Consider the following 461,373-nt stretch of genomic DNA (forward strand, 5'->3'; position numbering starts at 1 on the left):
GAGTGTCGGTCAGCATGTCAGTCACTCCAGGGCGCCATGGAAGAGCGTGCGCTCCCTGCTCAAGGCCAATCAGGACAAGGGCTTTGACTGCCCAGGCTGCGCCTGGGGCGATCCGGAGCACGGCTCCTCCTTCGAATTCTGCGAGAACGGCGCCAAGGCAGTGGCCTGGGAAGTGACCGCCAAGCGTGTCACGCCATGCTTCTTCGCCCAGCACACCGTCACGGAGCTGCTGGGCTGGGACGACTTCATGCTCGAGGATCAGGGCCGCCTGACCGAACCGATGCGCTATGACGCGGCCAGTGACCGCTATGAACCGATCAGCTGGGAGGCGGCCTTCGCGATCATCGCCGAGCACCTCGATGCGCTGACGTCACCGGATGAGGCGCTGTTCTATACCTCCGGACGCGCCAGCAACGAGGCGGCCTATCTGTATCAGCTGTTCGTGCGTCTGTTCGGCACCAACAACTTCCCCGACTGCTCCAACATGTGTCATGAGGCCAGTGGCGTCGGCATGAAGGCGAGTCTCGGTGTCGGCAAGGGCACGGTACTGCTGGAGGATTTCGAGCACGCGGATGCCATCTTCGTGTTCGGTCAGAACCCCGGCACCAACCATCCCCGCATGCTGGGGGACCTGCGACGTGCCTCTCGACGTGGGGCGCGCATCGTCAGCTTCAATCCGTTGCGTGAACGGGGGCTGGAGCGCTTCGCCGACCCGCAGTCGCCGCTGGAGATGATGACCCTCTCCAGTCAGCCCATCAGCCATCGTTATTACCAGCCGCGGATGGGGGGTGACATGGCGGCGGTGCGTGGCATGGCCAAGGCACTCTTCGCCATGGAGGCGCGCGGCGAATTCACGCGCGCTGCTTCCTTCATCGAGCGCCACACGCGGGGAGCGACGGCCTGGCAGGACGTGGTCGAGGCGACGGACTGGGCCACGCTCGAGGATCAGTCCGGGCTGACCCGTGCGCAGCTCGAGGAGGCCGCGATGATCTTCGCCGGGGCCGACAACGTCATCTGCACCTGGGCGATGGGCATCACGCAACATCTGCACGCCGTGGACAGCGTCCGGGAGATCGTCAATCTGCTGCTGCTCGGGGGCCATTTCGGGCGTCCCGGTGCCGGTGCCTGCCCCGTTCGCGGACATTCCAATGTCCAGGGAGACCGCACCATGGGCATCGACGAGAAGGCGCCGGCCTCGTTGATCGATGCACTCGAAGCCCGCTATGGCGTGAGCATGCCGCGTGGCCAGGGCTTCAACACCGTGGAGAGTCTGGCGGCGCTGGAACAGGGCAGGGCGAAGACCTTCATCGCGCTGGGCGGCAACTTCACGCGCGCCACGCCGGACAGCGAGCGCACCGAGGCGGCCATGCGCAACCTCAAGCTCAACGTCCAGATCAGCACCAAGCTCAACCGCAGTCATCTGGTGATCGGCAAGACGACGCAAGCGCTGATTCTGCCGTGTCTGGGGCGCAGCGAGATCGACCGCTCCGCACAGGTGGCCTCCCAGCACATCAGCGTCGAGGACTCGATGTCGATGGTGCACTCAAGCGCTGGCATCAAGGCGCCGGCCAGTGACGAGCTGCGCTCGGAACCCGGCATCATCGCGGGTATCGCGCGCGCCACGCTTGCCCGGGTGCTGCCATGGCGCGGCGTGAGTGACCCGGTCAACTGGGAGGCGCTGAGCGAGAACTATGACCTCATCCGTGACGAGATCGCGGCGGTGATTCCCGGTTTTGCCGATTTCAACGTCCGTCTGGCCCAAAAGCGCGGTTTCCATCTCGCCAACCCGGTGCGTGAGCTGCGCTTCCCTACCACCAGTGGCCAGGCGCAGTTCTCGGCGGCGGCGCTGCCGAGGTCCGTGCTGCATCAGCAGCTCGCGCGTCGGGAAGGCTGGTTGACCCTGCAGACCATGCGTAGCCATGATCAGTACAACACCACCGTCTATGGCTACAACGACCGCTATCGTGGCGTGTCGGGTCAGCGTCGAGTGGTGTTCATCAATGCGCAGGACCTTGCCCGCCTGGGGCTGGCCGATGGTGACTGGGTCGACATGGTCGGTGAGCCGCGCCCGGATGGCAGTGAGCGGCGTGCGCCTCAGTTCAAGCTGGTGGAATACGACATCCCGCCCGGTTGCATCGGTGCCTATTATCCGGAAACCAATGTGCTGGTCGCATTGGAAAGCCATGGCAGCGATACCGGCACACCTGCCTCCAAGGCGGTCCCCGTGCGGCTGGAGCGCAGTTCACGCATCGCCTGACGGCGCGAGGCGCCAGCAGCAGGATGCAAGCATCACCACATTGCCGCGTGGCGAGGAGACTCGTCGCGCGGCAGTCGTGTGTCTAGAATATTCCCGTACGCCGAGTCCGCTTCGCTCGGCGTACGTCCTTTCCCGTCTTCAGTGCCGGCTCATCCATCGTTCAAGAGAGTGATCCATGCAATATCTGCACACCATGCTGCGTATCCGTGATGTCGACGCTTCACTGCATTTCTTCCGTGACCTGCTCGGCATGGTCGAGATCTCGCGCAAGGATTCCGAGAAGGGCCGCTTCACGCTGATCTTCCTGGCAGCCCCGCAGGATGCCGAACGTGCCCGTGAGATGCAGACGCCGATGCTGGAACTGACCCATAACTGGGACCCGGAAGACTATGAAGGCGGGCGCAACTTCGGCCATCTGGCCTATCGTGTCGAGGATATCTACGCCACCTGTCAGCATCTGATGGACAATGGCGTGACCCTCAATCGCCCACCGCGTGACGGCCACATGGCGTTCGTGAAGAGCCCGGATGGCATCTCGCTGGAGTTGCTGCAGGCCGGCGAACCCCTTGCGCCGCAGGAACCGTGGGTCTCGATGGCCAATACCGGCAGCTGGTAACGCTCACGCCGGGGTCGCGATGCCCGACAGCGCTCAGGCGCGGGCAAGCGTCGCACAATGGTGACGCAATGTCGGTGCGGGGCTGGCGGAACCGGCATTTGGGCTTATGCTGTGATCAGAACGATAATGCTCGCCGCATGAGACATGACACGTCATGCGGTGGCTTTCTGGTGTTGTGCAGGGCTACCCCTGCCGTCCAGACAGGTGCAGGCTCCATGACACTCCCCCTGTCGCGCGCTGGCCGTGTCCGTGTCATGAGAGTTTCGCCCACGTGATGACCGCCGAATGGCAAGGACTGCCTGATGTTGAGTGTTGCTCGTGCCTGGTTGCGTCAAGAACCGCGTCTGCTCGCTGTCGAGCATCGCCGTTTCTATCATGCCTATCTGTGGGTCTATCTGATGGTGCTGGGCCTTTATGTGGCCTGGCTGCCTGTCTTCATGGTGCTCAAGGCACCACGCCTGGCGTTCGCCAGCGGGATCATGGTGCTGGTGGGGCTGCTGGGGGTGCTGTTGCATCGTCAGCATCACATGCTGATGGCTCTGGTGCTGGTACTGGGCAGTCTGACGTTGATGACCTGGCTTGCCTCCTACTGCTTCGGCAATGCCGCCGGCTACGAGTATTACTTCTTCATCGTGATGGCCGGTATCCATCTTGCTCCCCTGTCAGGCAAGGTGCGTGTCATCAGCACGCTGTCTCTCTTCGTCGCTGCAGTGCTGTCGCTGATGGTGGCCTCTCAGCATGTTTCCGATGGCTTCATCCCTGTCTGGATCATGCAGTCATTCAACCTGTTTGCCGTCTTCATGCTGATGGTCACCTTCCTGTGGCGCATGCTGGCACTCACCGAACACTTCGAACGCCAGTACCGCCAGGATGCCAGTCGCGATGAGCTGACCGGGCTGTTCAATCGGCGCCAGACCCTGCGCCAGGCGGAAAAATGGTGGCAGGACGCCGTGCCCTGCTCGGTATTGATGATGGATGTGGATCACTTCAAGCAGATCAATGATCTGCGGGGGCATGCGGCAGGTGATGAGGCCCTGAGACAGATCGGGCGCCTGCTCAATGCCACACTGCGCCAGGGGGATAGAGCAGGGCGTATCGGTGGTGAGGAGTTTCTGGTGCTGTTGCCGCGCAGCGGGCGCGGCGAGGCGATTTCCGTGGCGGGACGGATACGTTCCCTGCTGGCCAGCTCGCCGCCACAGTTTGCGGGAAGCGCCGTGCCGGTCACCGTCTCGATAGGGGTCGCCGTCAGTCATGAGTGTGAATCACTGGATGACCTGCTGCAGCTGGCGGATCGTCGCCTGTACCACGCCAAGCATCAGGGGCGCGACCGGGTGGTAGCGGGGGGTGAGCGGCAGCAGGAAAGGGAAGGCGAGTCGTGCAGCCTCTTGGCTGCCCCTGAGACGGCGCGCCAGGGGGATCAGGGTGAGCCCCCGGCAGAACATGGGCACTTTGCCGACAGGACACTCGTGGGGTGATTCGAGGCTGTCTTGCGCTCTCGAGTCGCTCTTCAGTTCTCGAGCGTGTGCCGGCCGAGGCCTGACAGGCAGCGCTCGATGGCTCTCGCCAGACGGCGCGCCACGGGCGTACACAGCACCCAGGGCAGAATGATCAGTGCAATGCTGAGCGAGCCCAGATAGACATCACTGAACCAATGGGCACCCACCATGATGCGTGGGGCACTCAATATCACCACGAATGCCAGACTCCACAGCGCGATGCGTCGTGGGGCGAAGGCCCACATGTAACCGGCGAAGACCATCAGCATCAAGCCGTGATCCCCCGGGAAGCTGTTCGAGGCCGAGTCCTTGGTCTTGAAGGACACCAGGTCGGAGAGATGCTGTGCGTGCTGGAAGACGCGAGTCGGACTGGCATGGCCGTAGCTGATGGCGCGCAGCACGCACAGCGAGATGATACCGGCGGTCAGCAGCATGGTGATGCCGAGGCTGGTCCAGCGCCGGTAGCGGTCGGGGCGCGAATCCTCAAGCATCGCCCAGCAGAACAGGACACCCATCAGGCCGAAGGCCGCAACATCGAAGAACCGCGTGTTGAGAAGCCCCAGCAGGGTATCCCAGTGCGGATTGAGTGGCGAGATGAGGTGATTGAATGCCCAGAATACCCGGCCGTCCAGATCGGGCCAGAAATCCAGTGCCGGTACCCACCAGCTGATCAGCAAGGCGAATCCTGTGGCATTGAGTGCCAGTAGTCGTCTGGTCAGCATCTCCGTCCCTCCTGGTGCAGATGGTGCGAGGTATCATCAAGCATCAGCAAGCGATCCCTATCGCTGCCTTCACGGCGTATGGTAATTTCAAAGGCTCTTCAAGAAACACTGTTTTCGAATGTTCCAGGAGAGAAGCATCGTTGCGTCAGACGCGATCTGGCGGGCTATCGTCTCGCGAGCCAGTCGGCCTGTCGGGACCGGGATGGCGCAGGGCATCAAGGGGCTTGTGGTTTGCGCGACGGGTCTGCATGCTCGCGCCCGATCGTTTCATCAATGCCTGACATCGAGGCAGGCTCATCACGGGGGATCTCTTCATGAGCGTCATCTTGCGCCGTCTATCACTTGCCACTTCGCTGGCGATCGCGACTTCCCTGCTGGCCGGCTGCGCGGTCAGTCACTCAGGCGCGACGGACGCCGGGCAGGGCGGCGGGAGCGGTGCCGGCAGTGCGAGCCCTGCGCTGGTCGGTACCCCCTGGAGCTTCTCGAAGACCGAGGAGACCGGTGAGGCGCCCAATTTCCTGTTGCAGGCCCCGACACCGGAGCAGCTGGCGGATGAAGAGGATGACCGCCTGCGCCTGGTGGGCAGCAATGGCTGCAATCGTCTGATGGGGCCGGTGGTACTGGATGAGTCTCGCCAGACCCTGGAGATCGGTCCGCTGGCCTCGACCATGAAGATGTGCCCCAATCCCGAGCAGTCCAATGCCTTCAATCGCATGCTGGAGGAGGTGGCTCGCTATCAGATCGTCGGCAGTGGCGAGAGCGCTCGCCTGCGGGTGATGGATGACACCGGCTATCTGCTGGCGACCTTCATGCCTGTCGCGGCCAGCGACGACTGAGCGCCAGCGACGACTGAGCGCCAGCGACGATTGAGCGCCTGCGCCGACTCCCGTGACATGCCCGGAATGAAGAAAGCCCCCGGCACCTTTCGGTGCCGGGGGCTTTTGCCTGCGATCAAGACGAGTGTGGCTTACAGCGCTTCGATCTTGGCGCGCTGACTTTCCAGCAGTGCAAGCTCCGCCTGGGCATCGGCCAGCTTGGCGCGCTCCTTCTCGACCACATCGGCCGGTGCGCGACCGACGAACTTCTCGTTGCCGAGCTTGTTCTCGAGACCGGTGATGACCTTCTGCTGCTTCTCGTGTTCCTTGTCGATGCGCTTGAGCTCGGCATCCTTGTCGATCAGGCCGGCCATCGGCACCAGCACTTCCAGCTCACCGACGCGCTGGATGGCGGACATCGGCGCTTCATCGCCCGCCGCCAGGAAGGTGATGCTTTCCAGACGGGCCAGCTTGGACAGGAACAGACGATTGGCTTCCAGACGCTCGGCATCGCCGTCGGCACCGTTCTGCAGGTAGACCTCCAGCGGCTTGCCTGGGGACAGGTTCAGCTCGTTGCGGATATTGCGCACCGCGATGATGATGCCCTTGAGCCACTCGATGTCACGGATGGCCTGCTCATCGATCCGCTCGGCGTCGGCCTGCGGCCACGCCTGGCTCATGATGCTCTCGCCTTCCACCGGCTTGCCGGCGTGAGGCGCGATGCGCTGCCAGATCTCCTCGGAGATGAACGGCATCATCGGGTGGATCAGGCGCAGGATGGTCTCGAGCGCGCGTACCAGGGTGCGACGCGTGCCGCGCTTGGCTTCCGCGCTGGCGTTCTCGTCCCACAACACCGGCTTGGAGAGCTCCAGATACCAGTCGCAGTACTCGTTCCAGATGAACTCATAGAGCGCCTGGGAGGCGTGGTCGAAGCGGAACTCTTCCAGCGCGCGGGTGACCTGCTGCTCGGTCTGCTGCAGGCGCGCGATGATCCAGCGATCGGCCAGTGACAGCTCGACGGCTTCGCCGTTGACGCCGCAATCCTGGTCCTCGGCATTCATCAGCACGTAGCGCGCCGCATTCCACAGCTTGTTGCAGAAGTTGCGATAGCCATCGAGACGGCCCATGTCGAACTTCACGTCACGCCCGGTGGACGCCAGTGACAGCAGGGTGTAGCGCAGCGCATCGGTACCGTGGGGCTCGATGCCCTCCGGGAACTCGTTGCGCGTGGCCTTGGCGATCGCCTTGGCCTTCTTGGGCTGCATCATGTTGCCGGTACGCTTCTCGACCAGCTCATCCAGGCCGATGCCGTCGATCAGGTCGATGGGATCGAGGACGTTGCCCTTGGACTTGGACATCTTCTGACCGAGGCTGTCACGCACCAGACCATGCACGTAGACCTTGCGGAACGGCACTTCACCCTTGAACTTCAGGGTGAACATGATCATCCGCGCCACCCAGAAGAAGATGATGTCGAAGCCGGTGACCAGCACGTCGGTGGAGTGGAAGGTCTTGAGTTCTTCGGTGTCCGCCGGCCAGCCGAGGGTGCCGAAGGTCCACAGCGCAGAGCTGAACCAGGTGTCGAGGACGTCTTCGTCCTGACGCAGTTCGACGTCGGCACCCAGCTGGTTCTCGGCGCGGACTTCTTCCTCGTTGCGGCCGACATAGACGTTGCCGTCGTTGTCATACCAGGCCGGAATGCGGTGGCCCCACCACAGCTGACGCGAGATGCACCAGTCCTGCAGGTCACGCATCCACGCGAAGTACATGTTCTCGTAGTTCTTGGGCACGAACTCGATGTCGCCGTTCTCGACCGCCTCGATGGCCGGGCGTGCCAGCTCCTCGACGGCCACGAACCACTGGTCCGTCAGCAGCGGCTCGATGACGTCGCCGGAGCGGTCACCGTGGGGCAGGGTGTTGTTGATGGTCTCGACCTGCTCCAGCAGACCCAGCGCGTCCATGTCGGCGACCAGCTTCTCGCGCGCGACGAAGCGATCCAGACCGGCGTAGGCGGCCGGCAGGCTGGCGTCTTCCTGGGGCTGCGGACGTCCCTGCAGGTCGTAGATCTCGGCGAGCTCCAGGATGGTGGCATCCTGGCTCATCACGTTGATCAGCAGATGGCCCTGACGCTTGCCGACTTCGTAGTCATTGAAGTCGTGTGCCGGAGTGATCTTGACGCAACCGGAGCCCTTTTCCATGTCGGCGTGTTCATCGGCGACGATGGGGATGCGACGGCCGACCAGCGGCAGTTCGATGAACTTGCCGACCAGGCTTGCGTAGCGCTCATCCTTGGGATTGACGGCCACGCCGGTGTCACCCAGCAGGGTTTCCGGGCGCGTGGTGGCGACGACGACGTAGTCCTTGCCATCGGCGGTCTTGACGCCATCGGCGAGCGGATAGCGGAAGTGCCAGAAGCTGCCTTGCTGATCACGGTTCTCGACTTCGAGATCGGAGATCGCGGTGTGCAGGGTCGGGTCCCAGTTGACCAGACGCTTGCCACGGTAGATGAGGTCTTCCTTGTGCAGGCGCACGAAGACTTCCTGCACGGCCTTGTAGAAGCCATCGTCCATGGTGAAGCGCTCGCGGCTCCAGTCGATGCTGGTGCCCATGCGACGCAGCTGACGCGTGATGTTGCCGCCGGACTCTTCCTTCCACTCCCAGATCTTGTCGGTGAAGGCTTCGCGACCCAGATCATGACGCGTCTTGCCTTCTTCGGCGGCGACCTTGCGCTCCACCAGCATCTGCGTGGCGATACCGGCGTGGTCGGTGCCTACCTGCCACAGGGTGTTGCGACCCTGCATGCGACGCCAGCGCACCAGGGTGTCCATGATGGAATCCTGGAAGGCATGGCCCATGTGCAGGGAGCCGGTGACGTTGGGCGGCGGGATGACCAGTGAGAAGCTCTCGCCCTGGCCTGACGGCGCAAAGCGATTCTCGGATTCCCAGCGCTCGTACCAGCGCGTCTCGATGGCGTTCGGTTGGTAGGTCTTGTCCATGGGTCTGCAAATGATCCGGTTGGGCGGGACGTCCCGCGCCGGCTCAGTGAGCGGGGCAGCGCAGGCAGAAAATGGGCTCGATTATAGCGCCGCTGATGTCAGGCGTCATTCGGTCTTGGCGTGCAGGCTCTTGTGGCCCTCGCCAAGGGGACGGTTTCACAAAGCAGGCAACATCCACGCAATGATGCCGTATCCTGTCGCAACCTGCTGACGCCGAGGTGCCTCGCCTCGGAGTCTCCCTCCTGTTCCTGCTCGCGGAGCCGCAATGTCCAAGCCTCGCCCCACGGATGGTGCACCTCGTCCGACCCGTCGCTGGGTCTGGCATGAACTGCTGCGTCATGCCCTGGTGCCACTGCTGGTGATGGAGGTGGCGCTGCTGGGTGGTTATCTGGGTTTGCACTGGCTGGTCGCGCAGCAGCAGGAAGCGACCCGTGAAGACCTGATCCGCACCCAGCTTGAGCAGCTGAGCCGTTATGAGGCGGAGCATGCCGGCATGGTGGTGGAGGATTGGCGCAGGGAAGTGCAGCAGCTGGCACACTCGGCACTCCGTGAGATGGATGCTCCCATCGCGCCGGGCGAGCGTGTCCGAGAGATGGCGCGTCATGTCTTCAGTGAGGATGGCACCCTCTACGTGGCCGAGGATGACGGGGAGGCCGGCTCCTATTATTCGTCGCTGGCCCCCAGTTATCTGCAGGACTACGGCAAGGTGGCACGGCTGTCGCGGCTGGATACGGTCATGCAGGACATGCTCGAGATCCGTCCCGAGCTGCGTCAGGCGTGGTTCTCCAGCTACGACGGCTATTTCCGTATCAAGCCGTGGATCGACACCCACGGCATCTTCACCCCCGGGGTGGATCTCACCAGCTACGGCTTCTATTACCTGGCCGATGATCGCAACAATCCCACGCGTGAGCCGGTCGTGACGCCAGCCTATCAGGACCCCGTCGGGGGAGGCTGGCTGATCTCGACCCTGATGCCGGTGCATCGTGGGGACTTCCTTGAGGGGGTCGTCGGTATCGATGTCACGCTCGATGCGCTGGCGAAGCATCTCGAGAGCACGCGACTTCCCTGGAACGCCTATCTGGTGCTGGTGAGTGGCAACAGCGTACTGGCCATGCCCGAGGCCGGTCAGAAGGATTTCGGGGTGCATGTCCCTCCGCGGATCGAGCCGACCCCGTTGACGCATGACCGCTTCCTGGAAACGGCACGTGATCAGAGCAAGTCGCCGGAGATGGTGCGCCTGCTGCATGGTATCGATGATGCTCCCCATGGCATGCGCAAGATACCGCTGCTCGCCGGTGAGCGGCTGGTGGCGTGGTATCCGGTGGCGGGGACGGACTGGCGGCTGCTGGCCGTGGTGGACCCGCAGCAGGTGGAAAGCGGCATCCAGCACTGGAATACGCGCTTCAATCAGTTGGGTTACGTGATGCTGGTCGGCCTGATCGCCTTCTTCCTGGTCCTGCTGGTGGTGATGCGCTGGCGGGCGGAATCCATGGCCACCACGCTTTCCGAAGCCCTGGAACGCTTGAGTGACATGGCGCTGCGCATCGGTCGCGGACAGCCGGTGGTGCGTCAGCGTTTTGCCTTGCAAGAGCTTGACCAGGCGGGGGAAGCCCTGCGGGAAGCCGCATTGCGGCGTGATCAGATCGAGCTCGAACGCGCCGAGGATGCCCGGCATGTCGAGATGGTGATGGCGGCCTCCGGTGATGCGACCTGGCGGTATGACTTCGAGCGTGATGATCTCCACTTCCACGAGAACTTCTTCCTGATGATGGGACTCCCCATCCAGGCCAGCATGCATCTGGCCGATCTCGATGCCATGACTCACCCGGAGGATCTGGCGGGGATGCTGGAATCCCGCTGGCGCGTGTTGCATGGCGACAGCTGGGCCGAGGCGCGTGACGTGCGTTACCGCCATGCCGACGGCAGCTGGGTGTGGATGCAGGTGCGAGGTCAGGTGACCCGCCGCGATGGTGACGGACGACCGCTGCGTGCCACGGGGGTGGTGCTGGACATCCAGCGTCACAAGCAGACGCTGCAGGTGCTGGAAGCGGCACGTGACAGCGCCACCGAGGCAAGTCAGTCCAAGTCGCGGTTCTTCTCGAGCTTCAGTCACGAGATCCGCACGCCTCTCAATGCCATCCTGGGCTTCACTGACCTGCTGGCGGACGAATCGTCCCTGACGCGCGAACAGCGTCGCTATGTGGATGAAGCGGGCCACGCGGCAAGCCAGCTCTCGGCGCTGATCGAGGACGTGCTGCAGATGTCGAGCCTTGAAGCGGGAGAACTGCCCCTCGATTGCCAGCCTCTGTCGATCGGCCAGCACCTGATTCGCCTCGTCAGTCAGTACCAGCCGCGGCTGGACCAGGCGGAACTGACGCTGTCACTGGCGCTGGAAGAGGCGTCGCTGTGGCTGAATGCCGATCGCCGTCGTCTGGACCAGATTCTCGGCAACCTGATGGGGAATGCCATCAAGTACAACCGCGCGGGCGGCTGGATACGTCTCGCTCTCGGACGCGGTATCGACTCCCACGGCCAGGAGATGGCCTGGGTGGATGTCGAGGATGGTGGCTTCGGGTTTGACCCGAATCAGGCGGCTCAGCTGTTCCAGCCTTTCTCGCGTCTGGGTCGCGAGGATTCGGGAATCGAGGGCACGGGCCTCGGGCTTGCGCTGTCGCGTGAGCTGGCGCGGCGGATGCAGGGGGAGATCACCGCGCAGAGCGTACTGGGCGAGGGGGCCTGTTTCCGGGTATGGCTGCCGTTGGCGGATGTCAGTGCCCATGAACGGGTCGTGAAGGCGGCATGGTCGGCAGATCAGGCGCTGCCAGTGGCGTGTCGCTGGCTGGTGATCAGCACGCGCGCGGAGGACAGACTGCGCCTGGAAGTGATCGGCAGCCATGTCGCCAATCTGGACATCATCACTGCCAGCAGCGCGGCTCAGGCCTTGCGCCTGGTGCGTGATGTCAGTCCCTGCATGGTGATCTTCGGAGACGTCGCCGACATGAGCGTGGCGTCGCTGTTCAGCGAGATCCAGCGTCTGCCGCGTGAGGCGCCGTTGTGGGCTGTGCGTATCGGCGAGCGAACGGGTGCGGAAGCCGATGGCCTGCCGCCGGAATTCTTTGCGGTGGGGGAGAGTCCCCCCGGCATGCAGGACGTCGAGTACTGGATCGAGTGGCTGATCGTGCGTTTTCGCGAGTTTCTCGAGGCCCGGGAGCGAGACGAGGAACGCGAGCGCTGAGTCGGCTGACAGCGCCACCGGTACCTGCGGCGTCAGCTCACGCCCTTGAGCTGATGCGAACGCACCGCATAGCCGCGTGACTTGTAGGTACGCCAGCATTCGCGCTTGGTGACCAGCACATCCTGATGCTGGTTGATGATCTCGGCGACGCGCTCGAAACGCGAGAACCACTCGGGGATCTCGGGGTGCAGATTGAGCAGTGCCTCGATGCCCGGTGCCGGCGCGTCCTGCCAACCGATGGTCACGGGCGGACGTGGCACGTCATCGGCGTGTTCTGCCTCGCGCGCCGCGAGATCCAGATCGATATCCAGCGCATGGGGTACGAAGCTCTCGGGGCGGAACTGCCACAGGTGTTCATCGAACTGACGCGCCATCGCCTCATCCTCGACATGCACGTGCAGGCGGAACCCCTTGGCATGGATGGTCTCGGCCAGACGGCAGGCGAATTCCAGCCGGGCTTCCAGCGTGGTATCGGGCAGGATGTAGAAGTCGATCTGGGTCATGGGCACCGCTCGTGGCAAGAGTTCGCGAGCGCTCAGGATACCGCACTCGCCACGTGGCTTCGATGCAGGAGGGACTCGGTACGCATCGGAAAGCGCGATATCTTCGCGTCTGCAAACATGAAGGCCCACCTCTTGCGAGGCGGGCCTTCATGTTGTCGTCTGGCATGGGCCACAGGGCTTACGCCAGGCGGGTCATCCAGCCACGCGTGTCTTCGGCGCGACCGTATTGCAGGTCCAGCAGCTGGCGACGCAGACGCATGGCCACGTCGCCGGCATTGGCGGTCAGATCCAGACGCGCGTCTTCGCTGACCAGCTCGCCCACCGGGGTGATGACGGCGGCGGTACCGCAGGCGAACACCTCGGTGATCTCACCGGAGGCGATACCTTCGCGCCACTCGTCGATGCTGACCGGGCGCTCTTCCGGCGTCAGGCCGAGATCACCCGCCATGGTCAGGATGGAGTCACGGGTGACACCTTCCAGAATGGTGCCGGTCAGACGCGGCGTGACCAGACGACCATCCTTGAAGACGAAGAACAGGTTCATGCCACCCAGTTCCTCGACCCACTTGTTCTCGGCGGCATCCAGGAAGACGACCTGATCGCAGCCATTGGCGGTAGCTTCGCTCTGGGCCGCCAGGGAACCGGCATAGTTGCCGCCACACTTGGCAAAACCGGTGCCACCGGCCGCCGCACGGTTGTAATGCGAGGACAGCCAGATGGAGACGGGCTTGATGCCACCCTTGAAGTAGGCGGCCACCGGCGAGGCGATCACGTAGTAATCGACTTCACGCGACGGACGCACACCGAGGAAGGCTTCGCTGGCGATCATGAACGGGCGCAGGTAGAGGCTGCACTCATCGCTGGCGCTGGCGGGGGTCGGTACCCAGGCGCTGTCCTGGGCGAGCAGGGCCTTGAGCGAGCCGACGAAGTCCTCGTCGGACAGCTCCGGCAGTGCCAGGCGGCGGGCGGAGTTGCGGAAGCGTGCCGCGTTCTTCTCGGGGCGGAAGGTCCACACCGAGCCGTCTTCATGACGATAGGCCTTGATGCCTTCGAAGATTTCCTGGGCGTAGTGCAGTACCGAGGCGGCGGGGTCGAGGCTCAGCGGGCCATAGGGGCGGACTTCATGGCCGTGCCAGCCGCCATCGGCGGTCCAGCGGACGTGTGCCATGTGGTCGCTGAAGTGACGGCCGAAGCCGGGATTGGCCAGGATGGTGTCGCGAATGGCAGCATCCGCCGGTTGCGTGGACGCGCGGACGTCGAAGCCTTTGGTCACGTGGGTGTCTCCGTAGCAGCGAGACCCCCGGCGCGAAACGCCGGGGGTCGAATCATTTTTTATAGGACCTCTGGGGTCAGCGGTGCCGAGTGGCGTGCCGACCCGCGTGTCTCAACGCTAGCACGCCATCGAGAGCATGCGAAGCCTCAGAGCGTCTCTTCCTGGGCGGCATTGAGTTCCGCTTCGCGATCCAGCAGATACTGGGTCAGCAGGCCCACCGGGCGGCCGCTGGCACCTTTCTGCTTGCCGGACTGCCAGGCGGTGCCGGCGATGTCCAGGTGCGCCCACGGGAAGGTGTCCGCGAAGCGGGACAGGAAGCAACCTGCGGTGATCATGCCGGCTTCACGGCCACCGATGTTGGCGATGTCGGCGAAGTTGGAATCCAGCTGTGCCTGATACTCGTCCCACAGCGGCATGTGCCAGGCGCGGTCCCAGGCTTCTTCCCCGGCATCCAGCAGATCCAGCGCCAGGTCATCATCGTTGGAGATCAGGCCGGTGGCGTGATTGCCCAGCGCGATGACGCAGGCGCCGGTCAGGGTGGCGATGTCGACGACGCTGGCCGGCTCGAAGCGCTCGGCGTACGTCAGGGCGTCGCACAGCACCAGGCGGCCTTCGGCGTCGGTGTTGAGGACTTCGACGGTCAGGCCCTTCAGGGTCTTGATGATGTCGCCCGGCTTGGTGGCACGGCCGTCCGGCATGTTCTCGGCGCTGGCCACGATGGCGACCACGTTGAGCTTGGGCTTGAGTGCCAGCACGGTGCGCATGGTGCCGAAGACGCTCGCCGCGCCGCCCATGTCGTACTTCATCTCGTCCATGCCGGCGCCCGGCTTCAGCGAGATGCCACCGGTATCGAAGGTGATGCCCTTGCCGACCAGCACGTGCGGTGCCTCGTTCTCGTCTTCCGCGCCGCGGTATTCCATCACGATCAGACGGCTCGGCTCTTCACTGCCACGGCCGACCGAGAGCAGTGACAGGGCGCCAAGCTTCTCGAGTTCTTCCTCACCCAGCACGGTCACCTTCAGTGCGTCTTCGGAGGTGCTGCCCAGTTGCTCGGCACGCTCGCCCAGATAGGTCGGGGTGCAGATGTTGCCCGGCAGATTGCCCAGGGTGCGGGCTTCGTTGACCCCTTCGCCGATGGCCGCGCCAATACGCAGACCCGCTTCCAGTTCTTCCTGCTGACTCTTGTCGGCACTTACCACACTCAGACGGGTCAGAGAGGCAGGCTCGCCCGGCTGACTCTTCATCTCGGTGAAACGGTAGGCGTTGCGCAGCGCGCTCTCGGCGATCATGCGTGCCTTCCATGCGGCGTCGCGCAGCTCGATATCGAGGCCGACTCCCGCGAAGGCGGCGTCTTCCACCGGCAGCTTGAGCAGTGCCGCCATGGCGGCGTCCAGTCCGCGCTTGTAGCGGCTCTCGTCGAGTTTCTCGGCCTTGCCGAACCCGGCCAGCAGCAGGCGCTGTGCGCCGAGCCCCGGGGCGAAAGGCAGCAGCAGGGTGTTGCCCAGCTCGGCCTTGAAGTCGCCGCGTTCGATCAGCTGGGAAATCAGCTTCTCGCTGGCGTCGTCCAGACGTGCCGCGGCGCCTTCGAGTTCGCCTTCAATGACGGGAACCACCAGGCAGGCGGTCTCTAGCTGGGCCGGATTGACAGTGACAACAGGAAATTCCATGACAACTCCACGCGGGCGAGTAAGGGATACGAAAATGAGGATAGCGTCATACCGAAGCGGGTCGGGCGTGTCGCGATATCCGGGGTCAGGCATCCAGGTCCGGCAGGGGCGGATGTGAAGAGGCTCTGCCGTCCATCGGTGTCTGACCGAGCATGACCTTTGAATGGGGACACTGGCCGCTGATGGCAAGCATCTCCCGGTGCCGTCCATCATGCGGAAGATCATGTGCCTGTCGCAAGGCATGGCCGCGACAAGGCTGCATGCTTTCTGGATAATGCTCGAGCATGTCCTTGCGGGGCTCGGCACGCCCAGTGTCATCGACACTCGATCGCACCGGGCCGAGGCGCAAGCGCAGGCCGGATGCCCAGTGTACGCAAAGGCGGTTCGGCATGCATGAGGGATGGTGCATCTTCATATGTCCCGTATCGTGTCTTCACCGGCTATCATCGTTCTGGTCAACACGCTCGATTGCGAGTGGGAAACAGGAGTTTCATTTGATCATCTTCCGCTACCTGACACGCGAGATTCTCACCACCATGGCCGCGGTGGCCGGGGTGTTGATGCTTGTCATCATGGGCAGCCGATTCATCCGCTATTTCAGTGACGCGGCAGAGGGGGACTTCCCGGCCTCGATTCTCGGCAGCCTGATGCTCTATCACCTGCCGGGGTTCTTCGAGCTGCTGTTGCCGCTGTCCTTCTTCCTGGCCGTGCTGCTGGCCTTCGGTCAGCTATACATGAACAGTGAGATCACCGTGCTGGTGGCCTGCGGTGTCGGCCCGGAGCGCCTGCTGCGCGTCACCTTGCTGCCGGCACTGCTGATCACGGCGCTGGTGGCGGCCTGCAGCCTCTACCTGACGCCGGCTGGCGCGCTGAAGAACGAGATGTTGCTGGAGCTTCAGAAGCAGAAGACCGACTTCTCGGTGCTGGGCGCGGGACGTTTTCAGCAAATCGGCGATCGCACCGTCTATGCCGAGAGCATGAGTGACGACAATAGCGAACTGAAGCACGTCTTCATCGCCGAGCGTGGCAATGACGGGGCCACCCGCCGCGATGACAGCGAACCGAGTCAGTCGGTGGTGCGCGCCGAGCGCGCCTTCCAGGACGTCAGCGAGGAGACCGGCAGTCGCTATCTGGTGCTGGCGGATGGCTCACGCTACGCGGTGGAGCCGGGCAAGTCGGCTTCACAGCGACTGGGCTTCGAGCGTTATGCGGTGCGGGTCAGCGAGGGGCAGAGCGAGGCAAGCCTCAAGGATGACATCGAACTCGTCTCCACCCGAGAGCTGTTGGCCACGCAGACGCCCGAAGCCCAGGCCCAGCTGCAATGGCGTATCTCCCTGCCGTTGATGGTGCCGATCCTGATGCTGATCGGTCTGCCACTGGCACGCGTCAATCCGCGCCAGGGCCGCTTCGCGCGTCTGCTGCCGGCCATCTTCGTGCATATCACCTACCTCAGCTTGCTGATCGCGGCTCAGAATGCCGTCGCGTCCGGCAAATATCCGGCCGCGATCGGCCTGTGGCCCATTCACGGCGTCTATCTGGCGCTTGGCCTCTGGCTGAGCTGGCGCGACAACCGCGGAGGTGGCCGCTGATGCTGCTTGATCGTCTCGACCGTTACATCGCGCGCAACGTGCTGCTGGCCATGCTGGTGGTACAGGTACTGATCCTCGGGCTTGACCTGATGATCACCTATATCAATGACCTGGGCGATGTCGAGGGGGATTACGGTGCCCTTGAGGTCTTGCTCTACCTGTTGATGAGGCTACCGTCACGTTTCTACGAATTCGTGCCGGTAGGGGTGCTGCTGGGGGCCTTGATCGGCCTGGGCAGCATGGCATCCAGCAATGAGCTGACCATTATGCGTGCGGCGGGCCGCTCCTTGACGCGCATCCTGTGGGGCGTGATGAAGCCGCTCGGGCTGGTGATCGCCATTACCATGGCCGTGGGAGAGTACGTGGCGCCTGTCACCGAGATGCAGGCCGATGCCTGGCGCGCCGAGAAGCAGCAGGGGGCGGGTGCCGTCTATGCCGAAGGCGGTGGCTGGCAGCGTGAGGGCAACAACTTCTATCGCTTCGGTTCGATCCGCAGTGATGATGTGGTGCTCAACGTGACCCGCTATCAATTCGATGATGATCAGGAGCTCAAGCAGGCCATGTACGCCCGGCGTGCCGTCTGGGAGGACGACCATTGGACGCTGGAGGCGGTGGAAACCACGGTCTTCGAGCGTGAAGGCGGTGAGGTGGCCTCCACGCGTGTCGAGCAGCAGGACTCACGCCAGTGGGATACCCGATTGACGCCGGACCTGCTCAAGCTGGTGATCACCGAACCCAAGCAGCAATCCGCCTCTGATCTGTGGCGCTACGCCAGCTATCTGAAGGGGCAGGGTCTGTCCGCCAACCAGCCATTGCTGTACTTCTGGCAGAAGATCCTGCAACCGCTGACGCTGGCAGCGCTGGTGCTGGTGGCAGCGTCCTTCGTGTTCGGGCCGTTGCGCACCGTGGCAGCCGGGACGCGCGTGTTCTACGGGATCATCGTCGGTCTGCTGTTCAAATACCTGCAGGACCTGTTGGCGCCGGCCTCGGTGGTCTTCGGGTTCGCGCCCATCTGGGCAGTACTGGCCCCCACGATCGCCTGTTACGTGATCGGCCTGCTGCTGATTCGTCGCAGTGGCTAGGGCACGGTGCCCGGTGGCCCGGCGCTGCTTCGCGCAGCAGGGCGTGCGCCCAGCCGGGCTGATGCGGCGTCTGGGCGGATTGGTGTATGACACCTTTCTGGTAGTGGCGCTGTTGATCGTGCTGGGGTTCGTGGGGGTGGCCGCGAATGGCGGTGAGGCCAATCAGTCGCCATTGTTCCGCTCGCTTCTGCTGGTGGCGATGTTCGCCTTCTTTGCCTACTTCTGGAGTCGAAGTGGCATGACGTTGGGCATGCAGGCCTGGCGGCTCCGGCTGCAGACGCCGGAAGGCTGCGCACCGACACTGCCTCAGTGTCTGCTGCGTTTTCTGGTTGCCGGTCTCTCGCTGGGATGCGGTGGACTGGGGTATCTCTGGCAGCTATGGGACCCTGAACACCGCAGCTGGCACGACATCGCCTCAGGCACGCGCGTGGTGGTGGTGCCGAGGCCCAGCCGAGAGTGACGGCCCGGTAGGCGCCGCCCTTGCGGGTGTCGTGCAAGGGCGGCGTGCAGGAATCGCCGTGAAAGGCATGCCGAATGCCGGAAAACACAACGCCCCGCCAGTCATCGACTGGCGGGGCGTTGTGTCTGTCAGGGGGGCAGGACGTGAATCAGACGCCCAGCAGACCATCGAGACGCGTGATGATGCGGTCGACCGTGGCGCGTGACACGACCAGGCTGTCTTCCTGTGCCGCGGTTTCCGGCAGCTCACGTGGCAGGTCGAGTACCGCGTTGCCCATGCCCTCGAAGCGCACGCCATCACGATAGCGCACGAAGGGCAGCTGGCCGATGGGGCGCTGACCGTCGTGGTCGAGGCGGGCCAGGCGTGTGAAGGCACTGACCGTGTCCAGCACCGGTGCGCTGGTCAGCGGCAGGTGGGTCAGGCGCCATGCCAGCCAGTCGTCCACTTCGACGGCTTCGTCACGCAGGGTGGCGAACCAGTGACGTGCCTGATCCAGGCGATAGCGGGCACGGCCCTGCTTGTCCAGCCACAGGACGTCGGCGCTGGCCTGACGCGGACTTTCCAGCTCGCCGGGCAGGTACAGCCAGGCCTCGGTCAGGCGATGCAGCGCACCCGGCAGTGGCTCATCGAGGGTACGCTCGTTGAGCGAGTCCAGTGCAGCATTCAGGTCGCCCTGTTCGGCACTGCTTTCACTGTTGGCGTAACCGACGTTGTAGCGCCAGACACGATCGGAGATTTCCTGGGTGACGACGTGATCGTGCGGCAGTGCGATGTGACTCATCAACTCACGTGCGTTGCAGCTCTCGTCCACCAGGCCCTCGCGACGCGCCTCGCGATAGAGATTGCGCAGCAGCGGATTGAGCGGCAGGCGGTGATGGTCCCCGAAGCAGCTGCCGGCATCGCGAACGGCGTCGAGATTGAGCGGCAGGTGGGAGGCGGCGTGATGTTCGGCGGTAGCGATGGATGCGGACATTGGGTCAGGACTCCTTGCAGTTTGGCAGTAGGCGAAACGAACGGACAGCAGACGGATTCGGGCCGGTCACGGCATCATCATGTCGCCCATCATCGGCATGCCGATGGGCCGAGTCAGGATGGAGGGCGTCGACGGAATCTCTTGCAGTGTCCTGTTCATGTGCTTTTCCTGATTGCCTGGCAGGTCGTGGCAGTCATTTGCCGTCGCCTTGCTGCGTGTGGGTCATCGTCATGAACGGCAGCGTTCTGGCGAAGTGACGCTAGCAGGAGGCGAGTGACCTGCCTGAACCATTGGATGTCGATGGCTCATTATTTTTTGTTGCGACTTGATTCTTGTCTGCATAATAAAACGTTATACATCTTAGCGTCCCTGTCCCAAATCGCAACCCCTGCCTTAGGCAGGTGACTCCCTTCTTTATACGGTGGGCGCTTTCATCGATGCAACGGATTTGAGAGCAGTGGATTTGAGAGCAATGGTTTGAGAACAGCGGGTTGAGGAAAGCGGGGAGAACGGCGGGTCGAGGAAAGCGAGGAGAACGGCGGGTCGAGAACCGTCACGCGGCTCTGGTCGGACGTTCACATCCCGCAGCAGCAATTCATGGCGCCGATGGTGGAAGACGGGGTAATGCAAGTGGTTGATATGTCATGCAAATGAGAATTTTTTGCAGTCAGGTGTTGCGCATCTTTCTGCGAATCATTTACATTTGTCTCACTTGGAGTGAGAGAGGTGAGCCATGTACGTCTGTCTGTGCAAGGGTGTATCAGACCACAAGATCCGTGAAGTCGTAGAGCAGGGAGCGCGCAGCTTCCGTGAGGTCCGCGAGCAGACCGGGTGTGCGACCCAATGTGGAAAATGTGCCTGCATGGCCAAGACGATCACCCGTGAAGCCGTGGCACGCGAAATGATGCCGGCTGACGATCTCGCCTACGCGGTCTGATATCAGGGGAGCTTGCCCTTCCAGGCCTGGATTGCCCTGTCGATGCAGCACAGCGCCACGAGTCCATGTCATTCAAACGCCAGAGGCCCGATCACATGATCGGGCCTCTGGCGTTTTCGCATGCCGCTCCTTGCCGGGAGAGCTCATCTTTCGAGCTATCCTCTCTCGCACTTTCCTCTCTCGCACTTTCCTTTCTCGTGCTTTCCTCTCCCGGGCTTTCATCGCTTGTACGCTCACCGGTGTCCGTCTGCATATGACAACGCGGATACCAATCTTTCCCATTTGCGCCTAAAAGTCGATAACTTGTTGTCATGTCTCGAAAAATTCATGGTTTTGCGCCATACTTGCCGGACCTGACGAAGCGGGGCGAGTGCCTGAGACGCCTCACCCCCGACGGCCTCTGACACCGGCATGCATGCCGGTCGCCGACGACAACGAGACCGCACCGGACAAGAGAGGAATGGCGACATGAAAGGCGATCCCAAGATCATCGAGCATCTCAACACCATACTGGGCAACGAGCTGGTAGCCATCAATCAGTACTTCCTGCATGCGCGCATGTACAAGGACTGGGGGCTCAAGCGCCTGGCCAAGTGGGAATATGACGAGTCCATCGAAGAGATGCGTCATGCGGACACCCTGATCGAGCGCATCCTGTTCATGGAAGGCCTGCCCAACCTGCAGGACCTCGGCAAGCTGCGTATCGGCGAGAACACCAAGGAAATGCTCGAGTGCGATCTGGCGCTGGAGCACCAGGCACATGGTGATCTGAAAGAAGCGATCGCCTATGCCGAGCAGGTCCGCGATTACACCTCACGTGATCTGTTCCGCAAGATCCTCGACGACGAGGAAGAGCATATCGATCACCTGGAGACCGAGCTGGGTCTGATCGAGAAGGTCGGTATCGAGCTCTACCTGCAGAAGCAGATTCATCACGAGATCGACTGATTCCAGGCGCGGCTTTCCAGGTCGTGACAGGAACGAAAACGCCCCCGCTGCCATCGGCAGCGGGGGCGTTTTGTCTTCAGTGGCGCAGAACCGGCTTACTTGCCCAGGTCATTGACCAGCAGCGCCTCGACGGCTGCGATGCGCGCGTCGAGACTGGCCTGGTCGGCGGCCAGCACCGTGATGTGACCGATCTTGCGGCCGGCTCGCGGTGCCTTGCCGTAGTCATGCAGGCGAGCACCGGGAATGGCCAGCACGGCATCGCGCTCTGGCATGCGCCCGATGATGTTGAGCATCGCGCAGGGGGCCAGCAGGGCTGTCTCGCCCAGCGGCAGGCCGGCGACGGCGCGCAGATGGTTCTCGAACTGGCTGGTGACCGCGCCCTCGATGCTCCAGTGACCGGAGTTGTGCACGCGCGGGGCGATCTCGTTGGCCAGCAGGCGCTCGCTGCCGTCCGCTTCCTTGACCACGAAGAACTCGAAGGCCATCACGCCCACGTAGTCGAGTTCGTGCATCACCTTGAAGGCAGCCGCTTCGGCCTCGGCCTGCAGGTCATGCGCGGCCAGCGGTGTGGCGCAGTGCAGGATGCCGCTGCGGTGCTCATTGCGGGACAGCGGCCAGGCGCGTGTCTCACCGTCACGACCGCGTACCGCGATCACCGAGACCTCGTGATCGAAGGCGATGAAACCTTCGAGAATCAGCGGCACGCTGCCGAGTTCGGCGAAGGTGTCGGCCACGTCCGCCATCTCGCGCAGCACCTTCTGACCCTTGCCGTCGTAGCCCAGCGTACGTGTCTTGAGGACGGCAGGCAGGCCGATGGTGGCCACCGCGCTTTCCAGATCGGCCTGGCTGTCGACCAGCGCCAGCGGCGGCACCTCGATGCCCAGACGCATGAACAGCGACTTCTCGTTCCAGCGATCCCGCGCGGTATCCAGCGCGCCGGCCGGGGGGTAGGTCGGACGCTCTGCCGCCAGGCGCTCGACGGCGTCGGCGGGCACGTTCTCGAACTCGAAGGTGATGGCATCGGAGGCCGCCACCAGCTGTGTCAGAGCGGCGTCATCCTGCCAGTCGGCGCGCAGATGATGGCCATGCACGCGGCCACACGGCGAGTCGGCGGGATCAAGAAAGGTGAAGCGGGCATTGAGGGCGGCGCCAGCCTGAGCCAGCATGCGACCCAGCTGACCACCACCGACGATACCGAAGCGGATCGGCTCGCTCATGATTCACTGGCCTCCATGCGACAGGCTGGGAGCATCGGGACGCGGGTCCGGATTGTCCAGCACGCGGTCGGTCTGCTCGGCGCGGAAGTTGATGAGCGCCGTGCGGATGGCCGGATACTTGTTGGCCAGCTGGCTGGCAGCCAGCAGCGCCGCATTCACGGCACCGGCACGACCGATGGCCAGGGTGCCGGTGGGGATGCCGGCGGGCATCTGCACGATGGAGAGCAGGGAGTCGACGCCAGACAGCATGCTGGACTGCACCGGCACGCCCAGCACCGGCAGCCAGGTCTTGGCGGCACACATGCCCGGCAGGTGGGCGGCGCCACCGGCTCCGGCGATGATGACCTCGAGACCACGCTCCGCGGCGGTGTCGGCATAATCGAACAGCAGGTCAGGCGTGCGATGGGCAGAGACGACCTTGACCTCGTGTTCGATCCCCAGGGCTTCCAGGGTCTCGACCGTATGGCACATGGTCGCCCAATCCGATTTTGATCCCATGATGACACCAACCAGTGCGCTCATGCTTCCTCCGCTCTTGACGTGGTATGAACCAGCTCACAGCCACCGCCAGTGCATGCTGGACGGCCCGCTGTGTGGGCGTGGTCGAGGTGGCCGGGCCGTGATGGCCAGTCCCACCTCAATGCGTATGTCTGGAAAAACAAGCGGCGCAGTATAGCACCGAGCCTGAGAGGCGGCATGCACCTGTCCGGTCGGTCAGCTTATGGGCGCCACCGACCGGCGAGGCTCAGCAGGACCATTGCGTGACCAGCGCGAAACGCGGCACTGGCTCGCCCTGGATCTCGACATTCTCCATGAACATGCTCAATGGGCGCACCCACAGGCCACATTCGCCGTAGAGGGCGCGGTAGACCACCAGCAGCTCTTCCGTCTCGCTATGACGACTGGTGCCGATCACCTCATATTGCGCGCCCTTGTAGTGGCGGTAGAGCCCCGGCACGGGACGATTCTCGGGCAGCGGCGGCATGGGAGGCAGCTCTGACATGATGATTTCCTTGATGGGCAAGACAGTTAGCGCGGTCGCCCGGCGCGATCAGGCGTCGGGTGCGGGCTTGAGAGCGTTGGCCGGCGTGGCCTTGGCACCGCGGCGTGCGATGCGCGCCAGGGCGCGCGCACTGGCGGTGAAGCCGAAGCTTCCGGTGACGAAGGTGGCGGCGCCGAAGCCGCCGGCGCAATCCAGACGCGTGGCGCTGTCGCCGGGTTTGGTGGCGCAGACCTCGCCATCGGCACCGGGGTAGGTCAGCTGCTCGTCGGAGTAGACGCACTCGACATCGAAACGGCGCTTGAGATTGCGACTGAAATGGTAGTCGCGGCGCAGCAGGGAGCGAACGCGCGCCAGCAGCGGGTCCTGCTCGGTACGGGCAAGATCCGCGATCTGGATGCGTGTCGGGTCGAGCTGGCCACCGGCACCGCCCGTCACGGTCAGCCCCAGCTTGCGACGCTTGCACCAGGCGATCAGCGCCGTCTTGGCGGGCACGCTGTCGATGGCATCGATGACGTGATCCAGCTCATCGTGGATCAGCTCGGCCAGGTTGTCCGGGGTGACGAAGGCCGAGATGGCGTGAATCTTCATCTGCGGTGCGATCAGCTGGCAGCGCTCGGCCAGCACCTCGACCTTGGGACGGCCGATCTGGCCATCCAGCGCATGCAGCTGACGATTGACGTTGGAGACGCAGACGTCGTCGAGGTCGATCAGCGTCATCTCGCCGATGCCGGAGCGTGCCAGCGCCTCGGCGCTCCAGCTGCCGACCCCGCCGACACCGACCACCGCGACATGCGCGTGACGGAAGTGGGCGAAGGCGCTGGCGCCGTAGAGGCGACGAATGCCGCCGAAACGGAAGTCGTAATCGTCCGCCGCCGGTGCCTCGGCGTCGGTGGCGAAGAAATCCGCCAGCATGCGTTCGCTGGCAGAGGGCGCGGCGTCCGAGAGAGAGGCCGTGTGGGCCGCTGGCTCATTCAGCGGAATGTCGTCAGGGGTAGTGGTCATGCGCAGCTCATGCTTTCCAGGGACGTTGAATGCAGATGGCGAAGCGTGTTCGCGGGTGCCCGGTCGTCATTCGGGCAAGTCGTCTGTGGGCCGGCCAGCCAGGTCGCTTTCGGGGCGTTCGGCCTGGTGGATGGCATGGCGCTCCGGCAGATGCCCCAGCCAGCCAAAGCGCGCCAGCAGGGCAGCGTAGGCGCCATCCGGTGGGCATGAAAGACGCAACCAGCCACCCTCGGGGTGCGGCAGTTCCAGTCCGACCGCCGCCAGCAGCAGACGCGGACATTCCAGGGTCGAGGCGAAGTAACGATTGTAGTTGCCCTTGCCGTGCCTGGCATCTCCGATGATGGGGTAGCCACGGCGCGACAGGTGCCGACGAATCTGGTGTCGACGGCCGGTCAAGGGACGTGCCTCCACCAGCGAGAAGCGTGACTGAGGGTAGCGGTCGATCGCGACGGGCAGCTCGACCTGCGCCAGTCGGCGGATGTCGGTGATGGCTTCCTGCTCCGGCATCTGGGCCTTGGGCAGGCGACCCTCTTCCTTGCGCAGGCCGTAGTCCAGGCGTTCCTGTTCGGGAGCGACGCCACGCACCACGGCCAGATAGCGTTTGCTGACCTGCTGTTCCTCGAAGGCGGCGCTCAGCTTGCGGGCGGCTTCCGGTGAGAGGCCGAAGACCATCAGCCCGGAGGTCGGGCGATCGAGACGATGCACCGGGAAGACGTGCATGCCGATCTGGTCACGCAGGCGCTGCAGCAGAAATTCCGTCTCATGCTTGTCGATGGGGCTGCGATGCACCAGCAGGCCAGAAGGCTTCTGCACCACCACCAGCACGTCATCCTGAAACAGGATGTCGAGTGGCAAGATGGGCTCGGCCTCGTGAGCCGGGTCAGCATCGAGGGGCGCCGACACGAGTGGTCGAGACGTCACTGACGCGTCGCAGGGCAGGCCATCGGGGGAAGAGGGCAGATCATGGGAAGAAGGGGGCATGGGCATCACGGCAGCAGGAAGACGAAAGCCGATCACCAAGGGGGTGATCGGCGTGTATTGTCCGGCTTTCCTGGCTGGCTGTCATGTCCGGTCTGTTGCAGGAGGGGGCGCCGCCTCAGGCAATACGGTCTGAGGTATGGCGGCTGGCTCGTCCGGTGTCTTCGGGACGTATCAGCATGCCGGCCGGTATCCATTGCACCAGCAGGTTGATGGCGGCGCCCGGCGCTGCCTCGGCGCCGACTTCGGGGGCCAGCAACTCTCCCAGTGAGGCGAAGCTCAGGCCGTCATCACCGGCAGAGAGAATGGCGTCGAGCACCAGCGCTTCCAATGGCTCGAGAGAGCGATAGTGCACCTCGGGTGCGCCCTCGGTGGGCTGACGCCAGACGATCCATGGCGTGGGGATGTCGCTCTCGACCGGCGCACGTGGCGGCTCGTCATTGTCGATGGATTTCCAGATGGCCGGCGTATCGAAATGAAAGGCGAAGTGATGCAGTGACGGATGGGCTGCCAGTCTCAGCGTCGGCCAGTCTTGCGGGGCGAGCCCTTGCAGGGTCTCGACGCTGAGCGGCGCGATCTCCTCGGCATCCAGTGCCAGCCCCAGTGCCCATTCGAAGGCCGCCATCTCGGTGACCAGCGAACGCCGGGGTTCGCGCGCGGCCACGAAGGCCGGAAAGTGCTGGCCTGCCCAGCGGATCGAGTAGTGGCTCGGCGGATGGGCATTGAGGTACTCGCGACACAGCAAGCCGAAGGCATCATCGCCAATCAAGGTGTGCACGGCCTCGAAATCACCGCCGAAGACATCGAACAGGCGCAGGCGGTAAGCCGTGGCATAGATGCCAAGGCGCTCCTCGGCACTGGCCAGCTCATCACTGATGACAGCCTGTGCCGCGATGCTGCGGGTGTCGGGTGACGGCGCGGCCAGATAGGCGGCGGTGGCGTCCTGAAGCTGGGTCAAGGCGCGGCGGTCGAACTGTGATGCTGTCGTCGCTGTGGTCGATGCATGCGTCATGCGTGCAGCCCCCCATTCATTGCCGCCGCGACAGTCCGGGTCGGTTGATCGTCGGCCAGCGGGCGACCACTGCGGCGACGCAGCTCGGCATATTCTTCCATCAGCTCCGACCATGGCGGGAAGTTGTCATCGCGCTCGATCATGGTGGCAACATCGCCGAAGCGCTCGCGTGCGGCGTCATACAATGACCACACGGTATCCGGGACGGGTTGGTCGTGGGTGTCGATGCACAGCTCACCGCCAGACACGTCCTGCCTGATGTGCCCGGCGAGATGGTGCTGCCAGACACGCTCCGCCGGCATGGCATCCAGATAGGCCAGCGGATCGAAGTCATGATTGTGGCTGGAGACGATGACGTTGTTCAGGTCGAGCAGGATCAGGCAATCGGCACGGCGGCTGACCTCGGCCAGAAACTCCCATTCGCTCATCTCGTCGGGCTGCCAGGTCAGGTAGCTGGAGACGTTTTCCAGCAATAGCTGGCGCCCGAGCGCGTTCTGGACCTGGTCGATGCGCTCGGCCAGGTGCGTGATGGTGGCCTCGGTATAGGGCAGAGGCAGCAGGTCATGGAATTGATGCGCGCCGGTGCGGGTCCAGCACAGGTGATCGGAGACCCACATCGGTTCGATGCGCTCACACAGTGCGCGCAGCTCGCGCAGATAGCGGGTGTCGATGGGATTGCTGCCACCGATGGATAGCGAGACGCCATGCAGGGCGATGGGGTAGTGCTCGCGGACTCGCTCAAGGAAGTGCAGCGGCTTGCCGCCGGCACTGACGCCGTCGGAGTCGATGAATCCGGGGCCCATGTAGTTCTCGCTGATGGCCTCGAACCAATCGATATCCGGCAGCGTCGTCAGAATCTCGTGGTAGTACTCAGGACGTAGCCCAAGCCCTTGACCGGCACCCGAGGTGGCAGTGGCAGGCTGGTGACTCCGGAAAGCTGTCGTCATGAGTGACTCCTTTTCCATGGCATGGCAGGCAGTGCCTGCATTGGCAGTGTAGACCTGATGCAACAACGGGAGGACGGCATGCCGTCCTCCCGTTGCGTCCAGGGACTCCTGGCGACACCGTTACCTGGGTGACGGTGCCCTCATCTCGAGTGCTCAGCTCTTGCCGGAGATGACTTCGCCGCCAGCGCCGACACAGGATTCGGCACTTGCGGTGTAGGACCAGCCCTGACCCTTGCAGGCATTGTGGCCCTTGCAGGCGCTGGTGGCGGTGGCGCACTCGGAGGTGCCCTTGCAGGAGTTGATGCCGGAGCACTTCACGGCGTTGTCAGCCGCCTGCACGGACATGGAGGTCAGGGCGGCGGTGGAGAACAGTGCAGCGGCAGCAGCGGCAAAGGTGGCGGCAGTCACGGTCTTCTTCATGGTCATGATGGTTTCCTTTCGGGCGAGCCCGTTTTTTCTGGTTGTTGAGCAAGGTTCGATGCAGATATCCACCCGGCCAGTCAGGTCTCGTTGCCGGGTCATTGAGTCTTACGTCGCCGGCGTGAAGGTGGATGCACCGCGGCTCGAGAATTTGACCGGGAGCGCGAAAACCCTCTGAAAGACGCTATTCTGCTCGTGGCATACTGTGTGCCTGTCATGTCTTCTGTGCTCTGTCGAAGCAGTGTGCAGCGGGCCCCGCCTGCCTCATGGCCGATCCGTCCATCGGTCTCGTACTCTGCTTATGGAGCCTTGCATGCTGAACTCCCTTCGACGCCTGTGGCATACCCCGCGCTGGCGCTGGAGCATCCTCGTCATCCTGTTGCTGGGAGGATGTAGCGCCGTCACCGTGCATCAGCTGGATGCGCGTTTCGGGACGCCCGAGCCACGCGATCGCGTCGTGTCCGGCGATAGTCTGGCGGGGAGGCATTGGGAAGATGAGGTCAAGCCGATCCTCGAGACGCGTTGCGTGGTCTGCCATGGCTGCTATGACGCCCCGTGCCAGCTCAAGATGTCCTCGGCGGCCGGGATCGACCGCGGTATCAATCCCGCCCCTGTCTATGACGGCACCCGCTTGCTGGCGGCCAATCTGACGCGTCTGTTCGAGGATGCCGACAGCACCGCTGAATGGCGTGACATGAACTTCTCGCCGGTGCTCAACGAGCGCAACGACTCGGCGCTCGCCAATCTGGAAGGCAGTGTGCTGTTCCGCTCGCTGAGCCAGAAGCGCAAGCAACCCCTGCCGGTGACGGAGGAAGGCCTGCTGCCGGAAGACCGTTTCGATCTGTCGCTCAATCGCAGTCAGGTGTGCGCGCCCATCGAGCGCTATGATGCCTTCGCGGAAGATCATCCGGACTGGGGCATGCCGTATGCGCTGCCGCAGATCAGTGATGAGGAGCACCGTACGCTGGTCAACTGGTTGGCGCAGGGCTCGCCGATGACCAAGGTGCGCCCGGTGTCTGAGGCCCTGGTGCCACGGATTCAGCAGGTGGAAGCCTTCCTCAATGGTGACAGCCTCAAGCAGCGTCTGATGAGTCGCTACATCTACGAGCACCTCTTCCTGACCCACCTGTATTTCCCGGAAGCGAAGGGGGCCAATGGCCGGCCGATCTTCTTCTCGCTGGTGCGCTCCAGTACGCCGCCCGGCGAGCCCATCCAGCGCATCTCCTCGCGCCGCCCCTATGACGCTCCCTACGCGGCCTATCCCGGAGATGGTCGTGACGTCATGCCGCATGACGAGGCCGGGCGTCCTCGCGTCTATTACCGTCTATGGCAGGAGCGCTCGACGATCCTGGCCAAGAATCATCTGCCCTATTCGCTGAGTGACGCGCGCCTGGAGCGCTGGCAGTCGCTGTTCCTCGCGCCGGACTATACGGTGGATGACCTGCCTGGCTATGACCTCAAGACGGCGTCCAATCCCTTCCTGACGTTCGAGGCGATCCCTGCCGAGTCACGTTACCGCTTCATGCTGGATGAATCGCAGAACACCATCATGGGCTTCATCAAGGGGCCGGTCTGTCGTGGCCAAGTGGCCGTGGACGTCATCAATGACCACTTCTGGGTCAGTTTCACCGATCCATCACTGTTCAGCCTGCCGCAGGTCGAGCGCACCCTGGCACGGGAGGGTGAGAATCTCAGCCTGCCTGCCGAGCAGAGCAGCAATGCATTGCCCATCTCCTCGTGGATCAAGTTCGAGCGCAAGCAGCAGGCCTATCTGCAGGCCAAGCAAAAGCTGATGATGCAGGCCTACGAGGACGGCAATCTGCGTCTCGACATGCAGCTGTTGTGGGACGGCAGCGGCTGGCAAGGCGGCGAGGGTGGCGATCACAACCCCAATGCCGCCCTGACGGTCTATCGTCACTTCGACAACGCTGCCGTGATGAAAGGGCTGGTCGGCAATGTGCCCAAGACGGCCTGGGTGATCGATTACCCGATGCTTGAGCGCATCCATTACCTGCTGGTGGCCGGCTTCGATGTCTATGGCAACCTCGGCCACCAGCTGACCACGCGCCTGTACATGGACTTCCTGCGCATGGAAGGCGAGAACAACCTGCTGGCGCTTCTGCCTGCCGGCGAGCGTCAGGCAGTGCATGACAGCTGGTATCAGGATGTGGATTCTGGGCTGGAAAAGCTGCTGTTCAAGAAGCCGCCCCAGTTTGATGCCCCGAGCGATATCGTCTGGACACCGGGAGAGCTTTCCTCACCGGAGAAGGCGCGCATTGGTCTGATGCGCCGCCTGCGCGAGCGCCTGGCGCCGGAACTTGTCCACGAGCGTAGCCTGGAGACGCTGGAGGATGATGCCGTGCGCCGCGAATTGAAGGCCTTGAGCGAGGTGAGTGGTCTGGCGGCCAGCCTGCTGCCGGAAGTCACCATCATTGCGCTGGAACGGGAGGGAAGCGAGCACCCACAGTTGTTCAGCGTGCTGCGCAACTCGGCTCATGCCAACATCACCAGTCTGTTCGACGAGGAAGCCAATCGGCGTCCTGAGCGCGATACGCTGGATGTGCTGCGCGGCGTGGCCGGGGATTATCCGAATGCCTTCTGGCATCTGACACCCGAGTCGCTGCAGGGATTGGCACGGCGGGTCGCTGTGCTCAAGGATGAGGCGGACTATCGACAGCTGATGGCCGATATCGGAGTGCGGCGCACCGATCCACGCTTCTGGCAGTTCTCGGACAGCGTGCTGCGTGCCAATTATTCGGATCGTCCCGTCGAGGCCGGGTTGCTGGATTACAACCGTCTGCAGAATCGCTGAGCGTCTCCGAGCCGCCTGGCGCTGTCTGGAACACACGAAGGCCCGCCACATGAGGATGTGGCGGGCCTTCGTGGTGAGAGAGATGGCATCACGGGCGTTCAGCGACCGCCCTGACACTCTCCTTCTGCCAGCTCGATCAGGCCATCCAGGTGCAGGATATGGACCTCGCGGGCCTGGATATCCACCAGCCCCTGAGCCTGGAAACGCGTCAGGATACGGCTGATGGTTTCCACGGCCAGTCCCAGGTAATTGCCGATGTCGGCGCGGGACATGGAAAGACGGAAACTGTATGGCGAATAGCCGCGGCGACGGAAGCGCTGAGAGAGGTTGACCAGGAAGCTGGCCAGGCGCTCATCTGCCGTCTTGCGCGACAGCAGCATCATCATCCGACGATCCTCATGCAGCTCCTTGCTCAGGCTCTTGAACAGCTGGGTGCGCAGTTCCGGCAGTTGGGCGGAAAGCGCATCGAGGCGATCGAAGGGAATCTCGCACACGGTCGTGGTCTCGAGTGCCACGGCGCTACCGGGGTAGGCATTGCTGTCGATGGCATCCAGTCCAGCCAGCTCGCTGGGCAGGAAGAAACCGGTGAGCTGCTCCGTGCCACTGTTCTCGGTGTTGATCTGTTTCAGGCTGCCCGAGCGCACCGTGAAGACGCAGTCGAAGGGCTCGCCCTGGGTGAAGAGAACCTCGCCCTTTCTGAGCGGCGCGCGGCGCCGAATGATGGAGTCGAACTGGTCGATGGCTTCCATGTTCAGTGCCAGCGGCAGACACAGTGAGCTGAGCGAGCAGGTCTGACAGCGTGCTTCATGCGCACGCAATCGATGGGATGCCGTTGTCTGGGCCGTCATGGTGACTCTCCTGGGGCATTACGCCGAAACTCGTGGGGAGCGGGTTTCGGGTGGGGGTGTCCGGGTGCGACACCTGGTACAGGGCGATTCCATGGTCCTGTACGGAGAGGCAGCATCCTCATGGACTGAGTCGCTGCTGCCTGTCGGTGCTGTCCGTCAATGATACCTGTCAGGCGCACTTCCCAGAACGGGTTCCCGTCCTGTGGGGCGGGATGTGAAGTGCTCCGTGAATCGCGCGCATTATATTAGATAATTCTGATTGTGTCGTGATGTCCTGCATGACTCTAGACGCAGAACCTCCCGAAGGGGCAGGTTGCGACGCCCTGCCTCATCCGACTCGGGAGAGCCAGGTGACATCATCCACTCAAGGACATGACGATCTGCCCCATGCTGACCAGCAGTGTGAGCAGAAACAGCAGACCCCAGACCAGCGGCAGCGGCCTGTCCGGCTGAGGGGTGCCGTCAATGCGGTGTTCGTCGCCTGGCCCATCTCCCTGCAGGTCATCATCGGGTGAGGTGCTGCGCGAGCGAAGCCCGACAAGCAACAGCGTGCAGAAGGCCAGGCTGCCCAGCGTGAGCATGCTGATCCATGCCTGCCAGAACAGTGGCAGATCGACGTTTGCCAGCAGGTTCATGGTGCAGCTCCTGTCGTCAGTGTCAGTGTGGCGAGTGTCTCCCCTGTCGGGTCGGGTGCTGTCGCGGATGAGTGCCGAAGGGGATCCGTCTGTTGAAGATAGGCCAGCAGAGCGGTCGCCTCGGCCTTGCCGCGTACCCGGGCGGGCGCCGCGAGGATCTCGTCGTCTCGGTAGGGCACGCCAAGCGCCTGCAGGGCCCGCATTCGCTCGGCGACACCCTCGCCGCTCAGGGCGTGCTCGAACAGCCAGGGGTAGGCCGGCATGCTGGAATCCGCCACCTTGTGGCGCGGCGAGTACAGGTGCAGGCGTTGCCAGGCCTCATCATGTTCCGCCGGGAGGCGGCTCAGGTCAGGGCCTTGACGAGCGTTGCCCCACAGGGCCGGTCGCTCCATGAGGTGGCGGGAGGCGGCGTCCCGGCTTGCATGGCGTGCCTGGTCTCCCGGCAGATCCCGCACCATTCGGGTATGGCATTGCTGGCAGCCTTCCCGCAGGTAAAGGCGCTGTCCCTCCAGCGCCAGCGCATCCAGCGGTGTCACTTCTTGCCTTGCCTCCTGAAACCCTAGAGGCAGCAACTGGGCCAGCGCGCCGACACTTGCCGCCATCACGCAGAGCGCGGCCATCAGGCCCGGATGCCGTTCGAGCAGTACGTGTCTCATGCCGGTGTCCTCCCCCGAGCATGTGAATGCCCGATGTGGTGACGAGCGTGCTGGGTAGAGGGGCGCGTGATGGGTCGGCGGGAGGCGCGCAGGAGATACGCTGCCATCAGCAGCAGGCCGAGTGCCCAGCAACTCAGCCCCGCCAGCGTCATCAGCATCGGCGGGCGAGCCACCGCCAGGACGTCGGCGAGGGAGTGCAGCGGTTGTCCCTCTGCGTCTACGGCATGCCACAGGCTGCCCTGCAGCAGGGTGGTGGTCCAGCTGGCAGCGATGCAGAGCAACGTGCCGGCGATGGCCAGCCAGGCGTGGGTCATGATCAGCGCCGAGGGTGCTTCAGGCAGCCGCAGACGGTAGAGCATGAGCACGCTGACCAGACCGATGACGCCCAGTGTGCCGGCCGGCGAGAGGCTGCCGGCGGCGCTGAAGGTCATGTCGTTGAGCGGGGCGATGGACAGTGCCACATGCTCCATCACGCTGATGGCCAGAAAGAGCAGGGCCGCGCCGAGCAGGCAGGTCTGAGGATGATGGCGCAGGGAGGGCCAGTCCGCCTTGAGGGTCAGCAGGCCGTTGAGAGGAATGGCCAGTCCCGGCGCCAGCAGCAGGAGCCCCATCGCCATTCCCAGCGCCTGGCTCCACTGGGGCAGGGCGCTGGCATGCAGCAGCGCCGCGCCGCTCCAGGGCAGCAGCAATACCAGCAGCCAGAAGCTGATGATGGCCAGACGGTGAGAGTGAAGGGGCTGGCGGGTCAGTCCCGAGAGTGCCTGATACGCCATGGCAATGAAGCCCAGTGCCAGCATGCCGCCGGGCAGCATTCCCTTCTGCCAGCTCTGCAGCAGCGCGTCCAGACTGCCTGAGAACATGGGTAACGATGTCAGCGGGCCCAGGGGCACCGCCAGTGACAGCAGGGTATGCTGCATCAGTATCATCACCAGACAGCCAATGAAGCACCAGCCAGCCACGGGCAGGCGCGCTGTCGGTCCTGCCTTCCAGTTGACATGGAAGAGCCACGCGACCGCGATCCACACTGCCAGCATCAACAGGTTGAGTGGCCAAGGATATTCGGATTGGCCATGCCCCGACGCGAAGCCCGCGGCAATCGATATGCTGCCAAGCACGAGAATCGTCTGCCAGGCCTGCAGCGTGAACCGCTGGAGACGCCGCTGGCCTGGCCGAGCTTGCGTGTCATGATTGACCAGTGAATACAGGCTGGCAATCAATGCCGAGCCGCCGAGGCCGAAGAGCAGCAGATGCTGTTGCACAATGGCGAGACGGCCATGGCTCAGCCAGGCGATGGGCGGGGCCAGGGTTGGCCACAACTGCACGGCGGTCAGCCATGCCGCCAGCAATAGACTGACGGCGCCTGAAAGAATGGCCGTCGTGCCAAATTGGCGAATCACCTCGTGAGAGGCGCCTGCTCCATCAGGTGCTGTGCCCATGTCATGACCTCATCATGCAGTGAACAGCGATGTGCTCTCCTGAAGAGAGCACGACTCACGAGACGATTCAGCATTCATTTCAGCTACCAGGGAGGACACTGAGTGTCTCTTGTCACTTCATCATCGGACGAAGATCGGGATGCGTCCAATGTGGCGGCCGTTCCCACCCCCTACGCCGAGGAAGGTTTCAAGGTCGCTTCCTTTGACGCCATCGCCGATGAGCTGGAAAAGCGTCTGGAGCTGTCAGAGGAGGCGTTGGCGGCGCGCGGCCCCTGGCGAGGCTGGGTGGCCTCGTTCGGTCCGCTGGAGATTCATGGCAGCCCTCGGCAGGTGATTCTGCTGCATGCCCATGGGGCGGGCGCCGGACGCGAGACCGATTTCCATCAGCAGTTCGGCAAGGCCTGTGCACACCAGGGGGCGGCATGGCTGGGATTCGACTTCGCCTACCTCGTCAAGATGCGCTGTGAGGCACGCCGTCGTCCGCCGCCGCGGCTGCCCGGGCTGATCGAGGAAATGACGCGCTGGCATGAGGCGCTGGCCGCCAGTCTTGCCGCCAGGGCGTCTCTGGCGACATGCCGGGTATTGCTTGGTGGCAAGTCCATGGGGAGTCGCGTGGCCTCGCATGTGATGCAGGAGCTGGAGGGGCGAGGCATGCCAGCCCCCTCATCAGGCCCACGTCGAATGTCGCCCCTGGGCTGGTATGCGCTGGGCTATCCCTTTCACCCGACCGGCAAGCCGGACACGCTGCGAACCGAGCATCTGGCGGCCATCAATGCCCCGGGCGTGATCTGCCAGGGCACGCGAGATCCCTTTGGTCATCGCGAGGAAGTCGAAGGTTACGGATTGCCATGCACCATCAGCCTGCATTGGCTGGAGGATGGCGAGCATGATTTCAAGCCTCGCAAGGCGAGCGGCAAGACGCGTGAGGGGCTGATCCGCTCAGCGGTGGCAGCGATCCTTGCGCACCCTGCGTTGCGCTGATGGGTGTCAATCCATGAGCGACACGAATTTTCTCCCTCGTGGCATCCTGATGTCAGAATGTTGACACAATGCTGATGGTTGCTGGGCTACAGGTGAGTGGTGCTGGGAAAATCCAGTCTTATCAAGACCCTGTCGAGGAGCATTCTGAAACTGCCTGTAAAAAAAGTATTGACTCATGGGGCGGATTCCGTAGAATGCAGCGCCAACGAGACAGGGGTGGTTAGCTCAGTTGGTAGAGCACCAGCCTTACAAGCTGGGGGTCACTGGTTCGAACCCAGTACCACCCACCATTTGAAAAAAGTTATTGCTTATCAAAGCGTTACTTGATTAAATGGCCTGGTTCGTCAGCAGAAGCAAACGTTGCAGTGGACTGGTAGTTCAGTTGGTTAGAATGCCGGCCTGTCACGCCGGAGGTCGCGGGTTCGAGTCCCGTCCAGTCCGCCACTACCGTTTGTCATGCGCCCGATGTTGAGTTGTTCTGAATGGACTGGTAGTTCAGTTGGTTAGAATGCCGGCCTGTCACGCCGGAGGTCGCGGGTTCGAGTCCCGTCCAGTCCGCCATTCAGAATGACGCGATATCACCGCTGCTTGCAGCAAGGATCGTCTGTGTTGGGTGATTAGCTCAGTTGGTTAGAGCACAAGCTTCACATGCTTGGGGTCACTGGTTCGAATCCAGTATCACCCACCAATGTGGACTGGTAGTTCAGTTGGTTAGAATGCCGGCCTGTCACGCCGGAGGTCGCGGGTTCGAGTCCCGTCCAGTCCGCCACTCGATCTACAGAATTCGTGAAACCCGAGCCCTCGTGCTCGGGTTTTCGCGTTTCTGGCCAGCAAGATGCTCGTTGTTGCCTTCCTCGCTGTTGCCTTCCTTTTGGACGTTCCCTCGTCCCCCGTTCGACGTTTCTTCGTGTTTCAGGTCCGTGAGCTACCCGTTCGGCTGGAGGCGCGGTGCTGTCTGCGCCATGCGCCCGGTGGTTTGGCATGCCAGCGCTTGCAGGCGTGCTGGAAGCTTTCCGGACCGGCAAATCCCAGTACCCAGCTGATTTCCTTCAGGCTCAGATGGGTGTCGCGCAGATAACGCTCGGCCAGCGCGCGGCGTGTGTCATCCAGCAGCCCCTCGTAGTGCCAGCCTTCGGCGGCGAGTCGTCTGGCCAGGGTGCGCGGGTGCAGATTGAGGGCCGCTGCGATCTCGTCGCGTCCGGGTGCGCGCCCCGAAAGCCGCATGGCAATGGCACGTCGTGTGCGTGACAGCGTGTCATGAGGGCCCTGACGGCTCTCCAGTCGCTCCGTGATCTGTTGACGAAGCTGGGCAAAGGCGACCGGTGCTGCCTGCACGGTAGGGGCGTTCAATACCCTGTCTGGCAGCCACAGCCGATTGCGCCCTGTCGCGAAGTGCAACTGGCTCGCAGGCAGGCCCAGGCGTCGGGCATATCGCCAGCGCCAGCGCTTCTCCGTCTGCTCATGCATATCGCCTGGTGAGGGGGTGAGCGGAGAGCTGTCCTCCGGCGAGCGGGGGATCGTGTAATCGATCTCGAGCGATGCATCGCTCAAGGCATCGCCGCTCAGCTGGCGAGCCAGATGCCACCAGCCTCCCAGCACGCTGTCGACCACGAAGCGGTTGTAGGCATTGTAGGGAGCGAGGGAGTAGAAGTTCAGCCAGCCGCCGGTGGCCTGGCGCTCGAAATGGCCATGGCCACGACTGTTGTCGCTGTAAAGTGCCTCAGCCTCGCACAGCAGCGTCAGCCCTGCCGCCAGAGTGGGGGCGCAGGCACACGCAAGTCCGGGGAGCAGAAAGTCTCCCGGGCGAATCTGAGCGGCCATCTCCAGGCCGAACAGTTCATCACCGCTGGCAGTGATGGCGGCGTGGCCCAGACGCATGTAGCGAGCGATGCCGATCCGGGCATCTCCGTCGTCCGGCAGCGGCCAGCCCGTGTAGGGCTGCATGATGGGCTCGGCGTGCACGTTGCGCGCGTCCAGGGCACGTGCGACGAGGTGCGCCAGGCTGACCGAGACTTCTCCTAATTGCATGGGGCTGGCTCGTGTCGAGAGGTCGGGGAGACAAGCGCGAGGCTTGCCGTTGGCCGGATATTGCTCAGGGCATGTCCTGCAAGGATATCAATGTGTCCTCCAGGCGCATTGAGTGCAAGCGATGATGCACTACACTGAGCTTATCGAGATTCATACGACTGTTTGCCTTGGGTGTGCGTCGCCCTGACGTGTCTACCGCCAACGTGCACGAGTAGCGCAAGGCAACAAGATGACAATGACGACCTGATGAGTTCCGCGTGCTGGTGTCCCGGGGTCCGGTTGACGGCCACGCCAGTGCGACGGCAAGGAGCAAGCGCCATGACTGCCTATCCGAATATCTTCTGTCCGCTGAAGGTGGGACACATCACGCTGAGGAATCGCGTGCTGATGGGGTCGATGCATACCGGGCTCGAGGAAGCTCCCAATGGCTTCACGCGCTTGGCGGCCTTCTATCGCGAGCGTGCCCGTCATGGTGTCGCCCTGATCGTCACGGGAGGGATCGCCCCGAACCCGGAGGGCGCGGTCATGCAGGGGGCGGCCAAGCTGACCACCTCGCAGGAGGCGCAGCGTCATCGTGAAGTGACCGATGCCGTGCATGCCGAGGACGGGCGGATATGCCTGCAGATCCTGCATGCCGGTCGCTATGCCTATTCTCCGGATCAGGTCGCGCCTTCTGCCATTCAGGCCCCGATCAACCCCTTCATGCCGCGGGCGCTGAGCACCGAGGAAGTGAAAGGCCAGATCGCGGATTATGTGCGCTGTGCCACCTTGGCACGCGAAGCGGGCTATGACGGTGTCGAGGTGATGGGGTCCGAAGGTTACTTCATCAACCAGTTCATCTGTCGACGGACCAACCAGCGTGAGGATGAATACGGTGGCAGCTTCGAGAATCGCATCCGTCTGGCGGTGGAGATCGTCGCGGGCATCCGCGCGGCGCTGGGCGAGGATTTCCTGATCATCTATCGGCTGTCGATGCTGGATCTTGTCGATGAGGGCAGCACCTGGAGCGAGGTGGTCGCGTTGGGCAAGGCCATCGAGGCGGCCGGTGCCAGCCTCATCAATACCGGGATCGGCTGGCATGAGGCACGAGTGCCCACCATCGTCACCAGTGTGCCGCGTGCCGTCTTCACCGGACTGACCCAGCGCATGAAGGCGGAGCTCAGTCTGCCGCTGATCACCACCAATCGCATCAATATGCCGGACGTGGCCGAGTCGGTACTTGCGGAGGGACATGCCGACATGGTGTCGATGGCGCGTCCGTTCCTCGCTGACCCGGCGTGGGTCAGCAAGGCGCAGGCGGATGATGCCGCGATCATCAACACCTGCATCGCCTGCAACCAGGCGTGTCTTGATCACACCTTCCAAATGAAGCTGACCTCGTGTCTGGTCAACCCGCGAGCCTGCCACGAGACCGAGATGGTGATCGAGCCTGCCCGCCGCGTGCGGCGTGTCGCCGTGGTCGGAGGCGGTCCAGCAGGTCTGTCGGCGGCCGTCACCGCGGCAGAGCGTGGTCATGAGGTGGTGCTGTTCGAGGCGCAGGCGGAAGTCGGCGGGCAGTTCAATTTCGCGCGCCGCATTCCGGGCAAGGAGGAGTTTGACGAGACACTGCGCTACTTCAACGAGGCGCTGGCACGCAATGGTGTCGAGGTTCGGCTCAATACGCGTGCCACCGCGGAGATGCTGTCAGCGTTCGATGCCGTGATCCTGGCCAGTGGCGTGCGTGCGCGTACGCCCGCGATTCCCGGTATCGAGGAGGGTATCTCGCGTGGCCAGGTGCTCAGTTATGGCGAGGCGATTCGTGCTCCGGAGCGAGTGGGGCGACGTGTGGCGCTGGTCGGTGCGGGAGGCATCGGGTTCGATGTGGCGGAGTTGATGACGCATCGTGAGCCGTCACCCTCGCTGGATGGCGAGCTGTGGTGTAAGGAGTGGGGGGTGGATCTCTCGGTCAGCACTGCCGGCGGTCTCAAGACACCGATGCCCGGCGAGAGCCCTCGTGAGGTATGGCTGCTGCAGCGCAAGACCTCCAAGCCGGGCAAGCATCTGGGCAAGACGACCGGCTGGGTGCACCGGGCCACCCTCAAGCAGCGCGGAGTCAAGATGGTGGCGGGCTGCGATTATCAGTCCATCGATGCCGAGGGGATGACCGTCAGCATTGATGGCAAGGTCCAGCATCTGGCGCTCGACAGTATCGTGCTGTGTGCCGGCCAGGAGTCGGTGCTGGAGCTCAGGGCGCCCCTGGAGGCGGCAGGGATCGAGCTGCACATCATCGGTGGCGCCGATGAAGCCGCTGAGCTGGATGCCAAGCGCGCCATCGCGCAGGGCACCATGGCGGCCGCAGCCCTCTAGCCCGCTCCCGGGAGTCTCGGCTGGCCGGGGCGCCTTTCGTGGCGGAGCGAGTGTCGGCGAGATGGGGATATTCAGCGTTGAGTTGAGCCGAAGCTCTGCCTAGACTGAGAGTGGTCATCACGGCCGTCGTGTCTGCGTGACAATGACGGCCGTGATGGCCTTGTCGTCTCTCCGCCTTCTGCCGTTCTCACGGCGCATCACCACGATGGGACTCGCTCATGTCATCGCACGCAGCCGCTTCTCGCCAATCCACCGACGAGACTCTGCCGCCGGATGGCGCCACGGTCCTGTCCGCGCCTCAAGGTGCGCTCTCCTCTCCTGCTGCTGTCGCGTCTTCAGCGACTGTCACGGCCTCGCCGATCGCCTCGCTCGATGCCGACTCCTCATCGGCAGGGGGCGGCCTGGAAGCACTGCTCGAGTTGTTCACCCTGCCACGGGTGGAGCGCCTTGACTGGCGCGTGGCCCGCGAGGCCGGGGTGGTGGTCGAATGCCTGCGGGCCGATACCCTGGATGCCGAGATATCCGGCAACAAGGCATGGAAGCTGCGCCTGCCACTGGCGCGAGCGCTCAGCGAGGGGCGAGGCATCATCAGCTGTGGCGGCGGCTGGTCGAATCACCTGCATGCTCTGGCGGCTGCCGGGGCGCGTCTGGGGGTGGCGACGCATGGCCTGGTGCGTGGGCATCCGGAAGCTCCGCTGACGCCGACGCTGAAGGATGCCATGGCCAACGGCATGCACCTGAACTTCATCTCACGGGCGGAATACAAACAGCGCGACCAGCCCGGGTTCTCCGCCCGCTTCAGTGATGCACTGTGGGTGCCGGAAGGTGGGGGCAGCGTGGAGGGGGTGGCGGGGCTCGAGCCGTTGGCACAGGCGCTGGTGACACCTTGCAACGGAGAGCCAGCGCCCCAGCTGGTACTGATGGCCTGCGGCAGCGGGACCACGCTGGCGGGTGTTCTGAGCGCGCTGGGGGAGCGTGATGGTCTGCGTGTGATTGGCGTCCCGACCATGAATCACGGTGATCAGCTCTATCACCGTGTGCGTCGTCTGCTGGCCCGGAGCGGCGGCAGTGAGCAGAAGACACCGGAGTGGGGGCTGTGGTTGGGAGCGCAGGCGGGCGGCTTCGCCAAGGCACCCGCCTGGTTGATCGACTTCATCCAACGATTCGAGGCCGAGACCGGGTTGCAGGTCGAGCCGGTGTATACCGGCAAGTTGTTTGCCTCACTGGCCCACCACCTCGCCAACGGGATGATCGCCCCCGGGACTCGTGTACGGGTTCTGCATACGGGCGGTCTGCAGGGGCGCAGAGGGTTCCCGGCTCTCGATGCTGCCTGAGGGATTTTCCTGCATGGCCGTCCCGTCGTGATGGTCGCGTCGGATCATGGCTGGCGGCGGCATGCAGCGCTGTTATGATGGGATTTCTACTGTGGTGCCTGCCATCCTGGGTACCGCGTTCGTTTCATCGGGCAAGGTGACCCCTTGCTCTGCTCTGGATACTCCCATGACGACTGACGCCCTCGCCACGACCCGCTCCGCGGCCACTGACATCGATGACACCTGTACATCACGTTTTCTGGCCAGTGACAACACGTCCGGTATCTGCCCCGAGGCGATGGCATACATGATGCGAGCCAATCAGGATGATGATCTCGCCTATGGCAACGACCGCTGGACTCAACAGGTGACGGATAGCTTCCGTCAGCTGTTCGAGACCGAGTGCGAGGTATTCTTCGTCTTCAATGGCACGGCGGCGAATTCCCTGTCGCTGGCGCATCTGTGTCAGTCCTATCACAGCGTCATCTGCCATGAACTGGCCCATATCGAGACTGACGAATGCGGAGGGCCGGAGTTCTTCTCCAATGGCTCCAAGCTGCTCAATGCGCCGGGTCCGAATGGCAAGCTGACGCCTGAAGGCATCGAGCGACTGGTCACCAAGCGCAGTGATATCCATTATCCGCGTCCTCGTGTCATCTCGCTGACCCAGTGCACCGAAGTCGGCACCGTCTATAGCCTGGAAGAGCTTCAGGCGATTCGCGAAGTGGCCGACCGTCATGATCTTCAGATCCACATGGACGGCGCGCGCTTTGCCAATGCTTGTGCCTCGCTGGGTGTCTCTCCGGCCGAGCTTACCTGGAAGGCCGGCGTGGACGTGCTGTGCTTCTCCGGTACCAAGAATGGGCTGGCGATGGGGGAGGCGGTGATATTCTTTGATCGCGAGCAGGCCCGTGACTTCGACTATCGCTGCAAGCAGGCCGGTCAGCTTGCCTCCAAGATGCGTTTCATCGCCGCGCCGTGGATGGGGCTGCTCGAGAATGACGTCTGGCTGGACAACGCACGTCATGCCAACACCATGGCGCAGTATCTGGCCGAGCGACTCGAGGCATTGGACGGCATCGAACTGCTGTTTCCCTGTGAGGCCAACAGCGTCTTTGCCAGCTTCCCCGAGCATGTGCTGACGGCGCTGCGTGAGCGTGGCTGGACCTTCTACACCTTCATCGGCGCAGGTGGCGCACGCTTCGTATGTTCCTGGAATACCAGTACGGATCTTCTGGATGCTCTGCTTTCTGATATCCAGAGTGCCCTGTAAGAAAGGGAGCTGAGAGTGACACTCTCGTAGCGTGTGCTGAAAAGTGAAAAAAGCCCATCGGCCATCCGATGGGCTTTTTTTTCATGAAGATTTTTCAGGACGTTGCGATACGTCCATGCCCTTGCGGGGGTGTGACAAGGTCAGTGATCGCTACGGCCAAGGCTTCTGTCAGCAGTCGCCTCGTGGCCGCCCGCGTCGGCGGTTTCGCATGTCATCGATTCGCCTTCGGGTCGCCATCGAGTCGCTGGCGACACCTCGTGGGGCCGGATATGTGCAAGGACTGGCTGGCGAGACTCGCCGCTCTGTCCCTATTCTGAACGTGTGCTGCAGTGCGACGTGGCAGACATGGTGCCTTTCAGGAGGAGGGGCTTCAACGGCCACGAGGCGAGGCAATTCTTGCGCAACGGTGCGCTCGAGGAGGCGTCACTCCTGCCTCGTTCCAGATCGCGCTTGTCATGCAGGGACGAGGTTGTCCATTCGGGTGGCGAAAGTTCGTTGAATGCGGTGGGTCCATGTATTGGACACTCGCTACCTATATCGATCTATGCTGATAAACACGCCGAGGCAGTCACCTGAGCGCCAGCAGCGCGGGGCATCAAGTGACCTGGTACCACTGTCATCGTACAGGAGTGGCCCCGGCGATGGTCCCAGCGACCCCGAGTCGCGACAAGGAGGCTTCCATGAGCATCTTCGATCACGTGCAGAGCCGCTACGAGCGGGTCCAGCAAGAAGAGATGAGTCTCCAGGAGTACCTGGAGTTATGTCGGCAGGATCGTTCTGCCTACGCCAGCGCTGCCGAGAGAATGCTGGCGGCCATCGGTGAACCGGAGGTCATCGATACCGCCAAGGATCCCAGTCTTTCCCGGATTTTTTCCAACAAGCTGATTCGACGCTACCCCAGCTTCGCCGAGTTCTATGGCATGGAGGAGGCCATCGAGCAGATCGTGTCCTACTTCCGTCATGCGGCTCAGGGGCTTGAGGAGCGCAAGCAGATTCTCTATCTGCTGGGGCCAGTCGGCGGCGGCAAGTCATCGCTGGCCGAACGACTCAAGCTGTTGATGGAGCAGATTCCCTTCTATGCCATCAAGGGGTCACCGGTATACGAGTCGCCGCTGGGGCTGTTCTCGCTGGAAGAGGATGGCGAGGTGCTCGAGAAGGAATATGGCATCCCGCGCCGCTGCATGCGCAGCGCCATGTCGCCCTGGGCGGCCAAGCGTCTCAAGGAATATGGCGGAGATCTCAGTCAGTTCCGTGTCGTCAAGCTCTACCCATCCCGCCTGAACCAGATCGCCATCTCCAAGACGGAGCCGGGCGATGACAACAACCAGGACATTTCCGCGCTGGTCGGCAAGGTCGATATCCGTCAGCTTGAGCTCTATGCCCAGGATGATCCGGATGCCTACAGCTTCTCCGGCGGGCTGTGCAAGGCCAACCAGGGGTTGATGGAATTCGTCGAGATGTTCAAGGCACCGATCAAGGTGCTTCACCCGCTGCTGACCGCGACTCAGGAAGGCAACTACAACCCGACCGAAGGCATGGGGGCGATTCCCTTCGATGGCGTGGTGCTGGCGCACTCCAATGAGAGCGAGTGGCAGGCCTTCCGCAACAATCGCAACAACGAGGCCTTCCTGGACCGCGTGTTCATCGTCAAGGTGCCCTACTGCCTGCGAGCCTCGGAGGAGGTGAAGATCTACGCCAAGCTGCTGGAGCACTCGTCGCTCAATCATGCGCCCTGTGCGCCAGACACCTTGCGCATGCTGTCCCAGTTCATCGTGCTGTCGCGCCTGCAGGAACCTGAGAACTCCAGTATCTATTCCAAGATGCGCATCTACGATGGCGAGAACCTCAAGGATACCGACCCTCGCGCCAAGTCGATCCAGGAGTACCGTGACAGTGCGGGGGTCGATGAGGGCATGGATGGTCTGTCCACGCGCTTTGCCTTCAAGATCCTCTCCAAGGTCTTCAACTTCGATGCCAGCGAGGTGGCTGCCAACCCGGTGCACCTGCTCTATGTGCTGGAGCAGCGCCTCGAGCAGGAGCAGCTGCCCAAGGAGACCCACGAGCGTTACCTGCGCTTCATCAAGGAGTATCTGGCCCCACGTTATGTCGATTTCATCGGCAAGGAGATCCAGACCGCCTATCTCGAGTCCTACTCCGAGTATGGCCAGAACATCTTCGATCGTTACGTGACCTACGCTGATTTCTGGATTCAGGACCAGGAATACCGTGACCCCGAGACTGGCGAGCTGCTCAATCGTCAGTCGCTCAATGAGGAGCTGGAGAAGATCGAGAAGCCGGCAGGCATCTCCAATCCCAAGGACTTCCGTCATGAAGTGGTCAACTTCGTGCTGCGCGCTCGCGCGCAGAACAACGGGATGAATCCGGGCTGGCAGTCCTACGAGAAGCTGCGTGCGGTGATCGAGAAGAAGATGTTCGCCAATACCGAAGAGTTGCTGCCGGTCATCTCCTTCAATGCCAAGGCATCGGCATCGGATCAGCGCAAGCATGAGGATTTCGTGGCGCGCATGGTGGATCGCGGATATACCGAGAAGCAGGTGCGTCTGCTGTCCGAGTGGTATCTGCGAGTGCGCAAGTCGCAGTAAGCCCTGCCGACTGACGACAGGCCTGCCGGCGGGCGTGATTGCCGCCGGCACTTGCCATCCGGTCTTTCGCTGAACGCGAGGCCGGCAAGGAGGGCGAATGAGTTACTTCATTGATCGACGCAGCAATGCGCGCAACAAGAGTGCGGTGAATCGCCAGCGCTTCATCCGGCGCTACCGCAGCCATATCAAACGGGCGGTGGAGGATGCCGTCAATCGGCGCTCCATCACCGACATGGAGCGTGGCGAGGAAGTCTCCATTCCGACTCGCGATATCTCGGAGCCGGTCTTCCAGCATGGCCAGGGCGGCAAGCGGCGTGTCATCAACCCGGGCAACAAGGAGTTCGTGGAAGGTGATCGCATGCGCCGCCCGAGTGGCGGCGGCGGCGGTGGCAGCGGAGAAGGTCAGGCCTCCAACCAGGGCGAGGGCGAGGATGATTTTGCCTTCACCCTGTCGCGCGAGGAGTTTCTCGAATTCGTGTTCGATGGTCTGGAGCTTCCGCATCTGGAGCGCAAGCAGATCGCGGACATGGATGAAGTACGTCCGGTGCGGGCGGGCATCGCTCGCGATGGCACTCCCGCCAGGATCAATATCGTGCGCTCGATGCGTTCAGCCCAGGCGCGGCGTATCGCCATGCGATCCCCCATCAAGCGGGCGCTGAAGGAGGCCACTGACGCGCTGGAGCTTGAGGAGCGCAAGGATCCGGTGCTGCGCAACAAGGTGCGCATTGCCGAGCTCAAGGCGGAAATCGAGCGTCTTGAAGCGCGCCTCAAGGCGGTGCCGTTTCTCGATACCTATGATCTGCGCTACAACCACCTCATCAATCAGCCGATGCCGTCCAACAAGGCAGTGATGTTCTGCGTGATGGATGTCTCGGGGTCGATGACCCAGGCGCACAAGGATATCGGCAAGCGCTTCTTCCTGTTGCTCTATCTGTTTCTGGAGCGCAACTACGAGAAGGTCGAGCTGGTGTTCATTCGCCACCACACCGCCGCCAAGGAAGTGGATGAGGAAGAGTTCTTCTACTCCCGAGAGACCGGCGGCACCATCGTCTCCAGTGCCCTGACGTTGCTGGATGAAGTGATCGAATCCCGCTATCCGGCGGGTGAATGGAATCTCTACGTGGCCCAGGCGTCCGATGGTGACAACTGGGATGACGATTCCACCAATTGTCGCGAGCTGATGATCAAGAAGCTGATGCCGCGTCTGCAATATTACGCCTACGTGGAGATCACCCCGCATGCACACCAGGCATTGTGGGAAGAATATGAGCGAGTCGAAGCCGAATTTCCGGATCGTTTCGCCATGCAGCAGATTGTCGAGGCGGGCGATATCTACCCGGTATTTCGAGAGCTGTTCAAGCGCCGCATCAGCGCCTGATCGCATCATGTGACGCGCCCGGCCATCTGCCGGGCCGGGAGGCCCCATGAGCCAGAGACGTGATAATCGACTGGAAAATCAGCAACCGGCCAGTGGCTCCGATTGGACCTTCGAGCTTCTGGAGCATTTCGAGCACGAGATCGCGCGTATCGCTGCGCAGTATCGGCTGGATATCTACCCCAATCAGATTGAAGTCATCACTTCCGAACAGATGATGGATGCCTATGCCAGCATCGGCATGCCGGTGGGCTATCACCATTGGTCGTTCGGCAAGCAGTTTCTCTCGGTGGAGCAGGCCTATCGGCGCGGACAGATGGGACTGGCCTATGAGCTGGTGATCAATTCCGATCCCTGCATCGCCTATCTCATGGAAGAGAACACCCTGATGATGCAGATTCTGGTCATGGCGCATGCCTGTTATGGCCACAACAGCTTCTTCAAGGGCAATTACCTGTTTCGTGCCTGGACGGATGCCTCGGCGATCATCGATTACCTCGTCTTCGCCCGGAAGTACGTGTCCGAATGCGAGGAGCGCCATGGTGTCGATGCGGTTGAGCAGCTGCTGGACGCCTGTCATGCGCTCCAGAATTATGGCGTCGATCGCTACAAGCGTCCCTCGCCCATCTCGCCGGAAGAGGAGATCCAGCGTCAGCAGGAGCGTGAGGCCTATCTGCAGGCTCAGGTGAATGCGCTGTGGACCACCATTCCGCAGGCCGAGGAGGAGGATGAGTTGATCGATGAGGTCAACGACCCACTGGGTCTGCATCGTCGTGGTCGCTACCCTCCTGAGCCTCAGGAGAACCTGCTCTACTTCATCGAGAAGAATGCACCGTTGCTGGAGCCCTGGCAGCGGGAGCTGGTGCGTATCGTGCGCAAGCTGGCGCAATACTTCTATCCGCAGCGCCAGACCCAGGTGATGAACGAAGGCTGGGCCTGCTTCTGGCACTACACCATCATGAATCAACTCTATGATGAGCAGCTGATCGGCGAGGGGGTGATTCTCGAGTTCCTGCAGTCGCACACCTCGGTGGTGCAGCAGCCGGGCTTCGATCACCCGCATTACAATGGCATCAACCCCTATGCGCTGGGCTTCGCGATGTTCATGGACATCAAGCGCATCTGCGAGAATCCTGACGACGAGGACCGTGAGTGGTTCCCCGACATCGCCGGCAGTGACTGGTTGGAGACGGTGCATTTCGCGATGCGCAACTTCAAGGACGAGTCCTTCATCCAGCAGTTCCTGTCGCCCAAGGTGATCCGTGATCTCAAGCTGTTCTCGCTGGTGGATGACGACAGTGATGAGCATCTTCTCATCGATGCCATTCACGATAGTCGAGGCTACAAGCGCATTCGAGAGGCGCTGTCGGTGCAATATGCGCTCAGCCATCGCGAGCCGAACATCCAGGTGTGGGCCGCGAATATCCGGGGAGATCGCTCGCTGACGCTGCGCCATGTCCAGGATGATCGTCGCCCGCTGTCACGCAGCGTCTATCCCGTGATGCGCTATCTGCATCAGTTGTGGGGGTTCCCGGTGCATCTCGAATCATTGGAGCAGGATGAGATCGCGCGCCGCTACCAATGGCCGTTGCCGGAGGATGCTTCCGGATCCACTGCGAGCTGACGTCTGGTCCCGGTAACACAGCCATGAAAAAGACCGCCTCGGGATTGGCTCCCGAGGCGGTCTTCTCGTATCAGGTCCGAGGCGCCGCCGGTATCATGCCGGGCGCTTGGTCCAGGACTGGCACCAGCCTTCGGGTGCCACGCTATTGCTGGGGAATAGCTGACAGCCCTTGTTCTCCGGCTTGTAGAACATGCAGTTGGTGCAGTCGGAGCCGGGCTTGAAGGCGGGGTGATCACTGGCTTCGCTGGCATCTTCCACATAGTGGAGCGCCTTTGCCTGCGGGTTGTCGGTATCCAGTGGGGGCAGGTCGGCGGCAAGGGCGCGCGGCGAGAGCACGGCAGCGCCCAGTGGCAGGGCGGCAAGCCCCAGCAGGCTGTTGCGCATGAAGTTACGACGGCTTTGATCAGCCATGGTCAGATTCCTTCTCATCGTTGGAGCACAGCCGGTGGGATGTGCTGCGGTCACGGCTCGCCTGTCAGGAGGCGCTTTCATGTCGATCGTTGCAGTGTCACTCGTGCCACGGGCGTCTTGATGAGCGCTCTGTGTGGCGCGGCTGGTCGCAAGCATCCTGGTACGGGAAGATGCAGGTGGCATGCCAGATACTGATCATGCGGTCAGATTCTGCGGTATCCGCCGTCGGGATGATCCCCCTCGTGGATATCTGCTCGCTGATGGTGCATGAAGCAAGTGCTGCCTGCTTATTGTGGCTTGAGTTGGGGCGGCCGTCAGCCTCGCGAACGGAACTCTGGCATGATGGAATGCTACGGTAGAACGTGAATGAAGTTGCTGCGGCTTGCGGGTCGTGACGGAATGACGAGCGCATGCCTTGCCGAGGCAATGGCAACGACAAGAAGGAAATGGCGGGATGCTGGATGTGATGGAGGATATTCGCTCGGCCGGTCGCAAGCTGTGGCGAGGGTTTGGCGTCAGCGTGGCATTCGCGCTGGTGGGAGGTGGGCTGTGGTGGTGGCAGGAGCGTGATTACCAGCAGTTCTACGCCTGGCAGGGAGTGCCAGAGGCACGTGAACTTGACTGGAAGACGCTGGCGCGTGGCTTGCGCAGCGATGCCTACCTGGTGGGGTGGTCGGATCTGCGCGCCAATCCGTTATGGGTGACATGGCGTCTCGAGAATACCCAGGGGTCGCGGCTGGGGGAGCGTCCTGACGAGTTCGAGCGCGACTGGCGCTCGCTATGGCCCGTCACACCGGACAGCTATCGCAACAGTGGCTACGACCGCGGACACCTGGCGCCCAACTACGCCATCGGCAAGATCTACGGGGTCAAGGCCCAGCATCAGACGTTTCGCATGACCAATATCTCGCCACAGACACCGGCGCTCAATCGCAAGCTGTGGCAGCGACTCGAGGCGGCCATCATGGACAGGATTCTGCCGCGGGAAGAGGCGCTGTGGATCACCGCAGGCCCGGTCTTCACGGGAGAGATCGAGCGTCTGCCGAATCTGATCGAGATTCCGGATGGTTTCTACAAGATCATCGTCTCGCCCGGCAATGCTCGGCAGGCGCCTCGCGCCCTGGCGTTTCTCTTTCCTCAGCAGGTAAGAGGGGATGAGCCATTGGATCGCTTTCTGGTCAGCATCGATAGAATCGAATCTCTCACCGGTTTCGATTTCTTCCACGAGTTGCCGGACGATATCGAGCAGCGCCTGGAAGCCTCGGTACGTCGTGATGGATGGCAGGTCGAGAGTTTCAGCCGCATCCCGTCACGCTATTGAGTGTCTGATGACTCTGATGGCGCAGGGGAGGCAATGGGTCGTGCAGAAGGATGCGTCCGGGGATATTCGTCGCGCAGTCGCAGGAAATCCATCCACAGGCCAGGCAGTGGAAGCGGGTGTGGACAAGTCAGCAGGCGTAGGGGGGATCTGTGTTTCTCGGAGCACGTGAAAGACAACGCAGGGCGCTGCAGGTCTGGATAAAGCAATGAAGCTGATAGCAGGGGGGAGAGTATCGCGATGTGAGCAGCGGGCGCTGCGAGAAAGTACATCGGATGACAACTTGATGGTGCCCAGAAGAGGACTTGAACCTCCACGTCCATACGGACACTAGCACCTGAAGCTAGCGCGTCTACCAATTCCGCCATCTGGGCATCAAGTTGTGTGCTGAAGTCTCAAGAGCAGAGCCTTGCAGCGGAACGATCATGACATCCTTGGTAGTGGATACCATGTTCCCTGTTCGAGTGCGCATCGTGGTGCCCAGAAGAGGACTTGAACCTCCACATCCTTACGGATACTAGCACCTGAAGCTAGCGCGTCTACCAATTCCGCCATCTGGGCGAAGCGCGATACAGGGGTCGTTCATCGTGAGTCTGACGTCCGTGGTGCCCAGGAGAGGACTTGAACCTCCACATCCTTACGGATACTAGCACCTGAAGCTAGCGCGTCTACCAATTCCGCCACCTGGGCAGACATCAGAACTCGTTTTGGTCCAAGGACCCGGATCAGCAGTCCAAGTTGTTGAAACTTGAATGCTTTACCCGTTTTCCGGTATCCATCCTAACGTGTGTCACGTCAACATGAAACCTGAAATTGGTGCCCAGAAGAGGACTTGAACCTCCACGTCCATACGGACACTAGCACCTGAAGCTAGCGCGTCTACCAATTCCGCCATCTGGGCAAGTGGTGCCGAATAATACGGATCTTCTGAGGGAATGCAAGAGGTTTCTGTTTTATTTGTGACGTCAGGGGCTGCATGACGCATCTCGGTCGTCTGCCTTGCTGGCCGGAACTTCGAGATGGTGCAAGCTTTGGAAGACCCGATGGAAAAACAAGCGCTTGGCAAAGTCATGGAAGAAAGCCATGAAATGAGGCCTCCTGCATCACTCTGACGAGCTTCCGGGAGTCGGAAGGTTGGGGAATGGTTGGGTCGGCCCAATGGTAGGGGCTATAATGCGCGCATGAGAGACAACCAGTCATTCCGTGCCGCGCCCGCTGCCCGTCTCGAATTCATCGTCAAGGAATCCTGATTAATGACCCAATGGACGCTCAGCGACGACCCGCACGCGGAACGCGAAGCCCATAAGTACGACAAGCCCATCCCCAGTCGCGAGTATCTTCTCGACAAGCTGGAAGAGTATGGCAAGCCCATTACCCACGAGAACATGAGCCGCATGCTCGGTTTCGAGGACGACGAGCAGCAGGAAGCCGTGCGCCGTCGCCTCAATGCCATGGAGCGTGATGGCCAGGTGCTGCGCAATCGTCGTGGTGCCTATGCACTGATCGACAAGCTGGACCTGATCCGTGGCCGTATCGTCGGCCATCGCGATGGTTTCGGTTTCCTGGCGCGCGAAGATGGCGTCAAGCCGGATCTTGCCGTGCCGCCGCGCCAGATGCGTCGCGTCTTCCATGGTGATCAGGTGCTGGCGCGCGTCAGCGGACGTGATCGCCGTGGTCGTGATGAAGTCACCATCGTCGAGGTGCTGGCTCACAATACCCAGACGCTCGTCGGCATCTATCGCCAATCCGAGCCGGACTTCGGGGTACTGATTCCGGAGAATTCGCGCATCGCGCAGGAAGTGATCATCCCCAACCGTGTGGCCAATGGTGCCAAGGACGGTCAGGTGGTGTCCGTGCGCATTACCCAGCAGCCCGCGACACGCGTGCAGCCGGTGGGGGAAGTGGTCGAGGTGCTCGGTGAGCGCATGGACCCGGGCATGGAGATCGACATCGCGATCCGCTCGCATGACATCCCCAGCGAATTCCCGCCGGAAGTCGAGGACCAGATCTCGACCATCTCCGCCGAAGTGCTGGAAGAGGACAAGAAGGGGCGTATCGACCTGCGCGAGACGCCACTGGTCACCATCGATGGCGAAGACGCGAAGGACTTCGATGACGCCGTCTGCGCCTGGCAGGACGACAACGGCAACTGGAAGCTGCTGGTCGCCATCGCCGATGTATCGCATTACGTGCGTGGCGGCAGTCCGCTGGATCAGGAAGGCTACGTGCGCGGCAACTCGGTCTATTTCCCGGGTCAGGTCGTGCCGATGCTGCCGGAGCTGCTCTCCAATGGTCTGTGCTCGCTCAACCCGCATGTCGATCGTCTGACGCTGGTCTGTGAGCTGACCATTTCCGCCGCCGATGGCGAGATGCTCGACTATCGCTTCTTCGAAGCCGTGATCCGTTCCCATGCGCGTCTGACCTACGAGAAGGTCGGCACCATGCTGACGGACCCGGAAAGTGAGGAAGGTCAGGCACTGTGTCAGCAGTACAACGAACTGCTGCCGTCGCTGCACAACCTGCACGCGCTGTACGGTGTGTTGCGCAAGGCGCGCGACAAGCGTGGTGCCATCGACTTCGAGACCACCGAGACGCAGATCCTGTTCAACGATGAGCGCAAGATCGAACAGATCGTGCCGCGTACGCGCAATGACGCGCACAAGCTCATCGAGGAATGCATGCTGGCGGCCAACGTCGCCACGGCGCGCTTCCTGGACCTGCACGATCTGCCGGCCCTCTATCGTGTCCACAAGCAGCCGGCACCTGAGCGTCTCAACAACCTGCGCGCCTTCCTGGGTGAGCTGGGTCTGACGCTGGAAGGTGGCGATGAGCCACAGCCGAAGGACTTCCAGGCACTGCGTGCCTCGATCGCCGAGCGCCCGGACCTCGACATCATCCAGACCGTGATGCTGCGCAGCATGACCCAGGCGGTCTACTCGCCGCAGAACGAAGGTCACTTCGGTCTGGCCTACGATGCCTACGCCCACTTCACCTCGCCGATCCGTCGTTATCCCGATCTGCTGGTGCACCGTGCGATCCGTTCCGTCATCCGTGGTCCGCGCAAGACCGACACCGTGCTGCGCGCCGAAGATGCCGTGACCGAGCGTCCGACCAAATGGTGCCCGTACACCTTCGAGCAGATGCTCGAGCTGGGTGAGCACTGCTCGATGACCGAGCGCCGCGCCGATGAGGCGACGCGTGACGTCAACGACTGGCTCAAGTGCGAGTTCATGAAGGACAAGGTCGGTGAAGTGCTGGAGGGTACCGTCGCGGCGGTCACCCAGTTCGGCCTGTTCGTGCGTCTGGATGCCTACTACGTCGAAGGTCTGCTGCACATCTCCTCGCTGCCGTCCGACTACTACCACTACGAGGCCGAGAAGCATCGTCTCAAGGGTGAGCGTGCCGGCGTCAGCTATGGTCTCGGCGATGGCGTCACCGTCCAGGTGGCTCGCGTCGACATGGATGAGCGCAAGATCGACTTCATGCTCAGTGACCCGACGCCGCGTCCCAAGCGCAAGCCGCGCAAGGCACGCAGCAGCGAGCGTGATGCTGACAAGCCCGCAAGCGGCAAGAGCGGTGCAGCCTCCGGCAAGGAATCTGCCCCTAAGGGTCGTCCCGGCAAGCGTGAGCGCGAGCGCCTCAAATCCCTGACGGAAGAAGTCAGTCAGGAAGGCCAGGGTGGCGGTACGGACGGAGCGTCCGAGACGCCTGCGCAGGAGAGTCCTGCCCGCAAGCCGCGCAGCGAGCGTGATGAGCGTTCCGGTCGCGGCGAGCGCAAGCCCTCCACCGGTAAAGAGCGTCCGTCCGCGCCTGAGTCTCCGGCAGCGGCGCGCCCGGCGGTGCCGAGCGGTCCGGAATCTGCTGACAGTCCGTTCGCGGCAGTCGCGCCGATGGGTGCCGCTGGCAAGGATGATCCGTCGCGCAAGCGCGGCTCCCGTTCTCGCGGGCGTCGCGGCAACGGCCGCAGCTGACCGCCGGCAAGATTCACCGCGCAGCATTCATCAGCCCCGGCCATGGTCGGGGCTGATGCGTTGCACGGCCGTGAGTTCGCAGGATTTCATGGCTGTCGCCATGGCGACAGCTCAGTTTCCGTCCAAGTGACAGGGCCCTGTCAGGGCCATCAGGCAGGAAGGCACTATGAGTCAGGACAAGGGGCGCAAGCCCGGCCGCGGCAAGCCCGCTGGCGAGCGCGGTAGCCATTCTCGAAGTGAGCACTCTCGAGGCGAGCACTCAAGGGGTGAGCGTGGTGGCGCTCAGCGCCAGGAACGTGGCGGGGCCCGCAGAGGTGGCGCTCGCACTGGCGCACCGAAGATCCCCGGTGGCCTGGAAGCCGTCTATGGTGTACACGCCGTGGAAGCCTTGCTGGCACGCGGCCGCGCACCGAGCGAGCTGTGGGTGCAGGCAGGCGAGGCCGAGCTGCGTCTGAACGAGATCATCGAGCAGGCGCGTGCCGCTGGTTCACGCGTCACCTTGAAGGCGCGTGAGGAGCTGGATGCGCTGTCCACCGGCGGTGGTGCCCATCAGGGGCTGGTTGCTCTGTGCGCGCCGCTTGCCACCGAGAACGAGACTGGCCTCAAGCTGCGCCTCGATGGCTGGTCCCATGAGGAAGCCCCGCTGTTTCTGGTGCTGGATTCGGTCACGGATCCGCACAACCTCGGGGCCTGTCTGCGCAGCGCCGATGCCGCCGGTGCCCATGGTGTCATCGTGCCCAAGGACAAGTCCGCCTCCCTGAACGCGACCGTGCGCAAGGTCGCCTGTGGGGCAGCGGAAGTGGTGCCGGTCTATCAGGTCACCAACCTGGCCCGCACGCTGGATGCCATGAAGGAAGCCGGTGTCTGGGTGCTGGGTACGGCTGGCGAAGCCGAGGCCATGGCCTTCGAGGCCGATTTCACCGGGCCGGTGGCCATCGTGATGGGCGCTGAGGGCAAGGGCATGCGTCGTCTGACGCGCGAGCACTGCGACAGCCTGATCAAGCTGCCGATGGCGGGCAGTGTCTCGAGTCTGAATGTCTCGGTCGCGGCCGGTATCTGCCTGTTTGAAGCCGTTCGTCAGCGCCGCAACGGCTGACAGCAAGAATGGGGGTGTCAGGGCATGAGGCGTGCCTCGCGACGTGTCGCTTGCCAAGCCCTTGACACCTCTCTACAATACTGCGGTTCTGTGAAGTGCAGTCTGCAGTGAATGCGCGGCATGGGGGCACCTGTCCTCGCCCGCGCGCGTTGTACGTGGCTTTCGAGCCCGAATGACACAACCGTAGTAATCACTCCACTCCTTGCTTCCCGGCCCGAGACGCGCCGTGGAGGCTGTCAAACCGAAAGGAGCCAAGCCATGCGTCACTACGAGATCGTGTTCATGGTCCACCCGGACCAGAGCGAACAGGTTCCGGCCATGATCGAGCGTTACACCTCCATCGTGACCGAAGCCGGCGGTACTGTGCATCGTCTGGAAGATTGGGGTCGCCGTCACCTGGCCTACCCGATCAACAAGATCCACAAGGCCCACTACGTGCTGATGAACGTCGAAACTACCGGTGAAGTGGTCGAGGAACTCGAGACCATCTTCCGTTTCAACGACGCCGTCATCCGTAACCTGGTTGTGCGTGCAAAGGAAGCGGCCATCGAGCCGTCTCCGATGATGAAGCCGGCTGAAGAGAAGCGTCCGCGTCGCGAAGACAAGCGTGACGAAGCCGAAACTCAAGACGCTAACTGATACCGCACCCCCAGGAGGTCATTGCAATGGCACGTTTTTTCCGTCGTCGCAAGTTCTGCCGCTTCACCGCTGAAGGCGTGAAGCAGATCGACTACAAGGACATCGAAGTCCTGAAGTCTTACATCACCGAGACCGGCAAGATCGTCCCGAGCCGCATCACCGGCACCAAGGCGCGTTATCAGCGTCAGCTGGCGACTGCCATCAAGCGTGCGCGCTACCTGGCACTGCTGCCGTACAGCGACAGCCACCAGTAAGGCGACACCATGATGCTGGCATTGGCACGTTGGGCCATGCGCGGACCGTTGCAGTGCATCGCGATTGCACTGCTGACGGGTCTTCTGCCCTGGTTCTTCTGGTTCAGTGCCTCCATCAGTGCGCTGGTCACGCTTCGGCGTGGCCTTGCGCCAGCCGCACCCGTGTTCATCGCCGCTGCCATTCCGGCAGGCTGGTGGTGGACACAAGGCGATCCGGTGCCATTGGCGACCGTGTTGCTGGTCACGTTGATGGCAACCCTGCTGCGTGCTCGCATGCGATGGGGGGAGGCGCTGATTGGCGCCAGCCTGACAGCGGCAATGATGGTGCAGTCCGGGATATTCCTGCCACCAGGCGGGGCTGGTCCACTGCTTGAGAGCATTCGTCAGAATGCCCCTGAGCTTGATGCACGCTTGAGCGACTTTGCCGCTCAAGGTGTGCCGACTGAACAGCTCGCAGGGTTGGTCATCGGCGGTATTACCGGGTTGGTGGTCCTGCTGGCCGCCACGGCCTGTCTGGCCCTGGCGCGCAGCTGGCAGTCCGGGATCTACAATCCGGGTGGATTTCGTCACGAGTTTCATGCCTTCCGGCTGAGCCCGCGAGAAGTCCTGATACTGGCAGCCTGCGGCATCATCGGGGTCTTCCTCGATGTGCCTGCAGTGCTCCTGCTGATCTGGATACCGTTGTTCGTGGCCGGCATTGCCCTGGTGCATGGCTATATCGGGTTAAAGGGGATGAGCGGGTTATGGTTGGTCGGCGTCTACTTTCTGCTGCTGACGACCTGGCCCACGATTCTGATTTTGCTGCTGCTGGCTCTTGTTGACGTCTTTGCGGATCTTCGCGCACGTCTTGCTGGCAGTCATCGATAAGAGGTTTACGAGATGCAAGTCATTCTGCTCGACAAGATTGGCAAGCTGGGCAACTTGGGTGACCAGGTGTCCGTCAAGGCTGGTTTCGGTCGCAACTATCTGCTGCCGTACGGTCTGGCTGTTCCGGCCACTGCCGAAAACCAGGCGGCTTTCGAAGCTCAGCGCGCTGAGCTGGAAGCACAGGTTGCAGAGCGCAAGGCCGAAGCTGAAGCGCGTGCCGCTCAGCTGAACGAAATCGAACTGTCCCTGGTCGCCAAGGCTGGCGAAGAAGGCAAGCTGTTCGGTTCCATCGGTCCGCGTGATCTGGCCGAAGCCATCGCCCAGTCCGGCATCGACATCGCCAAGAGCGAAGTCCGCATGCCGGAAGGCCCGCTGCGCAACACTGGCGAATACGACATCGTGCTGCAGCTGCACGCTGAAGTGACTGCCACTGTTCGTGTGGTCGTGGTCGGCGAGTAATCGTTGATCCGTGGTGGCTGCCCGGTGATCCGGCGCTGCCGCCACAGGTGGTACTCGAACCGCCCTCGCATCCTGGATGCGGGGGCGGTTTTTTTGTGTCTGGCGTTTCTTTGTCGGGCGTGACAGGGAAAATCCTCTGCACGCGGGCAGGGCGGTGACAGGCAAAATCCGGTAGAATGCCTGCCCCCGTGAGGTAGAGCATCATGTGCGGTCGCGATGGTTGGCAGGCTCGCGGCGATGCACGAAAATGGAGGTTCCCGCGGGCGTGTCAGTCATCAGCAGGAGTCAGCCAGGCATGAGCGAGATGCAGGATCAGGATCGCGAGACGGCGGCGCTCAAGGTGCCCCCCAATTCGCTGGAGGCCGAGCAATCGGTCCTCGGCGGTTTGATGCTGGACAACAGCGCCTGGGACACGGTGTCCGAGCGACTGGTGGCCGACGACTTCTATCGCTACGAGCATCGTCTGGTCTACAACGCCATGTCCCAGCTGGTGGGCAGCAGCCGGCCGCTGGATGTGGTCACGTTGTCCGAGTTGCTGGAAAGCCGTGACCAGCTGGAGTCGGTCGGCGGGCTTGCGACCCTCGCCGAGCTTGCGCGCAATACGCCCTCGGCCAGCAACATCAAGGCCTATGCCGACATCGTTCGCGAGCGCGCGACGCTGCGCAAGCTGATCCAGGCGGCCAACCAGATCGCCGAGAGCTCCTTCAGCCCTCAGGGGCGGGACGCCGACGAGCTGGTCAACGAGGCCGAGCGTCTGGTGTTCCAGATCAGCGAATCACGCCCCAAGAGCGGCGGCCCCAAGGGCATGAGTCAGCTGCTGACCGGCGCGGTGGACCGCATCGATGAGCTGTTCAATCTCAAGGGCCAGATGACCGGCCTCTCGACTGGCTTCCGGGACCTGGATGACATGACCTCCGGTCTGCAGCCATCGGACCTGGTGATCATCGCGGGGCGCCCCTCGATGGGCAAGACCACCTTCGCCATGAACCTGGTCGAGCATGCCGTGGTCTCCGGCGACAAGCCGGTGGCCGTGTTCTCGATGGAGATGCCGGCCGAATCGCTGATGCTGCGCATGATCTCCTCGCTGGGCCGCATCGATCAGACCAAGGTGCGTACCGGTCAGCTGGATGACGAGGATTGGCCGCGGCTGACCTCGGCGGTCAACCTGCTCAAGGACAAGCAGCTGTTCGTCGATGACACGGCGGCCCTGTCGCCCAACGAGATGCGCTCACGCTGTCGCCGCATGGCGCGCGAACACGGCGGCATCGGCCTGATCATGATCGATTACCTGCAATTGATGCAGGTGCCGGGACTGTCCGAGAACCGTACTGCCGAGATCTCCGAGATCTCGCGCTCGCTCAAGGGTCTGGCCAAGGAATTCGCTTGCCCGGTGGTGGCGCTCTCGCAGCTGAACCGCTCGCTTGAGCAGCGTCCCAACAAGCGCCCCGTGATGTCGGATCTGCGTGAATCCGGCGCCATCGAGCAGGACGCCGATGTCATCGCCTTCGTCTACCGTGATGAGGTCTACAACAAGGACAATCCCGACAACAAGGGCTTGGCCGAGCTGATCATCGGCAAGCAGCGTAACGGCCCCATCGGCACCGTTCACATGGCCTTCATCGGCAAGTACACCCGTTTCGAGGACCTGGCGCCAGACAGTTATGGCCAGGCCTTCGCTGAATGACGTGATGCGCATGCGCATCAAACATGTACCCGGGCGGCGGCAGCGACGTCGCCCCGCAAGACCCGCACTGACGGGGAGGAGATAGCATGGCAGGTGGATTTGGGCGCGGACGCGCACGCACTCCCAAGCTTCAGGGACGCGGTACGCTGGAGAGCCTTGAGCGCGAAGGGCCTTTCAAGGAATGGCTGGGCATGCCGGATCTCTATCGCTTCACGCTGGTCGTGGAGGGCGAGAGCTACAGCTATCAGACCGAAGACAGTGAAGTGCCGGTCGTCGCGGGCGACATGGTGGTCTTCCGTTACAAGGAAACCAAGGCCGGCAAGTGGATCGACCGCAATTCCCTCGGCAAGGCCATCGACCCCAACTCGCTGTAAGGCGTCCACTTCCGGCGTGGCATGAGCGTATTGGCCAGCCACGACCGGGCAGGCTCGTCGCAAGGCGTCCTTGCACGGCAGCACCGCGGTGATGTGCCCGACCCTTCGCTGACACATCACCGCCCCGTGTCATTTTCCTGTCATATCAGCATGCTTTGATTCTGGCATGCTGCCATCCCCGCATCCCGCTTTAGCTGAGGCATCCACTCCCGAATCCGGCCAGGCGCTGGAGGCGTTGCTGCGTCTTCGCCAGTTGCGGATGCATTTCCAGCCCATCGTGGCGGCAGATGGCCGTGAGGTCTTCGCCTACGAGGCACTCGCGCGCGCTGCTGCGGGATGCAGCTTGCGCTCACCGATGGCGATGTTCGAGGCGGCTCGCCAGCATCGGCGCCTCGCCGAGCTGGACGGCCTCTGTCGTGAGCTGGCGCTTGAGCAATGGGCCGAGCAGGGCCTGAGTGAGCGCCTGTTCCTGAACGTGTCGCCGGAGGTGCTGCTGGACAGTGCGCATTCTCGGGGACTGACGCGTCATCTCCTGCATCGCCATGGGCTGCATCCGCATCAGGTCGTCATCGAGTTGACTGAGCAGACCCCGGGGCTTGACCCGGCACTGATGCGTGAGGCCGTCTGCCATTACCAGTCGATGGGCTTCGCCATCGCGCTGGATGACCTCGGTGAAGGGTACGCCAGCCTCAAGCTGTGGTCGGCGGTTCAGCCTGACTTCGTCAAGATCGACCGACACTTCATCAGCGGTATTCATCAGGATTCGCTCAAGCGGCGTTTCGTGCGCTCGATCATCGACATCGCCCACGGCAGTGGCAGTCAGGTGATCGCGGAAGGCATCGAGCAGGAAGGCGAGATGGAATGCGTGTCTCAGCTGGGGGCCGAGTATCTGCAAGGCTGGCTGTTTGCGAGCGCCGAGGTGGACCCTGCTGACCAGCGTGCCGGCCTCGAGCAGCGCCTGCATCGTCTGAGTCGCCGCCGGCATGCCGCGCCTCTGGCACTCGGTGCCGGCAGCCTGCTGCGGCAGGTGGCGCCGGTACTGCAGGATACCTGTCTCGAGGAGGTGGCCGAGCGTCTGCATGCCGAGCCGGAATTGATGGCGCTGGCAGTGGTGGACGCGCAGCAGCGGCCGGTCGGCATGATCATCCGCCATCGACTGCTGGGATTGCTGAATCAGCGCTTCGGACCGGAGCTGCACGGACGACGAGCGATCCATGAGGTCATGCAGACCCATTCACTGCGTGTCGAGGAAGATGAGCCGCTCGAGCGTCTGTCGGCCAAGCTGCTCGGGCGCCGGGACATTCATCGTGACGAGGATTTCATCATCATGCGAGGGGGATGCTATCGCGGCCTTGGGCGTCCTCTGGATCTGCTGCGCATCCTCGCGGAACGTCAGCTGGCGGTTCGTGCTCAGTGTCCGTGAGCCTCTCCGGGTCGGCGGCCTTGAACATGACGTCATCCAATCGTCATGGTGGTGCCGTGCAATCGTCATCGTCTCCCCGCAAGCTGGCGTGAAGCCTTGACGCCACCTTCACGATGATGGATACCTCAGACAACAGAGGTCCAGGAGCCGACACCATGTCCAGAATTGCCGCTGCCTTCACACCTGCTGGCCTGCTGGTCAGCAACCTGAATGCGCTGATCGCCGAGTATCCGGCACTGGAGGCGCGCGTGATCAGTCATGCCGCCAGCCGCTTCTATCAGGTCCAGCTGGTACTGGAAGCGGGTGCCGATGAAGACGATGAGCGCAGTGAACTGTTGATGAAGCGTGGCAAGCCGATGCTGTTCCGCTCGCTGGAGGATGTCTACAGCGAGCTCAGGCGCGCCGGTCTGTCACGCGCCTGGCTGGTATCCCAGGTGGCCAACGACGAGATGATCGGCCGACCGCCTCAGTACCATCAACCGTTGAGCTCGCGCATCCCCTTGAGCTTCTGAGTCAGCGTCTCCTCTGGGGTACCCAGCGGCCGATACGCTCACGGTGGCGGGCAAAGACCCGATAGCCGACATCCAGCATCGGACGCAGCCCCGGCAGCAATGACAGCCTCACCAGGCGCCGATAGCCGAGCACCGCATAGAGGGCTCGGCTGGCGTCCATGCCGACATACCACTCCCCGCGCGCATCCTGCACGTGCAGGCGCCCCATCATCGTCTCGAAGCTCAGCCCCAGAGCATCTGGGGAAAAGTCCTTTGCACGAATGTCGACCGTCCTGACCCGTTCCCGCCTCGGGTGTCTCGCCAGCCAAGCGACCTCCCGCTGGCACAGGGGGCACTTGCCATCGTGATAGAGCGTGACCGGTGCACTGGCCTGCCAGATGCGACTCATGAGGATTCCTTGTCGGTCGTGGAACTGGAGGGCGCGGGATGGTAACCCGCGCGATGGGCACCGCTGCCATAGTCAGCGGCGCTGTCGAGTCGGGCGAGAAAGGCCTCGGCCTGTTGCAGCAATGCCTCGCGCTTGTCGTCCTTCATGCGTCGCCAGCTGCCATAGACCAGCGACATGCGCGGGTTGCGTGACAGTGATTCGCGATGGCGTTCGATGAAGTGCCAATAGAGACTGTTGAAGGGGCAGGCATGCGTGCCGGTGACCTTCTTCGGCGAGTACTGGCATCTGTCGCAGTGATTGGACATGCGATCGATGTACTTGCCCGAGGCACAATAGGGCTTGGAGCCCATCAGGCCGCCATCGGCGTGCAGCACCATGCCCAGGGTATTGGGCAGCTCCACCCACTCGCAGGCATCGACGTAGACCGCCAGATACCAGTCGCATAGCGCCTCGGGCTTCACGCCGCACAGCAGGGCGAAATTGCCGGTGACCATCAGGCGGCGGATATGGTGGGCATAGGCATGATCACGCGTACTGAGGATGGCTTGATCCACACAGCGCATGCCGCTGTCGCCGCGCCAGAAGACCTCCGGTAGATCCCGTGTCGCACTCAGGCGATTCTCCTGCTTGTAGCCGGGCATGCGTGTCCAGTAGATCCCACGCACATACTCTCGCCAACCGAGAATCTGCCGGATGAAGCCCTCGGCGGAGTTGACCGGTACCTCGCCACGTCGCCAGGCATCATCGACGGCAGCGCAGACTTCGTGGGGACTCAGAAGCCCGATATTGAGCGCCGCGGAAAGTCGGGAGTGGAACAGGAAGGGGTCACTGTCATCGATGGCATCCTGATGGCGGCCGAAGTCTGCCAGGCAGTGCGCGAGGAAGTGAGCGAGATCGTCGAGCGCCTGGGCGCGGGTCACGGCCCAGTTGAAGTTGTCCAGATTGCCGAAATGACGCAGCTCGCCCTCGGCTCCCTCGCCGAAGCGGGTGTCCACCAGCGTCAGCACTTCGCGCGTCAGCGCATCCTGGCGGTGGTCATGCTGCGGTGGTGGCGGTGACTGGAAGTCGGCGGGAATCGGTTCGCGATTGTCATGATCATGATTGAACTTGCCGCCGGCGGGCTCGCTGCCTTCCATCAACAGATCCGTGTCACGACGCTGTTCACGGTAGAAGTATTCCATGCGCAATTGCTTGCGTCCGTCGGCCCAGGTCGCGAACTGTGCCGGTGTGGTGAAGAAGCGGTGATCTTCCAGCACCACCCAGGGGATCTCGCCTTCCTCGCGGCGTGCGAGGAAGGCCTCCAGCAGTCGCCATTCCCCGGGGCGAGTCACCAGAATGCCGTCACACTGATGGAGCGCGGCCAGCCGCTCGGCTTCCAGGATCAGCGATTGACGATTGTCCGGGTCATCCAGGCGGCTTTCATGCACCTGCCAGCCGCAGTCGCGCAGCTCCTGTGCGTGATGGCGCATCGCGGCCAGCATCATCGCGATCTTGTGCGGATGGTGTGGCACGTAGCGGCCTTCCTCCTCGACCTCGCAGAAGGCGATCAGACTCTCGGCAGGTGCCTGCTTGAGGCTCGCAAGCTCGTGACTGAGCTGGTCACCGAGAATCAGCACCAGCGGGCGCGCGAAGTCGTGACGAGTGGCAAGTTGCAGAGTGGAGGTTTCGGGCACACTGACTCCTGCGGCGGGGCGCAAGCACGGCTTGCGTCGGGTTGTGACAATAATTGTCGTAAAGCTGTACAAATCGTGATGATAGTATAACTTCATCCCTCACGCACAGGGCGAGCTGGTAACATGGCTGCGCTGTCGGTGAGGGTGGCTGGTTGCCGCTTCACCCCTTTTCTTGCCCCTTGTCAGGAGTTCATCGCCCATGAGCACCCCGCGTTTCGGCGTCATGCTGGTCAATCTCGGCACCCCTGAAGCCCCGACACCCAAGGCGGTGCGTCGCTACCTCGCGGAGTTTCTCGGTGATGTACGCGTGATCGACCTGCCGCGCCTGCTCTGGCTGCCGATCCTGCATGGCCTGGTGCTGACGACTCGCCCCAAGAAGGTCGCCGAGGCCTATGCCTCGGTGTGGACGGAAGACGGCTCGCCGCTGATGGCGATCGGCAAGCGTCAGCGTGCCGCGCTGGAGGCGCGTCTGGCCGAATCGCTGGGCGAGGAGATTCCGGTAGAGCTTGCGATGACCTACGGCAAGCCGACCATGGAAGAGGTGGGGCGCAAGCTGGCCAGTCGTGGGGCAGATCGCATCCTGGTGCTGCCGCTCTATCCGCAGTTCTCGCGGACCACGACTGCCGCGGTGTTCGATCGCCTGGCGCGCGCGCTCAAGCCGTGTCCGCACCTGCCGGAACTGCGCTTCGTGCGTGACTACCATGATCATCCTGACTACATCGCCGCGCTGGCCGCCAGTGTCCGTGAACACTGGGAAAAGGCAGGGCATCGCGGCAAGCGTCTGTTGATGAGCTATCACGGCATCCCCAAGCGCTATGCGACGGCGGGCGACCCCTACCCACGCCAGTGCGAGCGCACTAGCCAGCTGCTGGCCGAGGCGTTGGGGCTTGGGGACGATGAGTGGGCGATGACCTACCAGTCCCGCTTCGGCAAGGCCGAGTGGCTCAAGCCGTATACCGATGAGACGCTCAAGGCCTGGGGGGCTGAAGGTCTGGAAAGCGTCGACGTCATCTCGCCGGCCTTCGCGGCCGACTGTCTCGAGACGCTGGAGGAGCTGGAAGAGGAGAATCGCGGCTACTTCACCGAGTCCGGCGGGGGCGAGTTCCGCTACATTCCGGCGCTCAATGACCGTCGTGAGCATATCGATCTGCTAGAGGCACTGTGCCGCCAGCATGCTCAGGGCTGGTGACGAGCAGGGCAGGCATGAGGCCCACCTGAATGATCTGAGCACCGCAGTCCGAGTGACAGATACGCAGTGAAACGCTGGAAAGACAGCGCCCCCACCAGTCTCCTGGCGGGGGCGCTTTGCGTTGGTCTGCCGTCTCGCCTCGCGAGAGGAGTGGGGCCGACCGGGGCAGGTCAGAGCGTCAGGCGAACACGAGCGCTCAGGGCAGGCGCGATTCCGAGGCTTCGGCATTTGCCTCATCCGGTTCGTCTGATACTTCCAGACGTTCCGGCACGTTGCGGGTACGGATGTCCGCCACCAGCTTCTGATGCAGCGCGGCCTTGGACAGCAGGTGTGCGGTCACCGGGGCGGTGATGAACAGGAAGATGGTGATCAGCATCTCCTGGAAGCTGAAGTGACCGGTAGTGGCGCGGAAATAGATCATCGACGCCATCAGTACGCAGCCGACCCCCAGGGTGGTGGTCTTGCTGGGGCCGTGCAGACGCATGTAGAAGTCCTTGAGGTGCGTCAGCCCCAGCGACCCGATGAAGGCGAACAGGCCGCCGGCGATCAGGAAGAAGGCGATGACGCCTTCCAGGACAGGATAGAACCAGGTGGGCATGGAGACTCTCCGCTCAGGTCATTCGATGATGTCGCCGCGCAGCAGATACTTGCAGACTGCCACGGTGCTGACGAAGCCCAGCATGGCGATCAGCAGCGCCGCCTCGAAGTAGGCCTTGCTGTTGAGCTGGATGCTGAACAGCACGATCAGCGCGATGGAGTTCACGTACATGGTGTCCACGGCGAGGATGCGGTCCGGCAGATCCGGGCCGATGGCCAGCCGGAAGACGTTGAGCATCAGGGACGCCGCGAACAGCGCGATGCTGATCCACAGGGCGATGTCTAGCATTCGTAGATCTCCTTCAGCGGGCGCTCGTAGCGCTGGCGGATCTCGTCGATCAATGCCTGTTCATCCTCGACATCCAGTGCATGGATGATCAGATGGCGACCATCCAGCGTGAGATAGGCAGAGACCGTCCCCGGTGTCAGCGTGATGGTGCTCGACAGCAGGGTGATCGGGAACTTCTGCTCGAGCTCCAGCGGATAGCGCACGAAGGCCGGGCGGAATTTCGCACGCGGATTCAGGATGAGTCGCGAGACCTGCAGGTTGGCGATGATGATGTCCAGGATGACGCGCAGCAGGTAGCCGATCAGTCGCCACGGTTTCTGGAGGTCCGGCTGCGGCTCCCAGAAACGATAGGTCAGTGCCGGGATGGCGATGGCCAGCACCGCGCCGAGCAATATCTGCCCGGGCGAGACGCTGTTCTGCAGCATCAGCCACACGACCAGCAGCAGGGTCGAGAGCATCGGGGTGGGCAGAACGCGAGAACGAGACTTGATCATTGAGCGTCTCCCTTGAGCGGCAGAGCGGTTTCCGGTGCGGCGTCCTTGCCCAGAAGGGCATCGAGATAGGGGGCCGGGTCCGACAGTTGCTGTGCAGTGGCCTTGGTCCACTGCGAGACGGGACCGGCGAAGACGACCAGTGCCAGTGCGGCGGAGATCAGGCCGCAGGTCGCTATGCCGCGCGCGACACCGAGTCGTTCACCGCTGGGTTCACTGTTGCCGGTGCGCCAGAACACGCTGGAACCGGCACGCGAACAGGCCACGATCGAGCACAGCCCCGCCAGCAGCAGCACTGGCCACAGCCATACCTGCTGCTCCAGTGAGGCGGACGACAGGATCAGCGCCTTGCCGATGGCGCCCGAGAAGGGCGGCAGGCCCGCCGCGGCCGCCGTGCCGATCAGGAACAGTCCGCCCAGCAGGCCTGCCTGCAGCAGTGGTCGTGAGCGCACGATACGGGCACCGGCCTTGCCGCGCTGGCCTGCCATCACATCCACCAGCAGGAAGAGGCCGCCGGTGACCAGGGTGGAGTGGATCAGGTAGAACAGCAGGGCGCTGTCCGCCGCGACGCTGTTCATGCCCAGCGCCGTCAGCAGCGTACCGACCGAGATCATCACCAGATAGGCCACCAGAGTGCGCAGGTCACGTGCCGAGAGCACGCCGAGCATCGACACGACCAGCGTGGCGAGCCCTGCCCACCACAGCCAGTCGCGACCGAGGTCTGCCAGGGTGCCGGCGTTGTCGGTGAAGATCAGCGAGTAGACGCGCAGGATGGAATAGATGCCGACCTTGGTCATGATCGCGAACAGCGCCGCCACCGGCGCCGAGGCCGCGGCGTAGGCGCGGGGCAGCCAGAAATACAGCGGCAGCATCGCGGCCTTGAGGCCGAATACCACCAGCAGCAGCAGACCGCCGGCTTCCATCAGGCCGGCACGCCCCGGGTCCAGCGTGGTGACGATGACGGCCATGTCGGCCATGTTCAGCGTACCGGTCACGCCGTAGAGGATGCCCAGCGCGATCAGGAAGAACGCCGACCCCATCAGGTTCAGCACCACGTAATGCAGGGCCGACAGCGTGCGTGCCTTGCTGCCGCCGTGCAGCAGCAGAGCGTAGGAGGCGATCAGCAGGACCTCGAAGAACACGAACAGGTTGAAGAGGTCACCGGTCAGGAAGGCACCGTTGATCCCCATCAGCTGCAGCAGGAACAGGCCATGGAAGTTGGAGCCTGTCTCATCGATGCCCGCCGTGGCATACAGGCAGGCCAGCAGGCCCAGTACCGAGCTGAGCAGCACCATGGTCGCCGACAGGCGATCCAGCACCAGCACGATCCCGAAGGGAGGCTGCCAGTCGCCCAGCGCGTAGTAGCGAATGGTGTCGTCGTTGGCCTGAACGACCAGCGCGATGGCGATGGCCACCATGATGGCCTGGGTGATCAGGCTGATGCTGCGGCGCAGTACCGGCGATGAGCCGCGACTCAGCAGCAGGCAGGCGCCCACCAGCAGCGGCAGGACGATCGGAAGGACAATCAGGTGTTGCAGCATCACTTGCCATCCTCTTTCGAGTCGTCCAGACGGTTGCCGTTGACGTGGTCACTGCCCAGGTCACCGCGCGCGCGCATGGCGAGGATGACCACGAAGGCCGTCATGGCGAAGCCGATCACGATGGCGGTCAGCACCAGCGCCTGGGGCAGCGGGTCCGCCGTGGGCGAGCCTGAGCCGACCACGGCGGGGGTGCCGTGCATGGCAAGCCCCCCCATGGAGAACAGGAACAGGTTGACCGCGTAGGACAATAGCGTCAGTCCGACCACGACAGGGAAGGTGCGCCCGCGCAGGGTCAGGTAGACACCGCAGGCGGCCAGCAGGCCGGTGGTAGTGGCGTAGAGGGCTTCCATCAGCTCTTCTCCTTGGTCGGGCGGTGCGGTGTCGTCAGCTTGCCGAGGTTGGCGAGAATCATCAGGGTCGCGCCGACCACGGTCAGATAGACCCCGAGGTCGAACAACAGCGCGGTGGCCAGCTCTATCTCACCGATCACGGGAATCGTGAAGTGGCCGAACGATGACGTCAGGAACGGATAGCCGAAGACCCAGCTGCCCGCGCCCGTCAGGCCGGCGATCAACACCCCGGCCGCCGCGACCGGCTGGTAGGGGAAGCGCAGCCAGCGCTGTGTCCAGTCCACGCCGCGCGCGATGTAGAGCAGGATGATGGCCACGGCGGTCACCAGACCGGCGATGAAACCGCCGCCGGGTTCGTTGTGGCCGCGCAGGAAGATGTAGACCGAGACCAGCAGCGCCAGTGGCAGCAGGGTCTGGGACACGGTGGCCAGAATCATCGGGTGGCGGTCCGGCGACCAGTTGCGGCCATCCAGGTCAGTGGACGGCATGAACAGGCGCAGGCGGTTGAGCAGCTTGAAGATCGCCAGTCCGGCAATCCCGAGTACGGTGATCTCGCCCAGCGTATCGAAGCCACGGAAGTCGACGAGAATCACGTTGACCACGTTGTGGCCTCCACCGCCGGAGACCGCATTGGCCATGAAGAAGTCGGAGATCGATTCGACCGGGCGGGTCAGGATGGCGAAGTTGAGGCTTGCGACCACCACGCCGAAGGCGCTGGCGAGCAGGACGTCACGCATGATGCGTCGCGCGCTGGATTCCTTGGGTGTGCGCTGTGGCAGGAAGAACAGTGCCAGCATCAGCAGGATCATCGTCACCACCTCCACCGCCAGCTGGGTCAGTGCCAGGTCCGGGGCGGCAAAGCGTGCAAACGCCAGCGAGGTCATCAGGCCGACCACTGACAGCATCAGCAGGGAGATCAGGCGCTTGCGGTGAGTGATCGCGGTGCCCAGGCCGGCCAGGCCGGTGATCACGGCACCCGTCAGCAGCATGCCATCGAAGGGCTGCTGCTCAAGCTCTCCACCCAGACGCGGCACGGCCAGCAGGCCGATGCCGACGAAGACCAGCGCGGTCAGCAGCAGCCACAGCATGTAGCGCTGCAGCGAACCGTTCTCGAAGCTGTCCATGAAGCGCTCGGACAGTTTCACGATTCGCTGGACGTTGGCCTCGAAGACCAGCAGGGCGTTGCGCGCCCGGAACTGGCGCTGGAAGGCGTACAGATGGTGGCGCAGGGCGTAGACGGCGACACCGCCACCCAGCGCGATGACGCTCATCAGCAGCGGCAGGTTGAAACCGTGCCAGATGGCGAGACTGAAGTCCGGCACCGGCGCTGCCAGCACGCTGGCGGAGGCGCTCACCAGCAGGTCCTTGATCACCAGTGACGGCAGGATGCCCACCAGCAGGCAGATCAGCACCAGCACCTCGATGGGCAGCTTCATGTAGCGCGGCGGCTCATGCGGGGTCTTGGGCAGGTCCTTCGGCTCGCCATTGAAGAAGACGTCGTGGATGAAGCGCAGCGAGTAGGCCACCGACAGGATGCCACCGAGGGTCGCCAGCGCCGGAATCAGCCAGGAAAGACCGCCCAGCAGCTGGGCATCGAGGCTCTCGGCAAAGAACATTTCCTTGGACAGGAAGCCGTTGAGCAGCGGCACGCCGGCCATCGAGGCCGAGGCGACCATCGCCAGCACCGTGGTATGCGGCATGTAACGGTACAGGCCGTTGAGCTTGCGGATGTCACGCGTGCCACATTCGTGGTCGACGATGCCGGCTGCCATGAACAGCGAGGCCTTGAAGGTCGCGTGATTGATGATGTGCAGCAGGCCCGCGACGGCGGCCATCTGGCTGTTGAAGCCGAACAGCAGCGTGATCAGACCCAGATGACTGATGGTCGAGAAGGCCAGCACGCCCTTGAGGTCCTGCTTCATCAAGGCGAACCAGGCGCCATACAGCAGGGTGGCAAGGCCCGTGAGGCTGACGATGTAGAACCAGAGATCAGTCCCCGAGAGCACCGGGTGCATGCGCGCCAGCAGAAAGACCCCGGCCTTGACCATGGTGGCGGAGTGCAGGAAGGCGGACACCGGTGTCGGAGCCGACATCGCGTGGGGCAGCCAGAACTGGAACGGGAACTGCGCGGACTTGGTGAAGGCGCCCAGCAGCACCAGTACCAGTGCGACAGGATACAGCTCGTGGGAGCGGATCTGGTCTGCCGCCGCGAGGACGTCATCGAACTGGTAGCTGCCGACGATATGACCGATGACCAGGATGCCGGCCAGCAGCGCCAGCCCGCCCGCACCGGTGACGGTCAGCGCCATGCGGGCGCCCTTGCGCGCCTCGCTCAGCTGATACCAGTAACCGATCAGCAGGAAGGAGCTGAGACTGGTCAGCTCCCAGAACACCCACATCAACAGCAGATTGTCCGCCATGACGATGCCGAGCATCGCGGTCATGAACAGCATCAGGAAGCTGTAGAGGCGTGCCAGCGAGTCCTCGCTCGACAGGTAGTAGCGAGAATAGAGGATGATCAGCAGTCCGATACCGAGAATCAGCAGGACGAACAGAGCTGACAGGCCATCGAAGCGTAGCGCCAGATCCAGTCCCAGTTCGGTGATCCACGGCAGGTGGAACTGGGCTATCTGGCCGGCGAAGACATCGCCGAGATGGAAGACGGCGATACCAAGTGCCAGGGCAGGGGCAACCGCCGTCAGCCAGGCAAGGCGGCCGCGGGGCAGGTCTCTGGCCATCAACGGCACCAGGGCACCGAGCAATGGCAGTAGCACGATCAACAGCAGGGTCATGGAAGACTCGCTCCAGTCGTTGTAGGGCGTTGTCCCTCTGTCGTCAGCGGAGCGGACACGGGCTCAGGGCCAGGCCACCAGCTTCGAGGTCGGGACGCGGATTTCGGCCACTGGGTGCCGATAGGATAGGCGAGCGCATTGCAGGCTGCCGAGGTTGCCACCTCTGGATCACGCTTCCGTGTCAGGTCGACGCCTGCTCGGGAGGTGCGTGCCGCCATCAAGTGGCGGGAATGGGTGGCAGTGGCAGCCGATGGCGGCTCAGAGGTTCAGGCGCCCGGCAGGGACGCAGGTACCTCGGGATGAGACGTCACCGCCGCGGGCGGATCAGTCAGAAAGGGGAGGCGCACGGCACGAGGTGCCAGCATCCAGGTGGGGATGAGGTCCGCAGCGCGCCCCCGGCTGCCCGCGATGGGCAGACGGCGAAGATGCCGGGTTGGTGCGGTCATGTCATGTCTTGCGAGCATGGCCGTATTCCTCCTGAAGCCCCTGGATGACAAGTGTGTTTGCGGGTAGAGACACTTGCGCGATCTTGTTGAAAACATTGGTGGATCGTGACCTAACCTCTCGAATGTATCACGCACTTGCACCCCTCGCCAGCGCACGGGCGGCAGGTCGGATGAGGTCCCTGATCGGACAGCGTGTTGTACAGAGCGGGCTATTTATTGTACAAATATTATACGCCGATAACGCTTTGGAGCTCGCATGCGAGAGGCCATCAGCACGAATTCGGGCGGCCCACCGGAGACATCACTTGTCTGGCTGCGTCATGACCTGCGTCTGGAAGACAACCCGGTATTCGCGCTGCCCAGTGTCCGTCGCCCCTATCAACTTCTGGTCATGTACGTGCTGGACCAGCGCTGGTTGACGCCTGTCGAGGGTCTGCCTCGCCTGGGACCTGCCCGCCTTCGCCTCCTCTGGCAGAGCCTGATGAACCTGCGTGGCATGTTGCTGCGCCGCGGCAGCGATCTGCTGGTGCGAGTGGGGGATCCCGTCAGCGAGGTGCTGGCCCAGGTCCGCCAGCATGACGTGGACTGCCTGGAAGTCAGTCATTCCCGAACCCCGGATGATGCCGGCAATCTTCAGCGTCTTGCCGCGCAACTTCCTGCCAGTACCCGGCTGCATTGCCACCCACGTGAAGGGCTCGTGCTGGAGCCGCTGGACGAGCGGGATGCGACGCAGGAGCCCGCGGCCCTGTGGACGCCTCCGCAGGTGATGGAAAGCCCGGCCCATGGTGCGAAGGCGATGTCTCTCGCCGCCCCGGAATTGCCCGCTTCCTCGCGGCTTTCGCCAGCGCTGGCGTCACGCGGGGCGATGTCTCTGCGTCTCGATGATGCCCAATGGTGGACGCGTCATGCCTCGCGAAATCCCTTGCAGGGGCTGCCGTGTTCCTTGCCGCCATGGCCGGAATCGGCATCACGCGGTTTCCCGCCGCTGGAGGCAGTGTGCGCCACGGCCAGCGCCTGGCAACCGGTGGGGGAGATCGCCACGCTTCAAGGCGGAGAGGAGCCGGCGCGCGAGCAGCTGTCTTCCCTCGTCTGGTCGCGTCCGGAATCAGAGGATGCCGAGGTGCAGGCTGCCTGGCGCCTGTCCGCCTGGTTGGCGCAGGGCTGCATCAGTCCGCGGCGCATCCTGCAGGCACTGGCGGAACATCGACGGGAAATGGGGGAGTCTCTCGCGGCGCATCAGCTGATGGCCGTGCTGCTCCAGCGCGAGTACTGGCAGCGGGTCCTGCAAGCGCAGCCCGAGGAATCGCTGATGGGCTGGTATGGCGAGGCGCTGGAGAAGGAGGCGGCCTGCGATGTGGCATTCCAGCGCTGGCGCGAAGGGCGCACGGGCGACGTACGGGTGGACCGGGCCATGCACAGGCTGACCCGGGAAGGCTGGCTGCCGTGGGATGAGCGCCAGCATCTGGCCCGTGCATGGCTTGCCGCCGGGGGAGACTGGCGACTCGGGGCGCGCTGGTTCGAGCACTGTCTGCTGGATTTCGATGCCGCCGTCCACTGGGGGGAGTGGCGGCATCTGGCGGGTCAGCCGGTGTGAGGTCTCAGCCCAGTCGCGCCAGCAACGCCGTGACCGCCGTCTCGACGCGCAGGATGCGCTCGCCGAGGTGTACGCCCTCGAAGCCGGCCTTCATGAACTGCTCTACCTCATAGTCCACGAATCCACCCTCCGGGCCGATGGCCAGGATCACCGGCTCACTCACCGCGCGCGGGCACTCCTGCGGCATGCCCGGGTGCGCGATGATGCCGCGCGGCTTCACGGCGCTCTCCGGGGCCATCAGGCCCGGCAGTCTGTCCTCCACGAATGGCTTGAACAATGTCTCCTGCGTGACCGTCGGCATGATGGTGTCGCGCGCCTGCTCCAGTCCCAGCACCAGATGCTGGTGAATCTTTTCCTCTTTCAGCTCCGGCGACTGCCAGTAGCTCTTCTCCACGCGCCGTGTATGCAGCAGGGTGATGTGCTTCACGCCCAGCGCCGTGACGTGTTCCAGCGAGCGCGCCAGCATGCGCGGGCGTGGCAGCGCCAGCAGCAGATGGACATCGAGTGGTGCCGGCGGCTGACGCTCCAGACGCAGACTGAATTCGGCCACCTCGGTGTCCAGCCGCTCCAGGCGTCCACGACCGATCAGCCCGCCCTCGATTCCCAGGGTCATCTCGTCACCGACAGCGGCACGATGCACCTCGCGCAGATGGCGCAGTCTGCGCGGGTCCGTCACGCGTGCATGGTCGGAGGCGAGCAGGTCATCAGCGCCGAGCAGGATAAGGTTCATGGCGATACCGTAGACAGACAGGAGGAAAAGAGGCGGCATTCTAGCATGGACGTCAGGTGGCTCGACTCCGGCGAAATGACAGCGAAGGGGGCGATTGCCCGGGGCGTGGCGGGAGTGGATCAGGCGCGTGGAAGCGGCTTTCCTTGCAGTGCCCCCCCTTGAGTGCACAATGAAGAAAAATCGACAGGAGCTTGATCCGTGAGAGTCATCCGCAAATACGCCAATCGGCGTCTCTACGATACCGAGCAGAGCCGTTATGTGACCCTCGAGGACCTGCGCAGCCTGGTGCTGGCGGAAGAGGTCTTCAAGGTCGAGGACGCCAAGAGCGGCGAGGACCTCACGCGTACCATCCTGCTGACCATCATCATCGAGCAGGAGCAGGGCGATGGTGAGGCCGAAGTCTTCTCCAACGAGCTGCTGGAGCAGTTCATCCGCATCTATGCGATGGCCAAGCCATTGCCGCTGGCGGGGTATCTGGAGCAGGGCACGCGGCTGATGATGGAGCAACAGCAGCGCATGCAGGAGCAATGGTCCCAGGCCATGCGCCACTCGCCCATGGAGATGATGCGCGAAGTCGCCGAAGAGAATCTGCGCTTCTGGCAGCAGGCCATGGGGGGCGGCATCAACCGGGGCCGGACGAGCTCACGCTCTGCCGATGATGCCCAGGAGGGCGGGACGAACGACGACGGCGAGGCCCACGACCCCGAGGGCACACGCTGAGTGATGCCTGGTCGGCCGGCATGAAAATCACATGAAATCGCGTTGATGTGAAAAGGGGCGTCCCGAGGGGAGCCCCTTTCTGCCATAATGCGCAGCCTGACATTTCCTCGGTCGCCCGTGTCTTGCGGGCAGCCTTGATCCTCACTGGCTCATGAAGGTTGAAAAGATGAAGGTCCTGATCATCGGCGGCGGTGGCCGCGAACATGCGCTGGCCTGGAAAGCCGCCCAGTCCTCCCGTGTCGAGGAGGTCTTCGTGGCCCCCGGCAATGCGGGCACGGCGCGCGAGTCCAAGCTGACCAATCTGGCGATTGCCGCTGACGATCTCGATGCTCTGGTCGCCTTCGCGCGGGACAACGCCATCGAGCTGACCATCGTCGGCCCGGAAGCGCCGCTGGTGATCGGCGTGGTCGATCGCTTCCGCGAGGCGGGGCTCAAGTGCTTCGGCCCGACGGCCGGCGCTGCCCAGCTGGAAGGCTCCAAGGCCTTCACCAAGGACTTCCTGGCGCGTCACGCCATCCCGACCGGCGACTACGCTACCTTCGCCGAGGTCGATGCGGCGCTTGAGTACCTGGCCGCCCACCCGGCACCGATCGTCATCAAGGCCGATGGCCTGGCGGCGGGCAAGGGAGTGGTGGTCGCGATGACCGACGAGGAAGCCCGCGCCGCCGTGCGCGACATGCTCGAGGACAACGCCTTCGGTGATGCCGGTGCACGCGTGGTGATCGAGGAGTTCCTCGACGGCGAGGAAGCCAGCTTCATCGTGATGGTCGATGGCGAGAACGTGCTGCCGATGGCCACCAGTCAGGATCACAAGCGGGTCGGTGAAGGCGATACCGGCCCCAACACCGGTGGCATGGGGGCCTATTCTCCGGCACCGGTGGTCACCGCCGATGTGCACCAGCGCGTGATGGACGAGATCATCCTGCCCACCGTGCGTGGCATGGCGGCAGAGGGACATCCCTACACCGGCTTCCTGTACGCCGGCCTGATGATCGATGCCCAGGGCGCGCCGAAGATCATCGAATACAATTGCCGCTTCGGTGATCCGGAGACCCAGCCGATCATGGTACGTCTGAAGTCCGATCTGGTGGCGCTGTGTCTGGCCGCCGAAGACGGGCGTCTCGATACCCAGACCTGCGAGTGGGATTCCCGCGCGGCGGTCGGCGTGGTGCTGGCGGCAGGCGGCTATCCGGCCAGCTACCGCAAGGGCGATGTCATCACCGGGTTCGATGCTGCCGAGGCGACCGGTTGCAAGGTCTTCCACGCCGGCACCGCCGAAAAGGACGGGCAGGTGGTCACCAGTGGCGGTCGCGTGCTGTGCGTCACCGCGCTGGGCGACAGCGTGGCCGCTGCCACCGAGCGTGCCTACGAGGGTGTGGACGCCATCGACTGGCAGGACGTGCTCGTGCGACGTGACATCGCCTGGCGTGCCATCGCCCGTGAGCGTGGCGACGCCTGAGCCTGTCCGGCATCATCGCATTGTCTGCAAGACCCGGCCTCTGGCCGGGTCTTGTCGTTATCGCACCGTGATTCTCGCGTCGGCCATTCTACGACCATCGTGTCGAGAGTCTGGTCATGTCGGTGTCGGCCGTGCGATAACCTTCATCATCACTTGTTCACGCATGAACGGCGGCCCATGGGTCTCCCCGGCCTTGAGCATGGCATCGGGGAAGCATGGCGACTCCGCCGTCATCGTCCATTTCCGTCTCGCCGACGAGGAGTCCTCATGGAGCGTATTCGGCTCGAGTTCCCAGAGCAGCGCCTGGTGCATCGTCATGCGATGACGATTCGTGTCAGCGATATCAATTATGGCCAGCATCTCGGTCACGATAGCGTGGTCAGCCTGGCGCACGAGGCACGTGGCCAGGCCTGGCAGGCACTCGGCTTCCCGGAATGGGATGTCGATGGCCTCATGAGCATCGTCTCCGATCTGGCCGTGCAGTATCAGGGGGAAGGCAAGCTGGGCGATGCGCTGGTGGTGGAGACCGCCATGGACCCCGTGTCCGGCAAGGGGCTGGGTGTCCATCATCGTCTGGTGCGGGTCGGTGACGGCAGCGTGCTGGCCACCGTCAGGGTCGGGCTGGTGTTTGCCGGCCCCGACGGACTGGCCGTGCCGAGTGCACGTGTCAGTGACGAGATCGAGCGCACGGTCGCGGCGCTGGCCTGCGAGGTGGCGCGCTGATGTCGCGGGAGTATCCGATCATCGCCGTGACGGGCTCCTCCGGTGCGGGGACGACCACGGTCATGCGGACCTTCGAGCGCATGTTCTCGCGTGAGTCGATCCATGCCGCCTATGTGGATGGTGATGCCTTTCACCGCTATACCCGCGATGAACTGGTACGCATGTTCCAGGAGGCGCCGGAGCGCAAGCGTGAGCTGTCTCACTTCGCGGTCGAGGCCAACCAGCTCGATCGACTGGAAGCGCTGTTTCTGGAGTATGGCGAGCAGGGCTCCGGCACGCACCGTCACTACATCCATGCCGAAGACAAGCGCATGATCGAGGCGGGCTACAAGGTCGGGACCTTCACCGAATGGCAGTCGCTGCCGGATTGCACGGACCTGCTGTTCTACGAGGGCCTGCATGGCGGGCTGGTGACGCCCGAGCATGACATCGCGCGTCATGTGGATCTGCTGATCGGCGTGGCACCGACCATGAACCTCGAGTGGATCCAGAAGATCGACCGGGACACCAAGCTGCGCGGGCACTCCCAGGAAGCGGTGGTCGATACCATCCTGAGCCGCATGGATGACTACGTCCGCTATATCCAGCCGCAGTTCTCGCGTACCCATATCAACTTCCAGCGCGTACCGACGGTGGACACCTCCAACCCCTTTGAGCCGCAGGACATTCCCACCGATGCCGAGTCGATGGTCGTCGTGCACTTTCGTGATCCGGGCAGCGTCGATTTCCCCTATCTGCTGGCGATGATCCAGGGCTCCTTCATGTCGCGCCCACACACGCTGGTGGTGCCGGGTGCCCTGATGGCGCTGGCCATCGAGCTGATCATCACGCCGCTGGTCAGGAGTCTGCTGGCCCAGCGCCGTTTCCGCTGAGACGTGAAGTCGGCGAGAGCAGGACGCGTCACCGGCCCTTGAGACGCGGCAGGATGCGTTTCTTCCACAGGCGCAATACCTGATTCAGGCGACCGCTGCGCATCAGCAGGCGAGCCTCGCGTGGCCGCAGCGGCAGCCCCAGCGTACGTTGCTTGAGCTTGAGGGAGTGGCGCAGGTCGAAGCGACGCATCATGCGCATCACACCGGCCGTGCCCGGCAGTCGCGGCAGCCGCACCGCCGAGGTGAAATCGATCAGTACCGGTATGCCATCGCGCAGTATGACGTTGGAGCCGCGGATGTCGTTGTGTGCCATGCGGCGCTGATGCAGCTGCTGCACGACGAGAATCAGCTGCTGGCAGAGTCCTGGATGCGCCGCGGGATCCAGCTGTGCATCGCTCAGCAGAGGGCCGGGAATGTATTCCATGGCCAGTGCCAGCGGGGAGACGCGTGCAATGGCGCGCGGTGCATGCGTCCAGCCGGCCAGGCGGCTCAGCATCTTCAGTTCTCGACGGACCAGCCAGCGCGCGACCAGTGCCGCCGGGGTGCCGGCATAACGACGGTAGTCCTTGCATACCACCGTCTGGCCATCGAGGTGCGTGAGATAGACTTCCGCCTTGAGAAAGCCCTTGGCGCGCTGCAGAAAGTCCTCTGCCGCCGGCTCGCGTGACAGCGTCCCGGCAGTGTCCGCGTCAGGCGTGGCCACTGATGCCTTGGGTGTCACTGTACCCGTGGTTGCCCTGCCGGAGGCGTCCAGCTCGTGAGTCGCCTTGTGCAGGGAGGGGATCAAGGAGGTTTGCAGGCGCATGACGGCAGGCTTCTTGTTAGCGAGGTAACAATGATTATCCTATCATTTAGCGAGTCCGCCCACCGTCGTGAGTGAATCATTCTGTTGCCCATCCAGCGACACTCGTCTCATGCGCAGAAGCCTGTCGGTATCGGGGGCGTCTCGGTGATCACTGTCTCGGTGATCATTGTCTTGGTGATCATTGTCTCGGGGCTTGGCCCATTGCGGTGCTGACGCTACGCTTGCACCTTGCGCTGCCGTTGGCGGCGACGTCATTGTCGAGGGAGAAGGTGTCATGGACTGTCTGTTCTGCAAGATCATCAATCGCGAGATTCCCGCCGATATCATCTATGAGGATGAGGAGGTGCTGGCCTTCAATGACATCAACCCTCAGGCGCCGACCCATGTGCTGATCATTCCCAAGCAGCACATCGCCACGCTCAATGATATCGAGGAAAGCCAGCTGGCCACGGTGGGACGCCTGCAGTACACCGCCGCCAGACTGGCGAAGGAATACGGCTTCGCCGACGATGGCTACCGTGTGGTGATGAACTGCAATGAAGATGGCGGCCAGACGGTCTATCATATTCACATGCACCTGATGGGTGGTCGCCGCTTCACCTGGCCGGCTGGCTGAGCCGGCGTAGAGCAGGCGCCTGTACCGGCGGTTTGCGGGCAGGTAGCGGCTAGCGATATACAAGCGTGCGGCACACGGGCGCATACCGGGCATGACGTGAAAGCGTCATGCCCGGTCTTGTTCTGCAGGCTGCAGGCAGGAGATGTCGGAGCGATGCGAGATTCAGACGTACCGACGACGACAGCGTCACTCTGCCCCTTACCGTGAGTGGGGGCCTTGCGTAAGATGGTGGCATTGCTCACGCCGTGCAGGAGTTCTTACATGACGCACCCCACCGCCAGTCAGGCACAACGTCACCACAGTCGCGCCGACCAGTTGATCCATCAGTTCGATACCGTTCTGCGCACGCTGGTCCCTCATGCGGCTCAGCCGTCACGACCTACCCCGGCAGACGATATCGTGGACAGCGAGATCAGTGATGCGGAGCGTCAGCATGCTGCCGGTCTGATGCGCATCAATCACACCGGTGAAGTCTGCGCCCAGGCGCTGTACCAGGGCCAGGGGTTCACGGCGCGTCTGCCGGAAACGCGCAGCCAGATGGAGCTTGCCGCTCAGGAGGAGATCGACCATCTCGCCTGGTGCGATGCACGTCTCGTCGAGCTGGATGCCAATACCAGCCTGCTCAATCCACTGTTCTACATGACGAGCTTTGCGCTCGGGGCAGCGGCCGGCGCCATCAACGACAAGGTCAGCCTCGGGTTCGTGGCCGCGACCGAGGAGCTGGTAGGCGAGCACCTGTCGAAGCACCAGCAGACACTGCCCGAGGGCGATCAGCGTTCACGCGCGGTGCTGCGGCAGATGGAGATCGATGAAGCCCATCATGAGCAATGGGCGCTGGAGGCCGGAGGACATCGCTTCCCGGGGCCGCTGAAGAGCGCCATGCGGCTGATGTCCAAGGTGATGACCGCCAGCGTCTATCGCGTGTGAGGGTCAGGCACCTGAGCTTGCCTGTGTAGCGTCAGGCCGCTGAAACGAAGAAGGCCGCCCCGTGGGGCGGCCTTCTTGCGTCGTGTGACCCTGAATCGGTCATCGGTCATCGGTCATCGGTGTCGGGGCTTATTCCTTGACCTGGTACTCACCATCCAGTGTCGCGGTACTGCTGCCGTCTTCACGTGTCGCATCCCGCGAATAGTTCTGGCGGCCGTTGGCCTTGTCCTGGGCTTCCTGCATGCGCTGTTGCATCTCGCTCATGCGCTTCTTCATGCGCCGGCGGATGAAGGGCAGCATGATGATGCCCAGTACCATCATGATCAGTGCCGCGAACAGGCTGAAGATCATGACGACACCGCCGATCAGCCAGGCAGCGACCAGCTTGAGGCCGGACAGGCCTTGAGAAGGACGCTGGTTGCCGGCGTTGGCCTGCCATTGGCGAGCCTGGTTCCAGAGAGTGTTGTGCTGTTGGCCTTGCATGTTGATTCTCCGCAATGGTTGCCGGGCCGATGGGCCGGGCAGGGAAGACCCGATGTGTGAAGGTGGATGGTCGGGGGTATCGGGTCTGGAAAGTGGGGTGTCTCATTTGGCTGTCAGCGCCTGAAGCACCTGAGCCAGGGCGGTACTGCAGGCCCCTGCGAGATTCGTCATGCCTTTGGCTGCCTCATGATCTCAGCATCGAGGTTGGCAGCGTTGTCGTCAAGGCGATTGTCGTGTCCGCAGGGGCGCGGTGGAGGCCGTCAGGTCCGAGCGTCATCCGCCCGGCATCGTGCTGGCGAGGGTGGGCAGGCTCAAGGACAGGGTCTGCTGTCGGCCTTGCCCGTCCAGTCCGACGATTCGGATGGCATGCGCCTCCACGTCGACACTGCGTATTCTTTCAATGCCGTCGCTGGCGGCAAAATTCAAGGTCTGACGCAGGCTGTTTCTCCCCATTGCCCCTTCCTCCGTCTGGCGGGTCTGGCGGCGTAGCGCCTCATCGATCAGCTCGCCATCCGCGCGATTGATGGACAGTTCCATCTCCCAGCCGTCTCGCCCCCAGCCGGTGAAACGGACCTGATTCGCCACGATGTCCATGCCACTGAATTGACGCATCCCACTGTGGCTGGCTCGCATCATCAGCTGGGTCAGCAGTTCCGGAGCCAGCCCCGTGGACAGAAGGCGAGAGCTTTCGTGAGAGCCTCCGTGATCGCGCTGCGAGTCCGGTGCCGCTTGCCCTGACGTGGCATCGCCATTGTCATTGCCCATCCCCGCAGCACGCCTGTCAGGGCTGCCAGGACTGCCAGAGCTATCGGGACTGTGCCCGCTCGCCGTGGCGAGCGCGGCCACCTCGCGACGAGTGTCATCCAACCCCGTGCCCAGCGTGGAAGCACTCAGTCGATGCTGGGGAGGGAGATCCTCGATGCCGTTGGCATAGGCGGGCACCGAGCCCAGCATCAGGCCGAGAGCGCCCGCTCCCAGTCGCTGGCGAAGGTTCACGATGGAGCGCCCCGCCAGCCGGATGCTGATGGCCCGAGAGCGAGCCTCCTTCACACTGGGAGAGGCAGGAGATGACGGCATGGACGCCTCCTCAAGGCAGTGGAACATGGCCTCACTGTGAGACATGCGACCTTGCATGACACTGAGAGGGGGATTCATCTGAGGTTCATTGCTGCCTGTCAGTCTTTGCGGCATGCGGTCATCCGTGCGCTTCCGCTGGCGTCCGCGCTGTTCCAACGCAGGTTTGCTTGCACATTCCATTGCCAGGATGCTTGTCGAGCATCAGCGCCCGTCGCGGCGCACCAGACCCGCCGCAATTCAAGAGGTTTTCCGTCATGCCGACTCCCCGCAAGGCCCAGACAGGCGCCAGCGCATCCCGCGTCAGCCAATGGCGGCAACGCTATGGATGGTTGTGCCTGGGGCTGGGCGGCTTGCTGATCGGTGTCCTGGCCATGCCGCCGCATGCGCTGTGTGACAGTGAGCGCTGGCGTAGCCTGCACGATGAGGTGGCTGCCGGCCGTGTCATTTCACTGTCTGAACTGCTGGACAGTCTCGAGCGTGACTGGCTGGGGCAGGTGGTCGAGGTGGAGCTTGAAGACATCCATGGCGAGTTGATCTACGAGGTCGAGATGCTCGGACCGCAGGGCCAGATGGCCAAGTTCACCGTACGGGCCGCGGATGGAGAGCTGCGTGAGGTGCGTGGCGTCAATCTGGACGCGATGCGCCGTCATGCTCTCGAGAGCCCGGCAGGCCCGTCGCCATCCCTGAGCGAGCGTCAGCCAACGGGTGGTCTTGAGGGTGCCGAAGACCCCTGAGGACCGTTATGCTTGCAGCAGTGTCCTCGTGTGATGCCGTGACGCGGTATCCGTCACCGGATAGCGACTGCCCAGGAGTGCCCAGAATTCATGAAGATATTGTTGGTGGAAGATGACATGCCGTTGGCCGAAGCGCTGATGGCACGCCTCAGTGAGGCAGATGTGCTGGTCGAGCATGCCGTCAATGGTGCCGATGCCGATTTTCTGGTGCAGACCGAGCGCTATGATGCGGTGGTGCTGGACCTTGGCCTGCCGGATGGTGATGGCACCCGCTGGCTGGCCCAGTGGCGTGAGGCCGGCATCGAAGTCCCGGTGCTGGTGCTGACGGCGCGTGAGCGCTGGTCGGACAAGGCGGCCGGCTTCTCTGCCGGTGCGGATGATTACGTGACCAAGCCCTTCGAGACGGCCGAGGTCATCTTCCGCCTGCGCGCGCTGGTGCGTCGCTCGCGCGGGCATGCCCATCCGGTGCTCAAGCTGGGGGATCTGGCCTGTGATACGCATGGCGGCACCGTCAGCCTGGCGGGGCGCCCCGTGTCACTGACGGCACAGGAGACGCGGTTGCTGATGCACCTGATGCATGCCGTGCCCGGCGTGGTGAGCCGTTCGGAGCTGGTCGAGCATGTCTATGACCGCGACCACGAACCCGACTCGAATGTCATCGATGTCCAGATCAGCCGCCTGCGTCGCAAGCTGGGGGCTGAGCGTATCGAGACGCTGCGCGGTCGCGGTTATCGCCTGCGCGACCCGGATGCCGAATCGGGTGGCGCAGACGGGGCCGGCGCAGCGGGAGCGGACGGCCGCGACGCATGAAGCCATTGTCCGTCGGCCGGCGACTGCTGGGTGGCTCGCTGGTCATCGCCTTGATCGTCATGCCGTTGACCGGTCTGGGGCTGGCGTGGAGCTTTCGGGATGCGGTGACGACGGCCTTTGACCAGCGGCTGCTGTCGCTGTCGAAGGTGTTGATCGCCGCGATCCAGTTCGATCGCGAGAAGGGCCGTCCGGGGCTTACGCGCTCGTTGGGTGATCCGCGTTTCGATCAGGCCTACTCCGGGTGGTATTGGCAGATTTCCGATCGCCACGGCAATGTGCTGACCTCGCGCTCGCTGTGGGATCAACGCCTGCCGATTCGCGATGAGATCAGTGCCGACGGGTTCCTGAGCCGGGATCTCGACGGGCCGCGTCATCAGTCGTTGCGCGCCATCGAGCGTGATATTCGCCTGCCGGGCCGCAGCCAGCCACTGCATGTGATGGTGGCGGCGAGTCGCAGCGAGGTGGACGCCGAGGTCGCGCGTTTCGAGTGGTTGCTGGCGGGAGCGCTTGTCGCGCTGGCGTCGTTGCTGGTGTGTGGCTCCGCCGCGCAGATCAGCTGGGGGTTGGCACCGCTTCGGCGGTTGCGGGCACGCCTCAAGCGGGTCGCGGAGGGTGAGGCAGACAGGCTGGAGGAAACACGCCTGCCGCCTGAACTGACAGAGCTGACGCGCGCGATCAATGCAGTGCTGGAGCGAGATCAACGCCTGATCGAGCGTGGGCGTGCCGCGGCGGGCAATCTGGCGCATGCGCTCAAGACGCCAGTCAGTGTGCTCAAGGCCCAGTCCGAGCGCTTTGATGGCGAGGACCGCGCCCGCATCGATGCCGAATTGCGACGTATCGATGAGGCCGTGCGTCACCATCTGGCGCGGGCGAGTGCCGCGGGCGGTGCGCATCTCAGTGGGCGAGTCAGTCTGCGCGAGGCCGCCGGGCCGGTGTTTGATGGCCTTGGGCGCCTGGCGAGCCGGCGTGGCATCACCCTCAGTCTCGCGCTGGAGGATGATGCCGGTGTGCGCGTCGACCCGCAGGACCTGCAGGAGATGGTCGGCAATCTGCTCGAGAACGCGCTGCAATGGGCGCAGCAGCAGGTACGTGTGACCAGCGAGTCCCGCGATGGCGGTGTGCTGCTGGTCATCGAGGATGATGGCCCGGGCATGAGCGACGAGCAGAGCGCCGCCGCGCTGGGGCGTGGTGCACGTCTCGATGAGGGGCGCTCCGGTTCAGGACTCGGGCTTGCGATCGTGGACGACCTGATGGCGCTGTATGGCGGCGAGCTGAGGCTGGAGCGCTCCGCTCTGGGCGGCCTGGCGGCGCATGTCTGGCTGCCCAGCTCACCGCTGGTGGGGACCAAGCCCACGGCCTGATGGGAAGAGGGGTGTCCTGCAGTCCTTTGATGCTAGCCTATTGACAGATATCAACTCATAGGGCTTGGCTATCATCTCGATCCCGAGAGATGATTGGGCGTCACGCCAGCCGCACCGTATTCTAAGGGGGTTCGGCTGGCAGCCGGACGGGCTTCGTTTCTGAGTCTCGTCTGCCGCGCCCTGCGGTGATGACGAACTGGCGCTCCTTCGGGGGCGCTTTTTTTATGCCTGATATCTCCCCTGTTCCGGCAGCGGGATGCGCGCGTGACAGTGACCCCGGGAGAGGGTTGACGGGTGTGCAAGGGGGAGATTGAACGCAGGGAGGCTAACGGTCGTCTTCAGGATCGCATAGGCTGTCAGACAGGAGTCGTGTGAATTCTCAGGCGTCAGGAGGTGGGCATGAAGGACATGACGATGTGCGCTCAGCGTGGGGATCTGGAAGGGCTCAGGGAAGCGCTTGCCGAGCCCGGGGCGCGTGAGCGCCTCAATGATGTCGATTATCGCGGACGCTCGCCGTTGATGGTGGCCGTGCAGGCCAATCAGCCCGAAGCGGTGGCGGTGCTGTTGGCCGCGGGAGCTGACAGCGAGCAGACTGACGCTCTGCATGACACGCCATTGCTGGCTGCCGCGGCGCTGGGATATGGCAATTGCCTGACCTGCCTGCTTGAGCACGGTGCCTCGGCCACGGTGCTCAATCGTTTCTCCTCCACGGCCCTGATGTCCGCCAGCGAGCGCGGCCATGCGGATATCTGTCGCGTGTTGCTGGAGCAGACGGACGTGCCGCCTGATCATCAGAATCGCCTTGGCTGGACGGCGCTGATCGAAGCCGTATTGCTGGGGGACGGCGGGGATGCCTATCAACAGGTGGTCAAGCAGCTGCTGGATCACGGCGCTGACGTCAATCTCGCGGATGCCGAGGGAGTGACACCTCTGGCGCACGCCCGCTGGCGCAAGTTCGAGACCTTGAGTGACATGCTGGAAGCGGCTGGTGGTCGGGAGCAGGGCGTGGCGCATGTCGTGTCGGACGAGACGCTTCAGGCAGCCCGCTCGGCGAGTTCCCGCCAGACATGATGGCCAACCTACGCAGGAGGCAGCGCATGGTATTACCCTGGGGACTGTTGATCATCGGCGTAGCGCTGCTGTTACTGGGTGCGCTTCGCTGGCAGTACGCACAATCACTCGCACGGGAAAGCGTCCAGGTGATGGGAGAGGTGATCAGTCATGATCGCGCCCTGAACGTGGAAGGGCGCGGCCGCATCCATCTGCCCAAGGGCGGTGAGTTGAGTGAGGACGAGGCCCTGGCGATGGCAGGCTTGCCGCCGGGGGGGCGCTTCAATGTCGAGTCGATCCAGTACGCGCCCATCGTGCGTTATCAGGACAGGCGTGGCGGTTGGCATGAATATGTATCACCGCTGGCGGTGCAGACGCCGACGCCTGCGGTCGGCGAGACCGTGGCCGTGAACTATCGACGCAGTGCGCCTCACGAGGCCAGTCTGCCTGGCACGCGCGGCTGGTTGATCGGCGTCCCATTGGCGCTGGGGGTCGCGCTGTGTCTGGTGGCGCTGCGTCTGTTGTTGAGAGGGCCGGTAGCATGAATAAGGCCGGTAGCATTAAGAGGGCCGGTGGCATGGAGGGGGACGCATGTTGGCAACCGGCTGTCAGAGGTGAGGGTGAATGAAGGATTCTGAAGGCCAGGGGACAACCCGGCGTTACGGTATCGGCATGCTGGTGCTGTGCTGGGGGCTGATACTTGGCATGCTGGTGTGGTGGTTCCAGGGGCAGCTCGAGGAGCGTACCCGCCCGAATGCCTCGCTGGCCGGTCAGGCATTGTCCCAGGGGGAGCCGCTGACCCTGACGCGCAACCGCTCAGGGCACTTCGTGGCCCCCGGCGAGATCAATGGTGAGCCGGTGACCTTCCTGCTGGATACCGGCGCCACCTATGTCTCGGTGTCCGAATCACTGGCCGAGCGTCTGGCGTTGCCGCGCGGGCGCGATGCCCGCTTCACCACCGCCAATGGGGTGAGCCATGGCGCACTGACCACGCTGGATGTCGTCAGTCTGGCGGGGCTCAACCAGCGCGAGGTGCGCGGGGCCATCGTGCCGGGCATGCATGATGAGGTGGTGCTGCTGGGAATGAGCTTTCTAGGCGAGTTCGATATCAACATGCGGGGGCAGCAGATGACACTCACGCCGGTTGCGGGGCGTGGCGGCTGACGAGACTGCCGGGCAGGAGAGGCCGGCCAGATAGTCAGACTGACAGGTTCTGATGCTCATGCTGTCTTGCCAACGATGGCCTCGCCAACGAAACGCCCCGCTCATGGGAGACCATGAGCGGGGCGTTTCACGTCTGATGCGTCAGCGGAAGATCAGTCCTGCTTGGGCGGCTCGACATGACCACCGAAGCCGAAGCGCATCGCGGACAGCAGACGGTTGGCGTAGGTGTTTTCCTTGCGCGAGCTGAAACGCGAGAACAGCGCGTTTGCCAGCACCGGCACGGCAACGCCCTGCTCGACGGCGGCATCGACGGTCCAGCGGCCTTCGCCACTGTCGGAGACGGCACCGCTGTAGTGATCCAGGCGCGCATCGCCGGCGAGCGCCTGGGCGGTCAGGTCGAGCAGCCAGGAGGAGACGACGCTGCCACGACGCCAGACTTCCGCGATATCGGCCAGGTTGAGGTCGAAGCGCTGGTCTTCCGGAAGGTCCTCGGAGCCCTTGCTCTGCATCAGCTCGAAGCCTTCGGCGTAGGCCTGCATCAGGCCGTACTCGATACCGTTGTGCACCATCTTCACGTAGTGGCCGGCACCGACCGGGCCTGCGTGGATATAGCCACGTTCCGCGCGCTCATCCGGGGCATTGCGACCCTTGGTGCGCTCGAGGTTGCCATAGCCGGGGGCGAGGGTGTCGAACAGCGGCTCGAGATGATCGAACACGGCCTTCTCGGCGCCGATCATCATGCAGTAGCCGCGCTCCAGGCCCCACACGCCACCGGAGGTGCCCACGTCCACGTAGTTCAGACCCTTGTCCTTCAGCGTGGCAGCACGACGGATGTCGTCCTTGTAGAAGGTGTTGCCGCCATCGATGATGGTGTCGCCGGCTTCCATCAGCTCGGCCAGTGCGCTGATGGTCTGCTCGGTGATCTCGCCCGCCGGCAACATGACCCACACGGCACGCGGTGCCTTCAGCTGCTGGACCAGCGCCGCGAGATTGTCGACGTGGGTGGCGCCGTCAGCGACCAGTGACTGGGCAATCGCCTCGTCACGGTCATGGGCGACCACTTCGTGGCCATTGCGCATCAGGCGGCGGGCGATGTTGCCGCCCATGCGGCCGAGTCCGATGATACCGAGTTGCATGTTCGTTCCTTTCACGTGAAGCCGGGGAGAGTCGGGACGGCGCGAAGCCTACCCTGTGCGGACGCTGGACGCAAAAACGGGCCATATCAATGACATGGCCCGTTGGGGTGCTCAGCGGAGACAGGCGTCAGTCGCGTGCCTGTCTCCGGGAGAGGGAGTGATCAGCGATCAATCCCAGCTCAGGGCACCGCCGACCTGATATTCGGTGACGCGCGTCTCGAAGAAGTTCTTCTCCTTGCGCAGGTCGATGATCTCGGACATCCACGGGAACGGGTTCTTGGCGCCCGGGAACTGCTCCTTGAGGCCCAGCTGCGCGAGGCGACGGTTGCAGATGAAGTGGAGGTATTCCTCCATGATGGCCGCGTTCATGCCCAGAACGCCGCGCGGCATGGTGTCACGCGCGTATTCGATCTCGAGCTGGGTGCCTTCCAGAATCATCTGGGTGACTTCGTCCTGGAATTCGGCGGTCCACAGGTGCGGGTTCTCGACCTTGATCTGGTTGATCACGTCGATGCCGAAGTTCAGGTGCATGGACTCGTCACGCAGGATGTACTGGAACTGCTCGGCGACGCCGGTCATCTTGTTGCGACGACCCATGGACAGGATCTGGGAGAAGCCGCAGTAGAAGAAGATGCCTTCGGTGACGGCGTAGAAGCCGATCAGGTTGCGCAGGAATTCCTGGTCCGCTTCCGGGGTGCCGGTGTGGAAGTCGGCACGCGCCAGCGCCTGGGTGTGCTTGAGGCTCCAGGCGGACTTGCGCGCCACGGAGTCCACTTCACGGTACATGTTGAAGACTTCGCCTTCGTCCATGCCCAGGGACTCGATGCAGTACTGGTAGGCGTGGGTGTGGATCGCCTCTTCGAAGGCCTGACGCAGCAGGTACTGACGGCACTCCGGGTTGGTGATGTTCTTGTAGACGGCCAGCACCAGGTTGTTGGCGACCAGCGAGTCGGCAGTGGAGAAGTAACCCAGCGAGCGCATCACGATCAGACGCTCGTCTTCGGTCAGGCCGTCCTGGCTCTTCCAGAGCGCGATGTCCGCGTTCATGTTCACTTCCTGCGGCATCCAGTGGTTCGCGGAGCCGTCGAGGTACTTCTGCCATGCCCAGTCGTACTTGAAGGGCACCAGCTGGTTGACGTCGGCGCGGGCATTGATCATGCGCTTCTCGTCGACCTGAATGCGCTGGGCACCCATTTCCAGTTCTTCCAGACCCTTGGCCACGTCAAGATCGTCCAGCGCCTGCTGGGCGCGGGCGATGCGTTCCGCTTCGCTGACCGCGTAGCCTTCGCTGTTCTCGCTCGCGACGGCAACTTCAGCCGCAGGGGCAGCCGACGGGGCTTCGGCCTGCGGCGCCGGTTTGGCAGCGGCCGGCTTCTCGGCAGCGGGGGCTTCGTCTTCGTGGAAATCGTCCCAGTTCAACATGTTGCGTTCCTCGTGTTCGTAGTGGTCACGCGGGCAATCAGCGTGACAAGAAGGCGTTGGCGGTGCGTCCTGCGACGCTGGCGCCATCGAGAGGCGTGATCTGCCGAGAGGGAAGGTCAGGCCCGGGCCGTGTTTCGAGACAATGTCAGGAGGCAGTGATTGTTGTGTCGGCACAAGACCGAGCCAGGCTCGGTCTTGAGAAAGTGCCGCAGCCCGCCTGCCGGGGATGTCATCGCAGGCGGGGAGTCAGGCAGGGCCTGACTCGAGTCTTGCGCAATCGCTTACTGACAGGCCTCACAGCCCAGCTCATCGATGTTGCTGGCGGAGGGGGCACGCTGACCGCTCTTGCCTTGCAGGAAGTCTTCGATGCCACGCGGTTCCGGCTTGGCTTCCGGTGCCGGGGTCGGCGCGGGAGCAGGAGCCGGAGTCGGTGCGTTGCCGACGGCGTTGTGCTTGCTGCGATCGACGGTGGACTTCTCCACGGCGGTCGCACCTAGAGCACGGAGGTAATAGGTGGTCTTGAGGCCACGGAACCATGCCATGCGGTAGGTCACGTCCAGTTTCTTGCCGGACACGCCCTGGATGTACAGGTTCAGGGACTGCGCCTGGTCGATCCACTTCTGGCGACGCGAGGCGGCTTCGACGATCCACTTCGGCTCGACTTCGAAGGCGTTGGCGTACAGCGCCTTGAGGTCTTCCGGAATGCGCTCGATCGGCTGGACGCTGCCGTCGTAGTACTTGAGGTCGTTGATCATGACCTCGTCCCACAGGCCGCGCGCCTTGAGGTCGTTGACCATGTAGGCGTTGACCACGGTGAACTCGCCAGACAGGTTCGATTTGACGAACAGGTTCTGGTAGGTCGGCTCGATGGACTGCGAGACGCCGCAGATGTTGGAGATCGTTGCGGTCGGCGCGATCGCCATCACGTTGGAGTTGCGCATGCCCTGGGTGCGGACCTTCTCGCGGATGTAGTCCCAGTCCTGAGTCTGGCTTTCGTCCATCTCGATGTAGTCGGCGCCACGCTCGGTCTTGAGCTTCTCGATGGAATCGATCGGCAGGATGCCCTGACTCCATAGAGAGCCGTCGAAGCTCTCGTAACGGCCACGCTCTGCCGCCAGATCACTGGAAGCTTCGATGGCGTGATAGCTGACGAGTTCCATGGATTCGTCGGCGAAGGTCACGGCTTCTTCGGAGGCATAGGCGATGGACTGCGCGTAGAGCGCGTCCTGGAAGCCCATGATGCCGAGGCCGACCGGACGGTGACGCATGTTGGAGCGACGCGCCTGCGGAACGGCGTAGTAGTTGATGTCGATGACGTTGTCGAGCATGCGCACGGCGGTACGTACCGACTTCTTGAGCTTGTCGCCATCCAGCTTGCCGTCGATGACGTGCTGCGCCAGGTTGATCGAGCCCAGGTTGCAGACCGCGATCTCATCCTCGGAGGTGTTGAGGGTGATCTCGGTGCACAGGTTGGACGAGTGCACGACACCGGCGTGCTGCTGCGGGCTGCGCAGGTTGCACGGGTCCTTGAATGTGATCCACGGGTGGCCGGTCTCGAACAGCATGGAGAGCATCTTGCGCCACAGATCACGCGCCTTGACGCGCTTGAACAGCTTCAGCTGGCCCTGACGGGTCATCTCCTCGTACTGCTCGTAACGCGCCTGGAAGGCCGCGCCGTACAGGTCGTGGAGGTCCGGGCAGTCGGACGGCGAGAACAGGGTCCACTCGGTGTCATCGAAGACACGCTTCATGAACAGGTCCGGCACCCAGTTGGCGGTGTTCATGTCGTGGGTACGACGACGGTCATCACCGGTGTTCTTGCGCAGGTCGAGGAATTCCTCGACATCCATGTGCCAGGTTTCCAGATAGGCACAGACGGCGCCCTTGCGCTTGCCACCCTGGTTGACGGCAACGGCGGTGTCGTTAACGACCTTCAGGAAGGGCACGACGCCCTGGGACTTGCCGTTGGTGCCCTTGATGTAGGACCCCAGCGCGCGCACCGGCGTCCAGTCATTGCCGAGACCCCCCGCCCACTTGGAGAGCATGGCGTTGTCGCGGATGGCGCCGTAGATGCCGTCGAGGGCGTCCGGCACGGTGGTCAGGTAGCAGCTGGACAGCTGGCTGCGACGGGTACCGGCATTGAACAGGGTCGGCGTGGAGGCCATGTAGTCGAAGCTGGACAGCAGCTCGTAGAACTCGATGGCGCGACCTTCGCGGTCTTCCTCGTTCAGGGACAGACCCATGGCGACACGCATGAACATGACCTGCGGCAGCTCATAGCGCACGTCGTTCTGGTGCAGGAAGTAGCGGTCGTACAGGGTCTGCAGGCCGAGATAGGTGAACTGGTTGTCACGTGTGTGATCGATGGCCGCGCCGAGGCGATCCAGATCGAAGGTGGCCAGTTGCTCATCCAGCTGCTCGAAGGCGATGCCGCTCTCGATGTAGGCCTTGAAGGCGACCGGGTAGTGCTCCTTCATCTCGCCGAAGGTGGCCTCGTCAGCGACCTTGAGGAAGCTCAGGGCTTCGCGGCGCAGGTTGTCCTGCAGCAGGCGGGCGGTGACGTAGGTGTAGTTCGGGTCCTTCTCGACCAGCGTACGCGCGGTCATCATCAGCGCGGTGGACACGCCATCGACCGGCACGCCGTCGTACAGATTCTTCAGGGAGTCATCGACGATCTTCTGGGCATCGACGTTGGAGAGCTCGGCGCAGGCATCGAAGACGAGGGTCTCGATACGGCCCAGATCCAGCGGACGCACGCTGCCGTCGAGGTGGGTGACATTGATGGTCGGGTGCGGCTTGGCGATGCCTTCGCTCTGGGCGCTGCGGGCACGGGCGTGCTCGTCACGGTAGAGAACGTAGGCGCGGGCCACCTTGTGCTCGCCGGAGCGCATCAGGGCCAGTTCGACCTGGTCCTGGATGTCTTCGATATGCAGAGTGCCACCATCAGGCATGCGACGCTGGAAGGCATCGGTGATCTGGCTGGTCAGCTGCTGGACCAGATCGCGGATGCGCGAGCTGGACTCGACCTGATCGCCTTCCACGGCGATGAACGCCTTGGAGAGTGCGACGGAGATCTTGCTGGCATCGAAGGGCGCAACATCGCCAGTGCGCTTGATGACGCGCAGGCGCTGGGGTGCGGTCACGTCGACTGCCGCCTGATCGGTGCTGAAAGTGGAATCCATGACGCCTTCCTGAATCGTCTGAAGGTGAATCGTTGCCCGGCGAGGGCCCGTGGGCAAAGCGTGTGTCACTGCCGGCGAGGCACCCGGTGGGGCGTGCCATCACGTACGGCTGGCTGACATATCGTCTGATCGCTGTCTCGGCTGGCATGACCCGTCAGGCCACTGAAAGGCGGTCAGACAGGAAATTCGGTACCGATGACAGCTTGGTCGCGGCAGATCATGCGTTGCCGCGCCATCTGCTGAATCATCTCTTTCGGGCTTGACTTGAGGCTTGAAAATTGCCTTTCCGGCTTATGGGTGCGGACGTCGCCAAAACCCTACATATGGGGTGTGAGCTGAATTTGGACACAAGATAGTGTTGTTTTTGGGGTCGTGCAAGTGGATAACTTGTGGGTAAGGTGTGGTTGAAAATCCGTGCCTGCCGCCCGGGGATGTCAAGACATTGCGTGTTAATTTCTTTGCCCCTCGTCAGTGCGCATGTGTGCGGGACAGCTGGCGCGTAAATCCCCAAATTGGCGTATCATTCGTGACAAATCACCCTGAAAAGGTTACGACGTGGCACAGGACGGTAACTCCCTGTGAGCCGCTGGCCACGCCGACCCAACGATGCGGATGGAATGCCCTTGGATACCAATGCGCAAGAACATGTACTGATTGTCGAGGATGACGAGCGTCTGGCGACATTGACGCGTGAGTATCTCGAAGCCAACAACTTCCGCGTCAGCGTCGAACACGATGGCGGCCGGGCAGTGGACCTGATCATCAGCCTGCGCCCCGACATCGTGATCCTCGATCTGATGCTGCCGGGCGAGGATGGCCTGTCCATCTGTCGTCGCGTGCGGCCCCAGTTCTCCGGCCCCATTCTGATGCTGACGGCACGTACTGATGACATGGATCAGGTGCTGGGCCTCGAGATGGGCGCCGATGACTACGTGCCCAAGCCTGTGCAGCCTCGCGTGTTGCTGGCGCGCATGCGTGCCTTGCTCAGGCGGGCCGACGGCCCGGAAGAGGCGGCAGGCGAGACGCGTCTCGTCTTCAATGACCTGGAGATCGACAACGCTACCCGTGAAGCCTGGCTGGCGCGTGAGCGTATCGAGCTGACCAGTGCCGAGTTCGACCTGCTGTGGCTGCTGTCTTCCAATGCCGGGCGCGTGCTGACTCGTGAAGAGATCTTCTCGGCGCTGCGTGGCATCAAGTATGACGGCCAGGATCGCTCCATTGACGTGCGCGTCTCGCGCATCCGGCCCAAGATCGGTGATGATCCCAATCACCCTGAGCGGATAAAGACGGTACGCAGCAAGGGTTACCTGTTCGTCAAGGACCTCTGATTCATGCGGCGTGCGCTGTCTGACAGTATCTTCCTGCGCGTCTACGTGGTGCTGCTGCTGGCGTTGCTCCTGACGCTGGGCGTGGCGTTGGGCGGTTATCAGCTGACCAACGCTGTCCGACTCGAGGCCTACCAGACCCGCCTGGGGGCGGCGCCGATGCTGCTGCTGACCCGGCAGGTGGCCGAGGCGCCTCCTGCCGAAAGGTCGAGCCTGCTGGAGCGCTCCTCGCGCCTGCTGGATGCGCGGCTGATGCTGGCGCCTGTCGAGGTATTCGACCTCAACTGGTGGGAGAAGCGCCGTCTGGCTGCCGGCCGGCCTCTGGTGCATGAGCATCAGGATGCCGGCTGGCAGCTACTGATGCAGGTGCCGGGCGAGGAGCAGGTGCTGGAGCTCAGGCTGCTGCATCTGGCTGAGCGACAGTTGCGGGGATTGATGTCGTTGCTGCGGGAAACCTTGTTGCCCATGGCACCGGAGCAGCGTGTCGCTCTGTTGTCGGAGCTGCAGGATGCCTCCGGGCTGGCCTTCGCTCAATTGCCTGATATGCCCAACGGGCTGGATGCGCAACAGGTCGGGCGGATCAACGACCAGCGAGTGGTGCTCAACATGGCAAGCCATGGGCAGGCGCTGGCGCTCTATACCCGCCTGGAGGGTCACAACCTGATCAAGGTCGGGCCGCTGCAGGTCTTCGAGACGACCCCGGCGGCATTGATCGTTGCCATGATTCTGGCCGTCATCAGCCTGTTGGGAGGTGTCATCTATCTGGTCGTGCGTTCGCTGGAGGCACGGTTGACTCGACTGGAGAAGGCGGCGACCCGGATTGCCGGCGGCTACCTCGATACGCGGGTCAGGATCGAGACCAATGACTTTCTTGGTCGTCTCGGCATGGCCTTCAATGGCATGGCCGAACGCGTGCAGGGATTGCTGGGAGCCCAGCAGGACATGATTCGCGCCGTCTCCCACGAGCTGCGTACCCCGGTGGCACGTATCCGCTTCGCGCTGCAGATGATCGAGGACATGGTGGATGATGACTTCGTGCTCCGGCAGATCAAGGGCGCCGATGGTGACATCGAGGAGCTCGACAAGCTGATCGACGAGATCCTGACCTATGCACGCCTCAATGACGCCGCCGGGGTTCAGCTGGATCTGGGAGCGGTGGACTGTCGGGAAGTGGCGGAACAGGTCTGTGAAACCCTGGCGCCACTGCATCCTGAGCTGCTGCTGAGCATTGAAGGCGGTGCCTTTGACGTGGAGGCCGAGGCACGCTATCTGCAGCGTGCGCTGCAGAATCTGGTCTCGAATGCCTGTCGGCATGCAGATTCACGTGTGCTGGTGCGCATCTCCAGAGACCCGCAGGTGGTACGTATCGATGTCGAGGATGATGGCCCCGGCGTGGGCGAGGAGGACCGCAAGAAGGTCTTCAAGCCATTCGCGCGACTGGATGATTCACGCACGCGATCTTCAGGTGGCTATGGCCTGGGGCTCTCCATCGTGCAGAAGATCATGCACTCTCATGGCGGAAGCGTGGTGGTCGATCGGGGCATCGCCCTGAAAGGGGCACGTTTCAGCCTGCTGCTGCCCTTGTCCAGCAGCAAGCTGGGACGTGAGGCGCCTCCTTCCTTGCCGCCCGTGACCCCCGGGGAGGGGGATGACGGGCAGCGCACCTGAGCGATGCTACTCTATCGTGATACGCAGTGGTGCGAAGCGATGTCATCAGCGAGGAGGGCAAGTGGATGAATCTGCAAGATGCGAGCCGTGACGTCGGGGCTCTGCATGACGCATTGATCGGCTCCTGGGAGCTGCAACGCTTCTGGTATGCCTGGCCGGATGGGCGTGAATGGGAGCCATTGGGGAGGTGTGCGGGTCAGCTGCACTATCTCCCCAATGGCTTCATGAGCGTTCAGCTGGCGGCTCGTGAGCGTGAACCTCTAGGGGTGGCGCCCACTGATGATCAATTGATGGCGGCCTTTCGGCAGGGCTTTGCCTATTGTGGGCGCTGGTGCTGGGATGAGCGGCGTCAGGAGGTCCGTCATCAGGTAGACGTCGCGAGCATCGCGGACTGGAGTGGCGTGACGCTGGCGCGGCGAGTCCAGCTCACCGGAGAGTCACTGCTGCTGGGCACGGACGCGCCCAATCTTCAGCTGCCTGCAGGGGGCTATACCACCTGGCTTGCCTGGCAGCGCCTTCATGATAGATGACATCATTACCGAAAAGGCTTGACGGGATCATGGCTTAAGGTGCAAGGTAACCCCTGTTGGATAGCAAGACGCACCACTCAGTCGCCTGTGCTGCTCGGTAAAACGCCTTGAGCGCCCCGAAATGCCTCGCTGATTTGATGCATGGTTTTGCTTTGCCCACGCTCTTCGGGTAATGCCCGTTATTTCAAACATGCTAATCAGAGAGGAATTTCTCATGGCAACTGGTACAGTTAAGTGGTTCAACGACGCGAAAGGTTTTGGTTTCATTGCTCCGGCTGACGGCGGTGACGATCTGTTCGTTCACTTCTCCGAAGTCCAGGCAGAAGGCTTCAAGACCCTGCAGGACGGCCAGCAGGTCTCCTTCGACGTGACTCAGGGCCAGAAAGGCCTGCAGGCAGCCAACGTCAAGGCTATCGACTGATCATCACTCGCTGCGGAATCCGTTCCGTGTGAGATGATAGATGTCTAGAAGCGCCCCAGCTCATGCTGGGGCGCTTCTGTTTGTGTGCGTGAAAAAAATGCAGTATCGGTGACCTGGTACGCCCCGCAGAGGCATGCCATGAACAAGAGCCCCGTCCCATTGCACGAGAAGCGCAGTGGGACGGGGCTCTTGTCGTTCAAGTGGTTGTCCGGAGATGCCTTGGGGCATTGGCTCAGGCTGGCTTCACGCCGCTGAGCACCTCAAAGGAGGTCTCGCGGGCAGTGCGCAGGAAATCATCCATCCAGGGAGTGCCCAGCAGATCCTCTCGCACCGCGGCATAGAGCGTCGCCCAGATTCCGTCGCCCAGAGGCAGGCCACGAACATAATCGCGGGTCAGGTATTCGGCCAATGCCCAGTTGGGCAGTGCCGTCACGCCGCGACCGCTGGCGACAAGCTGCATCATCATGACCGTCATCTCGGCATGGCGGATCTCGCGAGGGCTGATGTTGGCGGGCTCGAGGAACTGGGTGAACACGTCCAGTCGGTCATGCTCGACAGGGTAGATGATCAGCACTTCTTCCCGCAGGTCTTCCGGTTCCACACGGCCCTTGAGAGCCAGTGCATGCTGGCGTGCCACGGCCAGCATGACTTCGTAGCGGAACAGTGGCAGGTACTGGATACCGGTCATCTCCACCGGATTGGCCGTGATGACCAGGTCCAGCTGCTCGCGACCCAGCGCCTGGAGGGGAGAGAAGCTATGGCCCGAAGGAATGTCGACCTCGATCTCCGGCCAGTGATCCCGGAAGCGATCCACCGTCGGCATCAGCCATTGGAAGCAGCTGTGGCATTCGATGGCCATATGCAGCCGTCCTTGCTCACTGCCTGCCATGCGCGCGATGTCACGCTCTGCCATGCGAAATTGCGGCAGTACCTGTTCTGCCAGTGACAGCAGGCGTTGCCCTGCACGGGTGAACTCGACCGGGCGCGTCTTGCGAATGAACAGCGGCGTGCCCAGGCGCTCTTCCAGGTCCTTCAGTTGATGTGAGAGGGCGGACTGGGTGAGGTGGATGCGCTCGGCAGCCTCGACCAGCGAGCCGGCATCACGCAGTGCCAGCAGCGTGCGGAGATGGCGTAGTTCGAGCATGATGAGTTTTGCTCATTTGGATGAGTGAACAGTTCATTTTCATTCAATTCTTGGGTGAAGTGCAGCGCAGGTCAATCGCTGCTGCGCGAGGAAGCGTCAAGGAGCTCCGTTGGGCATTCCCCCTGAGCCTGATGGATCTCGACATGGCCATCGCAGAGGGAGGCATCTCATGCAGGCAGTGCCAGTGTCTTCACGATGACGGCACCTCATGGGAATTGCCGTGAATCGAGGCCCACAAGGCTGGCTGCGCTTGATAGACTTTCTTCATGCGCCAGGATGGCGTTGCTCTCTACGCCTTGAAATCACGCTGTGTCGCCGCCTCTACCGGAGTGCGGTGCGTTACGTTCTGTCGTCAGGCATGCCCAGGGAGGGCTTTTCATGTTTCCGTTTCATTCGCGCCCGGATCATACGAGGGCTGCTGCCTGTTCGGCGCCAGATGTCTCGCCTTGGCGTGGCGGGCGTCAGGTGGCCACTATCTCGACATGCACTGCGACAGGTATCTCGACAGGCGCCTCGGCCAATCTCCTGTGCGTGTCGATGATGGCGCTGCTGAGTGGCTGCTCCATGCTGTCGGATGAATCGCGTGATGCGCCGAGTGCGCAGGTGATGCCGGCACCGCTGAAGATTCCTGAAGTGCGTCCTGCCACGAAACCAGTCAAGCCCAGGGTACCCAGTGCCGAGTCGCTGGGTCAGGCGCCGGCGGTGACATTGCCCGCGACCTTCCTGCCGCCTCGGGGGGCCAGCGAGTATCAGGTCTGGCGCTGTACGCCGGCGCAGGATCTGTTGATGGCCTTCAGTGATGAACAGGACGCGAGGGGCAGGCCTCCCGTCTCTGTGGCGACGGACACCCCTCAGGAGGCGACTGCTGAAGGCTGGCTGCGGCTATGGTCGCGTCAGCACGCCTACGCCCTGGGGCATGTGGTGAGTGCTTCCGGCGCCCGTTATCGGGCCAATGACGCCCCGGTCTCCGAGCGGCAGCGTCAACAGGCCGAGGGGGGAGCCCGTGAACTGGAAGTCTGGTTCAAGGGGCGGGAAGCCACGCTGCACAATGCGCGCGGCAATCTTGAGTGCGTTCAGGATGATCAGCGCACCATCCAGATCCCCGATGACCAGCCGCTGCTGGTGGCACAGGGTCACGAGCCTGAGTGGCGTATCAGTCTGGATCGAGCGCATAACCGGATGACGGTGACGGCATCGCCCGACCTGTTGGGTGCCGTGCAAGGCAAGGCGCGGGCGTCGCAGGACGCTACAGGCACCGATGACGGTAGCTCTGGCGTTGCCGGGAACGAGAGCGGCAAGCAGGAGCAGGAGTCATCGTCGCTCAGTCAGTTGACGTTACCCTATCGGGTCAATGACGACGGCAAGCATGGCAAGGTGCTGTCGGCGCGCTTGCCGCGCGCTTCAGCCGGCAGGGGGTGGCTGAAACTGAGCCTGACGCCGGGTGCCTGCTTCGACACCATGCAAGGTACCCCGTATCCGCTGACCTCCGAGCTGACTCTGACGCGAAAAGGGGGAGAGTCTCGAGATCTGAGTGGCTGTGGAGAGGCATACCTCCCCTGACATGACGTCTTTTCGTCGATTTTTTCGAATGGTTGGTGCGATCTTTATCGCTTTTTGTGCCACGGAGTTCATCTATCATGGCGGGCAGCTCTCCATCACGGGCAACGGATGCCAAGCCTGGCTCGTGATGGGAAATCGTCCTTTCTGTCTGCGGAGAACCTGCCATGTCTGCCACACCGCTCAATGTTCTGCTGGTCTCATCTTCCCTGTTCGGAGAAAAAGGCAACTCTCGTGAACTGGCTTCCGCGTTCGTGGATGCCTTGCAGGCGTCCGGTCACGAGCATCAGTTGACGCATCATGATCTGGTCGAGCGCGACCTTCCGCACCTGGGCGCCGCCGAGATGCAGGCATGGATGACGCCGGCGGATGAGCGAAGCGCTGAGCAACGCAAGCTCGCCGAGCTGTCCGATGGTTTCCTGGCCGAGCTGAGAGCGGCAGACCTGCTGGTCATCGCGGCACCGCTCTACAATCTGGGCCTGCCGACGCAGATGAAGGCGTGGTTTGACCGGGTGCTGCGTGCCGGCGAGACCTTCCGCTACACCGAGAAGGGGCCGGTAGGTCTGCTGGAAGGCAAGCAGGCACTGGTGCTGGCAGCACGTGGCGGGATGTATGCAGGCAGTGACCTGGATTCCCAGACGCCGCATCTCACATCCATGCTCGGGCTGATGGGCATCACGGATCAGCACTTCGTATACGCTGAAGGCCTCAACATGGGCGATGAGCCAAAGGTGGGAGCTCTGTCAGAGGCCAGGACAGGCATCGCCAACTACGTAGATTCTCTCTGACCCGGTGTATCTGCCGTAGCTGAGTCACATTGGTTGAGCATGATGAATGAAAACGCCACCGCCGCTCTGAGAGGAGCGGCGGTGGCGTTTGTGCTATCGGGAAGCAGAGGTTACTGGGGGAGGAGCCAGTGGCCGGAAACGCTCAGCCTTGGTCTTCGAGCACTTCCAGTGCGCCCTTGAGGCGCGCATGCAGCTCTTCCAGCGGCGGCTGAGCGCCGCCTTGCGGCCAGCCCGCCGTCAACACCACGCCATCGGCGGCATAGTCGCTGGCATCCACCGGTACATCGTAGCCGCTCAGCCAGTGACGCACGTCGGCCTCATGAGCGAATCCGACCTTGAGGCGTCTGGGTGTACGCGGCGTGAAGGTGGTGGTGGGCAGTCGCTCGAGGGCGTCGAGCACGGCACGACTGTATGCACGAGCCAGACCACCGGTGCCCAGCTTGATGCCGCCGAAGTAGCGGATCACCACGCAGGCGATCTGCCCCACGCCGCTGCCTTCCAGTACCTGATACATCGGCCTGCCGGCGGTACCACCCGGCTCTCCGTCATCGGAGAAGCCGATGGCATTCTGCTCATTCGGCGCACCCGCGATGAATGCCGTGCAGTGATGACGTGCATTGGGATGGGCGAGATGCGCCTGTTCCAGCAGCCGCGTCATGGCGTCTGGTGTCGGAGCGTGGGCCAGCCAGGCGATGAAGCGGCTCTTCTCGATCTCGATGCTGTGCTCGTGATGCGCCTCTGGCGCCAGTGCAGGTATCTGATAGCTCATCGTGCCATCTTAGCAAAGCGTCGCCCTCAATGAGTGACGGCGTTGCCGCGTACGACACCCATCACCATGCCCAGCACTTCGATATCGGCATTCTTGAGGTAGATGGGGGCCATGCTGTCGTTGGCCGGTTGCAGGCGTACACCGCTCTTCTCGATATACAGCTTCTTCAGCGTCACTTCCTGCTGGTTGATCATCACCACGGCGGTCTCACCGTTCTCGGCACTTTCACTGCGCTCGATGATGATGATGTCGCCATCATGAATGTTGCAGTTGATCATCGAGTGGCCGCGAACGCGCAGGGCGTAGGTGTTGCGTCGCACCATGCGCGTCGGCACGGCGATCGTGCCGCAGTCGGCGATGGCTTCGATGGGCATGCCGGCGGTGATGTTGCCGAGCAACGGGATATCCATCATGTCGCTGGCAGTGATTTCCTGCCAGGCCTCGTCATTGAGCGGCAGATTGTGAAGGCGCTGAAGGTAGTGTGGAGCGTGAAGACGTGACATGAGCTATCCCCTGATGCTGTGCGGTCGGCAGAGGGAGCCGACCTGCGATGCAGCGTGAAAGGTCGTCAGGCTGAGTTCATCTGCGGCCTGATAGGCTCTGCGAACATGATGACAACGCGATGAGAGCCGACCCGTTCGGTCTGCTGCCCGGGCAATGCCAGGCATGCGATGACGATACTGTATGAGTACTGTTTTTGTATACAGTGTCTGCATCATAGCAAGCCAGCGCGAGGTGGCAAGGGGTGAGTCGGGCGTCGATGCCAATCAGGCGATGGGTGTGTCGTATGAATGTGCACCATGCTTTGCTGATGGAGCGCGCGAGAACTTGACTCCCGTGCAAGGCTCGAAGCGTGCGGGTCGCGTCATTCGGGCGACCGGTGGTCAGTGCCGGCTTCAGCTCGTAGAATGACGCGATTGGATCCCTCGGGACCAGCCTCTGATGTCGCGCTCCGCGACTGACCAGCCGCGAGATGTCGGGATGTCGATCCAGCCAGTCAGCGATGAAGCCCGTTGCGTGCCGCCCTTGCTGGCGGTGCGGGCGCTTGGGTGTGAGCGCGATGAGCGCTGGCTGTTCCAGGCGCTCGACTTCAGCCTCGCGGCGGGCGAGATCCTGCAGATCGAAGGCCCCAATGGCAGTGGCAAGACCACCCTGCTCAAGATTCTGTCCGGGCAGTTCCATGATCACGAAGGCGAAGTGCTCTGGCAGGGGCAGCCTGCCTCGCGGGTGCGCGACGATTTTCTGGGATCACTGCTCTATCTGGGTCACCAGCCCGGCATCAAGGGCACGCTGACGGCATTGGAAAATCTTGCCTGGTATCAGGCGCTCGGTGACGCTGCATCTTCTCGAAACGCCGCGGAGCGACGCTCGCTCGCCTGGGCAGCGCTGGACGCCGTGGGGCTTGCCGGCTTCGAGGATGTCCCGGCCCAGCAGCTGTCGGCTGGTCAGCAGCGGCGCATCGCCCTGGCGCGATTGCATCTGACACCGCGTCGACTGTGGGTGCTCGACGAGCCCTTCACCGCCATCGACATCGATGGCGTCCAGGCGCTGGAGGCGCTGCTGCTGGCGCATGCCGAACGGGGTGGCAGCGTGGTGATGACGACCCACCATCGCTTCTCGGATGTCTCGCGATTGCGCCGAATAGGCCTTGGGCAACGCGCTGGCGCGGAGTCGAGGGAGGGCGCCTGGGCATGAGACATGATCCTCTGACACCATTGTCCGAGTCTCCCGTTGCCTGCTCGTTGGGTGGAGCACTCAAGGCGACACTTCGACGCGACCTGCGTCAGGCGTTGCGCCGGCGCAGTGAGCTGATCAACCCGCTGGTATTCTTCGCCCTGGTGATCACGCTGTTTCCGCTGGGGATCTCGCCGGACAAGGCGCTGCTGGCGACACTGGCGCCGGGGCTGCTGTGGGTGGCGGCCTTGCTGGCCACGTTGCTGTCACTTGAGGGGCTGTTCCGGCAGGACCTCGACGACGGTAGCCTTGAGCAACTGCTGCTGACCCCCCAGCCGTTGCCATTGCTGGTGCTGGCCAAGGTGGCGGGGCACTGGCTATTGACCGGTCTGCCGTTGGCGCTGATGGCACCGCTGCTGGGCGTGATGCTGGGGCTGCCGAGCGGCGCCTTCGGGGTGCTGATCGCCTCGCTGGCGCTGGGCAGTCTGAGCCTGTCGCTGATCGGCGCGATCGGCGCGGCGCTGACGGTCGGGCTGCGGCGCGGCGGCGTGCTGCTCTCGCTGATCATCCTGCCGCTGTACATTCCCGTGCTGATCTTCGGCGCCGGCGCGGTGCAGAGCGCCGTCACCGGCATGCCCAGCGCCGCCCACCTGGCCATGCTGGGTGCGATGCTGGCGCTGGCACTGTTGCTGGCGCCGCTTGCCATCGCCGCCGGTCTGAGGTTGAGCATCAATGGCTAGTCCCTGCTCCCTGCCGGCTGGCAGAGGGTGGCCTGAGTGCCGCCAGCACTTCGCCAGATATCCTTTCGCCCCTGACAAGAGGCTCGTGTGAACGCCGATTCCGACTCTCATCAAGCGCCTGCTCGCAAGGTTCGCCCGCGCAAGGGCGGGCTGTGGCCATGGCTGCATCGCTTGGGCACACCGGCGACCTTCTTCGCGGCCAGCCAGCGCTGGCTGCCGTGGCTATGGGCCGTGGCGATCCTCGCGCTGGTGGCCGGCAGTGCCTGGGGACTGGCCTTCGCGCCGGCGGATTACCAGCAGGGCAACAGCTTCCGCATCATCTATGTGCATGTGCCGGCGGCGATTCTCGCCCAGTCCTGCTTCATGCTGCTGGCGGCATGCGCACTCATCTTCCTTGTCTGGAAGATCAAGCTGGCGGACATGGTCGCCACGGCCGCCGCCCCCGTCGGCGCCTTGATGACGGCGCTGGCGCTGTTTTCCGGCTCGGTATGGGGCATTCCCACCTGGGGCACCTGGTGGATCTGGGATGCCCGGCTGACGTCGATGCTGATCCAGCTGTTCCTATATCTGGGCGTGATCGTGCTGCGTGGTTCCTTCGCCAGTCGTGACAGCGGCTCGCGTGCCGCCTCGATTCTGGCGCTGGTCGGCATGGTCAATATCCCGATCATCAAGTATTCGGTGGATTGGTGGAGCACACTGCATCAACCTGCCACCTTCACGCTGAGTGAAGCACCGCCGATGCCGGCCAGCATGTGGATTCCGCTGCTGCTGATGGTCATCGGCTTCTACGCCCTGTTCGGTGCGCTGGTACTGATGCGCACGCGGGTCGAGGTGCTGAGGCGTGAGAGTCGCAAGCAATGGGTGCGTGACCTGCTGAGCCCGCACTCGGACCCACGACCCGGCCAGAATTCGCCTGCAGGCCCCGTTTCCACAGAGGGTGATCACTGATGAGCTTGCCCGATGTCGCCTTCTCGAGTGTCAGCGAGTTCTTCGCCATGGGAGGACACGCCCTCTACGTGTGGTCCGCCTGGGGGCTGACGGCGGCGTGCCTCGCGGGGCTGGTGATCGCCACGCGGCTGTCCCGTCGCGCGGTGGAGGCCGATATTCGCCGTCGCCTGCGTCGGGAATCCGCCCGTTCCTGAATCCATTCTCGACCTCCCGTGCCAGTCGTCCCGCTGGTCGCGAGAGGCATGATCGTCCCTTGCCCTGATCGAGCCCTGACCATGACCCCCAAACGCAAGCAGCGCCTGTATCTCGTCACGGCCATCGTGCTGCTGGCCGCCCTCGCGGTGGGCCTCACGCTCTATGCCCTGCGCGCCAACATCAATGCCTTCTACACCCCGACCCAGATCGCCAGTGGCGAGGCGCCCCAGGGGCGTCAGATTCGCGCAGGCGGCATGGTGCGCGATGGCAGTGTCAGGCGTGACAACGAGACGCTGGATGCCATCTTCACCGTCACCGATTTCGATCATGACGTGACGGTGCATTATCAGGGCATCCTGCCGGACCTGTTTCGTGAAGGGCAGGGCGTGGTGGTGATGGGCACCTTCGATGGTGAGCATCTCGAGGCCAGCGAAGTGCTCGCCAAGCATGACGAGAAGTACATGCCGCCGGAGGTATCCGAGGCTCTCAAGGCGTCCGGACGTGATGTCTCTGGCAACAGGACGGATGACAGGATAGACACCGGGATGACAGAGAAAACACCTCAGGAGGCGCAGTGATGGTGACGCAACTGTTGCCGGAAATCGGCCATTTCGCGCTGATTCTGGGGGCCTGTCTGGCCTGCGTGCAGGCGGTGGTGCCGCTGGCGGGAGCCGCCACGCGTCGCCCGCTGTGGATGAGTTTCGCCCAGCCGATGGCCTGGGGGCAGTTCCTGTTCGTGCTGATCGCCTATGCCTGTCTGACCGCGAGCTTCCTGCTGGATGACTTCAGCGTCGCCTACATCGCCAACAACTCCAACAGCCAGCTGCCGTGGTACTTCAAGTTCAGTGCCGTGTGGGGCAGTCACGAGGGTTCGGTGCTGCTGTGGAGCCTGATACTGGCGGGCTGGGGCTTTGCCGTCTCGCTGGGTGCGCGCGATCTGCCGCGCGACATGCTGGCGCGGGTACTGGGCATCATGGGATTGATCTCCACCGGCTTCATGGCCTTCGTGCTGCTGACCTCCAATCCCTTCGCACGTCTGCTGCCGGACATGCCGGCAGATGGCGCGGATCTCAATCCGCTGTTGCAGGACATCGGGCTGATCATCCATCCGCCGATGCTCTACATGGGCTATGTCGGTTTCTCGGTGGCATTCTCGTTCGCGATGGCGGCTCTGCTGGGCGGGCGCCTCGATGCGGCATGGGCACGCTGGGCGCGCCCCTGGACCAACATCGCCTGGGCGTTCCTGACCGTCGGCATCGCGCTGGGCAGCTGGTGGGCCTACTACGAGCTCGGCTGGGGCGGCTGGTGGTTCTGGGACCCGGTGGAGAACGCCTCCCTGATGCCGTGGCTGGCCGGTACCGCCCTGATCCACTCACTGGCGGTCACCGAGAAGCGCGGTGCCTTCAAGAGCTGGACGGTGCTGCTGTCGATCTTCGCCTTCTCGCTGTCACTGCTGGGGACCTTCCTGGTGCGCTCCGGCGTGCTGACCTCGGTGCACGCCTTCGCCAGTGATCCGGACCGCGGGCTGTTCATCCTCGTGCTGCTCGGTATCACCGTCGGTGGTTCACTGTTGCTGTTCGCGCTGCGCGCACCGCGCGTGCGCTCGACGCTCGGCTTCCACTGGCTGTCGCGGGATGCCTTCCTGCTGGTCAACAACCTCGTGCTGCTGGTGATGATGGTCACCGTGCTGCTGGGCACTCTCTATCCGCTGGTGCTGGATTCGCTGGGGCTGGGCAAGATCTCGGTGGGCCCGCCGTACTTCAATGCGCTGTTCGTGCCGCTGACCACGCTGCTGTGTGCCTTCATGGGGCTCGGGCCGGCCTCGCGCTGGAAGCAGATGCCGGGGCGCGAGCTCGTGCGCCGTCTGGCACTTTCCGGCGGCGCGGCACTCATCATCGGCGGGCTGCTGCCGCTGTTGCTGGATATCGAGTGGAGTCTCTCGGTGGCGCTGGGGCTGGTCATCGCGCTGTGGGTGGTGCTGCCGCTGCTGCGCGACCTGTGGGACAAGAGTGCCTCGAAGGCAGGGCGCTGGGCGGGCCTCAAGCGCCTCACGCCCAGCTACTGGGGCATGCAGCTGGCGCATCTGGGCCTGGCCGTGACCATCGTCGGCGTGACGCTGGTCTCCAATACCGAGGTCGCCGAGAACGTGCGCATGGTGCAGGGCAAGGAAGTCAGCGTGGGCGGCTATCAATTCCGCATGACCGAACTTGGCGAGTATCGCGGCCCCAACTACCTGTCCGACCGCGCCACGGTGGAGGTCAGCCGTGATGGCGAGGCGGTGACGACGCTGCATCCCGAGAAGCGCCTGTTCCTGGCCAGCGGCATGCCGATGACCGAAACCGCGCTGGATGCCGGCTTCACGCGTGACCTCTACGTCGCCATGGGCGAGAAGCTCGATGACGATAGCTGGGCAGTGCGGATTCAGGTCAAACCCTTCGTGCGCTGGCTGTGGCTGGGCGCCTTGCTGATGGGCGCGGGCGGTGTGATCGCCGTGCTGGATCGCCGTTATCGCCGGCGTGTCGAGGCCAGGGCGGTGACCGACAATCCCTCACTCACCACGCAGGAGGCTCACCCATGAATCTTCGTCGTCTGGTGCTGTTCTTGCCGTTGGTGGTCGTGGTGGGGCTGGGCGCTTTTCTCTATCAGCGCCTCGATGATGACCCTTACGCACGGGACTCCGCGCTGCTGTCGCGCCCCTTCCCCGCATTCTCGCTCAGCACCCTGGGTGACCCGCAGGCGAGCCTCGATGCCTCGCTGCTCAAGGGCCAGGTCAGCCTCGTCAACGTCTGGGGCGAGTGGTGCCCGACCTGCAAGCACGAGATGCCGCAGCTGCTGGATCTCGCGAATCGCGGTGTGCACATGGTCGGGGTCGACTACAAGGACACGCGTGCCAAGGGCCGCCAGTTCCTCGAGGAATTCGGTGACCCGTTCAGCGTCAATCTCTTCGACCCGGATGGCACCCTGGGGTTTGATCTCGGCGTCTATGGGGCGCCGGAAACCTTCCTGGTCGATGCCGAGGGCGTGATCCGCTATCACCACACCGGCTATATCCGTCCGGAAGATGTTCGCGATGTGATCCTGCCGACACTGGAGCGGATCGCGAAACCTGCGACTGGTGCCGCCGGCGAGGAGGCCAGCTCATGAAGTCCGTGCTCAAGAGTGTCGCCATCCCGCTGGTGCAGGCGCTGGTCGTGCTGCTGTTTCTCTCGTGGCTGGCGGCTGGCAAGGCGCAGGCTGCCATCGAGGTGCATCAGTTCGACAATCCTGTGCTGCAGAAGCGCTACGACAGCCTGACGGCCGCGCTGCGCTGCCCCAAGTGTCAGAACCAGGCGATCGGTGACTCGGATTCCCCCATCGCCGGTGACATGCGCCAGAACGTGGCGGATCTGCTCAATGACGGTCGCAGTGACAGCGAGATCCAGAATTTCATGGTCGCGCGTTTCGGCGAGTACGTGCTCTACAACCCGCGCCTCGATGGGCGTACCTGGCTGTTGTGGGGCGGTCCGGCGGCCCTGATCGCGCTCGGACTGCTCATCGTGGCCTTGATCGTGCGGGCCCGGCGACGGGCACGGGTGCGTGCGCTGGACGATGATGAGCAGGCACGCCTTTCAGCGCTGCTCGACAGGCATCGCGATGCCGGCAATGCACCGCAAGACGCCAAGGAGCGCTCATGATTCTGTTATGGCTGGCGATCGCCGTGCTGCTGCTTCCCGCCGGTTGGCTGCTGTTGCTGCCGCTGCGCCGCGCGCGCCGTGTGCATGCCGCCCAGCAGGCCTTCGAGGACAACGACAGCCTCGGTGCCGAGAATGTGCGTGTCTATCGACGTCGACTGGCCTCGCTGGAGCGCGGCCATGCGCGCGGCGAGCTGGATGACACGGCGCTGGCGGAAGGGCGTGTCGAGCTGGAACGCAGTTTGCTGGAGGATGCCGAGGCTTTGAGGCGCTCCCCGCTCAAGGCGGCCGGCAGTGGTCGTGTGCTGGTGCCCGTGTTGCTGGTGGCGCTGGTGGCGGGCTCGCTCTACTGGTATCAGCGCGAAGGGGCGAGCGGTGACCTGGCGCTGGCGCAGGCGATTGCCGCCACGCCGATCCATGATGCCGCCAGCTTCAATGCGCGCATCGCGCGTCTGCGCGCCGAGGCCGAGGCACAGCCGGACAACGCCAAGGTGTGGATGGCACTGTTTCCGCTCTATCGTGATGCCGGACGCCTCGATGAGGCGATGCAGTCTCTCGAGGCGTTGATCGCGCTCGAAGGTCGGGTGCCCGCGCTGGTCGCGCAGCTGGCGCAGCTCAAGTTCTTCGCCGCGCAGCGCACGCTGACCGATGAGGTGCAGGGGCTGGTCGACGAGGTGCTGGCAGCCGACCCGCGTCAGCCCACCGTGCTCGGCCTGTTGGGGATCGAGGCGTTCGAGCAAGCCCGCTATCCCGAGGCCATCGACTACTGGCGCAAGGCGATTGCCGGTTTCGAGAACCCCGATGCCGCCAAGGCCCTGCGTGAAGGCATCGCGGCCGCGCGTCAGCGCATGGCGAGTGCCGGTGAAGTCGATGCCTCGGTGGCGCTGGACAGCCCGGCAACGGCCGCTGCTCAGGACAGTCAGGCAGGCACTGCACGTCTGACGCTCAAGGTGTCGCTGGACCCCGCACTCGAGGCGCAGTTGGTGGCGATGCCGGTGAGTGCTGACGAGGCGACGCTGTTCATCGTGGCGCGTGATGCCGAAGGCAAGTTGCCGCCGCTGGCGGTGGTGCGTACCACCGCAGACAGGCTGCCGTTGACGGTCACGCTCTCGGATGACGACGCCATGGCCCCGATGGCGCGGCTCTCGATGGCGGAGCGCGTCACTCTCGTCGCGCGCATCTCCGCTTCCGGTCAGCCGGTGGCGCAGTCGGGGGACCTTGAAGGCAAGCTCGAGAATGTCATCGTTACTCGCAGCACCGAGGCCGATGCTGATGTCAGTCACGAGGCTGCGGACGCGCCACTGATGCTGCGTATCGATCACCGCGTCGCACGGTGAGTCGCGATGTGCCCCGACTCGACGATCTGATCACGTGGATCATCATTGCGCCGGTTGGGGCCATCGCCGCTTTTGGGTAGACTGCGCGCTGGTTTTTCGAAATGCCCTCGATGAGCGGCTGCTTCGTCGTTAGGACATGTTTACCCTGCGGCGGCGCGGGCTCTCCACCGGGAGACCTGAGAGACCGCGGCGGTTCAGGTTTTCCTGCTCCAGCTCTTCTTCCTCCAGACTCAAGGACGCGCCAGGCGCAATGCGGCTCAAATCGATCAAGCTGGTCGGCTTCAAATCCTTCGTCGATCCGGTCACCGTGCCCTTCGACAGCAACATGACGGCGATTCTCGGCCCCAACGGCTGCGGGAAATCCAACGTCATCGATGCTGTGCGCTGGGTCATGGGCGAGTCCAGCGCCAAGAACCTGCGCGGCGAGTCGATGACGGACGTCATCTTCAATGGCTCCACCGGTCGCAAGCCGGTGGGGCAGGCCTCCATCGAGCTGACCTTCGACAATGCCGACGGCAGCCTCGGTGGCGCCTGGTCCGAGTACGCCGAGATCGCCGTCAAGCGTCTGGTGACGCGTGACGGCCAGTCCGGCTACTTCCTCAATGGCCAGAAATGTCGCCGACGTGACATCTCCGATGTCTTCCTCGGCACCGGGCTCGGCCCGCGTTCCTACTCCATCATCGGTCAGGGCATGATCTCGCAGCTGATCGAGGCGCGCCCGGATGATCTGCGCAGCACCCTCGAGGAAGCCGCCGGCATCTCCAAGTACAAGGAGCGCCGCCGCGAGACCGAGAACCGCATGAAGCGCACCCAGGAGAACATGGAGCGCCTGGATGATCTGCGCGAGGAACTCGACAAGCAGCTCGAGCGCCTCAAGCGTCAGGCCGAAGCCGCCAAGCGCTACCAGACCCTCAAGCAGGACGAATACCGCCTCAAGGGCGAGCTGGCCGTGCTGCGTCGGCGTGGCCTGCGCGCGCAGCAGCGTGAGCAGCAGTCACGTGTCGCGGAGCTGGAAACCGGCGTCGAGCGCGAGATTCTCGGTCAGCGTCAGTGCGAGAGCCAGCTGGAAGAGCAGCGCTATCAGCACGACGAGCTGGCCGGTGAGCTGGAAACGCATCAGGCCGCCTTCTATGAGACCGGTGCCCAGATCGCCCGTCTCGAGCAGAGTCTCGAGCACGCCCGCACTCGTGAGCAGCAGCTGGCGGCGGATCTCGAGATCGCGCGGCGAGAGCTGAGCGACATCCAGCGCGTCGAGGGCGAGGACGGTGAGCGTCTCGAGATGATCGAGGCACGTCTGGAAGATATCGCGCCGGAACTGGAGCTGGCGCGTGAGACCCTCGAAGGGCTCGAGCTGTCATTGGAGGAGGCCGAAGAGCGCCGCCAGGACAGCCAGAGCGAGTGGGAGCGCTTCAGTCAGGCCGACAACGAATCCCAGCGCGGGGCCGAGCGTGCCCAGAGCGAGATCCAGCGCATCGAGAATGCCATTCGTGACGCCGAGACTCAGCGCGAGCGCCGTCGTCAGCAGCTGGCGGAGTTGCCGGATGTCGCCGAACTGCGCGAAAGCCGTGAGGAACTGCGCGAGCAGCTCGACGAGCTGACGCTCGGCAGCGAATCGCTGGAGTCGCGCCGCGAGCAGGCCAGTGAATCCCGTGAGCAGGCACAGACGGATCGTCTGGCGCTGGACGGTGAGCGTGACCAACTGCGCCAGCGTCGCAACGTGTTGCAGGGCGAGCAGGCCTCGCTTCAGGCGCTGATCGATGCCGCGCTGCGGGATGACGATGACAGCCTGGCGACGCATCTGGACCGACATGGTCTCGCGCAGGCCCCGGCGCTGGCCGAGGGGCTCGAGGTCGCCGAGGGCTGGGAGTCCGTCAGTGCCTGGGTGCTGGGGCCCTTCCTCAAGGCACGCATGTCCCGTGCAGAGTCGGATGCGACGGCTGCCCTGATGAGTGAGTTGCCCGGAGGCGAGTTGTTGCTGGTCGATGCTGCCGGGGAGACGAATGCCACGGCCCCTGAAGGCACGCTGGCGGCGCGGATCACCGGTGCTCCGGCGCTGACGGGCTGGCTATCCAGCATTCACTGCGTCGAGTCACAGGCCGCCGCCTGGGGCCGGCGCGATTCGCTGGCCGCCCATGAAAGTGTGCTGACACCGGACGGCCTGTGGTTGGGACGTGGCTGGAGCCGGCGTCAGATAGCGGGCGAGCGTGCCGACAGCGTGATCGGCCAGCGCGCGCGTCTCGAGCAGGTCGTGCTGGAACTGGAAGCGCTGGAGTCGCGACTCGACGATATCGAGGCGCGGCTGGCTGCCGCTGATGAACAGATTGCCGGCGCCGAGCAACAGCTCGAGCATCTGCGGGTCGAAGAGCGGGAGCTTGGCGAGCGTCAGCGTGAGCTGAGCCTCAAGGAGGCGGGGCTCGCCAGCCGACTCGAGCACGTCGATGGTCGCGCCCGCGAGCTTGAGGAAGAGCTCGAGCAGCTGGCGGAGACCCGCGAGAATCATGCCCTGACGCTTGAGGAGGCGCGCGAGCGCTGGCAGCAGGCGCTGGAGGCAGTGGAGAACAATGCCCAGTCGCGTGAGTCGCTGGAGCGCTCACGGCGCGAGCATCAGGAGGCGCTGGCCGGGCTGCGTGCCCAGCTGGCGCCCGCGCGGGAGCAGGTCAGCCGTCTCGACATGGAGCGTCAGCGCCTGGTGACAGAGCGCGATGGCATGCAGGGCCAGCGCATGCGAGCCGTCGAGCAGCGCGAGAAGCTCGCCGAGCGCATCGAGCTGCTCGAGGCCAGCCGTGAAGAAGCCTCGCTGCCGCAGGAAGAAGAGCGCGAACAGCTCGAGATGTTGCTCGAGACACGCCTCTATCAGGAAACCAAGCTGAATGCCTGTCGTGACAAGACTCATGAATTGGTCGAACAGATGCGTCAGGCCGAGCAGTCGCGCCAGACCCATGAACGCAATCTCGAGGGCATTCGTCAGCGCCTCGAGGAAGGGCGCATGCAGGTGCAGGCCTTGACCTTGAAAGCGGATGCGCAGGATGAGCAGCTGCTGGAGCTGGGCTATGACGAGGCGGCGATCACGCTGCTGGAGGACGAGCTGGACCCGAACGCCACCGAATCGGCCTGGAGCCACAATCTGGAGCAGGTCGGTGAGCGCATCAAGCGGCTGGGGGCCATCAACCTGGCCGCCATCGAGGAGTACGACCAGCAGGCCGAGCGTCGCAACTACCTGGAAGCCCAGCATGCGGAGCTGGCCGAGGCGCTGGAGACCCTTGAGCGTGCGATACGCAAGATAGATCAGGAAACGCGGGTGCGTTTCAAGGACACCTTCGACAAGGTCAACGCCGGAATCCAGACGCTTTTCCCGAAGATCTTCGGTGGCGGAACCGCGTGGTTGACACTGACAGGCGATGATTTGCTCGAGACGGGCGTGGCGATCATGGCACGCCCGCCGGGCAAGAAAAACTCGACCATTCATCTTCTGTCAGGTGGGGAGAAGGCTCTGACGGCGCTGGCGCTGGTCTTCGCCATCTTCCAGCTCAATCCGGCCCCGTTCTGCATGCTCGATGAGGTGGATGCGCCGCTGGATGATGCCAACGTCGGGCGTTATGCAAGGCTGGTGAAAGAGATGTCGGAAAGCGTACAGTTCATCTATATCACCCATAACAAGATCGCCATGGAGGCGGCGGATCGGTTGATGGGCGTCACCATGCAGGAACCGGGCGTCTCGCGTCTTGTCTCTGTAGGGATCGAAGAAGCGGCGGTACTGGCTGAAGCGTGAGTGAAAAGCCGTGCAGGAGGCCAAGGTCATCCTTGTGCGCGGTAGCCAGCGGCCGTCTTTGCGGCCAAGTTGGCAAAATCGTGTTGCACATAGAGATCGAAAGCACTACGAGTTTGCGTCATAGTGTCAGTCAGGGATAATTGAAGGGCGATTGCGCAGGTCACCACCACAGGATTGACATTCGAAAAATGTCCCCTTTTTCTGCAATCGCGCTATGCTGTTCACGTGCATGGTGCCCAAGCAAACAGGCTAATGACCCATGGAATTGAGAGAGTGGCTCATCTTGTTGGGGTTGGTGCTGGTCGCAATCATCGTCGTTGACGGTGTGCGCAGGCTCCAACGTCAACGTCGAGTACCCCGACTGGATCGAGCGGGTACGGAAGATTCCACCGAAGAGGCGGGTGTTTCCGCGGTGGAAGAAGAGGAAGAACGTGACAACTGGGAGCTGCCGAATGGCGGCTACCGGGTGGTTGGCGATGCCGAAGCGCAGGCCGAGGCGGAGCAGGATGCCGTGCTCGACAATGCCCATGGCATCAAGGCCTCACGGGTGACGCAACCGAGTCGTCCGGCACAGCCCATGGAGCGCCGTGAAGCGCCGGAGCGCAAGGGCTTCGGCGAGCGTGCGGCGGCCTTCGGGGCGCGTGCCAGCCAGTCGATGCGCGACGTGACCGCCAGTCTGGGTGCGCGACGTGACGACGAGCATGACGAGGCGCATCGCGAGCCTGTGCTCGGCACCGCCTCCAGCGAGCAGTCAGAGACGGCGCGCGAAGAGGACTTCCATGAGAAGCCGGTGATCACCGCCGAGGACGACAGCATCAGCGTCTCCTCCACCCAGGCCGATGATCTCGAGCCAATGGCCGAGATCGAGGAAGGTCAGGATGTGAAGGCCGAAGCGTTCTCCGCTGGCCAGCAGGCCGATGACGAGCACGCGGCTTCCGAGCGCAAGGAGCCTTCGCTGGAAGCGGCCGCCGTGCCTGCAGCCGACACGACAGTCTCCGAGGATGATCGCCATCCGTTGGTGCTGCGTGCCGAGCGCAATCAGGTCGATGACCAGCTCGCACGTGACACCCTGGCTGATGCCAGTGAAGTCATCATCATCTCGGTGATGGCGCGTGGCGAGGAAGGCTTCAGCGGTGAAGACGTGCTGGGCATCTCGCTGGCCTGTGGTCTGCGCCATTCCGAGATGGGGCTGTTCCTGCGCCATGAGGAAGATGATGACGACAGTCCCTTGCAGTTCGCGATGGCCAACGTGGTCAAGCCGGGGATCTTCACGCCGGCCGAGATGGTGGACAGTCAGCTGGATGGCGTCACCTTCCTGATGCCGCTGCCGGGCGCGGATGACACCTCTGCGGCCTTCGAGACCATGGTCGAGATCGCCATGCTGCTGGTGCGTCGCCTGGGCGGTGAGCTCAAGGACGAGAACCACAGCGTGATGACGGCCCAGACCATCGAGTTCAAGCGCCAGCAGGTGCACGAGTTCGAGCGTCGCAATCGTCTGCATCGCTACCAGGCCAACTGATCGACTCGCGAGCCATTCTCAGAGTGGGTCCGTCATGCCACAAACGCCAACGGCGACCTTCGGGTCGCCGTTGGCGTTTGTGTTTCATGCGATTCTCCGTCCTCGTTCTGAAGCGCCTGACGCCATGTGTCATCTGCGATCTTTCCTCTCAGCCGGGAGTGGGGTCCATCGCGCGCTTTGAGTACAATGACGGCATCATGGCGACCCCCCGGCCCTGCGATTCAGGCCGGAGGACCTGTCGCCACCCGCTTTCCGGTCGATCAGCGCAGCCCTTTGGGCACTGCTGATGAGGCCACCGTTTCGAGTGAGTGTCATGTCAGCCCAGGATGATCTGTTTTCGGCCCCTGCCGATGATTCCAGCGCCTCGAGCGTTCCTCAGTCCGCTGCCCCAGCTGCGGTGGAAGGTGTGCCTGCCAAGGTGATGGAGGAGGTCGCGCAGCTGCATCGCGAGCTGCTCGAGGCCAGCCACCGCTATTACGTGCTGGATGACCCGACGCTGACCGATGCCGACTACGACACGCGCCTGCGCCGTCTCGAGGCACTGGAAGCCGACTACCCCCAGCTGATCACGTCGGAGTCCCCCACCCAGCGTGTCGGGGCCGCACCGGCCAGCGGTTTCGAGGAAGTGCAGCATGCGGTACCGATGCTGTCGCTCAACAATGCCTTCGATGACGATGAGCTGCGTGCCTTCGTGCAGCGTGCGGCGAAAACCCTGGAGTTGGGCGATGCGGAAGACGCAGGCGAGGCATTGAGCTTCTGCTGTGAACCCAAGCTCGATGGCCTGGCCGTGTCGCTCATCTACGAGAATGGCGTGCTGGTGCAGGGCGTGACGCGCGGCGATGGACGTACCGGGGAAGGCATCACCACCAATCTGCGCACCATCCGCTCGATCCCGCTCAGGCTGCGGGGGGATGATCTGCCGGCGCTGCTTGAAGTGCGCGGCGAGGTCTACATGAGTCACGCCGGCTTCGAGGTGCTGAACGCGCGAGGCCGCGACGAGGATGGCAAGGTGTTCGCCAATCCGCGCAATGCCGCCGCCGGCAGTCTGCGTCAGCTGGATTCCAGTATCGCTGCCTCGCGCCCGCTGGAGTTCTGTGCCTATCAGGTCGCGCGCCTCGATGAGGCGCTGCTGGCCACGGAGGTCGGTCAGAATCATTCCAGCCTGATGGCGCTGCTCAATGACTATGGCTTTCGCACCAGCCCGCAGCTTGAGGTGGTGCGCGGTGCTCAGGGCATCATCGACTACACCCGCCGTCTCGGCGAGCAGCGCGAAGGGCTTGATCACGACATCGATGGCGCGGTCATCAAGCTGGATGCGTTGCGTCTGCAGCGCGAGCTGGGCTTCGTGGCGCGCGCACCGCGTTGGGCCATCGCCTTCAAGTATCCCGCGCAGGAGCAGGAAACCACTCTGGAAGGCGTCGATTTCCAGGTCGGACGGACTGGCGCGCTGACACCGGTCGCCCGGCTGGCACCGGTGCAGGTCGCCGGGGTGGTGGTCTCCAATGCCACGCTGCACAACATGGATGAGGTGGAACGTCTCGGCGTGCAGATCGGCGACAGCGTGATCATCCGGCGGGCCGGCGATGTCATCCCGCAGGTGGTGCGGGTCGCCAGCGAAGGTGCCAGCCGTGAAGCCATCGTGCTGCCGGACGGCTGCCCGGTGTGCGGCTCCGAGATCGAACGTCTCGAAGGCGAGGTGGTGGCACGCTGCGCGGGCGGACTGATCTGCGCCGCGCAGCGCAAGGAAGCTCTCAAGCACTTCTCCAGCCGCAAGGCGCTGGATGTCGATGGCCTCGGCGAGAAGCTGATCGAGCAGCTGATCGAACGTGAGCTGGTCAAGACGCCGGCGGATCTGTTCCATCTCGACGCTGCCACGCTGGCCGAGCTGCCGCGCATGGGCGAGAAGTCCGCCGCCAATCTGGTTGCCTCGCTGGACAAGAGCCGCCATACCACCCTGGCGCGCTTCATCTATGCCCTCGGTATCCGGGAAGTCGGCGAAGCCACCGCGGCGAATCTGGCCACGCACTTCGGCACGCTTGAAGCGCTGCGCGCGGCGGATCAACCCGCGCTGGAAGCCGTGGAAGATGTCGGCCCCATCGTCGCCGCGCATATCCATACCTTCTTCCAGCAAGCGACCAACAACGAGACGCTGGAAGCGTTGCTCGCCTGCGGCCTGAGCTGGGAAGAGGTCGAGATCGGTGAGCGCCTCCAGCCGCTGGCAGGCCAGACCTGGGTGCTGACGGGGAGTCTCGACAGCATGACGCGTGATGAAGGCAAGGCGCGCCTGCAGGCGCTGGGCGCCAAGGTGGCGGGCAGTGTCTCGAAGAAGACCGCTGGTGTCGTCGCCGGGGAGGCGGCGGGCAGCAAGCTCGAGAAAGCCATGCAGCTGGGGCTCACGGTGCTGGATGAAGCGGCCTTCGTGGCGCGTCTGGCCGAGTGGGAAGCCGGCACCGACTCAGTTTCAGGCTCAGATTCGGACGCGCAGAAAGCCGATGCACAAGACAGCGCAGGAGAGGATGCATGAGTACGGACACGCTGAATGATGCACCGCAGGCGCCAATGGCTGCGTCACGTTCCACGGATGAACAGGAGCTACCCATGAGTCAGATGCCGCTTGATCAGATGGACCCGAAGGATCGCTTCATCGAGGTGCCGCAGACCATGCTGCCCGCCGACACGCGTCGCGCCCTGCTGGAGACCTTCGTCACCCGTCAGGGCTATGACACCACCGATGTCGGCGAAGGCATGGCCGGCTGGGTCGCGGAGCTGGAAGGCCAGCTGTCACGCGGCAAGCTGTTGATCGTCCATGACATCGGCACCGAATCCACCGAGGTGATGACGCTGGAGCAATGGCAGTCCTTCGGTCGCCAGCTGGCAGACGATGAGGAAGAGGGCGACTGAGCCCGGCCAGCGGTCATGATCCGTTGGCGAAGCCCTGACCTTGCTTCTGCCCCTGGAAACGACGACGCCCCCGGCACAGGCCGGGGGCGTCGTCGTTCCTGCCGCGTCTGTCGAGGCACCTGGCGTCGGTGCTCCTATCGAGGGCGGATCATGCGAATCGAGGCCGGATCATGCGAACCACATCGGCACGACCAGACTCGAGATCAGCAGGATCAAGGCCCCGCCCAGGCGCGAGGAAATCTGCGCGAAGGGCATCAGCTGCATGCGATTGGCCGCCGAGAGGACCGCGACGTCACCCGTGCCGCCCATGTTGGCCATGCACAGGCCAGCGGTGATGGCGGACTCGATGGGATAGAAGCCGACCAGCTTGCCCACCAGCCCTGCACCGAAGGCGGCACCGGCGACGACACCGAAGACGATCACCACGTAGGTGATGGTGATGGCGTCGATCACCTGGCCCAGGTCAGTGTAGGCCACGCCGATGCCGAACAGCAGCGCGAAGGTCCAGTTGCCCGCGACGAAACGGAACCATTGAGCGGCAGCCTGGTTGATGCTTTCCGGCACCAGGTTAGCGCACTTGAGTACGGCAACCGCGATGATCATCAGCGCGTAGGGGTGCAGCGGGATGACCTTGCCGAGAATCTGGCTGGCGACGAAGAAGCTCAGGGCGATGACCATGCCGATGCCCAGCTGGGAGAGATCAGGCGCGCTCTTCTCTTCACGGACATCGACGCCCGGCATCATCTGGCCGCCGCCGGTCAGTGACGGGAAGCGCTTGCCAAGCCCGTTGAGCAGCCCGGCGATGATGATGGCGAAGACATTGCCCAGCGCCAGCGCCGGTACCAGGATCGAGATGTAATAGCTGGCCGGCTGTCCCAGCAGTTGCTCGTAGATCTGGCTCATCGGCACGGCGCCTGCCCCCATGCCACCGCCCATGATGGGCAGGGCGATGACCATGACGGCATCCTTGGGCGAGAAGCCCATGATCCAGCCGACCAGCATCGCGAAGAGTGCCGCGAACAGCACCGAGCACAGCAGCGGCAGCGCGAAGCGTGCCCCGACCTTGACCAGCACGCGGGAGTCCATGCCGAGAATGCTGCCGGTGATCAGTGCCGCGATGTAGAAATTCAGAAAGCCGCCGGCCTTCATGAACTCGCTGACGCTGGCCGTGACATCCTGTGGCAGCCAGTCGCTGTAGACCAGGGTCGCCGCGCCGAAGATGGCGAGAATCGCTCCGCCTCCCAGGTAGCTGTTGATGATCGGCAGGCGATCACCCAGAAAGCCCAGCAGCTCACCGAGGACCATCATGACCATCAGGGCGCCGATCATGCCGGCCGGCAGGGTATCGGTGGCGATGGCGGCGATCAGGACCAGAAACGACAGGGCGAAGATCGGCAGGGACATGCCGAAGATGCGTGTCTTCAGGTAAGGCGACTCGTCGGCAGGCGTGGCCGTGGCGGTCTGCGAGGAATGTGTCATGCAGGCTCCTTGTCCTGCACTCTGTCGTTGCAGGACCTGTTGTCATGTCCGGATGCGCTGGCGTGGCATCGCGGGATCGGTTGGGACAAGGTGGGACATCATGTCCGCGCAGTGGATGCGCGTCACAGGGAGCTTACGATGTGGCTTTCGAGGGCCAAGTTTTGCGAATTAAAGAAAGCCTTTTGAAACTTATGAAACCGCATGGCGCGGCTCGCTCACGTGCTGGGCGAATTGGCCATGCCACCAAGGGGGCACGTGGACTGTCTGGCGTGTTGCATTCTTCTCAACCCGGACTGAGCGCGCTGACCTCGCTGCTGGCTGCCGGCATGGTGATCGTCAGTCTGCTGGTCGCGGCCTGGCTCTTCAGTGCGCAACTGGAGCGGACCCAGCATGAGATACAGGGGCAGCGCATCGCCGCCCTCGCGCAACGCATCGCGCGGCTGCCTGAGGTGCGCGCCACCTTGAGCGAAGCCAACGCCTCGCAGGCAGCGCCTCCCGCCGCGAATAGCCGCCTGGCGGCACGCATCGAGCGGCTGCGCCGCGAGAATGCCGTCGACTTCATCGTGGTGATGCGTCCGGACGGCATGCGACTCAGTCACCCGGAGCCCGCGCGGATCGGCCAGCCGTTTCAGGGGGGAGACGAGCAACGTGCGCTCGGAGGCGCGGCCTATCTCTCCGAGTCCCGCGGTACGCTCGGCGAAAGCCTGCGCAGCTTTGCCCCGGTGATGGCTTCTGCATCCGATGGCGAAGCGCGTTCCGTCATCGGCGCCGTTGCCATCGGCATCACGCTGGATTCGCTGGGGCGGCGGCTGGCCGATGAGAAGCGTCAGCTGCTGATCGGGCTGGGCATCCTGATGCTGTTCGGCACGCTGGGGGCGCTGGGGCTGGCACGCTATCTGCGCAGACAGCTCAAGGGGCTGGAGCCGGCGGCCATCGCGCGTCTGGTGGAAGAGCATCAGGCGGTGCTGGCCAGCCTGGAAGAGGGCATCATCGTGGTCGACCCCGAGGGGCATGTCACCCTGGTGAATGCCGCGGCGCGCGAGCTGCTGGGGACGGCCCCCGAACCGGGAGAATGCCTTGAGGCGTGGTTGCCCGATACCGGCATGCACGAGTGTCTAGCCGCGCACTCGCCGGTGGCGGAGCAGGACGCGGCTCGCCTGCGTCAGGTCACCCATGACGGGCGGCGATTGTGGGTGCGTTGCCAGCGGGTGCATGATGGCGAGCATCTCATGGGCGGCGTGCTGGTATTGCGTGAGCACGACCGCATGCAGCGCCTTGCCGAGGAGCTGACCGGCGTCCGCCGACAGGCAGAGTCACTGCGCGCCGCGCGCCATGAGTTTCGCAATCGGTTGCATGTGTTGTCAGGGCTGACGCAGATGCAGGACCTCGACGGCCTGCGAGATTACCTGGCATTGCTGGTGGAGCGGGAGCTGCCAGCGGATGCCGCGGCCGCTGAGCGCATCGCGGACCCTCTGCTGGCAGGATTGCTGATCGGCAAGCACAGTGAGTCTCGCGAGCGGGGCATCGCGCTCAATGTCGAGCTGGACGTCGAGTGGCATCATGCACGGCCGGAGCACAGGGAGATGCCCGGCGCAGCGCTGTCTCAGGCCGAGCTGTCTCAGGCCGTGCTGCCGGTGCTGGAGCGCAGCTTGAGCCATGATCTGGTCAGCGTGATCGGCAATCTGCTCGACAATGCCTTCGAAGCGCTGGAGGAGATGGACGGTGCCACACACGCCCCGGCCGTCACTCTGAGCCTGATGCTGGAATCCGTGGGTGAGGCGTCAGAGGCCCAGTTGTCGATCAGCGTGGCAGACAACGGCCCCGGCATGTCGGCGGAGCTCATGGAGACGGCGCGCGCGGCGGGGGTAAGCAGTCGTGGTGAAGGTCGCGGGCTGGGGCTGTCGCTGGTACAGGAGATCGTGACCGCGCGCGCGGGAGACTGGCACTTCTACTCGCCCCCGGGCGGCGGCACCCTGGTCGAGCTGACCTTGCCCTGCCAGCGGTCGCCCACTGCGGCGCCCTGAGAGCATTTCACGTCGTTGGACGGCTGCCGTCCAAGACCCCGCATGATCAAGGAGCCTGAGCGCATGCGTGTGCTGATAGTCGAAGACGACCCCATGGTCATGCGTCTCAATGTCGAATACCTCAATCGTATCGATGGCATGCGCCTGGTCGCCCAGTGCGAGGATGTCGCCGCGGCGCTGGAGGTGCTGGCGCAGGAGGCGGTGGACCTGGTGCTGCTGGATGTCTATCTGCGCAGCCGCAGCGGTCTGGAGGTATTGCGCTGGTTGAGACGCCATGCCGCCCCTGACATCCAGGTGATCCTGATCACCGCCGCCAGTGAGGCGGATACGGTGCGCAGCGCGCATGCGCTCGGGGTATGCGATTATCTGGTCAAACCCTTCAGCTTCGCCCGCTTCCAGCAGGCACTGGCACTGGCACGGCGTGGTCGCCAGCAGCTGGAGAGTCTCGAGGGGGAGGTCAGTCAGCAGCAGCTGGACCAGCTGTTCGGCTCGCACATGGCGGTCAGTGGCGCGGCGGGGACGGTGTCTGATGGCCGCCTGCCCAAGGGTGTGACGGCAGCGTCCCTGGCGCTGGTCGCCGGTGCCATCCAGGCGCTGCCACGCGATGAAGACAGTTTCACCAGCGAGGCGTTGCTGAGCGCCACGGGCATGTCGCGCGTGACCATCCGCAAGTACCTGCGCCATCTGGCGGCCTGCGGCATGCTCAGCGAGGCCTTCCACTACGGCCAGATAGGCCGCCCCTCCTTCACCTATCAGGTCATCGATCGTCAGGCGCTTGCCAGGCAGTGCCGGCTCCCCTGAAGGACGTCATCGGAGGGCGAGCCCTGTGTCTCTGCCAGTGTCCACCCATGTCTGCCAATGTCCGCCAATGCCTCAGCGCCGCTGCACGATGTCGCGGATCAGGCGGCGTCCCGGGTGCAGGTGCTCGGCCAGTTCGCGCTCCAGCGGCAGCGGCTCGCCGCACAGCTGTGAGGCGATCAGCTCCGCACACAGCGGTGCGGTGGTGAAGCCGCGTGAGCCATGCGCGGTGGAGAGCCACAGGCCGGGCAAATGGGCGCCGCTCAGTGACGGCACGCGCTTTTTCGCATCGAAGGCCATGGCGGCGTAATCCTCACGCCATTGCGCGGCGTCCGGTGCCGGACCGGCCAGCGGGCTCTTGTCGGGGCTGGCGGCGCGCCAGGCGACACGCCCCTGCCAGGCATCGTCTTCCAGCCTGACGCCACGCGCCCGCTCCCAGGCAGCGACGAAGGCGGGCAGCGCACTGCGCAGCTCGGCGACATTGGCGATGTGGTCTGCTTCACGTACCGAGTCATCCTCATCGCGCGGGGCGAAGGTCGCGCCGAAGCTGAGCGTCACGCTGCCGTCGGCGTGACGCTGACAGGGCGAGACATAGCCACCGGCACACACCACGCTGTCGAGCATGGGCAGCCCTGCTGCCTGTTCGGGCGGCACCGTGATCTCGCTGACCTGACCACGAATCGGCTGCAGCGGCAGATGCGCGAGCGGCTCGGGCAGGTGAGTCTTCTCCCCCAGCGCGACGATCAGCTGATCCACTTCCAGACAGCTGCCGTCGCTGGCTTGCAGCTGCCAACGCGGCGTTGGTGCGTTGTTGCCTGTCTTTCCGCCTTCCTCTCTGCCTTCCTCGGCCTCCAGCGACTGAATGGCCTCGATGCGCGCCTGCCGAAAGCTGATGCCCGGCGTGGCGGCGAGGTGCTGACACAGCGCCTTCGGACGCACCCAGCCCGCGACGGGATAGAAGAGGCCATCGAAGGTGATCTCGCTGCCGGCGATCTGGCTGGCCTGGTCGGCAGTGACCGGCCTGAGCAGCGCCTCGGGCAGCGGGTGATTGTCCGCGAAGCGCTGTTGGCGCTTGCGCTCACGCTCGCTGGTGGCCAGCTGCAGCACGCCGCTGGTGGACCACAGGGTCTGCTCGGGGTCGAGGCTTGCCAGCCAGCGCCGGCTGTATTGCAACGCGGCCAGCTGGAAGCGGCTGGCAGGGTTGGTCTCGGCGGCCAGCTTCACGTAGAGCGCCCCCTGGGTATTGCCGGAGGCCCGCGCACCGGGGGCTTCGGCGTCGATCAGCGTGACCTTCACGCCACGCCGCGCCAGCGCCTCGGCGCAGCTGGTGCCGGCGATGCCAGCGCCAAGTACCGCGACGTGTGTCTCGCGGGAGATGGGTGCCGGCTGGGGCGGCTGCGTCCAGGGCTGTTCCCGGCGCAGCGGATGAAGCACCCCGCGCTGTGCGGGCGATGTCAGCGAGGGCCGGGGCTGGTCATGCTGTTCATGCCTTTCGGCAAGCCCCATCAGCTCGGCGCGCGCCGCCGAGGTGGCAGCGTCCAGCTCGCCGCAGATCATCTCGCGCTTCATGCCATGGCCGGGCACCTTTCGCCAGGCGAAGCCTGCCGCCCGCAGGCCGCGCCGCACGAAGCCCGCGGCGGTGAAGGTGGCGAAGGTCGCCTCGGGATGCGAGATGCCGGCCATGGCCGCGAACAGCGCCGGTGACCACATTTCCGGATTCTTCGACGGCGAGAAGCCATCGAGGAACCAGGCATCCACGCCTCCTTCGAGGCGTGATAGGCGCTCGACGGCATCGCCGAAGTGCAGATCCAGCGTGATGCGCTCATCCAGCCACAGACGATGCACGCCGAGTACCGCAGCCGGCCATTGTGCCACCAGCGGTTTCGCCAATGAGGCGAGATCCGGCCAGGCGGACAGCGCGCGTTCGAGATCCGCGGCACGCATCGGATGCTTTTCCACCGAGACGACATGCAGGCGTGCCTCGGCGGGTGCCGTGGCCAGAAAGCGCTGGGCGGCGCACAGGATATTGAGGCCGGTGCCGAAGCCGGTCTCGCCGATCACGAAGGGGCGCGCTTCCCGCCAGTCACGGAAGCGCTCGCTCAGCCGGTTGCTGTCGAGGAAGACGTGTACGGTCTCGGCGCGGCCATCGTGGATCGAGAAGTACACATCCCCGTAATCCATGGCCTGTGGGGCCGCGTCATCCCATTCAAGGCGTGCCTCTTCCAGCGCGGCCAGCGGTGCCAGCGGGACCTCCGGCACCACGCCGGGGGCCGTGACAGGGTCGATCGCGCTCGGTGGCGTCGTCGCAGGCTTGCGTGTCATGGCGTCCGGCCTATCCTTCGGCGCCGCGTCGGACACTGACGATGCGGACGGCTCAGGCGTGGCGGAAGCGGGCTGGCGGGGGGAGGAGGGACGATCGTTCACGGGCATTCCTGGCAGGAGGTCGAGCGGGAGAGCAGGGCATCAGGGCAGTGGCCGGGCAACGTCTCCAACGCAGACGACGGACAGCCAGGCTGTCCGTCGTCAGGGGGCGAAGCCGCCGGTCAGCGGCCGAGCGGCAGTCAGGACTAGGGCAGTGTCTGCTTGAACGGCTTCACTTCGGCGCTTGCATAGACACCGGCGATGACGAAGGGATCGGCATCGGCCCACTTCTGGGCCTCTTCGAGGGAATCGAACTCGGCGATGATGACGCTGCCGCTGAAGCCGGCGTCTCCCGGTGCTTCGCTGTCGATGGCCGGGTTGGGGCCGGCGATGACCAGACGGCCTGCGGCATTCAGGGCCTCAAGACGTGCCAGATGTGGCGGTCGTGCTGCCATGCGCGCTTCGAGACTACCTTCGACATCCTGACAGACAATGGAATACAGCATCACGAATCATCCTTATGTGAAGAGGTGGAAGAGGAAGACTCTTCCTGAGGGGCCTGCACCATGTGACGGGACAGATAGACGCCCTGAACGATGACGAACAGCAGTGTCAGGCCAAGCATGCCGAACAGCTTGAAATCGACCCAGATGTCTTCCGAATAGTGGCTGAAGACATAGATGTTGAGGCCGCCCATGGCGAGGAAGAATACCACCCACGCCAGGTTGAGGCGGTGCCAGATGGCACGCGGCAGCTGGATCGCCTTCTCCATCATGCGCTCCACCAGCGGCTTGCCGCCGAACAGCGGCGAGAGCAGGAAGGCGACGGCAAACAGCCAGTTGACCACGGTCGGCTTCCACTGGATGAAGGCGCTGTTGCCGAACAGCACGGTCGCGCCACCCAGCACGACGACCAGCGCCAGCGTGACCAGCTGCATCTTCTCGACACGCTTGTGACGCCAGTAGATATAGAGCACCTGGGCGAGGGTGGCAGGGATCAGTACGGCCGTGGCCATGATCATGTCGCCAGTCGTCTTGTAGACGGCGAAGAAGATCACGATCGGCAGAAAGTCGAGCAACATCTTCATGAGAAACACACACTCCTGGACACGACGGCGGTGCCGTCGGGAAGGCAAGGGCTTGTGCGAGTGGTATCCTTTGGCAACCAGCGGCGCACCCTTGCCTGCATGCGTTCATTCTGCCGCCATTGCTGCCTGCTGACAAAGCCCATGTGGCTTCCAGACATATACGGCAGTCAACACTGCCCCTGACGTCCCTGCCGAGGGCTTGCCAGCATGATCGGCAACTCGAGGCTCTGGACGTTCATCCCGAGAGGTTTTCCCGTGTCCGACGTCCTGTCCGACCATCCGCCGACATCCGAGTCGCCCGCTCACCAGCCATCATCGCCACCGCCTGCCCGTCCGGTCCCCCGCGCGCTGCCCCAGCGTTTCGAGACGGACATCGAGGTGCCGGACATCGACCTGCACATGCACTCGACCGCCTCCGATGGCGGCATGGCGCCGGCAGAGCTGGTCGCGCTGGTCGCGCGGCGCGGCGTCTCGCGCATGTCACTGACCGATCACGACAGCATGGAAGGCATCTTCGAGGCTCAGCAGGCGGCGATTGCCCATGGCGTCACCCTGCTGCCGGGCTGCGAGCTGTCCGTGCGCTGGCGCAATCAGACCATCCACCTGGTGGCGCTGATGCCCGAGGGCGCCGGAGACGCGTTGAGCGCCGGCCTCAGGCAGCAACATGATGCACGTGAGCGGCGCAGTCACGAGATCGCCGCGCGCATGGAGAAGCTGGGACTGAGTGATGCCATGCAGCGTGCCCGTGAGCAGGCCACGCTCAGCGGGTCGGGAGACCGCCCCCTGTCGCGGCCGGACTTCGCGCGCGCGCTGGTGGAGGCGGGGCTGGCCCGTGATCTTCAGGATGCCTTCAAGCGTCACCTGGGCTCCGGCCAGAAGGGCGACGTCAAGGCACACTGGCCCGAGATGGAAGAGGCGGTGGGATGGATACGTGCCGATGGCGGTGTCGCGGTGATGGCGCACCCGATGCGCTACAAGCTCACCCGCACCAAGCGCGGTGAGCTGCTGCGGGACTTCATCTCTGCCGGCGGTGAGGCCGCCGAGCTGGTCAGCGGCTTCCAGAACATCGACCGTGCGCGTGACCTGGCGCGTCAGCTGGATGAACTGGGCCTCTATGCTTCCGTCGGCAGTGATTTCCACTTCCCGGGGGGGCCGCTGGCACCCGGCAGCATGAGTCCGCCACCGCGCACCAGGGTGCCGCCCGTCTGGTGTCATCCGCGCCTCGCACCCTTTTTTGCGGCCGCCACCGCCACCATGTGATAGAGATGGCCGGACCGGCCTGGCTGACGAGTCGCGTCGTGTCAGGCCGGTCTTGTCGAGAGTTCGCCGAGAATTTGCCGAGAGTTCGCCGAGAATTTGTCGAGAGTTCGCCGAGATCAGTGCGCCAGTGTCCGGCGCACTGTGCTGACGCAAGGAGCGCCGCATGGGACAGTTTTTCCAGATACACCCTGAAAACCCGCAGAAACGTCTTATTGATCAAGCGGTTGCCATCATTCGGCAGGGGGGCGTGATCGCCTACCCGACCGATTCCGGCTATGCACTGGGTTGCCACCTGGGCGAGAAGAAAGCCATCGAGCGCATCAAGCGTCTGCGTGAACTCGATGACAAGCACAACTTCACCCTGATGTGCTCGGATCTGTCGGAAATCGGCACCTACGCCAAGGTGGACAATGCCGTCTTCCGGCTGCTCAAGAGCCACACGCCCGGAGCCTTCACCTTCATCCTCCACGCGACCACCGAAGTGCCACGCCTGCTGTTGCATCCCAAGCGTCGCTCCATCGGCGTGCGCGTACCGGACCATGCCATCACGCATGCCCTGCTGGAGGCACATCACGAGCCGCTGATGAGCGTGACGCTGATTCCGCCGGGCGAGGAGCTGCCGATGACGGACCCGGAAGAGATCCGCCAGCGCTTCGGGCATGCGCTGGATCTGATCATCGATGGTGGGGCCTGCCGCCTGGAGGCCACCAGCGTGGTGGACCTGCGCGACCTGCCGCCCGTCATCGTGCGTGAAGGACGAGGCGACATCTCGAACTTCGTCGAGTGAGGCACGCCGCATGACGCGCGTGGCGAGATGCTCATGACGCGTTGCTCATGATGACGAGAAGCGGATGGTGACATGGCAGGCGAGGTCGTTGAACAGGAATTCAATAACGCTGAGTGTTAATATTCGGCTGTCTTGATAATTCAACGACATACCTATCATGCACAGAGGATCATCGATGCCGATCACGTCTTCATCTCAAGCGCGTGTCTCATTGCTGGCGAGAGCCACCAGGGTCGCGACACTGGCAGGAATCATGGGCCTGGGAGTCGCTCCCGTCAGTCAGGCGGCCGAGACACCCGAGGCAGCGCAGTGTCCGCCGGCAGCATATGCCATGGCACTGCGCTATCAGCAGCAATCGGCGGAAGTCGCGGCCCTGCAGCGTCAGAGCTATGCGCTGGCGACACGTCAGCTGGAGACACTGCTGGCATCTCGTGATGACGAGAAACCTGCCGCGATCATGACCGACCTTGATGAAACCGTGATCGACAACTCCGCGCTGCTGGTGCGTGATCTGAAGGCCTGTCATGACTTCACGGGCTGGGACACCTGGAAGGCGTGGGAGCGAGAGGGCAAGCCGACCCTGATTCCGGGTGCCAGGGAGTTCCTCGAACTTGCCGCATCGCGTGGCGTGGCGATCTACTACGTGTCGGATCGCTACGAGGAGAACAAGGACGCCACGGTCGCCACGCTGAAAGCCCTGGGTCTGCCCGGTGTCGATGACGCCCATGTGCGCCTGCTGGGGCCGAGCAAGTCAGTGCGTCGCCAGGCGATCGCGAAGGATCACGACATCGTGATGCAGCTGGGCGACAGCCTGCATGATTTCGCGGATGACTTCTCCGACAAGACGCCCGAGCAGCAGAAGGCGCTCGTCGCGGAGCAGGCGCAGCATTTCGGCAAGGATTGGATCATGTTGCCGAATGCCTCCTACGGCAGCTGGAGCGAGGCCACGCTGACCGCCTGGGACAAGCCCTTCTCTGACCGCTAGCCCTTGCCGGCTTCCGGCTGAATGACAACGCCCCCGGACCTTGCGGTCTCGGGGGCGTTGTCATTTCCGAGGCGTTGTCGTGTGCCGAGTGACACTCGGCCTCGTCAGCTGCGATCGCGGTCGGGGGAGTCGTCGCCTGGGGAGGCGGTTTCCTCCTTCGCTGGCGGCTCGGCGTCGGGCTCAGGTTCGGGTTCCGGGTCTGTCTCAGGCTCAGGCTCTGGTTCAGGCTCTGGCTCGCGTGGGTCACGCGTGTCTTTATCCAGCCAGGTGCCGCAGAACTTGCAGTACTTGGCATTGCGATCATGGCCCTCACGGCCACAGCCGGGGCAGGCTTCATCGCTGGTCTGCTGCATGCGCAGGCCGTTGAGCACCTCGGCCGAGAACACGCCGGTGGGCACGGCGAGAATCGAATAGCCCAGTATCATCATCATCGCCGAGATGAACTGGCCCAAGGGCGTGATGGGGGCGATATCGCCGTAGCCCACCGTGGTCAGTGTCACCACCGCCCAGTAGAGCGCCTTGGGGATGGAGGTGAAGCCGGCTTCCGGGGGTTCGATCAGATAGATCAGGGCGCCGAACACCGTGATGATGCTGAGTACGGTGATGAAGAACAGCAGGATCTTGCGACGACTGCGCGCGAGAGCCTCGACCAGCATGCGACCTTCGCCGACGAAGGCCATCAGGCGCAGCACGCGGAACAGCCGCAGCACACGCAGCACGCGCACCACCAGCAGTGCCTGCGCCCCCGGAATCAGCAGCGAGAGCCAGGTCGGGGCGATCGACAGCAGGTCGAGCACGCCGTAGAAGCCCTTCGCCCAGGTGCCGGGGTGTTTGAGGCAATAGAGGCGTACTGCGTATTCCAGCGTGAACAGCAGGGTGAAGGTCCATTCCAGGATGCGGAACAGCTCCCCATGGCGGGCATTCAGCGATGGCACGCTATCGAGCATCACCACGGCGACGCTGGCGAGAATCATCGCGACCAGCGCGATATCGAAGGCCTTGGCCGCCTTGGTGTCGGACTCGAAGATCCAGTGGAACAGCCGGGCACGCAGCCTGCCGCTGGCCGGCTCGAAATCGCTGGAGCGAGGGGGGGCGGTGGCGGATTGTGACGTACTGCCGTATTCGTTGGCCGGCCCTTGGCGTTCAGGCATGCGGGCTTCCTTGACTGGCGTCGCAGCGCCGGGGCGGGCTGCGACGCGATGGTGGGGGCAGGGCAGGTGAGGGCGCGATGGCCAGGCGCTCAGCGAGCGATTTCACCGGGGTCTCTCAATGAGCTTTCTCAACGAGCTTTCTCGATGAGCTGTCTCACTGAGCTTTTAATGAGCTGCCTCACTGGCCTCGGCTGCGCAATGCCGCCAGCAGCGACAGGCTGTGCTGACCGAAGACCGCTGTCATCCAGCTGTCTGGCGTGCCCTGCTCACGGGATTCGCTCAGCGCCTCCGTCAGCGCCACCGCATGGACATGACCGGGATGCTGACTGGCGGCCAGGCGCGAGGCCAGGGCCGAGAAGGCGGCCAGGGCGTGATCGTGCCAGCGCATGTCATCTTGCTGCTGGCGGTCGGCATGTGCATCCAGGGCATCGATGGCCGCGGCGAGCAGGGCATTCGTGTCGGTGGTATCCAGCGTCTTCTCGTGCCATTCGCCATCTCTGAGTGCGGCACCGCGGCGTGCCTTGCTGGCATCTGCCGGGCGCAGGGCCAGTCGGCTGGCCAGGGATTCCGCCAGCGTCCACAGCACCCCTTCGCGCTGCTCGGCGCTCAGGTCGTCACCGCCAGTGAGTTCCAGTTCGATCTCGCGGATGTGCGTCTCCCGACCTGCTGCCTTCACGTGGCCGAGATCCAGCGCCATCTCGACGCCGACACCCGCCGTCTGGCCATCCTGCGTCACCGTCAGTTCCAGCTGCCAGGCATGACGTTCGAAATCCGTGCTGAAGGTAGGGGCGAGGGCGCCGAGCAGGTGCTCACGCGCACCTTCCTCAAGCGCCTGCAGAGGGGGAAGGCCGCGCAGGCCATCGAGATCGAGGCCTGTCTGGCCGTCGGGCAGCGCCCATTCCCACTCGCCGCGCGAATGCAGGCCGCCATGGCTTTCGCCACTGGTCTTGAGGGTCTGGCGCAAAGGGCCCGGACTGTCGGCATCCTCTCCACTGCGGCGCAGGCGCAATGCCATCTTGGCGCGTTCCAGTGCATGCTCAGGCGTGTCGAAATAGGTATTGGCCAGCCAGCGACGACGGGGCGTGGTGCCATCCAGTTCCGCGATATCCGCAAGACGTTCCAGAATCGCCGTGCGTCCGAGGCCGCTGTGGGTCAGCGCCAGCTTGAGTTCGATTTCCTGCGCCATGACGACGGCACTCCCTGTACGAGAAGATGAAAAATGAAGATGGCCGGGCATGGATGATGACAGCGATACGAGGACGCTGGCGGCCTGTCCGAGATCCCGGGACAGGCAGCCCCCGGCGGCTTCATGCTCGCGCCTGTCCCTTGCCAAGGCAAGCGCAGAGCGTGTCGCCAGCCTTCCCACGGCAGGTGATCCGTCAGCAGAATCACAGTGATATGACAGTATCGTGACATTTGTGTGACATGAATTGCCTGCCGCCAACTCCTTGGTTATATTATGAACAATGTAATCAGTCAGCGACCCCGCGTCCTGTCGCTACATGACAATCTCTCCTCTGGAATCCTTCGAGTTCCCCCCCGACTGCCGCTGATGTTGCGTGAAGTACAACAGCATGGCGGTATCGTGTCGTTACGATGAAAGTTATGTGATCGTCACAAAGGCTTTGCTACACTCCGCGCGTCAATCCTTAACGCCGACGGCCACTATGGTAACGACCAACCCTTTCTCTTCGATGTTCGGGCGCTCGCCTTTCAAGGCGCTGCACACCCACATCATCAAGACAGACGACTGTGCCCAGCACTTGCTGACCTTCTTCGACGCCTGCGAACAGGGTGATTGGGATCAGGCGGCCAGCATTCGTCAGACCATCAGCAAGCTGGAGCGTGAAGCGGACGAACTGAAGACGCAGCTGCGTCTCAATCTGCCCAATTCGCTGTTCCTGCCGGTATCCCGTTCCGACCTTCTCGAGCTGATCCATGTCCAGGATTCCATCGCGAACGTCACCAAGGATATCGCCGGCATCATGCTGGGTCGCCACATGCAGATACCCACCGCGCTGGTGCCCGCCATGCGTGAGTATCTGAAGACTGCGGTCGAATCGGTCTGCCAGGCGCGCCGTGCGCTGGGCGAGCTGGAAGATCTTGTCGAGTCCGGCTTCGGGCGCAACATGAGCGAGCTGGTCGACAAGCTGATCAATGAGCTGCATGAGCTCGAGAAGCAGTCCGACGAACAGCAGATCGCGATCCGCCAGACCCTGTTCTCGCTGGAAGCCGCTCTGCCACCGGTCGACGTGATCTTCCTCTACAAGATTATCGACTGGGTCGGCGATGTCGCCGATCAAGCTGAAAAGGTCGGTACCCGACTGCAGATCCTGATGGCGCGCTAAGCGCTGTCAGGACGTCCTGCCATCTGCTCAAGAGTTCCCTAATGTCCATCATTGCTCAATACGGCGATGTGCTCGTCATCCTTGCCTGCGTATTCGGTTTCTTCATGGCGTGGGGTGTAGGCGCGAACGATGTCGCCAATGCCATGGGTACCTCGGTTGGTTCCAAGGCCATTACCATCAAGCAGGCGATCGTCATCGCCGTGATCTTCGAATTCCTCGGTGCCTGGCTGGCTGGTGGTGAAGTCACCGATACCATCCGCAAGGGCATCATCGACCCGTCACTGCTGATCCAGAATCCGCAGTTCCTGGTCTACGGCATGCTGGCATCACTGCTGGCCGCCGGTATCTGGCTGCTGATCGCGTCCATGAAGGGCTGGCCGGTCTCCACGACCCACTCCATCGTCGGTGCCATCGTCGGCTTCGCGGCGGCGGGTCTCGGCGTGGATGCGGTCGAGTGGCCCAAGGTCGGTCAGATCGCGGCCTCCTGGCTGGTCTCGCCGCTGCTGGCGGGCTCCATCGCCTTCGTGCTGTTCAAGTCCGTGCAGACGCTGATCTTCGACAATGAAGACCCGTTCGCGGCCGCCAAGCGCTATGTCCCGATGTACATGTTCCTGGTCGGCTTCATCATCTCGATGGTGACCATGGTCAAGGGCCTCAAGCATGTCGGGCTGCACCTGAGCTTCGAGTCCAGCCTGCTGCTGGCCGTCGTCATCGGTGCCATCGTGATGGGGATCGGTGTGCTGATGGAGCGCAAGGTCGCGCGTTCTCGCCTCAAGGAGAAGAATCGCGCCACCGGTGATGATTTCGACTTCAGCGGCGTCGAGAAGGTCTTCGGCCTGCTGATGATGTTCACCGCCTGTGCCATGGCCTTCGCCCACGGCTCCAACGACGTGGCCAACGCGGTCGGTCCGCTGGCAGCCATCATCAGTGTCGTCGATTCCGCCGGTCAGATCGGCGCCAAGGCCAGCATGCCCTGGTGGGTGCTGGTGCTGGGTGGCGGCGGTATCGTCGTCGGCCTGGTCACCTATGGTCGCCGCGTCATCGCCACCGTCGGTACCGGCATCACCGAGCTGACCCCGTCTCGTGGTTTCGCGGCCACCCTGGCGGCGGCCTCCACCGTGGTGCTGGCCTCCGGCACCGGCCTGCCGATCTCCACCACCCACACCCTCGTCGGTGCGGTGCTGGGGGTAGGTCTGGCACGCGGCATGGCAGCGCTCAACCTGCGCGTGATCGGTACCATCGTGATGTCCTGGCTGATCACTCTGCCGGCCGGCGCGATCCTGTCGATCCTGTTCTTCTTCATGTTCAAGGGCATGTTCGGCTAAGCCGACATCTGCCACAGCGCCCGGGCTTGCGACGGGGTTTGCGACAGGGCGCTGCATGAGAGAAACACGCAAGATGCATCGGCAAGACGCATCGGCAAGACGCATCGGCAAGATGCATAGGCAAGACGCATCGGCAAGATGTATTGGCAAGACGCACTTGAAAAACGTTTTTGAAAAAACGTTTTTCAAAAAAAGAGAGAGGCGACCTTCGGGTCGCCTTTCTCGTTTAGGCCGCATGGATGTCAGGGGCGTCGCTCGCCGTGCAGGCTGCGGCGCTGATATGATGATTCATGGGCATGCCTGACATGTCATTTTCCTCCCTCCTGCACGGAGCTGGCTCTTGAACACGCGTTTTCCCTTCGCGGACTGGTTTCGCAACTCCTCTCCCTACATCAACGCTCACCGTGGGCGCACCTTCGTCATTCTGATCGAAGGCGATGCGCTGTCTTCCTCACGACGAACGCAGTTGATTCAGGATCTGGCGTTGCTGCACACCCTCGGCGTGCGACTGGTGGTGGTGTTCGGCGTGCGTCCGCAGGTCAGGGAAGCACTGGAGGGAGTGGGAATCGAGGCCGAGCGTCATCAGGGGCGTTGGGTCGTCACCCGTGACATCCTCGCGCATCTGGAGCAGCAGGTCGCCACGCTGCGCCTGCGCCTGGAGGCCAGCCTGTCGCTGGGGCTGCCCAATACCCCGCTGCATGGTGTCGAGCTCTCCGCCGTGTCGGGCAATCTGGTGATGGCCAAGCCGCTGGGCGTGCGAGAGGGCGTCGACTTCCTGCACGGTGGCGAGGTGCGTCGGGTGCGCAGCGAGGCTATCCAGGGGCTGCTTTCCCAGCAGGCCATCGTGGTGCTGCCGCCGCTGGGCTTCTCCAGCACTGGCGAAGTCTTCGACCTCGATGCGGCCGAGGTGGCCGAGCACGCGGCCGTGGCGCTGGCCGCCGACAAGCTGATCCTGCTGGGAGAAGGGGAGGGGCTGTTCGATGAGCATGGCGTACTGTTGCGTCAGCTCAACCCTGAGCAGGCCGCCGCCCTGGCACCGCCACGTGAGGATGACAGCGAACTGTCTCGTCATCTGGCCGCGGCCTGTGGTGCGGCGCGGCGCGGCGTCGGTCGCACTCACCTGCTCAGCTGGCGGGATCGCGATGCGTTGCTGGGCGAGCTGTTCACCCGCGACGGGATCGGCACCATGATCACCCGCCAGGGCTACGAACAGCTGCGCAAGGCACGCCTGGAGGATGTCGGAGGATTGCTGGCATTGCTGGGGCCGCTGGAGCAGCGCGGTATCCTCGTCGCTCGCTCGCGTGAGCGCCTCGAGCACGAGATCGACGACTATGTCGTGCTCGAGCGTGACGGCATGATCATCGGCTGTGCAGCCCTGCATGTCAGTCGTGACGCTGCCATGGGCGAGCTGGCCTGCGTGGCCGTGCATGATGACTACCGGCGTGGCCAGCGGGGTGAGCAGCTGCTGGCCGAGATCGAGGTGCGTGCACGGCGTGGTGGCCTCACGCATCTGTTCGCGCTGACCACGCATACCCTGCACTGGTTCATCGAGCACGGCTTCGTGTCGGCCGGCCTGGATGACCTCCCGCCGATGCGCCGAGAGATCTACAACTCCGCGCGCAATTCCAAGGTGCTGATCAAGGCGCTCTAGTCACGACCCAAGCACGTGGCGCTCAAGACGCTTGCCGTCGCCCTCAAGACTCTCGACCCCCGTCAGCCGCCTGAACTTTCAGGTGACTGACGGGGGTCTTGTGCATGATGGGCGGGAAATTCCGGCAAGATGCCGCGCTTCTGGCTCGATGTCGCAATTCTTGATCGATGCCGCGCTTCTGGATCAATGCCGCGCTTCTGGATCGATGTCGCACTTCTGGATCAGTGAGTGGCGCGATGTCTTGCAAAGGAGACGTTTCAATTGATTGATATGGAAGGAGAAAATCGTATACCAACGATAACTGTTGGCATTTTGCGACGAAAAGGACATGTATTTCATCGTTTCACGCCTCGTGCGTGGGAATCCACGCCGATGCCGGTTTTTGTATCTTTACAAGTCATTGTTTTTGAATGTGTTTTGCGGTTATTGGCACGGCGTTGGCAATAGTCATGTTGAGCACGAGGGAGTGCCCATGAAAATGGACATTTTCTCCGGCCTTCCAGCGATGACGGTACTCACTACCCTGTGCGCTCCGTGATCGCTGACAGGCCAAGCGTCTGCTCCACGCGATGTGTGACTTCAGGTTGCGATGAGACAGGTACGGCCCCCAGAGGGCATGGAAAGTATCTTTAGGGCAAGGATGCCCGGGCATGGATGCCCGATACTGGATGCGGTGATGCTTGATCCGTCACCGCCATCCCCGGAATTCAGGTGAGCGCCGGGAAGTGCCCGGCGAGCGCCGCAAGCATTGCGATGCATCGCCCCCCTGTGATGTATCCGATAGGGAGCTCGGACCCTGTCCGAGGCGAGTGTCAACTGACCTGGAACGACCACCAGGTGGCACTGGCGACTCCCGGGCCAGCGACAGGCAGACCACCTGTCAGGCCCAGCAATCACGATGGAGGTCTGCTCTCCAGGTAACAGGCATTCGTCGTGATGACTGACCCTTCAGTTCCCTGCGTACTTGGGCCGGCTCTTGCCGGCCCTCTTTTTGTGCGTTTCACGAGGATGGGTCAAGTGAATCATCCACGACACCTGCCCGGGCGCGGTTTCTGTCGTCGAGCGGGGATGAATTAAATCAGAATCATATTGATTAACGAACTGGCAACCGCGATGGGCGCTGGCGAACTCTGGTATCCTTGGAAGACGTGATTCGATGATGACCACCCCTTTCCTGCATAGAGTTCTTTCAATGGCCTCCAAGGTGACACGGCACTGGCGCCCCCGCTCTCTGCTTCAATTGGTATTGATGGCATTCATGGTGGTGATGCTGCCGATTGCAGTGCTGATGTTCCAGGCGGGTCAGGCACTCTCCGAGCTCTCGGAGCTGGCCGATGTCAGCGCTCGCCAGGCGGTTGACCAGACTCGCCGAGCCCGCACCCTGACCAATCTCGCCGTCGAGATGGAGCGCAGCGCACGCCAGTACGCGGTGCTGGAAAATCCGGATCTGATGAAGATCTACGCTGACAAGGCCAGTGCCTTCCGCGAGCTGCTGGACGAGCAGGCGCGCCTGCTGGGCGAGGGAGACCCGCGCGTCAGCGAACTCAAGGGCTCGCTGTCGCAACTCGAGCGCATGCCCGAGATGAGCGTGGCGCAGGTCAGCAGTCATCTCGAGGACTTCGGTCCCTTCTCCATCCAGGCCAGCGGCCTTCTGAACTCCACCCGTGAACTCGTCGATGCCCGCATCGAGGGCATTCGTGCGCGCGCCTCCCAGGTGAAGACTCAACTGTGGTGGCAGACGGCCGCGCTCGTCTCCATCAGCCTGTTGCTGATGCTGTTCTTCACCTGGCTGATCATTCGTCCCATCCGTCAGCTGGAGCGGCGCATCAATGGTCTCGGCAGCGGCACCGACCGAGAGGGTCCGCTCATCAAGGGGCCCGCCGAGTTGGTCCAGCTGGGTGAGCGTCTCGACTGGCTGGCGGCACGCCTGGATGAGCTGGAAGAGCAGAAGCAGCAGTTCCTGCGTCACATGTCGCATGAGCTCAAGACACCGCTGGCCAGCATCCGTGAAGGCACCGGGTTGTTGATCGATGAGGTCGCCGGCCCGCTCAGCCCGCATCAGATGGAAATTCTTGGTCTGCTGGATGACTCCAGCAAGGAATTGCAGAAGCTGATCGAGCAGCTCCTGGACTACAATCTGCTGCAACACAATCAGGGGCTCGAACGTAGCCGCTTCGATGTGCACGAAGTCTTCAAGGAAGTGCTGTCAAAGCACCGCCTGGCACTGGAGAAGAAGGGCATGCGCGTGCACCTGCCACCCGCCAGCCTCAGCTGGGAGGCGGATCGTCCGCGTACCGGCCGGATTCTCGACAACCTGATCTCCAACGCCATCGCCTATGGGGAAGATGGCGGCGATCTATGGCTGAGGGCGCGCAAGGAGCGTCGCCAGCTGGTGATCGAGGTCGCCAACAGCGGCGAACCGATCGCCCCGAAGGACCGCGATCACCTGTTCCAGCCCTTCTATCAGGGCGCGGTGAAGCGCAAGGGGCCGCTCAAGGGCTCCGGTATCGGTCTTTCGGTGGCCGCCGACAGTGCTCGCGCCCAGTTTGGTCAACTGGCGCTGGTGGAGGACGCCAAGGCCGACGTCTGTTTCCGCCTGACCTTGCCGACCCCCAGCCGCTCACCCTCCTCTGGTCAGGAAGGTGAGCAGGTCCTGCTGGGGGGTGACAGTGCACCCCATACCACATGAAATGGCACCCGAGAGTGCCATCAGACACGCAAGGAAGAGAAGTGATGAAGGGTCAACGACTGTTGACGGGAATCACCACCGGCATGCTGGTCAGCTTGCTCAGTGCCTGTGGCGCCCTGTCGAATATCACCTTGCCGGGCAACGAACACGTCGCCGATACTCCCAGCGTTCAGGACAGCTGTCATGGGGCGGGCGATCTGCCCGATTTCAAGGAAGGAAACTGCCTGCTGGATGAGTGGGTCGCCTTTGCGCTGCAGGCTCAACGCGGCAACGATCAGTGGCGCGACAGCACCCTGATGCAGCTGGAAGGCAACCGCCATGACCGTCGTCTGGCGCGTGCCATCGTGCTCAGCTGGGGAGACGAGTCCGATTGGGAACTGGCCTCTGACCTCTACAAGGCGGACCTGCCCACCGCGCCGAGTCGTCTGCAGCCGCTGCTGCGCCAGTGGCTCAACGGGCTGGAGGAGCGTCGCGGCCTGATCGCGGATCGCGACAAGAGCGAAGGCGTCCGCCGCAAGCTGAGTGCCGAGAACGCCCAGCTCAGCAAGAAGCTCGAGGCACTGACCGCCATCGAGGAAGCCATCAATTCTCGCCGTCAGACCACGCCCTGAATCCGATGCCGGGCGTGTCTGGCCACGAACTGTCATTGGCCCAACCGGCTGCATGACGCAAGACTGTGCGGGACTGACGTCGGAGGGATTTCCGAGCGACAGGCCCGCAAGGAGAGTTAGTGTGAAATACGCTCAAGCGCATATTCTGCTCGTGGATGACGATGCAAGTCTGCTCAAGCTGCTCGGCATGCGTCTCGAAAGCCGTGGCTTCAAGGTCACCACCGCCAGTAGCGGCCGTGAGGCGCTCAGCCGTCTGGAGGCGGCGCGTCCTGACCTGGTGCTGTCTGACCTGCGCATGGACGAGATGGATGGCATGGCGCTGTTCGGCGAGCTGCAGAAGCGTCAGCCGGGCATGCCGGTCATCCTGCTCACGGCGCATGGCTCGATCCCGGATGCCGTCAGTGCCACTCGTCAGGGTGTGTTCAGCTTCCTGACCAAGCCCGTCGACAAGGATGAGCTGTTCGCGGCCATCGACGAGGCGCTGGCCCAGGCGCCGCCCGTAAAGGAGGGTGACGATGCCTGGCGTGCCGGCATCATCACGCGTTCCCCGCAGATGGAGCAGATTCTCGAGCAGGCACGCATGGTCGCGGCTTCCGATGTCAGCGTACTGGTCACCGGCCCGTCCGGCTCCGGCAAGGAGCTGATGGCCAAGGCCATCCACAACGCCAGTCCGCGTGCCTCGCGTCCCTTCGTCGCCATCAACTGTGGCGCGCTGCCGGAGCAACTGCTGGAAAGCGAGCTGTTCGGTCACGCCAAGGGCTCCTTCACCGGTGCAGTCAGCGCGCACCAGGGCCTGTTCCAGGCGGCGGATGGCGGTACCCTGTTCCTCGATGAGATCGGCGACATGCCGCTGGCGTTGCAGGTCAAGCTGCTGCGTGCGCTGCAGGAGCGTCAGATCCGCCCGCTGGGCTCCACGACGTCAGTGCCCATCGATGTGCGCATCATCTCCGCCACGCACCGCAACCTCGACAAGGCGATGCATGACGGCGACTTCCGCGAAGATCTCTACTACCGCCTCAACGTGGTCAATCTGAAGCTGCCCGCCCTGCGCGAGCGTGCCGAGGATGTGCCGCTGCTGGCCAAGTACCTGATCAGCCAGGCGGCTGCCCGCCACAAGCCGTTCGTGAAGGGCTTCTCGCCGGAAGCGCTCAATCTGCTGGCCTCCAGTGCCTGGCCGGGCAACGTGCGTCAGCTGGTCAACGTGGTCGAGCAGTGTGTCGCGCTCACCAGCTCCTCGATGATTCCGGAAGCGCTGGTCTCCCAGGCGCTGGCCGCGGAAGAGAACGCCTTGCCGTCCTTCTCCGAGGCGCGTGCCGGTTTCGAGCGCAGCTATCTGATCAAGGTACTGAAGATCACCGAAGGCAACGTGACCCAGGCCGCGCGGATCGCCGGGCGCAACCGCACCGACTTCTACAAGCTGCTGGGACGTCATGACCTGGAGCCGGGCGCCTTCAAGCCGGGCGCCGAGCAGGGTCCGCCTGACTTTTGATCCAGCGCGCCCGAAGCTGCGCGAAAGGCGTAAGGTCAAACGCGATCCAACGCGCCCGAAGCTGCGCGAAAGGCGTAAGGTCAAACGCGATCCAGCGCGTCCGGAGCTGCGCGAAAGACCAGGGTCAAGACCTGCGTAGCCGTTCACGCGTGTCAGTGTGAGTGGTGCGCAAGGCGAGTGATCAAGAGCGGCCTGGTGTGCCTGACGTAAAGCGTCCATGAAAAAGCCCCGTTACCGGTTTCGGTAGTGGGGTTTTTTTCGGTCTGGCGGCGCATCAGTGCCGATCAGGTGCTCAGGGCCTGGGCTTGTAGCGGCGCTTGACCTCGACGGCCAGACGACCCTCGCCGAGGCGGATCGAGAGCATCTCGCCGGGCTGGGTCTGATGGGCGGCGCGGATCACCTTGCTGTCGTCCGCTGCCGGCGTCTGGCTGCCGCCGACGCGCTCGACGATGGCATAGCCGCGGTTGAGCACGTTGAGCGGGCTGACCGCATTCAGTGCACGCATCGCGCCTTCCAGTCGCTCACGATCCGCTGCCAGCCGGCGCGGCAGGGCATTGTCGAGGCGTGGTGTCAGCATCGCCAGCTGCTGGCGATGGCGCTGGATGTCACGTGCGGGGCTGGCCTGCTGCAGGCGGCGGGTCAGCTGGTCGGCCTTCTGCTGCTCACGGGTCATGCGCATGCGCACTGCGGCGTGCAGGCGGCGCTCCAGTTCAAGGGCTTGCTGGCGCTGGGCCTGCAGCTCGCGCGCCGGATGGCGCAGGCGCGAGCGGGCGTGATCCAGTCGCTGTGCCGCCTGATCGAGCCGTCCGCGCTGAGCACGCCATAGGCGCTGCGTGAGGGCAGCCAGCTGCTGCACCTGGGCACGTTGATCCGGATACAGCGCCTCGGCGGCGGCGGATGGCGTGGGCGCGCGCAGGTCGGCGGCCAGTTCCGCCAGTGTGGTGTCAGTCTCGTGGCCGATGGCCGCCACCACCGGCAGGCGCGAGTGGAAGATCGCGCGCGCCAGATGCTGGTCATTGAAGGCCCACAGGTCCTCGAGACTGCCGCCGCCCCGCGTGATCAGCAGCGCATCGCAATCGCTGTCGCGATTGGCCATCGCCACCGCACGAATCAGCTGGGGTACCGCCTGTGGCCCCTGCACCGCCACCGGCAGCACGCTCAGGCGTGCCTGCGGCCAGCGCTTGCGGGTCACCGCGATCACGTCCTGCAGCGCCGCGCCGGTCGCGGAGGTGATCACCCCCAGATGGCGCGGCGGGTGGGGCAGGGCGCGCTGATTGGCGAACACGCCCTCGGCTGCCAGCTGCTCCTTGAGGCGCGCCAGGCGCGCCAGCCACTCCCCCAGCCCCGCCTGCTGCAGCGCCTCGACGATCAGCTGATAGTCGCCACGCGCCTCGAACAGCGACACCTTGGCGCGCACCCGCACCCGGTCACCATCCTTGGGCTTCTCACGCAGAAACTGGGCGCGGCTCTTGAACAGCGCACAACGCACCTGGGCGTTGTCATCCTTGAGCGTGAAGTAGCAATGGCCGGAACGCGGCTGCGAGAAGCCCGAGATTTCCCCCTCGATCCAGAGCTCCCCCAAGCCTCGCTCCAGCAGGCGCTTGGACTCACGATTCAGCTGGGTGACGCTGATGGCATCGGCGGCAGACGATGTTTCGAACACGCGGCAATCCTTGTGTGAGGGCTTGTGGGGGAATCCGTAGCGGAGCTTGTCTGGTAGATGGAGAGGGCCATGATGCCACAGGCGGGGAGCCTGCCACCAAGAAGCCCCCGGACTCCTGAGGGAGAACGGGGGCTTGGGGGTTGCCACACGGGGGCCTTGATCAGGCTGTACGCGTCTTGCGCTTGCCGAGTCGTGACAGCAGGAAAGGCCCGAGCAGCAGCAACAGCGAGGCCAGCCACAGGCCCTGCGAGATGCTCGATTGCCACAGGATACTGCTGTCGCCACCGCTGATGGCCAGGGCACGACGCAGATTCTCTTCCATCAGTCCGCCGAGCACGAAGCCCAGCACGATGGTGGCCAGCGAGAAGTTCAGCTTGCGCAGCAGGTAGCCCAGCACGCCGATGCCCAGCATCAGGTAGATGGCCCCCATGTCGGAATGCAGCTGATAGACCCCGACGAAGGACAGGATGACGATGCCCGGTACCAGTGCCCAGCGCGGGATGGTCAGCACGCGCGCGAAGAAGCCGGCCAGCGGCAGGTTGAGCAGCAACAGCACGATGTTGCCGATGTACAGCGAGGCGATCAGCCCGCCCGCGACCTTGGGATGCTCGCTGAACATCATCGGGCCGGGCGTGATGTTGTAGAGCATCAGCGCGCCCAGCAGCACGGCGGTGGTGCCGGAGCCCGGAATGCCCAGGGTCAGCATCGGCACGAAGGAGCCCGCTGCGGACGCGTTGTTGGCGGCTTCCGGCGCGGCCAGGCCACGCATGTCGCCGGTACCGAAGGTATTGTTCTTGTCGCTGACACGTTTCTCGGTGGTGTAGGAGACGGCCCCCGCCACCGAGGCGCCGGTACCCGGCAGCACACCGATCAAAAAGCCGAGCAGGCCGGAGCGCAGCATGGCGCCCTTGCAGTAGAGGATTTCCTTCATCGTCACGAAGACGCGGCCGATGACAGGCAGGGCGCCGGTCTTGCCATGCTGCAGGCGGCTTTCCAGCATCAGCAGGATTTCACTGATCGCGAACATGCCGATGATCAGCACCACGAAGTCGATGCCGTCGTAGAGGTCGGGGATATCGAAGGTGAAGCGCTGGATACCGGTGCCGGAATCGACGCCGACGGTCCCGATCAGCACGCCGAGAATGGCGCCCAGCGCCGTCTTGACCGGGTCCTTGCCCATCATCACCGACATGGACGCGAAGGCGAACACCATCATGGTGAACAGTTCCGCCGGACCGAACTGCACGGCCACCTTGGCCAGCAGCGGGGCGAACAGGGTCAGACCCAGGATCGCGATGCTGGCACCGACGAAGGAGCTGATCGCCGAGATGCCCAGTGCCGGTCCCGCCAGGCCCTGCTTGGCCAGCGGATAGCCGTCGAGGGTGGTCATCACGGCGCCGGCATCCCCCGGCACGTTGAGCAGGATGCTCGACATCCGGCCGCCGTATTCGGCGCCGGTATAGATGCCTGCGAGCAGAATCAGTGCCGATTCCGCCGGCAGGCCGAGGGTATAGGCCAGCGGCATCAGAATGGCGATGCCGTTGATGGGGCCGATGCCCGGCAAGGCACCGAACAAGGTGCCCAGCAGTGCGCCACTGAAGGCCAGGCCAAGGTTGAGTGGCGTCAGTGCGACGCCAAAGCCCTGGAGGATGAAATCAAACATGAGAAAGCCCTCTCGGAATCAGGAAAACCACAGCCCGGTCGGCAGCGAGATTTCCAGCACGGCGGTGAACAGCACGTAGCTTGCGCCGGCCATCAGCACCCCGGTCACGCAGGCAGCGCGCCAGCGGGCACCGAACAGGCGGGCGATGGCGGTGATGGCGGCGACGGCCGTGATGGGGTAGCCGAGGCGCACGAAGAAGAAGGCGAAGGCGATCAGGATCACCATCACCAGCCCCAGTTGCAGCATCACGCTGGCGGATGGCCAGTCACCTTCCGGGCCGGGGCGCAGGATCAGCACCAGCGAGAAGATGGCCATCAGGATCGAGAGGCCGATGGGAAAGGCCTTGGGGCCTACCGGGTCGTAGGCGAAGGGCACTTCGATACTCAGGGACTGGGCGACGATGAACGCCGCCAGTCCCATCAGGGCGAAGCCCAGGATGCGATCGGCGGCGAGTCTCATTTTGTCAGTCCCACTTCCTTGGCGAGGGTCTTGAAGTCGGCGACCTGGCCTTTCACGTAATCGTCAAAATCCGCGCCGAACTTCTGGATCGGGAACAGACCGCGCGCTTCACGGATCTCGGCGAATTCCGGTTTTTCGCTCAACTGCTTGAGGCGTTCGACCCAGGCGTCGTAGTCGGCATCGCTGACGTCCTTGCCCATGTAGTAACCACGCCAGATCGGCCAGGTCACGTCATAGCCCTGTTCGGCAGCCGTGGGAATGTCAGAGAAGGCGCCGTCCATGCGTTCTTCGGACAGCGCGGCCAGTACGCGAATCTTGCCGCTGGAAAGCTGGGACTTGAGCTCGGACAGATCACCGGTATAGACCTTGATGTGATTGCCCAGCAGTGCCGCCAGCGCTTCACCGCCGCCCTCGAAGGACACGTAACGCAGCTTGCGCGGCGAGACATCGATGGACTTGGCGATCAGCGCGGCCTTCATCCAGTCCTGGCTGCCGATGGTGCCGCCGGCGCCGAAGGGAATCTCGCTGGGATGTGCCTTGAGGTCCTGCATCAGTTCATCGAGGGTCTGCCACGGGGCGTCTGCATTGACGACCACCGCGCCATAGTCGACCCCCAGTGCGCCAACCCAGCGGACGTCATCGGCGCTGAACTTGCCGAACTTGCCCAGCGCCAGATTGACGGCAGCACCGGTGCTGGCGGCCACGACCAGATTGGGGTCATCACTGCGTACCCCGATGACGTGGTTGTAGGCGACCGCGCCGATGCCACCCGGCATGTAGGTGACCATCATCGGCGAGTCGATGATGCCGGTTTCCAGCAGGCCGTTGGCGGCCAGGCGGCAGGTGAGGTCGTAGCCACCGCCGGGCTTGGCCGGGGCGATGCATTCGCTCTTGTCGGCCGCGGCGGCGGGCATGGCGACCAGGCTTGCCGCGGCTAGCGCGAGCGGCGCTGCCATGGCGGCGGCGAGGCGCAACGGCGTGATGTCGCGAAGGGAAGAGGGCAGGCGTCGGGACTGGCGCATGGTGTGCTCCTGATGGCTGTTGTTTTTGTCTTCACAGCGCCTTTTGCTTTATGTTCATGGCGACAGGGTGGCGCTGTCTGATCGGTATATCGCAGCGGTAATTGCGATACCGGCATGGTAGGAGCGCGACCTTTCATCAACCTGTCACTTTCCCTTCCCCTTACTGAGACTTTGGATGCATGCGCCTGCTCGTCGTCGAGGATGATCCCCTCATTTCCCGCACCCTGCAGCGCAGTCTGTCGACGCTGGGCTATGCCATCGATGTCTTCGATACTCTGGCACCTGCACGGGACGCGGCGCGCCAGGGCGGCTTTGATCTGATCCTGCTCGATCTCGGCCTGCCGGATGGGCAGGGCATGGACCTGCTGTCGGAGTTGCGTCAGCGCAATGACCTGACGCCGGTGCTGATCATCACGGCGCGGGATGGGGTGGACGACCGGGTGCGTGGACTGGATCTTGGTGCCGATGATTACCTGGCCAAGCCGTTCTCGCTGGTGGAGATGGAAGCCCGTGTGCGGGCCTTGCTGCGGCGCAGTCAGGGGCGCAGTGACAACACGCTTCGCTTCGGTCCGCTTGCCATGTCGACCCGCAGCGGCACTTTCACGCTGGTGGGCGCGACGCTGGATCTGCCACCACGGGAGCGTCTGCTGCTGGAAAGCCTGATGCTGCACGCCGGCAAGGTGGTGTCGCGGGAGGTGATCGAAGGCAAGGTATTCGGCTATGGCGAGGTGGGCTCGAATGCGTTGGAGGTCTACATCAGTCGGCTGCGCAAGCGCCTGGCAGGCAGTGAGATACAGATCCGTACCCTGCGTGGGCTGGGCTATCGTCTCGAGATGACAGACGCTGGATGATCATCCACGGCAAGCTGCGCAATCGCCTGCTGGGGTGGATGCTGAGCATGATGCTCATCGTCGGCGGGCTCGTGTTGATCGATGCCTGGGTCACCAGTCAGCGCTCGGCCCAGCGCGCCTTCGACAATCAGCTCGAGGATGCGCTGCTGGCCATGTCAGAAGCCATCCAGTGGCAGGATGACAAGCCGCGCATCATGATGCCGCCGGCTGCCCTCAAGATTCTCTCCACACGACATCAGGAACGTGTCTTCTACCGCCTGCTGGATGATCAGGGGCAAGTACTGGCCAGCAACCTCGAGATCCCGCTAACCCCGCAGATGCTGCGCGAGGCTGGAGAAAGGGATGTCTGGCAGGACATCCGTTATCAGGGCGTCACGTGGCGGCTGCACGCGCGCAGCGTGCGTTCCGCAGGCTGGGAGCGGCAATTTCGTGTGCAGCTCTGGGTCGGACATACCACCGAAGGGCGCCGGCAGCTGGCGCGCGAGCTGATGATTCGGGCCACGGGCCGCATGCTCATCATGGGGGTGCTGGCGGTGGTGATGATCCTGATCACGCTGAGGTTGGCGCTGACACCGCTCAAGCGTCTGCGGCATCAGTTGCGTCGGCGTCAGCCGCAGGATGCCACGCCGCTGGAGGGCACCATGCCGGAAGAGATGCGCGAGCTGGTCGAGACGCTGGAGCAGCTTTTCCACCGCCAGGGAGAATCCCGCGATGCGTTGCTGCGTTTTACCGCCGATGCCAGCCACCAGCTGCGCACGCCGCTGGCGGGAGTGCAGAACCTGGCGGAGTTCGCGCTGACGAGCTCATCACCTGACGAATGGCGCGCAGCGCTCGGGGATATCCACGCCAGCGCTGCACGCACCAGTCGCCTGGCGGGGCAGTTGTTGAACCTGACGCGGCTGCGTCACCTGGCATTGCCCACCGAGCAGGATGCGCTGGATCTCGGTGAACTGCTTCGCGGCGTGGTGCTGGAATGGGTTGATCACGATATCGCGCGCCTGCATGACCTGGGGCTGGCCGAACTGCCTGCACAGCCGCTCTGCGTGATTGGCGAGTCGTGGGCGCTGCGCGAACTGATCGGCAATCTGATCGAGAATGCGTTGCGCTACACCCCGCCCGGCAGCGAGATCACCCTGCGCCTTGCCGCCCATGACGATAGCGTGCTGCTCAGCATCGAGGACAACGGCCCCGGTGTGCCGCAGGAGATGCTGGAGCGACTCTGTCAGCCCTTCGAGCGCGCAGGGCGTCAGGACACCGACGGTTCGGGACTTGGGCTGGCGATCGTCGAGACGATTGCCCTGCGCCATCAGGCTGACTTGCAGGTCACCAATCGCGATGTGGGAGGGCTGTGCATTCGCATCCGCTTTCCGAGGTGGCCGTCATGAACCTCATGTCTGACAGGCTGAGCGCCACCCCAGGGGCCCGCCGAGACACGAGTTGCCTGGTGCTGGCCCTGTGGGCAGGTCTCGCCATCCTCCTGGCTGCCAGGCCAGTCATGGCGGCACAGGACCGTCTGGTCATTGAAGCGGCAATGGATCGCCAGGTCGCGGCGCCCTTGCTGGCGGCCTTCTCGCGCCAGTATCCCGCCTTCGAGATCGTCTATCACGATCGCACGACGATGACGCTCAATGCACTGGCCGTTCAGGACGATGCGGGGGCCGATATCATCATCAGCTCGGCGATGCCCTGGCAGGTGGCGCTGGTCAATCAAGGACTGGCCCAGCGACTGGACAGTGAGGCTGCAAGGCAATGGCCCGAGTGGGCCAAGTGGCGCGATGAAATCTTCGCCTTCACCTTCGAGCCCATCGTGATGGCCTACCGGCTGGATCTCGCGACCAGAATGATGCCGCCATCCTCGCATGCCGACGTACTGAACCTGCTGACGGAGCATGCCGAGACACTGACGGGGCGAGTCGTGGCCTATTCGCCCTCGAAGAGCGCACTGGGATACGCGCTCCATCTTCAGGATTCCTACTATTCAGGACGCTTCTGGAAACTGGTCGCGGCGCTCGGACAGGTCGACACCACTCTCGAGACCAGCACGCAGCGCATGCTGGAAGGCCTGAGCGATGGCCGCTACTGGCTGGGGTACAACCTGCTGGGGTCCTACGCCATCCGCTGGGCACAGTCCCACCCTGAGGTCATCGTGCAGATGCCCACTGACTATGCGTTGATCTCCATGCGCACCGCCTTCATCCACCGCGATGCTCCGCATCCGGAGGCTGCGCGAACCTTCATGGATTTCCTCATCGGACGGCAAGGGCAGCATGTGCTGGCGGGCGAGACACCGCTCTACAGCATCCGCACGGATATCACCGGCCCCTACACCGCCCAGTCGCTGCGGGATCAGGTCGGCCAGCGGCTCTACCCGCAGCCTCTGGACGCCTCGATTCTGAGCATGCTGGACACGGCGCGTCGTCACGATTTTCTCGACCGCTGGTTCGATGCCTACTCCGGCGGTACGCCGACCCCCTGACGCCAGCGCATCCGCCGGCGCATCCCGCCGCAGGCCGCGCCATCCGTGGCTCTAGTTGACCAGATGGTTAGTGTTAGGGGGGTACGAAATCGCGAGATTGATAGCCTGCGACGTTTGTCTCGAGTGGGGCGAATGGGTTATCATGGGTGATTACCTCGCAGCAACCGCTAGAACCGTAGTCATGGCGCCCGTCCATCGGGCCCTGCACTGCGGCTTTCGCGCATCCCTCATAAACTGCTACTGGGCGTTCGACATGCTACGTATAGCGCAAGAAGCTCTGACGTTTGATGACGTTCTTCTCGTCCCCGGCTACTCCGAGGTCCTCCCCAAGGACGTCAGCCTGAGATCACGTCTCACACGCGACATCAGCGTCAATATCCCGCTCATCTCCTCTGCGATGGATACCGTCACCGAAGCTCGCCTGGCCATCGCCATGGCGCAGGAAGGTGGTGTCGGCATCATCCACAAGAGCATGAGCATTGCCCAGCAGGCCGCGGAAGTCCGCAAGGTCAAGAAGCACGAGAGCGTCATCGTGCGTGACCCGGTCACTGTCAGCCCGAAGGCCAAGATCCAGGATCTGCTGGCGATGTCCGAGGAGCATGGCTACTCCGGCTTCCCGGTGGTCGAGGGTGAATACCTGGTCGGCATCGTGACCGGTCGCGACATGCGCTTCCAGCCTGACTTCAGCGATACCGTCGCCGGCATCATGACCGGCCGCGACAAGCTGGTCACCGTGCTGGAAGGCACGCCGCTGGAACAGATCAAGGCCAAGCTGCAGGAAAGCCGCATCGAGAAGATGCCGATCGTCGATGACGAATTCCGCCTGCGCGGTCTCGTCACTGTTCGCGACATCGAGAAGGTCAAGACCTACCCGAACGCGGCGAAGGACAGCAACGGCAGCCTGCTGGTCGGTGCCGCCGTCGGCACCGGCCCGGAAACCCCGGACCGCGTCGCGGCTCTCGCCGAAGCCGGCGTTGACGTCATCGTCGTCGACACCGCTCACGGTCACTCCAAGGGCGTGATCGACCGCGTCGCCTGGGTGAAGGAGCATCATCCGAAGATTCAGGTCATCGGTGGCAACATCGCGACCGCCGAAGCCGCCATCGCCCTGGCAGAAGCCGGCGCGGACGGCGTCAAGGTCGGCATCGGCCCGGGTTCCATCTGCACCACGCGCATCGTCGCCGGTGTCGGCGTGCCGCAGATGAGCGCCGTCGCCAACGTCGCGGCCGCCATGGCCAAGTACGACGTGCCGGTCATCGCCGATGGCGGTATCCGCTTCTCCGGTGACATCGCCAAGGCCATCGCCGCAGGCGCCAGCATCGTCATGATCGGCGGCCTGCTCGCCGGTACCGAGGAAGCGCCGGGTGAAGTCGAGCTGTTCCAGGGCCGTACCTACAAGGCGTATCGCGGCATGGGCTCCATGGGCGCCATGTCCCAGACCCAGGGTTCCAGCGATCGTTACTTCCAGGACAAGAACGCCGGCGTCGAGAAGCTGGTACCGGAAGGCATCGAAGGCCGCGTGCCCTACAAGGGCATGATGAGCGCCATCGTGCACCAGCTGATGGGCGGCCTGCGTGCCTCCATGGGCTACACCGGCAGCCAGACCATCGAAGAGATGCGCACCAAGCCGCAATTCGTGCAGATCACCGGTGCCGGCTTCGCCGAATCCCACGTCCACGACGTGCAGATCACCAAGGAAGCGCCCAACTATCGGCGCGACTGAGACATAGCGAAGCGCGAAGCAAAGCGGGAGCCCTACACGGGTTCCCGCTTTGCTTAGGTCGAAGAAACTTCTGGTCTCGGCTATTCTCGGCGCCAGATTGTGTCGACCCCGCGCTCCCTCGCAGCTCCGAAGCGGGTCACATGACTCCCCAATGAGAGACTGAAGATGCAAGACATCCATTCCCACAAGATCCTGATCCTCGATTTCGGCTCCCAGTACACTCAGCTGATTGCACGTCGCGTGCGTGAGCTGGGCGTGTTCTCCGAGGTGCGTGCCTTTGACATCACCGAGGAAGAGATCCGCGAGTACAACCCCAACGGCATCATCCTGGCCGGTGGCCCGGAATCCGTGACCGAGCTGGACTCGCCGCGTGCGCCGCAGTGCGTGTTCGAGATGGGTCTGCCGGTGTTCGGCATCTGTTACGGCATGCAGACCATGGCCGAGCAGCTCGGCGGCAAGGTCGAAGGCTCCAACGTGCGCGAATTCGGCTATGCCCAGATTCGTGTCGATGGTGAGTCCGCGCTGTTCAAGGACATCAAGGACCACCTGGACGACGAAGGCCGCCCGCTGCTCGACGTCTGGATGAGCCACGGTGACAAGGTCGCGAAGGTCCCGGAGACCTTCACCGTCACCGCCTCCACCCCGAGCTGCCCGATCGCCGCCATGGCGTGGGAAGAGAAGCAGTTCTACGGCGTGCAATTCCACCCGGAAGTCACCCACACCCTGCAGGGCCAGCGCATCCTCGAGCACTTCGTGATCGAGATCTGCCAGTCCGAGCGTCTGTGGACCCCGGCCAAGATCATCGAAGACCTGACCGATCGCGTTCGCGCCCAGGTCGGTGACCGCAAGGTGCTGCTCGGCCTCTCCGGCGGCGTCGACTCCTCCGTGGTCGCGGCGCTGCTGCACAAGGCCATCGGTGACCAGCTGACCTGTGTCTTCGTCGACAACGGCCTGCTGCGCAAGAACGAAGGCGACCAGGTCATGGAAACCTTCTCTCGCCACATGGGCGTCAAGGTCATCCGTGTGGACGCCGAAGACCTCTTCCTCGGCAAGCTCAAGGGTGTCAGTGACCCGGAAGCCAAGCGCAAGGCCATCGGCAACACCTTCATCGAAGTGTTCGATGCCGAAGCCGCCAAGCTCAAGGACGTCGACTTCCTCGCCCAGGGCACCATCTACCCGGACGTGATCGAATCCGCTGCCAGCAAGACCGGCAAGTCCCACGTCATCAAGTCCCACCACAATGTCGGCGGCCTGCCGGACGACATGAAGATGGAACTGGTCGAGCCGCTGCGCGAACTGTTCAAGGACGAAGTCCGCAAGGTCGGTCTCGAACTCGGCCTGCCGTACGACATGGTCTACCGTCACCCCTTCCCGGGGCCGGGTCTGGGCGTGCGTATCCTCGGTGAAGTGAAGAAGGAATACGCGGATATCCTGCGTGAAGCCGACGCCATCTTCATCGAAGAACTGCACAACTTCGACTGGTACCACAAGACCAGCCAGGCGTTCGCCGTCTTCCTGCCGGTCAAGTCCGTCGGCGTCGTTGGCGATGGCCGTCGTTACGAGTGGGTCATCGGTATCCGTGCCGTCGAGACCGTCGACTTCATGACGGCCCGCTGGGCGCACCTGCCGTATGAGCTGCTGGAGAAGGTCTCCAACCGCATCATCAACGAGCTGGAGCACGTCTCGCGCGTCACCTATGACGTCAGCAGCAAGCCGCCGGCCACCATCGAGTGGGAGTGATCGCCTGACGATCCCCCCTCGCTGAGCTGAGGTAGCGTTCTGTCGAGACGGTCTCTTGAGCTGATCGAGACGAGAACGCAGCAAGCAAAAAGCCCTTCTGGCCATTGGCCGGAAGGGCTTTTTTGTGGGCGCGATTCAGGAAACGCTTACCGCTTTGTTTACTGCAGTTCGAATCACTCCTGCTCGACTCACTCCTGTTTGACTGGCGCCTGCCTGGCTTTGCTTAGATCGAGCCGGACGCCGTGGGCGGAGTGGAAGAAGCCGAAGCCGGCCAGTGGGCGGGTGTCGCCGTCGGGCGTTTGCCAGTAGACATCGGCGCGATGATTGCGGACTTCGTGCATCACGGCGTCGTATTTCAGCAGCAGTGAGTCTGGTTCGGCCTTTTCGGTCTTCACGTTCCATTGCGTGATGACCAGCACGTAGTCGCCGAGTTGTGGCTGATAGGTGGATGCGAGGCGCGCTCCCGCAAGTTGCAGCGTCAGTGGCGTGTGATTCGCTGACAAGGCGAGGTGGTGACGGAGGTAGTCGCCGAGTTGATCCACCAGTGGCTGCGGCAGGGGCTGGCCTGGTGTCTGCTCACCAAGGGCTGCCAGTGCCGGCGCGGCGATCAGCAGGTCTTCACGCGGGAATTGGAGCGTGAGGTGCAGCGTGTTCTGCGGTTGCTGCTCGAATGTCAGCACGCTGCCGGGCAGAGCGTGGGCGTGAGCCGTCTCGATGAGGCCGCCTCCCGCCCCGCTGGCCCCATGGCCGAGGGAGATCACGGCAAGGGCGAGCAGGGCGGTGCGCCAGGAAGCGCGCCGGCTCATTCGGTCTGGCCGCCGTAGTCGTCGGTGCGATCCCGCCATACCGAGTGGGGATGGTTGCCGACCTTGTCGGTGGACTTGTTGGACTGCAACGAGAATTCGATCCACAGCGAGGGGCCGTGGATACGCACGTAATCGTTCTCGGCGCTGACCTGCGGCGTGCCGGAGAAGCCGAGGTAGGTATCCGCAAGCTCTGCGGTGTACTTCTCCATATAGGCCGCGGCTTCGGGGGCGGAGATATCGTCTACGTAGGTCTCGATGGCGGTGAGTAGCAACGCTTGCTGGTCATCATCCAGCTCGGAGACGGGGATGCCTTCATAGCTATCGGGGATGGCATCGTCGGCCTGGGGGCCAGCAAGGATGTCACGGTAGGTGCCTTCCAGTGTCGCCTCGGCCTTTTGATCCTCGGAGAGCGAGCTGAGCAGGGTGGCGAAGGCATCGCGTTCCTGGGTCAGCGGCTCGTTGACGCGCCCGTTCATCTCGAAATACGGGAAGGGTTCCACGCCACGGAAGGATGGCGTGGCACCGGCCAGCTTGCCGTCGGTGTAGGTGTTGGCGAAGGCCATGTGGTGGCCGCCGTAGTACAGCTCCCAGGTGCCGCTCTCACCCGGTGTGCCGAGGAAGGCAAACTTGGTGTTGTAGGAGGAGTAACCGGCCTTGTAGTCGGTGCTGACGGTGTTGATGTAGTCGTCGGCATTGAGCGTCTGAATCATCTCGTCGAAGCCTTCATCCGGCGCGTGGCCGGTGGCCTCCAGCATGATCGCCTTGACGAGGCCGCGCTGCTTGATGTTCAGCTCGCCCAGCAGCACGCCGGGGCGTTTCGGGAAGGCGCCAGCGGGCAGGTTGCTCCAGTTCTCGGCCTCTGCGAGGGAGTAGTCATGCTGAAGGTTCTTGAGGATGTCATCGTCGGAGATATCGGCCTTTAGCAGACCGATCAGGCACAGCATGCGCTCATAACCTGGCGTGTCGCCGCACTCGGCGGCGCTCTCGGGGATGGGCACGCTCTGCATCAGGGTGCTGGTATCGCCCATGCGCGCGCGCAGCGCCTCGCTCAGGGCCTGGTCTTCCGCTGACATCGGCGGTGGGCCATCGTGATCGGGCGGCGGCCCGTCGTGCCCTTGTTGTGCAAGGACGGGGAAGGACAGGAGCGCGGCCAGCGCGGCTCCTCCGGTCACTGCGAGACGTCGGGACATCGATGGGCCTATTTCCCGGGGATAGGAAGAAAACCTTAGCCCGCCTGACGTCGAGCAGGAAGCCTTCGCCAGATGAATTCTTTGTGCACATGCCGTGGGCTGCGCGTCGGCTGGCGACGACAGCCACTGGCTATCTCGCGCCTCACGCCAGCGTCAGATCACCGTCGTATTCGAAGCACCTTTCCTCGCCGCTGACGGGATCAATGAACTCGAATCCCTTGGAGAGCAGCTGCAAGGGGCGCGCGTAGTCATCCGGCGAGAGCGGTTGCAGCTCGGGGTAATAGCGGTCATTCAGGATCGGCCAGCCCAGTGACTGCATGTGCACCCGCAGTTGATGGCGACGCCCGGTGATGGGGTGCAGCTCGAACAGCGCCCGGCTACCGCGTTGCGCGACACAGCGGATCAACGAGTGGCTGTTGGGCTCGCCCTCGGAGACCTGAAAGCGGAAGCGTTGCTCGGCCTGTTCAAGGCGGTTCTTCACCTCCCACTGCTGGCCCACCAGGGACTCATCGCTGTGTGTCTCGGCAATGGCCTGATAGGTCTTGTGGATATTCCGCGACTTGAACAGCTCATGATAGCGGTGACGCGATTCGGGATTCAGTGAGCACAGCACCAGCCCGGCGGTGGCCCTGTCCAGGCGATGCACCGCCTGCAGCGCCTCTATTCCGGTACTGTCGCGCAGGCGCTGCTGCAGGCACTCGTTCACGTACAGGCCACCGGGCGTCACCGGCAGAAAATGTGGCTTGTAGGCCACCAGGATGTGCTCATCCTGATGGAGAATCCGCTCCGCGAAGGGGATGCTCGGCTCACGCGCCACCTCACGGTAATAGAAGACGCGCAGATGTGGCTGGTAGGGCGTCTGCGGGGTGATCAATGCGCCATCCTCGCGATGCACCTTGCCGGTGGCCATGCGCTCGCGCCAAGTGGCCTCATCGATGGATGGAAACTTCTGCAGCAGATATTCCAGTACCGTCGCCACGCCGGGATTGATCTGCGGCAGGCTCAGCTTGGAGGGGCGGGCGGAAATGGACATGGAAGGCATCACGGTGGCGAGAAGAAAGGGCGAGCGTGGGGCGAGCAAGCCTCACCCTCATGGCGATGGCCCAGTGTAACCGAGCGACGCATGGCTGTCGGGGCAGATGGCCTTGCGAGAGGTTGGTGCGGGAGTGGAGCGATGCGGGCGAGAGGCTTGCCGAGGCGACCAGCGCGGCCTGTGTGTGGCTGTGGATATGCGGGTTATCTTTAGAAGAAAATAGCCAAATAAGCCTTGTCGTCTTACGCTGAAAGCCACGCATGACGAGGCTTTCATCCCCACCCCCCACGACTGGAGCGAAGACGCGATGCAAGATGCCAACAGCCACCTGCCGATTGCCATCATCGGGGCAGGCCCGATAGGGCTGAGCGCTGCGGTCAATCTGCTGGCTTCGGGCCTGGAGCCCATCATCTTCGAATCAGGCGAGCAGGTCGGGGAGCATCTGGCTCGCTGGGGGCATGTGCGCATGTTCTCGCCGTGGTCCTACAACGTGGACCCCGTGGCAGCCGAATGGCTCACGCCCACCGGCTGGCAGGCGCCACGAGCGGATGCCTTCCCCACCGGCACGGAGCTGCTCGCCGACTACCTCCAGCCGCTGGCCGCGCTGCCGGAGATTGCCTCCCGCCTGCATACCGCGACACGGGTCACGCATGTCAGTCGCCTGCAGCATGATGTGCTGCGCTCCAATGGGCGAGAGGAGGCACCCTTCGTGCTGCGTGTCTCGGGGCCGGATGGCGAGCGCGACGTGCTGGCACGGGCGGTGATCGATGCCTCCGGCACCTTCCAGTGCCCCAATGGCATCGGGGCGCATGGCATTCCCGCACTGGGGGAACTCGCGGCGGCAGAGCGGATCGCCTACGGCGTGCCGGATATCACCGGCAAGGCGCGGGAAGACTATGCCGGCAAGACGGTGCTGGTGGTCGGGGGCGGGCATTCGGCCTTCAACGCGCTGCAGGATCTGGTCAGCCTGGCCGAGCAGAACCCGGACACACGCATCCTGTGGGGCGTGCGCTCCGCCACGCTGGACAACGTCATCCGCTCACCGAAGGACGATGAGCTGCAGGAGCGCCGGGCGCTGGAAGTGCGTATCCAGCAATGGCTGGAAGACGGCAGGTTCGAGGTCGTGACCAATCTTGCCATCGAGGCGATTCATCCACAGGGAGAGCAGGGTGCTCGCCTCGTGGTGGAAAGCGGTGGCCAGCGCCTGCCGGCGGTGGACCGCATCATCGCCGCCACCGGCTTCCGCCCGGATCTCGCGCTGCTCTCGGAGCTGCGTGTCTCGCTCGACCCCGCCACCCAGAGCCCGGCGCGCCTCGCGCCGCTGATCGACCCCAACCAGCACAGCTGTGGCTCCGTGCCGGAACACGGCGCCGCCGAACTGACCCACGCGGAACCCGGCCTCTATATCCTCGGCATCAAGAGCTACGGTCGCGCACCCACCTTCCTGATGCGCACCGGCTACCGCCAGGTAAAATCTGTTGTCGCCGCACTGCTGGACCCCGACGCCGTCACCCCCGCCCCGGTGTGTGGCGCCACCCGCAGCACTGCCAATCAGGCATCACGCCAGTGTGAGCCAAGCTGTGGGTAAGAGCAGGTAAGGACTGACAATGAAAAAGCCCTCCCGGCATCGCCGGGAGGGCTTTTTCATGTGTCTTGCGGACTACGTTCTCCGATGGATGATCTGCATGTCCTCATCGCTATGCTTGCCCTCGGCCATGCGCTCGCGCCAGCGTGACTCGGCAATCGCCGGAAACTTGAGCAGCAGATACTCCAGCACCGTCGTCACACCGGAATTGAGCTGAGGCAGGCTCAGCTTTGAAGGGCGGGCGGAAATGGACATCGTGGGCCTGAGAGCATGGAGTTGTAGTAAAAAGAGTGAGTCCAGCAAGCTTTATTTTTCAATGATAACGATAGTGTAACCGACTAGGTCAAAAATTTTGGATCACTTTGATGGTACCAGTCCATTAATAGTTGAACTGAGAGTTGAAAGAAATGTTTTGTTAATGTCGGGGAATCTATCCTTGATCGCATATTATATAAAGCATGTATCATTACTAAAAACTAGATTTAATGTTAGGCTAACTACTATACGTAAATTGTTTGTAGGTGTGGTATGTTGTGATGATTTTTGATAAACATATCAACGTTGAGAATGTTCAATATGGAAAGCTATTGTATTTAAGGAGTGCGCTGTGAAGACATTTAGTTTTGATGATATTGGTATCGCAAAAATTTTCTCTGATTATTCTTTGAATATACCTGCGCATCAGAGAGATTATGCTTGGACAGATGAAGAAGTAGAACAACTCTTTTCAGATTTAGAGGCAGCATATAGAAATAGTTCTGAGTATTTTCTAGGTACTATTGTAGCTATTGAAAAGACATCCTCCAGTGATCTTAATGTTGTAGATGGCCAACAAAGACTTACTACCACTTATTTGCTTTTAACGGCAATTCGTGATCATTTAGAAGCTTACAATATAGGAAGCGATATATCTACATCATTACAAAATAGCTATTTATTTAAAAGCGATCGTAGAGAAGGCTTTAAGCAGAGGCTGTCACTAAACACAGATGATCGAGATTACTTTAAGGAATTAACGGCTCAAAAGCGAGGTGATAAATGGCCACCTGAGCCAAATAGAACATCGCATAGGCTATTAAAGAATGCATATTTTAAAGCCAAAGAGAGAGTAGAGGGTATAGCTAAATCTATAGCAGGGGTGGATGCACAAGATACATTTAACTCTTGGATAGATTATTTGGAAAACCAGGCTCAAGTTATACTTCTGAGAGCTCATGATGAGGGACGGGCTTTTAAAATGTTTGAAACTCTTAACGATAGAGGGTTGCGCACATCACAGGCAGACTTAGTTAAAAGTTATCTTTTTGGCCAATCAAAAACACAAATAGATATAGCACAAACTAAATGGTCAAATATGCTGGAGAATCTTCAAGAACTTGGAGACGATGATCCACAAGTTTCTTTTTTAAGACATCATCTTATTGCATTTTCAGGATTTGTAAGGATGGATGGTGTATATGAGTCAATACAAAGTAAGTATAAAAATGAAAATTCTTCTATCACTTTTCTAGGTTCACTTTCAAATAATTCTAGAGCTTATGTTGCCACTTTTAATTCAGACAATGACTATTGGGATAGCTATAGTAAAGTATCTAGAAAGTATTTGTCAGATTTTAATATGTTCGATTTAAAACCAATGCGGCCTTTGCTTTTGGCAATTGCTGTTAATTTTAATAAAAAAGAATTTGAGCTTGCCATTAAGTTTTTAACTTCACTTAGTGTTCGGTTAGTGCTTACGGCTAGAACTCGTAGTGGAGTAAACGAGCAAGCATTTGCAGATTCAGCTATCAATATCTCTAATAAAGTTATATTAACAAGTGGTGATTTAATCGAAGCTCTGCAAAAGATAGTGGTTTCCGATAAAGAGTTTGAAGAAGTGTTTAGTGTTTGTAGGGTCTCGAAAACCTATTTGGCCAGATATTACCTGAGAGAACTCGAGCATACTTCCAATACTCAAAGAGAAGAGCTTGAATGGGTTAATGATGATGTCGATGACATTACTTTGGAGCACATATTGCCAAAATCAAAGAAAAAGGATTGCTGGGTAAACTTTAGTGAAGAAGAACATTTAGAAAATAAAAATAGACTTGGGAATCAATGCTTGTTAAAGAAAAGCAGAAATAATTCAATGTCTAATGATAGTTTTGAAATAAAAAGAAAGGTCTTTAGTGAGAGCAGTATATCCACAACTTCTGCGATAGCTCAATATGAAAGCTGGAGTCCTGAAACAATCAACAATCGACAGCTAGAGATGGCTAAAATAGCCTTGGCTGCGTGGCCAATTAATAAAACCTGCTATACAAGAAAGTAAGTGATTTCATAAGAAGTTTAAAAAGCCCTCCCGGCATCGCCGGGAGGGCTTTTTCATGCGTCTTGCGGACTACGTTCACCGATGGATGATCTGCGGGTTTCTACTGAGATCATCGTCTTACATCGGGTGTTGCTCTTCTTCGTAGAGCTCGGCCTTGGCGTCGCGGAGGACATCTTCGCAGGCGCTGTGGTTGGCCAGTTGCAGCATCAGATTCTGGCTGAGGGCGAAGCCCTTGCCCAGACAGGTGTCGACCTCTTCGCGACTGAGCGCCGGGGTGACATTGCAGTCAATCTTCATCGTACGACTACCGCCATCAAAGCGGTCGGCGAGGGCGCGCAGGCGCCAGGCAAGCCGTGTTTTCCAGCGGGCGGTGGGGTCGGGGCCTTCCGTCACGTCGAGCGTGCAGCGCCATTCAGGTTTGTAGACCTTCATGTGAACCTCCTCGGCTGGTCGTTTCAATGATCGATCGTGATGTTCTGCTCCGCTTGCTGTGCTTGATATCTTGCGTTGTTTCTCGTACCGGAAGTCCGTTCCAGACGTGCTCCTGGTCGTCGTGCGCGTGCATCTGCCACGAGGGCGGCGGCGAGACATGGACTGTCGTCAACCGGGCCCGTCACTTCACCATACGAGTTTTGGGCCCGGGTTACATCAGTTCGAGTGTAAACGTTGGTTATCCTCATGTGTTTTCAGCAGGCATTCCAGTGCCAGATGCAGCCAGTCAAAGGTGTCACGCGGGGCTACCGCTGGCGAATCATCAGGGCTGAGGGCTCTGGTGTGCTCGCCCAGCAGCTCCGTAAGCGTCTCGATCTGCATGGCGTGATGTAATGCGAATGTCTCAAGCTCCCCACTGGTAGACCAGATCTCCTGCATCACGGTCGGCACGGCGCTCATGGCGCAGGCGGCGTCCAGTATCTCGCCGCGTGCACGCTCGGCCTGTATGCGCGCAGCATGCTCCAGCAGCCTTGCGCTCAGGGCGGGAAAGCGTGCCTGGACAATCGCGGGAGGCAGGTGGGAGGGAGATGTGAACGGCGGGTGGGCAGAAGCGTCGCGGGGTGCCTGCCAGCGGCGCAGCGGTGCGCCGGATGTCGGCGTGTCTGGTTGAGAGGCCATGTGGATAACTCCAGTGTGCAAGCGCCAGTGCTACAGGTGTCTTGAGGATGGACAGGCATTCAAGCGTTGTCAGTCGCGGCCGGAGAGCAGAGATGAGGCGCCATCACCGCTGTCGCAGCAGTGACTTGCGCCGAAGAGCGCAATCGCGTGATGGACTGCCAAGTGGTTCATTTCGCGAGAAAAAAGTCGATCTGGATGCAACCAGACCTCAATGGTGTGCGTACACAGGAAGACGTGCCCGGCACGAGGCGGCGCTGACTGCCTGACAGGCCCATTTCCTCTGGAGAGAATTGACATGACGAAGTACGCCGATCGAATCCGCATTTCCCTGCTGCTGTTGCGCCTCGGGGTCTTCCTCGTGATGACAATGTGGACGTTGGACAAGTTCTTCAATCCCGGTCACGCCGCGGCCATCTTCGAGAAGTTCTATTCCATCGGCGGTGTCGGCGAAGGCATCGTCATCGTGATCGCCGCCATCGAGATGGTGCTGTTGCTGATGTTCCTGGCAGGCGTGAAGAAGACCCTCACCTATGGGCTGGTGCTGGTGCTGCATGCCGGCTCCACGCTGTCTGCCTTCAATCAGTATCTCGCGCCGTGGGAGCACCTGCTGTTCTTCGCCGCCTGGCCGATGCTGGCCGCCTGTGTGGCGCTGTTCCTGCTGCGGGAAATCGATACCTGCTTCACCCTCGGCGGCAAGCAGGCACGTCTCGCGCAAGCACAGACCCAGGCCGGCTGAATCGCGGGTTCGTGGATGCGCTCGCCTGAGGGCAGTTGCGCTCAGGCGAATCGTGAGTCACTCGTTGCCCGTGCGCTGACAGCAAGCGCCAGTAGCCAAAAGGCCCGGTCATGCGATGCATGGCCGGGCCTTTCATGTGCTTGCTGCAGGGTGTCGTGTGTGTCTTTCGTCTAGTGTGTCAGAGTGTCATTTTTCTTTATTGTTATCTTTGTGATAATCATGATGGCGGTTGTTGAGGTTGTCAGCGCCTTGTTGACGTATTCATAACGACGCCAGGTCATTACGTAAGATCTGATGCAAGGCGTGGCATGAGGGCTCATGCCTTGTCGATGCTTGCCTTATCGATGCATGCCTTGTCGATGCATGTCAGGCGATGCTGGAGCGCAGTGGCGAGGACAGAGTCTCGCTCAGCGTGTTCAGCGCTGTGGTCAGCTCGCGTTCGGCCTCCTTCACGCGTTGTGCGCCAGAGGATGGCGCTGCCTGCTCGGCCAGCTGGGTGGCGGCGGACAGCGGGTCCGTCACCGGTGCTGCCACATGCTGCGTTTCCAGGCGTGCGAGGATGGTCTCCAGCGCTGGCAGGCTTGCGTTGTTGTGGAATTGCCAGACGCCGTAGATGCGGCCATCGAAGGCGGCTTCACTGCCCAGGGTGGGGTCTGCCGCCAGTCCGGCGCCGAGTCCGAACAGGTAGAGGCCCTCAAGGAGGTTGCCTGAGAGGTCTCGGGGATTGCCGGTGGCATCGGAATCCAGTCCGCCCTTCACCTGGCTGAGCGGTAGCGGCTGACGCGTCGCATCCAGCAGGCGCGGCAGAATCGGCTGATAGCCGTTGCACTGCACCACTACCGGCGCGTCGGCCAGTGCTTCGCTGGCCGCGAGCAGGCGTTGCTGAGGGCCGGGGCCGGTCTGGATGAGCCTGACCTGCATATCGCAGTCTGCTATCCGACCGCTGGAGAGCACTTGCTGGCCGATGCTCAGGGCACGGTAGCGCAACCCGCCGGAGCGATTGATGCGTCCGCTGATGGGGCAGACATCGCGCTCGGCATCATAGGAATAGCCCGCGGCCTTGGCCTCTTCGGCGTTCTCGAAGAACAGCCGGACAGGCGAGCGGTGGAGCAGGGTGATCTCGTCGATGCGCGTCTTGTGGAATGCGCTGGCGAGCAGATCCAGCATCGAGAAGGCGCTGTGGGAGCCACCCACCACGCAGACACGCCCACCACGCCGCAGGCGCGGCAGCAAGAGGCTGCGCAGCTGACCTTCCGGCATGCGCAGCAGTTCATCACCGCTGTAGATGCGCGCACGCGGTGACAGGGACAGTCCCTGACGCGAGAGGTCCTGGGTCAGGTGTTCCGGGCATTGATAGCCGCCGAGATTGAGCACCAGGTTGGAGGTGCGGATCCGTGTCGGACGAGACGCGTGTTCCGGTGTGTGAGTCAGCGTCAGCAGATTGTCATCCTCGATGCGCTCAACCTCATCGAGACTCGTGCCGCACCACAGCTCCACGCCGGCAAGGCGGGTGGCGTGATCCAGTACCAGCCGGGACGCCGCTTCCAGCAGGGTGCCCACTTCACTGAGCGCCGGGGCGGTGAAGGCCTGGGCGCGGATGTTCTCCAGGCACGGATCGCCTTCCAGCGGAGCGAAGACCTCCGCGAGGGCCGGGTCTCTCAGGCAATCGAGAAAGACATCCCCCACCGAGTTGGCCGTGATGCGATATTCGCCCAGCCGTCCGGCCCCCAGAGGCGCATCCCGATGAATGCCTCCGGCATCCAGTATCAGCAGACCATGGCGTGCGAGTTGCGCCAGTTTTCCGGTTTTCAAGGCATTGAATAGAAACCCCATGCCCGCTGGGCCAACACCGGCCACGACACATCCGTAGGCGGTGATTCGTGAAATATCCTTCATCAGGTTCTGCTCCCTTTGTGGTTCGCTGCGTCCTGAAACTGTCTTGATGACGGGGTGTTTCTCCTGACCAGTGGAGCCCCTGTTCCTCAAGAAGATCGTGGCCATTCAGCGCCAGTCTGTGCTGGCTCGTGAAGGCGTCATTGGCGTCCTCGGCCCTGGCCCACGCGGAGGGTACGAGCGTGTTCGGGCTGTCATGCCTTCATGAAAAGGCATTGATATTTCTCATTGATATCAATTTAATCAACAAGATAGCGGAGTAATGGGCGTGATGATGCGGTGATGCTCTCATGACGGGACATGGGTGTTGCACAGATGATGCAGACGATGATCAGTGACGAGACTCGATACCGGTGCGTGCCTTTTTCGTTGAGGTCCACAACCGTGATGCAACGCTTGAGGCATGGCGATAGGTATCGATGACAATCAATTCTCACACGCGCACGATCACTCGTGGCGTGGCGCAAGACGTGGGAAATGACAGGAACGTCAACGGGTATTCTGGTGAATCGGGCAGGATTAATAAATGACCTGAATCAGGATTGAAAACGGCTGATGACGAAAATCATTCATTGCCATTAATGCGATATCGTTTGCCTCATGCGAGGGGATTATCGACTGGTGCGAGGAAGGGACTGACAACCAGCAGTCGATCAGCTGTCGTGTCGTTGGAAAGGATGGCAAACGTGAACGCAGCCGGCGCGCTGGCAGGAACCCGCAGACATGTGAATTCGCAGGTAGAGGTGTGCAGGCGAGCGAGCGCTGGCTCTGTTATGCTCTGCGCCCGCACGCATGCCTGTTCGGCTCGTGCCTGTTCATCGACTGAAGGAATGTCCTCGTGACTGACGCCACCGCCACCCCTGCCTTTGCCTCTCTGGCGCTGGCGCCCGAGCTGCTCACCAATCTGGAGACGCTCGACTATCACACCATGACGCCGATTCAGGCACAGAGCCTGCCGCCGATGCTGGAAGGGCGCGATGTCATCGCCCAGGGCCAGACGGGCTCCGGCAAGACCGCCGCCTTCGGCCTCGGCCTGTTGTCGCGCCTCAAGGTCTCGCGCTTTCGTGTCCAGTCGCTGGTGCTGTGCCCCACGCGTGAGCTGGCCGATCAGGTCGCCGGCGAGATTCGCCGTCTGGCGCGCGGTCTGCACAACGTCAAGGTGCTGACGCTGTGTGGCGGTGCGCCCTTCGGCCCGCAGCTGGGCTCGCTGGAACACGGCGCGCATATCATCGTCGGCACGCCGGGCCGTGTGGACGAGCACCTGCGCAAGGGCAGCCTGAGCCTTGCCGAGCTCAATACCCTGGTGCTGGACGAGGCCGACCGCATGCTCGACATGGGCTTCGCCGAGGTGCTGGATGCCATCATCGCCGAGACCCCGGAAGCGCGTCAGACGCTGCTGTTCAGCGCGACCTTCGCCGATGGCGTGCGCCCGATCGCCGAGCGCATCCTGCGGGAGCCGGTCAGCATCGAGGTCGCCTCCACCCACGATGACAGCAGCATCCGTCAGCTGTTTCACCGGGTAGCGGATGAAGAGGCGCGTTTCGAGGCGCTGCGTATTCTGCTGCTCAAGTATCGTCCTGACACCAGCGTGGTGTTCTGCAACACCAAGCGTGAGGCACAGGAGGTCAGCGATGCCCTCAATGAGCACGGTTTCAGTGCCATGGCCCTGCACGGTGATCTGGAGCAGCGCGAGCGTGATCAGACGCTGGTGATGTTCGCCAACAAGAGCACCTCGATTCTGGTGGCCACGGACGTCGCGGCACGCGGGCTGGATATCGACGCGCTGGATGCGGTCTTCAATTACCAGATCGCTCGGGACCTCGATGCCCACGTCCACCGTGTCGGGCGTACCGGTCGCGCGGGCAGCTCCGGTATCGCCTGTACGCTGTATACCGAGAAGGAAGACTATCGCCTGGCCAAGCTGGGAGATTTCCTCGAGCAGACGCTGGAAGCCGAGCCGCTGCCGGCGAAGAGCATGCTGACCCGTGAACCCTTCCGCGCGCGCATGGCGACGCTGCAGATCGATGGCGGCAAGAAGGACAAGCTGCGTCCCGGCGACATCCTCGGTGCCCTGACGGGCGATGGCGGCCTGCCGGGCAGCCAGATCGGCAAGATCAAGGTACTGGCCCGCACCACCTACGTGGCGGTGGAGCGCGATGTCGCCAAGGCCGCGCTGACCCAGTTGATGAACGGCAAGCTCAAGGGCCGTTCCTTCCGCGCGCGTCGCCTCAAGAGCTGACAGGGGCGCCCGCCTGATGGCGTGGAAATCAGCAGAGGAGTGACATGGCAGGTCCCACGTCTCTCATCTGGATCACGACCTTGTCATCACGTCATTCGATGCCCGCCACTTCGGCGGGCATCGTGCTTTTTGAGCAGTAGATTGACTCTCGCGGGCCATGACGGCGGTGGCTAAGCTTGGGGGTGACGGCCCTGATCGACAGGGCGCTGAACCGGTAACTCGTGATGACTGACAATCCCGCCGATAATCTTCGCATCCGTGAAGAACGTCTCATCGATCATGAGCGCATCTACCGCATCCATGAATCCGTGTTTGCCGGCCACCGGGAGGCTCGCCTGGGCGACAGACTGCGTCGCAGTGATCTGGCGCAGATCTCGCTGGTGGCCGAGCGCTTCTCTGACCCGGAAAGCGGGCGTCACCTCAGTGAAGGCGAAGGAGGGCTGCTGGGGCATGTGATGGCCTCGCGCGTGGAACTCTCCGGCTGTCCGGGGCGCGTGCTGATGGCATTGGCGCCTCTGGCGGTGTTGCCCCAGCACCAGCGTCATGGCATCGGCAAGCGGCTGGTGATCTCGGCGGTCAAGCGTTGTCGTCTGCTGGGAGCGGGCGCCGTGGTGGCGGCGGGTCATGCCGAGTTCTATGCCCATCTGGGCTTTCACCCGGCGCGCCATTACGGCCTTTATTGCCATCACGAGGATGTGCCGGGCGCCTTCGTGGCCATCGAGCTGGTGCCGGACTATCTGGCGGGGCTGGGAGGCGAGGTGCTGTTCGATCATGGTTTCTCTGACCTGGGCCTCTGACCTGGGCCCCTGGCTCGAGCGCAGATTCGCGCTCTGATCCGGGCTCCTCGGAGGGGTTTGCCCTGTGGTGTGCCTCGTCACTCGGTCATCCTCTTGCAACTCGGCGTTGCGCCACCCTTGAAACCGTGCGACACCCGCTCCATGTCCTGTGTATCCCCGCGCTGTTGTCTGTACTGGTGTGCAGGCCGGGGCGTTATCCCGACCGATGATTCAAGGAGAGACATCATGAAGCTCAAGACTCTGGGTAGTTCGCTGATGATTGCCATGCTGGGTCTCGGTGGCCTGTCACTCGCCGGTTGCGAGGACGAGGGCCCGATGGAGAAGGCTGGCGAGAAGATGGACAACGCCGTGGAAGACGCCGGTGACAGCGTCGAGAACGCTACCGACAGCTGATGGCTGGCCGTGACTCGCCCGCGAGCACGGCGAACCGCAAGGTGTGAATGCACAAAGGCCCCGCCTCTCATGAGGCGGGGCCTTTGCATGTCAGGGCTCCGTGTATCAGGGCTCCGTATATCAGTTCTCTGTATATCAGGGCTGCATGTGTCAGAGGTTTGAGAAAGTCTCAGGAAGAGACAGGCTCAGACAGACACGGGCTGCTGGTCGCTCTGCTGCTTGCGTTCCGCGACGGCGGCTTCATAAGCGCGGCCTTCCTCGGCCTCGGTGGCGGCGCTGAAGCGCACCAGCAGGGCGAACAGCGAGATCACGATCACGCCCATGCCCAGATACATCAGGCCTTCCTGGTAGGTCAGTTCTTCACTGCGGAACAGGAAGCCCGCGGCGACAGCCCCCGCGTTGCCGCCCGCGCCGACGATACCGGCCACCGCGCCCAGTGCCTTGCGATTGACGAAGGGCACGATTCCGAAGGTGGCGCCTTCCGCCATCTGCACGAACAGGCTGAACACCAGCATGATGCCGATGGCTACCGCGAGGGTTTCCATCTGGGCGAAGCCGACCAGCGCCACGCCTTCACACAGCAGCGCGATGAACAGCCAGCGCACGCGACCCTTGAGGCCGGACTGACGGGCGAACAGGTCGGAGAACACGCCGCCCAGGGTGCGCGCGAACAGGTTCATCAGGCCGAACAGGCCCGCGATGAGGCCGGCGGTGGCGAGATCGAGGTCGAAGTGATCGAAGAAGTAGATGGCGGCGACGTTGTTGATGGTCAGCTCGACCCCGAAGCAGGCGCCGTAGACGAGGAACAGGGCCCAGACACGGATGTCGCGAGCCGCCGCGCCGAAGGTGGCGCGCATGCTGTATTCCTTCTCGGCCTTGGGCAGCTCACCACGCTCACGCAGCTCGCTGAAGTTGCCGTCCGGCGCATCCTGGGTGAAGAAGTAGTAGGCGATCCCGGTGAGGAACAGCACGATGCCCGGCACGACCATCGCCAGACGCCAGCCCAGGGTCTGCTCGACGCCCAGCATCAGAAGGCCGGCCATCACCAGCGGCATCAGCATCTGGGTGGTGCCGCCGCCCAGGTTGCCCCAGCCGGCGGTGGTGGCATTGGCGGTGCCGACCACGTTAGGACCGAACATCACGGAGGTGTGGTACTGGGTGATGACGAAGGACGCGCCGATGGCACCGATGGCCAGACGGGCGAGGAAGAAGGATTCGAAGCTGTCGGCGAAGCCGATGCACATCACCGGCAGAGAGCCGAGGCACAGCAGCCAGGTGTAGGCCTTGCGTGGCCCGATGCGATCACACAGCACGCCGATGGCAAGTCGCACGATCACCGTGATGGCGACGGAGGCGATGATGGTGTTGCCGATCTGGGTCTTGGTCAGGCCGAGGTCATCGCGCACCACGGCCATCAAGGGCGCGATGCCAAACCAGCCGAAGAAGCAGACGTGGAAGGCGAACCACGACATGTGGAAGGCGCGCATCTGCGGGGTATTGAAGCTGAACAGCCGGATACGGCTGGCCTTGTTGCGAATATCCATGAGTGGGCTCCTGGTACAGCGTCGGTGCCGGACGCCAGGGTCTCGGCGCACGACGGGTGGTCGAACAGCTGTGAACGACAGCGGGGCGCCTCGTCATTGAGGGGCCTGGTTCGACGCACTCGTACTCCCGGGAGCCTGGTCCACGTCATGGATGATGCATGGCACGCTTGTCTGCCATTGCCTGACTCAAAGCAAGTAGCGCGCCACTTGCGGGGGTGTTGTGCATCCAACCCCCGTCATATCAAGGGCTTGGAATCATCATGTCGGGCAAGACAGCAGTGGAGGGTAAGCAGGGCGATGCCCAGTGGCGGTGCGCGGCGGGGTGAGGATGATCCAGTCTGGCGCACGTGGCGGGCGAGAGATCGCCAGATCACGCCATGCATCATTGCTGTGCAGCCGGGCGCGCCCTTGCGCACTGCGGAAGGCCTTTCTGGCCAGCGCTGCACCAGTTTGTGGCATGAATCCTGCAGTGTCAGAGGCGTGACGCCATCCTGACTCCCGCTTGCGAAGACGCCGTCGTCCTTGATCTCGGACGTCGGTGCCTGATCGCTCGAGGCGTCGCCTGACACCCCGGCACCACCGCCTGACACACTGCCAAGGAAGCCTGATATGCCCGTGACCGTGTTGATCGTCGATGTGCGCAGCGAGCGTTCCGCCGCTCTGGAGCAGGCGCTGTTGAGCGCCGGCTTCGAGGTGGCGCTGCGGGTCGATGAACACGAGGACCTGCATGCGCTGGTGCAGCACCATCAGCCGGATGCCGTGATCATCGACGCCGACCTGCCCAGCCGTGACACCCTCGAGCACCTCGGCCAGCTGGGGCGTCACTATCCCAAGCCGATGATCATGCTGGCCAGTGAGGACGCGCCGGACCTGGTGCGCCAGGCGGCTGGCGCCGGCGTGTCCGCCTACGTGGTGGATCACGTCATGCCGGCGATGGTGCGCAGCATGGTCGAGGTGGCCATCACCAGCTTCGAGGCTCACCGTGCCCTCAAGGGCGAACTCAATCGCACCCAGACCACTCTGATACAGCGGCGCAGCGTGGATCGCGCCAAGGCGCTGGTGATGGAGAGTCGCGGACTGGGGGAGGATGCGGCCTACCAATATCTGCGCAAGACCGCGATGAATCGGCGTCTGGCATTGCACGAGCTGGCCGATGAGCTGCTCAAGGCGTCGCGTCGGCACTGAGCCGAGTCTCGTGATGTCCTTCTCTTTCGATCGTTCAAAAGGTGGATGTGATGCTCAGTGATTCTCTTCTCAATGGCCATCAGTTGACGCTGGGGTTGATGCCGCTCAATGACGCGGCACCTCTGGTGGTGGCGGAGCGTCAGGGGTTCTTCCGTGAGGAGGGGCTGGCCGTGACGCTCAAGTGGCAGCCGTCGTGGGCGGCACTGCGCGATGACCTGCAGACCGGCGTGTTGCAGGGCGCGCAGATGCTGGCGCTGATGCCGCTGACCTCGACCCTGGGGCTGGATGGCCGCGCCACACCGGTGATCAGCGCGATGACGCTCAATCTGGGCGGCAACTCCATCACCCTGTCGCGGGCCCTGATGGCGGCGCTGGCCGAGGAGGGGCATGACCTGGGCTCTCCGCTGGCGGTGTCTCGGGCGCTGGCGGCGCACGTGCAGAAGCGCCGCGAGCGTGGGGAGGCGGCGCTCAAGCTTGCCAGCGTGCATCCCTTCTCCTCGCACCGCTATCTGCTGCGTTACTGGCTGGCGGCCGGCGGAATCGACCCGAATCGCGACATCGAGATGCGTGCGGTGGCCCCGCCGTTGATGGCCGCCCAGCTGGCAAGTGGCGCGCTGGACGGCTTCTGTGTCGGAGAACCCTGGAACAGTCTGGCCGCCGTGCAGGGCATGGGGCAGGTGGTGGCGGGCAGTCATGATATCTGGCGCTTCGGACAGGAAAAGGTGCTGGGCGTGCGCGAGGACTGGGCGGAGCAGCACCCGCTGGCGCATCAGGCGCTGATTCGCGCGCTGCTCAAGGCCTGTGCCTGGCTGGACCGCCCGGGCAACCGTGAGCAGGCCGCGCAGTGGCTGCATGATGAAGGTATGCAGGAAGTGCCGCTTTCAGTGGTGGCGCGTGGACTGCGCGACGTGGATGTCGAGCAGTCGGTGGAGGCGTTCCAGCGGGAAAATCCCGGCTGGACCATCTTCCATCGCTATGCGGCCAACTTCCCGTGGCGCTCGCAGACCCGCTGGTATGCCGCCCAGATGCAGCGCTGGGGGCATCTCGAGGGAGTCAGCGACAATGACCTCGAAGCGACCCTGGCACGCTGCGTACGCCCGGACCTCTACCGCAGCGCAGCCCGCAAGCTGGGCATGGTGGTGCCGGTGGCGGATGAGCGCAGCGAAGGCACGCATCCGGCGCCCTGGTGGCTGAGCGGCGAGGCAGGGCAGGTGCCGATGCCGGCGGATGGCTTCATCGATGGGGCGGTCTTCGAATGACACCGCTGGCGCGCGCTGAAGCGTGAGGCGACAAGCCGAGGGGTGAGCAGTGGGAAGCGAGTCAAGAGGCGAGAGGCGAGGGGGCAGAGAAGAGACGCCCGCGAGCGCGAAACCTGTCGGCTCAGGCATGTTGGCAGTGCGGTTATGATATTCTCATCCCACTGCCAGCACCGCGTCAGGGGATCGCATGACCACTCGCAAGTCTCAGATTCGCAAGGATAATGTCGGCCGCATCCTGCTTGCCGCCGAAAAGATCTTCGCTCTCAAGGGCTATGTCGGCGCCAGCATGGTCGATATTGCCGCCGAGGTAGAGCTGCCCAAGTCCAATCTGCATTACTACTTCAGCACCAAGGAAGCGCTGTATCGCGCGGTGCTCGATGGTCTGCTGGCGCTGTGGAAGGAAGATGCGCTGTGCTTCGAGGCCTATGACGACCCGCAGCTGGTGCTCTCCACCTACATTCGCGCCAAGATGATGCACTCGCGCCAGCGTCCGTATGGCTCCAAGGTATGGGCCAGCGAGATCATGCAGGGCGCGCCGGTGCTGGGCGAGGAGCTGACGGTGTGGCTCGACGAGTGGGCCGAGATGAAGAAGTCACGCCTGCGCCAGTGGATCAGTGAGGGGCGCATCGACAACGTCGATGCTTCCGCCTACCTGTACATGATCTGGGCCAGCACCCAGCACTACGCCGACTTCGACCACCAGATCGCGGTACTCAATCAGGGCAAGGCGCTGAGTGATCGCGAATTCGAGCAGGCGGTGCAGAACGTCACGCGGGTGCTGCTGAAGGGCGTTGGCCTGTCTGCCTGATTCAGCAGATGATGTCATGATAAAATTATCTTGAGGCTAACAATGATCATCATTGATGGATCATTAAGCCATTGAAAAGGGGCTGCCATTGCTGGCAGCCCCTTTCTGTTTTCACGCCACTGAACGTGGTGTCATGCGCTGGAATCTGTGCGGATCATCCGGATCTTGTCCGCAACGTCAGGGTCACGCCGCGCGATGCGGGTTGCGCGGGTCCTCCATCCAGTTCATGTACGGTTTGCCGGTGTCCTGCACTTCCATGGTGATGCAGTCCTCGACCGGGCAGGTGATCTCGCACAGGTTGCAGCCCACACAGTCGGCGTCCTTCACCTCATAGCGGGCGGTGCCGTTGTCCCTGGCCAGATGCAGGATGGCCTGGTGCGAGGTGTCCTCGCAGGCGATGTAGCAGCGTCCGCAGCCGATGCACTTGTCCTGGTCGATCCGCGCGATCACCTGGTAGTTCATGTCCAGCTGCTTCCAGTCGGTGGTATTGGGCACCGCCGCGCGGGAGAACTCCTCGATACGCTGATAGCCCTTGCTGTCCATCCAGCGCCCCAGGCCGTCCTTCATCTCCTCGACGATACGGAAGCCGTGCAGCATCGCCGCGGTGCACACCTGCACGCTGCCCGCGCCGAGGGCGATGAATTCCGCGGCATCTTCCCAGTTGGAGATGCCGCCGATACCCGAGATCGGCAGGTTGGCGGTTTCCGGCGTGCGCGCGATCTCGGCCACCATGTTCAGCGCGATGGGCTTCACGGCGCTGCCGCAGTAGCCGCCATGGGTGCTGCGGTCGCCGACGATGGGATGCGCGACCATGCGGTCGAGATCCAGATGGGTGATGGAGTTGATGGTGTTGATCAGCGAGACGGCATCCGCGCCGCCGCGCCAGGCCGCCTTGGCCGGTTCGCGCACGTCGGTGATGTTGGGGGTCAGCTTGACGATCACCGGCAGCGAGCTGTAGGTCTTGCACCAGCGCGTGACCTGCTCGACATACTCCGGCACCTGGCCCACCGCGGCGCCCATGCCGCGTTCCGGCATGCCATGGGGGCAGCCGAAGTTGAGCTCGATGCCATCACAGCCGGTAGCCTCGACCTGCGGCAGGATGGTCTTCCAGGCCTCTTCCTCGCACGGCACCATCAGCGAGACGATCAGTGCGCGGTCCGGCCAGTCCTTCTTGACCTGGGTGATCTCGCGCAGGTTGATCTCCAGCGAGCGGTCGGTGATCAGCTCGATGTTGTTGAAGCCGCTGACCTCGCCATTCGGGCCATAGTGCGCCGAATAGCGCGAGGAGACGTTCACTGCCGCCGGGTCTTCCCCCAGCGTCTTCCAGACCACGCCACCCCAGCCGGCCTCGAAGGCGCGTACCACGTTGTAGGCCTTGTCGGTGGGCGGGGCGCTGGCCAGCCAGAAGGGGTTGGGGGCGCGGATGCCGGCGAAGTTGACCGACAGATCGGCCTTGTAGCTGGCGACGTGATCGTCAGCCGCTGCAGAACTTGAACCAGAGCCTGCCGGACGCGCGTTGTCATCATTGAGCGGGGTATGAATGGTCATCAGGCGGCCTCCACCTTGAGCATCAGATCGTGATGGATGGCCTCGGCGGCCAGCTTGCCGTGGGCGACGGCTTGAACGGTGAGATCCTGTCCGCGAGCGATGCAGTCACCGCCGGCATAGACGCCCGGCAGACTGGTGCGCAGCATCTCGTCCACCTCTATCTTCGCCCCCTCGCGGGCCAGCCCTGCGGCATGCGCATCGCTCAGGCTCGCGTCATCGAAGCCCTGGCCGATGGCGGTGAAGACCCCATCGCAGGCCAGGGTGAAGGTCTCGCCGGTATCGACGAGTCGGCCATCCTCGACCCGTGTGCGCGCGAACTGCATCGCATTGAGCGCGGCGGCATCATTACCCTCACTGTCGCTTGCCACATCGATGGCCAGCGGACGCGCCCAGGTGTGGATCATCACGCCATTGGCACGCGCGATTTCCTGCTCGTGATGGGTGGCGGACATCTGCTCCTCGCCACGCCGATAGACCAGATCCACCGTCTGTGCGCCGAGGCGCCTGGCCTGCACGGCGATGTCGATGGCGGTGTTGCCCGCGCCGATCACCACCGCGTGCCTCGGCACTGCCAGCGCGTTCAGTTCGCCGCTCTGACGCAGCACCTTGATGAAGTCGGTGGCCGCCATCAGGCCGCTGGCATCCTCGCCGGTCAGGCCGAGGGCATGGCTGGTGCCAAGGCCCAGGCCCAGGAAGACGCTGTCGAACTCGCGTGTCAGGGAGGCCAGCGCCAGGTTGTCGCCGAGGCGCTGGCCGTGGCGGATCTCGATGCCGCCGATCTCGAGCAGGAATTCGACTTCGCGGGCGGCGAAGTCATCGGTCAGCTTGTAGCGAGCGATGCCGTATTCATTCAGGCCACCGGCTTTCTCCTCGGCCTCGAAGATCACCACGTCGTGGCCGAAACGCGCCAGGCGGTGGGCGCAGGAAAGCCCGGCAGGCCCGGCACCGACCACGGCGATGCGCCGGCCGGTGCTGGCTGCCCGCGTGAACGGGTGGGCCTCGAACTGGGCGTTGTCCAGCGCATGGCGCTGCAGCAGGCCGATCAGCACCGGCTGGCACTCATCGCCCTGATTGCGCACGCAGGACTGCTCACAGAGGATCTCGGTGGGGCAGACGCGGGCGCAGCTGCCACCGAGGATATTGGCATCGAGAATCTCGCCGGCGGCGCCGTCGAGATTGTCATCGTGGATACGGCGGATGAAGGTCGGGATATCGATGCTGGTCGGGCAGGCCTTGATGCAGGGCGCGTCATAGCAATACAGGCAACGCGAACTCTCGATGAAGGCCTGGCGCTTGGTGAGCGCCGGATGCAGATCAGTGAAGCGCGCACTCAGCGCCTCTTCCGCGAGCCCGGACGGGGCCCAGTGGGAAGGAGTGGAGGATGTCGTCACGGTGTGGCTCCTGCCCGCGCTCAGGCGCGGGGTCGTTGTTGTTGGTCTTGCAGGCGAGTCAGATCGTCTTGCGCTAGCAGCGTCTTGTTTGGCAACGCCTTGATTGGCAGCGCTTCGGGACCGGCAGCGCGTCAGGTGCGCTGCCAGGCCGTCGTTCAGTCGTGTCGTTCAGTCGTGTCGGTCTTGTCTTGTTCGAGTCGTTCGTCGGCCGTCAGCTGCGATCCACGGCGGTGACGACATTGCTCTCGGCGCGGGCCTTGAGCTGGTCGAAGACACTGGGGTAGGGCGGGCGTTCGACGTACTGGCCGTGACCGCGCTTGGCATGCAGCTCGCCATCGCGCCATGCCCAGTCGCCGCGGCTGATGGTGTGACGCGGGATACCCTTGACGGTGCGGCCTTCGAAGATGTTGAAGTCGATGTTCTGGTGGTGAGTCTTCGCCGAGATGGTGCGTTCGGCGTTGGGGTCCCAGACCACGATGTCGGCGTCGCTGCCGACCCGGATCGCGCCCTTGCGCGGGTACAGATTGAAGATCTTGGCGGCGTTGGTGGAGGTCAGGCCGACGAAGTCCTCGGCGGAGAAGCGCCCGGTGTTGACGCCCTCGTGCCACAGCATCGCCATGCGATCCTCGACCCCGGCGGTGCCGTTGGGAATCTTCGAGAAGTCGTCCTTGCCCATCTCCTTCTGCTCGGCGCAGAAGCAGCAGTGATCGGTGGCGGTGGTCTGCAGGTCACCGGACTGGATGCCGCCCCACAGTGCCTGGCGGTGCTCCAGCGAGCGGAACGGCGGGCTCATCACGTGGCCTGCCGCGAATTCCCAGCTCTTGTTCTGATAGACCGCTTCATCGATCAGCAGATGGCCTGCCAGCACCTCGCCGTAGACCGGCTGACCGTGCTCGCGGGCGTAGCGGATTTCCTCCAGCGCATCGGCGGTGGAGACGTGCACCAGATACACCGGCGTGCCCAGAGTGCCGGCGATGCGGATGGCGCGGCTGGCGGCCTCGCCCTCGACCTGCGGCGGACGCGACAGCGGATGTGCCTCGGGCCCGGTAATGCCATCGGCCAGCAGCTTCTGCTGCAGGTGGTAGACCAGCTCGCCGTTCTCGGCATGCACGGTGGGAATCGCGCCCAGCTCCAGACAGCGCGCGAAGCTCGAGACGAGGGTGTCGTCCGGCGCCATGATGGCGTTCTTGTAGGCCATGAAGTGCTTGAAGCTGTTGACCCCGTAATCGGAGACCAGCGTCTGCATGTCCTGGCTGACGCTCTCGTCCCACCAGGTGACGGCGACGTGGAAGCTGTAGTCGCAGCACGACTTCTCGGCCCACTCGCGCCAGGTGTGATAGGCCTCCATCAGCGGTTGCTGGGGGGAGGGAATCACGAAATCGATGATCATGGTGGTACCGCCGGCCAGCGCCGCGGCGGTGCCGCTCTGGAAATCCTCGCTGGCCACGGTGCCCATGAAGGGCAGCTGCATGTGGGTGTGCGGGTCGATGCCGCCGGGCATCACCAGACAGCCGCTGGCGTCGATCACCTCGCAGTCGTCCGGTACCTCGAGGTCGGTGCCGATGGCGGTGATGGTCTCGCCGTCACACAGCACATCGGCGGTGTAGCGCTCTTCGTGGGTCTGGATGCTGCCGCCCTTGATCAGGATTGCCATGAATCTCTCCCGGCCGCATCGCGCGGCCTTGTCCGGCATTGAGTGTCAGGTCGTGTTGTCGTTGTCGTTATCGTGCTGGCCGTCATTCACCATCGGTGAGGCGGGTATAGGCGTCCGGACGGCGGTCACGGAAGAACTGCCAGTTGTTGCGCACCTCGCGCACCATCGCCATGTCGAGATCGTGGATCAACAGCTCGTCCTCGGTGGCGCTGGCCTGGGCTTCGATCTGGCCGCGTGGATTCACGAAGTAGGAGGAGCCGTAGAACTCGCCGATATCCCAGGGCTGTTCATGGCCGACACGGTTGATGGCGGCGATGTAGCAGCCATTGGCGGCGGCGGAGGCGGGTTGTTCCAGCTCCCACAGATACTGGGAGAGGCCGGCGACGGTGGCGGAGGGATTGAAGATGATCTCGGCGCCGTTGAGCGCCAGCGCGCGCCAGCCTTCCGGGAAGTGGCGGTCGTAGCAGATGTAGACGCCGATGCGCCCGTAGGCGGTGTCGAAGACCGGCCAGTCGGACTTGCCGGGCTTGAAGAAGAATTTCTCCCAGAAGCCCGCCACCTGCGGGATGTGGGTCTTGTGATACTTGCCCAGATAGCTGCCGTCGGCATCGATGACGGCGGCGGTGTTGTAGTACACCCCCGGCTGCACTTCCTCGTAGAGGGGCACGATGATCACCATCTGATGCTTCTTCGCGTACTGCTGCATCAGGGTGACGGTGGGGCCGTCCGGCACGCGCTCGGCGGCGGCATACCACTTGGCATCCTGGCTCGGGCAGAAATAGGGCTGATTGAAGACTTCCTGGAAGCACAGGATCTTGACGCCTGCCTCACCGGCCTGGTCGATCAGCGGCAGGTGGGCCTCGTTCATGGCATCGCGGATCTGTGCGGGCTCGAGGTCGGTGGAGACGTTGAGTCCCATCTGGATGACGGCGCAGCGCAGCTTGCCGGCATCCTCGCGGTAGGAGATGCGGGAGTCGTTCGACATGTCATCCTCATCGGGCGGCTTGGTGCCGGTTGTTGTTGTCTTCAATGAGTGCTGGTGGGCAGAGCGGGTGAGCCGGGATGGCGCGAAATGGGTCCTGGAAAATCACTCCGCCTGTCCGGAAAGTCTGCATGCCCGCGGCAGGTATCGTGGGTCAGGGAAGGTCCGATGCAGATCCTGTCTCACCAGTCAGCTTAATGAACATTAGACAGTGTTCCCGCGTTCGGCAAGACGAAGTGTCAAATAAAGTCTTGTAGATTTATCTTGTTGTTATAAAAGGATTTTCGGTCAAGATTTCGCATGAATTCACCATTGTGGTGCCAGGAGAATCAGCGTGGTTCACGCGATTTTCAAAGGAAAACTCAATGCACATCAGTGGCTTGTGATCGTCTGTATGGGCCCTGTGCAAGACCGCCTTGCACCAGCTTGGAACCTGACCATACTGACAATTGGCGCGAACACGGCGTGTCGCCACCTGACGGACATCAGACGGTAAAACCCGCGCCATTGCCTCTCAAGTTGTCTTGCGGGACAGGTTTGATTTGACGGCAATAATGCCGCCATCGGCATGCGATTTGCCCATGAAAGGTACCGCTTCATGTGGATGGGTAATTCGAGCATCCCTTGGCTGAAACAGGGTGAAAAGTGAATCAGGAGGGTGAAGGAAGGGACGGATCTTCAAAGACGGCAAGACGCGCCACAGAGCGCAAAGCCAGGACAAGCGACGTGCATCACCCTCAACAATAACAACAGCTGAACAGGTGAGGACTCATGGCCCCGACACAGACTCGCTCGCACATGGTGCGCAGCAATGAGGAAATGATCGAGCTGGTGGTGGCGCAGGACGTCGCCCGCAGCCCGCGCTACAACGAGGATATCGCGCCGACCAGGAGCGCTGAGCGCACCTGGTCGCGCTGGAACATCGCCGCGCTGTGGGTCGGCATGTCGATCTGCGTACCCACCTATACCCTGGGCGGCGTGCTCACTGCCTACTTCGGATTGAGTGTCGGCGAGGCGCTGATCACGATTCTGGTCGCCAATCTGGTGGTACTGATTCCGCTGACGCTGAACGCCTTCCCCGGCACGCGTTTCGGGATTCCCTTTCCGGTAGTGCTGCGTTCATCGTTCGGGATCATCGGCTCCAACGTGCCGTGCATGATTCGGGCGGTGGTCGCCTGTGGCTGGTTCGGTATCCAGACGATGTTCGGCGGCCTGGCGATTCACCTGCTGCTCTCGAGCCTCTCGGCGGACTGGAAGGCGCTGGGCGGGGTGGGCGAGGTCATCGGCTTCTTCATCTTCTGGGCGCTCAACCTGTTCGTGGTGATTCGCGGCGCGGAATCCATCAAGTGGCTGGAGACGCTCTCCGCGCCCTTGCTGCTGGCGGTGGGGGTCGGCCTGATGGTGTGGGCGCTGCCGCATACCTCGATCAGCGAACTGCTGGCCCAGCCACCGAATCGTCCCGAAGGCGATGGCGTGGCCAGCTACTTCATGGCGGGCCTGACCGCGATGGTCGGCTTCTGGGCGACGCTGTCGCTGAACATCCCGGACTTCAGCCGTTACGCGAAGAGCCAGAAGGACCAGATCGTCGGTCAGATCATCGGCCTGCCGCTGACGATGTTCTTCTTCGCGGCGCTCGGCGTGGTGCTGACGGCCGCTTCCAGCTCGCTGGTGGGGGAGACCATCTCCGACCCGGTCAACCTGATCGGTCGCATCGACAGCCCCGGCTGGGTCGCCATCGCCATGGTGCTGATCATCATCGCGACGCTCTCCACCAACACCGCCGCCAACATCGTCTCGCCGACCAATGATTTCCAGAACATCGCGCCGAAATTCATCAACCAGACGCGCGGCGTGCTGCTCACCGGGCTGGTCGGGGTGCTGCTGATGGGCTTCGAGCTGATCAAGAAGATGGGCTGGATCGTCTCCGACGTGAGCCTCGAGAGCCTCTATTCCAACTGGCTGTTGGGCTATTCGAGTCTGCTGGGGCCGATCGCGGGAATCATGATCGTCGACTACTTCGTGATCCGTCGCCAGTCCTTCGATCTGCCGGCGCTCTATCTGGATGGCAGCACCTACCCGGCCTTCAATCCAGCGGGCTTCATCGCCTTCTTCGTGCCGGTGGGGCTGACGGTGATCAGCTTCTCGCAGCCCGGGCTTTCCTGGTTCTACGACTACGGCTGGTTCACCGGCTCGCTGCTGGGGGCGCTGGTCTACTTCGTGGCCAGCAAGCTGCTGGTCAAGGCACCGCCGGTGCATCTGCCGGAGGCGATACCGGGTGGCGGCGCGCAGCGTGCCTGACGCCGCTGGTGGATAGCTCGCAACGCAACGTCACGTGCAACGACAGACGGGCTGCCCATCGGCAGCCCGTCTGTCGTCGTGACAAGGGGAAGTGACGGCCGGTTGAGGCCTTCGCGCCCTGGGTGTCAGCCCACCAGGCCGGGGATGCCGTCCTCGAAGCGCTCGACCATGAAGTCGACGAACTGGCGCACCTTGGGCGAGAGATGGCGGTGGCGGGGATAGACGATCCACACCCCGGTATCGCGCACCTGATACTCATCCAGCACCGAGATCAGCTTGCCACTGGCTAGGTGAGGCGCGACGTAATAGTCGGGAATCTGGGCAAGCCCGAGGCCCTTGAGCGTGGCGTCCAGCAGTGCCGGCCCGGAATTGGCCTGCCAGCTGCCGGAGATGCGCACTTCGCGGCGCTGGCCCTCGACCTCGAACAGCCATTCACGCTTGGAGCCCGCCAGACAGCGGTGGCTGGAGAGCTCCGCCAGGGTGTGCGGACGCGGCGCACGCTGAAAGTAGTCGTGCGAGGCGACGACATACTCCTGGCGGTCCACCAGTCGCCGCGCGATCAGCGAGGAGTCCTTGAGCACGCCCATGCGAATGGCGACATCGAAGCCCTCGTCGATCAATTCCACCGGACGATTGGTGAAGTGCATCTGCACCTCCAGCTGCGGGTGCATCAGCTGGAAGTCGTTGACCAGTGGCGCGACGTAGCGCTCACCGAAGGTGGTGGCGCTGGTCAGCTTGAGCACGCCGCTGGGACGGGCATGGAAGTCGCCGATGGCCTGTTCGGCGGCGCGGAAGCCATCGAAGAGGTGATGGCAGTGCTCGTAATACACCTGTCCGGCATCGGTGAGACGCGTCTGACGGGTCGTGCGATAGAGCAACTGGGTATCAAGCTGGGCTTCCAGCTGGCTGATCAGGCGACTGACATGTGAGCTGGAGACCCCGAGATGACGGGCGGCACCGGAAAACGAGCCGATTCTGACGACTTCCACAAAGGCTTCGATGCGGTCCCAACGCTGCATGCCCGCTCCTCATCATTGTTGTTGAGTGACAATAATCATCTGAGTGCTGACGGCTTAATCCCGCCAAGGTCACTGCGTAGACTGTGTTGCATACTGATGGCACCGCACGCGTTGCGGCAATGCATTGCTCCTTGCCTGTCCCCCTGCGTGAGCCCCTTGTGAGCAAGGGGGCACCGGCAGGCTCGCCGGGAGAATGCCACGGATCAGTCTACCGCCATTGTTGCTCCGAGGAGATATTAATGAAATCACGTGCTGCGATTGCGCTGGAAGCCGGCAAGCCGCTGGAGCTGGTCGAGATCGATGTCGAAGGACCGAAGGCCGGCGAGGTGCTGGTACGCATCGTCAATACCGCCGTCTGCCACACCGATGCCTACACCCTGTCCGGCGCAGACCCCGAAGGCCTGTTCCCGTCCGTGCTGGGCCATGAAGGCGCGGGTATCGTCGAGGAAGTGGGCGAGGGTGTCACCGGTCTGGTGCCGGGCGACCACGTTATCCCGCTCTATACCGCCGAATGCGGCAAGTGCAAGTTCTGCCTCTCCGGCAAGACCAACCTGTGCAGCGCCGTGCGTGCCACCCAGGGCCGTGGCCTGATGCCGGATGGCACCTCGCGCTTCTCGCTGGACGGCAAGATGCTGCACCACTACATGGGCACATCTACCTTCTCCGAGTACACCGTGGTGCCGGAAGTCTCGCTGGCCAAGGTGTCCAAGGAAGCGCCGCTGGACAAGATCTGCCTGCTGGGCTGTGGCGTCACCACCGGTATCGGCGCGGTGATGAATACCGCCAAGGTCGAGCCGGGTGCCACCGTGGCCATCTTCGGTCTCGGCGCCATCGGTCTGGCCGCCATCCAGGGCGCGGTGATGGCCAAGGCGTCGCGCATCATCGCCATCGACATCAATGAGGACAAGTTCGATCTGGCCCGCAAGTTCGGCGCCACCGACTTCGTCAACCCGAGCAAGCTGTCCGTGCCGGTCCAGGAAGCCATCGTCGACATGACCGACGGCGGCGTCGACTACTCCTTCGAGTGCATCGGCAACGTCAAGGTCATGCGTGCCGCGCTCGAGTGCGCGCACAAGGGCTGGGGCGAATCCATCATCATCGGCGTCGCCGGTGCCGGTGAAGAGATCGCCACCCGCCCCTTCCAGCTGGTGACCGGGCGTGTCTGGAAAGGCTCCGCCTTCGGTGGCGTCAAGGGCCGTACCGAGCTTCCGGGCTACGTCGAGCGCTACATGGATGGCGCGATCAACCTCGACGACTTCGTCACCCACCAGATGCCCTTCGAGAAGATCAACGAGGCCTTCGACCTGCTGCATGAAGGCAAGTCGATCCGTACCGTGCTGAGCTTCTGATCCGCGAGCGATCTTTGGCTGAAACGCCTCCGGGCCGGGCAGGCAAGCGTGATGCCTGGGCGGGCTCGGAGCGTGAAACGGCGTCGGCTTGCCGACGCCGTCTTCATGAGGCGATATCACAAGGGAGAGCATGATGACCGCGACCGAACAACTCGAGCTGGTCAGCGCCAACAAGGTGCATGGTGGCTGGCTCAAGCGTTACCGTCACCGCAGCGGCAGTCTGGATTGCGACATGGTGTTCGCCATCTATCTGCCGCCGCAGGCCGAACAGGGCCCGGTGCCGATGCTGTGGTGGCTGTCGGGGCTGACCTGCACCGACGAGAACTTCATGCAGAAGGCCGGCGCGCAGCGCAAGGCAGCCGAGCTGGGCATCGCCCTGATCTGCCCGGACACCAGCCCGCGTGGCGTGGACCTGCCCGGCGAAGATGACAGCTATGACTTCGGCAGCGGTGCCGGCTTCTACGTCAATGCCACCCGCGAGCCGCGGGCGCGCCATTACCGCATGTACGACTACGTCACCGAGGAGCTGCCGGCGCTCGTCAAGCGTCACTTCCCGGTGGATGGCGAACGCGAGTCCATCTCCGGCCACTCCATGGGCGGCCATGGTGCGCTGATCTGCGCGCTGAAGAATCCGGGCCGCTATCGCTCGGTCTCCGCCTTCGCTCCGATCGCCAATCCGATGGCCTGCCCGTGGGGCGAGAAGGCCTTCAGCGGCTATCTCGGCGATGACCGCACCCAGTGGGCGCAGTGGGATACCTGCGAGCTGGTCAAGCAGGCGGGCAACAGCGGTGCCGCGCGTCAGGAGCTGTTCGTCGAGCAGGGCGAGAATGACCAGTTCCTGGAAGAGCAGCTCAAGCCGGAGCGTCTGGAGGCGGTCTGCGCCGAGCAGGACCACCCGCTGATCCTGCGTCGCCAGCCCGGCTATGATCACAGCTACTTCTTCATGGCCAGCTTCATCGATGAGCATCTGACCTACCATGCGAAACACCTCCTTTGAGGTGTGAGGATGGTAGCCAATGAAGATAAAAAGGCATGCGAAACACCTCCTTTGAGGTGTGAGGATGGTAGCCAATGAAGATAAAAAGGCATGCGAAACACCTCCTTTGAGGTGTGAGGATGGTAGCCAATGAAGATGAAAAGGCATGCGAAACACCTCCTTTGAGGTGTGAGTGTGGTGGCCGGTAGAGATGAAAAGGCATGCGAAACACCTTCTTTCTTGAGGTGAGCCTGAAGCCTCGAGCTGTGATGTGACATTGCCAGCCACAGGGGATCGCTCCCCGAGCAGAGAACCTGCGTGAAAGACAGAAACGACAGCCCCGGCATCCATCACAGGATGTCGGGGCTGTCGTTTTTCCGTCATGAGCGACACCGCCTTTCAGAACCTTTCGCTATGAAGGGCGGTTTTCGTGGCTCGCGGTTATATCGCGTCGATGTCAGCCAATCACGGCGTTATTCTGTGCCGTACAGCAACGATGATTTGCCGTGCAGCGGCGATTTAATCGCTGCGCGGTATCAGGGCGATGGTTTACTGTCGAGAGGTGGACAACGCACGACGTCCAAGCAGTGATTCACGACACCCCTGACGTTATCGGACTCCTTCGGGTCGCATCCCGAGTCGCTCAAGCGAGAGATCACGATGATGGCTGTCATCACTGCTGGAATCGCCAGCCTTCCGGTCGATTCCCTGCTGAGTGCCAACAACGACAATATCGCGGACCCCCTGATCGCCGACTGATCCGGGTGAGGGCATTCATGCTCCGGTCTGCAACTCAGGCAGATAGCAAGAAGGAGTTCCCCATGGCACTGACCAGTGGCCGCATTGATCGCCCGCACGATCGCTCTCACATGACATCCGGCTTTTCCTCCGATTCCCGCCGGGCGGGGGCTCGCTCGCTGGGCCCTCAGGCCGGCGAGACACGCCAGCCGCAGACCATCGGCTTCCTGTTGCTCGACAGCTTCACGCTCATCTCGCTGGCCTCGGCGGTGGAACCGCTGCGCATGGCCAATCAGCTGGCTGGACGTGAGCTGTATCGCTGGTACACCGTGACCCTGGAAGGCATGCCCGTGCGTGCCAGCGATGGTCTGCAGGTCACGCCGGATGTGTCGGCCGAGACCTGCCCGGCGCTGGACATGGCCATCGTCTGTGGCGGCGTCGGTATCCAGCGGGCGGTGCAGCGCCCGCATGTCAGCTGGCTGCAGGCCCAGGCGCGCGCTGGCCGTCAGCTGGGCGCCGTGTGTACCGGCAGCTGGGCGCTGGCGCAGGCCGGGCTGCTGGAAGGTCACGAGACCAGCATTCACTGGGAGTGTCTGGCGGCCATGCAGGAGGCCTTCCCGCGCGTACCGCTGACCACGCGGCTATTCTCCATCGACCAGCAGCGTGCCACCGCCTCGGGCGGCACCGCGCCGATGGACATGGTATTGACCATGATCGCCCGCGAGCATGGCCGCGAGCTGGCGGCGGGCATCTCCGAGATGTTCATCTGTGACCGCGTGCGCGGCGAGCAGGACCAGCAGCGTGTACCGCTCAAGCACGTGCTGGGCACCACCCAGCCCAAGCTTCTGGAAATCGTCGCGCTGATGGAGGCCAATCTGGAGGAGCCCATCGGTCTGGACGAGCTGGCCCACTACGTGGATGTCTCGCGCCGTCAGCTGGAGCGCCTGTTCCAGCGCTATCTGCACTGCTCACCGTCGCGCTACTACCTCAAGCTGCGCCTGACGCGGGCGCGTCAGCTGCTCAAGCAGACGGCGCTGTCGATCATCGAGGTGGCCTCGGCCTGTGGCTTCGTCTCCACGCCGCACTTCTCCAAGTGCTACCGCGAGTACTTCGGCATGCCGCCGCGCGATGAGCGTATCGGTGGTGAGCGTCAGCCCGGCGTGTCGGACGTGCCGTGTCGTGCCGATGTCGATCATCAGCTGCACGGCGTGGCCAGTCTGGAAGGCGTACTGCATGGTGCCATCCATCAGTCGCTGAGCCAGACGACTGCCTCCTCGCCGCTGCATACCGCCGCCGAATCGCCGGTGTCCTCGGCGATCCTGGCGCTGGCCAATGCGCGTGGCGAGCCAACCTACGCAAGCGTCAGGCTCTGATCGCCATACACCTGCGTGACGGGATGACCCCTCGATGCCCCTGCCCTTCGGCCGGGGCATCTTGGTTTTCACAGGAGCCATCGGCGGGCTCTGGTACACTCGAGCGCTGCATGAGGCAGTAGCTGACAACAAGGGCTGGGAGACGGGATGACCCGTCGTGATCAGCCACGACACGCGCGACAGGGGACGGCGAGGGATGGCACGAACACAGGGGCAGAAGACCCGCGATGGGCAATCGGCACGCCGCGGCGCGACACGCAGGCCGGCGGGGTCCGTGAAGATGCGCCCGATGGAGCGTCTGCGCTGGCTGGCGGTGTGGGCATTCAAGATCGTCGCCTGCTGGATGGTGGCCTGTGTCGGCCTGGTGGTGTTGCTGCGCTTCGTGCCATTGCCGGTGTCGATGGTGATGCTGGAGAAGTGGGGCTACAGCCTGGTCTCGGGGGCGCCGATGGCGCTCCAGCATGACTGGGTGCCGATGGAGGAGATTTCCCGCAATGCCCGGCTGGCGGTGATCGCCTCGGAAGACCAGAAATTTCCCGATCACTACGGCTTCGATGTCGATCAGATCGTCAAGGCCATCGATGCGCGCCTGGCCGGTGAACGGCTGCGCGGGGCCAGCACCATCAGCCAGCAGACCGCCAAGAATGTCTTCCTGTGGAACGGGCGCAGCTGGGTGCGCAAGGGGCTGGAGGTCTGGTTCACCATCCTGATCGAGGTGATCTGGCCCAAGGAGCGCATTCTCGAGGTCTATCTGAACGTCGCCGAGTGGGGCCCGGGGGTGTTCGGTGTCGAGGCTGCGGCCGAACATCACTTCAATACCGATGCCGCCAGCCTGTCCGCCTACCAGGCCAGCCTGCTGGCGGCGGTACTGCCCAATCCGATTCGCTTCAATGCCGGCAAGCCCTCGGCCTATATCCAGCGGCGTGCCAGCTGGACGCGGCGCCAGATGAACAATCTCGGCATGGGCTATCTCAAGCGGCTGGAACAGCCGCGTGGCTGGTTGAGCTGGGACCTGCTGCCTTCGCTGAAGGAGCTGTCCCCCGCGCACTGACCGGCGTGACGGTACACCATCGGCTGTCCCACGACGCCCCGGCTCTCTCGAGTCGGGGCGTCGTCGTTTCAGAAACGACAGTCCTGACGCGATTCGGTAGCCACGCGTCGCATCTGGCGTCAGAGGGGGAAGAGGGCAGGACTATGCTGGCACAGCCTGCTGGAGATCGTGTTCCGGCAGACCCTGTCCGCCGGGTACGGGCAGTGACCTGACTTCCAGAGCCGCCTGCCCAGCGCCGGAGCGACATGATGTCCGAATTCTCCTCCTCCTTCGGTGGGTCCGATGCGGCCCGCGCCCTGCACGATGACAGCATCGTCATCGATGGTCTGGTGATCGCCAAGTGGCAGCGCGAGCTGTTCGAGGACATGCGCAAGGGCGGTCTGAGTGCGGCCAACTGCACCGTCTCGGTCTGGGAAGGCTTCCAGGCGACCGTCAACAACATCGTCAAGAGCAACCAGCTGATCGCCGAGAGCAGTGACCTGGTCTGCGTGGCGCGCACCGCCGCCGACATCCGCGCCGCCAAGGCCGCGGGCAAGACCGGCATCATCTACGGCTTCCAGAATGCCAACGCCTATGAAGACCAGATCGGCTATGTCGATGTCTTCAAGCAGCTCGGCGTGGGCATCGTGCAGATGTGCTACAACACCCAGAATCTGGTCGGTACCGGCTGCTACGAGCGCGATGGCGGCCTGTCCGGCTTCGGGCGCGAGATGGTCGCCGAGATGAACCGCGTCGGCGTGATGTGTGATCTCTCCCACGTCGGCTCGAAGACCTCCGAGGAAGTCATCCTCGAATCGAAAGTCCCTGTCTGCTACTCCCACTGCGCGCCGGCCGGTCTCAAGGACCACCCGCGCAACAAGTCCGATGCCGAGCTGCGCTTCATCGCCGAACACGGCGGCTTCGTCGGCGTCACCATGTTCACCCCCTTCCTCCGGGCTGGCGTCAACGCCACCGTCGATGACTACGTTGAGGCCATCGAATACGTGATGAACCTGGTCGGCGAGGATGCCATCGGCATCGGCACCGATTTCACCCAGGGTCACGGTCAGGACTTCTTCGAGTGGCTGACCCACGACAAGGGCTACGCCCGTCGTCTCACCAACTTCGGCAAGATCGTCAATCCGGAAGGCATCCGCACCATCGGCGAGTTCCCCAATCTGACCGAGGCGCTGCTGCGTCGCGGCATGAGCGAGCACCAGGTGCGCAAGATCATGGGCGAGAACTGGCTGCGCACGCTGGAAAACGTCTGGGGCGGCTGAGTCTGCCTGCCTGGGCCTTTTCTGGTTCGCTCTTTCTTGATCGCACTTTCGTGATCTCTCTCCTGATCTCTTTCTTGAACTCTCTTTTGCATCTCCCTTTCAGCCCCTTTTGAGGACACCGACATGAGCAAGATGGCCCCTGAACTGCCGATCGAGGTGGATAGCGAGACCGGCGTCTGGACATCGGACGCACTGCCGATGCTGTACGTGCCGCGTCACTTCTTCATCAACAACCATGTCGCGGTGGAAGAGGCGCTGGGCGTGGAGAAGTACGCCGAGATTCTCTACCACGCCGGCTACAAGAGCGCCTGGCACTGGTGCGAGAAAGAAGCCGAGCTGCACGGCCTGGTCGGGGTGGAGGTCTTCGAGCATTACATGAAGCGTCTGTCACAGCGCGGCTGGGGTCTGTTCATCACCGAGGAGATCGATCTGGAGCGCGGCACCTGCAAGGTACGCCTGGAGCACTCCTGCTTCGTCTATCAGCAGGGCAAGACCGGCACAAAGCTTGAGTACATGTTCACCGGCTGGTTCGCCGGCGCGATGGACCAGATTCTGGCCGCGCGTGGCAGCGAGCTGCGCACCGTCGCCGTCCAGACCCAGAGCGGTGGTGAGGAAGGCTGTGATGTGGGGTATTTCGAGGTCGCTCCCGGAACAGTGTGACGTTTTCAGATCCGCCACTCTCTATTCCATGGCTCGGGTCAAGGCCCAGGCCCGGCCCAGGCAAAAGGCAAAAGCCGGCTGCCCGATCCTCTCTCTGTCACGACACTCACCACACACACAACAACGACAACGCAACGCCTGAGCGCCGCCTTTCCTGACATGCAAGACGCCTGACGCCGCCCGCCGCCACGAGCCCCGACTCGAGGCGGCGGGCAGGCCAGGCCGGCGTGACAAGGCGGCGCTCTCCCCGGCGAGGAGCTTTCACCATGGCATTCGACGCACTCTTCCAGCCGATCGAGATCGGCAAGCTGACCATCCGCAACCGCGTCGTCAGTACCGCCCATGCCGAGGTGTATGCCACCGATGGCGGCATGACCACCGAGCGCTACGTGCGCTACTACGAAGAGAAGGCCAAGGGCGGGTGTGGCCTGTGCATCTGTGGTGGCTCCTCGGTGGTGTCCATCGATAGCCCGCAGGGCTGGTGGAGCTCCGTCAACCTGTCGACTGATCGCATCATTCCGCATTTCCAGAATCTGGCCGATGCCGTGCACAAGCATGGCGGCAAGATCATGATCCAGATTACCCACATGGGCCGTCGCTCACGCTGGGACGGTTTCGACTGGACCTCGCTGATGTCGCCGTCCGGTATCCGCGAGCCGGTGCACCGCTCCACCTGCAAGACCATCGAGGTGGAAGAGATCCAGCGCATCATCGCCGACTTCGCCCAGGCGGCGCGGCGTGCCAAGGAAGGCGGCCTGGATGGCGTCGAGCTGTCCGCCGTGCACCAGCACCTGATCGACCAGTTCTGGAGCCCGCGTGTCAACAAGCGCACCGATGAGTGGGGCGGCAGCTTCGAGGGCCGCATGAAGTTCGGTATCGAGGTGCTCAAGGCGGTGCGTGCCGAGGTCGGTGATGACTTCGTGGTCGGCATGCGCATCTGTGGTGATGAATTCCATCCCGATGGCCTGTCGCATGACGACATGAAGCAGATCGCGGCCTATTACGACGCCACCGGCCTGCTCGATTTCTTCGGCGTGATCGGCTCCGGCTGTGATACCCACAACAGCCTCGCCAACGTCATTCCCAACATGTCCTACCCGCCGGAACCCTTCCTGCATCTGGCCTCCGGCATCAAGGAAGTGGTCAAGATTCCGGTGATCCACGCCCAGAACATCAAGGACCCCAATCAGGCCGAGCGCATCCTGGAAGGCGGCTATGTCGACATGGTCGGCATGACCCGCGCGCACATCGCCGACCCGCACATCATCGCCAAGATCAAGATGGGCCAGCTCGACCAGATCAAGCAGTGCGTCGGTGCCAACTACTGCATCGACCGCCAGTACCAGGGGCTGGACGTGCTGTGCATCCAGAATGCCGCGACGTCACGCGAATACATGGGCCTGCCACACGAGATCGAGAAGACCAGCGGCCCGGTGCGCAAGGTCGTCATCGTCGGTGGCGGTCCGGCCGGCATGGAAGCGGCCCGCGTGTGTGCCGAGCGTGGCCATGCCGTGACGCTCTTCGAGGCGAAGGAAGAGCTGGGTGGCCAGATCACCACGGCTTCCAAGGCACCGCAGCGTGACCAGATCGCCGGTATCACCCGCTGGTATCAGCTGGAGCTGGCGCGTCTGAAGGTCGATCTGCGCCTGGGTACCCGCGCCGATGAGGCCACCATCCGTGACCTGCGCGCTGACGTGGTGATCCTGGCGGTGGGCGGCCGTCCGTTCATGGAGCAGTTCGAATCCTGGGGCTACGACGAGGACCCGGCCAAGAGCCTGATCGTCTCTTCCTGGGACGTGCTGGACGGGCGTGTCGCGCCGGGCAGCAACGTGTTGATCTACGACAGCATCTGCGAATTCTCCGGTGTCTCGGTGGCCGATTATCTGGCCACCAAGGGCGCCAGGGTCGAGATCGTCACCGATGACATCAAGCCGGGGGCGGCGGTCGGCGGCACCACCTTCCCGACCTATTACCGCAGCCTGTATGCCAAGGAAGTCGTGATGACCTCCGACATGGTGCTGCATGAGGTCTACCGCGAAGGCGAGGGGCTGGTGGCGGTGCTCGAGAATGAATACACCGGCACGCTGGAAGAACGCGTCGTCGACCAGATCGTGGTCGAGAACGGCGTGCGCCCCGATGAAGCGCTCTACTACGCCTTCAAGGACGGCTCGCTCAACAAGGGCCAGATCGACGTCGAGTCGCTCTACGCCATCAAGCCGCAGCCGTGCCTGAGTCAGGCCACCGACGGGGATGATTACCTGCTGTTCCGTCTCGGCGACTGCAATGCACCGCGCAACACCCACGCCGCCATCTATGACGCCCTGCGCCTGTGCAAGGATTTCTGATCGCGTCTGACACATCGGTGGGAGGTTTGGCTATGAACGAAACAGTGTTGTCGGTGTTGATCTTCGCCGCCTTGGCGCTGGCCGCCATCGGTGCGGTCAAGCGCATCGGCCTGTGGCGCCAGGGGCGGGCGGATGCCACGTCCATGAGCGTGGGAGAGCTGATCGCGAGCCTGGCCAAGGTGCCGCGCCGCTACGGGGTGGACCTGCACCACGTGGTCGCGCGGGACCGCTACATGGCCAATACCCACGTCGCCACCGGCGGTGGCTTCGTGGCCGCGGCGCTGCTGATGGTGGTGGTCTACGGCTTCGGCATCGACTCCGCCTGGCTGGGCGTCTTGCTGCTGCTGGCCAGTGGCGCGATGTTCGCTGGTGCGCTGTTCGTGCGTCGTCGTCGTCTCGACCCGCCGGCGCGCCTGTCGCGTGGTCCGTGGATGCGTCTGCCAAAAAGCCTGCTGGTGTTCTCTGCCAGCCTGTTCGTGATGAGTCTGTCACTGGTGCTGCCGGAAGGCGTCGGCGGCATGATCTCCGGCGGTATCCTCGGGCTGGTGCTGGTGGCGGGGATCGCCTGGGGGCTGCTCGAGATGATCGTCGGCATGACCGGTGGCGGCTCGCGCATCACCGGGCCGATGAAGCATGCCTTCGCGGGCGCGCTGCATCTGGCCTTCCATCGGCGTCCGGGGCGTTTCAGCACCCGTGACAGTGCCGGCATCCGCGATAGCGCGCTGCTGCCGCTGGATCTTTCCAATCCCGAGGCACCGCTGGGCGTCGGCAAGCCTGCCGACTTCAACTGGCGTCAGCTGCTGGGCTTCGATGCCTGCGTGCAATGCGGGCGCTGTGAAGCGGTGTGTCCGGCCTTCGCGGCCGGTCAGCCGCTCAATCCCAAGAAGCTGATCCAGGACATGGTGGTGGGCATGGCGGGGGGCAGCGATGCCGCCTACGCTGGTTCGCCCTATCCGGGCGATGAGCCGAAGCGCGCGCCCGGCCAGCATGGCGGCGGCCCGCAGCAGGCCATCGTCGGGGCATCGCCGCATGCTCGCCCGGCAGGTCAGGCAGCGTCTTCCGGACCGATCCAGATCAAGGCGGCTCCGGGCGCTGCGGGCAAGCCGGCAGACGCCGACAAGCTGATCCACGAATTCACGGTACTGGTCGAGCCGGAAACCCTGTGGGCCTGCACCACCTGTCGCGCCTGCGTCGAGGAGTGCCCGATGATGATCGAGCACGTCGATGCCATCGTCGACATGCGGCGCCACATGACGCTGGAGCAGGGCGCGACCCCGGGCAAGGGCGTCGAGGTGCTCGACAATCTGATCGCCACCGACAACCCGGGCGGCTTTGCGCTCGAGGCGCGCCTGCACTGGGCGGCGGATCTCGACCTGCCGCGCATCGCCGAGGTTCAGGCCGCCCGCGAGGCGGCGCGTGATCCGCGTCCTGTGGAAGCGCTGCTGTGGCTGGGCGACGGTGCCTTCGACATGCGCAACCAGCGCACGCTGCGCGCCTTCGTGCAGGTGCTGCGCGCGGCCAGGGTCGATTTCGCCATCCTCGGTGCCGAGGAGCGTGACAGTGGCGACGTGGCACGCCGTCTGGGTGACGAGGCGACCTTCCAGTCGCTGGCCACCCGCAATATCGCCACCCTGTCGAAGTACCGCTTCGCGCGCATCATCACCTGCGATCCGCACAGCTTCCATGTGCTGGGACGTGAATATGCCGCCTTCGGTGGCGACTACCTCGTCAATCACCACACCAGCTACATGAATGAGTTGCTGGCGGCGGGACGTCTGAGTCTCGATGCCACCAGACTGGCCACGCTCGGCTCGGTCACCTGGCATGACCCCTGCTATCTGGGCCGCTACAACGGGGAATTCGAGGCGCCGCGTACCCTGCTGGCGGCACTGGGACTGGAAGTGCGCGAGATGCAGCGCTCCGGCTTCCGCTCACGCTGCTGTGGTGGCGGCGGTGGCGCGCCGGTGACGGACATTCCCGGCAAGCAGCGTATCCCCGACATGCGCATGGGCGACGTGCGCGAGACCGGCGCCGAGGTAGTGGCGGTGGGCTGCCCGCAGTGCACCGCGATGCTGGAAGGCGTGGTGGCGCCGGCGGGTGAAGCCGAACCCCAGGTGCTGGATCTGGCGGAGCTGATGGCGCGGGCGCTGGTAGCGGATGCGTCCACTCAGGGCTTGTCCACGCAGGGCTTGGCGACGTCGACCACGCAGCCCACTGACGCGGAGGTGGTGGCATGACGATCCCCGTCGATCCACAAGCAACCGAGCATCCACACCCATCTGAGCGCGAGCCACTGCCACGCCGTGACCCGCGCCTGGAGCAGCAGGCACGCAATCGTCTGCACCCGGAGCATCTCAGCGCGCTGCAGGCGCTGGGCCGAGGCGCGGCCACTCCTCAGGAACGCTGGATGGGCCCGAAGGGCGTGATGCGTCGCAATCCCCATGTCGGCCACTTTATCGCTGCCAATGGTCGCAAGCGCATCGACCGCAGTGGCCGCTCCGGGCCTGCCGCGGCAGGTGCCGGTCAGGCCTCCGTCGTTGCCAAGGCGCGCGTGCTGCCGCTGGTCGAGATCGCATCACCTGCCTTCCTGATCGCGGTGGTGCCGGACATGACCGGCGGGCGACTCTCGAGTCACGACCGCGATGTGCTGGGGCTGGCGCGTCAGATCGCCGATGCCGACCCCGCCCATCTGGGGGCGGTGTTGGCCGTCACCTTCGGCACCTTGCGCGAGGAGGGTGACGCCGCCGACAGTGTCGGACTCGGTGCGGCAGGTGCCGATCGCTGGCTGCACTTTGCCGACAGTGTCCACGATGGTTACGCGCCGCTGGCCCAGCTGGCGGAGCTTGAGGCCATTGATACACGCCTGGCACCACGGCTGTGGTTGCTGCCGGAATCCCGCACTGGCGGCGGTGAGCGTGGCCGACGTCTCGGGGCGCGCCTGCTGTGCACGGGCGATGCGCTGGCGCGGCCCAGCGGCAATGTCTATCAACTCGAGGGCGAGCTTGCGGCCATCGGGCGTGGCGAGCTTGCCGAGGTGAACGTCACCGGGCGCAGCGGCAATGGTCAGCAGGACCTGACCCGCGCGCTGACCCGTATCCTGCTGTGCGAGGCGGAATGCGCCGAGCCGGTGGAAGATGTGCGCCACGCCGCGCTGCCGCTTGAGTGGGAGGCAGCCAGCACCGCGCACGCCGTGCCAGACGTGATCGAGGATCTTGGCCCGGTGGCGGTCGATCCCTCCGCGATCGCGCTGGGCGAGGCCGAATTCATTCTCTCGGCGGGCAACGGCATTCGCGACTGGGATGGCTTCCACCGTGCCGCCAGCCTGCTGGGGGCCACCGAAGGCGCCTCGCGGGTGGCGGTGGATGACGGCTTCATGCCGCGTGCCCGTCAGGTCGGCGCCACCGGTACCTGGGTGACGGCGCGGGTGTACGTGGCGGTGGGCATCTCGGGGGCCATCCAGCATCTGCAGGGCATCCAGCGCTGCGACAAGGTGGTGGCGATCAATCTCGATGGCGGCTGTGACATGGTCAAGCGCGCGGATCTGTCGGTGATCGGCGATGCCGGGGCGATCCTCGCCAGTCTCTGTCAGCAGCTCGAGGCCGAACGCGGTGCCGGTGGTGACGCCCAGGCGGCAGGTGGTGCCTCGGCGGCGGGTCAGTCGTCTACTGCGCCCGCCATGTCCTCCAACCCGTCCTCCAACCCGTCATCCAGCCCGTCATCCGCCACGCTTGCCGCCGACGCGGCCTGAACTCGCGCCTGCGACAGGAGAAAGGAGAAGGACATGAAGGCAGATCATTCGTCCATTGCGCAGCAGGCCTCGGAACCGCTTGAGGTCGTGAGTCTGGTATCGCTGGGGCAGCACCCGGTCTCGGGGCGTCTGCGGCGCGCAGAGCAGGATGCCCGCGCCCTGGAACTGTGTCTGGCGCTGGAGCGTCAGTCGGCACCCGGTGCCGTCAGCCTCAGCGCCTGGCACGCCAGTGGCAGCAAGATCGCGCCCGGTAGCGAGCAGGACCAGGCGCTGCGTGGCTATCTGGGCATGGGCCTGGAGTCGTTGACGCTGGTGACGCCTGACTCTCTTCAAGCTGAACCGCTCAAGGCTGTCGATTCGTCGCTCACGGCTGTCGATCCGCAGGCGGCGGCTGCCGATCAACCGGTCATCGATGTCTGGCCGCTGCTGGTGACGCGCCTCAAGCAGGCGGCACCGCAGCTGGTGGTGTGCGGTGGCCAGAGTGAGACCGGCGAGGGCAGTGGCCTGCTGCCGCATCTGCTGGCGGAGAGCCTCGGCTGGCCGCTGGTGGAGGGTATCGTCGCGATCGAGAGCTGCGATGGCGCGCATCTCACCGCCTTGCAGGCCCTGCCGCGTGGCCAGCGGCGGCGACTGCGGGTGAAGCTGCCGGCACTTGTCAGCGTCGATGCCGCCGCGCCGGCGGCACGTCAGTCGGCCTTCGCGCAGGCGCGGCGCGGTGAACTTGCCTCACTGGCCAGCGGTGAGCTTGCCCATGACGCGGTGGCCGAGGCCTTCGGCGTGGCGCCGGCTCGCAAGCGACCCAAGCGCTTGAAGCGCATCAAGGCGACCAGCGCGCGGGACCGCTTCAAGGCCGCGGCCGCCAAGGCCGAAGGGGGTAGCGGCAAGCGTCTGGAAGGCGTGAGTGCCGAGGAGGGCGCGGCGGAAATCCTCAAGCTGCTGCGCGAGGAAGGCGTGCTGCGCTGAAGCTGCGCAGACATGAAAACGCCCCTGTCAGCTCGGCTGGCAGGGGCGTTTCGTCGTTCAGGCGTGTCATTCATCCCACTGCCAATCCTCGTCATCCAACGGCGCGGGCGAGGTATGTTCCTCGCTGCCCGAGGAGGTCTGACGGGTGGCCTCGCCGGCTTCGCGCTGGCGCATCGGCATGCTGTCGATCACCTGATAGATCTGGTCCGGTGCGACGAACCCCTCCAGCTGCATCTTCTTGCCGCCGTCCTTGCCGATCAGGATGACGGTGAAGGGCGCGCCCTCGCGCAGCTGCATGGCATCACGCAGGGCACGAACCTCCTCGAAGCTCATCGGCACGCCATCATGGATGCCGCGCGTGCCCATCAGCGTATAGAGCGTGACATCGCGCTGCTGCATCTCGCCACGCGTGGCGCGCAGCTCATCGCGCTGGCGCTCCAGCTCACGGTCCTGTTCATCCGGCGCGACCAGCACCAGCGAGCGACGGTTCCAGGTCTCGCCCAGCAGCGGGTTGGCGGCGGGGTCGACGTTGGCGGCGGTCATGGTGGTGTCTACCGTGTCTGGTGGAGAGGGCGGTGGCGGCGCACCTGCGGAAGTCTCGGCGGGCGCATTCAGCTCCGGATTCTCATCCAGCAGGCTGAGGGCCTGGGCGGGGAGACTCGTGAACAGTCCGGCCAGCAGGCACAGACTCACTCCTCGGGCGAATGCTGCCCGGACAGCGATGTGGTGCGGCAACGAGCGGCGCGAGGGCGAAGACGGCGTATATCGGGACATGACAGTCCTCCGGCGGCGTGGGGCAAGAATGCAGGACAGTCCGGCATGGGACCGCAACGCAGGGGCCTGATGTCAGGTTATGTCAGTCTGCACCAGTTTGCCGACCTTGTGCAGGCGGTTTGTGTGGTACTGCACGGGGCGATATATCAGCGGTAACTGCACGGACATGACGCCTGCTGTCTGACAGGATGGCTGCCAGATGAGGGAAAGTGTCTGCATGATCTTTCTCGGGCAACTCGGTGCTTGTATGGGTGTCCAGCTCGCAGGAGGCCTGCCATGCGGGGCTTGGTGGTCTTTGCGTTGCTCGTTTGCGACAGTTGTATCCAGAGTTATCCGAATGTTTTTCAAACAGTTACACGAAAGATTGAACATCCGGCCGTGGTGTCCGTCTGAGTTGGTGTAATCACTTTTTGATGATCAATGAATGACTGGAGGTTGCAATGAAACGGATGACTGCATACATGACGGCTGCCCTGATCTCTGCGGGCATGATGTCTGCGCCGGCGTTCGCTGCTGACGCACCGGCCCAGGGTCAGGCTCCTGCTCAGGCGACACAGGCTCAGGCCGGTGACTTCAGCGATGCGCAGTTGGAACAGTTCGCTGCTGCCTCCCAGGAGATCGCACGCATTTCCCAGGATTTCGCCGGCAAGCTGCAGGAAGCTGACGACGAGACCGAAAAGCAGAGCGTCCGTCAGGAAGCCAATGACGAGATGGTCAGCGCGGTCGAGGACTCCGGTCTGGAAGTCGCGACCTTCAACTCCATCGGTCAAGCGGTGCAGAACAACCCGGACCTGATGAAGAAGGTTCAGAAGCTGGCTCAGGAAAACTCCTGATCTTGCCTGGATGACGTTCGGGTCATCCAATGAAAACGCCGCCCCCGGTTGCCGGGGGCGGCGTTTTTTTGTGCTCATGATCCGTCAGCGCCGCATGTCAGGCGCCGGTGACCGGTCGGGCGAGCGCGTCCTGCGCCTTCCTTTCCTGCATCAGACCACGGAACAGCGAATAGCACATCACCAGCAGTACCAGCGTGAACGGCAAGCCTGTCGCGATGGCACCGGCTTGCAATGAGCCGAGTGCGGCACTTCCCCCGCCGTACAGCAGGGCACCGGCAATCAGTCCCTCCATCGCCGCCCAGAAGACTCGCTGGCTGACCGGCGCATCCACCTTGCCGCCGGCAGTGATCGAGTCGATCACCAGTGAGCCGGAATCCGAGGACGTGACGAAGAACACCAGCACCAGCAGGATAGCGATGAAGGACGCCACGCCGGATAGCGGCAGGTTGTCGAGCATCTGGAACATGGCCAGTGACACGGAATCGATGCCGTTGGCCAGCGCGCCGACCCCATTGATGGCCTGTTCCAGCGCCGTGCCCCCGAAGACGGACATCCACACGATGGTGACGAGTGTCGGTACCAGCAGCACGGCGGTGACGAATTCGCGCACCGTGCGGCCGCGCGAGACGCGTGCGATGAACATGCCGACGAACGGCGACCAGGAAATCCACCACGCCCAGTAGAAGACGGTCCAGCCGTGGAACCAGCTCTCGTCCGGGCGATCGATCCAGTTGGACAGCGGCAGCAGGTATTGCACATAGCTGAGTGTCGTGGTGCCAAGTCCCGTGAGGATGGCCAGCGTTGGCCCGAAGATGAGGATGAAGATGATCAGTACGGCGGCGATGATCATGTTGATGTTGGAGAGCAGCTTCACCCCGCCATCCAGGCCGCGACTGACCGAGTAGATGGCGACCAGGGTCACCAGGATGATGATCGCGATCTGGGTCGGCAGGCCATCGCCGATGCCGAACAGGTAATCCAGCCCCGATGCCGCCTGGGCGGAGCCCAGCCCCAGCGACGTCGCCAGCCCGAAGATGGTCGCCAGCACGGCCAGAATGTCGACGACATGCCCCATCCAGCCCCAGGTGCGCTCACCGAGTATCGGGTAGAACGCCGAGCGGATGGTCAGCGGCAGGCCCTTGTTGTAGGTGAAGAAGGCCAGCGACAGGCCCACCACGGCGTAGATGGCCCAGGGATGCAGGCCCCAGTGATACATGGTGGCACCCAGCGCGGCGCGTGCGCCCTCCGGCGTGCCGGCAGGCGCATTCAGCGGCGTGCCGTACCAGTCGGTGTAATAGGCCACCGGCTCGGCGACGCTCCAGAACATCAGACCGATGCCCATGCCGGCGGCGAACAGCATCGCGAACCACGAATGCGTCGAGAACTCGGGAGTCGCCTTCTGGCCGCCCAGGCGCAGCTTGCCCACCGGATGCACGATCAGCAGCAGGCAGAACAGCACGAAGAGGTTGCCGGCCAGCATGAACAGCCAGTCGCCATGTGCGATGGACCAGGCCTTGGCGCCGCCCAGGGCACTTTCCGCGCCCGCGGGGAAGACGATGGCAAACAGGATGAAGCTGACGATCAGCACGGCGCTGATCGCGAAGACGGGGTTATGCACATCGAGACCCATGACCTGGACATTGTCCTGGCCGATCTCGTAGTCCGTGTCATACGGATTCGATGACATGTGGTGACCTCATGTTGTTATTGGTGTCGCCATCCGAGCAGGGCGGGTGGGGCGAGTCGAGGCGTTGTCGCGGGTGTCTCCCGTGGCTGCGATGAGGGAAGGGGGTGGAGTGGCAATCCGGAGCGCGGTGGCGAGTCTGACTGCGGGACAGGTCGCCGTCGGGCCTCGGTGATTGTGTGAGGGCTGGGCGAGGGTGAGTTAGCTGGATACGACGCCGACATGTGCGTGACTGACATGCGAGGCGATTCGGTGGGGGTGGCGGTTGTCGCGGCTCTGCCCGCTTTGTAGATTGCGATCTACAGTGAAGGAACCTGCCCGGCGTGACGGACCTGCCGGACAGCGCCCACCTTCACACAGGCGCGTCCACGGTCCAGCCAGGCCGTTGTCTCGACCGCACGCTCCGCCAGTTCATAACGATAACAATGTGGTGCCGCCATGACGCCTGAGACCCTGACCGAGCCGACCCCCGTCGCTCGTCGCCGTTCGCGCAGCCAGTTGCGCGGCCGCCCGCTGGATGCCGAGGCCTGGGCCGAGGTGCAGCGCCTGCTGGGCGATGCCCCGGCGCAGCGTGACCTTCTGCTCGAATATCTGCATGTGCTCAATGATGAGGTCGGCTATCTGACGCTGGCCCATCTGCGCGCGCTGGCCGAGTGGATGCGCCTGCCGATGGCCGAGGTCTACGAGACGGCCACCTTCTATGCCCATTTCACCGTGATTCGCGATGGCGAGACGCCGCCTGCGGCACTGACCGTGCGCGTCTGTGATTCGCTGTCCTGTCAGCTGGCCGGCTCCGCGGCCCTGCGCGCCGGTCTCGCCTCGGGTCTGGACCCCGAACAGGTGCGCGTGCTGCGGGCACCCTGCATGGGGCGCTGCGACAGTGCGCCGGTGGCGGAGGTCGGGCATTGCCATCTCGGCCATGCCAGCGTGGAAGGTGTCACGGCGGCGATCGCCGAGGGCCATGTGCATGCCGCGCCGGCCGCGAGTCTCGACTATCCGCGGCTGGCGGAATATCGCGCCAGTGGCGGCTATGGGCTGCTCGCCGCGCTGGAGGGCGGTGAGGTCAGCATCGATGACCTGGCGCAGATGATCGAACAGGCCGGTCTGCGTGGCCTGGGCGGAGCGGGCTTCCCGACGTTTCGCAAGTGGGGCTTCGTGCGTGCCGAGGCAGGGCCGCGCTATTGCGTGATCAATGCCGATGAGGGCGAGCCCGGCACCTTCAAGGACCGTTGCTACCTGGAGCGTGAGCCGCATACCTTTCTCGAGGGCGCGCTGGCCAGTGCGCATGCCATCGAGGCCGAGGCGCTCTACCTTTACCTGCGCGACGAGTACCCGACCCTGAATGACGTGCTGCGCGAGTGCATCGCGGAGCTGGAAGCCGCAGGCCTCGTCGCGCCCGGCTTCATACAGCTGCGGCGTGGCGCCGGTGCCTATATCTGCGGCGAGGAATCGGCACTGATCGAGTCGCTGGAAGGCAAGCCCGGCAAGCCGCGCCAGCGTCCGCCCTTCGTGGCCCAGTGCGGGCTGTTCGGACGCCCGACCCTGGTCAACAACGTCGAGACGGTCTACTGGATCGCGCGGCTCCATCGCGAAGGGCACGCGCCATACGTGGCAGCCGGACGCCAGGGGCGTCAGGGGCTGCGCAGCTTCTCGCTCTCCGGGCGCGTCAGACGCCCGGGCATGTACCTGGCACCGGCCGGCATCACGCTCAATGAGCTGGTCGAGGAATACGGCGGCGGCATGGCCGAGGGCCATCGCCTGCGGGCCTATCTGCCCGGTGGGGCCTCCGGCGGCATTCTGCCGGCCAGCAAGGCGGACCTGCCGCTGGACTTCGACACCCTGCAGGCCCATGGCTGCTTCATCGGCTCGGCCGCGGTGGTGGTGCTGTCGGACCAGGATGACCTGGCGGCGGTGGCACGCAATCTGATGAGCTTCTTCATGGACGAGTCCTGCGGCCAGTGCACGCCGTGTCGCGTCGGCACGCGCCAGATGCTGGCGGCGCTGAGCGGCGATGAATGGGACGAGGCGCTGCTGACGCGCTTGTCGCAGGTGATGATGGACGCCTCGATCTGCGGGCTGGGGCAGGCCGCGCCCAATCCGGTGCTCGGCCTGCTCAAGGATTTCCGGGAGACCCTCGCCAGCAGCGGGGTGCGCTTGATCGCCACGAGCCATGCGGCTGACGCCACGGGAGGTGAGGCATGAACGCGCTGACAGGGTTGGGCAACTCATCCTCGGATGATCAGCCGCTGCGCGAGGATGGCTTCACCATCACGCTGGATGGTGCCGAGGTGACGGCCTATCCCGGCGAGACGCTGTGGACGATCGCCAGGCGTGCCGGTGAGACGATTCCCCACCTCTGCTACAGCGAAGCGCCGGAGTATCGCGGCGATGGCAACTGTCGCGCCTGCATGGTCGAGATCGATGGCGAGCGCACCCTCGCCGCCAGCTGCATTCGCGAGGCGCGCGCGGGCATGGTGGTGCGCAGTACCAGCTCTGAGCGGGCGGGTGCGGCGCGCGCGATGGTGGTGGAGCTGCTCGCCGCCGACATGCCAGCCGAGGCCCATAACCCCGATGTCAGCAGCCACTTCATGGCGATGGCCGGGCTGCTGGCGGTGGATGTCGGGCACGCTCGCGAGACGCTGGGCGGTGCCCGCGAGACGGTCCGTGAGTGGCTGGGGGATACGGTTGAAGAGTGGCTGCCGACGCCGGCCAGCGCTCTCGATCACTCCCATGCCGCGATGGCGGTCAATCATGACGCCTGCATCAGCTGCGGCCTGTGCGTACGCGCCTGTCGCGAGGTGCAGGTCAATGACGTGATCGGGCTGGCGGGGCGTGGCAGCAATACGCGCATCGTGTTCGATCTCGAGGACCCGATGGGCGACAGCACCTGCGTCGCCTGCGGCGAGTGCGTGCAGGCCTGCCCGACCGGTGCCCTGATGCCCGCCGCCCAGGTGGATGAGCAGGGTCATGGCGACAGCGCCGCCGTCGATGCCCGCGTCGCCTCCGTCTGCCCGTACTGCGGCGTGGGCTGTCAGCTGGAGTATCAGGTCAGTCGTGGCAGCGGCGAGGCGTTGGTCGGCGAAGGCCAGCAGGCCGCAACGCTGGCGGATGTCCGACAGCTCAGTGCGCCCTCAGACGCGATCACTCGCGAAGCGACCAGCCACCGTCAGCCGGTCGCGGATGCGCGGCTCGACAACATCATCGCGGTCAGTGGTCGTGATGGCCCCTCCAATCACGGACGCCTGTGCGTGAAGGGACGCTTCGGCTTCGATTATCCGCGTCATCCGGAGCGCCTGATTCGCCCTCTGATCCGCCGTGACGGCGTGGCCAAGGGGCTGGACGCGAACTTTGACCCCGCCCACCCGCTGACCCACTTCCGTGAGGCCAGCTGGGACGAGGCCCTCGAGGTCGCGGCCGAGGGGCTCATGCGCCTCAAGCGCGCGCATGGCCCCGACAGCCTGGCGGGCTTCGGCAGCGCCAAGTGCACCAACGAGGAGGCGTGGCTGTTCCAGAAGCTGGTGCGCACCGGCTTCGGCTCCAATCATGTCGATCACTGCACGCGGCTGTGTCATGCAAGTTCAGTGGCGGCGCTGATGGAAGGTGTCGGCTCGGGCGGCGTGAGCGCCTCCTTCATGCAGGCCGAGCAGTCCGATCTCATCGTGCTGACCGGCTGCAATCCGGGCGTCAATCATCCGGTGGCCGCCACCTTCTTCAAGCGCGCCGCCAGGCGAGGCACGCGCATCGTGGTGATCGACCCGCGCGCGCTGGCGCTGCGGCGTCATGCGCATCGCTCGATCCAGTTCACGCCGGGGGCGGACGTGGCGCTGTTCAATGCCATGCTCAACGTCATCATCACCGAAGGGCTGGCCAATCAGGCCTATATCGAGGCGCATACCGAGGACTTCGCCGCGCTGGCGGAGCACATCACGGCATTGACGCCGGAGGCGATGTCGCCACTGTGCGGCGTGGCGGCCGAGGAGATTCGTGCCGTGGCCCGTGAGTACGCGACGGCCGAGCGCGCGATGATCTTCTGGGGCATGGGCATCTCGCAGCACACCCACGGCACCGACAATGCCCGCTGTCTGATCGCGCTGGCGCTGGTGTGTGGCCATGTCGGGCGTGAAGGCACCGGCCTGCACCCGCTGCGCGGGCAGAACAATGTCCAGGGCGCCTCGGATGCCGGGATGATTCCGATGGTCTTCCCGGATTATCAGCCGGTGGGTGACACGGCGGCGCGCGCGCGACTGGAAGCGCTGTGGGATACGCCGCTCTCGGCCACACCGGGCCTGACGGTGGTGGAGATCATGCACGCCATCCATGCCGATCAGATTCGCGGCATGTACATCCTCGGCGAGAATCCGGCGATGTCGGACCCGGATCTCGATCACGCGCGCAGCGCGCTGGCGCATCTCGAGCATCTGGTGGTGCAGGACATCTTCGTCACCGAGACGGCACAGTTCGCCGATGTGGTGCTGCCCTCATACGCCTGGCCGGAGAAGGACGGCAGCGTCACCAACACCAATCGTCAGGTGCAGCGCGGGCGGGCGGCACTGCGTGCCCCGGGCGAGGCCAAGCCGGACTGGTGGATCACCCAGCAGCTGGCGCGGCGCATGGGGCTTGCCTGGGATTACGCCGGGCCGCAGGAGATCTACGCCGAGATGCAGCAGGGCATGGATTCCCTCGACAACATCGACTGGGCGCGGCTGTCCGAGGAGAACTCGGTGACCTACCCGTGCCTGACGCCGGGAGGCGAGGGTGAGGATGTGGTGTTCGGCGAAGGCTTCCCGCGCGCCAGCGGTCGGGCCCGCTTCGTGCCGACCTGGCCCACGCCGCCGGATGAGACGCTGGATGACGACTATCCGACGGTACTGACCACCGGCCGTCAGCTGGAGCACTGGCATACCGGCTCGATGACGCGCCGCGCGTACGTGCTCGACAGTCTGGAACCTGCCGCCGTGGCCACACTCAACCCCGTCGAGCTGGAGCGACTGGGCATCACGGCGGGGGAGGCGCTCTCGATCACCACGCGGCGCGGTCAAATCACGCTGGCCACCCGCGCGGACCCGCTGACGCCGGCCGGCATGGTCTTCGTGCCATTCTGCTACGCCGAGGCCGCTGCCAACCTGCTGACCAATCCGGCGCTGGACCCGGTGGGCAAGATCCCCGAGTTCAAGTACGCCGCCTGCCGCCTGGCCAGAGCCGAATCTGCTTCGGCCAGTCTGGACACCTGAACGCGAGGGGAGGTGAGAGGAGGAGAGGGAAAGGAAAGGGCACGTCTGGCGCAAATGCCTATGGCAGTGGCGCTGGCGGATACGCAGGGCGTGCCTCGGTCTGACCAGAATGTCGGAGACGGCTCGCCGCACGTTTCGGCTATCCTCAGAAGGGCCATGCTCAGAACAGAGTGGGTCAATACCAATGACAATGCCCGCCGTCAGCGAGCAAGGAGAATGACGATGATGATCGTGGAGCTGATTGATCACGAAGACTTTCGTGAGCGGCTGGTGGCACTGGGCGTGCAGATTTCCGAACATGCCTGCGCGGACACCTGTGCGCGCATGGCGTTGAGAAAGCATGTGGAAGTCGGGGTGCCCGGCTTGCAGGAGCTGGTGCGCGAGCTGGTGATGCACTCCGATATCCTGCTGCCTTCGGTGCGTCAGGCACTCGACAAGTACCTGCTGCCGGGGTTGCGCTGAAGCTTCCCCGCCACCGTCAATCCTCTGGGGCAATGATGCGGGATAGGTGAGTCACCAGAGTCACCAGAGTCACCAGAGTCACCAGAGTCACGAGAGCATCTTGAGCGGGCCTGTCATCAGACAGGCCCGCTCTGCGTTTCGGCCCGCTCAAGGCTGATCAGGCAGGTCGCTCAAGGCTGAAGAGACTGTCGGTGCGCGCATAATCGCTGCCGGCCATGCGCCCGATGGCGCGCAGCACCTCATTGTCGACATGGCGGCCATCCCAGACCTCGGGGTCTGCATGGACCACCACGACCTCGGCGAGCACCAGTGAGCCGGACAGGGGCTGGTCTCCCAGATGGATGATGTCGCGGAGTCGGCAACCGAAGGCGATCGGCGCGCCGTCCACGCGGGGGACCTGCAGCGGCGGCATGGCTAGCTTGTTCAAGCCGGCGTGGGCGAATTCATCCTCGCTGGCCGCGAGGCTGGCACTGGTGAGATTGAGTGCCTCGCTCATGGCCTCGCCCCCGATATGGATGACACATTCCGCCACCTGTCCGAGGTTGTCGAGAGTGTCCTTGGTACGCCCTTCGCCGTTGCGCAACGGGCTGAAGGCCAGCACCGGTGGATTGACGCTTGCTACGGTGAAGAACGAGAACGGCGCCAGATTGGCATTGCCGGCGGCATCGATCGTCGAGACCCAGGCAATGGGTCGCGGCGCGATGCTGCCCGAGAACAGCCGATAGAGAATGCTGGCGGGCAGCTGGTCGGCGTCGAGCAGGCCATGGCTGGCGGAGGGGGGCTGGTCAGTCGTCATCGGGCGCTGCTCCATCGGGTAGACAGGTGAACCTGGCAGGGGAGGGCGATGCGCAAGCGAGGTTCGACGTCGAGAAGCGGCGTCGAGAAGGCAGGGCTCGTGATCGCCCAGCGGCGCTGCATCAGGGTCTCGAATCTCGTCTCGACATGCCGCCTGCTCCCTTGCGGCAAGGGGGTGAACAGCAGGATAGCGCGTGTCCCTGCAGGAACAAACCTCCAAGTCTCGTTGCGCCGCGACATGCGTATCAATGATTCGGGAGGATAGTCTGTATGGGAAAAGGAAAGTGAAAAATCAGAAAGATCATTGGTGACATTTCTGATGTGGTCAATTGTCGCATCCCTTGACCTGATGCTGAAACATGGTTCTTGAGATGCCATCACGGTCTTCAGGCCTGGTGGCTCCGCAGGACTTTTCAGAGACTTGGCTGGCACTTGTGTGGTGTTTTTGTATCCAATTGGTGTCTATTTGGTATTTATTTGTAAATTTTTTATGAAATGGCGCGAGGCGTCATCTGATGAAAAAAGACTGAATATGAACAAATGATGAGGATGAAGTCGCTGGATTGTGACAACGATTTCATCCATTCGTGCGGGAATGAAAAATGTCATGGTGAATCAATATAAGGAGAATTACGTCACGATTTCCAGAGCAGGATGGGAAATTATAATGGAACGAAGTGCGGCATTTTTTGCAATTGAGAGTGTGAAAAAGACGTCGGCGATCTCGGTCCGTCGGTAGGCAGGCAGTCAGGCGTCTCGATGTGACGAGGTGTTTCTGCCAGGCGGCACTCCTTGCGCGGGTGTCATTGCACGCACTTTTTTGGATGAATATTGCTGTATTTATTGTTTTGTTGAAATTTTATACTCCTTTCGTGCTTGGGGTTGGCGTTTCCCGTGGGGCCTCGGCGGGCGCTCGTGGACCTGGGAAGGCACGTGAGTCGGGAAATGGTCATCGCGCAATGCGGGGGTGGCCAGAGCCTTGTCGGCGGGAGGAGTCAGGGCACCTCGAAGGGAGGAAATTCCGGATTGGCGTCTGGTCGCCCAAGTGACGCCGTGTTGCCTGTCAACATGATTGACGCCTTCGTCAGGTTCCTCGTTCAGTGGTCAGGGCATAACCCGAACGCGTGAGGGAGGGCATCGTCCTCTCCCGATGGCGATTGGCTGCGCGCGCGAGGGGAAATTGATCGGCAGGTGCGACTACCTGCGTCAGTGTGCCCCGTAGTCAGCCCCCCTGATTTTTCTCTATCCTGTGCCCCGCCTGCGGGAAATCCTCTGATTTCGTTCGAACGATCGACGGCTTCCTGTTGGTCATTTCTTCGAACGCTGTGTTCCACATGTGGGCTCGTCATGACGTCATGGCGTGTTCCAACGAGGTCGTGAGATGAGAAAAAGCCTAATGCGGGGGGCTCTGCGGGGACTCCCCATCCTCGCGGGATTGTTGATGCTGTCCGGCTGTGATGCCGTGCTCTTCGATCCCAAGGGACCCATCGGTGAATCCGAGAAGTCGCTGATTCTGACTGCTACCTACCTGATGCTCGTGGTCGTTGTCCCGGTCATCTTCATGACGCTGTGGTTTGCTTGGCGCTATCGCGATACCAAGCAGAGCAAGGCGACCTATACGCCCAACTGGGCGCATTCCACCAAGATCGAGATCGTGGTCTGGGGCATTCCGTGCCTGATCATCCTCGCGCTGGGCATCCTGACCTGGAAGAGCACGCATGAGCTGGACCCGCGTGCCGAGATCCAGGATGGCGGCGAGCCGATCGAGGTTCAGGTCGTGTCGATGGACTGGAAGTGGCTGTTCATCTATCCGGAGCAGGGCATCGCGACAGTCAATGAGCTGGCCATGCCGGTGGATCGCCAGGTGCGCTTCCACATCACCTCCGAGACCGTGATGAACTCGTTCTTCGTCCCGCAGCTCGGCAGCCAGATCTACGCGATGGCAGGCATGGAAAACCGCCTGCACCTGATCGGCAACGAAGTGGGTACCTATGACGGTATCTCTGCCAGCTACAGCGGCGCCGGCTTCGCTGACATGCACTTCAAGGCGCATGTGATGAGCGAAGGCGACTTCGACGCCTGGATCGAGAAAGCGCGTGGCAGCAGCAAGGTGCTGGATGACGCCGGCTACGAGGCACTCAAGGAGCCGAGCGAAGACGTGGCACCCACCTTCTATGGTCAGGTCAAGCCGAATCTGTACGAACAGATCATGGCGCCCTACATGGATGGCATGGAGCTGGGCATGGGTGACATGAAGATGGGGGGCAAGCATCACGGCGAGTCCGCCCACGACATGTCAGGCCATGACGCTGCCGGTCACGCTGAATCTGCGATGGCAACCGAGGAATAAGCAATGCTTGGAAAACTCACAATAGAGGCTGTTCCGTATCACGAGCCGATCGTCATGATCGTGCTTGCGGCGGTAATCCTCGGTGGTGCAGCCCTGTTCGGCTTCATCACGGTAAAGAAAAAGTGGGCCTACCTGTGGAATGAGTGGTTCACCTCTGTCGATCACAAGAAGATCGGCATGATGTACATCATCGTCGCGCTGGTGATGCTGATCCGTGGTTTCTCCGATGCGATCATGATGCGTTCCCAGCAGATGCTGGCGTCCACCGGCGGTCACGGCTATCTGCCCCCGGATCACTACGACCAGATCTTCACTGCCCACGGCGTGATCATGATCTTCTTCGTGGCGATGCCGCTGGTCATCGGTCTGATCAACGTCGTCGTGCCGCTGCAGATCGGCGCACGTGACGTGGCCTTCCCGTTCCTGAACTCGCTGAGCTTCTGGCTGTTCGTGGTCGGCGCGCTGCTGGTCAACATCTCGCTGGGTCTGGGCGAGTTCGCCAAGACCGGCTGGCTGGCCTATCCGCCGTTGTCGGGGGCCAATTACAGTCCCGGGGTCGGGGTGGATTACTGGATCTGGTCATTGCAGATTTCCGGTGTCGGTACCCTGCTGACAGGTGTCAACTTCGTCGCCACCATCCTCAAGATGCGTGCGCCGGGCATGACCCTGATGAAAATGCCGGTCTTCACCTGGACCGCACTGTGCGCCAACGTCCTGATCATCGCGGCCTTCCCGATCCTGACCGCGACCATCGCGATGCTGACGCTCGACCGTTATCTTGATTTCCACTTCTTCACCAATGACCTTGGTGGAAACATGATGATGTACGTCAACCTCATCTGGGCCTGGGGCCATCCTGAGGTGTACATCCTGGTGTTGCCGGTCTTCGGTGTGTTCTCCGAAGTCATCTCCACCTTCTCCAAGAAGAAGCTGTTCGGTTACACCTCTCTGGTGTGGGCGACCATCGTCATCACGATCCTGTCGTTCATCGTCTGGCTGCACCACTTCTTCACCATGGGTGCCGGCGCTGACGTGAATGCCTTCTTCGGTATCGCGACGATGATCATCTCGATCCCGACGGGCGTGAAGATATTCAACTGGCTGTTCACCATGTACCGCGGTCGTGTCGAGATGACCTCTCCGGTGCTGTGGACCCTCGGCTTCATGGTCACCTTCACCATCGGTGGCATGACCGGTGTCCTGCTGGCCGTGCCGGGCGCCAACTACGTCCTGCACAACTCGCTGTTCCTGATCGCCCACTTCCACAACGTCATCATCGGCGGCGTGGTCTTCGGTGCGATGGCCGGTATCACTTACTGGTTCCCGAAAGCGACCGGCTTCATGCTGTGCGAGAAGTGGGGCAAGCGTTCCTTCTGGTTCTGGATCACTGGCTTCTACCTCGCCTTCATGCCGCTGTACATTCTCGGCTTCATGGGCATGACCCGTCGTCTGCAGCACGTCGACAACCCGCTGTGGGTGCCGTACCTGGTCGTCGCCTTCATCGGTGCCTGCCTGATCATGATCGGTATCGCGTGCACCGTGATCCAGATCGCGGTCAGCATCAAGGACCGCAAGAAGCTGCAGGACACCACTGGCGATATCTGGGGCGCGCGTACGCTGGAGTGGAGCACCACTTCACCGGCACCGTTCTACAACTTCGCTCACGAGCCGCAGGTCTCTGAACTCGACGAGTTCTGGGAAATGAAGGAACGCGGTATCGAGCAGGAGGCCAAGAAGCCTTATGCGCCGATCCACATGCCGCGCAACGCAGCGGCCGGTGTCATCATCTCCGCCTTCAGCCTGGTGTTCGGTTTCGCGCTGATCTGGCATATCTGGTGGATGGCCGTGGTCGGGCTGGTCGGCATGGCCGTCAGCTTCATCGTGCGCACCTTCAACTATGACATCGACTACTACGTGTCCGTCGAGGAAGTGGAGCGTGTCGAGCGCGAAGGTCGCGAGCGTCGTGCCCTGCCCAGCGCCCGCACACCTAACGACACAGTGGTTCAGGGGTAATCATGGCGAACAATGCAATGACATCTCATGATGGGGCGCACGACGCCCATGACGATCACGAGCATCACGATACCAATGGCCTGAAGGTCTTCGGTTTCTGGCTCTATCTGCTGAGCGACTGCATCCTGTTCGCGATGCTGTTCGCAGGCTATGTGGTACTCAGCCAGGCGTATGCCGGTGGCCCGACGGGCGCCGAGATCTTCGAGCTTGACTTCGTGCTGGTCGAGACCGCGCTGCTGCTGGCCTCGAGCTTCACCTACGGCCTGGCGATGCTGGGCATGAACCGCGGAGACAGCTCCGCGGTGATCAAGTGGCTGATGATCACCTTCGCCTGTGGTGCGGGCTTCATCGCGATGGAAATCTATGAGTTCCATCACCTGATCGTGAATGGCCATGGCCCGGACAAGTCCGCGTTCCTGTCAGCCTTCTTCACGCTGGTCGGTACCCACGGTCTGCACGTGACCGTCGGTCTGGTCTGGATGGCGCTGCTGATCATCCAGGTCAAGCAGAAAGGCCTGACGGAAATGCATCGTGGTCGTCTGATGATGCTCAGCCTGTTCTGGCACTTCCTGGACGTCATCTGGATCTGCGTCTTCACCGTCGTCTATCTCACAGGAGTGATGCTATGAGCCATTCCAACAACGACCACAACGACAATCACGGCAGCGTCAAGCAGTACGTGACCGGTCTGATCCTCTCCATCATCCTGACCATCATCCCGTTCGGGATGGTGATGATGATGGACGATCCGGGTGTCGGCGTGATCTGGGCCATCTACGGCTTCGCCATCGCTCAGGTCTTCGTGCAGCTGTACTTCTTCCTGCACCTGGACGGCTCCAAGGAGCAGAGCTGGAATGTCATGGCCATGCTGTTCACCCTGGTGATCGTGGCAATCGTCGTTGGTGGTTCCATGTGGATCATGATCGAGCTGAATCAGAACATGATGCCCATCTGATAGCGTGAGCCTGATGATCAAGGACTACCTGCGTACCACCAAGCCGGGCATTATCTTCGGCAACCTGATCACCGTCAGCGGCGGCTTCTTTCTCGCTTCCGGTGGTGAGGTGGATTGGGCGCTGTTCATCGCCACCCTGGTCGGGGTGGCGTTGATCGTGGCCTCAGGCTGTGTGTTCAACAACTGCATCGATCGCGACATCGATCGTCACATGGCGCGTACCCAGGGCCGTGCTCTGGTGCAGGGCGACATCTCGCTGACGGGGGCCTTCGTCTTCGGCAGCGTGCTGGGCCTTGCGGGCTTCTGGCTTCTGGCCGCGATGACCAATCTCATGGCGATGATCGCCGTGGGTCTGGGCTTCGTGATCTACGTCGGGGCCTACAGCATGTGGCTCAAGCGTGCCTCGGTGTATGGCACCCTCATCGGTTCACTGTCCGGCGCCGCGCCGCCAGTGGTCGGTTACCTGGCTGTCACCGGCCAGGCGGACATGGGGGCGCTGCTGCTGTTGATCATCTTCAGCATGTGGCAGATGCCGCATTCCTATGCGATTGCCATGTTCCGTGTCGATGACTATCGGGCCGCCAATATTCCGGTACTCCCGGTAGCGCGAGGCATGGAGCATGCCAAGCGTGTAGTGACGGGGTACATTGCCGGCTTCATCCCGGTGTCGCTGTTGCTGACACTGTGGGGATATACCGGCATCTGGTATCTGGTAGTCGCGACCGTCACGGGTGGCTGGTGGCTGTATCTGGCCGCCTGGCGCCTCAAGGATCAGCCTGATGCCTCCTGGGCACGCAAGCTGTTCGGCTTCTCCATCATCATCGTCATGGCGCTCAGCCTGATGATGAGTCTGGACACGCAGCTGTAATCCAGCCGTAGTATCTCTCGGGTGACCGCCTTCGGCGTGTTGCCCGGGTGAAAGCCAAAAAAACCCGCCACCGGCTTGCCGGTGGCGGGTTTTTTCTTGCCTGTCCTTTGGAGTCCAGGTTTCGAGGACTCAAGGACTCAAGGACTCAGGCCAGCTGCAGATGCGGCTCCTGCTGTTCCTTGAGCGCTTCCTGCATGCGCTCGGCATACCAGTCGACGAAGTCGACGACGCCGAACTCGAAGGTCGCCGAGTAGGGGCCGGGCTGATAGGCGCTGGAGTTGACGCCGCGCTGGTTCTCTTCCACCAGCTGACGGTCCTGATCATTGGTGGCGTCCCACACCTTGCGCAGCTTCGCCAGGTCGTAGTCGACACCTTCCACCGCGTCCTTGTGCACCAGCCACTTGGTGGTCACGCGGGTCTTGAGGGGGCCGATCGGGTCGACCTGGAAAACCACGGCGTGATCGCCCATGAAGTGGTTCCAGGAGTTGGGCAGGTTGAGGATGCGCAGCGAGCCCATGTCGGGGCTCTGCAGGCGACCCAGCAGCTTCTTGCACGCCGGCGTGCCGTCCGTGGTCATCGAGACGGTGCCTTCCAGCAGCGGCGTGCGCGTCATGCGATTGCGGCGACCGAAGCGCACCAGCTGATAGGGCACCTTCTCGGCATCCCAGTCGGCCTGCTTCTTCGCGACCAGCGCCTTGTAGGCTTCGGTGGCACGCGGGTCATCGGTGTCATCGAATTCCTGCAGGGTGTTGAGCAGCTCCGGGTGGGAGCCATCGCAGTGATAGCACTCGCGATTGTTCTCGATCACCAGCTTCCAGTTGCCTTCCTCGATGATGGAGGAGCTGGCCGCGACCTTGACGTTCTCCATGTCGTAGGGCTTGAGGTAGAACTCCAGCGTCTTGAAGAACGGCTCACAGTTCTCGGGCTGCTCGGCGAGGTTGATGAACAGCATGCCGCCGGCTGAACGCACGTGGACGGGGTGCAGGCCGTAGTCACTGGTATCGAAGGTGGTGCCCATGTCGGAACCGGCGAACAGCAGACGGCCATCCAGTTCATAGGTCCACTTGTGATAGCCGCACACCAGCTTGGCGACCTTGCCGCGCTCGGTGCTGCACAGGCGAGACCCGCGATGGCGACAGACGTTATGGAAGGCATGGATGGCCCCGTTGTCACCGCGCACGATGATGATCGGGCTGTTGCCCACGTCCATGGTCATGAAGTTGCCCTTGAGCGGGATCTCGCTGCCGAGACCGGCAAACAGCCACTCGCGCTCGAAGATCTCCTTCATGTCGAGATCGAACAGGCGCTGATCATTGTAGAAGGGCTGGGGCAGGGTATAGCCGGGACTGCGGGCCTGTAGAAGCCGCGCGGCGGCCTCGCGTACCGCCTGACGCTGCTGGTCCTGAGCGTGTTCCAATAGATCGCTCATCGCGATGTCCTCGCACGGTCGGTAGGCGCCGGGAGCAGGGTCGCCTTGGGTTGAGTGAATGTGCTGATCATTGTTGTTGTGAAGCCGGGACAGAGGAAACGAGTGAACAGACCATTGCCGGGCAGCACCGCGGCAGACATCAGCGCACCTAATAAGTCAGCGCACCTAGGAGTCAGCGCACCTATGAGTCAGCGCACCTATGAGTCAGTGCCGATGCATCGCGCGGTGCGTCGTCCTGTCCTGGTCGGTCCGGGTGTCGAGGGCGGCGCAGGCAGAGGGGCCGCTCGCTCAACAGAATAGTCAGCGTGGAAGTTCAGGCAGCCCGCATGATATCCGAGTGGCTTTGCCACGCATGGATCGCAGTGTGGCTGAGGTCAAGTCGCGACTTGTGTCTGATGGCGACGCTCAATGATGTATTTCCGACGCCGGTCGTTTGCGCAGGGCCTTCGAGGCACAGGCAGGTGCAGCGGTGAGGCGGGGGCAGGGCGCTGCGGGGTCGTGATTGGAGGGATCGGGCATGTTTCTGTCGTGCACGGATAAATGCTTGCCGAACGCTGACTCGACAATCCAGAGCATGCCCCACCGTTGGTCGCGCACGCAGCGCAGGGTGGCCTGACACTGTCTCTTCAAGAACTGACACTGCCCCTTCAAGAACATGTCTCCAAGAACAACATGCCCAGCGAGGCCTTCATGAGCACCACACTCAGCAACTTCAATCCGGTTACGACGCAGACCTGGACCAACGGTCGACATAGCGTGCGCTGCGTGAAGGTCATTCAGGAAACCTGGGATGTGCGCACCTTCTGTTTCATGGCCGAACAGCCGGTGATGTTCTTCTTCAAGCCGGGGCAGTTCGTGACCCTGGAGCTGGAGATCGATGCCCAGCAGATCATGCGCTCCTACACCATCTCCAGCTCGCCGTCGGTGCCTTACAGCTTCTCGATCACCGTCAAGCGCGTGCCGGGTGGACTGGTCTCCAACTGGCTGCATGACAATCTGAACGAAGGTGACGAGCTGGCCGTGCACGGCCCGGTGGGCAACTTCAACTGCATCGACTATCCGGCGGAACGTATCCTGATGCTGTCAGGCGGGGTTGGCATCACGCCGCTGATGTCGATGGCCCGCTGGTACTTCGACACCAATGCCAACGTGGACATCGCCTTCTTGCACAGCGCCCGCAGCCCGCGCGACATCATCTTCTGGCGTCAGCTCGAGTTCATGGATTCGCGGGTGCCGGAATTCAACATGCACATCATCTGCGAGCGCTTCGAGACCGGTCAGACCTGGTCGGGCTATCGCGGCTATCTGACCGACGCGATGCTCGAGATGATCGCGCCGGACTTCATGGAGCGCGAGATCTTCTGCTGCGGCCCGACCCCCTACATGAATGCGATCAAGCATCTGCTTCGCAGCCATGGCTTCGACATGAGTCGCTACCACGAGGAGTCCTTCGGGGCCACGCCGGTGGAGGTCGAGGAGGAGGCCATCGAGCAGGCCGAGCAGGCGGAAGTGCTGGCCGATGAGCTGGACCGCGCCGACCTGACGCGCGTCGAGTTCGCCACGACCGGCAAGTCGGTGCAGATCGCCCCGGGCGAGACCGTCCACGCCGCCGCCGCCAAGCTCGGCCTGCATATTCCGAAGGCCTGCGGCATGGGCATCTGCGGCACCTGCCGCGTGCAGAAGGTCTCCGGGGAGGTCGCGATGGAGCACAACGGCGGCATCACCGATGAAGACGTCGCGGATGGCTTCATCCTGTCCTGCTGCAGCGTGCCCAACGGGGATGTGGTGATCGATTACTGATCCACAACCTGGCCTCTCGCCCTGCTGGCTTTCGCGAGCGATATTCACGGGCGGGAGCAGGCGCTGGATAAATGCGCTGAATAAATGAGACGACATGTCGCATTCGCGCGGTTGGATGACGCAGTCAGTCAGCCGCGACTTCTCGGGTCCCATTAGCGTTAGGGGTACAAAAAGTACAACTAACTAATGGAGCAAGACATGACTCGGGACGTGAAGACCCCACTACGGCCATCGCTCAAGATGGCCTGCCTGCCTATCGTGGCCACTCTGGCCGTTCTTGCATTGCAACTGTTCGTGTTCGGCGAGTTCACCCCGCACGTGCCGCTGGTATGCGGTGTCGCCATCACGGCGCTGATCGGCTGGAAGCTGGGCCACGGCTGGTCGGCGATGGAAGAGGGCATGATGCGCATCGTGCGTGTCGGCCTGCCTTCCATCGCGATCCTGATTCTGGTCGGCATGACGGTCGGGGTGTGGATCGCTTCCGGCAGCGTGCCGATGATCATCTACTACGGGCTCAAGCTGGTCTCGCCGGAATACTTCCTGGCGGCGGCCATGCTGCTGTGCGCGGTGGTCTCGGTGGCGCTGGGTACCAGCTGGGGCACGGTGGGCACGGTGGGGCTTGCGCTGATGGGCATCGGGGCCGGCTTCGGCATTCCGCCGTGGTGGACCGCCGGTGCGGTGGTGTCCGGCGCCTTCTTCGGTGACAAGGTCTCGCCGCTGTCGGATACCACCAATCTGGCACCGGCGGTGACGGGCGTGAATCTGTTCGCGCACATCCGTAACATGATGCCGACCACCATTCCCGCCATGCTGATCGCGCTGGTGATCTACCTGATCGCCGGCAATTTTCTGGCCGCCGGTCAGGTGCTGGATCTCGAGCGCATCACCGCCATCACCGAAGGGTTGTCCGGACACTTCACCTTCAATCTTTGGGTACTGATGCCGCCGCTGCTGGTGATGACGCTGGCCGTTGCGCGCATGCCGGCACTACCGGCGCTGTTCGTCGGGGTGCTGGCCGGGGCGGTCGTGGCATTCGGCGTACAGGGCGAGGCGGTCAAGGCACTGTTCGGCTATATGCAGGGCGGCTACGCCTTGAGCACTGGCGTGAGCGAGATCGACAGCCTGCTCAATCGCGGCGGCATCATGTCGATGGCCTGGGTCATTCTGCTGGTGATGATCGCACTGGCCTTCGGGGGATTGCTGGAAATCATCGGCTGTCTGGAAGCGCTATGTGCCGCGGTGCTGGTCAAGGTGCGCGGTATCTTCGGTCTTCAGGTTGCGGCCAGCTCCACGGCGGCGCTGACCAATGTCATCGCGGGCGACCCCTACCTCTCGATTGCCCTGCCGGGCCGCATGTACGCGCCAATCTATCGGGGTGAGGGATATTCGACGCTCAATCTGTCGCGCTCACTGGAAGAGGGCGGCACCCTGATCTCGCCGCTGATTCCCTGGAATGCCGGCGGTGCGGTGGTGGTCAGTTCGCTGGGGCTGATGGCCGGTGGTGCGGGCCTGGAGGGGCTGCTTTATATTCCGCTGGCATTCGCCTGCTGGTTGTCACCGTTGCTGGGGCTGCTCTACACCCTGCTTGGACGCTTCATCATCCGGGCCGATGATGATGAGCGTGCCGAATGGCAAGCCAGGGGACATGCCGTGACAACGCTGGCCCAGCTGCGTCAGCAGCAGGCCGAGTGCCTGGCGGGACTGCAAGCCGCCACGCCCGAGGTGCGCTGACAGTCTGCTGGGTATGAGTGCTCTAAGACTTCATGCTCAGGTTCATGAGCAAGTCGACTCGCGCAGGAAGACGGCACAAACCATCTGGAGGTGCAGACGACTTCGGGGCTACCCTTCAGATGTTGCCACGTGAATGAGCGCATGCAGTGCAGGGGGCTCTGCGGGAAGTCCCGCCAGGCCACGCCAGGGTTCGCCTTGGTGCCATAAGCACAAGGCCCCGTTGGGCTGCATGCCCTCTTCAGCTGCGGGTCGAGAGCGGAGAGCGTTCACGTCAGGTCCACGACTGCCACTCCAGTCACGGGTTTGGTCAAAAGGGCAATGATGACACAGGGGAACGGTGCGCCACCTCCAGGCCGGGAGCGGGTGCCAGCAGGACTACAAGGCTGATCGTCGCAACAGGAAGCGCCGTGCTGCTCAATATCGGGATGGTGCAATACCGTCTTCTTCACGGCACGGCAGTTTCCGCAGGAAGGTGTCACACGACCACGCAAGCTCAGGCTCGCGTGGTTTTTTTTTGTGCCTGTCATTCACTGCGGGAAGGCTCGGGCGGCTTCCATCGGGTCAGCCCAGTGTCGCCCCCATCGCCGCCAGCAGCATGGGCAGATAGAGGAAGGCGGCGAGCGTCGAGCAGAACACCAGCGTGGCCACGTACTCCGGCTCACGCCCGGCCTTCTGGGCGAACATGTAATTGTAGACAGCCACCGGCATGGCCATCTGCATGGTCAACACGTGCAGTGCCAGCGGGGGCAGGTCCAGCAGGGTACCGATCCCCCAGGCACACAGGGCGGCAAAGGGAATGCGCAGGACACTGAAGCCCACGCCCGCCGCCAGATTCTTGACGCGAATGCTGGCCAGCGACACACCAAGGGTGATCAGCATCAGCGGCACGGTGAAGCCGGAGATCAGCTCCAGGCTGTTGGCGACGAAGCGCGGCATGTGCACATCACAGAGCAGCATGAGGGTGGCGACGATGCTGGCCCAGATGGTCGGCGAGCGCACCACGCTGCGCAGCGGGTTGCCGCTGGTGCTGGCAAGCCAGGCACCGAGGGTGAACTGCAAAAGCGACATGGTGACCATGATGGTGATGGCGTAGGCGAAGCCGGCCTGACCGAAGGCGTAGAGCGAGACGGGCAGGCCCATGTTGCCGACGTTGGAGAACAGCAACGGCGCCACCGCGACCTTCCAGGGCTTGCCGATCAGGCGCGCGAAGGGCCAGCTCAGCGCCAGCAGCAGGGCCATCACGGACAGCGTCGCCAGGCCCGTGCGTAAAAAGCTCGAGTTGTCGATCTCGGCGCTGCCCAGCGCATTGAGGATCAGCGCCGGCGTGCCGATGTAGAGCACCAGCCGGGTGACGAAGGCCATCGGGTAGTCGTTGCCCAGCCTGACCCAGAAGAAGCCGATGGCGGCGCCACACAGTACCGGTGCCATCACCGCCAGCAATTCCATCAGCATATTCTCAACTCCCTTCCTCAGGCGCGCGCTTGCATGGATCAGTCGTCATCCGGCGCCTGATCGCACGATATCGGTGTCTAGCATACCTGCCCGCAGGGGCTTCGGTGTAGCGCCAGTGGCGGGCAGCCACTATTCGCAGCAGCTCTGTGCGGGCCGTCGAGATGTCGCTTTTGCCTGCCGATGTCGCATTCGCGCTGCGGGGTGACGCTGACAAGCAGTTTGCCGCAGGGGGGCAGGGCTAGTATCGGGTCAAGACAGCCACTCAAGGCCTTGGCGCCGGCTGACTCGACAGGATTTGAGCGAACAGACGATCACTGATCACCCTTCATCGAACCATTCCAACAACAACGATCCGCTTACCGGAGGCGCGCAATGTCTCAGCAACATGGCTACACCCGTGATGACCGACTGGCCAGACTCGATCCCGCTCTGGCCGAGGCCATCCTCGAAGAGACAGCGCGTCAGGAAGCGCATATCGAGCTGATCGCTTCCGAGAACTATGCAAGCCCGCTGGTGATGGAAGCCCAGGGCAGCCAGCTGACCAACAAGTACGCCGAAGGGTATCCGGGCAAGCGCTACTACGGTGGCTGCGAATTCGTCGACAAGGTCGAGACACTGGCCATCGAACGTGCCTGTGCGCTGTTCGGCTGTGACTACGCCAACGTGCAGCCGCACTCCGGTGCCCAGGCCAATGCCGCCGTGTTCATGGCGCTGGTCTCGCCGGGCGACACCATTCTCGGCATGAGCCTGGCGCATGGCGGTCACCTGACCCACGGCGCCGCCCCCAACTTCTCCGGCAAGCACTACAACGCCATCCAGTACGGCCTGACCGAAAGCGGCGAGCTGGACTACGAGGAGATGGAGCGTCTGGCGCGCGAGCACAAGCCGAAGATGATCATCGCCGGCTTCTCCGCCTACTCCCGCGTGGTCAACTGGCGTCGCTTCCGCGACATCGCCGACGAGATCGGTGCCTGGCTGATGGTCGACATGGCCCACGTGGCCGGTCTGGTCGCGGCGGGTCACTACCCGAGCCCGATCCCCCACGCCCATGTCGTCACCACCACCACGCACAAGACCCTGCGCGGCCCGCGTGGCGGCCTGATTCTCTCCGCCACCGGCGACGAGGCACTGTACAAGAAGCTCAATGGTGCCGTCTTCCCGGGCCAGCAGGGTGGCCCGCTGATGCATGTCATCGCTGCCAAGGCCGCGGCCTTCAAGGAGGCGATGAGCCAGGATTTCGTCAGCTATCAGGCGCGCGTGATCGCCAATGCTCGCGTGATGGCTCACGTCTTCATGGAACGCGGCTATGACGTCGTCTCCGGCGGCACCGATGACCACCTGTTCCTCGTCTCGCTGATCCGTCAGGGCGTGACCGGCAAGGACGCGGATGCCTCTCTGGGTCGCGCCCACATCACCGTCAACAAGAACAGCGTGCCGAATGATCCGCAGAGTCCCTTCGTGACCTCCGGTCTGCGCATCGGCACACCGGCCGCCACCACGCGCGGCTTCGGCGAAGCGGAATGCGAGGCGCTGGCTGGCTGGATCTGCGACCTGCTCGACGCGCTGTCCAGCGGCGAGAGCGACAAGGTCGAGGCTGAAGTGCGCGGCAAGGTCGAGGAAGTCTGTGCACGCTTCCCGGTCTACGCCTCCGCCAGCATCACTGATACCGCCGAGATTGCCTGAACAGGGCGCTGGCGAGAGACAACGATAACCACGACACATGCCGCAAGCGCAGAGACATCACTCGGGTGACAACAACAGACATCACTCGGGCGAGAGCACCGGACAGCGCTTGCGGTGGCAAAGATGTGAGGAGGGTGGCAAATGCAGCGTTACTCGGGATTCGGGCTGGTCAAGCATGCGCTCAGCCACCATGAGAACTGGCAGAAGGTCTGGCGTAGCCCAGAACCCAAGAAGGAATACGACGTCATCATCGTCGGTGGCGGCGGGCATGGACTGGCCACGGCCTACTACCTGGCCAAGGAACACGGCATCACCAATGTCGCGGTGATCGAGAAGGGCTGGCTGGGCGGTGGCAACACCGCGCGCAACACCACCCTGGTGCGCTCCAACTATCTGTGGGACGAGGCGGCGGCGCTCTACGAGCACTCCATGAAGCTGTGGGAAGGTCTGTCCCAGGACCTGAACTACAACGTGATGTTCTCCCAGCGTGGCGTGCTCAACCTGGGCCACACCCTGCAGGACATGCGTGACATCCAGCGCCGCGTGAACGCCAACCGTCTGCAGGGCATCGACGGTGAGGTGCTGGACACCCAGCAGGTGCAGGAACTGGTACCGGCGATGGACTGCTCCAGCCGCGCACGCTATCCGATTCTCGGTGCCTCCTGGCAGCCGCGCGGTGGCGTGGCGCGTCACGACGCCGTGGCCTGGGGCTTCGCGCGCGGTGCCGATAGCCTCGGCGTCGACCTGATCCAGCAGACCGAGGTCACCGGGTTCCGCAAGCAGGATGGCGCCATCGTCGGGGTGGAAACCTCGCGCGGCTTCATCGGTGCCAAGCGTGTCGGCGTGGTCACCGCCGGCAACTCCGGGGTGATGGCCGAGAAGGCCGGCTTCCGTCTGCCGCTGGAATCCCACCCGCTGCAGGCACTGGTCTCCGAGCCGCTCAAGCCGATTCTCGACACCGTGGTGATGTCCAACCACGTCCACGGCTATGTCAGCCAGTCCGACAAGGGTGACCTGGTCATCGGGGCCGGCATCGACGGCTACGTGGGCTACGGCCAGCGTGGCAGCTACCCGACCATCGAGCACACCCTGCAGGCCATCGTCGAGATGTTCCCGATCTTCTCGCGGGTGCGCATGAACCGTCAGTGGGGCGGCATCGTCGACACCTGTCCGGACGCCTGCCCGATCATTTCCAAGACGCCCGTGAAGGGGCTCTATTTCAACTGCGGTTGGGGCACCGGTGGCTTCAAGGCCACGCCGGGTTCCGGCAACGTCTTTGCCTGGACGCTGGCCAAGGGGCGCACCCATCCGCTGGCAGAACCCTTCTCCTATGACCGTTTCAACACGGGCAAGCTGATCGACGAACATGGCGCCGCCGGCGTCGCGCACTGAACCTGCCGTCAGGAGACGACCGACCATGATGCATATCTTCTGTCCCTACTGCGGCGAGCTGCGCGAGGAAGAGGAATTCCACGTCAAGGGCCAGGCGCATATCGAGCGCCCGAAGGACCCCGAAGCCTGCTCCGATGCCGAGTGGGGGGATTATCTGTTCTTCCGCAACAACCCGCGTGGCGTTCATCACGAGCTGTGGATCCACGCCGTGGGCTGTCGCAAGTATTTCAACATCACCCGCCACACCGTGACCTACGAGATTCTCGAGACCTATCGCATGGGCGAGCAGCCCACCATCACCGGTGAGACGAAAGCCGATCCGACCACGCAAGCCAAGGGGGTGAGCGCATGAGCCAGCAAGACCACCAGACCGCCGCTGCCCCGCGCCGTCTCGCCTCGGGTGGACGCATCGATCGCGCCACGCCGCTGACCTTCACCTTCAATGGCAAGCGCTATCAGGGCCTGGCAGGCGATACCCTCGCCTCGGCGCTGATGGCCAACGGCCTCGATGTGCTCAACGCCAGCTTCAAGTATGCGCGTCCGCGGGGCCTGGTCGCCGCCGGTGCCGAAGAGCCCAACGCCATCCTGCAGCTGGGCAGCACCGAAGCGGGCCAGGTGCCCAACGTGCGTGCCACCCAGCAGGCGCTTTACGACGGCCTGGAAGCCCACGCCGTCAGCGGCTGGGTCAAGGCCCAGAAGGACCTGATGAGCCGTTTCCTGCCGCAGGTCGGCAAGCTGGGCGGCAAGTTCATGCCGCCGGGCTTCTACTACAAGACCTTCATGGCGCCGGCCTCGCTGTGGATGACGTATGAGAAGTACATCCGCAAGGCCGCCGGTCTCGGGCGTTCTCCGCTCGAGGAGGACCCGGACATCTATGATCACCTGCATCAGCACACCGATGTGCTGGTGATCGGCTCCGGCCCGTCGGGCCTGATGGCGGCGCTGGTCGCGGCCCGCAGTGGCGCGCGCGTCATCCTGTGTGACGAGCAGGAAGAGCTGGGTGGCTCGCTGCTCTCCATGTCGGCGGACTGTCTCGATCAGACCCTGGACGGCAAGCCCGCCATCGAATGGCGTGACAGCGTGCTGGCGGAGCTTGCGGCCTGTGAGGATGTGCAGTTGCTGCCGCGCACCACCGCCAACGGCTATCACGATCACAACTTCGTGACGCTGCACGAGCGCCGCACCGAGCATAAGGCCGATCTCGCACCGCGCAATGCCCGTGGCGCCCAGCAGGCACGTTCACGCCTGCATCGTGTGCGCGCCCACCGCGTCATCATGGCCACCGGTGCCCACGAGCGGCCGCTGGTCTACAGCCACAACGATGTGCCGGGCAACCTGCTGGCCGGTGCCGTCACCACCTATCTGACCCGTTACGGCGTCGCCGCCGGCAACAAGCTGGTGCTGTCGGTCAACAACGACCATGCCTATCGCGCGGCGCTGGCATGGAAGGCGGCCGGTCGTGAGGTGGTCGCGATCGCCGATGCGCGTCCGGCCCCTGCCGGCGTGATGGTCGAGGCGGCGCGTGCCGCCGGCATCCGCATCATCGCCGGCTCCGCCGTGATCGAGGCCAAGGGTGAGCGCCGCGTGACAGGCGCGCGCATCGCGGCCATCGATATCGATGGATTTACTGTCACCGGTGAAGTGGAAGAGCTCGCCTGCGACACCATCGCCAGCTCCGGCGGCTACAGCCCGGTGGTTCACCTGGCGGCGCACACCGGCGCGCGTCCGGTATGGAGTGATGAGATCCACGGCTTCCTGCCGGCGCTGGGCGCACCGATGCTCAAGGGCTTCGATGCCTGCGGCGCCGCCAATGGCAGCTTCGCGCTGGAAGATGCGCTGGTCGCGGCCTATGCCAGCGGTGTCGCCGCGGTGGAAGCCTGCGAGTTCGAGATCGCCCAGGCCGAGGTGCCAGCGGTGTCCGAGCTTGCGGAATCCCCGATGCTGCCGCTCTATCAGGTGCCGCATGACAAGCCCACCGCACGCGCACCCAAGCAGTTCGTCGATCTGCAGAACGACGTCACTGCCGCCGGGATCGAGCTAGCCACCCGCGAAGGCTTCGAGTCCATCGAGCACGTCAAGCGCTACACCGCGATGGGCTTCGGCACCGACCAGGGCAAGCTGGGCAACATCAACGGCATGGCGGTCGCCGCGCGCTGTCTGGGGCAGACCATCCCCGACACCGGCACCACCGTGTTCCGCCCCAACTACACACCGGTGACCTTCGGCGCCATCGTCGGCCGTCACTGCGGCGAGCTGTTCGACCCGATCCGCTACACCGCGATGCACGAATGGCACGTGGCGCAAGGCGCCAAGTTCGAGGATGTCGGCCAGTGGAAGCGCCCCTGGTACTACCCGCAGGGCAGTGAGGACATGCATGCCGCCGTCGAGCGCGAGTGTCTGGCGGTGCGCGAGAAGGTCGGCGTGCTGGATGCCTCGACCCTGGGCAAGATCGACATCACCGGTCGCGATGCGCGCGAATTCCTCAACCGCATCTACACCAACGCCTGGGCCAAGCTGGGCGTCGGCAAGGCGCGCTACGGCCTGATGTGTCACGACGACGGCATGGTGATGGACGACGGTGTCACCACCTGTCTGGCCGAAGACCACTTCCTGATGACCACTACCACCGGTGGCGCGGCCTCGATCCTTGAGTGGCTGGAACTGTGGCACCAGACCGAATGGCCGGAGCTGGACGTGCAGATGACCAGCGTCACCGATCACTGGGCGACCCTGACCGTCACCGGCCCCGAGGCGCGTGCGCTGGTCGGCGAGCTGACCGATATCGACCTCGACCGTGACAGCTTCAAGTTCATGGAAGTGCGTGAAGGGCTGATCGCCGACATTCCCGGGCGCATCTTCCGCATCTCCTTCACCGGCGAGCTGTCCTACGAGCTCAACGTGCCGGCCAACTACGGGCTGCATGTCTGGAAGCGTCTGTTCGAGTGCGGCAAGAAGTACGGCCTCACGCCCTACGGCACCGAGACCATGCACGTGCTGCGCGCCGAGAAGGGCTTCATCATCGTCGGTCAGGACACCGATGGCTCGATCACCCCGGAAGACCTCGGCATGCAGTGGTGTGTCGGCTATAACAAGCCGTATTCCTGGATCGGCAAGCGTGCGCTGTCGCGTCCGGATACCCGCCGCGACGACCGCAAGCAGATGGTCGGCCTGATTCCGACGCGCAAGAAGGCCGGCGATGAGCGCATCGTGCTGCCGGAAGGCTCGCAGATCGTCTTCGACCCGGAGCACGCCATCCCGATGCCGATGGTCGGCCACGTGACCTCCAGCTACTACAGCCCGACGCTGGGACATGGCTTCGCGCTGGCGGTGGTCAAGGGCGGTGCCAAGCGCATCGGCGAGACGGTATTCCTGCCGCAGGCCGATGGCACGACGCTGGAAGCCGAAATCACCTCACCGGTGTTCTACGACAAGAAAGGGGAGCGCCAGCATGTCTGATGCCACCACACTCGACCCGCAAGCGGGTGCCACCGTCGATGCGCAGCCGCAGGACATGACAAGTTCTCAGACGTCGGTGATCGACCAGCGCCCGACGCCTGAAGTTCACGCCCAGAGCGCCCGTTCGCCGCTGGCGCATCTGTTCACGGCCCGCGATGACGGTGATGCCGGCGTCGTGCTGCAGGAGAAGGCGTTTCTCGGTCATCTGACGCTGCGCGGTGATCCCGCGCAGCCGGGCTTCGCCGAGGGTGTCGAGGCGGCGGTGGGTCTGGCGCTGCCGTTGACCCCGGCGACCCTCCACCAGAATGAGGGCGGTCGCTCGATCCAGTGGCTGTCACCGGATGAGTGGCTGATCCTGGTGCCCGGCGAGGAAGCCTTCGCTGTCGAGAAGGCGCTGCATGAGCGGCTTTCGGGGCGCTATCAGGTGGTCAACGTCAGCGGTGGCCAGACTGTCATCTCGCTGAGTGGCGACCAGGCGCGTCAGGTGCTGATGAAGTCGACGCCTACCGATGTGCACCCGCGAGCCTTCCCGGTCGGGCGGGGCGTACCGGCGGTGTTCGCCAAGGCGACGCTGGTGCTGCGCCGCGTCAGCGAGAGCGAATTCGAGCTGGTGGTGCGCAGAAGCTTCGCCGATTACCTCGGCCGCTGGCTGCTGGATGCCAGCGAGGAATTCGGGGTCTGCATCAAGGCCTGAGATCTGCGTCTGGAGAGAGGTCTGCGTCTGGAGAGAGCTCTGTCGCAGGCGCACGCCATGATCTGAATCAACTGCCAGGGGCCTTGCCCGAGCCAGGAGGCGGGCTTCAGAAATACTGAAGCCCGCCTCAATAATATTGGTTTGTCGCGCAGGGCCCCGGATGCAACCCTGACGTTGCAGCTTCCAACAATGAATAATCCTTACATGACAGGCACCTATGTATGCGTGATACCTGGATTCTGACCGCCCAATGTCCCAGCCGTATCGGCACGGTGGACGTCGTGACACGCTACCTGCGCGAGCAGGGCTGCTATATCACCGAGCTCAATTCCTTCGATGACCGCCTGTCGGGACGCTTCTTCATCCGGGCCGAATTCCGTCCGCAGACCGAGACCGGCGCACTCAGTGACAGCTTTGACGCCGCCGGTTTCGAGCAGGGCCTGGGCACGCGTGCCGCCGACTTCGAGATGGACGTCAGCCTGAGTGCGCCGGAGGAGCGCATGAAGGTGGTCATCATGGTCTCGCGCTCGGACCACTGCCTGAACGACCTGCTCTATCGGCATCGCATCGGCCAGCTGCCGATGGACATCACCGCCGTCATCTCCAACCACCCGGACATGGCGCCGCTGGCCGAGTGGCATGGCCTGCCCTATCACCACCTGCCGATCACCGCCGAGACCAAGGCCGAGCAGGAAGCGCAGGTGTGGCAGATCGTGCAGGACACCGATGCCGAGCTGGTGATTCTGGCGCGCTACATGCAGGTGCTGTCGAGTGACATGTGCGAGAAGCTCTCGGGGCGGGCGATCAATATCCACCACTCGCTGCTGCCGGGCTTCAAGGGCGCGCGCCCCTATCACCAGGCCTACGAGAAGGGCGTCAAGCTGGTCGGTGCCACCGCGCACTACATCAACGATGATCTCGATGAAGGCCCGATCATCACCCAGGGCGTCGAGACGGTGGATCACGCCCATTATCCGGAAGACCTGATCGCCAAGGGCCGTGATATCGAGTGCCTGACCCTGTCGCGTGGCGTGCGTTATCACCTCGAGCGCCGCGTCTTCCTGCATGACAGGCGCACGGTGGTGTTCGGCAACTGAGTGCAGATTGCGAAAAGAGAAACGCTGAAACACGAAGCCCGCGATCAGGAGGTCGCGGGCTTCGTGTCTTCTGGCGTCGTGTCTTCTGGCGTCGTGTCTTCTGGCGGTGAGGCCTCTCAACGAGAGCGACTCAGCCCGACTTGCGCAGGCTCCACAGGAAGTAGCTGCCGCCGATCAGCGAGGCCATCAGGCCGGCGGGGATCTCGTAGGGCGAGAGCAGCTGGCGGCCCAGCCAGTCCGCCAGCACCATCAGCAGCGCCCCGCACAGCACCGCGCCGAGCATGTGATCTCGCGCGCGGCTCAGCCCCAGCAGACGCGCCAGATGCGGGGCCAGCAGGCCGACGAAGGACAGCGGGCCGACGATCAGGGTCGCCAGCGCGGTGAGCACCGCCACCGCACCCAGCAGCACCGGGCGGGCACGGGTCACGCCGATGCCCAGCGCACTGGCGCTCGCCGTGCCCAGCGGCAGGATATCCAGCCAGCGCGCCAGCGGACGCACCAGCAGCACCGCGATGATCGCCAGCGCGAGCACGCCGACCGCCGCGGAGAGGCCCACGTAGTAGGTGGAGCCGGACAGCCAGGCCAGGATCTGCTGACCGCGCGGGTCCCCATCGGCGAGGATGATGCCGCGCACCGCATCGTAGAGCGCCGTGATCGCCACCCCGCACAGCAGCACGCGTTCGGGGATGAAACCGCTGCGATGATTGAGCGCCACCAGCAGCGCCAGACAGGCCAGTGCCCCGCAGACGCCCGCGCCCAGCAGGGTCAGCTGGCCCGGTTCCGGCACCAGCAGCAGTGTCAGCATCAACGCGATGGCGGTGCCGCCGCTGATGCCGAGAATCTCGGGGCTGGCCATCGGGTTGCTGGTCAGGCGCTGCAACAGGGTCCCGGCGAGGGCCAGCAGCACGCCGGCACCTGCCGCCGCCAGCACGCGTGGCAGACGGAAGTCCAGTACGCTGGTCTGGCCTGACAGCAACTGTTGGAGCATGTCACCGCCAAGCGTCCAGCCATCGACGCCATTGCCGACGAGAAGCGCCAGCAGCAGGGCGATGATGACCCCGGCCAGCAGCCAGCCCAGCAGGCGGTCGGGACGGGGATGACGATGCGTCAGTGACATGCCGTGATGACTGGCGGGGCCTGCTCCCTGCGCCATCTTCAGGCGCGGAATCAGCCACAGCAGCAGCGGCGCGCCGAGGGCCGCCGTCATCGCGCCGGTGGGAATCAGGTTGGGCAGCAGGCCATCGAGACTGGCGACCACCAGGTCCGTCACCGCCAGCAGCAGTGCCCCGAACAGCGGTGCCCACAGCAGGCGCTGACCCAGGCGGCGTGCGCCCATCAGACGCACGCAGGCCGGCGCGGCCAGGCCGATGAAGCCGATGATGCCCAGCACGCTGACCACGCAGGCGCTCAGGAATACCGCCAGCCCCAGGCTCATCAGACGCAGCTTGCGCAGCGAGACGCCCAGGCTTCTGGCATTGGCCTCGTCGAGATCCAGCACCGCCAGCGGGCGCATCAGCACCAGTGCCAGCAGCATGCCCGGCAGCAGACGGGTGATCAGCGTGGTCACGCCGTCCCAGCCGTTCTGCGCCAGCGAGCCTGCGCCCCATACCAGGGTGCCGTGCAGGGCTTCCTGATGGAACAGCAACAGCACCATGCCCAGCGCGCCGATGTAGAGGTTGACCACCAGACCCGCCAGCACCACCACGGTCGGCGACATGCCACGCGCCCAGGCCAGCGCGAATACCAGCCCCATGGCGGCCAGGCCACCGGCCAGCGCGACCCATTCTCGGCCGAGCTGGAAGCCGTCACCTCCAAGACCCGTGCCGGCCATCAGCGCCGGGGCGAACAGCGTCGCCAGCATCATCGCCAGACTCGCGCCACTGGCGACCCCGAGGGTAGTGGGCGCGGCCAGCGGGTTGCGCAGCACCTGCTGCATCAGCACCCCCGCCATGCCCAGCGCAGCCCCGGCCAGCAGCGCGCAGATCAGCCGTGGCCACCAGCTGACATGGGCCACCAGCTGCGCGGAGAGCAGGGCACTGTCTGCCTGGCCGAGACTGGCGGCATTCGTGACATCGGGGGATGCCCACAGTGCGGTCAGGCCCTGCATCAGGCTCAGGCCGTCACGGTTGAGGGCGAGGCTGCCCAGCACCAGCAGGGCCAGCGTGAGCAGACTGCAGGCTCTGCCGGGAGTGAGCCGAAGGGGACTGGGGGCGGAAGAGGAACGCTCTCTCATGACCTGCTCAGGGGTGGCCATCGGTGATCTCTCTCTCAGGTGCCGGCTCGCCGTCGAGCGCCGTGTCCGTGTGGTCGTTGAACAGATGCTCGTCAAGCAGATCCTCGTCAAGCAGATCCTCGTCAAGCAGGTGCCTGGCGAGCAGGTCGGCGAAACGATTGGCCGAGGGCAGGGCGCCGAAGCTCCATACCGGCGGCAGGAACAGCGGCGCCGAGGCAGCGCTGTTCTCGCGCACGCCGGGCATGGCCTGCCACAGACCATTGCGCGCCAGGGCCTCGCGTCCGCCGGGTGGCAGGGGGTCCACCACCACCATGCGGCCCTTGAGGGTCACCAGCTTCTCGAGACTGACGGTGGCGAAGCCCCAGGCATTGGTATCGCCTTGCCAGGCATTGTCGATGCCCATGCGCTCGATCACCGCCTGGAACAGGCTGTTGTCACCGAAGATGCGCACATGGCGGTCATCCATGAACTGCACCATCAGCAGGGGGCGCAGCGCCTGGCCAGTGCGAGCGCTCTGCTGGCGCAAGGCGGCAGCGTAGCCGGCCAGTCGGGCCGTGCTCTGGCGAATCAGTTGCTCGGCCTGTGGCTCGCGCTGCGTCAGCTTGCCCAGCTGGCGGGTCGCCGCGACCAGCGTCTGCCAGGTGTCGGCATCCGGGGTATAGATGGCGACACTGGTGACCGGCGCGATGGTCGACAGGCGTGGCGTGAGGCTGGCGAGCATCGGGCTGATCAGGATGTCATCGGGGGCGAGGGCGGCCAGCTGCTCCAGATTCGGTTGGGTGCGCAGACCGAGATCCCGCGTGCCTTGAGGCAGCGCCGGTTGAGCCACCCAGCTGGCGTAGGTCTCCACCTGGCCCACGCCCATAGCGCGCACCCCGAGTCCGGTCAGGGTCTCGGCCAGGGTCCAGTCCAGCGCCACGACGGGGCGATCGACGAAGCCCGCTGGTGCCTCATGGGCGTCACCCGTCGTGGCGGCGCTGGCGGACCCCGCGGCCAGCAGGCTCAGGCCGATCAGTGCCATCAGCCACTTCATACCGGCACCGCGATCTGCTGCTGGCCATGCGCCGGGGTGATCACCTGCATCTCGACGCCATAGATATCCTTGAGCGTGGCGGGATTCATCATCTCATCGGGCGCGCCTTCGGCCAGCACCTTGCCACTGTGGAGCGCTACCAGACGGTCGCAATATCGCGCCGCCAGATTGATGTCGTGCAGCACGATGATGATGCCCAGTCCCAGGGTGTGGCTGAGATGCGAGACCAGCTCCATCACCTCGATCTGGTGGGCGATATCCAGCGCCGCCAGCGGTTCATCCAGCAGCAGATAGCGGCTGCCCTGGGCTAGCAGCATCGCCAGCCACACGCGCTGACGCTCGCCGCCGGAGAGCGTATCGACCTGCTGGTCGGCGAAGGCCTCGGTGTGGGTCAGTGCGATGGCGCGCTCGATGGCGGCCTCATCCTCGGCGCCGGGACGCCCCAGCAGGCCGTGCCACGGATAGCGCCCGAAGGCGACCAGCTCTCGTCCGGTCAGCGCTTCGGCGGCCGGCAGGTGCTGGGGGAGATAGGCCACGGCGCGGGCGAATTCACGGTTGCCGAATTCCGAGAGCGCACGCGCATCCAGCGACAGTCGGCCGCTGGTGGGCTGCATCTGTCGTGCCAGCAACTTGAGCAGCGTCGACTTGCCGGACCCGTTGTGACCGATCAGGCCATGCACCTTGCCCGGCGCGAAATCCAGCGCGGAGGCTTGCAGCAGACAGCGCTGACCGAGGGTGAAGCGCAGTTGGTCGAGAGTGAACATTGAGGCGTCCGTCAGCCGCATTCGAGGCGGTGCTTGAAGGTGGAAATCATGATGAAGACCCGGGGATGTCGCCAGCGCGCGTCCTGTTGTCGGCCCGCTCACCGCGAAAGCAGCCGGCGGCCGTCAGTCGATCCGCACAATGGCGTTGCGCCTGCTGGACATAGCGGCCTGCCATACGCTCCGAGACCCCCAGACGCTCGCCGATCTCACGCTTGGTCACGCCTTCCAGTCGATACCAGAGGAGTGACTGACGAAGATGGTGGGGCTGCTCGGCGAGCGCCTGCTGGATCACCTGAAGCTTCTGGCGCCGCGCGAGACAGCGCTCGGGGTCCAGGCGTGTCGCCGAGAGACGCTCGTCGTCGTCCTCCATTTCCTCGAAGACCGGGGCGCGCGACTGGTGGCGGTGATGATCGATGATCAGATTGCGTGCGATCCGATACAGCCAGGCGCGCGGATTGCGCGGCGGCTCCCCTGTCATCCTGAGGCGCAGATAGACGTCATGGCACATGTCTTCCGCCAGATCATGCGAGGCCAGCTGACGGGTCAGGAATCCGATCAGCTCCTGGTGATAGCGGGCAAACAGTGCGTCCAGCGACGCCAGCTCATCCTCGGCCACCGCGCTGGTGTCCGTCCGGGCGTCAGCCACCGGGCAGGCAGCCCGTGCCGGCGAATCGCAGGGGGGCCGTTGCGTCTGCAGGTCAGCGCCCTCATCTGAGCGGGCTTCTGTCAGTGCTTGGAATGCGCAGAAGAAAGAGGACATCCACGGCTCGCAATGAGGATTGGCGTGATGGGGCGCTCAATCATATTGGTGTTGCGAATCATTATCAATGTCTGTCTGGCAGGCACGCGTCTGACCGCCTGCGAAGCATTCGGAGGCGGTCAGACGCGCAAGGCGGGACTTGCGCGGAGGGGGCCGGCCTCCCGGATCACGTTCAGCCACATGATCCGGGAGGCGCGACGCCGTCAGTGGCGGGCGAAGGCGGCGATGGGGTTGTCCAGCTCTCCCTTGAGTTGCAAGGCACCGGAGGGGTCGGTGAGGTCGACCATCTGCTGGTTGTTGCGCAGCTGCAGTCGGTTGAGGCACGACAGCGTGAAGCGTGGCGCGAACAGGTCGTGACGCGCGAACTTGTCGGCCATCTCCGGGTGCGCATCCTGGTAGTCATGGATGCAGGCCGCGACGCGTGACCAGAAGGCGTCTTCCGTCATCACCTGCTCGCGCACCAGCAGCGGTACCGCGAAGCGGAAGATGCAGTCGAAGATATCGGTGAGCAGCGACAGGATGCGGATCGGTTCCGGCACCTCGACCACCAGACGCTCGACTCCTTCCGGCAGCTCCAGGGCGCGGGTCTCGTCGGTGGCGAACAGCGCGGCCTCTTCGGCGATGTCCTTCATCAGTGCACCACACGGCACGCCATCGCGCAGGCGCATGATCAGGTTCTCGCCGTGGGGCATGAACACCAGATCATGCTTGAAGTAGCAGTGCAGCAGCGGCGTCATGTAGGCCGTCAGCCACTTGTCGATCCACGCTTCGGCGCCGATGCCGGAGCGCTCGATCAGCGCAGGCAGCAGTGCCTTCTCGTCGTTGTCGACGTGCAGCAGCGCGGCCATGGTCATCAGGCGCTCGCCCTCGTCCTTGACGTCTTCCGGGCTCTCGCGCCACAGGCTGGCCAGCATCTTGCGATAGCCGACGGCCGCCGGGTCGGCATCTTCCAGCACGTCATCGCGATAGCCGATGGCAGCGACTTCACGCAGCAGGCGGAAGCCCCATGTCTCGAAGGACGGGTCGGAGTCGATCAGCCCCTGCAGCCACTGGTTGATGGCCGGCGTGGCGCGCATGTAATAGGGCGACAGACCGCGCATGAAGCCCATGTTGAGGATCGACAGCGCGACCTTCACGTAGCGGCGGCCCGGCTGGTTGCGGTTGTAGAGCGTGCGGATCGACTGCTGGGCCTGGTAGCGGTCCTCGCCAAGGCCCAGGCACACGATGCGCTGGCTTGAGATCTCGGCGGCGAAGGTGATCGCCAGCTTGTGATTCCACTGCCACGGGTGCACCGGCATCATCAGGTAATCGGCGGCATCGAGGCCCTTGGCCGTCAGCTGATGCTCCAGGCGGGCCAGTTCGGCGTGACCCAGTTCCTCTTCCAGCAGACGGCGCGGATCGAGACCATCCACGCCGGAGTAATGCGCGTTGTCGCGATGCACGGCGATCCACACCAGCGCGAAGGGCTGGGCGGCCTCCGGCGCGTAGGCGCGGTAGTCCAGTGCATCGAAGCCCATGCGGCCATTGTTGGCGACAAAGCACGGGTGACCTTCACTCATCGCCGATTCCAGGGTCTGGAAGGAGGCACCGGCCAGCACGCGGGCGGATTGATTCTCGCGCACGGCGCGCTGCATCTTCCAGGCGCTGGAAGCGAGCGTGGCGCTGACTTCCTCGAGATAGACCGGCAGCAGGCGCGGCGGAATCTCCAGCACGTCGTTGAGCTCCAGAATCAGCTCGCGGGCATCCAGCGGCAGGGCCTCGCCATTGGCATCCAGACGCTGGAGGGAGGCCGCGTCGATCAACCAGTGATCGAGCTGGAAGCGGCGCGCCACGAAGCGATATTCCACCGCACGACGACTGACGGGGGCCTTGTCGCTCGCCGGGGCAGACAGCGACAGGCGGTAATGATGCCAGCCATCCGTGATGCGGGCGTTGGTCTCGTCGGCACACTGCGGGTGGATCAGGCGCTCATGGCTGAATTCGGCCAGTGCCTTGCGCACCAGCAGGCGATTGGCCTGCTGCCAGTCCGGCCCGGTGAGATGCTGGCCGGCCGCCGCCGGATTGGCGGTGATGGCGGTATCCAGTCGCGGGCTGCGGCTCGCCAGGGCGGCGCGGAAGTCCTGCGGGGTGCAGAAGCACAGACGCGCGGGCTTGCCGTCGAGATCCAGCGGGCCGTGATCGACGAAGCCGACGGCGGCATTGAGCGGATGGATGCGCTCGTTGCGGCTGTCCGGTTCGACCACCACGCGGCTGACGGGACGTACGGCATCTTTCCCTTCAGCGGCATGCTCGTCACGGAACTGGCCGGCGAAGATCATCGCCATGATCGATTCGATCACTGCCCGCGAGAAGCCGCTGATGGGGGCCTGGTCATCGCTGCGCGGCGCGACCAGGAAATGCATGCCGAAGTCGCCTGGCTGCACGGCGTAGTGCTTGCCGAGCGGGTCGTGTGCCGGATCGTAGAGCTCGACCAGAAACGCCGGCTGGTCGTTGTAGAGACCGACCCAGCCCTGGGCGTGCTTGCTCTCTTCCAGGCCCTGGTAGAAGTCGTACTTGGTGGTGATGAGGTCATCACTCATGCCCCAGAAGCTGGCGCGCTCGCCGCTGGTCCACTCATCCACCATCGCCATGTCGGCGGCGAGATCCAGCGGGCGCAGCGCGAATTCGGCGCGCTCCGGCGTGCTGTCATCCTGCGGCTTGCGCAGGCGCGCCTGGGCTTGCTCCAGCTCCACCGCGCGGCGGGTGAAGCGCGTTCCCGGTGCCGGGCTGAGCAGATTGAGCGGTGCCGGCGCGGCGAGCGATGTCGTTCCGAACACCTGCTGTGACGGTGTCGCTGCACTGTGAGAACTTGCCGCGCTGCTGGACTGTTCGGCGCTTGCGGCGCTGGTGATGTCGACAGGCATGTTCATGCGGTGGTCTCCCGGTGTTGCGGTGCAACAGTTTGCTCGGTGTGTTCAGTGGCGTTGCTGACTCGTGCACTGTCAGCTTTGTCTTTCCGGTCGGTCTCGCCATAGGCCAGGTGTGCGGCTGGCAACGGCGTGAAGCCATTGCCGCTGCCGGGGGCACCGAAGCTCTGGAAGGCGATGCGACGCTCGATCGTGTAGACCTCACGGCCGGTGATGGCGCGCAGGATGCAGCTGTTGCGATAGCAGGCCATGCCCAGATCCGGCGCGGCCAGCGAGTGGGTATGCAGCTCGGCATTCTGGACGAAGATCTCGCCGGCGAAGGGCGATTGATCGCCCTCATTGCCTTCGGCATCTGCCGTGCTCTGCGCGTCGACGGCATAGAAGCGTCCGACGGCGTAGCGGCCTTCGGCATCACGACGGATGCGTGACTCGATGCTCTTCAAGAAGGCCGGGGCCGCGTAGTGGTAACCGGTGGCCAGCACCACGGCGCTGGTCTCGTGACGCCAGGCCTGCTGCTGTTCACGCTGATAGAGCCCCAGCGTGAACTCGCCGTCGGCCTCTTGCCTGTTCAGCGAGTTCAGTTCGGTATTGGTCATCAGGGTGGTAGGCACCACGCCTTGCAGTTGCTTGGCGTAGAGGGTGTCGTAGATCTCGTCGATCAGCTCGAGATTGATGCCCTTGTAGAGGCCCTTCTGGGTCGCCAGCAGGGTGTTGCGCTGCTCACGCGGCAGGGCGTGGAAGTAATCGATGTAATCCGGCGAGGTCATCTCCAGCGTCAGCTTGCCGTACTCCAGCGGGAAGAAGCGCGGCGAGCGCGTGATCCAGTTGAGCTGGTAGCTGTGCTGGTCGATCTCGCGCAGAAGGTCGAGATAGATCTCGGCGGCGCTCTGGCCGGAGCCGATGATGGTGATGGCCGGCTGGGACGTCAGTTCGTCCTTGCGCGCCAGGTAGTGGGCGTTGTGGCACACGCGGCTGCCCGCCACCGGCACCTCGCCGCGTACCGCATCGGCAGCGCCGGGCAGATATGGCTGGGTGCCGGTGCCCAGCACCAGCTTGCGTGCGCGATAGACGAAGGCCTCGCCGGTGCTGAGGCGAGTGCCGCGCACCACATAGATGTCGCCGACATGCTGGATGTCCTGGACCTCGTGATCGAAACGCAGGCTGGTCAGCTCGCGCGCCGCCCACTGGCAGTACTGGTTGTACTCGCGGCGCAGCAGGAAGAAGTCTTCGCGGATGTAGAAGTTGTAGAGCTTGTCATGCAGCTTCAGGTAATTGAGGAAGCTGAAGTGGCTGGTCGGGTCGGCCAGCGAGACCATGTCCGCCATGAAGGGCGTCTGCATGCTGGCGTCTTCCAGCAGCATGCCCGGGTGCCAGTCGAACTCGGCCTTGCGCTCCAGGAAGACGCCGTTCACGTCCTCCAGCGGCTCGCTCAGACAGGCGAGGCTCAGGTTGAAGGGGCCGATGCCGATGGCGACGAAGTCGAGCACCTCATTGCGCGTTTCAGCTGTGTCGGTGACGTGAGGAGTCGAGGTGTCATGCATGACGGCTTTCCTTTGCTTCTGTGGTGTGGCTGCGACGGCTGGCGGCGGGGGCATCGGCCAGTGCTGCGGCGTGGCTTGCCTGGGCCGTGGTGCTGACGGCGAGGTGATGCGCCTTGACCAGCGCCTGACCATGCTGGCGGATCAGCTCGACCACCGCGGCGATGTCGTCGCGGGTGGTGTCCGGGTTGAGCAGCGTGAACTTCAGATACTGACGGCCGGAGACCTTGGTGGCGGCGACGATGGCTTCCCCGCTGCGCGACAGGCGCTTGCGGATCTCGCGATTCAGGGCGTCCCACTGTGCATCGCTGAGGGTGTCTTCGTTGGCGTCATGGAAGCGGAACACCAGGGTGCTGAGCTCCGGGGCCTGGACGACATCGATGTCCGGTGCCGCCGCGAGCAGCTGATGGCCCTCGCGAGTGAGGTCGATCACGCAATCGAGCATGTCGCCGAGGGCATCGGCGCCCATCAGGCGCAGCGTCAGCCACAGCTTGAGCGCATCGAAGCGGCGCGTGGTCTGCAGGCTCTTGTTGACCTGATCCGGCGTGCCCTCGCGGGCCTGGAGTTCCGGGTTGAGGTAGTCGGCGTGATAGGTGACGTGGCGCAGCTGGGTGCGATCACGCACCACGCAGGCGCTGCAGCTGACCGGCTGGAAGAAGGTCTTGTGGTAATCGATGGTGACGGAGTCCGCCATCTCGACGCCCTTGAGCCAGTGACCGTGACGACGCGAGGTGATCAGACCGCCGCCGTAGGCGCCATCGACGTGGAACCAGATGCCACGTGCATGACATTCACGGCCGATGGCCTGCAGCGGGTCGATGCTGCCGAAGTCGGTGGTACCGGCGGTCCCGACCACGGCCATCGGAATCAGGCCTTCTGCGCGCGCCTTGTCCAGCGCCTCACGCAGGGCTATCGGGTCCATGCGGCGACGCTCATCCACGGCGACGGGGATGACGGCGTTGTGGCCGAGGCCGAGCAGGGCACAGGCCTTCTGCAGGCTGAAATGGCTGATGCCGGAGGCGAAGACGCGCAGGCGCCCGGCTTCCGGCGGCAGGCCGTGGGTCTGGTTGCCGGGGTGGTTGGGCAGCTTCTCGCAGACCGCGTCACGCGCCAGCAGCAGCGCCATCAGGTTGGATTGGGTGCCGCCGCTGGTGAAGATGCCGTCCGCGGTCGGACCCAGGCCCAGTCGTTCGGTGGTCCAGTCGATCAGGCGCTGCTCGATCAGGGTGCCGCCGGCGCTCTGATCCCAGGTGTCGAGTGAGGAATTGATCGCGCCGAGCAGGCTTTCCGCCCAGACACCCGGCAGCACGACCGGGCAGTTGAGGTGTGCGATGTAGCGCGGGTGATGGAAATAGACGGCATCCTTCAGGTAGAGCGACTGGAGCTCCTCCAGGCCCGCTTCCAGATTCTCGAGGGGCGTCTCGAGATCCAGCTCGGCAAAGGCCGGGCGCAGGGCTTCCGGGGTGATACCGCTGAAGGGTTGCTGAACGTTCTCGAGCTGTTCGGCGACCAGACTGCTGATGCGTTGCATGCCGGCCTGCCAGGCATCCATGTTGGCAGGTGAGAACAGGGCGGCGCTGGGCGAGCGGGACAGGGAGCTCGCGGCGGCAGCGGCCTGGGGAGCAGACGCGGGGGATCCTGCAGCCGCGCCATAGGTGGCGGCGGAATCATGAAGGCTGTGCATTACATAACCTTATGCGAATGTTCGCAGATAAAGACTTGGAAGAGACTCGCAGCCAGCCAGGGCAGGTGGCACAGGTGCGAGGACCAGTCAGGACATTCATCAAGTGCCGCGTGATGCGGTCGTTGTTGTTGGTGGAGTTGTTGGTGAAGCTGTTGGCAAAGCGGTTGGCGCGGTCAGTCACGCCTGCCGTGGGCATCGGCAGAGAGTGAGTCGTCACCGAGCGCCCCTGTGTCGGGCAATCTCGATGTCATGTGCGGCACACGCCAGAGGTATCAGATGATGAGTGGTTCAGGGCGATGGTGCCGGCGACATCCTTGCCGCCGGCGGGTCATGCGGGTCGATTCAGAATCGACGGACGGCGGACGTGTCGGAATCAGAAATCATAGGTCAGTGTCGCGGTCACGCTGCGCTCGGCACCGTAGTAGCAGAAGCTGGTGCTGTAGCAGGACGCGATGTATTCCTTGTCGAACAGGTTGCTGACGTTGAGCTGCACGCTGGTGCCGCTCCAGCCGACCTGGCTCAGGTCGTAGCCGACCAGGGCATCGACGAGTGCGTAGTTCGGGACCTTCTCGGTGTTCTCGGAATCCGCCCACATGTCGGCGTAGTAACGCACGCCGAGGCCGGCATTCAGGCCGGTCAGAGGGCCCTCGTTGAAGGCGTAGTCACCCCAGACGCTGACCTGGTGCTTCGGCACCTGATTGGCATCGTTGCCTTCGGTGCCATCTTCCGCCTTGGCATAGGTCACGTCGGTGTAGCTGTAACCGGCCTGCAGCGCGAAGTCGCGGGTCAGCTGGGTGCGGGCTTCCAGCTCCAGGCCCTGGGACTCGATCTCGCCGTAGGACGTGTAGTAGCTGTCTTCCGGGTCCTTGGAGGCGACGTTTTCCTGATTGATGCGGAACAGCGATACGCTGTACTGATCACGCGTGCCGTTGGGCTGGTACTTCATGCCGACTTCCACCTGCTTGCCGGTGGTCGGGTCGAGCAGGTCGCCATCCTCGTCGGTGTAGGAGTTCGGCGAGAAGGACGTGGAGTAGCTGACGTAGGGCGAGATGCCGTTGTCGAAGCCGTAGATCAGGCCGATACGGCCGCTCATCTCGTTGTCGTTCAGCTCACTGGTGGTGTTGTAGTCGCGATCAGTATTCTTGATGTTGACCCAGTCCTGGCGCAGGCCGGCGGCCAGGTTCCAGCGGCCCCAGCTGAGCTGATCCTGCAGGTAGACACCGGTCTGATCCAGTTCACGCTTCTGGTTCTCGGTGGCATAGATGGAGACATCGGCATCGCTGCTGCTGGTGACGTCCAGCGAGCTGGCGGTCCCGTATTCCCAGTCCACGTCGTTGGTGCGGGTCTGATAATCGGCGCCGAACAGCAGGGTGTGATCGATGTCGCCGGTGGAGAAGCGGGTCTCCAGCTGGTTGTCGACCGTCCAGGCACGCAGGCTTTCCTCGCCACCGGAGTAGTAGCGGGTCAGCTCGGTATCCGAGGCCCAGCCATAGGCGTAGACCTGCTCGAGATCCACGTCGGAACGCAGGTAGCGGAATTTCTGGCGCGCGGTGACATCGTCATTGAAGCGATGCTCGAAGTCATAGCCGAGCATGCGTTCGGTGCGATCGAATTCCTCGTAGTCCTCGTCGCCTTCGTAGAAGTCGTTGCCGAGCTTGATGCCGTCGTGGCTCACCACCGTGCCCTCGTAGGGGAGGCCTGAGTGGTAGCCGCCTTCCGGGTCCTTCTGGAAGTAGCCCATCAGGGTGACGGTGGTGTCGTCGGTGACATCCATGGTGATCTGCGGCGAGAAGGCATAACGCTCTTCGCTGACGGAATCGACCTGGGTGTCTTCGGCGCTGGCAAGGCCGGTCAGGCGATAGGCGATGCGCTTCTCGTCATCCAGCGGGCCGGTGAGATCGAAGGCCGCGCTGCGCTCGTTGTCGTCACCGACGGTGAAGCGCACCTGGCCGGAGTCCTGGAACTCGGGGCGCTTGGACTGCATCGCGACCAGACCGCCCGGCGAGGAGCGGCCGTAGAGGACGGAGGACGGCCCCTTGACGACTTCGATGCTGTCGAGGAAGTAGGGGTCGATGGTCATCGAGCTGTAGGAGCCCGAGTCACCCATCAGCTTCAGACCATCCAGGAAGGTGTTGCTGACACTGCCATCGGAGAAGCCGCGCAGGACCAGATAGTCATAGCGGTTGGAAGCACCGATCTGATTGGTGAACACGCCCGGCGTGTAGTCCGCGGCACGCTGTACCGTCTCGGCGGCGCGCTTGTCGATGTCATCACGGGTGATGGTAGAGACAGCCTGGGGAGTTTCCAGGTAACCGGTCTGCGTCTTGGTAGCCGCCGTGGTGGTGACCGTCATGGTATCCAGCTGCTCGTCCTGAGCATCCCGATGGTCGGCCGCCACGGCCTGCCCGGTGAAGGGTAGGCTCAGGGCAATCGCCAGTGCCAGCGGGTGCCGTGGCAGTGAAAGCAATGGGGATTGATGCGGGTGTCGCGTGGCGGAGTCTTTCATGAGTGACGATGTTCCATCCTGAATGATGTTTTTGCGAATGCTTCTTGTTTGTCGTTCTCTCCTGAGGGAAGACGTACAGGGTTGGCATTTCTGAACCATGAATGAGAATTATTTTTGTTATCTGATGTCAGTGGGCCGTGCACGTAGCCTGGCGGGGCTTCCGGTGGCGCTCAGACATGCAAAGACCGCCCCGAAGGGCGGTCTTTGTCAGAGGGCGGGCTTTGTCAGAGTGCGGTCCTTGGCAGAGGGGCGTCTCGACGGAGGATGGCGCCGGCGGGGGATCAGCGGTCCTGCATCTCGCCCTGCAGCGTGATGGGAATATCGCCGACCAGATTGCCATAGCCCAGCAGGCCAAGCAGGGTACTGCCGACCTGGTTCTTGGCGACTTCCGCGCTGTCCAGCGCCATGGGCTCGGCGTTGGCGAAGCTCAGGCGGTCGGCACTCTCGCGGGTCACGTTCAGGGGCAGGGTATCGCGGTGAGTGCGGTTGCCATCGGTGGCCGTGAAGGGCACCTGCATGCGTGTCGTCCTGCCTGTCTCCAGCGCTGCCAGAGCCACGGGGTCCAGATTCAGCGTCAGGGTGGCGAGACGCATCTGACTGACGCCTGACAGCCACGGCGGCAGCTCGCCGACCTTGTCCAGCGGGTCGGTCTGACCGACACTGAGCGGAATGCTCATCTTGCCGTCATCACCGACGGTGCCGCTCAACCCACGCAGGTGGTGGACGTGCTCGACATTACCCTGCGCCTTCTGTTCGGTCAGCGTGGCGGTGGCGCCACTGGCATCCGGGATCAGCTGCCAGGCTGCCTGGCTGGGCACGCTGATGCCGATACCACTCATGGCAACGGCCAGGGCGAGGGCCTTGATAGGGGCGCGAAGGCGCTTGTGGAAGGAAGAGGTCCAGCGAAGAAAGGGAAATGACATGGTGACTCCTGATGGCTGGGCGCTACGAAAGGTGAGCTCTGTGCGGCGCATTGAGGCATTGGACACGCCAGTGGCGCAAGGGTTCGTGACAGGGTGGCAGGCGGGATGGGGCTGATCGGAGGCGGTGACGGCGGCTCGTGTCCAGCGAGGTCTATGTTGTTGAGTTTTCGGGCTTTCCTGACGCTTTGGCTTTCGCTATCATAGCGGCGCTGTCCGGGCCCATAGCTCAGTTGGTTAGAGCACTCGACTCATAATCGATTGGTCGCAGGTTCAAGTCCTGCTGGGCCCACCATCCCGAGGCGCTTTTCTGTAGCGCCTGCCAGGTCGCCATCGGCGGCTTTTTTTGTGCCTGCCCGTTTCGCCAGATCGATGGTTTTCCGCTTTCGGCTCTCCTCCGTGGCTCTTCGCCTTTCGCTGGCGGGGATCTCGGTTGCATGGGCTTGCATCAGCACGTCAGTCGTTCCGGCTCGCCTTCGCACCGCCAGATACCAGAACGCCCCGTGCCAGGTGGCGACGGGGCGTCGGCTCGAACGTCATAAAGGACTGCTCTGATGTCACTGCCTTGCGGGCGGCGACGAATCCTTCATGTCACTGCCACGAGAATGGCGCAAGATGCTTCGGTGTCAGTGGTGATCACTGAGTTTCGTCTGCCATCTCATCCTGGGCGTCATTGGCGGCACCGCTGATCGCGTTGCCTGCCGAGGTCAGGGCATTGGCGGTTGCCTGACGAGTGTCCTGCCAGGCGCTGGCAGCAGTGTCCTTGGTCTCATCCCAGGCAGCGGCCGCGCTCTTGCGAGTGTCCTGCCACCAGTCGGTGGTGTACTGCGGCTGTTCCTTGAGCTGAGCCTCATCCATGTTCACATGAATGCGATATTCGAGATTGTCGATGTCGTCACCCTGACGGGTTTCCAGCGTGAACTTGCCGGTCTCGACCACGTACTGCTGATCATCAAGGCCCAGCACTTCATCACTCTCGACCACCAGCGCGGCGACCTGCATGTTGTCGTCGAGCAGCACATCTTCCACTTCACCCACGACTTGCTGGTCGTCGTTCTGCAGATAGACGTCAGCATCCATCAGTTCATCAGCGGAGTAGAGTCCCTGCGGATTGGCCATGGCCAGGCCGGAGGTGGTCAGCAGAGTGGTCGCGGTGATCGCACCCAGAATCTGTTTGCGGTTCATCTTGCTCATGCCGTACTCCTTGCGTGTCGATTCTTCATTGCCGTCTGCCCTGATGTAATTCGCCGGCGACTGCGTGGCGTGCTGCAGTGGTGGGCCAATCAGGACATGGACGATGTCGGGCTGCCATCTCGTGCAGCCATGCTTCCTAAGATTCAGATGACGCGATCAAGTTTCAAGGGGGGGAGCGGAAAAACTTGTACGGTAGTTCATGCGCTCGTCACGAATCAGGTGCACTTTTCGGCCAGCGAGATGCCGGCATCTGGCGGGGCTACGGCGGTCTGCCGGCAGAACAGGAGGGCAAGGCATGGAGGTGTCCATCAGTGAATATCGACGGCCAACCGCGCTGTCATCCGTGCTGGCGGAGGAGAATGCCGCACTGTACCTGCAGTTTTCATTGCACGATCACTGAATTTGTAGCGAAGTGTTACGGTCGGGGCGTGACGATCGTCAGTGGTGAGATCGACATCTGCAGGGGGATCAACGCTGCGTAATCGCAGTTCAAGAGGGGAAGTTCAGGGTGTACGTTAGCTATACAGATACGTTTTGATACTCAGAAAAACTTGTACAGCAGTTTTCAAGTGTCTAACTTTGAGGGTGTCAGAGCGCAGCGAGGCCAACGATGAACGCCTCGCCAAGAGAGGGAATGGAGATCCGCAGCGTGCTTTTCAAGCCCTCGTCCTTTCCTTGCTCGAGATCTGGCAGGTCACGGTCGAATCTATTGAGGAAGGCCGTGAGAGTTTTCATCAAGGATCCAGCGGAGGGCATCGAGATGAACGCAGTGCGCAAGGTTCCCATGGAGTGTTCACGTTGTGGCAGCAATCGCGTCAATCTGGGAGAAAGCCCGGCAGATGACGATATCGTGAGCTGCGCCGAGTGCGACGAGTTTCTCGGGGTGTGGTTCATGCTGCGCGACCGGCTTGAAGCCAGCGCTCGCAAGCGTGCCACCATCGACCCTGCCTTGATGGCCAACCAGGTGATCAAGCAGCTTGATGCACAGGCTTGAGATGTTCTACCCACTGACAGCCAGCAGGTGATACGGCATTCATCAGTCGTCCAGCATGCTGGTCAGTGAGATGTGAGAGTCAGGCTTCGGCAATCGTCATCCTTTCGGTCAATCGTCCATTGCCGGAGCCCCGAGCAAGTGCCTTGTCAGAGGCGACATGAATTCGTGATACCGCTGGCGACTGTCCAGCGTCCTGGTCGACCCCCTCGGTGAGCGTTGGCTCCCGATTCAGGTCCTGTTCTGCCTGAGAGTGTTTTCCCGGCCATTGGCCGGGATTTTTTTTGTGTCATCCGACAAGGCAATCAGCGTGTTTCGAGACAGCCTTGATCTGCATCATCCGTGGGAGTGTTATTCGTTTGTAAGATTGTCCTGCCAGAATGAGGCGCGTCTGATGCCCTGTCGCGGATGAGACATGCTGGAGATGCCTCGAGCTATCCGGGACATCAGCAAGGAATCTGATATTTCTAACATAAAGTGCAATGGAGTCTGCGGCCTCGTGTCTCCATCATGCGCACGCATGCTGAGCCATGTCTGCATGATCCCCTTATCGAGAGCCTGGTCATGACAACGTCACCTCTTGCGCCGAAAAGGAGTTCGCGCATGTTTTCTACTTCAATCCCGACCAGTAATGGTCCTCGCTGCCCCGAGTGCAATGAATCATTGCATTGGCCAGCCTGTGATCTCCCCGATGAGCACCTGTTGAAATGCCCGAATGGTCATGTCCTGTGTTCCATGGGGGACTTCCGATTGGCAGCGCGTGAGATGGCACTCCAGGAAGAGTTTCGTCTGACGCGAGATGGTGCCCGCTCCCATGCGCAACGACGCCCACTGGAGCACTCCGCGAGAAATCGTCAGGATGCCATCGTCAGCGGTGAACGCATCAGCGCGGCTTGAGAGTTCGCGCATCCTGAGGTCTCCAGCTCAATGCAAAGCCCCCGCCCGCGCCGGGGGCTTTGCGTTCCTGGCACACGACGCGAGCGGGAAGGAAGTCGTGTGCAGGAGACAGGCAGCCGCCTAACAGCTGCTCTTCTCGACCTTCGGTGGCAAGCACGCCATGGGGTTGCAAGCAGGATGCCTGCCCCCATGTCTTTCACAACCGCATGGATCCTGCGCACTTCCCGTTCCCCGGGCTTGCGTCGCGGATGCATGCCTTCCAGAGACTGCACAGGAGGCTGTTACATGTCCGATCTATCCGAGGAACTGCGTATCCCCAAGCCGTGCCCCGACTGTGGTAGCAAGCGGATGCGCGTCTCTCAGGTGCACAATCCGGAAGACAAGGTCTTCTGCGCCTCGTGCGGCACTTACGTCTGCCTGTATGCGGATGTGGCCAGGATGCGCGAGGAGGGGGCGTCCAGTGAAGCCGAAGAGCTGCTGGAGCAGGCCGCCAACAAGGGTATCAAGAAGTAACGACATCACCGGGGTATCCGGAGATGCCACGCCCTGAAACGCAAGAGGCCCTCACGTCGGTGAGGGCCTCTTGCGTTTCAGGGCATGGCGCGAATCAGCTTTCGTCAGAGCCTGTCGGCGTCGATGCCTTGGCGATGGCGCCGGTGTTGTCGGCGGCTTCCAGCTTGGCCAGCATGTTCTGTGACTCACGCTTGAAGGCGGCCAGCGCCTTGCCGGACAGTGACTTGTTGTTCGGCAGCTGGACGCGCATGGCATCGACCTGACGATTGTTGACCATCACCTCATAGTGAAGGTGCGGGCCGGTGGAGCGGCCGGTATTGCCGGACAGGGCGATCTTCTCACCCATCTTCACGCGCTCGCCTTTCTTGACCAAGGGTCTGGAGAGGTGCAGGTAGCGGGTCTTGTAGCCGTTGTCCATGCGCAGCACGAGGTAGCGGCCCGCCAGCGGGTGGTTGCCGACCAGTTCGACCACGCCATCAGCCGTGGACAGGACCGGTGTACCGACGCGAACGGCAAAGTCGGTGCCCTTGTGCGGGCTGATGCGACCAGTGACCGGATGGCGACGGCTCAGGTTGAAGGGCGAGCTGATGCGCGCCTTGTGAGCCAGCGGGTAGCGATTGAAGGCCGGGTCGAGCCCCTTGCCGTCCGGAGTGTAGTAGCGGCCATCGGCGGCATTGCGCACCACGGTCAATGACTTGCGGGTACCCTCGTAGCGGGCGGCCAGAATGCGCGAGTCGGTGCTGGTGCCATCGATCATGTCGGACTCGACCAGCACCTGGAACTTGTCGCCCTTGCGGGTATCGCGACGGAAATCGATCTTCTTGCCCAGTACCTGGGTCAGCTGGGTGACATCCGCCACGCCAAGACCGGTGGCCTCCGCCGAGAGCGAGAAGCTGCCGCTGACGGTACCGGCGAACAGACGCTGGGTTGCTTGAGTGGCCTTCTCTATCTTGGCGACGCTGAAGGAATCCTGCTGAGGGTCACGCTTGACCATGAAGCCGCGACGCGCATCCTTCATGATGCGCAGCGCCAGCAGGTTGCCGTCCTCGTCGAGCTTGTAGTCGAGGCTGTCACCGATACGCCAGTGGGTCAGCACACGCTTGTCCGGCAGCGACTTGATGATGCGGGTGGTCTCGCGATAGCCGAGCCCCAGAGAACGCTCCGCCATCACGGCAAAGGTGTCGCCCGCCTGCACGGTGTAGGTCTGCCATTCCGGGACATAGACTTCCTTGGCTGCCAGTTCGGTCTGCAGCGTCGGACTCTCGCCCAGCTCGACCGGATCGACGGACAGGTCATCGTAGGAGGTCCCGCCGGCCTGCTCATCGGTCGCGGTGGCGATCACCGCCTCGGCCGTCTTCACGGCAGAAGGTGCCAGTGCCACGATCGGGCCGGGCTCAGCCTCACCGGCAGGGTAGTTGGCGTCGGTCAACATCACCGGCATGTCGAAGTCGACATCGATGACCTCACTCGGCGTCAGCGCGGAGAGTGGCACCTCGCCAGCTGCGCTCAGTGCCTGATGCCCCGCATCAAGACTGGCCGTGGCCAGCGGAGCAGGCGTCTGTTGCGCGTGCGCGATGGCAACCGGCAATGCGTTCGTCACCTCCGAGCTGGCATTGGCCAGGTCGATGGCGAGGTGGCGAGAGGCAGGTGAGATCTCTTGAGAGTCCAGAGTTTCAAGAAGCTTGTGAGCGCCCAGCACGGTGACCATTGTGGCAACAGGTAAAAGAAGATACTTGTGCACGCGTGGGAGCGAATGAAGGATTCGCAGCATAGTTGACCGATGATGTGATGAAGTGAACAGAACAGAAGACGACAGATTCGCATCCGAACCTTAACCAAGCTTTTGCGCATTCGATAGGCTGGACACATGTCCAGTATTAGGAATTCAACCCTGTTTTGATCATCAGGGGTCGTGCTAGCGGTGTCTGTTTTATGAGGACAGTCGAAAATCCCGCCATTTTTGCTTAAGAAACGCTGTTCTCACAGTAATATCTGCTTGCTGTTAAATTTTGTAACTTCGTCGAAATATTCTGCAAGTCAGTGCGTACATCACGAGGATAGCGTCCTGTTGTCAGAGGATTGTGACGCAGAGTGGCGAACGTGTTGGCACATGATGCTCTGGCGTCGCAACATGAGATCTCTGAAGGGGGCGAAGATTGTCCAGAGGGACAGCAGGGTGGCGTCGCTCATGTCGCCCTGTCTCGCCTTCGTGCGCCCGCGTGGCAACAAGAAATCAGTGGAGAATGTCCGATGTCGTCTCGAGTGACTCTGGCCCAATGGCAGATGCTGGCCGCCGTGGTCGATCATGGCAGTTTTGCCCGAGCCGCCGAGGCCGTGCACAAGAGCCCCTCCACGCTCAATCATGCGGTGCATCGCCTGGAGGCGTTGCTGGGAGTGCCGTTGCTGGAGCCGGTGGGGCGCAACGTGCGCCTGACCGAGGCCGGCGAGATGCTCCTGCGTCGCGCACGCCAGTTGATCGAGAGTGCCAGCGCGCTGGAGGATGTGGCCCAGGCGCTGTCACAAGGCATGGAGAGCGAGATAAGCCTGGCCGTGGATCAGCTGTTTCCCTCGGACCTACTGGCCCGTGCGTTGGAGGGGTTCTCCGCGGCCTATCCCCAGGTTCGGATACAGCTGCACGAAACCACCTTGACGGGTGGCAGTGAGCTCTGGGATGCCGGCCAGGTCGATCTGCTGGTCAGCGCGCTGCCACAGGAAGGGCAGCTTGGTAGCCTGCTGGTGCGGGAAACCTTCGTGGCGGTAGCGGCGCCAAGGCATCCCCTGCATGCGCTGGGACGGCCGCTGGATCTGCGTGACCTCGAACAGCATCGGCAGCTGGTGGTGCGCGACAGCAGTCGCTCGACAGGCATGGATGCCGGCTGGCTGAAGGCAGAGGAGCGCTGGACGGTGAGTCATCTGGCGACGTCCGTCGATCTCGCCGAGCGTGGCCTGGGCTTTGCCTGGCTGCCGCGTTCACGAATCTCGCAGGCGCTGACCCAGGGGGCACTCGTGCCCTTGCCCTTGCTCAACGGCGGCGAGCGTGAGATCGACATTCATCTCTACCTGCCCGATGCCGACAGCGCCGGCCCTGGCGTGCGTGCGATGGTCGAGCAGCTGCATCACAGCGTTCAAGGGGGGTGAAGCACTCCTGAGCCACATGAGAAAGCGGCTGGGGATTGGAAAAGCCTCTGGGCGCTACCACCTGTCAAAGAGGCGTCATTCGTTGCGTGCGGGGACCATGGCTCCTCTGCGATCCCTTGAATGGCTATCCTCACCTTGCATGACGGGACATTTCCTCATGGGCTTACTGGTCGATGGCACCTGGCAGAATCGTGGTTACGATACCGACAGCAATGGCGGGGAATTCAAGCGCGAGAGTGCCAGCCTGCGTGACTGGGTCGTACCCCCCGGTGCGGCCGAGCAGGGCCCTGACGGCCAGTCTGCCGTGCCCGCCGAAGTCGGGCGCTATCATCTCTATGTCTCGCTGGCCTGTCCGTGGGCCCACCGTGCGCTGGTGATGCGCTCTCTCAAGGGACTGACGTCGGTCGTGGGCATGTCCTTCACCAGCCCCTACATGCTGGAACATGGCTGGAGCTATCTCGAGGAAGAGGGCTCCAGTGGCGATCCGATCAACGGCGTGCGCTACCACCATCAGCTCTACACCATGACCGACCCGCACTACACCGGCCGTGTCACCGTACCGGCGCTGTGGGATCGCAAGGCGGGGCGCATCGTCAACAACGAATCCGCTGACCTGGTGCGCATCTTCAACGACGCCTTCGATCCGCTGACCGGCAATGACCTGGATTTCTCTCCCGAGGACCTGCGCGGCGAGATCGATGCTCTCAATGCCGAGATCTACGACAAGGTCAACAATGGCGTCTACAAGACCGGTTTTGCCACCAGCCAGCAGGCCTATGAGCGTCACTTCACCGCGCTGTTCGCCTGCCTGGATTCACTGGAACGCCGTCTGGTCGACTCGCGCTATCTGGTCGGTGAGTGGTTGACCGAAGCGGACATCCGCCTCTTCACCACGCTGCTGCGCTTCGATGTCGTCTATCACGGCCACTTCAAGTGCAATCAGCGCCGCATCAGTGACTATCCCAATCTCTCGAATTACCTGCGCGAGCTGTACCAGTGGCCGGGCGTCGCCGAGACCTGCGATCTCGCGCAGATCAAGACCCACTACTACGGCAGTCAGCTGGCGGTGAATCCGACCGGTATCGTGCCCCTCGGCCCGATGCTGGATCTCGAGGCACCGCATGATCGTGAGCGCCTGACAGGGCAGGGCATTCGCCGCCACCACTGAAGCCATCGCGGCCGGGACGAGGCGTTCGGCCTCACGGCCTGGTTCGTCTGGCCTTGGCCAGCCAGCGGTCCAGCGCATTGCCGAAGTCGCGCTGCTCGCGCTGGCCATAGGCGGAGGGGCCGCCGGTGTGTTCGCCGCTGGAACGCATGCTCTCCATGAAATCGCGCATCTGAACCTTGGCGCGGATGTTGTTGGCATCCAGTGTCTCGCCGCGGCTCGTCATCACCAGCGCGCCTTTCTCGATCGCCTCCAGCGCCAGCGGCAGGTCGGACGTGATCACCATGTCGCCGGGCCGGGCGCGCTCGACGATCAACTGGTCCGCCGCATCGGCACCGGCAGGGACGGACAGCGCCTTGACATGCACCGAGCGTGGTAGCGGCACCTGATGATTGGCCACGAACCAGGTGGGGGTAGCGGTCCGCTCCGCGGCGCGGACCAGGATGTCGCGCGCCGCGCGCGGGCAGGCGTCAGCATCGACCCATAGCGTGGTGATGGGCTCGGCGGGTGAGGGGGTGGTGGGGTCTTGCACGTCAGTCATGCCGTCTCCTGTCAGAGGGAATTGGCGAGTGTGGCCTGCGCCGGTAGACGCCTGGCCTGCGACCAAGGTCAAAAGAAAGGATGCAGAATGCGCGAGGGACTGCTAGAATGCCAGCTCCTCGCATGTAGTGACCCACCATCCTGAGTAGCCGAAGCCGGTGATCGCCTTTCTTGACAGGCCTTCAGACGGTAATTTCGCGCCTCCCGGACCGAGTGGCGTAGCTTGCCCCGAGCCCTCCGTGACCCCTCGATCCTTCGATGTCCGGCCGCCGCGACGCAAGACCCGTCCCAGTCCACAGTGTGCATGATGGAGCGCCCCGAGACTCTCAAGTGGAGAGCCTCTGGTTGCTGTACGGTCGCCGCAGCGTTGTGCCTGATAGCGGAAATGCGTCTGCCATCAGAGCAACCCGGGCCCGTCCATGCCAAGACGTCCAAGCACTCGTACGTTTTTTCTGATGATGCCAGCGCCTCGTGCCTGACGGCATCGCCAGACGGAGCCCTTACGCTTCGTGTCGGTTCAAGCCGACCCATTCTTCAGCTACAAGCTTCACTTGTAGCCATTTAGGTGTGAGATATACATGACCACGACTTCCGTCGTCGATCGCTTCAGCGATCTTGCCCTGCTGCCTGCCGTCCTGACCTCTCTCGAGAAGCTGGGCTACGAAACACCGTCCCCCATCCAGGCCCAGACCATCCCGAGCCTGCTCGATGGCCGTGACATGATCGGTCAGGCCCAGACCGGTACCGGCAAGACTGCGGCCTTCGCTCTGCCGCTGCTGACCCGTCTGGACCTCGACCGCCGCGAGCCGCAGGTTCTCGTGCTGGCTCCGACCCGTGAGCTGGCTCAGCAGGTCGCTGTCAACTTCACTCGTTACGGCCAGTTCATGCGTGGCCTGGAAGTTGCCACTCTGTGTGGTGGTCAGGACTACCGCGAGCAGATGCGCAGCCTGAAGAGCGGCGCCCAGATCGTCGTCGGGACTCCGGGTCGTGTCATCGACCACCTGGATCGCAAGAGCCTGAAGCTCGACGGCCTGTCCGCCCTGGTGCTGGACGAAGCCGACGAGATGCTGCGCATGGGCTTCATCGATGACGTCAAGCGCGTCGTCGCCGATACCCCGAAGGAAGCACAGCGCGTGTTCTTCTCCGCGACGCTTCCGACCGAGATCGAGCGTATCGTCAACCGCTATCTGGTTGACCCGATCAAGGTGGCCATCAAGTCCGAATCCAAGACCGCTTCCACCATCGAGCAGATGATGGTGCGTGTCGAAGGCGGCGCCAAGCTGGAAGCGCTGTCCCGCCTGCTGGAAGTCGAGACCGTCGATGCCGCCATCGTCTTCGTGCGGACTCGTGCCGCCTGTACCACCGTCGTCGAGCAGCTGATGGCTCGCGGTATCTCCGCTGCGGCACTGTCCGGTGATCTGGACCAGTCCCTGCGTGAGCGTACCGTGACGCGTCTGAAGCGTGGCAAGGTCGACGTGCTGGTCGCGACCGACGTCGCCGCTCGTGGTCTGGACGTGGCGCGTATCACCCACGTCTTCAACTACGACCTGCCGGGTGACAGCGAATCCTTCGTCCACCGTACTGGCCGTACCGGTCGTGCCGGTCGTGAAGGTCGCGCCATCACCTTCGTCAGCGGTCGCGAGATGCGCAAGGTTCGCTGGATGGAGCAGGCCCTGGGCCAGCGCATCACCGAACGCCAGCTGCCGAGCGAAGAAGAGATCCGTGCTCACCGTGACGCGGCCTTCCGTGCTCGCGTCGTCGAAGCCCTGGGCAGCAGCTCCAATGGCCACCGCGCCCTGGTGCAGAGCCTGATCGAGGAAGGTCATGATCCAGTCGAGCTGGCCGCGGTCTTCGTCAAGATGGCTCGCGCCGAAGAGACACCGATCCAGTCCCTGCCGAAGCCGGGTGCGCGTCGCAACGAGCGTCCTGAGCGCGGCGAGCGTCCGGAACGTGGTGAGCGTCGCAGCTCTGCGCCGGTCGCACGTGAAGGCATGAAGCTCTACCGTGTGGCCGTCGGCCATCGTGACGGCGTCAAGCCGGGCCAGCTGGTTGGCGCTCTCGCCAACGAAGGTGGCATCGAAGGTTCGCGCATCGGTCGCATCGACATCCGCAACACGCACAGTGTCGTGGAGCTGCCGAGCGGTCTGCCGACCAGCATCGTGTCCAAGATGGCGCGTGCTCGCGTCGCTGGCCGTCCGCTGGAACTGGCAGAAGACGGTGCGGGCGCTCGTCCGCAGCGCCGTGAAGGTGGCAACGACGACCGTCGTCGCGCCTGATCAGGCCTGAGTCTGGCCGGCGCTGAACACAGTGCTGGCCACGGCTTCTGAAAAGACCGGTACCTCTCACGAGGTGCCGGTTTTTTTGTGCCTGGACGAAAGGCGTCACAGGGGCTGGTATCCTGTTCTGGCATAGCGGTGGAGCGTCCACCGTCCATCATTTCCCGAGGATGCCCACATGATCTCTTCACTCGATGCCCTGCACCGTGGCCTGAAGGCCGCGCCCGCCCGCCAGCTGATACTGTGCGCTCTGCTGGCGACACCCTGGTTGTCGCTCAGCGCGGCCCACGCCGAGTCCGGCATGCCCGCCAGCAGCGCCACGCCGGAGATTCGCGTCCCGCTGGTCTCGCTGGAGGCCCTGCGGCTGTCACCGGTGGTCACGCCGCAGGGCGAGGTGCTGGGTCGGGTCGAGGATGTGCTCAGTGATACGCGTGGCCAGATCCATCGTCTGTTGATCCGTCCGGAAGGCGGTGACAAGGCGGCCAGCATCGACTTCACGCGCTTCACTCGTGAAGCCGTCAGTGATCCGCTCGCCGCCACGGCCCCCGGCGACATCCGCTACCGCCTGGTGCTCGACATGACGCCGGAGCAGCTGGCGGCACGCGCGGATCAACCGCTTTCCAATCGGCTCTCGCGTCAGCTGGAACGCGGCATGGGGGAGGTCGGCAACGGGCTGGACAGCTTCCGCAACCAGGCGGCGGAGGTGCTGCGTTCACTGGGCAAGCAACTTGAAGGTGAGGGCGATCGATAGCATCTGAGAGGGAGAGACCCGCAACCGCCGTGAGGGAATGCATGAGTAAGTGCATGAGTGAGTGGACGACAGCACTGCACGATTGGAATCTCGACCCTGCCGACGCCGTCGCCAAGCAACGCGAAATGGCGACGCGACTGACGCTGACGCCGCCCTGGGGAGCAAGTCCCGAGGCCTGGCCGGCGACCATCACGGGGGTCGATATCGGCTTCGAGGATGCAGGCGAGGTGACACGCGCGGCGGTGGTGACGCTGGATCTGGCGACGCTGGAACCCCTCGAGCAGCAGCTGATCCGTCAGCCGACCCGCATGCCCTACATTCCGGGCCTGCTGTCGTTTCGGGAGCTGCCCGCTGCCATCGCCGCCATTGAGGCACTCGAGCAGCCGCCCGAATGCCTGATGGTGGACGGTCATGGCATCGCCCATCCGCGCCGCCTGGGCGTGGCGGCGCATCTTGGCCTGTGGTGTGACCTGCCGTCCTTCGGAGTGGCCAAGAAGCGTCTGTGCGGCAAGCATGGCGAGCCGGGCGATGCGCGTGGTGACTGGGTCGCGTTGACGGATCGCGTACGCGAGGCGGATGCCGAGCTCGGCATCATCGAGGACACCGAGCTGCCCAGACGCGAACAGCGCAGCCAGCTGGGCGCCGTGCTGCGCTCACGCGCGAAGGTCAAGCCGGTGTTCGTCTCGCCGGGCCAGCGCATGAATCTGGAGACGGCGCTTTCGATGACCCTGCACTGTCTGGGCAAGACCAAGCTGCCCGAGCCGACCCGACTGGCGGATCAGCTTGCCAGCCGGCGTCTCAAGCGGCTCCGTGATGCCTAGCGTCGCATTACCTGTCTTCGCGTTATCTGTCTTTGCGAGGCCTGGCGACGCTTAGCCTTCGATTTCCAGACGGCTCTGACCGTTGCCCGAGGGGCGCACCGCGATACGCACCGGAATGCGTTCATGCATCTCGGCCACATGCGAGATGACCCCGACGCGACGGCCGCTGGCCTGCAGGCCATCCAATGCCTCCATCGCCAGCGCCAGCGAATCCGGGTCGAGACTGCCGAAGCCCTCATCGATGAACAGCGATTCGATGCGCAGCTCGCCGGAAGCCATGCCCGCCAGGCCCAGCGCCAGTGCCAGCGAGACAAGGAAGGTCTCGCCGCCGGACAGCGAGTGAACGCTGCGCAGTTCATCACCCATCTCGGTATCCACCACCACCAGTCCCAGCGGGCTGGCGCCGCGGGCCAGACGATAGCGACGTGCCAGATTGGTCAGGTGCAGATTGGCATGCTCGATCAGGCGCTCGAGATTGAAGGCCTGGGCGATGGTGCGGAACCTGGCGCCGCTGGCGCTGCCGATCAGCTCCGACAGCGCCCCCCAGCGCTGATGTTCGGCACGCGCGGCTGCGAGACGCTCGGCAAGCGCGGCGCTGCCACTGCGGCGCTGATCATCATTGAGTATCGCCGCCTGTGCCGTCTGATGGGCCTCGCGCACGGCATCGAGCGGTGCCTTGAGTGCCGTGATCAGACTGGCCAGCGCCTCGCCAAGCTCGCGGGTGTCATCCTCGGGCCCTGGCGGCGCATCCGTCAGTGTGCCAGCGGCTCCTTCTTCCGGGGCCTCCTGCAAGCGGGCCTGCAGACCAGCATGCACCGCCAATGCCTGCTCGGCCTGGCCGCGAATGACGCCGAGCTCTTCAGCCCCTGATGCACCGTCTGCCTGCGTATCGTCTCCAGTCGTGTCCTCGGCGGGCGCTGCCAGCTGTTCGAGCGCTGCCTGCCAGTCGGAGGTCCGAGCGGCCTGCCAGTGTTTGAGCTGACGCGCATTGCGCTCCTCACACAGGGCATCCGCGCGTGCGACTCGCTCGTGGGCGCTACGCAGTTGCTGGCGCAGTGCCTGCAGGTCGTGATCCTCGACGGCCAGCAACTCCTCGATCCGCGCGTCATCCAGGCCAGGGTTCTCGGCCTGCCAATGCGCGCGTTCACTGTCGAGCGCGCGCTGCTCCTCTTGCAGCTCCGTCTGGCGTTGCTGCAGGTTGGCCTGCTGCTGCGTCAGCTGCTGTTGCTGGTCGCTCAGCTCTTGCAGCGCCTGACGCGCATCCTCCTGCTCATTGCGCATGCGGGTGGTCAGCGATTCGACCCAGTCGGACCAGTCGCTCACGCTGGCATGCTGTCGCCTGGGGTCTGCGCTCAGCTGCTGGGCAAGCGTGCCGCTCAGCTGCTCGATCTCGCTCGCCAGCGCCGCGATGCGTGCCTCACACTGCTGAAGCTGCGCTTCGCCATGCTGGCATTGCGTCGTCAGCGTGGCGTGGCGTGTCGCCAGTGCCTGGCGTTGCTCCCGCAGCGGCGTCAGCTGACGCAGCGTCGTCACCAGCGTGTTCTGGCGGGCGTCCAGTTCGCCAAGGCGCTGCTCGAGCAGTTCCAGTGCTCGTGCGGCAGGCAGCTGGGGCAGGGACTCAAGCAGCGGCTGCTCTGACAGCGAATGCCGAGCCAGAATGTCGGTCAGATTCGACTGACAGGTCTGCGCCTGCTGCTGCAGACGTTGCCGCTCCGTGTGCAGCTGCGCCTGTTCCTGCTGCAGGTAGCCGAGCTGCTGCTCGAGACGTGCGTGCTCGTGACTGGCCGCCTCCATGGCGTGCTGCGCGGTGGCCGTGGCCTGTCGGCGCTGTTCAAGACGCTCGCGGGCCTGCTGTTCCAGCTGAGCGATCAGCGCCTCGGCCGGCGCGGCCTGAGCGGCGGCGGGGTGCTCGTGGCTGCCGCACACCGGACATTCCTCGCCATGGACCAGCCCACGGCGCAGCGCCATCACGTTGTCGCTGCGTGCCAGACGCTCCTGCTCCTGCTGGCGGCGCTCGGCGTCTTCCTCGTGGCGCGCCTGATCGCGGGCCTGCAATGCCTGGGCCTGCCGGGCAGCCACCTCGTGCAACGCCTGTTGCTGCCGGGGCAGCAGCTGCTCCAGCTCGACAAGGCGCTGCTGGACCTCATCACGGCGGGCCAGGCCATTGATCTGCTCGCTGAGCACAGGTTTCAGCTGCAGCAATGCATCGCGCTGACGTTGCAGCTGGTCCCGATGGTCTTCGGCATCGCTCAGCGGCTGACCGGACTCGTCGACCAGCGTCGCCTGCAGCTGCTGGAGTTGCTGATCCAGCTGCTGGCGCTGTCGATCCTGTGTCTCCAGCTCCTGCTGATGGTGGCCGAGCGTGTCGCGCAGGCGTTGCTGTTCATTCTGCTGGCTGACATGTGTCTCGCGCTGTTGCGCCAGACGCGAGGCCACCTGACGGGCCTCTTCCAGCTTGGGCAGTTGCTCGCCACGCCAGGTCTCGCAGCGCTGCATGCGTTCATCGGCGGCCTGCTTGTCGGCCCGGGCCTGCTCGGTGCGTGGTGACAGAGTGCCGAGCTGTTGCTGTACCCGGGTGAGCTGCGTGGCCAGCTGGGCATGCTGCGGCGAGATCGCCTTGAGGCGCAGCAGGGCAGGGCGAATCGGCGCGAGGGCTTCCAGGGCGCTGAGTTGCTCGCGCTGACGGGATAGCGCAGCACTGGCGGCGTGAGCCTCCTTCTGTTCAAGCTGCGCCTGACCCAGGGCCTGTTCGAGCTCGCCCGCCGTGGTGGTCCACTGGTGATAGGCCGTCAGCGCATCATGCTGTTCGCTGAGGCGGGTCATGGCCGTCTGGCGTAGACGGACCTCATCCTCGAGTGCCTGGCGCTCGTCCGGGCTTGCCGGCAGCTGGCCATCCAGCTGGCGTTCGAGCTCGTTGACGGCCTCGCGGGCGCTGCGCTCACGCTCGTGGGCGGCGATCGAGATATCGGAGTAGTGGCCGGTATCGGTCAGTTTCTCCAGCAGCTCCGAGCGCTCGTTGTCGTTGGCGCGCAGGAAGGCGCTGAACTCGCTCTGGGCCAGCAGTACGGCGCGGGTGAACTGCTCGAAGTTCAGTCCCAGTCTGTCGATGATCAACGCCTTGGCGTCATTGCTGGTGGTATTGAGGGTCTGAGCTGACTGGGTGTCATCGGCCGTGGGCAGCAGCTGGAGATGTTGCTTGGCGTTCTGCAGGCGTCCGCCGGGCTTGCCGCGCGCGCGGCTGACCGTCCAGCCGGCGCGATAGCGCAGGCCATCGCGGCCGATGAAGTCCACCTCGGCCTTGCCTTCGCCGCAGCCGCGCCGGAGCAGGCTGCGCGGGTCCTTGAGGGTCAGCTGATGCTCGCCGACATCCTCCAGCTGACCGCCGCTCGGGGTCTGGCGCAGGCGTGGCGTGGTGCCGTAGAGCGCCAGACACAGGGCATCGAGCAGCGTGCTCTTGCCGGCCCCGGTGGGGCCGGTGATGGCGAACAGGCCCGCATCGGACAGCGGCGCCTTCTCGAAGTCGACTTCATGCGCGCCGGCCAGCGAGGCCAGGTTGTCGAGGCGCAGGGCGAGGATCTTCATGACTGACCTCCCTTGGCCTTGTCTGCCGAGGCTGTCTTGTCGGCCTGGCGACTGGGCTTGGTGGTCTTGCTCGGTTCCCCTGACAGGCGTGCCTCACGCGCGATCTCGACCTCCTCGAGCAGCTGGGCGAAATCCTCGATCAGTGACGGGGCCGGCTCGCTGTCATAGGTGGCGCGATAGTGGCGCTCGAACAGCCCCATCGGCCCCAGTTCATCGAGCTTCACGCCCTTGGGCGCGCGATTCTCGGCGCTGGGCGCCGGATAGCGGGTGACCAGCTTGATCAGCCGCAGCGGCGCGTCTTCCAGCAGTGCCTCGATGCGCGCGCGCAGGTCGATCACGGGCGCCTCCAGCTGCACGCTCACCTCAAGCCACGGCCAGCGTGCCGGCTCGAGTTCACGGTCTGCCTCGGCGACCAGCGCCGTGAGCTGGGCGGTGATCTCGGTCAGCGGTGCCGGTCCGATGCGCGTGAGCGCGACATGGCAGGGCACGCGATGCTCCTCGACGCCCGCGAGTGTCTCGTCTTCGAGAGTGATCTCCAGCACGCGGTGACCGTAATCGACCTCGGAGAAGTCCATCGCCAGCGGCGTGCCGCAATAGCGGATACGCTCCTGGCCGCCCACGCGTTGCGGACGATGCAGGTGGCCAAGCGCCACATAGGCGATGTCGTCGGGGAACAGGCTGGTCGAGAGCGCCTCTTCGCCTCCCATCAGGATCGGACGCTCGCTGTTCTCGGAGACCTCGCCGTCTCGCATGTGCGCGTGGCCCATGGCGATCAGCGCCTCGCCGGGCTGGCGGGCGGCACGCGCCGCACTGACCAGCTGCTCGTGCACACGGGCCACTCCCGCGCGATAGGCCTCGCTGCGGGTGCGCTCAGGCTTGTTCACGTCCTGCGACTCATCCTCGCCAGCTCCCAGGCCGGTGACCTCGGCCGGGCGCAGAAAGGGCACCGCCAGACACAGGGCGCGGCGCTTGCCGTCACGATCATGCAACGGCACCAGCAGATGCTGACAGTCGAGATGGTGGGCATCCCCTCCGTCGGCAGAATCATCGACCCAGCGCACACGGCCCAACGCATGGGTCTTGAGGCGGGCCAGCAGGGCAGCCGGCAGCTCGATGCGTGAGCCGGAGTCATGATTGCCGGCGATCATCACGATCTCGAGCGCCGCGTCCTGCTCGTGGGCGCGCACGATGAAGTCGTAGAGCAGCTCCTGGGCGGCGAGGCTCGGATTGACCACATCGAACAGATCACCGGCGATCAGCAGGGCGTCCGGGGTCAGACACTTGAGCCGTGCCAGCAGCCAGTCGAGAAAGGCGGCATGTTCGACATGGCGACTCTGGCCATGGAAGCTCTGGCCGAGATGCCAGTCCGAGGTATGCAGAAAGCGGAAGCTCACGATGCGTTCCTTGCGGTGTCAGAAGGAGAATCACGAACCCGGTCGAGCTGACGTCCGAGTCTGGATGTGCTCAGTGTACGGATTGCGTCTGGTCGGGCGAAGGGGAGGGCATCATGTGTCGTGCATCTGGAGCGCATTTTCAGGCAGTTGATCTGGATCAATCCCGTTCACGGGCAAAATCGACAAAAGTCGCTACGCTGAAAGTCGAGGCCTGTGTCGAAATCCGACAAGCCCCGGCGATGGCAGCGTCAGGGTGGCTTCAGAAAAGCAGGAATCGATGGACGACCAATGAACAACAATCAGGCCGGCAACATGGGAAGCCGTTGCCGATGCCCAGAGATGACAGGAAGGAATCGCAATGCGCCACGGTCTTTTTGCCTCACCTCGCCCCGATAACCTCGGCCTGCATGATGGGCTGCTGGCACCAGCCCCGAGTACCCCCAACGGGGTCAGCTCCCAGGCCTCCGACAGCAAGCATTACGTAGCGCCGCTCCCGATGCCGACGGACTGTTGCCTGAGCGCGATGGAGAAGATGCACAGCATCATCGAATCCATGGGGCATGCGGAAATCATCAGTACGGATGACGGTTATCTGCATGCGGAATTCCACACGCCCCTGCTGGGCTTCGTCGATGACGTGGAAATCGTCTGCAATGAACAGGAAGGCGTCTGTCATGTACGCAGCGTGTCACGCATGGGACATTCCGACCTCGGCAAGAATCGTCAGCGGGTCGAGGATATCCGTCATCGCCTCGAAGGCTGGGGTTACTGCAGCTGAAGCTGCCCCGAGAAGGGCATCGCTCACGTCGATGCGCCACTTTCACCTCGCCAATGCACCTGTGTGTCTCCCGACGACTTCCCATCACCCCGGTCGGCCTGTTCAGGCGCCGGGGTGTTTCGTCTGCGTCTTTCGTGCCTGATCTGCCTGGCCGGGCTTTCATGTCCCTTCGTGCGCTTGCGACATTTCGTGCCCCTCGCTGCAGAAACCGCCCGTAATCCGTGAGCGGGCGCTACCCAGCCACGGACGTGTTTGCTACTCTGGGTGCGTTACATGAGACGCATGACTGCATCGAGCAATATTGTGTTTTTCGCAATACAGTGATGCAGCGTACGCTGGCAGGATTCCGCACCATCGCCACGCCCGGGGCAACCCCGGTGCTTTCCGCCATTGCGCTCGCTAGGACGCCTGACCGTGGCGTCTGCGAGGCTTGTGCTGAAAGACGACACGACAACAAGATGCGCGACGCGTGAATCACTCTTGACCATCGCTGGACACCAGCCCCCGCTAACACAGAGATCCATGAACGATTCCGTCCCCGCAGCGGGCTCAGCCACCGCTGCCCACGATTTGCCCAACGAAAATTCGCTCAAGCGTGGTGACATCAAGGTACTTGGCCTGTCCGCACTCGGCGGCGCCCTCGAGTTCTATGACTTCGTCATCTTCGTGTTCTTCGCCACCGTCGTCGGTCAGCTGTTCTTCCCGCCCGACATTCCCGAATGGCTACGTCAGGTGCAGACCTTCGGTATCTTCGCCGCCGGTTATCTGGCGCGCCCGCTGGGCGGCATCATCATGGCCCACTTCGGCGATACGCTGGGTCGCAAGAAGATGTTCACGCTGTCCATCTTCATGATGTCGTTGCCGACCCTGCTGATGGGCATGCTGCCGACCTATGCCGTCATCGGCATGTGGGCGCCGCTGCTGCTGATCATCCTGCGCATCTTCCAGGGTGCGGCAGTCGGCGGTGAGGTGCCGGGGGCCTGGGTGTTCGTCAGCGAACACGTCGCACCGCGTCACAATGGTCTGGCCTGCGGCACCCTGTCGATGGGGCTGGTGGGCGGCATCCTGCTGGGCTCGCTGATGGCCAGTGCCATCAACAGTGTCTATACCCCCGAAGAGGTGAGTGATTTCGCCTGGCGGATTCCATTCATCATCGGTGGCGTGTTCGGGCTGTTCTCGGTCTACCTGCGTCGCTGGTTGCACGAGACCCCGGTCTTCGCCGAGATGCAGCAGAAGAAGGCGCTGGCCGCCGAGCTGCCATTGAAGATGATCCTGCGTGAACAGCGTCCGGCGATTGCCGTGGCGATGGCCGTCACCTGGGTGCTGACCGCCGCCATCGTGGTGGTGATCCTGATGACACCGAGCCTGATCGCGGAGCTTGAGGGGCTGACTCGTGCCGCCGCCTTCTCCGCCAACAGTCTGGCGATCGTGGCGGTGTGCATCGGCTGCATCGTGTCCGGTTACATGGTCGATCGCATCGGTGCCGGGGTGACTCTGGTGCTGTGGAGCGCTCTGCTGGGCATCACCTACTGGATCTTCCTGGCCACCATGCACTCGGACCCCAGCCTGCTGGTGCCGCTCTACTGCCTGACCGGCTTCAGCGTCGGCATCGTCGGCGCGGTGCCGAGCATCGCGATCCGCGGCTTCCCGCCGGCAGTACGCTTCACCGGGCTGTCGTTCTCCTACAATGTCGCCTATGCCATCTTCGGTGGCTTCACGCCGATTCTGGTCTCGCTGATGATGACCGTCTCGCCGCTGTCGCCCACCTGGTACGTGGCGGCGCTGTCGCTGATGGGCGTGGTGCTGGGTCTGTGGCTGGCGCTCAGTCCGCGCGGCCGCGAGCTGATGGAAATCACGCGCTGAGCAGAGCACTGACTCGGCGCCAGGGCGACTGTTCCCGACCAGTCAGGCATTCATCTGCCTGAAAACGCGCATCACCCTCCGGGGTGGTGCGCGTTTTCGTTTGGGCCAGCGCCGAGGCGACGCTAGGATGGAGGCACTCGTCACGCCTCGCTCTCGACTCGTCTCGCCTCGGCCATGAGGGCTCGGGGGCTTTGCCAGCAGGATGCCCGCATGTTTACCGTTCTTCACGCCAATCACCTCGAGGATCTGCGCGATCTGGCGCTCAAGGTGATCAAGGCCGCTCCCCAGCCTCCGCTGGTGCCGGAAACCTTTCTCGTCCAGTCCAACGGCATGGCCCAGTGGCTGAGGTTGTCATTGGCCGAGGCCGATGGCATCGCTGCCTCGGTCGATTTTCCACTGCCCTCAAGCTTCGTGTGGCGTGCCTATCGCGGGGTCCTGGGTGGCGTGCTGGGCGACGAGATTCCGGAGCTGTCACCCTTCGACAAGGGCCCGCTTGCCTGGCGTCTGCTGCGCCTTTTGCCGGGCCTGCTGGCCGATGAATCCCAGGCGGAATGCTATGCGCCGCTCAGGGATTACCTGTGTCGCGATGAGCGTGGCCAGCTGATCGAGGCAGTCGATGAGGGTGCCCTGCCTGCACTGCCCGAGGGGCCGGAGGCAGAGCGTCAGCAGTGGCAGCTGGCCTGCCAGCTGGCGGATCTCTTCGATCAGTACCTCAACTATCGCCCCGAGTGGGTGCGCAGCTGGGAGAGCGGGCTGGAGGATGACAACTTCCGCGATGCCTTCGCGCGTCAGCAGGCCGCAGGCGAGCTGCCCGCCAATCTGCTGCCGGACAACCTGCCCGCCAGCCAGAAATGGCAGCCGGCCCTGTGGCGCGCGGTACTGGCGGATGCGCCGCCCAGCAGCCGACAACATCACCGTGCCGCTCTGCATGGTCGCTTCGTCGCGGCCGCGCGCGCGCTGGAATCACTGCCCTCATCACGCCGCCACCCGTTGCCGCCACGCCTGTTCGTGTTCGGCATCTCGGCACTGCCGGGGCAGACGCTGGATGCGCTGCATGCGCTGTCCGGGGTGATGGACATCTACCTGATGATCACCAATCCCTGCCGTCATTACTGGGGCGATATCGTCTCCGACCGCGAAGCCGTGCGGCGCAGTATGAGAGCCGACAGCCTGCGCATGGACAGCGAGCGCGTCGCGCGACAGCGTGCCCGTCACCCCGAGGCACCGGCGCTGACCGGGCTGGCGGAGGAGGAGCTGCACCTCAAGGCCAATCCGCTGCTGGCCGGGCTGGGTGCCCAGGGGCGTGACTTCATCGTCAATCTGTATGAATTCGAGAGCGCGCTGTCCGGGCGCGACAGCGGTTTCGATCTCGAACTGGACGTCTTCGTGCCGAGCATCAGCGAGGATACGCCGCCCGAGCAGGCACCGCTGCTGCATCAGATCCAGGATGAGATTCTCGAGCTGGTGCATCCCGGCGAGCGCGCCCTGGCCGAGGGAAGACCTCGCAGGCTGGAGGCGCAAGATGATTCCATCAGTCTGGTCAGCGCCCACTCGGCGCTGCGTGAAGTCGAGATTCTGCATGACCGCCTGCTGGCGGCCTTCGAACGTGCCCACGAGGCGGCCAGGCAGGGGGAGGGCGAACCGCTGCGGCCGCGCGACATCCTGGTGATGGTGCCGGACATCGACCGATATGCCCCCTATATCGAGGCGGTCTTCGGTCAGCTGCCGCCGGGCAATCCGCGCCATATTCCCTTCACCATCGCCGACCGGGTGGCCAGTCAGGCCAATCCGCTGCTCGGACTGGTCTTGATGCTGCTGGAGTTGCCGGAGCGCCGCCTCGGCGTCAGCGAGGTGCTGGATGCACTGGATGTCGCCGCCTTCCGGCGTCGCTTCGCCATCGAGGAGGGCGAGCTCGAGCGCCTGCGGCGCTGGCTAGCCGACAGCGGCGTGCGCTGGGGACTCTCCGGTGAGCACCGTGAGCAGCTCGGCTTCATGCCCCTCGACGAGAACAGCTGGCGCTTCGGGCTCGAGCGCATGCTGCTGGGCTACGCCACCGGGGCCCCGGCGGCCGGCTCCCCAATACAAGGTGAGCAGAGCGCCGACCTGATGGACGGCCTGATGGATGGCCTTGTCGACATGAACGGCCTGAGCTTCGATGGCGTGGTGCCCTTCGATGAAGTGGCCGGTCTCGAGGCCGAACTGGCAGGCAAGGTCGGCGAGCTGATCGAGAGCCTGGATCGCTGGCGCCGCTGGCTGGACACCTCGCGTACGCCAGCGGACTGGGCGACTACGCTGCAGCGATTGTGGGAGGAGAGCCTCAGCCCGGACAGTGCCGAGGAATTCGACATTCTGGCGCGTCTGCAGGCGGCGCTTTCCCGCCTCGACAAGGGCTGGCAGCAGGCCGGTTTCGATGGCTGTCTGTCGCTCAAGGTGGTGCGCGAGGCGCTGCGTGGCGAGCTTGACAGCGGCGGTCTCGCCCAGCGCTTCCTTGCCGGTCGGGTCAACTTCGCCACCCTGATGCCGATGCGTGCGATTCCCTTCCGCGAAGTGCACCTGCTGGGCATGAACGATGGTGACTACCCGCGCGTGCGCATGCCGCAGGATTTCGATCTGATGGCCAGCCGCCCCCAACCGGGAGACCGCTCACGGCGTGACGATGATCGCTACCTGTTCCTGGAGGCGCTGCTGGCGGCGCGGGATCGCCTGTCGATCTCGTGGGTCGGGCGTGACCAGCGCGACAACGGCGAACGGCCGCCCTCGGTACTGGTCGGTGAACTGCTCGACTACATCGAGCTGGGCTGGGAGCCCGAGCAGCCGCACTCCGCCAAGCGTTCGCGGGAGGCGGCGCTGCGCGAGCGCCTGATCACCGAGCACCCGCTGCAGCCGTTCTCGCGGCGTTATTTCCATGCCTCCCAGGCAGCGGCCGTCGATCTGTTCAGCTATGACGCCAGCTGGTCGAGCCTGTATCGCGCGGCGGATCAGGCTCCAACCTCAGGGGCGTCCCCGGCGAATCAACGCGAGGCCAGTCAGGCGAGCGCGGCGGGGGCCGCCGCCTTGAAGCAGCTGGTGGAGCAGGCGCCGGAGTCCCATCTGCGTCTCGGCGCGGACTCGCTGGCGCGCTTCCTGCGTCGCCCCTGGCAGCTGGGGCTGGACCGCGTCGGCGTGCGCTTCCGCGATGCCGAGGTGCCGGATGAGGACAACGAACCCTTCGCCCCCGACGGGCTGGAGAACTTCACCCTGACCCGCGAGCTGCTGGACGCCGCGCTCACCGGACAATCCTTGCCGCTGGCCGCCGAACGTCTGCGCCGGGCCGGGCGCCTGCCGGCGCTGGGCTTTGCCGATGCGCTGATCGAACCGCGCCTCAAGCGTCTCGATCAGCAGCTGGCCAGCTGGCGCGATCAGCTCAGCGATGCCACCTCGCTGCCGCCGCGCACCCTCGAGGTACCGCTGATCATGCAGGATGAGGACGGCAGGCCCTTGCGGGTGACGCTCACCACGCGTCTGATCAGCCGTCGGCAACTGCGCGATGACGCCGAGGGCGAGAGCCGCCTGCTGGCCACGTTGGAGGCGACCCACTTCGGCACCCTCAAGCCCGGCAAGGAGGGCCGCTACAAGAAGCTCGGCAAGCCGCATCGTCTGCTGGCCGGCTATCTCGACTGGCTGATGGCCAACGCGCGCCCCGGCCTCGGGGAGGTGGCGGGTGATCAGGGCACGCGCCGTGAAGGCTATCAGTGGCTGGCGGTGTTCGAGGACCGCTGGCTGCTGTTCCCCGCGCTGCGCATCGAGCAGGCCGAAGCTGCGCTGCGCCATCTCGTCAAGGCGTATGCCCAGGGCTGGCAGGCGCCGCTGGCCGCCGCGCTGGAACTGGCGACCACCCTCTGGGAGGTAGTGGGCGAGGAGGATCGCAGTGCCTTGTTCGGCGCACTCAAGGCGCAGGCCGCTGACGGCACGCCAACGCTTGAGACGGCGCTGGCCGCCATCCACAAGCCCTGGCTTGCCGACAGCCTGTCGCGCGCCATGGAAACCCGCTTCACGGAAGACATCTTCAAGGGCCCCCAGGCGCTCAGGCGTCAGGAAGGCGCGCTGGGCGAGCTGTGGCCGGAGTTCGATGCCTTCGCCCGTGCGGGCGGCGTGCTCAACAGCGTGCAGCTCTATCAGCCGTTGATCGAGAGCATGATCGGCGTGCGTCAGGGCATTCTCGGCGAGCGCGCGGTGGAGCTTGCCACCGGGAAGGCGCAGCCATGAGCGATATCAGAGGGGAAGACATGCGCGGTGTGGAGAGTGGCGTAAGGAGTGGCATCGCTCAGGACAAGGAAGCGGCAATGAGTGACGAGATGGATCAGAGCCAGCAGGGCCAAGCCCTCGATATTCCGACGCTGCCGCTGCTCGGTCAGCATCTGATCGAGGCGAGTGCCGGCACCGGCAAGACCTTCACCCTCGCCGCGCTCTACGTGCGGCTGGTGCTCGGGCCCTTGCCCGGGCAGGCGGCCAGCGTGAGCTATCCGCGTCCGCTGACGCCGCCGGAGATTCTGGTGGTGACCTTCACCGAAGCCGCCACCGCAGAGCTGCGTGACCGCATTCGCGCGCGCCTCAAGCAGGCGCGTGAGGCGCTGCTGGGGCGTGCCAGTCCTGATCCGATCCTGGCTGAATTGCTCGCGTCGCTGCTGACATCCTCACCTGCCGAGGACGCATCGCGCCTCAAGGCCGCGGCGGCGCGGCGCCTCGATCAGGCCGCGCGCCTGATGGATGACGCCGCCATCTTCACCATCCACGGCTTCTGTCAGCGCATGCTCAGTCGGCATGCCTTCGATGCCGGCGGACGCTTCGGCGCCGAGTTGCTGCAGGATGGTCAGTCGCTGCTGACACGTTGCGTCGAGGATTACTGGCGCTGCGAATTCTACCCGTTGGCTCGCGAGTGGCAGGCCTTGATCCGTGGGCGCTGGGCCGGCCCGGAAGCACTGGGAGAGGAACTGCGCGGCCTGTTGCGTGACGGCATGCCACGCCCGCTGTATCGCGACGGTGAATGTCTTGAGGCCCCGCAAGACCTGAGCGAGCTGCTCGGCAATGCCGAACAGTGGCGTCAGCAACAACAGGCCGCGCGGCGCGGCGTCGAGGATAGCTTCGATGAGCCGGCCATCCGCGCGGTGATGGGCGAGGCCTTCGCCAGCAAGGCGCTCAACGGCAACAGCTACAAAGAGGCCGAGCTGGAGCCGCGCCTGGCGGCGACAGCCGCCTGGCTGGCCAGCGGCGAGCACGATTTCGCCGCCGACATGCTCGACAGCAAGAAGCTGTGCTGGCTGAGCCAGGCCAAGCTCGAGAAGGGCACCAAGAAGAACTGCCAGACGCCGCGTCACCCCTTCTTCGCGGCGCTGGACCTGCTGGCCGAGGTGCCGGCACCGGACGCCGTGCTGCTGGATCAGGTCGCCGTGCACGCGCGTGACAGCGTCGCCCGCGCCCTGATCTGCGAGAAGCGCCGTCTGGGACTCTGGGAATTCTCGGACCTGCTCAATGACCTCGACCACGCGCTGGACCCTTCGCTCAATGGCGAGGCCAGCCAGCGTCTGGCGCGTCAGATCCGTCAGGAACTGCCGGTGGCGATGATCGATGAATTCCAGGATACCGACCCGGTCCAGTACCGCATCTTCCGGCGCATCTATCCACAGACGGCGGGCGATGGCTCGCGCGATGGGCCGCTCGATGAGCAGCACGTTGACGCTACTGACAGCGACGATGCTGACGAGACACCCAGCACGCTGTTGATGATCGGTGACCCCAAGCAGGCCATCTACGCCTTCCGCGGCGCCGATATCGACACCTATCTGGCGGCGCGCCAGGTCACCCCCTCGCGCTTCACCCTGCCGCGCAACTTCCGCTCCAGCGCCGCGATGGTGGCGGCGGTGAATGCGCTGTTCGCCCAGCATGCCGCGCCCTTCGGCAGTGAGGACATTCCCTTCCAGCCAGTCGAGGCCCAGGGCACGCGCACCCGGCTGGTGCTGCGGCATCCGGATGGCCGCGAAGAGGCCGCCTGTGCACTGAATCTGTGGTGGGCCAACGGTGAGCGCCTGAGCGCCGATGCGCATCGCCGCGACATGAGTCGCGCCTGCCGCACCCAGATCCAGACACTGCTCGAGGGTCAACAACGCCTGGCGGCGGGCGAGCCGGGGCTGGTGTTCATGGACGCGGGAGATGCGACGCCGCGTGGCGTGGCCGCCAGCGATATCGCGGTGCTGGTACGTAACGGGCGCGAGGCCGCAGCGGTGCGTGGGGCGCTTGCCGAAGGCGGTATCCGCAGCGTCTATCTGAGCGAGAAGAGCTCGGTGTTCGACACGCCGGAGGCCTTCGAGCTGCTGCAGCTGTACGAGGCTGTCGCCCATCCGCGGGATGACCGTCGTCTGCGCGCCGCGCTGGCGACACGCCTGCTGGCGGATGACCTCTCGCTGGTCGAGCGCCTCGCGGTGGATGAGCTGGCCTGGGAGCGTGAAGTCGAGCGCTTCGATGGCTACCACCGCGACTGGCAGCGGCGCGGTGTGCTGCCGATGCTGCGCGGCGTGATGCGCGACTTCCGGGTCGGTGAGCGGTTGGCGGCGCGCGCCGGGGGCGAGCGCGCCTTGACCGACGTGCTGCACCTTGGCGAGCTGGCCCAGAATGCCGCCCAGCGCCTCGATGGCGAGCAGGCGCTGCTGCGCTGGTGGCATCAGGCGCTGGAGTCGGGCCATGAAGCGCTGGACAGCGACAGCCTCAGTCAGCGACTGGAAAGTGATGAGGGGCTGGTGCGCGTCGTCACCATCCACAAGTCCAAGGGGCTTGAGTATCCCATCGTGCTGCTGCCGTTCATGGCCAGCTTCCGCGCCGCCGAGCCGGACAGGAATTTCGGCCTGCTGACCCTCAAGCAGCGCTGGCTGGCTTCGGCTGACGTGGGAGGTGATGACCAAGGAGGCGCTGACGAGGAAGACGATAACGAGGAAGTGTCTGCTCGGAGAGTCGATCAGGAGAATGACGCGCTCGATGACAGCATCCTGGTCAAGAAGCCCTCCAAGGAGGCCATCGCGGCGGCCGACCATGCACGGCTGATGGAAGACGTGCGTCTGCTCTACGTGGCGCTGACGCGTCCCAAGTTCGCCTGCTGGCTGGGGCTGGCGCCCATCGGCAAGGGCGGTTTCAGCAAGCAGCTGAGCCTGCCGTCCACCGCCGTCGGCTACCTGCTCGGCCTGAGTGATACCCCGGACATCGAGGCCAGCGCCATCGAGGCCGCGCTGCATGGCTGGTGTGATCAGCAGTCTGCCGGCCTGGCGCGCGTTTCCGGCCTGCCCGCACCAGCAGGCCACGAATATCAGCCACCGGCGGAGCGCGATCAGCACTTCCACGGCGCGCGCCACTTCGCGGGCGGCATCGAGGATGACTGGTGGATCGCCTCCTACACCGCCTTGCTTACCGATGCCCGTCAGGTGACGGCGGCGCTGGAAGACACCGCCGATGCCGCGGATGATCGCGTGCCCGAGGGCGCCACCGAGATCGCGCTGGAAGAGGGCGAGCAGGGCCTGACGCGCCCGGACCGCGAGGTGGCAGGACAGTCCGGCCCGCTGCTGGCCGGCGGACTGCCGATGACGGTGGGCGAGATCCATCTGCATGACTTCCCGCGCGGACCGCGCCCGGGGACCTTCCTGCACGGCCTGCTGGAGGCGGTGGATCTCGATCGTCTCGGCGCGGATGACTATCGCGGCGAGCTTGAGCGGCTGGTGGGCTCGCGGCTGCATTTCGGTGGCTTCGATGCCAGCTGGCAACCGCGCCTCACCGACTGGCTGGAGCAGGCGCTGACCCGCCCGCTGCAGGGCTTCGAGGGCGAGCCTATCCTGCTCAACCGGCTGGAGGCCTGGCTGCCGGAGCTGGAATTCTGGCTGCCCGCTGTCCATGCGCGCAGTCTGCCGCTGGATGCCGTGGTCACCGCGCTGGAGCCGTTGCCGCGCTCGCGGCCCAGGCTCGCGCCACGCCGCATGCACGGTATGCTCAAGGGCTTCATCGATCTGACCTTCCAGTCCGGCGGCCGCTGGTATGTGCTGGACTGGAAATCCAACTATCTGGGCGAGCGCCCCGAGGATTATCTTGGCGAGTCGCTGGCCCGCGCGATGGTCGAGCACCGCTACGACCTGCAATACGTGCTCTACACCCTCGCGCTGCATCGTCTGCTCAAGGCGCGCCTCGGCGACGACTACGATTACGAGCGCTGCATGGGCGGGGTGCTGTATGTCTTCCTGCGCGGCCTGGATGCCGGCGGTGACTCACCCGCGCTTGCGGTGGATGAAGCCACGGCGACGCTCGGCCAGCCCTTTGAAGAGACAGCGACGTCCGGCCGGCCCCTTGAAGGGACAGCGACGCCCGGCGTCTTTCAGCGCAGGCCATCACAGGCGCTGATCGAGGCGCTGGATCTCTGGCTGGGCGGCGACAGCTCCGCATTGGATAGCCTGCTCCTCAACACCACCGACACCTCGCCACTTACGCAAAGCGGCCAGCAGGGGGCCTTCGATGTCTGACGCCACGCCTTTGGAAACGCAGCAGCTCAGCGCTGCCCCTGACGCCCCGACTGCCGACACCCTGCTCGCCACGCTCGGCCTATGGGTGGAGCTGGGCTGGCTCAGGCGTGTCGATGCCCATCTGGTGCGCTTCATGGCGCGTCATGTGCCTGAGGCCCCGGCCAGCGTGCTGCTGGCGGCCGCGCTGGCCAGCCACCAGCTGGGGCGCGGACATGTGTGCCTGTCGCTGTCGCGGGCGCTGGCCGAGCCACGCGCGACCCTGTCGCTGCCACCGCTGGAGCAGTCCGAGGCGCATCTGGCCGAGGTCAGCGTGGCCCTGCCGGAGGCCTTCCTGGCGGATCTCGATGCCGGCCGCTGGGCCGAGCAGCTGGCGGCATCGCGGCTGGTCAGCGTGCTGGCGCAGGCCGATTCCCCGGCGGGGCATCTGCCGCTGCGCCCACTGGTGCTGGTGGGCGAGCGCCTCTATCTGCGCCGTTACTGGCAGGCCGAGCGTGAAGTCGCGGCGGGGCTGCGTGCGCGGATGGGACCGAGCGAGGAGGGCGAGACGCGGGTCAGCGATGCCCTGGGCGAGCGCCTGCGTGAGCTGTTCGCCAGCAATCAGCCGGACCCCCACGGCGACCCGGACTGGCAGAAGCTGGCCTGCGCCCTGGCGTTGCGTCAGCGCCTGACGGTGATCTCCGGCGGCCCCGGCACCGGCAAGACCACCACCGTCACGCGCCTCTTGGCGTTGTTGCAGGCTCAGGCGCTGGCGGGTGGCGCTGACGGTGTAGAGGGCGAGCTGGAGAGCGCTGAGACAGCCCAACCGCATGAGCGGCGGGCGCTGGATATCCGCCTGGTCGCCCCGACCGGCAAGGCGGCGGCGCGGCTGTCGGAGTCGATCCGCGGCGCGGTGGCGAAGCTCGAGGTGCCAGACGCGGTGCGCGCGGCCATCCCGCGTGAGGCAAGTACCGTACACCGCCTGCTGGGCGCGCGTCCGGATTCGCGCCACTTCCGCCATCACGCTGGCAACCCGCTGGCGCTGGATCTGCTGGTGGTGGATGAAGCCTCGATGGTCGATCTCGACCTGATGGCGGCACTGCTCGGCGCGCTGCCTGCCCACGCCCGCCTGATTCTGCTTGGCGACAAGGACCAGCTGGCCTCGGTGGAAGCCGGCGCCGTGCTGGGCGATCTCTGCGAGCATGCGCTGCCGCCGCGTTACTCACCGGCAGTGTGTGCAGACCTCGCCCGCCTGACTGGCGAAACGCTGGATGAGGCCATCGCCACGCCGGATGTCTCGGAGACGCAGGACACGGCAGACCGCGGCCGACTCGCCGATCACGTGGTAGTGCTGCAGAAGAGCTACCGCTTCTCCGCCGACAGCGGTATCGGTGCCCTGGCGCGTGCCTGCAATGCCGGAGACCGCCAGGCGCTGCGCGACGCCTGGAAGACAGGCTACAGCGATATCGCCTGGCTGAAGCTCAGCGGCCCGGAGGACCGCGATCTGGAGACGCTGGTGGTCAATGGCTATCGCCCGGCGCTGGAGGCCGTGCGTGAGCGGCGCCCGGCACGAGAGGTGATCGATCTGCTGCTCGAGTTTCAGCTGCTGTGCGCGCTGCGCCGTGGCCCCTATGGGGTCGATGGCCTCAACCAGCGGGTGGCGCGGGTGCTGATGCGCCGTGGGCTGATCGCCGAGGAACGCGGCTGGTACGCCGGGCGTCCGGTGATGGTGACGCGCAATGATCGCGCGCTGGGGCTCTACAACGGCGATGTCGGCATCACCCTGTCGGACCCCGCCGCCGGGGGACGCCTGCGCGTGTTCTTCCCGGTCGAGGAGGAGGTGTCGTCAGACGCCGAGCGTGATGGGCAGGACACCGAGATCCAGCGCTTCCACCGTGGCGTGCGCGCGGTATTGCCGTCACGTCTCGAGGCGGTGGAGACGGTCTTTGCGATGACGGTCCACAAGTCGCAGGGTTCCGAGTTCCGCCATGTGGTATTCGTGTTGCCTGAGGGTGCCAATCCGATTCTGACTCGCGAGCTGGTCTACACCGGCATCACGCGGGCCAAGTCGCGGGTCACGCTGGCGGGCACCCGCCGCGAGACGCTGGAAGGCGCCATTGAACGACGCGTGGTGAGAGCCAGCGGGCTGGTGCTCTAGACCGGACGCCGGCGGATGATCGTCAGGTCAGGCCCCGCTGCGCTCGACAGGAGGAGGGGACATGACGGATGTCAGCAGTCGCGTGAAGGGAAGGCCGCAGCCACAGAGCGAGATGATAGCCGTACCGCTGGCCACGGCGGCCAGCCAGCTCAAGGACCCGCAGGCGGCGGTGGCCGAGCTGGCCCGAAAGCTTGATGACTCGCTCGGTGGCCGCCAGCGGCTCGGCGGGGTGCTGTTCTTCTGCTCGGCGGATTATCCCCTCCCGGCACTGGGTCAGGCGCTGGCCGATGCCTTCGGTGAGGTAGCGGTGAGTGGCTGCACCACCGCCGGCGAGATCACGCCCGAGGGCTATGCGCGCGGCTCCATCACCGCCATCGGCCTGGCGCGCAGCGACTTCGCGCTGGCGCAGGTGTTGATCGATGATCTGAGCGGTTTCGACCTTCCGCGTGCCCAGACGTTGAGTGATGAGCTGCTGGCGCGCTGTCGCGAGCAGGCCGTGGCGCCGGTGATGGGCAACAGCTTCGCGCTGACGCTGCTCGACGGCCTCTCGAGCAGCGAGGAGCAGGTACTGGCGACGCTGGATGCAGCGCTGGGCAGCATTCCCGCCTTCGGTGGCTCCGCCGGGGACGACAACCGGTTGGCGCATACCTATGTCTACGCCGACGGGGTCTTCCATGATCAGGCGGCGGTCGTGGTAGTGATCAATACGCGGCTTCCGTTCGAGGTCATCAGTACGCACCACCTCACACCGCTGGCCGACAAGCTGGTGGTGACGGCGGTGGACCGCGATTCACGCCGCGTGCTGGAGCTGAATGCCGAGCCCGCCGCCGAGGAGTATGCGCGGCTGGCCGGTGTCGCGCCCGAGGCGCTGGAGGAGGCGGTCTTCGCGCGCTGCCCGCTGGCGGTGCGCATCGGTGAGGCGCATTACGTGCGCTCCATCCAGCGCGTGAATGCCGATGCCAGCCTGAGCTTCTACTGCGCGGTGGAGACCGGCATCGTGCTCACTGCCATGCAGGCCACGCCGATTCTCGCGCAGCTCGAGCAGCGGCTGGCCGAGGTGGAGGCGCGCCTGGGGCCGCCCGCGCTGACCATCGGCTGTGACTGCTTCCTGCGGCGCATGGAGATCGAGGCGCTGGGGCTGGAGGCAGAGGCCTCGCGTCTGCTCAGGCATCACCGGGTGATCGGCTTCAATACCTACGGTGAGCAGCATCACGGCATGCACATCAACCAGACCTTCACCGGCGTGGTGATCGGCCAGCGCCGTCTCGCGGCCGATGGCACGGGAGGACAGGATGGCGCCTGATACGCCGCTGACAGATTCCCGAAAGGACGGCCTGAGCGCTGAACTCGCCGCCCTCAAGGCGCGCAATCGCCAGCTGGAGAAGATCAACGCCGCCCTGATCGAGCGGGTCGAATCCAGCAGCCCTTCACCGAGCGCGCCCTACGCCGCCTTCGAGCACGCCGTCCTGCTGGCGGATCAGGTGCGCGAGCGTACCGACACCCTGCACCGCACCCTCGATGAACTGGGGGCACTCAATCGACGTCTGACCGCCGCCAAGGCCGCCGCCGAGGCGGCCAACCACTCCAAGACGCGCTTTCTCGCCGCCATCAGTCATGATCTGCTGCAACCCCTGAATGCCGCCCGATTGTTCGCAAGCGCCCTGGAAGAGCAACTGGCGAGGCTGGCACTTGATGACCCCACGCCGGGCGACGCTTCGCCGAGCGAGCTGGTGGCGCGGCTGGGGCGCTCGCTGGCCGATGTCGAGAGCCTGCTGGGCACGCTGGTGGACATCTCGCGGCTGGATGCCGGCGTGCTGACGGCAGATGTCGCCACCTTCCCGGTGCGTGAGCTGCTGGATGTGCTCGCCGAGGAATATCGTCAACTGGGCGCTGCCCGTGGGCTGGAGCTGCACTACGTGGCCAGTCAACTGAGCGTCGAGTCAGATCTGCAGCTACTGGCGCGCGTGATACGCAATTTCCTGAGCAATGCCCTGCGCCATGTCCCGGATGGCTCGACGCGCGGACGCGTGCTGCTGGGGTGTCGCCGGCGCGGTGACTGGCTGGAGATCACGGTGGCCGACAACGGCCCCGGCATCGCCGAGCATCAGCGTGAGGTGGTCTTCCAGGAATTCCGGCGTCTCGCACCGCGCCAGGACAACGAGCAGCGCGGCCTCGGGCTGGGACTGGCGATCGTCAAGCGCATCACCGGCCTGCTGGAGCACCCCCTGTCGTTGGCCAGCACCCCGGGGCGCGGTGCCGCCTTCGCGGTGCGCGTGCCGATTCGACAGCCTGCCAATGTGGTGGGCCCGGCGGCTGACACGCCTTCTCCCGGCCAGCCTTGTCCGCCACCGCTCGCGCAGCCGCTGCTCGATACCGTTATCTGGGTGGTCGAGGATGATCGGGAGGTATGTGCCGGCATGCAGTCATTGCTCGAGGGCTGGGGCGCGAGTGTCCACTGCGCCGATACCGCCGAGGTGCTGTTGCAGCAGGCGCTGGCCGCGCCGGAGGTCTTGATCGTCGATCATCAGCTGGGTGACGGGCAGCCCGATGGTCTGGCGCAGGCACAACGCCTGCGCAAGCGTTGGCCAGACTTGCCGGTGGTGGTGATCAGCGCAGACCATTCGGCGCCGCTCAAGGCCAGGGCACGCGCGCTCGGCTTCGGGTTCCTGCTCAAGCCGGTCAAGCCGCTGCGCCTGCGCCAGCTGTTGATCCATTGTCGTTAGCCTTCGCGGGGAAGGAAGAGGCAGGAGGGATTGAAGAAGACTATCAGCTACCGCGCTGAATTTTAATGAGAACTAATCGTATTTAGCATGTATGCTCGTGTCATGACATCCCGCATCTCCTTTCTCTGTTCGCGGGCCATTGATCTGGCAGGTTTCCCCCCCATGCTGAATATCATGTCCGATAAATCCGTACGTCATGCCGCCAGCATGTCGCTGGGCAGTGAAGGTGAAGCCTCTGCTGCCGGCGGTGTGCGCACCGCATCCCCTCTGTCCCTTGCGGGGCGCCTGCGTCGCGCGCTGCCGTTTCTCGGCCCGGCGATGATCGCCGCCGTCGCCTACATCGACCCCGGCAACTTCGCGACCAACATCGAGGCCGGCTCCCGCTATGGCTATACCCTGCTGTGGGTGGTGCTGTGGGCCAACCTGATGGCGATGTTGATCCAGACCCTGTCCGCCCGGCTGGGGCTGGCCACCGGCAAGAATCTGGCGGAAGTCATCCGTGAGCGCTTCCCGCGCCCGGTGGTCTGGGCCTTCTGGGTGCAGGCGGAGATCGTGGCCATCGCCACCGATCTGGCCGAGTTTCTCGGCGCGGCGCTGGCCTTCAATCTGCTGTTCGGGCTCAGCATGCTGGAAGGGGCGCTGTTGACCGGTGCCATCACCTACGCGGTGCTGGTGATGCAGCGCTACGGCTTCCGCATGATGGAGATGATCATCGGGGCGATGATTCTGGCGGTGTCGGCGGGCTTCCTGCTCGAGATCATCCTCAGTCGTCCGCCGGTGGAACCGATCATCTACGGCCTGCTGACACCAGGTTTCCCGGATAGCCATGCCATCTTCCTGGCGGCGGGTATCCTGGGTGCCACCGTGATGCCGCATGTCATCTACCTGCATTCCGCGCTGTCCCAGAACCGCATCCGGGTGCGTGACAGCGGTCAGCGTCGTCGCGTGATGGGTTACTACCGTCTCGATGTGATCATTGGCATGGCGCTGGCGGGGCTGATCAACATGGCGATGCTGGTGCTGGCCGCCAAGGTCTTCCATGGCAATGGTGAGACCGGCGTGGCTTCCATCACCGAGAGCTACAAGCTGCTGTCGCCGCTGATGGGCCAGAATGCCGCGAGCCTGATCTTCGGCTTCACGCTGCTGCTGGCGGGGCTGTCCTCGTCCATCGTCGGCACCCTGTCCGGGCAGGTGGTGATGCAGGGCTTCGTCAACTTCCGCATTCCGCTGTGGCTGCGCCGCGTGATCACCATGGCACCGGCCATCGCCATCATCCTGATGGGGCTGCCGGAGCAGCAGGTGCTGGTCGCAAGCCAGGTGGTACTCAGCTTCGGGATTCCCTTCGCGCTGGTGCCGCTGCTGATGTTCACCGCCAATCGCCGCCTGATGGGGGACCTGGTCAATCGGCACTGGGTGACGGCCATCGGCATGCTGGTGGCGGCGATCATCATCCTGCTCAATGGCTATGTGCTGGTCGGGGAGCTGATGTAGGGCGAGTCACTCTGTCCCGACACCTGATGGGCAACGCCCCGGTTCGCGCCTCATTCGTGAGCGTTGGACCGGGGCGTTTCGCGTCGTGGGGCGGCAGAGGCCTCACTCGGGCCTGACACGGCAGGCAGGGCGTGGCTGGCCAGCAGGATCGCCTGTACCCGGCTGGCGACCCCCAGCTTGTGCAGGATGGCGGAGACATGCGACTTGATGGTGGTCTCCGCCACGCCCAGCTGCCAGGCGATCATCTTGTTGGACTCGCCCAGCACCATGCGTTCCAGCACGCCGCGCTGCTTGGTGGTGAGGGTCTGCCAGCGCCGCGCGAATTCAGCATCGCTGAGGCTCGGCGCCAGTTGGGGCGCTGGCGGTGGCACTGGTACCGATGATGCTGGTGCCGATGATGCAGATGCAGATGATGCTGAGAGCGGCGCTGGACGCGGCGCAGCGCGCATCAACTGGGCAGGCACGTAGACCTCCCCGGCCAGCATGCGTGCGAGGGCATCGCGCAGGGTCTGCGCCGAACTCGACTTGGACAGATACCCCACCGCACCGAGCGCCAATGCCTCGAGTACCGTCTCGCGCGCCTCGTGGGCGGAGAGAATCGCCACCGGCAGCCAGTCTGCCTCCTCGCGCAGGCGCGCCAGGCCTTCCAGGCCGTGGCTGTCGGGCAGGTCGAGATCCAGCAGCAGCAGGTCGAGGCTGTCAGCATGATGAGCGATCACGCTGAGCGCTTCCTCGAGGCTGGCGGCCTGCAGCAGCTCGTATTCTGGCGTAGAGCCGTCAGCGACGGCCAGATTCAGGGTACGACTGATGGCATCACGGAACAGCGGATGGTCATCCGCGATCAGCAGACGGTACATGAAGGCTCCTGGCCGGTCGTTGGCGGGCGATGTTCTGGTCATGACGTTCCAGGCCATGGCTTTCCTGATCATGACCTTGCTGACAATAGCTACCCTGAGCATAACGTCATGGCGTGGTGTCGTGCCTTGCGGCCTTCGCGGTATGGCCTGCCTTTCCTTTCTTCCTCTGTCTTCCTGTCCCATCTTTCTTGCCTGCCGGGTCTCTCCCTTTTCTCCTCCCAAGGGATGAGACGGTTTCCGCCCATGGGCGCATGTCGCGAATGCCACAAGTGAACAAGACTGTGAGGGTCGCCTGATCAAGCAGTTCTTGATGCAGTCATTGATGCAGTCGTTGACGGTCAGGCGAGGGACAGGAGCGCCATCTCCTGTCCACGTGACTTACAACAACAGGTCGTCGATCACGAGCGCCACTCGTGAATCCGACCCACAGGAGTTCGCCATGATCTACGCCTCCCCGGGCAGCGCCGACGCGCTGGTCACGTTCAAGGACACCTACGGCAATTACATCGGCGGGCGTTTCGTCGAGCCGGTCAAGGGGGAATATTTCGACAATGTCAGCCCGGTGACGGGCGAGGTGTTCTGCCGTATCCCGCGCTCGAGTGCGGAAGATATCGATCTCGCGCTGGACGCCGCCCACAAGGCAGCTCCCGCCTGGGGCAAGACCTCGGTGCAGGAGCGCTCCAACATCCTGCTCAGGATCGCGGATCGCATCGAGCAGAATCTCGAGATGCTGGCGGTCGCCGAGACCTGGGACAACGGCAAGGCGGTGCGCGAGACGCTGAACGCTGATATCCCGCTGGCAGCGGATCATTTCCGCTACTTCGCCGGTTGCCTGCGCTCCCAGGAGGGCACCGCGGCGGACATCGATGCCAATACCGTCTCCTATCACTTCCACGAGCCGCTGGGGGTGGTGGGGCAGATCATCCCGTGGAACTTCCCGATCCTGATGGCGGCCTGGAAGCTGGGCCCGGCGCTGGCGGCGGGCAACTGCGTGGTGCTCAAGCCGGCGGAACAGACCCCGGCCTCGATCCTGGTGCTGGCGGAGCTGATCAATGACCTGCTGCCGGCAGGGGTGCTCAACATCGTCAACGGCTACGGCGCCGAGGCCGGACAGGCACTGGCGACCAGCAAGCGCATCGCCAAGATCGCCTTCACCGGTTCCACCCCCGTGGGCTCGCACATCCTCAAGTGCGCCGCGGAGACCATCATTCCCTCCACGGTGGAGCTGGGCGGCAAGTCCCCCAACATCTACTTTGCCGACATCATGAATGCCGAGCCCGAGTTCATCGACAAGGCCGCCGAAGGGCTGGTGCTGGCGTTCTTCAATCAGGGCGAGGTGTGCACCTGCCCGTCACGCGCCCTGATCCAGGAAAGCATCTACGACGACTTCATGGCCCGGGTGATGGAGCGCGTGAAGACCATCAAGCGCGGCAATCCGCTGGATACCGACGTGCAGGTCGGCGCCCAGGCCTCCCGCGAGCAGTTCGACAAGATCATGTCCTACATGGACATTGCCCGCGAGGAAGGTGCCGAGGTGCTCACCGGCGGCAGCAGCGAGCAGCTGGAGAACGAGCTGGCCAATGGCTATTACATCCAGCCGACCCTGCTCAAGGGCAACAACGCCATGCGTGTCTTCCAGGAGGAGATCTTCGGGCCGGTGGTCGCCGTCACCACCTTCCATGACGAGGCCGAGGCGCTGGCCATCGCCAATGACACCGAATTCGGTCTCGGCGCCGGTGTCTGGAGTCGCGACATGAATGTCGCCTTCCGCATGGGCCGCGGTATCCAGGCCGGTCGCGTGTGGACCAACTGCTACCACCAGTATCCCGCCCATGCCGCCTTCGGTGGCTACAAGAAATCCGGTGTCGGTCGCGAGACCCACAAGATGGCACTGGAACACTACCAGCAGACCAAGAACCTGCTGGTCAGCTACGACATCAATCCACTCGGCTTCTTCTAGGCCTGACCGTCAGCGCCACCGAGGCTAGTGGCGCTGAATCCACCTCCCGCGATGCCTCCTCGAGGAATTCCTCTCGATGCCCGCGCCAGATCCGACTTGCTTGATCTGGCGCAGGGCAGGGAGCACCGCGTCTGGTTTCAATGAAGAGGCAGGTCCGGGGCGTGCGCGAACACTGGCCCTCGCTCACGACCGGACGGGATCGCACTCTCCGCCTGATCTCTGGCTCGCCTTTCCAAGGTTCGTCTTTCGACAATGAATGAGGAGTCCATCATGGATAACAGCATGAAAGCCGCCGTGGTACGTGAATTCGGTGCACCGCTGGTGATCGAGGAAGTCGCGGTACCGCGACCGGGGCGTGGCGAGATTCTGGTCGAGGTCGCCGCCTCCGGGGTCTGTCACACCGACCTGCACGCCGCGCATGGCGACTGGCCGGTGAAGCCCAACCCACCGTTCATCCCGGGACATGAGGGAGTGGGGACCATCGCGGCGGTGGGCGAGGGTGTGACCCACGTCAAGGAAGGCGACCGGGTCGGGGTGCCCTGGCTCTACTCGGCCTGTGGCCATTGCGAGCATTGTCTGGGCGGTTGGGAGACGCTGTGCGAGAGCCAGCAGAACACCGGCTATTCGGTGAATGGCGGCTTTGCCCAGTACACGCTGGCGGATGCCGGCTACGTGGGGCGTCTGCCGGACAGCGTGGGCTTCGTGGAGATCGCGCCGGTGCTGTGTGCCGGGGTCACGGTCTACAAGGGGCTCAAGATGACCGACACTCGCCCCGGTCAGTGGGTGGTGATCTCGGGGATCGGCGGGTTGGGTCACATGGCGGTGCAGTACGCCCGCGCCATGGGCCTGAACGTGGCGGCGGTGGATGTCGATGATGCCAAGCTGGATCTGGCCCGCCGTCTGGGGGCCACCGTGACCGTGAATGCCATGAAGGAAGATCCGGCAGCCGTCATCAAGCGCGAGATCGGCGGCGCGCACGGCGCACTGGTGACGGCGGTGTCGCCCAAGGCCTTCGATCAGGCCCAGAACATGCTGCGCCGTGGCGGTACCCTGGTGCTCAACGGCCTGCCGCCGGGTGACTTCCCGCTGCCGATCTTCTCCACGGTGCTCAACGGCATCACGGTGCGTGGCTCCATCGTCGGTACGCGTCAGGACCTGCAGGAGGCGCTGGACTTCGCCGCGGAAGGCAAGGTCGCGGCCACCGTTCAGACCGGCAGGCTCGAGGACATCAATGACATCTTCGGGCGCATGATCGACGGCAAGATCGAGGGGCGCATCGTGCTCGACATGAAGTCTTGAGGCGTTCAGTGTCCTGAACTTGAATCCTCTCCACCGACGACAGGTCTGCAGGATTCGGCAGGCGGCAGGAGACCAGACACGACAACGCCAGCCCCGGGGCTGGCGTTGTCGTGTCTGGCATGGCCGTGTGCGTCAACTCTCACGCGGGCACTTCAAGGAGCTCTCCATGACGAGCTCGGGCTTCTGCTCATACCGTGCCGAATTTCTCGTTCTCGCCCATGTCCGGGGTGTGGTCCTTGTCGAGGTTGGCGCGCGCAATCTCATAGAGTTGATACGCCTTGCTCTCCTTGGCCTTCCAGTGCTCACCGGATTGCACATTGACCTCCAGCAGAGTGACATCGGGGTCATCCTTGCCTTCCGGGAACCAGGCGGCCACGAACGGATTCCAGAACTTGTCGATCAGGCCCTGATCGCGGTGCAGATTGGCATGACCGCTCAGCGACACATAGACGCCATCATCCTGATCGGAAAAGCTCAGGCAGACCTCGCTGTCCTTCTTTGCTTCAAACACCTTCTCGGCACTGGCTCGCGTGAAGAACCACAGGGTGCCGTCGTAGTCATCCTGCACCAGGTGCATCGGGCGGGCATGTGGCATGCCGTCACCCTGCGTCACCAACATGCCGACCTTCACATCCTTGATCAGCTTCCAGATCTTCTGCTTGTGCTCCGGGCTCGACATCGTGTGTCACTCCTTTGCCTCATGCGAATGAAAATCCGGCTGGCTAGCCGTTGAACAAGACCTTGGAGCGACACCCCACAACTTCAAGGGATGATGGTGAAGCTTTCGCTTGATGAGTCAGCACTTGATGAATCAGCGCTTGATCAATCGGGGCTTGATTCAGGCGCCCGGGCGGCTCACTGCGCTGCCGGTGCCTGCCAGGCCTCGCTGCCCCATAGCGGCACGCTGCTCAGCGCATGCTTGAAGCTGCCGCTGGTTTCCTTGGTGCTGTAGGCGATGTAGAGCAGGCTCTGGGAGTCACGGTCCAGAATACGGCGGATCTTGAGGCTCTTGAGCAGCACGCTCTTGGACTTGCGATAGACCTCCTCGCCACTCTTGGAGGTGTCGATGTCGGCGAGCATCGCCGGGGTGATCGGGCCGGTCTGGCGGCAGGCGATGCTCATGTCGGAGGGGTCGGAGAAATCGAGATTCGCCTCGATGTTGCTCAGGTGACAGGTCACGCCCGGCACCTTGGGGTCGATCAGGCTCTCGATCTTGATGTCCTTGGTGGTGAACAGGCCCAGCGAGACATCCCCGACCTCATTGTCGTCACAGCCGGCCAGCAGCAGGCCAGAGGCGATCACGCCCAGCAGGGCGGCACGAGGGGATAGGCGGCGCAGTCGAGTCATGGGGTCATCCTTGAGTCAGTGGGTAAGGCGAAGTCGGCAAGGCGATGATAGCGTGTCGGGCGACGTCCGGGCCTCACTCATCGCCGAAGACGTGCAGATTCAGCGGGTGGGAGCTGCCCAGCCACATCACGCCCTGGGTGTGATCGAAGAGATCATCACCGGTGCCGGCATGCACTAAGATGTCCAGCGTGCCGCGATTGAGCGCCAGCCACGGGATGATGCGCCCGAAGTCTTCGGGAGCGAAGGACAGCTGACAGCTCCACAGCGGGTGCGGGCCTACCGGTTGCTCATGGAAGCGACCGACGCGCAGCGGAAAGTGCTGCTCGGCCTGGGCCGCCAGCTCGCGAGCGGCGGCCAGACTCTGCTCATCGGTGTAGTAGAGATGTGCGTGGTAGTAGTGGATCTGCGGTGTCATGGCGTTGCCCCGATCATTCTCGAATGTCTGTCTGAAAGCGTGGCCCAGAAGGTCATGTTGGCTGGCGGCAGAGGTCGCCAGGCGTGATGGCGCGGGGAGATCAACCCCAGGCCTTGTAGATCAGCTGCACGCCGACCAGTGCCATCGCGAGGATGATCAGGCGGAAGAACAGCCTCTCGTTGACGCGGGATTGCAGCCACAGGCCGCTCCTGACACCTGCCCAGGCCACCGGCACCAGCAGCAGCGAGGTGGACAGACTGGTGAGGTTGACCTCGCCCAGCGCCACGTAGGGGCCCAGCTTCATCAGATTCATGCCTGCGAAGATGATCACCGTGGTGGCGATGAAGGTCTCCTTGGGATGCTGACGCGGAATCATGTACAGGTTGTAGGGCGGGGCACCGGCGTGGGCGAAGAAACTGGTGAAGCCGGCCGTGGCACCGGCAGGAATGGCCAGCCAGCGCGGCAGCGGGTTCCTCGCGGTGGGCTTGAACAGCATGTAGGCGGCGAACAGCAGCGAGATGACGCCCAGCAAGCCACGAATCATGTTCTCGTTCAGCTCATCGAACAGCACCACGCCCACCGCGATGCCGATGGCGGCGCTGGGCAGGATGATGCGCACCTCCGACCACAGCTGCTTGCCCCACCAGGCGCGAGCGCTGAGAAAGTCCATCACGATCAACAGCGGCAGCAGGATGCCGGCCGCTTCCAGCGGACCGATGGCGAGTGCCATCAGCGGCACGGAAAGCGAGCCGAACCCGCCGGCGAAGCCGCCCTTGGAGATGCCGGTCAGGTAGGTCGAGAAGACGATCACGCTCCAGGCCAGGGCGGAGTAATCGGGCAGGGTCAGCAGAGAGTCGAGAAGATCGGTCACGGGCAGCTCTTGTCAGTGGCAGTCAGGACGAGGCCGGGGCGTATCATTCTCGCCATGTCGCTCCCGTCATATCGTGCTCGCCATGTCGTGGTCAGGTGTCGTCACGCCGTCGGCGTCATGCCATTGTTGAACAATTCCGTCCGGTCTTCATCCCGACACGCTGCAATGAAGTCTTTCCCTTGACGCACCAATGCGCTAAAAGGCGCATGTCGCACAGTGTTTTCTTTCGAGACACTGGGCGAGCAGCCTGATCTGGCAGGAGCTGTCACGACGCCTGTCGCTCGTTGGTCGAACAATCTCTGAGGTGGCGATGTCACGCGCTCCATTTGAAATCAGCGGTACCCGCATCGCGCCGGGAACGCGGGCCCAGGTCGATGTGCCTGTCGCCAAGCTCTACACCCACGCGCCGTTGCATATCCCCGTCGAGGTGGTGCATGGCCGTCAGCCCGGCCCGGTGCTGCTGGTGTGCGGTGCCATCCATGGCGACGAGATCAACGGTGTCGAGATCGTGCGTCGCCTGCTCAAGAGTTCCAGCCTCGCGCGGCTGCGCGGCACCTTGATCGCGGTGCCCATCGTCAACGTCTTCGGCTTCGTGCAGCACACGCGCTACCTGCCGGACCGCCGTGACCTCAACCGCTGCTTCCCGGGCAGCGAGAGCGGTTCGCTGGGCTCGCGGGTGGCGGCGCTGTTCCGTGAGCAGATTGCCGATCAGGCCACCCACATCATCGACCTGCACACCGGCGCGATCCACCGCACCAACCTGCCGCAGATTCGCGCCACCATGAGTGGCAGCGACGCCACGCGTCAGATGGCGGATGCCTTCGGTGCACCGGTACTGCTGAACGCCGAGCTGCGTGAAGGCAGCCTGCGCGCCTATGCCAGTGGCCGTGGCGTGCCGGTCATCACCTATGAGGCCGGCGAGGCGCTGCGCTTCGATGAGTGGGCGATTCGTCCGGGGGTCAGCGGCGTGAAGCGCGTGATGCGCTCCATCGGCATGCTGGCCAAGGACCGCGACCGCAAGCCCAGCTCCCGCGCGGTGGAGATGTCCAACGGCTCCAGCTGGGCGCGCGCCTCCATCGATGGCATCGTCCAGAGCCGCGTGGGTCTGGGAGACCGCGTCGAGAAGCATCAGGTGCTGGGCATCGTCGCCGACCCCTTCGGCAACAGCGAAAGCGAGGTGTTGTCGCCCGCGGATGGCATCATCATCGGCATGGCCAATCTGCCGCTGGCCAACGAGGGCGAGGCGCTCTATCACGTGGCGCGCTTCCATGCGATCGATGATGCCGAGAGCGCCGTCGACAACTTCCAGCAGCTGTTCGTGCCGGACTCCATCTAGGCGGTTTGTTTCACTTCAGGCCACTTAATGGCCCTGTTGCTGGCAGTGACAACGCAAACGCCCCGCTCAATGAGCGGGGCGTTTGCGTTGTTGCAGCAGCCTGTCGTGTCGTCGTCGACAGTGAAGATGACGACGACTGCGAGATCAGCCGTGGCTGGTCTGGGTCTCGAGCGGGCCGTCATGACGCGCTTCCGCGCCGTGCATCCAGTCGACCAGCTTGCCGGCGAACACCAGCAACAGCAGGCCGCCGAGCACGCCCGTGATGGCGATGCCACCGAACACGCTCATGGCGCCGGCTTCGCCGACCAGCGAGCCGATCATCCCGGCCAGGTAGTTGGCCAGTGCCACGAAGGCGAACCAGGCGCCCATCATCAGCGCGCCCATGCGAACCGGCGACAGCTTGGTGACCATCGACAGGCCCACCGGTGACAGGCACAGCTCCCCCAGGGTGTGGAAGAAGAAGGCACCGACCAGCCACATCATCGAGGCGCTGCCCGCGGCTTTCTGCTCCAGCACCGCGCCGATCATGCACACGAAGCCGATGCCGAGGGCGATCAGGCCGAAGGCGAACTTGACCGGCGAGCTGGGCTCGCGATCATTCATGCGTGTCCACAGTCCCGCCAGCAGTGGCGAGAGCAGGATGATGAACAGCGGGTTGAGCGACTGGAACCAGGCCGCCGGGACTTCAAAGCCCATCAGCATGCGGTCGGTGTAGTCCTGCGCGTACAGTGCCATCAGGCCGCCGCCCTGCTCGAAACCGGCCCAGAACAGGATGGTGAACAGACCCAGCACCAGGATGACCTTGATGCGATCGCGCTCCTCGCGGCTCAGCGGTGTCCTGGTGGTGCTCCTCTTGCTCAGGCGAGCCTCGCGTCTGGCGCTGGGCTCCACGCCGAGCTCGCCCAGATGGCGTGGCGCGAAGATCAGCTGGATGGCGACCGCCAGCAGCATGCCGATACCCGCCACCAGGAAGCCGGCGTTCCAGCCATAGCCTTCCGCCATGGAGCCCGCGACGATACCCGACAGCAGCGCACCGAGGTTGATGCCCATGTAGAAGATGGTGAAGGCACCATCACGACGGTGATCGCCCTGTGGATAGAGATCGCCGACCATCGTCGAGATATTGGGCTTGAACAGGCCGTTGCCGACGATCAGCAGGCCGAGACCGACGTACAGCAGCATCTCGGCATCCAGACCACTCATGTCCGGTGGCACGGCCAGCACGAACTGGCCGGCCGCCATGATCAGACCCCCGATCAGAATCGCGCGGCGTGCGCCCAGCCAGTTGTCCGCCAGTGCGCCGCCGAACATCGGCGTGATGTACACCAGCCCCGTGAAGATGCCATACAGCTGCAGGGCATCGCCCTGATTCCAGCCCAGCCCGCCGCTGGTGACGGCATCGGTGAGATAGAGCACCAGCAGGGCGCGCATGGCGTAGTAGGAGAAGCGTTCCCACAGTTCCGTGGAGAACAGCAGATAGAGTCCGGCCGGGTGCCCGAACAGCTCACGGCTGTTGGCTCCGGAGGGGGAGGATGTGGACATGGAACCTCGAAGGATGTGTCAGCATGAGCAGCGCAGTCCGTCATGGGGGACTGCATGGACCGGTCCACAGGTCTGTGGGGGAAGCCGGTGACGGAGCCGTTGTATGGCCGTCAACACGTCAGCACGACGTGACGATGACGTGACCTGTTGTTGTCCGCATGGTCAGTCATTCTGCGCGAGACGCCCTTGTCAGACAATCAAACGAAAGTCATGCATGTCATTGGTATTAAAGGAGTTATCAGCTTATACAGCGACGCAGGGTTGCGTGTTTCGGCATCTGTGAATGTTCTGTCATCGCGCCTTTCCCGATAGGGGCTGCCGGTCGCTGGATCGACGGATCGACGGCTCGTTGGGGACGTTGAGAACATGGGAATGCCAGAACGACGACACCCGGCACATGGGCCGGGTGTCAGTGGACGGTCTTCTGGAAATGCTGCGTTCCTGAGGAAAGGGGCAGAGGCTGCCGGATCAGGCCTGTTCGGCCTGAGTCTCGGGCCGGTGCTCCGGCACGCGGGCCATGGCGTCATCGATCACCTCGATGCCCGCACCCGGCTTGTGGGCGTTCTCGGAGACATGGCGGCGGAACTGGCGGCCGCCCGGCTGTCCCTGGAACAGCCCCAGCAGATGGCGGCTGATGTGATTGAGGCGCACGCCCTCGGCGAGACGCTTCTCGATGTAGGGGCGGAAGGCACGCAGCGCATCGTGGCGGCTGGTGTGCGGATTCTCGGCCTCGCCGTACAGCTCGCTGTCCACCGTCGCCAGCAACCAGGGGTTGTGGTACGCCTCACGGCCGACCATCACGCTGTCGACATGCTCCAGCTGCTCGTGCAGCTCATCCATCTGCTTGAGGCCGCCGTTGATGCCGATATGCAAGGACGGGTGCGCCTGCTTGAGACGGTGCACGCGGCCGTAGTTCAGCGGCGGCACATCGCGGTTCTCCTTCGGCGACAGGCCCTGCAGCCACGCCTTGCGCGCATGCACGCTGAAGGTCTTGCAGCCGGCGTCGGCCACGGTGGTGATGAAGCGCTCGAGATCGGCGTCCTCATCCTGATCATCGATCCCGATGCGGCACTTCACCGTCACCGGAATCTTCACCTGCGCCTGCATCGCCGCCACGCATTTGGCCACCAGCTCCGGATGGCCCATCAGGCAGGCACCGATCATGTTGTTCTGCACGCGATCGCTCGGGCAGCCGACATTCAGGTTCACCTCGTCATAGCCCCAGCTCTCGGCGATCGCCGCACACTCGGCCAGCGCCTGCGGGTCACTTCCGCCCAGCTGCAAGGCCAGCGGATGCTCCGTCTCGTCGTGGCCGAGGAAACGCTCGCGGTCCGGATTGAACAGCAATGCCCCGGTGGTCACCATCTCCGTGTACAGCAGCGTACGACGGCTCAACACGCGCGCGAAGGCGCGGTAGTCACGGGTCGTCCATTCCATCATCGGCGCGACGGAGAAGGTGCGGTCAATCGGTGTCATCGGCATGGCAGTCATATCGGCTGGTGTGGGAGCAGGGGACGGAGCATCAGGTGCAGGCGCTGTCGAGACAAGCGGGCGGTGATTCTAGCAGCATGTGAGGCGAAGCGCCGAGTCAGAGGGAGCCGTGAGCCAATGCTCCGCTCATGGCTCAATGCATGTTGTTGACCTTCAGCGCTTCGATATCCTGGGCGATGTCTTCGGCGAGCTGACGGACGGCTTCGCTTTCGCCTTCACGCTGGGCGTAGGCGCGCAGGCCCATGACTTCGGCCTGCAGGCGGCGACCGAGGCGTTCCGGCTGGTGAGCGGGGCGCTCGGGGTCGACGAGTTCACCGGCGTCGCGGGCGTCCGCGAAGGCCTGGCGGAAGCGGGCTTCCATGCCGGCGAGCAGTGTCTCGACCTTGTCGCGGGCGGCCTGTTCGCGCTCACCGAGTTCCAGCAGGCTCTTGGCCAGCATGCAGGCGCGTGACGGGACTTCGCTGTCACGCAGTCCGCCGAGCTTGCGGATGTAGGCGGCGAGGGCGGTCAAGGGCGAGTCGTGGCTGGCCATCAGACTTTCCATCTCGCGCAGGCTGCGCGCGGAGTAGCACTCCAGCGCTTCCTGGAAGAGGCCGTCCTTGCTGCCGAAGGTGGCGTAGATGCTGCCGGGACGCATGTCGAGCGCGCGCTCGATGTCCTTCAGCGAAGTGGCATGAAAGCCCTTCTGCCAGAAGAGATTCAGCGCCCGGTCGAGGGAGTCCTGGCGGTTGTGCAAGGTCGCGCGTGGCATGGCTGTCCTGACGATGGGGCTCGCGAGTGTCGCCTGACTCCACACAGTGTGGAGGGGAGGCTGATCCCGAGGAGCAAGGTATTGAGTGAGTACTCAATTTTAACTTGAATGACCGCTCAAATCCAGCTAGTGTGTCCCACGACAACGTAGTGAAGCGCATGAGCAGGTCTTTTTTTGAGCAATTGCTCATCATCATGGGTAGCGACGACGTTCACGACGCCTCCCCAGCCCTGCCATTGCGCTCATCTCGTCCATCATATTGAAGGAGTCATCATGACCGATTTCACGCTGCACACTGCCGATACCGCCCCGCAGGACAGCAAGCCGCTGCTCGACAAGTCCGTCAAGGCCTTCGGCATGGTGCCGGGTCTGCACGCCGTGATGGCAGAGGCGCCGGGCCTGCTGGAAGGCTATCAGGTACTGCACCAGCTGTTCCTCGACAGCAGCTTCAATGATGAAGAGACCACCGTGGTGTGGCAGACCATCAATGTCGAGCACAACTGTCACTATTGCGTGCCGGCACACACCGGTATCGCCAAGGCGATGAAGGTGGATGACGCCATCACCGAGGCGCTGCGCAACGAGACGCCGCTGCCGACCGAGCGCCTGGAAGCCCTGCGCACCTTCACGCTGGCCGTGGTGCGTGAGCGTGGTTTCGTCGATGACGCCACCGTGCAGACCTTCCTCGATGCCGGCTACACCAAGCGCAACGTGCTGGAAGTGGTTCTTGGCCTGTCCCAGAAGGTGATGAGCAACTACACCAATCACCTGGCCGAGACGCCGATCGACGAGCCGTTCAAGAAGTTCGAGTGGCACAAGCAGGGCTGAAGCCGCAGAACGGATGATGCATGACCTGCGAGGGGGGTGAAGCGCGCCGTCATTTAATCTTAATGAAAATATTTCTCATTAGTGTTGACGGACGCGTGCTCGCGACCTAATCTGGGGCCATCGCTTCCCCGCCATGGGCAGCGGTGCCCCGGTCAGTGGAGTCAGGCCCCTTTCCGGGAGGCTTCTCATCAGACGTTTTACGGTCCTTGCCAGCGGCTCCCCTCACGGGTGAGCCGCTTTTTTCATGCGCAAAAAAAGACGCCTCCTTCGCTTGCACGAGGGAGGCGTCCGGAAGCGCTTCTCGAGTCATTCGCTTTCCCTCTGCCAATGACAGGGAGGAAGGCTTGCGAGTCGAGCGGTGCTTCGTGCCCGCCAGAGTGTGGATGTCAGGTCCGAGGCGGGCGTCTCATCAGGCCAGTCACGACCTTGATATTCTGGCGGCATGATACGTCAGCTCATCGATGGAGGCCAGCTGTGATGGTGAGATAAACGCTGTCTCAATGATTAATGAAAATAATTCTCATTGGTATTGACGGGCGATCCGTCAGGGCATAATCTTGGGTCATCGCTTCCCGCCATGGAACGCGATGGCCAGAACAGCGGAGTCAGGCCCCTGTTCAGGTTTCTCCTCATCAAGCTAGTCACGGTCTTCGGGCGACTCTTCGAGTCGCCCTTTTTCTTGGCGGTGTCACGGCTGTCAGCGTCTGTCGCGCCTTTCTCCTGCCTCTGTCAGGCCCCGCACTCCCGGTATCTCGTCTAGAATGGCCCTTCCTTCAGGTCATTCACACGGGACCGTGCATGATTACCCTCTATCGCCTTCATGAAGACGGGCGCCTGCGTGGCGAGCAGATCGTGCTGCCCGACATGTCCGACAGCGAGGCGCCGCAGCTCGCCGACAGCCATGAGCAGGCCAGCGCCCTGCATGCCGAGCGGCTGGCCAGTGATGAGCTGGCACCTCCGGTACTGGTGCGTGGCGATGTGCTGTGGATCGACCTCTGCCAGCCCGATGAGGCCGAGCAGCGCTGGGTGAGCGAGCAGTTCAGCGTGGAGCTGCCGCAGATCGAGGAGCTCGAGGAGATCGAGTCGTCCTCGCGATTCTATCTGGCCGGCGATGGCATCCATGTCGTCTCGCTGTTTCCCCATCGCAGGGGGCGCGAACCGCAGACCGCCAACGTCGCCTTCCATCTGCATGGGCGGCAGCTGATCAGCATGCGTCACGAGGAGATCGGGCTGTTGCGGCTGTTCCGCAATCATCTGCGTCGCCAGCGCCTGAGTCCCCAGGATGGCTGGGACGTGCTGCTGGCATTGCTGGCGATGAAGGTCGATTACCTGGCCGATGAGATCGAGGACATCTATCGCGCGCTGGAGGTACTGGGCAAGCAGGCGGTGCACCCTGAATCGCTGGAGGACACCCTGCATGGCATCCTGCTGCAGGAGCGCTACAACGACAAGGTGCGCCAGGCCCTGCTGGACAGTCAGCGGCTGTTGCGTCAGCTGACGCGCCATCTGCCCGCCGAGCCGCATCACAAGGCTCGGCGTCAGGAAATTCGCGACATGCTGCGCGATGTGGATTCGCTCAATCCGCACACCACCTTCATCTTCGAGAAGGTCAACTTCCTGCTGGATGCCTCGATCGGTTTCACCAACCTCGACCAGAGCCGCATCATCAAGATCTTCTCGGTCGCGGCAGTGGTGTTCATGCCGCCGACCCTGATCGCCAGCATCTACGGCATGAACTTCCACTGGATGCCGGAGCTGGACAAGGACTGGGGCTATCCCTTCGCGCTGTGCCTGATGGGGGCATCGGCTCTCTCGACCTACCTGTTCTTCAAGTGGAAGAAGTGGTTGTAAGTCGCTGATCAAAGGCAAAAAAAAGCGCCTGGCGTCGTGAGACGGCCAGGCGCGCAAATAGCTTGCATTACTACACTGAAGATCGCCACCGAGGCCCGGGATGGGCCGACGGCGAAACCGCGCGTGCGGGTGTCGCCATGCAGACCAGTCACCGGGACCCGGTGGGATGAGCAGTGCAACTACCTGAGCGCGAACCTGAATCGCCTGACTGCGCCACGCAGGCCAGACGCTTCACGGTCTAGTCCGGAAGCAGACGGTCGATGCCGCGACGCGTCTGCTCCCGCATGTTCGAGGTGCCCAGTATAGGGCGACGCGCTTTGGAGAATAAGCGCGTACAATCGAAAACTAGGGTTTCCAATATGGAAACATGTTCGCGTGGTCACGCAGGACGCTCGTCAATGGGCGTCTGGAGCTGAATCAACTCTGGAGTATGGGATGGCGACGCTTGATGCCCTGCGGGTCTTCGTCGAGGTGGTACGAGCGGCGAGCTTCACGGCCGCCGCGAGACGCCTGGGAATTTCCAAGTCGCTGGCGTCCAAGCGCGTGGCGGCACTGGAGGAGCAGCTGGGGGTGAGTCTGATCAATCGCTCGACCCGCAAGCTGCACCTCACCGAGGCGGGGCGCATCTATTACGAGCACGGGCTGCGCATCCGCGAGGAGCTGGAATCCGCCGAGGCGCGGGTGCAGTCCGTCACCTCCCAGCCGATGGGCCAGCTCAAGGTCTCGGCGCAGGTGTCGTTCGGCTTCATGTATCTGGCCGCCCCGACCACCGCCTTCATGCGCCGTTATCCGGATGTCAGCGTCGAGATCCTGCTGGAGGATCAGCGCTTCGAGCCCATCGATGAGTCGGTGGATCTGGCGATTCGCATGGGGCCGTTGCCGGATTCCTCGATGGTCTCGCGGCCTCTGTGCAAGGTGGTCTATGGCCTGTATGCGGCACCGGATTATCTGGCGCGCGTCAATGCCCCGCCGGTGCAGCCGCAGGACATCCGCGCCTTCGATACCATCTTCTACGGCAATTACGATCTGGGTGCCCACTGGCGCTTCACGCTCAACGGGCAGCCCTTCGATGTGGAGCCGGAGTCGCGGCTGGTGATCAACAATCTGCTCGGCGTGGTGGAGGCGGCCAAGGCCGGTTTCGGTCTCGCCTATCTGCCGACCTTTTCCGCGCGTGCAGCAGTGGAAAGCGGTGAGCTGGTGCCGTTGCTGCAGCCCTACTGGAATGAGCACGGCTCGATGGTGGTGCTGTTCCGCTCGCGCAAGTACCTGCCCGACAAGACGCGTGCCTATCTGGACTTCATCACCGAATGGTTTCAGGAGCATCTGCAGCTCTGATCGCCCCCGCAGCCTCTCTCGCCCCCGCAGCTTCCGTCACCAGTCGATCGGCTCGCCGGCCCAGTCACGGAAGCCGCCGCTGTCCTCTGGCGACAGCTCACCCGCCACCCGCAGCAGGCGACGCGCCACGTAGCCTGGCGTGAACAGCTTGTGCTCGGGGACCCGCGCCTGAAAGGGGGCCGAAAGCTCGGTATCGGTGGTGCCCGGATGCAGCGCGACCAGCACAGCCTCGGGATTGCGGCGCGCGATCTCGATGGCGGCGGTCTTCAGCAGCATGTTGTGACTGGCCTTGCTGGCACGGTAGGCATACCAGCCGCCACTGCGGTTGTCGCTGATCGAGCCGACCCGCGCCGAGAGCGAGGCGAAGATCAGCGGCGTGCGCCGGCGCAGGCGTGGCGCGAGCATCCCCAGCAACAGGGCCGGGACGAAGGCATTGACCTGATGCAGGCGCGTCAGCGCGGCCATGTCGAGATCCTCGAGACGTTTCTCGGGCCACAGTGCCGCGTGCTGCTCAAAGGCTTCCTCATGCAGCAGCCCCATGGTGTTGAGGATCAGTGCCGGTGGCTGGCCTGGCCTGGGCTCGTTCTCCTCGTGCTTCTCCTTCTCCTTGTTCTCCTTCTCCTTGTTCTCTTCCTGCCCCGTGTCATCCAGTTGCTCGCGGAGCCAGTCTGCCAGCCGCGCCATGCCCTCGTCGGTGGTCAGGTCAGCCTGCAGTGAGGCAAGTGCGGGATGTGCCGGCAGACGCGAGACGTCACGGCTGACCGCCAGCACCCGGCCGCAGCGTTCGTGGGCGAGCAGCTCTTCGAGCATCGCGCGTCCGATACCGCCCCCGGCACCCGTCACCAGAGCGGTGAAGCCCTGTGGGAGGCGTGCAAAGGTGTCAGCGGCCAGTGGTTGATCCTTGAGTGTGGATTCCGTCATCGTCCCTCCCGCGATAGCGTTCAAGTCAGGCCTGATTCGTGGTGCGCGCCATCAGGCGTGCCAGCCGCGAGTCGGCCTGCAGTGTGGTCGGCGTGGCATCTTCCTTGAGTCTCCCTTCTTCCAGCAGTGCCAGACGCGCAAAGCGCTCAAGCCCCAGCGGCTGATGGGTGATCATGATCAGGCTGCGTCCCCGGCAGGCCGTGAGAATCGCGCTGATCACCCGCTCGGCACTCTCGCGATCCAGACCTTCACAGGGCTCGTCGAGCAGCACGATCGGGGCGGGCGAGAGCAGCGCCCGTGCCACGCCGAAGCGACGCAGCTGGCCTCCGGACAGCGAACGGCCCCCCTCATCCGGGAAACCGGCCAACCCCTGCGGCTGTCGGGCCAGCCACTCGCCAAGCCCCAGGCTTTCCAGCATGTGGATGAGTGTCTCATCACTGGCCTCAGGCGCGGCCAGGCGCAGATTGTCAGCGTAGCTTGCGCAGAACAGATGCGTGTCCTGCGGACAGACGGCGAAGCTTGCGCGCAGTGTGGCCTCGTCGAGCGACTCAAGCGCCACACCGCCCAGATGAATGCTGCCGGAATTCGGGGCATGGAAGCGGCTGAGCACTTCCAGCAGGGTGCTCTTGCCGCTGCCGGAGGGGCCAAGCAAGGCCAGATGCTCGCCCGCTGCCAGGCTCAGCGACAGCTGCTCAAGCACCTGAGTGTCGCCATGCGCGACATTCAGGTCATGGATCACCAGTTCATGCCCGACAGGCGTGGCGGCGGCGGAGTCCTCCGGAAACTGTGGCGCCGGGGTATCGGCCTGTACCTGGTTGAGGCGCGCGGCCGCCGACAGGCAGCGGCCCAGCCCCTGCCAGGCCAGCGGCAGGGGGGCGAGGGCTTCGAAGGCACCGAGGATCGCCAGCAGAAACAGCGCCAGCAGGCGGCCGTCGAGCAGCTCGCCGGCATGGGCGGTCACGTCACCGACAGCCGTCTGCGTCTGGGGCGCCATCTGCATGACGCCGAGTAGGGCGACCCCTGCCAGCGTCAGCCCCAGCAGGGTATGGCTCAGCCAGGTGGCCAGCGCCTGACGACGCGCCTGGGAGCGCTCGATGCGATCACGCTCGGCCTGTTGCTCCGCCAGGCTGGCAAGTTCTGCCTGCCAGCGTCCGTAGATGACCAGCTCGCCCAGGCCCTGCAGTCGCTCCAGCAGACGGGCACGCAGGTGACTGGCGGAGGCCTGATGGCGCATGGCATCGCGGCTGCCAAGATGCCAGGCCAGCCACGGCACCAGCCCCCCGGTCAGCGCCAGCCCCAGCACGGTGATCAGCGCCAATGTCGGCGCGAAGACACCGATCAGCGTACCGGCGGCGAGGATGGCACACACCGCCACCAGTGACGGAATCAGCACGCGCACATAGAGGCTGTCGAGGGCATCGACATCCGCGCCCAGACGCGTCATCAGCTCGCCCTGCCCGGCACGCTGCAGAGCGGCGGGGGAGAGGGGTTCGATGGCGTCGAACAGACGACGACGCAGGCTGGCCAGCAGGCGCAGCGTGCCTTCGTGGGTGGTGACGCGCTCGCCATAGCGTCCGGCGGTGCGCGCCAGTGCCAGTCCGCGCACGCCAGCTGCGGGAGTGAAGAAGTTGAAGGCCTGGGTCGCCGCGACGCTCACGCCGGCCACGGCAGTCGCGGAAAGAAACCATCCCGACAGCGCCAGCAGCCCGGTGGCTGCCAGCAGGGTGATCAGCGCCAGCAGGGCACCGACACCCAGCCAGCCCCGGTGCTCGCGCATCAACGCCAGATAGGGACTCAGTTCGCCAAGCGATGGTGGCCGGGCGGTCGGGGGGACGACAGGGGGTGTCATGCATCACCTCGCGGGCTGGAGGCCTGCAGGTGCCGATCTTCCACCAGGCGGCCGCCTTCGAGACGGATCAGCCGCTGGCAGAGTGGCAGCAGTTCGGGACGATGCGTGAGCAGCAGCAGGGTGCGGTCTTCGCCGAGGCGTTGCAGTGCCCGGATCACGCGTGCCTCGCTCTCGGCATCCAGACTGGCGGTGGGTTCGTCCAGCAGCACCAGCGGCGCATCATGCAGGAAGGCGCGCGCCAGCGACAGGCGGCGTGCCTGCCCACCGGACAGTGGCTGACCGCCCTCGCCAAGCGGTGTCGCGAGTCCGTGGGGCAGGCTGGCGTGCCATGTGGACAGGTCGGCCTTGGCCAGCGCGGCCTCGAGTTCGTCGTCGCTGGCCTGAGGCTTCGCCAGTCGCAGGTTGTCGGCCAGCGTGCCGGACAGGACCACCGTTTCCTGGCCCACCCAGGTGGCCGTGCCGGCCGGGAGGCCCTGGGTCAAGGGATGTCCATTCAGAGACAGCATGCCGTCGGCGACCTCGACGAAGCCCAGCAGCAGGTTGAGCAGTGTCGACTTGCCTGCCCCCGAAGAGCCGGTGATGGCGATTCGTTCACCGGCGGCGATCTGCAGTGACAGCGGGCCCAGCGCGGGGGGCGTGTCCGGGAGCTGGCCGGCATGGCGCACGCTCACGTCCTGCAATCTCAGGGCGCTGAAGGTGATGGGGCGGGTCGCGCTCCGGGGTGGCGCGGTGTTCACGTCGTCAGGCGTCTGCTGACGGGAGAAGGGGGTGGCACCGACGATCGGCACCAGGTCGAGCGCGGCCGCTTCGGCCTCGGCCTTGGCGTGATAGTGCACGCCCAGCTCGCGCAGCGGCTGATAGAACTCGGGCGCCAGCACCAGAATGAACAGGGCGGTCTGCAGCGTCAGCGGTGCCTCGTCCCAGGTGCCGAACTGCAGATGACCGAGGAAGTGAAAGCCGAGATAGACCGCCAGCAGCGCGATGGACACGGCGGTAAAGAATTCCAGCACCGTGGAGGACAGGAAGGCGAGGCGCAGCACGCGCATGGTGCGCTTGCGAAAGGCGTGGCTGACGGCCTCGACCTGGGCGCCGCGTCTGGCGCTGCCGAACAGCTTGAGCGTCTTCAGGCCGGTGAGCAGGTCCATGAAGTGGCGTCCCATGCGGTCCATCTCCTGGAATTGCTCGCGGGAGCGCTTGCGCGCCGCGATCCCGACCAGAATCATGAAGATGGGCACCAGCGGGGCGGTGATCGCCAGAATCAGGCCCGCCGCCCAGTTGAGCGGAAAGACGACCGCCAGCAGCAGCAACGGGATGAGCCCGGCCAGGCGAGTCTGGGGGCGAAAATCGGCGTAATAGCCATGCAGCGACTCGACCTGGTCCCAGACACGGTTGGCGAGGCTGGCGCGGTGCTGGCGATGCACCCACAGCGGGCCGAGTTCGGCGAAGCGCTGCAATAGACGCTCTCGCAGGCGGCGACGGATCTGCTGACTGGCACGGGTGCCAGCGTAGCTGCGCAGCCCGCCAAGCGCGCCTCGCAGCGAGAGGCTGGCGGCGAGTACCGCGATGGCCGGCCACAGTGTCATGAGCGACTCGCGCTCGATCGCCACGCCCTGGGCGAGGCGCGCGATGCTCCACGCCTGTGCCAGCAGCACCAGGGTCGAGAGCAGGGCGCAGCCGATGGCGATGTTCGGCCAGTGGCCGCCAGCTCGGGCCAGGGTCTCCAGCCAGCGGCGTGGCACGAACTCAGGCGACGAGGCGTCAGCGTCAAGGGGGGAGGCAACATCAGACGAGGCGGTGGTTCGGGACATGCTGGCTCCTGCCGGTGGTGGCAGAGGGGATGGTGAGAAGGCGCGGGCGCCAGGCGTCACGGCGGACGATCATCGGGCGTCAGCTTACCGCCGTGGAGGCGTTGGCACACGGTGACGCACTGTCGCACATCTTCACCTTGCGTATAATATGCCCCCAGTACAGGCTGCCGAATTGAAGCGTGTTGGCCGGGCACCACTTGCCAGGCTGGTTCGAGATCTTGTCGCGCCTCGCGCCCGGCCGTCATCTCGAGACGCTTTTCGACACCCTTCTTGACACTCCCCCTGAAATACTGGACTCCACATGACCGTTCGTACGCGTATCGCACCGTCGCCGACTGGTGATCCCCACGTCGGCACTGCCTATATCGCCCTGTTCAATCAGTGCTTCGCTCGTCAGCACGGTGGCGAGTTCATTCTGCGTATCGAGGATACCGATCAGACCCGCTCCACCGGTGAGTCCGAGCAGATGATTCTCGACTCGCTGCGCTGGCTGGGCATCGAATGGTCGGAAGGTCCGGATGTCGGCGGCCCCCATGGTCCGTATCGCCAGAGCGAGCGTGGCGACATCTATGCCGCGCATTGCCAGCAACTGATCGATGCCGGCCACGCCTTCAAGTGCTTCCGCACCAGCGAGGAGCTGGATGAGCTGCGTGACTCCCGCAAGGCCGAGGGTCTGCACATGGCGCTCAAGCCGTCCGATCTCGCCCTGCCGGCCGAGGAAGTGGCACGTCGTGAAGCGGCGGGTGCGCCCTTCGTCATCCGCATGAACGTACCGGAAAGCGGTACCTGTGTGGTCAAGGACATGCTGCGCGGCGAGATCGAGGTCGACTGGGCCCAGGTCGATGCGCAGATCCTGCTCAAGTCCGATGGCATGCCGACCTACCATCTGGCCAATGTGGTGGATGATCACCTGATGGAGATCACCCACGTGATGCGCGGTGAGGAGTGGATCAACTCGGCGCCCAAGCATCAGCTGCTGTATGAGTACTTCGGCTGGCAGATGCCGGAGCTTTGCCACATGCCGCTGCTGCGCAATCCGGACAAGACCAAGCTGTCCAAGCGCAAGAACCCGACGTCCATCCTGTATTACCGCCGCATGGGCTATCTGCCGGCAGCCGTGATCAACTATCTCGGGCGTCTCGGCTGGTCCATGCCGGACGAGCGCGAGAAGTTCACGTTGAGCGAGATGCAGGAGCACTTCGACATCCAGCGCGTCTCCCTTGGCGGCCCGGTGTTTGATGTCGAGAAGCTCAGCTGGCTGAACGGTCTCTACATCCGTGACCTGTCCGAGGACGAGCTGCTGAGCGAGCTGCGTCAATGGGCCTTCAACGAGTCCTACGTCAAGCAGATCCTGCCGGAAGTGAAGCCGCGCATCGAGACGCTGTCCGAGGCGATTCCGCTGGCGGGGCACTTCTTCTCCGGACTGCCGGCCATCACGCCGGACGACTTCGCCAAGGCCAAGCTTCAGGGCGAAGATCTGGTGCGTCAGATGCAGTTCCTGACCTGGAAGCTCGAGGCCGTGAGCACCTGGGACAAGGAGCACCTGCTGGCGGAAGTGAAGCTGCTGTCCGAGCACTTCGAACTCAAGATGAAGGACTTCCTGGCGCCGGTGTTCGTGGCAGTGACTGGCTCGGCGACCTCCACCTCGGTGATGGATGCGATGGTCATTCTCGGTTCCGACATGACTCGTGCACGTCTGCGTCATGCCGTGGCAGTGCTGGGCGGCGTCTCCAAGAAGGCTGCCAAGCGCTTCGAGAAGGAATATCGCGAGCTGTAAGGGTGTCAGTGATGCCTGAAGGGCCCCCATGGCGAACGTGTGTCATGGGGGCATGCGCTGCAGCAGGGCGCTGAGCCTTCTCAAGGCGCTGTCGGACTGCCCTGGTGGCCCTGATGAGGCGCGCGACGGAATTGTGTGAAAAAGAAGTTGACGACTACGAGGCGGGTCAGTAATATACGCCTCGTTCTTGAGAGACGGGGCCTTAGCTCAGCTGGGAGAGCGCAACACTGGCAGTGTTGAGGTCAGCGGTTCGATCCCGCTAGGCTCCACCAAGTTTCTCAAGCGACTGCGTCCCATTCGTCTAGTGGTCCAGGACACCGCCCTTTCACGGCGGTAACAGGGGTTCGAACCCCCTATGGGACGCCACTCTTCTGACATCTCGAGTCGCCTGTGATGGCCTCGGGAAGTCAACAAAAAGCACACCTTGCGGGGTGTGTTTTTTTTGTCTCTGATTTCGGCTTATGCACAGCCGGTGTGTCGCCCGAAACGCATGTTATCCCCAAGTCGCCCTTGACATCGCTGTTGTGTTGTCCACTGCGCGGCCAGGACGTGAACTTTCCTCATACTCCCCCTCGAAGTGCGGCCATCCGGTCTGCGCTTGCTCCTGCATGCCAAAATTTTCTTTTATATCAATGGCTTATAAGCTGGTTAAAAATTGTGCAATCTGTTGGTAAGCCCGCTGTCATGCAGGTTGGAAGCGCTTGTCTAAGGGTTATCAACGAGGTTATCCACAGATAGTGTGGAAAAAGGCAGCGCAGCGTGACGGTGACAGGGTTGTTGCAATGCGGCATCAAGAAAGCGCCGATTCCAACGTCTCGCTGACGCTGGAATCGGCGCTTTTCATCGGGCGGCTTGCACGGCTAGCAGGACGTCATTCGTTCAGTGCCTGATTCGCTGCGCGATGACGCGGGCGAGGCCGCTTCGAGAGGGGAGGGCTCGCCTCATCTGGCCAGGCGCTTGAGCAGCGAGGAGGTGTCCCAGCGGCCGCCCCCCATGCTCTGGACGTCGGCATAGAACTGATCGACCAGCGCCGTCACCGGCAGGCTTGCCTCGATGCGGCGTGCCTCCGCCAGACAGATGTCGAGGTCCTTGCGCATCCAGTCGACGGCGAAGCCGTGCTCGTACTCATCGCGGATCATGGTGGCGTGTCGGTTCTCCATCTGCCACGAGCCCGCTGCGCCCTTGGAGATCACCTCGATCACCGCCTCACGATCCAGTCCCGCCTGCTCGGCGAAGTGCAGTCCCTCGGAGAGCGCCTGAACCAGTCCGGCGATGCAGATCTGGTTGACCATCTTGGTGGTCTGGCCGGCGCCGGTCTCCCCGATACGCTTCACCATGCGCCCGTAATGCGCCAGTACCGGTGCTGCGCGCTCGTAATCTTGCGGGTCACCGCCGCACATGATGGTCAGCGCGCCATTGATGGCCCCCTGCTGGCCGCCAGACACGGGGGCGTCCACGAAGCCGACCGAATGCTCGCGCGCCGCCACGGACAGCTCTCGCGCCAGATCAGCGCTGGCCGTGGTGTGATCCACCAGCAGTCCTCCCTCCGACAGTCCGGCCAGTACGCCATCGGCGCCGTAGGTGACGCTGCGCACGTCATCATCATTGCCGACGCACATCAGCACGATCTCGGCGCCTTCCGCGGCTTCTCGCGGCGTGGCGTGATGGGTGCCGCCGTACTCCTCGCACCACTGTTCGGCGCGCGAGCGGGTCCGGTTGTAGACGCGCACTTCCCATCCTGCGCGTGTCAGGTGGCCGGCCATGGGGTGACCCATGACGCCGAGTCCGATGAAGGCGGCAATGCGTGGCGTTGCGTGTGTCTCTGACATACGAAGGGCTCCTGGCCATCTATCAGCGAAAGGCGGACTTGCTGGGCATGACGGCGGTGTCGGTACCGCGTGACATTACGCTAGCACGTCTGGCGTGGGGCGAGGGACTGTATATGACTGATGGCTTGTGCAGGAGGGGTGGCAGGGGCGTGAGGCAGGCGAGCAGGGTAGGGGCGTCAGCAACGAAAAAACCGCCTCCTGAGAGGCGGTTTCGGTCGGCTGCCGGGGTGCGACGTGGCTTACTTGGCCGGGTAGTCGCGCTGCGGGTGGCCGGTGTAGAGCTGGCGCGGGCGGCCGATACGATGGCCGCCAGCGATCATCTCGTTCCAGTGGGAGATCCAGCCGATGGTGCGTGACATGGCGAAGATGACCGTGAACATGTTGGTCGGGATGCCGATCGCCTTGAGGATGATGCCGGAGTAGAAGTCGACATTCGGGTACAGCTTGCGCTCGATGAAGTACTCGTCTTCCAGTGCGATCTGCTCCAGACGCTTGGCGATCTTGAGTTGCGGATCGTCGGCCATGCCCAGCTGCTCCAGCACCTCGTCACAGGTCTCCTTCATGACCTTGGCGCGCGGATCGAAGTTGCGATAGACGCGGTGACCGAAGCCCATCAGCTTGAACGGGTCATCCTTGTCCTTGGCCTTGTCGATGAAGCGCTGGATGTTCTCCTCGGAATCCTCACCGATCTCATCGAGCATGTTGAGCACGGCCTCGTTGGCGCCGCCGTGTGCCGGGCCCCAGAGTGCCGCGATGCCGGCGCTGATGCAGGCGAACGGATTGGCACCGGTGGAGCCTGCCAGACGCACGGTGGAGGTCGAGGCATTCTGCTCGTGGTCGGCGTGGAGCATGAAGATGGTGTCCATCGCCTTGGCGAACACCGGGTTGATCTTGTACTCCTCACACGGATTGCCGAACATCATGTACAGGAAGTTCTCGCCGTAGGAGAGGTCATTGCGCGGGTACATGAACGGCTGGCCAATGTTGTACTTGTGGCACATGGCCGCAAGGGTCGGCATCTTGGCGATCAGGCGCACCGCACTGACGTAGCGTTCCTTCTCGTTGTTGATGTTCAGATTGTCGTGATAGAAGGCGGCCAGGCCACCGACGACGCCACACAGGATCGCCATCGGGTGGGCATCACGACGGAAGCCCTTGAAGAAGTTGACGATCTGCTCGTGCACCATGGTGTGGTTGCCGATCAGTTGCGCGAACTTGTCGTACTCTTCCTTGTTCGGCAGCTCTCCGAACAGCAGCAGGTAGCACAGCTCTATATAGTTGGAGCTCTTGGCCAGCTGGTCGATGGGGTAGCCGCGATGCAGCAGGACGCCTTTCTGGCCATCGATGAAGGTGATGGAAGATTCGCAGGCGGCGGTGGAGACGAAGCCCGGGTCGTAGGTGAACATGCCTTCGGCGGTCAGGCCGCGGACATCGATGACGTCCTGGCCGAGCGTGCCGGAATAGACCGGAAATTCGATGGTCTTGTCGATACCGTCTACCGTCAGTGTCGCTTTCTTGTCAGTCATGCCGACCTCCTCATTATTCGCGTAACTCTTTGACTTGCTTGCCATGCCGGGCTTGCATCAATCCCGCCCACTATAGAAGCCCGCCAAAGATTGTCAATTCGCCACTCGGCGTAGAGACGTGCGATGCTGCGCTGTGCGTCAGTTTCCCGACGTTTGTCGTTCCATGCCCTTCAGGTTGCGTCCTGATCGCCGCATTTTGTGCAATTCGTGGTTGCGGCTATGCGACGTCGTGTCATTTGTCATGCCAATGGCCAACCCCTATAATCCTCCGTCGCGCGACTGGCGGGAAATTCGGCTCGGTACCGTGGATGGCCTGCGCCCGAGACCCTTCCTCAAACCACCGCCCCTGCGGGCTTGCGTCCGTGTTGGGCCAAGAGAGTGTGTAAGAGCCGTGAATAGCAAACGACCCGTAAATCTCGATCTGACGACGATCAAATTCCCTCTCCCTGCCCTTACTTCAATCACTCACCGTATTACCGGCGTGATTCTGTTCGTGGGCCTGGTGTTCGCGTTGTGGGCACTCGATGCCTCGCTGTCCTCCCCGGAAGGGTTCGAGGCAGTGCGTGACACCCTGGCAACCAATTTCCTTGCCAAGATCGTGGCCTGGGGCCTGCTGTCTGCCCTCGGTTTCCATTTCGTGGCAGGTATCAAACACCTGCTGATGGACATGGATATTGGTGTCGAACTTGAAAGTGCGAATCGCAAGGCGCAGGTCACTGTCGTGATCAGTGCCGTTCTCGTGGTCCTGGCGGGAGTCTGGGTATGGTAAACAACATCACCAATTTCAGTCGCAGTGGTCTGTCTGACTGGGTACTGCAGCGTGTGTCTGCCGTGGTTCTGGCAGCCTATTCCGTGTTCATGGTCGGCTATCTCCTGCTGCACCCGAACCTCGATTACGCCACCTGGAGTGGTCTGTTCGAGAACACGGCAATGCGCATCTTCTCTCTGATGGCATTCATCGCGATTGCCGCACACGCCTGGATCGGTCTGTGGACCGTGGCGACCGATTACATGAAGCCGACCGCGCTGCGCTTCGGTTTCCAGGTCTTCGTCATCCTTGCGTTGTTCATCTTCTTGGTCTGGGGCGTTCAAGTCCTGTGGGGAGCCTGATACATGTCCACCATGCGTAGCCTGACATTCGACGCGATCATCATCGGCGGCGGCGGCGCTGGCCTGCGTGCCGGTCTCGAACTGTCCCAGTCCGGCAAGAAGACTGCCGTGCTGTCCAAGGTCTTCCCGACCCGCTCGCACACTGTCTCTGCCCAGGGCGGTATCACCTGTGCCATCGCCTCTGCTGATCCGAACGACGATTGGCGCTGGCACATGTATGACACCGTCAAGGGCGGCGATTACATCGCTGACCAGGACGCGGCTGAATACATGTGTACCGAAGGCCCGAAGGCGGTCTTCGAGCTGGAGCACATGGGTCTGCCGTTCTCTCGCTTCGACAATGGCCGCATCTATCAGCGTCCGTTCGGTGGCCAGTCCAAGGACTTCGGCAAGGGTGGCCAGGCAGCACGTACGTGCGCCGCGGCTGACCGTACCGGCCACGCGCTGCTGCACACGCTGTATCAGGCCAACCTGAAAAACGGCACCGTCTTCCTCGACGAGTGGTACGCCATCGATCTGGTCAAGAATGCCAACGGCGACATCGTCGGCGTGATTGCCCTGTGCATCGAGACTGGCGAGACCGTCGTCGTCAAGTCCAAGGCCACCGTTCTGGCCACCGGTGGTGCGGGCCGTATCTACGCCTCCACCACCAATGCCCTGATCAACACCGGTGACGGTATCGGCATGGCACTGCGTGCCGGCCTGCCGGTCCAGGACATGGAAATGTGGCAGTTCCACCCGACCGGTATCCACGGTGCGGGCGTGCTGGTCACGGAAGGCTGCCGTGGTGAAGGTGGCTACCTGGTCAACAAGGACGGCGAGCGCTTCATGGAGCGTTACGCGCCGAATGCCAAGGACCTCGCGGGTCGTGACGTCGTCGCGCGCTCCATGGTCATGGAGATCCTCGAAGGTCGTGGTTGTGGCGAGAATGGCGATCACGTCTTCCTGAAGCTGGATCACCTCGGTGAGGAAGTGCTCAACAAGCGCCTGCCGGGTATCTCCGAGCTGTCCAAGACCTTCGCGCACGTCGATCCGACCAACGCGCCGATCCCGGTCGTGCCGACCTGTCACTACATGATGGGCGGTATCGCCACCAACGTGCACGGTCAGGCCATCGCGCAGAACGAAGACGGCACCGACCGCATCGTCAACGGCCTCTATGCCGTGGGTGAAGTGGCCTGCGTCTCCGTTCACGGTGCCAACCGTCTGGGCGGCAACTCGCTGCTGGATCTGGTTGTCTTCGGCCGCGCGGCAGGCAAGTACATCGAGAGCGCGCTCAACGAAGGCATCGAGTACCTCGAGCCGACCCAGAGCGACATCGATTCTGCCCTGGTGCGTCTGAATCGCTGGAACGAGTCCGAAAGCGGCGAGTCCGTGCCGGAACTCAAGCGCGAACTGCAGCAGATCATGCAGAACTCCTTCGGCGTCTTCCGTCAGGAAGACAAGATGGAAGAAGGCGTCAAGCAGCTGTCCGAGCTGCGTGAGCGTATCGCCAAGGCGGGTCTGGCTGACAAGTCCCAGGTCTTCAATACCGCGCGTATCGAAGCCCTTGAGCTGGACAACCTGATGGAAGTGGCGGAAGCCACCGCCATTGCGGCCCTGACCCGCAAGGAAAGCCGTGGTGCCCACTCCCGTTACGACTTCCCGGATCGTGATGACGAGAACTGGCTCAAGCACTCTCTGTTCTTCCCGAACGAGAAGCGTGTCGGCAAGCGTGACGTGAACTTCGCGCCGAAGACCGTCGAGCGTTTCGAGCCGAAGATTCGTACCTACTGAGTCTGACAAGCACCAGTTCGCACTCGCTCGAGTTCACGCTCGCTTGAGTTCGCCGTGATCCAGGTGCGTGCAGGGCATCGCACGCACCTGACCCGTTTGCCCGGAGGGGAAACCATGCTTCAGGTATCCATATACCGCTACAACCCTGAAACCGATACTGCGCCGTACATGCAGGAGTTTCAGGTCGACACCCAGGGCCGTGACCTGATGGTGTTGAACGTGATGGAAATGCTCAAGGAACAGGACAGCTCGCTGGCCTATCGTCGCAGCTGCCGCGAAGGTGTCTGTGGTTCCGACGGCATGAACATGAACGGCAAGAACGGCCTGACCTGTGTCACCGCGCTGTCCGAAGTCGTCAAGGACAACAAGCTGGTGCTGCGTCCGTTGCCGGGCCTGCCGGTCGTGCGTGACCTGGTCGTCGACATGAGCCTGTTCTACAAGCAGTACGAGCGCATCCAGCCGTACCTGCTCAACGACACGCCGGCCCCGGCCATCGAGCGTCTGCAGTCGCCGGAAGACCGCGACAAGCTCGACGGTCTCTATGAATGCATCCTGTGTGCCTGCTGCTCGACGGCCTGCCCGTCCTTCTGGTGGAACCCGGACAAGTTCGTCGGTCCGAGTGGTCTGCTGCAGGCCTATCGCTTCCTGGCCGACTCGCGTGACACGGCCACCAAGGAGCGTCTGAGCGAACTGGACGACCCGTTCTCCGTATTCCGCTGTCGCGGAATCATGAATTGTGTCGCGGTTTGCCCGAAAGGTCTGAACCCGACACGTGCCATCGGCAAGATTCGTGAGCTTTTGCTGGCAAACGCCACTTAAAAGCCGAGCGCTAGCTTGTTATGATTGCACGTCAGCTGCGGCAGGGTGTCACACCTTGTCGCAGCGCACAGCTTGCTGGAGCCGGTGCCTTGTGCACCGGCTTTTGACGATAAAAGAAGACTCAGATGGTGAAGACCTCCATGGTTTCGCCATACAGGGCATAATCGAGTGACGCCGACAGCGCTTGTCCGGCGCCTACCCCACCCCATCAGTCAGGGTGACCGAGAGATGCAAGAAGGCACAATGGAGTTGATGTGGCGCACTTCCCATATGAGCGGCGGGAATGTCCACTACGTAGAAGATCTCTACGAGCGTTATCTTGTCGACCCGAACGAGGTTCCCGACGAGTGGCGCAACTACTTTGATACTCTGCCGCGTCATGACGGCAGCCCCTCCCAGGATGTTCCGCTGACCCCGATCCGTGAGCAGTTCTACGAGATGGGTCGCAACAGTCGCCGCTCGGTGGCTGTCTCGGCGGGCGAGAGCAGCGAGAACAAGAAGCAGGTTCGTGTTCTTCAGCTGATCAACGCCTATCGCTTCCGTGGCCACCAGAAGGCGGACATCGATCCCCTTGGTCTGCGCAAGCCGGCACCGATTCCTGATCTTGAGCTTTCCTTCCACCAGCTGTCCTCCGCTGACATGGACGTCGAGTTCCAGACCGGCTCGCTGTTCCTCGGCAAGGACGTTGCACCGCTGAAGGAAATTCACGCCGCGCTGGAGCAGACCTACTGCCGCAGCATCGGCGCCGAGTTCATGCACATCGTCAATACGGAAGAGAAGCGCTGGCTGCAGCAGCGTTTCGAGTCCGTGCGTTCCAAGCCGAACTTCTCACGCGATGTCCGCCATCACGTGCTGGAACGTCTGACCGCCGCCGAAGGTCTCGAGAGCTACCTCGCCAGCAAGTACCCGGGGACCAAGCGCTTTGGTCTGGAAGGCGGCGAATCCTTCATCCCGATGATGGATGAGCTGATCCAGCGCAGCGGCAAGTACGGTACCAAGGAAGTCGTGATCGGCATGGCCCACCGTGGCCGCCTCAACCTGCTGGTCAATCTGCTGGGCAAGAGCCCGTCCGAGCTGATCGAGGAATTCGACGGCAAGAAGCAGATCGCCAAGGGCTCCGGTGACGTGAAGTACCACCAGGGCTTCAGCTCGAATGTCATGACACCGGGCGGCGAAGTCCACCTGGCACTGGCGTTCAACCCGTCGCACCTGGAGATCGTCTCTCCGGTGGTCGAGGGCTCGGTGCGTGCCCGTCAGGATCGTCGTGAAGACGCCGAGGGTGACAGCGTACTGCCGATTTCCATCCACGGTGACGCGGCATTCGCCGGTCAGGGCGTGGTGATGGAAACCTTCCAGATGTCGCAGACCCGTGCCTACAAGACGGGTGGTACCGTTCACGTCGTCATCAACAACCAGGTGGGCTTCACCACCTCGCGTGCCGATGACGCGCGTTCCACCGAATACTGCACCGACATCGCCAAGATGGTTCAGGCGCCGATCATCCACGTCAATGGTGACGACCCGGACGCCGTGCTGCACGCCGCCCAGGTCGCCATCGACTATCGCCAGCAGTTCAAGCGTGACGTGGTGATCGACCTCGTGTGCTACCGCAAGCGCGGTCACAACGAGGCGGACGAGCCGTCCGGCACCCAGCCGCTGATGTACGCCAAGATCAAGTCCCAGAAGACCGCTCGCGAGAAGTATGCGCAGCGTCTGGTCGAGGAAGGCGTGCTCAGCGAGGAAGAGACCCGGCAGCTGGTGGATCAGTACCGCGCGGATCTCGATGCCGGCAATCACGTCGCCAATGCCCTCGTGAAGCAGCCGAATACCGGTCTGTTCGTCGATTGGACGCCGTACCTGGGCCACGAGTGGACCGGCGATGCCGATACCTCGATGGACATGAAGCAGCTGCAGGCGCTCGCCAACAAGATGTGCGAAGTGCCGGACGGCGTCTCGGTCCAGCGTCAGGTCAACAAGATCTACGAAGACCGTCGCAAGATGGCCGCCGGCGGCATGCCGCTGAACTGGGGCTTCGCCGAGACGCTGGCCTACGCCACCCTGGTGGATGCCGACCATCCGGTACGCATCACTGGCCAGGACGTGGGTCGTGGCACCTTCTCCCACCGTCACGCGGTGGTGCACAACCAGAATGATGGCAATACCTACGTGCCGCTGCAGCACATCAAGGATGGTCAGGCAACCTTCACCATCCATGACTCCTACCTCTCCGAGGAAGCGGTGCTGGCCTTCGAATACGGCTACGCCACGACCATGCCGACGGCATTGGTGGTGTGGGAAGCCCAGTTCGGTGACTTCGCCAACGGTGCCCAGGTGGTGATGGACCAGTTCATCTCCTCCGGCGAGAGCAAGTGGGGCCGCCTGTGCGGTCTGACCATGCTGCTGCCGCACGGTTACGAAGGTCAGGGGCCGGAGCACAGCTCCGCGCGCCTCGAGCGCTATCTCCAGCTGTGTGCCGAGCACAACATGCAGGTGTGCATGCCGACCACGCCGGCGCAGATCTATCATCTGCTGCGTCGTCAGGTCATCCGCTCGCTGCGCAAGCCGCTGGTCGTGTTGTCGCCCAAGTCACTGCTGCGTCACAAGGAAGCGACTTCCACCCTCGACGAGCTGGCCGATGGCCGCTTCGAGATGGTGCTGGCCGACAAGGGCAATCTTGAAGCTTCCAAGGTCAAGCGCGTCGTGCTGTGTGCCGGCAAGGTCTATTACGACCTGGCAGGCTATCGCGCCGAGCAGGGCCGTGAAGACGTTGCCATCATCCGTGTCGAGCAGCTCTATCCCTTCCCGAAGGAAGAGCTCCAGGCCGCCATCGCCGACTACGAGAATCTCGAGCAGGTGATGTGGTGCCAGGAAGAGCCGCTCAACCAGGGTGCCTGGTATCAGAGTCAGCACCACATGCGTCAGGTCGCTGATCAGCATCGTCAGGGCCTCGGCATGAGCCTGGCCTTCGCCGGACGCCCGGCCTCTGCGGCGCCTGCCGCGGGCTACATGTCCGTTCATAACGAACAGCAGCGCCAGCTGGTCGACGACGCCTTCAACAAGTAAAGGCCCGCGACCCGCAAGGGCACCGAGAGAGAATCGAGTTAAGGAACTCCAATGGCTATCGATATCAAAGCGCCGTCTTTTCCGGAATCCGTCGCCGAAGGCACAGTGGCGACCTGGCACAAGCAGCCCGGTGACAGCGTCGAGCGCGACGAGCTGATCGTCGAGATCGAGACTGACAAGGTGGTGCTGGAAGTGGTGGCACCGCAGAACGGCACCCTGGGCGAGATCAAGGTCCAGGAAGGCGAGACCTGCGAGTCCGAGCAGGTACTGGGTACCATCGGTGACGCAGACGCCGCATCTTCCGACGAGAAGAAGCAGGCGCCCGCTGAAGGCAAGGACGACGCCAAGGCCGAGAGCAAGCCGGCCGCCGGTGGCGAAGGCGAGACGCTGGAAGTCAAGGCGCCGAGCTTCCCGGAATCCGTCGCGGAAGGCACTGTCGCCACCTGGCACAAGAAGGTCGGTGACGCCTGTGAGCGCGATGAGCTGATCGTCGAGATCGAGACTGACAAGGTCGTGCTGGAAGTCGTGGCTCCGGCAGATGGCGCCCTGAGCGAGATCAAGGTTCAGGAAGGCGAGACCTGCGAGACCGAAGCCGTGCTGGCACTGTTCAGCGCTGGTGCTTCCGGTGCCGCTGCTCCGGCCGCTGAGGAAAGCGACAGCAAGTCCGACGAAGGTCAGGACGAGAAGGTCGGTGACAAGATTCTCGCGCCAGCCGCTCGCAAGATGGTCGCCGAGCACGATCTGGACGTCAGCAAGCTGGTCGGTACCGGCAAGGGCGGTCGCGTGCTGAAGGAAGACGTGGCCAAGGCCGTCAAGGAAGGCACCGCAGCCAAGTCCGCTGCCAAGCCTGCTGCCGCACCGAAGGCCGCTGCACCGAAGGCCGCTCCGGCCTTCGAGGGCGAGCGTCCCGAGAAGCGCGTGCCGATGAGCCGCATGCGTCAGACCATCGCCAAGCGCCTGGTCAATGCCCAGCAGACCGCCGCCATGCTCACCACGTACAACGAAGTGGACATGAGTGCGGTGATGGAGCTGCGCAAGCAGTACAAGGACACCTTCCAGAAGGTGCACGACACCAAGCTCGGCTTCATGGGCTTCTTCGTCAAGGCGGCCACCGAAGCGCTCAAGCGCTTCCCGGACGTCAATGCCTCCATCGACGGCACCGACATCGTCTACCACGGTTACCAGGACATCGGCGTTGCCGTGTCGTCCGATCGTGGTCTGGTCGTGCCGGTCCTGCGTGATACCGACAGCATGAAGCTTGCCGATGTCGAAAAGACCATCGTCGACTTCGGTCAGCGCGCGCGCGCCGGCAAGCTGGGCATCGATGAGATGCAGGGCGGCACCTTCACCATCACCAACGGCGGCATCTTCGGTTCCCTGATGTCCACGCCGATCCTGAATCCGCCGCAGACCGCCATCCTGGGCATGCACAAGATCCAGGAGCGCCCGATGGCCGTGAACGGTCAGGTCGTCATCCGTCCGATGATGTATCTGGCGCTGTCCTACGACCACCGCATGATCGACGGCAAGGATGCAGTCCAGTTCCTCGTCGCCATCAAGGACCTGCTGGAAGATCCGGCTCGTTTCCTGCTCGACGTCTGAGACTGCAACGCCTCACGCCCGGGGCTTCCCCGGGCGTGTGCGGCCCCGATGGGTGACAGGTTGCCCATCGGGATGCCAATCCGAATCGAACTGCACCAACAGGAAGAGACATGGCCGATAAATTTGATGTAATCGTCATTGGCGCGGGCCCCGGTGGCTATGTGGCTGCCATCCGCGCGGCTCAGCTGGGTCTGAAGACTGCCTGCGTCGAGAAGTGGGTCAACAAGGAAGGCAAGACCGTCCACGGCGGCACCTGCCTGAACGTCGGCTGCATCCCGTCCAAGGCGCTGCTGGAAACCTCTCACAAGTTCGTCGAGGCACGTGACGAGTTCGCCGAGCTGGGCATCAAGGCCGATGGCGTCGAGATCGACGTGGCCAAGATGATCGAGCGCAAGGCGCAGATCGTGAAGAACCTGACCGGCGGCATTTCCGGTCTGTTCAAGGCCAATGGCGTGACCGCCCTGGAAGGTACCGGCAAGGTACTGCCCAACAAGCAGGTCGAAGTCACCGGTCACGACGGCGAGAAGGCGACCTACGACGCCGAGAACATCGTCATCGCGTCCGGTTCCGTGCCGGTCGAGATTCCGCCGACGCCGCTGACCGAAGGTTTGATCGTCGATTCCACCGGCGCCCTCGAATTCACCGAGACGCCGAAGCGTCTGGGCGTCATCGGTGCCGGTGTCATCGGTCTCGAGCTGGGTAGCGTGTGGAGCCGTTGCGGTTCTGAAGTCACCGTGCTGGAAGCGGTCGACAGCTTCCTGCCGATGGTCGATGCCGCTGTCGCCAAGGAAGCCCAGAAGCTGCTCAAGAAGCAGGGTCTGGACATCAAGCTCGGCGCCCGCGTGACCGGTTCCGACATCAAGGACAGCGAAGTCGTCGTCAAGTACACCGACGCCAACGGCGAGCAGGAACAGACCTTCGACAAGGTCATCGTCGCGGTCGGCCGTCGTCCGTACACCCAGAGCCTGCTCGACAGCGATGTCGGCATCAATCTGGACGAGCGTGGCTTCATCCACGTCGATGACCAGTGCGCGACCAGCGTGCCGGGTGTCTACGCCATCGGTGACGTGGTACGTGGCCCGATGCTGGCCCACAAGGCCTCCGAAGAGGGCGTGATGGTTGCCGACATCATCGCCGGCCACAAGGCCGAGATGAACTACGACGCCATCCCGAGCATCATCTACACCTTCCCGGAAGTTGCTTGGGTCGGCAAGACCGAGCAGCAGGCCAAGGCCGAAGGCATTGAAGTCAAGACCGGCAGCTTCCCGTTCGCGGCAAGCGGTCGTGCCATGGCCAACAATGCCACTGAAGGTCTGGCCAAGATCATTGCCGACGCTGAGACTGATCGCGTCCTGGGTGTTCACATCATCGGCCAGCATGCCGGTGAGCTGATCGCTCAAGGCGTGACGGCCCTCGAGTTCGGCGCCAGCGCCGAAGACCTCGCGCTGATCTGCACGGCTCACCCGACACTGTCGGAAGCCGTACACGAAGCCGCGCTGGCCGTTGACGGGCATGCGATTCACATCGCAAACCGCAAGAAGCGCAAGTAAGCGTCCTTCCGAACAAGAGGCGCGTCGCCCCGGCCAGGCCGGGGCGAACGGTGGCAGCCGCATCTCGCGACTGCCGTTCGAGTCTAATGCAACCAATGGCATGACACGATGAACCTTCACGAGTATCAGGCAAAACAACTGTTTGCCGACTATGGCCTGCCGGTGTCCAAGGGCTTCGCCGTTGACACCCCGGAAGACGCTGCTGAAGCGTGCAAGAAGATTGGCGGCGACAAGTGGGTCGTCAAGGCACAGGTCCACGCAGGTGGCCGCGGCAAGGCCGGCGGCGTCAAGCTGGTCGAGAGCGCACAAGCCGCTTCCGACTTCGCTTCCCAGTGGCTGGGCAAGAACCTGGTGACCTACCAGACTGACGCGAATGGTCAGCCGGTCACCAAGATTCTCGTCGAGAACTGCACCGACATCGCCGAAGAACTGTACCTGGGTGCCGTCGTCGACCGTACCACTCGTCGCATCGTCTTCATGGCTTCCACCGAAGGCGGCGTGGAAATCGAGAAGGTTGCCGAAGAGACACCGGAAAAGATCCTGAAAGCCGAGATCGATCCGCTGGTCGGCGCTCAGCCGTACCAGGCGCGTGAACTGGCCTTCAAGCTGGGTCTGAACCCGACCCAGATCAAGCAGTTCACCAAGATCTTCCTGGGTCTGGCGAAGATGTTCGCCGACAAGGATTTCGCGCTGCTGGAAATCAACCCGCTGGTCATCACCGACGAAGGCAACCTCCACTGCCTCGACGGCAAGATCAACATCGATGCCAACGCCGTCTACCGTCACCCGGACCTGCAGGCGATGCACGATCCGTCTCAGGAAGACGAGCGTGAAGCGCATGCTGCCAAGTTCGAACTGAACTACGTTGCCCTCGACGGCAACATCGGCTGCATGGTCAACGGCGCAGGCCTGGCGATGGGCACCATGGACATCGTCAACCTGTCTGGCGGCAAGCCGGCCAACTTCCTCGACGTGGGTGGCGGTGCTACAAAGGAACGCGTTGCAGAAGCGTTCAAGATCATCCTGTCCGACGACAACGTCAAGGCTGTTCTGGTGAACATCTTCGGCGGCATCGTGCGTTGCGACATGATCGCCGAAGGCATCATCGGTGCCGTCGAGCAGGTCGGTGTCAACGTACCGGTCGTGGTGCGTCTGGAAGGCAACAACGCTGAACTCGGCGCCAAGAAGCTGGCCGAAAGCGGTCTGAACATCATCGCTGCTACCAGCCTGACTGACGCGGCGCAGCAGGTTGTCAAAGCTGCGGAGGGCAAGTAATGAGCATTTTGATCGACAAGAACACCAAGGTGATCTGCCAGGGCTTCACTGGCGGCCAGGGTACCTTCCACTCTGAACAAGCCATCGCCTACGGCACCAAGATGGTCGGTGGCGTGACGCCGGGCAAGGGTGGTCAGACTCACCTGGGCCTGCCGGTGTTCAACACCGTCGCGGAAGCCGTTGCCGAGACTGGCGCTGAAGCGTCCGTCATCTACGTGCCGGCACCGTTCTGCAAGGATTCCATCCTTGAAGCGGCCAATGCAGGCATCAAGCTGATCGTCTGCATCACCGAAGGCGTGCCGACTCTCGACATGCTGGAAGTCAAGGTCAAGTGCGACGAGCTGGGCGCGCGTCTGATCGGTCCGAACTGCCCGGGTGTCATCACTCCGGGTGAGTGCAAGATCGGCATCATGCCGGGTCACATCCACCAGCCGGGCAAGGTCGGTATCGTGTCTCGTTCAGGCACCCTGACCTATGAAGCCGTCAAGCAGACCACTGACCACGGTTTCGGTCAGTCCAGCTGTGTCGGTATCGGTGGCGACCCGATCCCGGGTTCCAACTTCATCGACATCCTCGAGCTGTTCGAGAAGGACCCGAAGACCGAAGCCATCGTCATGATCGGCGAGATCGGCGGTTCCGCTGAAGAAGAAGCGGCTGCCTACATCAAGGCGAACGTCACCAAGCCGGTCGTCTCCTACATCGCTGGTGTGACTGCGCCTCCGGGCAAGCGCATGGGCCATGCAGGCGCCATCATCTCCGGCGGCAAGGGTACTGCCGACGAGAAGTTCGCGGCTCTGGAAGAAGCTGGCGTCAAGACTGTGCGTTCACTCGCAGAGATCGGCGATGCCATCAAGGAAGTCACTGGCTGGTAAGCCTGTGATCTCCTGACAGCGCTCGGCGGCAACGCTGATTGCATGTCACCGAAAGGGCAGACCCACCGGGTCTGCCCTTTTTTCATGTCTGTCATTCGGTGAGGGAGTCATTGTCGGGAGCGATAGCTCATGCAAATGCGCATCACATCGCCTTCGCCACCCCAGACGGCAGGTGCGTTTGGATCAAGCAATTGCTAATCTGATGAGGTTCATTGGCACCTGACCAAGCGACACGTGCAGATGCCCCACGGCGAAACACGACTCACTGATAAGGATGTTCCATGCTCAAGACCTTCCCCGCTGTCACGCGTTCCGCCCGCCTGCTGGCGCTGCTGTCTCTGCCGTTGGTTACCGGCATTCCGCTGATGGCCAGTGCAGATTCCGGCGCCGCGGCAGCGTCCGCTCCTGAAGCCTCGGCGAGCATGCAGGTGCCTGCCAAGGGCATCGAGTCCGTGACCAGTCGTGAGGATGTCGCCACCGTCCAGGCGCGTCTGGAGAAGGCGCTCGAGGCCAAGGGGCTGACGCTGTTCAGCGTCATCGAGCATGAGGCGGGTGCCGAGAAGGTGGGGATGGAGCTTCCTGCCACGCATACCGTCATCTTCGGCAACCCCAAGGTCGGTACCCTGTTGATGCAGTGCAATGGTTCGGCTGCGCTGGATCTCCCGCAGAAGATGCTGATCCGTGCCGTGGAAGGGGGCAGCGTGATCGAGTGGAATGATCCGCAGTATCTGGCCAATCGTCATGACCTGGGTGACTGCAAGCTGCCGCTGGACAAGATCGGTGGACTGCTCAAGGGTCTGGCGGCCGAGGCAGCGGGGCAATGAGACGTGAAGACGCCATGTTTCAGCGCTGATCCTCCCAGTCTGGACGACACTGACACGAGCGCTGACATCAGACACTGACATCCGTTTCTGACATTGCGCAGGACGAAAAAAGCCGGACTCCCTGAGGAGTCCGGCTTTTTCATGTGTCACCGCTCGCTTTTCTGCAAGCCGTCCTGCCGTGAGTTCTACAGGGCTTCGCCGTTGTGCTTGAGCCACTGTACCGCGCGGTCCGGGTAGTCCGTGAAGACGCCATCGACATCGGCGTCGACGAAGAACACGCGCAGCATGTCATCATAATCGCTGGCCCAGTCAGGGATGCGACCCTCATCAAGCCGGAAGGTATAGGGCATCACGATCAGGCCTGCTGCATGCGCTTCCTTGACCAGCGGCGTGACCTTGATGTCGTCCCGGGTCGAGCTGTCCTCGATCACCATCGGCTTCCACGGCCCGATGCCATCGGCATAGCCGGCAATCCGCTGCATGGCCCCATCCTGGTACATCCAGTCATAGCTGTAGGGCTCGAGCTTGCCATCCGAGCCCGGCTGGAAGGTCATGTCCCAACTGGTCTCGCCCATCAGCTGCACCAGTCGCAGGTCCATGCCCAGCTCGGGCTGCAGCGTGTCGTGGATGCGTTCGAGTCCATTGGGATCAAAGACCTGCACGATGGCATTGTCGTCATGGTCCAAATAGCCGTACTGCTTGAGCGTCTCGAGGACGGCTCTGGAGATTTCCTTGCCCTCGGACTGATGGAACCAGGGGGCCTTGATCTCGACATACAGGCCGACATCACGGCCCGTGGAGTGATTCAGGCCCTGGATCATCTCGATCTCCTCGCTCAGCGTATGCAGACCGAAGTGGGACTTGCCCAGCGGGAAGCGCTCGGGGTAGTCCGTGACACGCTTGCCATCCTTGACGGTGAAGCCCTCGCTGAAGGCCAGCTTGCGCAGCTCATCCAGGGTGAAGTCGATGGCATAGTAGCGGCCATCCTCACGAGCGCGGTCCGGGAAGACATCGGCGACATTGGTCACGCGATCCAGAAAGCGATCATGCAGCACCACCAGCTGATCATCCTTGCTCATCACCACGTCCTGCTCAAGGAAGTCGGCACCCTGGGCATAGGCCATCGACTTGGCGGCCAGCGTGTGCTCGGGCAGGTAGCCCGAGGCACCACGGTGAGCCACGACGACCTTGTCGGTGCCATGGCCGGGGTCGATGCTGCGCAGCGTCGCGTCATCGGCGAGGGCAGTGGAGGCCGTGGTCACAAGCAATGCGCCCATCACGCCAAGACGCGTGAGTGAGCGGTGAGTCAGGAAATGAGGGGAGCCGGACATGTGGGATCACCTTGGATGTGGTTATTGTATGGACGTTCAACATCGAATCATTACCATAACAAACACTTATCCAAATGGCGATGAGCAATGGAAATGAATGATGATGCGCTGGAGCTGTCCGGCAGAGGTGGGTCGCTGGGGGTCAGGCCGAGGGCGAGCGACGATTGAGCAGGCGGGCCAGCATGCCGCGTCCCGCCATCACGAAGAACACCGGGGCACCGGCGATCAGGTAGAAATAGAAGGTGACGGCGCGCCAGATGACGACGGCGGCAGCGGCGGTGGAGGCACCGATGACAGGCCCCAGCAGTGCCGTGGACGAGAGTTCGGCACCGCCTGCACCACCGGGCAGCAGCGTCAGTTGCCCGGCGGCGAGCGAGAGCATCTGCACGATGAAGGTCCAGCTCCAGTCGATGTCGCGCCCAAGTCCCGCGACGGCCAGATAGAGGATGGAATAGCGCAAGAGCCAATGGGCGCAGCACAGCAGAAAGATCAGGCTCAACGTCAGGCGAGGCAGGGCGAGCGTCTCGATCAGTGCATGACGGAAATGGATCAAGGCACGCGCCAGTCTGAGGCGCGAACGATGGCGTACCTTGAGCCAGCGCAGCAGGCGGCCACTGGCCTTGATCAATCGTCGATGATGCTTGCCGAGCGCCGCCAGCAGGCCGAAGCCGATGATCAGCAGCAGCGCCGGCACGGCCAGCATCCAGCCCAGGCGTAGATCGATGGTATGCGACAGTGCGTAGAGCCCGATGCTGGCGAGCGCCGAGAGAAAGAACAGCATGTCGGTCATCTGGTCGACGGCAAACACCGCCGAGGCGTGTGCCGGGCGTACCCCCTGACGTGCCAGCAGCCCCATCAGGGTGAGCGGGCCGCCACTGCCACCCGGCGTGGCGCTGATGGCGAACTCGGTGGCCATCACCATGCCCAGTGCACGCCGCTGTCCGAGGTGGCCGCCACGCCCGGCCAGCAGCAGGCGCAGGCGTCCGGCATTCAGGTTCCAGCACATCACGATCATGCCCAGCATCAGCGCGAAGGTCTCGAGGGGGAACTGGCGCAGCTGGCTCCCCAGCCCACTGCCGCCCAGCACCAGCGGCACGGCGATGACCAGCACCAGGCCGGCTCCCAGCATCCACAGGGCGCGATTCATGGTGGATTCTCGTGTTCAGGCGATGGGTGGAAGGGCATGGTGCCCAGGGCATGCTGCGGGAACTCAGGCAGCACTGTCGGCATTCCGTCGATCGGCGGTGAGCAGCCCCTTGTGTGTCAGCCAATCGAGCTTGGTCATCGGCAGGTAGCCATCATCCAGCAACCGTGTGACAAGTCGTGCCCAGTAGTCTCGCGAGCCCGTGTGGCGCATGTCGACCGGATGCAGTCCGAGGCGCAGGACATCGGCGTCACGCTCACGCGCCATCTTGCGTTCCGTGACCCAGCGGGACATGGCGCGCCGCGGCGCGGAGCGCGCGCTCCACACCAGTCCCGGAGCATCGATGGGGGTGAAGTCCGGCAGGCGATAGAGGTGCTGAGGGTCGCTGGTGTATTGGAAGTCCAGTGCCTGCAGGGCGCGCCGTGTGCCGTCACTCATCAACCAGGCCGGTGCCACGAAGCCCGACAGCGGCCAGCCGAGCCGCTTGAACAGGGCAGCGCCTTCCTGAAGACGCCGTCTGGCTTCGCTCTCATCGAGGGGGTAGAACTCGCCTTCCCAGGTCAGTACGCGGCGCATCACGTAATCGCGTGGCGTGCGGGGCGGCGGCGCATCATCGCAATGATGAAAACCATGCAGCGCCAGTTCATCGCCCTGCTGTCTGCGGGCCTCCAGCAGGGCGATGAACTCGGGAGCGTTCTCGAGAGGGTTGCGATGGTGGAAGTCCGGCACCACCAGCCAGGTGATCGGGCAGGGATGGCCAAGTCGCTCCTGACACAGCTCATCCATCTGATCGACGAAATCGCGATAGTCCTGCCAGGTCTCGGGAGCGATGTCGTGGAGGACCAGCAGGAAATGCTTTCTGGCGGCTGGAGACTCACCCATGTGTCACCTCTTCCAGTATCGGTTGCAGCTGAGTGCCGGTGACGGCGCGATAGTGATCGAGCAGTCCATCCACCACGCGGTCCCAGTCATGGTGCTTCTCCACATGACGACGCGCCTGGCGACCCAGGGCCGCCGGGTCATTGGCGAAGATGTCCTGAACGGCACGCGCCATGGCATGCGGTGCATGAGGATCACACAGTTGGCCACAGCCCAGCGGAACATTTTCCGCCAGCGCACCGGCGCGAGCGGCCACCACTGGCGTGCCGCAGGCCATGGCTTCCAGCACGACCAGACCGAAGGTCTCCTGTGTGCCGGCATGCAACAGCACATCGACGGAGGCGACCAGTCGTGCCACCTCCGCGCTGCTGCAGAAATGGCCGGTGACACTGACATTGTCCGGCAGGTGGCGAGGCATCCCGGAGCCGATCAACAGCAGATGGTAATTCGGGCCAAGCAGACGGGCGACTTCCAGCAGCTCGTCGAGATTCTTCTCGCGTGAACCGCGGCCGGCGAAGGCCAGCAGTCGCACGTGATCCGCCAGGCCAAGTTCACGTCGCAGGTCCTGATCCCGGCAATCGGGGTGGAAGGTGTTCAGATCGACGCCCAGTGGCTGGATGTGGACATTGCGTACCCCGAGTCGATCCAGTCGCCTCGCCATCACGTCACTGGGTGCCAGCACGCGATCGAAATGGCGATAGAGGCGCTGCACATAGCGATCGACATTGGCCCCCGACCACTCGCCGAGACGGTTGGTGATCAGACGTGGCAGATCCGAGTGATAGAAGCCGATCACCGGGACATCCAGCTTGCGGCCTGCATCCAATGCCGCCCAGGCGGTGACGTAGGGGTCACCCGCCTCGATCACGTCCGGCTGCAGTGCCAGCAGGGTGCTGACCCAGCCTCCACGCCTCAGCGGGAAGCGGTAGCCATTGCCGAAGGGTATCGGGGGGGCCGGGACGTGATAGAGGTCATCGCTGACACTGGAGGACTCTCCGGGAACCAGCAGGCTGTGACGAATGCCTGGTCGGCTTCGTAGGCGTCGTCGCTTGGCTTCCAGATAGGTTCTCACGCCGCCGCTGGACGGCGCATGAAACATCGTCATGTCTGCAACGTGGAGCATCTATTTGATTCCGTTGTGTTTTCTGGCAGACAGCGCCGAAAGGTCAATTCTTGTGCCCAGTCTGAGTCTGCTATTGATCTGGGGGGGAGAGGGGTGGGCTTCAAGTAGGCTTTTGGGAACGCGGAAGTCATGTTGCGCAACTGGCTCTGCTTTCCGGTCGCTGGCTACCCCCTGCACTCAAGAGTGAGACGCCAACCCTACGCCACGGATGGCGTGACCCATGTGACAGCGGCCGGAGGATTTTGTGCGATGCCAGCCGAGGAGGCGTCATGCTGGCCCAGCAGCGAATGCGCTCGCGGGCACAACACGGTTGCGGCGTTGGTGAGCCGCGGTGCAGACAGAACGTGATGCGGGGGGAGTGATTCAGGGGAGTGATGCGGGAAGGACGTGATACTGGAAGAAAGTGATCAAGGGAGAGAGTGAAAAAGGGAGAAGCGACGGGACACCTGGCCATGCCATGGCAAAAAAAATCCCACCCGGGCAGTCGGATGGGAAAGTTGCGTGCACTACAGGAATTCAGGGGGATACGCGGATGGATTCCCGAGGCCTTCTCAGACGCGGACTACGCCTGGGAATGCCTCAGGACTCATGAGAATGATTGAGCGGACAGGAAGGACATCGTCTGGCCCAGCTCTTGGGAGAAGGCGGCTTCGGGCTCGGCGGGACGTTGACTGGCGAGCAACACGAGGCTCAGCAGCATGCCGGCTGCGAGCAGCAGGCGATTGCGTGTCCGGCGGCGGTCCCGCTCCAGCAGCATGGCCACATGCTCCATCGCCTCCTGCTGGATCTCACGCTGTCGCTGTGGCGTGACCGCGTCACGCGAGTGGCCATCTGACGGCTGATCGGTAACACGTGCCAGGACCATGGCCGGCTGGCGCACGATGGCGGCGTGTTCTGCAGCATGACGCTGTGAGGCAGCAGGCGAGCGATGGAATTTCATGGGAGGTCCTCTCACGGCAAGTGGCAGCATGGACAGATGGCAATGACTGACTCGGTACTTGACTCAATCAACGTTGGCGCGAGGAGTGTGGATGCCTCGTGTCTCGATGAAATGAGTGTAACGTGATTTTCTGTTTCATAAAATTACAATTTATCACGATGCGATCACGCTTTGAATACGTTGCGTTGCAGCAACGAAAACGCCCCGGGCGCAGAGCGCTCCGGGGCGTGGGGTACCGCCATCCTGTCAGACGGCGGTGAGCAGGTCGCGGCTTATTCGGCCGGACGACCCACCAGTGAACGACGTTCTTCACGGGCTTCGGTCAAGGAGACCTTGATGATGTCGCCCAATGAGTAACGCAGCTCGTCTTCGATGCGCACACGGCCTTCCTTGTCATCGATCGCGACCTTCTTGCGATCAGTGTGGATCAGCGGTGCCGGAATGAAGACGCTGGCGCCATTCTCTTCCAGGCGCACACGCATGCCACCGCGGCGGATATCGATGATCTCGCCAGTGAAGATCTGCTGCTCTTCGGCGGCCTTGGTCAGGTAACGCACGTAGAGCCAGTCCTTGACGTCGCGCTCAGCCATGCGGTTGAGACGACGACGTTCACTGAGGTGTTCGGTCAGCTGCTCGGTGGCTTCGGCCGGAGCATCCTGACCCAGAATCACGCGCTTGATCAGGCGATGGTTGACCATGTCGCCGTACTTGCGGATCGGCGAAGTCCAGGTGGCATAGGCCTCGAGACCCAGACCGAAATGCGGGCCCGGCTGGGCAGACATCACGGTGTAGCCCTGGAAGCGACGCATGCGCACGTCCAGCCAGGTATCCTCGCGGCTGTCCAGCTCCTGGCGCAGCAGGCGATAGCCTTCCAGGCTGCCCAGCTGTTCCGGCGTCGCGGTGATCTCCTGGGTGGCCAGGAATTCGATGGTGTCGTCGTACTTCTCCGGTGCAAAGCCCTGGTGCACGTTGAAGATGCCGTGACCGATGTGCTTGGAGAGCAGACGGGCGCAGCTCAGGTTCGCGGTGATCATGGATTCTTCGATCATGCGATTGCTGATGCGGCGATGGTCGGCACGCACGTTGAGCACGTTGCCTTCCTCATCCAGCTCGAATTCGAAGTCCGGACGCTCGCGGAAGATCTGGGAGTTGCGTGCACGCCAGGCGATACGCGCCTGAGTGAAGGCTTCCAGCTGACGCAGGCCTTCGGCCAGCTCCTCGGTTTCCGGCTTCCAGCTGCCTTCCTGGCCTTCGATCCAGTCAGAGACGTTGTCGTAGGTCAGGCGGTGATGCGAGCGCATGGTGGCTGCGAAGAACTTCGGCTCACCGATCACGCCGTCGGTGTCGATGTCGACGATGCACATCAGCGTCGGACGGTCTTCACCTTCCTTCAGCGAGCACAGGTCATCGGCCAGGATTTCCGGCAGCATGGTGACGTTCTGGCTCGGCAGGTAGACGGTGAAGGAGCGCGTGCGCGCCTCTTCGTCCACGCGGCTGCCTTCCGGCACATAGGCGGTCGGGTCAGCGATGGCGATGCTCAGGGTCCAGCCGCCTTCCGGGCGCTCGACGATGTGCAGGGCGTCATCCATGTCACGAGTCTTCTCACCATCGATGGTGAAGAAGGGTACGTGAGTCATGTCTTCGCGGGTCAGACCTTCCTCCAGCAGCGGCCAGTCGTTGCCGCCCTCCGGAGAGGCCTGTTCCAGCGCGTGACGCGCCAGGGTGACACGCCACGGCACGCGCGGGTTGTCCACCTCGGCGATGACTTCCTCGATCTGGGCGAAGAAGCTGCGGTCATCCTTGCGCATCGGGTGACGCAGCAGACGAGCCACGACCCAGTCGCCATCATTGAGGCTTTCCTCATTGATGCCGCGCTTCACGCGCGCTTTCATGCGCGTGTTGATGGACGGGTGATCCGGCATCACGTTGAGGCGACCGTCACGCTTGCCGACACGAGCGACGAAGCGGTCGACACCCGTCTCGATCAGCACTTCCGGCTGTACGGATTTCTTCTCGCCTTCGACCTTGACGGTCGCTTCGACGGTATCACCGTGCAGCACCTGCTTCATGGCGGGCGGCGGCACGAAATACGACTCGCCATCCTCGCACTCGAGGAAGCCGAAGCCCTTGTCGGTGCCTTTGATCACCCCCGTGACACGGGGAATTTCCTGGCGGATTTGATCTTTCAGCTGCGCCAGCAGCGAATTGTTCTGCAGCATTTCGGAAGTTCTGTTGGCGGGGTCAGTGGCTCACTATACGGACATGACGCATGGGGGGAAAGCGGCCAGAGACTCCGACGCCCGCACGGGCTGCGTGCGGGCGTCGGCAGCTGGCCGAACGAGTGGCGATGACGCCGCCGGTGGCGGTGCGTCGCTTGCGCCAGATGCGGCTTCAGACCGTGGCAGCAGCGTCCTGCAGCAGGCTGGAGACCGATTGATCACCATCGAACAGCGTGAAGACCGGTGCCTTGCGATGGCGACCTCCGATCTCGCGCGCCTGCATCACGCCCAGCAGGAATTCCGCCACGTTGGCGCGTGAGACCTGCATCTCGTCGGACTTCTCCGCGTCCTGGGTCAGCTTGCCGTTGCCGGCTTCCTCGGTGAGGCGGCCCGGTTTGACGATGACGTGGCGCAGTCCGCTCTCGGCCAGGCAGAGATCCGCCGCCTTCTTGGCCGCGAAGTAGGGACGCATGGCCGCCGGGCCTGCCAGCGGGGTCTCGGAGCGGATCGAGCTGACCTGGATCACCCGCGAGAGGCCGAATTCCGCGGCCAGTTCCGCAGTGCGCATGGCACCGTGCAGGTCGATGGTCAATGTCTTGTCAGGGCCGGTATGCGGGCCGGACCCCGCGACGAACACTGCCTGGTCACAGCCATAGAACGCCTGGCGCATCTCGCCTTCCAGGTCTCCCATGACGGTCGGAATGCCGCGTTCATGGAACCAGCCCTGCTGGTCCGTCGAGCGGATCATGGCGACGATGGGTTCGCCGGCGGCCTGGGCCTTCTCGCAGAGTTGACGACCGATCTTGCCATTGGCACCGATGATGAGCGTCTTGCGCATGTTGGCGACTCCTTGTTCGGGGGAACGAATGCAGCAGGCCGAGCCATCATCTCGAGAGAGCGATCCTCAAGCGATGACTCGGCGGGATACCGTCTTTCCTGCGGTCGGCCGGAGTGAACTTCAAGTGGTCCTGCCGTCGGGAGCCTGACAGGAGGTCAGGTCATGAGAGATGTGATGGGGGGAGTGGACAGAGCCGATCACACGCATGCGAGGCCGGCACTCGCAAGCCGCGCATGACTGATGTGAGCGCCGACACACCTACATGAGTCTTAGCTTATAAATACTGCGGTATTAAAGGCGCATGCCGGGGCTATGCCGTGACGTGCAGCCTGCTAGGATGGCGCTACAACACCCGAGAGCCCACGGCTCTCGGTCTCCACGACAGCATGAAAGACAAGGACGTCCGATGAGCGCCACGATGAATTCCGATGCCGCGCCCTCCCAGACACAAGGCAACGCCATTCGCGTCGGCCTGATCGGTTATGGCATGGCGGTACGTACCTTCCATGCGCCACTGATCGAGGCGACGCAAGGCCTGGCGCTGGTCGCGCTCTCGACCTCGCGTCCCGAGGTGGTCAAGGCCGAACGTCCCGAGCTCGAGGTGGAAGCCACTCCCGAGGCACTGCTGGCGCGTCAGGACATCGATCTCGTCATCATCGCCACGCCCAACGAGACCCACTACCCCCTGGCGAGTGCGGCGCTGGCGGCCGGCAAGCATGTGGTAGTCGACAAGCCCTTCACCGTCACGCTGGCCGAGGGTGAGGCGCTGGCCCGAGAGGCGGAGCAGGCAGAGCGGGTGCTGGCGGTGTTCCACAATCGTCGCTTCGATGCCGATTTTCTGACGCTGGTCGAGCTGATCGAGGGCGGTACCCTGGGGCGCATCGCCCACATGGAGTCCCATTTCGACCGCTTCCGCCCCAGCGTGCCGGACCGCTGGCGTGAGCAGGCCCTGCCCGGCAGCGGCCTGTGGTACGACCTCGGGCCACACCTTCTGGATCAGGCGCTGTGCCTGTTCGGCGAGCCTGCCAGCATCCAGCTGACACGTCGCACCCAGCGCGAGGGAGCCGTCACCGATGATTTCTTCCATGCCGTATTGAGCTATGCCTCACATGCCATCTATCCCTCGCTGGTGGTCGAGCTGCACGCCAGTGCCTTGGCGGCCGCACCGACGGCACGTTTCGCCGTCCACGGCACGCGCGGCAGTTACGTGACGTTCGGTCTCGATCCTCAGGAGGCATGTCTCAAGGCCGGCAGCTTCCCGGCCCGTGACGAGGCCGAGCGGCTCGCGCAGCAATGGGGGCGCGACCCGCGCCCGGGCATGCTCACGGTGCTGGAGACGGCAAGGGAGGCCGGCGATGGGGAGCAGGTGCTGGTCGCCGGTATCCACCAGGGCCGCGATGGCGACTACCCGGCCTGGTATGCGCGGCTGCGCGACTGCATCCGTTCCGGCAGTGCCAACCCGACGCCCGCCGACGAGGCACTGCGCGTGATGAAATGGCTGGAAGCGGGGATCGCCAGCGAAGGCTGAGGCTGTTGGCGGTGAGATGACTCACGAAAACGCGCGCCCCGATGACTCGGGGCGCGCGTTCTGCTTTCAAGAGAGTGACAAGGATCAGCCTGCGATGCGCTCAGGCGTTGGCGTCGTCCTCGCCCTTGTCGGCCTTGCGCATGCGCGAGAACAGCTCCGCGCGCAGCTCGCCGATGCGCGGTACCTCCTCGGCATGGAAGGGGATGGGGCGCAGCAGGCGCATGGCACGCAGGCCCAGGCGTGCGTTCATCAGGCCACTGCCCAGCCCCTGTCCGGCCTTGGTGGAGAGGCGGCCGGCCAGATTCATCGACAGCAGATCCATGCTGGCCTCGGCGGCCAGTTCACTGGCGCCGGCGAAGGCCATCGACGCCAGCACCTCCTTGAACAGGCGCAGACGGCTGGCGTAGCCCAGCTCCAGTCCGTAGAGGCGCGACAGGCGCTCCATCATGCGCAGTCCGCGCCAGGCCACCAGGCTCATGTCGACCCAGGTCAATGGCGAGACCGCCACCATCACCGCCGTCTCGCCGCTCATGCGCGAGATCAGACGCCGCGCCTCACGGTCCCGCGGCCCCAGCACATGGAAGGCGAACAGCTCGCGGCGCTCCGACGGGGAGTGATGCGCTTCGCAGGCAGCGCGCCAGGCGCGCACGCCGGCATCATCCTCGCCCAGCTTCATCTGACGGCGCAGCTGCTCAAGCAGGTCTTCCTGCTGGCTGTCGGCCTTGCCGCCTGCCTTGTTCGAGCCCTCGTCAGGCGTGGACGGCGCATCACCGCGCTGGCCAAAGCTTTTCTGGCCAAAGCCTCCTTGACCAAAGCTCTCCTGGCCAAAATCATCCTGCTGATGTTCTTCCAGCTCGGCACGCAGCGCGACGTGCTTGCGCAGATGACGCAGTCGGAAGAGCTCCTTGCCCAGTGCGCGGGCGCCGAGCCCGATGGCACCAAGCCCCAGCAGGCCCCAGGCCCCGGCGATCAGGTCACCGCCCATGGCCGCCTGATACAGCGCATGGCCGGCCTCGACACCACCGAGTGTCAGGGTGCCGAGCAGCAGCCATTTGAGGCCACGATGGCGTGGCCTGGCGCTCAGCGTTGCATCGAGTCCCGGCGTGGCGGGCTCCGGTTCGGCCGCGGCCAGTGGCTGGCTTTCCATCTCCGGCGAGAAGTGGCGCGCGCCGCGCAGGGCCTCTGCCGCGCTCTCGGTGGGGCGCTCGGCGTAAGCCGTCGAGGCGGCATCGGCCTGCGCCGAGTCGGCAGAACCGGGACTCGTGAAGCGTTTGCCCGGGCGCGGGTGGCGGGATTCGGTGGTCATTTCAGGTGGTCTCCCAGCAGCCAGTCGAGCACCGCGTCCATGCGAATGTGAGGTGGTGCCTTGCCGTCGACCTGCGGCGGCGCGAAGTGGGGGAAGTCGAAGCGGCTCTCGGCCCAGAAATTCGGGTCGGGCAGCCGTGAGGGCACCTCGCCCGGGAACAGCAGCACGGACTCGCGGCCAGCGCCCTGCGTGCCTGAGTCGCTCGACCCTTCGTGCTCACCGAGCAGGTGTCCCGCCAGCGCCGGATGACGCTGACCATTCTCGACCACTTCACGCGCCTCGCTGGCGCGGATGGCGGCGATGGTGAAGGCCTTGAGCGGCACGTCGCGATAGCGCAGGCGTTTGAGCGGGCCCGCCAGCAGCTGCTCTAGCAGGTCGCGCATCGCGCCATGCTGCTCGGGGGTGACGTGGTCGGCCTTGGTGGCGGCGATGGCCAGGCGGTCGATGCGACGGTCCATCAGGCGCGCCAGCAGGTGACGGCGGCCATAGGCGAAGCTGTCGAACAGCTTGTCCAGCGCGCGGCTCAGGTCGCGGAAGGGTGCCGGGCCGGCATTCAGCGCACCCAGCACGTCGATCAGCACGATCTGGCGGTCAAAGCGCCGGAAGTGGTCGTGATAGAAGGGACGTACCACGCGGCGGCGATAGTGATCGAAGCGCCGCGCCAGGATGCGGTACAGGCTGGTTTCCGGCAAGGCTGCCAGCGCATCGGCTGTCCAGTCGCCAAGCCCCGGCAGCGGGAAGAATTGCAGCACCGGTGCCTCATCCAGCTCGCCCGGCAGCAGGAAACGGCCCGGTGTCAGGTCGACGAAGCCCCCCTTGCGGCGTGCGGCGTGCAGATAGTCGGTATACAGGCTCGCGATCTCGGCGAGGCGGTCTTCATCCACTTCGCTGTCCGGCGTCAGGCCCGCGATGGCGCCCATCCAGTCATGCGCCCAGTCGCCGCGCCCATCGGCCAGCTGCGTCTCGCATTCGCTGCTCCAGGCGGTGAAGTCCTGCTCCAGCATCGGCAGGTCCAGCAGCCATTCGCCGGGATAATCGATCAGGTCCAGTGTCAGGGTGGCGCGCTGGCTGTCGAGCATGCGCGCGGCGCGTGAGGTGGGGCGAAAGCCGATCTTGAGACGCAGCTCGCTGATGCTGCGGGTCGGCGTCGGCCATTCGGGGCCATGGGGCGAATGCTGGCCGGAAAGCGAGCGCAAGCCGGCTTCCAGCGGAAAGCGCGGGATGGAAAGATCCGGCTGACTGACACGCTCTGCCCCGAGCAGACGGCCATCGCGGGCGGCAGGCAACAGCTCCAGACGCGCGCCGAGTCCTGCGTGGCGCAGCTGCTCGATCAGCGAGACGAGAAAGGCCGTCTTGCCGGCACCGGACAGACCGGTGACGGCAAGACGCAGCTGACGATCGAGGCCGCGCTCCAGCAGGTCATGGGCTTCGCGGCCCACCTCGCGGGCAAGCTGGCGGGCGTTGCGGGTCATGGTGTTGAACATCAGGCATTCCCTGTCAGTGGGGGCGAGGCGGCGGCGCGACGTGATGGCGTCCTGGCAGCTGATGATGAGCTGGGTGATGGCCGGGACTTGTCAGTGTGCGCCGCACGGCTCGCCATCATCCCTCTATCTGCGGGCGATCGGCGCGCAAGGCAAGCTGACGCCACGCCAGAAGGGCGATGGGCAGCAGGCAGGCGGGGATCAGCAGCAGGTTGAGTAGCGCCCAGCCCAGCGTGCTGACCAGTGGTCCGGCCAGCAGTGCCGTCACCGCGCCTGTGGTGAAGACGAGGAACTCGTTGGCGGCCTGGGTGCGGGCCTTCTCGTTGGGGCGATGACAGCGGGTCAGCAGCGTGGTGGCGGGCAGGAAGGTGAAGTTCCAGCCGATGCCGAGCAGGATGAGGCCGAGGAAGAAGCCCTGGGTGCCGGTCAGATAGCCGGCGGCCAGCAGCTGCGCGGTGCCAAGGCTCGCCAGCAGGAAGGCGCAGCCGGTGATGATCATGGTGCCGGTGCCGAAACGTGCGGTCAGGCGTCCGGTGAAGAAGGAGGGCAGGAACATCGCGACCACATGCCACTGGATGGTGGTGGCGACGTGATCGAAGCCGTGTCCGGCATGCGCCATGGCCAGTGGCGTGGCCGTCATCGCCAGGTTCATCACCCCATAGCCGACCATCGCGCTGAGCACGGCCAGCAGGAAGGTCGGTTGGCGCAGGATCACGCCCAACGGGCGCGCGGGTTCGGGTTCATCATCGCCGTCCGACTGGGCGCTGCCTTCGCTGGGCAGCCGAATGAAGGCCAACAGCAGCAACGCCACCAGATACAGCGCCCCCAGCCCGAGAAAGCTGCCCAGGAAGGGCGTGTCGGCCAGTGCATGACTGGTGCGGGCAAGCCAGGGGCCGAAGAAGGCTGCCAGCACGCCACCACCCATCACCAGCCCGATGGCGCGCTCCCGCTGCTCCGGGGGCGCGGCTTCCATGGCGGCGAAGCGATACAGCTGGCCGAAGCCGATCCCGATGCCCACCAGCCAGGTGGAGAACAGGAACAGCCCGAAATGCTGCAGGTGCAGCGCCAGCACGGCCAGCCCCGCGCCTGCCAGCCCGCACAGATTGCCGAGCACGAAGCCGCGGCGTCGTCCGAGGCGTGCGGTGATCAGCGAGGCAGGGATGGTGGCGCACATCAGGCCCAGCCATTGGGTCGCGACCGGCGCGGTCGACCAGCTGCTCGAGGCAAGCTGGGCACCGATCAGCGGCGAGACCGCGATCAACAGGATGTTGCCGCTGACCAGCAAGGCCTGGCACAGCGACAACAGCGTGACGGCCAGCGGCAGGCGGGCCCGACCGGCAGTGGAGGATGAGGATGACATGATGACGCAGCTCCGACGGATTGCGGCGCCTGGTGCGCCTGTCCTGATTATGCCTGTGCTCCGCTCAGGCGTTCCAATTCTCCGTCAGGCGTCGAGGAGTCCGGGGCGGGGCGCGTGATGACTTGCATGCCTACTCTCCCGCCCATTCCCGCAGGCTACCCTTGCGCACCCGACGGACAGCGTGTGACAGCTCGCCCTGCTCGGCAAGTCGCTGGATGACCGCAGGCAGCGCGGCGCGGACCTCATCGGCTGACATGCCGGGGGAGAGCTCAGGGGCATAGAGCATCTTGAGCAGCACGTAATCCAGCGGACTCAGCCAATGATCCACCGTGACGTCGCTGAAGATGGAGGGAAACACCGCGTCCGAATCATTGGGCAATCCCATCAGCTGGGCGCTTTCCTCGACGACGCAGTCCACCAGGCGTGCCTTCTGGCGGGCGTAGTCGACCGGAATCAGGATCAGCCCACTGGCGATGGCCTGGTCGGCCCCGGTCTTGAACAGTGTCAGGCACACGCCTTCCCGCAGTGCCTTGCGCATGCCCGGGGTGGCGGCCTGCTGCTTGCCGACGTAGGCGGCGGCCTCGCGAGTCATGTGGCCCCGAGTGATGAAGGCGATGCGCAGGTTGGCCTCTCTGGCGGAGGACACGAAACTCAGCGGCTGGCCGGTGATGGCGGAGAGATGACGAAACTGGACCTGGCTCAATTGGCGTTGCAGGCGGGCGTCACCCAGCTGCGAATCGAGCCAGACCGTGATCGGCACCTGCCAGCGGGTGAGCGAGGCGCTGCTGCCGGGCTGGTATTCACGCTTGAGCGCCACTTCCATGAAACTGTCCGTCAGCACATCGGCGCGCTGCCAGCGCTCGGCGGCCTGGCTGACAGGCACCGACATCAGTGAGGCGAGCAGGGAGATCGACAGTGACAGCACCTTGAGGCGCGGACGACGGCTACGCAGGCGACAGCGGGACATGGGAGACCTCGGTGATGAGCGACTCGTCCAGCATGCCTGAAAGCGGTGCAGCAAATGCACAAATGCACGAATGCCCCGGCTGTCCGGGGAGACAGGGCGGGGCATTCGTGTCATGGCGGATGTGCTGCTCGCGGGGCGAGTCAGCAAACGGCGCGGGTCAGATGAAGGCCAGATAGATGGCGATCACCAGCACGACCAGCAGCAGCGCACAGACCTTGGCACCTTTCCAGGGGGTCATGTCGATGGCGCCGACATCCTGCTGGATCCATGGCTCGTTGCGCGGTGCCAGCTTGCCGATGATCAGCATCATCGCGATCAGCAGCACGAACACCAGGCCGACGAAGTGGAACTCGTGGATCACGTCCAGCACGCCGGAGAAGGCCGGCACGAAGTAGACCACGCCGATCACGCTGCAGCCGATCAACAGCGCCAGGTTGGCGGCGATGGTCGGCACGCGACGCGTCAGCAGGCCCATCAGTACCACGGCGAAGATCGGGATGAAGTAGATGGCATTCATCTTCTGCAGGTAACCGAACAGGCTTTCCTGACCGGCCAGCAGCGGCGCGAGGGTCATGGAAGCGATCGCCAGCACCCAGCCGAAGCCCTTGGAGACCTTGACCACTTCCTCGTCGCTGGCATCACGGCGCAGGTGCGCCTTGTAGATGCCGGTGGAGAACAGCGTGGTGGTGGCGTTCAGCGCCGAGTTGAAGGACGACAGGATCGCCCCGACCATCGCGGCGGCGAAGAAGCCGGTCAGCGGTGCGGGGAGCACGTCGAACACCAGCTGGCCGTAGGCGCTGTCGGCCTTGACGCCGGAAGAAGCGTAGAGGTGATAGGCGATGATGCCGGGAATCACCAGATACAGCGGGCCCAGCAGCTTGAGCGCGCCGGTCAGCAGCACGCCTTTCTGGCCCTCGGCGAGGGTCTTGGCGGCGAAGGTGCGCTGGATGATCTGCTGATTGGTACACCAGTAGAAGAAGTTGATGATCATCACGCCGGTGAACAGGGTCGAGAAGGGCACCGACTGGTCTTCACTGCCCATGGAATTGAATTTCTCGGGATTGGCGGCGGTCAGCGTGTCCCAGCCAGCCATCACGCCCTGGCCGTCGCTCACGGCATCGAGACCGAACCAGACGATCAGCATGCCGCCGATCAACAGTCCCACGCCGTTCAGGGTGTCGGAGATGGCGATGGAGCGCATGCCACCGAACAGCGCATAGATGGCGCCGATGATGCCGACCACCCAGATGGTCATCCACAGCAGTGCATTGGGTGAGCTGATGCCGGTAAGAGAGGGCAGATCCAGCATGCCCTGCAGGCCGATGGCACCGGAGTAGAGGATGATCGGCAGCAGGATCACCGCATAGGCGAACAGGAAGATGAGGTTGGTGATCAGCTCGGTGCTGCGCCCGTAACGCAGCGCCAGCAGTTCCGGCAGGGTGGTGATGCCGCTCTTGAGGAAGCGTGGCAGGAAGAACAGCGCCATCACCACCATCGCCAGCACCGCCATGACCTCCCAGGCCATCACCGACAGACCATCGGTGAAGGCGGCGCCATTCAGACCGACCATCTGTTCGGTGGACAGGTTGGTCATCAGCAGCGAGCCCGCGATCAGCGGGAAGGTCAGACTGCGTCCGGCGAGAAAATAGCCGGTGGAATGCGAGGTGTCATCGCGATGTGTCCACCACCAGGTCAAGGCGGCGACCAGGCCGGTAAAGAACACGAAAGAAACAAGGGTAAGGGCGTGCATGGGAGGAGGGTTCCTTGATGCTGGCTGGCGCGACGTCTGGCTCACGGGCACTCGGTCCGCGCGGCGATTCGGCGATCAGTCCAGCAGTATCGATGCAATGCACACAGCGAGCTGTGTCATCGTCCGTGACGAGACTCACCGGTAACATTCGCGGCAAGTCTGGCGACAGTGTAGGTATCTCCCGAGTTCCTGCTATCCGCCATTTGTAGAACATACGTTGGTTTCGGGGCTTGGCTCGCCCCTGTCGGCGTGATGGCGGGCAGAGGAAACGTGTGTCAGGCCCGCCTTGTAAGGCCGCCTTGTAAGACCCGTGACGCGAGACCCGCCGCGCCGCGCAACGAAAGCGCCCCGTCTCGGCGAGGAGAACGGGGCGCAGGCGGCCAGGGGGACACCGTCAGGTCATGCAGTGCTCAGCCGGCGAAGGCCAGATAGATGATCATCACCAGTATGAGAAGAATGATGCTGGCGATGCGCGTGCCAGCCCAGGGCGTCATGTCGATGGCACCGACATCCTGCTGGATCCAGGGTTCGGCACGCGGTGCCAGCTTGCCGATCACCAGCATCAGGGCGATCAACAGCACCAGCACGATGGCGATGAAGTGGAAGTTGTGCACCTTGTCGACCAGCTCGGAAAGCACCGGCACGAAGTAGAACAGGCCGATGACCGCACAGCCCAGCACCAGCGCCAGATTGGCGGCGATGGCTGGCACGCGCCTGGAGAGAAGTCCGACCACGATCACCGCCAGCAGCGGGATGTAGTAGATGGAGTTCACCTTCTGGATATAGACGAACAGGCTTTCCTGGGTCGCCAGCAGCGGCGCGATGGTCATCGCGGCGGCCGCCATGATCCAGCCCGCCCATTTGGACGCCTTGACCACCTCTTCATCGCTGGCATCCGGCTTGAGGCGTGCCTTGTAGACATCGAGACTGAACAGCGTGGCGGTGGAGTTGAGCGCCGAGTTGAAGGACGACAGGATCGCGCCGACCATCGCCGCGGCGAAGAAGCCGGTCAGCGGGGCAGGCAATACATCGAAGACCAGGCGACCGTAGGCGGCGTCAGCCTTGATGCCATCACCGGCGTAGAGCTGGAAGGCGATGATGCCCGGCAGTACCAGGTACAGCGGGCCCAGCAGCTTGAGCGCGCCGGTCAGCAGCACCCCCTTCTGGCCCTCGGCCAATGTCTTGGCGGCGAAGGTACGCTGGATGATCTGCTGGTTGGTACACCAGTAGAACATGTTGAGCAGCAGCACCCCGGTGAACAGGGTCGAGACCGGTACTGACTGGTCATCACCGCCCAGCGAATTGAGCTTCTCCGGGTGGGTCTCCTTGAGTGTTTCCCACCCGGCGAGAATGCCGTTGCCATCACTGATCCGATCCAGCCCGTAGTAGACGATGATCATGCCGCCGATCAGCAGCCCGATACCGTTCAGGGTGTCGGAGATGGCGATGGAGCGCAGACCGCCGAAGAGGGCATAGATGGCCCCTGCGATGCCGACGGCGATCACGGTACCGGTCAACAGCACCATCTGGGAATCGATGCCGGTCAGGGCGTGCAAATCCAGCACGCCCATCAGGCCGAGGGCGCCGGAATAGAGGATGCTGGGCAGCAGGATGATGGCGTAGGCCAGCATGAAGATCAGGTTGGCCAGCAGCTGGGTGGTGCGATCGAAACGCAGTGCCAGCAGCTCCGGCAGGGTAGTGATGCCGCTCTTGAGGAAGCGTGGCAGAAAGAACATGGCCATCGCGACCAGCGAGACCACGGCCACCACCTCCCAGGCCATCACGGAGAGGCCATCGGTGAAGGCGGCCCCGTTCAGGCCCACCATCTGCTCGGTGGAGAGATTGGTCATCAGCAGGGAGCCGGCGATGATCGGGAAGGTCAGACTGCGGCCGGCAAGAAAGTAGCCGGTGGAATGGCGATGGTCGTCACGACGGGTCAGCCACCAGGTGATCACGGCGACCAGCCCCGTGAAGAACACGAAGGAGCTCAGGGTGAGGGCATTCATGGCGTTATCCTTGTTGAACAACAGGGCTCGGAGGCCTGCCTGCTCAGCTGCCCATCGTCTGCAGAACATGTCTCACCGTTGGCGCGCGGTACCACGAGACACGCTGTCAGCGACCGACATCTAGCGTGCCGATCAGTGTCAAAGAAATGCCGGACTCTCACCATTGACAATTTGTCTGACATTTTTCTGCAATTGTCTGATTCGTGCAGACATAGCCCGCCAGCGGCTGTCGACCTGTCGCCATGACCAGAACGCCCCGCCTCTTGCGTGTCGATCGACAGCAGGAGGCGGGGCGTTGTCGTTGTCAGAAGCTGGTATCGGAAGCCGATAGTCAGCAGCGAGTTTCAGAAGCCGATAGTCAGCAGCGAGTGCCACATGCCGACATCAGAAGCGAGTGCCAGAAACCGACACCGCTGTCAGGCGCTGGCGGCGGCGGGGGTCAGCACCTGCTGGTAGAGCGAGGCGCCGTGGATATCCTTGAGCGTGACGGTCAGTGCTTCGCTCTCGGGATCGAGATCCACCTGACCGAAGAACTGGAACCCTTCGCTGGGCGACATGTTGGCACGGCCTTTCGGCGGTGCCTTCACGAATTCCAGTCTTGGCCCGAAGGTATTGTCCAGCTCGCCAGGGCCGTAGGTACCGGCATGGATCGGCCCGCTGACGAATTCCCAGAACGGCGTGAACTCCTTGAAGACGGCGCGCTCGGGCGAGTAGTGGTGCGCGGCGGTGTAATGGACATCCGCCGTCAGCCACACCAGGTTCTGGATGTCGTGATCGCGCACGAACTTCAGCAGCTCCGCGACTTCCTGTTCGCGTCCCAGCGCCTCACCATCGCCATTGGCACCGTTCTCGAAATTGTCGCCGTCACGCACCAGCAGGCCGATGGGCATGTCGGAGGCGATGATCTTCCAGGTGGCGGTGCTGGCCTTGAGCGACTGCTTGAGCCATGCCAGCTGATCGCGCCCCAGGAAGTCGGTCTCGGGGCCACGCCCGGACTGGCGATTGGCGGAATTGGGGCCGCGGAAGCTGCGCATGTCGAGCATGAACATCTCGAGCCCCGGGCCGAAGCTGAAGTTGCGGTGGATGCGTTCCGGCGCGGCTGGGCCGGTCCGCAGCGGCATGTTCTCGAGGAAGGCACGACGCGCATTGGCGGACAGCACGTCGAGATTCTTCTCGGTGTAACGGTCATCCTCGAGAATCTCGCCCGGATACCAGTTGTTGGTGGTCTCGTGGTCATCCCACTGGGCGAACATCGGCACTTCGGCATTGAAGCGACGCAGGTTCTCGTCCATCAGGTTGTAGGCGTACTGACCACGATACTCGTCCAGGGTCTCGGCGACCTTGGACTTGGCCGGCGTGACGATATTGCGCCACAGGCTGCCGTCGTGCTGAGTGACGCTCTCCTCGAGCGGGCCATCGGCGTAGATGGTGTCGCCGGAATGCAGGAAGAAGTCCGGCTTGACCTGGCGCATCGTCTCGTAGAGGCGCAGGCCACCGAAATCCGGGTTGATCCCCCAGCCCTGGCCGACGGTGTCACCGGACCACACGAAGCGCAGCGCGCGCGGTGTCTGAACGCCGGGCGGCAATACCAGACGCCCGGTGGTCGCCTCACTGATGGCGCGGTGGTCATCCAGTGCCGCATAGCGTACCCGGTAGAAGACTTCGCCGCTGGCGTTGGCGCGGGTGTTGATGCGGGTCAGATCCAGCTTGCTGGTCAGGCCGTCGGCCGGCAAGGCCACGGGGCCGCGCATCTGGAAGGCGCCACGCATCTCGATGTTGTCGGCCAGCTCGATCAGCATGCGGGCCGGCTTGTCGGTCTGACTCCACAGCATGGCGCGGCTGGCGGTCACGTCGCCGCTCATCACGCCAGAGGGCATGCCCGGGCGACGGCCCTCGGCCATCACGATGGCCGGGGCGCCCAGCAGGCCTGAGCTTGCCAGCAGGCCCACGCCGGCACCCTGAAGGCCACGGCTCAGCAGGCGTCGGCGGTCCATTCGCGAAGGTGCGCCGGCGCGTGCGGCATGCGAGTCACCGGGGTTCGCGTTCGCGTCGTCCTGCGAGGTGGGCGAGGCAGGTGTCGTGCGCGAGGAGCGGGAAGGTAGCAGATCAGACAGACGGCGGGACATGAAGGGCTTCCTTGTTACGGTCTGGCATCAGGATGGCAGCGGCGGCAAAGGTGCCGCGGTGGCTGACAGGGCTCACGGGAGAGGCTACTTTCCATGCTCAAGATGACGATCAGGTGTCAGAACCATGATCGCCATGCAGTCCCGTGAACCGGCAGCGCGACGTCCGGCCGTCAGAGCCCCCTTGCGGTGTTGCGGTGTTGCGGTGTTGCGGTGTTGCGGGCTCTCTTTGCCTTGTGGCCGCTCTCTCTCTTTCTCGCTCGCTTTCTCGCTCTCTTTCTCTGTTTACCTCTTCCCTTTGCGACTTGCTGTCACTTCATGCCACTCCCGGATCAGGACACCTTTCATGAGTCCCTCACGCCCCTCCAACCCGACACCTTCATCGTCCACCCCCGCGCCATCGGATGCCGACAGGCTGATCGCGGATAGCCATCCCCAGGCACGGCCGGTGCTCGAACATTGGTTCACTCGACTGACGCCCAAGGACTGGTTTCGCAAGAGCGAGGCCCTCGATGCTCAGCTGCGTGAACGGTTCGCGGAGCTTCTCGAGCAGGCACTGGTCTGTGAACTGTGGGAGTGGCGCACCACTCCCGGTGGTCGGCTGGCGGAAATCCTGGTGCTGGACCAGTTCGCGCGCAATATCCATCGCGATACCCCGCGTGCCTTCAGTGGCGACAGCCTGGCACTCGCGCTCTCCCAGCAGGCCGTGGCGCTGGGGGATCTCGAACGCCTCCCGCTGGCCTGGCAACCCTTCGTCATCATGCCGTGGATGCACAGCGAGTCGTTGCGTGTCCATGAACACGCTGAAGCGCTGTTTGCACGCCCAGGGCTCGAGGACACGCTGCGCTTCGAGCGACGGCATGCGGACATCGTGCGTAGATTCGGCCGTTACCCGCACCGCAACGCGATTCTCGGCCGTGTTTCCACGCCACAGGAGGAGGCATTTCTTCGCCAGCCCGGCTCCTCGTTCTGACAATCGGGAAATCTGACCCTTTTAATTTCGCGAGATCGTCTCCAAGACATGTTCATCGGGCGTACAGCGCCACTTCATCCGCAAGAAAGGAGACAGCAGATGGGTATCATTCTTGGATTGATCATCGGTGGTCTGGCTGGCTGGATCGCAGGCAACATCATGCGTGGCAGCAGCTTCGGCATTCTCGGCAACATTGTCGTCGGTGTGGTCGGTGGCCTGCTGGGCAGCGTCATCTTCAAGCTGCTGGGGCTGGCCTCCACCGGCATCATCGGCTCGCTGGTCGTCTCGATCGTGGGGGCGGTGGTATTGCTGTGGATCGTCTCGAAGGTCAAGTCCAAGGCCTGACGATGCGGCGCCGGCGAACATCGTCAGGCGTTCCACAGCAGTTCAGGTCGCAGGTGCATCAAGTCCCACGTGGGTGTCCTAAGGGATTCATTCGAGACACCCGCCGCATGGAAGTCGCCTGTCATCGGTTGCCCCTGACAGCCAGACGGTCCTCGTGACCGTGACAAGGCAGCCTGACAGGACATCGCAAGGCCGAATCAACTTCGACGCCATCCCGGATGGCGCGTTGCAGATCTAGCGAAAACAGGAGCGTTTGAGCATGGCGAGCAATGAGCACGATTCAGCATCCTCCCCCCAGTCAAATGCCGACAGCGCCAAGTGCCCGTACCACGAGGGCCAGAACCGCTCGGCAGACGCGGAGAACCCCTATACCCATCCCAATCGCAACGGGCCACATGACACCCAGCCCAATGCCGGGGATGGCAAGGCCAAGGACGAGGCGCTGGAGACCTATCGCGCGGATGCCGAGGGGCATGACCTGCGTACCAACCAGGGATTGCGCATCGCGGACAACCACAACTCGCTGAAGGCGGGGGAACGCGGTCCGACCCTGATGGAAGATTTCATCTTCCGCGAGAAGATGAACCACTTCGACAACGAGCGTATTCCGGAGCGTATCGTCCACGCGCGTGGCGCAGCCGCGCACGGGTATTTTCAGGCGTACGACAATGCCGCCAGGTACTCCAAGGCCGGCGTGTTCCGTGATCCGTCCAAGAAGACACCGGTGTTCGTGCGTTTTTCCACCGTACAGGGCTCGCGCGGCTCCAATGACACCGTCCGTGACGTGCGCGGCTTCGCGACCAAGTTCTATACCGATGAAGGCAACTGGGATCTGGTCGGCAACGACATCCCGGTGTTCTTCATCCAGGATGCCATGAAGTTTCCGGACTTCGTGCACGCGGTGAAACCGGAGCCGCACAACGAGATTCCCCAGGGGCAGTCGGCCCACGACACCTTCTGGGATTTCGTGTCGCTGATGCCGGAAACCACCCACACCGTGCTGTGGACCATGTCGGATCGTGCCTTCCCGCGCCATTACCGCAACATGGAAGGCTTCGGCGTGCATACCTTCCGTCTGATCGACCGTGAAGGCGTGTCGCGCTTCGTCAAGTTCCACTGGAAGCCGGTGGCGGGTACCTGCTCGCTGATCTGGGATGAAGCCCAGAAGCTGTGGGGACGTGACCCGGACTTCAATCGCCGCATGATGTGGGACGACATCAAGAACGGTGCGCCGCTGGAGTGGGAACTGGGCATCCAGGTGGTGGAAGAGAAGGATGAACACAGTTTCGATTTCGACATCCTCGACCCGACCAAGCTGATCCCCGAATCGCTGGTGCCGGTGGTGCCGATCGGCAAGATGGTGCTGGATCGCAATCCGGACAACTACTTCGCCGAGACCGAGCAGGTGGCCTTCAATCCGGCCAACATCGTGCCGGGTATCGACTTCTCCAATGACCCGCTGCTGCAGGGGCGTCTGTTCTCCTATCTGGATACCCAGATGCTGCGTCTTGGTGGACCGAACTTCCACGAGATCCCCATCAATCAGCCGGTGTGTCCGTTCCACAACAACCAGCGCGATGCCCAGCATCGTCAGACCATCAACACCGGGCAGGCGTCCTACGAGCCGAACTCCATCGATGGTGGCTGGCCCTCCGAGACGCCGCCTGCGGATGAACATGGCGGCTACGAGCCACATCATGAGCGCATCGAGGCGCACAAGGTGCGTGCGCGCAGTGCCTCCTTCGGGGATCACTACTCCCAGGCCACCCTGTTCTGGAACAGCCAGACCGAGGTGGAGAAGGAGCACATCATCGCGGCCTACACCTTCGAGCTCTCCAAGGTCGAACGCCCGTGGATCCGTGAGCGGGTGATCACCGAGATCCTGCCCAACATCGATCTGGAGCTGGCGCGTCGTGTCGGTGAGAACCACGGTATCGAGGCGCCCACCACCCAGCCGGCGCCGAAAGGGGAGCTGGGCACCAGTCAGGTCGAGAGCGACCCGGCGCTGAGCCTGATGGCGCGCATGCCCGACAGCATCGCGACCCGCAAGGTGGCGATTCTGGCGGCCGATGGCGTGACGATGGAAGATGTGCGCTCCATCCAGAAGCAGCTCAGCGATGAAGGCGCCGAAGGGCTGCTGATCGCGCCGAGCATGGCACCGATCAAGGCCAGTGATGGCAGCATGCTGGCGCCGGACGCGATGCTCAATGGTCTGCCGTCCGTGGCGGTGGATGCCGTCGTCGTGGCCGGTGGCGAGGGCAGCGTCAAGGCGCTGGCCGCATCAGGGCTCGGCCTCTACTACGTGCAGGAGGCTTACAAGCACCTCAAGCCCATCGTGGCGATCAGTGAAGGCAAGGAATTGCTGGCCGCCGCGCGCGTGCCGGTCGAGGAGGGCGTCATCCTGGTGGATGATGTGCTCGCCGCCAGCCTGCCACTGCGTGATGCCCTGTTGGCTCACCGTGTGTGGTCGCGTGATGCGCGTGCCAATCAGATGCCAGCATGAGGCGCTGACGCCCCAAAAGGCATGATGTGAGCCACCAAGCCCCCTGACCTTTGAAGGTCAGGGGGCTTTTTCATGGTCATGATGCGGTCATTTGTGGGCGTGAAGATGGGGTGGCGGTGAAAGGTGTAAACAAGGTTGGTGATGCCGTTGGGTTGAGTGCCGTCCTGCGGTTCACGCCGCTGAGAGTGGCTGATAGGCTCGGTGATAGGGGCTGATTATCGAAGGCATGCTGGTAATTGATTATCGCTAGAAGCACCAGGTGCGTAAGGTAAGCAGGCATCAAGGGGCCACAAGCCAGCACATGCCGGGCAGGCATTGGCCCCGACCCGATTCGACAATGGGCTGCAGGCTTTCACATCAAGCAGCGCATGAAAATGTGACATCAGCAGCATCTGGCCTTGCCAGTCGAGTTTGATAGCGCTTTTTTCTACCTGACAGGAGAACGTCAACATGTCCCAGACTCCACGCTATACCACTGGTAACGGCGCCCCGGTGCCTCACGATGACATCAGCCAGACAGCGGGCCCGAATGGCTCACTGACCTTCGACAACTGGCGTCTTTTCGAGAAGCTGGCGCACTTCAACCGTGAGCGCATTCCGGAGCGTGTCGTCCACGCCCGCGGCGTTGCCGCCTACGGCACCTTCACCCTGACCCGTGACCTGTCTGACCTGACCATTGCCCGCTTCCTGCAGGGCGTCGGCAAGCAGACCCCGATGCTGGCACGTTTCTCCACCGTGGCCGGTGGTCAGGACAGCGGCGACAACACTCGTGACGTGCGCGGCTTCTCCCTGAAGTTCTACACCGAGGAAGGCAACTGGGACATGGTCGGCAACAACACGCCGGTGTTCTTCATCCGCGAGCCATCCAAGTTCCCTGACTTCATCCACACCCAGAAGAAAGACCCGCGCACCAACATGGTCGACTGGCAGAACCGCTGGGAGTTCTGGGCCAACCATCCGCAGGCGCTGCATCAGGTCACCATCCTGATGTCCGACCGCGGTATCCCGAAGTCGTTGACCACCATGAACGGCTACAGCTCGCATACGCTGAGCCTGTGGAACGACAAGGGCGAGCGTGTCTGGGTCAAGTGGCACTTCAAGACCGACCAAGGCCACGAGACACTGACCGATGACGAAGCGGCACAGGTCGCACCGGACTTCCACCAGCACGACATGTTCACCCGCCTCGAGCGTGGCGAGCGTCCGAGCTGGACCGTCAACCTCCAGGTGATGACTGAGCAGCAGGCGCGCGACTACCACATCAACCCCTTCGATCTGACCAAGGTGTGGCCGCACGGTGACTTCCCGCTGATGGAAGTCGGCAAGATGGAACTCAATCGCAACCCGGAGAACTACTTCGCGGAAGTCGAGCAGTCCGTGTTCTCACCGTCCAACTTCGTGCCGGGTATCGGCGCCTCCCCGGACCGCGTGCTGCAGGCACGTCTGTGGGCCTACGCCGATGCACACCGCTATCGCGTCGGTGCCAACGCCGAGCAGCTGCCGGTCAACCGTCCGGTCTGCCCGGTCAACCACTACCAGCGTGATGGCGTGATGGCGGGCATGTGCCCGGTCACCGGTCACGGTGGCGGTCCGCTGGGCGGTCAGGTCGGCCAGGGCGTGCCGGGAGAGACGAAGGAAGGTGGCCAGTACTCGCGCACCAACTTCTACCCCAACGAGCGTGCCGATCACGGCGCCCCGGTGCCGGACGCCACTGTCGCCGAGCCGCCGATGCCGCTGGAGCAGAACGCCTGGATGGGCTATCACGACAACAGCGATGAGGACAACTACAGCCAGGCCGGCAATCTCTACTGCCTGTTCGATGAAGGTCAGAAGTCGCGCATCACGGACGTCATCGCCGGCACCATGGTGGGTGTCAGCCACGTCGTGCAGGACAAGATGATCGCGCACTTCCGCCAGGCGGATGCCGACTACGGCGAGCGTGTCGCGACCAAGCTGGCCAGACTCGATCCGCGCTGAGTCAGTCATGTTGCACCCTTCGTCAGGTCAGTCATGACCCTTTAAACTGACGAAAACCTCAAGGCCCCCGCCGGTTACCCGGCGGGGGCCTTGTCGTAGGCGAGTCGCAGAGCGCCGTGCGAGCGTCAGCCGTTGCTGCGGGCGGTCGTTTCGCTGCCTGCTTTCTCACACACGCCCAGTGCCCACAGCAGGAAGGCATCCTGCCGGGCGTTGTCACGCCAGGCCTTGAAGCGACCCGAGGCACCGCCATGACCGGAACTCATGTCGGTGCGCAGCAGCACCGGATGCGGCGTGCAGTCCATCTGGCGCAGGCGGGCATACAGCTTGGCCGGTTCCCAGTAGGGCACGCGGGTATCGTGCCAGCTGCCCTGCAGGAACAGCGGCGGGTAGGGGGCGGCGCTCAGGTTGTCCAGCGGGGAATAGGCGCGGATGCGACGCCGCGCCTCGCTCTCGTGCGGGTTGCCCCATTCGGTGTATTCCGCGGTGGTCAGCGGCAGCTCCGGATTTTCCATGGTGCGCAGCACGTCCACGAAGGGCACATCGAGCACCGCGGCGCAGAAGGCCTCGGGGCGCTTGTTGAGGCTGGCCCCGACCAGCAGACCACCGGCGCTGGCACCGTAGGCGGCAATGCGCTCCGCGGCCCCGACGCCTTGCTCGACCAGCGCATCCCGCGCGGCGAGGAAGTCATTGAAGCTGTTTTCCTTGTGCTCCAGCTTGCCGGCCAGATACCAGGGCTCGCCACGATCCCCACCGCCGCGCACGTGGGCGACGGCAAAGGCGACGCCACGGCTGAGAAGCTCCAGCCGCGCAATGGAGAACCAGGGGTCCAGTGTTTCGCCGTAGGCACCATAGCCATAGAGCAGTACCGGCAGCGGGGCGTGGGGGATACCCTCGCCATCACACAGGTCACGGCGCATCACCACCGAGACGGGCACCTGCTCGCCATCGTCGGAGGTGGCCCACAGACGACGGCTGATCAACTGCTCTGGCGCGAGATCGCCATGCACGGTCTGGCGCTTGAGCAAGGTGCGCTCACCTGTGTCAAGATCCAGCTCGATCCAGCTCGGCGGCGTGGTGAAGCTTTCCTCACGGATGCGCAGGCGGCGAGCGTCGAAGTGCGGGCAGTCGCCCTGCCCCTGGCTCAGCGGTTGCTCCGGCATCGCCAGGCGTTCGTCGCGGCAGATCGTTTGCGTAGGCGCCGTGCCCTCGAATTCGATCACGCGCAGCCAGGCCTGGGCCTGACGGTGATCGCGTTCATCGACCATCAGGCCCCAGGAAAACGCCTCCACGCCTTCCAGCGTCACGTCGTCGCGAGTGGTGATCAGCGGCTGCCAGTCGCCGGGGGCATGCTCTGCGGCGATATCCAGCTGGAAATGCGGCGCCTCCTTGTTGTGCAGCACATAGAAGTGGCCGGGGCGATGATCGATGCCATATTCGACGCCGGTCTCGCGTGCGCGCACCAGCGTCATCTCGCCCAGTGGTGTCGCGGCCGGCAGCAGCCAGGATTCACTGGTGTCCTTGGACGCGGTTTCCAGTACCAGCCAGTCCCGTGAGCGGGTCTTGCCCATGCCGACCCAGAATTCGCTGTCTTCCTCACGGTAGAGCAGCGTCTCGGCACGGCTCTCGATGTCCAGACACCAGATTTCGAAGGGGCGCTGGGTGCTGTCATAGCGCGTGAACAGCAGGTGCTGACCGTCCTCGGCCCACACCAGGTCCGGCCCGATATCCTCCAGCAGACATTCATCGTCCTGCCCTGCAGGCCGGGCCTCTCCACGCACTGGCGTGCGCGCGTCGCGGTCAACCGCGCTCAGTGTTGCAAGCCGCAGGCTGAACACCTCGTCGCCGCTGGTGTCCAGAGTCCATGCCAGTCGTTGCTCATCGGGCGAAATGGCCATGTCGCCCAGTTCGACGAAATCGTGATGGCGCGACAGGGCCTGCAGGTCCAGCAGACATTCATGGCGCGAGCGATCCGTGGGGTCCGCCTCCAGCGGATGGCGCCACCAGACGGGATACTCCGCGTCAGCGGCGGTCTCGCTCCAGTAGACGTGATGGTCGAGGGCTTCCGGCAGACTGGAAACGGCGAGTTCGCGACGGGCCAGATGTCCGGTGTAGAGGGCGTCAGTCAGTGACTCGAGTGGCGTGAACCAGGTATCGCTCTCGGCATTGGCGGCCTCGAGAAAGGCCTTTACCTCTGGTGTGTCGCGCGCTTCAAGCCAGTGCCAGTGGGGGTCTTCGGCACGATAATGACGCTGGACGGGGCTGTCGGACATGGCTACCTCTTGAATGTCGTGTGCCCGAGTGTGTCGGGCGGGCTTGGAGTGTAACATTGAGCCTGTCCCACAGCGTTCGCAAGCCCTTGCCGCGAGCGGCATGTCGCGTCCCTGGTTGGCGATGAGCCGTGTCTGACGTCATGCGGTGAGCGGCCCCCTGAGTGGGGAGGATGTGATGGCTGGCCTTATATCGAAGACCTGACACAGGTCTTGCCAGGAAGTTCTGACAGGAGTGAAGGGCATGTTGATTTCGGATTCTCTGCCGCAGATGTGGCTGATCTATCTTGGCCTGGCGGCAGTGGTCTTGGTGACCGGTTATCTGGCGGTTCGCGCCTTGCCGCGCTTCATACGCTGGATCGTGGTGGGAGCGGTGGCCGGCATGATCGCGGTGCCGACCGGTTTCCACGTGACGGCCAGCGTGCCGGAAGATTCCTATGGTGGTACGGCGCCAGCCATCGTGGCCTTCGCGGTGAGCCTGATCCAGAAGGATGGCAGCGGCATGGCCTCGGCCTTTGCCATGCTGGTACTGGGCATCGGAGCGGGCGTCGCGGTCGGTCTCGGCATCTGGTGGCTGGGACGTGGCCGTGAGCAGCGACAGCGTGAAATGGCCCGCTCGCGTCAGCGTCGCGCGTCAAGTGCCGACGAAGAAGAGAACGACGACCTGCACGGAGAGGGCCTGCGTGCCGAGCGTCGTGACACGTCCGCCGGTGGCGCCACACGCTCGCGCGCCGCGCGGGATCGTCAGGAACCTTCTCTCTGATCAACGCTGCCCGGGCTTGCCCATGGGTGGAACAAGGATCTGCAATGGCTCGTGATGTGAATGCCTCGTCTCTCGCTCGTCCCGTCGTTTGGCGCGCCCGCCGGCACCTGTCAGATCCCCGCGCGTGGCGCCGGGGGCTGGCCGGTCTGACCATCTCGCTGCTGAGCGCTTTCTCAGGGCTGGGGGCCACCGCGGCATGGGCCGAAGAGTCAACCTCTGCCCCCAAGGTCGCGGCTTCAGCGAGCGGGAGACAGGAAGGCGCAGAGGTGTCGCCCAGCGAGGCGACAGCGCCGGGCAAGACACCGGATCTGCGCCTGGCCATCGATGTCTCGGGCAGCATGAAGCACAACGACCCGGCCAATCTGCGCGCCAGTGCGCTGGATCTGCTGGTGACGCTGTTGCCTGAGCGCTCGCATGCCGGGGTATGGGGCTTCGGTGAGCAGGTGCAGTCACTGCTGGCGCTGGGGGCGGTGGATGCCGGCTGGAAGCGGTCTGCCCGCGGACTCGAGAGCCGTCTCGACGACTATGAGCAGTACACGGATCTGGAGGCGGGCCTGCGCGCCGCTGCTCGGGGGAATGATGCTGGCGTGGGTGGTGATGCACCGCGTCAGATCATCCTGCTCTCCGATGGCATGGTCGATCTGCGTGAGCCGAGCACCCGCAAGGCCGCCGCGGACAGCGCCTCGCGTCAGCGCATCACGGATGAGCTGACGCCGCAGCTTGCCGCCCACGACATCACGGTGCATACGGTGGCGCTGTCGCGCAATGCCGATGTGGATCTGCTTCAGCAGATCGCGGACGGTACCGGCGGCCTGGCGACGGTCGCCGAGAGCCCGGAAGACCTGTTGCGTGCCTTCCTCGCGGCGCTGGATCGCATCGTGCCCGGTGAGCAGGTACCGCTGAACGACAAGCGCTTCGTGATCGATGACAGCGTGCAGGAATTCACCGCCCTGGTCTTCCACGGCCCCGATGATCGCTCGCCGGTGCTGATTTCGCCGCAGGGGCAGCGTTACCGTCTCGCCGACCAGGCGTCACTGCCGGAAGGGGTGCGCTGGGAGCACCAGCCGCGTTATGACCTGATCACCGTGACGGACCCCCAGACCGGCAAGTGGCAGCTCGAGGGTGAGGTGGGGGCCGATAGCCGCATCACGATCGTCTCGGAACTGGCATTGGTCTCACGGCCCCTGCCTGCCACGCTCTATCGGGGTTTCGACTACTCGCTGACCGCATCGCTGGTCGATGGCGCGCGCGCCGTCAATGATGAGGACTTCCTGGCGACGCTGGATGGCAATGCACGTCTGGTGCCGGAGCAGGGCGTGCAGGAGGGAGAAGGCGCGGCGGAGGATGTCACCACCGCGCAGCAGCGAGGCCTTGAGCGTGACGGCGCCGACTTCCATGTCGACATGCCGGCCCCCGACCAGCTCGGTGGCGCCCGCCTGACCCTGACCGTGATGGGCTATCGCGACAATGCCTCCTTCGCGCGCCAGCTCAGTCAGCGTACCAGCGTGGTGGACCCGCTGCTGGTCGAGCCCGTCGGCGCTGACCCGCGTACCGGCAAGTCGCCTGACGCGCTGGAAGTCAGTGCGCGTCATCCGCTGCTCAATACCGCCAACACGCGTCTGGTCGCGACGCTGCATGGGGAGGCCCTGAGCGTGGCGGAGGATGGCGAGCGGCAATGGCGCATCGACCTGCCGCCCCTGGACTCGGACGTCCAGGCGGATGTGCAGATCAGCGCGCGTCTCGCGCTCGACGGAGCTCCGCCGGTGCTGGACCTCGCGCCCTATACCCTCAATGCGGACGCGTCGCGTCGGGCGGCCAATCTGGATCGCACGCCCATCGAAGGAGAGCGCTTCGGTGAGATCGAGGGGCTGGATCAGGCCGAGGAAGACGCGCCGGAAGACCTCAACGCCCTGTTGATGAAGGGCCGTCTGCCCATCGACAAGGTACCGGCGTTGATCGGCCAGTGGTTCGAGGGCGCTTCCGACTTCGCGCGCCAGGAAGCCGGCTCTGCCCGGAGCCGCATGATCGCCTATGCCGTGGCCGGCGCATTCGTCCTGCTGATGCTGATCCTGCTGGTGCGCCGCATGACACGCAAACCGACCCGACGGGAGGAACCCCATGTGTGAGCTGCTTGGCATGAGTGCCAATGTTCCGACCGATATCTGCTTCAGCTTCGCGGGCTTTCTGCAACGCGGGGGTGGCACCGGCCCGCACCGCGATGGCTGGGGTATCGCCTTCTATGAAGAGGGTGGCTATCGCGAATTCCGTGACCCGCACCCTTCAGTGGATTCGCCCATCGCGCGGATGATTCTCGACTATCCCATCAAGTCACAGATGGTGATCAGTCATATCCGCCAGGCCAATGTCGGCCAGGTGACGTTGGCCAATACCCACCCGTTCACGCGGGAGCTGTGGGGGCGCCAGTGGTGCTATGCCCACAATGGGCAGCTGGCGGACTGGCAGACGCTTCCCTTGCCGTACTATCGCCCCGTGGGCAGCACGGACAGCGAGCACGCCGCCTGTTTCCTGCTCGGCGAGATTCGCCGTGCCTTCCCGGAACCGCCCTCTCGCTGTGAGGACCTGTGGCGTCACCTGCATGCCCAGTGCGAGCGTCTGCGTGCGCTGGGGGTCTTCAATCTGCTGCTCTCCGATGGCGTGCATCTCTACGCCTACTGCTCCACCAAGCTTGCGCACATCACGCGCCGAGCGCCCTTCGGGCAGGCGAGCCTCACCGATTTCGAGATGAGCGTCGACTTCCAGCAGCACACCACCGATGCGGATGTGGTGTCGGTGATCGCCACCGACCCGCTGACCGACAACGAGCAATGGCAGCGGCTGCTGCCCGGGCAGCTGGTCGTGTTTCGGGAAGGTGAGCTGGTCGCCAGTCTTGGCGGTGAGTTGCCGCTGAGTCAGGAAGAGCAGGGGCAGGCCGAGAGCGGGGCGGTAGATCGCACCGCCACCGCGCGTCGCAAGCCGGACTGGCTGGCCTCGGACCTGAGTTGCTGATGCCTGAGCGCTAGAAAAGTCGTTCGATCGCCAGACACACGAAGGGCCGCAATCGCGGCCCTTCGTGTGTCTGGCTTCCCGGTCTTCACTGACGTTTGCGGTCAGCGGCAGGCATCAGATTCAGCCTTCGACATCATCGAACATGCCGGCGAACATCGGCGAGGACAGGTAGCGTTCGCCACTGTCCGGCAGGATGACGACGATGGACTTGTCGGCGTAGGCCGGGTCTTCGGCCAGGCGCAGTGCCGCAGTCATCGCCGCACCACAGGAGATGCCGCACATGATGCCTTCTTCCTGCATGATACGGCGTGCCATGGCCATGGCGTCTTCGCTGACCACCGACTCGACGCGGTCGATCAGCGTCAGATCCAGATTGTCGGGGATGAAGTTGGCACCGATCCCCTGGATCTTGTGCGGTGCCGGGGTGATGGGCTCGCCCTTGAGGCGCTGGGCAATGATGGCCGATTCCGCCGGCTCTACCGCCACGGCTTCCAGCGTCTGGCCACGCACCGTCTTGAAGTAGCGTGCGATACCGCTGATGGTACCGCCGGTGCCGACCCCCGCGACCAGCACGTCCATGTCGCCGTCCAGCGCATCCCAGAGCTCAGGGCCGGTGGTTTCCTCATGGATGCGCGGGTTGGCCGGATTGGAGAACTGCTGCGGCAGGAAGTAGCGCTCCGGCTCGGCCTTCTTGAGTTCGCAGGCCTTGTCGATGGCGCCCTGCATGCCCTTGGCGGGGTCGGTCAGCACCAGATTGGCACCCAGTGACTTCAGCACCTTGCGGCGCTCCATGCTCATGGAGGACGGCATGGTCAGGGTGACGGGGTAGCCACGCGCCGCACCGACGAAGGCCAGCGCGATACCGGTATTGCCGGAGGTCGGCTCGACGATCTCCATGCCCGGCTTGAGCTCACCGCGCGCTTCCGCATCCCACACCATGCTGGCACCGATCCGGCATTTGACGGAGAAAGCCGGGTTGCGGGCTTCCACCTTGGCGTACAGGCGCGGGTGGCGGCTGAGGCGGTTGATCTTGACCAGCGGTGTATTGCCGATGGCCTGTGAGTTGTCCTGGTAGATCTTTGCCATGGGGAAATCTCTCTGATCGATGAACAGTGACATGAGTGACGAGAAACAGACGCCGGGCATGCGGCTGCCACTGGCGTTCTGTGTGGATGGGCTTCAGAGTAAGAGGTAGCGCGTCGCGATTCAAAGGCCTTGAGAGCATAACGACATGTCAGCGTCGTCAGGGCCCCATGTGATGCATGCCGTCATGGCCGACAGCAGTCGATTCCCGTAATGTGAACGATAGTTTCAATCGATCGTTTTACAATCTCGAGACGGCTGGTTAAGGTAGCCTGACAGCATGAGAGGGTGGGGTGGAGTGCCATCTCGGCATCCCCCGTCATTTCCTGCGTGTCCGTCCAGCTGCGGACACTACGTCCCGATAACAACAAGTGTTGCGATCACTCGCGAGGGCTGTCGTCAAGCAGCCGCCAGCGGTCTCCACCGCCTCTCGGGGAATGCACCAGACGAACGATGCCATGGAGCCAAGTGCCATGCGTGATGCCAATCCTGCCGCCCCTGCGGCAGCCCATGATCCGCACCAGTCAGGCTCGGCAGAGGCCGCCGATTCCCTGATTCTCAGCGGTGAGCCGTTGTCCGGTCTCGAGGAGTACCCCTCGATTCTGGAGGTCTTCGAGGCCAGCTGCGCCAATTATGCCGAGCGTCCGGCCTTCAGCTGCATGGACAAGACGCTGAGCTACGCCGATGTGGATCGCCTGTCGCGCGACTTCGCCGCCTGGCTTGAGCATGAGACCGGCCTTGAGCCCGGGGATCGCATCGCCATCCAGCTGCCGAACCTGCTGCAGTTCCCGGTGGCCGTGTTCGGGGCGCTACGCGCCGGTCTGGTGGTGGTCAACACCAACCCGCTCTACACCGAGCGTGAGATGCAGCACCAGTTCCATGACTCCGGCGCACGCGCCATCGTGATTCTGGCCAACATGGCGGACAAGCTCGAGAAGGTGCTCAAGCGCACGTCCATCGAGGAGGTCATCATCACCGAGATCGGTGACCTGCATGATTTCCCCAAGCGCCCGTTGATCAACCTGGCCGTACGCTACGTCAAGAAGATGGTGCCGAAGTACCATCTGCCCGACGCCCACTCGCTGCGCAGCGTGCTCAAGCGCGGCGCGGGGCTCTCGCACACGCGTGTCACGCGAGAGGCTGACGACATCGCGGCACTCCAGTACACCGGCGGGACCACCGGGGTCGCCAAGGGCACCATGCTGACCCACCGCAATCTGGTGGCCAACATGCTGCAGGCGCGCGGTGTGATCAGTGATGTGCTCAATGAAGGCCAGGAGGTGCTGATCGCGCCGCTGCCGGTCTATCACATCTATACCTTCACGGTGAATTGCCTCTACAGCATGGAGAGCGGCAACCACAGCGTGCTGATCACCAATCCCCGTGACATCGATGGCTTCATCAAGACGCTGGCCAGGACACCGTTTACCGCCTTCGTCGGCCTCAATACGCTGTTCTCGGCGCTGTGCCAGCGCGATGATTTCAAGGCGCTGGACTTCTCGAGCCTCAAGCTGACCATCTCCGGCGGCATGGCCCTGACGCGCAGCGCGGCTGAACGCTGGGAAGCCGTCACCGGCTGCCCGATCGCCGAGGGCTACGGCATGACCGAGACCTCGCCCATCGTCAGCTTCAACCCCCCGCGTGAGCTGCAGCTGGGGACCATCGGCAAGCCGGTGCCCGGCACCGAACTCAAGGTGGTGGATGCCGAGGGCGTGACGCTGGGGCGTGACGCGCCGGGTGAGCTGTGCGTGCGCGGTCCCCAGGTGATGAAGGGCTATTGGCAGCGTGATGACGCCACGCGTGAGGCGATGGATGACGAGGGCTTCATCCGCACCGGCGATATCGCGGTCATCCAGCCGGATGGCTTCGTGCGCATCGTCGATCGCAAGAAGGACATGATCATCGTCTCCGGCTTCAATGTGTTCCCCAACGAGATCGAGGACGTGGTCAGCGGGCATCCGGATATCGTCGAGGCCGCGGCGGTCGGTGTGCCGGACGAGCAGAGCGGTGAGGCGATCAAGCTGTTCGTCGTGTCCAGCAACCCGGATCTCGACCGCGACAGCCTGCGCAGCTGGTGCAAGGAGCAGCTGACCGGCTACAAGGTGCCGCGTTTCGTCGAATTCCGCGATGAGCTGCCCAAGACCAACGTGGGCAAGGTGCTGCGCCGTGAACTGCGTGACAGCGACGACGAAGGAGGCAATACCCCGGTGCGCGAGACCTGAATCCCGGCGTTGAGACGGGCCGCCGGCATGAGCGGGCGGCCACCAAGGTTGGGCGTGGCTACGCGCGGGGCTACAATGGACGGCCCGTCACTCGTTGGCGGGCCGTTTCGTCATTCAGGTCTCGTGGCTCGCTGCCCTGTGCAGTCGGGCGAGAGGCTGAGTTCCCGAGAGTATCCGGCTGCGCGCGTGGCGTGTGGTCGCTGGTTGAGAAGAGGCAGTCCTTGAGCGACACCGCTACCGCACCGTCCGAACATGCGCGTCTTGAAGCCCTTGCGGCTCGCCTCGAACGCGCCCTGAGCCGTGATCAGCGCGAGCTGGGCAAGCGCCTGGCTGGCCTGCGTCGGCGTCTCAAGGAAGGCAAGCCGGTCGATCGTGCCATCAACGATATCGAGAGCCGCCTCGAGGCGAGCATCGCCCAGCGTGCCGCGCGCGAGACGGCGCTGGCGCGCTGGCAGACACCGGCCGCACTCAACTATCCGCCGGAACTGCCGGTGGTGGAGCGTCGCGAGGACATCCTCGCCGCGCTCGCCGAGCATCAGATCGTCGTGGTAGCCGGTGAGACCGGCTCGGGCAAGACCACCCAGCTGCCCAAGCTGTGTCTGGAGATGGGGCTGGGGCGCAATGGTCTGATCGGCCACACCCAGCCACGCCGTCTGGCGGCGCGCTCGGTGGCGGCGCGTCTGGCCGAGGAACTCGAGACGACCCTCGGCGAGACAGTCGGCTATCAGGTGCGCTTCAACGACACCACCGGCCCCTCGACGCTGATCAAGCTGATGACCGACGGTATCCTGCTGGCGGAAACCCAGCATGATCCGGACCTGAGCCGCTACGAGGCGATCATCATCGATGAGGCCCACGAGCGCAGTCTGAACATCGACTTCCTGCTCGGCTATCTCAAGCGCCTCACCGCGCGTCGTCCGGACCTCAAGATCATCATCACCTCGGCGACCATCGACGTGGAGCGCTTCAGTCAGCACTTCGCGGCCCAGGATGGCACGCCGGCGCCCATCGTCTCGGTCAGCGGGCGCAACTTCCCGGTCGAGACCCAGTACCTGCCGCTGGTGCGCGATGCCGAGGATGAGGAAGACCTCAGCCTGCAGGAAGGTATCCTGCGCGCGGTGGAGGAGCTGTCGCTGATCGAACGCGAGAAGGGCTGGATGCAGGGCCCGCGTGACGTGTTGATCTTCCTGCCCGGCGAGCGCGAGATCCGCGCCACCGCGGATACCCTGCGTCGCGCCCAGCTGCGCGATACCGAGGTATTGCCGCTGTACGCGCGGCTCTCGAACGAAGAGCAGAATCGTGTCTTCCAGCCGCATCGTGGCCGTCGCATCGTGCTGGCCACCAATGTCGCCGAGACCTCGCTGACCGTGCCGGGCATCCGCTACGTGATCGACCCAGGGCTGGTGCGCATCAGTCGTTACAGCTATCGCTCCAAGATCCAGCGACTGCCGGTGGAACCGATCAGTCAGGCCAGCGCCAATCAGCGCAAGGGCCGCTGCGGGCGTATCGCCGAAGGCCTGTGCATCCGTCTCTACAGCGAGGAGGATTTCCTCGCGCGCCCGGAATACACCGAGCCGGAAATCCAGCGCACCAATCTGGCCTCGGTCATTCTGTCGATGCTGTCGCTCAAGCTGGGCGACATCGAGAAGTTCCCCTTCGTCGATGCGCCGGATTCGCGCTTCGTCACCGATGGTTTCCGCCTGCTGCGCGAACTGGGCGCGGTGGATGAGCACAACCGTCTGAGCCGTGATGGTCGCACCCTGGCACGTCTGCCCATCGACCCGCGTCTGGCGCGCATGGTGCTGGAAGGCGCCTCGCGCGGCTGTCTGCGTGAAGTGCTGATCATCGTCAGTGCACTGTCGATCCAGGACCCGCGCGAGCGTCCCGCCGACAAGCGCCAGCAGGCGGATCAGATTCACCACGAGTGGGACGATGACAGCTCCGATTTCGTCAGCTGGCTGAATCTGTGGGAAGGCTTCGAGCTGGCGCGTGACGCCTTGGGTGCCAACCCGCTGCGTCGCTGGTGCAAGGCGCGCTTCCTCAACTATCTGCGTCTGCGCGAGTGGCATGACACCTTCCGTCAGCTCAAGCAGCTGACGCGGGATCTCGGGCTGGAGATGACCAGCAGCCAGCATGCGCGTGACGCCGAGGCACAGGCCGAGGTCACCGCGCGAGTACTGGCGTCTCCGGGCCAGGGCCGTCGTCCGTCGGTGGCCATTGATCATGAAGCCCTGCATCGTGCGCTGTTGACCGGGCTGCTCTCCAATCTCGGCCTCAAGCAGGAAAATCGCGAGTATCTCGGGGCGCGCAACCGACGCTTCTTCGTGCACCCGGGCTCCGGTGTGGCCAAGAAGTCGCCCAAGTGGGTGATGGCGGCCGAGATGGTCGAGACCACCAGGCTCTACGCGCGACAGGTCGCGGCGATCAAGCCCGAGTGGGTCGAGCCGCTGGCCGAGCATCTGGTCAAGCGCAGCTACAGCGAGCCGCACTGGGAGATGAAGCGTGCCCAGGTGGTCGCCAGTGAGCAGGTCACGCTGTTCGGCCTGCCCATCGTCACCGCGCGCAAGGTGCATTACGGCCCGCTGGCGCCACAGGAATCCCGCGAGCTGTTCATCCGCCGGGCGCTGGTCGAGGGTGAATTCCAGACCCGCGCGCCATTCTTCGCCCACAATCGTGGCCTGATGGAGGAAGTCGGGGAGCTTGAGGATCGTGCGCGCCGGCGTGACATTCTCGTCGATGAGGAGACGCTGTTCGCCTTCTATGCCGAGCGGATTCCGGAAGGCATCTACAACGGGCGCGGCTTCGACAAGTGGCGCAAGGATGCCGAGCGCGACAATCCGAATGTCCTGCATCTGGATCTCGATGACCTGATGGCGCGCGATGCCGAGGAAGTCACCGCTGCACGCTATCCCGAGCAGCTGCATCACAATGGCGTCGCCTACCCGCTGAGCTATCACTTCGCGCCCGGCGCGGTGGATGACGGCGTGACCATGACGGTCCCGGCGGCGATGCTCTCCCAGCTGCCGCGCTATCGCATCGAGTGGCTGGTGCCGGGGCTGCTGCGGGACAAGGCCATCGGCCTGATGAAATCGCTGCCCAAGCAGTATCGCAAGCAGGTGGTGCCGATTCCCAACTGGGTCGATGCCGCGCTTGAGGCGTTGACCCCGGACGACGTGCCGCTGACCGACGCGCTGGCCGAGTTCATGCGCGTCAAGACTGGCCTGCGCCTGCCGTCGGATGCCTGGGCGCCGGAGACGCTGGAGCCGCACCTGAACATGAACCTGCGCATCGTCGATCAGGACGGCAAGGTGCTGGGGGAGGGGCGTGATCTTGAAGTGCTCGAGGCGCGTTTCAAGGACTCGGCGGCCGCCGCGGCACGCGCCATGGCCAGTCGCAGCCGCGATGCCGACAGTGAAGTGCTGGAAGACCTGCCGGAGGCGCCGATCGCGACCTCCCACAGCACCACCCAGGCAGGCATTCGGGTCGAGGCCTATCCGGCGCTGGTGGTGAAGCCGTCGGTGCCCGCCGAGGGCGGCATGAGTGCCAAGGAACGCAAGCTGGCACGCAAGACCGGCAGAAACAGTGCACCGTCAAGTCACTCGCCCGCGAATGCTGCCGCCTCAAGCGAGCAGCAGCTGAGCGTGGAGCTGTTCGATCATCCGGCCAAGGCCGTCGCCGCGCATCGTGATGGCATCACGCGTCTGGCGATGGCGCGCCTGCCGGACCAGGTGCGCTATCTGGACCGGGAGTTCAAGGCACTGGAGCGCTGCGCGCTGCTGTTCGCCAAGGTCGGCACGCGTCGCCAGCTGGCGGATGACTTCCTCTACAGCGTCTTCGAGCAGGTGATGGCCGTCGAGCCGCTGCCGCGTTCGCGCGGTGAGTTGCAGGCGCGTCTGGATGACAAGCGGGCCGAGCTGGTGCCCCACGCCGAAGCACTGATCAAGCCGTTGGAGGCTGCGCTCACGCAGCACCTTGAGCTTTCCAAGCGCCTCAAGGGCAAGATCGACTTCTCGATGGCGCTGGTGGTGGCAGACCTCAAGGCCCAGCAGGCCCGCCTGGTGCACCCGGGCTTCATTCAGGAGGCGGGTGCCTGGCTGCATCAGCTGCCACGCTATGTGGAGGCGATGCTGATCCGCCTCGACAAGGCCCCGCGTGAGCGCATGCGTGATCAACGTGACATGGAGGCGGTCAAGAGCTTCGAGACACGCCTTGATGCCCGCCTGAGCAAGGCCCGCGAGCAGGGCCTGCCCGATGCGGAGCTGGAGGAGTTCGGCTGGTGGTTGCAGGAGCTGCGCGTCTCATTGTTCGCCCAGCAGCTCGGTACGCTGGAGACCGTCTCCCCCAAGCGGCTGGAGAAGCGCTGGCAGGAATTGATGGCGCGGCGCTGAGTCGAGCCGCCATCCGCTTGCGTGACTGCTGCGTGGAGGCGTGATGCTCGCGTATGGCTCAAGCTGCATACAGAGAAAGCTGTTTAAGAGACGGCTGTTATCACGGGACGGATGCCAGGTTCAGGCGTCCGCCTGGCGCGAGACAGCGTACACTGAAGACAAGGGGGTGACGCTGTCTCGCTGCCGGCGCGGACCCGGAGGCTCGGCATCCGCCGCATGGGATGTCAGCCGCGACGTCACCCGATCAATCGGTGGTCTCCGACGAGAGGCCACTGTCAGGAGTGGATGCATGCCCAACAACGACAATCAGCACGCTGCCGACCCTCGCGCCACCACGGCGGAGCGCCAGCTGGACGCCACTGGCAATCACCGCGTGCTGATCACCGGCACCGGCCTCTACACGCCGGAACATGCCGTCAGCAACGAGGCGCTGGTCGCCTCCTTCAATGCCTGGGTGGCGGCGGACAACGCCGCCAATGCCGAGGCCATCGCTCGGGGCGAGCGCGAGCCGCGTACCGAGTCCAGCGCTGAATTCATCGTCAAGGCCTCGGGTATCCACAGCCGCTACGTGCTGGATGCCGAGGGCATTCTCGACCCTGAGCGCATGCGCCCGCGGCTGCCCGCGCGCGACAATGATCAACCCTCGGTGCAGTGCGAGATGGGCGTGGCGGCCGCGCGTGAGGCGCTGGCCGCGGCGGGCGTGAAGGCCGAGGACCTGGATCTGGTCATCGTGGCCTGTTCCAACCTCGAGCGCCCCTATCCGGCAGTGGCGGTGGAACTGCAGGCCGCGCTTGAGGCCGGTGGCTATGCCTTCGACATGAACGTGGCGTGCAGCTCCGCCACCTTCGGCATCGAGACCGCCGCCAACGCCATCCGCAGCGGCAGTGCCAGGCGTGTGCTGATGGTCAATCCGGAGATCTGCAGTGCGCATCTCAACTTCCGCGACCGTGACAGCCACTTCATCTTCGGGGATGCTTGCACGGCCGTGGTGCTGGAAGCGGCGGATGTCGCCACGCGCACCGATGGCTTCGAGGTGCTCGGTACGCGACTGGTGACCCGTTTCTCCAACGCGATACGCAACAATTTCGGCTTCCTCAATCGCACTGCGGTGCTTGAGGATGATGTGGCATCTGCCACGACGCTGGAGAGCGCCACGCACCGTGAACAGGCCGATGACAAGCTGTTCATCCAGGAAGGTCGGCGCGTCTTCCGCGAAGTCTGCCCGATGGTGGCCGAGCTGATCACCACGCATCTGGGCGAGCTCGAGGCCGATGGCGGTGATCTTGATCGCATGTGGCTGCACCAGGCCAATCGCCACATGAACGACATGATCGCTCGTCGTGTGCTGGGACGTGACCCGTCGAGCGAGGAAGCGCCGATCATTCTCGACCGCTACGCCAATACCAGCTCGGCGGGGTCGGTGATCGCCTTCCATCTGCATCATGCGGATCTGCCCGCTGGCAGCCTGGGTGTGCTTTGCTCCTTCGGGGCCGGCTACAGTGCGGGAAGCGTGCTGCTGAAACGTTGTGGATGATACGCGCTGATGGCGTGCTTGAGCGGATGGCGCACTGGCTCCTGGCGTGAGCGGAACGTATAAAGAAGACCGGACCTGACAGCCATGGATGTGGCAAGGACCGCTGCAGGATTCCAACAGACTTACAGGTGATGCGATGCACATGATCAAGACTTCCCTGCCGGCACTGCTGGCCATGTCTCTGCTGGCCGGTTGTGCCAGTACAGGTGACAGCGAGCCGAATCCCCAGGACCCGTGGGAGGGCTTCAACCGCAACGTCTACACCTTCAATGACACCCTGGATCGCTATGCGCTCAAGCCGGTGGCTCAGGGCTACGATTACGTGACGCCGGAGCTGGTTCAGGATGGCGTGGGCAACTTCTTCTCCAACCTCGGGGAAGTGCGCACCATGTTCAACTCGGTGCTGCAGTGGAAGTGGGCGAATGCCGGGATTTCCACGGGGCGCCTGCTGCTCAATTCCACCGTCGGTATCGGCGGGCTGTTCGATCCGGCCAGCGAGCTTGGCTGGACGGTCGACGAGGAAGATTTCGGTCAGACACTTGCCGTGTGGGGCGCCGGCCAGGGGCCTTACCTCATGTTGCCGCTGTTCGGTCCGAGCACGCTGCGTGACACTGCCGGCATGCCGGTGGATTACTTCAATGATCCGATCAACTACCTCGAGGAAGACAAGGTGCGCTATGGCCTGAAAGCACTGGATCTCGTCGATACCCGTGCCGGTCTGCTCGAGCAGGAGAAGTTGATTCAGGGAGATCGCTACAGCTTCATCCGCGATGCCTATCTGCAGCGTCGCAACTTCGAGATCAACGATGGCAAGCTCGGGGATGATCCCTTCGCCAGCGACAGTTTCGATGATGCGGATCTCGATGGTGCCTTTGCACCGGAAGATGACAGCCAGTAAGGGCTGCCGAGTGTCCTGGCGGCACGTCGAGGCACGCGGATAGCGCGATGGCGAGGCGCCAGGGTCTGGCAGTGGATTGCGGCACGGGACGGGCATGAGAGGTTGGCATGGCGGATGAGCAAGGCAAGCGTCTGTTGATCGGTCTGATCGATCTGGTCGGTTCGCGGCGTGATGCGCTGGCGACGCTGTTGACGGATGAGCGTTGTGCAGTGGCGGCCTGTGACAGCATTGCAACGCTGCCCAGTGGGGTCGCGGTGGTGGTGGCGCATGTCGAGGCCGTGGCCAGTCAGGAGTGGGCGCGTCTCGCCGAGTGCCTGCCCACGGTGGTCGTGGCCGAGAGTCGCGGCGATGAATGCCTGTTGCCCGCGGTGGAGGCGGGGCTGGTGGATTATCTGATCGCCCCGCGTGAGCATGGCTCGGTGTTGCGCAGTCTGCTCAAGCGGGCGGCGGAGCATCACCAGCTCGCGCATGAACACGCCAAGGCCCGCGCGCGCCTCGAGGAGCTCAATGAGCATCTCGAGACGCATCTGGCGATGCTGCGTCAGGACCAGCTGGCCGGTGGGCAGATCCAGCAACGCTTGTTGCCGGAAAGTGGGCAGAGAATCAATGGCATCCACTATGACTATTGCCTGTCGCCCTCGTTGTATCTGTCGGGAGATTTTCTCGAGTATCAGGCGATCGATGAGCGTTTCAGTCTGTTCTATTTCGCCGATGTCTCCGGGCATGGGGCGTCTTCGGCCTTCGTGACGGTGCTGCTCAAGCTATTGTTCGCGCGTGCGATTCGCCACTGGGAGGAACATACGCCGGAAACCTTCGGTCCTGAATGGCTGGCGTTGCTCAACCGTGAGCTGCTGGACAGTGGCATCGGCAAGCACGCGACCGTGCTGTGCGGCGTGATTGACCGTGAAGCGGCCACGCTGCATTACACCCTGGGGGCCCAGCTGCCGATGCCGGTCCTGGTGACTCCGGAGGGTGGGATTCAGGTACTGGAAGGCAGCGGGCGCCCGGTAGGCCTCTTCCCAGGCACCCGCTATCCGGCGTATCGTGTGGCGCTTCCCGCGCGTTTCCGCCTGTGGCTGGCCAGTGATGGTGTGCTGGAGTGCCTGCCGGGCGAGGCGCTGGAGGAACGAACTCAAGCACTGCATCAACGGATACTGAGCAGTGAGGATGTGCAGGGATTGCGCCGCGGTCTGGCACTGGATGGTGAGCTGCCGGATGACCTTACCCTGATGACGCTGACAGGATTCCATGATGGATGAAGGACGTATCCAGGCCGTGTTCGATGACGGCCTGTTCGTGCTCAAGCTGTCGGGTGACGTACGCCTGACACTGTGTGCCACGCTGGACCAGCAGGTTCAACGCGTGGCAGCGGTCGATGGTCTGGAAAGCGTGATCATCGATCTGCGCGAAGCCACCAACATTGACTCCACTGCACTGGGCTTTCTGGCCAAGCTGGCACTGGCCGTGCGGGATCGTCTGATCCTTCCGGCCCAGGTGGTAGCGGCTCACCCTGATGTGATGACCATGCTCAAGGTCATGGGGTTCGATGAGGTGGCCAGTGTCGTGGATGCCAGTCAGCTGGCGGAGGCGGAGCAGGCCGAGCTGGACAGCTCGGGCTGTGATGACGCCACGGCGGAGGTGCCGGTCGAGGGTGGGGCAGAGGCCTCGGCGAGTCAGGAGCAGGTACTGCGCGGCCGTATTCTCGAGGCGCATCGTCTGTTGATGTGTCTCAATGGCCACAATCGCCTGCAGTTCCAGCCCTTGATCGAGCTTCTGGAAAGCGAGGAGCAGCGCCAGCCGCATTGACGATGCGGGGTGTCGCCTGCACGCAAGAGCGCCTGCCGTGATTCACGGCAGGCGCTCTTCGTTGCTGCGCCAGAAACACGCCCTTGCTCGACAAGGGCGTGTTCTCGACGTCATGCTCAGTGGCTGCGCAGTTCGGCCAGCAGTGACTCGAGCTTGCGCTGATCCGCCATGAACTTGCGGATGCCTTCGCCCAGCTTCTCGGTGGCCATGGCATCTTCGTTCATGTCCCAGCGGAAGTTGGACTCGGTCAGCACTTCCGGCACGTTGCGCTCGGCATCGGCGGCCTGCAGGCGACGCGCCAGCGGGCCCGTGCTTTCGGCCAGCTCACCCAGCAGCGCCGGAGAGATGGTCAGGCGGTCGCAACCGGCCAGGGCTTCGATTTCCCCGGTGTTGCGGAAGCTGGCGCCCATCACGATGGTCTTGTAGCCGTGACCCTTGTAGTGCTCGTAGATGGCCTTGACGGACTTCACGCCCGGGTCGTTGTCGCCGCTGAAATCGGCATCCGGCTGGTTGGCCTTGTGCCAGTCGAGGATACGGCCGACGAAGGGCGAGATCAGCGTCACGCCGGCATCGGCGCAGGCCTGGGCCTGGGCGAAGCTGAACAGCAGCGTCAGGTTGGTACGGATGCCTTCACGCTCGAGCTTCTCGGCGGCACGAATGCCTTCCCAGGTGGAGGCGGTCTTGATCAGGATGCGCTCCTGACCGACGCCATTGGCGGCGTAGCGCTCGATGATGCGATGCGCGCGACGGATGGTCTCGTCGGCATCGAAGGACAGGCGGGCGCTGACTTCGGTGGAGACATAGCCCGGTACCAGACCGGCGATCTCGGTGCCGATATCCACGGCCACGGCGTCCACGGCATCGTCGATGTCGGTGGCCTTGCGCGCGACCTCGGTCAGGCGCTCGCGACGCGACGGGTCCTGGGCGGCCTGCAGGATCAGCGACGGGTTGGTGGTAGCATCTGTGGGCGCGAAGCGACGAATCGCCTCGAGGTCACCGGTGTCGGCGACAACGGTGGTCATGTCCTTGAGTTGGGAGAGCTTGTCCTGTGCCATGCAAGAGTTTCCTGTACTGAGCGCGGGTCGTCCGATGACGACCTTCATGAAAAGGGAAGACGTGAAGGTCTGGGCTACGAAGCGGGAACGACATGGCCAGAGCCTCGACGATGATACTCCATCGGCCGTACCGCGGGGATGTCGTCGCTGTCGGTGTGAACATGATCACATGGATGTGACAACTTCTTCACGTTCGTTACCTCAACTGTATCAATTGTATGGCGGCGCGCCCACTGTCGCGGTCTACCGGCAGACGTGTCCGCTCATGCCTGCGACAGGCTGGCACCGAGGTGTCGGGGACCCAAGGACGGTGAGGGAGCCGGTGAGCGGGCCGATGCCGGCTCCTGGGTCCATGACGTGCCGCATCGTGAAGGATTCTTCAGCAGGCGCATGATCGCGCCGTTATCGTGAAACTCTCGGGAGGGGATGTGGACAAGCGTCAAACCCGTCAGCTGGCCTTGCTGGTCGCTGCCAACACCGCACTGGCCCCCTTGGCCATCGATGCCTATCTGCCGGCATTGCCGGCCATGGCGGAAGCGCTCGACACCAGCGTCCATCATACGGAGCTGTCGCTGTCGATCTTCCTGCTCGGTTTCTCGCTGGGGCAGTTGATCTTCGGGCCGCTGTCGGACCGCATCGGCCGCAAGCCGGTGTTGCTCTCCGGGATCTTCGTCTTCCTGCTGGCGAGTCTGGCGATCACCCAGGTCGACAGTCTCGAAGGCCTCTATGCGTTGCGATTCGTGCAGGCGCTGGGCGGCGGGGCCTCGGTGGTGAATTCCTCGGCGATCGTGCGTGACTGCTTCAGCGGGCGCGAGGCGGCCAAGGTGCTCTCGACCGTCGCGGTGATCATGATGCTGGCACCGCTGATCGCCCCGGCGATCGGCAGTCTGCTGCTGGGCTTGGCGGGCTGGTGGCTGATCTTCGCCTTCCTGGCCGCCTATGCCGCCTTCCTGCTGGTCGTGCTGCCTTTCCGGCTGCCGGAGACACGCCGCCATCGCGAAGCGGATGAGCCTCCGGCCAGCATCGCGCAGGTCGCTCGCGATTACGTCAGCGTGATGCGCCATGGCCCGGCGATGGGCTATGCCATTACCCAGGCGATGGGCTTCGGTGGCATGTTCGCCTTCATCACCGCCTCCCCGTATGTCTACATGGAGCACTTCGGTGTCACCGCCTCCTGGTACCCGGCGCTGTTCGGGGCCAACATCCTGTTCATGTTCACCGCCAATCGCCTCAACGTGCGCCTGCTGTCACGCATGTCGCCTCCACGGCTGCTGCGCATCGGGATCGGTATCCAGCTGCTCGCGGCCTGTCTGCTGGTGCTGGCATTGGCGCTGGGGCTGGATCATCTGGCGCTGATGGCACCCTTGTTGATGCTCTTCGTCGGGGCCAACGGCATGGTCGCTCCCAATGCGATTTCTTCCGCGCTCGAGTACTTCCCCCGTATCAGCGCCACCGCCAACGCCCTGATCGGCAGCCTGCAATTCGCCAGTGGTGCCTTGATCGGCATGCTGATCGCAGGGCTGGCGCTGGACAGCCTGTGGCCGATGATCCTCGGCATGCTGGGCACGGCGCTGGTCAGCAATATCCTGCTGCGCGTGCTGGCGGGGCGTCGCGCCCTGGCGCGTCATGCCGCCCCCTCGGACTGAGGGTCATTGATCACACGGCGACTCGCGATGACTGTCACACGGTTGTCATGAATGCTTGGCAAAGTGCTCCTCGTAGACAAGAAGCCAACCTCAAGGCTCATTCTTTTCGCAAGGAGTTTCAGGCATGAAGGCGTTCCTCAAGTCAGGTCTCGCAGTCGCTGTTCTCGCCGCATCCGTCGGTGCAGCAGAAGCCCGTGAACAGCTGCGCATCGTCGGCTCTTCCACGGTCTATCCGTTCTCCAGCTATGTGGCGGAAGAGCTGGGTGCCACCAGCGACTTCCCGACGCCGGTCATCGAGTCCACCGGTTCCGGTGGCGGCATGAAGCTGTTCTGTGAAGGGGTCGGGGACAGCACGCCGGACATCACCAACGCTTCCCGCCGCATGAAGACGTCCGAGTTCGAGCGCTGTGAAGAGAATGGCGTGACCGACATCACCGAAGCGATGATCGGCTTCGATGGCATCGCCTTCGCTCAGGCGGTCGGTGATGGCGACATCAACCTGACGCGTGAGCAGATCACCCTGGCGGTCGCCGCTCAGGTGCCGGTCGATGGCAAGCTGGTCGACAACCCCTACACCAAGTGGTCCGAGATCGATTCCTCCCTGCCGGATCGCAAGATCACCGTCTATGGTCCGCCTTCCACGTCCGGTACGCGTGATGCCTTCGAAGAGCTGGTGATGGAAGTCTCCACCGAAGAGATGGAAGGCTACGGCGGTGAGGGTTACACCAACATCCGTCAGGACGGCCACTACATCGCGGCGGGTGAGAACGACAACCTGATCATCCAGAAACTGGTCGAGAATACCGATGCCTTCGGTATCTTCGGCTACTCCTTCCTGGAAGAGAACGCCGACAAGGTCGTCGGTGCCTCCATCGATGGCGTCCTGCCGGAAGCCGATGCCATCTCCTCCGGTGAGTACCCGGTGTCCCGCTCGCTGTTCTACTACGTGAAGAACCAGCACAAGGATGACGTGCCGGCGCAGCAGGCCTACAACGACCTGTTCATGAGCGAGAAGATGATCGGTGAGCTGGGCTACCTGAAGGGCATCGGCCTGATTCCCTTGCCCAAGGATGAGCGTGAAGCCCTGCGTGAGCAGGTGAAGAACCGCACCAAGCTGACCCTGGCTGACCTCAAGAAGTAACTGACGCAGCTGACCCACGACGCGGCCGGTTGCCATTGGCAGCCGGCCCGTTTGCATGACGGTCCGCAGGGATATCGGACAGGCAAGTTGCCTTCACTTTGCGGATAACGCGACTCCGGGACTCGAAAGATGCAGACTCAGCAGATCTTTCTCTTCTTCATTGGCATCGTGGCGCTGTCTGGCCTGATTGCCTTCTTCGTCGGCCGAGGCAAGGCGCAGAAGGTGCGTGCCAGCGGGGCAGAGATGTACGCCCAGCCGGATCAATACGGTTGGTTCACCGCCATCTCCTGTGCCGGCCCGGCACTGCTGGTCGGACTGGCCGCCGTACTGGCGATCGCCACGGCCGGGGTATCCATCGAGGGCGCCGAGCTGCTGGCTGCCAGCCTCGTCGTCGCAGGTGTCGGCATGCTCATCGGTCTGGCGCTGGTGAAGCCTGATTTTCACGCGCGCAATGCGATCGAGACATTGATTCGTTATGTGCTGATCGGGGCGGCGATGATCTCCATCGTCACGACGTTCGGCATTCTGGCTTCCATCATCTTCGAAGCCATCCGCTTCTTCCAGATGGAAAGCTTCTGGACCTTCATCACCGGCACCACCTGGGACCCGGGCAACAGCTTCCAGCTGGCAGCCGGCCGTGGCGAGGGCGTCGAGAGCACCGCCAACTTCGGGGCGGTTCCGCTGTTCGCCGGTACCTTCATGATCACCCTGATCGCCATGCTGGTGGCCATTCCCATCGGCCTGCTGGCAGCGGTCTACATGTCGGAATTCGCCCCGGAGCGCGTGCGTACCGTGGCCAAGCCGGTGCTGGAAGTGCTCGCCGGCATCCCGACCGTCGTCTATGGCTTCTTCGCCGCCATCACCGTGGCACCGCTGATCGTCGACATCTTCTCGCCGCTGGGTATCGAGGCGTCCTACAACAATGCTCTGGCGCCGGGACTGGTCATGGGCATCATGATCATTCCCTTCATCTCCTCACTGTCGGATGACGTCATCACCTCCGTGCCGGACACCATGCGTCAGGGGTCTCTGGCGCTGGGCATGACCCAGGGCGAGACCATCCGCAATGTCATCCTGCCGGCCGCGCTGCCGGGCATCATCTCGGCGTCACTGCTGGCCATGTCGCGTGCGCTGGGCGAGACGATGATCGTGGTGATGGCGGCGGGCATGCGTCCGAATCTGACCGCCAACCCGCTGGAAGACATGACCACCGTGACGGTGCGTATCGTTGCCGCGCTGACGGGAGACCAGGAATTCGCGAGTGCCGAGACATTGTCCGCCTTCGCGCTGGGTCTGGTGCTGTTCGTCGTCACCTTGCTGCTGAACATGGTCTCGGTGGTTCTCATCCGCCGCTTCCGTGAGAAGTACAGCGCCAACAATCTGTGAGGCCGAGACAAGACATGAGCCATTCCTTCGACGATATCTCGGCCCAGCTCAAGGGCCGTCATCGCCGCACTCAGCGCCTGAAGTACATGTCCATGGCGGCGCTGGCCCTGGCGGCAACCTTCCTGGTGGTGTTCATCGGCGACATGCTGATGCGCGGCTATCCGGCCTTCCAGCAGGCGGAGCTCAAGGTACCGGTCACCTACAGCGAGCAGTCACGCGAGATTCCGCTCGCGGCGGTGGAAGAGGATGTGCGTGAGCTGGTCAGCCGCGGCTGGCTGCGTCAGCTGCCACGCGAGATGAAGGCCAACCCGGAGCTGCTGGGCCAGACCCTCGAGACCTGGGTGATCGCGGACGACCGGGTGGATCAGTACCTCAAGGGCCACAAGGCGCATCTCAAGCCCAAGCAGATCGCCGTACTGGATCGCATGGTCGAGAACGGCACGGCCGAGCTCAAGTTCAACATCAACTTCTTCACCACCGGTGATTCCAAGATGCCGGAATATGCCGGTATCTGGTCGGCGGCGATGGGCACGATCCTGACGTTGCTGGTCACTCTGGCCTTCGCCTTCCCGGTCGGCGTGCTGACCGCGGTCTACCTGGAGGAGTTCGCGCCGGACAATCGCCTCACCCAGGCGATCGAGATCAACATCAACAATCTGGCGGCGGTGCCGTCGATCCTGTTCGGTCTGCTGGGCCTGGCGATCTTCATCAACTTCTTCGGCATGCCGCGCTCGTCCCCGCTGGTCGGTGGTCTGACGCTGGGGCTGATGACGCTGCCGGTGATCATCATCACCACCCGCTCCGCGTTGCGCAGCGTGCCGGACACCATTCGTCAGGCAGCCTTCGGCGTTGGCTGCTCGCGCTGGCAGGTCGTGCGGGATCACGTTCTGCCGCTGTCATTGCCGGGTATCCTGACGGGGTCCATCATCGGTCTGGCGCAGGCGATGGGGGAAACCGCTCCCTTGATCATCGTCGGCATGGTGGCCTTCATTCCGGATGCACCGACCTCCATCACCCAGGCGGCCACCGTGCTGCCGGCCCAGATCTTCACCTGGGCAGGTGAGCCGGAACAGGCCTACGTCGAGCGGACTGCGGCGGGCATCCTGGTGCTGCTGTCAGTGCTGATCTTCCTCAACGCCGCAGCCGTCATGCTGCGCAAGAAATTCGAGCGTCGCTGGTAGGTCGATGGATCACGTCCCGCCGAGGCGGGACGCACGACATGACCAGACCCACGACTGAACAAGGAATACGAGACATGAACAGCACCGTCGCCACCCCCGCCAAGCCTGTCGCCATGGCACGCCCCGGCACACCGATCGTGACCAACGAAGAGGCCAATCATGAGCTGGCCATCCGTGTGGAAGACCTCAACCTGTGGTACGGCGAGAAGCAGGCGCTGAAGAACATCAACATCGACATCTTCCAGAAGAATGTCACCGCGTTGATCGGGCCGTCCGGGTGCGGCAAGTCGACCTTCCTGCGCTGCCTGAATCGCATGAATGACCTGATCCGCAGCGTGCGCATCGAGGGTCTGGTCGAGATGGACGGGCGTGACGTCAATGCCCGCAACATGGATGAAGTGGCACTGCGTCGCCGTGTCGGCATGGTGTTCCAGAAGCCGAACCCGTTCCCCAAGTCCATCTATGACAACATCGCCTATGCGCCGACCATGCATGATCTGGTCAGCCGTCGTGCCGACAAGGACGATCTGGTCGAGAGCGCGCTGCGTGATGCCGGCCTGTGGGAAGAGGTGAAGGACATTCTGGATCAGCCGGGCACCTCGCTGTCCGGTGGTCAGCAGCAGCGCCTGTGCATCGCGCGTGCGATCGCGGTCAAGCCGGACGTCATCCTGATGGATGAGCCGACCTCGGCGCTGGACCCGATTTCCACCGCGACCATCGAAGACCTGATGGACAAGCTGAAGACCCAGTTCTCCATCGTGACCGTGACCCACAACATGCAGCAGGCGGCGCGTGTCGCCGATTACACCGCCTTCTTCCACATGGGCGAGCTGATCGAGTACAACGACACCAAGACGATGTTCTCCAATCCGCACACCAAGAAGGCCGAGGACTACATCACCGGTCGCTATGGCTGAGGACTGGCGCCGTCTCGGCGCGAATGATTCCCGAAGATGACAGAAGGCCCGGATCATGGATCCGGGCCTTCTGTCGTGTCTGGCGCTTGTCATGTCAGACGTGCTGGAACGCGAGGTTGGCTCAGCCCCCGTTCCCGGCTCAGCCTTCCAGCTCGACGGCGATCGCGGTGGCCTCACCGCCGCCGATGCACAGTGCCGCGATGCCGCGCTTCTTGCCGCGGCGTTCCAGCGCATTGATCAGGGTGACGATGATGCGTGATCCGGTGGAGCCCACCGGGTGACCCTGGGCGCAGGCTCCCCCGAAGACATTGACCTTGTCGTGCGGGATGTCGTGGGCATCCATCGCCAGCAGTGTCACCACGGCGAAGGCCTCGTTGATCTCGAACAGATCGACATCCTCGGTGGTCCACTCCAGTCGCTTCATCAGCGAATCGATGGCCCCGATGGGGGCCAGCGTGAATTCGCTGGGGTGCTGGGAGTGGGTGCTGTGACCGAGGATACGGGCCTTGACGGCCAGGCCACGACGCTCGGCCTCATCACGTCGGGTCAGCACCAGGGCCGAGGCACCGTCAGAGATGGAGCTGGCATTGGCGGCAGTGATGGTGCCGTCCTTGGCAAATACCGGACGCAGCGTGGGAATCTTGTCGAGGTTGGCCTGGAAGGGTTGTTCATCCTGCTCGACGAGACTCTCGCCCTTGCGGCTCTTGACCGTCACCGGCGCGATTTCCGGGGCGATGTCGCCGGCCTCGGTGGCGGCCATGGCGCGCTTGAGTGATTCGATGGCGAAGTCATCCATGCGCTGACGATCGTAGCCACGCGCATCGGCCACTTCCTGGGCGAACACGCCCATCAGCTTGCCGGTCTCGGCGTCTTCCAGGCCATCGAAGAACATGTGGTCCTTCAGTTCTCCATGCCCGAGGCGATAGCCGCCGCGTGCCCGGGTGAGCAGGTGTGGGGCATTGGACATCGATTCCATGCCACCCGCCAGCATGATGCGGTTGGTGCCGGCACGGATCAGGTCGTGCGCGAGCATGGTGGCTTTCATGCCGGAACCGCACAGCTTGTTGATGGTGGTCGCGCCGATGCTGTCCGGGACTCCGGCCTGGCGCATGGCCTGACGTGCCGGGCCTTGCTTGACGCCTGCCGGCAGTACGCAGCCGAAGATGCCCTCATCGATATCGGCGGGTGTCAGGCCTGAGCGTTCGATGGCAGCCTTGATGGCCACGGCGGCGAGCTGCGGTGCGCTGAGGCTGGAAAGCGAGCCCTGCAATCCGCCCATCGGCGTGCGCGCCCCGGACAGGATCACGATGTCGTCAGCGGCGGTGGTGGGGCTTGGCGTGGTGCGGGAAGCGGTCGTCATGACGGTCTCCAGTGTCTTGTTATTGGAAGATCACCTGTGGCGTTCGGCGTTGTGATCACTGCGTGGCTGTGCTTTGATCCATTCAATCCCATAAACCAAGCAAGCGCTAGTTATACGATGAATGTAGCCACCGCCTCACCCCGTCGCAAGGAGCTGGTACGCATCGCCGCCCGTCTGTTCGTGGAGGAGGGCTTCGATCGCACCACCGTTCGCATGTTGGCCCAGGAAATGGGCATCAAGTCCGGCAGCCTGTTCCATCACTTCGCTGACAAGCAGGAAATCCTGTGCGCGGTGATCGAGGAGGGCATGTTCAGCGCACTGGCCATCGCGCGTGAGCATCTCGCGCGGCTGGAAGCCAGCTCAGCCCCCGCATCACGGCATCAGCAGGCGCGAGAGCGCTTGCTGGCATTGGCGCGGGCGCATCTGGAAACCCTGCTGACGGACCGCAATGCGCATGTCGTGGCGCTCTACGAATGGCGTCGCCTCGAGCAAGCCTCGCGGGAGCATCTCGTGCATCTGCGTGACGAGTATGAAGCCCTGTGGCGCGACGCCATCGAGGTGGCCGTCGCCGCGGGACTGCTCAAGGGAGACGCTCTGCTTCTGCGCCAGTTCATGCTGGGGGCGCTCAACTGGAGCGTACGCTGGTACCGTCCCGAGGGTGAGCGTTCCCCGGATGAGCTGGCCGAGGCGCTGGTCGACAGCCTGTGTCGTCTTCCCTGAGCGAGCGTCCGTTACACGGCGTCTGCTACACAGCGTCTGCAACTTTCGGCCAGTCGAGCGCCACAATGCTTGCCGCACGACAGGCTTGTCGCTAACTTGACGTTTACGTTAACTGTAGATGGCTGGCGCCCAGCCATCTCGATCCGCCCCGGAGCGCCACTCAGGAGCCAGTCACGCCATGACGCCAAGCGATACAACAACAAACCGCACGTCACGCGCCGCCTCTGCTGCATATGTCGCTACATCTGCCGCTACATCTGACGAACCTGCGAATTCATCCGCCATGCAACCCGCTGCCAGCCAGACGCTGAGCGAGTATCTGGAACATTTCGACATCGACGCGTTGCGCGATGAACTCCTGACGTCCTCCGGGCAAGGGCACATGGGCAATGCCTTTGACGCCTGCATCGGTCGGCACCTGCGCGCCGGGCAGGGCGAGCGCATCGCTCTGGTCCACGAGGACGAGCATGGCAAGGTACGCACGCTCAGCTACGCCGAACTGGATCTCGAGAGTGCTCGGATGGCCACGGCGCTGGCTGCGCAGGGCGTCGGACCCGGCGAGCGCGTGGCCTGCATGCTGTCGCGTACGCCTGAGCTTCTGATCGCGCTGGCCGCCACCTGGCGATTGGGCGCCATCTATCAGCCGCTGTTCACGGCCTTCGGAACGGATGCGCTCGCCTACCGTCTGTCGCGCGCCGAGACCAGTGTCGTGATCACCGAGTCCGGTCAGCGTGCCAAGTTCAGGGCGCTTGCGAGCCATCCACCGATCATCTGCGTGCGCGGGGAGGGGGAGGCACTGGATGAGGGGGATCTGGACTGGCAGGCCCTGATGCAAAGCGAGCCCCTGGCGCAACCGCCCGTACAATTGCCGAGTGATGCGCCCTTCCTGCAGATGTTCACCTCCGGCACGGTCGGCAAGCCCAAGGGGGTGGCGGTGGCACTGAATGCGCTGCCGGCCTTCTGGCTCTATCAGCGGCTGGCAGTGGATGTGCGACCCGGCGAGCGCTTCTGGAACATGGCCGACCCCGGTTGGGCCTACGGGCTTTACTACGGGATCACGGCACCTCTGTTGCTGGGTGCCACCACCTACTTCATGCAAGCTCCCTTCAGCGCGCAGGGCGGGCTGGACTTCCTGCAGCGCCACGCCATCGACAACTTCGCGGCGGCGCCCACGGCCTATCGGATGCTCAAGGCCTCCGGGCTCGGGGAGGGGGCCTTCGAGCGCCTGACGCTGCGCGTGGCGAGCTCGGCCGGCGAGCCGCTCAATACCGAGGTGGTGGGCTGGGTCGCCCGTGAGCTTGGCTGCACGGTGATGGATCACTACGGTCAGACCGAAGTCGGCATGGTCTGCTGCAATCATCATGCTCTGGCGCATGAGGTAGTCATCGGCAGCGTCGGCTTCCCCTTGCCCGGCTATCGCCTGGCCGTGCTGGACGCCGAATATCGGGAGCTTGCGCCCGGTGAACCGGGCGTGCTGGCGGTGGATATCGCCAATTCCCCTGCCTATTTCTTCTCCGGCTATACCTGGCAGGAGAAACAGCCCTGTGTCGAAGGCTATTACCTGACCGGGGATGTGGTCGTCGCGGAGCCTGATGGTCGCTTCACCTTCGCCGGCCGTGACGACGACATCATCACCACCTCGGGTTATCGGGTCGGCCCGGCGGATGTCGAGAACGCCATCCTTGCCCATCCCGCCGTCGCGGAATCCGCGGCGGTCGGCAAGCCGGATGACCTGCGCGGCGAGATCATCAAGGCCTACGTGGTGCTGCGCGACGGACATGTCGGGGATGAAGCCCTCGCCGAGGCAATACGCAGCGAAGTACGCCAGCGGCTATCAGGCCACAGCTATCCCCGCGAGATCAGCTTCGTGGACCACCTGCCCAAGACACCCTCGGGCAAGATCCAGCGATTCCTGCTGCGCGCCGAAGCTCGCGAGGAGTGAGACCCGCAGCTGCCGCTACGCCCCTTGCGGGCTGTCGCAGGATGATCGTCATTGAACGACCCGGCAGCGGATGCGCCGGGTGCCATCTGGAGAGTCATGCATGAAGATTGCCGAGCACTGCTTCCTGATCACGGGTGCCGCCTCCGGCCTGGGGGCTGCCACAGCGGACCGTCTGGTGGCCGCCGGTGGACGCGTCGTACTGGCTGACATCTCCGAGGCCGCACGCGAGCATGCCGCGGCACTCGGTGCGTCGGCACGCTTCTGTCATTGCGATATCACCGATTCCGAGAGCGTGAGCGCGGCGCTGGATGTCGCCGAGCAGAGCTTCGGAGCCCTTCATGGCGTGATCCACTGCGCGGGCGTGGTGAGCGTCGCCAAGCTGGTGGATCGCGAGGGGGAACCGGCGCCGCTGGAAGGGTTCGAGAAGACCCTGGCCATCAATCTGAGCGGTACCTTCAACGTGGCGCGTCTCGCGGCGGCCCGCATGGCGCGCAATGTGGCCGAGGGGGAAGACGGAGAGCGCGGCATCATTCTCAATACCGCTTCGGTCGCGGCCTTCGATGGCCAGATAGGGCAATGTGCCTACAGTGCTTCCAAGGCCGGGGTGGCAGGCATGACCCTGCCGATGGCACGCGAACTGGCGCGTCACGGCATTCGTGTGATGGCGATTGCCCCTGGCGTGTTCGAGACACCGATGATGGCAGGCATTCCGGAGCCTGCTCGCGAGGCGCTGTGCGAGGCCGTTCCGTTTCCCAAGCGCCTGGGGCGGCCCGATGAATTCGCTCGCCTGGCCGAACACATCATCACCAACGGCATGCTCAATGGGGAAGTGATCCGTCTCGACGGCAGCATCCGCATGGCCTGAGCCTGCCGTCTCGCGATCACGCACGACGACCTGAAAGCAAGGAATCTCTGGGGGAGATATTGCTCGACCACATGAGTGGTCGGGCTTTTTTGTGTCCGCGTGCCACCAATGTCTCACGGCCACGATCAAACGATCGCTTGACTGACGATCGGGGTGGCGCTAATTTCAAACGAATGTTTGATAGTGGTCGGGTCGATCCCGCGAAAGGATCCCGCTGCCACGCCCCCATTCATGTGCATAGCCACCATTTCCCGCTTTCAGATGCTCGGAAGTGGCTGTGTCAGGTCATCGCCGCCGCGTCGCGACGGCACAAGGAGTACAGCATGCCCGACTATCAGGCGCCCTTGCGCGATATTCGCTTCGTGATGAATGAGCTGCTCGACTACCCCGCGCATTACGCCCGCCTGCCGGGTGGCGAAGATGCCAGTGATGACATCGTCAGCGCGATTCTCGAGGAAGGGGCACGCTTTGCCAACGAGGTGCTGACGCCGCTCAACCAGTCGGGCGATCTCGAGGGCTGTACCTTCGAGGGGGGAGAGGTGAAGGCGCCGCGTGGCTTCAAGGCCGCCTATCAGCAGTATGTCGAGGGCGGTTGGCCGAGTCTGGCAGCCTCACCGGAGCATGGTGGCCAGGGCCTGCCGCCGTCTCTGGCGATGGTGCTCTCGGAAATGGTCGCCTCCGCCAACCTCTCGTGGGGCATGTATCCGGGGTTGTCACATGGCGCGATGAACGCCCTTGAGCACCATGGCAGCGAGGTGCTCAAGCAGACCTATCTGACCAAGCTGGTCGAAGGCCGCTGGACCGGCACCATGTGCCTGACCGAACCGCACTGTGGCACGGATCTGGGGCTGATCAAGACCCGCGCCGTGCCACTGGATGACGCCGATGGCAGCAAGGGGTACGCCATCAGCGGTACCAAGATCTTCATCTCCGCCGGCGAACACGATCTCTCGGAGAACATCGTGCATCTGGTGCTGGCCAAGTTGCCGGACGCGCCGGAAGGCTCACGCGGCATCTCGCTGTTCGTGGTGCCGAAGTTCCTGCCGGATGCCAGTGGCGAGGCCGGAGAGCGCAACGGTGTCAGCTGTGGCTCCATCGAGCACAAGATGGGCATTCACGGCAACGCGACCTGCGTGATGAACTTCGACTCCGCGATCGGTTATCTGGTCGGCCCGCCGCACAAGGGGCTGGCCTGCATGTTCACCATGATGAATGCCGCGCGGCTTGGCGTGGGCATCCAGGGCGTGGCGCTGGCCGAGGCCAGCTTCCAGAATGCGCTGAGCTATGCGCGGGACCGTCTGCAGATGCGAGCTCTCTCGGGGGCCAAGGCGCCGGAGAAGGCAGCCGACCCGATCATCGTGCACCCGGACGTACGGCGCATGCTGCTGACCCAGAAGGCCATCGCCGAGGGCGGACGCATGCTGGTGATGTACGCCGCCCAGCTCAATGATCTTGTCGAGAATGCGTCGGACAGCGAAGAGAAGACTCGTGCCGACACGCTGTTGGGCCTGCTGACGCCCATCGTCAAGGCCTTCCTGACCGAGACCGGCTTCGAGGCGACCAACCATGGGGTGCAGGTGTTCGGTGGCCACGGCTTCATCCAGGAGTGGGGCATGGAGCAGTTCGTGCGCGATGCGCGCATCACGCTGCTCTATGAAGGCACCACCGGTATCCAGGCGCTGGACCTGCTGGGACGCAAGATCCTGATGAGCCAGGGCGAGTCGCTCAAGGTCTTCACCAAGGAGATCCACAAGTTCTGTCAGGCCAGCGATGGCAGCGAATTTTCCTCGCCACTTGCGGAGCTCAACCGCGAATGGGGTGAGCTGACCATGGCGGTGGGCATGGGGGCGATGCAGGACCGCGAGGCGGTCGGTGCTGCCAGTGTCGATTATCTGATGTATGCCGGTTACGTCACGCTGGGCTACCTGTGGGCGCGTGCCGGTGAGACCGCCAGGGCAGCGCTGGCATCTGGCACGGGAGACGCGACCTTCTACCAGGCCAAGCTGGATACCGCACGCTTCTACTTCCAGCGCATCCTGCCGCGTACCCAGGGGCATGCCGCGATGATTCGTGCCGGCGGCGAGACGCTGATGGCACCTGCGGTGGAGGGCTTCGGCAGCGGGTTCGAGATCTGATCTCACGTCCACACGCTGAATTCGGTCTGTTTGTCAGGCAATCATGTGCCTCCAGTCAGTGCGCTCTGACTCGGATTTCTCGGGGAGACTTCGGTCTCCCCTTTTTTGTGGCGGGTCATTCATGCACGGGGTCGCGCCGGTCTGCAGAACATTCTCTTCTCTTTGTGTCCCGCGCTTGGCTTGTGACGGTCAGACGCCCAAGATAGTCGCAGTGACAGCCTGTCCCGCCCAGTGCGCGGGAGATGACATGCGGGACTCAATTTGCAGTAACTGACAGGATAGGTGGCGCAGGATGCAGGCTAACGATACCCCTGAAGAGGCCGCGCAGGAGTCAGGGCGGTCCTCCCGCTCTGAGCAGGCCTCATCGAGGCCCGAAGTGCCGAGCAGTGAGGGCGGCGACGACGCGCATGACATGATGGTGGGTGAGCCGAGCAGTGTCAGCGAAGGCACTTCCGCCGAGGAGGCCGTGGCACGCATGCAGGTGCCGCGAGACGAGCGTCAGCAGGAAGCGCTGGAGCTTTCCGGGCGTTCTCGCCATGTCCCCAAGGTCCGCAAGGCGCTGGAGATCCATCCGCTGCTGGTCGGCATGGCCGCGCTGGTGGTGATCATCGGTGGCCTCAAGATGGCGGCAGACCTGGTGGTCCCCCTGCTGATGGCGGTGTTTGTCGCGGCGGTCTGTGATGCGCCGGTGCGCTGGCTGGCCCGACACGGCATCGGCCAGCGTTTCGGGGTGCCCATCGTCATCCTGACGGTCTGCATCCTGTTTTCCTCGCTGGCGGCCTTGCTGGTCTCACGCTTCACCCTGTTCAGCGATGAGATGCCCAAGCTGGAGGAAAGTCTGCGGGAGCAGTATCAGAGCATGCTGGAATGGCTGGCAGGCCACGGCGTCTCCATCGCGCCGGCGCGCTTCAGTGAGCTGGTGGATCCGGCATCGCTGACACAATGGGTGCCCAACCTGCTCACCGGGCTGGGCGGCCTGCTGTCTTCCAGTGTCATCATCGTGCTGACGGCCACCTTCCTGTTGTACGAAGCCCTGTCGCTGCGCGACAAGCTGATCACCACTCTGCGTAGCCCGCATGTCAGTCTGCGTCGCTTTACGCTGTTCTCGTTGACGCTGCGACGTTATCTGGCGGTCAAGACGTTGATCAGTCTGGTGACCGGTGCGCTGGTCGGCATCAGCTGTCTGGCACTGGATGTGGAGTTCGCCTTCCTGTGGGCCACGCTGGCCTTCTGCCTCAACTACATTCCCAATATCGGGTCGGCGCTGGCCGCGGTGCCGGCAGTATTGCTGACGCTGGTGATGCCGGAGGGTGGGGCAGTCAAGGCGTTGATGCTGGGCGGCTGCTACCTGGCGATCAATTTCATTCTCGGCAACATGATCGAGCCGCGCGTGATGGGGCGGACGCTGGGGCTGTCGACACTGGCCGCCTTCCTGTCACTGGTGGTGTGGGGCTGGGTGTTCGGCCCGGTGGGGATGCTGTTGTCGGTGCCGATCACCATGACGCTCAAGATCGCCTTCGACTCGCACCCGGGCACGCGCTGGGCGGCACGCCTGCTGGGACCCTCCGCCAGACGCATTCGACGTCGCCGACGCATGGCGGAGGAATAGCGCGTCGGCAAGGCGTTTAGCCCGCGCCCCCTGAATGCAGAAGGGAATGCAGAAGGCCCCGTCACGTTGAGCGTGACGGGGCCTTCTGGTGTTCATCTCGTGCCTGGTGACTGCCGGGGCAGCCAACTTCGAGCGGACCGGTTTAGAGGTTCTGCTCGATGAACTGGCTCAGTTGTCCCTTGGACTGGGCACCGACCAGCGAGGCGACCTTGGCGCCGGACTTGAACAGGATCACGGTCGGCACGCCACGCACGCCTTGCTCGGCGGCGATTTCCGGTGCGTCATCGACATTGACGTTGACGATCTTCAGGCCTTCGCCCTTCTCGTTGGCGACTTCTTCGACGACCGGCGCCATCATCTTGCACGGGCCACACCAGGGCGCCCAGAACTTCAGCAGTACCGGGGCTTCAGCGTTGAGAACTTCCTGTTCGAAGTTGGCGCCGGTGACATCGACGTGATTGGACATCTTGTTTCTCCAGGGGATTCGTTTCGCTGTCTGCGGCATTGCCGGACATGCAGGCTGCGTCCGATGGTAGCGCCACTTTCCATCACTGACAAATGGGCATTGTCCATCGACTCAATAGCACGGGGTTATGATCGTTGGTATTTTTATAGCTGTTTTATTGGTTGGAGGGAATAGCCACGCAGCAGGCAATCACGATTGCCTGCTGCGACATTGGTCTGGATTACGCGTGCAGCAGCAGAGGAAGGGCGGGATCAGAAGAAGGCGTAGCGGATGCCAAGCCCCAGCAGCAGGGTGGTGAGCAGCCCCTGCAACAGGCTGCCGGGCATGTGGCGCGTCAGGCGTGCGCCAAGGCTGATGGCAGGCAGGGAGCCGACCAGCAATGCGCCGAGCAGCAGGAAATCGACATTGCCCAGCCATAGATGCCCCAGGCCTGCGACCAGTGTCAGTGGCACGGCGTGGGCGATATCGGTGCCGACGATGCGTGCGGTACTCAGAAGCGGGAACAGCATGATCAGCACGGCCGCCCCGAAGGCACCGGCGCCGACGGAGGACAGGGTGACGCATACGCCCAGCACGATGCCCGACAGCACGGTCAGCGGTGCCGCATGCCGCACGATGAAGCTTTCCGGACTGATCAGGCCCAACAGGCGTTTCTTGAACAGCAGCACGCCGGCGGTGAGGATCAACATCACGCCCAGCATGCCCTTGATCAGGCCTGCGTAGGCGGTGGGGTCCGTGAAGAAGGCATGCAGCACGCCGATGGTCACCAGCGCGGCGGGGATGGAGCCCAGGGCCAGACGACGGGTGATGGTCCAGTCCACATGCCCCTGGCGATGGTGCGCGAAGGCACCGCCGGCCTTGGTGATGGCGGCGTAAAGCAGATCGGTACCGACCGCGACATGCGGCGGAAAGCCGAACATCAATAGCAGCGGTGTCATCAGTGAGCCACCGCCCACGCCGGTGACACCGACCGCAAAGCCCACTCCGGCGCCTGCCAGTACGTATAGCAGCAGCTGTGTGACATCCATCCCTTGTCTACCCCTTGTCAGGTTACTGCCGTCAATCTACTCTTGACTGTATATTCCCGAAAGGAATCATTGTTCATGATTTTATCGCCCGATCATCTTAGCAGGGTGAACGGCCATGTCCGGGCCACTGTCGCGCTCTCCCGCGTCGACGGGGCTTCTCAGGAGAGTGAAGTCGCATGAAACTCCAGCAGTTGCGTTACATCTGGGAAGTGACCCGACACAATCTGAACGTGTCAGCGACCGCTCAGAGCCTCTATACCTCACAGCCGGGGATCTCCAAGCAGATTCGTCTGCTGGAGGATGAGCTGGGCGTCGAGATCTTCGCGCGCAGTGGCAAGCATCTGACGCGCGTGACGCCGGCGGGTGAGTCGATCGTCGAGCTGGCAAGCCAGGTGCTGCGCACGGTGGAGAACATCAAGCATGTCGCGCAGGAGCACAGCGATGATCGCCGTGGCAGTCTGGCGATCGCCACCACCCACACCCAGGCACGCTATGCCCTGCCGCCGGTGATCGCCGATTTCACGCGCAAGTACCCGGATGTCGCGTTGCACATGCAGCAGGGCACCCCGAAGCAGATCGCCAACATGGTCAGTGAGGGGCAGGCCGATTTCGCCATCTGCACCGAGTCGCTGGAGCTGTTCAACGACCTCATCCTGCTGCCGTGCTACCGCTGGAATCGCTGCGTGCTGGTGCCGAAGGATCATCCGCTGGCCAATGGCGAGGAGCTGACCCTCGAGACACTGGCCAGCTATGCGCTGGTCACCTACACCTATGGCTTCACCGGGCGCAGCCAGCTGGATGATGCTTTCAAGTCACATGGCCTGGCACCCAATGTCGTGCTGACCGCCTCGGATGCCGATGTCATCAAGACCTATGTGCGCCTGGGCATGGGTATCGGCATCGTCGCGCACATGGCGGTGGACGAGGTGGCGGACGAGGACCTGGTGGCGCTGGATGCGACGCATCTCTTCGACAGCTCGACGACCAAGATCGGCATTCGTCGCGGCACCTTCATGCGCAGCTACATGTTCGAATTCGTCGAACGCTTCGCGCCGCACCTGACACGCGATCGTGTCGAGGCGGCACTGGCCGCCGGCCCGCGTCATGAGCACGAGATCTTCCACGATATCGAGCTGCCGGTGCGCTGAGTGCCGGTGGGCTGAGTGCCGCTCGCCTGACCTGCCATTGCGCAAATGAAAACGCCCGCCTCCTGAGAGGCGGGCGTTTTGCGTGTGGCCGACAGTATCAGTGCGCCAGGTGCAGGCCACACTCACGGTTGTCTTCCGCCTTGGTCGGGTCGACGTAGTCGAACTCGTTGGGCAGGTCGTGGGCGACCAGATACTCGTGCATCTGCTTGGAGGACCAGTGGAGCACCGGTGCGACCTTGATCAGGCCATCGCCGTTCAGCGAGACCGGCTGCATGCCGGCACGGAAGGCGGTGTCACTGGCGCGCACGGCGGTGAACCACATCTCGGGGTTCAGCTCACGCAGGGCACGCTCGAAGGGCTCGAGCTTCACTTCACGGGTGAAGGCCTCGTGGCGCGGGTCATCGATATGCGGCGTGAGGCCATCGACGGCTTCACGGTGCGCGCGGGTACGCTGCGGCAGATAGATGATGCGATTCAGGTTCAGCTTGCGCGTCACCTCATCGGCGAAACGATAGGTGGCATCGGTGTTGTAGCCGTTGTCCATCCACACGATGGGGATGTCAGGACGGAAGCGCGTCACCATGTGCAGGATCACCGCCTCGAAGGGGCGGAAGTTGGTGGTGCAGATGGCGTGCTTGTCCAGCGACAGAGCCCAGCGAGTCAGGGCTTCGGGGTCGTTGCCGAATTCGGCATTGATGCGGGCGAGATCGAAGGTATCGGACATGAGGAGTCTCCAGAACGAGGGCACGTCCGATGGAGCGGGGCGCAGGGCTGATCAATGGCCAAAAAAGGCCATCAGCAGAGGCGGGTAGCGCTCAAGGAGACGTGCAGGAATGCGCCTACCCTATCAAAGGCGGGCACTGCTTCCCCAATACGAATTCGTTCGATCGTTATATGCCATCGAGTTATGGCGCTCATGACGCCTTATAACGCAGTCTGTCAGCCGAGTGCTTCCATCAGTCGCTGGATCTTGGCCAGGCTTTCGCGGTATTCGGCCTCTTCCTCGGAATCGGCGACCAGGCCGCCGCCGCCCCACAGGTGTACCTGGCCCTCGGCGATCACCGCCGTGCGGATCGCGATGGAGGTATCCATGTGCCCGCGGATGTCCAGGTAGCCGAGGCTGCCGCAATAGGCGCTGCGGCGAACCGGCTCCAGCTCCTCGATGATCTGCATGGCTCGTATCTTGGGCGCGCCGGTGATGGAGCCACCGGGGAAGGCGGCGCCGAGCAGATCCAGCGCATCGCGCCCTTCCTCCAACGTGCTGGTGATGGTGCTGACGGAATGGTGCACGTTGGCGTAGCTCTCCAACGCGCACAGCGATGGCACCTTGACGCTGCCGGGCGCGGAGACACGCCCCAGATCATTGCGCAGCAGGTCGACGATCATCACGTTCTCGGCGCGGTCCTTGGGACTGGCCAGCAGCTCGGCGGCCAGTCGGGCGTCCTCTTCCGGTGTCGCGCCACGTGCGCGGGTGCCCTTGATCGGCTTGGTCTCGACCGCGCGGTGATTGACCTCGACGAAGCGCTCCGGCGAGACGGAGACGATGGCCATCTCCTCGCCCTTGGCGTCCTGCCAGCTCAGATAACCCGCATAGGGCGTCGGCGTGGCCTGACGCAGGCGCAGGTAGGCATCCCAGCTGTCGCCACTGCAGTCGGCGGAGAAGCGCTGGGTCAGGTTGATCTGGTAGCAGTCACCAGCGTGCAGATACTCCATCACCTGACGGAAGCGTTCGCCGTAGCCCGCGCGATCCAGCAGCGGCGAGAAGGGGGTGTCGAGGGCGAAGTCGGCGCGGCTCGGCGCCGGTTGCTCCAGCCACTCAAGCACCTGCCTGCGCCGTTGGGGCGAGGCGATCAGCCAGCTCTGCTGACGCTGATGATCACTGATCAATGCCCAGTCGTAGAGACCGAGGCGTGACCAGGGCAGGGCGATGTCGTCCTCGGCCGTGGCGGGCAACGTCTCGAGTGCGCGCCCGAAGTCATAGCTCCAGTAGCCCAGCAGGCCGGCGATGAACGGCAGGTCCTCGGCGCTCAGGTCATGCTGGGCGAGCTCTTCGCCTGCCAGCGTCTGCGGCAGCAGGGTCAACAGCTGGCGCTGGGCCTCGATCACCGGCAGGCGGGCGAGGCGCTCCAATGCTTCACTGAACTGGCTCAGGTCACGCATCGACTCCGGCAGTGGGCCGGTGAGCTTGCCGCCATGCGCGCCTTGCTCCAGCACGGCCAGCGGGTCGCTGCTGATGATGTCGAAGCGACCGCCGGCCAGTGAAGGCTGGCCGCTGTCGAGCAGCACGGCGTCGGGGCGCGTACGCAGGCGTGCGAAGCGCGACAGTGTGGAGGCCTCGTCCTCGGCGGAGAGGGCGTAGGGCAGGGCAGTGATTTCGAGCGAGATGGTCATGACAGCTTCCGTTGGCGGACAGGGCATTCTAGGCATCCAGACGCGTTTTGTCCGCCCATGCGTGCGGATTCCGATGAGGGGCTGTCCTTGTTGGCTTGCCGTTCTCCCGTGCGCTGATTAAGGTGCCTGCCTCTGAACGCCCTGCGCCGTCATCGACGACTGCCCCGACGCGTGTGCTGACGTTTGCCCAGTCGCTTGCCCAGCCCCTGGCACCCTACCGGAGCCCTGCATGCATCCCGAGTTCGAACATGGCCAACATCTGCTGTCACGTCCTGACCAGACCCTCTTCTGGCAGCGTCTGACGCGTCGTGAATCAAATGGTGGGCGTCGCTTGCTGATGCTGCACGGCGCCGGGGTGGCCGGCACGCTGACCTGGGCGCCGCTGGTCGGGCATCTCACGGCCCATGACGAGCTGATCATTCCTGACCTGCGCGGCATGGGGCAGACGGTGTCACCCGATGGCGGTGAACCTCCCTTCACCCTCGAGCAGGTGGTCGAGGATGTGATGGCCTTGATCGAGACGCAGCGCATCACGCATTTCGACCTGATCGGCTACAGCTTTGGCGGGCTGGTCGCCATGCGTCTTGTCCAGCGTCTGCGCGCCGAGCGCCCGGAGGTGAAGGTCGGCGACATCAGCCTGCTGGAACCGGCGCTGCTGGAGCGCGAATGCCACGCCACCATGATCCAGGTGCGCGATGGCTACGCCGAGGCTGCGCATGCGATGCGCGAGGCGGCAAGCCCCGAGGCGGGGATCACCGCGTTCCTCGACCTCATTTCCCCGCATCGCACGCGCAACCCGCGTGCCGAGCGCATGATGGTGGCGCGCCTGGCGCATCGTCATCTGGGCTTCGCCAATGCCCTGGACTGTGTCACGCATGCCGTGCGCGAGATTGACCGCGAGGCTCTGCTGGCTGACGTGCTGGCGGCAGGCGGCGAGGTACGCAGCATGGTCGGTGGCAAGAGCCCCACGATCCTGCGTGACTATCATGCGCTGCTGGCCGAACGTCATCCGGGTTGGCAATCGCTGGAAATCCCCGGCACCGATCATTCGCTGCCCTTCCAGAAACCCCGCCGTATCGGCGCGGAGCTCAGCTTCGGCTAAATCTGAAGGATTGTCGACAAGCCTGCCGATGAAAGGGCGAGTCCCCGAGAGTCGAACGCCCCGTCAGCTTGCGCTGGCGGGGCGTTTTTCGTGCCGTTCATCGTGCCTTGTCGTCCCGCCCGACGGTGCTGGCGGGTTGGCTTGCATGGCGAGGTTCAGGGCAGTTCAGCCTTGTTCTGACAGCAGTTTGTTCAGCAGGGGAGCCGTGTCTAACGCCAAAGGTGTAGAGGATTTGGCGGATTGCATCTTGACCCACACAGGCGCGCTGGCTAGTCTGGCATTCAGTGAATGATTGTCGACAATGGTGCTGAAAGTCCCTCGCCGCCATTGCCTTGCCTCTGTCCCTTGCCAGCCGGATTGCCTGACCGCCATGACCACCGATGCCTTTCACAATGCCACCACCGCTCGAAGCCTTGCGCGCGGCGCGACTGCCGAGCAGGCAGGTCACACCGCTTCCGCGACGGCAGCGACCCCCGAGGTGCGCACCCTGGCCGAGCGTGTCTTCCATCAATTGCAGGACGCCATCGTGCGTGGCGAGCTGGCACCGGGCAGCAAGATCACCGAGCCCGGCCTGGCGCAGGCCTACGGGATCTCGCGCGGACCGCTGCGCGAGGCCATGCGCCGCCTCGAGGTCCATCGTCTGATCGAGCGCGTGCCCCACGTCGGCGCGCGGGTGGTCAAGCTCTCGATGACCGAGCTGCTGGAGCTGTTCGATGTGCGTGAGGCACTGGAAAGCATGGCCGCCCGTCTGGCCGCACGCCACATGACACCGGAAGAGGTCGCGCGGCTGCGCAGCGTGCTCAAGACCCACGAACAGCAGTCGGACCTCAAGACCGGTACCGCCTACTTCCAGAAGGAAGGCGACCTCGATTTCCACTATCAGATCGTGCTCGGCAGCCACAACCACATGCTGATGACGATTCTCTGTGATGACCTCTATTACCTGGTACGAATGTACCGCACCCAGTTCAGCGCCAGTGGATCACGCCCGCAGAAGGCCTTCGTCGAGCATCATCGCATCGTCGATGCCATCGAGTCAGGCGATGAGGAACTGGCGGAGTTGCTGATGCGCCGCCATGTCAGCGCCTCGCGGGAGAACGTCGCCCGCCGCTATGCCGCCACGCTCAAGCAGGAGCAGGGCGAAGAGTGAGCTGACGCACCGCTCACGACTTGAACCGACCGAACAATTCCAACCCCGTCATGGGCCCAGCCCGGGAGATGTCATGTCACGCCATCTGAGTTCCACCGCCCTGCCAAGCCCCGGTGCCCGCTTCCGCGCGGCGCTGGAGGCCAATCGTCCGCTGCCCATCGTCGGCACCATCAATGCCTACACCGCCATCATGGCCGAGCGCGTCGGGCATCAGGCGATCTACCTGTCCGGTGGTGGCGTGGCCAATGCCTCCTACGGTCTGCCGGATCTGGGCATGACCAGCATGAATGACGTGCTGGAAGATGCGCGTCGCATCACCGCCGCCAGCGAGCTTCCGCTGCTGGTGGACATCGATACCGGCTGGGGTGGCGCCTTCAACATCGCGCGCACCATTCAGGAGATGGAGCGTGCCGGCGTGGCTGCCGTGCACCTGGAGGACCAGGTCGCCCAGAAGCGTTGTGGACACCGCCCCAACAAGGCGATCGTCTCCAGCCAGGAGATGGTCGATCGCATCAAGGCCGCTGCCGATGCGCGTCGTGATGACAGCTTCTATCTGATCGCGCGCACCGATGCCTTCCAGAAGGAAGGGCTCGAAGCCGCCGTCGCACGTGCCAACGCCTGTGTCGAAGCCGGTGCCGACGCCATCTTCGCCGAGGCGGTGCATACCCTCGAGGACTACCGTGCCTTCTGTGAGGGCGTCGACGCGCCGATCCTGGCCAACATCACCGAATTCGGCGCCACGCCGCTGTTCAACCAGCGCGAGCTGGGCGATGTCGGCTGCCGGATGGTGCTCTATCCGCTGTCTGCCTTCCGCGCCATGAACGCCGCCGCCCTCAAGGTCTACCAGAACATCCACGACAAGGGTGATCAGAAGGATGTCGTCGACGACATGCAGACCCGCATGGAGCTCTACGACTTCCTCGATTACCACACCTTCGAGCAGAAGCTGGACACCCTGTTCGAGGCCGAAAGCCGCAAGGATTGATGCCAGACGCTCGAGACGGACGCCATGTCTCGCCTCTGGAGGTCATCGGCTTCACGGGCCGGCACTCTCGGCCCGACCGTTTCTCCCTCGCTGGCAGACGCCTGGCCGGCGAGGGGCTTGACGCTTTATGCCCTACAAGAAAAAGAACAACTCAATGACGTCACTGCCAAGGAGATCACGCCATGTCAGATACCATCGCCAACCCGACCACCGCTACTTCGAGCACCAGCGCCCCCAGTGGTCTACGCGGCCAGAGTGCCGGTGAGACGGCGCTGTGCACCGTCGGCAAGTCCGGTTCCGGTCTGCGCTATCGCGGTTACGACTTGGAAGACCTCGCCAGTCACGCAGCCTTCGAGGAAGTTGCCTATCTGCTTCTCAAGGGCAAGTTGCCCAATCAGGCGGAGCTGGATGCCTACATTGCGCGCCTCAAGGGGTTGCGGGGTCTGCCGGACGCCTTGAAGGCGGTGCTTGAGCAGATTCCGGCCAGCGCTCACCCGATGGACGTGATGCGTACCGGGTGTTCGATGCTCGGCAATCTGGAGACCGAAGAGAGCTTCGAGGAGCAGTCCGATCAGGCCGACCGCATGCTGGCCGTGTTCCCGTCGATCATCAATTACTGGTATCGCTTCAGCCATGATGGCGTGCGCATCGACACCGAGACCGATGACGACTCCATCGGCGCGCACTTCCTGCACCTATTGCACGGCGAGGCCCCCAGCGAGTTGCATGCTGCGGTGATGAATACCTCGCTGATCCTCTATGCCGAACACGAATTCAATGCCTCGACTTTCACCGCACGTGTCTGCGCCTCGACGCTGTCTGATCTGCACTCCTGCGTGACGGCAGCCATCGGCTCGCTGCGCGGACCGCTGCATGGCGGTGCCAACGAGGCGGCGATGGCGATGATCGAGCACTGGCGCTCACCGGAGGAGGCCGAGCGCGAGATTCTCGGCATGCTGGAACGCCGCGAGAAGATCATGGGCTTCGGCCACGCCATCTACCGTGAGCGTGATCCGCGCAATGCCATCATCAAGGAGTGGTCTCGCAAGCTGGCGGACGATGTGGGCGATACGCAGCTCTACGCCGTCTCCGAGCGCGTCGAAGCCGTGATGTGGCGCGAGAAGAAGCTGTTCTGCAACGCCGACTTCTTCCACGCCAGCGCCTATCACTTCATGGGCATTCCCACCAAGCTGTTCACGCCGATCTTCGTCTGTTCACGCCTGACCGGCTGGGCGGCACATGTCTTCGAGCAACGCGCCAACAATCGCATCATCCGCCCGAGCGCCGATTACACTGGCCCGGAGCACTGCGACTGGCTGCCCATCGAGCAGCGCGACTGACCCTTTCCTCGGCCAGTCAGCGTGCTGGCCGATCGTTTTCCTGATCGCCTGATGAGTCCGGATGCCCATGAATACCGAGTATCGCAAACCCCTGCCTGGCACGGCGTCACCGGGTACCCCGGTCGACTACTTCGATGCGCGTGCCGCCGTGGAAGACATCGCCCCCGGCGCCTACGCCGGTCTGCCCTATACCTCACGCGTACTGGCCGAGAACCTGGTGCGCCGCTGCCCGCCGGATCAGCTGCGTGACAGCCTCGTGCAATTGATCGAGCGTCGGCGTGATCTCGATTTCCCGTGGTACCCCGCGCGCGTCGTGTGTCATGACATCCTCGGTCAGACCGCGCTGGTCGATCTGGCTGGCCTGCGTGATGCCATCGCCGAGCGCGGCGGAGACCCGGCCAAGGTCAATCCGGTGGTGCCGACCCAGTTGATCGTCGACCACTCGCTGGCGGTGGAGCACGCCGGCTTCGACAAGGACGCCTTCGCCAAGAACCGCGCCATCGAGGAGCGTCGCAACGAGGACCGCTTCCACTTCATCGACTGGACCCGTCAGGCCTTCGAGAACATCGACGTGATCCCACCGGGCAACGGCATCATGCACCAGATCAATCTGGAGCGGATGTCGCCGGTGATCGAGTCGCGCGCCGATGAAAAGGGCCATCAGGTCGCCTTCCCGGATACCCTGGTGGGCACCGACAGCCACACGCCACATGTCGATGCGCTGGGCGTGATCGCCGTCGGCGTCGGTGGGCTGGAGGCCGAGAGCGTGATGCTGGGGCGTGCCTCCTACATGCGCCTGCCCGACATCATCGGCGTGCGCCTCACCGGGCGCCCGCAGCCGGGCATCACCGCCACCGATATCGTGCTGGCGTTGACCGAATTCCTGCGCGCCGAGAAGGTCGTCTCCTCCTATCTGGAATTCTTCGGCGAAGGCGCGGCCAGCCTGACGCTGGGTGATCGCGCCACCATCTCCAACATGACGCCGGAGTACGGCGCCACGGCGGCGATGTTCTACATCGACCAGCAGACGCTGGACTACCTGACCCTGACCGGACGCGAGCCGGAGAACATCGCGCTGGTCGAGCGTTACGCACGCGAGACTGGCCTGTGGGCAGATGAGAGCGGCCATATCGAGGGCGCGGTGGAATATGAGCGCGAGCTGACCTTCGATCTGTCCTCGGTGGTGCGCACCCTGGCGGGGCCCTCCAATCCGCACAGTCGCGTGCCGACCAGCGAGCTGGCCGCGCGCGGCATCTCCGGCGTGGTCGAGCATGAGCAGGACGAGGACGGGCGTGATCTGATGCCGGATGGCGCGGTGATCATCGCCGCCATCACCAGCTGCACCAATACTTCCAACCCGCGCAACGTCATCGCCGCAGGGTTGCTGGCTCGGCGCGCCAATGCGCTGGGACTGACGCGCAAGCCGTGGGTCAAGACCTCGCTGGCGCCGGGCTCCAAGGCGGTGCAGCTGTATCTGGAAGAAGCGGAACTGCTGCCGGAACTCGAGCAGCTCGGCTTCGGCATCGTCGGCTTCGCCTGCACCACCTGCAACGGCATGAGCGGTGCCCTGGACCCGGCGATCCAGCAGGAAATCATCGAGCGCGATCTCTATTCCACCGCGGTGCTATCCGGCAATCGCAACTTCGATGGCCGTATCCATCCCTACGCCAAGCAGGCTTTCCTGGCCTCGCCGCCGCTGGTGGTCGCCTACGCCATCGCCGGCACCATCCGCTTCGATATCGAGAAGGACGTGCTGGGGCATGCGCCGGACGGCTCGCCGATCATGCTCAAGGACCTGTGGCCGAGCGACGAGGAGATCGACGCCATCGTCGGCTCCAGCGTCAAGCCGGACCACTTCCGTCAGGTCTATATCCCGATGTTCGAGGCCAGAGACGACCGCGATGCCTCCACCAGCCCGCTGTATGACTGGCGCGAGATGAGCACCTACATCCGTCGTCCGCCGTACTGGGAAGGCGGCCTGGCCAGCGCGCCGACGCTCACCGGCATGCGGGCACTGGCGGTGCTGGGGGACAACATCACCACCGATCACCTGTCGCCCTCCAATGCCATCATGGCCAGCAGTGCGGCGGGCGAGTATCTGGCCGCGATGGGCCTGCCGGAAGAGGACTTCAATTCCTACGCCACTCACCGTGGGGACCACCTCACCGCGCAGCGCGCCACCTTTGCCAATCCCAAGCTGATCAACGAGATGGCGGTGGTGGAAGGGGCGGACGGCAAGCGCGAGGTCAAGCAGGGCTCGCTCACGCGTCTGGAGCCGGAAGGCAAGGTAGTGCGCATGTGGGAGGCCATCGAGACCTACATGCAGCGCAAGCAACCGCTGATCATCATCGCGGGTGCGGATTACGGCCAGGGATCTTCACGTGACTGGGCGGCCAAGGGCGTGCGGCTGGCGGGCGTCGAGGCCATCGTCGCGGAAGGCTTCGAGCGTATCCACCGCACCAATCTGGTCGGCATGGGCGTGATGCCGTTGCAGTTCGCCGCCGGTACCACGCGCAAGACGCTGGCGCTGGATGGCAGCGAGATCTACGCCGTCGAGGGCGAACCGGCCCCGGGGGCAGCGCTCACGCTGGTGATCGAGCGCACCGCCGGCGACAAGGCAGGCCAGGTCGAACGCGTGCCGGTCACCTGTCGCCTCGATACCCGTGAGGAGGTCTCCATCTACTCCGCGGGCGGTGTGCTGCAGCGCTTCGCTGAAGACTTCCTCAGCTCACAGGCACCGGGCGAGACGGCGGCGGAGGTATCGGCATGAGCCAGCAGGCACAGCTCAGGATTCCCGCCACCTATCTGCGTGGCGGCACCAGCAAGGGCGTGTTCTTCCTGCGCGATGAACTGCCGGAAGCGGCGCAGGTGCCGGGTCCGATGCGTGACGCCCTGTTGCTGCGCGTGATCGGCAGCCCCGACCCCTACGCCAAGCAGATCGACGGCATGGGGGGCGCGACCTCCAGCACCAGCAAGACGGTGATCATCAGTCGCAGCGAACAGCCGGATCATGACGTCGACTACCTGTTCGGCCAGGTCTCCATCGACTCGCCCTTCGTCGACTGGAGCGGCAACTGCGGCAACCTCTCGGCGGCGGTCGGGCCCTTCGCCATCGAGAAGGGCCTGGTGCCGGCCGAGCGCCTGCCGCGTGATGGTATCGCCGAGGTGCGCATCTGGCAGGCCAACATCGCCAAGACCATCATCGCGCGGGTGCCGATGTGCGAAGGGCGCGTCCAGGAAACCGGCGACTTCGCCCTGGATGGCGTGACCTTCCCGGCCGCCGAAGTGGCGGTCGCCTTCCGCGACCCTGCCGCGGGTGAGGGCAGCATGTTCCCCACCGGCAATGTGGTCGATGCGCTGGAGGTGCCGGAATCGGTGGTCGCTGGCGGGCAGATCCAGGCGACCCTGATCAACGCAGGCATTCCGACCATCTTCGTCAATGCCCGCGACCTCGGCTATCAGGGCACCGAGCTGCAGGAGGCGATCAACTCGGACGGCGAGGCGCTCGCACGCCTCGAGACATTGCGCGCCCACGGCGCACTGCGCATGGGGCTGATCAATGATCTCGCTGAGGCGGCCACGCGCCAGCACACCCCCAAGGTCGCCTTCGTGGCGCCGCCGGTGGATCACGTCGTCTCCAGCGGTCGCGAGATCAAGGCCGACGAGATCGATGTGCTGATTCGCGCCGTGTCGATGGGCAAGCTGCACCACGCCATGATGGGTACCGCGGCGGTGGCCATCGCCGCGGCGGCTGCGGTACCCGGCACGCTGGTCAATCTTGCCGCCGCTGGCGGAGCCGATGCTGAGTCTGGGGCTGGGCAGACTGACGCGGCGCGTGACTCGGTGTGCTTCGGGCATCCCTCCGGCACACTCAGGGTCGGCGCGAGTGCCCATCGGCAGACAGAGGCAGGCCAAGTCAGTGATGGCCAGCAAGGCGAGGGCGAGTGGACCGTCAGTGAAGCCGTGATGAGTCGCAGCGCGCGTATCCTGATGGAAGGCTGGGTGCGGGTGCCGGCGGAGACCTTGATGCGCTAGCGCCGGCATTGGCAGGTGATGGTCTACTGTCAATATATCCCTCTTGATATCCCTCCTGCGGCATCTCGATGAAAGCCGGCCTGGCATGCATATGCAGAGGGCCGGCTTTCGCGTCTCTGTGGTATGTGTGCAGGTAGTGGGGGGAAGTACAGGTGTGACGGGAGTCGCATGCGGGCAAAGACGATCCACGACAGGAGGTCATGTATGAACACGCCATCCTCTGAACAGACGGATGAAAGCCGTCTCAGCGCCACTCAAGCCAGTACAAGTCAGGCCAGCGCCAATCAGCGCCCGGACTATGACCCGGAGCTTCAGCAGATCGCCGACTATGTGCTGGGGTATTGCGACGCCCCCCCTGTCGCGAATGCGGATGCGGATTCGAATGTGGACGGTCTGGCTGGCAAGCACGAGCGCTCAGGTCCCTCGGCAGAGGCGATGGACACCGCTCGTCTGTGTCTGATGGATACTCTCGGCTGCGGCATCCTGGCGCTGCGCTTCCCGGAATGCACCAAGCATCTCGGGCCGCTGGTGGCCGAGACGCTGGTGCCGCATGGCGCGCGCGTGCCCGGCACCTCCTTCAGTCTCGATCCCGTCAAGGCGGCATGGGACATCGGCTGCACCATCCGCTGGCTGGATTACAACGACACCTGGCTGGCGGCGGAGTGGGGGCATCCCTCGGACAATCTCGGCGGCATTCTGGCGGTGGCGGACCATCTCTCGCGCCAGCGTGTCGCGCTGGGCAAGCCGCCCCTGGTGATGCGCGATGTGCTGGAGAGCATGGTGATGGCGCACGAGATCCAGGGTGTGCTGGCGCTGGACAACAGCTTCAACCGCGTCGGTCTCGACCATGTCATGCTGGTCAAGGTGGCGACCACCGCGGTGACGGCGCGCTTGATGGGGGCGAATCGTGAGCAGTTGCTGTCGGCGCTGTCGCACGCCTTCGTCGATGGCCAGAGCCTGCGCACCTATCGGCATGCGCCCAACGCGGGCTCGCGCAAGAGCTGGGCGGCGGGAGACGCCACCTCACGCGGCGTGCGGCTGGCGGACATCGCCCTGCGTGGCGAGATGGGCGTCCCCGGCGCCCTCAGCGCGCCGCAGTGGGGCTTCAATGATGTCTCTTTCAGTCACGGCAACCGCGATCTCGCCCTCAAGCCTGAAGGCGAGCGACGTCTGACGCTGGCGCGCCCTCTGGGCAGCTATGTGATGGAGAACGTGCTCTTCAAGGTCTCCTTCCCGGCCGAATTCCATGCCCAGACCGCCGCCGAGGCAGCCATCCAGCTCCATCCCGAGGTGCGCGGCCGGCTCGAGGAGATCGAGCGCATCGAGATCACCACCCACGAATCGGCGATCCGCATCATCTCCAAGCAGGGCGCGCTCGCCAATGCGGCGGACCGCGATCACTGCCTGCAATACATGGTCGCGGTGCCGCTGATCTTCGGGGAGTTGAACGCGGATCACTATGAAGATGGCTTCCATGCCGCTCACCCGGAGATCGACCGGCTGCGTGACAGGATGATCGTCAAGGAAGAGGCGCGCTTCACCCGCGAGTATCTGGAAGCCGACAAGCGCTCGATCGCCAATGCACTGCGGGTGGTCTTTTGCGATGGCAGTGCCACCGAGCAGGTGACGGTGGAATACCCGCTGGGACATCGCCGGCGGCGTGAAGCGTCGCTCGTTCCGCTCGAGGACAAGTGTCGGGCCAATCTGGCCACCTGCTTCCCGCCCTCGCGTTGCGACACCCTGATGGCGTTGCTGGCCGATCGCGAACGACTCGACGCACTGCCCGTGCACGAGTTCATGGCGCATTGGGTGCCGTGAGGCTGCCAGCCGCATGATGTCCCGTTGGCAATCAGTCATCCAATTGACTGGTGCCGTCATCCGGTATGGGTAAACTGGAAGCGGATTGCACAGGGCGATCGACTGGGGCGCTTGCAAAGACTCGCCGAAGAGCGGGGCAACGCCTGCCGAGTCTTCATTGCAAAGGCTTCATTACAAGGGGACGCATTCATGAAAACATTTCTGCTGCTGGGCGGAATCGCGCTGATCGTCATCTACGTGATCTCGATCTACAACAAGCTGGTCAGCCTCAAGGCGCGCTTCGAGAATGCCTTCGCGCAGATAGAGGTACAGCTCAAGCGGCGCTACGACCTGATTCCCAATCTGGTCGAGACGGCCAAGGGCTATCTGAGCCATGAGCGTGGCACTCTGGAAGAAGTGATCAATGCCCGCAACAAGGCAATGGCGGCCTTGAATGCCGCAGCGGCGCACCCCGGCAGCATGGACAAGCTGGCCAGTCTGGCCGGCGCCGAGCAGGGACTGGCGGCGAGTCTGGGCAAGCTGGATGTGGTGGTCGAGGCCTATCCGGAGCTCAAGGCCGACCAGACCATGAGCGACCTGATGGAAGAGCTGACCGCCACCGAGAACCGCGTCGCCTTCGCGCGTCAGGCCTACAACGATGCCGTCACCGACTACAACGTCTACCGCCAGAGCTTCCCGCAGGTGATGTTCGCACCGACCTTCGGTCACCGCAGTGATGCAGGCCTGTTGGCCTTCGATGACAGCGTGAAGATTCGTCAGGCCCCCGATGTCAGCTTCTCATGAGCCGACCGACGGATGCTTTCTCCTCAGCGGCTTTCCGGCTGTGATTCTGGTTCGGTAGATGGCGGGCGCGAATGAATTTCTATCACGAGCAGGACAGCGCGCGTCGTCGAACGCGGCTATTGCTGCTGGCCTTCACGGCCATGTCGCTGGTGGTGTCTCTTGCCGCCGGCGCCGTGGTGCATGTCGCGATCAGCAGTTTCCTGGGGCGCCCGGCCACCACGACGTTTGAGTATGTCTGGCCGGTGGCGAGCATCATCTTCCTGTGCAATGCACTGGTCGCCGCGCGTGAGCTGCGGCGTCTGCAGCAGGGCGGTGCGATGGTGGCCGCACGCCTGGGTGGCAAGCTGGTGGATGTCGAGACGCAGGACTCGAGCGAGCGACGGGCACTGAATGTGGTGGAAGAGATGGCGATTGCCGCCAACCTGCCCACGCCGCAGCTGTTCCTGCTGCCGCATGAGGCGATGATCAATGCCTTCGCGGCGGGCTATCGGCCACAGGATGCGGTGATCGCGCTGAGTCGCGGGGCGTTGGAGCAGCTGGATCGCAACGAGCTGCAGGGCGTGGTCGCTCACGAGTTCGCCCATATCGCCAATGGCGATATTCGTCTCAACCTGCGTCTGGCGAGTGCAGTCCACGGCCTGGTGTTTCTCTCCGAGGCGGGGCGCTTCCTGATGGGGGCAGGGCGCATCGGCTTCGTGTTGGGCAGGGGGCGCTCCTCCGGTTCCGACAGGAAAGGCGGCATGCCACAGCTGATGCTGGTGGGTGTGGCGCTGTGGTTGCTCGGCAGTCTCGGCGGGCTGGGAGGGCGACTATTGCAGCGCGGGGTCGCGCGCTCACGCGAATATCTCGCCGATGCCAGTGCGGTGCGCCTGACCCGCTTCCCGGATGGCATCGCCTCGGCCCTCAAGCGTATCGGTGGCATGGGTTGGCAGGGGCGTATCCAGCATCCGCGCGCCATGACCTACAACCATCTCTTCTTCGTCGAAGCGCGCCCGCCATGGCTGACAGGCTGGTTCGACTCGCATCCTCCGCTGGATGAACGCATCAAGCGCCTGGAACCTCGCTGGGACCGGCAGTATCTGAGTGCGCGCCAGCAGCCGGTGCATACCTTCGAGCAGCAGGGCCCCATCGGGGCAGACGTGCTTGGCGGGGTCATGGCGGGTATCGCCGGCGCGGCGGTCATAGGGGAGCTCTCGCGCTCACGAGGAGAACTCGAGAGCCTGACGCTGTCGAGGTTTCTCTGTCCGCAGCTGGTGGTGGCGATGATCGCCCCCTCGGAGCTGACCACACGCGGTGTCTGGCTCACCGAGCTTGAGCGTCAGCATGACTGGCTGGACGGCAAGCGGGCGCGTGAGGCACGGCGCAGGCTCGAGTCCTTGCCGCGGGTCGAGTGGATCCCCTTGCTCAACCGGTTGATACCGCGCTGGCGGGAAGCGGATGAGCGCGCGCATCGCATGCTCAAGGCGCAGACACCTCCGCAGGACATGTTCGTCTGGTGTCTATGGCAACTGCTGCTGGAATCACTGGACCCGCGGATCGATCGCAAGAGCGACTCGCTGGCCCTGCAGCAATGCCAGCCGGCCTGTCAGCACTGGCTCGTGCTGATGGTTGGACTCATCGACGATGAAGCACTGCGCAAGGACATCTTCCTGGACGCCAGTGCGGAACTTGGTCTGGCGCTGGAGTATCCGCAGTCGCAGCCGGGTGGGGATAACCCTGCGCTGCGCTGCCGTCATCTCACGCAGCTGGCGCACCTGCGCCCCATGGACAAGCAACGCTGGTTCGCGGCGCTTGCTCAGGTAGTGCATGCCGATCAGACACTGGCCGATGAAGAGGTGGCCTTGCTGACACTCTTGGCGCGCGTCATGCAGCTGCCGGAAGCACGCCTGGAAGCCGCTCTCGAGATGCAGTCGCAGTCTCGTGGCGGATGGCGGGCGCAGCCGGTATCCCGGCCGGCGGAAGGATGACGCCTTGAGTGGCCACGTCCGTGACAGCGTGATGACAATCTCTTGAAAAAGCCCTTGTGCTCAGCCCGGATCGTGCGTAAAGTACGCATCCGCTGCCGGGGACGCATGGCGTTACCAGCGGTGAAAGAGGTTTGCAGGTGGTTGTTTTGTTTGATGTTTTTGAAGTCCGCTTCCAAATCATCGATTGACAATCCCGGGCGATTCGCTAGAATACGCCGCACTCCTTACGGAACAGGTGATCGAGCAACGCTCCTCACCGCTGGATGATGCTTAGAGGCAGTCGATTGACTCATCATCAAGTGCTTGACTTCTCAAGCGTTCCGGATAGAATATGCCTCCTCGCTTAACAGCGACGCTCTTTAAAAATTTGATCAGGTAATTCGTGTGAGCGCTTGCCGATGAGTGGTGACAAGGTCACCAAATATCGGAGCAAGCCTCTCACGAGAAGTTTGACTCTGAACCAAGTTTGGTCTGCTTAACAGACTATCAAGCTTTCAACTGAAGAGTTTGATCATGGCTCAGATTGAACGCTGGCGGCAGGCTTAACACATGCAAGTCGAGCGGAAACGATTCTAGCTTGCTAGAAGGCGTCGAGCGGCGGACGGGTGAGTAATGCATGGGAATCTGCCCGATAGTGGGGGACAACCTGGGGAAACTCAGGCTAATACCGCATACGTCCTACGGGAGAAAGCAGGGGATCTTCGGACCTTGCGCTATCGGATGAGCCCATGTCGGATTAGCTTGTTGGTGAGGTAACGGCTCACCAAGGCGACGATCCGTAGCTGGTCTGAGAGGATGATCAGCCACACTGGGACTGAGACACGGCCCAGACTCCTACGGGAGGCAGCAGTGGGGAATATTGGACAATGGGCGAAAGCCTGATCCAGCCATGCCGCGTGTGTGAAGAAGGCCTTCGGGTTGTAAAGCACTTTCAGCGAGGAAGAACGCTTCGGGATTAATACTCCCGAGGAAAGACATCACTCGCAGAAGAAGCACCGGCTAACTCCGTGCCAGCAGCCGCGGTAATACGGAGGGTGCAAGCGTTAATCGGAATTACTGGGCGTAAAGCGCGCGTAGGTGGCTAAGTCAGCCAGGTGTGAAAGCCCCGGGCTCAACCTGGGAACGGCATCTGGAACTGCTTGGCTAGAGTGCAGGAGAGGAAGGTAGAATTCCCGGTGTAGCGGTGAAATGCGTAGAGATCGGGAGGAATACCAGTGGCGAAGGCGGCCTTCTGGACTGACACTGACACTGAGGTGCGAAAGCGTGGGTAGCAAACAGGATTAGATACCCTGGTAGTCCACGCCGTAAACGATGTCAACTAGCCGTTGGGTCCCTTGAGGACTTAGTGGCGCAGCTAACGCAATAAGTTGACCGCCTGGGGAGTACGGCCGCAAGGTTAAAACTCAAATGAATTGACGGGGGCCCGCACAAGCGGTGGAGCATGTGGTTTAATTCGATGCAACGCGAAGAACCTTACCTACCCTTGACATCCAGAGGACTTTCCAGAGATGGATTGGTGCCTTCGGGAACTCTGAGACAGGTGCTGCATGGCTGTCGTCAGCTCGTGTTGTGAAATGTTGGGTTAAGTCCCGTAACGAGCGCAACCCCTATCCTTATTTGCCAGCGAGTAATGTCGGGAACTCTAAGGAGACTGCCGGTGACAAACCGGAGGAAGGTGGGGACGACGTCAAGTCATCATGGCCCTTACGGGTAGGGCTACACACGTGCTACAATGGCAAGTACAAAGGGTTGCAATACGGCGACGTGGAGCCAATCCCATAAAGCTTGCCTCAGTCCGGATTGGAGTCTGCAACTCGACTCCATGAAGTCGGAATCGCTAGTAATCGTGGATCAGAATGCCACGGTGAATACGTTCCCGGGCCTTGTACACACCGCCCGTCACACCATGGGAGTGGACTGCACCAGAAGTGGTTAGCCTAACCTTCGGGAGGGCGATCACCACGGTGTGGTTCATGACTGGGGTGAAGTCGTAACAAGGTAGCCCTAGGGGAACCTGGGGCTGGATCACCTCCTTATCGACACTGTCTACCGCTCGCGGCAAGTGCTCACAACGAATTACCTGATCTTATTGCTGGCTTAGCCGGCAGTGGCAAGCGTGCTCAACAGAGCGCGCTTCTCACTGTTCTCTGAACAGCCGCTCTTTAACAATGTGAATCATGCTGACGATGGAATGTGCGCCAAGCACATCTCCATCAAACGATATGTCGGAGAGGTCCGACAGATTCGTAATCCTTGACAGACCCCTTGGGGTTATATGGTCAAGCGATTAAGCGCATACGGTGGATGCCTTGGCAGCCAGAGGCGATGAAGGACGTGATAGCCTGCGATAAGCGTTGGCGAGGTGGCAAATACCCTGCGACCCAACGATTTCCGAATGGGGAAACCCACTCACCATCAGGTGAGTATCTATAGGCCAATACATAACCTATAGAGGCAAACCCGGGGAACTGAAACATCTAAGTACCCGGAGGAAAAGAAATCAACCGAGATTCCCCAAGTAGCGGCGAGCGAACGGGGACCAGCCCTTAAGCGATACAACTGACAGACGAACAAGCTGGGAAGCTTGACGATACAGGGTGATAGTCCCGTAGTCGAAGTCTGAGTATCGTGAAATCGAGTAGGTCGGGGCACGAGAAACCTTGACTGAACATGGGGGGACCATCCTCCAAGGCTAAATACTCCTGGCTGACCGATAGTGAACCAGTACCGTGAGGGAAAGGCGAAAAGAACCCCGGCGAGGGGAGTGAAATAGATCCTGAAACCGTATGCGTACAAGCAGTGGGAGCACCTTCATGGTGTGACCGCGTACCTTTTGTATAATGGGTCAGCGACTTATATTCTGTGGCGAGCTTAACCGTATAGGGGAGGCGTAGCGAAAGCGAGTCTTAACTGGGCGACCAGTCGCAGGGTATAGACCCGAAACCGGGCGATCTATCCATGGCCAGGGTGAAGATTGAGTAACATCAATTGGAGGCCCGAACCCAAGTATGTTGAAAAATGCTGGGATGAGCTGTGGATCGGAGTGAAAGGCTAATCAAGCCCGGAGATAGCTGGTTCTCCTCGAAAGCTATTTAGGTAGCGCCTCACGTATCACCGCTGGGGGTAGAGCACTGTTTCGGCTAGGGGGTCATCCCGACTTACCAACCCGAGGCAAACTCCGAATACCAGTGAGTGCAGCGTGGGAGACACACAGCGGGTGCTAACGTCCGTTGTGAAAAGGGAAACAACCCAGACCGTCAGCTAAGGTCCCAAAATCCTGATTAAGTGGGAAACGATGTGGGAAGGCTCAGACAGCTAGGAGGTTGGCTTAGAAGCAGCCATCCTTTAAAGAAAGCGTAATAGCTCACTAGTCGAGTCGGCCTGCGCGGAAGATATAACGGGGCTAAATCAGGTACCGAAGCTACGGGTTCATCCTTATGGATGAGCGGTAGAGGAGCGTCGTGTAAGCCAATGAAGGTGGATTGAGAAGTCTGCTGGAGGTATCACGAGTGCGAATGCTGACATGAGTAACGATAAGGGGAGTGAAAAACTCCCCCGCCGGAAGACCAAGGTTTTCTGTTCTACGTTAATCGGAGCAGAGTGAGTCGGCCCCTAAGGCGAGGCGGAAACGCGTAGTCGATGGGAAACGGGTTAATATTCCCGTACCGGATGTGGTTGCGATGGGGGGACGAAGAAGGCTAGGTGAGCCAGGCGTTGGTTGTCCTGGTGAAAGCATGTAGGCCGAGGAATCAGGCAAATCCGGTTCCTCTGAGGTCGAGATGCGAGACGAACTGACTACGGTCAGGAAGTCATCGATGCCACGCTTCCAGGAAAAGCCTCTAAGCTTCAGATCACATGCGACCGTACCCCAAACCGACACAGGTGGTCAGGTAGAGAATACCAAGGCGCTTGAGAGAACTCGGGTGAAGGAACTAGGCAAAATGGCACCGTAACTTCGGGAGAAGGTGCACCGGTTCGAGTGAAGGACTTGCTCCGTAAGCTCTTACCGGTCGAAGATACCAGGTGGCTGCAACTGTTTATTAAAAACACAGCACTCTGCAAACGCGCAAGCGGACGTATAGGGTGTGACGCCTGCCCGGTGCCGGAAGGTTAATTGATGGGGTTAGGATTCGTCCGAAGCTCTTGATCGAAGCCCCGGTAAACGGCGGCCGTAACTATAACGGTCCTAAGGTAGCGAAATTCCTTGTCGGGTAAGTTCCGACCTGCACGAATGGCGTAATGATGGCCACGCTGTCTCCACCCGAGACTCAGTGAAATTGAAATCGCAGTGAAGATGCTGTGTACCCGCGGCTAGACGGAAAGACCCCGTGAACCTTTACTATAGCTTTACACTGGATGCTGATGTTGTCTGTGTAGGATAGCTGGGAGGCTTTGAAACCACGTCGCCAGATGCGGTGGAGCCAACCTTGAAATACCAGCCTGACATCATTGGCGTTCTAACTCAGGTCCGTTATCCGGATCGAGGACAGTGTATGGTGGGTAGTTTGACTGGGGCGGTCTCCTCCTAAAGAGTAACGGAGGAGCACGAAGGTACCCTCAGCACGGTTGGAAATCGTGCATTGAGTGCAAGAGCATAAGGGTGCTTGACTGCGAGACAGACACGTCGAGCAGGTACGAAAGTAGGTTCTAGTGATCCGGTGGTTCTGTATGGAAGGGCCATCGCTCAACGGATAAAAGGTACTCCGGGGATAACAGGCTGATACCGCCCAAGAGTTCACATCGACGGCGGTGTTTGGCACCTCGATGTCGGCTCATCACATCCTGGGGCTGAAGTCGGTCCCAAGGGTATGGCTGTTCGCCATTTAAAGTGGTACGCGAGCTGGGTTTAGAACGTCGTGAGACAGTTCGGTCCCTATCTGCCGTGGGCGTCGGAAGTTTGAGAAGAGCTGCTCCTAGTACGAGAGGACCGGAGTGGACGAACCTCTGGTGTTCGGGTTGTCATGCCAATGGCATTGCCCGGTAGCTACGTTCGGACGGGATAACCGCTGAAAGCATCTAAGCGGGAAGCCCCCTTCAAGATGAGACTTCCCTGAGGCCTTGCGCCTCCTGAAGGGCCCTTGAAGACTACAAGGTTGATAGGCTGGGTGTGGAAGCACAGCAATGTGTTGAGCTAACCAGTACTAATTGCCCGTGAGGCTTGACCATATAACACCCAAGGGGTTTGCTGCGGCAAACGCCGGGATTGCGACAGGATCGACGACATATCGGTCAGCATGATTCATATTGCGAGTCGCGAGGCCACAAGCCTCGAGACTCAGGCATCGCAAGATGCCACCGTTTCGCCTGACGACCATAGCGAGCGTGAACCACCCGATCCCATGCCGAACTCGGAAGTGAAACCGCTTAGCGCCGATGGTAGTGTGGAGTTTCTCCATGTGAGAGTAGGTCATCGTCAGGCACTTATACTGAACCGCCCCTGCAGCCCAGCTGCAGGGGCGGTTCTCTTTGCGGGTCAAAAACCGGAAAGCCGGTACCCGTCAGCTGGCAGGCCCGGTGGGCCTGAGTAGCGGCTTCCTCGCTGAGTCAGTCATTGTCGCCATGCTTGTCGTGGACAGGAGCGAGGCGGTAGACTCCCCAGCCTTCCGTTATGGAGATGATGATGCAACCTCAAGAACTGTTGCTGTATTGCCGCCCGGGCTTCGAGGCCGACCTGGCCGCAGAAGTCTGTGAAAAGGCCGCTTATCTGGGCGCCCCGGGTTATCCGATTGCGGCACGCGACAGTGGCTTCGTGCGTTATGTGGTGACAGGTGATGAGCCCGCCAATAGCCTGCATCGTGACATGCCGCTTCAGGCGTTGGTCTTCGCTCGCCAGACACTGGTGGCATTGGAGCCATTGGTCGGCATGTCGCGGGAAAATCGCGTCTCGCCGATTCTGCAGCAGGTGGTCGACGCTGGCTGGAGCTTCGAGGAGATCCGCCACGAGATGCCGGACACCAATGATGGCAAGGCGCTGTCGGGCCTTGGCAAGGCCGTCGGCCGCCCGTTGGAGTCTGCGCTCAAGAAGCGTGGTGCACTGCGTCGCAAGGCCGGTGGGCGGGCGCTGCACGTCTTCTGGACGGATGGTGACGAAGTGCAGCTGGGCATGAGCTTTCCTGGCAACCGCAGCGAATATGCCAACGGCATCCGTCATCTGCGTTCGCCGAGCCGTGCCCCCAGTCGCTCCACACTCAAGCTGGAAGAGGCCTGGCATGAGTTCGTGCCGCGCGACCAGTGGGAGCGTCGCATCGCGGTTGGCATGCAGGCAGCGGATCTTGGGGCAGCGCCGGGTGGCTGGACCTTCCAGCTGGTCGAGAAGGGCATGTTCGTGTTTGCCATCGACAATGGCCCCATGAACAAGGATCTGATGGCGACAGGACAGGTAGAGCATCTCAAGGAAGATGGTTTTACCTGGGAGCCACCGCTGCGACTGGACTGGCTGGTCTGTGACATCGTCGACAAGCCCATCCGCGTGACGGAGATGGTCGAGCGCTGGCTGAAGAAGCGCTGGTGCAATGAGGCGGTCTTCAATCTCAAGCTGCCGATGAAGCAACGCTGGAAGGAAGTCTCCCGCTGTCTCGATTATCTGGCGGCCAGCCTTGAGCGTTCCAATGTCGGTGCCGAGATCCGGTGTCGTCACTTGTACCATGACCGCGAAGAAGTCACCGTGCATGTGCGTATCACGCACTGAGCCACCGGGTTGTCTGGTGCAACCACAAGCCCCCACGGACCGAGCGGTCCGTGGGGGCTTGTCTGTGCGGTGCTGTCAGGTCGATGGACGGAGCCTCGCTGAGGGATGCTGCATTCGCGAGGCTTGAATCTCTCGCAGGTCAGGTGTGCTCAAGCAACACGATGCGTTCCGGTTGAGAAAGCATCGGCCCCAGACGCGCCATCATGCGTTCGCGCGCGTGACTGCTCGACCACTCCTGCCAGGCTCTTGCGTCTCGCCATGAAGTGATCAATATTCGGTGGCCGGGACGTCCGCTTTCCACCAGATTCTCGCCCGAGATGAAGCCCTGTGCATGCATGGCTTCACGCACGACCTCGCGTGAGGCCTGCTCGTAATCCTGTTCGAGTCCCGGCATGATATGCCGCTCGATCATTACCTTGATCATGCCCGTCTCCCGTCTTCATACATTCTGCCTTGTCAGTGGCAGGACCTCAGGAGTCATTGATGACCGATACCCCCTTGCCCGTTGCCGATGCAGAGCTGGATACCAGCGGTCTGTATTGCCCCGAACCCATCATGATGCTGCACAACAAGGTGCGTGAGCTCGCGAGCGGAGACCTGCTGCGTGTCGTGGCGACCGATCCGGCGACGACACGTGATGTGCCCAAGTTCTGTGCATTTCTTGGGCACACACTGGAGCGCAGTGACGAAACGCCGGATCACTTCCTTTATGACATTCGCATCAGTTGACGTCAGTCGTCTCAGGCTTCGCGGTCGTGCACTTCCACACTGACCTGATCACTTTCGCCGGTCATCATCAGCGCGAGAGCTTCCAGGGTGGCCGGGTCCTGCTCACGAATCTGGTTGGCGACGGCGCGCTGGAAGAAATAGACCACGTCATGACGACTGCGACCGGGGTAGAGGCAGTCATCTCCAGCCAGCACCGGTGTCTGGGTGACGCGTGTCTCATCGACCAGCAGTGCCTCGATGTTGCCATCGCTGTATAGACGCCAGCCGAACACCTGCTTGAGCTGCCACGCAGACTCGCCATTGGTCATGCACAGGGCATGAGTCCCGAGCGTATCCGGTAGCTGCTGCAGCAAGGTGGTCTTCTCCGACACCTCATAGTCGTAATAGGCCGCGGCATGCTCGAGCTCATAGACCTTGTGGTCCGGAGCCAGCATGAAGACCTCGTCGGTTTCCGGGTCTCGGTAGCCGACGAAGTGGCCCTGCTGCGGATCTTCCAGCTCATGGCAGGGCATCAGCCCCTCCATCCATGGCACCAGGCCGACCACCTCACCATCCTCGCGCAGACCCCAGGCCAACACGGGAAGGCTGTAGTAGCTCTCCGGGTCGCTTTCGAGCTGATAGAGCATTTCCAACCCATCGTGTTCCGGCGCAAGCCGGAGAATACGACGTCGTGCACGCATCCTGTCACGCATGACATTCAGGTCGATGACCTTGGCGGAGCGGGGGGAAGAAACTGGTACGCCCATGACGAACCCTCCTCAGCAGCTTGTCGATCGTCCTCGGCGTGTGCGGGTGTGCAAACAGCCGCCGCTTGCAAGATGGCGCACTGCATATGAATGCACTGCCTTGAATAACCATTAGCACAGCCTGAGCCCTGACGGTAACCCCTCCTTGGACGAAATGACCGTCCATGCGCAGATGAAGGATTAAACGCAAACGCCCCGCGACCGGGGAAAAGGCCGGTGGCGGGGCGTCTGAGGCGAGTGCTTGAGCGAGTGGGAAAAGGGATGGAACACTGGCCGCCGTCGGTATCACGAGCTCGCGGCCAGCGTTGGCAGGGGGCTTCGCTCAGCCGGGCAGGCTGCCCTCCTGAATGGCGCGGCGCGCGATGACCCACAGACGCCAGCCAAGCAGCAGAGCCGCCACGGTCAGGCCGGCCACCATGCCAATCCAGTAGCCATAGACACCCATGCTCTCGACAGCCCAGGGCCAGACGGGGAACTGCTCACTGCCCACCCCCAGCAGATGCCCGCCACCAAGACCGATGATCCAGTAGGCGAACATGGTGATCAACATGATGATGCGAGTGTCCTTGAAGCCGCGCAGAGCCCCCGCCATGGCAACCTGCAAGGAGTCGGAGACCTGATAGAGCATCGCCAGCGTGATCAGGGAAAGCGCCAGCGCCTGCACCTTGAGGTTGCTGGTGTAGAGCGCCACGGCAGGCTCTGCCAGTACCCAGATCACCAGATCATTGATCAGAGCGACCACCAGTGAGAAGGCCACGCCATTCCACGCCACGAAGCGCGCCTCGTTCATGTCACCACGGCCGATGGTATGCCCCACTCGTACGGTGAGTGCCATGGCCAGTGACAGAGGGAGCATGAACAGCAATGAGGTGAAGTTGAGCGCGACCTGGTGGGCTGCCACCTTGATCTCACCGAAGCTTGCCACGAACAGCGCGATGACGGTGAACAGCGTGACCTCGAAGAAGATGGCGATGCCGATCGGCAGGCCGACCTTGAGCAGTTCCGAGATCTTCTTGAGCTGAGGCGCGCTGGGTTGGCACCAGAGGGCGACTGCCTGGTAGGCGCTGCTGCGACGGGTGTAGAGAAACATGCTCAGACACATGATCCACATGGCAAGCCCTGTCGCGATACCGCAGCCTGCAGCGCCCATGGCCGGGATATCGCCCAGCAGTCCCGGCAACGTGATCCCCAGCAAGTCATCCACGCCTGCAGAGCCATAGATCAGCAGGTAGTTGAGCGGAATGTTCGACAACAGGCCGATCAAGCTGATGATCAGCGCCGGACGAGTATGATTCATGCCATCGGAATACGCGCGTAGCACTTGATAGAAGGCGGCGCCCGGCATGCCCCAGGCAATGGCCATCAGATAAAGCGTGGCCTGTTCTGCCACCGCGCCGGGCACCTCCATCAGCGTGAAGATTGGCGCCGCCAGGAACCACAGTGCCAATCCTGACAGACTGCCGAGCACCAATGAGATCCACAGTGACTGGTGAACGTTGTCACGTACCTCACCGCTGCGGTTACCCCCCATCAGCTGTGCCACGACGGGTGTCAGCCCCATCAAGGTGCCAGCCATCAACAGCAGCAGAGGCACCCAGAGGCTGGACCCCACCGAGACGGCTGCCAGGTCCGTCGCGCTGGAGCGACCGGTCATCAGGACATCCACGGCGCTCATGCCTGCCTGAGCCAGCTGAGCACCGCAGATTGGCAGTGCCAGCGTGACCAGGCGTGAGGTCTCGGCGCGTACCCGGCTGGCGAATGGCGCCTGAGAAGAGGCTGCAGGCGTGGAGGCGGATGAATGGGAGGGTTCGGCGGGGGGCACGGCAGGCTCCTGCTGGTAATCGAGAATCATTCTTGCTTGGCGCGCCATCCTAGCAGATAAGGCCTGCCTGCGGGGCGCAAGAGAGTGAATTATCAGCGCTTGGTACTCACCTGTCAGGTGGAATGACGTGATACGAACGAGCCACGTACAATGCTCGACATCGTCATGCAGTACCGTCCCTATCTCCGGGTACTGATATCGCTGCTGATTCACACGATCGTCGAGACTTGCCTGTGTTGCTTTCTTCAGAACTTTCCCGCGTGCCTCGCACCCTGTCATCACGTCATGAGGCGTGCAGCGCAGACGGCGATGCCATGCCTGATCATGCCCTGGCGGGGGGGCAGGCCCTGACGGATCAAGAGTCGATGGACCCTGAGCTGACGGCGTTGACTTCCCTCTTCGATGGACTGTTTGCCACGTCTTACAACACCTTGTTGCGGCGCGCCCCCCACGAACCTCTCTATCTGCCCGCCGGCATGACGACGGATGAGGTGCAGGATGGGGTCGCCAGCGGCGACTCTCCAGGCGATGAGCTCGGCTTTCATCGTCTCTATCTGGCGCGCGGCTTCTTCTCCAGCGCTCTGCACGAAGTCAGTCACTGGTGCATCGCGGGCCCTGAGCGACGCCTCAAGGAGGATTACGGTTACTGGTATGCACCGGACGGACGTGATGCACACCAGCAGAAGGCCTTTGAAAGTGTCGAGGTAGCCCCGCAGGCGCTGGAGCAATTGTTCCACCGTGCAGTCGCCAAGCCGTTTCATGTCAGCGTCGATAATCTGGAGCTTGAGGTGGATCGCGATGCCTTCGCACAGCGTGTCGACGAGCGGGCCGCTGAATACGAAAGGTGCGGCCTGCCAGCACGCGCCAATGCCTTCCGACATGCGCTGCACGCTGTCTGGCAGCGCAAGCTTTCACACACGCAAGCCATCCAGGAGGCGATGACGCTATTGCCCGCCGTCGGGGAGGATGGCCGCGTGGCCTGATGCGCCCGCCATGCCGACGCAGGACATTGTCTGTTCCGCGCGCCTCGAGATATCCCGCCGTGGAATCGCCGGATTTTCAGGCATGAACTGCTAGCACGGATTGCGAAAACTGCAAGTCAGCGTTGCACGAGCGTTGCGATCGGAAACCCTTTGTGATTAGAATGATTCGCATTGCTACGATCATTCTGCTTCCCCTGCACCAGCAGGCCAGAAGCGGGGACCTTCGAACAGGGGTATTCGATGACAGCTTCCACCAAGATTTCTGCATCCTCCGTCCGCAAGCTGCTGCTGGGCGCACTGGCTGGCGTTACCGCCGCCACGGCGCTGCCGGCTCAAGCCCAGGAAGAGGTCAACGTCTATTCCTATCGTCAGGCCTATCTGATCGAGCCGTTCCTCAAGGAGTTCACCGAGGAGACCGGCGTCAAGGTCAATGTGGTCTTCGCCAAGCAGGGCCTGGCCGAGCGTCTCAAGCGGGAAGGGCGCAACACCCCGGCTGACGTGCTGCTGACCGTGGATGTGGGACGTCTGCAGGAGCTGGTCGACGAGGAGCTGGTCAAGAGCGTCAATGACGAGGTCATCGAGGCCAATCTGCCCGAGCAGTACCACGGCCCCGACAATCAGTGGTTCGGCATCACCACGCGCGCACGGGTGCTCTACACCAGTGTCGAGCGTCTCGAGGCCGGTCAGGTGGCAAGCTATGACGACCTGGCGGATCCGAGCCTGAAGGGGCGCGTCTGCTCACGCGCCGGTGATCACCCCTACAACGTCGCGCTGATCGCCTCACGCATCGCGCACAACGGTGAAGAGGCCACGCGTGAGTGGCTGGAAGGCTTCAAGGCCAATCTGGCGCGCAAGCCTCAGGGTGGCGATCGTGATCAGATCAAGGCGATCCGCGACAACGTCTGTGATGTGGCCATCGGCAACAGCTATTACTACGGCAAGATGCTCGACAATGACGAGCAGCGCCCGTGGGCCGAGAAGGCACGTATCGAGTTCCCGGATCAGAACGGCGTCGGCACGCACATGAACATCTCCGGCATGGCGATGACCAAGTATGCGCCGCACGAAGAGAATGCCCTCAAGTTGATGCGCTTCCTCACCGAGAAGACCGCCCAGCACATGTATGCCGAGGTCAACTTCGAGTATCCGGCCAACCCGGAAGCCGAGAGCTCCGAGCTGCTGACCTCATGGGGCGAGTTCAAGCAGGATGACCTGCCGCTGACCGAAGTCGCCAAGCTTCGCAAGCGCGCCGCGCAGATGGTCAATGAAGTCGGCTTCAACCAGTAAGGGCACTCGCCGGAGCCAGAGGCTACCGAGCGAGCTGTCATGAACGAAGAGGGGCTGTCGCGATGCGACAGCCCCTCTTCGTTTGCGCAAAGCATGTAAAATAGACGCAATTGCAGTTGCGGGATAACGAGGACGTCAGATGACCCAGGGCAAGCGGCTGTTGGCTGAGCAAGGTGCGAGCTTTGAAGGAGAGGCGGTGGCCGCCATGAGCGGCACCGGGCGATCGCCGGCCGCCCAAGAAATGGCGCACTACGATGCAGCGGCCATCCGGCGTCGTCAGCGGCGTCTCGGAACCCACATGGGCTGGTTCGTCAGCGCCTGGGGCGTGGCCGCACTGGTGGTCATGCCGGTGCTGGCCGTCGTCTGGCTGGCTGTCTTCGGTGACGATGGCAGTGATCAGGCCGGGGAGGGCATCTGGCCGCATCTCGTCTCCACCGTGCTTCCCGATTACGTCATGACCAGTCTGGCGCTGGTGGCGGGAGTGGCGGTCCTCAGTGGCAGCATGGGGGTCGTCTCGGCCTGGTTGACCACCATGTATCAGTTTCCGCTGCGACGCACCTTCGAGTGGTCGCTGCTGTTGCCGTTCGCGATTCCCGCCAACGTCATCGCCTATATCTATACCGACGTCTTTGAGTATGCCGGCCCCTTCCAGGGCGCGCTGCGTGCCCTGTTTGGCTGGGATTCGCCCCAGGATTACTACTTCCCGGAGATCCGCAGCCTGGGGGGCGCCATCCTGATGCTGTCCCTGGTGCTGTTTCCCTATGTCTTCATGCTGGCACGCTCGGCATTTCTCGATCAGTCGCCCTCACTGCGCGATGCCAGCAGAACGCTGGGCTGCAACGGGTGGCAAAGCTTCTGGCGCGTGGCACTGCCCAGCGCCCGACCGGCGATTGCCGTCGGCCTTGCACTGGCGATGATGGAGGCGCTCAACGACTTCGGAACTGTGGACTACTTCGCGGTACGCTCGCTGACCGCCGGCATCTTCAATGTCTGGCTCAACATGGGCAGCCTGCGCGGTGCGGCGCAGATCGCGCTGTGCCTGATGATCTTCGTGGTCACGCTGATCTGGCTCGAGCGGCATGCTCGGCGTCGTCAGCGCCAGTTCGGCAAGGGCGATCGCTACCGTCGCTATCAACGTCCGACCCTGACGGGATGGCGGGCATCAGTGGCGTCACTGGCCTGTTTCCTGCCGCTGTTCTTCGGTTTCCTGCTGCCGGTGGGCTTGCTCACGCGGCACGCCATCCTGTATTTCGAGGAATCCTGGACACCGGACTTCGCAGGCTATGCCGTGAACAGCCTGATACTGGCGGTGAGCGCTGCGGTACTGACCCTGATCATCGGGGTGCTGCTGGCCTATGCCAAGCGGCTGGATCGCACCGCCAGCGTACAGCAGGCACTCAAGCTTTCGAGTCTGGGCTACGCCATGCCGGGTGCCGTGCTGGGGTTGGGCGTTCTGGTACCGCTATCCGGCTTCGACAATGCACTGGACAGCTTCCTGCGGGCCAATTTCGGCATCTCCAGCGGATTGCTGCTGACGGGAACGATGGGCGCGATCATCATCGCCTATGTGGTGCGCTTCTTGGCGATTGCCGCGGGCTCCATCGAGTCGAGCCTCGACAAGGTCACGCCCTCGATGGACATGGCGGCACGCTCGCTGGGCGAGAACACCTTCTCGACCCTGCGTCGTGTGCATCTGCCGCTGATTCGTCCGGGGCTTCTGACCGCGGCGCTGGTGGTGTTCGTGGATGCCATGAAGGAGCTGCCGGCCACCTTGCTGCTGCGCCCCTTCAACTTCGATACGCTCGCCACTCACGTCTATCAGTACGCCTCCGATGAAATGCTCGAGCAGGCGGCGCTGCCGGCACTGGTGATCGTGCTGGTCGGTATCCTGCCGGTGATCGTGATCTCGCGCACCATCGTCGCCTCACGCAGCGAAGCGTGAACGAGCAAGAGAGACGAGAGCCGGCGTGCGTGACGGGAGTGACCGGTGCCGAGCGGGCATCAGCTTATTGCCATACGGTAGTTGTCCCTGCCCTTGAGATCGCCTAGGGTGCAGCGCTTGATGACGCAAGGACACTCCCGGAGACGACTCGCACGATGATCAAGCCTTATCTGACCAAGATGCGCGGAGGCCCGCTCAAGCGTGGCAAGCCGCATGTTGCCGATGCCCTGTGGTCCTGGCTGGGGGCCTTTCTCGGCATGGCGTTGATCGGCTGGATGTCATCACATTATCTGGCGGTCAGCACCTTGCTGCTGGTCGGCTCCTTCGGGGCGACCTCGGTACTGCTCTACGGTGCGCCGCATAGTCCGCTGGCGCAGCCGCGCAACGTACTGGGCGGCAACCTGTTGTCGGCGCTGGTCGGCGTGGCCTGCTATCACTGGCTGGGCGACGGCTGGCTGGCAGCCGCCATGGCAGTCTCGGTGGCACTGCTGGTGATGCAGCTGACGCATACCCTGCACCCGCCGGGCGGTGCCACGGCCTTGATCGCGGTGATCGGCGGTGAGCCCCTGCATGCGCTCGGCTACTGGTATGCCTTGCTTCCCGTCGGTCTGGGGTGCCTGGCCATGCTGGTGCTGGCGGTATTGATCAACAACCTGGCGCGTCATCGTCGCTATCCGCTGCACTGGCATTGAGTCATCAGGTGCCACCACCGGGCGCGTGCTTCTGCAGTCGCCGGCGGAAGGTGATAGACTGGGTCATCGCCTGACGCGAGCGACTGGCAGCAGTCCGCCGAGGTCCCCCAGACCAACGCCTTCTTCACTGTGCCTGATACGCCTCGCTCTCTCTCCCGGCACGTGCCCGGCCAGGCGCCATTCCTTAATGATCGACCAGCACGTGGCCGGTCAGCCGAAGAGATATTGATGACTGAGACTACTGCCAACTCCATCCCGGCTTTTGCCGCCCTGGGGCTGTCCGCTCCTGTTCTGAAAGCGATTGCCGAGATGGGCTATTCCACGCCGTCCCCGGTGCAGGCGGGTGCGATTCCTGCCGTGCTGGAAGGTCGTGACGTGATGGCTGCCGCGCGCACCGGTACCGGCAAGACTGCCGGTTTCGCCTTGCCGCTGGTCGAGCGCCTCTCAAACGGCGCCCCTGCAGGCGCCCGCAAGATCAAGGCCCTGATCGTCACGCCGACGCGTGAACTGGCCGCGCAGATCGACGAGAACGTCACTGCCTACTCCCGTCACCTGAAGCTGCGCAATGCCGTGGTGTTCGGTGGCGTGAAGATCAATCCGCAGATCAGCCGCCTGTCTTCCGGCGTCGAGATCCTGACCGCCACACCGGGTCGCCTGCTGGACCTGCACTCCCAGAAGGCCATCGATTTCTCGGATCTCGAGACGCTGGTGCTGGACGAAGCGGACCGCATGCTGGACATGGGCTTCATCCACGACATCCGCCGCCTGCTCAAGCTGCTGCCGACCAAGCGGCAGACGCTGCTGTTCTCCGCGACCTTCTCGGACGAGATTCGCGGCATGGCCAACAAGCTGCTCAATGATCCGGTCGCCGTGGAAGCCAGCCCGCGCAACACCACGGCCGAGAAGGTCGAGCAGCATATCCATACCGTGGAGAAGAGCCACAAGCCTTCGCTGCTCAAGCATCTGATCCTCAAGGAAAACTGGCATCAGGTGCTGGTCTTCACGCGTACCAAGCATGGGGCCAACCGTCTGGCGACCAAGCTCGAGAAGTCCGGCATCAGCGCCGCGGCGATTCATGGCAACAAGAGCCAGAATGCCCGTACCAAGGCATTGGCCGGTTTCAAGAACGGCGAAGTGCGCGTGCTGGTTGCCACCGATATCGCGGCACGTGGCCTGGATATCGAGCAGCTGCCGCAGGTCGTGAACTACGAACTGCCCAATGTCCCGGAAGACTACGTTCACCGGATCGGACGTACCGGTCGCGCCGGTGCCAGCGGGCGTGCCATCTCGCTGGTTTCCAGCGATGAGCGCAAGGAGCTCGGCGGTATCGAACGTCTGCTCAAGGGCAAGCTCAAGCGTGTCGAAGTGGAAGGTTTCGTGCCGGAAGTCGACGTCGAACCGGAACGTGAGCCGCGTCAGCCGCGGGGCGGCCAGCGCACTGGCGGCAAGCCTGCCGGTGAAGGTCGTGGCAATGGTGGCCAGCGCACCGGTGGCGCTCGTTCGGATGGTCAGCGCACTGGTGGCAAGCCTGCCGGTGAAGGCCGTGGCAATGGCGGTCAGCGCTCTGACGGCCAGCGCACTGGCGGCGCTCGTTCGGGCGGTCAGCGCACTGGCGGCGCTCGTTCGGATGGTCAGCGCACTGGTGGCAAGCCTGCCGGTGAGGGCCGTGGCAATGGCGGTCAGCGCTCTGACGGCCAGCGCACTGGCGGCCAGCGCCAGCAAGGTGGCGGTGCCAATCACGACGACGACAATCGCGGCAATCGTGCTCCCGCTCCGCGTGAGGTGGATGGCAACCGCGTCGCGCCGCGCCCGGAAGTGAACGGCAATCGCGCGCCGGAGGCACCGTCCAGTGAAGAGCGTCCGCGTCGTCGTTCGCGTGGTGGCCGCAATCGCTCCAGCGGTGGCAATGGCGGTGGTGGCCGCTCCAACGGCTGAGCCTTGCGGGACAGACTGAAGTCGTGAACCAGAACGCCCCGACAACTACCGGTTGTCGGGGCGTTCTGCGTTTCAGAGATGGCGGAAGGAAATCAGACGTCTTCTTCCCAGTCGATCTCATAGTCCGGGCCTGTGCCCCGGATGTCTTCATCGCCACGCACACCGTCACCGCGCAGGCGGGTGTGGATGGCCAGCATCACCATCACCTCGTTGTCCGGTCGGAAGGGCTGCAGCCCCTGCTCGAACAGCATGTTGTTGCGCTCGCGTGCCCAGTCGCCGGGGGATAGTTCCGGATAGAGGCCCTCGGCAGGAGCAAACTCGATGAAGGGGTCCATGTTGTAGGCATCGAACAGACGCGCCAGCGCCTGTTCGTCATCCATGACGCCGGTGGTATAGAGCGTGGTCTGGTAGTAGTCCTGCTCCAGCTCCTTGAGCACGTCGAGAGGGCTGACGCCGAAACTTCTCAGGTCATCCAGGCTGTAGTCGCCCAGTTCCAGCATTTCCCCATCCAGCCATTCATCGTCAGGCTGAATCAGGACATGCTTCATCTGCCCATCGGGCAGGGCCCAGGCGATGGCCAGGGGCAGGCTTGAGTCCTCGCCTGTCTCGACGGCGATGAAGGCGGGGAAGTCGCCTGTTTCAGGTTCGTATTCGTGCATTGTCGTGTCCAGAGCAGGGAAGCGTGCAAAGAAGGGCGTGCAAGGGAAGGCGTGCCGTGTCAGGCCGCGGGCAGGCGGAAGAAGCGGGTGGCAGTCGCCGTGGTGGCCTGCGCCAGCGCTTCCATCTCCATGCCGCGCAGGGCAGCGACCTCGGCCAGAATCCAGACCAGCAGCGAGGGTTCGTGGCGGCGTCCCTTGAGCTTGGCGGGCAGATTGCGTGGCACCAGATAGGGGCAGTCGGTTTCCAGCATCAGGCGTTCCAGCGGAATCTCGCGACACAGGCTGCGCAGGTGCTCGCCGCGGCGTTCATCGCACAGCCAGCCGGTCAGCCCGATATGCAGGTCGAGATCCAGATAGCCATATAGTGTCTCACGCTCGCCGGTGAAGCAGTGCACGACCGCGTGGCTGATGTCATCCCGCCAGTGCTTGAGCATCTCGAGCATCCGTCGGCCGGCGTCACGTTCATGCAGAAACAGTGGCAATCCTGTCTCGGCGGCAAGGGTCAGCTGGGCCTCGAAGGCGCGAGCCTGCTCGGCGGGCGTGGAAAAGTTGCGATTGAAATCCAGGCCGCATTCGCCCACCGCGACCACTTCCTGCTGGGCCAGCAGCTCCCGGATACCGCGCTCGACACCATCGTTCCACTGGCTGGCATCATGCGGATGCACACCGGCGGTGGCAGAAAGGCCACGATAGCGCGCCGCCAGCGCCTGAGCCTCACGCGAGCCGTCCAGGCTGGTGCCGGTCAGGATCTGCTGGCTGACGCCCGCCGCGCGAGCTCGCAGCAAGGTGCCCTCGATGTCCTGAGCATAGCTTTCATGGGTCAGGTTGACGCCGATGTCGATCAGCGGCGTCGGGCTTGCGAAGCGCAGCGCCGGCGCCAGCCGAGTCAGGGCCGTCTGGCGATCGCTGTCATCGAGGGACAGGTCGGCGCACAGGTCGGCAAGCGAGGTCTCGCTCAGTTGCTCCGGGTCATAGCAGGGCAGCGCTGAGGGATCAGCATGGGGAGGAAGCGCGGACATCGAACACCCTTGAGTCACGGGGGAGGGAGAAGGAACACGGCAGTGAAAGGCGTACCAGGTCGTCTGCTGGCCTGGCACTCGAGAGTCCGGCACCGGGCGATCGGCTCGTTGGCAATGCCAGGCGCACGACGTGCTTTCAAGTGGTCGGCCATTCTACCCAAGCCGCCGATGTCTTTCAGCCCTTGCGGTGTCTTCCATCGCCTGTACGCTGCGCCTCGGGTAGAATGGCGTCATTCTCCGGCGCGCGTCGCTGGCGGCGGCCTGTCCGCCTGACTCCCACTTCCTCCGCGGCCTTCCCGGCCCCGGACCCGTCACGAGTTGCTGCTGCACATGGCATTGTTACGACTGGAAAATCTACAGCTGGCCTATGGCCATCACGTTCTGCTCAATGGGGCGGATCTTGTCGTCGAGCGCGGCGAGCGCCTGGCGCTCGTCGGCCGCAATGGTACCGGCAAGTCGACCCTGCTCAAGCTGATCACCGGCGAGTTCCAGGCCGATGCCGGTGAGCTGTGGAAGGCGCCGGGCCTCAAGATCGGCGTGCTCTCTCAGGACCTGCCGGCGGCGGAAGGTCGCACGATCTTCGATATCGTTGCCGAAGGCCTGCCGCAGGCAGGTGCGCTGCTGGCGGAATACCATCACCTGATCAGTGATCCGGAACCGGACCTCAAGCGTCTCGAGCACGTGCAGGTCGCGCTGGAAAGCGTCGATGGCTGGCAGTTCCAGCAGCGTATCGATACCGTGCTGACCCGCCTGGGCCTGCCGGAAGACACCATGATGGAAGATCTCTCCGGTGGCTGGCGTCGGCGTGTCGCGCTGGCGCGTGCGCTGGTATCCGACCCGGACCTGCTGCTGCTCGATGAGCCGACCAACCATCTGGATCTCGATACCATCGCCTGGCTGGAAGAGCAGGTCGCGGCCTTCTCCGGCGCCGTGCTGTTCATCACCCACGACAGGGCCTTCCTCAAGCGCCTGGCGACCCAGATTCTGGAGCTGGATCGTGGCCGCCTCGGCCGTTATCCGGGCGATTACGCGGCCTATCAGGCCCAGAAGCAGCACGAGATGGATGTCGAGGCCAAGGAAAACGCCGAATTCGACAAGAAACTGGCCCAGGAAGAGACCTGGATCCGCCAGGGCATCAAGGCGCGCCGCACCCGTAACGAAGGTCGCGTGCGCGCGCTGGAGAAGATGCGTGATGAGCGTGGACAGCGTCGTGAGGTGCAGGGCCGTGCGCGTATCGCCGTCGATTCTGCCGAGCGCAGCGGCAAGCGCGTCGTGGAGCTGGAAAATGTCAGCTATCGCTACGACGAGGCGCAGGACAAGTGGGTCATCCGTGACCTGAGCGTCGAGATCCAGCGCGGCGACAAGGTCGGCCTGCTGGGGCGCAACGGCGCGGGCAAGACGACGCTGCTGCATATCCTGCTGGGTCAGCTCGAGGCCAGTGAAGGCAAGCGCATCGAAGGCACCAAGCTTCAGATCGCCTACTTCGATCAGCTGCGCAAGGGCCTGGACATGGAAGCCACCGTCTACGACAACGTGGCGCGCGGCAGCGACCGTGTCACGGTCGGCGGGCGTGACATGCACGTGATGAGCTACCTGCAGAACTTCCTGTTCACGCCGGACCGCGCGCGTCAGCCGGTGCGTTCGCTGTCAGGGGGCGAGTCCAATCGCCTGCTGCTGGCGCGTCTGTTCACCATGCCGGCCAACGTGCTGGTGCTCGATGAGCCGACCAACGACCTGGATGTCGAGACGCTGGAGCTGCTCGAGGAGCTGCTGCTCGACTTCGACGGTACCGTGCTGCTGGTCTCCCACGACCGTGCCTTCATGGACAACGTGGTCACCAATATCCTGGCCTTTGAGGGCGACGGGATCGTCAAGCCGTATGTCGGGGGCTACAGCGATTGGATACGTCAGGGCGGGCATCTGCCGCCGGCACCGTGGGAAGTCGAGCGTGAGCGCGAGGAAAAGCACCGTCGTGAGGCGCAGGCCGAGGATGAGCGTCGCAAGCGTGAGGCCGCCCAGGCGCAGCAGGCCCCCAAGAAGGTCAAGCTGCCCTACAAGTTCCAGCGCGAGCTGGATCTGATTCCGGCGACCATCGAGACGCTGGAAGCGGAGATCGCGACGCTGGAAGCCGAGATCGCGGCGCCCGAGTTCTACACGGGGGATGCCAAGGCCGTGAAGAATACGCTCGAGAAGCTCAGCCACAAGCAGCAGGTGCTGGAAGAGACGATGGAGCGCTGGATGGAGCTTGAGGCCATGCAGGAAGGCTGAGTCTCTTTTCTCGTCTCCCCGGGTGCGGAATGACACGAGGGCAGCCATTGGCTGCCCTCGTGTCATCTCGGCTCACTGACCGCCGGCGTCATTCTTCGCTGTCATCTGCCCCCACTCGGACGGCCAGCACATCACACTGGGCACCATGCAGGACACCAGTGGAAGTGGAGCCCAGCAGCAGGGCGAAGCCATGGCGACCATGTGAGCCGACCACGATCAGATCCACGTCATGTTCTGCGGCAAAGCGATGAATCTCGCTGTCCGGCATGCCGACCACGACATGCTGATCTTCAGGCGCGATACCGTGTGGCGTGGCGATATCCCCCAGTCGCTCACGGGCATGGGAATCCAGCTGATCCTGAATGCTGGTCAGATCCATCGGGATGTCCCCGCCATAGGCAAAGCCCAGTGGCTCGAGGGTATGCATGATGGACACCTTGGCACCATTGCGCTTGGCGATGGGCAGTGCGCGTTCCAGTACCAGGTGGGAATCCTTGGTCAGATCGACAGCGACCAGTACATGCTTGTATTCGTTGCTCATCCTGAATTCCTCCCGTAGAGGTGGGCCATTCGAGTGGCGTCGTGCACCTGCTTCCATGCTAGGCTTGCCGCCCCTCGGAAGACAATGACTTGCATCAACGTATTGCCAGTGCGCCAGGCGCAACCCCCGTACGCGGTTGGATGGCTCGGGCTCTGGGCACGTTTCTGGTTGTCCGCACGGCGGCGTTTTCCGCAGTCGTTCGATGATGACGCGAATTTCTTACTGACACTTCCTGGCAGGACATTTCATGACGACAGCTCTGATCATCATTTTCGTGGTGCTGGCGATGTTGTCGCCGCTGACATGGTTACGCCCCAGCAAGCGTGAGACACGCACGTCACTGGTGCGCAAGGCCGTGATCGCGGACGGCATGCGGGTTGACCTGAAGGCAGCACCGCTTTCGGATGCCCCCAAGGGGATCGTCGGCTATCGTCGTCCCTGGCCCACCGAGCGCGATGTCACCCCCTTCATCCTCGTCCACGACGAGTGGGCCAGCGATGCACTGCGTGAGGCCGTGCCCGGATATCGTTGGCGTGAAGAGAGTCGCCTGGCGGAGGACCCCGACTTCGCGGCCGCTCTGGAACATCTCACGCGGGCGTTGCCGGAGGATGCCCTGATGCTGGAGTCCTCACTGTCCGGCTTGACGCTGTGGTGGGGGGAGAGCCTGGCACTGGAAGACTGCGAGGCGTGGCGCCGGGAGTTCGAGGTATTGCATGCCCTGTTGATCGCCAAGGCCCCCATTGCCCATCGCCGCCGTCCGTTGGTGGGGACAGAGCCCAGAATGCCGGGCGGGTGAGCGTGATATTTCGGGCCGCCCTCGGCCGCGAGCAGGGCCGGCGCGTGACCTGAGCTTGCCTTGAACGTCTTGCAAAAAAGCCCCCGTCGAGTCACTCGATGGGGGCTTTTTCCTTTCCCGCTGGCGTATCCGGACACGCTCGCTCAGGCGCTTTCCGGCACCTTCTCGGAGATTTCCAGGCCATTGCGTTCCATGACGCGCAGGCATTCGCAGAATTGGTCGACCTGCTCCGGCGTGAGCCCCTCGAGCATCTCGATGCGGGTCTGCTCGGCGATGGCATCGATCTTCTCGATCAGCGGCAGTGCCTTGTGTGTCAGGAAGATGCGCTTGGTGCGGCGGTCTTCCTCACAGGCGCGGCGTTCCACCAGCCCCTGCTCGCTGAGCTGATCCAGCGTGCGTACCAGAGACGGTGCCTCGATGCCGATGGAGCGTGCCAGATCACATTGTGGCTGGCCGTCTCCGAGTCGCCACAGGTGTACCAGCGTCATCCAGCGGGTTTGTGTCAGCCCAAGCGGGGACAGTCGCTGGTCCAGGATGGCGCGCCATAGGCGCGGCAGGCGGGAAAGCTTTAGCCCGATATCTTCATGCATGGGTATGTCGTCCACAGAGTGCAAAGGATGAGTGGGCTTTTATCCTGGCACCCCTCGGTGCCGCCCTTGTCTTCAGCATGCTAGGCAGCCTGGATAATTACAAGCCTGCGAACGAATTTTACGCCCAAGGTCGAGTAACCGAGGGTTCACGCTTCAGGGTCACTCACGTCGCGAAGCGTCACAGGCCCGGAATCAGGTTGGTGATCCGCCAGCCGGGGATGCCCGCCGGCCGTGCCAGGCTGCTGTCCGCGAAGGTGGCCACCTGCGGATCATCACTGACGAGGAAGCGCAGACTGCCGATGCGCTGCCCGTTCATGGTCTCGACATCGATTTCCCATTCCCCCTCGCTGCCCTTGGGGAAGGCCGTCTTGTGTGTCCATGCCCGATAACCTTCCTTGCGACCGCCGTTGATGTTCAAGGCGATGCGATCCACCACTTCTCCGTCATGTCGCCAGACGTGATAGACCTTCTCCGACAACCCGCGTGGGGCGCGAATGGCCGTGTAGGCGTAGAGGCCTCTGGCGGAGAGTTGCGCTGGGGTCAGATGCATCTCGCCCCGCGGTGTCCGCGCCGCGGTGTCGAAGTCCGGCGAGAGGCTGCTGGCGTTGATCCAGAGCGTGGCAGGCGGAATCCAGGCGCGTGCCCCCCATGCGCCCACCCCCAGCATCACGCTGATGCCGATCATCGCCAGGCCACCGACCAGCCCGCGGGCAATCCGCAGGTTGGCGACACTGGGCAGCGCGAACAGGCTCATCGCGGCACACGCAGCCAACAGACTCTCGCCGGTGGTCAGTTCCAGCAACAGGGGCAGGGTGACCAGTACCACGACGAATACGCACAGGGCGTGGAAGCCGAAGTACAGCCAGCGATGGCGCTCGGCCAGTCGGTAGTAGAAGGGGTCGAGTATCGACAGCAGAGTCGCGCCGCACAGCAGCAAGGTGAAGCCTGCCTGGCCACTGGCCCAGTCGGTCGTCGCCAGAAAGAACGGCAACGTGAAGCACAGGGTCTCCTGCTGGATCAGCTGTGCCACGAAGGTGGCCAGCTTGCGGGGCAGGGCATTCTGGCCGCGATGACGGCGCAGACGGCTCCACAGGCCTTCGGCGATCAGGATCAACCAGGCCAGCATCATGCCCAGCGCCAGCATGCCACCCAGCCATTGCTGACGATTGACGAGGAAGAAACTGCAGATGCCCGCAGCGAAGCCGATGGGAGGCCATAGCCAGTGCCAACGCTTGGTGCGTTCGACGATGCCGGTCAGGCGCAGATACAGGGCGGTGAGAGTGCTGCTCATGAAAGCATGATATCGGTGTGGCCTTTGAGAACCTGCTGGAGGGCAAGGATATGCCGCTGCCAGCCTGCGTGACGGGAAAGCGCCAAGAGTAACGCGACTGCCTTTCCGGGTGTAGCGTCGATCTTTGCCCACACCCGCTGTCGAAGTCAGGCGCCAGAGACAGGAACCGGCATGGGGACAGCCCCGGACCCCCGACCTTTCGCTAATGTCCGCAGGCTTGATCTTTGCCCGTCTCTGGCCCAAGCTGGCTGTATTCAAACGCTTGTATGAAGTGCTGTGGCGAGAGATGACTCTCCTGCGGCGCCTCTGGAAGCTTCGAGTCCGGCGAGGCCGGTTGCCAGCGCACCCATGGCAGAGACCATCCTGCGCCTGACAGCCCCTTCACCCCTTTCTCTTGTGGAGATCCGTGGATGATCTATTCAGGCAAAACGCTATCCGTCGAGGCCAATCAGGACGCCATCGCCCTGTTGACGCTCGACCTTGAAGGCGAATCGGTCAACAAGCTGGCCAGCTACGTACTCAAGGAGCTGGGGGAGGCGGTCGAGGCCATCAAGGCGACGGCCGACCTGAAGGGGCTGGTCATCCGCTCCGCCAAGGAAGCGTTCGTGGTCGGTGCCGATATCACCGAGTTCCATCAGATGTTCGAGAAGGATGAAGCCTTCCTCATCGACATGAACATGACCGTCCATGGCATCTTCAATGCCATCGAGGACCTGCCGTTCCCCACCGTCACCGCCATCAATGGGCTGGCGCTGGGCGGCGGCTGCGAGATCACCCTGACCACCGACTTCCGCGTCATGGCGGACAGCGCGAAGATCGGCCTGCCGGAGACCAAGCTCGGCATCATTCCGGGCTGGGCGGGCTGCGTGCGTCTGCCGCGCCTGATCGGCGCGGACAACGCCATCGAATGGATCTGTGGTGGCACCGAGAATCGCGCCGACAAGGCCCTGGCAGTCGGCGCCGTCGATGCCGTGCTGCCGGTGGCCGAGCTGGACGCGGCGGCACTCGACATTCTGGCGCGCGCCAATGCGGGTGAGCTGGACTACATGGCACGGCGTCTCGAGAAGACCTCGCCGCTCAAGCTCAATGCCATCGAGCAGATGATGGCCTTCGAGACCGCCAAGGGCTTCGTGGCAGGCAAGGCCGGCCCGCACTATCCGGCGCCGGTGGAGGCCATCAAGGTCATCCAGAAGGGCGCGGGCGAATCGCGTGAGCGTGCCCAGGCCATCGAGGCCAAGACCTTCGCCCGGATGGCGCTGACCGACGTGGCCTTCAATCTGGTCGGCCTGTTCATGAACGATCAGGTGGTCAAGAAGAAAGCCAAGGGATATGAAAAACAGGCGAGCAAGATCCAGCAGGCTGCCGTACTGGGTGCCGGCATCATGGGCGGTGGCATCGCCTATCAGAGCGCCAGCAAGGGCACGCCGATCCTGATGAAGGATATCAATGGCGAGGCCATCGAGCTTGGCCTGAAGGAAGCGCGCAAGCTGTTCGGCAAGGGCGTCGAGCGGGGCAAGCTGACCACCGAGAAGATGGCGCAGGGGCTGTCCAACATTCGCCCGACGCTGTCCTATGGCGATTTCGGCAACGTGGATCTGGTCGTCGAGGCGGTGGTCGAGAACCCCAAGGTCAAGGCGTCGGTGCTGGCCGAGCTCGAGGACAACGTGGCGGATACCACCATCCTGACGTCCAACACCTCGACCATTTCCATCACGCGTCTGGCCGAATCGCTCAAGCGTCCCGAGAACTTCTGCGGCATGCACTTCTTCAACCCGGTGCATCGCATGCCGCTGGTGGAAGTCATCCGTGGCGAGAAATCCAGCGACGCGGCGATCGCCGCGACCGTCGCCTACGCCCGTCAGATGGGCAAGACACCGATCGTCGTCAACGACTGCCCGGGGTTCCTGGTCAACCGCGTGCTGTTCCCCTACTTCGGTGGCTTCAGCCTGCTGGTCGAGAAGGGCGCCGACTATCAGCGCGTCGACAAGGTGATGGAGAAGTTCGGCTGGCCGATGGGCCCGGCCTACCTGCTGGATGTGGTCGGCATGGACACTGCGGTCCACGCCAATGCGGTGATGGCCGAAGGCTTCCCGGATCGCATGGCGCGTGAGGGCAAGACCGCCATTCAGGTGATGTACGACAACAAGCGACTGGGGCAGAAGAATGACCTGGGCTTCTATCGCTATGAGGAAGACCGCAAGGGCAAGCCGAAGAAGCTGCCTGATGAAGCGGCGCAGGCACTGGTCAGTGAAGTGGTCAGCGAGACGCGCGAATTCTCCGATGACGACATCATCGCGCGCATGATGGTGCCGCTGTGCATGGAAACCATCCGGTGTCTGGAAGATGACATTGTCGGTACGCCGGCCGAGGCGGACATGGCCTTGATCTACGGCATCGGTTTCCCGCCGTTCCGTGGTGGCGCACTGCGCTACGTCGATGCCATGGGCGTGGCAGAGTTCGTCGCGCTGGCCGACAGCCTGGCCGATGAGCTGGGGCCGCTGTATCGCCCGACCGAGGCACTGCGTGAGCGTGCCAAGCGCGGCGACGCCTTCTACGCCTGAGCCTTTGATTGCTGAGCACACCCAAGTGGGGCCAGCACTATCCGACCAGAATTTTCGGCTCTCGCGACAGCGAGGGCCATGAGGGAGCCAGACAATGAATCTGAATCCGAGAGATGTGGTAATCGTCGATGGCGTGCGCACTGCCATGGCCAAGGCCAAGAATGGGGCCTTCCGCCACGTGCGCGCCGAGAACCTGTCCGCCGCGGTGATGCAGGCGCTGTTCGATCGCAACCCCGGCCTGGTGCCGGCAGAGGTCGATGACGTCATCTGGGGCTGCGTCAACCAGACCCTGGAACAGGCCATGAACATCGCGCGCAATGCCGCCATCATGACCGGCATCCCGCGCAGCGTGCCGGCGCAGACGGTCAACCGGCTGTGTGGCTCCTCGATGAGCGCGCTGCATATCGCCACCGCCAACATCAAGGCCGGCATGGGCGACTTCTACATCATCGGGGGTGTCGAGCACATGGAGCACGTGCCGATGGCGCATGGGGTCGACGTCAACCCGGCGGCCAGCAAGCACGCGGCCAAGGCCGCGATGATGATGGGCCTGACCGCGGAACTGCTCGGCAAGATGCACGGCGTGAGTCGTGAGCAGCAGGATGAGTTCGGCGTGCGCTCTCACCAGCGTGCCCAGGCCGCCGCCGATGAAGGTCGTTTCGATGACGAGATCATCGGCGTCGAGGGCCATGATACCGAGGGGCGTCGCGTGATGGTGACCCGTGATGAGGTCATCCGTGGCGATGCCAGCATGGAATCCATGGGCAACCTCAAGCCGGTGTTCGATCCCAAGGGCGGCACCGTGACGGCGGGCACCTCTTCCGCGCTGTCCGTGGGTGCCTCGGGCATGGCGGTGATGAGCGCCGAGCGCGCCGAAGCGCTGGGTCTCAAGCCCATCGCCCGCGTACTGTCCACCGGTGTGGCCGGGTGCGATGCCTCCATCATGGGCTACGGCCCGGTGCCGGCCTCCAAGCAGGCACTCAAGGCAGCGGGGCTGACCATCGACGATATCCAGACCGTCGAGCTCAATGAGGCCTTCGCGGCGCAATCGATTCCCGTGCTCAAGGACCTCGGCCTGCTGGAGCGCGCCGACACGGCGGTCAACCTCAACGGCGGCGCCATCGCGCTGGGGCACCCGCTGGGCTGTTCCGGCTCGCGTATCTGCACCACCTTGCTCAACGTCATGAAGCAGCAGAACACGCGCCTGGGTCTGGCGACCATGTGCATCGGCATGGGGCAGGGCGTCGCGACGGTCTTCGAGCGTCTCGACTGACTGTGCTTCGCCTGAGATGGCGATCACGCACCGGCAGAGTATCTTCAAGCGGCATGTCTTCGGACATGCCGCTTTTTCGTATGCGTGCTTTTGTCTGGAAACGAGAGAGGGGGCGCAGTATCGTGACACAGGGCACTGAAACGCGAAGTCGCCCCGGGCTTGATGATCGAGGTTACGCGAGGGAGTCGCATCGATGGATTGGAACCATGTCGAGCAGGATCTGCCGTGTGCGGCACCGCCACGCCCCCTGCCGCATCCCCTGACGTTCCGGCTGCCTCCGGGCAGCATTGATTGCCACCTTCATGTGTTCGGCGATCCGGTGCGTTATCCGCTGGCGGAAGACAGGACCTACAACCCTGCCGAATTCGGGCTCAAGGACGCGCTGGAAATGCACCACGCGCTTGGCGCCCGTCATGGCGTCCTGATCCAGCCAAGTGTCTATGGCTATGACAATCGCCTGCTGTGCGACAGCCTCGAGAACTGTCGTGAGCGCGGGCTGGATTATCGTGGCATCGCCGTGGTCTCGCCCGAGATCAGTGATGCAGAGCTTGAGCGGCTCTCCAGGCTGGGCGTCTGCGGGGTGCGCCTCAATCTGATCTTCTCCGGCGGGCTGCGCTGGCGTGATGTCGTGCTGCTGGCGGACCGTCTGGCCCGCTTCGACTGGCATCTGGAATGCCTGATCGATGTCTCGACCTTCCGTGACATGGAGGCACGGCTCGGCAGTCTGCCGGTGCCGGTGGTGATCGACCACATGGGCCACCTCGCGGCTTCACGGGGGCCGGAATGTCCCGGTTTCACCGCGCTGTGTCGGATGCTCAAGCAGGGACGTACCTGGGCCAAGCTGTCGGCGCCATATCGACTCACCACCCGGGGACGCCTGCCGTATTCCGATGTCACGGCACTGGCGCGGGCACTGGTTTCCGCCAATCCCGAACGCGTGGTGTGGGGCAGTGACTGGCCGCATCCGCATATCGGGGTCGAGATGCCGGAGGAGGACACGCTGGCGGAATTGATGCAGCGCTGGCTGCCGGAGCGCGAGATGCGCGAGAAGATCTTCCGCGACAATCCACGCAAGCTCTATGGGTATCCCGCCTTCGTGAAGTCGAAGGTCGAGGAGGCGCACTGAGCGCAGATCGAGCGCCCACCTGAGTCTCAGGGGCGTGCCGCAATGACAGAAGCCCCCGTCAGTGAACTGGCGGGGGCTTCTGTCATGGCTACAGCGTCTTGAACGCCACACGCGTGCCATGGGCCAGCAGGCTGGCATTGTCGACCGGAGTCGTGGGGAGGCCGATCATCTCATCCTGCACTTCCGCCCAGGTTTGCACGCCATGCGTCAGCCCCAGCGGCAGCAACAGGCGACTGACCCACTGCGTGCCGGTGAAGCGCAGGGACTGGCCGTCTTCATCGACCAGACGACTGATGCCGTCGGCATGATGCAGGCGCACCAGATATAGCCCCTGATCCAGCGTCTGGATCTCCACGGTCAGCGTGTTGCCTTCGGCGAGCCATCGACGCAGGGTCTCGACACTGACGCCTTCGCCAAGCAACGGGGGGGTCATCTGCATGGGATCTCCCTCGTGTCAGAGGCACGTCGGACCGTGCCAGGATCACCCCACCTTGTAGGCGTGAGGCAGTTCGGCCAGCGGGCCGCGTCCACCGGCGAGCGTCAGGGCGAGATCCACCATCCCGTCCCAGATAGGCAGCGTCATTCCGCCCTTGATCGCCATGTCGAGTCGCTGCGAGAACAGCAGCAGCTTGTGCAGACGCTTGTGGGGCAGACGATTGAGCGCCTGCTGATAGAAGGGACGCCGCTTGTCGAAGATCATCGGTTTCTGCGCCTTGCAGGCATGCTCGAAACTCTGGCCTTGATCGAGGTGCTGACGCAGCGAGAGCAGGGTGCGCAGCTCGCGCGTCAAGGCCCACAGGATCACCGGCGGCTCGACCCCTTCTCCCCGCAGACCCAGCACGATACGCCCGCTGCGCTCGATCTCGCCCTTCAGGCAGGCATCCGCCAGCGTGAAGACATCATAGCGGGCATTGTCCTCGACCCCCTGGGCGATGGCATTGCCATCCAGGCGTGCGCCCGGCGGGTGCAGCAGCGCCAGCTTCTGCAGCTCCTGGTCCGCGGCCAGCAGATTGCCTTCGATGCGCTCGGCCAGCAGCCGGGCGGCGTCCTGATTCAGTTCCAGGCCATGCAGGCGGGCGCGATCACGAATCCAGAAGCCGAGGCGGGAATGATCCACCGGCCAGACCGCGATGAACACTCCCACCTTCTCGAGCGCCTTGAACCACGCCGTCTGCTGCACCTTGCGGTCGAGGCGTGCGGCGGTGATCAGCAGGATGTCGCCATCCTTCTCGATGCGCTCGGCATAGGCCTTGAGCACCTTGCTGCCTTCCTGGCCGGCGCTCTGGGTGCCCAGGCGCAGCTCGATCAGCTTGCGCGAGGCGAACAGTGACATGCTGGCGGCGGATTCGGTCAGACGACCCCACTGGAAACCGTTCTCGACGTGAAGGACTTCCCGCTCCTCGACGCCGGCCGCACGCGCCGCGCGCCGGATGGCGTCGCAGCTTTCCTGATGGATCAGAGGCTCGTCGCCCGCCACGATATAGACCGGAGACAGGCGCTTGTTGAGTTGCTCTTCCAGCTTGTCGGGATAGACCTTCATGAGTGTCCTTCGATCCTGCACGGGAGAGGGCGGTGACGCTGGATGGCGGCAGACGCACACGGCTCCGCGGTGGTCGGTTGCCCGATAGCGCGGAGCCGTGATGGTGGTGCGGTCTACTGGTGAGCGTCTCGCCAGGTCAGAGAGTTCAGGGGGTGATGGCGCGCAGGCGGTCCATCAGCTGACGACTCAGCTCACGATCATTCTGCTCACCGGCACGTTCACGCACGTCATCGGTGTTGAGCAGGTTGTCGTCGTTGGTGTAGTAGTCGCTGCTGGCTTCCAGCTCCTGCTGGTTGGCCAGGTAGGCGCCGTCCGACTTGCGTTGCAGCGAGTAGACGACACGATAGGTCAGCTCGCGCTTGATGCTGCCTGCATCACCAAAGGTGATCTGATGGACGTCTTCATTCAGCTTGCCCAGATTCAGGCGCAGTGGTGCATCATCGCTCAGGCGGATGTCGGCCTGCTTGAGCGCTTCGCGCAGCGCGTCGTGGGTATCGGTGTTCGGTGCATGGACATCGAGTTCGGTGATGGCCATCGGCGTGGCGTCGTAATCGCGCAGCTGGAAGCCACAGCCGCTCAACGTCAGCGCGACGCCGACGCCAATGGCCGCCATCAGGCGGCGAGGAGCCGACCGGCGCGGGGCAGCTGACGCTGCGGTCTCGCCGGGGCTGCGTGATGCGTCCACTGATGCACTGTTGGAATTCGCCTGCGTCACCGTGACCTCCTGTCATGAACGAGTGTCATGAATGTCCTGCGAGAGCGCTGCATGCTCCGGAGATTCCCGCAAGTCATGCCGCGCACGAAATTTGGCTGCCAGCCATCCGCAAGAGGATGCGGATGGCTGGCAGGAGCCCGACGCGCCAAGGCGCCGGGTGCGGGGCGTGCCCCGGTATCGCCTCAGTTGGCGACGATGTTGACCAGCTTGCCCGGTACCACGATGACCTTGCGCACCGTCTTGCCATCGGTGTGCTTGGTGACGTTGGCATCTGCCAGGGCAGCAGCCTCGATGGCATCACGGTCGGCATCGGCGGCGAAGGACAGACGCGCCCGCAGCTTGCCGTTGACCTGCACGACCAGCTCGATGCTGTCCTTCTTCATCGCATCCCTGTCCGCGACCGGCCAGCTGGCGTCGATCACGGCTTCCTCGTGGCCCAGTGTCGCCCACAGCGAGTGGCTGGCATGCGGGATGATCGGTGACAGCAGCAGCACGCAGGCCTCGACGGCTTCACGGCTGACGGCCAGGCCCTGCTCGGAGGCGTCCTCGAAGCGGCTGATGGCGTTGACCAGCTCCATCACGGCCGCGATGGCGGTGTTGAAGGTGGTACGGCGGCCGATGTCATCGCTGCACTTGGCGATGGTCTCGTGCGTCTTGCGACGCAGCGCCTTCTGGTCATCGTTCAGGCCTGCCACGTCCAACGCGGCCGGGGTGCCGGCAGCGACGTGCTCGTGAACCAGGCGCCAGACGCGCTTGACGAAGCGATGCGCGCCCTCGACACCGGAATCGGACCACTCCAGCGACTGCTCGGGCGGTGCGGCAAACATCATGAACAGACGTACGGTGTCGGCGCCGAAGCGGTCGATCATTGACTGCGGGTCCACGCCGTTGTTCTTGGACTTGGACATCTTCTCGGTGCCACCGATCTCCACCGGCAGGCCATCGGACTTCAGCACGGCCTTGATGGCACGGCCCTTGTCGTCGGTCTCGACGTCCACGTCCAGCGGGTTGAACCAGTCGCGGCCGCCTTTCTCGTTGATGCGGTAGTAGGTATCCGCGACCACCATGCCCTGGGTCAGCAGCTGCTTGAACGGCTCATCGCTGTCGACCAGGCCGAAGTCCCGCATCAGCTTGTGGAAGAAGCGCGAGTAGAGCAGGTGCAGGATGGCGTGCTCGATGCCGCCGATGTAGTAGTCGACCGGCAGCCAGTAGTTGGCGCGCTCGTCCAGCATGGCCTCGGCATTGTCCGCGCAGCAGAAGCGCGCGTAGTACCAGGAGGACTCCATGAAGGTGTCGAAGGTGTCGGTCTCGCGCTGCCAGCCATCGCCCAGGTCACTGAAGGACGGCATCTTCTTGATCGGCGAACCGCCGGAGGCGTCGAATTCGACTTCCAGTGGCAGCTCGACCGGCAGCTCGTCGTCGGTCAGCGGGATGGATTCGCCATTCGGACCATTCTTGACCGGAATCGGCGCGCCCCAGTAGCGCTGACGCGAGACGCCCCAGTCGCGCAGGCGGAAGTTGGTCTTGACCTCACCACGGCCCTGCTCGACCAGACGTGCGGCGATGGCATCGAAGGCGCTCTCGAAGTCGAGCCCATTGAAGTCGCCGGAGTTGATCAGCACGCCGTGCTCGGTGAAGGCGGCGTCGCTGACGTCAGGCGCGTTGCCGTCGGCATCGGCGATCACGGCTTCGATGGGCAGGCCGTACTTGGTGGCGAATTCGTGGTCGCGCTCGTCGTGGGCCGGCACGGCCATCACGGCACCGGTGCCGTATTCCATCAGCACGAAGTTGGCGACGTAGACCGGCACTTCACGGCCCGTCAGCGGATGGATGGCCTTGAAGCCGGTATCCATGCCGCGTTTTTCCATGGTTGCCATGTCGGCTTCGCTGGTGCCGCCACGCGCGCATTCGGCGTTGAACTCGGCAAGCTCGGCATTGTGCTCTGCCGCGGCCTTGGCCAGCGGGTGAGCGGCGGCGACACCGACGTAGGTCACGCCCATCAGGGTATCCGGACGCGTGGTGAAGACGGTCAGGGATTCCTGCACCTGGCTTGCCTTGGCATCGAGGCCGAAGCTCAGCTCGACACCGCGCGACTTGCCGATCCAGTTGCGCTGCATGGTCTTGACCTGTTCCGGCCACTCGACCTTGTCGAGGTCGGCCAGCAGCTCTTCGGCATAGTCGGTGATGCGCAGGAACCACTGCGGGATTTCCTTGCGCTCGATCAGCGCGCCGGAGCGCCAGCCACGGCCGTCGATGACCTGCTCATTGGCGAGCACGGTCTGGTCCGCCGGGTCCCAGTTGACGATGGAGCTCTTCTTGTAGACGACTCCCTTCTCGACCAGCTTGGCGAAGAACCATTGTTCCCAGCGGTAGTATTCGAGATCACAGGTCGCGAACTCACGGCTCCAGTCGTAGGCGAAGCCCAGCGCCTTGAGCTGATCGCGCATGTAGGCGATGTTCTCGTGGGTCCACTTGCCCGGCGCGACGTTGTTCTTCATCGCGGCATTTTCCGCCGGCAGGCCGAAGGCATCCCAGCCCATCGGCTGCATCACGTTCTTGCCCTGCATGCGCTGGAAGCGCGAGATCACGTCACCGATGGTGTAGTTACGCACGTGCCCCATGTGCAGCTTGCCGCTGGGGTAGGGGAACATCGACAGGCAGTAGAACTTCTCGCGGTTGGCATCTTCCACCGCCTTGAAGCACTGATTTTTCTCCCAGTACTGCTGGGCAGCCTGTTCGATCTGGTCGGGAGCGTACTGTTGAGACGTATCCTGTGAGTCCATCGGGTCCGTTGCTACCTTGGCGTTGGCCTGTACCTGTCCAAGCGGGCAGGCAGGGCGTGAAGAGATGGGCGGTCCGCTTGGCAAGGCCGCCACTGTCAGCGATGGGGTCAAGTCTACCCCAGACGCCAGGCCTCAGGTAGGGGAGGCGACTGCCATGGCCCGCCGTGAGACCGGTCTTGACAGGGTGACGCGATATCCTGACCTGCGTCACGTCCTGCAGGCGGCCACGAGTGGGTGTGGCTTGTGAAGCAACGCCAACACCACCATGCTTGAGAGAGCGCCCCATGCCTCCCGCAGACCGGGAGACGCTGATGATACAAGGAGAGTCCATGAGCCAACCACGTGAACCCCGTGATCCGCACGATCCCGCCAGTGCCACTACGTCCTCGCATGACAGCGGCTTTGAAGATACCCCGATGCCCTCCCGCCAGCCGCAGGGCGAAGGGGAAGGACGTCTCGGCGATGCCTATGGGCGAATCCTGACGCGTCTGGAAGACAGCAGCGGCGAGTTGTCCTGGGAAGGGCTCAAGGCCGAGCTGGATGAAGCGGTGAAGTTCGAGGCCGAGGTCGAGGAGTTCACCCGTGACGAGCTGGCGCTGCTGCGTGCCTGGGTCGAGCGGGACATGCAGGAATTCCGTCGCCACCTGGCGGCCGGTGGCGAAGGGGTCGCCAGCTGGCTGGGGATTGATCTCGACGTGCTGTCGCGCAGCGTCAGTTCCGCGCTGATGTCCATCGCGGATCGCACCGTGGTGGACCGCGCGCACTTCGAGGAAGACCTCGAGGCCGCTCGCGCCGACTACACCAGTGGAGAAGTCATCGCGCCGGGGCTGCTGCACTGCGTGCATTGCGAGGCCATCACGACCTTGACGCGCCCCAGCGTACTGGAGCCCTGCCATGCCTGTGGGCACCGTTTCTTCGCACGCGGGGCGCCGCAACCCGCGTCATCAACCGATGCGGACCCCCGGGACTGATGGCGACACCGCACGACTGGTTCCTGCCAGCGCATCAGGAGTGGACGGCAGGGCATCGCGCCCGAGCCGTCCAGTGCATGATCGCGCATTTCAATCAACAGGCTCGCCCGCGTGCCGCGGGCCTCTTCAAGCAGGTGTCCTACTACCTGTTCCTGCTGGGGGATTATCGCGCTGCCGGTCAGATACTCGGCCAGGGTTGTGATGAATGCCCCGAGGATGAAGAAATCGCCCTCAATCGGGTGGTATGCCTGTCGCGGGCGGGTGATGCGTCAGGGGCCATCGCCGCTGGGCAGAGGCTGGTCGATGGAGGAAGCCGCAATCCGGTACTGTTCGATGCATTGGCCTCCTGCTGTGCACGCCTGGGGCGCCATGCTCAGGCACGTGGCTTCGGCAGTCGCGCATTGGAGCTCAAGGATGTCGCGTACGGAGACCAGCCGCTTGCCAAGGACTGGGCATTGCCCTCCAGTGCCCCATCGGCGGTGGCAGCCGGCAAGCGGCGAGTGCTGTCCTATGGTCTCTGGGGCCAGGGGCCGCGTTATCTGAATGGCATGTTGCATAACCTGTTGCTGGCACCGGTGCTCTACCCGGGCTGGCAGGTGCGGCTGTATCACGACGACAGTGTGCCAGAGGATTTTCTGGACATCGCCCGGCAGCTGGACGCCGAGCTGGTGGAACGTCCGAAGACCGACTCACTCAGACAGCGGCTGTGCTGGCGATTTGCGGTCGCGGATGATCCCGGCGTTGGCTATTTCCTGGTGCGGGACTGCGACAGTGTCATCAGTCTTCGCGAGGTACGAGCCGTGCAGATGTGGCTGACTTCCGGGCGCTTCTTCCATGTGATGCGCGATTGGTGGACGCATACCGATCTCGTGCTGGCGGGACTCTGGGGAGGTGTCGCCGGGGTGCTGCCCTCGATGGAGGGGATGCTGGCGGACTGGAGTCCCCGGCAGGTGGAAACCCCGAACATCGATCAATGGTTTCTCAAGGAGCGCGTCTGGCGCTATCTGCGTACCAGCCTCATGAGCCATGACCGCTGTTATTCGCTGAAGGTGAACTCGCGCGCCAGCCTGGCGTTTCCCGATGATGTGCTGGGTGAGCTTCCCGCGGGCAATGCCCATGTCGGATGCGATGAATGGACGCGGGACCCGGCTTTCCAGCGTCGCCAGCTGGGGCCCTGGCTCAGGCAGGCCAGCTGGATGCAGGAGGTCACCTGAGAGCGTGAGCGTGGCAGGGTGGCATTGATGACCAGAGACACGACGGGCTGCCCATGGGCAGCCCGTCGTGTCTCTGGTCGGTGGCCTCGATGCGTCTAGCGACCCACCAGCCAGCCGATCCACTCGTGCAGTGCCCAGCGTGACTGGGTCAGCGCGGAGCTGTTGGGAATCCAGGCATCGATTCCCAGCCCGGAGACGGTGGTGTATCCCACCGGGGCCGGAATGATGGTGCGGAAGCCCTGATTCTGGAAGTTGCGCATCGCGCGCGGCATGTGCCAGGCACTGGTGACCAGCACGATCTTGTTGATGTCGTCTTCCTTGAGCATCTCGCGAGTGTAGCGCGCATTCTGCTGGGTATTCTCGCTGCGGTTCTCAAGCCAGCGCGCCGGGTAATCGAATTCATCGATCAGCGAGCGCTGCATCAGTTCCGCCAGGGTGCCATCGTCCGATGACGAGACCTTGCCGCCGGTCAGCAGGATCGGCAGCTCGGCATTGCGCGCGACCCGCACGCCTTCGTCCAGCCGGCTGAGCGTCTCGCCGTTGATCCGGTCCCGTCCCTGCAGCTCCGGCGCATTGTAGTAACGGCCACCGGACAGCACGACCACCGCCTGAGCCTGAATCCATTCCGCCGGTGCACTGGGCTGAATGCGCTCAAGCCCGGCCATCAGGCGTGTGGAGACGACCGGCGACGCCAGGAGCCACATGCCCAGAATGGCCAGTGCCATCAACGCCCGCGCCAGAGTCGGCCAGCGCTTGAGGATCAGCATGGTCAGGATCAGCAGCAGCAGCGGGCCGCCGGGTGGCAGTATCAGGTCCTTGATGATGCCGAGAAACTCGGTGAAGCCCATGATGGTCTCGCTTGTTCAGAGGCGCTGCCGGGCATCTCCCGGCAGCGGATAGGGGGAGCAGCGTATCAGCTGGACGCCTTCATGCCACGGCGTGCCGCCAGACGTTCACCGATGCCCAGCATCAGGCTCGGTGCCAGCAGCAGGCCCACCAGAATCCATATCGGCAGCAGTCCGAAGCGCATCCAGGGCGTCATGCCCAGCTGCAGGCGGATGTCGCCGGTGACGGTCGCCTCCTCGAACTGCGGGGCGCGGGCAATGATCTCCCCCTGTGGCGAGATGATCGCCGTCACCCCGTTGCTGGTCGCGCGCAGCAGGAAACGTCCGTTTTCCAGTGCGCGAATCTGTGCCATCTGCAGGTGCTGGAGTGGCCCGATGGAGTGACCGAACCAGGTGTCATTGGACACGGTCAGCAGCACGGTCGAGCTCAGCGCCCGCTGGCGAACCAGCTCCGGATAGACGATCTCGTAGCAGATGGCGACCCCGATACGCAGCCCGCTCACGAACAGCGGTTCCTGCTGACTGTCGCCTGATTGCATGCTCGACATCGGCAGGTCTAAGAAGCCGATGATGCCACGCAACCAGCTCTCCAGCGGCACATATTCTCCGAAGGGCACCAGATGTTCCTTGCGATACTGGGCCGAAGGGTCATCGATGGGAATCACGCTGTTGTAGAAGCGGTTGTCGGCGTCGCGCTCGACGATGCCGGTGATCAGCCCGGTCTTGGGAGGCAGCGTCGCCTGGATGCGTTCCAGGAAGGGCTCGGCCTGATCGCGCAGCATCGGCAGTGCGGTTTCCGGCCACACGATCAGGTCGGCATCGTCCTGCACGGCACGGGTCATCGCGGCATAGGTATTGGCCGCGCGTCGCTGGCCCTCGGCGCTCCACTTGATCAGCTGCGGCAGGTTGCCCTGCAGCAGCGCGACGCGTGCCGGCTCTCCGCCGGGATGCGTCCAGCTGGTCGGCAGCAGCAGACCCGCCCCCCACAGCACCACCAATGGCACGAGGGTCAGCCAGCGCCGCCTGAGCGCCAGGTTCCACAGCAACGCACCGGACAGCGCGATGATCAGCGAGACGCCGTAGACCCCGAGTATCGGCACCCAATTGGCCAGCGGCGACCCCACCGCACTGTTGCCCAGCAGCAGCCACGGGAAGCCGGTGAAGGCCCAGGTGCGAAACAGCTCACTGATGACGAAGACGGCAGCGAACGACAGCACGTCCAGCTGGCGTGAGCAGAAGCGTTGCCACAGCCCCATCCACAGCATCGGGAACAGCGCCATGGTGGCGACGAACAGCATCGTCAGCAGCACGGCCAGCGGCATGCCGGTATAGCCGTAGTCATGGATCGAGACATAGACCCAGCTGGCGCCACTGCCGAACAGACCGACGCCATACCACCAGGCGCGCAGGAAGCCACCGCTCGGCATGCGCAGGGCGCCGTAGAGCAGCCCCGCACCCACCGGGCCCAGCCACCATTGCTCGAAGGGGGCGAAACTCAGGGTGATCAAGACACCGGCGATCAGAGCCAGCAGGTGGCCCAGCGCATTGCTCAACGACGACGTGCCCCTGAAGGCCGCCGGGTGAGGTGATTCGGACATGCCGCTCTCCTTGTAAAATGCCAGACACACCGTCGGGCATGTCTGGCATTGTCCTCTATCGATTCAGCCTGGCATCAGCGCCATGCGTCACTCACCGCTGATGTGCGCGCGATGCTCAGCGGAGGGCGGGGCATCACCGGTGGCATCTTCCAGGCGGCAGACCTGCACCTGGCGAATGCGACGGTTGTCGGCATTGAGCACGGTGAAGCGCCAGCCGGCGAAGTCGGTCGACTCCTGGCGACGTGGCATGTGACCGAAGCGCTGGATCATCAGACCGCCGATGGTATCGAACTCTTCATCCGGGAAGTCGGTGGCGAAGTGCTCGTTGAAGTCCTCGATGGTGGTCAGGGCGCTGACGGCGAACTGGCCATCGCCCAGCTCACGGATATCCTCATCCTCATCGGTGTCGTGCTCATCCTCGATGTCGCCGACGATCTGCTCGAGAATGTCCTCGATGGTGATCAGGCCTGCGGTGCCGCCGTATTCATCGATGACCACCGCCATGTGATTGCGGGTCTCGCGGAATTCCTTGAGCAAGCTGTTGAGGCGCTTGGACTCCGGGATGAACATGGCCGGACGGATGGCTTCGCGTAGATCGAAGCGCTTGCGCTCGCTGTCGTTCTGCAGGATCAGCGGCAGCAGGTCCTTGGCCAGCAGGATGCCGAGCACCTCGTCGAGGTTCTCGTCGATGACGGGATAGCGGGAATGCGCCGATTCGAGGATCAGCGGCAGGTACTCCTCAGGACGCTGATCGACCTGGATAGCCTGCATCTGGGAGCGGGGGATCATCACCTCGCGGACTTGCTGGTCACTGATTTCCAGCGCGCCCTCGATGATGGCAATCGCGTCCTGATCGAGATTGAGGCGTGGGCCTACCTCGGTCAGGAACTGAAGCAGCTCACTGCGGGAGCTGGGTTCGTCGGTGTCGCTTGAGAAGGCGCCGAACAGCTTATCGAGCCAGGATTTCGAATGGCTTCCCGATCGGTCTTCGCTCATGCGTTAGTTTCTCTTTTCCTCGGTGGCGATACCCCATCGTCGTGGGGGTATCGGGGCTGCCGGGTGACGCCTGGACGAACCAGGCATTACCCGACGGCGGGTGCTGCCGATGCGAAAGGGCATCGGCATCATTGATTCTCTTCCCGGTAGGGGTCGGCAATGCCCAGCCCTGCCAGCACGTCACGCTCGAGGGCTTCCATATGCTCGGCGTCATCGTCCTCGATATGGTCATAACCTAGCAAGTGCAAGGTGCCATGCACGAGCATATGGGCAAAATGGTCCTCGAGGGACTTGCCCTGAGCGGCCGCTTCCCGCGCCACGACGTGTACGCTGATGACGAGGTCGCCGAGAAAGCGCGAGGCGTCGTCCGCCTCATCCGCGGCCTCATCCTCAGCCGTCATCAGTTCCGGGGTCTGCGGCGCCTCAGCATCCCCCACGCCACCTGACTCCAGCATGACATCGTCGTCAGCGGCGTCGCCCTGAGGCTGGCCGTCGAGGCCGACGTCTTCACCGTCATCGAATCTCGGAGCTTCCTCGGCGAAACGCTCCGCCAGTTCGGCTGGCAGGGCGAAGTCGTCGAGATCCAGTGGCTCATGCGGGAAGGACAGCACATTGGTGGAGGAGTCCTTGCCGCGATAGTCGCGGTTGAGCCCGCGGCTTTCTTCCTCTTCCACCAGGCGCACGGTCAGCTCGTAGGGGGTGTCATCCACCTCGCCGTCACTCTGCAGGGCGTCATCAGCCATGGCCCCTGCCAGCGCCGCGGCCACCCAGGCCTCGAGCTGATGGCTCGCCGGCAACGGCTGGCCATCGATCTCGCTCTCGGTGACAGCGAGTTGCAGGTCCACGACCACGGCAGGTGCCTGGCTCACTGAGCACCCCCATTGCCGGAGGGTCTGTCACTGGACGAGCTGTTCTCGAAGGGCGGCGTGCTGCCCTGGGCATTGAGTGCCGCCATGCGCGCCTCGCGCTCGGCCTGGCGCTTCTCGCGACGCTCGCCTTCCTGCTTCTCTTCCTCGGCCTCGAAGCTGTCGTAGGCTTCGACGATGCGCTGCACCAGCGGGTGACGCACCACGTCCTTGGCGAGGAAGCGGGTGATGCTGATCCCGGGAGTGTCCTTGAGCACTTCCAGCACGTGCGCAAGGCCCGACTGGGTACCACGCGGCAGGTCGACCTGCGAGACATCCCCGGTGATGACGGCGGTGGAGCCGAAACCGATGCGCGTCAGGAACATCTTCATCTGTTCGCGCGTGGTGTTCTGGGACTCATCGAGAATGATGTAGGCATTGTTGAGCGTCCGGCCACGCATGTAGGCCAGCGGGGCGATCTCGATGATCTGGCGCTCGATCATCTTGTTGACGTGCTCGAAGCCGAGCATCTCGTAGAGGGCGTCATAGAGCGGGCGCAGGTAGGGGTCGATCTTCTGGGCCAGATCACCGGGCAGGAAGCCGAGCTTCTCGCCGGCCTCGACCGCCGGGCGCACCAGCAGGATGCGGCGCACTTCCTGATTGTTGAGCGCTTCCACCGCAGCGGCGACGGCCAGATAGGTCTTGCCGGTACCGGCCGGGCCGATGCCGAAGTTGATGTCGTGGTTGCGCATCTCGGTGACGTAACCCTGCTGGTTGAAGCCGCGCGGGCGGACCAGCACCTTGGGAGTACGAATCACCACGTCGCCGTAGCTGACGTCCTGGTCTTCCGCGGCTTCCACCAGTGCCTCGACACCGGATTCCTGCAGGAAGAGATGGACGGTCTCGGCATCGACTTCCCCGGCACCGGTCTCGCGATAGAGGTGCTCCAGCACGTTGGCTGCGGCCTTGACGGCAGCCGAGGGACCGGCGATCTGGAAGTCGTTGCCGCGGTTGCGCAGGGTGACACCGAGTCGGGATTCGATCAGCTTGAGATGCTCGTCGCGCTGACCGGTCAGGCTGGCCAGACGCTGTGGGTCTGCCGGCTCGAGCGTCATGTTGAGAATGCGATTGGCTTGCTGGGGCTGGTGGCTCAAGGCGTCGAATGTCCTGATGCAGGTGAATGCGTGAGTCGCGGTGGGCAAGGAATTCACCTGAGTGAAACCCGGCTGCCACGTCGTTGAGAAGAGCTTAATGCGCGATGGCCGTACAGGGCAATTGTCCTGTACGGCCAACGTGGCTATCCGCTTGATAGTGGGGGCTGATGGCGCCTCGTCAATCCCTGGGGCGACGAGTGATCAATAGCGATAGGGAGAGGCGAGCTCGCCACGCAGCGAATTGGGATAGGCCTCCGTGATCTCGACATCCACCAGGTAGCCGATCAGCTCGGTCGGGTTGGCGGCGCGGAAGTTGACCACGCGATTGTTCTCGGTACGCCCGGACAGCAGGCCCGGATCGCGCGGCGAGAACCCGGAGACCAGAATGCGCTGGGTGGTGCCGACCATCTTGCGCCCGATCTGCATCGCCTGCTGATTGATGCGCTCCTGCAGGATCATCAGGCGCTCCTTCTTCACCTCCTCGGGCGTATCATCCTCGAGGCTGGCCGCCGGGGTGCCGGGGCGTGCCGAGTAGATGAAGCTGAAGGAGTGATCGAAGCCGATCTGGCCGATCAGGTCCATGGTGTCCATGAAGTCCTGATCCGTCTCGCCCGGGAAGCCGACGATGAAGTCGGAAGAGAAGCTGATGTCCGGACGCAGCGCACGGATGCGCTCGAGCTTGTCGATGTAGAGATCACGCTCGTGGCCACGCTTCATCGCCGCCAGAATGCGGTTGGAGCCTGACTGCACCGGCAGGTGCAGGTGGCTGACCAGCTCGGGGATCTCGCCGAAGGCCTCGATCAGCGAGTCCTTGAACTCCAGCGGATGCGAGGTGGTGAAGCGGATGCGGTCGATCCCCTCGACCTGCGCCACGCAGCTGATCAGCTCGGCCAGGTCGATCTCCTCGCCCAGCAGGTTGAGGCCGGCGTAGGCATTGACGTTCTGGCCCAGCAGATTGATTTCGCGCACACCTTGGTCGGCCAGATGGATGACTTCATCCATCACCTTCTCGAAGGGACGGGAGACTTCCTCACCACGGGTGTAGGGCACCACGCAGAAGGTGCAGTACTTGGAGCAGCCTTCCATCACCGAGACGAAGGCGCTGGCGCCGTCGCTCTTGGGTGCGGGCAGGTTGTCGAACTTCTCGATCTCCGGGAAGGTCACGTCGACCACGGAGATCTGCTTGAGGCTCTCGCGACGCGTATTGAGCATCTTCGGCACGCGGTGCAGGGTCTGCGGGCCGAAGACCATGTCCACATGTGGCGCGCGCTTGCGCAGGTTGTCGCCTTCCTGACTGGCCACGCAGCCGCCGACACCGATCACCAGGTCCGGATTCTTCTCCTTGAGCTTCTTCCAGCGTCCCAGCTGATGGAACACCTTCTCCTGCGCCTTCTCGCGGATGGAGCAGGTGTTGAGCAGGATGACGTCTGCCTCGGATTCGTCGCTGGTGACTTCCATCTGGTGCGATTCGCCGAGCAGATCCGCCATGCGCGCGGAGTCATACTCGTTCATCTGGCAGCCGTGGGTCTTGATGAAGAGTTTCTTCGCCATTGCCTTGTGTGAACGCTCTGAGCTGCGCGCCGAACCTTCGTTCACTCCCGGCTCTCGACACCTTGGGTGGCGGAGGGCTTGAGAAGCGGTCAGGAGAAGGGGCGCGACTTGTGATGAATGAGCCCCGAGGCCTGAGCCTGGCGGGAATCGAGGGCGTGGCAGCCTTGAGACGTGATGCTCAATGCGTGCCTGAGCCGAAATCAGGACGGCATAGTATAGGAGTCTGACGGGCATGCGGCCAGCCCTCAGACCATGGCGGCCCCTGCAAGCTCTGGGGTTTCTCATGGAAATGTCGGGGGCGGGACGGGAGTGGCGAGAGGCTTGCACGCATGGCTTCAGGCTGAGGGTGGCTGTGGTATCCTCACGGGCAGATTGGCGACGTCCGCGTGTGATATCCGTCTCAAGCCCGTGTTGCAGGGCAAACAGGCAGCTGTCAATAGCTTGATTTATTGAGGTTTTCATGCCGACAGTGGCGGCACTGGTGCTGGTCAAAAAATAAACGATTTGTTGGCGAGGCAGGCATTTCGCCGTGCGCGGACCTTCCATCGTCACGTTGTCCCAAGACTTATCCACAGAAAGTGTGGATGTCTGATGACAGCGAAATATCTACTACGTCCCAGCGGTATAGTGATGTCAGGCAGGAAGCCTCGCGTCACGCAACCTGTCAGACAGCGCATGGGCAGATCAAGGCATGCCACGGCATGCCGACAAGCGGTCGACGGTGTTCGGCAGATGCGTTCGGAAGCCTCGATTCCGATGCCTGCTCGTCAGCGGCGACCACCGCCCTCAGACACCCATGAAGAACGCGACATGATGCGATCACTCACTCTCAGCACCTTTTCCCTTCGTTCACTCGGCAGCGTGAGCCTGCGCTCATTGCGCCGTGCCTTGCTTGGGCTTGGCGTCACCGGCAGCCTGATGCTGGGACTGTCTGCACCGCTGGCCAATGCCGCGAGCGAGCGTTGGGTCTCTGACAATCTCACCACCTTCGTGCGCAGCGGCCCCACCGATGGTTACCGTATCGTGGGCACGGTGGAGGCCGGGCAGCCGGTCGAGCTGCTCGACGTCCAGAATGACTACAGCAAGATCCGCACCGCCAGCGGTGACGTGGTCTGGCTGCCTTCCGCCGACCTTCAGGACACGCGCAGCGTCAATGCGCGAGTGCCGGCCCTCAGCAGCAAGGTCAAGGAGCTTACGGCCAGGCTCGATGGCATCAATGACGAGTGGGAAACCCGGGTCTCGGACATGAAGGCTGGCCTCGAGACGCGTCAGGCGCGCATCGAGGAGCTGGAAGCCTCCAGCAACAGCCAGTCCGCGGAGCTTGAGCAGGCCCGCAGCAAGATGCGCAAGATGCAGGCGCTGCTGGACACCCAGAAGCAGGACCTGCTGATGCGTTACTTCATGTATGGCGGTGGTGTGGCCGGTGCCGGACTGCTGGTCGGCCTGATCGTGCCGCACCTGCCGCGCCGCAAGAAGAAGCGTCACGGTTTCCTGTAATTCGTGAAGGTCTCCACTCGCCCGAGTGTCGCCGCACTCGGGCATCTCCAGATTCCAGGAGGGCTCTCCCATGTCAGCAGATGACCCCGTGTCAGCGTTGGTGTCAGGCAATGCCCCGGCCAGTGACCCCTGGCTTGCGCGTTGGGCCGAAGGCCGGATCGGGTTTCATCTGCCGGCGCCCCATCCGGCGCTGGAGCGCTGGTGGCCGCGTCTCGACGTCGCGCCCCAGGCCAAGGTGCTGGTGCCGCTGTGTGGCAAGAGTCTGGACATGCGCTGGCTGGCGACTCAGGGGCATCCGGTGCTGGGGATCGAGCTTGCGCGTCAGGCCTGTGAGGCCTTCGTGGCCGAGGGAGTCGGGGATGTCTCGCGCTATCGACTGGATCACTTCGAATGCTTCCGTCAGGGGCCGGTCGAGCTGTGGTGCGGAGACTTCTTCCACTTCCACATCGATCATGTCGATCATCTCGATGCCTTCTATGACCGTGCGGCGTTGATTGCACTGCCCGAGGCGACTCGCCAGCGTTATGCCTTCCATCTGGCTCAGCTGTTGCCGCCCGGCGCTCGCGGCCTGTTGATCAGTCTCGAGCGTGACACGGAACGTGAACAAGGGCCGCCGTTTCATGTCTCGGAGGCGGAGATTCGGCGGCTGTTGGGCGCCAATTTCACGCTGGAGGTGCTGGAGCGCCGTGCGCCGGATGATCGTGGTTTGCGCGAGACGGTCTGGGCGCTGGTGCGCAAGGGGCCCAGAGAGTGATTGACTGATCCACCTCGCCGCGATGCCTGGCGGGTCTGCCTCATCTCGTGAAACGCCACCGCCGCCCATTGGGCGGCGGTGGCGTTTTCGTTGGACGAGCAGGTGGTGCGGGGCTGCTGGACGCGTCTCCCGAGTGGACTTACTGGTCCAGCTGGCGGATCAGGGTGGTGTCCTGGAAGGCGCGTGTCAGGGCATCCCCGATCACCAGAGAGACCAGTTCGGTATTCTTCTCCTGGCTGGGCTTGAGGGCGTAGCCCTGATCACGCGTGGCGGTATAGCTGCCGGTGTAGCGCTGCTTGCCGGAGACCGCGACCGCCTGGATCACTCCGTTGAGTGCCGCGGTGTCGGTGAGCAGACCGCCGCGCTTCACGCCATAGGCCAGCTCGGTCAGCGAGAGGGTCAGTTCGGTGGCACCGGCATTGGCCTGCTCGGCGGTCACCGGCACGAAGCCCATACGGCGCAGGGCGCTGATGGCCTGTGCCTCCAGCTTGGGCGTCAGATCGCCGGTCGGGACCACCAGATAGCTGGAGGCGTTGGTGGCACCATCACGGGTGCCGATGCGCTCAGAGGGTCGCTCGTCGCGCACTTCCACCACCACCTGCTGGCCATGGCCGACCACCCCCATCTCGCCAACCTGCGGGTTGACGTACAGGCGTTGCGGGCTGGTGCCGCAGGCGCTGAGTAGCGCGGTCGTGGCCATCAAGGCCACGCTCATGCAGGTAATACGCAGGTGTCGCATCATCGTTCGGGCTCCCGGGCCGGTGGCCGGTCAACAGTGGAAGGATCACGAGAGCCGGCTGAATGGCAGGCTCCCGGATTGATGGGCGCGAGTATAGGGTCAGATCGCGCCGGGTGAGTAGTGGAAATTCTGGCTCATGGCTGTTCCCGTTCGGCGACGCTCACTGGCCGGGCGGCACCCGGCGCGTCAATGCCAGCAGCCCCAGCAAGGGGCCGGGCAGAATGCTCAGCAGCAACAGGCTGCCCTGTGCGGCGATTAGCGGGGTCAGCAGGGCGATCGAGACCAGTGACAGGCTGAAACCGATGGCATTCATCAAGGCCAGCGCACTGGCCTGCAGCTCGACGGGCGTGCCGCCGGCCGCCAGCGCGGAGAATTGCGGGGAATCGATCACGGCCATCAGACTCCAGAGCGCCAGCAGGCCCAGCAGCAGGCCATAGCCGGCCTCGAGTTGCATGGCACCGACGAACAGCAGGGTGAGGATCATCGAGCCCGCCAATCCCAGGCGCGCGACCCACAGACTCCCGCGGGTGCGCGACAGCCAGCCTCCGACCACGCAACCGGGCCCGCCCACCGCGATCACCATGAAGCTGTGCAGCGCCAGTTGCGTGGCCGAGAGCGAGAGGCCGTTGAGTCTGGCCATGGTCGTCAGCAATAGCGGCACCAATGCCCACAGCGTATAGAGCTCCCACATGTGGCCGAAGTAGCCCAGCGCGCCGCGCACGAAACCGGGATGACGCCAGGCGGCCAGCCCTCGTGTCGCGCGGGCAAGCAAGGATGTCTGCGTCGAGGCAGGCGCTGGTGCGGGCGGGGCGACAGCGGGCAGCAAGGCCACCAGTCCGGCCCCGGCCACGGCCAGCAGCGAGGCCATGCCGATCGCCGCCCCCCAGGGGAGCGAGAAACTGCCACTGAGTTGCAGGGCAGCCAGGCCATGTGGCAGCGAGGTGCCCAGCACCAGCATGCCGACCAGCCAGGCCAGTGCAGCTCCGGCGCGGTCCGGGGCCGTCTGTACCATCAGCTTGAGTCCGATGGGATAGATGCCGGCCAGCGCCAGGCCGGTCAGCACGCGCAGCGCCGAGGCACTCAACAGCCCCGGCGCGAGGATGAGCGCCAGGTTGGTCAGCGCCCCCAGCAGGCACGAAGCCATGAACAGGTGGCGTGCCGCGAAGCGGTCTGCCAGTCCCGCCAGCCCCAGGGTCAGGGTGCCGACGATGAAGCCGCCCTGTACCGAGGAGGTCAGTTGCCCCAGAGCGCCAGCGCTCTCGCCGGCAAAGTTCCAGCTCGCCAGCATTGGCGTCAGCACGGCATTGGGCGTGAACCACAGGCTGGTGCCGAACAGCTGAGCCAGCGCGATGAGGGCGACGGGGTAACGGCTGGCCAGTTGCCGCCAACGGGCATCGGCCGAGGAAAGAGACTTTGAGGAGGACAAGAGAGCACCTGGTTGAGCGCGAGCGACATGAAAACGGGCGACACCGTGGAGTGTCGCCCGTATCGCAGGTCCTGACCAGTCAGGCAGATGACGCATCGCTCAGAGCGTCAGGCGCAGCGCGAGTGGCCTCGCTCAAAGCCCCATGGCCGAGGAGGTGGAGCGGCGCGGGTCGGCACCGCCATAGAAGGTGCCGTCCTGGATCATCACGGACTGGATGGCCCCCATGGCGTCCTTGGTGACGACCTTGTGGCCCATCGCCTCGAGCAGGCGGATGGTGTCCTGACTGATGCCCGCCTCGATGCGGATCTCATCCGGCAGCCACTGGTGGTGGATGCGCGGAGCGCTGACCGCCGACTGGATGTTCATGCCGTGATCGATCACGTTCATCAGCACCTGAAGCGTGGTGGTGATGATGCGCGAGCCGCCGGGGCTGCCGGTGACGAGGAAGTTCTTGCCATCCTTCATCACGATGGTCGGGCTCATGGAGGACAGCATGCGCTTGCCCGGCTCGATCTTGTTGGCGACGCCACCGATCAGACCATAGGCATTCGGCACGCCCGGCTTGGCGGAGAAGTCATCCATCTCGTTGTTGAGCAAAAAGCCTGCGCCATCCACCACGATGCCGGAGCCATAGCTGAAATTGATGGTGTAGGTATTGGAGACGGCCAGGCCATTGCCATCGGCGATCGAGAAGTGGGTGGTCTGATTGGATTCATAGGGCTGCGGCTTGCCGGGCTTGATCTCGCTGGACGGCGTGGCCTGGTTCATGTCGAACTGGCCGCGCAGCTCCTTGGCGTAGTCCTTGGAGGTGATGCCGGCCAGCGGCACATCGACGAAGTCGGTGTCGCCCAGATACTCGGAGCGATCGGCGTAGGCGCGGCGCATCGCCTCGGCCATCACGTGGATGGTGGCGGCGGAATTGAAGCCCATCGCCTGGATGTCGTCACCCTCGAGCATGTTGAGAATCTGGACGATGTGCGCACCGCCGGAGGAGGGCGGGCTCATCGAGAAGATGTCATACCCACGATAGGTGCCATGGACCGGCTCACGGATTTCCGGCTCGTAGGCCTTCAGGTCATCCATCGTCATGATGCCGTCATGGCGATCCATCTCGGCGACGATCAGCCTGGCGGTCTCACCCTCGTAGAACTCGCGCGGGCCATTGGCGGCGATACGCTTGAGCGTCGCGGCCAGTTCCGGCTGCTTGAACAGCTCACCCGCCTCGTAATTGCTGCCGTCTGCCTTGTAGAACACCTTGGCGGTGCTGTCCCACTTGGCGAGGCGGTCCTTGGCATCGCTCAGCCCCTTGGCGAAGCGGGTCGGGATGACGAAACCGTCTTCTGCCAGCTTGATGGCCGGAGCCAGTGCTTGCTCGAGCGTCAGGGTGCCGTAGTCCTCCAATGCCTTGGCAAGACCGGCCACGGTGCCGGGGACGCCCGCAGCGCGATGCGTGAAGCGAGACCACTCGGCCACGGCTTCGCCATTCTCGTCCTGGAACATCGTCTCGCTGGCCGCGGCCGGAGCTTTCTCACGGTAATCGATGGCGACCACCTTGCCGGTCTTCTCATCGGACACCAGCATGAAACCGCCGCCCCCGATGTTGCCGGAGCGGGGTTGGGTCACGGCCAGCGCGAAGCCGGCCACCACGGCGGCATCGACGGCATTGCCGCCTTCCGCCAGAACATCACGTGCGACCTGTGAGGCCAGGTAATGGCTGGTGGCGACCATGCCATGCTTGCCTTCCACCGGATGGAAACGCTCGCCTTCCAGAATCGCGCTGCTGTCCGCGAAGGCGGCCGGCATCGCGGCGGGCAGCAGACCTGCCAGAGGCAGTAGTGCCGCCGCGGCGAAGGTCTTCAGACGCTTGCGTGCTGCACAAGGGGTGTCGAACATGAGTGGTAGTCCCTTTATCGTTATTGGAGTCGCTGCATGGCGTCGGTGACGCGTGCGCCACGTGCTGTCGTGAGTCGCATCGGGAGTGGCTACCCAGACGAACCGTTTTACTATCAGATGCTAATGCACCAATTTCAACCTCGATGACGACGGCGTCCGTCGCGCAGAGGGGAACGCAAGCGCTGGTGCCGGGACAGCCTGACGCTTCACACAGTGCCTGTCTTTTGTGAGAGGGTGACGTAAAATGCCTCTTCCACTTGCTGATGGCGCCTGATGACATGTCTGATCTACTGCCGAATGATTTCAAGATTGCCCCGTCGATCCTGTCTGCCGACTTCGCCCGCCTGGGGCAGGAAGTCGAGGATGTGCTGGCGTCCGGTGCGGATATCGTGCACTTCGACGTGATGGACAATCATTACGTGCCCAACCTCACCATCGGTCCGATGGTGTGCAAGGCGCTGCGCGACTATGGCATCACGGCAGAGATCGATGCGCACCTGATGGTCACCCCGGTGGATCGCATGATCGGCGACTTCGCCGAGGCAGGCGCCAGCTTCATCACCTTCCATCCGGAAGCCTCCGATCACGTCGATCGCTCGCTGCAACTGATCCGTGACGCGGGCTGCAAGTCCGGCCTGGTGTTCAATCCGGCCACGCCGCTGTCCTATCTCGATTACGTGATGGACAAGGTCGACATGATCCTTCTGATGAGCGTCAATCCGGGCTTCGGCGGGCAGTCCTTCATCCCCGGAACGCTGGACAAGCTGCGTGAAGCGCGCCGGCGCATCGATGCCTCCGGCTACAACATCCGTCTCGAGATCGATGGTGGCGTGAAGGTCGACAACATCGCCGAGATCGCGCGTGCCGGGGCTGACACCTTCGTCGCGGGTTCCGCCATCTTCAATGCGCGCAGCGACAGCGATGCCAACCGCTATGACAGCGTGCTGGCGAAACTGCGTGCCGAGCTTGCCAGCGTGCGTGGCTGATCCGGCCATGCCGGAAGCGACTGTGCCGGAAGCGACTGTGCCGGGAGAACCGCGTGTCGCGGACGCGGCGGCGCAGACGGGCGAGACGTCATCCGAGTGGTGGCTGTATGTCCTCGAGACGGCCCAGGGGCGCCTCTATACCGGCATCAGTACCGATGTGACGCGTCGCCTGAGCGAGCATGCCGGCGGCAAGCGGGGCGCGCGTGCCCTGCGTGGCAAGGGGCCCTTGACGTTGTGTTATCAACAGGCGGTCGGGGATCGCTCGCGGGCGCTCAAGCTCGAGTACCGCGTCAAGCAGCTGAGTGTCTCCGCCAAGCGGCGCCTGATTGCCGGCGAACTGACGCTTGAGAGCCTGCTCGGGTAAGTGCCTGAACGCACAAGTGCCTGAATGAAAACGCCCCCGACGGAGACCGTCGGGGGCGTTTTTCGTTCTGAACAGGTGATCAGTGCAGCTTCATCTTCGGACGCAGGTAGCGATTCAGGCCATCCACGATCACGGTCATGCCGGTCTTGATCACGCCGTGGATCGCCATCTGGTGCATGCGATACAGCGAGGCGTAGAAGAACTTGGCCAGGCGGCCTTCGATGAACAGCGAGCGCGCGGAGGCGCCGCGCATCAGCGAGCCGACGGCATCGAAGTGCGCCAGCGAGATCAGCGAGCCGTGATCCTTGAACACGAATTCCTTCAGCGGCTTGTTGTCCATTGCCGCACGCAGGTTCTTGACCATCAGACTGGCCTGCTGGTGAGCGGCCTGGGCGCGTGGCGGCACGCGCTTGTCATCCGGCTGCGGGCAGCTGGCGCAATCGCCGAGCGCGAAGATGGCGTCATCGTCGATGCTCTGCATGGTCTGGTGGACCTTGACCTGGTGGTTGCGCTCGGTGGACAGGCCCAGCTCCGACAGGAAGGACGGCGCCCGGATACCGGCGGCCCATACGCTCAGATCCGCCTCGATCAGAGTGCCATCGGCCGTGGTGATGCCGCGTTCGTCGGCACAGGTCACGCGGGTGTCAGTGTGGATGTCCACACCGAGCCGGGTCAGCTCCTTGGCGACCGGCTTGCCGATGCGCTCCGGCAGGGCCGGCAGGATGCGGGGAGCGGCCTCGATCAGATGCACCTTGACCTGACGATCCTCCAGCGAGGAGAAGCCATAGCTGTGCAGCATCTTTGAGGCATCGAACAGCTCGGCGGACAGTTCGACCCCGGTCGCGCCGGCGCCGATGATGGCGACGTTGAGCTGCTGTCGCTCACACTTGTCGCCATTGGCGCTGAAGCGCAGGAAGGTGTCGAGCATGTCGCGACGGAACTTCTCGGCCTGCTGCGGGCTGTCCAGGAAGTGACAGTGCTCGGCGACGCCCTGGGTACCGAAGTCGTTGGACACGCTGCCCAGCGACAGCACCAGATAGTCATAGCTCAGGGTGCGCGAGGGCAGCAGTACGGTGCCGTTGGCATCGTGGATGGCCGCCAGTGTCAGCTGCTTCTCTTCGCGCTCCAGGCTTTCGAGAGTCCCGCGTTGGAACTTGTAGCCGTGGGCCTTGGAATGGCCCTGGTAGGACACCTCATCAAGACCGGAATCCAGCACGCCGGTGGCCACTTCGTGCAGCAGAGGCTTCCAGATATGCGTGGAATTGCGATCGATGAGGATGATTTCGGCTTTCTTCTTGCGACCCAGCTTGTGGCCAAGCTTGGTGACAAGTTCCAGACCGCCGGCGCCACCGCCGACAACCACGATGCGGGGAATAGCCATGGAGAGCTCCTGAGAGTGACAAGATCGAAAAGGACAAGCAGAAACTGGCTGTCGCCGGAGCGTCGGGTTGCGCGTTTTTTCGTTGTCACTGGCGCCACACCCGGAGGGACGGTCGACTGAATGGCGCTATGGTAACGTGACCGCTGGCGTGCTAATAGTGGCAGGGTGAAGGAATGTAATTTTTTTACGGATTTTTCCAACAAAACAGATGAAACCATGCGTTGCGTGGATGAATGGCGGACGATTCTCGTCCCGTGACAGCCGGATTCAGCGAGTGATCTCAGGAGGCCAGGTGAGCGAAAAGACGGTAATGCAGACTTCCGACGAGGCGTCTGTCCAGACCGCGTCTCATTCCACTTCCACGCCCTGCGATACCGCGCGTGGCGGGGACGCTCTCGGGCCCCGACCCGAGCAGGTACAGAGCCTCGATCACGGGCTGGCGCATCCGGCATTGCGGGGCATCAAGATGGTGGCCTTCGATCTGGATGGCACCTTGATCGACTCGGTGCCGGATCTTGCCAACGCGATCGACAGGATGCTGGTCGATGAAGGCTTGTCGGCACTCGGGGAAGACCGCGTGCGCGACTTCGTCGGCAATGGCGCGCGGGTGCTGGTGGAGCGAGCGCTTGAGGCGCATGGTCTGGCGACGGATGATCTGACGCGGGTCGAGCGCGCGCATCAGTGCTTCCTGGCGCATTACGCCGCGGACCCCAGCTCGCGTACACGGCTATATCCGGGTGCGCGTGACTGTCTGGAGGGGTTGCACCAGGCCGGTGTGGTCGTGGTGCTGATCACCAACAAGCCGGAAACCTTCATCGAACCGCTGCTCTCGCATTTCTCGCTGGCGGAACACTTCGCGCTGGCGTTGGGCGGCGACAGCCTGCCGACGCGCAAGCCGGACCCCGCGCCGTTGCTGTTCGCGGCCGAGCGCCTGGGGGTCGCGCCGCGGGAGGCGTTGATGGTCGGGGATTCACGTCACGATATCGCGGCAGGTCGCGCCGCCGGTTTCCGGACGCTGGCGGTGCCCTACGGCTACAACCACGGTGAGCCGATCGCGCGCAGTCATCCGGATCACATCGTCGAGTCCCTGGCCGAGCTGGTCGTCGCAGGCTGAGCCTGCCAGACAGCGCTGCCGCCACCGGCACGCGATGATAGACTGACGCCAGACAAGCCGGTCGCGTACCGGCAACGCCCCCTCCGTGGAAGGAACTGCAGGTCATGATGACCCCACAACACTTCGCTGAACTGGCCGAGGCAGGCTACAACCGCATTCCCGTTACTCGTGACGTGCTGGCGGACCTCGACACACCGCTGTCCACCTATCTCAAGCTGGCTGACATGCCGTGGACCTTCCTGCTGGAGTCCGTGCAGGGCGGCGAGAAGTGGGGGCGCTATTCGATCATCGGCTTGCCGTGCCGTGAGCGCATCGAGGTGCGTGGTCAGGTCGTGGCGCATCTGGTCAATGGCGAGCAGACCGGCATGACCGAGGTGGAAGATCCGCTCGAGTGGATCGAGCAGTTCCAGACGCGCTTCCGGGTGCCGGTCATCGAGGGCGCACCGCGCTTCAATGGCGGGCTGGTCGGCTACTTCGGCTATGACACCGTGCGCTACATCGAACCGCGCCTGCGGGGCGTCGAGAAGCCGGACCCGCTGGGCGTGCCGGATATCCTGTTGATGGTGGCCGACGAGCTGGTGATCTTCGACAATCTCTCTGGCCGCCTGACGTTGCTGACCCATGCCGACCCCGAGACACCCAATGCCTTCGAGGCAGCCTGCGAGCGTCTCGAGCGCCTCGAGATCCAGCTGCGCAGCGCCACGCTGAATACCGTCAGCCCCGGCACCGGCGGTGATCCGGTCCAGGAGACCGATTTCACTTCCGGCTTCACCGAGGAAGGCTTCAAGGGCGCGGTCGAGAAAATCAAGGAATACGTGCTGGCCGGTGATGTCATGCAGTGCGTGCCGTCCCAGCGCATGTCGATTCCCTACCGTGCCGCGCCGTTGGATCTCTATCGTGCGCTGCGCAGTCTGAATCCCTCGCCGTACATGTTCTTCTTCAATCTGGATGACCATCACGTCATCGGCTCGTCGCCCGAGATTCTCTCGCGTCTCGAGGATGGTGAAGTCGCGGTGCGTCCCATTGCCGGGACGCGCGTACGCGGTGCCACCGAAGAGGAGGATCTGGCGCTCGAGAAGGATCTGCTCTCGGACCCCAAGGAAATCGCCGAGCACCTGATGCTGATCGACCTGGGCCGCAACGATGCCGGGCGCATCAGTCAGACCGGTAGCGTCAAGGTGACGGACCAGATGGTGGTGGAACGCTACTCCCACGTCATGCACATCGTCTCCAACGTCACCGGCAAGCTGAAGGAAGGGCTGGGGCCGATGGACGTGCTGCGTGCCACCTTCCCGGCGGGCACGCTGTCCGGCGCGCCGAAGATTCGCGCCATGGAGATCATCGACGAGCTGGAGCCGGTCAAGCGTGGCATCTACTCGGGTGCGGTGGGCTATCTCTCCTGGCACGGCAACATGGATACCGCGATCGCGATCCGTACCGCCGTGCTCAAGGATCAGGTGCTTCACGTCCAGGCCGGTGCCGGGGTGGTCGCGGATTCCGTCCCGCAGTCCGAGTGGGACGAGACCCTCAACAAGGGGCGTGCGCTGTTCCGTGCCGTGGCGATGGCGGAGCGTGGCCTGGACAACCTGGACTGAATGCCGCGCCATGCACGACAGGGAGTGGCCCGGCGGCCTTGCGGGGCCGCTCCCTGCAATGTCGCATGTGATTGACACTCCCAACGGCTCAACGCACTATTGACCCATGACGCTACGTAACCCGCACGACCTCAGCCAGCAGTGGTGGCGCTCCTGAAAACGGGGCGGCTTTCGCATGTCTGAAGTTCGAGGACGTACGACCAGAAGAATGCCGCCGACCAGGGCGGCATTTTTGTTGCTGGACGGCGGGAACGACACCAAAGGAGGGCGGGCAGGCCGGTGAATCACGGCACGGATCCGCTCCCGAGAATGGACACTGACCATGCAGGCATTCACTTCGCAGGACGCCAGCGCGCCACGCGTGCTGATGATCGACAACTTTGACAGCTTCACCTACAACATCGTCCAGTATCTGAGCGAGCTTGGGGCCGAAGTGCTGACCGTGCGCAATGACGCCATCACGCTCGAGCAGATCGAGGCGCTCGGTGCCACGCATCTGGTGCTGGGGCCGGGGCCGTGCACGCCCAATGAGGCCGGGATTACCCTGGACGTCATCCGTCACTTTGCCGGCAAGCTGCCGATCCTGGGGGTCTGTCTCGGCCATCAGGCCATCGGTCAGGTCTACGGTGGCAAGGTGGTGCGTGCCCCTCAGGTGATGCATGGCAAGACCTCCGCCGTCCATCACGACAACAGTGGCGTCTTCGCCGCGTTGGCCGAGCCGCTGGAAGTCACGCGTTATCACTCGCTGGTCGTCGAGCGCGACAGCCTGCCTGAGTGTCTTGTCGTCACCAGCTGGACGGGAGATGACGATGTCACCCCGCAGCTGATCATGGGGCTGCGCCACCGCGAGCTGGATGTCGAGGGTGTGCAGTTCCACCCCGAGTCGATCCTCACATTGCAGGGTCATGAGCTTCTGGCTAACTTCCTGCGTCGCGGCGAGGTCGAGAAAGCCGCTTGAGCGGATGCAGATCGCAAGAGTCATATTTCATTTTCATGCGTCAGCCGCCGAGGCTGGCGTCTGCGGAGACACAACATGCAGATGCGTGAGGCGATTGGCGCCGTGATGCGCCGCCAGCACCTGAGCTACGACGACACTCATGCGGTCATGACGGCCATCATGACCGGCGAGGCAACCCAGGCGCAGATAGGGGCACTGTTGATGGCCCTGTCGATGAAAGGCGAGACGGTCGATGAGCTGGCCGCTGCCGCGCAGGTGATGCGTGAATTGATGGCGCGAGTCACGGTGCGCGCCACCGATGCGGTGGACATCGTGGGTACCGGCGGAGATGGGGCCAATCTGTTCAATGTCTCCACTGCCGCAAGTTTCGTCGTGGCAGCGGCCGGTGGGCATGTGGCCAAGCATGGCAACCGCAGTGTCTCCTCGTCGTCCGGCAGTGCGGATCTGCTCGAATCGGCTGGCATCCATCTGGCACTGAATGCCGAACAGGTCGCGCGCTGCATCGATGATATCGGGGTCGGCTTCATGTTCGCGCCCAATCATCATGCTGCCATGAAGCATGTGATCGGTCCGCGTCGCGAGATGGGGGTGCGCACCATGTTCAACATCCTGGGTCCGCTGACCAATCCGGCTGGCGCTACCCGTCAGGTGCTCGGCGTGTATGACCCCGCGCTGGTGCCGCTGATGGCCGAGGTGCTCAAGCGTCTCGGGGCCGAGCATGTGCTGGTGGTGCACAGCGATGACGGTCTGGACGAGATCTCGCTGGCGGCGCCGACCCTGGTCAATGAGCTCAAGGATGGCGAGATCCGCGAATACCGCATCGCGCCGGAAGACTTCGGTATCGCGCGCCAGTCGCTGGATTCGCTGGCAGTCGCGACGTCTGCCGACAGCTTGAAGCTGGTGCAGCAGGCGCTGCGCGGAGACGAGGGGCCGGCCAGCGATATCGTGGCGCTCAATGCCGGCGCGGCCCTGTACGTGGCCGGTATCGCAGACAGTCTCAAGGAAGGCGTCAATATTGCCGAGGACGTGCAGGCCAGCAAGCTGCCCTTCGAGAAGATGAAGGAGCTTGCCGATTTCACCCGTGTCTACGCCCAGGTCAATGATGAAGGAGCGACCCGCTGATGAGTACCGAGCAACAGACGACTGACAAGGCGCTGCCGACCATCCTGGCCAGAATTCTGGCGCGCAAGGAAGAGGAGATCGCCGAGCGCAGTGCGGCGGTGGGCGAGGCGGATCTTCAGGCGCTGATCGAGAAGCAGAGCGCGCCGCGTGGTTTCATCAAGGCGCTGACATCTCGGATCGATCGCGGTGAGCCGGCCATCATCGCCGAGGTGAAGAAGGCCTCTCCCTCCAAGGGCGTGATTCGTGAAGACTTCGCGCCGGCCGAGATCGCCGTGGCATATGAGCAGGCCGGCGCTGCCTGCCTGTCGGTGCTGACCGATGCCGACTTCTTCCAGGGGCATGAGGACTTCATGATCGAGGCGCGCGACGCCGTCTCGATCCCGGTGATCCGCAAGGACTTCATCATTCATCCCTATCAGGTGCTCGAGGCGCGTGCCATCGGTGCCGACTGTATTCTGCTGATCGTCGCGGCACTGGACGATGCACGCCTGAGTGCTCTGCATGATCAGGCACGAGAGCTGGGCATGGATGTGCTGGTCGAGGTGCATGATGGCGATGAGCTCAAGCGTGCGCTGGCGCTGGGGATCGAGCTGGTCGGAATCAACAACCGTGATCTGCGTAGCTTCGAGACCTCACTGGAGACGACGCTGGACCTGTTGACCGACATGCCATCGGGAGTGCGCGTCGTGACCGAATCAGGTATCCACACCCGTGAAAATGTGGCGAAGATGCGTGACCGTGGTGTCCACGGCTTCCTGGTGGGCGAGGCCTTCATGCGCTTCGAAGACCCAGGTGAAGGCTTGCGTGGGCTGTTCTTTCCACAGTAGGCAGTCTGTTCTTTGTTGACATTGTTATCTTGAAGATAACAAAAGCCCGTCTCGGTATGCCGAGGCGGGCTTTTTTATGTCACCAGGTCAAGCTTGGTGAGCTCAGTCCGACGGGCACAGTTCGACGGGCTCAGCTCGAAGGACTCGGTCTGACAGGCTCAGTACGACCAGTGCAGCCGCTCGGCAGTCTCAGTGTCCGCTGTCGATGGCCGCATGTGACCCGAGCAGGGCATCGGCGATTTCCTCGACCCCGGCGCCATGACCGTGGCGGGTCAGCCAGGCGGGCTCCCAGCCCAGCGCTGCACGATGCTTGAGGATATTGGCGACGCCCACGGTATGCCGGAAGGTAGCGAACATCGGCGCGTCATTGGGAGCATCGCCGACGTACATCACCTCCTGTTCCAGTTGCATGCGGTCCAGTCCGAAGGTCTCGGTCAGGACACGCACGGCCATGCGTGCCTTATCGAAGTCACCCTGCCAGGCATTGATATGGATGGAGCTGGCACGCGCCTGAATGCCGGCGGCCGTGAAGCCGGCGATGATGGCGTGGATCTGTGCCTGCGACAGCGGGCTGACGGCCTGACAGTGGTCCACCGCGACATCCGCGTAGCGGAAGGGCTGGTCCTGGGCCAGCGCGGCCTGGGGGTGATTGAGCAGCAGCTGGCGCGCCACCGTCATCACATGGCGTTGACGCGCGCGCAGGCGTGCTTCGTCCTCCCACCAGGTCGTGAGTATCCGCTGCCCCTGGCGCTGAAAGGCGAAGGCGCCGTTCTCCCCGATCACGGCGGCCACTGGCCAGGCCCTGGCGATATGATCGCACCAGCCGGCACAGCCGCCCGTGACCGGAATGACCTTGATGCCGGCTGCTTCCAGACGCTCGAGTGCCGCCAATGTCGAGGCATTGAGTCGCCCTTCCCGGGTGAGGGTGTCATCGATGTCGGTCAGCAGGTAGCGAATGCCGGACAGGGTGGTGGCTGGGCAGTGAGCGAAGGCTTGCATGGTGATTCCGATCATCCTCGTGAGCGGTGGGCCACAGGGGCGGGGGCTGGGTGATTCATTGGCGGTACATCACCTGCAGTGAGTGAGCCTCCGCCTCGGTCAACGCCATCTGGTGCTCGCTGGCGTGTGGGGGGCTGTCGGTGATCAGCAGATCGATATCGGTGAGCGGGCCGATCCGGCACATGGCGGCACGCCCCCACTTGCTGGCATCGGTGACCAGGATGCGGCGTCTGGCATGCCTGAGCAGGGCGCGACTGACGGCGGCCTCTTCAGGGTCGAAATCCAGCAGCCCCTCGGCATCCAGCCCGCCACATCCCAGCACGGCGATGTCCACCTGATGTCGGGTGAAGAAGGCCACGGTGGCGCTGCCGACCACATCGAGATCCCGAGAGCGAAGCTGGCCCTCGGCAAGCTGCACGCTGACATCCGGGTGGCTGGAAAGCGCTTGTGCCACCTGCAGGTTGTTGGTGATCACGCGCAGGCCGCGCCGGGCGATCAGTGCCTCGGCGACAGCCACCACGCTGGTGCCGATTCCCAGTGCCAGCGAGGCGCCATCGGGTATCTCGGCGACGACCTGGGCCGCCATGGCCTGCTTGGCCGGTCTTGCCAGCATGCTGCGCTGGGTGTGGCCCAGATTGTGTCCACCCAGCGGACGTTCGATGCCGCCATGACGCCGTCGCGCCAGTCCGAGATCACACAGCACGCCGAGATCGCGGCGTATGGTCTGCGGTGTGACCTCGAAGTCCACGGCCAGCGGCTCGACGCTCAATTGGCCGTCCCGCGCCAGGCGCTCGAGAATGCGCAGTTGGCGCGGGCTCAATGTCTCCAGTGACTGGCTCATGGCGATCTCACGACAAGGTGCGTTCGGTACAGGGAGATTGCGCAAGGTCCTGCTCGGAGAAGATACCGGGGTCATCGCTGATGACGGCACTGACCCCCCAGGCCCAGCGAGGGGAGAAGGCCGCGGCATCGTTGGGCGTGTAGCAGAGCAGCTTGCGCTGGGTGGCCGTGACGCGACTTGCCGCGACACGTGTCAGTGCACGCCAGTCCGCATGTACGGTGACTGCCTGCACGTCCTCGGCCAATGCCTCCCAGTCATCGGGAATGGCGTCGTAGAGCAGCCCGATCATCACCTTGCCGTCACGTTCCCGGCTCATGCGCAGGGCTTGCGGGTCGAATGACGAGAGAATCAGTCGCCCGACGGGCAGCGCCTCGACCGCCAGGGGCACGACTTTCTCGACCAGTGCTCGAGTGTCGTGCCCCGGACTCAGCTTGAGCTCGAGATTGAGCCCCATGCCCAGCGAGGCGATCAATGCCAGGGCTTCCTCGAGTGTCGCCATGCGTTCCCCGGCAAAGCGGGCACTGAACCAGCTGCCCACATCCAGCGCCCGGGCCGCTGCCAGATCCAGGTTTCTCAGCCGCCCACGCCCATCGGAGCAACGATTGACGCTGGCATCGTGCCAGATGACAGGAGTGCCATCCTTGAGCAGCTGGACATCCAGCTCCACCCATTGGTGGCCGGCCTCGTGGGCGGCGCGAATGGCGCTGAGCGTGTTTTCCGGCGCATAGGCGGACAACCCGCGGTGAGCGATGGTCATTGGCAATGCAAGTGATGTGCCGTGGGAGAAAGATGATGACATCGATGAACCTCGTTGGTGGATGGTGTCAGGCTCGACGCGTCAGGACGAGCACCCGGCGTGTCCTTGTTACCATCCGATGATGACGCTACGGGGGCAATCACTTTTGTGTGCATGTGCCTTTCGCGACAGGTTCCGCTCCAGGTCCTGCTGCAGGTTTCGCTGTGGCGACTCGTGCGCAGGCCAGGTGCTCCATCACTCGTGAGTTGTCAGGCGCTTGCCATCCGCACCGAACAGATGCGCGCGTGCAGGCGGAATGGCCAGGCGCAGGCATTGCTCCTCGGCGACGGCATGCTCGCCGTCCAGTCTCACCACCAGCGGCTCCGCCTGGCCGTCCAGTCGGCAGTACGCCAGGGTGTCCGCGCCCAGTGGCTCGACCAGCTCGATGCGGGCCACAAGCTCCGCGGCACCCGGTGGCAGCGGGCTGTCCGGCTGCAGAACCTCGAGATGTTCCGGGCGGATGCCCAACGTCAGTGCGGCGTCCATGGGAGTCGCCTCGTGTTCTCTGGCCGCCGGTCGCAATGCCAGGCGCGCGCCGCAGGGCAGCGAGAGGCCTGCCTCCGTACGGGTGGCGCTCAGGAAGTTCATGGCAGGCGAGCCGATGAAGCCGGCGACGAACTGGCTGGCGGGTCGGTCATAGAGCGCCATCGGCGTGCCGAACTGTTCGACGTGGCCGCCATTCATCACCACCAGGCGGTCTGCCAGGGTCATGGCCTCGGTCTGGTCATGGGTGACATAGACGGAGGTGACCTTGAGGCGTTTTTGCAGGCGGCGGATCTCGAGGCGCATCTGCACGCGCAGCTTGGCATCGAGATTCGAGAGTGGCTCATCGAACAGGAATACCTGCGGCTTGCGCACGATGGCGCGCCCCATGGCGACACGCTGACGCTGACCGCCGGAGAGCTGCTTGGGACGACGGTCGAGCAGTTCGGTCAGACCCAGCAGTTCGGCGGCCTCGCTGACGCGACGCTGGATCTCGTCCTTGGGCGTGCGACGGTTCCTGAGGCCGTAGGCCATGTTGTCGAACACGCTCATGTGCGGGTAGAGCGCATAGTTCTGGAACACCATCGCGATATCGCGCTCGGCGGGCTCCAGGTCATTGACGCGCTTGCCGTTGATCTCCAGATCGCCTTCGGAGATATCCTCGAGCCCCGCCAGGGTGCGCAGCAGGGTGGACTTGCCGCACCCGGAAGGGCCGACGATGACGATCAGCTCGCCCTCACCGAACTCCAGGTCGATGCCGTGCAGGGCCTGGTAGCCATTGGGGTACTGCTTCTTGAGCTGCTTGAGTGTCAGTGTTGCCATGAGATGAATATCCAAAGCGGTGCCGTGACAGGCGTGAGAGCGGCCCATCACGGCGGAACGGAATCAGGTGGCCGGGCGCAAGGCGTCAGGTAAAATGGGCGCGAATCACGAGGTGCCGGGGCGAGAGGAGGTCACTTCTCGCTGTCCACCAGCCCCTTGATGAAGTAGCGCTGCATGAACAGGATCACCAGCACCGGCGGCCCCATGGCCAGCAGCGTGGTGGCGGTGACGTCCTGCCACGGCACCAGGCCGTCGCCGGTGGTCAGCATGCGCTTGAGGCTGACGACGATGGTCAGGTAGTCGGCATCCGTGGTGATCAGCAGCGGCCACAGGTACTGATTCCAGCCGTAGATGAACATGATCACGAACAGTGCCGCGATGTTGGTCTTCGACAGCGGCAGCAGGATGTCCTTGAGGAAGCGCCACGGCCCGGCGCCATCGATGCGTGCCGCCTCGACCAGTTCGGCCGGGATGGTCAGATAAAACTGGCGCAGCAGGAAGGTCGCGGTAGCGCTGGCGATCAGCGGCAGGATCAGGCCTGCATAGCTGTCCAGCATGTTGAGGTCGGCCACCACCTTGAAGGTCGGCAGGATGCGCACCTCCACCGGCAACATCAGGGTGATGAAGATCAGCCAGAAGCACAGCTTGCGGAAGCGGAACTCGAAGAACACGATCGCATAGGCCGCCAGTACCGAGATGATGATCTTGCCGATGGCGATGCCCAGTGCCATCAGCATCGAATTGAACAGCAGGGTCATCACGTCGGCGCCGAGACTGCTGACGGGGTCTTCCAGCAGGTGGCGGTAGTTGTCGAATCCTGCCTCGCCTATCCAGATGGGGGCGACGTTGGAGTAGAGGTCGCCCATCTCGTGGGTGCTGGCGCTGAAGGCGATCCACACCGGCAGGAAGAACAGCGCGCAGCCGACGATCAAGAGCGCATGGCTTGCGATATCAAGCCCGGGACGGTTGTAGCGCATCAGTACTGCACCTTCTTCTCGACATACTTGAACTGGATCAGCGTCAGCACGCCGACGATGACCATCAACAACACCGACTGGGCGGCACTCGACCCCAGATCCTGACCGACGAAACCGTCTTCATACACCTTGTAGACCAGGGTGCGCGTCGAGCCGCCCGGACCACCCGAGGTGGTGGCATCGATGGTGCCGAAGGTCTCGAAGAAGGCGTAGACCACGTTCATCACCAGCAGAAAGAAACTGGTCGGGGAGAGCAGCGGGAAGGTGATGGTCCAGAAACGTCGCCAGGGGCCGGCGCGATCCATGGCGGCCGCTTCCAGCAGGCTCTTGGGGATCGCCTGGAGACCTGCGAGGAAGAACACGAAGTTGTAGCTCATCTGTTTCCAGATCGAGGCCAGTACCACCAGCAGCATGGCCTGATTGCCGTTGAGGTTGTGATTCCAGTCGATGCCGATGGCGGACAGCAGTTCCGGCAGGATGCCGAGCGTCGGGTCGAACAGGAACAGCCACAGGACGCCGGCCACGGCAGGCGCGACGGCATAGGGCCAGATGAGGAAGGTCTTGTAGGTGCTGGCGCCACGCAGCACGCGGTCTGCCAGCACGGCCAGCCCAAGGGCGAGTGCCATGGCGCCGAAGGCGACGGCAAACGAGAAGTAGACCGTCGTCCACAGGGTCTCCAGATATTCCGCTTCGCCGAGGACCGCGAGGAAGTTGGCAAGTCCGGCAAATTCACGTGAAAGCCCGAAGGCATCCTCGATATAGAAAGCCTGTTCGATGGCCTGGAGGGCCGGCCAGAAGAAGAACACGCCGACGATGATCAGCTGGGGGGCCAGCAGGATCCACGGCGTGAAGGGATGTCGATTGAAATGGGCCATGCAGCTGAGGTCTCGCAAGGAAGAGGGACTGATCACGTCAGTCGTGTGCGCATGGTCGGCGCGGATTCGGCCAACCATGCGCCATCAAGCCGGGAGAGAAGGGAAAGGGCACCGGTATCGGGTGCGCTTTCCGCTCTCTGGCATCCAGGCATGGTGGGCCGCCCAGGCGGCCCACCATGGTGTGGCGGTGTTCAGCCGTTGGCGCGCTCGAACTTCTCCAGCAGCTTGTTGCCGCGCTCGACAGCCTGATCGAGACCGTCCTGCACGCTTTCCTTGCCAGCGAAGATCTTCTCGAGCTCTTCGTTGATCACGTCACGTATCTGCACCATGTTGCCCAGACGCAGGCCCTTGGAGTTCTCGGTCGGGGTCACGGAGGTCATCTGGGTGATGGCGACGTCAGTGCCCGGATTCTCGGCGTAGAAGCCCTGCTCACGTGTCAGCTCCGCCGCGGCGGTGGTGATCGGCAGGTAGCCGGTGAACTGGTGCCAGTCGGCCTGGACTTCGGGCCTGGAGAGGTACTGGAAGAACTTGGCGACGCCCTGGTATTCCTCATCGCTGTGGCCGGACAGCACCCACAGTGACGCGCCGCCGATGATGGAATTCTGCGGCGTCTCGATCGCGTCGCTGTCGTAGGGCAGCGGTGCCACGCCGAACTCGAAGCCCTTGGCGCTTTCCTTGACGCCGGCATAGCTGGCGGAGGAGCCCATCATCATCGCGCACTCACCGGAGTAGAACTTCGGCGCCGCGTCATCGAAGCGACCGCCGAACACGAAGCGCTTGTCGGCCTGCCAGTCGTCGAGGCGCTGGATGTGGTCGACCACGGCGGTCTTGTTGAATTCAAGGCGGGTATCGGTGCCGGCGAAGCCATTGGCCTGGCTGGCGAAGGGCACGTCATTGCGTGCCGAGAAGTTCTCCAGCATCACCCAGGACGGCCAGGTGGTCGTCAGGCCACAGCTGCCCGCGCCGGAATCGACGACCTTCTTGAGGGCATCACCCAGCTCCTGCCAGGTGGCCGGCACGGATTCGACACCGGCCTTGGCCAGCATGTCCTTGTTGTAATAGGTGACCGGGGTGGAGGAGTTGAACGGCATCGACAGCATCTTGCCTTCGGTGTCGGTGTAGTAGCCGGTGACGGAAGACAGGTAGGCCTTCGGATCGAAACTCGCGCCTTCTGACGGTGCATAGTCCGCCATCAGCTGATGGACCGGCATGATGGCACCCTTGGCGCTCATCATGGTGGCGGTGCCGACCTCGAAGATCTGCACGATGTCCGGGCCCTTGCCGGCCCGGAAGGCGGCAATGGCGGACGTCATGGTCTCGGAGTAGTTGCCCTTGAAGACCGGCTTGACGACGAATTCATCCTGACTTGCATTGAAGTCGGCCGCGATCTCGTCGACTTTCTTGCCAAGTCCGCCCCCCATGGCGTGCCACCACTCGACTTCGGTGGCGGCCAAGGCACTGGCGGAAGCGGTCGCGAAACCGACTGCCAGCGCGAGGCTGGCAAGATGACGGGTGCCACGGGTGTTGAGCATTGCGTGATGGGTAGGGCGGCGCATGGTCGAGCTCCTGAGAGGGTCCCTGGTCAGCCTTGTGGGAGTCGCGCAGGCTGACTGCTGTCGATCGATGGCGAACGATCAAGCGAACATTTTTTTGTTCTTATGATGATCGTCCGAAAAGCGTAGACGACTCTAGAAGGCTTTCCTTACAACTTTATGACGGTTGGATGTTCATGTGCGGGTAACTACCGTCGGCCCTGCACGGGGCGCGGTGGATCAGGCGATCATCCGGCGAGTGTGCTAGTCTTGCGCGCTGAAAATGCCTGTGGCGGAGAATGCGATGAAAGTGGTGGAAGTGAGTGCCGGTGCCCGGCGCGATGCGTGTCTGGCGATGCTGTGTGCCGAAGTGCATGGCCGCGAGGGGGGACTGGATGCGCTGGTGAGCTATGCCGGTGTCCGAGGTGTCTGGTTCGAGAACGAGACCGCTCGCCTGTTCGCGCTGGTGGACGATGCCGAGCGCATCCACTCCGCCGCCCTGTTGGTGCTCGACGAGAATGCGCGCGGGCTGAATCTTGCCCTGTGGGCGACGCCGCCGGTCCATCGTGGCCATGACCACGGCATCGCGCTGGTGTCACAGCTGGCGGATCATGGTCGTCTGCAGGTGCGTCTCACCGACGGCTCGCTGGTCAGCGTGCTGCGTCGCGCCGGGATCAACGACTGGCTGGAGGCCGAGGCCGAAGGCGATCGCCCGCGTGAGCTGGTCGGCATGAATCCGGCGGCGCGTGTCGGCACTCTCGCGGCGCTGGACGAGCCGCTGCGTCTGGATCGCGAGCGCATCAAGCGCACCTTCAAGGCGCGCCCGAAGGACTTCGAGACCTACAAGAACGCCTTCGTGCGTGATCTTGAGCACTTCGCGCGTCATATCTGAGATCGAGATGACGCGAAGCATGGCGCCTCCTGCCAATAAAAAGGCCCCGCTCACTGAGCGGGGCCTTTTTGGTTCTGCGATCAGCGATCAGGTCTTGCATCGCTCACGCGGGCGTCGGCCGGTGATCAGGCGGCGTCCTGCTGTGGGTTGGAGGCTGTGCCGTCACTCGCCATCGGCTTGCGCACGAAGGCATCGAAATCGAAGTGGTCGACGGTCAGCATGTCGAGTACCTCGGCTTCGAAGACGCGCATGAAGTCGCCATCCTCAGCGGACAGGATACCGGCCTCGACCGCCGCTTCGATGCGCGCTTCCGGTGACAGGGCATCGGCCGGGATCTCGCCCTTGTGATAGGCCTTGGCCAGCGTCTTGTAGATCGGCTCCGCACGCGGGTAATCCTTGAGCAGCGCGTTGTAGCGGGCGAGGGCATTGTCCTTCTGGCCTTCGTCCTGAGCGTCCCAGGTGTTGTCGGTCAGCTTGGTACGCAGTGCACTGTCGGTGGAGACGGCACGTGCGATCTCGCGGGTCAGGCTGTCCCTGGGCATGGCGAACTGACGACCACGCGGCAGCGTGACGACGCGCAATGTCGTGGCCAGGGCACGGTTGGGCAGGTTGGCGAGCAGTTCGTCGAGTGCCTTCTCGGTGCGATGCAGCAACCATTGCATGCTGTAGTGGAACAGCGCTTCCTCGTGCTCACAGGCGTCCGATTCGTGCCACTGCTTGAGCGTCAGGGACGCCAGGTAGAGGTTGGAGAGCACGTCACCCAGACGAGCCGACAGCATCTCGCGTGCCTTGAGGCTGGAGCCGAGGCTGGCCATGGCCGCATCGGCGGACAGCGAGAAGGCGGCGCTGAAGCGGTTGATGTGGTTGGCATAAGGCGTGGCGACGGCGTCGAAGCCGGTGGTCTTGCCGCCGATGCCGAAGCTCTGGCTGAAGGCGCGGGCCGCGTTGCCGAAGATGAGGCCTGCATGGCGGAAGAAGGCCTTGTCGAAGGCGTTCAGGTCATCGGCATCCTTGGCGGCCAGCTCTTCCAGCACGTACGGATGGCAGCGGATGGCCCCCTGACCGAAGATCATCAGGTTGCGGGTCATGATGTTGGCGCCTTCCACCGTGATCGAGACCGGGGTGCCGGCATATGCCACGCCGATGTAGTTGCGCGGGCCGAGCGTCACGCCGCGTCCGCCGTGGATATCCATGCCATCAGTCAGCAGCGTGCGGGCCATCTCGGTCAGCTGACTCTTGAGGATGGCGGAGGGCACGGCCGGCTTGTGGCCGTTGTCGATCATGTTGGCGGTATGCAGTACGGCGGCCTGGCTGATGTAGTTCATCGCGGCCATGCGAGCCAGCGGCTCCTGCACGCCTTCCATCTCGGCCACCGGCAGGTTGAACTGGCGGCGAATGCGCGCGAAACCGGCGCTCCAGCCCAGTGCGTAGCGAGAGATGCCCGCGGAGCCGGACGGCAGGGTGATGCAGCGACCCACCGACAGACACTCGACCAGCATCTTCCAGCCCTGGCCGGCCATCTGCTCGCCACCGATCAGGTAGCTGAGCGGGATGAAGACGTCCTTGCCGAAGATCGGACCATTCATGAACGGTGCGCCGATCGGGTGATGGCGACGGCCGATGTCCATGCCGTCGGTCTCACGCGGAATCAGGGCGCAGGTGATGCCGATGTCTTCCACGTCACCCAGCAGGTGCTCGGGGTCGAACATGCGGAAGGCCAGGCCGACCACGGTGGCGACCGGCGCCAGGGTGATCCAGCGCTTCTCGAAGTTGAGGCGGATACCGACGACTTCCTCGCCGTCATGCATGCCGCGGCACACGATACCGGTGTCCGGAATGGAGGTCGCGTCACTGCCGGCACGCGGGCCGGTCAGGCCGAAGCAGGGGATCTCGCGGCCATCCGCCAGGCGCGGCAGGTAATAATCCTTCTGTTCCTCGCTGCCGTACTTGAGCAGCAGCTCACCCGGGCCGAGGGAGTTGGGCACGCCGACGGTGACCATCAGCGTCTCGTTGACCGCCAACTTCTGCAGTACCAGTGACTGCGCCTTGGCCGAGAAGCCGAGGCCGCCGTACTGCTTGGGAATGATCATGCCGAAGAACTTCTCGCGCTTGAGAAATTCCCACAGTTCCTCGGGAAGATCCGCACGCTCGCGAGCGATTTCCCAGCTGTTGGTCATGCCACAGGCGATGGAGCACTGCGTATCGATGAAGGCCTGCTCCTCGCTGGAGATGCCCTCATTGCGCTGTGCGGTCAGGGTGTCCCATTGCGGCTTGCCGGAGAACAATTCGGCGTCCCAGAACACGGTACCGGCTTCCAGGGCTACCTTCTCGGTCGCCGAGACCTTGGGCGACACCTTCTTGAACATCGCGAACAGCCGCGGGCTGAGCCACTTGGTGCGCAGCGCCGGCAGGCCGCAGACGGCGACCAGTGCCGCGCCGATCAACAGCAGGACACCAAGCACCGGGGTGTTGATGCCCAAGCCGATGAGGCCGGTGACCGCCAGCACGCCGATGGCGGCCAGTGCACCGGATTCACGTGCCATGACGGTCAGCAGACCGGCAAGGGCGACGAGGATGAGGATGAGCTGCGTCATGGCAGGATCTCCAGGTTGCGTTGCGGGAGCTCTAGCGAATGGCCTTCCTCTTCAGCATAGCAGCCATGCGTTTAGAACAGTTGTTTGAATTATTGTCAGCCTATCCCAACTCGACTCACTCCGCCAGTCCACCCAAGGTCGAAGGCACGAAAGGTGAAGCGATGGGAGAGACGTCGCGGAGAAAGCAATGGTGGCTGTACAAGGCGCATGGGCAGCGAAAGGGGCCTTGGGTACAGGGAGATGCACTGGCCCCGGTCGGGACGGCATCGGAGCTGCTGATGCCATGAGACGGGATGAGGCGGTGCGGGCGGGATGAAGCGATGCGGGTGGGATGAGGCGATGCGAGCGGGGGGGAGAAACGGGGAGGTGGGCTGCCACGACGGAAGTGATGGCCTGGAAGCGAGACATGCCAGACATAAAAAAGGCCCCGCAGTGCGGGGCCTCGAACGATCGATGGTGCTTCCATGCCTGCCGTCAGCATAACGGAGGCTTACGTTGATCGCGCGGGATCAGCCGTTGATCGGCGCGGAATCGATCTGGCGCTTGGCGGGCTGCTTGGCCGGTGTGCCCGGCTCGACCACGAAGTAGTCGGCGTCGGACGGCGGCAGCGGAGCACGGCCCCGAATCTTGTCGGCCATCTTCTCCGCCAGCATGATCGTCGGTGCGTTCAGGTTGCCGGTGGGGATGACCGGGAACAGCGAGGCGTCCACGACGCGCAGGTTGTCGAGACCATGCACGCGACCGGCACCATCGACCACGGAGGTCGCGTCACTGCCCATGCGACAGCTGCCGCACGGGTGGTAGGCCGTCTCGGCATGATTGCGTACGTACTCGTCGAGCTGCTCGTCCGTCTGGACATCAGCGCCCGGCGCCAGTTCGCGGCCACGGTAATCGTCCAGTGCCGGCTGAGCGATGATCTCGCGAGTCAGGCGAATGGCGGCGCGGAACTCTTCCCAGTCACGCTCCTCGGCCATGTAGTTGAAGAAGATCGAGGGCGCGGCCTTGGGGTCCAGTGAGGTCAGTCGGACACGGCCCTTGCTCTGGGAGCGCATGGAACCGACGTGTGCCTGGAAGCCGTGGCCCTGCACCGCACTCTTGCCGTTGTAGCTGATCGCGATCGGCAGGAAGTGATACTGCAGGTTCGGCCAGGCCTCGTTGGCATCGCTGCGAATGAAGCCGGCAGCCTCGAACTGGTTGCTGGCACCCACACCAGTCCCCTTGAGCATCCACTCCAGGCCGATGGGCGGCTGGTTGTACCACTTGAGGGACGGGTAGAGCGAGATCGGCTTGGTGCACTCGTACTGGATGTAGAGCTCGAGGTGATCCTGCAGGTTCTCCCCCACACCCGGCAGGTGGTGCACCATCTTCACGCCCAGCGGCTCGAGGTGCTCACGGTTGCCGACGCCGGAGCGCTGAAGGATCTGCGGCGAGGCGATGGCGCCAGCACACAGCAGCACTTCCTTGCGTGCGCGTACGCGGTGGTCCTGTCCCTTGCGCTCATATTTCACGCCGACCGCTGTCTTGCCCTCGAACAGGATGACATCGGTGGTGGCGCGCGTCTCGATGGTCACGTTGGCGCGCTTCTTGGCGGTATCCAGATAGCCGCGGGCGGTGGAGGCGCGACGGCCTTCCTTGGTCACGAAGCGGTCCATCGGGCCGAAGCCTTCCTGCTGATAGCCGTTGACGTCTTCGGTGGCCGGATAGCCCGCCTCGATGCCTGCCGCGATGAAGGCGTGATAGAGCTCGTTGTTGCCTTCCTTGGGAGTCGTGACCGAGACCGGCCCATCGCCGCCGTGGTAGTCGTTGGGGCCGATATCGCGCGTCTCGCACTTGCGGAAGTAGGGCAGGCACTCACGATAGTTCCAGTCAGCCAGGATGGGATCCTTGGCCCAGTTGTCGTAATCCAGCGCATTGCCACGGATGTAGCACATGCCATTGATCAACGAGGAGCCTCCCAGTCCCTTGCCGCGGCCACATTCCATGCGGCGATTGTTCATGTGCGGCTCGGGGTCGGTCTTGAAGTCCCAGTTGTAGCGCTGGCCCTGCAGGGGATACGCCAGTGCGGCAGGCATCTGGGTACGGAAATCGAAACGGTGGTCACGGCCGCCCGCTTCCAGCAGCAGGACACTGACGTCAGCGTCTTCGCTGAGGCGAGTGGCCAGCACGTTGCCGGCGCTGCCGGCACCGATGATGACGTAGTCGTATTCACGCTCGAATTGGCTCATGAAATCTCCTTTCGTATCAGATGCCACATGCGGGCGCAGGACGCCCCGTCGACGACGAGGGGTGGCCACTGCCGGGCGGATGGATACGGTGATGTGTCTGTGAGGAGCCGTCGGGGCAGCGCATGGCAAGTGGTATGCCATCACTGTCAGCGACTCGTCGGGATTCGTGCACTGCCAGCGCCGAAGTCATGAGTGGCGTGGCGTGCTGGCCGGCACGACGAGGGGTCGTCATGCCGGCGGGTGGGGCATCTGGCGCTATCTTCAGTGCATCAACTCACTGCAGCGGATCAGTGGATCAAGTGTCCTGATCCCGCATCCTGCGCCAGACGATGCTGCTGTCGTCGATTCAGGCCTCATGGCCTCTGGTGGCTCAGAAGGCGGACTCGAACGGCCCCATCTCGATCAGCACGGACTTGGTCTGAGTGTAGTGGGACAGCGTCTCGACACCATTCTCGCGACCGATGCCTGACTGCTTGTAGCCGCCGACCGGCATCTCGGACGGGGACTCGCCCCAGGTGTTGACCCAGCAGATGCCGGCTTCGAGCTGGTGGATCACGCGGTGCGCGCGGTTCAGGTTCTCGGTGAACAGGCCAGCCGCCAGGCCATAGGTGGTGTCGTTGGCGCGGCGGATGACTTCCTCTTCACTGTCGAAGGACAGGATGGACATCACCGGACCGAAGATCTCTTCCTGCACGATGCGCATGTCATCGCTGCAGTCGGTGTAGACGGTCGGC

The 461,373-nt window shown here is 63.5% G+C and carries 355 protein-coding genes, 12 tRNA genes and 3 rRNA genes (2 of these 370 only partly in view); 218 read left to right on the forward strand and 152 right to left on the reverse strand.

The window, feature by feature from the left end:
• From BOH68_RS01310 to BOH68_RS01320, 3 genes are all read left to right on the forward strand, one after another.
• Window positions 1-2,257: the 3' portion of an FdhF/YdeP family oxidoreductase gene (locus BOH68_RS01310; protein WP_374700427.1), read on the forward strand. It extends 131 nt beyond the left edge of the window; 2,257 of the gene's 2,388 nt are visible here — the last part of the coding sequence; its start codon lies beyond the left edge, outside the window; the stop codon is at window positions 2,255-2,257.
• Between the two features lie 175 nt (window positions 2,258-2,432).
• On the forward strand, window positions 2,433-2,873 hold the full coding sequence (locus tag BOH68_RS01315) for a VOC family protein (protein WP_077378712.1): 441 nt from the start codon (window positions 2,433-2,435) through the stop codon (window positions 2,871-2,873).
• A 302-nt stretch (window positions 2,874-3,175) separates the two neighbouring features.
• A complete protein-coding gene (locus BOH68_RS01320; RefSeq protein WP_077378715.1) occupies window positions 3,176-4,348 on the forward strand; it encodes a GGDEF domain-containing protein in 1,173 nt (390 codons plus the stop codon).
• A gap of 32 nt (window positions 4,349-4,380) precedes the next feature.
• On the opposite strand, the gene BOH68_RS01325 is transcribed toward BOH68_RS01320, so the two are convergent.
• Window positions 4,381-5,091: a phosphatase PAP2 family protein gene (locus tag BOH68_RS01325; RefSeq protein WP_077378718.1), complete on the reverse strand. Its 711-nt coding sequence runs from the start codon at window positions 5,089-5,091 to the stop codon at window positions 4,381-4,383.
• A 314-nt stretch (window positions 5,092-5,405) separates the two neighbouring features.
• On the opposite strand from BOH68_RS01325, the gene BOH68_RS01330 reads away from it, so the two are divergent.
• Entirely contained in the window at window positions 5,406-5,927 is a 522-nt protein-coding gene (locus BOH68_RS01330) for an META domain-containing protein (RefSeq protein WP_077378721.1), read from the forward strand.
• 131 nt (window positions 5,928-6,058) lie between these two features.
• Here the strand turns inward: BOH68_RS01330 and BOH68_RS01335 are convergent, their stop codons facing one another.
• Window positions 6,059-8,902 (reverse strand): valine--tRNA ligase, encoded by a 2,844-nt coding sequence (locus BOH68_RS01335; protein ID WP_077378723.1) that lies wholly within the window; start codon window positions 8,900-8,902, stop codon window positions 6,059-6,061.
• Between the two features lie 265 nt (window positions 8,903-9,167).
• Between BOH68_RS01335 and BOH68_RS01340 the strand changes: the two genes are divergently transcribed.
• Complete coding sequence (locus BOH68_RS01340; protein WP_077378733.1) at window positions 9,168-12,140, forward strand: ATP-binding protein; 2,973 nt, start codon at window positions 9,168-9,170, stop codon at window positions 12,138-12,140.
• A 32-nt stretch (window positions 12,141-12,172) separates the two neighbouring features.
• Here the strand turns inward: BOH68_RS01340 and BOH68_RS01345 are convergent, their stop codons facing one another.
• The 3 genes from BOH68_RS01345 to BOH68_RS01355 all read right to left on the reverse strand — a co-directional run bounded on the left by BOH68_RS01345 (window position 12,173) and on the right by BOH68_RS01355 (window position 15,583).
• Window positions 12,173-12,643, reverse strand: coding sequence for a DNA polymerase III subunit chi (locus tag BOH68_RS01345; RefSeq protein ID WP_077378736.1), 471 nt, complete (start codon window positions 12,641-12,643; stop codon window positions 12,173-12,175).
• A 178-nt stretch (window positions 12,644-12,821) separates the two neighbouring features.
• On the reverse strand, window positions 12,822-13,916 hold the full coding sequence (locus BOH68_RS01350; RefSeq protein ID WP_084209423.1) for a branched-chain amino acid aminotransferase: 1,095 nt from the start codon (window positions 13,914-13,916) through the stop codon (window positions 12,822-12,824).
• Window positions 13,917-14,062: 146 nt separating this feature from the next.
• Window positions 14,063-15,583 carry a leucyl aminopeptidase gene (locus BOH68_RS01355; protein ID WP_077378742.1) on the reverse strand — a complete coding sequence of 507 codons (1,521 nt, stop codon included), beginning with the start codon at window positions 15,581-15,583 and terminating at the stop codon, window positions 14,063-14,065.
• 494 nt (window positions 15,584-16,077) lie between these two features.
• Between BOH68_RS01355 and lptF the strand changes: the two genes are divergently transcribed.
• The 3 genes from lptF to BOH68_RS01370 are packed head-to-tail and all read left to right on the forward strand — an operon-like array spanning window position 16,078 to window position 18,714.
• Window positions 16,078-17,172, forward strand: a complete 1,095-nt coding sequence (gene lptF / locus BOH68_RS01360; RefSeq protein WP_169477242.1) for an LPS export ABC transporter permease LptF — start codon at window positions 16,078-16,080, stop codon at window positions 17,170-17,172.
• Window positions 17,172-18,254: an LPS export ABC transporter permease LptG gene (gene lptG / locus BOH68_RS01365; RefSeq protein ID WP_077378750.1), complete on the forward strand. Its 1,083-nt coding sequence runs from the start codon at window positions 17,172-17,174 to the stop codon at window positions 18,252-18,254. Before lptF ends, lptG begins: the two co-directional genes overlap by 1 nt.
• Window positions 18,247-18,714, forward strand: a complete 468-nt coding sequence (locus BOH68_RS01370; RefSeq protein WP_258954887.1) for an RDD family protein — start codon at window positions 18,247-18,249, stop codon at window positions 18,712-18,714. The genes lptG and BOH68_RS01370 overlap by 8 nt, the downstream gene beginning before the upstream one ends.
• Before the next feature lie 148 nt (window positions 18,715-18,862).
• Here the strand turns inward: BOH68_RS01370 and BOH68_RS01375 are convergent, their stop codons facing one another.
• Window positions 18,863-19,687, reverse strand: coding sequence for a hypothetical protein (locus BOH68_RS01375; protein ID WP_077378753.1), 825 nt, complete (start codon window positions 19,685-19,687; stop codon window positions 18,863-18,865).
• Between the two features lie 733 nt (window positions 19,688-20,420).
• Between BOH68_RS01375 and BOH68_RS01380 the strand changes: the two genes are divergently transcribed.
• Window positions 20,421-20,624 (forward strand): bacterioferritin-associated ferredoxin, encoded by a 204-nt coding sequence (locus BOH68_RS01380; protein ID WP_077378756.1) that lies wholly within the window; start codon window positions 20,421-20,423, stop codon window positions 20,622-20,624.
• 468 nt (window positions 20,625-21,092) lie between these two features.
• Window positions 21,093-21,572 (forward strand): bacterioferritin, encoded by a 480-nt coding sequence (bfr, locus tag BOH68_RS01385; protein WP_077378759.1) that lies wholly within the window; start codon window positions 21,093-21,095, stop codon window positions 21,570-21,572.
• 95 nt (window positions 21,573-21,667) lie between these two features.
• Here the strand turns inward: bfr and BOH68_RS01390 are convergent, their stop codons facing one another.
• From BOH68_RS01390 to bufA2, 8 genes are all read right to left on the reverse strand, one after another.
• The gene (locus BOH68_RS01390; RefSeq protein ID WP_240704287.1) at window positions 21,668-22,789 is read right to left on the reverse strand and encodes a 5-(carboxyamino)imidazole ribonucleotide synthase; all 1,122 of its coding nucleotides are present in this window, start codon (window positions 22,787-22,789) and stop codon (window positions 21,668-21,670) included.
• Window positions 22,790-22,792: 3 nt separating this feature from the next.
• Entirely contained in the window at window positions 22,793-23,311 is a 519-nt protein-coding gene (purE, locus tag BOH68_RS01395) for a 5-(carboxyamino)imidazole ribonucleotide mutase (RefSeq protein WP_077378762.1), read from the reverse strand.
• 223 nt (window positions 23,312-23,534) lie between these two features.
• On the reverse strand, window positions 23,535-23,792 hold the full coding sequence (locus BOH68_RS01400; protein WP_240499615.1) for a DUF1653 domain-containing protein: 258 nt from the start codon (window positions 23,790-23,792) through the stop codon (window positions 23,535-23,537).
• A gap of 48 nt (window positions 23,793-23,840) precedes the next feature.
• Window positions 23,841-24,704 (reverse strand): tRNA cyclic N6-threonylcarbamoyladenosine(37) synthase TcdA, encoded by an 864-nt coding sequence (tcdA, locus tag BOH68_RS01405; protein ID WP_077379348.1) that lies wholly within the window; start codon window positions 24,702-24,704, stop codon window positions 23,841-23,843.
• A 156-nt stretch (window positions 24,705-24,860) separates the two neighbouring features.
• Window positions 24,861-25,652: a pseudouridine synthase gene (locus tag BOH68_RS01410; RefSeq protein WP_077379350.1), complete on the reverse strand. Its 792-nt coding sequence runs from the start codon at window positions 25,650-25,652 to the stop codon at window positions 24,861-24,863.
• 238 nt (window positions 25,653-25,890) lie between these two features.
• A complete protein-coding gene (locus BOH68_RS01415; protein ID WP_170877476.1) occupies window positions 25,891-26,784 on the reverse strand; it encodes an HvfC/BufC N-terminal domain-containing protein in 894 nt (297 codons plus the stop codon).
• Window positions 26,781-27,731: an MNIO family bufferin maturase gene (bufB, locus tag BOH68_RS01420; protein ID WP_077378766.1), complete on the reverse strand. Its 951-nt coding sequence runs from the start codon at window positions 27,729-27,731 to the stop codon at window positions 26,781-26,783. Before bufB ends, BOH68_RS01415 begins: the two co-directional genes overlap by 4 nt.
• Window positions 27,732-27,884: 153 nt before the next feature.
• Complete coding sequence (gene bufA2, locus BOH68_RS01425) at window positions 27,885-28,157, reverse strand: BufA2 family periplasmic bufferin-type metallophore (protein WP_240499614.1); 273 nt, start codon at window positions 28,155-28,157, stop codon at window positions 27,885-27,887.
• A 307-nt stretch (window positions 28,158-28,464) separates the two neighbouring features.
• On the opposite strand from bufA2, the gene BOH68_RS01430 reads away from it, so the two are divergent.
• Complete coding sequence (locus tag BOH68_RS01430; RefSeq protein WP_077378769.1) at window positions 28,465-30,963, forward strand: fatty acid cis/trans isomerase; 2,499 nt, start codon at window positions 28,465-28,467, stop codon at window positions 30,961-30,963.
• A gap of 98 nt (window positions 30,964-31,061) precedes the next feature.
• Here the strand turns inward: BOH68_RS01430 and fnr are convergent, their stop codons facing one another.
• The 4 genes from fnr to BOH68_RS01450 all read right to left on the reverse strand — a co-directional run bounded on the left by fnr (window position 31,062) and on the right by BOH68_RS01450 (window position 34,499).
• A complete protein-coding gene (gene fnr, locus BOH68_RS01435) occupies window positions 31,062-31,811 on the reverse strand; it encodes a fumarate/nitrate reduction transcriptional regulator Fnr (RefSeq protein WP_077378772.1) in 750 nt (249 codons plus the stop codon).
• A 356-nt stretch (window positions 31,812-32,167) separates the two neighbouring features.
• Window positions 32,168-32,446: a hypothetical protein gene (locus BOH68_RS01440; RefSeq protein WP_077378775.1), complete on the reverse strand. Its 279-nt coding sequence runs from the start codon at window positions 32,444-32,446 to the stop codon at window positions 32,168-32,170.
• A complete protein-coding gene (locus BOH68_RS01445) occupies window positions 32,443-33,102 on the reverse strand; it encodes a cbb3-type cytochrome c oxidase subunit II (RefSeq protein ID WP_077378778.1) in 660 nt (219 codons plus the stop codon). The genes BOH68_RS01440 and BOH68_RS01445 overlap by 4 nt, the downstream gene beginning before the upstream one ends.
• Window positions 33,099-34,499: a cbb3-type cytochrome c oxidase subunit I gene (locus BOH68_RS01450; RefSeq protein ID WP_170877477.1), complete on the reverse strand. Its 1,401-nt coding sequence runs from the start codon at window positions 34,497-34,499 to the stop codon at window positions 33,099-33,101. Before BOH68_RS01450 ends, BOH68_RS01445 begins: the two co-directional genes overlap by 4 nt.
• 189 nt (window positions 34,500-34,688) lie before the next feature.
• On the opposite strand from BOH68_RS01450, the gene BOH68_RS01455 reads away from it, so the two are divergent.
• The 6 genes from BOH68_RS01455 to BOH68_RS01480 all read left to right on the forward strand — a co-directional run bounded on the left by BOH68_RS01455 (window position 34,689) and on the right by BOH68_RS01480 (window position 36,288).
• Window positions 34,689-35,519: an alpha/beta family hydrolase gene (locus tag BOH68_RS01455; RefSeq protein WP_258038338.1), complete on the forward strand. Its 831-nt coding sequence runs from the start codon at window positions 34,689-34,691 to the stop codon at window positions 35,517-35,519.
• Between the two features lie 214 nt (window positions 35,520-35,733).
• Window positions 35,734-35,809: transfer RNA gene (locus tag BOH68_RS01460), tRNA-Val, on the forward strand.
• 77 nt (window positions 35,810-35,886) lie between these two features.
• Window positions 35,887-35,963, forward strand: a tRNA-Asp gene (locus BOH68_RS01465).
• A 40-nt stretch (window positions 35,964-36,003) separates the two neighbouring features.
• Window positions 36,004-36,080 (forward strand) — tRNA-Asp (locus tag BOH68_RS01470).
• A 50-nt stretch (window positions 36,081-36,130) separates the two neighbouring features.
• Window positions 36,131-36,207: transfer RNA gene (locus tag BOH68_RS01475), tRNA-Val, on the forward strand.
• A 4-nt stretch (window positions 36,208-36,211) separates the two neighbouring features.
• Window positions 36,212-36,288, forward strand: a tRNA-Asp gene (locus BOH68_RS01480).
• A gap of 143 nt (window positions 36,289-36,431) precedes the next feature.
• On the opposite strand, the gene BOH68_RS01485 is transcribed toward BOH68_RS01480, so the two are convergent.
• Window positions 36,432-37,547: an AraC family transcriptional regulator gene (locus BOH68_RS01485; protein WP_077378784.1), complete on the reverse strand. Its 1,116-nt coding sequence runs from the start codon at window positions 37,545-37,547 to the stop codon at window positions 36,432-36,434.
• Between the two features lie 318 nt (window positions 37,548-37,865).
• Here BOH68_RS01485 and BOH68_RS01490 point away from each other — a divergent pair, with 318 nt between their 5' ends.
• The 6 genes from BOH68_RS01490 to BOH68_RS01515 all read left to right on the forward strand — a co-directional run bounded on the left by BOH68_RS01490 (window position 37,866) and on the right by BOH68_RS01515 (window position 48,081).
• Window positions 37,866-39,893: an NADPH-dependent 2,4-dienoyl-CoA reductase gene (locus tag BOH68_RS01490; protein WP_077378787.1), complete on the forward strand. Its 2,028-nt coding sequence runs from the start codon at window positions 37,866-37,868 to the stop codon at window positions 39,891-39,893.
• A gap of 218 nt (window positions 39,894-40,111) precedes the next feature.
• A complete protein-coding gene (locus BOH68_RS01495) occupies window positions 40,112-41,227 on the forward strand; it encodes a 1-aminocyclopropane-1-carboxylate deaminase/D-cysteine desulfhydrase (RefSeq protein WP_077378790.1) in 1,116 nt (371 codons plus the stop codon).
• A 211-nt stretch (window positions 41,228-41,438) separates the two neighbouring features.
• The gene (locus BOH68_RS01500) at window positions 41,439-42,479 is read left to right on the forward strand and encodes a threonine aldolase family protein (protein ID WP_103751481.1); all 1,041 of its coding nucleotides are present in this window, start codon (window positions 41,439-41,441) and stop codon (window positions 42,477-42,479) included.
• A gap of 680 nt (window positions 42,480-43,159) precedes the next feature.
• On the forward strand, window positions 43,160-45,082 hold the full coding sequence (locus BOH68_RS01505) for a PrkA family serine protein kinase (RefSeq protein WP_077378796.1): 1,923 nt from the start codon (window positions 43,160-43,162) through the stop codon (window positions 45,080-45,082).
• A 97-nt stretch (window positions 45,083-45,179) separates the two neighbouring features.
• Complete coding sequence (locus BOH68_RS01510; protein ID WP_077378799.1) at window positions 45,180-46,460, forward strand: YeaH/YhbH family protein; 1,281 nt, start codon at window positions 45,180-45,182, stop codon at window positions 46,458-46,460.
• A 46-nt stretch (window positions 46,461-46,506) separates the two neighbouring features.
• Entirely contained in the window at window positions 46,507-48,081 is a 1,575-nt protein-coding gene (locus BOH68_RS01515; RefSeq protein ID WP_077378801.1) for a SpoVR family protein, read from the forward strand.
• Between the two features lie 93 nt (window positions 48,082-48,174).
• Here BOH68_RS01515 and BOH68_RS01520 read toward each other — a convergent pair whose 3' ends face one another.
• The gene (locus BOH68_RS01520; protein WP_077378804.1) at window positions 48,175-48,492 is read right to left on the reverse strand and encodes a high-potential iron-sulfur protein; all 318 of its coding nucleotides are present in this window, start codon (window positions 48,490-48,492) and stop codon (window positions 48,175-48,177) included.
• Between the two features lie 454 nt (window positions 48,493-48,946).
• Here BOH68_RS01520 and BOH68_RS01525 point away from each other — a divergent pair, with 454 nt between their 5' ends.
• The gene (locus tag BOH68_RS01525) at window positions 48,947-49,813 is read left to right on the forward strand and encodes a DNA/RNA non-specific endonuclease (protein ID WP_258038339.1); all 867 of its coding nucleotides are present in this window, start codon (window positions 48,947-48,949) and stop codon (window positions 49,811-49,813) included.
• 284 nt (window positions 49,814-50,097) lie between these two features.
• Here the strand turns inward: BOH68_RS01525 and BOH68_RS01530 are convergent.
• The 4 genes from BOH68_RS01530 to BOH68_RS01545 all read right to left on the reverse strand — a co-directional run bounded on the left by BOH68_RS01530 (window position 50,098) and on the right by BOH68_RS01545 (window position 50,711).
• Window positions 50,098-50,184, reverse strand: a tRNA-Leu gene (locus BOH68_RS01530).
• Window positions 50,185-50,284: 100 nt separating this feature from the next.
• A tRNA-Leu gene (locus BOH68_RS01535) sits at window positions 50,285-50,371 on the reverse strand.
• Between the two features lie 42 nt (window positions 50,372-50,413).
• Window positions 50,414-50,500, reverse strand: a tRNA-Leu gene (locus tag BOH68_RS01540).
• Window positions 50,501-50,624: 124 nt separating this feature from the next.
• Window positions 50,625-50,711: transfer RNA gene (locus tag BOH68_RS01545), tRNA-Leu, on the reverse strand.
• Between the two features lie 352 nt (window positions 50,712-51,063).
• Between BOH68_RS01545 and rnr the strand changes: the two genes are divergently transcribed.
• From rnr to BOH68_RS01595, 10 genes are all read left to right on the forward strand, one after another.
• Window positions 51,064-53,781 (forward strand): ribonuclease R, encoded by a 2,718-nt coding sequence (rnr, locus tag BOH68_RS01550; RefSeq protein ID WP_077378808.1) that lies wholly within the window; start codon window positions 51,064-51,066, stop codon window positions 53,779-53,781.
• A 340-nt stretch (window positions 53,782-54,121) separates the two neighbouring features.
• A complete protein-coding gene (rlmB, locus tag BOH68_RS01555) occupies window positions 54,122-54,877 on the forward strand; it encodes a 23S rRNA (guanosine(2251)-2'-O)-methyltransferase RlmB (protein ID WP_255304477.1) in 756 nt (251 codons plus the stop codon).
• 258 nt (window positions 54,878-55,135) lie between these two features.
• Complete coding sequence (gene rpsF / locus BOH68_RS01560; protein ID WP_065392636.1) at window positions 55,136-55,516, forward strand: 30S ribosomal protein S6; 381 nt, start codon at window positions 55,136-55,138, stop codon at window positions 55,514-55,516.
• A gap of 26 nt (window positions 55,517-55,542) precedes the next feature.
• On the forward strand, window positions 55,543-55,770 hold the full coding sequence (gene rpsR / locus BOH68_RS01565) for a 30S ribosomal protein S18 (protein ID WP_024952281.1): 228 nt from the start codon (window positions 55,543-55,545) through the stop codon (window positions 55,768-55,770).
• Window positions 55,771-55,782: 12 nt separating this feature from the next.
• Window positions 55,783-56,637: a hypothetical protein gene (locus tag BOH68_RS01570; RefSeq protein WP_065392638.1), complete on the forward strand. Its 855-nt coding sequence runs from the start codon at window positions 55,783-55,785 to the stop codon at window positions 56,635-56,637.
• Between the two features lie 12 nt (window positions 56,638-56,649).
• Window positions 56,650-57,096: a 50S ribosomal protein L9 gene (gene rplI / locus BOH68_RS01575; protein ID WP_065392637.1), complete on the forward strand. Its 447-nt coding sequence runs from the start codon at window positions 56,650-56,652 to the stop codon at window positions 57,094-57,096.
• A gap of 304 nt (window positions 57,097-57,400) precedes the next feature.
• Window positions 57,401-58,780 carry a replicative DNA helicase gene (gene dnaB / locus BOH68_RS01580; RefSeq protein ID WP_077379359.1) on the forward strand — a complete coding sequence of 460 codons (1,380 nt, stop codon included), beginning with the start codon at window positions 57,401-57,403 and terminating at the stop codon, window positions 58,778-58,780.
• A gap of 86 nt (window positions 58,781-58,866) precedes the next feature.
• Entirely contained in the window at window positions 58,867-59,154 is a 288-nt protein-coding gene (locus BOH68_RS01585) for a hypothetical protein (protein ID WP_043334752.1), read from the forward strand.
• Window positions 59,155-59,320: 166 nt separating this feature from the next.
• Entirely contained in the window at window positions 59,321-60,577 is a 1,257-nt protein-coding gene (locus BOH68_RS01590; RefSeq protein WP_077378815.1) for an EAL domain-containing protein, read from the forward strand.
• 155 nt (window positions 60,578-60,732) lie between these two features.
• Entirely contained in the window at window positions 60,733-61,089 is a 357-nt protein-coding gene (locus BOH68_RS01595; protein ID WP_219815849.1) for a DUF6482 family protein, read from the forward strand.
• 1 nt (window position 61,090) lies between these two features.
• On the opposite strand, the gene BOH68_RS01600 is transcribed toward BOH68_RS01595, so the two are convergent.
• Together BOH68_RS01600 and BOH68_RS01605 are read right to left on the reverse strand one after the other, a co-directional pair.
• The gene (locus BOH68_RS01600; protein WP_077378818.1) at window positions 61,091-61,477 is read right to left on the reverse strand and encodes a thiol-disulfide oxidoreductase DCC family protein; all 387 of its coding nucleotides are present in this window, start codon (window positions 61,475-61,477) and stop codon (window positions 61,091-61,093) included.
• Window positions 61,474-63,150: a cryptochrome/photolyase family protein gene (locus tag BOH68_RS01605; protein WP_255317642.1), complete on the reverse strand. Its 1,677-nt coding sequence runs from the start codon at window positions 63,148-63,150 to the stop codon at window positions 61,474-61,476. The genes BOH68_RS01600 and BOH68_RS01605 overlap by 4 nt, the downstream gene beginning before the upstream one ends.
• Window positions 63,151-63,349: 199 nt before the next feature.
• Between BOH68_RS01605 and hemH the strand changes: the two genes are divergently transcribed.
• Window positions 63,350-64,339, forward strand: coding sequence for a ferrochelatase (hemH, locus tag BOH68_RS01610; RefSeq protein ID WP_077378824.1), 990 nt, complete (start codon window positions 63,350-63,352; stop codon window positions 64,337-64,339).
• Window positions 64,340-64,535: 196 nt separating this feature from the next.
• On the opposite strand, the gene BOH68_RS01615 is transcribed toward hemH, so the two are convergent.
• The 6 genes from BOH68_RS01615 to BOH68_RS01640 are packed head-to-tail and all read right to left on the reverse strand — an operon-like array spanning window position 64,536 to window position 70,399.
• Complete coding sequence (locus tag BOH68_RS01615) at window positions 64,536-64,937, reverse strand: Na+/H+ antiporter subunit G (protein ID WP_077378827.1); 402 nt, start codon at window positions 64,935-64,937, stop codon at window positions 64,536-64,538.
• An 18-nt stretch (window positions 64,938-64,955) separates the two neighbouring features.
• A complete protein-coding gene (locus tag BOH68_RS01620) occupies window positions 64,956-65,225 on the reverse strand; it encodes a K+/H+ antiporter subunit F (RefSeq protein WP_077378830.1) in 270 nt (89 codons plus the stop codon).
• Window positions 65,219-65,719: a Na+/H+ antiporter subunit E gene (locus BOH68_RS01625; protein ID WP_077378833.1), complete on the reverse strand. Its 501-nt coding sequence runs from the start codon at window positions 65,717-65,719 to the stop codon at window positions 65,219-65,221. The genes BOH68_RS01620 and BOH68_RS01625 overlap by 7 nt, the downstream gene beginning before the upstream one ends.
• Entirely contained in the window at window positions 65,716-67,257 is a 1,542-nt protein-coding gene (locus BOH68_RS01630; protein ID WP_077378836.1) for a monovalent cation/H+ antiporter subunit D, read from the reverse strand. The genes BOH68_RS01625 and BOH68_RS01630 overlap by 4 nt, the downstream gene beginning before the upstream one ends.
• Entirely contained in the window at window positions 67,257-67,607 is a 351-nt protein-coding gene (locus BOH68_RS01635; RefSeq protein WP_077378839.1) for a Na+/H+ antiporter subunit C, read from the reverse strand. Before BOH68_RS01635 ends, BOH68_RS01630 begins: the two co-directional genes overlap by 1 nt.
• Window positions 67,607-70,399 (reverse strand): monovalent cation/H+ antiporter subunit A, encoded by a 2,793-nt coding sequence (locus tag BOH68_RS01640; protein WP_077378842.1) that lies wholly within the window; start codon window positions 70,397-70,399, stop codon window positions 67,607-67,609. The genes BOH68_RS01635 and BOH68_RS01640 overlap by 1 nt, the downstream gene beginning before the upstream one ends.
• Window positions 70,400-71,101: 702 nt before the next feature.
• Here BOH68_RS01640 and BOH68_RS01645 point away from each other — a divergent pair.
• A complete protein-coding gene (locus BOH68_RS01645; protein ID WP_077378845.1) occupies window positions 71,102-72,439 on the forward strand; it encodes a deoxyribodipyrimidine photo-lyase in 1,338 nt (445 codons plus the stop codon).
• 4 nt (window positions 72,440-72,443) lie between these two features.
• On the opposite strand, the gene BOH68_RS01650 is transcribed toward BOH68_RS01645, so the two are convergent.
• Entirely contained in the window at window positions 72,444-73,169 is a 726-nt protein-coding gene (locus BOH68_RS01650; protein WP_077379362.1) for a 16S rRNA (uracil(1498)-N(3))-methyltransferase, read from the reverse strand.
• A gap of 198 nt (window positions 73,170-73,367) precedes the next feature.
• Here BOH68_RS01650 and phaR point away from each other — a divergent pair, with 198 nt between their 5' ends.
• From phaR to BOH68_RS01670, 4 genes are all read left to right on the forward strand, one after another.
• Entirely contained in the window at window positions 73,368-73,889 is a 522-nt protein-coding gene (gene phaR / locus BOH68_RS01655; protein WP_077378848.1) for a polyhydroxyalkanoate synthesis repressor PhaR, read from the forward strand.
• Window positions 73,890-74,055: 166 nt separating this feature from the next.
• Entirely contained in the window at window positions 74,056-75,348 is a 1,293-nt protein-coding gene (purD, locus tag BOH68_RS01660; RefSeq protein WP_077378851.1) for a phosphoribosylamine--glycine ligase, read from the forward strand.
• A gap of 267 nt (window positions 75,349-75,615) precedes the next feature.
• Window positions 75,616-76,071, forward strand: a complete 456-nt coding sequence (locus tag BOH68_RS01665) for an acyl-CoA thioesterase (RefSeq protein ID WP_077378853.1) — start codon at window positions 75,616-75,618, stop codon at window positions 76,069-76,071.
• The gene (locus tag BOH68_RS01670) at window positions 76,071-76,943 is read left to right on the forward strand and encodes a phosphoribulokinase (protein ID WP_077378856.1); all 873 of its coding nucleotides are present in this window, start codon (window positions 76,071-76,073) and stop codon (window positions 76,941-76,943) included. Before BOH68_RS01665 ends, BOH68_RS01670 begins: the two co-directional genes overlap by 1 nt.
• A gap of 28 nt (window positions 76,944-76,971) precedes the next feature.
• On the opposite strand, the gene BOH68_RS01675 is transcribed toward BOH68_RS01670, so the two are convergent.
• A complete protein-coding gene (locus BOH68_RS01675) occupies window positions 76,972-77,748 on the reverse strand; it encodes an RIO1 family regulatory kinase/ATPase domain-containing protein (protein WP_077378859.1) in 777 nt (258 codons plus the stop codon).
• 274 nt (window positions 77,749-78,022) lie between these two features.
• Between BOH68_RS01675 and BOH68_RS01680 the strand changes: the two genes are divergently transcribed.
• Together BOH68_RS01680 and coq7 are read left to right on the forward strand one after the other, a co-directional pair.
• On the forward strand, window positions 78,023-78,364 hold the full coding sequence (locus BOH68_RS01680; protein WP_077378862.1) for a histidine triad nucleotide-binding protein: 342 nt from the start codon (window positions 78,023-78,025) through the stop codon (window positions 78,362-78,364).
• Between the two features lie 261 nt (window positions 78,365-78,625).
• Entirely contained in the window at window positions 78,626-79,291 is a 666-nt protein-coding gene (coq7, locus tag BOH68_RS01685; protein WP_077378865.1) for a 2-polyprenyl-3-methyl-6-methoxy-1,4-benzoquinone monooxygenase, read from the forward strand.
• 129 nt (window positions 79,292-79,420) lie between these two features.
• On the opposite strand, the gene BOH68_RS01690 is transcribed toward coq7, so the two are convergent.
• Window positions 79,421-79,774: a hypothetical protein gene (locus tag BOH68_RS01690; protein WP_077378868.1), complete on the reverse strand. Its 354-nt coding sequence runs from the start codon at window positions 79,772-79,774 to the stop codon at window positions 79,421-79,423.
• A 273-nt stretch (window positions 79,775-80,047) separates the two neighbouring features.
• The gene (locus tag BOH68_RS01695; RefSeq protein ID WP_139070584.1) at window positions 80,048-80,851 is read right to left on the reverse strand and encodes a hypothetical protein; all 804 of its coding nucleotides are present in this window, start codon (window positions 80,849-80,851) and stop codon (window positions 80,048-80,050) included.
• A gap of 254 nt (window positions 80,852-81,105) precedes the next feature.
• Between BOH68_RS01695 and BOH68_RS01700 the strand changes: the two genes are divergently transcribed.
• The 6 genes from BOH68_RS01700 to BOH68_RS01725 all read left to right on the forward strand — a co-directional run bounded on the left by BOH68_RS01700 (window position 81,106) and on the right by BOH68_RS01725 (window position 85,970).
• Entirely contained in the window at window positions 81,106-81,585 is a 480-nt protein-coding gene (locus tag BOH68_RS01700; RefSeq protein ID WP_176493686.1) for a PepSY domain-containing protein, read from the forward strand.
• Between the two features lie 90 nt (window positions 81,586-81,675).
• Complete coding sequence (locus tag BOH68_RS01705; RefSeq protein WP_077378872.1) at window positions 81,676-82,395, forward strand: response regulator transcription factor; 720 nt, start codon at window positions 81,676-81,678, stop codon at window positions 82,393-82,395.
• Window positions 82,392-83,756: a sensor histidine kinase gene (locus tag BOH68_RS01710; protein WP_077378875.1), complete on the forward strand. Its 1,365-nt coding sequence runs from the start codon at window positions 82,392-82,394 to the stop codon at window positions 83,754-83,756. Before BOH68_RS01705 ends, BOH68_RS01710 begins: the two co-directional genes overlap by 4 nt.
• Before the next feature lie 399 nt (window positions 83,757-84,155).
• A complete protein-coding gene (locus BOH68_RS01715) occupies window positions 84,156-84,827 on the forward strand; it encodes an ankyrin repeat domain-containing protein (RefSeq protein ID WP_077378878.1) in 672 nt (223 codons plus the stop codon).
• 26 nt (window positions 84,828-84,853) lie between these two features.
• Window positions 84,854-85,351 (forward strand): DUF3592 domain-containing protein, encoded by a 498-nt coding sequence (locus tag BOH68_RS01720; RefSeq protein ID WP_077378881.1) that lies wholly within the window; start codon window positions 84,854-84,856, stop codon window positions 85,349-85,351.
• A gap of 79 nt (window positions 85,352-85,430) precedes the next feature.
• A complete protein-coding gene (locus BOH68_RS01725) occupies window positions 85,431-85,970 on the forward strand; it encodes a retropepsin-like aspartic protease family protein (protein ID WP_077378883.1) in 540 nt (179 codons plus the stop codon).
• A 152-nt stretch (window positions 85,971-86,122) separates the two neighbouring features.
• On the opposite strand, the gene gnd is transcribed toward BOH68_RS01725, so the two are convergent.
• From gnd to BOH68_RS01740, 3 genes are all read right to left on the reverse strand, one after another.
• On the reverse strand, window positions 86,123-87,106 hold the full coding sequence (gene gnd / locus BOH68_RS01730; protein WP_077378886.1) for a phosphogluconate dehydrogenase (NAD(+)-dependent, decarboxylating): 984 nt from the start codon (window positions 87,104-87,106) through the stop codon (window positions 86,123-86,125).
• A 168-nt stretch (window positions 87,107-87,274) separates the two neighbouring features.
• Window positions 87,275-88,528 (reverse strand): ribonucleotide-diphosphate reductase subunit beta, encoded by a 1,254-nt coding sequence (locus BOH68_RS01735; RefSeq protein WP_077378889.1) that lies wholly within the window; start codon window positions 88,526-88,528, stop codon window positions 87,275-87,277.
• 281 nt (window positions 88,529-88,809) lie between these two features.
• Window positions 88,810-91,710, reverse strand: coding sequence for a ribonucleoside-diphosphate reductase subunit alpha (locus BOH68_RS01740; protein ID WP_077378892.1), 2,901 nt, complete (start codon window positions 91,708-91,710; stop codon window positions 88,810-88,812).
• Between the two features lie 623 nt (window positions 91,711-92,333).
• On the opposite strand from BOH68_RS01740, the gene BOH68_RS01745 reads away from it, so the two are divergent.
• The 4 genes from BOH68_RS01745 (at window position 92,334) to BOH68_RS01760 (ending at window position 95,654) form a co-directional block, all read left to right on the forward strand.
• On the forward strand, window positions 92,334-93,038 hold the full coding sequence (locus tag BOH68_RS01745; protein ID WP_371861098.1) for a winged helix-turn-helix domain-containing protein: 705 nt from the start codon (window positions 92,334-92,336) through the stop codon (window positions 93,036-93,038).
• A 3-nt stretch (window positions 93,039-93,041) separates the two neighbouring features.
• On the forward strand, window positions 93,042-94,703 hold the full coding sequence (locus BOH68_RS01750) for a HAMP domain-containing histidine kinase (protein ID WP_077378898.1): 1,662 nt from the start codon (window positions 93,042-93,044) through the stop codon (window positions 94,701-94,703).
• Between the two features lie 65 nt (window positions 94,704-94,768).
• Window positions 94,769-95,233, forward strand: a complete 465-nt coding sequence (locus tag BOH68_RS01755) for a lipocalin-like domain-containing protein (RefSeq protein ID WP_139345494.1) — start codon at window positions 94,769-94,771, stop codon at window positions 95,231-95,233.
• A gap of 214 nt (window positions 95,234-95,447) precedes the next feature.
• A complete protein-coding gene (locus tag BOH68_RS01760; protein ID WP_077378903.1) occupies window positions 95,448-95,654 on the forward strand; it encodes a cold-shock protein in 207 nt (68 codons plus the stop codon).
• Between the two features lie 232 nt (window positions 95,655-95,886).
• Here the strand turns inward: BOH68_RS01760 and BOH68_RS01765 are convergent, their stop codons facing one another.
• Window positions 95,887-96,798, reverse strand: a complete 912-nt coding sequence (locus BOH68_RS01765) for a LysR family transcriptional regulator (protein ID WP_077378906.1) — start codon at window positions 96,796-96,798, stop codon at window positions 95,887-95,889.
• 537 nt (window positions 96,799-97,335) lie between these two features.
• On the opposite strand from BOH68_RS01765, the gene BOH68_RS01770 reads away from it, so the two are divergent.
• Window positions 97,336-98,358: an MliC family protein gene (locus tag BOH68_RS01770; RefSeq protein ID WP_170877478.1), complete on the forward strand. Its 1,023-nt coding sequence runs from the start codon at window positions 97,336-97,338 to the stop codon at window positions 98,356-98,358.
• Window positions 98,359-98,522: 164 nt separating this feature from the next.
• Window positions 98,523-99,143 (forward strand): FMN-dependent NADH-azoreductase, encoded by a 621-nt coding sequence (locus BOH68_RS01775; RefSeq protein WP_077378915.1) that lies wholly within the window; start codon window positions 98,523-98,525, stop codon window positions 99,141-99,143.
• Window positions 99,144-99,285: 142 nt separating this feature from the next.
• On the opposite strand, the gene BOH68_RS01780 is transcribed toward BOH68_RS01775, so the two are convergent.
• Together BOH68_RS01780 and BOH68_RS01785 are read right to left on the reverse strand one after the other, a co-directional pair.
• Window positions 99,286-99,912, reverse strand: coding sequence for an IMPACT family protein (locus BOH68_RS01780; RefSeq protein WP_077378918.1), 627 nt, complete (start codon window positions 99,910-99,912; stop codon window positions 99,286-99,288).
• A gap of 26 nt (window positions 99,913-99,938) precedes the next feature.
• Complete coding sequence (locus BOH68_RS01785) at window positions 99,939-100,415, reverse strand: LexA family protein (RefSeq protein WP_077378921.1); 477 nt, start codon at window positions 100,413-100,415, stop codon at window positions 99,939-99,941.
• 478 nt (window positions 100,416-100,893) lie between these two features.
• Here BOH68_RS01785 and ccmA point away from each other — a divergent pair, with 478 nt between their 5' ends.
• From ccmA to BOH68_RS01850, 13 genes are all read left to right on the forward strand, one after another.
• Window positions 100,894-101,607: a cytochrome c biogenesis heme-transporting ATPase CcmA gene (ccmA, locus tag BOH68_RS01790; protein ID WP_077379364.1), complete on the forward strand. Its 714-nt coding sequence runs from the start codon at window positions 100,894-100,896 to the stop codon at window positions 101,605-101,607.
• Window positions 101,604-102,326, forward strand: a complete 723-nt coding sequence (ccmB, locus tag BOH68_RS01795) for a heme exporter protein CcmB (RefSeq protein WP_077378925.1) — start codon at window positions 101,604-101,606, stop codon at window positions 102,324-102,326. Before ccmA ends, ccmB begins: the two co-directional genes overlap by 4 nt.
• Before the next feature lie 150 nt (window positions 102,327-102,476).
• Complete coding sequence (locus tag BOH68_RS01800; RefSeq protein WP_077379366.1) at window positions 102,477-103,274, forward strand: heme ABC transporter permease; 798 nt, start codon at window positions 102,477-102,479, stop codon at window positions 103,272-103,274.
• Window positions 103,274-103,468 (forward strand): heme exporter protein CcmD, encoded by a 195-nt coding sequence (gene ccmD / locus BOH68_RS01805; RefSeq protein WP_077378928.1) that lies wholly within the window; start codon window positions 103,274-103,276, stop codon window positions 103,466-103,468. Before BOH68_RS01800 ends, ccmD begins: the two co-directional genes overlap by 1 nt.
• Before the next feature lie 81 nt (window positions 103,469-103,549).
• Window positions 103,550-104,047, forward strand: coding sequence for a cytochrome c maturation protein CcmE (gene ccmE / locus BOH68_RS01810; RefSeq protein ID WP_077378931.1), 498 nt, complete (start codon window positions 103,550-103,552; stop codon window positions 104,045-104,047).
• Window positions 104,047-106,047: a heme lyase CcmF/NrfE family subunit gene (locus BOH68_RS01815; protein ID WP_077378934.1), complete on the forward strand. Its 2,001-nt coding sequence runs from the start codon at window positions 104,047-104,049 to the stop codon at window positions 106,045-106,047. Before ccmE ends, BOH68_RS01815 begins: the two co-directional genes overlap by 1 nt.
• The gene (locus tag BOH68_RS01820) at window positions 106,044-106,613 is read left to right on the forward strand and encodes a DsbE family thiol:disulfide interchange protein (protein WP_077378937.1); all 570 of its coding nucleotides are present in this window, start codon (window positions 106,044-106,046) and stop codon (window positions 106,611-106,613) included. The genes BOH68_RS01815 and BOH68_RS01820 overlap by 4 nt, the downstream gene beginning before the upstream one ends.
• A complete protein-coding gene (locus tag BOH68_RS01825; protein ID WP_103751472.1) occupies window positions 106,610-107,143 on the forward strand; it encodes a cytochrome c-type biogenesis protein in 534 nt (177 codons plus the stop codon). The genes BOH68_RS01820 and BOH68_RS01825 overlap by 4 nt, the downstream gene beginning before the upstream one ends.
• The gene (gene ccmI / locus BOH68_RS01830; protein ID WP_077378940.1) at window positions 107,140-108,477 is read left to right on the forward strand and encodes a c-type cytochrome biogenesis protein CcmI; all 1,338 of its coding nucleotides are present in this window, start codon (window positions 107,140-107,142) and stop codon (window positions 108,475-108,477) included. Before BOH68_RS01825 ends, ccmI begins: the two co-directional genes overlap by 4 nt.
• Before the next feature lie 250 nt (window positions 108,478-108,727).
• Window positions 108,728-112,246, forward strand: a complete 3,519-nt coding sequence (smc, locus tag BOH68_RS01835; RefSeq protein WP_077378943.1) for a chromosome segregation protein SMC — start codon at window positions 108,728-108,730, stop codon at window positions 112,244-112,246.
• A 259-nt stretch (window positions 112,247-112,505) separates the two neighbouring features.
• Window positions 112,506-113,765 (forward strand): cell division protein ZipA, encoded by a 1,260-nt coding sequence (locus BOH68_RS01840; protein WP_077378945.1) that lies wholly within the window; start codon window positions 112,506-112,508, stop codon window positions 113,763-113,765.
• Window positions 113,766-114,186: 421 nt separating this feature from the next.
• Window positions 114,187-116,289 (forward strand): NAD-dependent DNA ligase LigA, encoded by a 2,103-nt coding sequence (ligA, locus tag BOH68_RS01845; RefSeq protein WP_103751482.1) that lies wholly within the window; start codon window positions 114,187-114,189, stop codon window positions 116,287-116,289.
• A gap of 74 nt (window positions 116,290-116,363) precedes the next feature.
• Window positions 116,364-116,666 (forward strand): YheU family protein, encoded by a 303-nt coding sequence (locus BOH68_RS01850; protein ID WP_240499610.1) that lies wholly within the window; start codon window positions 116,364-116,366, stop codon window positions 116,664-116,666.
• A gap of 168 nt (window positions 116,667-116,834) precedes the next feature.
• Here BOH68_RS01850 and BOH68_RS01855 read toward each other — a convergent pair whose 3' ends face one another.
• Window positions 116,835-118,145 carry a 2-hydroxycarboxylate transporter family protein gene (locus BOH68_RS01855; RefSeq protein WP_077378951.1) on the reverse strand — a complete coding sequence of 437 codons (1,311 nt, stop codon included), beginning with the start codon at window positions 118,143-118,145 and terminating at the stop codon, window positions 116,835-116,837.
• A 269-nt stretch (window positions 118,146-118,414) separates the two neighbouring features.
• On the opposite strand from BOH68_RS01855, the gene BOH68_RS01860 reads away from it, so the two are divergent.
• Together BOH68_RS01860 and BOH68_RS01865 are read left to right on the forward strand one after the other, a co-directional pair.
• The gene (locus BOH68_RS01860) at window positions 118,415-120,169 is read left to right on the forward strand and encodes an ATP-binding protein (RefSeq protein WP_258038344.1); all 1,755 of its coding nucleotides are present in this window, start codon (window positions 118,415-118,417) and stop codon (window positions 120,167-120,169) included.
• Between the two features lie 63 nt (window positions 120,170-120,232).
• The gene (locus BOH68_RS01865; RefSeq protein ID WP_077379372.1) at window positions 120,233-120,970 is read left to right on the forward strand and encodes a response regulator; all 738 of its coding nucleotides are present in this window, start codon (window positions 120,233-120,235) and stop codon (window positions 120,968-120,970) included.
• A 72-nt stretch (window positions 120,971-121,042) separates the two neighbouring features.
• Here BOH68_RS01865 and mnmC read toward each other — a convergent pair whose 3' ends face one another.
• From mnmC to BOH68_RS01880, 3 genes are all read right to left on the reverse strand, one after another.
• Entirely contained in the window at window positions 121,043-123,289 is a 2,247-nt protein-coding gene (gene mnmC, locus BOH68_RS01870; RefSeq protein WP_077378956.1) for an FAD-dependent 5-carboxymethylaminomethyl-2-thiouridine(34) oxidoreductase MnmC, read from the reverse strand.
• Window positions 123,290-123,534: 245 nt separating this feature from the next.
• Window positions 123,535-123,834 carry a YciI family protein gene (locus BOH68_RS01875; RefSeq protein WP_077378958.1) on the reverse strand — a complete coding sequence of 100 codons (300 nt, stop codon included), beginning with the start codon at window positions 123,832-123,834 and terminating at the stop codon, window positions 123,535-123,537.
• Window positions 123,834-124,415 carry a septation protein A gene (locus BOH68_RS01880; protein WP_077378961.1) on the reverse strand — a complete coding sequence of 194 codons (582 nt, stop codon included), beginning with the start codon at window positions 124,413-124,415 and terminating at the stop codon, window positions 123,834-123,836. The genes BOH68_RS01875 and BOH68_RS01880 overlap by 1 nt, the downstream gene beginning before the upstream one ends.
• 255 nt (window positions 124,416-124,670) lie before the next feature.
• Here BOH68_RS01880 and BOH68_RS01885 point away from each other — a divergent pair, with 255 nt between their 5' ends.
• The 3 genes from BOH68_RS01885 to BOH68_RS01895 all read left to right on the forward strand — a co-directional run bounded on the left by BOH68_RS01885 (window position 124,671) and on the right by BOH68_RS01895 (window position 127,447).
• Entirely contained in the window at window positions 124,671-125,675 is a 1,005-nt protein-coding gene (locus tag BOH68_RS01885; RefSeq protein ID WP_240499608.1) for a PHP domain-containing protein, read from the forward strand.
• A 163-nt stretch (window positions 125,676-125,838) separates the two neighbouring features.
• Window positions 125,839-126,462 (forward strand): L-threonylcarbamoyladenylate synthase, encoded by a 624-nt coding sequence (locus BOH68_RS01890; protein ID WP_077378966.1) that lies wholly within the window; start codon window positions 125,839-125,841, stop codon window positions 126,460-126,462.
• 175 nt (window positions 126,463-126,637) lie between these two features.
• Window positions 126,638-127,447, forward strand: a complete 810-nt coding sequence (locus BOH68_RS01895; RefSeq protein ID WP_258038345.1) for a 5'-nucleotidase, lipoprotein e(P4) family — start codon at window positions 126,638-126,640, stop codon at window positions 127,445-127,447.
• A gap of 104 nt (window positions 127,448-127,551) precedes the next feature.
• On the opposite strand, the gene BOH68_RS01900 is transcribed toward BOH68_RS01895, so the two are convergent.
• Both BOH68_RS01900 and BOH68_RS01905 read right to left on the reverse strand, forming a co-directional pair.
• The gene (locus BOH68_RS01900) at window positions 127,552-128,598 is read right to left on the reverse strand and encodes an ion transporter (protein WP_077378970.1); all 1,047 of its coding nucleotides are present in this window, start codon (window positions 128,596-128,598) and stop codon (window positions 127,552-127,554) included.
• A gap of 178 nt (window positions 128,599-128,776) precedes the next feature.
• Window positions 128,777-129,784 carry a CYTH domain-containing protein gene (locus tag BOH68_RS01905; protein ID WP_077378973.1) on the reverse strand — a complete coding sequence of 336 codons (1,008 nt, stop codon included), beginning with the start codon at window positions 129,782-129,784 and terminating at the stop codon, window positions 128,777-128,779.
• 481 nt (window positions 129,785-130,265) lie between these two features.
• Between BOH68_RS01905 and BOH68_RS01910 the strand changes: the two genes are divergently transcribed.
• The 6 genes from BOH68_RS01910 (at window position 130,266) to glrR (ending at window position 138,711) form a co-directional block, all read left to right on the forward strand.
• Window positions 130,266-130,946: a TIGR00153 family protein gene (locus BOH68_RS01910; RefSeq protein ID WP_077378976.1), complete on the forward strand. Its 681-nt coding sequence runs from the start codon at window positions 130,266-130,268 to the stop codon at window positions 130,944-130,946.
• A 41-nt stretch (window positions 130,947-130,987) separates the two neighbouring features.
• Window positions 130,988-132,271: an inorganic phosphate transporter gene (locus BOH68_RS01915; protein ID WP_077378980.1), complete on the forward strand. Its 1,284-nt coding sequence runs from the start codon at window positions 130,988-130,990 to the stop codon at window positions 132,269-132,271.
• A 340-nt stretch (window positions 132,272-132,611) separates the two neighbouring features.
• The gene (argA, locus tag BOH68_RS01920; RefSeq protein ID WP_077378983.1) at window positions 132,612-133,922 is read left to right on the forward strand and encodes an amino-acid N-acetyltransferase; all 1,311 of its coding nucleotides are present in this window, start codon (window positions 132,612-132,614) and stop codon (window positions 133,920-133,922) included.
• Between the two features lie 1,192 nt (window positions 133,923-135,114).
• Window positions 135,115-136,611, forward strand: a complete 1,497-nt coding sequence (locus tag BOH68_RS01925) for a sensor histidine kinase (protein WP_077378985.1) — start codon at window positions 135,115-135,117, stop codon at window positions 136,609-136,611.
• A gap of 44 nt (window positions 136,612-136,655) precedes the next feature.
• Window positions 136,656-137,222 (forward strand): hypothetical protein, encoded by a 567-nt coding sequence (locus BOH68_RS01930; RefSeq protein ID WP_077378987.1) that lies wholly within the window; start codon window positions 136,656-136,658, stop codon window positions 137,220-137,222.
• Window positions 137,223-137,343: 121 nt separating this feature from the next.
• Window positions 137,344-138,711 (forward strand): two-component system response regulator GlrR, encoded by a 1,368-nt coding sequence (gene glrR, locus BOH68_RS01935; RefSeq protein ID WP_127736341.1) that lies wholly within the window; start codon window positions 137,344-137,346, stop codon window positions 138,709-138,711.
• 292 nt (window positions 138,712-139,003) lie between these two features.
• Here the strand turns inward: glrR and xseA are convergent, their stop codons facing one another.
• The 4 genes from xseA to BOH68_RS01955 all read right to left on the reverse strand — a co-directional run bounded on the left by xseA (window position 139,004) and on the right by BOH68_RS01955 (window position 143,518).
• Window positions 139,004-140,374, reverse strand: coding sequence for an exodeoxyribonuclease VII large subunit (gene xseA / locus BOH68_RS01940; RefSeq protein ID WP_077378991.1), 1,371 nt, complete (start codon window positions 140,372-140,374; stop codon window positions 139,004-139,006).
• Window positions 140,375-140,534: 160 nt separating this feature from the next.
• The gene (locus BOH68_RS01945; RefSeq protein WP_077378993.1) at window positions 140,535-142,037 is read right to left on the reverse strand and encodes a tripartite tricarboxylate transporter permease; all 1,503 of its coding nucleotides are present in this window, start codon (window positions 142,035-142,037) and stop codon (window positions 140,535-140,537) included.
• Window positions 142,038-142,055: 18 nt separating this feature from the next.
• Window positions 142,056-142,496, reverse strand: coding sequence for a tripartite tricarboxylate transporter TctB family protein (locus BOH68_RS01950; RefSeq protein WP_077378995.1), 441 nt, complete (start codon window positions 142,494-142,496; stop codon window positions 142,056-142,058).
• Window positions 142,493-143,518, reverse strand: coding sequence for a Bug family tripartite tricarboxylate transporter substrate binding protein (locus BOH68_RS01955; protein WP_077378997.1), 1,026 nt, complete (start codon window positions 143,516-143,518; stop codon window positions 142,493-142,495). The genes BOH68_RS01950 and BOH68_RS01955 overlap by 4 nt, the downstream gene beginning before the upstream one ends.
• 179 nt (window positions 143,519-143,697) lie before the next feature.
• On the opposite strand from BOH68_RS01955, the gene BOH68_RS01960 reads away from it, so the two are divergent.
• From BOH68_RS01960 to guaA, 5 genes are all read left to right on the forward strand, one after another.
• A complete protein-coding gene (locus BOH68_RS01960; RefSeq protein ID WP_077378999.1) occupies window positions 143,698-144,369 on the forward strand; it encodes a response regulator in 672 nt (223 codons plus the stop codon).
• On the forward strand, window positions 144,366-145,754 hold the full coding sequence (locus BOH68_RS01965; protein ID WP_077379001.1) for a sensor histidine kinase: 1,389 nt from the start codon (window positions 144,366-144,368) through the stop codon (window positions 145,752-145,754). Before BOH68_RS01960 ends, BOH68_RS01965 begins: the two co-directional genes overlap by 4 nt.
• A 59-nt stretch (window positions 145,755-145,813) precedes the next feature.
• The gene (locus BOH68_RS01970) at window positions 145,814-146,845 is read left to right on the forward strand and encodes an ABC transporter substrate-binding protein (protein ID WP_258038347.1); all 1,032 of its coding nucleotides are present in this window, start codon (window positions 145,814-145,816) and stop codon (window positions 146,843-146,845) included.
• Between the two features lie 253 nt (window positions 146,846-147,098).
• A complete protein-coding gene (gene guaB, locus BOH68_RS01975; RefSeq protein WP_077379374.1) occupies window positions 147,099-148,568 on the forward strand; it encodes an IMP dehydrogenase in 1,470 nt (489 codons plus the stop codon).
• Between the two features lie 165 nt (window positions 148,569-148,733).
• Complete coding sequence (gene guaA / locus BOH68_RS01980; RefSeq protein WP_077379004.1) at window positions 148,734-150,308, forward strand: glutamine-hydrolyzing GMP synthase; 1,575 nt, start codon at window positions 148,734-148,736, stop codon at window positions 150,306-150,308.
• A gap of 188 nt (window positions 150,309-150,496) precedes the next feature.
• Here guaA and BOH68_RS01985 read toward each other — a convergent pair whose 3' ends face one another.
• The 3 genes from BOH68_RS01985 to BOH68_RS01995 all read right to left on the reverse strand — a co-directional run bounded on the left by BOH68_RS01985 (window position 150,497) and on the right by BOH68_RS01995 (window position 153,337).
• The gene (locus BOH68_RS01985; RefSeq protein ID WP_077379006.1) at window positions 150,497-151,114 is read right to left on the reverse strand and encodes a hypothetical protein; all 618 of its coding nucleotides are present in this window, start codon (window positions 151,112-151,114) and stop codon (window positions 150,497-150,499) included.
• Entirely contained in the window at window positions 151,111-152,304 is a 1,194-nt protein-coding gene (locus tag BOH68_RS01990) for a DUF3500 domain-containing protein (RefSeq protein WP_219815850.1), read from the reverse strand. Before BOH68_RS01990 ends, BOH68_RS01985 begins: the two co-directional genes overlap by 4 nt.
• Before the next feature lie 142 nt (window positions 152,305-152,446).
• The gene (locus tag BOH68_RS01995) at window positions 152,447-153,337 is read right to left on the reverse strand and encodes a pseudouridine synthase (RefSeq protein WP_077379378.1); all 891 of its coding nucleotides are present in this window, start codon (window positions 153,335-153,337) and stop codon (window positions 152,447-152,449) included.
• A gap of 307 nt (window positions 153,338-153,644) precedes the next feature.
• On the opposite strand from BOH68_RS01995, the gene BOH68_RS02000 reads away from it, so the two are divergent.
• The gene (locus BOH68_RS02000; RefSeq protein ID WP_077379008.1) at window positions 153,645-154,925 is read left to right on the forward strand and encodes an NAD(P)-binding domain-containing protein; all 1,281 of its coding nucleotides are present in this window, start codon (window positions 153,645-153,647) and stop codon (window positions 154,923-154,925) included.
• A gap of 72 nt (window positions 154,926-154,997) precedes the next feature.
• On the opposite strand, the gene BOH68_RS02005 is transcribed toward BOH68_RS02000, so the two are convergent.
• The gene (locus tag BOH68_RS02005; RefSeq protein WP_077379010.1) at window positions 154,998-155,177 is read right to left on the reverse strand and encodes a hypothetical protein; all 180 of its coding nucleotides are present in this window, start codon (window positions 155,175-155,177) and stop codon (window positions 154,998-155,000) included.
• Window positions 155,178-155,529: 352 nt separating this feature from the next.
• Between BOH68_RS02005 and BOH68_RS02010 the strand changes: the two genes are divergently transcribed.
• A complete protein-coding gene (locus tag BOH68_RS02010) occupies window positions 155,530-157,233 on the forward strand; it encodes a DUF262 domain-containing protein (protein ID WP_077379013.1) in 1,704 nt (567 codons plus the stop codon).
• A gap of 117 nt (window positions 157,234-157,350) precedes the next feature.
• Here BOH68_RS02010 and BOH68_RS02015 read toward each other — a convergent pair whose 3' ends face one another.
• Window positions 157,351-157,665, reverse strand: a complete 315-nt coding sequence (locus tag BOH68_RS02015; RefSeq protein WP_077379015.1) for a hypothetical protein — start codon at window positions 157,663-157,665, stop codon at window positions 157,351-157,353.
• A gap of 216 nt (window positions 157,666-157,881) precedes the next feature.
• On the reverse strand, window positions 157,882-158,343 hold the full coding sequence (locus BOH68_RS02020; protein ID WP_077379017.1) for a hypothetical protein: 462 nt from the start codon (window positions 158,341-158,343) through the stop codon (window positions 157,882-157,884).
• Between the two features lie 295 nt (window positions 158,344-158,638).
• On the opposite strand from BOH68_RS02020, the gene BOH68_RS02025 reads away from it, so the two are divergent.
• Window positions 158,639-159,079 carry a hypothetical protein gene (locus tag BOH68_RS02025; protein ID WP_077379019.1) on the forward strand — a complete coding sequence of 147 codons (441 nt, stop codon included), beginning with the start codon at window positions 158,639-158,641 and terminating at the stop codon, window positions 159,077-159,079.
• Between the two features lie 366 nt (window positions 159,080-159,445).
• Here BOH68_RS02025 and BOH68_RS02030 read toward each other — a convergent pair whose 3' ends face one another.
• Window positions 159,446-160,975, reverse strand: a complete 1,530-nt coding sequence (locus tag BOH68_RS02030; RefSeq protein ID WP_219815851.1) for a hypothetical protein — start codon at window positions 160,973-160,975, stop codon at window positions 159,446-159,448.
• An 835-nt stretch (window positions 160,976-161,810) separates the two neighbouring features.
• Between BOH68_RS02030 and dbpA the strand changes: the two genes are divergently transcribed.
• The 3 genes from dbpA to BOH68_RS02045 all read left to right on the forward strand — a co-directional run bounded on the left by dbpA (window position 161,811) and on the right by BOH68_RS02045 (window position 164,401).
• Window positions 161,811-163,211, forward strand: a complete 1,401-nt coding sequence (dbpA, locus tag BOH68_RS02035; protein WP_077379020.1) for an ATP-dependent RNA helicase DbpA — start codon at window positions 161,811-161,813, stop codon at window positions 163,209-163,211.
• A 224-nt stretch (window positions 163,212-163,435) separates the two neighbouring features.
• Window positions 163,436-164,008 (forward strand): GNAT family N-acetyltransferase, encoded by a 573-nt coding sequence (locus BOH68_RS02040; RefSeq protein WP_077379022.1) that lies wholly within the window; start codon window positions 163,436-163,438, stop codon window positions 164,006-164,008.
• 225 nt (window positions 164,009-164,233) lie between these two features.
• A complete protein-coding gene (locus BOH68_RS02045; protein ID WP_164850377.1) occupies window positions 164,234-164,401 on the forward strand; it encodes a hypothetical protein in 168 nt (55 codons plus the stop codon).
• A gap of 185 nt (window positions 164,402-164,586) precedes the next feature.
• On the opposite strand, the gene BOH68_RS02050 is transcribed toward BOH68_RS02045, so the two are convergent.
• Window positions 164,587-165,945 (reverse strand): NarK family nitrate/nitrite MFS transporter, encoded by a 1,359-nt coding sequence (locus BOH68_RS02050; RefSeq protein ID WP_077379024.1) that lies wholly within the window; start codon window positions 165,943-165,945, stop codon window positions 164,587-164,589.
• A 609-nt stretch (window positions 165,946-166,554) separates the two neighbouring features.
• On the opposite strand from BOH68_RS02050, the gene BOH68_RS02055 reads away from it, so the two are divergent.
• The 3 genes from BOH68_RS02055 to BOH68_RS02065 all read left to right on the forward strand — a co-directional run bounded on the left by BOH68_RS02055 (window position 166,555) and on the right by BOH68_RS02065 (window position 169,197).
• On the forward strand, window positions 166,555-167,130 hold the full coding sequence (locus tag BOH68_RS02055) for an ANTAR domain-containing response regulator (RefSeq protein ID WP_077379026.1): 576 nt from the start codon (window positions 166,555-166,557) through the stop codon (window positions 167,128-167,130).
• Window positions 167,131-167,180: 50 nt separating this feature from the next.
• Window positions 167,181-168,389 carry a CmpA/NrtA family ABC transporter substrate-binding protein gene (locus BOH68_RS02060; RefSeq protein WP_077379028.1) on the forward strand — a complete coding sequence of 403 codons (1,209 nt, stop codon included), beginning with the start codon at window positions 167,181-167,183 and terminating at the stop codon, window positions 168,387-168,389.
• Window positions 168,390-168,576: 187 nt separating this feature from the next.
• A complete protein-coding gene (locus BOH68_RS02065) occupies window positions 168,577-169,197 on the forward strand; it encodes a TetR/AcrR family transcriptional regulator (protein ID WP_077379030.1) in 621 nt (206 codons plus the stop codon).
• A 183-nt stretch (window positions 169,198-169,380) separates the two neighbouring features.
• On the opposite strand, the gene preA is transcribed toward BOH68_RS02065, so the two are convergent.
• The 4 genes from preA to BOH68_RS02085 all read right to left on the reverse strand — a co-directional run bounded on the left by preA (window position 169,381) and on the right by BOH68_RS02085 (window position 174,775).
• Window positions 169,381-170,745: an NAD-dependent dihydropyrimidine dehydrogenase subunit PreA gene (gene preA / locus BOH68_RS02070; protein WP_077379032.1), complete on the reverse strand. Its 1,365-nt coding sequence runs from the start codon at window positions 170,743-170,745 to the stop codon at window positions 169,381-169,383.
• Complete coding sequence (locus tag BOH68_RS02075) at window positions 170,745-172,136, reverse strand: NAD(P)-dependent oxidoreductase (RefSeq protein ID WP_077379035.1); 1,392 nt, start codon at window positions 172,134-172,136, stop codon at window positions 170,745-170,747. The genes preA and BOH68_RS02075 overlap by 1 nt, the downstream gene beginning before the upstream one ends.
• Window positions 172,137-172,347: 211 nt before the next feature.
• Window positions 172,348-173,790 carry a dihydropyrimidinase gene (gene hydA / locus BOH68_RS02080; protein WP_077379037.1) on the reverse strand — a complete coding sequence of 481 codons (1,443 nt, stop codon included), beginning with the start codon at window positions 173,788-173,790 and terminating at the stop codon, window positions 172,348-172,350.
• Between the two features lie 82 nt (window positions 173,791-173,872).
• Window positions 173,873-174,775 carry a nitrilase-related carbon-nitrogen hydrolase gene (locus tag BOH68_RS02085; RefSeq protein WP_077379040.1) on the reverse strand — a complete coding sequence of 301 codons (903 nt, stop codon included), beginning with the start codon at window positions 174,773-174,775 and terminating at the stop codon, window positions 173,873-173,875.
• A 768-nt stretch (window positions 174,776-175,543) separates the two neighbouring features.
• Between BOH68_RS02085 and BOH68_RS02090 the strand changes: the two genes are divergently transcribed.
• The gene (locus BOH68_RS02090) at window positions 175,544-177,070 is read left to right on the forward strand and encodes an NCS1 family nucleobase:cation symporter-1 (RefSeq protein ID WP_170877479.1); all 1,527 of its coding nucleotides are present in this window, start codon (window positions 175,544-175,546) and stop codon (window positions 177,068-177,070) included.
• A gap of 125 nt (window positions 177,071-177,195) precedes the next feature.
• Here the strand turns inward: BOH68_RS02090 and BOH68_RS02095 are convergent, their stop codons facing one another.
• Window positions 177,196-178,089 carry a LysR family transcriptional regulator gene (locus BOH68_RS02095; protein WP_077379042.1) on the reverse strand — a complete coding sequence of 298 codons (894 nt, stop codon included), beginning with the start codon at window positions 178,087-178,089 and terminating at the stop codon, window positions 177,196-177,198.
• A gap of 239 nt (window positions 178,090-178,328) precedes the next feature.
• Here BOH68_RS02095 and BOH68_RS02100 point away from each other — a divergent pair, with 239 nt between their 5' ends.
• The 10 genes from BOH68_RS02100 (at window position 178,329) to BOH68_RS02145 (ending at window position 192,551) form a co-directional block, all read left to right on the forward strand.
• Window positions 178,329-179,438 (forward strand): S-(hydroxymethyl)glutathione dehydrogenase/class III alcohol dehydrogenase, encoded by a 1,110-nt coding sequence (locus tag BOH68_RS02100; protein ID WP_077379043.1) that lies wholly within the window; start codon window positions 178,329-178,331, stop codon window positions 179,436-179,438.
• 133 nt (window positions 179,439-179,571) lie between these two features.
• Window positions 179,572-180,435, forward strand: a complete 864-nt coding sequence (fghA, locus tag BOH68_RS02105) for an S-formylglutathione hydrolase (protein ID WP_077379045.1) — start codon at window positions 179,572-179,574, stop codon at window positions 180,433-180,435.
• Window positions 180,436-181,235: 800 nt separating this feature from the next.
• On the forward strand, window positions 181,236-182,525 hold the full coding sequence (gene gbdR, locus BOH68_RS02110) for a choline metabolism transcriptional regulator GbdR (RefSeq protein WP_240499605.1): 1,290 nt from the start codon (window positions 181,236-181,238) through the stop codon (window positions 182,523-182,525).
• A 289-nt stretch (window positions 182,526-182,814) separates the two neighbouring features.
• Window positions 182,815-183,576 carry a monofunctional biosynthetic peptidoglycan transglycosylase gene (gene mtgA, locus BOH68_RS02115; RefSeq protein WP_077379047.1) on the forward strand — a complete coding sequence of 254 codons (762 nt, stop codon included), beginning with the start codon at window positions 182,815-182,817 and terminating at the stop codon, window positions 183,574-183,576.
• A 248-nt stretch (window positions 183,577-183,824) separates the two neighbouring features.
• Complete coding sequence (locus BOH68_RS02120) at window positions 183,825-184,835, forward strand: dipeptidase (protein WP_077379049.1); 1,011 nt, start codon at window positions 183,825-183,827, stop codon at window positions 184,833-184,835.
• Window positions 184,836-184,958: 123 nt separating this feature from the next.
• Complete coding sequence (locus BOH68_RS02125) at window positions 184,959-185,495, forward strand: DUF5943 domain-containing protein (protein WP_043333737.1); 537 nt, start codon at window positions 184,959-184,961, stop codon at window positions 185,493-185,495.
• A gap of 266 nt (window positions 185,496-185,761) precedes the next feature.
• Window positions 185,762-187,840 (forward strand): dimethylglycine demethylation protein DgcA, encoded by a 2,079-nt coding sequence (gene dgcA, locus BOH68_RS02130; protein ID WP_077379051.1) that lies wholly within the window; start codon window positions 185,762-185,764, stop codon window positions 187,838-187,840.
• A 32-nt stretch (window positions 187,841-187,872) separates the two neighbouring features.
• Window positions 187,873-190,077, forward strand: coding sequence for a (Fe-S)-binding protein (locus tag BOH68_RS02135; protein ID WP_077379053.1), 2,205 nt, complete (start codon window positions 187,873-187,875; stop codon window positions 190,075-190,077).
• Window positions 190,074-191,588 carry an electron transfer flavoprotein subunit alpha/FixB family protein gene (locus tag BOH68_RS02140; protein WP_077379055.1) on the forward strand — a complete coding sequence of 505 codons (1,515 nt, stop codon included), beginning with the start codon at window positions 190,074-190,076 and terminating at the stop codon, window positions 191,586-191,588. The genes BOH68_RS02135 and BOH68_RS02140 overlap by 4 nt, the downstream gene beginning before the upstream one ends.
• Window positions 191,589-191,621: 33 nt before the next feature.
• On the forward strand, window positions 191,622-192,551 hold the full coding sequence (locus BOH68_RS02145) for a hypothetical protein (RefSeq protein ID WP_077379057.1): 930 nt from the start codon (window positions 191,622-191,624) through the stop codon (window positions 192,549-192,551).
• Window positions 192,552-192,617: 66 nt separating this feature from the next.
• On the opposite strand, the gene BOH68_RS02150 is transcribed toward BOH68_RS02145, so the two are convergent.
• Window positions 192,618-193,325, reverse strand: coding sequence for a DUF4174 domain-containing protein (locus BOH68_RS02150; protein WP_077379059.1), 708 nt, complete (start codon window positions 193,323-193,325; stop codon window positions 192,618-192,620).
• 440 nt (window positions 193,326-193,765) lie between these two features.
• Between BOH68_RS02150 and BOH68_RS02155 the strand changes: the two genes are divergently transcribed.
• Window positions 193,766-194,158 (forward strand): DUF4168 domain-containing protein, encoded by a 393-nt coding sequence (locus BOH68_RS02155; protein ID WP_077379061.1) that lies wholly within the window; start codon window positions 193,766-193,768, stop codon window positions 194,156-194,158.
• Window positions 194,159-194,255: 97 nt separating this feature from the next.
• Here the strand turns inward: BOH68_RS02155 and BOH68_RS02160 are convergent, their stop codons facing one another.
• On the reverse strand, window positions 194,256-195,845 hold the full coding sequence (locus BOH68_RS02160; RefSeq protein WP_077379063.1) for a BCCT family transporter: 1,590 nt from the start codon (window positions 195,843-195,845) through the stop codon (window positions 194,256-194,258).
• Window positions 195,846-196,280: 435 nt separating this feature from the next.
• On the opposite strand from BOH68_RS02160, the gene BOH68_RS02165 reads away from it, so the two are divergent.
• From BOH68_RS02165 to BOH68_RS02175, 3 genes are all read left to right on the forward strand, one after another.
• Complete coding sequence (locus BOH68_RS02165) at window positions 196,281-198,044, forward strand: NADH-ubiquinone oxidoreductase-F iron-sulfur binding region domain-containing protein (RefSeq protein WP_077379065.1); 1,764 nt, start codon at window positions 196,281-196,283, stop codon at window positions 198,042-198,044.
• Entirely contained in the window at window positions 198,041-201,073 is a 3,033-nt protein-coding gene (locus BOH68_RS02170) for a molybdopterin-dependent oxidoreductase (RefSeq protein ID WP_077379067.1), read from the forward strand. The genes BOH68_RS02165 and BOH68_RS02170 overlap by 4 nt, the downstream gene beginning before the upstream one ends.
• 222 nt (window positions 201,074-201,295) lie before the next feature.
• Window positions 201,296-201,535 carry a hypothetical protein gene (locus tag BOH68_RS02175; RefSeq protein WP_077379069.1) on the forward strand — a complete coding sequence of 80 codons (240 nt, stop codon included), beginning with the start codon at window positions 201,296-201,298 and terminating at the stop codon, window positions 201,533-201,535.
• Window positions 201,536-201,692: 157 nt separating this feature from the next.
• On the opposite strand, the gene BOH68_RS02180 is transcribed toward BOH68_RS02175, so the two are convergent.
• Entirely contained in the window at window positions 201,693-202,331 is a 639-nt protein-coding gene (locus tag BOH68_RS02180) for a flavin reductase family protein (protein ID WP_077379071.1), read from the reverse strand.
• Window positions 202,332-203,711: 1,380 nt separating this feature from the next.
• Between BOH68_RS02180 and cyoA the strand changes: the two genes are divergently transcribed.
• Genes cyoA through cyoE form a run of 5 tightly spaced genes read left to right on the forward strand, consistent with a single transcriptional unit; the run spans window position 203,712 to window position 208,516 of the window.
• Window positions 203,712-204,680 (forward strand): ubiquinol oxidase subunit II, encoded by a 969-nt coding sequence (cyoA, locus tag BOH68_RS02185; RefSeq protein ID WP_077379075.1) that lies wholly within the window; start codon window positions 203,712-203,714, stop codon window positions 204,678-204,680.
• Window positions 204,681-204,683: 3 nt separating this feature from the next.
• Window positions 204,684-206,693, forward strand: a complete 2,010-nt coding sequence (gene cyoB, locus BOH68_RS02190; RefSeq protein WP_077379077.1) for a cytochrome o ubiquinol oxidase subunit I — start codon at window positions 204,684-204,686, stop codon at window positions 206,691-206,693.
• A gap of 2 nt (window positions 206,694-206,695) precedes the next feature.
• Window positions 206,696-207,322: a cytochrome o ubiquinol oxidase subunit III gene (cyoC, locus tag BOH68_RS02195; RefSeq protein WP_077379079.1), complete on the forward strand. Its 627-nt coding sequence runs from the start codon at window positions 206,696-206,698 to the stop codon at window positions 207,320-207,322.
• Window positions 207,319-207,648, forward strand: a complete 330-nt coding sequence (gene cyoD / locus BOH68_RS02200) for a cytochrome o ubiquinol oxidase subunit IV (protein WP_054555337.1) — start codon at window positions 207,319-207,321, stop codon at window positions 207,646-207,648. The genes cyoC and cyoD overlap by 4 nt, the downstream gene beginning before the upstream one ends.
• Window positions 207,649-207,661: 13 nt before the next feature.
• Window positions 207,662-208,516, forward strand: a complete 855-nt coding sequence (gene cyoE / locus BOH68_RS02205; protein WP_077379081.1) for a heme o synthase — start codon at window positions 207,662-207,664, stop codon at window positions 208,514-208,516.
• Window positions 208,517-208,661: 145 nt separating this feature from the next.
• Here the strand turns inward: cyoE and BOH68_RS02210 are convergent, their stop codons facing one another.
• Window positions 208,662-209,945, reverse strand: coding sequence for an aromatic ring-hydroxylating oxygenase subunit alpha (locus BOH68_RS02210; RefSeq protein WP_077379084.1), 1,284 nt, complete (start codon window positions 209,943-209,945; stop codon window positions 208,662-208,664).
• Window positions 209,946-210,635: 690 nt separating this feature from the next.
• On the opposite strand from BOH68_RS02210, the gene BOH68_RS02215 reads away from it, so the two are divergent.
• Together BOH68_RS02215 and nhaC are read left to right on the forward strand one after the other, a co-directional pair.
• Entirely contained in the window at window positions 210,636-211,745 is a 1,110-nt protein-coding gene (locus BOH68_RS02215; RefSeq protein ID WP_077379384.1) for a hybrid-cluster NAD(P)-dependent oxidoreductase, read from the forward strand.
• Between the two features lie 198 nt (window positions 211,746-211,943).
• Window positions 211,944-213,476 (forward strand): Na+/H+ antiporter NhaC, encoded by a 1,533-nt coding sequence (nhaC, locus tag BOH68_RS02220; RefSeq protein WP_077379086.1) that lies wholly within the window; start codon window positions 211,944-211,946, stop codon window positions 213,474-213,476.
• Window positions 213,477-214,037: 561 nt separating this feature from the next.
• Here nhaC and BOH68_RS02225 read toward each other — a convergent pair.
• A complete protein-coding gene (locus BOH68_RS02225; RefSeq protein ID WP_054555340.1) occupies window positions 214,038-214,928 on the reverse strand; it encodes an AEC family transporter in 891 nt (296 codons plus the stop codon).
• 372 nt (window positions 214,929-215,300) lie between these two features.
• On the opposite strand from BOH68_RS02225, the gene glyA reads away from it, so the two are divergent.
• The 6 genes from glyA (at window position 215,301) to purU (ending at window position 223,250) form a co-directional block, all read left to right on the forward strand.
• Window positions 215,301-216,611 (forward strand): serine hydroxymethyltransferase, encoded by a 1,311-nt coding sequence (gene glyA, locus BOH68_RS02230; protein WP_077379135.1) that lies wholly within the window; start codon window positions 215,301-215,303, stop codon window positions 216,609-216,611.
• 141 nt (window positions 216,612-216,752) lie between these two features.
• A complete protein-coding gene (locus tag BOH68_RS02235) occupies window positions 216,753-218,003 on the forward strand; it encodes a sarcosine oxidase subunit beta family protein (protein WP_077379137.1) in 1,251 nt (416 codons plus the stop codon).
• A 25-nt stretch (window positions 218,004-218,028) separates the two neighbouring features.
• Entirely contained in the window at window positions 218,029-218,355 is a 327-nt protein-coding gene (locus BOH68_RS02240; RefSeq protein WP_043333138.1) for a sarcosine oxidase subunit delta, read from the forward strand.
• Complete coding sequence (locus BOH68_RS02245; protein WP_077379139.1) at window positions 218,352-221,459, forward strand: sarcosine oxidase subunit alpha family protein; 3,108 nt, start codon at window positions 218,352-218,354, stop codon at window positions 221,457-221,459. The genes BOH68_RS02240 and BOH68_RS02245 overlap by 4 nt, the downstream gene beginning before the upstream one ends.
• Window positions 221,452-222,153 carry a sarcosine oxidase subunit gamma gene (locus tag BOH68_RS02250; RefSeq protein WP_258038351.1) on the forward strand — a complete coding sequence of 234 codons (702 nt, stop codon included), beginning with the start codon at window positions 221,452-221,454 and terminating at the stop codon, window positions 222,151-222,153. The genes BOH68_RS02245 and BOH68_RS02250 overlap by 8 nt, the downstream gene beginning before the upstream one ends.
• A gap of 221 nt (window positions 222,154-222,374) precedes the next feature.
• Entirely contained in the window at window positions 222,375-223,250 is an 876-nt protein-coding gene (purU, locus tag BOH68_RS02255; protein ID WP_077379141.1) for a formyltetrahydrofolate deformylase, read from the forward strand.
• A gap of 130 nt (window positions 223,251-223,380) precedes the next feature.
• Here purU and fhuB read toward each other — a convergent pair whose 3' ends face one another.
• The 9 genes from fhuB to BOH68_RS02300 all read right to left on the reverse strand — a co-directional run bounded on the left by fhuB (window position 223,381) and on the right by BOH68_RS02300 (window position 237,597).
• Complete coding sequence (gene fhuB / locus BOH68_RS02260) at window positions 223,381-225,483, reverse strand: Fe(3+)-hydroxamate ABC transporter permease FhuB (protein WP_077379388.1); 2,103 nt, start codon at window positions 225,481-225,483, stop codon at window positions 223,381-223,383.
• A 7-nt stretch (window positions 225,484-225,490) separates the two neighbouring features.
• Entirely contained in the window at window positions 225,491-226,516 is a 1,026-nt protein-coding gene (locus tag BOH68_RS02265) for an ABC transporter substrate-binding protein (RefSeq protein WP_103751476.1), read from the reverse strand.
• A complete protein-coding gene (locus tag BOH68_RS02270; protein ID WP_077379143.1) occupies window positions 226,513-227,280 on the reverse strand; it encodes an ABC transporter ATP-binding protein in 768 nt (255 codons plus the stop codon). The genes BOH68_RS02265 and BOH68_RS02270 overlap by 4 nt, the downstream gene beginning before the upstream one ends.
• Window positions 227,281-227,326: 46 nt before the next feature.
• On the reverse strand, window positions 227,327-227,926 hold the full coding sequence (locus tag BOH68_RS02275; RefSeq protein WP_240499599.1) for an RNA polymerase sigma factor: 600 nt from the start codon (window positions 227,924-227,926) through the stop codon (window positions 227,327-227,329).
• A 317-nt stretch (window positions 227,927-228,243) separates the two neighbouring features.
• The gene (locus tag BOH68_RS02280; RefSeq protein WP_219815852.1) at window positions 228,244-230,949 is read right to left on the reverse strand and encodes a GNAT family N-acetyltransferase; all 2,706 of its coding nucleotides are present in this window, start codon (window positions 230,947-230,949) and stop codon (window positions 228,244-228,246) included.
• Window positions 230,946-232,487 carry a lysine N(6)-hydroxylase/L-ornithine N(5)-oxygenase family protein gene (locus tag BOH68_RS02285; RefSeq protein ID WP_077379147.1) on the reverse strand — a complete coding sequence of 514 codons (1,542 nt, stop codon included), beginning with the start codon at window positions 232,485-232,487 and terminating at the stop codon, window positions 230,946-230,948. Before BOH68_RS02285 ends, BOH68_RS02280 begins: the two co-directional genes overlap by 4 nt.
• On the reverse strand, window positions 232,480-234,168 hold the full coding sequence (locus tag BOH68_RS02290; RefSeq protein ID WP_077379149.1) for a pyridoxal phosphate-dependent decarboxylase family protein: 1,689 nt from the start codon (window positions 234,166-234,168) through the stop codon (window positions 232,480-232,482). Before BOH68_RS02290 ends, BOH68_RS02285 begins: the two co-directional genes overlap by 8 nt.
• Before the next feature lie 373 nt (window positions 234,169-234,541).
• Entirely contained in the window at window positions 234,542-236,674 is a 2,133-nt protein-coding gene (locus BOH68_RS02295) for a TonB-dependent siderophore receptor (RefSeq protein ID WP_077379153.1), read from the reverse strand.
• Between the two features lie 281 nt (window positions 236,675-236,955).
• Complete coding sequence (locus tag BOH68_RS02300; RefSeq protein ID WP_077379155.1) at window positions 236,956-237,597, reverse strand: hypothetical protein; 642 nt, start codon at window positions 237,595-237,597, stop codon at window positions 236,956-236,958.
• 215 nt (window positions 237,598-237,812) lie between these two features.
• Here BOH68_RS02300 and BOH68_RS02305 point away from each other — a divergent pair.
• A tRNA-Ile gene (locus BOH68_RS02305) sits at window positions 237,813-237,889 on the forward strand.
• 341 nt (window positions 237,890-238,230) lie between these two features.
• Here the strand turns inward: BOH68_RS02305 and BOH68_RS02310 are convergent.
• Together BOH68_RS02310 and BOH68_RS02315 are read right to left on the reverse strand one after the other, a co-directional pair.
• On the reverse strand, window positions 238,231-238,788 hold the full coding sequence (locus BOH68_RS02310) for a PRC-barrel domain-containing protein (RefSeq protein ID WP_065392634.1): 558 nt from the start codon (window positions 238,786-238,788) through the stop codon (window positions 238,231-238,233).
• Between the two features lie 588 nt (window positions 238,789-239,376).
• Window positions 239,377-239,523, reverse strand: a complete 147-nt coding sequence (locus tag BOH68_RS02315) for a hypothetical protein (protein ID WP_157109499.1) — start codon at window positions 239,521-239,523, stop codon at window positions 239,377-239,379.
• A gap of 25 nt (window positions 239,524-239,548) precedes the next feature.
• On the opposite strand from BOH68_RS02315, the gene BOH68_RS02320 reads away from it, so the two are divergent.
• The 3 genes from BOH68_RS02320 to BOH68_RS02330 all read left to right on the forward strand — a co-directional run bounded on the left by BOH68_RS02320 (window position 239,549) and on the right by BOH68_RS02330 (window position 241,189).
• The gene (locus tag BOH68_RS02320; RefSeq protein ID WP_065392415.1) at window positions 239,549-239,782 is read left to right on the forward strand and encodes a hypothetical protein; all 234 of its coding nucleotides are present in this window, start codon (window positions 239,549-239,551) and stop codon (window positions 239,780-239,782) included.
• A gap of 600 nt (window positions 239,783-240,382) precedes the next feature.
• Complete coding sequence (locus BOH68_RS02325) at window positions 240,383-240,676, forward strand: hypothetical protein (protein WP_136939025.1); 294 nt, start codon at window positions 240,383-240,385, stop codon at window positions 240,674-240,676.
• A 285-nt stretch (window positions 240,677-240,961) separates the two neighbouring features.
• Window positions 240,962-241,189, forward strand: coding sequence for a hypothetical protein (locus BOH68_RS02330; protein WP_077379159.1), 228 nt, complete (start codon window positions 240,962-240,964; stop codon window positions 241,187-241,189).
• A 94-nt stretch (window positions 241,190-241,283) separates the two neighbouring features.
• Here BOH68_RS02330 and BOH68_RS02335 read toward each other — a convergent pair whose 3' ends face one another.
• A complete protein-coding gene (locus tag BOH68_RS02335) occupies window positions 241,284-242,897 on the reverse strand; it encodes a peptidoglycan DD-metalloendopeptidase family protein (protein ID WP_240704272.1) in 1,614 nt (537 codons plus the stop codon).
• Between the two features lie 542 nt (window positions 242,898-243,439).
• Here BOH68_RS02335 and BOH68_RS02340 point away from each other — a divergent pair.
• Window positions 243,440-244,327 (forward strand): LysR family transcriptional regulator, encoded by an 888-nt coding sequence (locus BOH68_RS02340; protein ID WP_077379163.1) that lies wholly within the window; start codon window positions 243,440-243,442, stop codon window positions 244,325-244,327.
• A gap of 157 nt (window positions 244,328-244,484) precedes the next feature.
• Window positions 244,485-245,495, forward strand: coding sequence for a glutathione S-transferase family protein (locus tag BOH68_RS02345; protein WP_077379165.1), 1,011 nt, complete (start codon window positions 244,485-244,487; stop codon window positions 245,493-245,495).
• A gap of 31 nt (window positions 245,496-245,526) precedes the next feature.
• Here BOH68_RS02345 and BOH68_RS02350 read toward each other — a convergent pair whose 3' ends face one another.
• On the reverse strand, window positions 245,527-246,033 hold the full coding sequence (locus tag BOH68_RS02350; protein ID WP_077379167.1) for a YaiI/YqxD family protein: 507 nt from the start codon (window positions 246,031-246,033) through the stop codon (window positions 245,527-245,529).
• A gap of 577 nt (window positions 246,034-246,610) precedes the next feature.
• Between BOH68_RS02350 and BOH68_RS02355 the strand changes: the two genes are divergently transcribed.
• From BOH68_RS02355 to BOH68_RS02365, 3 genes are all read left to right on the forward strand, one after another.
• Complete coding sequence (locus BOH68_RS02355; RefSeq protein WP_065392493.1) at window positions 246,611-248,308, forward strand: DEAD/DEAH box helicase; 1,698 nt, start codon at window positions 246,611-246,613, stop codon at window positions 248,306-248,308.
• A 178-nt stretch (window positions 248,309-248,486) separates the two neighbouring features.
• Window positions 248,487-249,059: a PRC-barrel domain-containing protein gene (locus tag BOH68_RS02360; protein ID WP_077379169.1), complete on the forward strand. Its 573-nt coding sequence runs from the start codon at window positions 248,487-248,489 to the stop codon at window positions 249,057-249,059.
• A gap of 53 nt (window positions 249,060-249,112) precedes the next feature.
• Window positions 249,113-249,880 (forward strand): endonuclease V, encoded by a 768-nt coding sequence (locus BOH68_RS02365; RefSeq protein ID WP_077379170.1) that lies wholly within the window; start codon window positions 249,113-249,115, stop codon window positions 249,878-249,880.
• 51 nt (window positions 249,881-249,931) lie between these two features.
• Here the strand turns inward: BOH68_RS02365 and BOH68_RS02370 are convergent, their stop codons facing one another.
• Window positions 249,932-253,462: an AAA family ATPase gene (locus BOH68_RS02370; protein ID WP_077379172.1), complete on the reverse strand. Its 3,531-nt coding sequence runs from the start codon at window positions 253,460-253,462 to the stop codon at window positions 249,932-249,934.
• The gene (locus BOH68_RS02375; protein WP_077379174.1) at window positions 253,459-254,856 is read right to left on the reverse strand and encodes an exonuclease SbcCD subunit D C-terminal domain-containing protein; all 1,398 of its coding nucleotides are present in this window, start codon (window positions 254,854-254,856) and stop codon (window positions 253,459-253,461) included. Before BOH68_RS02375 ends, BOH68_RS02370 begins: the two co-directional genes overlap by 4 nt.
• 358 nt (window positions 254,857-255,214) lie before the next feature.
• On the opposite strand from BOH68_RS02375, the gene BOH68_RS02380 reads away from it, so the two are divergent.
• The 8 genes from BOH68_RS02380 to BOH68_RS02415 all read left to right on the forward strand — a co-directional run bounded on the left by BOH68_RS02380 (window position 255,215) and on the right by BOH68_RS02415 (window position 272,373).
• Entirely contained in the window at window positions 255,215-255,634 is a 420-nt protein-coding gene (locus BOH68_RS02380) for a DUF1499 domain-containing protein (protein ID WP_077379176.1), read from the forward strand.
• Between the two features lie 522 nt (window positions 255,635-256,156).
• Window positions 256,157-257,497: an MFS transporter gene (locus BOH68_RS02385; RefSeq protein WP_077379177.1), complete on the forward strand. Its 1,341-nt coding sequence runs from the start codon at window positions 256,157-256,159 to the stop codon at window positions 257,495-257,497.
• Window positions 257,498-257,707: 210 nt separating this feature from the next.
• On the forward strand, window positions 257,708-261,742 hold the full coding sequence (gene recC, locus BOH68_RS02390) for an exodeoxyribonuclease V subunit gamma (protein ID WP_170877480.1): 4,035 nt from the start codon (window positions 257,708-257,710) through the stop codon (window positions 261,740-261,742).
• On the forward strand, window positions 261,739-266,025 hold the full coding sequence (recB, locus tag BOH68_RS02395; protein WP_077379181.1) for an exodeoxyribonuclease V subunit beta: 4,287 nt from the start codon (window positions 261,739-261,741) through the stop codon (window positions 266,023-266,025). Before recC ends, recB begins: the two co-directional genes overlap by 4 nt.
• A complete protein-coding gene (gene recD / locus BOH68_RS02400; protein WP_077379183.1) occupies window positions 266,018-268,159 on the forward strand; it encodes an exodeoxyribonuclease V subunit alpha in 2,142 nt (713 codons plus the stop codon). Before recB ends, recD begins: the two co-directional genes overlap by 8 nt.
• Before the next feature lie 112 nt (window positions 268,160-268,271).
• Window positions 268,272-269,462 carry a nitric oxide-sensing protein NosP gene (gene nosP / locus BOH68_RS02405; protein ID WP_077379395.1) on the forward strand — a complete coding sequence of 397 codons (1,191 nt, stop codon included), beginning with the start codon at window positions 268,272-268,274 and terminating at the stop codon, window positions 269,460-269,462.
• Window positions 269,452-270,882 (forward strand): hybrid sensor histidine kinase/response regulator, encoded by a 1,431-nt coding sequence (locus BOH68_RS02410; protein WP_077379185.1) that lies wholly within the window; start codon window positions 269,452-269,454, stop codon window positions 270,880-270,882. Before nosP ends, BOH68_RS02410 begins: the two co-directional genes overlap by 11 nt.
• A 174-nt stretch (window positions 270,883-271,056) precedes the next feature.
• Entirely contained in the window at window positions 271,057-272,373 is a 1,317-nt protein-coding gene (locus BOH68_RS02415) for an Nramp family divalent metal transporter (RefSeq protein WP_240499598.1), read from the forward strand.
• A 50-nt stretch (window positions 272,374-272,423) separates the two neighbouring features.
• On the opposite strand, the gene BOH68_RS02420 is transcribed toward BOH68_RS02415, so the two are convergent.
• Window positions 272,424-273,230, reverse strand: a complete 807-nt coding sequence (locus BOH68_RS02420) for a response regulator (RefSeq protein ID WP_077379187.1) — start codon at window positions 273,228-273,230, stop codon at window positions 272,424-272,426.
• 439 nt (window positions 273,231-273,669) lie between these two features.
• On the opposite strand from BOH68_RS02420, the gene exaC reads away from it, so the two are divergent.
• Together exaC and adhP are read left to right on the forward strand one after the other, a co-directional pair.
• Window positions 273,670-275,190: an acetaldehyde dehydrogenase ExaC gene (gene exaC, locus BOH68_RS02425; protein ID WP_077379189.1), complete on the forward strand. Its 1,521-nt coding sequence runs from the start codon at window positions 273,670-273,672 to the stop codon at window positions 275,188-275,190.
• 270 nt (window positions 275,191-275,460) lie between these two features.
• The gene (adhP, locus tag BOH68_RS02430) at window positions 275,461-276,489 is read left to right on the forward strand and encodes an alcohol dehydrogenase AdhP (RefSeq protein ID WP_169477233.1); all 1,029 of its coding nucleotides are present in this window, start codon (window positions 275,461-275,463) and stop codon (window positions 276,487-276,489) included.
• A gap of 187 nt (window positions 276,490-276,676) precedes the next feature.
• On the opposite strand, the gene BOH68_RS02435 is transcribed toward adhP, so the two are convergent.
• From BOH68_RS02435 to BOH68_RS02450, 4 genes are all read right to left on the reverse strand, one after another.
• Window positions 276,677-277,168 carry a pyridoxamine 5'-phosphate oxidase family protein gene (locus BOH68_RS02435; RefSeq protein WP_077379191.1) on the reverse strand — a complete coding sequence of 164 codons (492 nt, stop codon included), beginning with the start codon at window positions 277,166-277,168 and terminating at the stop codon, window positions 276,677-276,679.
• Window positions 277,169-277,344: 176 nt separating this feature from the next.
• Window positions 277,345-277,836, reverse strand: a complete 492-nt coding sequence (locus BOH68_RS02440; RefSeq protein ID WP_077379193.1) for a CreA family protein — start codon at window positions 277,834-277,836, stop codon at window positions 277,345-277,347.
• Window positions 277,837-277,909: 73 nt separating this feature from the next.
• On the reverse strand, window positions 277,910-278,251 hold the full coding sequence (locus BOH68_RS02445) for a DOPA 4,5-dioxygenase family protein (protein WP_077379195.1): 342 nt from the start codon (window positions 278,249-278,251) through the stop codon (window positions 277,910-277,912).
• Between the two features lie 100 nt (window positions 278,252-278,351).
• Window positions 278,352-279,122, reverse strand: a complete 771-nt coding sequence (locus BOH68_RS02450) for a sulfite exporter TauE/SafE family protein (RefSeq protein WP_254696411.1) — start codon at window positions 279,120-279,122, stop codon at window positions 278,352-278,354.
• Window positions 279,123-279,432: 310 nt separating this feature from the next.
• Here BOH68_RS02450 and BOH68_RS02455 point away from each other — a divergent pair, with 310 nt between their 5' ends.
• Window positions 279,433-280,458, forward strand: coding sequence for a succinylglutamate desuccinylase/aspartoacylase family protein (locus BOH68_RS02455; protein ID WP_077379197.1), 1,026 nt, complete (start codon window positions 279,433-279,435; stop codon window positions 280,456-280,458).
• A gap of 144 nt (window positions 280,459-280,602) precedes the next feature.
• On the opposite strand, the gene BOH68_RS02460 is transcribed toward BOH68_RS02455, so the two are convergent.
• The 3 genes from BOH68_RS02460 to BOH68_RS02470 all read right to left on the reverse strand — a co-directional run bounded on the left by BOH68_RS02460 (window position 280,603) and on the right by BOH68_RS02470 (window position 284,242).
• Window positions 280,603-282,000: a peptide MFS transporter gene (locus BOH68_RS02460; RefSeq protein WP_077379199.1), complete on the reverse strand. Its 1,398-nt coding sequence runs from the start codon at window positions 281,998-282,000 to the stop codon at window positions 280,603-280,605.
• Window positions 282,001-282,468: 468 nt separating this feature from the next.
• The gene (gene dusA, locus BOH68_RS02465; RefSeq protein WP_077379403.1) at window positions 282,469-283,476 is read right to left on the reverse strand and encodes a tRNA dihydrouridine(20/20a) synthase DusA; all 1,008 of its coding nucleotides are present in this window, start codon (window positions 283,474-283,476) and stop codon (window positions 282,469-282,471) included.
• A 148-nt stretch (window positions 283,477-283,624) separates the two neighbouring features.
• Window positions 283,625-284,242 (reverse strand): TetR/AcrR family transcriptional regulator, encoded by a 618-nt coding sequence (locus BOH68_RS02470; protein WP_077379200.1) that lies wholly within the window; start codon window positions 284,240-284,242, stop codon window positions 283,625-283,627.
• A gap of 273 nt (window positions 284,243-284,515) precedes the next feature.
• Here BOH68_RS02470 and BOH68_RS02475 point away from each other — a divergent pair, with 273 nt between their 5' ends.
• The 3 genes from BOH68_RS02475 (at window position 284,516) to BOH68_RS02485 (ending at window position 288,256) form a co-directional block, all read left to right on the forward strand.
• A complete protein-coding gene (locus tag BOH68_RS02475) occupies window positions 284,516-285,070 on the forward strand; it encodes a carboxymuconolactone decarboxylase family protein (protein WP_077379203.1) in 555 nt (184 codons plus the stop codon).
• Between the two features lie 798 nt (window positions 285,071-285,868).
• Window positions 285,869-286,921, forward strand: a complete 1,053-nt coding sequence (corA, locus tag BOH68_RS02480; RefSeq protein WP_077379205.1) for a magnesium/cobalt transporter CorA — start codon at window positions 285,869-285,871, stop codon at window positions 286,919-286,921.
• A 435-nt stretch (window positions 286,922-287,356) separates the two neighbouring features.
• The gene (locus tag BOH68_RS02485) at window positions 287,357-288,256 is read left to right on the forward strand and encodes a LysR family transcriptional regulator (RefSeq protein ID WP_043333112.1); all 900 of its coding nucleotides are present in this window, start codon (window positions 287,357-287,359) and stop codon (window positions 288,254-288,256) included.
• A 36-nt stretch (window positions 288,257-288,292) separates the two neighbouring features.
• On the opposite strand, the gene BOH68_RS02490 is transcribed toward BOH68_RS02485, so the two are convergent.
• Genes BOH68_RS02490 through cydD form a run of 3 tightly spaced genes read right to left on the reverse strand, consistent with a single transcriptional unit; the run spans window position 288,293 to window position 292,834 of the window.
• The gene (locus BOH68_RS02490; protein WP_077379207.1) at window positions 288,293-289,177 is read right to left on the reverse strand and encodes a Rossmann-fold NAD(P)-binding domain-containing protein; all 885 of its coding nucleotides are present in this window, start codon (window positions 289,175-289,177) and stop codon (window positions 288,293-288,295) included.
• Between the two features lie 25 nt (window positions 289,178-289,202).
• On the reverse strand, window positions 289,203-291,026 hold the full coding sequence (gene cydC / locus BOH68_RS02495; RefSeq protein WP_077379209.1) for a thiol reductant ABC exporter subunit CydC: 1,824 nt from the start codon (window positions 291,024-291,026) through the stop codon (window positions 289,203-289,205).
• Complete coding sequence (gene cydD / locus BOH68_RS02500; RefSeq protein ID WP_077379211.1) at window positions 291,023-292,834, reverse strand: thiol reductant ABC exporter subunit CydD; 1,812 nt, start codon at window positions 292,832-292,834, stop codon at window positions 291,023-291,025. The genes cydC and cydD overlap by 4 nt, the downstream gene beginning before the upstream one ends.
• A 301-nt stretch (window positions 292,835-293,135) precedes the next feature.
• Between cydD and gltX the strand changes: the two genes are divergently transcribed.
• The 3 genes from gltX (at window position 293,136) to BOH68_RS02515 (ending at window position 294,977) form a co-directional block, all read left to right on the forward strand.
• Entirely contained in the window at window positions 293,136-294,611 is a 1,476-nt protein-coding gene (gltX, locus tag BOH68_RS02505; protein WP_077379213.1) for a glutamate--tRNA ligase, read from the forward strand.
• A 196-nt stretch (window positions 294,612-294,807) separates the two neighbouring features.
• A tRNA-Ala gene (locus tag BOH68_RS02510) sits at window positions 294,808-294,883 on the forward strand.
• Window positions 294,884-294,901: 18 nt separating this feature from the next.
• Window positions 294,902-294,977 (forward strand) — tRNA-Glu (locus BOH68_RS02515).
• A gap of 575 nt (window positions 294,978-295,552) precedes the next feature.
• Here the strand turns inward: BOH68_RS02515 and BOH68_RS02520 are convergent.
• Together BOH68_RS02520 and gltA are read right to left on the reverse strand one after the other, a co-directional pair.
• A complete protein-coding gene (locus BOH68_RS02520; RefSeq protein ID WP_077379215.1) occupies window positions 295,553-296,440 on the reverse strand; it encodes an NAD(P)-dependent oxidoreductase in 888 nt (295 codons plus the stop codon).
• 239 nt (window positions 296,441-296,679) lie between these two features.
• The gene (gltA, locus tag BOH68_RS02525) at window positions 296,680-297,966 is read right to left on the reverse strand and encodes a citrate synthase (protein WP_077379217.1); all 1,287 of its coding nucleotides are present in this window, start codon (window positions 297,964-297,966) and stop codon (window positions 296,680-296,682) included.
• Between the two features lie 391 nt (window positions 297,967-298,357).
• Between gltA and sdhC the strand changes: the two genes are divergently transcribed.
• The 10 genes from sdhC (at window position 298,358) to BOH68_RS02575 (ending at window position 310,857) form a co-directional block, all read left to right on the forward strand.
• Window positions 298,358-298,735, forward strand: a complete 378-nt coding sequence (gene sdhC, locus BOH68_RS02530; RefSeq protein ID WP_043333108.1) for a succinate dehydrogenase, cytochrome b556 subunit — start codon at window positions 298,358-298,360, stop codon at window positions 298,733-298,735.
• A complete protein-coding gene (gene sdhD / locus BOH68_RS02535) occupies window positions 298,729-299,076 on the forward strand; it encodes a succinate dehydrogenase, hydrophobic membrane anchor protein (RefSeq protein WP_077379219.1) in 348 nt (115 codons plus the stop codon). Before sdhC ends, sdhD begins: the two co-directional genes overlap by 7 nt.
• A gap of 3 nt (window positions 299,077-299,079) precedes the next feature.
• Window positions 299,080-300,852, forward strand: coding sequence for a succinate dehydrogenase flavoprotein subunit (gene sdhA / locus BOH68_RS02540; protein ID WP_077379221.1), 1,773 nt, complete (start codon window positions 299,080-299,082; stop codon window positions 300,850-300,852).
• A gap of 114 nt (window positions 300,853-300,966) precedes the next feature.
• The gene (locus BOH68_RS02545) at window positions 300,967-301,671 is read left to right on the forward strand and encodes a succinate dehydrogenase iron-sulfur subunit (protein ID WP_077379223.1); all 705 of its coding nucleotides are present in this window, start codon (window positions 300,967-300,969) and stop codon (window positions 301,669-301,671) included.
• Window positions 301,672-301,899: 228 nt separating this feature from the next.
• Window positions 301,900-304,734, forward strand: a complete 2,835-nt coding sequence (locus tag BOH68_RS02550; protein ID WP_077379225.1) for a 2-oxoglutarate dehydrogenase E1 component — start codon at window positions 301,900-301,902, stop codon at window positions 304,732-304,734.
• 51 nt (window positions 304,735-304,785) lie between these two features.
• Window positions 304,786-306,336 (forward strand): 2-oxoglutarate dehydrogenase complex dihydrolipoyllysine-residue succinyltransferase, encoded by a 1,551-nt coding sequence (gene odhB, locus BOH68_RS02555; protein ID WP_077379227.1) that lies wholly within the window; start codon window positions 304,786-304,788, stop codon window positions 306,334-306,336.
• 110 nt (window positions 306,337-306,446) lie between these two features.
• Entirely contained in the window at window positions 306,447-307,886 is a 1,440-nt protein-coding gene (gene lpdA / locus BOH68_RS02560; RefSeq protein WP_077379229.1) for a dihydrolipoyl dehydrogenase, read from the forward strand.
• A 108-nt stretch (window positions 307,887-307,994) separates the two neighbouring features.
• Window positions 307,995-309,161 (forward strand): ADP-forming succinate--CoA ligase subunit beta, encoded by a 1,167-nt coding sequence (gene sucC / locus BOH68_RS02565; RefSeq protein WP_077379231.1) that lies wholly within the window; start codon window positions 307,995-307,997, stop codon window positions 309,159-309,161.
• A complete protein-coding gene (gene sucD, locus BOH68_RS02570) occupies window positions 309,161-310,033 on the forward strand; it encodes a succinate--CoA ligase subunit alpha (protein ID WP_065392579.1) in 873 nt (290 codons plus the stop codon). Before sucC ends, sucD begins: the two co-directional genes overlap by 1 nt.
• Window positions 310,034-310,314: 281 nt before the next feature.
• Window positions 310,315-310,857, forward strand: coding sequence for a DUF302 domain-containing protein (locus tag BOH68_RS02575; RefSeq protein ID WP_103751477.1), 543 nt, complete (start codon window positions 310,315-310,317; stop codon window positions 310,855-310,857).
• A 185-nt stretch (window positions 310,858-311,042) separates the two neighbouring features.
• On the opposite strand, the gene glpQ is transcribed toward BOH68_RS02575, so the two are convergent.
• From glpQ to BOH68_RS02610, 7 genes are all read right to left on the reverse strand, one after another.
• Complete coding sequence (gene glpQ, locus BOH68_RS02580; protein ID WP_219815853.1) at window positions 311,043-312,188, reverse strand: glycerophosphodiester phosphodiesterase; 1,146 nt, start codon at window positions 312,186-312,188, stop codon at window positions 311,043-311,045.
• A 142-nt stretch (window positions 312,189-312,330) separates the two neighbouring features.
• A complete protein-coding gene (locus BOH68_RS02585; protein ID WP_077379233.1) occupies window positions 312,331-313,335 on the reverse strand; it encodes a lysylphosphatidylglycerol synthase transmembrane domain-containing protein in 1,005 nt (334 codons plus the stop codon).
• Between the two features lie 63 nt (window positions 313,336-313,398).
• Window positions 313,399-314,214, reverse strand: coding sequence for a DUF2334 domain-containing protein (locus BOH68_RS02590; protein WP_077379235.1), 816 nt, complete (start codon window positions 314,212-314,214; stop codon window positions 313,399-313,401).
• A complete protein-coding gene (locus tag BOH68_RS02595) occupies window positions 314,207-315,316 on the reverse strand; it encodes a glycosyltransferase family 4 protein (protein WP_077379411.1) in 1,110 nt (369 codons plus the stop codon). The genes BOH68_RS02590 and BOH68_RS02595 overlap by 8 nt, the downstream gene beginning before the upstream one ends.
• A gap of 604 nt (window positions 315,317-315,920) precedes the next feature.
• Window positions 315,921-316,274 carry a hypothetical protein gene (locus tag BOH68_RS02600; protein ID WP_077379237.1) on the reverse strand — a complete coding sequence of 118 codons (354 nt, stop codon included), beginning with the start codon at window positions 316,272-316,274 and terminating at the stop codon, window positions 315,921-315,923.
• Window positions 316,275-316,546: 272 nt separating this feature from the next.
• Entirely contained in the window at window positions 316,547-318,493 is a 1,947-nt protein-coding gene (locus tag BOH68_RS02605) for an exoribonuclease II (protein ID WP_077379239.1), read from the reverse strand.
• 172 nt (window positions 318,494-318,665) lie between these two features.
• Window positions 318,666-319,331, reverse strand: a complete 666-nt coding sequence (locus tag BOH68_RS02610) for an NAD(P)H-binding protein (protein WP_077379241.1) — start codon at window positions 319,329-319,331, stop codon at window positions 318,666-318,668.
• A gap of 406 nt (window positions 319,332-319,737) precedes the next feature.
• Here BOH68_RS02610 and BOH68_RS02615 point away from each other — a divergent pair, with 406 nt between their 5' ends.
• Window positions 319,738-320,859: an oxidoreductase gene (locus BOH68_RS02615; protein WP_240499595.1), complete on the forward strand. Its 1,122-nt coding sequence runs from the start codon at window positions 319,738-319,740 to the stop codon at window positions 320,857-320,859.
• A gap of 100 nt (window positions 320,860-320,959) precedes the next feature.
• Here BOH68_RS02615 and BOH68_RS02620 read toward each other — a convergent pair whose 3' ends face one another.
• The 7 genes from BOH68_RS02620 to BOH68_RS02650 form a co-directional block, all read right to left on the reverse strand.
• Entirely contained in the window at window positions 320,960-322,165 is a 1,206-nt protein-coding gene (locus BOH68_RS02620; protein ID WP_103751478.1) for a TIGR01620 family protein, read from the reverse strand.
• Entirely contained in the window at window positions 322,162-323,649 is a 1,488-nt protein-coding gene (locus BOH68_RS02625; protein WP_258038355.1) for a YcjX family GTP-binding protein, read from the reverse strand. Before BOH68_RS02625 ends, BOH68_RS02620 begins: the two co-directional genes overlap by 4 nt.
• Before the next feature lie 115 nt (window positions 323,650-323,764).
• The gene (locus BOH68_RS02630) at window positions 323,765-324,970 is read right to left on the reverse strand and encodes an MFS transporter (protein ID WP_077379419.1); all 1,206 of its coding nucleotides are present in this window, start codon (window positions 324,968-324,970) and stop codon (window positions 323,765-323,767) included.
• Between the two features lie 166 nt (window positions 324,971-325,136).
• Window positions 325,137-325,973, reverse strand: a complete 837-nt coding sequence (locus BOH68_RS02635; RefSeq protein ID WP_170877481.1) for a DUF2927 domain-containing protein — start codon at window positions 325,971-325,973, stop codon at window positions 325,137-325,139.
• Between the two features lie 157 nt (window positions 325,974-326,130).
• Window positions 326,131-327,723: a solute:sodium symporter family transporter gene (locus BOH68_RS02640; protein WP_077379245.1), complete on the reverse strand. Its 1,593-nt coding sequence runs from the start codon at window positions 327,721-327,723 to the stop codon at window positions 326,131-326,133.
• 410 nt (window positions 327,724-328,133) lie between these two features.
• A complete protein-coding gene (locus BOH68_RS02645) occupies window positions 328,134-329,729 on the reverse strand; it encodes a solute:sodium symporter family transporter (protein WP_077379247.1) in 1,596 nt (531 codons plus the stop codon).
• A gap of 416 nt (window positions 329,730-330,145) precedes the next feature.
• Entirely contained in the window at window positions 330,146-331,855 is a 1,710-nt protein-coding gene (locus BOH68_RS02650) for an alkaline phosphatase D family protein (protein ID WP_258038356.1), read from the reverse strand.
• Between the two features lie 343 nt (window positions 331,856-332,198).
• Between BOH68_RS02650 and BOH68_RS02655 the strand changes: the two genes are divergently transcribed.
• The 4 genes from BOH68_RS02655 (at window position 332,199) to BOH68_RS02670 (ending at window position 337,650) form a co-directional block, all read left to right on the forward strand.
• Window positions 332,199-332,825 (forward strand): DUF924 family protein, encoded by a 627-nt coding sequence (locus BOH68_RS02655; RefSeq protein ID WP_077379249.1) that lies wholly within the window; start codon window positions 332,199-332,201, stop codon window positions 332,823-332,825.
• A 99-nt stretch (window positions 332,826-332,924) separates the two neighbouring features.
• A complete protein-coding gene (locus BOH68_RS02660) occupies window positions 332,925-333,170 on the forward strand; it encodes a GlsB/YeaQ/YmgE family stress response membrane protein (RefSeq protein WP_077379251.1) in 246 nt (81 codons plus the stop codon).
• A gap of 259 nt (window positions 333,171-333,429) precedes the next feature.
• Complete coding sequence (gene katE, locus BOH68_RS02665; protein ID WP_077379253.1) at window positions 333,430-335,673, forward strand: catalase HPII; 2,244 nt, start codon at window positions 333,430-333,432, stop codon at window positions 335,671-335,673.
• Between the two features lie 450 nt (window positions 335,674-336,123).
• Window positions 336,124-337,650 carry a catalase gene (locus BOH68_RS02670; protein WP_077379255.1) on the forward strand — a complete coding sequence of 509 codons (1,527 nt, stop codon included), beginning with the start codon at window positions 336,124-336,126 and terminating at the stop codon, window positions 337,648-337,650.
• Window positions 337,651-337,775: 125 nt separating this feature from the next.
• Here the strand turns inward: BOH68_RS02670 and BOH68_RS02675 are convergent, their stop codons facing one another.
• Window positions 337,776-339,920 carry a S9 family peptidase gene (locus tag BOH68_RS02675; protein WP_077379257.1) on the reverse strand — a complete coding sequence of 715 codons (2,145 nt, stop codon included), beginning with the start codon at window positions 339,918-339,920 and terminating at the stop codon, window positions 337,776-337,778.
• 241 nt (window positions 339,921-340,161) lie between these two features.
• Between BOH68_RS02675 and BOH68_RS02680 the strand changes: the two genes are divergently transcribed.
• From BOH68_RS02680 to BOH68_RS02690, 3 genes are all read left to right on the forward strand, one after another.
• A complete protein-coding gene (locus tag BOH68_RS02680) occupies window positions 340,162-340,680 on the forward strand; it encodes a hypothetical protein (RefSeq protein ID WP_077379259.1) in 519 nt (172 codons plus the stop codon).
• A gap of 266 nt (window positions 340,681-340,946) precedes the next feature.
• On the forward strand, window positions 340,947-342,806 hold the full coding sequence (locus BOH68_RS02685) for a VWA domain-containing protein (RefSeq protein ID WP_170877482.1): 1,860 nt from the start codon (window positions 340,947-340,949) through the stop codon (window positions 342,804-342,806).
• Window positions 342,799-343,686, forward strand: coding sequence for a class II glutamine amidotransferase (locus BOH68_RS02690; RefSeq protein ID WP_077379264.1), 888 nt, complete (start codon window positions 342,799-342,801; stop codon window positions 343,684-343,686). The genes BOH68_RS02685 and BOH68_RS02690 overlap by 8 nt, the downstream gene beginning before the upstream one ends.
• A gap of 120 nt (window positions 343,687-343,806) precedes the next feature.
• On the opposite strand, the gene cysK is transcribed toward BOH68_RS02690, so the two are convergent.
• Window positions 343,807-344,772, reverse strand: a complete 966-nt coding sequence (gene cysK, locus BOH68_RS02695) for a cysteine synthase A (RefSeq protein WP_077379423.1) — start codon at window positions 344,770-344,772, stop codon at window positions 343,807-343,809.
• A 470-nt stretch (window positions 344,773-345,242) separates the two neighbouring features.
• On the opposite strand from cysK, the gene BOH68_RS02700 reads away from it, so the two are divergent.
• The 6 genes from BOH68_RS02700 (at window position 345,243) to BOH68_RS02725 (ending at window position 355,617) form a co-directional block, all read left to right on the forward strand.
• Window positions 345,243-346,991 carry an AMP-binding protein gene (locus tag BOH68_RS02700; protein WP_077379266.1) on the forward strand — a complete coding sequence of 583 codons (1,749 nt, stop codon included), beginning with the start codon at window positions 345,243-345,245 and terminating at the stop codon, window positions 346,989-346,991.
• A gap of 221 nt (window positions 346,992-347,212) precedes the next feature.
• The gene (gene hrpA, locus BOH68_RS02705; RefSeq protein WP_077379269.1) at window positions 347,213-351,379 is read left to right on the forward strand and encodes an ATP-dependent RNA helicase HrpA; all 4,167 of its coding nucleotides are present in this window, start codon (window positions 347,213-347,215) and stop codon (window positions 351,377-351,379) included.
• 289 nt (window positions 351,380-351,668) lie between these two features.
• Window positions 351,669-352,913, forward strand: a complete 1,245-nt coding sequence (locus BOH68_RS02710) for a beta-ketoacyl-ACP synthase III (protein ID WP_077379271.1) — start codon at window positions 351,669-351,671, stop codon at window positions 352,911-352,913.
• A 142-nt stretch (window positions 352,914-353,055) separates the two neighbouring features.
• Window positions 353,056-353,811, forward strand: a complete 756-nt coding sequence (locus BOH68_RS02715) for an MlaA family lipoprotein (protein WP_240499592.1) — start codon at window positions 353,056-353,058, stop codon at window positions 353,809-353,811.
• Window positions 353,812-353,918: 107 nt separating this feature from the next.
• Entirely contained in the window at window positions 353,919-355,070 is a 1,152-nt protein-coding gene (locus BOH68_RS02720) for a PP2C family protein-serine/threonine phosphatase (protein WP_077379275.1), read from the forward strand.
• Window positions 355,063-355,617, forward strand: coding sequence for an STAS domain-containing protein (locus tag BOH68_RS02725; protein ID WP_077379277.1), 555 nt, complete (start codon window positions 355,063-355,065; stop codon window positions 355,615-355,617). Before BOH68_RS02720 ends, BOH68_RS02725 begins: the two co-directional genes overlap by 8 nt.
• 116 nt (window positions 355,618-355,733) lie before the next feature.
• Here BOH68_RS02725 and tal read toward each other — a convergent pair whose 3' ends face one another.
• Entirely contained in the window at window positions 355,734-356,672 is a 939-nt protein-coding gene (tal, locus tag BOH68_RS02730) for a transaldolase (protein ID WP_077379279.1), read from the reverse strand.
• A gap of 428 nt (window positions 356,673-357,100) precedes the next feature.
• On the opposite strand from tal, the gene BOH68_RS02735 reads away from it, so the two are divergent.
• The 5 genes from BOH68_RS02735 (at window position 357,101) to pstB (ending at window position 362,943) form a co-directional block, all read left to right on the forward strand.
• On the forward strand, window positions 357,101-358,318 hold the full coding sequence (locus BOH68_RS02735) for a Bcr/CflA family multidrug efflux MFS transporter (protein WP_077379283.1): 1,218 nt from the start codon (window positions 357,101-357,103) through the stop codon (window positions 358,316-358,318).
• A 124-nt stretch (window positions 358,319-358,442) separates the two neighbouring features.
• On the forward strand, window positions 358,443-359,459 hold the full coding sequence (locus tag BOH68_RS02740; protein WP_077379285.1) for a substrate-binding domain-containing protein: 1,017 nt from the start codon (window positions 358,443-358,445) through the stop codon (window positions 359,457-359,459).
• Window positions 359,460-359,588: 129 nt separating this feature from the next.
• Entirely contained in the window at window positions 359,589-360,845 is a 1,257-nt protein-coding gene (gene pstC, locus BOH68_RS02745) for a phosphate ABC transporter permease subunit PstC (protein WP_077379287.1), read from the forward strand.
• Between the two features lie 14 nt (window positions 360,846-360,859).
• Window positions 360,860-362,026 (forward strand): phosphate ABC transporter permease PstA, encoded by a 1,167-nt coding sequence (gene pstA / locus BOH68_RS02750; RefSeq protein WP_077379289.1) that lies wholly within the window; start codon window positions 360,860-360,862, stop codon window positions 362,024-362,026.
• A 113-nt stretch (window positions 362,027-362,139) separates the two neighbouring features.
• Window positions 362,140-362,943: a phosphate ABC transporter ATP-binding protein PstB gene (gene pstB / locus BOH68_RS02755; protein WP_077379425.1), complete on the forward strand. Its 804-nt coding sequence runs from the start codon at window positions 362,140-362,142 to the stop codon at window positions 362,941-362,943.
• A 139-nt stretch (window positions 362,944-363,082) separates the two neighbouring features.
• Here pstB and BOH68_RS02760 read toward each other — a convergent pair whose 3' ends face one another.
• Window positions 363,083-364,303: an acetyl-CoA C-acyltransferase gene (locus BOH68_RS02760; protein WP_077379291.1), complete on the reverse strand. Its 1,221-nt coding sequence runs from the start codon at window positions 364,301-364,303 to the stop codon at window positions 363,083-363,085.
• Window positions 364,304-364,420: 117 nt separating this feature from the next.
• Here BOH68_RS02760 and BOH68_RS02765 point away from each other — a divergent pair, with 117 nt between their 5' ends.
• The 5 genes from BOH68_RS02765 to BOH68_RS02785 all read left to right on the forward strand — a co-directional run bounded on the left by BOH68_RS02765 (window position 364,421) and on the right by BOH68_RS02785 (window position 371,574).
• The gene (locus tag BOH68_RS02765; protein WP_077379293.1) at window positions 364,421-365,023 is read left to right on the forward strand and encodes a TetR/AcrR family transcriptional regulator; all 603 of its coding nucleotides are present in this window, start codon (window positions 364,421-364,423) and stop codon (window positions 365,021-365,023) included.
• Window positions 365,024-365,306: 283 nt separating this feature from the next.
• A complete protein-coding gene (locus BOH68_RS02770) occupies window positions 365,307-366,965 on the forward strand; it encodes an AMP-binding protein (protein WP_077379296.1) in 1,659 nt (552 codons plus the stop codon).
• A 100-nt stretch (window positions 366,966-367,065) separates the two neighbouring features.
• Entirely contained in the window at window positions 367,066-367,830 is a 765-nt protein-coding gene (locus BOH68_RS02775) for an SDR family NAD(P)-dependent oxidoreductase (protein WP_077379298.1), read from the forward strand.
• 323 nt (window positions 367,831-368,153) lie between these two features.
• Complete coding sequence (locus BOH68_RS02780; RefSeq protein ID WP_077379300.1) at window positions 368,154-369,965, forward strand: acyl-CoA dehydrogenase C-terminal domain-containing protein; 1,812 nt, start codon at window positions 368,154-368,156, stop codon at window positions 369,963-369,965.
• A gap of 376 nt (window positions 369,966-370,341) precedes the next feature.
• Window positions 370,342-371,574 carry an AI-2E family transporter gene (locus BOH68_RS02785; protein WP_240499591.1) on the forward strand — a complete coding sequence of 411 codons (1,233 nt, stop codon included), beginning with the start codon at window positions 370,342-370,344 and terminating at the stop codon, window positions 371,572-371,574.
• A 142-nt stretch (window positions 371,575-371,716) separates the two neighbouring features.
• Here the strand turns inward: BOH68_RS02785 and trxA are convergent, their stop codons facing one another.
• Window positions 371,717-372,040 carry a thioredoxin gene (gene trxA / locus BOH68_RS02790; protein ID WP_043333971.1) on the reverse strand — a complete coding sequence of 108 codons (324 nt, stop codon included), beginning with the start codon at window positions 372,038-372,040 and terminating at the stop codon, window positions 371,717-371,719.
• A 251-nt stretch (window positions 372,041-372,291) separates the two neighbouring features.
• Window positions 372,292-373,068, reverse strand: a complete 777-nt coding sequence (locus tag BOH68_RS02795) for a sulfite exporter TauE/SafE family protein (protein WP_077379302.1) — start codon at window positions 373,066-373,068, stop codon at window positions 372,292-372,294.
• A gap of 176 nt (window positions 373,069-373,244) precedes the next feature.
• Here BOH68_RS02795 and cysB point away from each other — a divergent pair, with 176 nt between their 5' ends.
• Window positions 373,245-374,216 (forward strand): HTH-type transcriptional regulator CysB, encoded by a 972-nt coding sequence (gene cysB / locus BOH68_RS02800; RefSeq protein WP_077379304.1) that lies wholly within the window; start codon window positions 373,245-373,247, stop codon window positions 374,214-374,216.
• 97 nt (window positions 374,217-374,313) lie between these two features.
• Here the strand turns inward: cysB and BOH68_RS02805 are convergent, their stop codons facing one another.
• Both BOH68_RS02805 and pabB read right to left on the reverse strand, forming a co-directional pair.
• A complete protein-coding gene (locus BOH68_RS02805) occupies window positions 374,314-374,940 on the reverse strand; it encodes a phosphoadenosine phosphosulfate reductase domain-containing protein (protein WP_077379306.1) in 627 nt (208 codons plus the stop codon).
• A gap of 215 nt (window positions 374,941-375,155) precedes the next feature.
• Window positions 375,156-376,607, reverse strand: coding sequence for an aminodeoxychorismate synthase component I (pabB, locus tag BOH68_RS02810; protein WP_077379307.1), 1,452 nt, complete (start codon window positions 376,605-376,607; stop codon window positions 375,156-375,158).
• A gap of 229 nt (window positions 376,608-376,836) precedes the next feature.
• Between pabB and BOH68_RS02815 the strand changes: the two genes are divergently transcribed.
• The 13 genes from BOH68_RS02815 to rlmM all read left to right on the forward strand — a co-directional run bounded on the left by BOH68_RS02815 (window position 376,837) and on the right by rlmM (window position 396,475).
• Window positions 376,837-377,709 carry an alpha/beta fold hydrolase gene (locus BOH68_RS02815; RefSeq protein ID WP_077379309.1) on the forward strand — a complete coding sequence of 291 codons (873 nt, stop codon included), beginning with the start codon at window positions 376,837-376,839 and terminating at the stop codon, window positions 377,707-377,709.
• Window positions 377,710-378,079: 370 nt separating this feature from the next.
• Window positions 378,080-378,859: a GntR family transcriptional regulator gene (locus BOH68_RS02820; protein WP_077379311.1), complete on the forward strand. Its 780-nt coding sequence runs from the start codon at window positions 378,080-378,082 to the stop codon at window positions 378,857-378,859.
• Between the two features lie 73 nt (window positions 378,860-378,932).
• Entirely contained in the window at window positions 378,933-379,844 is a 912-nt protein-coding gene (prpB, locus tag BOH68_RS02825) for a methylisocitrate lyase (protein ID WP_077379313.1), read from the forward strand.
• Window positions 379,845-380,026: 182 nt separating this feature from the next.
• Window positions 380,027-381,184 carry a bifunctional 2-methylcitrate synthase/citrate synthase gene (prpC, locus tag BOH68_RS02830; protein ID WP_077379315.1) on the forward strand — a complete coding sequence of 386 codons (1,158 nt, stop codon included), beginning with the start codon at window positions 380,027-380,029 and terminating at the stop codon, window positions 381,182-381,184.
• A gap of 67 nt (window positions 381,185-381,251) precedes the next feature.
• Window positions 381,252-383,954 (forward strand): Fe/S-dependent 2-methylisocitrate dehydratase AcnD, encoded by a 2,703-nt coding sequence (acnD, locus tag BOH68_RS02835; protein ID WP_077379428.1) that lies wholly within the window; start codon window positions 381,252-381,254, stop codon window positions 383,952-383,954.
• The gene (prpF, locus tag BOH68_RS02840; protein ID WP_077379317.1) at window positions 383,951-385,219 is read left to right on the forward strand and encodes a 2-methylaconitate cis-trans isomerase PrpF; all 1,269 of its coding nucleotides are present in this window, start codon (window positions 383,951-383,953) and stop codon (window positions 385,217-385,219) included. The genes acnD and prpF overlap by 4 nt, the downstream gene beginning before the upstream one ends.
• A gap of 204 nt (window positions 385,220-385,423) precedes the next feature.
• Window positions 385,424-387,037, forward strand: a complete 1,614-nt coding sequence (locus BOH68_RS02845) for a bifunctional 2-methylcitrate dehydratase/aconitate hydratase (protein ID WP_077379319.1) — start codon at window positions 385,424-385,426, stop codon at window positions 387,035-387,037.
• Between the two features lie 189 nt (window positions 387,038-387,226).
• Window positions 387,227-387,820, forward strand: coding sequence for a LemA family protein (locus tag BOH68_RS02850; protein ID WP_077379321.1), 594 nt, complete (start codon window positions 387,227-387,229; stop codon window positions 387,818-387,820).
• Window positions 387,821-387,891: 71 nt separating this feature from the next.
• The gene (locus BOH68_RS02855; protein ID WP_077379323.1) at window positions 387,892-389,787 is read left to right on the forward strand and encodes a M48 family metallopeptidase; all 1,896 of its coding nucleotides are present in this window, start codon (window positions 387,892-387,894) and stop codon (window positions 389,785-389,787) included.
• A 495-nt stretch (window positions 389,788-390,282) separates the two neighbouring features.
• Window positions 390,283-391,823, forward strand: a 16S ribosomal RNA gene (locus tag BOH68_RS02860).
• Window positions 391,824-392,064: 241 nt separating this feature from the next.
• Window positions 392,065-394,953, forward strand: a 23S ribosomal RNA gene (locus BOH68_RS02865).
• Between the two features lie 137 nt (window positions 394,954-395,090).
• Window positions 395,091-395,206 (forward strand): 5S ribosomal RNA (gene rrf, locus BOH68_RS02870).
• Together the 16S, 23S and 5S rRNA genes form the textbook arrangement of a ribosomal RNA operon.
• 195 nt (window positions 395,207-395,401) lie before the next feature.
• Window positions 395,402-396,475, forward strand: a complete 1,074-nt coding sequence (gene rlmM, locus BOH68_RS02875; protein ID WP_103751373.1) for a 23S rRNA (cytidine(2498)-2'-O)-methyltransferase RlmM — start codon at window positions 395,402-395,404, stop codon at window positions 396,473-396,475.
• Between the two features lie 139 nt (window positions 396,476-396,614).
• Here rlmM and BOH68_RS02880 read toward each other — a convergent pair whose 3' ends face one another.
• Complete coding sequence (locus tag BOH68_RS02880; protein ID WP_077371336.1) at window positions 396,615-396,899, reverse strand: antibiotic biosynthesis monooxygenase family protein; 285 nt, start codon at window positions 396,897-396,899, stop codon at window positions 396,615-396,617.
• 59 nt (window positions 396,900-396,958) lie between these two features.
• Between BOH68_RS02880 and tusA the strand changes: the two genes are divergently transcribed.
• A complete protein-coding gene (gene tusA / locus BOH68_RS02885; protein WP_077371338.1) occupies window positions 396,959-397,204 on the forward strand; it encodes a sulfurtransferase TusA in 246 nt (81 codons plus the stop codon).
• An 11-nt stretch (window positions 397,205-397,215) separates the two neighbouring features.
• Here the strand turns inward: tusA and BOH68_RS02890 are convergent, their stop codons facing one another.
• The gene (locus BOH68_RS02890) at window positions 397,216-397,950 is read right to left on the reverse strand and encodes a hypothetical protein (RefSeq protein WP_077371340.1); all 735 of its coding nucleotides are present in this window, start codon (window positions 397,948-397,950) and stop codon (window positions 397,216-397,218) included.
• A 322-nt stretch (window positions 397,951-398,272) separates the two neighbouring features.
• The gene (locus BOH68_RS02895) at window positions 398,273-399,676 is read right to left on the reverse strand and encodes an MATE family efflux transporter (RefSeq protein ID WP_240499759.1); all 1,404 of its coding nucleotides are present in this window, start codon (window positions 399,674-399,676) and stop codon (window positions 398,273-398,275) included.
• Window positions 399,677-400,137: 461 nt separating this feature from the next.
• Here BOH68_RS02895 and BOH68_RS02900 point away from each other — a divergent pair, with 461 nt between their 5' ends.
• The 5 genes from BOH68_RS02900 to BOH68_RS02920 all read left to right on the forward strand — a co-directional run bounded on the left by BOH68_RS02900 (window position 400,138) and on the right by BOH68_RS02920 (window position 406,611).
• Window positions 400,138-400,755, forward strand: a complete 618-nt coding sequence (locus tag BOH68_RS02900; RefSeq protein WP_077373049.1) for an elongation factor P hydroxylase — start codon at window positions 400,138-400,140, stop codon at window positions 400,753-400,755.
• A 240-nt stretch (window positions 400,756-400,995) separates the two neighbouring features.
• Entirely contained in the window at window positions 400,996-402,042 is a 1,047-nt protein-coding gene (locus BOH68_RS02905; protein ID WP_077371346.1) for a Fe(3+) ABC transporter substrate-binding protein, read from the forward strand.
• A gap of 139 nt (window positions 402,043-402,181) precedes the next feature.
• Window positions 402,182-403,984, forward strand: a complete 1,803-nt coding sequence (locus tag BOH68_RS02910; RefSeq protein WP_240499590.1) for an ABC transporter permease — start codon at window positions 402,182-402,184, stop codon at window positions 403,982-403,984.
• A 155-nt stretch (window positions 403,985-404,139) separates the two neighbouring features.
• Complete coding sequence (locus tag BOH68_RS02915; RefSeq protein ID WP_169477178.1) at window positions 404,140-404,676, forward strand: HPP family protein; 537 nt, start codon at window positions 404,140-404,142, stop codon at window positions 404,674-404,676.
• 228 nt (window positions 404,677-404,904) lie between these two features.
• Window positions 404,905-406,611 (forward strand): DEAD/DEAH box helicase, encoded by a 1,707-nt coding sequence (locus tag BOH68_RS02920; protein WP_077371348.1) that lies wholly within the window; start codon window positions 404,905-404,907, stop codon window positions 406,609-406,611.
• A 92-nt stretch (window positions 406,612-406,703) separates the two neighbouring features.
• Here the strand turns inward: BOH68_RS02920 and BOH68_RS02925 are convergent, their stop codons facing one another.
• Window positions 406,704-407,270, reverse strand: a complete 567-nt coding sequence (locus tag BOH68_RS02925) for a hypothetical protein (protein WP_240704190.1) — start codon at window positions 407,268-407,270, stop codon at window positions 406,704-406,706.
• 59 nt (window positions 407,271-407,329) lie between these two features.
• A complete protein-coding gene (locus tag BOH68_RS02930) occupies window positions 407,330-408,289 on the reverse strand; it encodes a TatD family hydrolase (RefSeq protein WP_077371351.1) in 960 nt (319 codons plus the stop codon).
• Window positions 408,290-408,619: 330 nt separating this feature from the next.
• On the opposite strand from BOH68_RS02930, the gene BOH68_RS02935 reads away from it, so the two are divergent.
• Complete coding sequence (locus BOH68_RS02935; protein ID WP_077371354.1) at window positions 408,620-410,557, forward strand: ATP-binding cassette domain-containing protein; 1,938 nt, start codon at window positions 408,620-408,622, stop codon at window positions 410,555-410,557.
• 88 nt (window positions 410,558-410,645) lie between these two features.
• On the opposite strand, the gene BOH68_RS02940 is transcribed toward BOH68_RS02935, so the two are convergent.
• Window positions 410,646-411,098: a universal stress protein gene (locus tag BOH68_RS02940; RefSeq protein ID WP_077371357.1), complete on the reverse strand. Its 453-nt coding sequence runs from the start codon at window positions 411,096-411,098 to the stop codon at window positions 410,646-410,648.
• A gap of 247 nt (window positions 411,099-411,345) precedes the next feature.
• Here BOH68_RS02940 and BOH68_RS02945 point away from each other — a divergent pair, with 247 nt between their 5' ends.
• Window positions 411,346-411,894: a hypothetical protein gene (locus BOH68_RS02945; RefSeq protein ID WP_077371360.1), complete on the forward strand. Its 549-nt coding sequence runs from the start codon at window positions 411,346-411,348 to the stop codon at window positions 411,892-411,894.
• Window positions 411,895-412,037: 143 nt separating this feature from the next.
• On the opposite strand, the gene slyA is transcribed toward BOH68_RS02945, so the two are convergent.
• Together slyA and BOH68_RS02955 are read right to left on the reverse strand one after the other, a co-directional pair.
• Window positions 412,038-412,484: a transcriptional regulator SlyA gene (gene slyA / locus BOH68_RS02950; protein ID WP_077371363.1), complete on the reverse strand. Its 447-nt coding sequence runs from the start codon at window positions 412,482-412,484 to the stop codon at window positions 412,038-412,040.
• Window positions 412,485-412,662: 178 nt separating this feature from the next.
• Window positions 412,663-413,775, reverse strand: a complete 1,113-nt coding sequence (locus BOH68_RS02955) for a DUF5924 family protein (RefSeq protein ID WP_077371366.1) — start codon at window positions 413,773-413,775, stop codon at window positions 412,663-412,665.
• A gap of 410 nt (window positions 413,776-414,185) precedes the next feature.
• Here BOH68_RS02955 and fadB point away from each other — a divergent pair, with 410 nt between their 5' ends.
• From fadB to BOH68_RS02970, 3 genes are all read left to right on the forward strand, one after another.
• A complete protein-coding gene (gene fadB / locus BOH68_RS02960) occupies window positions 414,186-416,336 on the forward strand; it encodes a fatty acid oxidation complex subunit alpha FadB (RefSeq protein ID WP_077371369.1) in 2,151 nt (716 codons plus the stop codon).
• Window positions 416,337-416,430: 94 nt separating this feature from the next.
• Entirely contained in the window at window positions 416,431-417,609 is a 1,179-nt protein-coding gene (gene fadA, locus BOH68_RS02965; protein WP_077371371.1) for an acetyl-CoA C-acyltransferase FadA, read from the forward strand.
• Window positions 417,610-417,802: 193 nt separating this feature from the next.
• The gene (locus BOH68_RS02970) at window positions 417,803-418,735 is read left to right on the forward strand and encodes an amidohydrolase family protein (protein WP_077371374.1); all 933 of its coding nucleotides are present in this window, start codon (window positions 417,803-417,805) and stop codon (window positions 418,733-418,735) included.
• Window positions 418,736-418,823: 88 nt separating this feature from the next.
• On the opposite strand, the gene BOH68_RS02975 is transcribed toward BOH68_RS02970, so the two are convergent.
• From BOH68_RS02975 to leuS, 4 genes are all read right to left on the reverse strand, one after another.
• Complete coding sequence (locus BOH68_RS02975; protein ID WP_103751361.1) at window positions 418,824-419,174, reverse strand: DUF6482 family protein; 351 nt, start codon at window positions 419,172-419,174, stop codon at window positions 418,824-418,826.
• A gap of 42 nt (window positions 419,175-419,216) precedes the next feature.
• A complete protein-coding gene (gene holA, locus BOH68_RS02980; protein ID WP_077371377.1) occupies window positions 419,217-420,275 on the reverse strand; it encodes a DNA polymerase III subunit delta in 1,059 nt (352 codons plus the stop codon).
• A 145-nt stretch (window positions 420,276-420,420) separates the two neighbouring features.
• Entirely contained in the window at window positions 420,421-420,990 is a 570-nt protein-coding gene (locus BOH68_RS02985) for an LPS-assembly lipoprotein LptE (RefSeq protein WP_077371380.1), read from the reverse strand.
• A 182-nt stretch (window positions 420,991-421,172) separates the two neighbouring features.
• The gene (leuS, locus tag BOH68_RS02990; RefSeq protein ID WP_077371384.1) at window positions 421,173-423,773 is read right to left on the reverse strand and encodes a leucine--tRNA ligase; all 2,601 of its coding nucleotides are present in this window, start codon (window positions 423,771-423,773) and stop codon (window positions 421,173-421,175) included.
• 416 nt (window positions 423,774-424,189) lie between these two features.
• Between leuS and BOH68_RS02995 the strand changes: the two genes are divergently transcribed.
• A complete protein-coding gene (locus BOH68_RS02995; protein WP_077373062.1) occupies window positions 424,190-424,744 on the forward strand; it encodes a zinc ribbon-containing protein in 555 nt (184 codons plus the stop codon).
• Window positions 424,744-425,958, forward strand: coding sequence for a tetratricopeptide repeat protein (locus BOH68_RS03000; RefSeq protein ID WP_077371387.1), 1,215 nt, complete (start codon window positions 424,744-424,746; stop codon window positions 425,956-425,958). The genes BOH68_RS02995 and BOH68_RS03000 overlap by 1 nt, the downstream gene beginning before the upstream one ends.
• Before the next feature lie 95 nt (window positions 425,959-426,053).
• On the opposite strand, the gene BOH68_RS03005 is transcribed toward BOH68_RS03000, so the two are convergent.
• The 6 genes from BOH68_RS03005 to miaB all read right to left on the reverse strand — a co-directional run bounded on the left by BOH68_RS03005 (window position 426,054) and on the right by miaB (window position 432,947).
• Entirely contained in the window at window positions 426,054-426,806 is a 753-nt protein-coding gene (locus tag BOH68_RS03005; protein WP_077371390.1) for a YdcF family protein, read from the reverse strand.
• A 65-nt stretch (window positions 426,807-426,871) separates the two neighbouring features.
• The gene (gene lnt / locus BOH68_RS03010) at window positions 426,872-428,401 is read right to left on the reverse strand and encodes an apolipoprotein N-acyltransferase (RefSeq protein ID WP_077371393.1); all 1,530 of its coding nucleotides are present in this window, start codon (window positions 428,399-428,401) and stop codon (window positions 426,872-426,874) included.
• An 87-nt stretch (window positions 428,402-428,488) separates the two neighbouring features.
• Window positions 428,489-429,397, reverse strand: a complete 909-nt coding sequence (locus tag BOH68_RS03015; RefSeq protein ID WP_077371396.1) for an HlyC/CorC family transporter — start codon at window positions 429,395-429,397, stop codon at window positions 428,489-428,491.
• A gap of 128 nt (window positions 429,398-429,525) precedes the next feature.
• The gene (gene ybeY / locus BOH68_RS03020; RefSeq protein ID WP_181013916.1) at window positions 429,526-430,140 is read right to left on the reverse strand and encodes an rRNA maturation RNase YbeY; all 615 of its coding nucleotides are present in this window, start codon (window positions 430,138-430,140) and stop codon (window positions 429,526-429,528) included.
• 122 nt (window positions 430,141-430,262) lie between these two features.
• Entirely contained in the window at window positions 430,263-431,396 is a 1,134-nt protein-coding gene (locus BOH68_RS03025; protein WP_373996114.1) for a PhoH family protein, read from the reverse strand.
• A 201-nt stretch (window positions 431,397-431,597) separates the two neighbouring features.
• Window positions 431,598-432,947 carry a tRNA (N6-isopentenyl adenosine(37)-C2)-methylthiotransferase MiaB gene (gene miaB / locus BOH68_RS03030; protein ID WP_077373068.1) on the reverse strand — a complete coding sequence of 450 codons (1,350 nt, stop codon included), beginning with the start codon at window positions 432,945-432,947 and terminating at the stop codon, window positions 431,598-431,600.
• Between the two features lie 810 nt (window positions 432,948-433,757).
• Here miaB and BOH68_RS03035 point away from each other — a divergent pair.
• Complete coding sequence (locus BOH68_RS03035; RefSeq protein WP_307722825.1) at window positions 433,758-434,444, forward strand: TIGR04211 family SH3 domain-containing protein; 687 nt, start codon at window positions 433,758-433,760, stop codon at window positions 434,442-434,444.
• A 70-nt stretch (window positions 434,445-434,514) separates the two neighbouring features.
• Window positions 434,515-435,198, forward strand: coding sequence for a thiopurine S-methyltransferase (gene tmpT / locus BOH68_RS03040; protein WP_077371402.1), 684 nt, complete (start codon window positions 434,515-434,517; stop codon window positions 435,196-435,198).
• Between the two features lie 139 nt (window positions 435,199-435,337).
• On the opposite strand, the gene BOH68_RS03045 is transcribed toward tmpT, so the two are convergent.
• The 3 genes from BOH68_RS03045 to ggt all read right to left on the reverse strand — a co-directional run bounded on the left by BOH68_RS03045 (window position 435,338) and on the right by ggt (window position 439,166).
• A complete protein-coding gene (locus tag BOH68_RS03045) occupies window positions 435,338-435,940 on the reverse strand; it encodes a YajG family lipoprotein (protein ID WP_077371405.1) in 603 nt (200 codons plus the stop codon).
• Window positions 435,941-436,097: 157 nt separating this feature from the next.
• Window positions 436,098-437,363, reverse strand: coding sequence for an MFS transporter (locus tag BOH68_RS03050; protein WP_258038144.1), 1,266 nt, complete (start codon window positions 437,361-437,363; stop codon window positions 436,098-436,100).
• A gap of 132 nt (window positions 437,364-437,495) precedes the next feature.
• Entirely contained in the window at window positions 437,496-439,166 is a 1,671-nt protein-coding gene (gene ggt / locus BOH68_RS03055; protein WP_254696590.1) for a gamma-glutamyltransferase, read from the reverse strand.
• A 368-nt stretch (window positions 439,167-439,534) separates the two neighbouring features.
• Here ggt and rpe point away from each other — a divergent pair, with 368 nt between their 5' ends.
• Window positions 439,535-440,242, forward strand: coding sequence for a ribulose-phosphate 3-epimerase (gene rpe / locus BOH68_RS03060; RefSeq protein WP_077373074.1), 708 nt, complete (start codon window positions 439,535-439,537; stop codon window positions 440,240-440,242).
• Window positions 440,243-440,249: 7 nt separating this feature from the next.
• Window positions 440,250-440,606, forward strand: a complete 357-nt coding sequence (locus BOH68_RS03065; RefSeq protein WP_077371413.1) for a GIY-YIG nuclease family protein — start codon at window positions 440,250-440,252, stop codon at window positions 440,604-440,606.
• Between the two features lie 79 nt (window positions 440,607-440,685).
• Here BOH68_RS03065 and BOH68_RS03070 read toward each other — a convergent pair whose 3' ends face one another.
• The gene (locus tag BOH68_RS03070; protein WP_077371416.1) at window positions 440,686-441,987 is read right to left on the reverse strand and encodes an NAD(P)/FAD-dependent oxidoreductase; all 1,302 of its coding nucleotides are present in this window, start codon (window positions 441,985-441,987) and stop codon (window positions 440,686-440,688) included.
• 466 nt (window positions 441,988-442,453) lie between these two features.
• Here BOH68_RS03070 and BOH68_RS03075 point away from each other — a divergent pair, with 466 nt between their 5' ends.
• The 5 genes from BOH68_RS03075 to trpC all read left to right on the forward strand — a co-directional run bounded on the left by BOH68_RS03075 (window position 442,454) and on the right by trpC (window position 447,603).
• Window positions 442,454-443,101: a phosphoglycolate phosphatase gene (locus BOH68_RS03075; protein WP_077373077.1), complete on the forward strand. Its 648-nt coding sequence runs from the start codon at window positions 442,454-442,456 to the stop codon at window positions 443,099-443,101.
• A 107-nt stretch (window positions 443,102-443,208) separates the two neighbouring features.
• Window positions 443,209-444,696 (forward strand): anthranilate synthase component I, encoded by a 1,488-nt coding sequence (gene trpE / locus BOH68_RS03080; RefSeq protein ID WP_077373081.1) that lies wholly within the window; start codon window positions 443,209-443,211, stop codon window positions 444,694-444,696.
• A 322-nt stretch (window positions 444,697-445,018) separates the two neighbouring features.
• On the forward strand, window positions 445,019-445,654 hold the full coding sequence (locus tag BOH68_RS03085; RefSeq protein ID WP_077371419.1) for an anthranilate synthase component II: 636 nt from the start codon (window positions 445,019-445,021) through the stop codon (window positions 445,652-445,654).
• A gap of 75 nt (window positions 445,655-445,729) precedes the next feature.
• Complete coding sequence (gene trpD / locus BOH68_RS03090; protein ID WP_077371422.1) at window positions 445,730-446,776, forward strand: anthranilate phosphoribosyltransferase; 1,047 nt, start codon at window positions 445,730-445,732, stop codon at window positions 446,774-446,776.
• A complete protein-coding gene (trpC, locus tag BOH68_RS03095) occupies window positions 446,776-447,603 on the forward strand; it encodes an indole-3-glycerol phosphate synthase TrpC (RefSeq protein ID WP_077371425.1) in 828 nt (275 codons plus the stop codon). Before trpD ends, trpC begins: the two co-directional genes overlap by 1 nt.
• Before the next feature lie 189 nt (window positions 447,604-447,792).
• Here trpC and BOH68_RS03100 read toward each other — a convergent pair whose 3' ends face one another.
• The 7 genes from BOH68_RS03100 to ugpB all read right to left on the reverse strand — a co-directional run bounded on the left by BOH68_RS03100 (window position 447,793) and on the right by ugpB (window position 454,952).
• Window positions 447,793-448,602: an HAD-IIB family hydrolase gene (locus tag BOH68_RS03100; protein WP_077373084.1), complete on the reverse strand. Its 810-nt coding sequence runs from the start codon at window positions 448,600-448,602 to the stop codon at window positions 447,793-447,795.
• A 55-nt stretch (window positions 448,603-448,657) separates the two neighbouring features.
• On the reverse strand, window positions 448,658-449,443 hold the full coding sequence (locus BOH68_RS03105; protein ID WP_170877338.1) for a DeoR/GlpR family DNA-binding transcription regulator: 786 nt from the start codon (window positions 449,441-449,443) through the stop codon (window positions 448,658-448,660).
• Between the two features lie 7 nt (window positions 449,444-449,450).
• On the reverse strand, window positions 449,451-450,242 hold the full coding sequence (locus BOH68_RS03110) for a glycerophosphoryl diester phosphodiesterase (RefSeq protein WP_077371431.1): 792 nt from the start codon (window positions 450,240-450,242) through the stop codon (window positions 449,451-449,453).
• 192 nt (window positions 450,243-450,434) lie between these two features.
• The gene (locus BOH68_RS03115) at window positions 450,435-451,544 is read right to left on the reverse strand and encodes a sn-glycerol-3-phosphate import ATP-binding protein UgpC (RefSeq protein WP_077371434.1); all 1,110 of its coding nucleotides are present in this window, start codon (window positions 451,542-451,544) and stop codon (window positions 450,435-450,437) included.
• A 131-nt stretch (window positions 451,545-451,675) separates the two neighbouring features.
• Window positions 451,676-452,521: a sn-glycerol-3-phosphate ABC transporter permease UgpE gene (ugpE, locus tag BOH68_RS03120; RefSeq protein ID WP_077371437.1), complete on the reverse strand. Its 846-nt coding sequence runs from the start codon at window positions 452,519-452,521 to the stop codon at window positions 451,676-451,678.
• Complete coding sequence (gene ugpA / locus BOH68_RS03125; protein WP_077371440.1) at window positions 452,521-453,396, reverse strand: sn-glycerol-3-phosphate ABC transporter permease UgpA; 876 nt, start codon at window positions 453,394-453,396, stop codon at window positions 452,521-452,523. Before ugpA ends, ugpE begins: the two co-directional genes overlap by 1 nt.
• 191 nt (window positions 453,397-453,587) lie before the next feature.
• A complete protein-coding gene (gene ugpB, locus BOH68_RS03130) occupies window positions 453,588-454,952 on the reverse strand; it encodes a sn-glycerol-3-phosphate ABC transporter substrate-binding protein UgpB (RefSeq protein ID WP_373996113.1) in 1,365 nt (454 codons plus the stop codon).
• Between the two features lie 280 nt (window positions 454,953-455,232).
• Between ugpB and BOH68_RS03135 the strand changes: the two genes are divergently transcribed.
• Window positions 455,233-455,820, forward strand: a complete 588-nt coding sequence (locus BOH68_RS03135; protein WP_077371445.1) for a hypothetical protein — start codon at window positions 455,233-455,235, stop codon at window positions 455,818-455,820.
• 125 nt (window positions 455,821-455,945) lie between these two features.
• Here the strand turns inward: BOH68_RS03135 and BOH68_RS03140 are convergent, their stop codons facing one another.
• Window positions 455,946-458,414 carry an acyl-CoA dehydrogenase gene (locus BOH68_RS03140; protein ID WP_077371448.1) on the reverse strand — a complete coding sequence of 823 codons (2,469 nt, stop codon included), beginning with the start codon at window positions 458,412-458,414 and terminating at the stop codon, window positions 455,946-455,948.
• A gap of 38 nt (window positions 458,415-458,452) precedes the next feature.
• Between BOH68_RS03140 and BOH68_RS03145 the strand changes: the two genes are divergently transcribed.
• Complete coding sequence (locus BOH68_RS03145; RefSeq protein WP_077371451.1) at window positions 458,453-458,701, forward strand: hypothetical protein; 249 nt, start codon at window positions 458,453-458,455, stop codon at window positions 458,699-458,701.
• Window positions 458,702-458,923: 222 nt separating this feature from the next.
• Here BOH68_RS03145 and betA read toward each other — a convergent pair whose 3' ends face one another.
• A complete protein-coding gene (betA, locus tag BOH68_RS03150) occupies window positions 458,924-460,639 on the reverse strand; it encodes a choline dehydrogenase (protein ID WP_077371454.1) in 1,716 nt (571 codons plus the stop codon).
• A gap of 370 nt (window positions 460,640-461,009) precedes the next feature.
• A protein-coding gene (gene betB, locus BOH68_RS03155; RefSeq protein ID WP_077371457.1) for a betaine-aldehyde dehydrogenase crosses the window boundary here: on the reverse strand, window positions 461,010-461,373 show its 3' portion. 1,118 nt of this gene lie beyond the right edge of the window; only the last 364 of its 1,482 coding nucleotides appear in the window; its start codon lies off the right edge, out of view; the stop codon is at window positions 461,010-461,012.

Origin of the sequence: Cobetia sp. MM1IDA2H-1 (assembly GCF_002916775.2) — a bacterium.
Taxonomy (GTDB): Bacteria; Pseudomonadota; Gammaproteobacteria; order Pseudomonadales; family Halomonadaceae; genus Cobetia; species Cobetia marina.

What these genes read in the sequence shown, in the direction of transcription:
- BOH68_RS01840 (WP_077378945.1), top strand. Translation starts at nt 112,506, where the DNA reads ATGGAATTGAGAGAGTGGCTCATCTTGTTGGGGTTGGTGCTGGTCGCA.
- BOH68_RS01345 (WP_077378736.1), bottom strand. Translation starts at nt 12,643, where the DNA reads ATGACCCAGATCGACTTCTACATCCTGCCCGATACCACGCTGGAAGCC.
- BOH68_RS02670 (WP_077379255.1), top strand. Translation starts at nt 336,124, where the DNA reads ATGTCCCAGACTCCACGCTATACCACTGGTAACGGCGCCCCGGTGCCT.
- BOH68_RS02680 (WP_077379259.1), top strand. Translation starts at nt 340,162, where the DNA reads ATGTTGATTTCGGATTCTCTGCCGCAGATGTGGCTGATCTATCTTGGC.
- fadB (WP_077371369.1), top strand. Translation starts at nt 414,186, where the DNA reads ATGATCTATTCAGGCAAAACGCTATCCGTCGAGGCCAATCAGGACGCC.
- cysB (WP_077379304.1), top strand. Translation starts at nt 373,245, where the DNA reads ATGAAACTCCAGCAGTTGCGTTACATCTGGGAAGTGACCCGACACAAT.
- BOH68_RS02015 (WP_077379015.1), bottom strand. Translation starts at nt 157,665, where the DNA reads ATGAAGGTCTACAAACCTGAATGGCGCTGCACGCTCGACGTGACGGAA.
- ybeY (WP_181013916.1), bottom strand. Translation starts at nt 430,140, where the DNA reads ATGGCTGATGACGCCCTGCAGAGTGACGGCGAGGTGGATGACACCCCC.
- BOH68_RS02085 (WP_077379040.1), bottom strand. Translation starts at nt 174,775, where the DNA reads ATGTCGAACGACTCCCGCATCTCCTACCGCGAGGATGCCGGCAAGCTG.
- BOH68_RS01990 (WP_219815850.1), bottom strand. Translation starts at nt 152,304, where the DNA reads ATGTCCCGACGTCTCGCAGTGACCGGAGGAGCCGCGCTGGCCGCGCTC.
- sdhD (WP_077379219.1), top strand. Translation starts at nt 298,729, where the DNA reads ATGGTAAACAACATCACCAATTTCAGTCGCAGTGGTCTGTCTGACTGG.
- BOH68_RS02900 (WP_077373049.1), top strand. Translation starts at nt 400,138, where the DNA reads ATGGACCCTGAGCTGACGGCGTTGACTTCCCTCTTCGATGGACTGTTT.
- BOH68_RS01695 (WP_139070584.1), bottom strand. Translation starts at nt 80,851, where the DNA reads ATGCCGTCATCTCCTGCCTCTCCCAGTGTGAAGGAGGCTCGCTCTCGG.
- trpD (WP_077371422.1), top strand. Translation starts at nt 445,730, where the DNA reads ATGCAGATGCGTGAGGCGATTGGCGCCGTGATGCGCCGCCAGCACCTG.
- BOH68_RS01375 (WP_077378753.1), bottom strand. Translation starts at nt 19,687, where the DNA reads ATGTCCGCATCCATCGCTACCGCCGAACATCACGCCGCCTCCCACCTG.
- BOH68_RS02100 (WP_077379043.1), top strand. Translation starts at nt 178,329, where the DNA reads ATGAAATCACGTGCTGCGATTGCGCTGGAAGCCGGCAAGCCGCTGGAG.
- cysK (WP_077379423.1), bottom strand. Translation starts at nt 344,772, where the DNA reads ATGGCAAAGATCTACCAGGACAACTCACAGGCCATCGGCAATACACCG.
- BOH68_RS02650 (WP_258038356.1), bottom strand. Translation starts at nt 331,855, where the DNA reads ATGTCCCGCCGTCTGTCTGATCTGCTACCTTCCCGCTCCTCGCGCACG.
- trpE (WP_077373081.1), top strand. Translation starts at nt 443,209, where the DNA reads ATGACCCCACAACACTTCGCTGAACTGGCCGAGGCAGGCTACAACCGC.
- BOH68_RS02645 (WP_077379247.1), bottom strand. Translation starts at nt 329,729, where the DNA reads ATGAATGCCCTCACCCTGAGCTCCTTCGTGTTCTTCACGGGGCTGGTC.
- BOH68_RS02710 (WP_077379271.1), top strand. Translation starts at nt 351,669, where the DNA reads ATGCCCAACAACGACAATCAGCACGCTGCCGACCCTCGCGCCACCACG.
- preA (WP_077379032.1), bottom strand. Translation starts at nt 170,745, where the DNA reads ATGACCATTCATACCCCGCTCAATGATGACAACGCGCGTCCGGCAGGC.
- BOH68_RS02470 (WP_077379200.1), bottom strand. Translation starts at nt 284,242, where the DNA reads ATGCCACGCGCGACCTTGCACAACCGCCAGGACTCCCTCGACCGGGCG.
- sdhA (WP_077379221.1), top strand. Translation starts at nt 299,080, where the DNA reads ATGTCCACCATGCGTAGCCTGACATTCGACGCGATCATCATCGGCGGC.
- BOH68_RS03065 (WP_077371413.1), top strand. Translation starts at nt 440,250, where the DNA reads ATGCCGGAAGCGACTGTGCCGGAAGCGACTGTGCCGGGAGAACCGCGT.
- BOH68_RS02975 (WP_103751361.1), bottom strand. Translation starts at nt 419,174, where the DNA reads ATGCAGATGACCCCCCCGTTGCTTGGCGAAGGCGTCAGTGTCGAGACC.
- BOH68_RS02595 (WP_077379411.1), bottom strand. Translation starts at nt 315,316, where the DNA reads ATGACGATGTTTCATGCGCCGTCCAGCGGCGGCGTGAGAACCTATCTG.
- BOH68_RS02940 (WP_077371357.1), bottom strand. Translation starts at nt 411,098, where the DNA reads ATGAGCAACGAATACAAGCATGTACTGGTCGCTGTCGATCTGACCAAG.
- odhB (WP_077379227.1), top strand. Translation starts at nt 304,786, where the DNA reads ATGGCTATCGATATCAAAGCGCCGTCTTTTCCGGAATCCGTCGCCGAA.
- fadA (WP_077371371.1), top strand. Translation starts at nt 416,431, where the DNA reads ATGAATCTGAATCCGAGAGATGTGGTAATCGTCGATGGCGTGCGCACT.
- BOH68_RS03045 (WP_077371405.1), bottom strand. Translation starts at nt 435,940, where the DNA reads ATGATGCGACACCTGCGTATTACCTGCATGAGCGTGGCCTTGATGGCC.
- BOH68_RS01910 (WP_077378976.1), top strand. Translation starts at nt 130,266, where the DNA reads ATGGTAACGACCAACCCTTTCTCTTCGATGTTCGGGCGCTCGCCTTTC.
- ccmD (WP_077378928.1), top strand. Translation starts at nt 103,274, where the DNA reads ATGAGCTTGCCCGATGTCGCCTTCTCGAGTGTCAGCGAGTTCTTCGCC.
- rpsF (WP_065392636.1), top strand. Translation starts at nt 55,136, where the DNA reads ATGCGTCACTACGAGATCGTGTTCATGGTCCACCCGGACCAGAGCGAA.
- BOH68_RS02360 (WP_077379169.1), top strand. Translation starts at nt 248,487, where the DNA reads ATGATCTCTTCACTCGATGCCCTGCACCGTGGCCTGAAGGCCGCGCCC.
- BOH68_RS02420 (WP_077379187.1), bottom strand. Translation starts at nt 273,230, where the DNA reads ATGTACCGTCTGCTGATCGCGGATGACCATCCGCTGTTCCGTGATGCC.
- BOH68_RS02350 (WP_077379167.1), bottom strand. Translation starts at nt 246,033, where the DNA reads ATGACTGACGTGCAAGACCCCACCACCCCCTCACCCGCCGAGCCCATC.
- BOH68_RS01525 (WP_258038339.1), top strand. Translation starts at nt 48,947, where the DNA reads ATGCTGGATGTGATGGAGGATATTCGCTCGGCCGGTCGCAAGCTGTGG.
- BOH68_RS02330 (WP_077379159.1), top strand. Translation starts at nt 240,962, where the DNA reads ATGTCCGATCTATCCGAGGAACTGCGTATCCCCAAGCCGTGCCCCGAC.
- BOH68_RS02050 (WP_077379024.1), bottom strand. Translation starts at nt 165,945, where the DNA reads ATGGATATTCGCAACAAGGCCAGCCGTATCCGGCTGTTCAGCTTCAAT.
- BOH68_RS02310 (WP_065392634.1), bottom strand. Translation starts at nt 238,788, where the DNA reads ATGAGCAAGATGAACCGCAAACAGATTCTGGGTGCGATCACCGCGACC.
- BOH68_RS02490 (WP_077379207.1), bottom strand. Translation starts at nt 289,177, where the DNA reads ATGACGGAATCCACACTCAAGGATCAACCACTGGCCGCTGACACCTTT.
- lpdA (WP_077379229.1), top strand. Translation starts at nt 306,447, where the DNA reads ATGGCCGATAAATTTGATGTAATCGTCATTGGCGCGGGCCCCGGTGGC.
- BOH68_RS01520 (WP_077378804.1), bottom strand. Translation starts at nt 48,492, where the DNA reads ATGGCTGATCAAAGCCGTCGTAACTTCATGCGCAACAGCCTGCTGGGG.
- BOH68_RS02600 (WP_077379237.1), bottom strand. Translation starts at nt 316,274, where the DNA reads ATGAAATTCCATCGCTCGCCTGCTGCCTCACAGCGTCATGCTGCAGAA.
- BOH68_RS02995 (WP_077373062.1), top strand. Translation starts at nt 424,190, where the DNA reads ATGCCCTCCCGCCAGCCGCAGGGCGAAGGGGAAGGACGTCTCGGCGAT.
- leuS (WP_077371384.1), bottom strand. Translation starts at nt 423,773, where the DNA reads ATGGACTCACAGGATACGTCTCAACAGTACGCTCCCGACCAGATCGAA.
- BOH68_RS01620 (WP_077378830.1), bottom strand. Translation starts at nt 65,225, where the DNA reads ATGCTAGACATCGCCCTGTGGATCAGCATCGCGCTGTTCGCGGCGTCC.
- glpQ (WP_219815853.1), bottom strand. Translation starts at nt 312,188, where the DNA reads ATGTCCGGCTCCCCTCATTTCCTGACTCACCGCTCACTCACGCGTCTT.
- lnt (WP_077371393.1), bottom strand. Translation starts at nt 428,401, where the DNA reads ATGTCCGAATCACCTCACCCGGCGGCCTTCAGGGGCACGTCGTCGTTG.
- BOH68_RS02805 (WP_077379306.1), bottom strand. Translation starts at nt 374,940, where the DNA reads ATGTCCGATACCTTCGATCTCGCCCGCATCAATGCCGAATTCGGCAAC.
- BOH68_RS02045 (WP_164850377.1), top strand. Translation starts at nt 164,234, where the DNA reads ATGAAGCTCAAGACTCTGGGTAGTTCGCTGATGATTGCCATGCTGGGT.
- BOH68_RS02240 (WP_043333138.1), top strand. Translation starts at nt 218,029, where the DNA reads ATGATGCATATCTTCTGTCCCTACTGCGGCGAGCTGCGCGAGGAAGAG.
- BOH68_RS03075 (WP_077373077.1), top strand. Translation starts at nt 442,454, where the DNA reads ATGGTGGCCTTCGATCTGGATGGCACCTTGATCGACTCGGTGCCGGAT.
- BOH68_RS01690 (WP_077378868.1), bottom strand. Translation starts at nt 79,774, where the DNA reads ATGCAAGGCCAACAGCACAACACTCTCTGGAACCAGGCTCGCCAATGG.
- fnr (WP_077378772.1), bottom strand. Translation starts at nt 31,811, where the DNA reads ATGACGGCCCAGACAACGGCATCCCATCGATTGCGTGCGCATGAAGCA.
- BOH68_RS03115 (WP_077371434.1), bottom strand. Translation starts at nt 451,544, where the DNA reads ATGGCAACACTGACACTCAAGCAGCTCAAGAAGCAGTACCCCAATGGC.
- BOH68_RS01900 (WP_077378970.1), bottom strand. Translation starts at nt 128,598, where the DNA reads ATGCCTGAACGCCAAGGGCCGGCCAACGAATACGGCAGTACGTCACAA.
- dusA (WP_077379403.1), bottom strand. Translation starts at nt 283,476, where the DNA reads ATGACACCGATTGACCGCACCTTCTCCGTCGCGCCGATGATGGAATGG.
- BOH68_RS01570 (WP_065392638.1), top strand. Translation starts at nt 55,783, where the DNA reads ATGCTGGCATTGGCACGTTGGGCCATGCGCGGACCGTTGCAGTGCATC.
- BOH68_RS02625 (WP_258038355.1), bottom strand. Translation starts at nt 323,649, where the DNA reads ATGTTCAACACCATGACCCGCAACGCCCGCCAGCTTGCCCGCGAGGTG.
- BOH68_RS01955 (WP_077378997.1), bottom strand. Translation starts at nt 143,518, where the DNA reads ATGCGCCAGTCCCGACGCCTGCCCTCTTCCCTTCGCGACATCACGCCG.
- BOH68_RS01600 (WP_077378818.1), bottom strand. Translation starts at nt 61,477, where the DNA reads ATGAGTCGCATCTGGCAGGCCAGTGCACCGGTCACGCTCTATCACGAT.
- BOH68_RS02765 (WP_077379293.1), top strand. Translation starts at nt 364,421, where the DNA reads ATGAATGTAGCCACCGCCTCACCCCGTCGCAAGGAGCTGGTACGCATC.
- BOH68_RS02905 (WP_077371346.1), top strand. Translation starts at nt 400,996, where the DNA reads ATGACAGCTTCCACCAAGATTTCTGCATCCTCCGTCCGCAAGCTGCTG.
- cyoC (WP_077379079.1), top strand. Translation starts at nt 206,696, where the DNA reads ATGGCGAACAATGCAATGACATCTCATGATGGGGCGCACGACGCCCAT.
- BOH68_RS02915 (WP_169477178.1), top strand. Translation starts at nt 404,140, where the DNA reads ATGATCAAGCCTTATCTGACCAAGATGCGCGGAGGCCCGCTCAAGCGT.
- BOH68_RS02475 (WP_077379203.1), top strand. Translation starts at nt 284,516, where the DNA reads ATGACCGATTTCACGCTGCACACTGCCGATACCGCCCCGCAGGACAGC.
- BOH68_RS01945 (WP_077378993.1), bottom strand. Translation starts at nt 142,037, where the DNA reads ATGTTTGATTTCATCCTCCAGGGCTTTGGCGTCGCACTGACGCCACTC.
- BOH68_RS02120 (WP_077379049.1), top strand. Translation starts at nt 183,825, where the DNA reads ATGTCCGAATTCTCCTCCTCCTTCGGTGGGTCCGATGCGGCCCGCGCC.
- glyA (WP_077379135.1), top strand. Translation starts at nt 215,301, where the DNA reads ATGTCTCAGCAACATGGCTACACCCGTGATGACCGACTGGCCAGACTC.
- BOH68_RS03015 (WP_077371396.1), bottom strand. Translation starts at nt 429,397, where the DNA reads ATGAGCGAAGACCGATCGGGAAGCCATTCGAAATCCTGGCTCGATAAG.
- holA (WP_077371377.1), bottom strand. Translation starts at nt 420,275, where the DNA reads ATGAAGGTCTATCCCGACAAGCTGGAAGAGCAACTCAACAAGCGCCTG.
- gltX (WP_077379213.1), top strand. Translation starts at nt 293,136, where the DNA reads ATGACCGTTCGTACGCGTATCGCACCGTCGCCGACTGGTGATCCCCAC.
- BOH68_RS02610 (WP_077379241.1), bottom strand. Translation starts at nt 319,331, where the DNA reads ATGCGCAAGACGCTCATCATCGGTGCCAATGGCAAGATCGGTCGTCAA.
- BOH68_RS02920 (WP_077371348.1), top strand. Translation starts at nt 404,905, where the DNA reads ATGACTGAGACTACTGCCAACTCCATCCCGGCTTTTGCCGCCCTGGGG.
- BOH68_RS01505 (WP_077378796.1), top strand. Translation starts at nt 43,160, where the DNA reads ATGAGCATCTTCGATCACGTGCAGAGCCGCTACGAGCGGGTCCAGCAA.
- cydC (WP_077379209.1), bottom strand. Translation starts at nt 291,026, where the DNA reads ATGACACCCCCTGTCGTCCCCCCGACCGCCCGGCCACCATCGCTTGGC.
- BOH68_RS02760 (WP_077379291.1), bottom strand. Translation starts at nt 364,303, where the DNA reads ATGACGACCGCTTCCCGCACCACGCCAAGCCCCACCACCGCCGCTGAC.
- purD (WP_077378851.1), top strand. Translation starts at nt 74,056, where the DNA reads ATGAAGGTCCTGATCATCGGCGGCGGTGGCCGCGAACATGCGCTGGCC.
- BOH68_RS02280 (WP_219815852.1), bottom strand. Translation starts at nt 230,949, where the DNA reads ATGAACATGCCTGTCGACATCACCAGCGCCGCAAGCGCCGAACAGTCC.
- BOH68_RS02295 (WP_077379153.1), bottom strand. Translation starts at nt 236,674, where the DNA reads ATGAAAGACTCCGCCACGCGACACCCGCATCAATCCCCATTGCTTTCA.
- BOH68_RS02345 (WP_077379165.1), top strand. Translation starts at nt 244,485, where the DNA reads ATGGGCTTACTGGTCGATGGCACCTGGCAGAATCGTGGTTACGATACC.
- katE (WP_077379253.1), top strand. Translation starts at nt 333,430, where the DNA reads ATGGCGAGCAATGAGCACGATTCAGCATCCTCCCCCCAGTCAAATGCC.
- BOH68_RS02005 (WP_077379010.1), bottom strand. Translation starts at nt 155,177, where the DNA reads ATGTCCATTTCCGCCCGCCCTTCAAAGCTGAGCCTGCCTCAGCTCAAT.
- BOH68_RS01330 (WP_077378721.1), top strand. Translation starts at nt 5,406, where the DNA reads ATGAGCGTCATCTTGCGCCGTCTATCACTTGCCACTTCGCTGGCGATC.
- BOH68_RS01725 (WP_077378883.1), top strand. Translation starts at nt 85,431, where the DNA reads ATGAAGGATTCTGAAGGCCAGGGGACAACCCGGCGTTACGGTATCGGC.
- BOH68_RS02155 (WP_077379061.1), top strand. Translation starts at nt 193,766, where the DNA reads ATGAAACGGATGACTGCATACATGACGGCTGCCCTGATCTCTGCGGGC.
- BOH68_RS02335 (WP_240704272.1), bottom strand. Translation starts at nt 242,897, where the DNA reads ATGGTCACCGTGCTGGGCGCTCACAAGCTTCTTGAAACTCTGGACTCT.
- BOH68_RS02300 (WP_077379155.1), bottom strand. Translation starts at nt 237,597, where the DNA reads ATGTCATTTCCCTTTCTTCGCTGGACCTCTTCCTTCCACAAGCGCCTT.
- tusA (WP_077371338.1), top strand. Translation starts at nt 396,959, where the DNA reads ATGACCGATACCCCCTTGCCCGTTGCCGATGCAGAGCTGGATACCAGC.
- BOH68_RS02635 (WP_170877481.1), bottom strand. Translation starts at nt 325,973, where the DNA reads ATGTCCCGCTGTCGCCTGCGTAGCCGTCGTCCGCGCCTCAAGGTGCTG.
- dgcA (WP_077379051.1), top strand. Translation starts at nt 185,762, where the DNA reads ATGGCATTCGACGCACTCTTCCAGCCGATCGAGATCGGCAAGCTGACC.
- ggt (WP_254696590.1), bottom strand. Translation starts at nt 439,166, where the DNA reads ATGCCGGCCGCCTTCGCGGACAGCAGCGCGATTCTGGAAGGCGAGCGT.
- BOH68_RS01765 (WP_077378906.1), bottom strand. Translation starts at nt 96,798, where the DNA reads ATGCTCGAACTACGCCATCTCCGCACGCTGCTGGCACTGCGTGATGCC.
- ccmA (WP_077379364.1), top strand. Translation starts at nt 100,894, where the DNA reads ATGTCGATCCAGCCAGTCAGCGATGAAGCCCGTTGCGTGCCGCCCTTG.
- BOH68_RS01670 (WP_077378856.1), top strand. Translation starts at nt 76,071, where the DNA reads ATGTCGCGGGAGTATCCGATCATCGCCGTGACGGGCTCCTCCGGTGCG.
- BOH68_RS01665 (WP_077378853.1), top strand. Translation starts at nt 75,616, where the DNA reads ATGGAGCGTATTCGGCTCGAGTTCCCAGAGCAGCGCCTGGTGCATCGT.
- BOH68_RS02655 (WP_077379249.1), top strand. Translation starts at nt 332,199, where the DNA reads ATGAGTCCCTCACGCCCCTCCAACCCGACACCTTCATCGTCCACCCCC.
- BOH68_RS02060 (WP_077379028.1), top strand. Translation starts at nt 167,181, where the DNA reads ATGCTCAGTGATTCTCTTCTCAATGGCCATCAGTTGACGCTGGGGTTG.
- BOH68_RS02355 (WP_065392493.1), top strand. Translation starts at nt 246,611, where the DNA reads ATGACCACGACTTCCGTCGTCGATCGCTTCAGCGATCTTGCCCTGCTG.
- BOH68_RS02325 (WP_136939025.1), top strand. Translation starts at nt 240,383, where the DNA reads ATGTTTTCTACTTCAATCCCGACCAGTAATGGTCCTCGCTGCCCCGAG.
- gltA (WP_077379217.1), bottom strand. Translation starts at nt 297,966, where the DNA reads ATGACTGACAAGAAAGCGACACTGACGGTAGACGGTATCGACAAGACC.
- trxA (WP_043333971.1), bottom strand. Translation starts at nt 372,040, where the DNA reads ATGTCCAATCACGTCGATGTCACCGGCGCCAACTTCGAACAGGAAGTT.
- ugpA (WP_077371440.1), bottom strand. Translation starts at nt 453,396, where the DNA reads ATGGCCCATTTCAATCGACATCCCTTCACGCCGTGGATCCTGCTGGCC.
- BOH68_RS01630 (WP_077378836.1), bottom strand. Translation starts at nt 67,257, where the DNA reads ATGCTGCAACACCTGATTGTCCTTCCGATCGTCCTGCCGCTGCTGGTG.
- trpC (WP_077371425.1), top strand. Translation starts at nt 446,776, where the DNA reads ATGAGTACCGAGCAACAGACGACTGACAAGGCGCTGCCGACCATCCTG.
- prpF (WP_077379317.1), top strand. Translation starts at nt 383,951, where the DNA reads ATGAGCCAGCAGGCACAGCTCAGGATTCCCGCCACCTATCTGCGTGGC.
- BOH68_RS02925 (WP_240704190.1), bottom strand. Translation starts at nt 407,270, where the DNA reads ATGCACGAATACGAACCTGAAACAGGCGACTTCCCCGCCTTCATCGCC.
- ugpB (WP_373996113.1), bottom strand. Translation starts at nt 454,952, where the DNA reads ATGCGCCGCCCTACCCATCACGCAATGCTCAACACCCGTGGCACCCGT.
- exaC (WP_077379189.1), top strand. Translation starts at nt 273,670, where the DNA reads ATGATCTACGCCTCCCCGGGCAGCGCCGACGCGCTGGTCACGTTCAAG.
- hydA (WP_077379037.1), bottom strand. Translation starts at nt 173,790, where the DNA reads ATGGCAATCCTGATCAAGGGCGGCAGCATCCAGACCCACGAAGAGCGC.
- BOH68_RS01380 (WP_077378756.1), top strand. Translation starts at nt 20,421, where the DNA reads ATGTACGTCTGTCTGTGCAAGGGTGTATCAGACCACAAGATCCGTGAA.
- BOH68_RS03100 (WP_077373084.1), bottom strand. Translation starts at nt 448,602, where the DNA reads ATGCAAGCCTTCGCTCACTGCCCAGCCACCACCCTGTCCGGCATTCGC.
- BOH68_RS03110 (WP_077371431.1), bottom strand. Translation starts at nt 450,242, where the DNA reads ATGTCATCATCTTTCTCCCACGGCACATCACTTGCATTGCCAATGACC.
- guaA (WP_077379004.1), top strand. Translation starts at nt 148,734, where the DNA reads ATGCAAGACATCCATTCCCACAAGATCCTGATCCTCGATTTCGGCTCC.
- BOH68_RS02140 (WP_077379055.1), top strand. Translation starts at nt 190,074, where the DNA reads ATGACGATCCCCGTCGATCCACAAGCAACCGAGCATCCACACCCATCT.
- smc (WP_077378943.1), top strand. Translation starts at nt 108,728, where the DNA reads ATGCGGCTCAAATCGATCAAGCTGGTCGGCTTCAAATCCTTCGTCGAT.
- ccmE (WP_077378931.1), top strand. Translation starts at nt 103,550, where the DNA reads ATGACCCCCAAACGCAAGCAGCGCCTGTATCTCGTCACGGCCATCGTG.
- BOH68_RS02930 (WP_077371351.1), bottom strand. Translation starts at nt 408,289, where the DNA reads ATGTCCGCGCTTCCTCCCCATGCTGATCCCTCAGCGCTGCCCTGCTAT.
- sucC (WP_077379231.1), top strand. Translation starts at nt 307,995, where the DNA reads ATGAACCTTCACGAGTATCAGGCAAAACAACTGTTTGCCGACTATGGC.
- tal (WP_077379279.1), bottom strand. Translation starts at nt 356,672, where the DNA reads ATGGCACAGGACAAGCTCTCCCAACTCAAGGACATGACCACCGTTGTC.
- ugpE (WP_077371437.1), bottom strand. Translation starts at nt 452,521, where the DNA reads ATGCGCTACAACCGTCCCGGGCTTGATATCGCAAGCCATGCGCTCTTG.
- BOH68_RS01855 (WP_077378951.1), bottom strand. Translation starts at nt 118,145, where the DNA reads ATGACACATTCCTCGCAGACCGCCACGGCCACGCCTGCCGACGAGTCG.
- BOH68_RS02435 (WP_077379191.1), bottom strand. Translation starts at nt 277,168, where the DNA reads ATGTCGAGCCCGGAGCACAAGCAGAAGATCTGGAAGCTGATCAAGGAT.
- BOH68_RS01615 (WP_077378827.1), bottom strand. Translation starts at nt 64,937, where the DNA reads ATGCCCACCTGGTTCTATCCTGTCCTGGAAGGCGTCATCGCCTTCTTC.
- BOH68_RS01750 (WP_077378898.1), top strand. Translation starts at nt 93,042, where the DNA reads ATGCGGCGTGCGCTGTCTGACAGTATCTTCCTGCGCGTCTACGTGGTG.
- BOH68_RS02660 (WP_077379251.1), top strand. Translation starts at nt 332,925, where the DNA reads ATGGGTATCATTCTTGGATTGATCATCGGTGGTCTGGCTGGCTGGATC.
- BOH68_RS02700 (WP_077379266.1), top strand. Translation starts at nt 345,243, where the DNA reads ATGCGTGATGCCAATCCTGCCGCCCCTGCGGCAGCCCATGATCCGCAC.
- BOH68_RS02385 (WP_077379177.1), top strand. Translation starts at nt 256,157, where the DNA reads ATGAACGATTCCGTCCCCGCAGCGGGCTCAGCCACCGCTGCCCACGAT.
- BOH68_RS02210 (WP_077379084.1), bottom strand. Translation starts at nt 209,945, where the DNA reads ATGAGCGATCTATTGGAACACGCTCAGGACCAGCAGCGTCAGGCGGTA.
- BOH68_RS02855 (WP_077379323.1), top strand. Translation starts at nt 387,892, where the DNA reads ATGAATTTCTATCACGAGCAGGACAGCGCGCGTCGTCGAACGCGGCTA.
- BOH68_RS03145 (WP_077371451.1), top strand. Translation starts at nt 458,453, where the DNA reads ATGGCCTTCCTCTTCAGCATAGCAGCCATGCGTTTAGAACAGTTGTTT.
- BOH68_RS02955 (WP_077371366.1), bottom strand. Translation starts at nt 413,775, where the DNA reads ATGAGCAGCACTCTCACCGCCCTGTATCTGCGCCTGACCGGCATCGTC.
- BOH68_RS02315 (WP_157109499.1), bottom strand. Translation starts at nt 239,523, where the DNA reads ATGAAAACTCTCACGGCCTTCCTCAATAGATTCGACCGTGACCTGCCA.
- BOH68_RS01815 (WP_077378934.1), top strand. Translation starts at nt 104,047, where the DNA reads ATGGTGACGCAACTGTTGCCGGAAATCGGCCATTTCGCGCTGATTCTG.
- BOH68_RS01430 (WP_077378769.1), top strand. Translation starts at nt 28,465, where the DNA reads ATGCTGAACTCCCTTCGACGCCTGTGGCATACCCCGCGCTGGCGCTGG.
- rpsR (WP_024952281.1), top strand. Translation starts at nt 55,543, where the DNA reads ATGGCACGTTTTTTCCGTCGTCGCAAGTTCTGCCGCTTCACCGCTGAA.
- BOH68_RS01735 (WP_077378889.1), bottom strand. Translation starts at nt 88,528, where the DNA reads ATGTTGAACTGGGACGATTTCCACGAAGACGAAGCCCCCGCTGCCGAG.
- BOH68_RS01515 (WP_077378801.1), top strand. Translation starts at nt 46,507, where the DNA reads ATGAGCCAGAGACGTGATAATCGACTGGAAAATCAGCAACCGGCCAGT.
- BOH68_RS01485 (WP_077378784.1), bottom strand. Translation starts at nt 37,547, where the DNA reads ATGCAATTAGGAGAAGTCTCGGTCAGCCTGGCGCACCTCGTCGCACGT.
- BOH68_RS01825 (WP_103751472.1), top strand. Translation starts at nt 106,610, where the DNA reads ATGAAGTCCGTGCTCAAGAGTGTCGCCATCCCGCTGGTGCAGGCGCTG.
- BOH68_RS01645 (WP_077378845.1), top strand. Translation starts at nt 71,102, where the DNA reads ATGCGAGAGGCCATCAGCACGAATTCGGGCGGCCCACCGGAGACATCA.
- cyoD (WP_054555337.1), top strand. Translation starts at nt 207,319, where the DNA reads ATGAGCCATTCCAACAACGACCACAACGACAATCACGGCAGCGTCAAG.
- BOH68_RS01715 (WP_077378878.1), top strand. Translation starts at nt 84,156, where the DNA reads ATGAAGGACATGACGATGTGCGCTCAGCGTGGGGATCTGGAAGGGCTC.
- BOH68_RS01960 (WP_077378999.1), top strand. Translation starts at nt 143,698, where the DNA reads ATGCGCCTGCTCGTCGTCGAGGATGATCCCCTCATTTCCCGCACCCTG.
- BOH68_RS02720 (WP_077379275.1), top strand. Translation starts at nt 353,919, where the DNA reads ATGGCGGATGAGCAAGGCAAGCGTCTGTTGATCGGTCTGATCGATCTG.
- BOH68_RS01415 (WP_170877476.1), bottom strand. Translation starts at nt 26,784, where the DNA reads ATGACGCATGCATCGACCACAGCGACGACAGCATCACAGTTCGACCGC.
- BOH68_RS02520 (WP_077379215.1), bottom strand. Translation starts at nt 296,440, where the DNA reads ATGTCAGAGACACACGCAACGCCACGCATTGCCGCCTTCATCGGACTC.
- BOH68_RS01390 (WP_240704287.1), bottom strand. Translation starts at nt 22,789, where the DNA reads ATGAGCGAGCCGATCCGCTTCGGTATCGTCGGTGGTGGTCAGCTGGGT.
- cydD (WP_077379211.1), bottom strand. Translation starts at nt 292,834, where the DNA reads ATGTCCCGAACCACCGCCTCGTCTGATGTTGCCTCCCCCCTTGACGCT.
- BOH68_RS02780 (WP_077379300.1), top strand. Translation starts at nt 368,154, where the DNA reads ATGCCCGACTATCAGGCGCCCTTGCGCGATATTCGCTTCGTGATGAAT.
- BOH68_RS01895 (WP_258038345.1), top strand. Translation starts at nt 126,638, where the DNA reads ATGCCGATCACGTCTTCATCTCAAGCGCGTGTCTCATTGCTGGCGAGA.
- BOH68_RS01950 (WP_077378995.1), bottom strand. Translation starts at nt 142,496, where the DNA reads ATGAGACTCGCCGCCGATCGCATCCTGGGCTTCGCCCTGATGGGACTG.
- gnd (WP_077378886.1), bottom strand. Translation starts at nt 87,106, where the DNA reads ATGCAACTCGGTATCATCGGACTCGGCCGCATGGGCGGCAACATCGCC.
- BOH68_RS01590 (WP_077378815.1), top strand. Translation starts at nt 59,321, where the DNA reads ATGCTGCCATCCCCGCATCCCGCTTTAGCTGAGGCATCCACTCCCGAA.
- BOH68_RS02910 (WP_240499590.1), top strand. Translation starts at nt 402,182, where the DNA reads ATGACCCAGGGCAAGCGGCTGTTGGCTGAGCAAGGTGCGAGCTTTGAA.
- BOH68_RS02290 (WP_077379149.1), bottom strand. Translation starts at nt 234,168, where the DNA reads ATGCACAGCCTTCATGATTCCGCCGCCACCTATGGCGCGGCTGCAGGA.
- BOH68_RS02795 (WP_077379302.1), bottom strand. Translation starts at nt 373,068, where the DNA reads ATGGATGTCACACAGCTGCTGCTATACGTACTGGCAGGCGCCGGAGTG.
- ccmB (WP_077378925.1), top strand. Translation starts at nt 101,604, where the DNA reads ATGAGACATGATCCTCTGACACCATTGTCCGAGTCTCCCGTTGCCTGC.
- BOH68_RS02590 (WP_077379235.1), bottom strand. Translation starts at nt 314,214, where the DNA reads ATGGGTGAGTCTCCAGCCGCCAGAAAGCATTTCCTGCTGGTCCTCCAC.
- slyA (WP_077371363.1), bottom strand. Translation starts at nt 412,484, where the DNA reads ATGCATGAAGATATCGGGCTAAAGCTTTCCCGCCTGCCGCGCCTATGG.
- BOH68_RS02090 (WP_170877479.1), top strand. Translation starts at nt 175,544, where the DNA reads ATGGCCCCGACACAGACTCGCTCGCACATGGTGCGCAGCAATGAGGAA.
- BOH68_RS01930 (WP_077378987.1), top strand. Translation starts at nt 136,656, where the DNA reads ATGAAGGGTCAACGACTGTTGACGGGAATCACCACCGGCATGCTGGTC.
- bfr (WP_077378759.1), top strand. Translation starts at nt 21,093, where the DNA reads ATGAAAGGCGATCCCAAGATCATCGAGCATCTCAACACCATACTGGGC.
- BOH68_RS01675 (WP_077378859.1), bottom strand. Translation starts at nt 77,748, where the DNA reads ATGCGCCTGCAAACCTCCTTGATCCCCTCCCTGCACAAGGCGACTCAC.
- guaB (WP_077379374.1), top strand. Translation starts at nt 147,099, where the DNA reads ATGCTACGTATAGCGCAAGAAGCTCTGACGTTTGATGACGTTCTTCTC.
- BOH68_RS02605 (WP_077379239.1), bottom strand. Translation starts at nt 318,493, where the DNA reads ATGCTGCAGAACAATTCGCTGCTGGCGCAGCTGAAAGATCAAATCCGC.
- BOH68_RS02160 (WP_077379063.1), bottom strand. Translation starts at nt 195,845, where the DNA reads ATGTCATCGAATCCGTATGACACGGACTACGAGATCGGCCAGGACAAT.
- BOH68_RS02880 (WP_077371336.1), bottom strand. Translation starts at nt 396,899, where the DNA reads ATGATCAAGGTAATGATCGAGCGGCATATCATGCCGGGACTCGAACAG.
- BOH68_RS02775 (WP_077379298.1), top strand. Translation starts at nt 367,066, where the DNA reads ATGAAGATTGCCGAGCACTGCTTCCTGATCACGGGTGCCGCCTCCGGC.
- BOH68_RS03035 (WP_307722825.1), top strand. Translation starts at nt 433,758, where the DNA reads ATGATGCGATCACTCACTCTCAGCACCTTTTCCCTTCGTTCACTCGGC.
- BOH68_RS01755 (WP_139345494.1), top strand. Translation starts at nt 94,769, where the DNA reads ATGAATCTGCAAGATGCGAGCCGTGACGTCGGGGCTCTGCATGACGCA.
- BOH68_RS02065 (WP_077379030.1), top strand. Translation starts at nt 168,577, where the DNA reads ATGACCACTCGCAAGTCTCAGATTCGCAAGGATAATGTCGGCCGCATC.
- tcdA (WP_077379348.1), bottom strand. Translation starts at nt 24,704, where the DNA reads ATGCTGGCGGATTTCTTCGCCACCGACGCCGAGGCACCGGCGGCGGAC.
- BOH68_RS03000 (WP_077371387.1), top strand. Translation starts at nt 424,744, where the DNA reads ATGGCGACACCGCACGACTGGTTCCTGCCAGCGCATCAGGAGTGGACG.
- recD (WP_077379183.1), top strand. Translation starts at nt 266,018, where the DNA reads ATGTCTGACGCCACGCCTTTGGAAACGCAGCAGCTCAGCGCTGCCCCT.
- BOH68_RS01880 (WP_077378961.1), bottom strand. Translation starts at nt 124,415, where the DNA reads ATGAAGATGTTGCTCGACTTTCTGCCGATCGTGATCTTCTTCGCCGTC.
- BOH68_RS02380 (WP_077379176.1), top strand. Translation starts at nt 255,215, where the DNA reads ATGCGCCACGGTCTTTTTGCCTCACCTCGCCCCGATAACCTCGGCCTG.
- BOH68_RS03140 (WP_077371448.1), bottom strand. Translation starts at nt 458,414, where the DNA reads ATGACGCAGCTCATCCTCATCCTCGTCGCCCTTGCCGGTCTGCTGACC.
- BOH68_RS02970 (WP_077371374.1), top strand. Translation starts at nt 417,803, where the DNA reads ATGGATTGGAACCATGTCGAGCAGGATCTGCCGTGTGCGGCACCGCCA.
- BOH68_RS02370 (WP_077379172.1), bottom strand. Translation starts at nt 253,462, where the DNA reads ATGAAGATCCTCGCCCTGCGCCTCGACAACCTGGCCTCGCTGGCCGGC.
- BOH68_RS02340 (WP_077379163.1), top strand. Translation starts at nt 243,440, where the DNA reads ATGTCGTCTCGAGTGACTCTGGCCCAATGGCAGATGCTGGCCGCCGTG.
- BOH68_RS02585 (WP_077379233.1), bottom strand. Translation starts at nt 313,335, where the DNA reads ATGAATCGCGCCCTGTGGATGCTGGGAGCCGGCCTGGTGCTGGTCATC.
- ccmI (WP_077378940.1), top strand. Translation starts at nt 107,140, where the DNA reads ATGATTCTGTTATGGCTGGCGATCGCCGTGCTGCTGCTTCCCGCCGGT.
- BOH68_RS02270 (WP_077379143.1), bottom strand. Translation starts at nt 227,280, where the DNA reads ATGTTCACTCTCGACCAACTGCGCTTCACCCTCGGTCAGCGCTGTCTG.
- BOH68_RS02890 (WP_077371340.1), bottom strand. Translation starts at nt 397,950, where the DNA reads ATGGGCGTACCAGTTTCTTCCCCCCGCTCCGCCAAGGTCATCGACCTG.
- BOH68_RS02815 (WP_077379309.1), top strand. Translation starts at nt 376,837, where the DNA reads ATGCATCCCGAGTTCGAACATGGCCAACATCTGCTGTCACGTCCTGAC.
- BOH68_RS01890 (WP_077378966.1), top strand. Translation starts at nt 125,839, where the DNA reads ATGGGACAGTTTTTCCAGATACACCCTGAAAACCCGCAGAAACGTCTT.
- BOH68_RS02150 (WP_077379059.1), bottom strand. Translation starts at nt 193,325, where the DNA reads ATGTCCCGATATACGCCGTCTTCGCCCTCGCGCCGCTCGTTGCCGCAC.
- BOH68_RS01635 (WP_077378839.1), bottom strand. Translation starts at nt 67,607, where the DNA reads ATGGAAGCCCTCTACGCCACTACCACCGGCCTGCTGGCCGCCTGCGGT.
- BOH68_RS01710 (WP_077378875.1), top strand. Translation starts at nt 82,392, where the DNA reads ATGAAGCCATTGTCCGTCGGCCGGCGACTGCTGGGTGGCTCGCTGGTC.
- BOH68_RS02770 (WP_077379296.1), top strand. Translation starts at nt 365,307, where the DNA reads ATGCAACCCGCTGCCAGCCAGACGCTGAGCGAGTATCTGGAACATTTC.
- BOH68_RS01720 (WP_077378881.1), top strand. Translation starts at nt 84,854, where the DNA reads ATGGTATTACCCTGGGGACTGTTGATCATCGGCGTAGCGCTGCTGTTA.
- BOH68_RS01780 (WP_077378918.1), bottom strand. Translation starts at nt 99,912, where the DNA reads ATGAGCTATCAGATACCTGCACTGGCGCCAGAGGCGCATCACGAGCAC.
- BOH68_RS02250 (WP_258038351.1), top strand. Translation starts at nt 221,452, where the DNA reads ATGTCTGATGCCACCACACTCGACCCGCAAGCGGGTGCCACCGTCGAT.
- BOH68_RS02550 (WP_077379225.1), top strand. Translation starts at nt 301,900, where the DNA reads ATGCAAGAAGGCACAATGGAGTTGATGTGGCGCACTTCCCATATGAGC.
- BOH68_RS02725 (WP_077379277.1), top strand. Translation starts at nt 355,063, where the DNA reads ATGGATGAAGGACGTATCCAGGCCGTGTTCGATGACGGCCTGTTCGTG.
- BOH68_RS02055 (WP_077379026.1), top strand. Translation starts at nt 166,555, where the DNA reads ATGCCCGTGACCGTGTTGATCGTCGATGTGCGCAGCGAGCGTTCCGCC.
- recC (WP_170877480.1), top strand. Translation starts at nt 257,708, where the DNA reads ATGTTTACCGTTCTTCACGCCAATCACCTCGAGGATCTGCGCGATCTG.
- BOH68_RS02235 (WP_077379137.1), top strand. Translation starts at nt 216,753, where the DNA reads ATGCAGCGTTACTCGGGATTCGGGCTGGTCAAGCATGCGCTCAGCCAC.
- BOH68_RS02615 (WP_240499595.1), top strand. Translation starts at nt 319,738, where the DNA reads ATGAGCGCCACGATGAATTCCGATGCCGCGCCCTCCCAGACACAAGGC.
- BOH68_RS01625 (WP_077378833.1), bottom strand. Translation starts at nt 65,719, where the DNA reads ATGATCAAGTCTCGTTCTCGCGTTCTGCCCACCCCGATGCTCTCGACC.
- nosP (WP_077379395.1), top strand. Translation starts at nt 268,272, where the DNA reads ATGATAGCCGTACCGCTGGCCACGGCGGCCAGCCAGCTCAAGGACCCG.
- BOH68_RS02640 (WP_077379245.1), bottom strand. Translation starts at nt 327,723, where the DNA reads ATGCACGCCCTTACCCTTGTTTCTTTCGTGTTCTTTACCGGCCTGGTC.
- prpC (WP_077379315.1), top strand. Translation starts at nt 380,027, where the DNA reads ATGTCAGATACCATCGCCAACCCGACCACCGCTACTTCGAGCACCAGC.
- BOH68_RS02460 (WP_077379199.1), bottom strand. Translation starts at nt 282,000, where the DNA reads ATGTCCACATCCTCCCCCTCCGGAGCCAACAGCCGTGAGCTGTTCGGG.
- pabB (WP_077379307.1), bottom strand. Translation starts at nt 376,607, where the DNA reads ATGACCATCTCGCTCGAAATCACTGCCCTGCCCTACGCCCTCTCCGCC.
- BOH68_RS01850 (WP_240499610.1), top strand. Translation starts at nt 116,364, where the DNA reads ATGAGTCAGATGCCGCTTGATCAGATGGACCCGAAGGATCGCTTCATC.
- dnaB (WP_077379359.1), top strand. Translation starts at nt 57,401, where the DNA reads ATGCAGGATCAGGATCGCGAGACGGCGGCGCTCAAGGTGCCCCCCAAT.
- BOH68_RS02020 (WP_077379017.1), bottom strand. Translation starts at nt 158,343, where the DNA reads ATGGCCTCTCAACCAGACACGCCGACATCCGGCGCACCGCTGCGCCGC.
- BOH68_RS02135 (WP_077379053.1), top strand. Translation starts at nt 187,873, where the DNA reads ATGAACGAAACAGTGTTGTCGGTGTTGATCTTCGCCGCCTTGGCGCTG.
- gbdR (WP_240499605.1), top strand. Translation starts at nt 181,236, where the DNA reads ATGGCACTGACCAGTGGCCGCATTGATCGCCCGCACGATCGCTCTCAC.
- BOH68_RS01510 (WP_077378799.1), top strand. Translation starts at nt 45,180, where the DNA reads ATGAGTTACTTCATTGATCGACGCAGCAATGCGCGCAACAAGAGTGCG.
- BOH68_RS03085 (WP_077371419.1), top strand. Translation starts at nt 445,019, where the DNA reads ATGCAGGCATTCACTTCGCAGGACGCCAGCGCGCCACGCGTGCTGATG.
- purE (WP_077378762.1), bottom strand. Translation starts at nt 23,311, where the DNA reads ATGAGCGCACTGGTTGGTGTCATCATGGGATCAAAATCGGATTGGGCG.
- BOH68_RS01965 (WP_077379001.1), top strand. Translation starts at nt 144,366, where the DNA reads ATGATCATCCACGGCAAGCTGCGCAATCGCCTGCTGGGGTGGATGCTG.
- BOH68_RS03070 (WP_077371416.1), bottom strand. Translation starts at nt 441,987, where the DNA reads ATGGCTATTCCCCGCATCGTGGTTGTCGGCGGTGGCGCCGGCGGTCTG.
- BOH68_RS02180 (WP_077379071.1), bottom strand. Translation starts at nt 202,331, where the DNA reads ATGACGACTGACCAGCCCCCCTCCGCCAGCCATGGCCTGCTCGACGCC.
- BOH68_RS01875 (WP_077378958.1), bottom strand. Translation starts at nt 123,834, where the DNA reads ATGCTGTATTCCATTGTCTGTCAGGATGTCGAAGGTAGTCTCGAAGCG.
- cyoE (WP_077379081.1), top strand. Translation starts at nt 207,662, where the DNA reads ATGATCAAGGACTACCTGCGTACCACCAAGCCGGGCATTATCTTCGGC.
- BOH68_RS01445 (WP_077378778.1), bottom strand. Translation starts at nt 33,102, where the DNA reads ATGAGACACGTACTGCTCGAACGGCATCCGGGCCTGATGGCCGCGCTC.
- lptG (WP_077378750.1), top strand. Translation starts at nt 17,172, where the DNA reads ATGCTGCTTGATCGTCTCGACCGTTACATCGCGCGCAACGTGCTGCTG.
- BOH68_RS01760 (WP_077378903.1), top strand. Translation starts at nt 95,448, where the DNA reads ATGGCAACTGGTACAGTTAAGTGGTTCAACGACGCGAAAGGTTTTGGT.
- BOH68_RS01740 (WP_077378892.1), bottom strand. Translation starts at nt 91,710, where the DNA reads ATGGATTCCACTTTCAGCACCGATCAGGCGGCAGTCGACGTGACCGCA.
- BOH68_RS01775 (WP_077378915.1), top strand. Translation starts at nt 98,523, where the DNA reads ATGTCTGCCACACCGCTCAATGTTCTGCTGGTCTCATCTTCCCTGTTC.
- BOH68_RS02095 (WP_077379042.1), bottom strand. Translation starts at nt 178,089, where the DNA reads ATGCAGCGTTGGGACCGCATCGAAGCCTTTGTGGAAGTCGTCAGAATC.
- BOH68_RS02165 (WP_077379065.1), top strand. Translation starts at nt 196,281, where the DNA reads ATGACGCCTGAGACCCTGACCGAGCCGACCCCCGTCGCTCGTCGCCGT.
- BOH68_RS02935 (WP_077371354.1), top strand. Translation starts at nt 408,620, where the DNA reads ATGGCATTGTTACGACTGGAAAATCTACAGCTGGCCTATGGCCATCAC.
- BOH68_RS02320 (WP_065392415.1), top strand. Translation starts at nt 239,549, where the DNA reads ATGAACGCAGTGCGCAAGGTTCCCATGGAGTGTTCACGTTGTGGCAGC.
- BOH68_RS02225 (WP_054555340.1), bottom strand. Translation starts at nt 214,928, where the DNA reads ATGCTGATGGAATTGCTGGCGGTGATGGCACCGGTACTGTGTGGCGCC.
- BOH68_RS02485 (WP_043333112.1), top strand. Translation starts at nt 287,357, where the DNA reads ATGGCGACGCTTGATGCCCTGCGGGTCTTCGTCGAGGTGGTACGAGCG.
- BOH68_RS01925 (WP_077378985.1), top strand. Translation starts at nt 135,115, where the DNA reads ATGGCCTCCAAGGTGACACGGCACTGGCGCCCCCGCTCTCTGCTTCAA.
- BOH68_RS02820 (WP_077379311.1), top strand. Translation starts at nt 378,080, where the DNA reads ATGACCACCGATGCCTTTCACAATGCCACCACCGCTCGAAGCCTTGCG.
- BOH68_RS01595 (WP_219815849.1), top strand. Translation starts at nt 60,733, where the DNA reads ATGTCCAGAATTGCCGCTGCCTTCACACCTGCTGGCCTGCTGGTCAGC.
- bufA2 (WP_240499614.1), bottom strand. Translation starts at nt 28,157, where the DNA reads ATGACCATGAAGAAGACCGTGACTGCCGCCACCTTTGCCGCTGCTGCC.
- tmpT (WP_077371402.1), top strand. Translation starts at nt 434,515, where the DNA reads ATGTCAGCAGATGACCCCGTGTCAGCGTTGGTGTCAGGCAATGCCCCG.
- nhaC (WP_077379086.1), top strand. Translation starts at nt 211,944, where the DNA reads ATGACTCGGGACGTGAAGACCCCACTACGGCCATCGCTCAAGATGGCC.
- BOH68_RS01325 (WP_077378718.1), bottom strand. Translation starts at nt 5,091, where the DNA reads ATGCTGACCAGACGACTACTGGCACTCAATGCCACAGGATTCGCCTTG.
- mnmC (WP_077378956.1), bottom strand. Translation starts at nt 123,289, where the DNA reads ATGACACGCAAGCCTGCGACGACGCCACCGAGCGCGATCGACCCTGTC.
- purU (WP_077379141.1), top strand. Translation starts at nt 222,375, where the DNA reads ATGCGTGATACCTGGATTCTGACCGCCCAATGTCCCAGCCGTATCGGC.
- BOH68_RS01905 (WP_077378973.1), bottom strand. Translation starts at nt 129,784, where the DNA reads ATGGCGCAGGAAATCGAACTCAAGCTGGCGCTGACCCACAGCGGCCTC.
- BOH68_RS02000 (WP_077379008.1), top strand. Translation starts at nt 153,645, where the DNA reads ATGCAAGATGCCAACAGCCACCTGCCGATTGCCATCATCGGGGCAGGC.
- acnD (WP_077379428.1), top strand. Translation starts at nt 381,252, where the DNA reads ATGAATACCGAGTATCGCAAACCCCTGCCTGGCACGGCGTCACCGGGT.
- BOH68_RS02365 (WP_077379170.1), top strand. Translation starts at nt 249,113, where the DNA reads ATGAGTGAGTGGACGACAGCACTGCACGATTGGAATCTCGACCCTGCC.
- BOH68_RS01680 (WP_077378862.1), top strand. Translation starts at nt 78,023, where the DNA reads ATGGACTGTCTGTTCTGCAAGATCATCAATCGCGAGATTCCCGCCGAT.
- BOH68_RS01585 (WP_043334752.1), top strand. Translation starts at nt 58,867, where the DNA reads ATGGCAGGTGGATTTGGGCGCGGACGCGCACGCACTCCCAAGCTTCAG.
- miaB (WP_077373068.1), bottom strand. Translation starts at nt 432,947, where the DNA reads ATGGCGAAGAAACTCTTCATCAAGACCCACGGCTGCCAGATGAACGAG.
- BOH68_RS02845 (WP_077379319.1), top strand. Translation starts at nt 385,424, where the DNA reads ATGAACACGCCATCCTCTGAACAGACGGATGAAAGCCGTCTCAGCGCC.
- BOH68_RS02620 (WP_103751478.1), bottom strand. Translation starts at nt 322,165, where the DNA reads ATGACCACCGAATCCCGCCACCCGCGCCCGGGCAAACGCTTCACGAGT.
- BOH68_RS02850 (WP_077379321.1), top strand. Translation starts at nt 387,227, where the DNA reads ATGAAAACATTTCTGCTGCTGGGCGGAATCGCGCTGATCGTCATCTAC.
- adhP (WP_169477233.1), top strand. Translation starts at nt 275,461, where the DNA reads ATGGATAACAGCATGAAAGCCGCCGTGGTACGTGAATTCGGTGCACCG.
- rlmM (WP_103751373.1), top strand. Translation starts at nt 395,402, where the DNA reads ATGATGATGCAACCTCAAGAACTGTTGCTGTATTGCCGCCCGGGCTTC.
- BOH68_RS02410 (WP_077379185.1), top strand. Translation starts at nt 269,452, where the DNA reads ATGGCGCCTGATACGCCGCTGACAGATTCCCGAAAGGACGGCCTGAGC.
- BOH68_RS01700 (WP_176493686.1), top strand. Translation starts at nt 81,106, where the DNA reads ATGCCGACTCCCCGCAAGGCCCAGACAGGCGCCAGCGCATCCCGCGTC.
- BOH68_RS02445 (WP_077379195.1), bottom strand. Translation starts at nt 278,251, where the DNA reads ATGACACCGCAGATCCACTACTACCACGCACATCTCTACTACACCGAT.
- BOH68_RS01315 (WP_077378712.1), top strand. Translation starts at nt 2,433, where the DNA reads ATGCAATATCTGCACACCATGCTGCGTATCCGTGATGTCGACGCTTCA.
- corA (WP_077379205.1), top strand. Translation starts at nt 285,869, where the DNA reads ATGATTACCCTCTATCGCCTTCATGAAGACGGGCGCCTGCGTGGCGAG.
- BOH68_RS01820 (WP_077378937.1), top strand. Translation starts at nt 106,044, where the DNA reads ATGAATCTTCGTCGTCTGGTGCTGTTCTTGCCGTTGGTGGTCGTGGTG.
- BOH68_RS01985 (WP_077379006.1), bottom strand. Translation starts at nt 151,114, where the DNA reads ATGAGCCGGCGCGCTTCCTGGCGCACCGCCCTGCTCGCCCTTGCCGTG.
- ligA (WP_103751482.1), top strand. Translation starts at nt 114,187, where the DNA reads ATGGAGGAGGTCGCGCAGCTGCATCGCGAGCTGCTCGAGGCCAGCCAC.
- betA (WP_077371454.1), bottom strand. Translation starts at nt 460,639, where the DNA reads ATGAGCCAATTCGAGCGTGAATACGACTACGTCATCATCGGTGCCGGC.
- fhuB (WP_077379388.1), bottom strand. Translation starts at nt 225,483, where the DNA reads ATGAGAGAGCGTTCCTCTTCCGCCCCCAGTCCCCTTCGGCTCACTCCC.
- BOH68_RS02545 (WP_077379223.1), top strand. Translation starts at nt 300,967, where the DNA reads ATGCTTCAGGTATCCATATACCGCTACAACCCTGAAACCGATACTGCG.
- prpB (WP_077379313.1), top strand. Translation starts at nt 378,933, where the DNA reads ATGTCACGCCATCTGAGTTCCACCGCCCTGCCAAGCCCCGGTGCCCGC.
- BOH68_RS01490 (WP_077378787.1), top strand. Translation starts at nt 37,866, where the DNA reads ATGACTGCCTATCCGAATATCTTCTGTCCGCTGAAGGTGGGACACATC.
- BOH68_RS02945 (WP_077371360.1), top strand. Translation starts at nt 411,346, where the DNA reads ATGACGACAGCTCTGATCATCATTTTCGTGGTGCTGGCGATGTTGTCG.
- BOH68_RS01770 (WP_170877478.1), top strand. Translation starts at nt 97,336, where the DNA reads ATGATGGCGCTGCTGAGTGGCTGCTCCATGCTGTCGGATGAATCGCGT.
- BOH68_RS02440 (WP_077379193.1), bottom strand. Translation starts at nt 277,836, where the DNA reads ATGACTCGACTGCGCCGCCTATCCCCTCGTGCCGCCCTGCTGGGCGTG.
- fghA (WP_077379045.1), top strand. Translation starts at nt 179,572, where the DNA reads ATGACCGCGACCGAACAACTCGAGCTGGTCAGCGCCAACAAGGTGCAT.
- BOH68_RS01640 (WP_077378842.1), bottom strand. Translation starts at nt 70,399, where the DNA reads ATGACCCTGCTGTTGATCGTGCTACTGCCATTGCTCGGTGCCCTGGTG.
- BOH68_RS03005 (WP_077371390.1), bottom strand. Translation starts at nt 426,806, where the DNA reads ATGGGCTTCACCGAGTTTCTCGGCATCATCAAGGACCTGATACTGCCA.
- BOH68_RS02215 (WP_077379384.1), top strand. Translation starts at nt 210,636, where the DNA reads ATGAGCACCACACTCAGCAACTTCAATCCGGTTACGACGCAGACCTGG.
- BOH68_RS02245 (WP_077379139.1), top strand. Translation starts at nt 218,352, where the DNA reads ATGAGCCAGCAAGACCACCAGACCGCCGCTGCCCCGCGCCGTCTCGCC.
- BOH68_RS02030 (WP_219815851.1), bottom strand. Translation starts at nt 160,975, where the DNA reads ATGAAGGATATTTCACGAATCACCGCCTACGGATGTGTCGTGGCCGGT.
- recB (WP_077379181.1), top strand. Translation starts at nt 261,739, where the DNA reads ATGAGCGATATCAGAGGGGAAGACATGCGCGGTGTGGAGAGTGGCGTA.
- BOH68_RS02175 (WP_077379069.1), top strand. Translation starts at nt 201,296, where the DNA reads ATGATGATCGTGGAGCTGATTGATCACGAAGACTTTCGTGAGCGGCTG.
- bufB (WP_077378766.1), bottom strand. Translation starts at nt 27,731, where the DNA reads ATGACGACAGCTTTCCGGAGTCACCAGCCTGCCACTGCCACCTCGGGT.
- BOH68_RS02025 (WP_077379019.1), top strand. Translation starts at nt 158,639, where the DNA reads ATGACGAAGTACGCCGATCGAATCCGCATTTCCCTGCTGCTGTTGCGC.
- rnr (WP_077378808.1), top strand. Translation starts at nt 51,064, where the DNA reads ATGACCCAATGGACGCTCAGCGACGACCCGCACGCGGAACGCGAAGCC.
- coq7 (WP_077378865.1), top strand. Translation starts at nt 78,626, where the DNA reads ATGACGCACCCCACCGCCAGTCAGGCACAACGTCACCACAGTCGCGCC.
- hemH (WP_077378824.1), top strand. Translation starts at nt 63,350, where the DNA reads ATGAGCACCCCGCGTTTCGGCGTCATGCTGGTCAATCTCGGCACCCCT.
- BOH68_RS02170 (WP_077379067.1), top strand. Translation starts at nt 198,041, where the DNA reads ATGAACGCGCTGACAGGGTTGGGCAACTCATCCTCGGATGATCAGCCG.
- BOH68_RS01785 (WP_077378921.1), bottom strand. Translation starts at nt 100,415, where the DNA reads ATGTCACGTCTTCACGCTCCACACTACCTTCAGCGCCTTCACAATCTG.
- sucD (WP_065392579.1), top strand. Translation starts at nt 309,161, where the DNA reads ATGAGCATTTTGATCGACAAGAACACCAAGGTGATCTGCCAGGGCTTC.
- BOH68_RS01915 (WP_077378980.1), top strand. Translation starts at nt 130,988, where the DNA reads ATGTCCATCATTGCTCAATACGGCGATGTGCTCGTCATCCTTGCCTGC.
- BOH68_RS01995 (WP_077379378.1), bottom strand. Translation starts at nt 153,337, where the DNA reads ATGTCCATTTCCGCCCGCCCCTCCAAGCTGAGCCTGCCGCAGATCAAT.
- BOH68_RS02715 (WP_240499592.1), top strand. Translation starts at nt 353,056, where the DNA reads ATGATCAAGACTTCCCTGCCGGCACTGCTGGCCATGTCTCTGCTGGCC.
- BOH68_RS02125 (WP_043333737.1), top strand. Translation starts at nt 184,959, where the DNA reads ATGAGCAAGATGGCCCCTGAACTGCCGATCGAGGTGGATAGCGAGACC.
- BOH68_RS02415 (WP_240499598.1), top strand. Translation starts at nt 271,057, where the DNA reads ATGTCCGATAAATCCGTACGTCATGCCGCCAGCATGTCGCTGGGCAGT.
- BOH68_RS01650 (WP_077379362.1), bottom strand. Translation starts at nt 73,169, where the DNA reads ATGAACCTTATCCTGCTCGGCGCTGATGACCTGCTCGCCTCCGACCAT.
- BOH68_RS02285 (WP_077379147.1), bottom strand. Translation starts at nt 232,487, where the DNA reads ATGCATGACACCTCGACTCCTCACGTCACCGACACAGCTGAAACGCGC.
- BOH68_RS01440 (WP_077378775.1), bottom strand. Translation starts at nt 32,446, where the DNA reads ATGAACCTGCTGGCAAACGTCGATCTGCCACTGTTCTGGCAGGCATGG.
- BOH68_RS02675 (WP_077379257.1), bottom strand. Translation starts at nt 339,920, where the DNA reads ATGTCCGACAGCCCCGTCCAGCGTCATTATCGTGCCGAAGACCCCCAC.
- BOH68_RS03135 (WP_077371445.1), top strand. Translation starts at nt 455,233, where the DNA reads ATGAAAGTGGTGGAAGTGAGTGCCGGTGCCCGGCGCGATGCGTGTCTG.
- BOH68_RS01320 (WP_077378715.1), top strand. Translation starts at nt 3,176, where the DNA reads ATGTTGAGTGTTGCTCGTGCCTGGTTGCGTCAAGAACCGCGTCTGCTC.
- pstA (WP_077379289.1), top strand. Translation starts at nt 360,860, where the DNA reads ATGAGCCATTCCTTCGACGATATCTCGGCCCAGCTCAAGGGCCGTCAT.
- BOH68_RS02690 (WP_077379264.1), top strand. Translation starts at nt 342,799, where the DNA reads ATGTGTGAGCTGCTTGGCATGAGTGCCAATGTTCCGACCGATATCTGC.
- BOH68_RS01865 (WP_077379372.1), top strand. Translation starts at nt 120,233, where the DNA reads ATGCGTGTGCTGATAGTCGAAGACGACCCCATGGTCATGCGTCTCAAT.
- BOH68_RS01335 (WP_077378723.1), bottom strand. Translation starts at nt 8,902, where the DNA reads ATGGACAAGACCTACCAACCGAACGCCATCGAGACGCGCTGGTACGAG.
- pstB (WP_077379425.1), top strand. Translation starts at nt 362,140, where the DNA reads ATGGCACGCCCCGGCACACCGATCGTGACCAACGAAGAGGCCAATCAT.
- BOH68_RS03105 (WP_170877338.1), bottom strand. Translation starts at nt 449,443, where the DNA reads ATGAGCCAGTCACTGGAGACATTGAGCCCGCGCCAACTGCGCATTCTC.
- cyoB (WP_077379077.1), top strand. Translation starts at nt 204,684, where the DNA reads ATGCTTGGAAAACTCACAATAGAGGCTGTTCCGTATCACGAGCCGATC.
- BOH68_RS01355 (WP_077378742.1), bottom strand. Translation starts at nt 15,583, where the DNA reads ATGGAATTTCCTGTTGTCACTGTCAATCCGGCCCAGCTAGAGACCGCC.
- BOH68_RS02455 (WP_077379197.1), top strand. Translation starts at nt 279,433, where the DNA reads ATGTCACGCGCTCCATTTGAAATCAGCGGTACCCGCATCGCGCCGGGA.
- pstC (WP_077379287.1), top strand. Translation starts at nt 359,589, where the DNA reads ATGCAGACTCAGCAGATCTTTCTCTTCTTCATTGGCATCGTGGCGCTG.
- BOH68_RS01340 (WP_077378733.1), top strand. Translation starts at nt 9,168, where the DNA reads ATGTCCAAGCCTCGCCCCACGGATGGTGCACCTCGTCCGACCCGTCGC.
- BOH68_RS02575 (WP_103751477.1), top strand. Translation starts at nt 310,315, where the DNA reads ATGCTCAAGACCTTCCCCGCTGTCACGCGTTCCGCCCGCCTGCTGGCG.
- BOH68_RS01495 (WP_077378790.1), top strand. Translation starts at nt 40,112, where the DNA reads ATGTCATCGCACGCAGCCGCTTCTCGCCAATCCACCGACGAGACTCTG.
- BOH68_RS01400 (WP_240499615.1), bottom strand. Translation starts at nt 23,792, where the DNA reads ATGTCAGAGCTGCCTCCCATGCCGCCGCTGCCCGAGAATCGTCCCGTG.
- BOH68_RS02740 (WP_077379285.1), top strand. Translation starts at nt 358,443, where the DNA reads ATGAAGGCGTTCCTCAAGTCAGGTCTCGCAGTCGCTGTTCTCGCCGCA.
- cyoA (WP_077379075.1), top strand. Translation starts at nt 203,712, where the DNA reads ATGAGAAAAAGCCTAATGCGGGGGGCTCTGCGGGGACTCCCCATCCTC.
- rpe (WP_077373074.1), top strand. Translation starts at nt 439,535, where the DNA reads ATGTCTGATCTACTGCCGAATGATTTCAAGATTGCCCCGTCGATCCTG.
- mtgA (WP_077379047.1), top strand. Translation starts at nt 182,815, where the DNA reads ATGGAGCGTCTGCGCTGGCTGGCGGTGTGGGCATTCAAGATCGTCGCC.
- BOH68_RS02265 (WP_103751476.1), bottom strand. Translation starts at nt 226,516, where the DNA reads ATGAAGTGGCTGATGGCACTGATCGGCCTGAGCCTGCTGGCCGCGGGG.
- BOH68_RS01705 (WP_077378872.1), top strand. Translation starts at nt 81,676, where the DNA reads ATGAAGATATTGTTGGTGGAAGATGACATGCCGTTGGCCGAAGCGCTG.
- BOH68_RS02145 (WP_077379057.1), top strand. Translation starts at nt 191,622, where the DNA reads ATGAAGGCAGATCATTCGTCCATTGCGCAGCAGGCCTCGGAACCGCTT.
- BOH68_RS02040 (WP_077379022.1), top strand. Translation starts at nt 163,436, where the DNA reads ATGACTGACAATCCCGCCGATAATCTTCGCATCCGTGAAGAACGTCTC.
- rplI (WP_065392637.1), top strand. Translation starts at nt 56,650, where the DNA reads ATGCAAGTCATTCTGCTCGACAAGATTGGCAAGCTGGGCAACTTGGGT.